The following is a 461,373-nucleotide window of genomic DNA, read 5'->3' on the forward strand; positions in this document are numbered from 1 at the left end:
TCTACGCAACCGATTAATGGTCGGCGCTGTCCATCCTTTATCAACTCATTACAAGGACTGGACGATGAACGCCTGGTGGCATGAAGTGTGGGAAACCCTGCAAGCGGAATTCGCCGACATCGGCGACGCCTCGCAGCTGACCCGGATCACCGTGCGCCTGCTGATGGCGGCGATATTGGGCGGGATTCTCGGGTTTGAGCGTGAACACAAGGGCAAGGCCGCCGGGGTGCGAACGCACATGCTGGTGGCACTCGGGGCGGCGCTGTTTGTACTGGTGCCGCAATTATCCGGTTCCCAGGCCGATGCGATGAGCCGGGTGGTGCAGGGGGTGATTGCCGGGATCGGCTTTCTCGGTGCCGGCACCATCCTCAAAAACCACGAAGGCGACGAAGGCCACGTCAAGGGCCTGACCACCGCCGCCGGTTTGTGGATGACCGCCGCCATTGGCGTCGCGGCCGGGCTGGGCCGCGAGGCGACGGCGCTGCTCAGTACGTTGCTCGCTTTGGGGATCTTCAGTGTCATGCCACGGATCGTCAGAGTCTTCGAAAAGGATCACATTGAGAAAGACCGCATCGAGAAAGACCACAACGACCCGCGTTGATCAGACGATTACCGGCGGCATGGTCGTCGGCGGTTCCTCCTTGGGCGGTGGCGTGGTGCCCGGCGGTTCCTGTTCAGGGATCGGTTGCGGTTCGGTCTCGGGCAAGACCGGTTTGTCGATGTTCGGATCGGGTGTTTCGGCCGGAATCGGGATAGTCATCGGGTGAACCTCCGTGTGGCACTTGGCGTGGGAAGTGCTTAAGTGGATTGACCACTTCACTGCGAAATCGATCCGATTTTGTGGCGGGGCAAATCCCTGTGAACTTTTCCCGGCGTCAGTCGCTCGGAACCTGAGAGAGTTCATCATCGGGCGCAGGCCCGGCCGTGACCGCCAAACAGGCAAACGAGCGTCCTTGGGGCGTTAAGGAGAGATGCTCAATGACTGCTGAAAAACCCTCGGAACAGAGCTACAACCCGCATATACCGCTGTCGCAGGCCCTGCTGCTGCCGCGCATCGTCATAGAAAACACTGCGCCGACCCTCGACGGCGGACAGTTTGCCGTCAAGGCAATCGCAGGCCGGGAGATCGTGGTCACCAGCAAGGTGTTCGCTGACGGTCACGACAAACTGGCGGTGCGCATCCGCTGGCGCGAAGAGGGCGATGAGACCTGGCAGACCGAAGTCATGAGCGATCAGGGCAACAACGGCTGGCGCGGTGTGTTTCAGCCACAGCGCATGGGCCGCTACCTGTTCCTGATCGAGGCGTGGATCGACCAGTTCGCCAGTTTTCAGTACGAACTGGAGAAAAAGCACACCGCCGCCGTCCCGGTCAGCCTCGAGCTGCAAGAAGGACGCAACATGGTGCAGCAAGCTGCCGAGCGCAGCGAAGGTCAGCTGAGCGAACAACTGGCAGCCTTGCACCACGAATTGTCCGGCCTGCTCGAAACCGAGCAGGTCGCGTTGTTCCTGCACTCGCGCAGTGCGCAGCTGATGGCCGAGGCCGATCATCGCGCCTACTTGAGCATCAGTCCGGAATTCCCGGTGGACGTCGAGCGCGAATTGGCGGAATTCGCCAGTTGGTACGAACTGTTTCCCCGCTCGATCACCGACGATCCCGCCCGCCACGGCACCTTCAATGACGTGCACGCGCGCCTGCCGATGATTCAGGACATGGGCTTCGACGTGTTGTATTTCACGCCGATCCACCCGATTGGTCGCAGCCATCGCAAGGGTCGCAACAATTCCCTGACCGCCGGCCCGGACGATCCCGGCAGCCCGTATGCGATCGGCAGCGAGGAGGGTGGGCACGAAGCGATTCACTCGCAACTCGGCACCCGTGAGGACTTCCGCCGGCTGGTGGCCGCAGCCGCTGACCATGGGCTGGAAATCGCCCTCGACTTCGCCATCCAGTGTTCCCAGGATCACCCGTGGCTCAAGCAGCATCCGGGCTGGTTCAACTGGCGGCCGGACGGCACGATCAAATACGCGGAGAACCCGCCGAAGAAATACCAGGACATCGTCAACGTCGACTTCTACGCGCCGGAAGCGATTCCGAGCCTGTGGGTCGAGTTGCGCGACATCGTGGTCGGCTGGGTGCAGGAGGGCGTGAAGATCTTTCGCGTCGACAACCCGCACACCAAGCCGCTGCCGTTCTGGCAATGGTTGATCGCCGATGTCCGTACGTTGTACCCGGAAGTGATCTTCCTCGCTGAAGCTTTCACTACGCCGGCGATGATGGCGCGGCTGGGCAAGGTCGGTTACACCCAGAGCTACACCTATTTCACCTGGCGTAACACCAAGGTCGAACTGGCGACCTACTTCAGCGAACTCAATGAATCACCGTGGCGCGAATGCTACCGGCCGAATTTCTTCGTCAACACCCCGGACATCAACCCGGCGTTCCTGCATGAATCGGGACGTCCCGGATTTCTCATCCGCGCCGCGCTGGCGACCATGGGCTCGGGCCTGTGGGGCATGTATTCGGGATTCGAGCTGTGTGAATCGGCGCCGGTGCCGGGCAAGGAGGAATATCTTGATTCGGAGAAGTACGAGATCCGCGTCCGCGACTTCAACCAGCCCGGCAACATCATTGCCGAGATCGCCCAGCTCAACCGCATTCGCCGCCAGAACCCGGCGCTGCACAGTCATCTTGGCCTGAAGATCTACAACGCCTGGAACGACAACATTCTGTATTTCGGCAAGCGCAGCGCGGACGGCAGCAACTTCATTCTGGTGGCCGTCAGCCTCGATCCGCATAACGTTCAGGAAGCGAATTTCGAGCTGCCGCTGTGGGAAATGGGCCTGCCGGATGATGCCACGACCCACGGCGAAGACCTGATGAACGGCCATCGCTGGGACTGGCACGGCAAGTACCAGTTCATGCGGATCGACCCGGCTTACCAGCCGTTCGGAATCTGGCGGATCACCGCCTGAACACAGATCCCACAGGTTGCTCATCGTTTGCGAGCCAAGTGATCGGCTCACCGTGTCTATAGAATTCAACAGGAGTTTCACATGGCGAAGAAACCCAAGGCAGCCACCTTCATCAAGGATCCGCTCTGGTACAAGGACGCGGTCATCTATCAAGTTCACGTCAAATCCTTTTTCGACTCCAACAACGACGGGATCGGCGACTTTCCCGGCCTGATCGCCAAACTCGATTACATCGCCGATCTTGGCGTCAACACCATCTGGCTGTTGCCGTTCTACCCCTCGCCACGCCGCGACGATGGTTACGACATCGCCGAATATCGAGGCGTGCACAGCGATTACGGGACGATGGCCGATGCCAAGCGGTTCATTGCCGAAGCGCATAAACGCGGGTTGCGGGTGATCACCGAACTGGTCATCAACCACACCTCTGATCAGCACCCGTGGTTCCAGCGGGCGCGCAAGGCCAAGCCCGGTTCGGCGGCGCGCGACTTCTATGTGTGGTCGGATGACGACCAGAAATACGACGGTACGCGGATCATTTTTCTCGACACCGAAAAGTCCAACTGGACCTGGGATCCGGTGGCCGGTCAGTACTTCTGGCACCGCTTCTATTCGCACCAGCCGGATCTCAACTTCGATAACCCGCAAGTCATGAAAGCCGTGCTCTCGGTGATGCGCTACTGGCTGGACATGGGCATCGACGGCCTGCGCCTGGATGCGATTCCATACCTGATCGAACGCGACGGCACCAACAACGAAAACCTCCCGGAAACCCATGACGTCCTCAAGCAGATCCGTGCTGAAATCGACGCCAACTACCCCGATCGCATGCTGCTGGCCGAAGCCAATCAATGGCCGGAAGACACCCAGCTGTACTTCGGCGACACCGACGCCGAGGGCGTGAACGGTGACGAGTGTCACATGGCGTTCCACTTCCCGTTGATGCCGCGCATGTACATGGCGCTGGCCCAGGAAGATCGCTTCCCGATCACCGACATCCTGCGTCAGACCCCGGAAATCCCGGCCAACTGTCAATGGGCGATCTTCCTGCGCAACCACGATGAGCTGACGCTGGAAATGGTCACCGACAAGGAGCGCGACTACCTCTGGAATTACTACGCCGCCGACCGTCGTGCGCGGATCAACCTTGGCATCCGCCGGCGTCTGGCGCCGTTGATGGAGCGTGACCGCCGCCGCATCGAACTGCTCAACAGTCTGCTGCTGTCGATGCCCGGCACGCCGACCCTGTATTACGGCGATGAAATCGGCATGGGCGACAACATCTACCTCGGCGACCGCGACGGTGTACGCACACCGATGCAATGGTCGATCGACCGCAACGGCGGCTTCTCCCGCGCCGACCCGGCCAGTCTGGTATTGCCGCCGATCATGGACCCGCAATACGGCTACCAGTCGGTCAACGTCGAAACCCAGGCTGGTGACCCGCATTCGCTGCTGAACTGGACCCGACGCCTGCTGACCGTGCGCAAGCAATCCAAGGCGTTCGGCCGCGGTACTTTGAAGATGCTGTCGCCGGCCAACCGTCGCGTGCTGGCCTACACCCGCGAATACACCGGGCCGGACGGCAAGCATGAAATCATTCTGTGCGTGGCCAACGTATCGCGCAGCGCACAAGCGGTGGAGCTCGACCTGTCGGCCTACGTCGGCATGGTGCCGGTGGAAATGCTCGGCGGTAACGCGTTTCCGCCCATTGGCCAGTTGAATTTCCTGCTGACCCTGCCGCCCTACGGTTTCTACTGGTTCGGTCTGGCGGCGGAAAACCAGATGCCGAGCTGGCACGTCGAGCCGGCGCAGAGCCTGCCGGACTTCACCACACTGGTGCTGAAAAAGCGTATGGAGGAACTGCTCGAGGCGCCGTCCCGGGCAACCCTCGAACAGGCGATCCTGCCGAACTGGCTGCAGAACCGCCGCTGGTTCGCCGGCAAGGACGCCGCCATCGATCAAGTGAAACTGGCCTACGGCGTGCGCTTCGGCGACGCACAGCATCCGGTGTTGCTCAGCGAAATCGAAGTGCAGAGCGGCGGACAGACCAGCCGTTATCAATTGCCGTTCGGCTTTATTTCGGAAGATCAGGTCGGGCCGGCATTGCCGCAGCAACTGGCTTTGGCGCGGGTACGCCGGGTGCGTCAGGTCGGGTTGATTACCGATGCCTTCAGTCTTGAAGCGTTTATTCGCGCGGTGCTGCAAGGCATGCAGGGCGGCACGGTGCTCGAATCCATTGAGGGCGAGATCCGTTTCGAGGCAACGCCGCAACTGGAAAAACTTGGCCTGGGCGCAGAGTCCGAAGTGCGCTATCTGTCCGCCGAGCAATCCAACAGTTCGGTGGTGATCGGCAACAGTCTGGTGCTCAAGCTGATCCGCAAAGTCGCGTCCGGCGTACACCCGGAACTGGAGATGAGCGCTTACCTGACCGCTGCTGGATTTGCCAATATCTCTCCGCTGCTGGGCTCGGTGATTCGCCGCGACGGGAAGGGCGAGGACAACTTGCTGATGATTGCGCAGGGCTATCTGAGCAATCAGGGCGACGCCTGGGAATGGACGCAGAACAACCTCGAACGGGCGCTGCGCGACGAGCTGGCCGACGCCGTGTCCGAGCAGGCGCAGCACTACAACGCCTTGGGTGAACTGAAGGATTTCGCCGGGATGCTCGGCCAGCGTCTGGGGGAAATGCATCAGGTGCTGGCAGCGCCGAGCGACAACCAGGACTTCGCGCCGCAAGTCAGTTCGGCCAAGGATGCGCAGGCGACGGGTAAGGATGTCGCGGCGCAGGTCGAGCATGCCCTGAAGCTGCTCAAACAGCATCAGGGCGAGCTCGATGCGGCGGATCAGAAGCTGGTCGGTCGGCTACTCGACCACAAGAAAGCCATCCTTGCCCACGTGCAGGAACTGGCCAAGCAATCCGCCGGCGGTCTACGGATTCGTGTGCACGGCGACCTGCATTTGGGACAGGTGCTGGTAATCAAGGGCGATGCCTACCTGATCGACTTCGAGGGCGAACCGGCGCGGCCACTGGCCGAGCGCCGTGGCAAGCACAGTCCGTACAAGGACGTCAGCGGAGTGCTGCGCTCCTTCGACTATGCCGCCGCGATGGCGCTGAATGTACACAACGTCGACAACAGCCCCGAGGCCGAAGCCGCGCGTCGGCGGGTCACGGAGCGTTACCTGCGTGAAGCCCGGGAAGCATTTCTCCAGGCATATCGCCAAGCGGCAGCTAGTCTTGATCATGCCTGGCAAGATCCTGAAGGTGCCGACGCCGCACTGGCGTTGTTCGGTCTGGAGAAAGCGGCCTACGAAGTGGCCTATGAAGCCGAAAATCGCCCCACCTGGCTGCCCGTGCCGCTGCACGGTCTGTATGGGTTATTGACGGGGCTCAAACCCTTTTCCGATCTTGGTGGAGAGTAGTCATGAGTTTCTCGAACAGGGAACAGGGTCACGCTAAAGAAAGATTGCTGCCCACTGCAAAAGACATTGATGCTTTAGTGCGCGCAGAACACCACGACCCGTTTTCCATTCTTGGCCCCCACGGCGATGGTGCCGGCGGGCAATTTATCCGGGCGTATCTGCCCGGCGCATTGAGTGTTTCTGTCGTCGATAAAAACAGTGGCGAAGAGCTCGGTCCGCTGGAGGCCACCGAAACGCCGGGGCTGTTTGTCGGGCATTTCGAAGGCTCACGGCCGTACCTGTTGCGCACCCGCTGGGCCGGTGGTGAACAGGTCGCGGAAGATCCTTACAGCTTTGGTCAGTTGCTCGGTGAAATGGATTTGTATCTGTTCGCCGAAGGCAACCATCGCGATCTCAGCAGTTGCCTTGGCGCGCAGCTGAAAACCGTCGATGGCGTCGACGGTGTGCGCTTTGCCGTGTGGGCACCGAATGCCCGGCGGGTGTCGGTGGTCGGCGATTTCAACGTCTGGGACGGGCGGCGGCATCCGATGCGCTTGCGGCATCCATCCGGGGTCTGGGAGCTGTTCATTCCACGCTTGCAGGCGGGCGAGCTGTACAAATACGAAATCCTCGGCGCCCACGGCATCCTCCCGCTCAAAGCCGACCCGATGGCGCTGGCCACCAGCCTGCCGCCGGACACGGCCTCGAAAGTCGCCTCGCCGTTGCAGATCGACTGGCAGGATCAGGACTGGATGAGCGGCCGTCGCGAACGCCAGCAACACAACGCGCCGTTGTCGATCTATGAATTGCACGCCGGATCCTGGCAATGCGAACTCGACGATCTGGGCGAAGTGGCGCGCCAGTACACCTGGCCGGAGCTCGCCGAGCGGCTGATTCCCTACGTGAAGGAACTGGGTTTCACCCACATCGAACTGATGCCGATCATGGAGCACCCGTTCGGCGGTTCATGGGGCTATCAGTTGCTGTCGCAGTTCGCTCCGAGTGCGCGATACGGCACACCCGAGCAGTTCGGCGAGTTCGTCAATGCCTGTCACCAGGCCGGCATCGGTGTGATTCTCGACTGGGTGCCGGCGCATTTCCCGACCGATACCCATGGCCTTGCGCAATTCGACGGCACCGCGCTCTACGAATACGGTAATCCACTGGAAGGCTTCCACCAGGATTGGGACACGCTGATCTACAACCTTGGCCGCACCGAAGTGCACGGCTACATGCTGGCGTCGGCGTTGCACTGGCTCAAGCATTTCCATATCGACGGGCTGCGGGTCGATGCGGTGGCGTCGATGCTCTATCGTGATTATTCGCGCAAGGCCGGCGAGTGGGTGCCGAACCGTCATGGCGGTCGCGAGAACCTGGAAGCCATCGATTTCCTGCGGCACTTGAACGACGTGGTGGCACTGGAAGCACCGGGCGCACTGGTGATTGCCGAGGAGTCCACGGCGTGGCCGGGCGTCAGCCAGAGCACCCAACAGGGCGGTCTCGGTTTCGCCTACAAATGGAACATGGGCTGGATGCACGACTCGCTGCACTACATTCAGCAGGATCCGGTGTACCGCGCCCATCACCACAACGAGTTGAGTTTCGGCCTGGTCTACGCCTGGTCCGAGCGCTTCATCCTGCCGATTTCCCACGACGAAGTGGTGCACGGCAAGCATTCGCTGATCGACAAGATGCCTGGCGATCGCTGGCAGAAATTTGCCAACCTGCGGGCTTACCTGAGTTTCATGTGGACCCATCCGGGCAAGAAGCTGTTGTTCATGGGTTGCGAGTTCGGCCAGTGGCGCGAGTGGAATCATGATCAGCAGCTGGACTGGTATCTGCTGCAGTATTCCGAGCACAAAGGCGTACAGAAACTGGTCGGCGACCTCAACCGGCTCTACCGCGAAGAGCCGGCGCTGCATGAGCAGGACGATGCGCCGCAAGGGTTTCAGTGGTTGATCGGCGACGATGCGATCAACAGCGTCTATGCGTGGCTGCGCTGGAGCAAGGACGGCACGCCAGTGCTGGTGGTGGCCAACTTCACCCCGGTGCCGCGTCAGTCTTACCGCGTGGGCGTGCCGTTTGCCGGGCGCTGGAAGGAATTGCTCAACAGTGACGCCGACACCTACGCCGGTTCCAACTACGGCAACGGGGGCGGGGCGTTCACCGAAGAGGTCGCGAGCCATGGCCAGGCGTTGTCGCTGGAGCTGAACCTGCCGCCGCTGGCGGTGTTGATCCTCAAACCCGAAGTCTGATCCATAACCGAGTCGCTGCTTTCGCCAGCAGGCTGGCTGCCACAGAAAATCAGTCGACGCTGACAATCTAACGTGGGAGCTAGCCTGCAAGCGATAGCGCCTTCACCACCGCATCCGGACCCCCAGGCTGCCAATCAACCCGTTCAGGTCGTTGTCGTCCACATCACTGCTGTAGTCGGCACTGACGTACAGGCTCACTGTCGGCGTCATTCTGGCCACCAGTCCCAGTCCGACTTCCACCGTCGAGGACTTGCGGCTGCTGCTGATCTTGTCCACCTGATCCAGCGTCACCGTATCGCCGGTGTACACCGTGTGCCACAGGTTCGTGCGCACGTAGGGCTCAACGGGCAACCCGTTCAGATCGTAGCTGCCTTTCAAGCGCGCACCGACCCGGCCGCTCCACGATGTAATGTCACTGGAAGAGGCGTTGCCCGAGCCTGCGTACGGCGTATCCAGAGTGATGCGCTGGTTGATCAATTGCGCTTGCGGTTCAACCACCCAGTTTTCACCCAGACCGATCGGGAAGCCACCTTCCACCGACAGCGTCATCGCGCTGCCTTCGGTGGCCAGGCGCGCGCCTTGCTCGTTGCGACTGAAACCGCTGACCCGACCGCCACTGGCCGACAAGTCAACGTGCCAGCCCTGTGGGCCAATCAAGCTGTAGTAGGCGCCCAGGCTCTGACCTTGCAGGTTGAGGGTGTCGGTGGTCGGATCGGCGAGAGCGCGGCTGGTGATCAGGCCATTGCCATTGCCCTTGATCTGATTGACCCCGCCGATCAGGCCGACCTGCTGGGTGTGGCCGCTGCTGCTTTTCAGGGTCAGCACGGCGGGGCCCTTGAAGTCGCCGGTGCCGGGTGTGGCGAAGCCCGGGCTGAGGACGTCGGTTTGCGCCTGACGGGACGTCGGACCGTAAAGTTGTTCCCAGGCCGAGGGCGCGAGGTCTTCGGTAATCAGGTTTGTCCCGCGCAGATCCGGCTGTGGGCTCAAACGTTGCGGCCCCGGGGTCACGACCGTGGCGGGGAGGGTCATGACGGGAATGTCCTGGCGATACCAAGGCGTCGCCTCGTCCGCCACAGGACCCGCCTGTGCCTCCATGGACGAGCACAGCAAGATAGAACTTGAAACAGTGCAAAAAGTTGTTTTGATCTCTTGTGAGGTGAGTGAGGTTTTCATGGAGGTCTACCTTGCTAGCGCATGTGGTATCTCGCCTTGGCGTCTCTCCTACCCCGAACGAGGGGCGACCGAATGGAGCGTGGCGAGCCCGTCGCCCCCCGTTTTGGCGGGAGACCTGAGGCTCGCCCCGAGTAGTATTTCCGGGGGTAGTAAGGTAGAGCTAAGAAGACATGAGTCGTTGCGTCAAGAAATTGAACGATGAGCGGTCGAGTCAAATCGGGTGATGCAAGCTTATGTTTTTGCGCATTTATCTAAGTTCTTGTTTGTAGGCCTAATCGCTGCGCAAGCCGCGAGGCAGAGACGTTTTATAGCCGACAGCCGGTCTGCGAAACCGGGCCTGGCGACCAATTTCGCATCGTTGCGTATGTAAGGTCAGCTGTCAGTATCGCGCTACAAATGCACTTCAACCGCCAGCGGCAAATGATCCGAGAGATGCGTCCACGGCTTGTTGCCGAGGATCTGCGGGTTATGACTGCTGGCATTGCGCAGATAAACCCGGTCGAGTCGCAGCAACGGGAACCGCGCGGGGTAGGTCTTGGCCGGGCGGCCGTGATGGCGTTCGAAAGCTTCGTGCAGGTAGTCGCGGCGGGCGAGGGCGATGTTGCCCTGCAACTGCCAGTCATTGAAGTCGCCGGCAATGATCACCGGGGCATTGTCGGGCAGGGATTCGAGCAACTGGCAGAGCAGCTGCAACTGCAATTGCCGATGGCTTTCGAGCAGGCTCAGGTGTACGCAGATGGCATGTACTTCGGCATGCCCCGGCACATCCAGGACGCAGTGCAACAGCCCGCGCCGTTCGGGACCTGTGATCGAAACATCGAGGTTGCGGTACTCGCGGATCGGGTATTTCGACAGCAGGGCGTTGCCGTGATGGCCATCGGGATACACCGCATTGCGACCGTAGGCAAAATCACTCCACATGCTGTCGGCGAGGAATTCGTACTGCGAGGTTTGCGGCCATTCGTGGTAGCGACTGGAATGGCGCTCGTGTTCGCCCACCACTTCCTGCAGAAACACCAGATCCGCCGAGGTGCTGCGCACCGCTTCACGCAGTTCCGGAAGGATGAAACGTCGATTGAGCGCGGTGAAACCCTTGTGCGTATTGACCGTCAATACCCGCAGGCGGTGAATGACTGGCGCGTCGACGACGTGACGCTTGGGATCGCTGGACACGTTCACTCCTCTGAATCATGACTGCCTGTTCATGCGACTGATCCGGGCGCGGGCAGTTCACTTTGAGTGGCTGCCCTCGGCCGACGGATCGTCAATCGAGGAAGATGATCTCGTAGGGCAGGCGCATGCGCTCCAGAATCGACTTGGGCAGCAGCGGCGCGATACCGATCGCCGGTTCGCCATTAAGCTGGCTGGCGTAGGCGTGGGTGGCGTGGCTCTTGCGCGCGACGGTCCAGGTGTCGAGGCGCAGCTTGCGCGCGCGATGCCATGGGATCTGCGTCTGATCCCGTTCCGGCCAGTGCCAGGCCCAGACCGGCACATCGTGGTAGGTGGCGCCGACTTGTCGTGCCGCTTTGGCGCTGGCCCGGCCGACCACTTCATGATCGGCGGTGCCGTCCTGGCACCAGGTGCTGAAGACCACGTCGCCGGGGCGCAGGTAGCGGGCGATGAAATCGGTGAGTTGGGATTCCTGATCGTGCAGGGCATTGTCGGTGAAACCGCCGCGCACCCATTTCAGGCTGTGCATTGGCAATCCCAGACGGCGCAGGGCTTCGACACTCTCCTGCGGGCGAAACACGCTCAGGCGTTTCTCCGACCACTGGCGCGAGCCCGGATGACTGGCGCTGCCATCGGTGATCGACAGCAGTTGCAAGGGATGGCCGAGGCTGGAAAGCAGTTGCAGCAGGCCGCCGCAGGTCACCACTTCATCGCCGGGGTGCGGGGCGATGACCACGGCGCGGGCACCGGGTGGGACCAATGTGTGGGTGTTGATGACGGGAATGTTGTCGAGCTGCGCGGCACTGTTCCAGATCTGCGCCGGCAGGCCGCTCTCGCTGAGGGATAACGGTTTCATGAGTGATACGTCCTTGTTGTGTCTCGCCCTCAATCGCCCAGACGCTGGTGATACCAGGCGTGTGCGACCCGTGAAGGCTGGTGGATAGCCCGACAGCGCTCCGAACCCTGGATTGCTGCGCAGCAGAGTATTGCTCAAGACGGGCGGTTCGTCGCGTCACAGATCAACCTGATCCGCTTTTTTTTATTCAGTCTGTGCCAACTGTCGCAGATAGTCGCCAAAACCGCCGCGCGCGCGACTGTCCAGACGAGCGCTGGTAATGACTTGTGGACGATGACTCCAGGCGATGCTGGCCCCTGAACGCTCGAGTTGGCGCACCAGCTGCACGTCCTCATCACAGGACAACGGTTCGAAGCCGCCGGCGCGGACGTAGGCTTGTGCGCTGACGCCCAGGTTGGCGCCATGGATGTGCCGGTGACCTTCGCAGGCCCGGTAGTCACGGTGATAGCGGATCTGCGCCGCTTCATCGAACGTGTCATGCCACTGCTCGACCGTCACCGTGCCGCACACCGCATCGGTGCCCAGCCCCAGTTGCGCCACCAGCCAGTCTTCGGCAACGCGGCTGTCGGCGTCCGAGCAGGAAATCCAGCGCGCACCGCGCTCAAGCAGTTGTTGTGCGCCAATCGCGCGAGCCTGGCCGACATTGCGCGCTTCGATGCTCAAGGCTTGCACCGGGTATTGGCTGACGATGTGCGCCGAACGATCGGTGCAGCTGTCCAGCACCACCAGAATTTCCACCGGTTCACCCGCCAACATGGGATGTCCGCCAGCCCGCAAGGCAGCGTGCAAGCAGTCATCTAGCCATTCTTCTTCGTTGTGCGCAGGAATCAGGATGCCAATCATCGCAAGCCCTCCAGTGCGGCCACCGAACGCGGTTCGCGACTCCAGACTTCCAGCAGAAAATCCGCTTCCTGATGCAGGACCAGTCGCGGCAGGTGCAACTGTTCGTGAATCAGGTCGTGAACCTGTCGTGTATTGAGCGGGCAGCCTTCGATGGGCGGGCGCCAGTGACAGGCCAGTAATTGACCGTCCGCCGCCAACGAATCGCTGATGGAACGGATGACCTCCGTCAGATCTTGCCGGTCGAGGTAGTAGCCGATTTCGCTGAAGACGATCAGGTCGAATTTTTCCTCAGGCCAGTCGCCCGGCAAGCGACCTTGCCGCACCTCGGCGTGGTCGAACAGGCTCAGCCGGGTACGCGCCAGATTGGCTGCGGCGGCGCTGGTGTCGCAGCACAACAGCCGATCGCAGCGTTCGGCCAGCGCCGCACTCAGTTCACCGTTGGCACAGCCCGGTTCGAAGATGGCCCGGTAGTGCGGGCGGGGCAGGGCCGCCAGGGTCACGAGGCGTTTGCGCTGCTCGTACCAGCGCTGGCGAAATCCCCAGGGGTCGTTATTGCCGGCGAACAGGCCTTCGAAGTAGCGATCCTCGACACTCATAGAAAGACCACCTCGAACGGTTGCAGCAGTCGATCGATGACATAGGGTTTGAGCACCGGGGCCAGGCCCGCTTCGGGATCGCCTTCCAGCTGGCTGGCGAAGGCGTGCACCGCGTGACGCTTGCGTGCGATTTGCTCCGGGCTGAGCAGAATCTTGCGCGCCCGCTCCCAGGGCACGAGGGCGTCTTCCGGGGTTGCCCAGTGCCAGGTCCAGACCGGCAGCTCATGGCAAATCGCGCCCACGCGCCGCGCCGCTTCGACGCTGGCGCGGCCGACAGCCTCGTGGTCGCTGTGGCCGTCTTCGCGCCAGGTGGTGAAGATCACGTCGTCGGGTTGCAGGTAGCGGGTCAGGTATTGGCACAGCATCGACTCGCGCGCGGCGACCTGAGTGTCGGGGAAGCCGCCGCGCAGCCACTGCAACTGGTGCATGGGCAGGCCGAGGCGGCGCAGGGCTTCAGCGGATTCCTGCGGGCGCACGACGCTCAGACGTTCCACCGGCCAGCGCTCCGAACCTGGATGACTGGCGCTGCCATCGGTGACCGAGATCAATTGCAGGGTGCGTCCCGCCGCTGCGAGCGCTTGCAACAGTCCGCCGCAACCGAGCACTTCATCGTCCGGATGCGGCGCGATCACCACCGCCCTGGATCCCGGTGGTACCAAATCGAGAATGTCGATGCTGTCCACCGCTGCCAGATGGCGTGAGCCCTGCCATTCGTGGAGGGAGGTTCCTTCACCGACAATCGGATTGCGCTTCATAGGGCCCAACCCTCGCGCGATTGCTGTGCAATCAGTTGGCCCAGTGCTGCCAGATCGCGTTCAGCGTGGCTCTGGCGCAGGTAAACCGGCAAGTCGGCCGCCAGACGGGCAAAGTGCGGATCCTTGCAGAACGGCCCGGCCCCAAGTGCCCGACCGGTCTCGCGGATTACCTGTTCAGCGGCGTCCTCGACCACGGCCCGTACGCGGCGGGCCAGCAACTCGGCGTTGGCCCGCGGCTCGCTGTCGATGTCCAGGGCACTGACACGCAGCACTTGGGCGGCGGCGTGCAAGGCACTGTCGACGGCGCCGAGACTGGCCAGTGCGTGGGGTTCTTCACGCCGCGCACAGTGCAGGCGCAAGCGTTCGCCAATCTCCCTGGCGGCGCCGTACCAGCACGCGGCGATTCCGATCCCGCCCTGCCAGAATCCCGGCCGTTGCAGGTAGTCGCCAGGCTCACCGATCGCCTGAGCCTCGACTTCATCGAACAGCACCTCGACGCTGCCGGTGGCCGCCATGCCGACCGCTTGCCAGCCTTGATCGGTCACGGTGACGCCCGGTTGATTGAGGGCCACCGCGACCAGTTGCTGACGATCGTCCTCATCCCACGCCGTCAGCAGGGCATGACTGAGCACCGCCGCCCCGGAGCACCAGGCCTTGCGCCCGTTCAACCGCACCAGTTGCCCCGAACGGCTGACCCGAACCCGCGCCTGCGGTGGTTCGGCCGCCCACATGCCCCACGTACTGCCGGGCGTCGGCGAGCCACCGAGTTGCTCGATGATCGCCAAGGCATCGGTATGGCCTTCGTAGAGTTTGCACAACCCCAGATCATGCCCGCCGACCTCGGACAGCCGTTGCCAGCGCTCCAGCGTACGACCGCTGCCGGGCAGTGGCAGACGGTCGAGGCCGGCTTCGACCATTTGCCGCAGACACAGACCAAGAGCAGCCGTGTCGCGGTAGTCCCTGGCGTGCCGTGAGAGATAGGCGGACAAGTCCATGTCAGTCCTCTTCTTCACGTTGCAGTTCAAACAGCAGCAGCGAGCGTCCGGTGACCGAGTACTCGTGACCGAACTCGAAACGCTCCTGGCCACGGATCGATGGCTGGTTGGTATCGATCATGCACGTCCAGAAACTGCCCTCGGGTACTTCCGGCAAGGTGAAGTTGACGATGTCGTGATGGGCGTTGACCACCAGCAGCAACGTGGCGTCGCCACCTTTGCGGCGGATCCCGGTTTCCTGAGCGCGACCGTCAAGCAACATGCCCATGCAGCGATTCTGCGCGTCATGCCAGTGCTCGGTGGTCATTTCCGTGGCGTCCGGCGCAAGCCAGGTCACGTCCTTGACGCCGATGTCCTCGTTGTATTCGCCGACCAGGAAACGCCCGCGTCGCAGGATCGGATACGCCAGGCGCAACTTGATCAGGCGTTTGACGAATTTCAGCAGAGCCTTGCCGTCCTCGCTCAGGTCCCAGTTGACCCAGCCGATTTCGCTGTCCTGGCAGTAGGCATTGTTGTTGCCGTCCTGGGTGCGGGCGAATTCGTCGCCGGCCACCAGCATCGGCGTGCCTTGGGACAGCAGCAGGGTGGCGAAGAAGTTGCGCATCTGCCGGTGGCGCAGCGCGTTGATTTCCGGGTCGTCGGTGGGGCCTTCGACGCCGTGGTTCCAGGACAGGTTGTTGTTGCTGCCGTCCTGATTGTTTTCGTCGTTGGCCTCGTTGTGCTTGTCGTTGTAGGACACCAGGTCGTTGAGGGTAAAACCGTCGTGAGCAGTGACGAAATTCACCGACGAATAGGGCCGGCGGCCACGCTGATTGAACATCTCGCCGGACGCGGTCATGCGGCTGGCGAAGTCGGCGAGCTGGCCGTCATCGCCTTTCCAGAAGGCGCGCACGGTGTCGCGGAATTTGTCGTTCCACTCGACCCAGCCCGGCGGGAAGTTGCCGACCTGATAACCGCCGGGGCCGCAGTCCCAAGGCTCGGCGATCATTTTCACCTGACGCAGCACCGGATCCTGGCGGCAGGCCACGAGGAAGCTGTGGCGTTCATCGAATCCGTCGTGATAGCGGCCGAGGATGGTCGCCAGGTCGAAGCGGAAGCCGTCGACGTGCATTTCGCTGGCCCAGTAGCGCAGCGAGTCGGTGACCATTTGCAGCACGCACGGATGGCTCAGGTCGAGGGTGTTGCCGGTGCCGGAATCGTTGATGTAGAAGCGCTTGTCGTCCGGCATCAAGCGGTAGTACGAGGCGTTGTCGATCCCGCGCATCGACAGGGTCGGGCCTTGTTCGTTGCCCTCGGCGGTGTGGTTGTAGACCACGTCGAGAATCACTTCGAGATTGGCATCGTGCAGGTGCGCGACCATCTCCTTGAACTCGGCGATCTTGCCGCTGGCCAGGTAGCGCGGGTCCGGAGCGAAGAACGCGATGCTGTTGTAACCCCAGTAATTGGTCATGCCCTTGTGCAGCAGGTGCTGATCGTTGACGAAGGCATGGATCGGCAACAGCTCGACGGTCGACACACCCAGCTTGCGGATGTGTTCGAGCACGTCGTCGACCATCAGCCCGGCGAACGTCCCGCGCACGTTCTCGGGCACTGAAGGGTGGCGCATGCTGATGCCGCGCACGTGGGTCTCGTAAATGATGGTCTTGTCCCACGGCACGCTGACGCGGTGGTCGTGGCCCCAGGTGTGGGCCGGGTCGATGACCTTGCACTTGGGAACGAAAGGCGCGCTGTCGCGCTCGTCGAAGCTGAGATCGGCGTCCGGATGGCCGATGGTGTAGCCGAACAGCGCTTCGGACCATTTCAACTCGCCCACTAACTGCTTGGCGTAGGGGTCGATCAGCAACTTGTTGTGATTGAAGCGGTGGCCGTTGGCCGGGTCGTACGGGCCGTAGACCCGGTAGCCGTAGATCAGGCCTGGATGTGCATCGGGCAGATAGCCGTGGTAGATCTCGTCGGTGTATTCCGGCAGCTCGATGCGCTCGAGTTCGACTTCGCCGGCATCGTCGAAAATGCACAATTCAACGCGGGTGGCGTTGGCGGAAAACAGCGCGAAGTTCACCCCCAGACCATCCCAGGTCGCGCCGAGCGGGAAGGGCAGGCCTTCACGGATGCGCGAGGGTTCGGCGTGCGCGGCGGGCTCGGCTTTCTTTGGACGGGTCATAGGTGCTCCTGCAAAAAATCGGGGGGTAGATGTTTTTCGAGGACGAGTAAGCCCTCGGTGGCGAGCGAACCCGCCACACGGTTATTCAAATCAATGGTTCGGGGAGCGTCAGACCGCAGGCGGCTTGCGCGGCGCGCGGGGCTTTTTCTCGGCAGCTTTTTCGCCCGGGGGAATCACTTTGGCGGCACCGGCAGGCTTGGCCTTGGCCGTCGTGGCCTTGGGTTTGGCGGCAGTTGCCTTGACCTCGACAGCTTTGCTGGTGGTGGTCTTGCCTGCGGTTTTACTGCCGGCAGCCTTCGGCGATTTTTTCGGCGCCAATGCCTCGGCTTCGGCCAGTTTGCGCGCCATCTCCCAGTGGCGGGCGTCCTGGCCCTCGGGTTTACCTTCGGATTCCCAGATCTGATAGGCGAATTCGCGGATGCGTTTATCGTCGGTACTCATCGCAATGCTCCTGAACTGAACTCATGCTGCTAGACGTGTTGGATAAGCAGATTGACCGGGAAATCCCCCAGCGCGGCGCTGACCTGCAGCTCCCTGTTTTTTGTGACTGCGGTGCTCGAAAAAAGTCCCTTCAGATTTTCGTCAGAGGCGTCGAACGGTAAAACCACCCGTGTATCGCCCCAGCGCAGCGCATCAACCATCGGCACAGCACTGTTTTCCATCAATGTTGCGCAACGGATCGGCACGATCACGATGATCCGTCGCTCCCCATGCTCGCGGGCAAACGCGAGCACGTTGTGCGCCTGGCTGCCCAGTACCTCGAGGGCCTGGTACGAACCACGGCGAAACAACTCGGTGTCGTCGGCGCGCAGGCGCAGCACCTCGGCGATCAATGCTTGCTTGATTCGCCCGTCGCGCCAGTTCTCCAATAGCTCCTGAACCGGCCCTGGTGCCTCCAGCGCCTGCTGCCTGGCGGCATAGTCGACGGGCCGCCGATTGTCCGGATCGACCAGACTGAAATCCCAGAACTCGTTGCCCTGATACAGATCCGGCACCCCCGGCACGGTCATGCGGAGCAAGGTTTGCGCCAGACCGTTGAGGGCGCCGGCCGCCGCGATGCTGTTGACGGTCTTGGCCAGCGCCCCGCGCAGCAGTTCACCTTCGGGGGCCAGCAGCAATTGTTCGGTGAACGCTTGAGCGGCGTTTTCGTAAGCCTCGTTCGGCGCACTCCAGCTGCTTTGCAGCTTGGCTTCGCGCAGGGCTTTCTGCTGCCACTGCCAGATACGTTTGGCGTACTCGGCGAAACCGGCCTGATCGTCGTCGCGCAGGTCAAGCGGCCAACTGCCGAGCAGCGCTTGATAGAGAATCAATTCGTCCGCCGACGACGGCAGCTGATCGTCATGGCGCAGCGGTCGGGCGAGGGCGCGCCACAGCTCGATCTGCTCGGCGTACCAGTGGCTGCGTTCGCTGAGTACGGCCAGTCGCGCGCGGGTGTCTTCGCCGCGTTTGTGGTCGTGGGTGGCGGTGGCCAGCAGGTTGTCCGGGAAGCTCGCCAGACGTTGCTGGTTCACCGCGTGAAAGTCGCTGACCGGTGCGCTGAACTGCTCGGTGTTGTAACCGACATCATTGCGCGACAGCAGCACCGCCGAGCGATACAGCGCGGTGTCTTCCACCGCTTTGGCGGCGGCCGGTGAAGTGAGTTGCTGAAAGCGCACGCAGGCATGCTTGAGGATTTTGCGCGAACGGCCACGGGGTTTGCGCCGCCACGGCTGGCCGCCAAGCCAACCGGCTACGGAGTCCAGCACTGGCCAATCGGCTTCGCTCAAAGTCTGCCGCGCACCGTCCATGGCCTGCTGGAAAAACACCTCGTCGCGCGCCGAGCGGCCCATCGGGGTGATGTAGGTGCGATACACCGGGAAGTGCACGATCAACGCCTGCAACACTCGGCGGATCGAGCCGAGCGTGAGGTCGCGGGTCATCAGGTCGTCGCGCGCCACTTGCAGCAGGGCCTGAGCAACGCTTTCGCAATCGCTGGCCAGCGAACCATTGAGGATCTGCTGGCGCGCCAGTTGCGCCTCTTCGATAAACGCCGAAGGGCGTTCGGTGCGGCGTTTCCACAAATCACCGAGGACATGTTCGCCGTCGGGATCGTGTTGCAGCAGCGACAGCTGGTTCATGAACTCGTAACCGGTGCTGCCGTCCACGGACCAGTCGGTGGGCAGGGTTTCACCGTCGCCGAGAATCTTCTCGACGTAAATTGGCAAGTGCCGGCCCGGCGCCAGATGGTCAAGACGACGGCGCAGCTTGCGGCAGTAGCCGCGCGGGTCGGCGAGGCCGTCGATGTGGTCGATGCGCAGGCCGTCGATCAGGCCTTCGCCGATCAACTGGAAGATCTTGCCGTGGGTGGCCTCGAACACTGCCGGACGCTCGACCCGTAAACCGCCGAGTTCGTTGATGTCGAAGAAGCGCCGCCAGTTGATGTCATCCGCCGCTGTGCGCCAGCTCGCCAAGCGATAGCTTTGCCGTTCCAGCAATTGGTGCAGGCGCTGAAAACCTTCTTCGGTTTTCGAATCGTAGTGCGTCAGATTGCGCTCAATGGCTTGCAGAATGTGCGGGTCGCTGGCCAGTTGCTGGAGCTCCTCCTTGAGCGGGAGGGCCAGTGAGCGGGCGTCGGTCTGATAGCCGAGCGCGCTGAAACGGTCGGCGAGGGCCTTGAGCGCGTCGTTCGGGCTGTCATCGGATCTGAGCAGTTCGCCGTAATCGGTAGGGCAGATCGGGAAGTGATGCTCGTAATGCTCGACATGGAAAGTGCCGCTCTCGGCATTGAACAGCGGCGGCAGAGTCGCGTCCTGCAATGCGACACCGTAGTCGCTGCCGAGAAACGGCAGCAGCAACTGGCCTTCCATCAGCGGATCGGGCGAGTGCCACTGAATGTCGAAGAACTCGCCGTAGGGGCTCAGTCGGCCCCATTCCAGCAAGTCGAGCCACCACGGGTTGTCACCGCCACCGACCGCCATGTGATTGGAGACGATGTCGAGGATCAGCCCCATGCCGTGCTCGCGCAGGCTGGCGACCAGACGACGCAAGGCTGGTTCGCCGCCGAGTTCCGGATTGACCCGGGTCGGATCGACCACATCGTAGCCATGCATGGAGCCGGCGCGTGCGGCCAGCAGCGGCGAGGCATAAATGTGGCTGATGCCGAGTCGAGAGAAATACGGCACCAGCGGTACCGCCTGATCGAGGGTGAAGCCTCGGTGAAATTGCAGGCGAACCGTGGCGCGCAGGGTCTGGATAGGCAATGCACTCATTGGTCACGCTCGGCTGCCTGAAGGCGGGCACACGCCAATAGTTCCAGGCGTCTTGCGGCGTCGACACCGTCGAGCAGCGTCTCACTGGTGGCCGGCAAGCGGCGCGACCAGTTGGGGTGGGTGTCGATGGTGCCGGGCAGGTTGGCCTGCTCGTCGAGCCCCAGCGCATCTTCCAACGGCAGCAGAACCAACGGCGCACGGGTGTGGCCGAGGAAACGCACCGCGGCGTCGACCACCTGATCGGCCTCGTGGGATTCCTCGCGAAAGTTCTGCGGGTCCTGGCTCAGGGCATTGCGCAGGCCTTCACGCTCGCGTTCGCGGTAACGGCGCCAGTCGATTTCGCCGTTGGCGTCGATCAGTCCCAGTCGCGCATTCCAGTCGATGTCGCGACCATGCCACCAACCGTTGAGGGTCGGCAGATCGTGGGTGCTGGTGGTGGCCAGCGCGTTGTCCGGCCAGTCGAGGATCGGTTTGAAAAAGGTGTTGTCCTGTTCGAACAACAGCACGCGCATGCCGAGCATGGCGCGGGCGATGAGTTTTTCCCGCAGGCCATCGGGCACGGTGCCGAGGTCTTCGCCGAGCACGATCGCTTGATGGCGATGGGATTCGAGAGTCAACAGACGCAACAGGTCATCCACCGGGTAATACAGGTAGGCGCCGTCCGCCGGAACCGCGCCGTTGGGAATCACCCACAACCGTTGCAGGCCCATGACATGGTCGATGCGCAGCCCGCCGGCGTGGGCGAAGTTGGCGCGCAGCATGTCGATGAACGCACGAAAGCCGTTGCGCACCAGACCTTCCGGGGAAAACGCGGAAATGCCCCAGCCCTGGCCTGAGCGATTGAGGATGTCCGGTGGCGCGCCGACGGTCAGCGAGGCCAGCAGTTCGTCCTGAAAGCTCCAGGCCTGACTGCCGGCGCCGTCGGCACCCACGGCCAGGTCGGCGATCAGGCCGATGCCCATGCCGGCGCTGCGGGCGGCGGTCTGGGCGCGTTCCAGGCAACGGTGGATCAACCATTGGCAGAACGCGAAGTAGCTGATGCGCTCGGCGTATTCCTCGGCAAATGCGCCGAGGGCGGCGCCGCGCGGGTCGTGCCAGTGCTCCGGCCATTGGCGCCAGTCGAGGCTCTCACCACGGGCGGCGCGCATTTCCTGGATGGCTTCGAAGCGGCAGTGGTTTTCCAGCGCTTCGCCGCCGGCATCGCGAAAACTGGAAAAGTCGGCGTGCAACGGGTGTTCGCCGCTGATGAAGCCGTCGTACAAGGCTTGCAGCAGTTTCAGTTTGGCCTCGGCTGCTTTCGGCCAGTCGATCAGTTTCAGGTTTTCCAGTTGCTCGAACTGCTCGGTCAGCCCGGCCGCGTCAATCGCATCGCGCAGGGCGCGTTCGCCGAGGATCGCGCCGGGTGCGGCATACAGCGGATTGAGAAACAGCCGACTGGACGGCGAGTAGGGGCTGTAGCGCCCGGTGTCGGCGCTGAACATCGCGTGCAGCGGGCTGATCGCCAAGGCATCGGCCCCGCGCTCACCGGCCACACGGGCCAGTTCTTCCAAGGCCTGGGTGTCGCCGAAACCGCCATCGCCGGGGCGGCGCAGGCCATAAAGCTGCACGCTCAGGCCCCACGCGCGCGGGATCGGGCTGTCCACCGCGTCACCCACGCTGAAGCAGCGTTCCGGTGCCACGGCCAGGGTGAATTGCTGATCGGCGATGTGCACTTGCTGATAGCCGACCGGAATTTCGCCGGGCAACACGGCCTCGGCATCCAGCTTGAGACTCAGGCGCGAGCCGTCTTCCAGGTGAATCTCGCAAGGGGTCTCGGGTTCGAAATAGCGGGCCAGGTCCACGCCCACGCCAACATCGGCAGTGAGCAGTGGCGGTAGATGGCGATTTTCCTGTACCTGTTGAAGTTCAAGCAGGCTGGCGTCGATTTCCTGAGCCGTTCCGGCCGGGTGACCGAGGCCGATCAGCACATTGCGCAGCACCGCCGGGGCGACTTTTTGCGCTCGCCCGTTGGCGTCGATCCAGTCGACGGCAAGGCCGGCTCGGCTGGCGAGAATTTCCAGTTGCGCATCACTCATAGGCGCTCTCCATCCAAGGGGGGCAAAGGGGTTGCGGCCGTGAGGCTGACGAGCGCGCAATACGGGGGCAGTTGCCCCTCATCCGACAGGCCAGCGTCGGATGGCTGACGAAACAGCCACGCCGAATCAGCCTGTGGAAGGTTGACCACTGGCGTATCGCTGAGGTTCAGGTCGATTCGCAGCTCGCTGCCATCGCCCAGCCGCCAGCGCGCACTGACGGCGCCAGGCCCCAGCACCTGGGCGCCGAGGGCTTGAGTGCCGGACAGGTTGGGAATGATGTATTGATGGCGCAGTTGCAGAAGCTGGCGATACAACGCCAGCGTCGCCTGTTGCCGAGGCGTGCCGTTACCCGTCAGGCGAGGTTGTGAGGCGTGAAAGGTCTGCTCGGCGTTGGGGTCGGGAATTTGTTCACGCTTGTGCGGATCCGAGAAGGCACTGAACGCCGCGAACTCATTGCGCCGACCTTCGCGCACCAGTTTCGCCAGTTCGCCATGGTGGCTGGTGAAGAACAGGAATGGCTGTTGGGCCGCGTATTCATCGCCCATGAATATCAGGGGAATCATCGGCGACAGCAACAACAACGCTGTCGCAGCGTCCACCGCGCGCGGCTCGGCTAATTGATGCAGGCGCTCGCCGAAGGCGCGATTGCCGATCTGGTCGTGATTCTGCAGGAACAGCACGAAGGCGGTGGATGGCAGATGCTCGCTTGGCTCGCCACGGGGCTCCCCGTGGCGGGTGATATGACCCTGAAACACGAAACCCTGGCTCAGACAGCGGGCCAGTTGTTCGGTGGGTTGCAGTGCATAGTCCGCGTAGTAGGCGTCGGTTTCACCGGTCAGTAATACATGCAGGGCGTTGTGGCCATCGTCGTTCCACTGCGCGTCGTAATTTTCCTCAAGCAGGCTGGATTGGTTGAGTTCGTTTTCGATGGTCAGCCACACATGCCGGGACGGGTCGATCTGCTGACGTATGCGACGGGCAAGTTCAGGCAGAAAATCCGGGCTTTGAATGGCGTGCACCGCATCCAGGCGCAGGCCGTCGAAACGGTATTCCAGTAGCCACATCAACGCGTTTTCGACGAAGAAGTCCCGCACTTCGCGACGACGGAAGTCGATGGCCGCGCCCCACGGCGTGTGTTTGTCTTCGCGGAAAAAGCCCTTGGCGTAGCGGTGCAGGTAATTGCCGTCGGGGCCGAAGTGGTTGTAGACCACATCAAGAATCACCGCCAGACCATAACCGTGGGCGCTGTCGATCAGATGTTTGAGTTGTTCCGGCGTGCCGTAGCTGGCTTGTGGCGCGTAATGCAACACGCCGTCGTAGCCCCAGTTGCGATCGCCGGGAAACTGCGCGATCGGCATCAGTTCGATGGCGGTGATGCCGAGCTCCGCGAGGCGTGAGAGATGCTGCTCGACTTCGGCAAATCCGCCGAGCGCGCCGACATGCAGTTCATAAATGACCGCTTCATTCCAGGGGCGCCCTTGCCAGGTCGTGTTGCGCCAGGAATAGAGGTGCGGATCGACCACCACGCTGTGGCGGTCGAGGTCACCGTCCTGCGCCCTGGAGGCCGGGTCGGGCACCTCCAGTTCGCCATCGATGTTGAAACGGTAGCGGCTGCCGGCAGGGCAGCGGGTCTTGATGACAAACCAGCCATCGCCCTGCGGCAGCATCGGCAGGGACTGGCCGTTGTCCAGCTCGACGCTGACGTAAAACGCATCCGGCGCCCACAACGCGAATTGGGTGTGCTCGGCATCCAGCATGATCGCGCCGTGGGGCCAGCTCTCAGGTGTCCGTGACGGCATCGTTGAAAACCTCCCTGGTTATTTGTGGTGCGTTTTACCCAGCGCCTTGGCCACCAGTCGTTCGTAGAGTTCGGCGTAAGGTTCGACCGCCTTGCACCAGTTGAAGGGTGCGGCCATCGCCCGGCAACGCATTGCATTGAGCAGTTCGGGGAAGGCAAACACCTTGAACGCGCGGCTCAGGGCTTCGCGGTAGCTGTCGGCGGTGGATTCGTTGAACAGGAAACCGGTGACGCCGTTTTCAATGGTGTCGGCCAGCCCACCAGTGTTGCGCGCCACCGGCAGCGAGCCGAAACGCTGGGCGTACATCTGGCTCAGACCGCAGGGCTCATAACGCGATGGCATCAACAGGAAATCGCTGCCGGCGAACATGCGGCGGGCGTCGGTTTCGTTGAAGCCGATGCGCACACCGATCTGGCCGGGGAAGCGCAGCGCCAGTTCGCGCATGGCTTGTTCTTCTTCCGGTTCGCCACGGCCGATGATCGCGATCTGGCCACCGTTCTGGACGATGTATTCCGACACCGCCTCGGTCAGGTCCAAACCTTTTTGATAAACCAGACGCGAGACCACGGCAAACAGCGGGCCCTCGGAGTCATGCAGACCGAACAGTTCGCGCACGTGGGCGGCGTTCACGGCTTTGCCTTCCCAGTCGCCAATGGCAAATGGTGCAAACAGGTGCGGGTCGGTGGCGGCATCCCAGCTTTCATCGATGCCGTTGGGAATGCCGCTGAGCAAACCTTGCTGGGTCTTGGCGGCGAGAAAACCGTCGAGACCGCAGCCGAAATCCGGGGTGGTGATTTCCTGCGCGTAGGTGGCGCTGACCGTGGTGATGTGGCTCGAATAAGCCATGCCGGCCTTGAGGAACGACATCTTGCCGTAGAACTCCATGCCTTCCTGTTGCAGGGCATGAGCGGGGATCCCGAGTTCCGGGCACGAACCGAGGCTGGTCACGCCTTGATAAGCGAGGTTGTGAATGGTGAACAGGGTCGGTGTGCGTTGCCCGCGCCAGTGCATATAGGCAGGCGCCAACCCGGCCGGCCAGTCGTGGGCGTGCACCAGATCCGGGCACCAGTGGATTTGTGCGAGGTTGGCCGCGATATCGGCGGCGGCCAGGCCCAGACGGGCGAAGCGAATGTGGTTGTCCGGCCAGTCGCGACCGTTGTTGGCGCCATACGGGCCGCCGTCGCGAGCGTAGAGTTCAGGGCAGATCAACACGTAAATAACCAGACCATCGGGCATGTCCATGCGCCCGATCTTGCAGGGCGGCAGCGCGGCGTGACCGCCCAGTTCGCCGATGATGTGGATCGGATTCTCGCTGTTCATCACTTGCGGGTAACCGGGGATCAACACCCGGACGTCATGCAGGTGCGCCATGGCGCGGGGCAGGGCGGCTGAAACGTCTCCCAGACCGCCGGTCTTCACCAGATCGGCAATTTCCGAGGTGACGAACAAGACTTTCTTCTTGTTGGGGTTCTGACTGGCCACCGGGGTCAGCGTCTTGGTGCTCGGGACGTTGATCGACCGGCTGCCGGGAACACTTACGGTGCTCGATTCACCCATCGGCTGATGAGCCCGTTCTCCCTGAATATCCAATGCCGCACTGATCATATGAATCTCCCGTCTCTTTGATCTGATTCTTGTCTTGAACAAGCGATGTCCGTGGCCAGGTCCTGTGGCCGGGCGCAAACGCGCCACGCATCGGTGAGCAAACGCTACCCAACACGCGCAAGCAGAATGGGTGAGGGGGCCATTGCAAGAGTTGAACCAGTCGCTTTGGCCCTGCCTATCAGATGACCCGTCGCGATCTGCAAAAGTTTCGACGAATTTTTGACTTTGTGACCGGCCGGTTTTACCCCGCGAAAATCAGTCTAGGCCAGATCCTAGAGCGGGCCAGGGTCATCGGATGAATTGTTCGACAATCTGTTGCAGACTCACGAAATACGTGGCCTTGAGAGAGGGCGCGCCCCGACGAAGTGCACGTTTGGCGGGTTCTATGATGCGAAATGGTGACCGGGCGGTCACGATTTCGGGCGCCGGGAATGTGCGGGCGCACTGTTGCGGTGCGGACAGTTGTGTCGGCGGGCGGACAGCGGGTGCTGCTTCGCGGGCAGGGGGTGCCCGCGAAGGCGAGGGTTTCAGTTGAGCAGGCGGACGGGTTCCCCGGTTGACCAGGCTTGAATGTCTTCGATTATCTGCGAAAAGAACAGCTCATAGTTCTGGCGGCTGACGTAGCCGACATGGGGCGTGGCCAGCACGTTGTCGAGGGTGCGAAACGGGTGCAGCGCCGGCAGCGGTTCCTGATCGAACACGTCGAGGGCCGCACCGCCGATGCGCTGTTTCTGCAAGGCCTTGATCAGTGCCGTTTCGTCGACAATCGGTCCGCGCGCGGTGTTGACCAGCAGTGCGGTCGGTTTCATCCAGGCCAGTGCCTGGGCATCGACCAGACCCCGGCTGCGGTCGCTGAGTACCAGGTGCACCGACAGCACGTCAGCCTGTTCGAACAATTGCTGCTTGCTGACATAGGTGACGCCGGCCTGTTCAGCGCGCTCGGCGGTGAGGTTTTCACTCCAGGCGATCACACGCATGCCGAACACCTGACCGAATTGCGCCACCCGCTGGCCGATGCTGCCAAGGCCAAGAATGCCGAGGGTCTTGCCGTGCAGGTCGCTGCCCAGACCTTGCTGCCACTGACCGGCGCGCAGAGCGTTGGCCTCGTTCACCAGATTGCGGGTGGCAGCCATGATCAGCGTCCAGGTCAGTTCCGGTGCCGCGTGTTTATAGCTGTCGGTCCCGCAGACCTTGATCCCGAGACGGGCGGCGGCCGGCATGTCCAGCGCTGCGTTGCGCATGCCACCGGTGACCAGCAGCTTCAGGTTCGGCAAGCGTTTGAGCAGGTCTTCGTCGAAGCGCGTGCGTTCGCGCATCACGCAGATCACTTCAAACCGGCCCAGACGCTCGGCCAGCGTGGCGTTGTCCGCCGGGTACTCATGGACGAAGGTGACTTCGCCGAGACTGTCGAGCACCGACCAGTCGACTACGCCCCGCGCGACGTCCTGCCAGTCATCGATCACCGCAATCTGCACCGCCATCAGCGTTACCTCTTCAACGAACGGGATTGGTTTTGTCCAGCCAGCCCAGCAGCGCCTCGTGGAACTTCGCCGGCTCTTCCATCTGGGGGGCGTGGCCCATGCCGGGGAATTCCACCAGCGTGGACTGAGGAATCAGTTTCGCCACCTGCTTGCCCAGCACCTCGTAGTGACCGATTTTCGCCTTCACTTCGGGCGGCGCGATGTCCTTGCCGATGGCGGTGGTGTCGGAGGTGCCGATCAGCAGCAGGGTCGGCATCTTCAGGTCCTTGAACTCGTAGTACACCGGCTGAGTGAAGATCATGTCGTAGATCAGCGCCGAGTTCCATGCGACCTGAGTCTTGCCCGGGCCGTTGCTCAGGCCGGCGAGCATGTCCACCCAACGGTCGAATTCGGGTTTCCAGCGACCGTCGTAATAGGTCGTGCGTTCATAGTCGCGGATGCCCTGCGCGGTGACTTTCAGTTCGCGCTGATACCACTGGTCGACACTGCGATACGGCACGCCGAGGGCTTTCCAGTCTTCCAGGCCGATCGGATTGACCAGCGCCAGTTGCTCGACCTGATCCGGATATTGCAGCGCATAACGGGTGGCGAGCATACCGCCGGTGGAGTGGCCGAGCAGGGTCGCTTTCTGGATGCCCAGCGCCTTGAGCAGCTGCTGAGTGTTGGCCGCCAATTGCTGGAAGGTGTACTGGTAGTGATCGGGTTTGCTGGAGGTACAGAAACCGATCTGATCCGGGGCGACCACCCGGTAACCGGCTTCGCTGAGGGCCTTGATCGAACTGTCCCAGGTCGCGCCGCAGAAATTCTTGCCGTGCATCAGCACCACGGTGCGCCCGTTGGCCTTGCCGTGGGCGGCGACGTCCATGTAACCCATCTGCAGCGACTTGCCCTGAGACTGAAAGGCAAAGTGCTTGAGGGTGTAGGGATACTCGAAACCCTGCAATTGCGGGCCGTATTGCGGGCCTTCGGCGTGAGCGAGCAGGGGCAGGGCGGCGGTCAGCAGCAGGCCGGGCAGCCAGCGGGTCAGCGATACGGACATAGGACAACTCCACAAGAAATCGGCCGATGCTGGAACGGCCGGATTAGGGCGACGTTAAACACAGGCAATCCCCGGGCCCGATCGTTCAACCGAGCCAGCCGAGGGTGAGCATCGCCAGCACCCCGTAGCGGGCGCCTTTGGCGAGAGTGACGATCAACAGAAAACGCCCGAGAGGTTCGCGCATGACCCCGGCGATCAGCGTCAGCGGATCGCCGATGACCGGCAACCAGCTGAGCAGCAACGACCAGTGACCGTAACGCTGATAGTGAACGCGGGCTCGCTCCATATGCCTGGGGCTGACCGGAAACCAGCGCCGGTCCTGAAAGCGTTCCAGCCCGCGCCCCAGCCACCAGTTCACCAGTGAACCGAGAACATTGCCCAGCGTCGCCACGGCCAACAGCCCCCACAGCCAGTAACGATCGCTGACCAGCAGCCCGACCAGTACGGCTTCCGATTGCAGCGGCAACAGGGTCGCCGCGCCAAATGCGGCCAGGAACAGCCCGAGATAACCCGCCGTCATCAATGGGCCGGGTAATCCGCCACCACCACATCGGCACCGTCTTTCTTCAGGCCGATCACTTGATACGCATCGCTCATGCCGTCCATTTCCATGCCCGGCGAGCCCATCGGCATGCCCGGTGCGGCAACGCCAAGCAGGTCATCGCGCTTGCTCAGGGCCAGCACCTGTTCCGCCGGAACGTGGCCTTCGACGAATTTGCCGTTGATGATTGCCGTGTGGCAGGACGCCAGACGTGGCGGCACGCCGTGTTGTTGCTTGAAGCTGCTCATGTCGCTTTCGACGTGGTCTTCAACCTTGAAGCCGTTGGCTTCCAGGTGGCTGATCCACTTTTTGCAGCAGCCACAGTTGGCGTCGCGGTGGACTTCGATCGGGATAAGGTCGGCGGCTTGCGCCAGGGAGGAAATGAACAGCGCGCTCAGGGTGGCCAGACGCAGATGGTTTAGCATGGAGGGCTCTCGGCTTAGAGGAGAAACGGTCAAAAAAGGAGGGCATTTTGACCGGTTTTTCCTGCCTGGCATCAACGGAGTGTTTCCAAGTGATACGAGGCAGGCCTGCCAACATGATCGTAGATCAAAGCTGACAGGCCACTGAGCGCAAGATGACAAAACGGTCAGCGAACCTTGAAGCGGCCCATGATCGCGCTCACCCGGCTGTTGGCTTCCAGCAGCTGGCGGGTGTTGAGTTCGCTGGCCTGACCGCTTTCCACCAGCTCATCAACCATGTGGCGGATCTGCACCATGCTGCGGTTGATCTCTTCGGTGACTGCGCTTTGCTGTTCCGCGGCGGTGGCGATCTGGGTGCTGAGGCTGTTGATGTGGCTGACCGAACCGGCCATTTCGTCGAGGCCACTGTTGACTCGCGCCGTGGCATCGGCGGCTGACTGACAACTGGCCTGAGTGTTTTCCATGGCGCTGACCGAGGAAGTCACACCTTGGGTCAGACGGCTCAACATTTCGTTGATTTCCGAGGTGCTGGCCTGGGTGCGGGCAGCGAGGGCACGCACTTCGTCCGCCACCACTGCAAAACCGCGACCCTGTTCACCGGCGCGTGCCGCTTCGATCGCCGCGTTGAGTGCCAGCAGATTGGTCTGGCCGGCAATGGCGCCGATCACGCCGAGGATTTCGGTGATGCGCTGGGCGTCCTGCTGCATGCTTTCGACCTTGTGGGTGGCGCTGGCCACTTCGTCGATCAACGCCACTACGCTGCCTGACGCTTCACCGACCACGATGCGGGAACGGTCGGCGTTTTCGTTGGCGCGCTGGGTGAAGGCAGCGGTTTCGGCAGCGTTCTGCGCGACGCTTTCGGCGGTCGAGCTCATTTCGTTGATCGCGGTAACGGTTTGGTCGGTTTCCGAAGCGTGGCGCAGCAGAATCTGGCTGGTGTGCGCCGAGGTGCGTTGCAGGCTGTCGAGGCTCGAGGCCATCGCGCCGGTGGCCTGGGTCACTTCGCCGATCATGTTCTGCAGGTAGGCGATGAAGGTGTTGACTGAATGCCCGATGGCACCGAGTTCGTCTTCAGCGCGGATGGTGATGCGCCGGGTCAGGTCGGCATCGCCGCTGGACAGCGAATCGATGTTGGCCTTCAGCGCTTTCATGCGCGAGACCAGTTGGCGGATCGCGTAGACCTGCAACAGCACCAACAGGATCACCAGCGGAATCTGCAGCAGACTCAGGCTGCTGAGCACGTCGTCACGCTGGGCGGTGAGCATTTTGGTTGGCAGCGCGGTGGCGAGGAACCACGGGGTGCCTTCGATCGGGCGCATGAAGAAGGTACTGGCTTCACCGTGGTTGTCGAACTCGACACGCTGTGCCTGCTCGCGGTTTTGCAGCCCGGCTTTGATCTGGCTGGCGAAGGTCGAGCCGCCGGCCAGTTCGCTGATGTTCTTCAGCACGATCGGCCCGTTGATACGCGAGCTGTTGCTGATGATCTTGCCGTCAGCCTCGACGATCAGCATTTCGGCGTTGAGGTCTTTTTCCTTGCGCGCCACCAGATCGTTGAAGAAGCCCAGGGTCACGTCGATGGTCGAGACGCCCCAGGCGCTGCCGTTTTTCTGGATGGCCATGGCGCAGTTGGTGCGCGGTTCGGCGCTGGCGTCATCTTTATAGGCAGCGGCCCACGCGCATTGGCCGCGCGGGGTCTGCATGCCGCCCTTGTACCAGCTCTGGTCGTAATAGTTGGGGGCCGCGTCGCTGTTCCAGAACGTGTTCACCGCCAGTTTGCCGGAGGCATCCCGGTGCCAGAACGTACTGAACTTGTTGCGTCCGGCCTCACGCTGACCGGGCAATGGCCAGATGCCGCCGCCGAACACTTTCAGTTCGCCATATTGATCGACCAGCCCCGGCAACACGCTGTCGATGGCCGCGCTGTCGAGCAGCGGGATGGTCTGGGTGATGCTGCGCTGTTGCGCCTGGACCTTGTTCAATTCGCCCTGGATCTGCTCGGCCACTTCCGCAATGCGGTTGAGCACGACTTGTTCTTCGGTATGGCGCAGCTTGGGCGCGACCAGCTGGCTGATGCCGACCACGGTCAGCACCGACAGCAACAAAATGAACAGAACCAGAAACAGCGTGTAGCGAGCCTGAATAGTGCGGAATGCGGGCATGGAAACCGGTCCTTGAGCAGGGATTCTTATTGTGGGCAGGGGAAAAACAGCGCGGGTTTCCTAACGTATCGTCGGGTCTTCGGGAAGCTTTAGGTACTTTCGTCCTAAAACGTGCGATCCCGATCAATGGAACGTATCCGGCCTGATACATGCGAACTAACCGTCCCGAACATTAGAGCAACAAACCCACTTTCATCTGATTGTCATGAACCCTCTGATCCAGCATTTCCGGGGCTGTTGCGGGTTTGTATCGTGAATGTACAAAAATTGTAAAAAATGCAGAAAGGAGTTGGTGCCACTGGTTTGCCGGCCGATACTCCGGGCAACTCAAAAGTCGTCCAACAAGGAATTTTTCATGTTTTCCTCGCAAGGAGCCTGCTCATGACTATCGGCTATACCGGTGCCTGGCAACCCAAGGCGGGTTTGCTGGTTCGAGACACAGGAAGCTCGAGCAAACCGGTTTCCCAAAGCGTGAAGGTCAAGCAAATGCTGGCTCTGGTCGGCAACGATCCCAACGCAATCAGCATCGCCGAGATGGACAAGCAGGGGCTGCACAAGAACATCAAGGGTTTCGATCCCACCAATGTTTCGGCCAAACAATTGGGCAGCCTCAGTGCAATGCTGCGCAGCCGTGGCCTGATTTCCGAAGTCACGTCCATTACTCTGCTCAACGCCGGCGACAAGTTTGATCGCTTCGGCATTCAGAAGGATCCGGACGCCAAGTTCAATGCGCTGGAGTACTTCGCAACGCAACTGGATACCATCCAGAACAACAATCTCAAGGGCAACAAGTACGCCAATACGTTGATTCCCGAGTACAAGAAAGCCATCTATGTCTTGCAGAACCTGAAGACCTACGGACAGGGCGGCGAGCGCAAGCCGCCGACCGACAAAGGCGTCGACGCCAAGGCATGATCAGAAGGCCCGCACCGGGAACGGAGCGGGCCCTTTCGTTTATGGGCGGTTGCCGCCAACCTGCAGTCCCGTCAGCGGTGCGATTTGTTGCTGCATGTCGTCATGCAATCGCTGCATTCGCGGGCACTGCAGTGCCAGGGATCTGGGCTGGAACCCGCGATGAAACAACGCCAGCCAGCCTGCACCTCTGTCATCGGGCGCCAGTCCGCTGAACACGAAACCCATCGCCGACAACCGGCGCCAGGCATTGTCGAAACCCTGCGCCAGCCTGAGCCTGATCGATATCAGCCAATGTTCGGGCAGTTGTTGCAGCTGTTTGAGCAAACTGTCGTCCACCTCGTTGAATACCCCGTCATATCGCCCCCAGCGCTGTTCGAGCTGCGCCGGTGCGCCAACCCACGGCGACACGCTCAACCGTGTTCCGAACACGTCGCACATCTGTTGCATGAATTCACGGCATTCGTCGGGCCAATGCAAGGCCGGCAGCGGGCGCTGATAGCCATCGACAGGGGTGTAACCCAGTACAAGCGATTCCGTCACCGCGTTGCCAAAGGGCGACGGTGCATGATCGGGCAACAAGCCGGTGTTATGAAAACCAAGGCCGGCGGCCATCTTCTGGGTGTAGGGGTGATGGGTCATCTGCTTGATCGTGACGCCCTGATAACCAAGCGCCTGTGCATGGATCAGCAAGTGTCGGCCCAGTTGCGTGGCGACGTTCTGGCCACGGATCTGCGGATCCACCACGCTCAGCGCCAATTCGACGATGGATGTTCCCTTGTCGAGAATCAACGCGGAGTGGCCCGCCACCTGATCGTTGGACACCGCCACCAGCGAATGCCAGCGGCCGACGGCATGGTTCTGCTTGATCATGCGGGGCAGATAGACATGCGGCTGAGCGTAATGGTCGCCGTAGATCTTTCTGAACAGGCGACTGACCGCCGGGGCGTCGCTGGTGCGAAAACTGCGCAGGGTGATGGATGTCATCAGCAACGCTCCTGGCCGCAGCCGCTGTAGACGCGCCGGTCCAGCACGCGCTGACGTTTGCCGGAGCGTGGATGGCGTGCCAGTTCCTGAACCGTACAACAGCGAATCCGCAACGCCAGCAGGTGATCGGTGCTCAGTTGTTCGATCAACGGATAGTCTTCGATCAAGGCGCTGTGCAGCGTCTGGTCGGCTTCAGCGTTGGCCGGTGACAGGGCGTCCGGTGCCCAGTGCAGGCGAAGGATATCCATGACGCCGTCCTGCTCGATCACCAGTTGCCAATCGTCGCTGCCAGTGATGCGCCGCACGGTTTCGCCGATCGATTGCGGCAGCAGAGTCAGAATGCCCACGCGCACCCGCTGGCTGTCGGCGCAGCGGCCCATCAGCGCAAACTTGCGCCTGGGGGTGTCAGGCGGCTCTCGCCAGCACGCACGGTCGCCGACGGGGTAGCGGATCAACGGCATCAACCGGCGCGTGAGGTTGGTCATCACCAGGCGTCCGACCCGGTCGCATTCATCGATCACTTCACCGGTCTGCTCGTCGAGAATTTCCAGCACTGCGTGACATTCGGGAACCCGGTGTTCGCCGATGGCGCAGTCACCATGGCTGGCACCGATGAATCCGGCGTCCACGCTGGCGTAGCCGATCGAGGCCACGCGGGCGTTGGGGAACACCCGCGCCAGCCGTTGCAACTGGGCGTCAAACAGGCTTTCACCGGCGTAGAGCAGGGCGGTGACGCCAGTGAGGACCCGGTCATGTTGCTCAAGCCACGCCGCGAAGCTCAGCAGATGGGCCGGCAGACCCGCCAGCACGTTGATCCGGTGGCGGGCAATCGCATCGGCCAGGTTGTCCGAGTCGACATGGCCGGTGAAGGGAAACTCGACGACCTCGGTTTGCACATGCGCCAGCGCATCGTGGGTGAAGATGAAGCTGGCATACAGATCACCGACAAAAAACAGGTTGGCGACCCGGTCTCCGGCGCTCAACCGGGCGCCGAGACTGCGACCGAAGTCTGTGACCAGCGTCTGCCATTCCTCACGCCGGAACAGTGAAAACTTGCCGGCGCTGGTGGTGCCTCCGGTCTTGAAAACCAGTGCGTCGTTCAGCGGTGCCGTCAGGACAGGCCACCGATCGAGGTCATGACTGCCTTTCCAGTATTCCACGGGGTCAATCACCGGCAGTTGTTCCAGGGCTGTGATCGGTTGGGGAAGTGCAGCGAAGTGACGCGTATAAAACCCGGAATGCTGTCGCGCAAACGTGATCAGCTCTTGCAGTTCAAAGCGTGTGTTCATGATTGGCTCCTTGCCTGTCTGCGCAGGGGCCAATGCCCCGGTTGTCGATCAGCAGCGGCGTCTTGCCGCTGTGTTTGTTGCGGGTAAAGCCGTCGCTGCCGCAGACCTCTACCTCAACGGTCAGCAGCCCTGTCTGGATAAGAGTGGTCAAGGTCGGATAGTCCAGCAGGCGACGCTGAACATCATCGGGTTGCCGTGGGCTGCGAAAGCGCATGCGCTCCAGGCCGTCCGGGGCGTGTTCGAGGATCAGCTGGAAGTCGGTCTGCAGATGCTCTGCCAGTTGCGAGAGGCAGATGAAGTCGGTGCCGATGCGCATCAACCTGCCGTGACGTTGCAGCAGCTCGAAACGCGGCGTGGGCAGCCCGCAGTCACACGCACCGGGCAGCCAGCGACCGCTGTCACCGACGTCGTAGCGCTGAACGTCCTGTCCTTCGCGCTCGATGGAAGTGAACACCAGACGCCCGGTTTCACCGTCGGTCACCGATCGATCAGACTCGAATTCCACAATCTCCAGGTGCTGGATATCGCTCATCAGATGAAATACGCCATCACCTGTGGCGGGGCAGGCATGGCCGAGCGGTCCGGCGTCGACACTGCCGTAAATGGCTGAGCGGATCAGCCTGACGCCGCAGTCGTGCATCAGTGCAAGGCTTTGTTCTCCGGGGTGTTCGCCGCCGAGGAAGACTTTTTCGATCCCGCCATATTCGCGCAGCCGTGCCTGTTCGTTGAGGAACAAGCGGTGCAGGGTGCTGGGCATGCCGACCAGCACGGTGACCCGCTGATCGATGATGATCTGCGCGATCTCGCGGTAATCGTCATCGGCCGGTGCCCCCATCGGCAGGTGCGTGGCACCCAGCAGTTCCAGCACTTTGGAAAAACTGAAGAAACCGCCATACAACCCGCCGCTGAAGAACAGGTTCATCACCCGGTCGCGGCTCGGGTCGAGACCCGCCGCGAACAAACCGTCGGCACTGGCACGCATCTGCCGATCGAAGTCGCGGTAGCTGAAGCCGGACAACGCCGGGATGCCGCTGCTGCCGCCGGAGCGGAAGTACAAGCGGGCCGCCGGGTGGATCGGGCGGGTGACAAAGGCGTCTTTGCTCATGATCGGCAGATTGGCCACGCAGGGTGGCGTCGGCAGAGGATCGAGCGTGGCGCGGGTTGCCAGCGCCATGGCCGGCAGGCTGACCGATACGCGCCGGCTCAGGCGCTGCAATGCATATACGCCGTCGTGGGGTTCGCCTTCGTAGCCATCGTGAATCGCTTGCACCGGGGTGATCCTCGTGACACCCGCGGCGATCAGTGTTTGAGCCAGTTCAGCCGTTTCGTGTTCTGCACACATCAGCCCGGCGCTTTGCAGTACGTTGCGCCAGGGCAACAGCGACTCGCTGATCCGTGCGCGCGGCAGGGGTTGGAGCAGCAGGCTGCGAAACAGCGGCGAGGGCGCGAGCTGCCGGTCGTGGGCCCAGATGATGCGCCAGTCCGAGGATTGCCAGACCTGGCCGCCGGTCCCGCCAAAACTGTGAGCCAGGCGTGCCATCGCCGTGCGGGTGGTGATTTCAGAGGCCTCCTGAATCGAAGGCAGCAGAACCGGCCAGTGTCGGGATCGACGCTCGAACGCCTCGGCCAGGTCATTGCCGATGGCGCGCAGGATGCTTTCGTCGTCACTGTCCACCAGCAGCCATTGCGGACTGGAACAGGCCTGCTGGTCCAGACGGCAGACTTCATCGGCCACGGCGTCCAGCGCTTCTGGCGTGGCCGCTGCCGGAGTCAGGTAGATGAAGCTGATGCGATGACCCCAGTCGATCCAGCGACATCCGGGCGCCAGTTGCTGACGGATGGCTTGCAGCGCCGATTCACCGCCCCACGCCGACACGCCGTTGGCTCGTTGGCACAATTGGCCGACCTGGGCGGTGCTGGCAGGAACGACCGCGATATGCCCGGCGATCTGGCCGGTCGCATCGCACTGCGCCAAGCCATGAAGCAATTGAGCCGTCAGCCCCTGATCGCTGCTGCTGGGACGCAACCAGTTGACGTTGCCCGCCAGCAGGCCTTCGATCACCGCGCAGAAGGCCAGCAACGGTGCATTGCCGGGGGTGATGTGAACCACCAGGCCCAGCGGGCTCCAGCGTTCAAAGCGTGACTGGCGATAGTCGAGGCGACGCAGGCTGCCCGGTTGCTCGCCGAGTTCGCGCTCAAGCTTGCGCCGCAGGGCGTCCGGCTGGCAGAACCCGATCAGTGCCTGGCGTTGCTCGGGTTCGATGGGCATTGCCATGTCCGGGTCTTGCAGACGTTCGGCAAAAATGGCTGCTGCGCCAAGCACAGTCGCTGTATCGAGCGCCCTGGCCAGTCGTTGTGGCAAATCCAGGTCCAGCTGTTGCAGCGCGACGTCGAGGGTGCAGTCATCGTGAAGTTGTCCGTTGATCAGGTACATATCAGTGCTTCTCCAATAGTTCAGAAGCGGCCATCGCGCAGCTTCGGCCGGCCGTGGTGGCCGCACGGCCATGCAGTTCGAACCAGTCGGTGGATAGACCGCAGCCGCAGCTGACGCCCGGATGCAGGGTGGCCAGATCGCTCATGACCACCGCGTGCGCGGGGCTCGATGAAATGTAAGGCGAGACAAAACTCAGCAAGCCCTGACGGCCGTAAGGCTGAACCGTAAAGTCGGCGGGATGGCGCACGAAAACCTTCGAATAGACCGGTACATGGAAATGATGGTGAGCACACTCGAGGTAAGGCACCGCATGCTCGACCGCGCCGTAGCCGTCACGGCAGCGGGACATCTTGATGCCCAATTGGCGGTGAATGCGCTCGTACAGTTGCTGGCGGGGAATCTCCTGCGCCGCATGGGTTTTCCAACCGCCGCCAAACAGGGTCAGCGAGCCTTCTGCGAGTTGCAGGTCAGCCACGCCGGTGGCCTGCATGCGTTGCAGGGTCTGCCAGAGAAACGCGGGGAAGCCGAAGATCCGCACCGGCAGGCCTTCTTCGGCGAAGGATTGCAAGGCGGCAATCACGCCGAAGCCGTCGAATTCATGGCCGCCGCCTGTGCGGCGCAGTGCGTAGGCCACGCGATTGACGGGAGCGAACTGGCACAGGAATTGATCGGTGAAGGATGTGCCCAGGCTGATGCAGCCTTCGGGTTCATAGCCCAACAGCAGGTAGTTGCACGGTGTGTTCGGGGTGTTCCAGTCGTAGTGCTGGAAGATCTGCGCGACCATGTTACGGGCCGCTCCCAGGCTGCGTTCGTCGTAACGCATGCGGCTTTTCTGACCGCTGGTACCTGAGGACGTCAGTTCCCGCGCGTCGATGCCGGCGGGGCTGAGCAATTGTTGCTGCTTGAAAAAACTGGCGAAAATCGGCGGTAGACGCGACCAGTCATCAAGACTGTCCAGGTCGTTCACGCTCAAACCATTGGCGTTCAGCCAGTGTTCGTAGCCCGGAGTGTGCCGGCTGTGAAACTGGCTGATTTCGGCCATGGCCTGGTCAAACAGGCCGTCCGGCACGGAATCCGGGCAATAGGGTTGCGTCAGCGCGCAAAGCGCGTCGCTGTGGGGGAAGTGACTCATCAGGGGTCCTTATCGTTATGTTGAAGAAGCGGAGTCTGCCGGGACGTGTGGCAGGAACCGGTACAGCAGGGGCAGGCTGAGCAGACCGCCCAGCGCCGCCCACATGGCGAAGGATTCGAGACGGGTACCGCCGCCGATGGCAGCGATCAGCGAGCCGCCGACACCCATCACGGCAATCGAAATCATGCCGATCGTGGCGGAGACCAGACCTTTGCTGTCATCGCTGGAAAACAGCGCGAGCCGGTACAGTGCAGCGTTGCTCATGCCCAGCCCCACGGCGTACAGCGCAAGGCCAGTCATCAACCCTGCAAGGGACAGGCTGGACAGTGCGGTGGCGATCAGGGTCAGCAGACCCAGGCAGAACGGCCAAAGTGCCAGACGAATCAGTTGCGGCAGTTCCCGTGACGCGAGCAGTCTGTCGAGGATCAGATTGCCGACGATGACCGCCGAAAAAACCGGAATCTGCCATAGCGCATATTCGCGAGTAGTCAGGCCGAGCGACTGGACGAGCAGCAGCGGCGACAGTCCGATCCAGGCAATCAGCGGCAGGCTCATCAGCCCCAGGGCAAGACAGATGCCGACGAAGCGGTGATTGCGCAGCAGTAACAGGTAGCGGCTGCTGATCTGGCGAAAGGAGAAGGGGATCGGCGCTTGCTGACCGCCATCGTGGCGCACAACGCCGATCGTCTCCGGCATACAGGCATACAGTCCGATCCAGGTCAGTGTCGCGATCAGGCCCAGACCGAGGAACAGCTCGCGCCAGCTCAACCATTCCAGCAACAGACTGCCAAGCAGCGGACCGAGCAGAGGTGAAAGCAACGCGACATTGCTCAGCAGCGCCATCAGACGCACCGCATCAGCTTCGCAGAAAACTTCCTGCAGCGCGGGGTAGCTGACTGCCACGACAAACCCCAAACCCATGCCTTGCATCAGTCGCAGGGCGTTGAACACTTCGATGCCGGGCGTGGCGACAGCCGCCGCACAGGTCACGCCGAACAGCGCGCAACCGCCGAGTAATAGCGGGCGCCGACCAAACCGGTCGGACAGAGGCCCGATCAGCCATTGCAGGCAGACGCCGCCGATCAGATACAGATTGAACGCGTTGGGGATGTGAGCCGCATCGGCTTCCAGATCCCGGGTGACGGTCAGCATGGCCGGCATGACCATGTCACTGGCCATGTAGGTCAGCCATTCGAACAGCGTGATGGCGAGACAGAAACCGAGCGCCTGGAGTGACGGGAGGGGGATGAGAGTTCTTTGCATGCGCTTTCACGATCGTCGAGAGGGAGCGCAAAGGGTAGGGAGGAGCAGGGAATGTTCCTACGCCATTGGTGTGACGGTCTATGACGCGGTTATGCGTGATGTTGCGGAGGGCGTCATTCCCGCTTAAACAGGCGAAATCCCCTACATCAGAAATCGCCGATCCATAAAAAAAGCCCACATTCCTGTGGGCAATTTTCCTGACGCTAAAATCCGTTGTTGCATTTGAACGGATGGACGCTGGCATCCTTTCCGCGAGATGACTTAACGATGGTAGTAATAGCCAGGGCCAGGCGCGTAGTGGCGATGATCGCCATGCCAGCCGCCGTGGGGAAAGATGATGCAGCCGCTCAGGGTAAGCAGTGCAAGGACAGGAATCAGCCAGGTGATTCGACGCAGCATTTCAAAGATCCTCATGGTTGACGCCGTTTGAAGCCAAAGCTCTTCATCGGCTGTAACATGAGACCCCGTTTACCGCGGCGCATCCCCGTCAAACGGTATGCGCATGGCATCAACGCCGATACAAACCCGATACATTCCAACGGTTCAGGAACCTGTAATGACCCATAAGCAACGCTTGATATATTCGATTCTGATCGCCGTCGCCGTACTGCTGATCATGCTCGGCCTGTCCTGGCTGCAAAACGCCGGCAAGCTCAGCGAGCAAACCTTCCAGTACATCGCCATCGGCGTGGCAGTGGTGGTCGTGGTGATCAACGGCGTGATGCGCCGCAAGGTCAAGCCCTGACGGCGTCGGCCGCGCGCCTCAATCGTGGTTGAGCACGGCCGCAGCCTGGGGATGGAGACTGTAGCTCTTGTCGTCGTTGAACGTGATCACGCCTTCGGCGCACAGGCGCTTGAGCACTTCGCGAACGCTGAGGAAGGACAAGGGAATGTCCAGATCCAGCAACTGGCTGTGAACGCCACGCACACCCAGACGACGATCGTCTTCGGCGGCGACCAGCAGGGTGTCGATGACTTTGAGGCGAATCAGACTGGTGCGCAGGCCAAAGCTTTTTAGCAGCAAGCGGATGCGTTCATTGCCGTGACGCTCGATCCGTTGCCCGAATACGTCGACGTGCGAACCCATGGGCGCTCCTTGTAGGGTCTGGCTACCTTCCGATGGTAGGGGTGGGTTGTACATGCGAATACTCCTTTCAGAGCCTGATCAGGAAAGGTTTTTTGTGCTCTCTCTAAACAAGACGTTTCAGCCCGACAAATCATGAAGCGAAAAATGTAGAAAATTTGTCGTCGTTTCGTCTTTTCCCCGTGATGGCGGCACGATACGGGTGGGTGACCCACTAAATTTTTTTTCCACGGCTTCGTTTTCTGGACAGGCTCATTGCGCGTGACGCGTGGGTGATTTCAGAGCGAGCCGGGCCCGACGTGTTCACGGTGGCGGGCGGTTCGCTCTTCGGCATATCGATCAGGAGCGAGCGTGACTATTTCCAGGCAATTCACCGGACTGACCCTTGCCGGCCTGTTTCTCGGGCTGAGTCTGTCGGCGCAGGCGTTCAGCCCGTCCGTTCAGACCGGCGCGGATATCCGTCGCACAGGCTTTGGGGTACCGCACATTCGCGCGGAAAACGAACGAGGCCTCGGATTCGGCATCGGTTACGCCTATGCGCAGGACAACCTGTGCCTGCTGGCCAACGAAATCGTGACAGTCAATGGCGAGCGGTCGCGGTACTTCGGGCCGGAGCAATTGACGGTCGAAGAACGCGAGAACCGCATCAGCGATGTGTTCTTCCAGTGGCTCAACACCCCGCAGGCGGTGAATGCCTTCTGGCAGGCGCAGCCGGCCGAGGTGCGTGACCTGGTGGAAGGTTATGCCGCCGGCTACAACCGTTACCTGGCCGAGCGCCGTCAGCAGGGACTGCCGCAACAGTGCCAGGGTGAATGGGTGCGCGATATCGCCGCCGAAGACCTGGTGAAGCTGACCCGTCGACTGTTGGTCGAGGGCGGTGTCGGTCAGTTCGCCGAAGCGCTGGCGGGTGCGACGCCGCCGCAGGTCACTGCGCAAATTGAAAACGATGCGCGGGACTACCAACTGGCGGACACACGCCTGCAACGCTTCGCACTCGACCGTGGCAGCAACGCGGTGGCGGTGGGCAGTGAGCGCTCGTTCAATGGTCGCGGCATGCTGTTGGCCAACCCGCATTTTCCGTGGGTCGGCGGCATGCGCTTCTATCAGATGCACCTGACCATTCCGGGCAAGCTCGATGTGATGGGCGCGGCGCTGCCGGGTCTGCCGATGATCAACATCGGTTTCAACCAGCACCTGGCCTGGACCCACACCGTCGACTCGTCCAAGCATTTCACCCTGTATCGCCTGCAACTCGATCCGAAGGATCCGACCCGTTACCTGCTCGACGGCCAGTCGTTGCCGATGAACAAGCAGACCGTCACGGTGCAGGTCAAACAGGCGGACGGCCAGGTCGTGCCGGTTTCCCGTGACGTCTACAGCTCACAGTTCGGCCCGATCGTGCAGTGGCCCGGCAAGCTCGACTGGAACAATCAGTTCGCCTATAGCCTGCGCGATGCCAACCTCGACAATGACCGGGTGCTGAAGCAGTGGTACGCCATGAACCGCGCCGGCAATCTCAAGGATCTGCAGGATTCGGTGCACACGGTCCAGGGCATCCCGTGGGTCAACACCCTGGCGGTGGATGACAAGGGCCAGACGCTGTACATGAACCTGTCAGTGGTGCCGAACGTCAGTACCGACAAACTGGCCAGGTGCAGCGACCCGCGCGCCGGTCTGAAAATGATCGTGCTCGACGGTTCCAACAGCGCTTGCGCCTGGGACAATGATCCGCAAGCCGCACAGAAGGGCATCTACGCCTCCAGCCAACTGCCGCAGCTGTTGCGCAAGGACTTCGTCCAGCACTCCAACGATTCGGCCTGGCTGGCCAACCCGGCGCAACCGCTGACCGGCTTCTCGCCGCTGATCAGCCAGGATGGCCAGCCGCTGGGCCTGCGCTCGCGCTTTGCGCTGGACCGACTGGCAACCCTGAGCAAAAAAGGCCCGGTGTCAGTACAGGACCTGCAACACATGGTGATGGACGATCAGGTGTTCCTGGCAACGCAGGTGGTGCCGGATCTGTTGAAGTTCTGTGCTAACCAGTCTGTTGCAGCGTTGAAAACGGTGTGCAGCAGCCTGAAAGCGTGGGACGGCCGGGCGAATCTGGAGTCGGGCGTTGGCCTGGTGCATTTCCAGAGCATCATGCAAGCGATGCAGGAATCGCCGCAGGCCTGGCGCGTGGCATTCGATCCGAAGGATGCGCAACACACACCGCGCGGGCTGGCTATTGAAAAGCCGGAAGTGGCCAAGGCACTGCGCGAGGCCATGCTGGCGTCGGCCGAAATTGCCGCCAAAATGGGCCTGACCGAGAAAACCCGTTGGGGTGATGTGCAGGTGGTCAGCAGTGGCGGCCAGCAAACGCCGATTCACGGTGGCCCGGGTACGCTGGGCATCTACAACGCTATCCAGAGCGTGCCCCGTGAAGATGGCAAGCTGGAGGTGGTCAGCGGCACCAGTTACCTGCAAGTCGTCACGTTCGACGACAAGGGGCCGCATGCTCAGGGCCTGCTGGCGTTCTCGCTGTCCAGCGATCCGGCGTCGAAGTATTCCCGCGACCAGACCGAGGCGTTCTCGAAGAAACAATGGAGCGTGTTGCCGTTCACCGAGCAGCAGATCAAGGCTGATCCGCAGTATCAGGTGCAGACCGTACGCGATGATCTGGAAAAAACGGGGAAAGTGGCGGCGCAGTAATCAGCTGTTCAACCCGTCTACAACCGCTAAAGCAGAAGGCCGCTCCCTCACGGGAACGGCCTTCAGTTTTTTGGCGGCTGTTGCGGCATCGGATTGATGACCGGGTTGCCGTCCTTGTTGCGGGTCAGGAAGACCGGCAAGACTTTGGGCAGGGTACTGGCGAAGCTGTTCAGTTCCTTGATGTTGTAGATCCCGCCAATCCGGATCGAGCCGGTCGAGTTGTCGGCGAGCATCAGGGGTTTGTCCAGATAGCGGTTGATCTGCGGCAACGCTTCGTTCAGCGACAGGTTGTCGAGCACCAGCCTGCCGCTGCGCCAGGCCAGCGAATGGTCGTTGGCGTAGGTCTGACTGATTTGCGGCATGTCGTCGCCGTGCTTGTAGCGAGCCTGCATCGAGGGGCCCAGGCGCAAGCCGTCGCCGCTCAGGCGGGCGTTGCTGGTGACCAGCACGGAGCCCTCAATCAGGTTCACCTTGACCTGGTCCTCATACATCCAGACGTTGAAGCGCGTGCCGGTGACGCGAATCCTGCCTTCGGCCGCCCTGACGATGAAGGGGTGGCCAAGGTCATGGCTGACTTCGAAGAACGCCTCACCCTTTTTCAGCGTGACGCGACGCTCGTCCTTGTAATTGCTGTAGGTCAGCTCGGTGTTGAGGTTCAGCTCGACCTGACTGCCATCGCCCAGCGTGACATGGCGGACATTGTCGGTCGCTGCAAAATGCTGATAGCTGTTGGGGAGCCAGCCGAGGTTCCATCCGGCCCAGGCGGCCAGCGGCAATGCCAGGGCACAGACCGAAGCCGCCACTGCGTACCGGCGCCATGAGCTGGCGGGTTGGCGAATCGGCACGACCGGCGCGGGTTCCGGGCGCGGCAAGTGCTCAGCCACCTCCCAGATTTCCAGCATGGCCTCATACTCGAACGCGTGAAGCGGGTGCGCATCACGCCATTGTTCGAACGCCTGGCGCTCTTCAGCAGTGCAGTCGACGGCATGCAGACGCATGCACCAATGCGCGGCGGCATCGGTGATCGCATCGTATTCGGCTTCCGAGAGGGTGTTCTGGGTCATTGACTCATCCTGATTTCCCGCATTCTAACCTTTGGGGGAAGGTGCCGAGAACATCCGTCATGGCATTTACCCATCAAACTTTGAACTTTTTTTCCCCAAAACGCCCCAAAAACCAGGACGTCCTGTGAACGCTATCCCCCAAATGGAGTGAAAAAATGATCAAAAGAACCTTGGCCGCTTTCGTCGCAACCGCCAGTCTCCTGAGCGCCGGCGTGGCGCTGGCCGACCGCCCGGGCGCTGGATGGATCACTATCGAAAAGGCCATCGAAATCGTTAAAACCAAGGCCGGTTATGTCGAGGTCTACGAGATCGAGGCCGACAACAACGGCTACTGGAAAGGAGAAGGGCGCAAGGCCGATGGCGTGGTGTACGAATTCCGAATCGATGGGGCTTCGGGCAATGTGCTGCGGGATCAGAAGGACTGATTCGGCTTCCAAAGGCATTAAATGCGCAGGTGTTGCACCTGCGCTTTTTTTTCGTCTGCTTCAGGGCGATTGCATGGGGTCGAGTTGCCGCCCGATTTCGCAGATCAGCCGGGTGACGGAGTCGGCATTGCGCAGGATCACCTTGATGCGAACGTCGGGATTTTGTCGATCAAGGAAGGCGTTGCGCGCTTCAAGAAGGTTTTTGGCGCCGGTCAGTTGCAGGACTTCATCGTAGATCAGTTGCATGTCCGCAATCTTGTCGATCCCCATCCAGGTTTTGAGGGTGGTGTTCCATTCGGCAAACAGTTGCTCTCGTGGCGTACGCAGTGACAAGGCAGAGCTCTGATCGAACTCCAGATCCTCGTACAACCTCAAGCCATCCGGAGTGAGGGTCGATATCAGGTCACAGAACGGCTCACGTGCACGCAATGTTGCGATATCCATCGTCTTGCTGAATTGATGGGAAAACTCGTGAATCAAGGTGGATGCCTGGGCATGCCCGTCGACATCGAATGGCACCTGCATAAAAGGTTTGAATGCATCCAGTTGCTGGTCGAAAAAGTGTTCGGTGAAGTGCACCAATCGCTTCTGGTCGCCATCCAGGACAAACGCGATCACATCGGGCAGATACTTGTTGGAACCGACGACGAAGCGCTCTGTTTCCAACAACTCATCAGCGGGGTCCACCAGGGCTTTGCAGATGGGGATGATGGCGGTGCCGATTTTTTTAAGCATTTCGGCGGTAATCTTCGGCGCATCAAAAAAGCCTTCGAGAAAAAGGCTGACCCGGGGGTTGGCTATACCCTTGGTGAGCGGAACCAGATTATGCAGGCAATAAAAGGCATAGCGTCGGGCGAGGTCGATTGCATGCACCAACTCCTGGGCTTTTTGCGGGTATTTGAGGCGAATCTCATTCATACCGTGGGCTTCGATGTTCAACATGTTGCGGCGCAAGCGGGTAATGGTCGTGCGTTCGGCGAGTTTCCTGATGGCCTGGCCGTAGTGAACGGTCTGACCAGGTGAAATGATGACCTGGCGTGATTCGCTGATCTGGATCATCGGGCCGGATTGATCCGGGCTGCGCAGTTGCCAGGCTTCACCCTTCTGAACGACCGGGTAGACCTTGCCTTCAATCACGGCGTAATGGCGGTTGTTCGACACATCCCGGTAGGTGCCCAGCCTGGGGCTGAAGACGAGATCCTCCAGCGCAACCTCCCTCGCCTCGAAAGGACCCAGCTGCGTGCGTCGAGGCGAAGTGGGTTCGATGTCGGCCCTATCCGGCGTGATTGTTTCTTCCATGTTTTTCGCCATGGTTTCGGCTGCGTCTGTGCTTTGCTGCTCGACGGCATCACTGGCGATGGAGGTTTCGGCCGACATCTGCGGCAAAAGCCCCATCATCACCATTTGCGCGGCCCCTCCGATAAAAGACCGCAGCGCGCGTTTCCAGTGGTGATCCTGCAGTGCTTCGGCCGAGTCCTTGAACTCGTCGTACGCTTTCCAGAGAAAGGGGATGACGGCAAGCTTGCCCGGCAGCAAACCGGGAACCTGTTTGATTTCATCGCTGAGCAGAACTTTTGCTGTCTCCCAGTCAGTCTGCGCTTCGCTCTGTTTCTGGGTCCCCAGCAGTTGGGTGAGCAACTTGAGATTGTCGGTGTACAGGTACTCCAGCAGGTTGCCGGTGATTGCTCGCAAGTCCAGGCTCATTTCACTGGTCTGACCCAGTGTGGATTCCAGCAGGCTGCGAAACAGCGCGCGCTCGGCTTCTGGCAGGCGGCGCAGCAAGAGGTTCTGCAAATGTCCGGGGATGTTCAACGCCGCTATCAGCGATTTTTCGTCATCGAATTCGTGAAAGACCTGTTCGTCATAGGGGGCGTAGAGCACCAGTGGCTCTCTGTTTTCGCCGCCGGCCGTGAACACATGCATTCCGGGAACGATGACCGCTGGCGTGCCTTCGGTCTTGATCAGCGAAAGCGGGCAGGCAATGGCCGGCACCTCTGCGGCGGCCCGGGCAATACCGTCGGGCATGTCCAGCACCTGACGTACGTAATCGAAGGCGGTGTCACACAGCCGTTGCTGCAGTTTCAGGGCATGGGCCTGTTGCATCAGTTGCCAGGGCAACTGACGTAAAAAGCGCTGCTTGCGCTCACGACCTTCGGCCGTGTCGATCGACAGTGAACCGGCCACTTTTGCGCTGAAGCTTGTCGGTATCGCCAGTGAAAGCAGCAATTGCGTCACCGCTCCCTGATCCAGCCCGGCCGGCATCGTCTGCCGGTTTTTCGATGACACCCGAAAGCCCGTTCCCTGGGCGACGTTGATGTGGTTCAGGGCGAATTCCACCAGCGTCTGCGGGGGGCCGGCCAACGCCAGGTGAGGGGTGATTTCCATTTCGCGCGGATCGAGCCGATGCCCCGGAAAGCGCTGGCCGAGCAAGGTCGCGAGCGTCTGTTCGACGTGGCTGACCAAAGTCGGCACGCCCGTCAGGTAATCCTGATCGTTCGAAACACTCTGGTACCACTGTTCCAGCAATTCAACGTGCCTTTTCTGTTCCATTACCGGCGCCATTCCCAGCCAGGCGGGCAATGTCTGTGCGGTGGCGATGGCTTGCGCATGGCTGGCTGCCAGAGGCAGGTTGGTGTTGATCGTCGTCCCGCGCAGTTGTTCCAGAGCCCTTTCCAGGCGGGTCTGGTCCGTGATCCGTGAGCGCACCTGTTCGCATCGATCCAGGTAATGCTCGATGCTCGACTCCATGCGATCAAGCAGCACGTTGCCGCCAATGAAAAGCAGCGGCCCCAGGGTATATCGCTGATGGGCCTGGAACTGTGATGCAAGGATGTTTTCCAGCAAAGAAAGGCGTTGTGTACCGTCGAGGAGTCGCCGGTTCAACTGCCTGCGGACACTGGCCACGCTGTCGAAAACTTCCAGCCCCTGTGAAGGCGTCCATAGCACTGCAAACCCCGAGTGTTGTTCGTCGAGGCCTCCACGTTCGGTTAACAGGATGCAATGTGCCAGGCGCACCAGATGGCGTTCACCGGGACTTTCGAGTGTGAGCGAATAGGCATCCGGGCGGAAACCGTTGAGCGCCTCACGCTGCATGCGGGTGGGGCGATCGGCGCTGATCACGGTATTGACGATCGCTTCAGCCCAGGCCGGCAGGGTTGCATTCAATCGGCGGAGCCTGGCCTCACCGTTAATGCCGACAAACCAGGCGTGTGCCAGATCCGGCTTCATGGTTTCCAGCCAGTAACGCTGGATGGCCCGATTCTTCATGGGTTGACTGGCAAGCCGGTTGACCAGCGGACCCTCAACCGAACGGAAGGTCTTCACCGCCGCAAGGGCCTTCTCCGCGAGCACAGCAGAGGGTTGCCGGTCGCCGGCGATCACCGGGTGTGTGCTCCAGCGTCCCCTCGTGTCCAGCTGCAACAACCGTTCATGGATCATCGAGCGGATATCCAGACTTTTGTCGAACAGCGCGTGAAGGTTCACGGCACCGTCGCTGTGTCGAAACACCTGCAACGCGTATTCGATGTTCTGTCGTTGCTTGGTGATGATCGATTCGAACAGGATTTTGAAGATTTCCCCGACGATCCGTTCTCCCGATACCTTGGGTTGATCGAAACCGAGAAAGCGATTTTGCTCATCCAGGTTCAACAATCCGAAGAGCTCGTCTTCGTGACCCCTGGCGAGAAATTTGTCCTGCAGCGTCTGCTTGAGATCTTCGTAATCCTCGAGCAATTGCAGGCCTTGGGCGGGCGTATAAAGAAACGCGTGAGGTTCGCTGATCATCAGCGAACCCGCCAGTTCCACGTAATTGGCGGCGTGTTCCCACAGCCGTACGCTTTCCACCACAGGAAAACGGACGGCGGACGAAACCGGATCTATCAGTTGATGCACGGTGTTGAACTGCTCGCGATCGAGGATCCCGGCTTCGCGCTTGAGCATCCATTCGCAGCGTGCCTGGTCTTCCAGCACTTGAGCGAAGAAGACACGCCGGGTGGTGCCAACGGCGGAGGGGGCGTCCCAGAAACCTTCCAGTTCGCGAAACAGCAGCACCGGCAACCGCCCCGAAGTGTTCTTGACGACATCCTCCCAGACAGCCTGATCGTCAATTGCCGGTTTTCTGCCCGGATTGGAAAACGCCGGTTGCCGGCCCGCCGGCCAGTGCTGATGTCGGTAATACGCCAGTACTGCCTCACTCAGGCTCATGGATTCGGGCCAGTGCCTGTCGGTCAATTCCATGGGGCGGGCGCTGTCACTGGCAAGCGGACGGAATCTGACGCGTGTATTTTTTTGCCGCAATGTCCCGAAATGTGGCTTGAGCGCGTTATCCAGTATCGCCTCCAGCATGTCCGTGAGCGTGGCGATGGCTTGCAGTTCGGCGCACAGGGCTTCGGTGTTCAATGCCTGTCCTTGCTCGAGGCTTGCACGCTGTTCTTCGAATATATCCCCGTCGATAATGCTGAAGGTCACTGAAACGGGCCCGGCGTCGAGTAGTCGCTTGCGTTGGGGCTCGGCCAGAAATGCCAAAAGAGGGTCCTGCTCATCGGCGTCGTTGAGGCGTTGTTCGAGTTGCACCTTCAGGGATTGCCGACTGTGATGTTTTCTGATGCCGTCATACGGGGTGTAGAGAATCAGACCCTTGTCATCCGGCATCTCCCCGAGAACAAAGGCGCCGGGCAGCGGCAGGGGAATCTGGTTGCCGACGTTCAGCAATACGCGTTCGGCACGCAGGGGGGGAGTCTGCTGTCCGCGCAAGGTGGCCGACGCCAGCCGGGCATGGGCGAGCCAGCGAAAATCCTTTTCGCGCAGGCCGTGTGCCTTGCCCAGTTCGGGCCAGAGTCCCGGTGAATCAATGGCTTCGGGGAATAACAAGGGAGGTGTTGGGGCTGACATCGTGGAGTCTCGCTGAGGGCGTTTGCACGCGCTGATGGTTTGAGGCTCAAGATTAAGAATCGGCCGGGATCGGCAGGTGGTACATGGATATTGCGCCAGGTGCGATCCGCATCACGGGGTTGACAGGCTACCGGCTGCATGTGGTTAATCCGGTTGCGGGTTGTTCGTTCGCTGTTGTTCCCTCCAATAATTACTCTGGAGCTTCAGATGTCTGCGCCACACGATCATGCGATCTCGTCCTCGGTGTCTCTGGACGAGCTGATTCAACTGCTGGAAACGATTTTCACCCGTCACGGCACCTCGGCCGAAGTCGCCAGAACCCTGGCCACCAATTGCGCCAATGCCGAGCGGGACGGTGCGCACAGTCACGGCGTATTCCGGATTCCCGGTTATGTCTCGACGCTCAACAGTGGCTGGGTCAACGGCAAGGCCGTGCCGAAAGTCGAGGACGTGGCTTCAGGGTTTGTCAGTGTCGATGCCGGCAACGGTTTTGCCCAGCCTGCGCTGGCGGCGGCGCGTCCACTGTTGGTGGAGAAGGCCCGCAGCGCCGGGATTGCGGTGTTGGCGATCCGAAATTCCCATCACTTTGCCGCACTGTGGCCGGACGTCGAGCCGTTCGCCGACGAAGGCCTGGTAGCGCTGAGCGTGGTCAACAGCATGACCTGCGTGGTGCCGCACGGCGCCGACCGGCCATTGTTTGGCACCAACCCGATCGCCTTCGCCGCGCCACGGGCCGACGGTGCGCCGATCGTGTTCGACCTGGCCACCAGCGCCATCGCTCATGGCGACGTGCAGATCGCCGCGCGCAAGGGCGAAAAACTGCCGGCAGGCATGGGCGTCGACAGTCTCGGCCAGCCGACCTGCGACCCGAAAGCGATTCTGGAAGGCGGCGCATTGCTGCCGTTTGGCGGGCACAAAGGCTCGGCGCTGTCGATGATGGTGGAGCTGCTCGCCGCCGCGCTGACTGGCGGCAATTTCTCGTTCGAATTCGACTGGAAAAACCATCCGGGGGCCAAGACACCGTGGACCGGTCAGCTGCTGATCGTGATCGACCCGAGCAAGACCGCCGGGCAAAGCTTTGCCGAACGCAGTCAGGAACTCGTGCGGCAGATGCACGGGGTAGGGCTCAAGCGCTTGCCGGGGGATCGGCGGCATTTGCAGCGGGCCAAGTCATTGGCCAAAGGGATCGAACTGGATCAACTGACCCTGTCGCAGCTGCGTGAACTGGCCGGCGAATGAGTGTTTGCCGGGCATGAAAAAGGCGAGCCCGAGGGACTCGCCTTTTTTGTTCGCGCTCAGCGGCGACCGAGCAGCAATCCGACCACCAGACCGAACCCGGCGGATATCGCCACGGTCTGCCACGGGTGCCCGCCGATGTAGCTCTCGGTGGCGTCCACCGCCGGTTTGGTGCGGTCACGCACGCTGGTGACCGAATCCAGCGCCTGCTGCAATTTCTGGGCGATTTGCCCGCGCAGGGTCTCCGCTTCCTCGCCGACCAGCGAGGCACTGCTTTTGAGCAGTTTTTCCGACTCTTCGATCAGCGCCTGAAGTTCGCTGAAGGCCTGGTCCTTGATTTGGTCTTCGGCGGCTTGAACGGCGGTTTTCCGGGCCATTGGGTGACTCCTTGCAGGTGAATGGACAGTGAACAATGGAGTGTGGCGCGCCTTGAAAAGTTGCAGCGATTTTCCATCCGGAGCAAAAACCAGCGTCAGAGGTTTCCGTCCAGCGTGTAAGATGTCGCCATTTCATGCAGCAGGTAATTCCCGATGAGTTTCAATCTCGCCGACAAATCCCTCGCAGAGCGCGCCGCGCTGGAAGACGAGAAATCCCGACTGTTCGAACTCTGGCAGAACAATCTGGGCAAAGCCAAGGGTGAAGCCGCACGATTGTTTGGCGAGCGCTCCAAGCGCAAGGGTAAATGGGCCGAATTCGTGCGCGCCGAACTGGACGGCATGTCGCCGCCGGAGTTCGCCAACATGGTGCGCAGTGAAGTCAATCGCCTGATGGCGGCCAACAAGTAATCATTCGGTTCTGAAACTGGCGCCTATCGCTTCGCGCACCGTCAGTACCACCGGATCGATCTGGGTGCTGGTGCGCCAGCCCAGTTCGATCGGGTAACGCGGCAGCGCCAGCGGGCAGGGCAGCAGCGCCAGCCCGCTCATTGAAGCAATGGCCTGCGCGGCGTGGGTCGGGATGGTCGCCACCGCTTCGCTGCCCTTGAGCAGGTGTGGCAACGCCGCGAAATGCGTGGTCGAGGCGCAGACCCGGCGAGTCCTGCCCAGCGCCGCCAGCCCTTCATCGGTGATCCCGATAAAACCGCCCGACGACACCAGCAGGTGCTCGCGAGTGACAAACTCCTCCAGATCGATCTGCTGCTGGCCTGGCGCCAGGCTCGCCGGATCCACCAGACACGCATAACCCCCTTCACCCAACACCTGACGGCTGAGCAGCCGTTCGGCGAACCCGCCGGCGGTGATCGCCAGATCGATGCTGCGCTCCATCAGCGCCCGGGCGACGATCTGACTGTGGGTCTGGCGAAAGATCAGCCGCAGTTTCGGCGCGCGGCGGGCGATTTCCTCGATCAGCAGCCGCCCGTAAGCGATCTCGAAGTCGTCCGAGAGGCCCACAGTGACCGAGCGTCCGTCGTAGTGATTGGCAGTCGGGTCGACCATGGCCAGGCTTTGCCGACATTTGTTCAGCGCATCGCTGACCACCGGTTTCAACTGGTTGGCCTTGAGCGTCGGGGCCAAACCCCGTCCGGTACGCACGAACAATTGATCGCCATACACCTCGCGCAACCGGCGCAAGGCTGCGCTGACTGCCGACTGAGTCACGCCCAGACGCAACGCCGCGCGGCTGGCACTGGACTCTTCATGCAGCGCTTCGAAGACTTTCAGCAGGTTGAGGTCAACGGTTGCGATATTCATCTGGCTCATATCATTCAGCAGTGGATCGGTCTTTATTCATGATCCCGTGGCGTCGGAGAATCAGCAACACCTGAACTTCACGGAGTGACCGCCATGCCCAAATCAATCGTTGCCGCCCTGCAGATCGGCGCCTTGCCCGGTGGCAAGGCTGAAACCCTGGAACAGATCCTGAGCTGGGAAACCGCGATCATCGAATCCGGCGCCGCGCTGGTGGTAATGCCCGAAGCCTTGCTCGGTGGTTACCCGAAAGGCGAGGGCTTCGGCACGCAGCTGGGTTATCGCTTGCCGGAAGGCCGCGAGGCCTACGCCCGTTACTTCGCCAACGCTATCGACGTGCCGGGGGCGGAAACCGAAGCGCTGGCCGGTCTGTCGGCACGTACCGGGGCCAATCTGGTGATCGGCGTGATCGAACGGGCCGGCAGCACTTTGCATTGCACCGCGCTGTATTTCGACCCGCAGGCCGGCCTAGTGGCCAAGCACCGCAAGTTGATGCCGACCGGCACCGAGCGGCTGATCTGGGGCAAGGGCGACGGTTCAACGTTGCCGGTGCTCGACACGCAGGTCGGCAAGCTCGGCGCAGTGATCTGCTGGGAAAACATGATGCCGCTGCTGCGCACGGCGATGTACGCCAAGGGCATTGAAGTGTGGTGTGCGCCGACTGTGGATGAGCGCGAGATGTGGCAGGTCAGCATGCGTCACATCGCCCATGAAGGGCGCTGCTTCGTGGTCAGCGCCTGTCAGGTCCAGGCCTCGCCGAATGATCTGGGCGTGGAAATTGACAACTGGCCGGGAGATCGACCGCTGATCGCCGGCGGCAGCGTGATCGTCGGGCCGATGGGCGACGTATTGGCCGGGCCGTTGCGCGGCGAGGCCGGCTTGCTCACCGCCGAGATCGACACCGCCGAACTGGTGCGTGCCCGCTATGACTACGACGTGGTCGGCCACTATGCGCGACCGGATGTGTTCGAGTTGAGCGTTGACGAGCGGGCCAAGCCAGGCGTGCGTTTCACGGTTTGATGGTTTGTCGGCGCCGCCATTCTTCGCGGGTGATTTCCCAGATTTCCCGTGGGAAGCGGCCGCCGACGAAGTCGTCCTCATCGGTGCGAATCAAACGCATGCCGCTGCGCTCCGAGAGCTTTCGCGAGCCAAGGTTCGGTGCGGCTTTCGGTACGCGCATCAACGGTTGATCGAGGGTTTCGAACCAGTACCGGGTCACGGCTTCGCTGGCTTCGGTCATCAGGCCCTGGCCCTGCCAGGTCGGGGCGAGCCAGAACCCACGGTGGTTGTCCGGCTCGTCCATCAGGCTGATGTTGCCGATCAATTGTTCCGGCGCCGATTTGAGGCGAATCGTCCAGTGCCACTCTTTGCCTGCCGCAATGGAAGGCAGCGCAATGTCACGCAGATAGGTGAGGGCGCCGTCGTCCGGATACGGCCAGGGCACGAAAACGTTCAGATACCGCACCACTTCCCAGTGGGGAAATTGCTGCTGTATAGCCTCGGCATCCGCCAGTTCAAGCGGACGCAAAATCAGCCGTTCGGTGTACAGCGTGGGCGTGTCTTGCATAAACCACGACTTCCATGTTCTGACAGTGGGCCGTGCAGACTACCGCATCTTTACCAGGTTGCGGCACTTGCCCTGGGCAGACTGAGCTTGCCGGTATCGACAAAGCGCATCGTGCCAAACAACCCGCCCGCCAGTTTGCCGCGCAGTACATAGGGCAGGTTGTCGAGGGTTTGCGTCTGGCTCAGGCCCAATGTCTGGCGCAGCACCGAGAACGCGGAAATGCTCACCGGGACGCTGACGATGGTTTCGGAGAACCGTGGGATCGAGCCGGTCTGATCGCTCACACCCGACGCCAGCGAATGGCCGTTGACCTCCAGATCCAGCGCGATGCCGTTGTAGTCGATGGGCGTTTCGTTGGGGTTCTGCACGCGCAGCTTGATCGCGAAGCGCACTTCCAGATCCTGGCTCGGCAGCGGTTCGAGGCCGACCACGTTGATGTTCACCGGGTCGCGGTTGGGGAACAGCGCGCAGGCGCTGAGGGAGAGCAGAAGCAGGGACAGGATGACGGCTTGGATACGGCGCATTGATGCTCTCTCATTGAAAAAGGGCTGAACCGTCGCCGGTATCAGCCCTTTTTTCATCGAGCGGACAGGATCAACGGTTCAACTGTGCGACAGCGGCCTTGGTTGCGGGTTCAGCTTTGGTCGGCAGGTCGGGGTTTTCCATGACCTGAAGGATAGAGGCTTCCGGGTCGAAGTCATCTTCTTCCAGTTCGATGAATTCTTCCGGCAGGAAGATATTCAGCACGATGGCGCACAGCGCACCGACGGTGATCGGCGATTCGAAGATGTTGCGCAGCGCCTGCGGCAGTTCACGCAGCACTTCCGGCACGGCGGCGATGCCCAGGCCCATGCCCACGGAAATCGCCACGATGAGCATGTTGCGCCGATGCAGGCCGGCCTCGGCGAGGATCTTGATCCCGGCGACGGCCACGGTGCCGAACATCACCAGCTCTGCGCCGCCGAGTACCGGTTTCGGCATCAGTTGCAGCACCGCGCCGATCATCGGGAACAGCCCCAGCAGCACCAGCAGGCCGGCGATGAAGAACGCCACGTAGCGGCTGGCCACGCCGGTGAGCTGTATCACCCCGTTGTTCTGGGCGAAAGTCACCATCGGCATGCTGTTGAACACGGCGGCCATGGCCGAGTTGAGACCATCGGCGAGCAGCCCGGACTTGATCCGGCGGATGTACAGCGGGCCTTTCACCGGTTGCCGGGAAATCATCGAGTTGGCGGTCAGGTCACCGGCAGCCTCCAGCGGCGACACCAGGAAAATCACCGCTACCGGCACGAACGCCACCCAATCAAAGTTGAAACCGTATTTGAACGGCACCGGCACGCTGACCACCGGCACTTCGGGCAGGTTGGCGAAATCAACGGTGCCCATCAGCCACGCCACCACGTAGCCGAGGGTCAGGCCGATGACAATCGCCCCCAGGCGCAGGAACGGCACGTCAACCCGGTTCAACACCACAATGGTGCCCAGCACCAGCGCCGCCAGGAACACATGGCTGGCCGCGCCCAGATCCGCCGCGCCGAAGCCGCCGGCAATGTCGGTCATCGCCACTTTGATCAGCGACAGGCCCATCAGGGTGATGATGGTGCCGGTCACCACCGGGGTGATCAGCATGCGCAACTTGCCGATGAACTGGCTCAACACCACTTCGATGAAAGCAGCGAAGAAGCACACGCCGAAGATCGTCGAGAGGATTTCATCGGTGCCGCCGCCCCGGGCCTTGACCATGAAGCCGGCGCTGAGAATCACGCTGATAAAGGAAAAACTGGTGCCTTGCAGGCACAGCAGCCCGGAACCGACCGGGCCGAAGCGCTTGGCCTGAACGAAGGTGCCGAGACCCGAGACGAACAGCGCCATGCTGATCAGGTACGGAATTTCGCTTTGCAGGCCGAGGGCGCCGCCCATGATCAGGGTCGGGGTGATGATGCCGACGAAGCTGGCCAGCACGTGTTGCAGGGCGGCAAACACCGTTGCGGTGAAGTGCGGACGGTCGTTGAGGCCGTAGATCAGATCGTTGTTGCGCGGGGCTTTTTCAGAGACGGTCATGGTGGTTTGCGTGCCGCAATGCGGGGCCGGGTCGGAAAATGGGTGCGCAGGATGCCGTAAGCGAGGGGCGAGGGCAACGCATTAAAACTGCCCAAAAGGTCAGGTTCGACCAAAGGCTGACAGCAGATCTTCTTCAAAAGCCTTCTGTGCATCGCCGGGCACCTGCGCCCGATGGCGGGCCAGATGGAACGCCACTTCAAAGCTCAACTCGCCTTCGCGCACCGGCCGCAACAGGCCCTTGTCCTGCCATTGGCGGGCGTAATGGTTGGGCAGATAACCGACGTGTTTGCCTGACAGAATGAAGGCGAGGGTGCCTTCGACCTGTTCCGAGCGTGCCGAACAGACCTTGCCCTGAAACGGCTCGTCACTGCGCAGGAACCGATAGGGGTGATCGACCCGGTCGCAGGCCTGCAACGTCGCATCATCGGGCTCCTCGTCGGTAAACAGCGGATGGCCGGGCGCGCAATAAAGATGTTGGGTTTCGCTGAATAGCTCGCGGTAGTCGAACGCGCTCTGCACCTGGGAGAAGTAACCGATGGCCAGGTCCAGCCGCTGTTGCAGCAACAGACGCTCCATTTCGCCGGGCATGGCGCTGATCAACTCGATGCGCACCGATTCGTCCCGCTCGCGAAACCGCCGGATCGCATCGGCGACCCGTTGCAGCACCGACTGATCGACCGCTTCGGACAGACCCAGCCGCACTTCACCGATCAAACGTCCGGCGACGCCGTTGGATTGATGGCGGAAGGTTTCGATCGAATCGAACAGCGCCCGTGCGGCAATCAACAGTTGCTCGCCCTTGGGCGTCAGGCTGAAACCGCCCTTGCCCCGGTTGCACACCCGGTAGCCAAGGCGGGTTTCAAGCTTGGCCATTTGCTGGCTGATGCTCGACTGGCTCAGGCCCAGTTCACCCTGCGCCGCGCTGAAGCCATTGGATTCAACCACGCCGAGAAACAGCCGCAGGAGCTGAAGATCCACATCGTGAATTTGACCGAGCATCACATTACTCCTGAATAAAGTCAGGTTAACAAACTTGATATTTCTCGAATGTATCCGACGGCGCATCCTGCCACCACTTCCTTCGGTCAGGTGTTCGTCATGGCTCCCGTCTTCAAGCTGTGTTTGCCCGCTTTATTACTTACCGTCTCCATCGCCGCCCAGGCCGAAGAGAAAACCCTCAACCTCTACAGCTGGGCCGATTACGTGGCGCCTGAAACCCTGCAGCGCTTCGAAAAGGAAACCGGCATTCACGTGCGCTACGACACCTTCGATACGTCCGAGGTGCTGGAAACCAAGCTGCTCACCGGCGGCAGCGGTTACGACGTAGTGGTGCCTTCGTCCAGCGTGCTGGCCCGTGGCCTGGCCGCAGGAGCGCTCAAGGAAATTTCCCACGACGGGCTCAAGGGTTACGCCAATCTCGATCCCGATCTGCTGGAAAAACTGGCGGCGGTCGATCCCGGCAACCGCTACGGCGTGCCGTACACCTGGGGCACCCTCGGCCTGGGCATGAACGTCGAGGCAGTCAAACAGCGGCTGCCGGACGTGCCGCTCAACAGTCTCGATCTGCTGTTCAAGCCCGAATACGCCAGCAAACTCAAGGATTGCGGGATCGCGATTCTCGATTCGCCGCAGGAAGTGATTGGCCTGGCGCTGCACTATCTCGGTAAAGATCCCTACAGCACCGACAAGAACGATCTGGCCGCCGCCGAAGCGTTGTTGCAGCAGTTGCAGCCCTCGGTGCTCTACGTCGCCACGGGCCGGCAGATCAATGATCTGGCCAACGGCAGCGTGTGCCTGGCGCTGACCTACAACGGCGATGCGAGCATGGCCGCCGATCAGGCACGCAAGGCCAACAAGCCGTTTGAAGTGGCTTACCGGATTCCCAAGGAAGGCACGCTGGTATGGCAGGACAACCTCGCCATCCCCAAAGACGCGCCGCATCCGGAAGCCGCACGCGCCTTCATCGAGTTCATGTTGCGCCCCGAATCCGTGGCGGCGTTGACCAATACGCTGTTCTTCGCCACCGCCAACCAGGCCGCCACGCCGCTGGTGGACGAAGCAGTGCGCAACGACCCGGACATCTACCCGAAACCCGAGGTGCGCGAGCGTCTGTACGCCGACCGCAGCATGAGCCTCAAGGACATGCGCCAGCGCACACGCCTGTGGACCACTTTCCGTAGCCGCCAATAGCCTTCCCTAACAACAGGAGCACACCGATGGACGTGCCAACGCAAAACGATCAGGCCCTGACCCGTAACAGCCTCTACGGCACCGCTGCCGAAAGTACCTACGCCGGGATAACCAGTTTCATGCGCCGGCGCTACAGCCGCGACCTGCGCGGCGTGGACGTGGCGGTCAGCGGTGTGCCGTTCGACACCGCCACCAGCAACCGTCCCGGCGCGCGTTTCGGACCGCGCGGGATTCGTGCGGCGTCCACCGGGATTGCCTGGGAACGGCACTGGCCATGGGCGTTCGACCCGTTCGATCATCTGGCGGTGATCGACTACGGCGATTGCGACTTCGATTACGGCTCGCCGCACACCATCCCGGACAGCATCGAGGCCCACGCCGAGCATATTCTCAGCTCCGGCAGCGCCATGCTCACCTTCGGCGGCGATCACTTCATCAGCTATCCGCTGCTCAAGGCCCATGCGCGCAAGCACGGCACGCTGTCGCTGATCCACTTCGATGCGCACAGCGATACCTGGCCGGACGAGGGTGGCAAGCGGGTCGATCACGGCACCATGTTCTGGCACGCGGCGCGGGAAGGGCTGGTGGATCCGGCGCGTTCGGTGCAGATCGGCTTGCGCACCACCAATGACGATCATCAGGGCTTTCAGGTGCTGGACGCGCGGCAGGTGCATCGGTGTGGATGCGAGGCGATCATCGAGGCGATTCGTGCGCGGGTCGGGGATAACCCGGTGTACCTGACGTTCGACATCGATTGCCTCGATCCGGCTTTCGCACCGGGCACCGGGACCCCGGTGTGCGGCGGGTTGAGCACGGTGCAGGCGCTGGAGATCCTTGGCGGCTTGCGCGGGATCAACCTGGTGGGCATGGACGTAGTGGAAGTGGCCCCGGCCTACGACCATGCGGACGTGACGTCGCTGGCGGCGGCGACGCTGGCCATGGAGATGCTTTGCCTGTACGCGGCCCGGCACAAAGTCGACGCGTGATCCCCTCCGAGCCTGGTGGAAGCTCCTGACAATTTCTGACACCAGGCTCTGCTAAGCTCCGGCAAATTTTTCTCCGGAGCCTCACACCGTGTCGCGAACCACTCGCCTGTTGACCCTGCTGCAAGTGCTGCGTGGCAAGAAGCGCCCGGTGACCGCCGCGACGCTGGCCTCCGAGCTGGAAATTTCCGAGCGCACCCTCTATCGCGACATCGCCGAACTGACCGCACTCGGTGCGCCGATCCATGGCGAGGCGGGCATCGGGTATGTGCTGCGCAGCGGCCTGTTTCTGCCGCCGCTGATGCTCAACGCCGACGAGACCGAAGCCATCGTGCTGGGCCTGCGTTATGTTGATCAGCGTGGCGACGAGGTGCTGAGCAAAGCCGCCGCCGACGCGCTGGCGAAAATCGCTGCCGTGCTGGACCCCCAGGCCCAGGAGGCGCTGCGCAATCCAACCGTCATGCCCGGGCCGCCGGGCTACGGCTTTCCGCAAAACGCGGTGCCGTTGAATGTGTTCCGCCATGCGATCCGCGATCAGGCCAAGCTGCACATCGATTACGCCGATGCGCAGCAGGTGCAGAGCCAGCGCTTGATCTGGCCGCTGGCGCTGGGCTTTCTCAACGAGGTGCGGATCATCGTCGCGTGGTGCGAGTTGCGCGGCGCCTATCGCACCTTTCGCACCGACCGGATTGCCGCCGCCAGTCTCCAGGGCGAGCGCTATCCGGGGCGGCGCAGCGACCTGTTGCGCACCTGGCAGCGGCTGATGCAACTGGACGAAAACGGCCGTTTCACTCCTGACAGGAATTGACGCAGGGCTGTTCTAGGATGGCGACAGAACCCGAAAAAAGGAGCTGTAATCATGTTCCACCCCACCTCGATCCTCGCCCCGGCCATCGTTGAATACATCAACGCCGCCAATGCTCGCGATACGTCCCGGGTCGGCAGTTTTTTTGCCGAGGATGCCCACGTGTTCGATGAAGGCCATCATCAGGTCGGCCCGCAGGCCATCGCCAACTGGATGCAAGACACCGCCCAGCGCTATCAGCCGCGGGTCGAAGTGCTGGGCGTCCAGCAGCGCACCGGCAAGGTGCTGGTGCAAGGGCTGATCTCCGGAACGTTCCCCGGCAGCCCGCTGGAGTTGCGCTACACGTTCCGGCTCAACGAACAGGGCAAAATCGCTCGGCTGGATATTTCCCTGTAGCCATCGTGGCATACTGCCGCGCATGACTTTCGACTCCCCTTTGAGCGCCTGGCAATACGCCGTCGACCACAAGGGCTTCATCCAGGATGAAGCCCAGGAACACGCGGTCTGGGCCTTGCAAAAATGCCATGAAGCCCTGCACGCCGGTGCCCGTTCGGTCACCGGCGTTTACCTGTGGGGCCCGGTCGGGCGTGGCAAGACCTGGCTGATGGATCAATTCCACCAAAGCCTGCGGGTGCCGGCGCGGCGGCAGCACTTTCATCACTTCATGGGCTGGGTGCATCAGCGCTCCTTTCAGTTGACCGGGATCGCCGATCCATTGCGGGCGCTGGCCCGTGAGCTGGCGGCCGAGGTGCGGGTGCTGTGTTTCGATGAGCTGTTCGTCAATGACATCGGTGACGCGATCATTCTCGGGCGCCTGTTTCAGGTGATGTTCGACGCAGGCGTGGTGGTGGTCTGCACCTCCAATCTGCCGCCGGATCAGCTGTATGCCGACGGCTTCAACCGCGACCGCTTCCTGCCGGCGATCACCGCGATCAAACAGCACATGCAAGTGGTCGCGGTGAATGGCGCGGAAGATCATCGCTTGCATCCCGGCGCCATCGAGCAGCGTTACTGGGTCGCTCTGCCGGAGCAGGGTAGCGCGTTGAGCCAGGTGTTCGACGCGTTGGCCGCCGGGCAAACCGTCAGTGCCGAACCGGTGCCGGTGGGTTACCGCGCCTTGAGCGTGGTGCAGGCCAGCGATTCGGTGCTGTGGTGCCGTTACGCCGACCTGTGCGAGCAACCCTTCGCCGCCATGGATTTCATCGCGCTGTGCGACACCTACCGGGCTATCCTGTTGAGCGAGGTGCCGAACCTCAGTGCGAAAAAACGCGAAGGGCGGATTGCCCGTGGCACCGAGGACGGCGCGGAGCGGGTGGTGGCCGGCGATCGCGAACTGCCGCAACTGTCCGTGCACGACGACGGCGTGCGCCGCTTCATCGCACTGGTCGACGAGTGCTACGACCGGAAAGTGCCGCTGTACATCGAGGCCGAAGTGCCGATGGACGCGCTGTACACCGAGGGCTATCTGGAATTCCCGTTCCGCCGGACCCTCAGCCGCTTGCAGGAGATGCAGTTGCAACGCTTCGCCGAGACCTGAAAACACGGAGGGCGCGACATGACTCAGCCACTGTCCCATCATTTGCTGACCATGGCTTATCAGAATGCCTGGGCCAATCATCGACTGGCCAAGGCCTGGAGCCAGCTCGACGGCACGGAGCTGGCGGCGCCACGGGTCAGTTTCTTCCCGAGCATCCGCCTGACCCTCAATCACATCCTTACCTGCGACTGGTTCTATGTCGACGCGCTGGAGCGTGAGTTGCGCGGTGACGAACCGCATCCCGATTGCTACGTGTTCTTCAACGCTGACGAACCCTTCACCGAGGCGCAGGCCTTGCGCCGTGAGCAGGCCCATGTCGACCGCCGCTTGATCGCCTACTGCGAGCAACTGCGCGATGCCGATCTGGGGCGCATTGTCACCATCGCCCGCGACACGCCACAGCACGACAGTCGTCTGCGGATGATCTCGCACCTGTTCGAACATCAGATTCACCATCGTGGCCAGGTCCACGCCATGCTCAGCGGCACCTCGGTGAAGCCACCTCAACTGGACGAGTTTTTCTGTGTCGGCGAGTCCGGTCTGCGAGCCGAGGATTTCGCCGAACTGGGCTGGACCGAAGAGCTTGTCTGGGGGCACTGAAAACGCCGGGTTGTCGCCGGGGCCTGCCTCGCGCTAAGGTCGCCGAGCCTATCAGTGCGTATCAAACGCGCCGGGGCCCCGTGCGATCGAGGAAGGAAATGGATTCCGCAGAAATTCTTGTGCTTCAAGCCAGTTACACCAACCCGGTGCATGCCGAGGCCATCGGTGTGGTGCTCAATCATTACGCCGAAGACCCGATGGGTGGCGGCCATCCCATTGCCCCCGAACTGTTGCAGCAATTGCCCGCCGAACTGGCCAAGCGGCCCCACGCGTTCAGCGTCCTGGCGTTTGTCGGTGGCGAGCCGGCGGGGCTGGTGAACTGTTTTGAAGGGTTTTCCACGTTTGCCTGCAAACCTCTGGTCAACGTGCATGACGTGTCAGTGGTGACGAAGTTTCGCGGTCTGGGGCTGAGTCAGAAAATGCTGCGCAAGGTCGAGGACATTGCCCGTCAGCGTGGTTGCTGCAAGATCACTCTGGAAGTGCTTGAGGGCAACGCCGTGGCGCAAAATTCCTATGCCAAATTCGGCTTCGCGCCGGGCATGTTCGACCCGAGTCACGGGCGCATGCTGTTCTGGATCAAGGAGCTGCAGGCATAAAAAAAGGCGCCCGAACAGGGCGCCCAACTGTCATCTGCGGGGCCAGAGCGGTGCCATCGCAGGTCCATCGGTAAAGCGTTCGCTCAAGGGCGATAGGACTCGGTGACCTGAGCGGTCTGGTCGTCCGGAACCTTGAGTTCGTGGGTCTTCGCTTCAGCCTGTTGGCTCTGTGCGGAATGAACCGGGAAATTGGCCCAGTAATGTCTCATGCGCTCGGCGCCGCCTTCGGCGAATGCGCTGGCGGATGCCAATGTGAGTAGACCGGCAAGGATTGCAGTCGTGGTTTTCATGGTGCCTCCTACGAAAAATGTCGGAGCCGTTCGTCCATGAATCTGGTCCTCGGGGCGCAGTGTCCGTCGAGGGCATTAACAAGAGGTTAACGCTCGTTCAGTTTAGGTTTTACCGGGTGTTTCCACGGCGTATCGGACAAGCGCTGCACGCGTGAATGACGCGTGCAGATCGCAAGGGAAGGGCGTCAGAGTTTCCAGTCGAGGCTCAGCGTCACGGTTCGAGGATCGCCCCAGAACACGCCGTTGTAGAAGCCGACGTTGTCGTAATACTTCTTGTCGAACAGGTTGTCGACGTTGAGGGACGCCGACAGGTGTTTGTCGAACTCGTAGCGCGACATCAGCTTGACCACGGAGTAAGCGCCCTGACTGATCCGGGTCCGTTCGGTGATGACCCGCCCATTGGCACCGCGCCCGACCGGGCGATTGGAATTGCCATAGACGTCACTCTGCCAGCTCACGGCGCCGCCCACGGTCAGGGCATTCCAGTTGCCGGGCAGGCGATAGGCCGTGGAGAGGCGCAACATGTTCAACGGCTGGTTGGTGTTGCTGCGTTGTTTCTCGCCGTTGGCCGAGTGGGTGTAGGTGTAGCCGGCGGTCATGTTCCAGCCATCCAGGATTTCACCCGAAACCTCGGCTTCGAAACCGTTGACCTTGTTGCCTTTGCCGCCCGACTTGTAGAACTCCTCACCGGTGACCGGATCCGGTAATACCGAATCATCAACTTCGGCGACATTGTCCTGTTTGCTCCAGAACACGGCCGTGGCCAGGTTCAGGCGCTCGTCGAGCAGGCTGCCCTTGAGGCCTATTTCATAGTTGCTGCCGACGACCGGCTCAAGGAATTTGCGATTGGCATCGCGGTAATCCTGAGGGTTGAAAATGTCGGTGTAGCTGGCGTACACGGTGTACTCGGGCGTCAGGTCGTAGAGCAGTCCCGCGTACGGCGTCCACATGTCGTTGTGTTGCTGGCGGCTCGCGTCGACAGCGCTCACTTGCAGCTTGTCGTCAAACGTATTGTCGGCTTTTGACGCTTTCCAGCTGCCGTAACGGCTGCCGAGTACCGCGTGCAAGTCGTCGGTGAAACTCAGGCGTGTGGCCAGGTAACCGGCTTTCTGGCGGGTGCTGGAGGTGGAGCCGGTCAAGCCTGTGACGGTGTCGGGGAATCTGGCGATATCGCCCATGTATTTCCAGTCGCGGATCCGTCCGTAACCCGGCGGCACCGGGCCGTCGATCGTATAAGGGGAGCGCTCGCTGCGCTCGGCTTCGCCATATCCGAACATCATTTCGTGTTCGCGACCGAACAGCGCATAGGGGCCCGACACGTTGAAGTCGTAAGTCTTCATCTTCTGCGTGCCGATCATATGCGACATGTAGGCTGCCATCCCGCTGCGGTCGTCCGCGGGGAAACCGGTTCCGCCGTAGTACACCTTGCCGTCGGTATCGCTCTGGCGATGGGTGTAGGCCGCTTTCAGGTGCCAGCCGCCCGCCAGCGCCTGATCGAGGGTGGCGAATGCTGTCTTGTCCTTGATCGGCCAAGAGCTCCACGACGTCGCCATGTTGGTCGAGCGGCCGAGGCGCGCCTTGCCACCGTCGGCATTCCAGTACGGCACAGTGCCCCAGGAGCTGCCTTGTACTTGCTTGTCCTGGTAGTCGTAGCCGACAGCCAGCACGGTCGACTCTGTCAGATCGGCCTCGAGGATGCCGTACCCGACTTCCCGTTGCAGCGCGTAGTGGTCGCGAATCGACTGGCTGTCGCGATAGGCCAGCACGCTGCGGCCGCGCAAACGGCCATCGAAGGCAAGCGGACCACCCACGTCCACGTAACTGTAGTAATCGTCATAACTGCCGCCGCTGACGCCGGCCAGCGCCTGCAACTGCGCGGTGGGGCGTTTGCGCACCATGTTGATGGTGGCAGAAGGATCACCTGCGCCGGTGGTCAGGCCGGTGGCGCCCCGTACCACTTCGATCCGGTCGTAGATGATCGTGTCGGAATCGGACTTCATTCGGCTGAAAGTGTTGAGCATCCCGTCAACCTGAAAGTTGTTGATCGAGTAGCCACGGGATGAATAGTTGACCCGATCCGAGTCGTAGTGCTGCACCACGACGCCGGTGGTCTGGCTCATGGCCTCGGTCAATGTACCGAGCTTGAAATCATCCATCTGCTGACGAGTGACCACAGACACTGACTGCGGGGTTTCCTTGAACGACAGGTTCAACCGCGTTGCCGTGCTCATGGCACTGGTGGTGTAGGCGTGGGTGTTTTCAGTGGTGCTGCCCAGGCCTTGGGCGGCGATGTTCGTGGAGGCCAGCTCCAGCGCCGGTGTAGCGGGGGGCAACTGTTTTTCTGTGTCGGTTTCAGCCAGCAGATCCGGGCTCAATGCAACGCTGCACAGGCCCAGGGTGAGGGTCATGGAACGGGTGATGGGCGCGAACATCGCAGCCGACTCCTTGTCTTCGAGGGAAAAATTCCTTTTGCTCAAAGACGAAGGCGAGCGGTGCGATTTAGTCTCAAACGAGAAATATTGTTATTTGAAACTGTTTCGATTGTATGAAAAAAGGGCCGTTTCCGGCCCTTTTCATCACTGCTGCAACACCACTTCCGTGGTCGCTGCCGCCGGTTTTTTTGGCTTCATCAGGCTGAAGTCGATCAGTGCCCGCTGTTCGCGTTCGTAAGGATTGCCGATCAACAGCGGACGCGGCTTGAAGCTGTCGCTGACCAGGCTCTTGCTGCGATCCAGTTCATCGAAACTCAAACCGGCCAGATCCGCCCAGGTGTGGATCAGGTGCGAGCTGCTGTAAGGGCGGCTCAGATCCCCGGCGAAGCTCCAGTCATGGGTTTCCCGCCATTTTGGCGAGGCCCAGGCCATGAACGGAATGGTGTACATCGGCGCCGTCGGCTTGTTTTCGTTGCGACCCAGAGTGCCGTGGCCCACCGAGTCGAACACGTCTTCACCGTGGTCGGAGAGGTACAACAAGAAGCCGTTCGGATCGGATTTGGCGTAGTCCTTGATCAGGCTCGAGACCACGAAGTCGTTGTACAGCACCGCGTTGTCGTAGCTGTTGTAGGTCGGCACCTGATCGTCACGCACACCGGCCGGAACGCCGTTGCGATCCTGGAACTTGTCGAAGCTCGGCGGATAACGGTACTGGTAGCTCATGTGTGTACCGAGCAGATGCACGACGATCAACTTGCGCGGCGCCGCATCGGCCAGCGCCTTGTTGAACGGCTCGATCACGTCGCCGTCGTACTGCGCGGCGTTCTGGTTGCGGTTATTGTTCAGGTACACCTGCTCGTCGGCCTGTTCGGAGAACGTCGTGAGCATGGTGTTGCGCTTGGTCATGGTCTGCTGGTTGGTGATCCAGAACGTCTTGTAGCCGGCCTGTTTCATCATGCTGACCAGCGACGGCGTGGACAGGTACAGGTCCGGGTTCTCTTCGTCGGCGAAGGTCAGCACCTGCTGCAGCGCTTCGATGGTGTACGGGCGCGGGGTGATGACGTTGTCGAAGACCGCCAGCTGATCCTTGAGCTTGTCCAGTTCCGGCGTGGTTTTACGCGGGTAACCGTAGAGGCTCATGCGCTGGCGGTTGGTGGATTCGCCGATGACCAGCACCAGAGTCGCCGGCTGGTTGGCGCCCGAGTCCTTGAGGTTTTTCAGCGGTGGGATCTTGCTCGCGCTGTGCAGCATGCCCTGCATGTCGGCCAGGGTTTCCTGATAGCGGTGATAAGCCACGGCCATCTGCCACGGTACGGCCGGCTCGATGCGGGTTTCGAATTTCTCGAAGCCTTGGGCGAAGCTGCCGGTACGCATGGTCTGCTTGACCAGCGGATAACCGATCACGGCCACCAGAATCGCCATGGCGGCAACAAATGCCCGGCCACGGGGCAGGTAGACCGGACGCAGGCGGGTCCACAGGAAATACGCGAATGCGGTGTGCGCGAGGAACGCCGGGACCATCCACCAGGCAAAGTACTGGGTCATGTACTCGCCGGCTTCGGACACGTTCGACTCGAACATGATGAAAATCACGCTCTGGGAAAATTCCTGCTGGTAGATGAAGAAGTAACCCAGGCTGGCCATCGAGCAGGCCCACAGCACCACGCCGATCAGCGCGGCGAGCACTCGGGTGCGTTTGGGGAACAGCAGCATCGGCGCGAGCCACACAGCGCTCATCACGAAAGCCTGGCGGAACCCGGTAAACCCTGAGGTGCCTGTCAACTGGATCAGCAGTTGGGTGATACCGGAGAAGTACCAGAAGAACACGAACAGCCAGATGAAACCGGCCCAGTCGAAACCTGTCGCAGTCGTTTTGCTGCGTTTGAACACCGCCATTCAGCACTCCAGCTCAGTCGTCACATCCACCGCCGGGCGCCTCATGCAACGGCGCATGAACCCGACGAACGGAAGCCGTGCACACAGGCACGGCCAGAATGCGCCGGAGTATCAACAAGCGAATGTGAAAACTTTGTTAGTTGCCGATAAAGGCCAGAGGTGCAGCATGTCGGGAACGGCGAAGACCGCTCCCGAAGCGGGGGGAGATCAGGCGTGGGGCGAGCGCTGTACGCGCGGCAGAGGCTGTGGCTCGGCGCCCTGGGTCAGCAGGCGCAATTGCGCGAGTTCCTGCTTGAGCTGATCGCGTTCATCTTTCAACTGCCGCAATTCATCGCGACGGATGGTGACGTAGAGGGTTTGTGGCGGCATTGCTGTGTGTACTGTGCCCATTGCTCACCTCGCAAATGGCGTGTCTCAACTGCAGATCAGCCCCGTTTCGGGCCTTGACCTGCTATCGGCGCCGATTTTGATTTCTTTTGCTCGTGAATGGAACTTTTTTATTTTTCATGGTCGTTGTGTCTTCGGCACGTTTCCAGACGTTATCAGTCTGGATCGGGCACAATGCACGGAAACTTCAACCCGACGCTCTGGACTAACCTCCATTAGTCGCGTTGGGCTATACCTTTGACACACTTTTATTTGTAGTAAGGAGCATCAGCACATGCAACTCGGGATTATTGGACTGGGCCGCATGGGCGGCAATATTGCGCGACGTCTGATGCTCAACGGTCACACCACCGTTGTTTACGACCGCAATACCGCCTTTGTCGATACCCTGGCCGCCGAGGGCTCTACCGGCGTCGCCGACCTGCCTGCACTGGTCGCAGGCCTGGCCAAACCGCGTGCGGTGTGGGTCATGCTGCCGGCCGGCGCACCGACTGAAGACACCATCGAAACCCTGAGCACGCTGCTCGAGGCGGGCGACACGATCATCGATGGCGGCAACACCAACTACAAGGACGACATCCGTCGGGCCAAGACCCTGGCCGAGAAGGGCCTGCACTACATCGATGTCGGCACCTCCGGCGGCGTCTGGGGCCTGGAGCGCGGCTACTGCATGATGATCGGCGGCGATGCCGAGACCGTTAAGCGTCTGGACCCGCTGTTCGCCGCGCTGGCGCCGGGCATGGGCGATATCCCGCGCACCAAGGACCGCAAGTCCGATGACCACCGTGCCGAGCACGGCTACATCCACGCCGGTCCCGCCGGTGCCGGTCACTTCGTGAAGATGATCCACAACGGGATCGAGTACGGGATGATGGCGGCTTTCGCCGAAGGCTTCGACATCCTCAAGACCAAGTCCAGCGAGCTCCTGCCGGAAGATCAGCGTTTCGACCTGAACGTGGCCGATATCGCCGAAGTCTGGCGTCGTGGCAGCGTGGTGTCGTCGTGGCTGCTCGACCTGACCGCCGATGCCCTGGCGGTCGACCCGAAACTCGACGGCTTCTCCGGCTCCGTGGCCGACAGCGGCGAAGGTCAATGGACCATCGAAGCGGCCATGGAACAAAAGGTGCCGGTACCGGTGCTGTCCAACTCGCTGTTCTCGCGCTACCGCTCCCGCGGCCAGGGCACTTTCGGCGACAAGATTCTTTCGGCCCAGCGCTTCGGCTTCGGCGGCCATGTGGAGACTCCGAAGAAATGACCCATACGATCCGCAGAAAATCCAAGGCAGAACCCGCGCCACCGACCACGCTGTTTCTGTTCGGCGCCCACGGTGATCTGGTCAAGCGCCTGCTTATGCCGGCGCTGTACAACCTGAGTCGCGACGGCCTGCTGGATGATGGCCTGCGGATCGTCGGCGTTGACCACAACGCCATCACCGATGAAGCCTTCGCGCAAAAGCTCGAAGACTTCATCCGCACCGAAGTGGCAGCGAAAGTCGGCAAGGGCGATCAGATGCTTGATCCGGCCTTGTGGGCGAAGCTCGCCAAAGGCATCAGCTACGTCCAGGGTGACTTCCTGGACGACAGCACTTATTCAGCCCTGGCGGCGAAAATCGCCGACAGCGGCACTGGCAATGCGGTGTTCTACCTGGCCACCGCGCCACGTTTCTTCAGCGAAGTGGTGCGCCGTCTCGGCAGCGCCGGATTGCTCGAAGAAACCGCGGAAGCCTTTAGAAGGGTGGTGATCGAAAAACCGTTCGGCTCCGACCTGCAAACCGCCGAGGCGTTGAACGCCTGCCTGCTCAAGGTCATGTCGGAAAAGCAGATCTACCGGATCGATCACTATCTGGGCAAGGAAACCGTGCAGAACATTCTGGTCAGCCGGTTCTCCAACAGCCTGTTCGAAGCGTTCTGGAACAACCACTACATCGACCACGTGCAGATCACCGCCGCCGAAACCGTCGGCGTCGAAACCCGTGGCAGTTTTTACGAGCACACTGGCGCCCTGCGGGACATGGTGCCCAATCACCTGTTCCAGTTGCTGGCCATGGTCGCGATGGAACCGCCAGCGGCGTTCGGCGCCGATGCGGTGCGGGGCGAGAAGGCCAAGGTCGTCGGTGCGATCCGGCCCTGGACCACCGAGGAAGCACGGGAAAACTCGGTGCGCGGTCAATACAGCGCCGGTGAAGTCGCCGGCAAACCGGTGTCCGGTTATCGCGATGAGAACAACGTCTCGCCCGACAGCACCACGGAAACCTACGTGGCGCTGAAAGTGATGATCGACAACTGGCGCTGGGTCGGCGTGCCGTTCTACCTGCGCACCGGCAAGCGTATGAGCGTGCGCGACACCGAGATCGTCATCTGCTTCAAACCGGCGCCGTATGCGCAGTTCCGCGATACCGAGGTCGACGAATTGCAGCCGACCTACCTGCGTATCCAGATCCAGCCCAACGAAGGCATGTGGTTCGACCTGCTGGCCAAGCGGCCGGGGCCGGCGCTGAACATGGCCAATATCGAGCTGGGTTTCGCCTACAAGGACTTCTTCGAAATGCAGCCGTCCACCGGCTACGAAACCCTGATCTATGACTGCCTGACCGGTGACCAGACGCTGTTCCAGCGCGCCGACAACATCGAGAACGGCTGGCGCGCGGTACAGCCGTTCCTTGATGCCTGGCAACAGGACGCCAGTGTACAAACCTATGCCGCTGGCGAAGACGGGCCGAAAGCCGCCGATGATCTGCTGACTCGCGATGGTCGCGTCTGGCATGGTCTCGGATGAGTGAGCCGATCCGTTTTCTGTTGAGCGACATGGACGGCACGCTGTTGTTGCCCGATCACAGCCTGAGTCAGCGCACTATCGACGCGGTTCGTTCGCTGCGCGAAGCGGGCGTGTTGTTCAGTCTCGCCACGGGACGGCCGCCCAAAGCGATGCTGCAACAAATCGAAGCCTTGGGCGTCGATCTGCCGACCGCTGCGTTCAATGGCGGCACGATCGTCAATCCGGATGGCAGCATTCTGGTCGCGCATTACCTGCCGGCCACGGCAGCGTTGACCGCACTGGCACTGTTCGCCGATCAGCCGGATGTCGAAATCTGGGTGTTCAGCGGTGGCGACTGGCTGCTCAAGGATCCGCACGGGCCGATGGTGCCGCGCGAGCAGCATGGGCTCGGTTATCCGCCGGTGGTGGTCGACAGCTTCGAGCCGTATCTGGAGCGCATCGACAAGATTGTGGCGACCAGCAACAACACTGAGCTGCTGATCGAACTGGAGGCGCGGTTGCTGCCGAAGGTCGAAGGCATGGCACAGGTGTCGCGCTCGCAACCGGTGTACCTGGACGTGACGGCGGTCGAGGCCAACAAGGGCTCGGCGCTGGTCACGCTGGCTGAACACCTCGGTGTGCCGCTGGCGCAAACGGCGGCGATTGGCGATGGCGGCAATGATCCGGCGATGTTCCATGTTGCCGGTCTCTCGATCGCCATGGGCCAGGCCGAGGACGCGGTGAAGCGTCAGGCCGACGTGGTGACCGGGCGCAACACCGAGGACGGTGTGGCGCAGGCCATCGAGCAGCACATATTGCCGCGCTGATTTATGTATAAAAAAACGGGAGCCCCAGGGCTCCCGTTGTTGTTTCTACAGCCAGTAGCTCACGGCGTACCAGCCGAGCAATCCCATCACCACGGTGTAAGGCAACGCCATCCACACCATCCGCCCGTACGACAACCGTACCAGCGGTGCAATCGCCGACGTCAGCAGAAACAGAAACGCCGCCTGACCATTGGGCGTCGCCACGCTCGGCAGATTGGTGCCGGTGTTGATCGCAATTGCCAGCGTCTCGAAGTGCTCGCGGCTCATGTGTCCGGACAGGAAAGCCTGTTTTACTTCAGTGATATAGATCGTGGCAACGAACACGTTGTCACTGATCGCCGACAGCAGGCCGTTAGCGATGAACAGCATCCCCGGTTGCTGGTCGGCCGGCAGTGCCAGCACCCACTGAATCAGCGGCGCGAACAGTTGCTGGTCGTGAATCACCGCGACCACGGCGAAGAACACCACCAGCAACGCGGTGAACGGCATCGCGTCCTTGAATGCGCTGCCCAGTCGGTGCTCGTCGGTGATCCCGGTGAACGCAGTGATCAACACAATCACCATCAGTCCGATCAAGCCGACTTCCGCGATATGGAACGCCAGCCCGGCGATCAGGATCAGCGCAGCGCAGCCTTGCACCAGCAGGGCGGCGCGTTGGCGCGGGGTGCGCTCCGCGTTGTCTTCGGCGGCGTAGTTGGCCAGCACGGCACGTACGTTGTCCGGCAGCAGCGTGCCGTAACCGAACCAGCGCAATTTCTCCAGCAGCAGGCAGGTCACCAGTCCCGCAACCAGAACCGGCAGCGACACCGGCGCGACCTTCAGGAAAAACTCGGCGAAGTGCCAGCCCATCTCGTGACCAATCAGCAGGTTTTGTGGCTCACCCACCAGGGTGCAGACGCCACCCAATGCAGTGCCGACAGCGCCGTGCATCAACAGGCTGCGCAGGAAGGCGCGAAACTGCTCCAAGTCCTCGTGATGCAGTTGAGGCAGATGCTGGTCATCGCTGAATTCGCTGTCCTGGCGTGGATCGTTGCCGGAGGCCACCCGGTGATAAACCGAATAGAAGCCCACGGCGGCGCTGATGATCACTGCGGTGACGGTCAGTGCGTCGAGAAACGCCGAAAGAAATGCCGACAGAAAGCAGAACATCAGGGCCAGCAGCGCCTTCGAACGCACGCCCAGCAACAGGCGCGAGAACAGGAACAGCAGCAGGTCTTTCATGAAGTAGATGCCGGCGACCATGAACATCAGCAGCAGAATCACCGGGAAATTGTGCTGCAGCTCTTCATACAGCGCCTGGGGCGTGGTCATTTTCAGCAGCAGCGCTTCGATCAGCAGCAAACCGCCGGGCATCAGGGGGTAGCACTTGAGCGCCATGGCCAGGGTGAAAATGAACTCAATCACCAGCAACCAGCCAGCGGCGACCGGACCGACGCTCCACAGCACCAGCGCGTTGAGCATCAGAAACCCGACGATGCACGCCTTGTACCAGCGGGGCGAATGCCCGAGAAAGTTGTGCGCGAACGCTTGGGCCATCGAACCGGACATCGGTTGCTCCTTGTATTAAGAAGCGCGCAAGTTGCCGTAAGCCATGGGCAAGATCAAGTGTAGGAAGGTTCGCATCAATGATTCAGATAACGCGCGACTACTGCGCGGTAGTTGCCATCCAGCGAATAACCGCCCACCAGAATCTCGCCCCCCGGCTGGATCGCCAGCGAAGTGGCGGTATCGAGGCTGCGCCCCAGCCGTGTGCGTAACCAGCCATTACCGGAACCGAAGCTTCGATCAAGGCTGCCGTTGGCCAGATAGCGGGCGACGATGAAGTCGGCTTCAACCCCGCCGATGGTCGCGCCGACCGCGAGGGTGCGACCGTCCGGCATCACCTGCGCTGCGCTCCACTGGCAGCCGCTGGGGCCGATTTCCAGAAGATGCGGCTGACCACCGTTGCAGTGCAGGTCTGGGCGGCCGTTGCCATGGACAGACAGCGCCATGCATCGAATCGGATCGCGGCTGCTGCCAAAACAATGCAAATGCTCCGCTGATTCGATGACTTGGTTGACCAGGGTGCTGTGCCCCTGGGCCTTGAAGGCCATGAAACCGTCCACCGCAAAACGTTCATCGAGCCGCCCGTCCGGCAGGTAGCGGGCGAGCAGGCCTTCCTGAGGGAAGTCGATGGAACCGGCCACTACGATGCGTCCATCGTCTTGCAACAGCAAGCCACCGAGCCAGGTATTGAGCAGCAAGTGACGGACCATGACGAACCCGCGACCGTTGAAGGACGGGTCGAGGCTGCCATCGGGTTTGAGGCGGATCAGCATGCCGACGTGGTCGGCCAGTTCGAAGTGATGGTTGGCGATCAGCAGGATATGCCCGTCCGGCTGCACCGCGAAATCGCAGGCTTCGGCGCCCGGAACGCCTGGCGGGAGCCAGGCATCGCGGGTGCCCATGGACAGGTCGCCGGGCAGACGGACAATCTGTCGACCGTTGTCACCGAAATCCCGGTCAGTTCGGCCCTGAACATCGAACATCGCCAGGGCGGGCAGGGTGCGATGTTCTGATTCGTAGTGCAGGCCCGCCAGCAGAATCCGCCCGTCGGGCAAGACTTGAACCTTGCCGCCGGTGGCTTCGAAACCGGCAGCGAACCGGCCTATCACGCTGCCTTGAAAGCCGAACCCCAGATCCGCCGAGCCGTCCTCAAGCAGACGGGCCAGACCGAAACAACTGCCTTGAGCAGTGCCCACCTTGGCGGCGACCAAGATCCTGCCCTGCGCGTCGAGCGCCACGCTCTGGATCAGGCTGGACGTACTGCCGGCGAAATAGACCTGCGCAACACCGTTGCTCGAAAAGGTCTTGTCGAGTTGTCCGGCGTTATTCGCAAGCGTCGGCAGCGCTATGGCGATCTGGGATGACATGCATGCTTCTCCTTGCAAGTCGACCGATTTCCGGGAGGCGAAACGGGTAACTGCATGAGCGGAACATTCAATCCCTGAATACGCGCAAGTACAACTGACATAACTAACAGGTGGAGGGTCGCACTGTGCCAGAACAGTGTCTTTTTGAACCAGTCGCAAGCCTGCCAAGCATTCAGGCGCGAAAGTATTGAGGAAAGTTGTACAAAAAGACTGAAGTTGGAAAAAGATTCGCAACTAACAGAAGAGGGCGGATGACTTGAGCGTCATCCGCATTACCCGCAAATATCAGTGTGGCATCGACCAGGATTGCAACGCGTAGCCTTCTTCGCTCAGTTCGGCGCGGGCTTGTTGCAACAGGTGTTCAAGTTGCGCCGGATCGGAGTAGGCGCTGCTTGGGATCTGGGTGCGACCGATGTGGGAGTTGGTGCGGTCGATAACGGTCAGGCTCAGTTCGCCATTGCCGTCTTGTGGGGCCCAGGCGACGCATTGAAAAGGTTCAAATGCGCGGTTGGCAATCAAAAGAGCTTCGTTGATACGGAGCGGGGCGGTCATGGGGTCTTCTCTCTATAGTGCCCAATCAAGTGATGTGCCGTCGGTTGGGCTTACCGTTCGGCGAGTTACTTGTACTGATGCACGCAACCCGCTGACAGGTCACACAGAATCTGAAGAAATTTCGACTTTCTTTCATACACTCAATATTCAGACAGATTTGAAAGCCTGGCGAAAGAATCAAGTCGATAGCTAACTAATAAAGCGCGTTCTTATAACTGCTTCACTTGCACGCCTATAAGCAATCGATACAAGACGCCGTCAAATTCTTGCTAATGTAACAGTCAGGTTTGCCAAATGACTGTTTTTACGATCATTTCCTAAAATTTGGCGCCAAGGAACAGTCATGAGCGAAGCGCCTGCATTAAGACGTTTATTGGTCGTCGACCCGTGCGACGACTGTCACCGATTGTTGCCGGGTTTACGTGCCGTGGGTTGGGACGTCGACAGTTGCAGCCTGGAAAATGCCGCCGACCGAAGCTGCGATGTCGGCCTGTTGCGATTACAGCCTTTTCACCTGGAACGTCCCGAAGCCGTCAAAGAGCTGATCAGCCGCAGTGGCACCGAGTGGATCGCCGTGCTGAATCAGGAAGTGCTGCGCTTGCAGAACGTCGGCGATTTCGTTTGCGAGTGGTTTTTCGATTTCCATACCTTGCCGTTCGACGTGTCGCGGGTGCAGGTCACCCTCGGAAGGGCGTTCGGCATGGCGCGGTTGCGCGGTCAGGGCACAATTCACGTCGATCAGCCGGAACATGAACTGCTGGGCGACAGCAAACCGATCCGCGAGCTGCGCAAGTTGCTGAGTAAACTGGCCCCCACCGAGTCGCCGGTTTTGATCCGCGGCGAAAGCGGTACCGGCAAGGAACTGGTCGCCCGCACCCTGCACCGGCAGTCGCAACGCCACAGCAAACCGTTTGTGGCGATCAACTGCGGTGCGATTCCCGAGCATTTGATCCAGTCCGAATTGTTCGGCCATGAGAAAGGTGCGTTTACCGGCGCTCATCAACGCAAGGTCGGGCGTATCGAAGCAGCCAATGGCGGCACTTTGTTTCTCGATGAAATCGGTGATCTGCCGTTGGAGCTGCAAGCCAATCTGTTGCGTTTTCTCCAGGAAAAACACATTGAACGGGTCGGCGGCAGTCAACCGATTCCGGTGGATGTGCGGGTATTGGCGGCGACTCACGTCGATCTTGAGGCCGCGATCGCGAAAAAGCGCTTCCGCGAGGACTTGTACTACCGTCTTAACGTCCTGCAGGTGGTAACCGCGCCGTTACGCGAGCGCCACGGCGATCTGTCGATGCTGGCCAACCACTTTTCCCATTTCTACAGCCATGAAACCGGCCGTCGTCCGCGCAGCTTCAGTGAAGACGCGCTGATCGCCATGGGCAAACACGACTGGCCGGGCAATGTCCGCGAACTGGCCAACCGGGTGCGTCGAGGCCTGGTGCTGGCCGAAGGGCGGCAAATCGAAGCGCGTGACCTGGGGCTGATCAGCCAGCAGTCGATCGCGGCACCGATGGGCACCCTGGAAGACTACAAGACCCGCGCCGAACGCCAGGCGTTGTGCGATGTGTTGAACCGGCACAGCGACAATCTCAGCGTTGCCGCCAAAGTGCTGGGGGTTTCCCGACCGACTTTCTATCGTTTGCTGCACAAGCACCAGATCCGCTAGGGCGCGGCGCTTTCTGAGTCCAGGAAGCTGAAAAGGCCCGCTGCGATGCAAGTCGCAGCGGGCCTTTTCATGCTGTTGCGGTTTAGAAGTAATACGGGAATTTCAGGCTGAAGGAGAAGTCCGGGGCATCGTCCGTCATGCCGATGGACAGGTTGGGCACAATGGTCAGGTTGTCGGTGGCCGCGATGGTCATGCCGACGTTGAAGTAACCGGCGTTGGCGTCGCTGGACACCACCGATTCCCAATCCCCGCCATCCTGTTTCAGCTTGCTCTTGCGTTGTACCAGGTCAGACACTGAGAACGACATACTCATCTTCTCGTTCAGTGCGAAGGCAACGCCCGCACCAATCTGGAAGCTGTCGCCGATGCGAACCTTGCCCGGGTTTTTCTGGTTGACGGTCGAACTGATGTCGTCGAACGACTCCTCGAAGTTATGGGTGTAGGACAAACTGCCGAACAACACGGCAGGGTCAAACGTCTTGACCAGCGAGATGCCCGGGGTGATCGACCATACGCCGTTGCCGGTAGGCAAGGTGTCAGGCACGAACAGGTTCGAGTTGGCATCGGTCTGGCGCAGCTTGATCCCGAACGGGTCCTTGCCGGTTGGCGCCTTGACCCGCAAGGAAACCACGGCATCCGGAGTGTTGACCGACTCGTCCAGGAACTTATACGCAATGCCGAAGTTGACGTCGCCGAGAGTCGGGTCGCGGCTGACGTCCTGTTCGGTGGTGACGTTGGATGCACCGCCGTTGCCGCCGCCGGACTGATAGGTCGATTCGCGATACACGACCGGCACGTTCAGGTCGAATTGCCAGCGGTTGTCGAAGTTATAGCGGCCCGTCAGGTCCAGCGTCCAGGTATCGGCCTTGATCCGGTCGAGGTTGATGTTGCCCAGAAAAATCGAGTCCAGGGCGAGGAAACCGTTGAGGATCAGTTGGCGGGTGTCGTAGCGCGAATAGGTCACGCCGGTTTCAAAGCTGAACTTGCCGCCGCCAAAGAAGCCGCTGGCTTCGTCATACAGGTTGGACACGCTCTGTGCCGGTTGCGAATCGTCGGCCAGCGACTGGCCATAGGATGCACCGCTGCCCCCGGCGGCGCCCCCCGACGCTGCTGCAGCCCCGGTCCCTGCAGCCACCCGGTTGCCTTTCATGTCCGAAGGCGATTTGGCCAGGCGTTTTGGGGGTGGTGAGGCGGGCTGTTCTTCAACCTGGCGGACCCGTTGTTCGAGCACCGCCAGGGCTTTCTGTTGTACTTCGTATCGTTGCTTCAGCTCCAGAAGTTCCTGTTTCAGGGCTTCTACGTCGGCGTCGGGTGCTGCTTGCAGCATCGCCGCGGGTAGAAGAGTACTCAAACATACAGCAGCACGCAGTGATACTGATCGATACATGAATAAGCCGTCCCTTTAAGCCCAATGATCGAGACTCAGCGTAGTTCAATATCCGATATTGCGTAGCGCCCCGAGTTGAGTCAGGTTGCAGTCCAGTGCGCCGGCACTTCTGCCGTTATTGTTCAGGACAACGTTGAGTTGTGTCAGGTTGTTGACTACGTTTGCGTTACCGAGCAAGCGGGTGTTTTGCAGCAGTCCGCCCTGGGCGACCTGTTGCAAGGCGGTACCCTGATTGCCGGAGGCCTGAATGGCCATTTGTACACCGCCGCCTGTGGCCGAAACCGCGACGCTGCCGGCGCCGTTGCTGCCGGTAATGGTCTGGCCGGCCATCAAGGCCTGGCCCTGTGCGGGCATCAGTGCGGGTGCCTGACTGGCTTCTTTGACGTTGATCGCAACGTTGTTGTAGGCGGCGTTGCCATCGCCAGCGGCGCGCACACTCTGCGTTACGCCCTGGCTGGAGTTGAGTCCCGCTCCACCAATGACCGCGCCAGTGCCCAGTTCCGGGGTACTGCCGTTGCCGTGTTCCTTGATGGTCGAGACGTAGAATTCAGGTTTTACCGAAGCGGCCTGCAATTGCATCGAGGCCGATGCCCCGATCAGATCTCCACTGGCATTGCGCCAGGTACTGCTCATGACGACACCGAAGCTGATGATCCGGCCCGGCATGACATAGCGACCGCGTAGCTCGGCGAGCTCCTGGTCCTTGATTTCGATGGGTTTGAATCCTGCATTGGCATAGCCTGACGCGCTCGCTGCCAGGCAGGCGGCGGCCAGCCAGTATGAGGTTTTCATCTGCTGCTCCCGGGACATCCAGCCCCACTCTTGTAATCGGCGATTAAAAGAAGTCGCTCTGTATGAACCCGAAGTCCATCAATTCAGCATCTTTGACCGGGTTGAATCCATCCAGCTTGTTTTTGGCCGTCAGCGGTGTCGGAGGACTGCGTAATGCATTGGTCTTGTCGTATCCGGGGCCGACGATGGCAAAGACAATGCCGTTCCAACCTTTGACAAAGTCATCATGGGAGTAGCGTTTGTGTCCTAAAACCGGGTCTCCGATGTAAACCCAATCCTTGTCCGCCCGCTGCATCACCACGAAATGCTTGTAGCCGCGAATTTCCATCAGTACCACCACCGGGATCGTGACTGCGTCGAGTTTTTCTCGGGGAATCTTGTAGCCCCTGGCGCGCATGCCGATGCTTTCTATGTAGCGCTTCATGTCCAGCATGGAGAAACCTTGAGTACGGACAAGGTCCTGGTCAGCGTTGACCAGCATGCCTTTGATGATGTGCTCTTCATCGACGTCGAGCCAATAGGCCTGGCGCAATACCGTCGCCAGTGCGGCGGCGCCGCAGCTGAAGTCGGTTTTCTGTTCGACGATGTCGGCAAACTTGCGCTCACGGATGCTTTGCACGTTCTTGTAGACAAGCGTGCCGCCCGGCAAGGCAGCAACGGGCATCTGGGCAGCCTGGGTCAGGCCACAGAAGCAAAGCAGAGCGAGAAGGGCAGTCTTACGCATGATCGATACGCCTTTGCGGACTGAGGAAAAGCCCCGTTTCCGGGGCTTTCGTTTCGATCGCGATTACATGCAGGCTTTGCAACCTGCGGCGATGGACAGCGAGTTGCTTTGTTGGTTGCCAACACCAGCGGCGTTGTTGTAACCAGCGTTACCCGAGAAGTTGTTACCAACATTGGAGATGGAAGCGTTGTTGGTCACAGGGTTTTTCCAGCCATCAGGGGTCATCACTTGTTGAGTGGTCACACCTGCCAGGCCGAATACGCCCACTGCTTCGAATTTGGCTTTTTGATCTTTGTCGCCACCATGGCCTCTGTCGTTATTGCCATATCCGCCATGACCGTGATCGTCGTCTTCGATTTTTGCAGTGCCCTTCGCGTAGAACGCGCCAGCCCCGGCGAAAGTACCGGTGAGGGTATCTTTTTTGTAGGTTTGAGTGCCGTTGTTGGCCACAGTCAGGCCAGTGGAGCTTTGGTTCGCAGCAGCAGCAGCGTTAGCTACACGACCACCCGATACAGCAATTGCCAGGTTGTTTTTCTGTTGGTTGAAGTTGCCGGCACTGTTGTTCACGCCAATGTTGCCGGAACCGCCGTTACCCACGTTGTTGAGGTTGGCGTTGTTGGTGGTGGAGTAGTTTGCAACAGCGTTGTTGTTGTTGACCTGAGTTGCGCTGGAAACAGATACCGCAGAGCCGAAGATGAAGCTTTCGTCGGCAGTGGCCAGAGCGGCGGCGTTGTCTTGCTGGTTGCCATCGCCGGCGGTGTTGTTCATGCCAACGTTGCCGTTGGTGCCATTGGCAGAGTTGTTGACGTTGGCATCATTTTTGGTGCCTTGGTTGCCAACCAGGTTGCCATCGCTGTTTTGAGTGTCGAGCACTGCAGCGCCGGCGCCAGCGCCGATTTGCAGCAGTTGTTCCAGGGTTGGGCCTTTTGGTTCATGGTTGCCATGCCCGTTACCATGACCGTGATTATCATCACGACCGCCTGCCTGTGCTGCGATTGCCATCACTGCTGCGAGTGCGAAAACCAGTGGTTTGAGGGCCATTGTAGGTTTCATGGTGTTTCTCCGTCGTGCTTATTAGTTGGTTAAGTGTTGGTACTTTCTAATTGCACTGCTTCTTGTTTGGGTCAGTCAGCGACCCGGATGCTCAGGGTGTTAGCCATTCGGTTCCCCACCCCGGCACTCTGGTTCACCTGGATTACCCCGCGACTGCCGGTGAAGGCCTGATCACTCGTCGTGACCTGGCGACTGCCGGGGGTGCCAGTTGCTCCTGAGCTCGGTAACAACGCCACGTTCTGTTGGGAAAGGGCGCTATCGTCAACGCTCTGCGGGGCAGCACTGATGCTGACGCGCGTCACGTTGGCCATCTGGTTGTTGGCCCCGGCACCCTGGTTCACGCCCAGGATCCCGTTGCCGTTAGTGAAAGAGTTGCCGCCGATGTTGGCGCTGGCATTGCCCGTACGGTCGGCGGGCGTATTGATGTGCTGAATGACACTGGTGGTCGCGCTGGCACTGGTGCCGATGGCGATCGCTTTGGTGTTGGTTTGTTGCATCTGGTCGCCGGCCGCCTGGTTGACGTTGTAGTTGCCGCGGTACTGGATGCCGGTTTCCTGAATGTTCGCGTTGTTCACGGAACTCGGGTCAGCCATTGCGCTGGTGCAGCCGAGGAGGGCGAGCAGGAGCAGAGAGTGGTTCATTTATTGGCCTCCAGCCATGCGAGTCAGAGGGGCAAGACCGGAGCTCATGGCACGGTTGACGGTATTGGAGATCGAGCCACCGGCACCGCCGCCGTGACCGCCTCCCATACCAGGCAAGCCATTCGGATTGGTCACAGTGTTCATGCCGGGGATGTTCGAAGTCGGGGTGGTGATACTTCCGCGAATCGAGGATCCGCTGGCTACACTGGCAAATTCACCGTCATTGAGTTCGGTGCTGGTCATCGCTTGATCGATGCGGCCCGAAGGATTGGCATTGACGGTGGTGGGGTACGGGTCTTTGCCGCCGCTTCGGCCGATCGGGATCGGCTGGACATCACGATTGAGTACGATCACGCCATTGCCTTCGGCCTGAACGTTGAAACTGAGGAAAGTGCTGGCAGCTGATCCGATCAGCAGAAGGCAGGTGAAGGCTTTATTGATATTCCCCACGACGGCAATTCCTTCTTCAGTGGGCTGAGCCTGTTCAGCGTTGTGAAGGAGAGAGCGAAAGCTGTGCCGCTTTTGAAATATCTTTAAATTTCAATGCGTTGGGTTTGACGAGTGCAGGCCTGATACAAAAGCTGTTTCATCGTTGAAACAAGTCATTGTCTTCGCAACCCCTTAATGCCATTGCAAAGCTCTGGAACAAGGGTTTGCGCGCAGGTGTTTCAGTTGCGTAACAAGTCGCATGACAAAGGGATGAAGGGCGCTGAGACGGGCACTTTGCACCCGCAGGAGTGTTTCAGGAACGGACACTTTTGCCCCAATACAGGGGGCTACGGCGGGGCAAACGCCCCGAAAACCCGGTCAGTCCGCGAGCAGGGCGCGCACCGCGTCGAAGGCTTGCTGATGGCGTTCGAGCCAGTTGCCCTGAATGATCTGCAAGGGTTGGTGATGGGTTTCCAGCCAGGTCCGGGTGGCCTGATAGAACGCGAGCCGTTCACTGAAATCGGGCTGGCAGCGCTGACCATCGTCCGTCCACTCGATCTGTTCGGGGGAGAGCAGCAGGTGCAGGTCGTAATGCCGCGCCAGCAACTCGGTTTCCAGCCAGGGCGGGCAGTCGCCGAACAGCGTCTGGCTCCACAGGATATTGCTCAGCAGATGCGTATCGAGAATCAGCAGCCGCGGCTGCTGCGCACGTGCCGCGTCTTCCCATTGCAACTGGCCGCGAGCGATCTCGGGAATATCGGCCAAGCAGGTATCCCGAGGGTACTGCTCGATAAACCAGCGCACGTATTCATCCACCCGCAAGCCGCCGAACTGCTGTTGAATCCCGGCCGCCAGCCAGCTCTTGCCCGTGGACTCGGGGCCGGTCAGGACAATCACTTTCATCGTTGCAACGCCGGGTCGGCACGCCATTCGCGCCAGCCTTGCACCGCGATCAGGGTGAACAGGGCATACAGCGCCGCTGTGAGGTACAGCCCTTTATAGAGGAACAGACCGACGAAGATCACATCCAGCACGAACCACAACGCCCAGCATTGCAGACGTTTGTGGGCCATCCAGAACTGCGCAACCAGACTGAAACCGGTCAGCGCGGCGTCGAGCCAAGGTTGTGCAGCGTCGGTCCAATGGGCCATCGCAGCGCCCAGCAGTAGACTGCCGACAGTGCCGATGGCCAGTCCCTGCACAATCGAGCGACTGTTGAGCCGGCTGACTTCGCGCCCGTCATGCATCGTCCCGGCCCGCGTCCATTGCCACCAGCCATAGATTTGCAGCCCGGCATAAACCACCTGAAGCAGCATGTCCGAATACAGCTTCACCTCGAAGAACACCCAGGTGTAGAGCGACACCATGACCAGCCCGATCGGCCAGCACCACGGATTCTGTTTGACCGTGAGCCACACGGCGATCACGCCGAGGGCGGCGGCAAACAGTTCTAGCCCGGACATGCAGGATCCTTGGGGGAGTTGGGAAGGGAGCGGATTGTACCGAAAAACAGGTGGGAAACGAGTTCCCACCTGTTGCAGGGATCAGACGCGGAACTGGCGCAGGAGCCCGTTCAGTTGTTCGCTGAGCTGGCCGAGTTTCACACTCGCCACGCTCGACTGCTCGGCCGCCAGTGCCGTGCTGTGAGACAACCCCGCCGCCTGGGTAACGTTCTGGTTGATGTCCTCGACCACATGCGCCTGTTGCAGCGTTGCGCTGGCAATCGAGGCGTTCAGGCCATTGAGGTTGCGCAGGGCCTGGCCGATGGCATTCAGACTCGCACTGGCCAGGCCGGCCTGTTCGATGGTCAGTTGCGAAGCCTTGCTGCTGTCGCCGATCACCTTCACGGCGGCTTCGGAGTGGTTTTGCAGGCGTTCGATCATCGTCTGGATTTCCGCCGTGGACTTCTGCGTGCGCTGCGCCAGCAAACGCACTTCGTCGGCCACCACTGCAAACCCGCGACCCTGTTCGCCGGCCCGAGCCGCTTCAATCGCGGCGTTGAGGGCCAGCAGGTTGGTCTGCTCGGCGATCGAGCGGATCACCTCCAGCACGCTGCCGATCTGTGTGCTTTCAGTCGCCAGCGTGCGGATGACTTCCACCGCTTGATCGATGGTGCCGGAGAGCTTGTCGATCTGTTGCAGGCTGCCGTCGATGTTGATCTGGCCCTGCTGGGCCTGGGCTTCGGCGTCACGCATTTCGCTGGCGGCGTGTTCGGCGTTCTTCGCCACGTCCTGTACGCCGTAGGTCACTTCGTTGACGGCAGTGGCAACCAGCTCCATCTGCTGCGACTGCTGCTGGCTGCGTTGCTGGGCCTGCGCAGCATCGTTGCCCAGCTCGCTGGACGATTGGCCCAATGCACTGGCGGACAGCTGCAATTCACCGATCACCCGACGCAGCTTGGCGGTAAAGGCGTTGAAGTGATGCGCCAACTGAGTGACTTCGTCCTGGCCGTGGGTGTCGAGGCTGCGGGTCAGATCGCTTTCGCCGCTGGCGATGTTGGCCATGGCGTTCACGGTTTCCTGCAACGGACGAACGATGCTGCGGGCAATCAGAATCACTAGCAGCGCCATGATCACCGCGATGACCAGACCTACCACCGACGCCTTGATCACCTGGCCCTGGAACTCGGCCTGCACGTCGTCGACGTACACGCCCGAACCAATGACCCAGCCCCATGGCTCGAACAATTTCACGTAAGAGGTCTTGGCCACCGGTTCGCTGGCGCCGGGCTTGGGCCAGCGATAGTTGACCATGCCGGCGCCCTTGGCCTTGGCGATGGCGACCATTTCGTTGAACACCGCAAAGCCGTCCGGGTCGCGGATCGCCGAGAGGTTCTGGCCTTCGAGCTTGGGATTGGTCGGGTGCATGACCATCACGGGCGTGAGGTCGTTGATCCAGAAATAGTCATTCTGGTCATAGCGCAGGCCACGGATCGCGGTCAGCGCCTGTTTCTGTGCCACATCGCGGGTCAGGGTTCCTGCGGCTTCGAGGCCTTGGTAGTAAGTCAGCAAACCGCTGGCGGTCTGCACCACATGCTGGGTTTTCTGGGCCTTGGCGTGGTAGAGGTCATCATGGATCTGCTTGAGCATCAACACGCCCAACGTCAACAGCATGACCACGGCCACAATCAAGATGAGCCACAAGCGTCGGCTGATCGACACACTGCGCAAGCTGTTCATAACGCTGTCACTCCGGATTCTTTTTCTTGTAATAAACCACCGCCAGCATCCAACCACGTTTCGGTGACCGGGCATACGCGACCCAAGTCGTAGAACGCGGCAGCGCTATTACGGCTTGTCTGTTAGGATTTCGGCCCCGCGCGTGAAAACCTGAATCGAAATTGATTTTTCACGGAATTTTGACTGTTTCGTGTGGATCCTGTGCGCGCGGAATCGGTACAGCTTTAACCAGCTACGCTGAACGCAGTGAACGTAAAAAATACTATCGGGGCATGCCTCTGTGCATCGCTCTCTGGGGGATTGATGGATCTTTGGACGGCCTTGCAGGCACTGATTCTAGGAGTTGTAGAGGGGCTGACGGAGTTTTTGCCCATTTCCAGTACCGGACACCAGATCATTGTTGCCGACTTGCTCGATTTCGGAGGCGAGCGGGCCATGGCGTTCAACATCATCATCCAGCTCGGCGCGATTCTCGCGGTGGTCTGGGAATTCCGCCGCAAGATCCTCGACGTGGTCATTGGCCTGCCGACCCAGCCGAGTGCGCGACGTTTCACCGCCAACCTGCTGATCGCCTTCCTGCCCGCCGTGGTGCTTGGCGTGATCTTCGCCGACCTGATTCACCATTACCTGTTCAACCCGATCACTGTGGCCGCCGCGCTGGTGGTGGGCGGCATCGTGATGTTGTGGGCCGAGCAGCGTCAGCATGAAGTGCACGCCGAAACGGTCGATGACATTCGCTGGACGGATGCGCTGAAGATCGGCTTCGCCCAATGCCTGGCGATGATCCCCGGTACTTCGCGCTCCGGCTCGACCATCATCGGCGGCCTGTTGTTCGGCCTGTCGCGCAAGACCGCAACCGAGTTCTCATTCTTCCTGGCGATGCCGACCATGGTCGGTGCGGCGGTGTATTCGGGCTACAAGTATCGCGACCTGTTCGTACCGGCAGACTTCCCGGTGTTTGCCATCGGTTTCGTCACGGCGTTCATCTTCGCGATGATCGCGGTGCGCGGCCTGCTCAAGTTCATCGGCAGCCACAGCTATGCGGCGTTTGCCTGGTACCGGATCGTTTTCGGTCTGGTGATTCTGGCGACCTGGCAGTTCGGCTGGGTCGACTGGACGGCCGCTCAGCCATGAGTGACTCCCGCGCACGTCGCCCGGATCGTGGTCGTTCCGGTGGCAATATCCAGCACTTGAAATTGAAGCTGGCGGTGCTGCTGATCGTCTGCGCGTTGCCGTTGTCCGGCTCGTTTTCGATGTGGCTGCGCGGGATTTCCCTGGTACCGCTGACGGCTTACGGGCTGGTCAGCGTGCTGGCGTTTTTCCTGTACTGGGCGGACAAGCGCAAGGCGCGGGCCGACGCCTGGCGCACACCGGAAAACATCCTGCACGCGGTGGAACTGGCGGGAGGCTGGCCGGGTGCGTTGATCGCCCAGCAGGTCTTCCGGCACAAGACGCGCAAGGTGTCGTTTCAGGTGCTCTTCTGGATGATCGTGGCGTTGCACCAGGTGTTCTGGATCGATCAGTTGTTCCTTGGTTCGAACCTGCTGGCGCTGTTCTAGAGCAACAGCCCGACCTGCACGCGCTTGGGCAGCTTGCTCACCACCAGTTGATGGGAACGCTGCAGCAAGCCTTGCAATTCCTCGGCGCCCAGCGGGTAGGGCGGGTGCATGATGACCCACTGCGCACGGGCCAGATACGGCGCCGGGTGAATGCCCGGCCGGTCGCAATGACCGAGAAACAGATCCTTGTCGACCTTGAACGCCAGCGAATCACCACGCAATCCCTGCAAGGCGAACATCTTGTTGCCGGCAATCGAAAACACCCGCACGCCACCCCATTTGTAGTCTTCCCGGGCGCCGGGCAAGGCCAGGCAGAAGTCCGCGACATCCTGCTCGCTCATCTTTCCTTGTTTCATAGCAGCCGTTCTCCACAGGCATTGAACGATTCGACCAGATGATCGATCCACGCGCGCACCGCCGGCATTACCCCGCGCCGATGCGGATACACCGCTTGCAGCCAGCCACCGGGCAGTGACCAGTCCGGCAACAATTGCACCAGCGTGCCGTTGTTCAGTTCCGTTTCGCAATACATCATCGGCAACAGAGTGAAACCCTGGCCGGCCAGCACACACGCCTTGCGCACGATGAAATCGTCGATCCCCAGCCGGGCTTCCAGTGCCAGATCACAACTCTTGCCGTGCTGATCGAGCAGGCGCACATGCACCATGCGATCGGCTTCCAGAGCGCCCAGCACCGGCAGGTTTTTCAAGTCCTGCGGATGATTGATTTCCAGACCCTGGACAAAGGAAGGGCTCGCCACCACCACCATTTGCGCCTGACGCAAGCGGCGAGTCACCAGCATCGGTTCTTCATCGCCGTGTTCGCGCACGCGCAGGGCCACGTCGATGCCTTCGGTAATCAGGTCGACCCGGCGATTGATTAAGGTGACCTCCAGTTGCACCTGAGGGTACTTGCCAAGGAAATTGCTGATCACCACCGGCAACATTTCATGGGCCAGCCCGGTTGGGCTCGACACTCGCAAGCGTCCGCGAGGCTCGCTGGACATGCTGGCCACTGTTTCATCAGCCATCTCCGCTTCCAGCAGCATTGCCTGACAGTGGCGCAGGTAACGCTCACCGACTGCCGTCAGCTTCAGTTGGCGAGTGGTGCGTTGCAGCAAACGTGCGCCGAGGCGCTCTTCCAGCTCGGCGATGCGCCGCGAAAGGCGTGACTTGGGTATGCCGAGCAAGCGGCCGGCTGCGGCGAATCCGCCGGCCTCCACCACTTTGGCGAAATAGTAGAGATCGTTGAGGTCTTGCATGGAGAAATCCGACTGTTCTATCAGTGGGACAAACTATCGCATTGTTGCCGTCTAATCAGCTATTGGTTTCGTCGGTAGGATTGTCTCCATTCCGTCGCCACCGGCGATTCATTCCAGGAGATTCCACATGAAACTGCTGCACATCGATTCGAGCATTCTGGGCGACAACTCCGCTTCCCGTCAGCTGAGCAGTCAAGTCACTAAAGCCTGGCAAGCCGCCGAGCCAAGCGCTGTCGTGACCTACCGCGATCTGGCTGCTGATGCCATCAGCCACTTCTCGTCGACCACCCTGGTGGCCGCCGGCACCACCGCTGAACTGCGCAACGCCGCACAACAGCACGAAGCCGAACTGAGCGCCACCACCCTGGCCGAATTCATCGCCGCCGACGCCATCGTCGTTGCTGCGCCGATGTACAACTTCACCGTACCGACCCAGCTCAAAGCCTGGATCGACCGCATCGCCGTCGCCGGCCAGACCTTCCGTTACACCGAAGCCGGCCCTGAAGGCCTGTGCGGTGGCAAGAAAGTGGTGATCGTGTCCACCGCTGGCGGCATCCACGCCGGTCAGGCTTCGGGCGTGGCGCACGAAGACTACCTGAAACTGGTCTTCGGCTTCCTCGGCATCACCGACATCGAAGTCGTGCGTGCCGAAGGTCTGGCCTACGGCGAAGAAGTGCGCAACAACGCCATGAGCGCCGCTCAGACGAAGATCAGCGAGCAACTGTTCGCCGCCGCGTAAGGCTTGCGTAAAGAACAGCTCCTGTTCAGGCAAACCCAAAAAAACTCTGTATTCTGGTTCCGCAAGGGCCAGATACGGAGTTTTTTGTTTCTGACTGTTACATAATCTGGCCCGGGTTATGCAGTCCGATGATCAACGTCTGAGTGCAACGTCGCGCCGGATCAGCGAACCTCGGAATCTCGGGCGTCGAACACAACGGATCTTTCGATTGAGTAACAACAGGGTGGGGCATCCCATGATGCGTCTTTGTGCAGCGTTACTGATTTGCCTGCTCGGCAGCCTGAATTCAGTGCACGCTGCACCCGGGCAGCACCCGCGCTGGAGCGTCGGCTACCACGAGATGACGTTCCTCGACCCGCTCGACCTGCAACCGATGCGTGCCATCGCGTTCTATCCCTCCAGCGACCGCGAACACCTGAGCCTGCTCGAAGGCTATTCGGTCGAGGCCGGCGAAGACACCAAAGTCGCCATTGGCCGTTTCCCGATGCTGATGCTGTCCCACGGCAACACCGGCACGCCACTGGCGCTGCACGATCTGGCCACGTCATTGGCACGCAAGGGCTTTGTGGTGGTGGCGGTGATTCATCCCGGCGACAACTCCAAGGATCACAGCCGCCTCGGCACGTTGAGCAATCTTTATGGCCGGCCGATCCAGATTTCCGAAGCCATTACCGCGACGTTGGGCGACCGCATGCTCGCACCCTATGTGAACGCCGAACAGGTGGGCGTGATCGGCTATTCGGCGGGTGGTGAAACGGCGTTGATTCTGTCCGGTGCACAGCCGGATCTGGATCGCCTGCGCCGTTACTGCCAGGAGCGCCCGGACGACCGCGACGCCTGCAACACCCAGGGTGAGTTGATTGTCGACCGCGACGATCTGCAACCGGTGGCCGATCCGCGCGTGCATGCGTTGCTGCTGATGGCGCCGCTGAGTCTGAAGTTCGGTCGCCATACGCTGGCCGATGTGCATGTGCCGGTGCTGCTCTACAGCGGCGACGGCGACAAACTGGTGGCCTTCGACAAAAACGCCGCCGCTCTGGCGCGCAAACTGCCAACGGCACCGGATTTCAAATTGCTGGCTGGGGCAGGGCACTTCGTGTTCATGGCGCCATGCAATGAAGAACAGATTCGTGCGATGCCGGCCCTGTGCACTGATGCCGATGGCGTGGACCGCGAAGACATCCACCGCAACCTGATATCCGAGGCCGGGCGGTTCTTCTCCCATGCCTTGGGCAGGCCGACCCGCGCGGGGATGCAGACGGCGGATCAGTGAGCGCTTACGCCATGGCCCGGCGCTTGAGCAGCAAGGTCAATCCCAGTCCGGTCACGGACAGCAGCGCCGCACTGAAGAAAATCCACGAATAACCCAGATTCAGCGCCACCGCGCCCATCAACGGCCCGGCAATCGCCAGCGCCAGATCGAAAAACACCGCATAGGCACTCAACCCGGCGCCGCGACTGGAGTTGGGCACTTGCTTGATCGCCTCGACGCCCAGCGCCGGGTACACCAGCGACAGGCCGAAGCCGGCCAGACCGGCGCCAATCAAGGCATACGCGGTCGAGGGCGCCAGCCACAGCATGACCAGCCCGACGGTTTCGATGGTCATGCAGGCAATTGCCGAGGTGAACCCGCCAAAACGCCCGATGGCGGAAATGAACAGCAGCCGCGACAGAATGAAACATACGCCGAACACCGTCAGGCAGTACGCCGCACCGGTCCAGCCGCGATTGAGGTAATACAGGGTGATGAAGGTGGTCAGCGTGCCGTAGCCAATCGAGGCCAGGCTCAGGCTGGCGCCGAATGGCGCGATCCGCCCGAACACCGCCCAGAACGGAAGCCGTTCACCGCGCACCACCGGCACCGACGGCTTGTTGCGGATCAGCAGCAAGGCGCCGGCCGCGAGCAGTGACAAGGCGATGCCGAGGCTCTCGAAACCATAGTCGGCCACCATCACCACGCCCAGCGGCGCGCCGATGGCAATAGCGCCATAGGACGCGATGCCGTTCCACGAAATCGAGCGCGCGGTGTGTTCGGCACCGACCTGGCCCATGCACCAACTGATGGTGCCGACGCCGATCAGGCCCTGGGCGATCCCCAGCAGCAGGCGACCGACAATCAGGATCGACAGGCTCAACAACGGCAGGCTCTGCAGCAACGTCGAAACCAGCGTCAGCACACCGCTGAGCACAATCCCCGACAAGCCATACACAATCGCCCGTTTGGTGCCGATGGTGTCCGACATGCGCCCGGCCATTGGCCGGCTGAGCAGGGTGGCCAGGTATTGCGAACCGATCACCAGCCCCGCGATCACGGCACTGAACCCCAATTGTTCGTGCACGTAGCCGGGCAGCACCGCAATCGGCAGGCCGATGCAGAGGAAGGCAATAAAGGTATAGAAAACGATGGAGACGATCTGCAGGGTGATCGCCATGGAGCTTTGCGGTGGCAGTTGCTGCGCAGACATGAGGACTCGTTCGCGGGCGGCGGTGGGAGAGTCCGCATCATGGCGTGGCGCTGGATTAAAAGGAAGCAGGCTAACGATCTTTTCCTCGACGAAAAAAAAGCCCTGTCACAAGGACAGGGCTTTCTGTTTACCGCTCGATTCGACTCAGAACACTACGCCTTGGCTGCGCAGGTAATCGTCGTAGGTGCCGCTGAAATCGGTCACGCCATTCGGGCTCAGCTCGATGATGCGCGTGGCCAGGGACGATACGAACTCACGGTCGTGGCTGACGAATATCAGCGTGCCCGGGTAGTTTTCCAGCGCCAGGTTCAGCGCCTCGATCGATTCCATGTCCAGGTGGTTGGTCGGTTCGTCCATCACCAGCACGTTCGGCTTTTGCAGGATAAGCTTGCCGAACAGCATGCGACCTTGCTCACCACCGGAAATCACCTTCACCGACTTGAGGATCTCGTCGTTGGAGAACAGCATGCGACCGAGGGTGCCACGGATCACTTGCTCGCCCTGAGTCCACTGACCCATCCAGTCGAACAGGCTGACGTCCTCTTCGAAATCGTGGGCGTGGTCCTGGGCGTAGTAGCCCAGCTCCGCGCTTTCGGTCCACTTCACCGAACCTGCGTCCGGGGTCAGTTCGCCCATCAGCGTGCGCAGCAGGGTGGTCTTGCCGATACCGTTCGGGCCGATGATCGCCACGCGCTCGCCGGCTTCAACGGTAAAGCTGAAGTTCTTGAACAGGGTCTTGCCGTCGAAGCCCTTGGACATCTGCTCGATGGTCACGGCCTGGCGGTGCAGCTTCTTGGTCTGTTCGAAACGGATGAACGGGCTCACGCGGCTCGATGGCTTGACCTCGGCCAGCTGGATCTTGTCGATCTGCTTGGCGCGGGAAGTGGCCTGCTTGGCTTTCGAGGCGTTGGCCGAGAAGCGGCTGACGAACGTTTGCAGTTCGGCAATCTGGGCTTTCTTCTTGGCGTTGTCCGACAGCAGTTGCTCGCGGGACTGGGTCGCCGCGGTCATGTACTCGTCGTAGTTGCCCGGGAACAGACGCAGCTCGCCGTAGTCCAGGTCGGCCATGTGGGTGCAGACGCTGTTCAGGAAGTGACGGTCGTGGGAAATGATGATCATGGTGCTGTTACGCGCCGTCAAAATCGTTTCCAGCCAGCGGATGGTGTTGATGTCCAGGTGGTTGGTCGGTTCGTCGAGCAGCAGCACTTCCGGATCGGAGAACAGTGCCTGAGCCAACAGAACACGCAGTTTCCAGCCTGGCGCGACTTCGGTCATCGGACCGAAATGCTGTTCCAGCGGAATGCCCAGACCCAGCAGCAGTTCACCGGCGCGGGATTCGGCGGTGTAGCCGTCCATCTCGGCGAATTCGGTTTCCAGCTCGGCCACGGCCATGCCGTCTTCTTCGCTCATTTCCGGCAGCGAGTAGATGCGGTCGCGCTCGGCCTTGACCTTCCACAGCTCTTCGTGACCCATGATCACGGTGTCGATCACGGTGAATTCTTCGTAGGCGAACTGATCCTGGCGCAGTTTACCCAGGCGTACGTTCGGCTCCAGCATGACCTGGCCACCGGACGGCTCGAGGTCGCCGCCGAGGATTTTCATGAAGGTCGACTTGCCGCAACCGTTGGCGCCGATCAGGCCATAGCGGTTGCCGCCGTTGAATTTGACCGAAACGTTTTCAAACAGCGGCTTGGCGCCGAACTGCATGGTGATGTTGGCTGTGGAGATCAATTACTTTACCTATCAATGGGTTGCAGGCTTCAGGATTGGCGATGAGGCCACTCCTGAGGCAATTTTGAGCTTTTACATCTCTCCCTGATCGCCGCTGGAGCTGAGCTGGCGGGCATAGGTGGAGAGCAGCATCTGGACGTTTCGTCCAAGCTGTTGGGCAATAAAGGCGGGATTTATGCCGGACATTGCGCATAGTGTCGCATAAGTAGGACGGCAGTTGTATGACGGACGATCACCAGACTCCGGACATTTTGTCAGTGGCCCGCCGACCATGCCCCCGCCAGCCTGTGTTCTCTCGCCTGCCCAACGGTGAGGAGCACTGTCGCACATGCCGATAGCGCCAGAGTCCGGTCGGGTCGGGCAAGTCGCAATGACTTGCTCAATGTCCCTCCAGTCAATAAGCATTCGTCGTGCGCAGCCCGGTTTTTATCCGGATATCTTCGAGGATTTTTTTGGAGGCGAGCAAGGAGCCGTCGATCGAGAGATGAGCGCTGTCTGAATACAGAATCTTCCCACCCAGAACGGTGCTGCACGTGCCCGTCATGCAGAAAGTATCCAGAGTATCGACATAGAATGTCCGACTGTGGGTTTCAGCAAACTTCTTGAGCACCTGATTGATTTTGTAGGCTGACGATTGCTCCATTTTGAACTCGAGGAACTTTTCACAACCCTGAGGTAAATATCGTGGCCGGAGCAAACAGGTAACCGTTGGCGACGTACCTGGCGGGATAGGTTGGCTGCCCACCAGGATGAAGTCTCGATCGCCTATGTCGTTTCTGGTTCTTGAAAGCATATCTTCGATAACGGCGAAATAGTCTTTCCCGGGCGTTACTGCGTTCTTGCCTGTGTGATCTGCCACCAGTAGGGAATAGGCTGGCCAACCTTCTGCAAATATGAAAGGCAGCGTGTTGCCGTTCAGAAGCTCAAGAACTTTTGAATAGGTGGCCCGGCAGTCCTGTCGGGGTACGCCGTCGAGAAGGCGAGTGTATTCATTGGAAAGAACACAGCCATGGATGTATTGCGCTTGAATGGATTTCCCGCTGTTCTTCAACTCTCTGTCAAAGCCACTCGCATACTGGTGGGCGAAACTGTCTCCGGCCATGATTGCAATTCTCTCCCCCGACGCGTCGCCGAGTATTGGTGAGAGCGTGTAGCCTGTGCCGCCGTAATTGTTGATGTGGAAGTTTTTTGGATCCTTTGTAAAGGACAGATATTTTGCGTCTACGCGATTAACCCAGCCGCCTGTTTGTATGACTGACAGGGCACCGGCTGCTGTCACTGCAACAGATGCCGCTAATGCACCATATACGACAGGCTTTCGAAAACTGTATTTACCCATGAAGATGCGCTCTACGGAATGGTAGAGCACAGCTCCCATTACGATTGACAACGATAGCAGTGCGAGCTTTTCTTGAGTGTTGAGTTCTCTGAAAACATAATATTTGTAGAACACCAGCAGCGGCCAATGCACCAGATATACAGAGTAGGAAATCAGACCAAGATAAGTAATGGGTTTGAGTGTGGTGAGCACCGCTGCAATTTTTGCTCGACCTGCATATATGCATGCAGCTGCGCCCATACATGGCAATAAAGCTCTCAATCCCGGGAATGGCGAGGATGAGTCAAGAATAAAGGCAGCGCCAAAAACGAGAGCAAGCCCCATCACATAAGTCAGTGCTTCCAGGGCTGGTTTGAGCCTTTGTTGAAAAACAAAGGCCAGCATTCCGCCCAACGAAAGTTCGAATATGCGAAAGGGCATCATGTAATAAGCAGCGGATGCATTAACCGACAGCATCGCTTGTGAGGCGACAAGAGACAAAATTGTCAGTGCTGACAGGGCCACCAATCTGGATGTTTCAGGAATTTTTACCAGAAAGCAAATGACGACCGGCCATACTGCATAGAATTGCCATTCTGTAGCTAGCGACCATGTATGTAGCAGTGGCTGAGTGTTCGCCGCCGCGTCGAAATAGCCTTGATTCTGCCAGAAATATATATTGGAGAACGACAGAAGGGTGGGAACTGATGATTTCGCCAACTCAATCAATGAGGCTGGATCCATCAAGATAAATCCCGCTCCCAGACTGAGAGCGACTGTTGCAATCAGTGCGGGGTGCAGGCGTCGTAGCCTTCGACTGTAAAAATCTACAAACGAAAATCGGTTCTGCTCGATCGCGCAGCGAATCACCTCGGTTATCAAAAAGCCCGAGATAACAAAAAACACATCCACACCGATAAAGCCGCCTGGCACCCCCAAGCCAAAGTGGAAAAGCAGAACAAGAAATACGGCAATTGCGCGCAGTCCATCGATGTCTGGGCGATAGCTGAGATTATTGCTTTGCATGAGTTCCTTTCACTTGGGGGCTTGGTCAGCATGGATTTTCGAGCGCGCAATCATACAAGCCAAGCACTCCTCATGCATAAAAAAACCAGAAAGGAACATCGCCGGACAACACGCGCAGTCGTGCCGCCAGCGCATTCAGGCCTCGCGCTTGCATCGGCGCGGTTGCCCGGTGGCGCTATCGCGAGACAGTTTTTCACAGATGAAGGTTCACTATTGGTTACAAACTGTGGCTAAAATGCCATCCATTCACCCAATGCCTTGTCCGGCATGGGCTCAAGGATGCGCCATCGGGACGTTTTTTTGATTTCAGACCACTGCCACAGACCTTGGGCCACAGCCCGAAAGGCGCGCAGTTTGTTCACTTCTGACGTGTGACGATTTCCGTGAAACTCATCATTGCCGCTGTATATGTCATTTCCATTGCATACGTTCACCTGCGCGGTCGCGTGCGCCACAAGCTCGGTCGTCAACTGAGCGACCACTCTTCGTTCCTGGCACCGATCAACTGCTTCCTTTATCTGTTCTCCAAAAAGCCCAACACGCCGTACCTGGACCCGAAGGACTTCCCCGAGCTGAGCACGTTGCAGGCCCACTGGGAAGAAATCCGTGAGGAAGGCCGCAACCTCCTGCGCGCCGGTGAAATCAAACGCTCGAATCAGTACGACGATGTCGGTTTCAACTCGTTCTTCAAGACCGGCTGGAAGCGTTTCTACCTGAAGTGGTACGGCGACAGCCACCCGTCGGCGCTGCAACTGTGCCCACGCACCACTGAACTGGTGCAGAGCATCGGCTCGATCAAGGCTGCGATGTTCGCCGAGCTGCCGCCGGGCTCGAAACTGGTGCGTCACCGCGACCCGTACGCTGGTTCCTATCGCTATCATCTGGGCCTGGAAACGCCGAACGACGCCGGTTGCTACATCAACGTCGATGGCGAGAACTATCACTGGCGTGATGGCGAAGCGGTGATGTTCGACGAGACCTTCATTCATTACGCGGAAAACACCACCGACCAGAACCGCATCATCCTGTTCTGTGACGTCGAGCGCCCGATGAAGTATCGCTGGGCAGCGGCATTCAACAGTTGGTTCAGCCGTACCGTGATGTCGGCGGCCGGTGCGCCGAACGACGCAGGTGACCGCACCGGCGGCATCAACCGCTTGTTTACCAAGATCTACAAGATTCGCCTGCGCGGCAAAGAGCTGAAAAAGCGCAATCGCAAGCTCTACTACATGGAAAAGTGGGCGATCTTCGGCGGTTTGCTGGCGGTCTTCATTTTGATCTGACGAATCGGGCGACTGTTGCAAGACAGTCGCCCGATTTACTTTTTACGAGGCTTTTTTGGTCTTCTTCGCCGGCGCTGCCTTACTGGCGGTCTTCTTCGCCGGTTTCGCCGGGGCTTTCCCGCCGAGGCTGCGCTTGAGCAGTTCGGTCAAGTCGATCACATCAGCCGATTTGCGCTCTTCTTCTCCGGAAACCGTTTCAACGTCTTCGATCTTGCCTTCATGGGCCTTCTTGTCAACGAGTGCCATGATCTTGTTTTCGAACTCGTCCTTATAGTCTTCGGGCGTCCAGTCCGCCGTCATGTCTTCCACCAGCCGTTTGGCCATGTCCAGTTCGCCCTTTGCCAGTTGCGGCTTGGTCACTTCGCTGCCCAGCTCAAGTTCGTCGAGGCTGCGCACCTCCTGCGGCCAGCGCAGCTTCACCAGCACCAGAGCCGACTCCAGAGGCATCAACGCTGCCAGGTATTGGCGGGTGTGTAAAACGACGCGGGCGAGGGCGACTTTTTTGGTTTTGCTCAGGGTCTCACGCAGCAAGGCGTAGACCTTGCCGCCGCGCTTGTCCGGGGCCAGGTAATAAGGCGTGTCGATGTTCTGCAACGGAATCTGGTCACTGTCGACGAAGGCGAAAATGTCGATGGTCTGGGTCGAAACCGGGTGCGCCGAACGGATCTCTTCCTCGCTGAGCACCACGTAGCGGCCTTTTTCGAACTGCACGCCTTTGACGATGTGCTCTTTGGTGACTTCCTTGCCAGTAACCTTGTTGACTCGTTTATAGCCGACCGGGTCCATGCTGCGGCTGTCGAGCCAGTCAAAGTCGACGCCCTGGGATGACGTCGCCGAGACCAGTGCCACGGGGATGTGCACCAGACCGAAACTGATTGCGCCTTTCCAGATTGCCCGAGCCATGTGCCGTCCTCCGAGTGATGTTCGGGTGACCCGTGGTCCGGCGTAAAAGTTTCCGTTGTTTGTGGGGCGGCGGTAAACGGCAGGTCAAGCCGTGTTACATCTTGTTTAGCGGTGACGGGTTAACAAATCCGAACCCACGGCGTAGCGTGGACTCGAAGGCTCTAATCCACGTGCATCGAAAGAGGCCGTTCATGAACCGTTTCCTGCTTGGCATTGCGTTGCTGGCCCTCAGTGGCGGGCTGGTTCACGCCGAGGGCGCCACCACGCATTCATCGCTGTTGCTGGCGCAGAGTCCGACCGGCAACAGCAACAATCCCTACAACAGCCCGATCCGCCGGGCGAATCCCAACAGCATGCAGGGCACTCAGCCCAGCGCTCCACCCGTTCGCGGGCCGAATACGGTGCCCGTGCCACGGCCGCCGACCCTGGAAAACCGCGGCATCGGCAATGGCCAGCCGCTGCGCTCCGTCCCGAGCACGCCACCCACCTTCATCCCCAACCCACCAGCCCGTGACAGCGGGAGCAACCGTTGAATGGCAGAACCGCTTCTGTCAGCCCTTCAAACGAACAAAAGGAATCGTGCATGTTGCGTAATACCCTTCTGGCCGGCCTGTGTGCCAGTGCACTGATCGCCGCCCCGGCGTTCGCTGCCGCTCCCAAAGAGCTGCAAAGCGAGCAGGGCACTCTTGAAGTCACAACGATTACCCAGGGCCTCGAGCACCCATGGGCTCTGGCGTTCCTGCCGGATCGGCAGGGCATGCTAGTGACCGAACGTCCCGGCAACCTGCGCGTGGTGGATGCCGACGGCAAACTGTCCGCGCCGATCACTGGTGTGCCGGACGTCTGGGCCAAGGGGCAGGGCGGATTGCTCGATGTGGTGCTGTCACCGGATTTCAAACAGGATCGCCTCGTGTACCTGTCCTACGCCGAGGGCGGCGGAGCTGGTGACAAGGCCGGAACGGCGGTGGGGTTCGGGCGTCTGTCGGATGACCTGAAAACCTTGAAGGACTTCAACGTGATTTTCCGTCAGGAACCGAAACTGTCGGTCGGCAACCACTTCGGCTCGCGGCTGGTGTTCGACCGGGACGGTTATTTGTTCATCACCCTGGGCGAGAACAACGACCGCCCGACCGCGCAGGACCTGGACAAGCTGCAAGGCAAAGTCGTGCGAATCTACCCTGACGGCAAGGTGCCCGATGACAATCCCTTTGTCGGCCAGTCGGGCGTACGCCCGGAGATCTGGTCCTACGGCCACCGCAATCCCCAGGGCGCCGCGCTCAATCCGTGGACCGGAACCGTGTGGGAAAACGAGCACGGCCCGCGCGGTGGCGACGAGGTGAACATCATCGAACGCGGCAAAAATTACGGCTGGCCGCTGGCGACCCACGGCATCAATTACTCCATGCAACCGATCCCGGAAGCCAAGGGCAAAACCGCCGAAGGCACGGTCGGGCCGCACCATGTCTGGGAAAAATCCCCGGGCGTCACCGGCATGGCCTTCTACGATGCCGATCGCTTCAAACCGTGGCAGCACAACGTGTTCATCGGTGCGCTGGTGACGCAGGAATTGATTCGCTTGCAGTTCGACGGCGACAAGGTGGTGCATGAAGAACGCTTGCTGGGCGAACTGAAGCAACGGATTCGTGACGTGCGTCAGGGGCCGGATGGTTACCTGTATGTGCTGACCGATGAATCCGACGGCTCGCTGTACAAGATCGGACTCAAATAAATGCGTCATGCGGGCGGGCGAGCGTAAAGCACCACCGCCGCCCGCAATTTGCCACGACCGAAGCGGCACATTTTCTCGAACTCCCCATGGCTGACCGGCACGTGCTGGCAGTCCATGGGCTGACGATGCTGACTGTGGTCGACATCCGGGTCGTGGAGGTAGACGAAGTCTTCATCGCAATCGGTGACGATCACCCAGTGCGGTGACTTGGAACGTGTCAGGCGATAGCTGCTGATCAGCACCAGAGGCTGTCCACCGTTGGCCAGCAGTGCCGGTAAGTCCAGCGTTACGCCAATGGATTGATCAACATCGGTGTCGTTCAGTTGCGCCATGAACTCGTCATGCACCAAGCGCATGACGTCTTTTTTATGCGCATCGCGCACGCCGTCGAGAAACAGCGGCCCGGTCATGCTCAGTTGCAAACGCACGTTGAAACCCCGGCGCCACGCTGCCAGTGCCAGGCCTTGCGGGCTGCAACCGCCATGGCCGGCCGTCATGAACACCGTGGTTGCCTCGCGCCACAACTGCAACTCTTCGCGCCGCTCCAATAAGCGATCGGCCTGCAACGCGCCCATGGCCATCAGCAGGCAGGCCGGGCCGCAGGTGAAGTCGGTGGTTTGTCGGTAATAGGGGACTTTGATGTTGCGTGAGTCGCGATGCTGGAGAATGCGTTTCTCCAGGCGCAGCGCGTCGGCGTGATCCTCGTAGTAGTCATGGATCAGCGCAAAGCGCCGGTAACCGTTGCGCTCGTACAGGGCGATGGCGGCCGGATTGTCGGTGCGCACTTCCAGACGCAGGTAGGCGCAGTCGTGCTCAAGCGCGCAGGCCTCGATCCGTTGCAGCAGTTGCTTGCCCAGACCACCACCGCGCGCCTCGGGAGCAATCGCAATCGAGTACAGCCGGGCCAACGAGGTGCCGCGATGAAACAGCACCAGCGCATAACCGGCCAGTTGACCCTCGCATTCGGCCACCCACAATTGCCCGTGGGCCCGGGTGATCATCCATTGGAAACTGCGGCGGGTGAGTCGGTCCGTGGTGAAACAGTGCATCTCCAGCGTGAGCAACGCTGGCAAATCCTCAACGACCGCCAGGCGAAAAGCAGCATTCATATGACCACCGTAAAAGTTGCGTAACGAAACGGGACTTTCGAAAAACTTCGTGCTTAATAGAAAAGGTCTTGTTCTCCAACGGATCAATTTCTATGTCAGCGGTACAGGGTCATTGGCGCGAAGTATCCAGTCAAAGTTTGCCACCGGCAACTTATTTAAAACCGCAGATCAGAACTTCCAGTCAAGTGTTGATCATCGTCGAACGCAAGGAAGACTGGGCCTCGTACTTTCCCAGCGAAGACATCCTGACGGCCCAGGAATACCTCGAACAACCCCCCGACAGCGAGCCGGGAAAACGGGTGCAGGTGATCAACCTGTGTCGCAGCTACAAGTACCTGGGCCACGGCTATTACTGCTCGCTGCTGGCTGAAGCGCGGGGGCACAAGGTGATTCCTTCGGTGCGGACCATCAGCGAACTGACCCGGAAATCCCTTTACGGTCTGGCGCTGGATGACCTGGATAAAACCCTGGAAAAAGCCCTCAGCCATCATCTCTACAGCGACACCGAAGGTTTTACGCTGACACTTTATTTCGGCAGAACCCATATCGAGCCGTTGCAGGATTTGGCCCGGCAATTGTTTGAAGTATTTCCGTGTCCGATTCTGTTAGTTGAGTTCCGCAGAACTAACGGCTGGCACATCGAAGGTATAAAGTCCGGCGCCTTGCACAAGTTGCGCGACGATCAGGAAGATCAGTTCGCCAATGCGCTGGACGGCTTCAGTCGCAAGATCTGGCGTGTTCCGCGTTCGCCGCAAGTGGCGCGTTATGACCTGGCGATCCTGCACGATCCGCAGGAGGCGTTGCCGCCGTCCAACGCCCGGGCGCTGGAAAACTTTGTGCGGGTCGGCAAGGGCATGGGCATCGATGTCGAGCTGATCGAACGCAAGGACTACGCAAGGCTGGCCGAGTACGACGGCCTGCTGATCCGCGAGACCACCAGTGTCGACAACCACACTTACCGCTTCGCCAAGAAAGCCGAAAGTGAAGGGCTGGTGGTGATGGACGACCCGACGTCGATCCTGCGCTGCACCAACAAGGTCTACCTCACCGACCTGCTCAACAGCCATCAACTGGGCATGCCGGCCACGGAAATTCTCTACAAGGAGCGACCCGAAGACTTCGAGCGGGTCGGCGAGCGCCTCGGTTTTCCGCTGGTGCTGAAGATCCCCGACGGTTGTTTCTCCCGTGGCGTGATCAAGGTCGAGAGCCAAGAGGCCTTGTTGGAAGCCACCGCCGAACTGTTCGAGCATTCGGTGCTGTTATTGGCCCAGGAATTCTTCTACACCGAGTACGACTGGCGCATCGGCGTGCTCAACCGCAAACCGATCTTTGCCTGCCAGTACTTCATGTCCAAAGGCCATTGGCAGATCTACAACCACAAGGCCAAGGGCCAGGATGTCAACGGCGAATGCCGCACGCTGGCCATCCACGAAGCGCCGCGCGCGGTGGTGGAACTGGCGGTGAAGACGGCCAACCTGATCGGCGACGGCTTGTACGGTGTTGACCTGAAACAGGCCGGCGACAAAGTGGTGGTGATCGAGGTCAACGACAACCCGAACCTCGACGCCGGCATCGAAGACGCCTACCTGCAGGACGACCTGTATTCGCTGGTACTGGAAGAGTTCGTGCGGCGTCTCGAACTCAAACGCCGCGGGCAGGCCTGGTGACCGGCCGATGATCAACAGCTTTGCACTGAATCACGGCGGTTTGCAGCGGGTCGAGCGACTGGACGCCGAGGTGATGCTGTTCAGCGACCCGGACACTGCCGAGCGCGACTTGCTGCACAGTCACTTCAAACTCGACGAGCACGCGCTGGCCTCGGCGCTGGATCCGGACGAGGTGTCGCGGATCGAGTTTCACCCCGATCACCTGTTTCTGATCTGGAAACGCCCGGAGAACTATTCCGGCGGCGGCAGCCTGGCGTTCGAGGTGTCGTCCTGTGGTTTGCTGTTCTCACCTGGCCAGTTGTTGGTCATCGCGACCGACGACACGCCGCTGCACGGTGTCGGTACGCGTCAGCCACTGAACACGCCGCTGGATGTGTTGCTGGACCTGCTGTTCAACAACATCCATCACTACCTCGGGCACTTGAAGGTGATCAAACTGGTCGCCCGGGAATTGCAGCAGAAATTCAACGCCTCGATGCAAAACCAGCATCTGGTGCAGATGTTCAACCTCAGCGAAAGCCTGATCTATTACATCAACGCCCTGCACAGCAACGGCGCGGTGCTGACGCGGTTGCGCAATCACGCGGAAAAGCAGCATTTCGGCAGCGAAGCGATCGGCCTGATCGACGACCTGATCATCGAAAACAACCAGTGCTACAAGCAGGCGGAAATCTATTCGACGGTGTTCTCCGGGCTGATCGACGCCCGGGGCAACCTGATGAACAACAGCATGAACAACCTGCTGCGCAAACTGACGCTGATCAACGTGGTGTTCCTGCCACTCAACCTGATTGCGAGCATTGGCGGCATGTCGGAATTCAGCATGATGACCGCCGGCACGCCGTGGTGGGTGTCGTACCCGTTGTTTCTGGCGGCGATGCTGCTGGGGGCGGGCGGGATGCTGTTCGGGCTCAGGCGTCTGGCGAAATGAAAGCAAAATTCGCCATTGACTTGCCCGCAGCACCCGGGCTAATTTCGGGGCCATGACTTCCACCGTACTGCGCTGCCAGCCAAGCATTATTACCGCCATTCCTCATTTGGCGGGCTAGCTCACGACTGCAGCACCCAACCCGCCCTAGAGGCGGGTTTTTATTTTCTGTCTCCGGGGTTCTGAATCAAACGTCAGGAGACGACCATGCGCTACAGCCCCGCCCAGCAAGCCCTGCTTGAGCAGTACGTGAAAAAGATCCTCGCCGCTCCGGTGTATGAACTGGCGGTGCGCACGCCGCTGCAACCGGCGCCGGCGCTGTCCGAAGCGCTGGACAACCGGATCCTGCTCAAGCGCGAAGACCTGCAACCGACGTTCTCCTTCAAGATCCGTGGTGCCTACAACAAACTGGTGCAGCTGAGTGATGAGCAGAAGGCGCGCGGAGTAATCACGGCGTCGGCGGGCAATCATGCGCAAGGCGTAGCGCTGGCGGCGCGGGAACTGGGTATTGCCGCGACCATTGTGATGCCGGCAACCACGCCTGAGTTGAAAGTGCTGGGCGTCAGTAGTCGCGGAGCCGAGGCGCTATTGCATGGAGAAAGCTTCCCCTTTGCCCTGGCTCACGCGCTGCAACTGGCTGAGCAGACCGGCCGAACGTTCGTCTCGCCATTCGACGATCCCGATGTGATCGCCGGCCAGGGCACGGTCGCGATGGAAATCCTGCGCGAGCACCAAGGCACACTGGATGCGATCTTCGTCCCGGTGGGCGGTGGCGGGTTGATCGCCGGCATCGCGGCGTATGTGAAATACCTGCGGCCTGAAGTACGGATCATCGGCGTCGAGTCGGAGCACTCGGCCTGCCTGAAGGCTGCCATGCTAGCGGATGAGCGAGTGGTGCTGCCCAACGTGGGCACATTCGCCGATGGCGTGGCGGTGGCGCAGATCGGCGCTTACGGGTTCGAGGTTTGCCGCTTCTGCGTGGATGAGGTCATCACCGTCAGCAACGACGAACTCTGCGCGGCGATCAAGAATATCTACGACGATACCCGCTCGATCACCGAGCCTTCCGGTGCTTTGGCGGTGGCGGGCATTAAAAAGTACGTGGCGCAAAGCGGCGCACGGAGTCAGACGCTGATCGCCATCGATTCTGGCGCCAATATCAATTTCGACAGCTTGCGACACGTCGCCGAGCGAGCGGCGGCGTGCGGCGTTGTGGCTTGAAGTTACTCGGGAATGGCCACGCCAATCTTGTCCGAGGCCGACCAGATGCGGAAACGCACTTCAACGTCCTGCGGTGCGTAAACCACGATCGGCAGCTTGCTGTTGTAGCGCACGGTGAAACCGTCACCGATCACCGGCACGAATACGCGTTTTTTCTGGGTGCCGGGCGGGCAGGCCATCAGCGTGCTCATCGGGCCGCTGACTTTTTCCAGGCGGTAGAACGGATAGCCCCAGCCTTCGAGGTTTTTCTCTTCGAGGGTGCCGCCCAGACGCTGGCGGTTGCAATCGACTTCGAGGGTTTTGCCGGCGAGGATTTCGACTTTGAAGTTTTCTTCCTGGGCCTGTTGCGGCAGGTGGATGACCTGGCGCGTGAAGCCCGCTTCGGCCTTCGGATAAGGCGCGGTGTCTTCAAGCTTGGCGGCGTGGGCGAGGGTGGACAGGCTGGCGAGCATCAGGCCGGCCGTCGCGCGGACGGTGAAATTTCCCATTGAAGCCTCCTGGCGGGTGTACGTTGGTTGACGGGCATTCTCACTGTCGCAGGCGATGAATGCAAACCGCCAGCCGCTTGCAAATTGCAGTGCCTGCACGATCGAATCTTGCATTTTGCAACTGGCCAGTTGCCTGCGTTTTGGCCAAGTCTTTGATTTGCAAGGAGGTGAATGCAACCTGATGAAAGGCACGTTTTATGCGTTTATTTGGTGCAGCGCACCGAGTTCGGGCGCCTACACTCCAATGGGCATTTCGCAGTACAGCCGCTTGTCACACCCAAGGATTTAGCGGGGACACACCCGTGGGAACCGTGGCATCGGTCGACGTGAATACTTGATTGGCAGTCTCACAGTAAGGAGAGGTTTCGCCATGTTTCTGTCTGCCTTGGAACTCCGCAACATCATTGAAAGCAGCTTTCTACCGAAACGCTGCCAGTGCACGCTGTCCCCGGATCTGTCGATGACCGTCAAGGTGTATGGCGATCACCAGACCGATCAGGTTGAGCTGCAGGTGAGTGGCATCGATGCCAGTCATTTGAACAGCTGTCGCGAAATCAACGGCCTGATCGCCGGGTTGCGCTCAGATCTTGCGCTACAAACGGCGACCCAACATTCAGTGCCGCGATCCCGAGTCGTCTAACCGACTGTTTCACCCAGTTCGACCGTCACGCGCCGGGCCTGCAAGAAGCCAAGGCCCAGCGCGAACTCGACCAGCACCGCAAGCAGAATCCCGGGGCCGGCGTGGCCGTTGAGCCATTCAGCAAACCCCAGCACCGCCAGGCCAAAACAGCCGACGATAAAGCCGTTGCTCAGCGCATTGCGCGCGATCGATACCGGCGCGTTGCGCACCAGATAAAACATCACCCCCAACGCCGCAAACAGCACCGCGCTGCGCCGTGCGACGAATCCGGCGGCTTCCGAATACTCGATGCTCCAGATCGCCAGCAACATCTGTGGTGCCAGACCCCACGCCAAGGAAAGCAGAAAACAAAGGGAGAAGGTGAGGGTCGAGAGCGTGCGGAACGACAACTGCATGGCGAATCCTTGCGGCAGTGAGGAGGGCCCCGAGCATACTCTTCGAGACCCGTGCTCGCCTACCGCAAAGCCGCAAATCAGAGCTTTCTGTCAGTTCTGGAAGCTGCAGGCGTCAGATAATTTCCGGTAACTGATTTCTTCCGGTTTACCGGTGTTGTCGAGGTACTTCATGTCGGCGGTGATGACCTTGCACTCCTGCGTCTGCGGCTCGGTCAGGGAAACCACTTTGGCGACATGCAGCGGCATGCCGTATTCATAGGGAACAGCCTTGGAGGTGTCATTGGCCTGGGCCAGCCCGGCAAACGCGGTGCAGGCGAGGGCGGTGGTGAGCAGGAACGGACGAATGTTCATGATGGACTCCGGTGCGACGGAAATGGAGTTCGGCGGATTGCCAGCCAAACCTGCCGCACTCGGCGTCAGCCAGGGCTGAGGGTGTGCGGTTCAGTAGAGTTTTTGACCGCGGCGTTAAGCGATGGTTAACCGGGCTGAACGCCGGCTGTCTGGGTGAGGATTGTTTCGCGGGGGAGACTCGGCGGATTCCTACAAGGGTGGATGCCTTGTCTGCTTTCGGGGGCTGGAGCGGGGCGGTTATGGTTTGGCGTCGCTGCAAAATCAGCGGCTTAGGTTTGGTCACCTAAAATAACAGCCCTCAAGTGTGCCATTATTCGCTCCGTGGACATCTATGTCCTCGAAGTGCATTGCAGTGGCGGCTGTGTGCAGGGTCGCCTTCGGGCGTGCTGAGTTGGGTTGTTCTCGGTTGACCAAGCCTGCGCACAGTCCGCCTCCCCATCGTTTGGTCACGGTGTCGGCGGTTACTTACAACCTAATCGAGTAACTCCAATGCCAATCCTGAAAATAAGCTCCGCTCGCTATCTCCCGCTCAACAGCGGCGTCACTGACAGCGCACCGCTGGTCATCGACACCCAAGCCAACCCGAAAGACCTCTTCGAAGCCGCCGTGCAACGCATCCGCGCCGCAGCCGACCTGCTCGAAACCCTGCACTGCCTGTGCTTCAAACACGCCGACGTCCAGGACATTCCCCACATCACCCATGCGCTGTACCTGCTGACGCAGGATGGCAGTGATCTGCTGCAGGTTGCGCAGCAGAAAATGTTGAACTGGCAGGCGCCGGTTTGATGCTGTGACTAAAAAGCGGAAGGAGTGAGGCATCAATGCACTTCACTCCTTCCGCTTTTTCTATGCGCGACTTTCCGAATTCCGTTGGAGAACTTCGAACTAGTTTCCAAGCTTGTCAGGGAAAAAGGAGAGCGGCGGGTGGGTGGCTTTCCATTCCTTTGCTACGATCTTTGATTCTTCGATTTGTTCGGCTGTCATTTTGTTGCGAATTTCGTCACTTTTTCGCTCAACATACCGTCCGATTCCACCGCTATCATCAAGCTCGCCAAGCAAGGTGAACAGTGCATACCCTTTTATCATATCGAGTGGGTAACCAACTTTATCCGGCGTATGGGCTATGTAGGCGCCATAATTGCTTACAGCAGCTTGGTAACCGGTCTCGGCTCCTAACACAAGCCAATGGCGAATGCTCTCTGTATCACCTTCTATATGCAGTATTTCAAGATAGTCCATCATTGCTTTGGGATAGCCGCCTTCAGAAGAAAGCAAAAGCCAGTTTTTAACAGAGGCGTCACGTCTTCCTGGGATAAAAAAGAAACCCTCACCTTGTCGTTCACTTACCGCCATCCAGTATTGTGCGAGGGCATATCCTGCATTTGCGGACTTCTCGAGCCAAATGCGATCAAACGTTATCTCATACATTAGATACAACGACTCAGGATCACCGTTGTTGGCTTTTGCCAGCAGCAATTCTTTGGCATGTGTAAGCCACTCAACAGGAGACTTGGCGCTGGCAGGACAGTTATCCATGATTTTGCATAAATCTTCATTTTTGCGACCTAACTGGATCATTGCATATATGGAACCATTCACTGCCGCTGTTTCATACCAGTGCTGTGCTTCTGGTGTCATATAACGGTTGCGTTTTCGCAGAGCCTCCCCTAAGTAGTACTGAGACTCGACGCTTCCAGATTGTGCCTCTTTTTCTAACGCGGAGATAGCTTCTCCGAGTTTTAACTGATTGAATAAAATAATGCCTGAAGAAGCTTCACGCACCGGCTCCGAGAAAGAGTTAGGTGTGAAGCATATAAAAACCGTCAAGATTAAGCGGTTTATTAATAACCTCACTGGTTTCAATGTCCTAATTTTTCCGGATAAAACGAGAGAGGTGGATGGGTGGACTTCCAGGTTTTTGCGAGCCTTTTTGCTTCTGCCAGCTGCTCTTTGGTCATGTTTTTTTCAACCTCGGGCAATGTGTCTTTAACATTGTTTATCATGTTTCCGCCGCCATCAAGCTCTAGCAGGTTTGTTAGTAGAGCAAATGACGTTATTGGGTCAGGTGTAAATCCGTATGTTGGCTCTATTCCCCCAATATATAACGCATAACCAAAAACACCTGATACATAGCTCGACGCAGCAGCTCGTTCATTCCAAAGTCTGAAGGACGATAAATCTTTTTTTTCCATTCTGGATGCTGCGAAGCCCATCATGCCCGGTGGATAGCCATTTTCCGCAGACGCCTTCATCCATTTTTCAATCGCATCAGATCTTCTTGATGGCAATAGGAATGTACCGCCCCCTTCTTGGTACTTAGTGGCCAAACGAAACTGAGCCAACGCGAAGCCACCTTCCGCAGATTTTTCTAACCAGTCATCATTTCCTGTTATTTTCCATAACAGATACATTGACTCAGTGTTTCCTTTTGATGCCAGTTCAGTTGCAAGCTCTTTAGCTTTATTTGTCCACTCTTCGGGCGAATGCTCCGCAAAAGAACAATTTTTCATCGTTACGCACAAATCTTCGCCCGCTTCACCAAGCCGTATCATCGAATAGATATTGCCTCTTTGGGCAGACTCTTCGTAAGCTTTTTGCGCGTCCTTAGTCATATAGTGGTTATTTTTCCTTATCGCTTCGCCTAAGTAGTAAAGTGCTTCGTCATCACCGCCGTCGGCTGCGATTCTTAGGAAATCAATTGCAGAAATAGCTTTATATTGATTGTAAAGTTCAATGCCTTTGATTTTCGCTTGAGACTGTTCCTGTGTGAGCGCGAACGATGGTGAAGTCGCTAGGCTCAACAAAATTAACGCGAAAGTCACCAATTTCATTTTTGGCTGCCTGGTTATTTTGAATTAGCAAGGGAAAGACTCTGAGTAATTGGATCAATTACCCAGTTTGTCGGGGAAAAGAGAGGCGGTGGGTACCTTTCTTTTCATTGTCACAGATTTCGAGCATTCAATCTGCTCGATAGTCATATTACCTCTAATCACTTCGTATTTAACTTTAGTGACGCTTTGAGTGGCACGGTCCGCATCACAGGCCATATTTCCCTGGGTAGAAAGAAAGTGGCGGGTGAGTGTCTTTCCATTGCTTTGCAAATGCTTTTGCTTCTGTAATCTGCGCCGGACTCATTTTGCTTGCTATTTCTGGCAGTACTTCATCGACATAAGGCTTTATGTTTCCACCGCCATCAAGTTCTGTTAAAAGCGATGTGAGCGCGTAACCTTTAACTAAGTCCAGTGGGAAGTCATAAAGGGAAGAGGCATGTGCTAGGTATGCTCCATAACTGCTTACCCCGGATTGATAGCCGGTCTTGGCCGCTTCTTCGATCCAGTAGCGAGCATCGCTGAGATCTCCTCCGTGTTCATACAGATACGCCGCATATTCAAGCATACCTGCGGGGAAACCATTTTCTGCCGACGCCTTCAATAATCGCCCAACTTCCTCCGAACGTTTCCAAGGTAGAAAAAATTTCTCACCTTCCTTGTACCGGCTTGCCAGTAGCCATTGGCTTCTCGCGAATTTGAATTCAGCGGATTTTTCAAGCCACTCTAATTGCCCAGTGTACAAATACTTAACATACATGGCTTCGCCATCGTTGTTGTTCGCTCTTTTTTCCGTTTCTTTGTTTAAAAGGTCAATCCAGTCAGTACGTTTTTTTGAGCTTTGAGTGCAGTTGTTCATTACGTTGCACAGGTCGTTTTCTGATGTTGCTAATCGCAGCATTGCATAGAGGTCGCCTTGAAGAGCCGCTGCTTCATACCAGTTCTGAGCTTCAGCGGTTATATACTGACTCTGCTGGCGTAGCTCTTCACCTAAATAAAATTGAGCCTCCGTATCTCCAGCTTCTGCTGCAATACGTAATTCGGGTTCGGCTGTTTTATATTGATTGAATAGTGTAATTCCGCGCTTTTTCGCGGCTTCTTGTTCAGGAGTGAGCTGAGCGAAAGCGTAGGTTGAAAATATTAATGCAATCAATGCCATGGCTTTTATTGGTGTGCGGAACATCTTGCTTCGTCCTTCTGCGTGTTGCATCCTCTTAACTGTTTTTCCACATGTGACAAAAGTCTTTCTTGAAATTTAGCGCGATGACGTGGGTAGTTCAATTTTGTGTAGTTCCCCACGCCAGTAAATATAGTAGTTCCAAGCGCTGTCTTTCAAAGTAATTAAGGGGGTGCGACCGTATTAGTCACCTAACTTATCAGGGAAAAAAGAGAGCGGCGGGTGTGTGGCTTTCCACTTTTGTGCGAATACTTTTGCTTCCGCTATTTGCGTTTGTGTCATTTTTGCAGCGATTTTAGGAAGCTTATCATTGACGTTGGCATCCATGCCGCCTCCGCCATCAAGTTCTTTCAATAAATAAATCAAGGCGTACCCTTTGATTATGTCATAAGGGAAGCCATACGTATCAGGCTCATGGGCCAGGTCTGATCCATACCCGTACACCGTAGTGGCGAAGCCAATTGAGGCAGCCTGTTCGTTCCAATATCGAAAACTTTCCATGTCACCCTTCTCGAAAAGAATGGCAGCGTACTCCATCATTCCCTTGGGATTGCCTCCAAGAGCAGACGCCTTTGCCCAGTTCTCGACAGCTTCCGACCGTTTCCAAGGCAACAAAAAGGATCCATTACCTTCCTTATATCGAATAGCAAGCAGCCATTGACCTTGAGCAAAACCAGACTCTGCGGATTTTTTTAACCACTCCAACTGGCCAGTCGCCAAATACATGACATAAGCGGATTCGGCGTCACCCTTTTCAGCTTTAGATGTAGCCAACTCTTTAACTATATTCATCCACTCTGCCGAAGTTTTTTGCCCGGGAGGGCAGTTTTTCATCGTCGTACAGAGATCATTATCCGAGCGGGCGAGCCTAAGCATGGCGTACAGATCACCCTGTGCACTTGCCGCTTCCAACCATTTTTTTGCCTCAGGCGTAATGTATTGGCTTCTTTGTCGGATTTCTTCAGCTAGGTAGAACTGTGCTTCAGCGTCACCTGCTTCTGCAGCAATCCGAAGTTCCGCTTCAGCAGATTTATATTGATTAAAAAGCGTAATTCCTTTTTCTTTAGCAATCGCCTGATCGCTTGTAAGCGCCATCGCGGAATGAGATGCAAAGGCTAGGAATACAAAAAAAACTTGGGCTATTGATTTGTAGTGCTTATTTTTAATCATTTTACGCTATCGTCCGGTCCGGTATAGGTTGCTTTTCCACCTGGCAAATATGTTCTTCCGTAGTGTGTAATCCGAGAGCAATAGCCGTCTAGCCGCTCGCCAAGAGTTTTTACGTGCGCTTTGTATCGGGCTCGGGTGTCGTCACTTGTTCGATCTTGAAGTCGCATAACTGCTTCTGACATGAAGTTATCCATGTGCAGGCGGTTCTCGCAGTACTTCTGGTTTTGGTTCTGCTCTTTTGTCCCAAACCTGTTCATGCACATACAGGCTTCTTCAAATTGGCTTTTCGCCTTTGAAATAGTTCCATCTTTTTCGGCGCGCTTTAATATCCAACCAAGAATGCGCTCAATTGCTTTTTGCTGAAGAAGGTGAGCTTGGTCATGACTATATTCGGAAGCCTGGCTGCTGTCGGATAGCTTTAGTGGAATTTTGAATGCTTCCGCTGCACTGGTAAGTGTCATTAGCATTGGGCCCAGCGCTCCCGGCGTAGCTGCTATGAACCACTCTTCCAGCTCTGCTTGGTTTCGATATGTCATGATGGTATGAGCAACGGTACCACCTCGACCACCCCCCGTTAACGCCTCATACAACGACATCACCATATCAACACCCTGCATATAAGACATCGCTACTTCCATGCCGGCAGCACCTAGGAAGTTGAGCTTATCGATGTAATCAGCCGCATCATCCGTCACAAAAATCAGCGATTTGTCCTGATTTTTGTGCATCTCACGGCGCAGCAGGTTAATCAGGTCAGTAACGCCGTCATACCCGACTTCAAACTGGAATTCGCCGCCGGCACCTGTGCCGACAATGAGAGAGGCCTTGAACCGCATGATGAAGCGGCCTTCGTGCAAGGAAATGCCAATGTCTGCGTTTGCACCGAGGCCGTAAGCGGCAGTAAATCCAGCTGTCAGTCTCGCTAGACTCGACCATTGGCTGGCTTTCGTGCTGTTGACGCTGTTACTCATTCCCGGTGTTGGCGCTGCGCGCAGGGCTGCTATGTCTTTTGGTGGTGCCCAGTTCAAGGCACCGGTCAGCAGAATCCCGGCTTGCACCCCAGCAAAAAGATTGAATTGGGCTTTAGCGCCGTCTTCCACCCGAACCTTGGCAGCGTCGCCCTCAAGTACAGGTTCACTTCGCGCGGTTGCGGCAGTCGCATTGGTGGTATCCGCGCGTTTTGCATCGGTGATTTCCGGAAGGTTGAGCCCGCCTTGCACGTTCGCGCGGCCCAACTGCACGCTGGAAGAAAGGAGGAGGGTTGCACCCGTATACCCCCAGGCTCTAGCGCCCAAGTGAATCGAGAACCGACCCAGGTTCAGATTTTTGCGGTTTTTCTCATAATCCAGGTAAGGCACCAGGATGTCTTTCGCTTGATCTCTCCCCGGAAGATCCATTTTCATCAATTCAACCTCACCGCGAGCGAGGTCGATTCCCAGACTTGCTTCGGCTTTGGCGGAGGCTTTGAAATTATCCGCAACGCTGAAGCTTGGGCCGCTGACTTTGGTAGCGGTGTGAATTGATGACTGCGGTGGGGTGAGGCAGCGAACCAGTTGAGCTTGAGGGCTGTTGTCGAACAGACGCAACGAGCTTCTGACTTCTTCCTTAAAAAGCAACTGACGAAGACGGAGCCCCCAATCTTTGCGCGCCCCCGCATCCTCAAACGTTTCGACCTTGTAGTTCTTTGACTTCAAGTAAGAGTGGAACATCTCAACGTCAAACCAGCCTTTTTCATCAAACCAGTCGCTCTGTTGGTCCTTGATGGCCAAAGCGCCTTGTTCACGAAGCCATTCATGGAAGGGGTTGTCGTCAGAGTCCGACTCTGCCTTTCCGTTGCTGTTACCTGGAAGTTTCTGCAAGTCCTTGCTTGCAGCGGCACCGATTTCGCTTGCGTCTTTTTTCAGCACCTTTGTGATGCCTTCAAGATTGAGCAAGCTCAAGTGTTTGACTGGACTGTTGGGGCTATTGAAAAGCGCGACTTCGCGCAAAGGAAATCCTGCCTTGACCAAGCGCTCTTCCGGTTTCGGTTGAAACTGCTCGGGCTCCCATAACAGGTGACGTAATGGCAAGGCAGCAGCCACTGCTGCCTCGGCGTCTTCACGAAGCTTCAGACGAGCTTGCTGGATACGCTGCCATTCTGCTTGCTCCGCTTCAACGATACCTGTAGGTGCCGCGACGTTCTGCCCGCTCGCGTCAATCCAGGCTTTATATTTCGAACGGATCTGCTCGGTGAGCTTGATCTGTTGCTGTTCCATCTCAAGGTAAGCCTTGAATTTCTCGATGCCTGCACTGATATCGCCAGTGTCGGGAATGAGTGCAAACTCCGGCAGGGCCAAACCGTAGTCAGCAACTTTCAAGATCGAATCAATATACGCGGCGAAGTCTTTTTCGACTTTCTTGCGCTCGTTGGCGACTTCCTTCAAATAGCCACACATCCGGGCTTTGCCATCGATTACGCAGTTAGTCGCGTCCAGATAGGCTTTTTTGTTTTTTTGGAAGTCTTCTTCTTTCAGAGTCGTCAGCTTGCCACTGGAGGTGAGTGCCGAACGTGCCTTCAGATAGGTCTGTACACGACTTCTCGCTTCGAGTGCTCCCGGAGAAAACAGGTTGCCACTTTCGTAGGTGTAGCCTGCTACTTTGGCTTGCGCGACGGCGATGTTTTTCAGCTTCTTCCATTCGCTGTAGAGCCGCTGCAGTTTCTGCCCATCAGAGTTGGCTTCAAGCAGACTCGCTTGTTGTTGATTGGCAAGTTCCCGATTGCGAGCGTATTCGCTCTGGTCCGGTTGCTTGTCCAGCGCCGCACTATTGCGGGCTTCTCGGCTGACAGCCTTCAAGCGCATAGCCATCGTGGGTTGCGCGATATCCGGCTCCTGAGCTTCGATTTCCAGCATTCGGCTTTTTTGCTCGCCTTGCAGGAAGTTAGTCAGCTTTGGCTCAAGGAAGTATTCCAGCAGCCCTGCGGTGTTCATCCCCTTGAGCCGTTCTTCTGGAGACTTGCTTACGCTGATATGTTGTTCAAGTTCATTCATCGCTTCTTTGATCGAGCTGGCAGCACGTTCTGGCAATAGATAGAACATTTTTTCCTTGGTGGCGTAAATCACCTCACCATAGGACGTCGAGCAAGGTGTCTTTACCTTGTCGAACGCGTTGGAACAACTGTCAGGCGCTTTGGGCTGCGGATCAAGCTCCAGCGCTGGCTTGCTCTCAACCGCTGCTGTTTGGGTCGATGCATTTGCAGTTGGACCGTTGAGATTTTCCTTGGGGGCTTTCGAAATACCAGTTTCCATTTCGCTTCCATTCATTCTTTACGCGGACGGGGTCATCAGGCAGCGCTGGTGGAGAGTTGCTGCAGCTGCTGAACCTTGATGAACGACTCTTCCCTGGATTGCAGGATGGTCATTGCCTGAGGCTGCGCTTCGAGCAGCGGGCCGTTGGTGATCTGGCCCAGCTTCAGTAAATGACGACCTTCATAAATGTTGTGGGCAACCAGTACATTGAGGTTTTCGACGAGGTTGGGCAGTTCCTCGTCAGTGGGTTCGCCATAGATGGCGTAATGCTCATCAACCCAATAAACCCAGCCCAGATATTCCTGAACCTTTGGCGCTGCTGGTGGCAGGTTGAACGCTGAGACGTCGCCCAGCCATTCAAGTTCCGAAACGCTGCGCCAGCTTAGCCAATGGCCCCGACTGCTGCCAAAGTGAACCGGGGCAGGGCTGTAGACGCGTTGCCATGGGCCGAATAACTGATGCGAAGTTTCGTCTGCGGTATAGGCCAATGCGGCCCAAAGGCTTGGCTTTTGGTAACTCAGAAGGCTTTGACCGCCGGACCCATCGTTGGCACGCAGCAGCCAGCGAGCATGGGCCAGTGCCTTGGCCGGCTCATCAGTGATGAGTGCAATGCCGGCGTAATCTTCTTCGCAGAGTTTTGCTGCTTCGGCAGCCAGGCGACTGCCCCAAGGCGCGATCAGCCATAACGGGCCGTCATTGGCCATTTCAGCGAAATCGGTGGCGAGAAACAGGCCTTGGGAGTCGATAGGCTCGCCGATGCGATAGAGGCGGCTCATGGTGTCAGGCTGACGGGTACGGTCAATGATGAAACACAGTGTCGAGCCGGCGCTCTCTCGGGGTAGCTGTTCGAATGTGTGGCGCGGAGCCGCCAACAAAGCACTCAGCGCTTTTACATGCATGTGCAATCCTTACGGCTGCAAGCGCCGTTACTCTGTTTTCCGCACAGCGGCGTGATACCGGATTCATTCAGTCGTTTAGGCAGCGGAATCGGGACTTTCCCAGCCTTATCCGCATCCACCACCTTCATCGGCCCTGGCAACAACGGTGCTGCCGGTGTCCCCACGCCCGGCGCGCCGCCGGTGTTGATCTTCACTTCGGCGCCGCTGATGGTCACGCCGCCGGCATCGGCTTTGACGAAGCTGCCGCCGGCCTTGGCGGTCAGTTCCATTGCGCCTTCGATCACGACTTTCTGGCCGGCGTAGTAGTGGATCTCGGTTCCCGCTTCGACCAGTTGCGCCGTGCCGACCTTGAGGTGCTGGGTCACGGCGACGGTCAAGTGATCGTTGGCGCGCATTTCACTGATGCGATCCAGGTGAGTGATGCGGTGTTCTTCGACCTTGAACTCGCTGTAGGTGTTGGCTTCGACCGTGTCATGCCGTTCGTTGCCAACCCGGATCTTCTGGTCGTGCTCAATGTTCTCGTCCCAGTCGCGCTGGGCGTGGATGTAGATCTGTTCCGCGCCTTTCTTGTCTTCGATGCGAAATTCGTTGTAGCCCTTGCCGCCCGGTGAACTCAGGGTCTTGAAGGTGCTGCGGGTCTTGTTCGCCGGCAGGTCGTAGGGGACGACGTTTTCCTTGTGGTACAGGCAGCCGGTCACCAATGGCTGGTCGGGGTCGCCTTCGAGGAAGGTCACCAGCACTTCCATGCCGATCCGTGGGATGGCGATGCCGCCGTAGGCTGCGCCGGCCCAGCCGCTGGCGACGCGCAGCCAGCAGGTGGTCTTGTCGTCGGCCTGGCCGTCGCGGTCCCAGTGGAATTGCACTTTCACGCGGCCGTACTGGTCGCAGTGGATTTCTTCGCCAGCGGGGCCGGTGACGATGGCGGTCTGGCTGCCGAGGACTTTCGGTTTCGGGTGTTCGAGGGCAGGGCGGTAGTGGGCGTCCCACGGGGTGGCCACGAAGCTGTTGCGGTAGCCCTGGTGGAAATCGCTTTTGTTGTCGGTGACGTCGCTGGTGACGTTTTCGCCCAGCACTTGCGGCTGTTTGCCTTCGTGGAAGACTTCCAGCAACAGCCACAGATCGTTCCATTCGGCGCGCGGGTGTTCGGCCAGGGTCATGAAGTGGCCGCTGGTCAGGGTCGGTTCGTCACCTTTGCCTTCGGCGAGTTTGTAGTCGCTGCGATGGCGTTCCAGCGCGCGGGTCGAGAGGAACTTGCCGCGCTCGCGCGTAGTGAAGCGGCCGGGGTAGTCGTAGTCTTCCAGGTCCGGCATGAACGCGGATTTGACCGCGGTTTCGGGCAGGATCTTCGGTTTTTCGAAATCGTAGTCGCGGCGGCTGACGCGGCTGGTACGGGTTTCCAGGCGCAGGTTGAAGCGCTTGATCACCGGTTTGTCGGCGGTCATGCCGGAGTCTTGCTGGTAGTTGACCGGTTTCAGTTTGCGGAACACGGTCTGGTCGTCGCCGAACACCAGTTTGTGGCCGCTGCTGCTGTGCTGGAAGTGGAAGTGAATGCCTTCCTCTTCGCACAGACGCTGGATGAAATGCAGGTCGGATTCGTCGTACTGCACGCAGTAGTCGCGTTCCGGGTATTCGGCGCCGAGCTGGAAGCTGTAGGCATTGCCCAGAATCCCGCGTTCTTCCAGCACCTGGGCGATGATCTTCGGCACGGTGAGGTTCTGGAAAATCTGCTGGTCATGGTTGTGCCGCAGGTAGGCCAGTTGCGGCACCAGGCTCAGGCTGTAACGGGTCAGGGTCTTGCCGGAATCGCCTTGTTCGATGCGATACACCAGGCCATGAATCGTGCCCTCGCCAGTGGCGCCGAAGGTCAGGCAGCCAGGCTTGTGCAGGAGTTCTTCAAGATTGAGGTCGGGACGGGCGCTGACCAGTTCGAGGTCGAAACGGAACGGTTCGTTGAGGGCTTCGCGACCGGTGAAACTGAGGACTTGCAGGTCGGCGGAAGCGCCTTCGAGCGTGAGGGTAATGTGGGTAGCATTGGCGTCCAGCATGCCTTGTTTTCCGTCCTTTGGATTAGCGTGGGCGGATGGTGCAGGATTAAACGGCCTCGTTCAAGGCGCAAATGCCGTAGATGCTGCGGTCCGAACCCATAGGGAAAACCCTTAGGCCCACGGTTGGGCCCAGTAAAACAGGCACTTTCGGACGGACCAATCTGCCGCGGACGCCGAATGCAGCGTCCAGGAACAACCAGTCAGTTTCAGACTAAAGTCGCCTGTAGCACGTCAAAGCCATCTGCCATCATTGCCGTTCACCCCCGCGTGTTCACTGCCTCCCGGTTCTTAACTGGTCCGGGACGGGAGCTATTTCTGGTTGTTTGCGCCTCTGCGCAATCGTTGTTCTGTTGGAGTTTTCAATGCGTCCCCCATTTCCCCTCATCACCCCGCGCCAGTCGCTTGGCTTCGGAGCCTTTGTGCTGTGCGCCGGTTTTACCGCGCAGGTCCAGGCCGGCGGTTTTTTCGAAGACACTACGGCGAAGATCGAGTCGCGCACGGTGTACTTCAACCGCGATTTCCGTGACGGGCATACCTCCAGTGATCAGGGCGCGTCCAAGCGCGAAGAGTCGGCGCAGGGTTTCATTCTCAATCTGCAATCGGGCTACACCGAAGGCACCGTCGGTTTCGGGATCGATGCGCTGGGCATGGCGGGATTCCAGCTCGATTCCAGCCCGGATCGCAGCAACAGCGGCTTGTTGCCGTCCAGCGGCGACAACCCGCGCGGCTCGAAAGGTCAGTACGCGAAAATGGGCCTGACCGCCAAGGTCAAAGTCTCGGACACGGTGCTGAAATACGGCGCACTGCTGCCGGATCTGCCGTTGCTCAAGTACAACGACGGTCGCCTGCTGCCGACCATGTTCAACGGTGCGATGCTGACCTCCAAAGAGGTGAAGGACCTGACCTTCATGGCCGCGCGTCTGGACAAGTACACCGCGCGGGATTCGACCGATTCGCAAGACATCCGCGTGCACTGCAAGAACAAGCGCTATGCCTGCAACACCACCGCCGATCATTTCGACATGTACGGCTTCGACTACAAGATCAACGATCGCCTGACCGCGCAGTACCACTACGCCGAGCTGGAAGACATCTATCGCCAGCATTTCGTGGGTCTGTTGGCCAACCAGCCGCTGGGTGACGGCGTGTTGAAAGCCGATCTGCGTTTGCTGAAGAGCGCCGACAGCGGTGATGCGAAAGCCGGTTCCATCGACAACCGCGCCTTGAGCGGCATGCTGTCCTACGGCATCAGCGGTCACACCTTCAGCGCAGGCTGGCAGCGCATGAACGGCGACAACTCGATGCCGTATCTGGATGGCAGCAACCCGTATCTGGTGAACTACGTGCAGGTCAACGACTTCGCCGCCGCGCAGGAACGTTCCTGGCAGTTGCGTTACGACTATGACTTCAAGGCGATCGGCATCAACGGCCTGAGCTTCCTGACCCGTTACGTGAACGGTGATCACATCAAAGTGCCGGGCAGCGATCAGGAAGGCAAAGAGTGGGAACGCGACAGCGAGTTGAAGTACGTGATTCAGACCGGCACGTTCAAGGACGTCAGCCTGCGTTTGCGTAATGCGACGTACCGGACGAACTACGAGAAGTTTGCCCGGGACGTGGATGAGACCCGGTTGATTGTGAGTTACAACTTTTCGGTGTTGTAAATCCGCGCCAAAAAAAACCATCGCGAGTTAACTCGTGATGGTTTTTTTGGCTTGGGATCAGAGCCAATGCCAGAACCGGCTCCAGAACCCGCGATTCAAATCATCCTTGCACGCCGCGTATTGCTGGCCGTACATGTCCGAGCGGTTCTGCACCTTGCGCGCCACCGGCATCAGCCACGCCTTGCTGGCGTAGGTCTTCTGGCGAAAGCCGCCCCAGCCTTCGTGGTAGTTGAGGTACTGGTTGTAGGCGTCGTACTTGTACACGCCGTTGATCGAGGTGGTCTTGTCCATGTACCAGCCAACGAAGTCGATGGCGTCGTCGAAGTCTTCACGATCGGCGCCGTAGCGACCGGTGCTTTTCTGGTAATCGGCCCAGACTTCATCCTTGGCTTGGGCATAGCCCGAGGCCGTCGAAACCCGGCCCCACGGGATCACCCACAACAGGTATTTGCGCGGCGTCTTGGCGTCATAGCGGTAACCGGACTCCTGATACATGATCGCGAACGGCACCTGGATCGGTACGCCCCAGCGCTTTTGCGTGACTTGCGCCGCGTCGTACCAATCACTTTTTTCGCGGAAAATCTCGCAGAGGTTTTCCGGCGAGCGCGGTGGCGATGTTCCGCAACCGCTCAACAGTGCCGCCAATACCAACAGTCCAACCGTGCGCCGCGAATTCAAAAGCCGTCATCCCGTCGTGCAAAAAAGGGCGCCAGTCTACGCGGTCAGGTCAACTGGTGGCGATAAGGCAAATCCGGACCTGTTTTACTGCATGTAAGGGCGGCGGCCTGTACGGCAAACCTGAGCATGCCGTCGATTTGTTCGCGGCTCAGGTGCTGCACGCCTTCCACCGAGTCCAGTTCATGCTCGGTCAGCCAGGTGATCAGCGCGGCCTGGAAGGTATCGCCGGCCCCGACCGTATCGGCAATCTTCACCGAAGAAGCCGGCACCGACCATGAACCGTGAACCCGGCTGAACACGGTCGCGCCTTCACCGCCACGGGTCAGGAACACCACCTGGCAACGATGCTGCAACCAGCCTTCGATGACGCGCGCAGGATCCTGCTCGGGGTACAGCAGGCTCAAGTCTTCGTCGCTGACCTTGATCAAGTCCGCCAACGGCACCAGCGTGGCGATTCGTTCGCGCCACAGGTCGATGTTTGGCTCCGGGTTGAGGCGCACGTTCGGGTCGAGGCTGATCAGGCGTTTGCCGCTTTCGCGCTGCACCAGCGCAAGCAAGGTATCGGCAATCGGTTGCACCACCAGCGAGAACGAACCGAAGTGCAGGCCGCGCACTTCAGGCCCCAACGCTGGCAGGTGCGCCAGGCTCAGCTGGCGGTCAGCGCAACCTTCGCCACGGAAGCTGTAGTGCGGCGAGCCATTGGCGCCCACCGCGACCATCGCCAGCGTGGTCGATGCAGCGAAATCGACCAGATAATCCGGGTGTACGCCTTCATCCTGCAACACTTGCTGCAAGCGTCGTCCGAGGTAGTCGGTGGACAACCCGCCGAACAGCGCCGAATCCACGCCCAGTCGGCGCAAACCCACCGCCACGTTGAACGGCGAGCCACCGGCAATCGCCTTGAAATTGACTTTCGACGCCTGCCCGCCGGCATCGTCTTCGCTGAAGAAATCGAACAGTGCTTCGCCACATACCAGGTACATAGTTGTTTGCTCTTTATAAGGTTGCGACATGCAGTCGATAGCGTTCATAGGCCTGCTGGAACGCCGCGACATTCGCGGCAACCGGCAGGGTTTCACTGTTCAGGTCGAGCTTCACGCAGCGCTGGCACAGATCGGCCAGGGTGTCTTCGTGGCCGTTCGACCACGATTTGCACCACGCCGCCTGAATCGCCGCGCCGAGGGCTGCGGCTTCGCTTTGCTCGGTGCAGATCACCGGGGTGTTCATGATGTCGGCGACGATCTGCCGCCATACCGCGCTTTTCGAACCGCCGCCGATCAGGCAAATGCTGCGGCTTTGTAAACCATTCTGGCGCAACAGATCCAGTCCATAACGCAGGCCGAAGGTGGTGCCCTCGACGGCGGCGCGGCACAGATTGGCTTGCGTCAGGTTATCGATCGTCAGGCCATGCAGGCTGCCGGTCGCATGAGGCAGGGGAGGCACGCGTTCGCCGTTGAGGAACGGCAACATGCTTACGCCTTCTGCGCCGATCGGGGTCTGGGCTACCAAAGCGTTGAAGGCGTCGAGATCGAGGTTGAACAGTTCTCGGATTGCGCCGGTGGCGTTGGTCAGGTTCATGGTGCAGATCAACGGCAGCCAGCCGCCGCTCGAGGAACAGAAGGTCGCGACCGACGCATCCGGGCTGACCTTCGGTGCCTCGGCGTAGGCGTACACCGTGCCGGAAGAACCGAGGCTCATGGTGATCGCCCCCGGCTGAATATTGCCGGTGCCGATGGCGCCCATCATGTTGTCGCCGCCACCGCTGGACACCAGCGCGCCGGGGTTGATGCCCAGCTGTTCGGCAATGGCGGGAAGGATCGTGCCGACCGCTTGATGGGCGTCGATCAGTTCCGGCAGCGCGGATTGCAGACGGCCGCTGGCGTCGATGTCGCGCAGCAGCTGCAAATCCCATTGGCGGGTGCGCACATTGAAATAGCCGGTGCCGGATGCATCGCCGTATTCGCTGCACGCACGACCGGTGAGCCAGAAATTCAGGTAGTCGTGGGGCAGCAGAACTCGCGCGATGCGGGAGAACACATTCGGATGCTGCTCCTTGGTCCACAACAGTTTGGACACGGTGTAGCCCGGCGCGATGACCACGCCGAGGCGTTCCAGCGAGCCTTGCTCACCGCCCAGATGAGCGAGCAGTTGATCGTTCTCTGGTGTGGTCTCCGTGTCGCACCAGAGCTTGGCCGGGCGCAGGACCTGGCCTTGGTCGTCAAGCAGTACCAGGCCGTGTTGTTGGCCGGAGACGCCGATGCCGAGGATCGACTGGCCGTCGACATTTGCCGCCAATAAAGCGCGACGGGTGCCGAGGGTGAAGGCTTCCAGCCATTGCGCGGTGTCTTGTTCGCGACGACCGTTGGCGCCGCTGATCATCGTGTGCGCGGCGGCGCCCTGGCCCAACACCTGACCGCTGGTGGCGTCGAGGATGATGGCTTTGGTGCCTTGGGTGCCGCAGTCGATGCCGAGGAATAGTTGTTGTTTGTGCATGGTGTGAACCTGTTGGTTTTTTGGCGACTTCTAAAGCCACCCCTCACCCCAACCCTCTCCCCAGAGGGGAGAGGGGGAAAGGGAGCAGATTTGTGTAGGTTTCAATTCCTGAGTTCGGCTCCGGACTTTCAGGTCGATGTACCTCGGATAAACACCTCGGTCGGCTCCCTCTCCCTCTGGGAGAGGGCTGGGGTGAGGGGCTTTTCACGCCAGAATACGCTCGAGAGTCCGAGTGACGCCTTCTTCTCGCAAGCTGTTCAGACACCACTCAAACGCCGCAACAAACTCTGGCGAACGCGGTATCGCCGTACCGAAGATTTCTTCAACCCCCAACAACCGCTCAGTGATCAAAGCATCCTCCGCCACCAACCCCTGACAGAACGCCGCCCGAGGATCCGGAACCGAGTAAGTGTCGCCATTCTCATCCACGCCCTTCAGGTAAAGGGCCCAGGCCGCCACCACCAAGGCCGCGCGTTTGGTCTCGCGCCCATCGGCAATCAACCGATTGATCGTCGGAATGGTGAACTTGGGAAACTTCGACGAGCCATCGGAGCAAACCCGTTCAAGCTGATCGGCAATCGCCTGATTGGAGAACCGCGCCACCAGCGTGTCCTTGTACTCGGTGAGGTCGATGCCCGGCACCGGCGCCAGCTGCGGAGTCACGTCCAGGTCCATATAGGCGCGCATGTAGCGCACGAACAGCGGGTCGTTCATGGTTTCGTGAACGAAGCGGTAACCCTTCAAAAAGCCCAGGTAAGTCAGCGCCAGATGGCTACCGTTGAGCAGTTTGATCTTCATCTCTTCGTAGGGGGAAACATCGTCGGTGAATTGCACGCCGACCTTTTCCCAGGCCGGGCGGCCGTTGACGAACTTGTCTTCCAGCACCCATTGCACAAACGGTTCGCAGACCACCGGCCAGGCGTCATCGACGGCGTGCTTGTCCGCCAGTTGCAGGCGATGGGCGATGCTGGTCATCGGCGTGATGCGATCGACCATGGCGTTGGGGAAGCTGACGTTGGCGTCGATCCAGTCGTGCAGGTCCGGATCCAGCGAAGCAGTAAAGGCCAACAGTGCCTTGCGGGTCACCGCGCCGTTGTGCGGCAGGTTATCGCACGACATCACCGTGAACGCCGGAGTGCCCGCCGCACGCCGCTTGGCCAACGCCGCACAGAGGAAACCGAACACGGTTTTCGGCTGTTGCGGGTTCGTCAGGTCGTGCTGAATCTGCGGCAGGTGCGCCATGAATTCGCCGTTGCTGTCGTCGATGCAATAACCGCCCTCGGTGATGGTCAGCGAGACGATGCGGATCTGCGGATCGGCGAGTTTGTCGATCAGCGCCTGGGCGCTGTCCTCGGCCAGCAGCATGTCGCGGATCGCGCCGATGACCCGGACTTCGGTGTCGTCGCTGTCGCCCAGTTCGAACAGGGTGAACAGGTAGTCCTGCTCCTTGAGGTCATCACGGGCGCGGCGGTCTTCGGCGCGCAGGCCAACGCCGCAAATCGCCCAGTCCAGTGCTTCGCCGGTGTTCATCAGCGCATCGGTGTAATACGCCTGATGCGCGCGGTGGAAGCCGCCGACGCCAATGTGGGCGATGCCTTGGCGGGTGTCGCTGAGGCTGTAGGCCGGCAGTTTCACTTCGGCGGCCAGGCGGTTGAGGTTTTGCTGGTTCAGTTTCATCGGGTCAGTCTCGAAATCAGGCGGCCGCGCGCAACGGGCGGGTCAGCGCCACGCCGTTGGCATCGAACAGATGGCAGTGGGAGGCGTCCAGGTGCAGGTTCAGTTGTTCGCCGTAACGGCTCGCCAGATCACCGCGCACGCGCATGGTCAGGGCTTCGCCGGCGTTGGTCTTGACGTGGCAGAAGGTGTCGCTGCCCAGTCGTTCGCTGACGTCGGCGGTAACTTGCAGGGTGCAGTCGCCCGCTTGCGCCAGTTCCAGATGTTCCGGGCGAATACCGAGAGTCACGGCGCTGCCGACGCTCAGGTTCGACGCGTTGAACGGCAGGGTGATGCGGGTGCCGGCGTCCAGCGAGACTTCGCAGCTCGCGCCGTCGATACGGGCGATCTGGCCTTTGAGGAAACCCATTTTCGGCGTGCCGAGGAACCCGGCGACGAACAGGTTGGCGGGGTGGTGATACAGCTCCAGCGGCGAGCCGACCTGTTCGATCTTGCCGCCATTGAGCACCACGACCTTGTCGGCCATGGTCATGGCTTCGACCTGATCGTGGGTCACGTAGATCATCGTGGCTTTCAAATCTTTGTGCAGGCGCAGCAGTTCCAGACGCATCTGCACCCGCAAGGCGGCGTCGAGGTTGGACAGCGGCTCGTCGAACAGGAAGATTTTCGGGTTGCGCACGATCGCCCGGCCGATGGCCACGCGCTGACGCTGGCCGCCGGACAACTGTTTTGGCTTGCGCTCGAGCATCGGCCCGAGTTCGAGAATGCGCGCCGCTTCACCGACTTTCTTCTCGACTTCAGCCTTCGGCACGCCGGCCAGGTCGAGGGCGAACGACATGTTTTTCTTCACGGTCATGTGCGGGTACAGCGCGTAGGTCTGGAACACCATTGCCAGATCACGCTTGGCCGGGCTGACTTCGGTGATGTCGCGTCCGTCCAGTTCGATGGTGCCGCCGCTGACCTCTTCAAGGCCGGCGATCAGGCGCAGCAGGGTGGATTTGCCGCAGCCTGACGGGCCGACGAACACCACGAACTCCTTGTCGTTCACCTCAAGGTCGATGCCCTTGATGATGGAAAAACCTTCGAAGCCTTTTTGCAGATTCTTGATTTTCAGGTTGGCCATGGTGGCGCTCCTCTTGCGAATTCTTATTTGACGGCGCCGAACGACAGACCGCGCACCAGTTGTTTCTGGCTGATCCAGCCAAAGATCAGGATCGGCGCGCAGGCCAGGGTCGAGACGGCCGACAACTTGGCCCAGAACAAGCCTTCGGGGCTTGAGTAGGAGGCGATCAGCGCGGTCAGCGGCGCGGCTTTGGACGAGGTCAGGTTCAGCGACCAGAACGCCTCGTTCCAGCACAGGATCAGCGAGAGCAGTACGGTCGAGGCCAGGCCGCCCTTGGCGATCGGTAGCAGCACGCGGAGCATTTCCTGAGCCAGGGTGGCGCCGTCGAGGCGGGCGGCTTCGAGGATGTCTTTGGGGATGTCCTTGAAGTAGGTGTAAACCATCCAGACCACGATCGGCAGGTTGATCAGCGTGTAGATCACGATCAGCGCGATGCGCGTGTCAAGCAGGCCGAAACTCTTGGCCAGCAGGTAGATCGGCATCAGCACACCCACCGGCGGCAGCATCTTGGTGGAGAGCATCCACAGCAGCGTGCCTTTGGTGCACTGGGTTTCGTAGAACGCCATCGAGTAGGCTGCCGGCACCGCGATCAGCAGGCACAGGGCGGTGGCACTGAAGGAAATTACCACTGAGTTCCAGGCGAAACTGAAGTAGTCGCTGCGCTCGTTGATGTGCAGGTAGTTCTCCAGCGTCGGCGTGAAGATGAACTGCGGCGGTGTGGCGAAAGCGTCGATTTCGGTCTTGAAACTGGTCAGCACCATCCAGAAGATCGGGAAGAAAATGATGATCGCGATGGCCCAGGCCAGCGTGCCGAGCAGCAGGCTTTGCAGCCGGCGGGATTGTTGAAGAGTCATGGCAGGCCTCAGGCTTTGTCAGTCAGGTTTTTGCCGATCATCCGCACCAGAATGATCGCGGCGATGTTGGCGATGACCACGGCGATCAGGCCGCCGGCCGAGGCCATGCCGACGTCGAACTGCACCAGCGCCTGGTTGTAGATCAGGTAGGCGAGGTTGGTCGACGCGTAGCCGGGGCCGCCGTTGGTGGTAGTGAAGATTTCGGCGAACACCGACAGCAGGAAGATGGTTTCGATCATCACCACCACGGCAATCGGCCGCGCCAGGTGCGGCAGGGTCAGGTGCCAGAAGATCGCGATCGGGCCGGCGCCATCGAGGCGCGCGGCTTCTTTCTGTTCCTGGTCGAGGGACTGCATGGCGGTCATCAGGATCAGGATCGCGAAGGGCAGCCATTGCCACGAGACAATGATGATGATCGACAGCAGCGGGTAGTGCGCCAGCCAGTCCACCGGCTGCGCGCCGAACAGTTTCCAGAGGTAGGCGAGGATCCCGGACACCGGATGGAAAATCAGGTTCTTCCAGATCAGCGCACCGACCGTGGGCATGATGAAGAACGGCGAAATCAGCATCACTCGCACGATGCCGCGACCGAAGAACTCGCTGGCTTCCAGCAACGCACTGATCAACACGCCGAACACCACGCTGATCAACAGCACGCTGCCTACCAGCAATAAGGTGTTGGTGGCACCGGGCATGAAGCCGGAGTCGGTCAGAAAGTAGGTGAAGTTTTCCAGCCCGACGAATTCGTTGGTGCCCGGGTCGAGCAGGTTGTAGCGGATCATCGAGAAATAGACGGTCATGCCCAGCGGCACGATCATCCACAGCAGCAACAGGGCCACCGAAGGGCTGACCAGGAACCAGCCGGGATTGGCCACACGGCTTTTGCGCCGGGGCTGCGACAGGTCGATGTGGGCTTTGGCAGTTGAAGTATTCATGGTGATCACAACCGTTTTAAAAGGCAGACTCGATCCACTGTGGGAGCGAGCCTGTTCGCGATGAGGGTGGTCCATCCGCCACATTTATTGAGACCGGATTACCGCTATCGCGAGCAGGCTCGCTCCCACATGGAAATGCGCAGGATTACTTCGGATAACCCGCGCGCTTCATCTCGCGTTCGGTGGTTTGCTGGGCGGCGGTCAGCGCTTGGTCGACCGTGGTCTGGCCGATCAGTGCGGCGGAGAACAGCTTGCCGACCTGTGTGCCGATCCCCTGAAACTCGGGAATGGTCACCAGTTGAATGCCGATGTACGGCACGGGTTTGAGGGTCGGTTTGCTCGGATCGGCCGCTTTCAGCGATTCCAGCGTGACCTTGGCAAACGGTGCGGCGCTCATGTAAGCGTCGCTGTAGGTCGAGGCGCGGGTGCCCGGCGGAACGTTGGCGATGCCGTCGGTCTTGGCGACCAGTTCGCCGTACTCTTTGGAGGTAGCCCAGGCGCTGAATTGCTTGGCGGCGTCCTTGGCCTTGGAGCTGGTCGGAATCGCCAGCGCCCACGAGTACAGCCAGGCCGAGCCTTTGTCGGTGACCTGATGCGGCGCGTAGGTGAAGCCGACGTGATCGGCGACCTTGCTTTGGGTCTTGTCGGTGACGAACGAGCCGGCGACGCTGGCATCGACCCAGATCGCGCATTTGCCGCTGTTGAACAGGGCGAGGTTCTCGTTGAAACCGTTGCTGGAGGCGCCCGGCGGGCCGGATTTCTTCATGGTGTCGACATAGAAGTTCAGCGCGTTTTTCCATTCCGGACCGCTGAATTCCGGTTTCCATTGCTCATCGAACCAGCGCGCGCCATAGGCGTTGGCCACGGTGGTGATCAGCGCCATGTTCTCGCCCCAGCCGGCCTTGCCACGCAGGCAGATGCCGTATTGTTCCTTGTCCTTATTGGTGAGTTTCTCGGCGAAGCCGGCGATCTGCTCCCAGGTCGGACGCTCCGGCATGGTCAGGCCGGCGTCCTTGAACAGGTCGGTGCGGTAGTAGGTGATCGAGCTCTCGGCGTAAAACGGCAGGGCGTACAGCGAACCCTTGACTGACAGGCCTTCGCGTACGGACGGGAACACATCATCGAGGGCGTAGCTGGCCGGCAGATCCTTCATCGGCTCCAGCCAACCCTTGGCACCCCAGAGTGCGGCTTCGTACATGCCGATGGTCAACACGTCGAACTGACCGCCCTGGGTGGCGATGTCGGTGGTCAGGCGCTGACGCAGGACGTTTTCTTCCAGCACCACCCAATTGAGCTTGATGTCCGGATGCTCGGTCTCGAAGGTTTTCGAGAGCTTTTGCATGCGGATCATGTCGCTGTTATTGACGGTGGCGATGGTCAGGGTCTGGGCGCCAAGGCTGACGCTGCTGAGGGTCATGCAGGTGAGGGCCAGCAGAGCTTTTGCAGTGGGTTGCATCGTGCACTCCTTTTCTGCACCCGGCGGGGGGCAGAAGGACAGTTATTGTTTTTGTGTTCTTCCGGCGGGGGAAGAATGTGCACTGATTACAGCCTTCTGACGCAGGGCTGACAAATCATCCCTAGCACTTGAATCGATACTTTTTTGCACTCGGGATTGGCGCGATAACCGCAGGGAAGGGCGTTTCAGCAGGGCGAAGGGCGCGAAACCGTACAGATTTTCCTGCTCAGCCGTGGTTTTGCTCGGTCAGGCGCTGCACCACCAGCCGCCGGTAATGCGATGGCGTCATGCCTTTGAGCTGCTGAAAGCGCCGATTGAAATTGGAAATATTGTTGAAGCCCGACTCGAAACACACCTCGGTCACCGGTTTGTCGCCATCGGCCAGTAACTCGCAGGATTTGCTGATGCGCAGGCGATTGACGAATTCGATGAAATTGCGCCCGGTGGCCTGCTTGAACACGCGGCTGAAATAGGTGGGTTTCATGCCCAGGTGCTCGGCGACTTCCTCAAGGGGTAGCTCGCGGGCGTAGTGGGCGAAGATGTAATCCACCGCGCGGTTGGTGCGGTCGATGTTGTGCTCGTCGGCCAGTTGCGGGGTGGTTGCGCCGGACAGCAGTTGGTAGTCGTCGCACGCCGCCAGCAATTCCATCAGGATGAAAAAGTGCCCGAGACGGGTGATGCCGGTTGAATCGGCGATGCGTTGCATCAGGGTCATGGCCTGGCGAATTGTCTGCGGCGAGCGGAATTCGATGCCGTACTGCGCACGTTCGAGCAGCGGTGCCAGGGTCTTGAGTTCGGCGAATACCTGATGGCCGCTTTCGAACAGTTCATCGGTGAAGTTGACCAGCATGTCGCGTTTCTCGACCACTTCATCTTCGGCCACCTGGCTGATCCAGTTATGCGGCAGATTCGGGCCGGTCAGGAACAGGGTCTGTGGATAGAAGTTGCCGATGTAGTCGCCGATGAACACCTTGCCCGAACTGGCGACGATCAGGTGCAGTTCGTACTCCTTGTGAAAATGCCAGCGCACCAGCGGGCAGGGGAAACCGTGCTGGCGATAGATGATGGACAACCCGTTGTGGTCATCCATCAGCTCATAAGAAGGGTCAGTCACGCGGGCTGTTCGGGTCATGGCAGAGCGCTTTTATTGTTATCGCCCGGTGATCATGCCTCGTTCCTCGTCGGTTGCGCCAGTTTCCATTGCCGCTCAGAGCGCCCGTTCTCGGGCTTTCATCAAGTTGGCAATCCGGCAAATCTCTACCAGGTCCGACTCTTCGATGAAGTCGACATTGATGATGTTGCACTTCAATGCCCAGTCACTGTTGTCCAGATCGAACCATTCGTTCAACTGGTCATGGATGTCGACGGGACCGCCCAGGTAGGTATAGCTGGTGGCGGACAACGACCAGGGGCGCCAGGTACCCGGTGGATTCTGCATGACACTACCGATGAACGCCTTCAGCTCGTCAGGCGTAGTCGTATCGGTGCCTGACCACTTATGGCTTACATAATCGTGGAATATCGTGTGATCAAGTTCTATGCCTGGACCGGCAGCGAACACTCGCTGTTGCGGGCTGGCGCGCTTCAGCTCCCGCAGGCTCAGGGCCGCGTTCCAGCGCGGGATCAGTCGATGCCCGAGAAAACTGCTCATTATTTTATTGAAGTAGTCGTGGTCGAAGTCTTTGCCATCAAGTTTGTGGAAATCAAGAACAATGAACTCGTCAGGGTTTTTTTGCAGAAAAAGTTCTACGTCGTTGATCAGTTGCCCTAATGTCCGAGAGTTTCGAAAACCATTATGGTGAAGAATGAATTTTTTTGGACCTTCCGCACTGGCTTCATAGCTCAGGCGAATATCCAGCGCTCTGGAACCATTGTGCAGTTGGGCGTAAAAGGTATCGTGCTGACATACCAGCCAATGGCGAGGCGGGCCGAAGATTGGGTAGTCGGCGCGCCAGTCACTGCCTGCGTTGTGGGTGCCGGGTAATGTCAGTTCAGCGATTGTCAGTGTATCAATGGCGGGCGTTGAGCCCATCCAGTTATTGTTGCTCATTTATGTATCCTGCGTGATTTAAAGAGTTGTTGGCAATTCAATTTTTTATTTGAATGGCGCTTGCAGGATGTTTATAGCGTTTAACTTTTTTAATGGCTATTGGTGGACTGATGCAAGTTGTTGGTGATTGTTTTTATAATTTTCCGTCATCTCATTTGTTCCGGTTTTTTGCTTCGATCCACTGCGCCATGTACTGAGTACTTTTGTGTGCGTGATGACGCAACATACTGCCTGTGAAGTTGTTTTTTCTGAGTTGCGCCAGATGTTCACGGCAGTATTTTATTTTCTCAATAAGGGCAGGACCATGAATCGCTTGTTGATAGCGATCACGCAATAGCGTGCTGCCTTGAGTTTGAGCGGTTTGCCACAGCCCTTCGTCCTTGTACAGCTGAACCGCTGCATCGGCGAACGCCCGCGCCGACTGCGTCACGGCTCCTGGCCAGAGATGATCCGTGTGCATACCTTCAGCACCGATCGGCGTCGTCACGCTGGGCGTTCCGCAGAGCATGGCATCGATCAGCTTGCCCTTGATGCCAGCGCCGAAACGCAGGGGGGCCAGGCAAACCCGGGCATCGGACATGACCTGCAATGCATCCTCCGCCCAGTTCATGATGTGAAAACCCTGGGACGCATTGTGCAGCGCTGTTGCCTTGGGCGGCGTATACGCGCCGTAGACATGTAATTGTGCCTTGGGCAGTTGATCGCGAATCAGCGGCCAGACTGTCGTCTTCAGCCACAGAACGGCGTCCCAGTTCGGGGCGTGACGGAAATTGCCGATACTGAGGAAGTGCGCGCGCTCCTCGAAGGGTTTTGACGGTGTGCCGAGTGGTTCGACCATCAACGGACACCAGTGCAACAATTCCGGTGGCAGCTTGAACTGTTGCACCAGCAACTCGATTTCCACTGGCGAGATCATCAGGTTCAGATCGCAACGATAAAGCGCGGCGATCTCGCGCTTGGCCAGATCGGTTTCGGCCATCAGTTCGAACTCTTCGGCGAGCGCCGGGGCAAACAATCCCTGGAAATCGTTGGCGTCGTCGCTGAGCTTCAGTCGATCTCTCAAGCGCTGGTGTCGAGCATGCCGCAGGCTCTGCAGGTCCGACGTTTCCAGAACGCGCAAGGCATCGGGGCAGTGTTTCTCCACTCGCCAACCGAACTGTTCTTCGATCATGAACTGGTCGAACAACACGATGTCCGGGGCCAGTTCACTGATAAACACATCGAAACTGCTGTTGTTCAGTTCGATCGGTACTTCGTGAATGCCCAGCGCAGTCAGATCGGCGCGGTGCTCACCGGTACCGGCCGGGCTGGCAAAGGTAACTTGCCAGCCTTGTCGCAGGAACGTCTCGAGAATCTGCATCACATGTCCGCTCGCGGCGGAGGAGCGAGGTTCCGGCCAGACGTAACCAATGACGAGGACTTTGGTTGCGGGCTGACTCATGAGTAACGATTCCTGGGACAAAGGGACAAAAAAAGGCGCGCGAATTAGAACACAATGCGCGCGCCTGCCAATCCGCTTTTTATCAGATCGGTGCCTTGCTCAGTTTGAGTCGCAACGAGCCGTCGATGAAGCCAAGCCTGTTGGTGTTTTTCAAGCCGTTCTGAATGCGAGCGAGATTGAGCAAGAACGTTTCCCGGTGTGTCCGTGCCTGATCGAGCATTGATACCGCCAGTGAGTAGGAATCGGCGTTGAGCAATGCCGGATGCTTTTTAACGAGCGACGGCAGCGTATTTTCGATAAGCCCCAACAACTCGAAGCCCTCATCATGAGTGGCCCGGAAATGCGGATTGGAAAGGTTTTTAGGGTGCGCCTTGTGAGCATCCTTGGCGAAATCCAGCAATCCGGCCACGTCCATATCGGCAGGCCCGGCGCCGGCCTGTTTCAATTGCCCATAATACAAGTCCAGTGTGTCCGGCGCGCCGTGAGCCATTTCATGAACCAACACATCTCCAATCCGGCCATCGTCGTACTTGGCCATACGGTAATAGTCGTCCAGTCCGTCGGGGTAGATCACCAGAAATCGCTCCGGAGGGTTTTTCAAGTACGAGCCGTCGAGGACGCTGGCCTTCCAGCGCCTGTAAACCGGCGGCCGCAACGCAGCGTTGGCTTCCGAGCCTTTTTTGAACGACATGTTGGCAAGCGTGACGTAATCCAGATCGTTGCGCATGTTGTGCAAATTGGCTTTCACATGCCTGAGTACTTCATCGGAATCATTGCCAAAGACGTGCTTGAGCACCGCGCGCATGTCAGCGTTGTCGTTATCCAGGAGCATCAGAACAGCATTATCGAGTTTTGATTTGGCTGTCGGCAGGGCTCTTTTCACATAGGCCCGGGTATAACTGAAGGGTTTCGAGCGACCGAAGAGTCGGCGAAGCGGCGCCAAGGGCGAGGCTTTAAGGTTTCTCAACTTGGGTCCCCAGGCACCGCCAACCCTGTGATTCAGTGCATACCAGTCACTGTTTCGCTGAAGTGCCAACAGACTGACCGCATCCCCCGGATTATTCGCAGCCTTCCAGGTACCCTGAAACAGGTCTGATTTCTGCGCAGCCTTGACCAGATCGTAGGATTGCGCGCTTCCAGTCAGTTTGCGCAACTGGCCGGTGGCGGTTTCCAGAGTGTTCAGCCCGTATTTGCTCAGAAGCAGCACGCCCTTTTTGGCCAGGCGCCCACCTTGCACAGCCAACGTCGGCAACCCGTCCAGCGGGTTGAAAATGGACACCGAAAAATGCGCCCCTGCCTTGGCAATGCTCAGAGCCTTGGCGGTCGTCGAGGTGGTCTTGCCGGCGATGCCGGCAATTGTGGCACCGAAACCGACAACCAGTCCCAGCAACGCCAGACCGTCGAGAATGCAGCCGCCGATGCCCTCGGTTACTTGAGACGCGTCGCCGGATCGCAGGTCCTCTATACATTTCTTGAAAGGCACGATGACATTGATGATGGCTTCATTCACCTGATCATTTTCGGCGCGTATTTGCTGCAGTTCGGTCTTTGCGTACAACGATGAATACAGTTCGTCACGAGTGGCCACCGGGTGATTGCCCAGTACCCCCTGCGCCAAGGATTGGAAGGCTGCGGAAAAGAACAGCGGAACCGGATGCACTGCCTCGGACGTCAGGGTGAAATGCCAAAGCTTTTCCACGACCGCGCCAGACTTCACACCGTGTTTCGGCTCGCTGCCATTGAGATAGGCATCGAGGTCAAGAGGCCATTGGCGCTCGGGTTTTTTGGGCTGAAAGTCCGTGTCCGCGCCTTTGTAGGACAGTGAAGGCTCTTCATACACAACCCCGGTGGAACGCAACATGTCGGCCAGCTCCGGACGCTCGCGACAAAGTCCCCTGAGAGAGAACAGTTCATAACAATGGAATGCCTTACCGTTTTGGCAGCCCAGAATAATGCCGTAACGCCCCTTGGCAGCATTGCGATGGCGTTGGGTTTCTTCAAATGGATTGAGCGTGTTTACCGACTTTCGAACGGTATATAACGTGATGAAACCATTGGCCAGCATTGTCCTGTCACGTTTGGGCAAGTTTGACACTGCCATTTTGATGATGGACTGGAGGCTCTTCTGCAAAGTTTGATGGTATTGCTCAAAAACCTCGTCGAACAGCGAGTCGATTGGTTCCAGTTCGCCGAGCCGTGAGAAGGCGTTAGCGGGGGGATTGAATGCCTCGGTGGTTATGAACTTGTCCGTCAACTTGCCGTCAACGACCAGATCACCTGACAGGTAGAGGTCGAGAATCGAAACACGGAGTCTCTCTATTTTTGAATGTTCGCCGTTTGCATTACTCAGGCTGACAGGATGATAAAGCAGTAACCATTCCAGAATGTTGCGTTCACCCAATGACGGGTCGAACCTGGCTTTGAATACTCGTTGTTCAAGATAATCGCCTGCCGGCAAAACGCGTTTCAGCGCTTGCAGTGCCAACTCCCGTCGATCAGGCGGAACAACCGAAATACCTGTTTCGACCTCATTCAATGCTTCGGCATATTCGCTGAAACGGTTGGCGGCGATGATGAAGGCATCTACGTCATATTCATTTTCCATCGTCGCAGGCAAGACACCGTTGAGCATTGCCCACTGGATAACCGGTGTGATGGTTGCCAGTTCGTGCATCGCACGTTGAGCGCTACTGACGGGCGACAGTTCAGAAAATGCCTTCACCCGGGCGTAGGTCATCAGGCGCGAAGCGCCGGGCGCAGCGAGCTCAATCAGTGCGACCGCCTGGGACAGAATGACCCAGCCAGGCTTGCCGATCGTCAATTCGACGGGCATTTGCTGAACGAGGAACTGGGGTGCCGCGCCTGCCAGCAACAGGTGTGCGGCCAAAGGCCCCAGTTCAGGTTCCAGCTGCGTTTCGACGATCAGTTGTTTTTCAAATGCCTGTACCACCTGCGAAGGGGTCCTCAAAGCATTGTCCGGTTGATACAGAGCAAACCCGGCGATTGTTTTCGCATGCCGTTCGACATCGACTTTCAGATCCAGAATCAACGCGGTGGCTGCCAGACATTTGATTTGTCGTTTCGCCACTTCCCGGTCAGCTTGTTCCAGGTGCCATTGCAGCCGCTGATGCAGAACTTCACCCAGCATCCTGGCTTTCGGCGAATCGAGAAAGCGTTCCAGGTAGTCGGCCGCGCGTTCGCGCCGACCAACTTCAGGCACCTGGCGCAGATCGTCCGTTGCAATGAACTTCAACAGACTGGACTGACCTTGCGTGAGTTCGTCAGTGACCAGCGTGATGGTTTTGCGTGCCTCTGCCGACAGGTGAAAAGGCGAGTCGACGGGTTCCCCCAGCAATTGATAAAAGTCGGCTGTATCCGGGCTTTGCGGAATTTCGAACTGAAGAAACTCGACCAGATTACGCACTTGTTCAACATTGCCGGGCAGGGTGTATTCATGAAAGCGAAGCCACTGATCGACTGCAAAAAACTCCCCGGAAAAAACACAGCCGCCGGTTTTTACCGCGCAGTCCCCCAACATCAGGATGTCATTGAGCAAGTCGGTGCTAATGGCGGGGTCGTTGGTGATATCAACCCATCCATCCTTGATCAGGATCCTGAGTCTGGCCTGCTCATCAATACAGACAACAGTGTCATCAGGCAGGGAATGTTTCTGCGCAAGGAAAGCAAAGTCCTCGGTTTCAAGCATCTTTGACAAAGCGACGCGGGCAAATTCCAGGGCATTATCAAACGTCGTGCCGGACAAACGGGGCACCGTGGTGTCGCGCAAGTCGATGAGTTCAGTGTCCGGGCGTTTTCCTGCAAGGGTAGAGAGGCTTGAAGCAATGCTGGATTTTTCTGTTTGATCAAGCTTTCGACGCGAGGCAACATTCCCGAAATCGAATGCAGCGTCGTCTATATCCAGCAGGCTTGTGCCCTGTGCAAGTTGCATAAGCAATTTGTCCTTGATTTATATTCTGAATTAGTTGTCCTCGGCAGTTATGCGAAAGTTGGTGGTGCGTAAAAAACACAACTACGGAACGGCCGCAGAATAGTTTTGTTCTGCGGCTGATGAACAGTTGTAGTTGGTTTCAAAGTTGGTCAGGGCAGACCCGGGATCCGCCCTTTGAATAGTTCGGGAATGGAAGTTGAAACTTTCAGGAACACTCAAGTACGGCTTTGACTTTGTCTCGTAACTGATCGATTGAAAACGGCTTGCCGATCACATGCATGTCCGCCGGCACTTCAATGGCCTCGGCATAACCACTGGCAAACAAAATCGGCAGGGCCGGGCGAATGTTGCGAGCTTCGGTGGCCAGTTGGCGGCCATCCATGATCGGCAGACCAACGTCAGTCATCATCAGGTCGATGTGCTGATTCACATCCTTGAGGATGTCCAGTGCCTGCTCGCTGCCATCCGCCTCCAGAACCTTGAACTCCAATTCCTCCAGCACGTCGACGATCAGCATGCGCACGATGGCATCGTCTTCTACTACAAGGATGGTGGACACAGGGCTGGACATAATGGCGGCTCTCAAGAATGGGGGGGGGGGCGCCGGTCGATCAAAAATGCCGGGCTCTTGCATGAGTAAGTGGCGCATGGCCACAAGTTCCCGAGTGGATACAAAAAAAGAATAGGCGCAAACGGGCGGGCAAGGATACCTGTAGGCCCGCGATTCGGCGTAGGCAAATGTAGGAAAACAGTACTAAAGCAGTGAGAAAAATGGATCCATACCGCCGTTTTGGGGCAAACTCCCTGGTTTTCAACAGTTCGACAAGGCTGCCACATGTCCTCTCCGTCTTCGGTTGATGAGCAACGGTTCCGCAAACTCCTGAGCCGCAACGTCAGTTTGCCGTTGGGCGTCGGCGTCATCAGTGCCGTGTTCTTCGTTTCGCTGATCACCTATTTGTTGTCGGTTATCCAGTGGGTGGAGCACACCGACCGGGTGATCAATAACGCCAACGAAGCGGTGAAACTCACCGTGGATCTGGAAACCGGCATGCGCGGGTATCTGCTCAGCGGCGACGAGCATTTCCTCGATCCGTACGAGACGGCCAAGCCTCGCATTGCTGTGGCTCTGAATACCTTGCTCGAACTGACTGCCGACAATCCGGCTCAAACCGACCGCCTGCGTCGTCTTCAGGCGCTGCAAACCGAGTGGGCGACGTATGCGCAGTCGATGATCGATCTGCAACGCGCGAGCGGTGATTACAAGTCCGCGGTCAAAGCGGGGAAGGGCAAGCGCCTGACCGACGAAATACGTAAACAGTTCGAAGATGTAATTGAAACCGAACAGTTGCTGCGTGCTTCACGCAACGAAGACGTGCGCCGCACCACGATCTGGAGCATCAGCCTTTATCTGCTGTTTGTGGCCGGTATCAGCGGTCTGCTGGCCTATGTCGGTCGGCGCGATCTGGTCAACCTGTCGCAAAGCTATGGCGCGACCCTGGCGGCGCAAGAGGCCAGTGCAAAACGTCTGGAACAGCAAGCCTGGTTGCGCAACGGCCAGACCCAGCTCGCCGAACAAGTGCTGGGGCAACTGACGGTCAATCTGCTGGGGCGCAATATCCTGCAGTTCTGCGCCCAGTATCTCGGCAGCGCCGTGGCCGCGCTGTATGTACGCGAGGAACATGGCGGCCTCAAACGCGTGGCGACTTATGGCTTCTCCCGCGAACAGGAACAACAGAACCAATCGATCTACAGCGAAGAAGGTCTGGTCGGGCAGGTCGCTCAGCAGGCTCGGCTGATTCGTCTCGACTCGGTGCCGTCCGACTATTTCAAGGTCAGTTCGGGTCTGGGCGAGGGCCTGCCGCGCAGCGTGCTGGTAGTGCCGACCAGTGATGACGAGCGGGTCAACGGCGTGATCGAACTGGGCTTCCTGCGTCCGCTCACCGACCGTGATGTGGCGTTGCTGGAACTGATCGCCGGCAATATCGGCACGTCTATAGAAGCGGCGCGATACCGTCAGCGTTTGCAGGAAGTGCTGGCCGAAACCCAGCAACTCAACGAAGAGTTGCAGGTGCAGCAGGAAGAGCTGAAAACCGCCAACGAAGAGCTGGAAGAACAGTCGCGGATTCTCAAGGAATCCCAGGCGCATCTGGAAACCCAGCAAGTCGAGCTGGAGCAGACCAACGAACAATTGGCCGAACAGGCCCAGACCCTGGCCGAGCAGCGCGACGCCATGGATCAGAAGAACACCGAGCTCAATCAGGCGCAGGTGCAGCTCGAAGAACGCGCCGAAGAGTTGCAGCGTTCTAGCAAGTACAAATCCGAATTCCTCGCCAACATGTCCCACGAACTGCGCACGCCGCTGAACAGTTCGCTGATCCTGGCCAAGCTGCTGGCGGAAAACCCGCAGGAAAACCTCAGCGCCGAGCAGGTCAAGTTTGCCGAGTCGATCTATTCCGCCGGCAACGACCTGCTCAACCTGATCAACGACATTCTCGATATTTCCAAGGTGGAAGCCGGCAAGCTCGAAGTGATGCCGGAAAACACCAGTGTCGCGCGCCTGGCCGACGGTTTGCGCGGGATGTTCGAACCGCTGGCGGCAGTCAAGCAACTCGCATTCAGTGTCCAGTTGCAGCCCGATGCGCCGAGTACGCTGTTCACCGACCGCCAGCGTCTGGAACAGGTGATCAAGAACCTGCTGTCCAACGCCGTGAAATTCACCGAGCACGGCACCGTCAGCCTGACCATTGCCGGTCAGCCGGACGACCGCATTGCCTTCATCGTGCGCGATTCGGGTATCGGGATCGCGGCAGACCAGCAGGAAAGCATTTTCGAAGCCTTCCGCCAGGCCGACGGCACCACCAACCGCAAATACGGCGGCACTGGCTTGGGCCTGTCGATTTCCCGGGATCTGGCGACGCTGTTGGGCGGCTCGATCAGCGTCAGCAGCGCGCCGGGGCAGGGCAGTGTCTTCACCCTGGTGCTGCCGCAGCACTACCGCGAACCGGGCGACGCGCCTGTCGCGCCGCTAACGTTCAGCCCGCCAGCCGCCGCTCCGGTCATGGCATCCGCTGTAGCGGTTTCGCCGCTGGCCTCTGTCGAGATTCCGCGCTTCAACGATGACCGCGATAAAGCGCCGTTCAATACCCGCTGCATTCTGGTGGTGGAAGACGAACCGAATTTCGCCCATATCCTCTACGACCTCGCCCATGAACTGGGTTATCAGTGCCTGGTTGCCCACGGCGCCGATGAAGGCTATGACCTGGCGAAAGAGTTCGTGCCGGACGCGATCCTGCTGGACATGCGCCTGCCGGATCATTCGGGCCTGACCGTTCTGCAACGCCTGAAAGAACACGCCGGAACCCGCCACATCCCGGTGCACGTGATTTCCGTGGAAGACCGCGTCGAAGCGGCCATGCACATGGGCGCCATCGGTTACGCGGTCAAGCCGACTACCCGTGAAGAGCTCAAGGACGTGTTCGCCCGTCTTGAAGCGAAGCTCACCCAGAAGGTCAAACGCGTGCTGCTGGTCGAGGACGACGATCTGCAACGGGAAAGCATCGCTCGGCTGATCGGCGACGACGACATCGAAATCACCGCCGTCGGCCTGGCGCAGGACGCACTGGAGCTACTGCGCACGACGATCTTCGATTGCATGGTCATCGACCTGAAGCTGCCGGACATGCTTGGCAACGACCTGCTCAAACGCATGTCCACCGAGGACATCTGCTCGTTCCCGCCTGTCATCGTCTATACCGGGCGTAACCTGACCCGCGACGAAGAGGCCGACCTGCGCAAGTATTCGCGTTCGATCATCATCAAGGGCGCCCGCTCGCCAGAGCGTCTGCTGGACGAGGTCACACTCTTTCTGCACAAAGTCGAATCGCAGTTGTCCCATGAACGGCAGAAGATGCTCAAGACCGCCCGCAGTCGCGACAAGGTCTTCGAAGGCCGCAAAGTGCTGCTGGTGGACGACGATGTTCGCAACATCTTCGCCCTGACCAGTGCGCTGGAAACCAAGGGTGCAGTCGTGGTGATCGGCCGAAACGGTCGTGAAGCGATTGAAAAACTGAATGAAGTCGAGGACATCGACCTGGTGCTGATGGACGTGATGATGCCGGAAATGGATGGTTTCGAAGCCACCATGGAAATCCGCAAGGATCCGCGCTGGCGCAAGCTGCCGATCATCGCGGTGACGGCCAAGGCCATGAAGGACGATCAGGAGCGCTGCCTGCAGGCGGGCGCCAATGATTACCTGGCCAAGCCCATTGACCTGGATCGCCTGTTCTCGCTGATTCGCGTGTGGTTGCCGAAGATGGAACGCATTTAGTGGAACGTAGTAATCCCGTTGAACGAAACAGTGAAATCGAACTGCGGCTGTTGATTGAGGCAATTTATCTCAAGTACAGCTATGACTTTCGCGATTACTCCGGCGCCTCGATCAAGCGCCGGGTGCAACATGCGCTGAGCCAGTTCGAGTGCGCGACCATCTCGGCCCTGCAGGAGAAAGTCCTCCATGACCCGACGGCGTTCATGCAGTTGCTGCAATTGCTGACGATCCCGGTCAGCGAGATGTTCCGCGATCCGTCGCACTTCCTGGCGATCCGTCAGGAGGTGGTGCCGCTGCTCAAGACCTATCCGTCGATCAAGATCTGGATCGCCGGTTGCAGCACCGGCGAGGAGGTCTACTCGATGGCGATCCTGCTGCGTGAAGAAGGCCTGCTCGACCGCACGATCATCTATGCCACCGACATCAATCCGCGCTCGCTGGACAAGGCCAAGCAGGGGATCTTTTCGATGGAAAACGTGCGCGCCTACACCGCCAACTACCAGCAGGCCGGCGGCCAGCGCTCGTTCGCCGACTACTACACTGCTGCCTATGGCTACGCGATTTTCGACAAGAGCCTGTGCGAAAACGTGACCTTCGCCGATCACAGCCTGGCGACCGATAGTGTATTCTCCGAAACTCAATTAATTTCATGTCGTAACGTGTTGATTTACTTCAATAAAAAACTTCAGGATCGAGCGTTCGGATTGTTCCATGAGTCGTTGTGCCATCGTGGATTCCTGGTATTGGGCAGCAAGGAAACTTTGGATTTTTCCGGCTACTCCAACCAGTTCGAGCCGCTGGTGAAACAAGAACGGATCTACCGCAAATCATGAACAGTGCAGCGGATTTGCCTCGGGTCGAGGCGATTGTGGTCGGAGCTTCCGCCGGTGGCGTCGAGGCTTTGTTGACGATGCTCGGTTCCTTGAGGGCCGGGTTCGGACTGCCGATCATTATCGTGCTGCATCTGCCGGAAGAGCGCCGCAGTCAGCTCGCCGAGGTGTTTGCCCGGCGAGTGGCGCTGCCGGTGGCAGAAGCCATCGACAAGCAGGACATCACACCGGGCACCGTGTACTTCGCGACGCCGGGTTATCACCTGTCGGTGGAGCAGGACTTCAGCCTGTCGCTGAGCCTTGAAGACCGCCTGCATCATTCGCGGCCTTCGATCGACTTCCTGTTCGAATCCGCCGCCGATGCCTACGGGCCGGCGCTGGCCGCCGTGTTGCTGACCGGCGCCAACCACGATGGCGCGCGGGGCCTGGCGCAAGTCAAACGCCTGGGCGGCCTGACCATCGTGCAGGACCCCGACGAGGCGCAGGTCGCCACCATGCCTCGCGCGGCACTGAAAACGCATCAACCGGATTACATACTTCCCATACACGGCATCGGCCGTCTGCTTGTCGAGCTGGAACGAATCGCATGCTGAGTAATATCCAGGCAAAACTGCTGATCGTCGACGATCTGCCCGAGAACCTGCTGGCCCTCGAAGCGCTGATCAAACGCGAAGACCGCACCGTCTATAAAGCGTTATCGGCGGACGAAGCGCTGTCGCTGCTGCTGCAACACGAATTCGCCATGGCCATTCTCGACGTGCAGATGCCCGGCATGAACGGCTTCGAACTGGCCGAGCTGATGCGCGGCACCGAGAAAACCAAGAACATCCCGATCATCTTCGTCAGCGCTGCCGGCCGTGAACTCAATTACGCGTTCAAGGGCTATGAAAGCGGCGCGGTAGACTTCCTGCACAAACCGCTGGATATCCACGCGGTGAAGAGCAAGGTCAATGTCTTCGTCGACCTTTACCGCCAGAGCAAGGCGATGAAGCAACAGGTCGAAGCCCTCGAGCAGAGCCGCCGCGAACAGGAAGCGCTGTTGCTGCAACTGCAAAGCACCCAGGGCGAACTGGAGCAAGCGGTACGCATGCGCGACGATTTCATGTCGATCGTCGCCCACGAAGTGCGTACGCCGCTTAACGGCCTTATCCTCGAAACCCAACTGCGCAAGATGCACCTGGCTCGGGACAACGCCGCCGCGTTCACCCTCGACAAGATGCACGCCATGGTCGACCGCGACGAGCGCCAGATCAAAAGCCTGATCCGCTTGATCGAGGACATGCTCGACGTGTCGCGGATCCGCACCGGCAAGCTGTCGATCCGACCGAGTCGCTTCGACCTCGCGCAGCTGGTGGGCAGTCTGCTGGAGAATTTCGCCCAACAGATCGAGGCCGCCGAGACTGAGGTCAGTTTCACTGCCGCCGAACCGGTGGAAGGCCAGTGGGACGAATTCCGCATTGAGCAGGTGGTGTCGAACCTGCTGACCAACGCCTTGCGTTATGGCGGTAAAAGTCCGATCCAGGTACGGGTCTATCGCGAAGGCAATGAAGCCCGGGTTGAAGTTCAGGATCAGGGCATCGGCATCAGCGAGGAGAACCAGAAACGCATTTTTCAACAGTTCGAACGGGTTTCCGCCAAAACGGTGGTGGCCGGCCTCGGGCTGGGGCTGTTCATCTCCGAGCAGATCGTCGCCGCCCATGGCGGCTCCATCGTCGTCGAAAGCAAGATCAACGAGGGCGCCCTGTTTCGCGTTTGTCTGCCGCTCCAGGAAAACGGCAAAACAAACGCAACCTCTGAGTGACCACACGGTCGTATCAGCAGCTATTGACCGAACAAAGGCTTCCCATGAGCGTAGATGCACAAGATGTAGTACTCGTCGTCGAGGACGAACCGGTGATCCTGATGGTCCTGACCGATTATTTGTCAGGCCAGGGCTATCGCGTATTGCAGGCCGAAAACGGCGAGCAGGCGTTCGAGATTCTCGCGAGCAAGCCGCATCTGGACATGTTGATTACTGATTTCCGCCTGCCTGGCGGGATCTCCGGCGTGCAGATCGCCGAACCTGCCGTCAAATTGCGCCCTGATCTGAAGGTGATCTTCATCAGCGGCTATCCGCAGGAAATCCGTGAGACCGGCAGTCCGATCACTCGTCGTGCACCGATCCTGGAAAAACCGTTCGATCTGGATGTGTTGCAGGAGAAGATTCAGGAACTGCTGGCCTGAGATCCAGCTCTTAGCAGGCGTTTTCAGGGTTAGGCGTACATTCCTCTTCCGCCTGGTCTGCCGGGTTGAATGTAAAAGTGGCATTGCCTGAGGCGGAGGTTGGTAGTGTGATTTTGATGATTGGCTTAAACATTCCATTGGTTGCTTTGAAAAAATCGCGTTGGTCGTGTTGCGCGCCAGCCAAGCCAGTCGTGGTATAGAAAAACGCCAGAATGGGTAATTGATCGGGAATGTTTTGTGGCCACGTTTCTAAAACCAGTTCATTTTGCTCACCGAACCACTCGGGTCCCAGCATGTTTCTTGCGCGAATGGTCTGGTAAAACCGATCGGCAGCCGGCGTGGCTTTAACTACATTGAATCCGCATTGATAGGTGTGCGGATAACCGCCTGGAGCAGAGGCCCAATGAGCCATCCATTTTTCGGCAGTATCGATTCCGATAATCTCGCAGCTTCGGCTTTGATTGGGATGGTCTGGGTGGGCTCCACAGGGCGTTAGTCGACGCTGTGTCCAGCCATCGATAGGGAAACTGCAAAGAGGTTTCAACTGGATTTTGCCGGGTAAAGCTTCTGCGAGGGGTGCCACGATAAATCCGTTTGTCATTCCATAAGCAAGCCTCGAAAATTTTGAATCTTTGCGCAAGTAAGAGGCCGATACCCCTCCATTCCGTTGTGAAACGGGACTGGGATTCCATGAAAAGTAATTCGGAGAAGGGACAGTCCCTCTTATAACTACGCCAGAACAGTCGAATGCCGCCAGAGTTCCGCAGGTTGGGCTGTCATTCGAATAGTTGGCAGTTAGAGTCGCTGCGACTTGTGCGCCACTCTGCGAAGCGGTCAATGAAGTCTGACTGATACCCGCTCGATTTACTGACGTTTGCGGTGGGGCTTGTGTCTGTTCCAGGGTCTGACAAGACGCGATGGATAGCGTCATCAAAAGCACGAGCGCTTTTTTAAGCTCCATGTGTTCCTACCTCACAAGTTGGTCTTCAGGCCCAATGCCCAAACTCACCAGCCAAGCAGCGAGAGACCTTCTTGAAGTGGATTTCAACATCATGAATAGATGTCGAATAGCTGTCAGAGTTGACAGGTTTCGAGCATGCAAAAGCGGCCTATGCTTCGCAGTTGGCCGCTTATGGGAAGTTACCGTCTGTCAGGGAGGACAAGGAGCAAAGCGTCACCCGCGAATCATCTCCCGCACCTTCGCCGTCAGCAGGTCGAACGTGAACGGCTTGGTGATCATCTGCATGCCCGGGTCGAGGAACCCGCCGCGCACTGCCGCGTGTTCGGCATAACCTGTGATGAACAGGACCTTCAGGTCTGGCCGGTATTGCCGGCCGATTTCCGCCAGTTGCCGACCGTTCATGCCCGGCAGACCGACGTCGCTGATCAGCAGGTCGATGCGCTGCTCCGAATCCAGAATCGGCACGGCACCGTCGGCATCGCTGGCTTCGACAAATCCGTAACCCAATTCACTCAATACCGCACTGACCAGCACGCGCACGGCCGGGTCGTCTTCGACGATCAAGACGGTTTCGCCTTCCACGGCGTCGGGCGCCTGTTCCATGTCCGTCGGTGCGTGAGGCAGCGATTCGCCCTGGAAACGCGGCAGATAGAGTTTGACCGTGGTGCCCTCATCGATCTTGCTGTCGATCGACACATGCCCCCCGGATTGCTTGCTGAAACCATAGATCATCGACAGGCCCAGGCCTGTACCCTGGCCGATCGGCTTGGTGGTGAAAAACGGGTCGAACGCGCGATTGATCACACTTTCGGGCATGCCGCAGCCGTTGTCCGTCACGCTCAAAACGACATAATCGCCGGGTTCCAGGTTGCTGTAAGCGTCGGTGAAATCCCGCTCAAGCACCTGATTTCCGGTCTCGACCACCAGGTTGCCGCCATCGGGCATCGCGTCACGCGCGTTGATCACCAGGTTGAGCAGGGCGCTTTCCAGTTGATTCGGATCCGCCTCGGCCACCCACAATTCTTTATGCAGGCGCATGTCCAGCTGAACGCTTTCGTTGAGGCTGCGCTGCAGGAGTTCACCCATCGATTGCACCAGATCGTTCATCTGTACGGCTTTGGAATCCAGCGATTGGCGACGGGAAAACGCCAGCAGACGATGGGTCAGACCGGCGGCGCGGTTGGCCGAAGTCACTCCGAGATCGATCAGGCTGTCGAGATCGTCAAGCCGGCCACGAGCCAGTCGCCGACGCAGCAGTTCGAGACTGCCGATGATGCCGGTCAGCATGTTGTTGAAGTCGTGGGCGATACCGCCGGTGAGTTGACCGACCGCTTCCATCTTTTGTGACTGACGAAGAGCTTCTTCGTTGTGCCGCAGTTGCGCCGTGCGTTCCTCGACTTGTTGCTCGAGGGTTTCGAGGGTTGATTGCAGGCGCCGCTCGCTATTGCTCAGGTCGATCAGGCGATCGCGGGCCTCGTATTGTCGTCGTCGCCCTCGCAGGGCCGTGGAGATCAGGCTGACCAAGGTCACCGGATGGAAAGGGCGCTCAAGAAACGTCACGTTGCCCAGTAATTTGCTGAGCTGAGACGAGGGGCCCTGTCCTGAGCCGCCATGGTGTGTCAGTAGCACAATCGGCAGGTCTGACCAGGCGGGCTGTTGATCGAGATATGACAGCAGGGATTCCAGCTCCGGGCCACGCAGGGCCTCGGCGGCGATTAGCAGTAACCCGGCGCCGGGTTCAAGTTCGGCACAGAGCGTAGCCAGATCGGGCGTGATCAGACCACCGTAGCCGGCCTCGTTGAGGATCATCAGCGCAACCTGGCTGTCGCGCCCCAGGGGCGCAAGGATCAGTGCTCGTTCCGACAGCGGCACGGTGACGGTCACAAGTTGTCATCCTTGAGCAGCGGATTACTCGCGCCGAGGTAAGTAGGCACGCCGCGCAGTACGCCCTGGAAGGCGTCCAGCGGTTCACCGATGGTCATGCCACGCTTGGAAATACGGTACTCGCGAATGGTTGATTCGTGGCTGCCGGTGCGTTTCTTGATAATCGAAATTGCCCTGCGAACCTTGCCGAGGGCTTCGAAATAACGCAGCAGAATCACAGTGTCGGCGAGGTAAGTGATGTCGACCGGGGCCTGCATGTCGCCCACCAGTCCATGCTGGGCGACGGTCATGAACGTCGCGGCGCCCTTGCGGTTCAGGTACAGCAACAGTTCATGCATGTGCAGCACCAGGGCGTTCTCTTCCGGCATCGCGGCCTGATAGCCGTTGATGCTGTCGATCACCACGGTCTTGATGTCACCTTCATCGACGCAGCGTCGAACCCGGTGAGAGAACTCGCCGGGGGACAATTCGGCGGCGTCCACCTGTTCGATCAGCAGATTGCCGGTGGCCTGCAACGCCTTCAGGTCAATGCCGATGTTGTTCATGCGCTCAAACAGCAAGCCCAGCTCTTCGTCGAAAATGAACAGGGCGGCCTTTTCTCCACGGGCCACGGCCGCCGCCGCGAAAATCATCGTGATCAAGGATTTGCCCGTGCCCGCCGGTCCGAGAATCAGCGTGCTGGAGCCGGTCTCGATACCGCCACCGAGCAAGGCGTCCATTTCCTTGATACCGCTGGACAGTTGCAGCCGTGGGTAATCACCGCGGTGCTCCGCCGCCACCAGACGCGGGAAGACGTGCACGCCATCGCCCATGATGGTGAAGTCATGGAAGCCGCCACGGTATTTCTGGCCACGGTACTTGATCACCCGCACGCGACGACGTTCAGCGCCATAGTTGGGGGTCAGTTCTTCAAGGCGGATCACGCCGTGGGCGACACTGTGAACGGTTTTGTCGAGGGATTCGGTGGTCAGGTCATCCAACAGCAGTACCGTGGCGTCGTAACGCACGAAGTAATGCTTGATCGCCAGGATCTGTCGACGGTAGCGCAGGGAGCTTTGCGCCAGCAGGCGAATTTCCGACAGGCTGTCCAGCACGACCCGGGTGGGCTTGAAGCGCTCGACCACTTCGAAAATCTGCTTGGTTGCCTCGCCCAGCTCAAGATCCGAGGAGTACAGCAGGCTCTGATGATGCTCGGCGTTCAACAGACTTTCCGGGGGCGTCAGCTCGAAAATTTCGATGTTTTCGTTCAGTTCCCAACCGTGGGAAGCCGCGCCCTGGCGCAATTCGCGCTCGGTTTCGGACAACGTGATGTACAACGAACGTTCGCCGGCACGGGCGCCGGCCAGCAGAAAATGCAACGCGACTGTGGTTTTACCGGTTCCAGGCTCGCCCTCCAGCAAGAAAACGTGACTGCGGGACAGACCACCGGCGAGGATATCGTCCAACCCTTCGATGCCGGTGGCGGCTTTTGCACTGATCAACGCGTTCGATGTAGACAAAAAATGCCCTCTCATGACTAGGGGAAACGAGGCAGCGGGCGCCGGACGCCGTTTTGCACTGCCTGATTACTTGACCTTTTGCCGAGACGGCGGTTCCGAGTTTCTTGCAGGTTGCGTCGAGAAGGTCGCTAGAGACCTTGCTGCAACGAGGGATCGTCAGGGTTCATCTGTTCGAGCTGGGCCAGCAGAATCTGTACGTTCTGCAACTGACCGCTTTCTTTCCAGTATTTGATCAGCAATACCCGCGCCCTGCGGTCGGCAGGGTGGCGCTGGACGATTTCCTGCAACTGCTTTTGCGCCGCTTCCAGTTCTTCGGCGCTGTGCAGGGTGGTGGCGAGGTCGTAGCGATAGTCTTTGTTGTCGGGCTCCAGTTCCACGGCTTTGGACAAGCCGAGCAGGGCATATTCGCGTTGATCGTGGTGCAGCAGCCAGAGGCCCAGCGCATGCTGCAGATAAGCCGAATCGGGCTGGGCCTTCAATTGTCGGGCGAGCAGTTGCCGTGCGGCGTCGCTTTGGCCCTGACGATCAAGCACTTCGATCTGCATCACCAGCGCCGGCAGGTTGCCGGGATCGAGACGCAGGGTTTGCTCCAGCGCTTGCTGTGCCTGTTTCAGTTCGGCGTTGTGTAGGTACAGGCGCGCCAGTTGAGCGTAATTGGCGGCGCTTTCCGGCTGGCTCTTGAGCGCTTGCTCCCACACGTCGATGCCTTGCTGGAGCGGGGCGAAATACAGGCCCAGCTGATCCGGCGACAAGCCGAGCAGGGCGTTGATCGCAGCAAAGCGTACGGTCTGGTCCTCATCGTCGAGCAACGGGCCCAGCAGCAGGCTGCGCTGACCGCCCGGCACCAGGCCGGTCACGCTTTTTATTGCCGCCAGCCGGACCTCCGGCGATTGGTTTTGCAGATCGGCATCCGCCAGTTTCAGGGCCTGGGGGCTCGGGTAATTGGGTAACTCCGCATGCAGCCAGACGCGACGTTTGACCGACAGGTCCGGACGTCCCAGTTGCTGGTACAAAACCCGCGCGGCACCCGGCTGGCCGGCGCGAGCAGCGGCCAGCGCTTCACTGTAACCATGCTTGATCGCTTCCGGCACTACGGGCGCGGTACTGCGCAATGACAGCCAGGCCACAAAGAGGGCCAGCACAAGGCCGAGGCTGATGAGCAAATAGCGGCGAGACTGAGGCATGCGAATTTCCGAAACTTTCGTTTTGTAGCGGAGGTCGCAAGCTTCTGTCAGCTCGCGCCGTGAGTCAAACTCTCTGCCCGATATGACCTACTACAAGCGTTGAATCGACCTACAGCCCGTGTCCACCCTGTTAGCCGTCATGCCCTCCATGCAGTGTCTACGCTTGCAGAAGTTGTTTCGAAGAGGCTACCCATGCAATCCCTGCTTATTTATTTCAAGGCGGTGATCCACCCCAGCCAGGCAGTGCTGCTGTTTGGTTTGCGCACGATTGCCGCCGGATTGCTGACGTTGTACCTGGCGTTCCTGTTCGATCTGGACCAGCCGAAGTGGTCGATCATGGCCGTGGTGATCATCAGCCAGCCCTTGGCCGGGATGGCGCTGGCTCGCAGCTTCGGACAAATCATCGGAACGACCCTCGGCGCGATGGTGGCGGTGCTGCTGATGGCGATCTTTCCCCAGGCACCGTTGCCATTCATCACGACCCTGGCGCTGTGGCTGGCCCTGTGCACGGCCGGCGGCACGTTATTGCGCTACACCAGTTCCCAGGCGTTCGTGCTCAGCGGGTACACCGCCGTAGTGGTGGCGCTGCTGGCGATTCCGGATCAGGACGGCACCTTTTTGCTGGCGGTGACCCGGGTCACCGAAACCTTGCTGGCGGTGGCATGCGTTTGCGTGGTCAGCCTGCTGACGGCTCGGCCGGAGGCGGTATCGCGCAACTATTTCGCGAAGGTCGATCAGGTGATCAGACTGGTCGCCAGCCATTCAGCCGCGGTGCTTCGAACCGAAGAAAGCGAAGCGGACTTTCAGCGCCGGCAAATGCAGCTGCTGGGGGAAATCAGCGCTCTTGAAGGGCTGCGCCGGCACTTGTATTTCGATGCTCCGCGTCTGCGCAGCGCCAACAATCTGGTTTTGTTACTCGGCAATCAACTGATGCTGCTGACTTCGCGCCTCACCGCGTTGCGTCACCAGCGGGAATTGCTTACCGAGCGCTGGGAGGGCGATCTGCCGCTGGACATCCAGCAATTGCGCGCCGAGGAGCTGGCACTTCTTGATCAGCTCGCACAGCAAGGGCGATCATTGCCGGCCGAGGTGCGGCACCAGTTCGTCGCGCTGCAACAGCAATTCGAAGCGCTGGCCTACAAGGCCGAACAACTGACGGAAGACATGAGCGCAACCCTGCGCTCGCTGGCCTGGGCGCTGCGCTGGGAACAGGCGCGGCTGTTGCAGCAGCTGGAGCAGATTCTCGAACTGAGCGACGCGATACAGGAAGGGCGGGAGGCCAGCTGCATGTTCCGTGGCCAGTCCAGCCCCTTGCACCTGGATTTCACCCTCGCAACGATGAACGCCATTCGCGCCTTCAGCGCGTTGCTGGTAGCCGGGCTGATCTGGATCGAAACCGCGTGGGACGGCGCGCGGGGCGGGATGATTCTGGTGGGGATCCTGTGTTCGTTGATGGCGACGTTTCCGCGCCCATTGATCGCCGCGCAAAGTTACGCCCGAGGGCTGGGACTGGCCTTGGTGGTGTCGGCCTTCTATCAGTTCATGCTGGTTCCGGCGATCAGTGATTTCGAGATGCTGGCCTTGCTGCTTGCGCCTTTGCTGTATGTGATCGCAGTCGGACTGTCCAGCCCGGCCACCGCCGGTATCGGCATGGGACTGGGGCTGTCGAGTTTCCTGATGCTGGGACCGCAGAACGTCGGCACCGGACAGAACACCGCCATTCAATGGTTCGAATTTGCCGGCGCCTACGTCAGTGCGGCGATACTGGCTCTGATCGTCTACGCCTGGATCTTCCCGTTCCGCCCGGCCTTTCGAATCAGGCGCTTTTATAACGAGGCGCGGGAGCAGGTCTATCAACTGACAAAAAGCCCGGCTACCGACGAACAGCAATTCGCCTTCGAAAGTCGCATGGTCGATCGCCTGACCTCGATGCTGGGGGTGTTGCCAGCCGCCAATGATCGGGACATGCAGCGTTTGTATGAAATCAGTCTCGCCTGTGTAGCGCTGGGCGTGGCCATGCACCAGCTCAGGCAACAGGCACAGAACAATACTCTGCTCACTGACGCATTCGTTCGGCAGCTGTCGACGGCATTGCGTCAGACCGGTCGTTTTGTCGCCGGCCGACCAGATGTGCGCCTGACACCGTTACTGACTACGCTGCAAGCGCTCGGCGATGATCTGGATGCCTTGCATGTCGCCACCCATGAGCACTTGTGGTCGGTCTTTCGCATGCGTGTGGCCCTGTTGATCGTGGTGTCGTTTCTGGAACGACATGGCGAGCATTTGCAGCCCGACAATTCTGAAGGAGAGCCCGTCCTTGCCCATTGATTTCGAGATTGGCGGCGTCTACCTGCCTCCCATTGCCCAGGCCCTGTTAATGGCCATACCGGTTTTTCTGGTGCTCGACTGGGGTTTGCGCCGGCTTGGCGTCCTGCGTTTTGTCTGGCACGAGGCGCTGTTCGAAGGCGCCTTGTACGCCTGTGTATGCGCCGCACTGATTTTGCTGATGGGAGCCTGAAATCTTGAAGACGTTGCTCACTCGATTGACGACATTGGCGGTGGTGCTGCTGGCAATCGTGCTTGGCTGGTTCGCCTGGGAACATTACACCCGGGCCCCGTGGACGCGGGATGCGCGGGTGAGGGCGGATGTGGTGACGCTGTCGGCGGATGTTTCGGGTCGCATCGTCACGCTCGCCGTGCAGGACAACCAGCATGTCGACAAGGGGCAGTTGCTGCTGGAGATCGACCCGGCTCGCTACAGCCTGGCCGTCGAGCATGCGAAACGCTCGGTGGAGGTCTCGAAGGCCACGCTTGGGCAGTCACAAGCAGCCATTGTCGCCAGCGAGGCATTGCTCAAACAACGCCAGAGCGAAGAACGTCGGCGACGAACGCTCAAGCAAGGGTTCGCGATTTCCGGGGAGGAATGGGAGAAGTCCAGTACCGACGTGGCCGTGGCCCAGGCGGATCTGTTGCGCAATCAGGCGAATCTCGGTCTGGCCGAAGCCAACGTGCAACTGGCGATTGCTGCATTGACCCAGGCTGAACTGGATCTGCAACGTACCCGAGTCGAAGCGCCGGTCAGCGGATATGTCACCAATTTGTTGACCCGTCAGGGGGATTACGCGGTGGCCGGCAGTGCCTTGCTGGCGCTGGTGGACAGCAGCTCCTTTTATGTCAGCGGCTATTTCGAAGAAACCAAGTTGCCAAGAATCGAGGAGGGTGACCGGGTGCGGATCGAATTGATGAGCGGGGAAAAATTCGGCGGCACCGTGCAGAGCATCGCCTTCGCCATTGCTGACCGGGAAAACGCGCCGGGCAGTCGATTGCTGGCCAACATCAACCCCAGCTACACCTGGGTAAAACTGGCGCAACGAGTACCGGTGCGGATCGGTATCGATCCCGATTATTCAGGCAAGGACCGACTGAGAGCCGGCACCACAGCGACAGTTACGGTGCTGGAAAACCCTGAAAGACAGGCGCAAAAAAGCCCCGCGACCGAATGATACGCGGGGCAAAAAATTTGGTTGGTTGCGGCCAACCAAAGGAGCTCTTTAAAAACTGTTACTTGCTGGCGACCGTCTCTGGCTGCCAGCCACCACCAAGAGCCTTGTAGATCGCGACGATGCCGCGGTACAGATCCACTTCGGCCTGGGCCTGGCTGTCTTCGGCGTTCAGGCGTTCACGCTGGGCGTCGAGCAGCACCAGGAAATCGGTGGTGCCTTCGCGGTAGCGAATCTCGGCGAGGTCGGCAGCCTTGCGGCTCGATTCGCTTTGACGGATCAGCGAAATCAGACGTTGCTGACGTTTGCCGTAATCACTGAAGGCGTTTTCCGACTCTTCCAGTGCCAGCAACACTTGCTGCTCGTAGGTCGCCAGTGCGCCTTCGGCATCGGCATCGGCGCCGCGCAGACGGGCCCGCACGCTACCGAGGTCGAACGCTGCCCAGGTAATGCTCGGGCCCAGCGCCCAGGCGTTGGCCGCCGAAGAACCGATCTGCGAGCCACGTCCGGCCGTCCAGCCGAGGAAACCGCTGAGGCTGACCCGAGGAAACAGGTCGGCCTTGGCCACACCGATACGCGCCGTGGCCGAAGCCAGTTTGCGTTCGGCGCTGAGGATGTCCGGACGACGTTGCAGCAGTTCGCCCGGATCACCGATCGGCAAGGCCTTGGCAATCGCCGGCAGGTCTTTCGGGCTCAAGTCGACGGTCAGTTTGTCCGGACGTTCACCCAGCAGGGTGGCGATGCGGTTTTTCTGCCGGGCCTGTTCCGCCTGCAATTGCGGCACGCTGGCTTCGACCGACGCCAGACGAGCATCGGCACGTTCGACATCGAGCTGATCGCCAACGCCGGCGTCACGCAGGCTGATGGTGATCTTGCGCGACTCCTGCTGGTTGTTCAGGTTGGCCAGGGCGATCTTTTCCCGCAATTGAGCGCCGCGCAGTTGACCGTAAGCGTCTACCAGTTCGGCAATCATGGTGACTTGCAGTTGGTACAGATCGGCTTCAGCCGCTTGCTGGTCGGCGTCGCTGGCTTCCAGATTGCGCTGGATGCGTCCGAACAGGTCCAGCTCCCACGCCATGTCCAGGCCCAGGTCATAGCGTTCACTGTTGACCCGTTTGGTGGTCTGGCCCGGAATCTGACCTTTGGCCAGATCGCTGCTGGCGCGGCTGGTGATGGTCGGCATCGCATCGTTGCTGACGTCGTCGCGGATCGCCCGGGCGGCTTTCCAGCGGGCGAACGCCACGCGCAGTTCACGGTTGCCTTGCAGCGATTGGGTCACCAACTGGTTGAGAGTCGGATCGTCGAACTGCTGCCACCAGATGCCTTCGAATTTCGAACGGTCGAAGTTCTTCTGGCCGGCGGCGCCGTCGGTGGCGGACGTTATGTTCGCCGCCTCCGTTGTCGGGGTCTTGTAGTCAGGGCCGACGGCGCAGGCACTCAGGGCCAGCACCAGCAGGCTCGGCAGAAAGACTTTCAGACTCATGGGTGCGCCTCCAGTGGCTTTTGAAGATTTTGCGCCTTGGCCGCTTTGCGCGCTTCACTGCGCTCCACGAAGTTGCGGATCAGCACATAGAAGACAGGGGTCAGCAGCAGACCGAAGAAGGTCACACCGAGCATCCCGGAGAACACCGCCACACCCATGGCATGACGCATCTCGGCACCGGCACCGCTGGAGAACACCAGTGGCACAACACCCATGATGAACGCGAACGAGGTCATCAGGATCGGCCGCAGACGCAGACGGCAGGCTTCCAGTACAGCAGCCAGCGGATCCAGGCCTTCCTGCTGTTTGTCCTTGGCAAACTCGACGATCAGAATCGCGTTCTTACACGCCAGGCCCACCAGTACGATCAGACCGATCTGGGTGAAGATGTTGTTGTCGCCGCCAGAGATGATCACACCGGTGATGGCCGACAGCAGGGTCATCGGTACGATCAGGATCACTGCCAGTGGCAGGCTCCAGCTTTCGTATTGCGCCGCGAGTACCAGGAACGCCAGCAATACGCAGAGCGGGAATACGAACAGCGCAGTGTTGCCGGACAGAATCTGCTGGTAGGTCAGGTCGGTCCACTCGTAGGTCATGCCGTTCGGAAGTTCATCCTTGAGCAGTTTCTCGATGGCTTTTTCGGCCTGGCCGGAGCTGTAGCCCGGGGCTGCCGCACCGTTGATTTCAGCGGTGATGAAGCCGTTGTAGTGCATCACGCGATCCGGGCCCGAGGTGTCGCTGACCTTGATGAAGGTCGCCAGCGGGATCATTTCGCCCTTGTTGTTGCGTACTTTCAGCTGGCCGATCTGGTCGGATTCAAGACGGAACTGCTGCTCTGCCTGAACGTTGACCTGATAGGTACGACCGAAGCGGTTGAAGTCGTTGGCATACAGCGAACCCAGGTAGATCTGCAGGGTGTCGAAGATGTCGCTGACGGCCACGCCGTGGGTCTTGGCTTTTTCGCGGTCGATGGCGGCATCGACCTGCGGCACGTTCACGGTGTAGCTGGTGAACAGGTTGGCCAGTTCCGGAACGTTATGGCTCTTGGCAATAATGTTCATGGTTTCCTTGTACAGCTCTTCGTAGCCCAGGTTACCCCGGTCTTCGATTTGCAGGCGGAAACCACCGATGGTGCCCAGACCCTGTACCGGCGGCGGCGGGAAGATCGCCATGTAGGCTTCCTGAATCCCGGCGTACTGGCCGTTCAAGGCACCGGCAATCGCACCGGCGGACATGCTCGGGTCTTTACGCTCGTCGAACGGTTTCAGGGTCACGAACACGATGCCGGCGTTCGGGCTGTTGGTGAAACCGTTGATCGACAGGCCCGGGAACGCTACGGCACTTTCCACGCCTGGCTGCTTCAGTGCCAGGTCGGACATGCGCTTGATCACGTCTTCAGTGCGGTCCAGGCTCGCGGCGTCCGGCAGTTGCGCGAAGGCCACCAGGTATTGCTTGTCCTGGCCGGGTACGAAACCGGTCGGTGTGCTGGAGAAACCGAAGAAGGTCAGCACCATCAGGCCTGCGTACAGGAAGAGGGCGATGCCGCTGCCACGGATGACCCGGCGTACGGTGCCGACGTAGCCATGACTGGCACGGTCGAAGAAACGGTTGAACGGACGGAACAGCCAGCCACCGAAGATCTTGTCCAGCACTCGCGAGAAGCGGTCTTTCGGGGCGTCATGACCTTTGAGCAACACAGCGGCCAGTGCTGGCGACAGGGTCAGCGAGTTGAACGCCGAGATCACGGTCGAGATCGCGATGGTCAGTGCGAACTGCTTGTAGAACTGACCGGTCAGGCCCGAGATGAATGCCGCCGGTACGAACACCGCACACAGCACCAGCGCCGTGGCAATGATCGGGCCGGTTACTTCACCCATGGCCTTTTTAGTCGCATCGAAGGGGTTGAGCCCCAGTTCAATGTTCCGCTCGACGTTCTCCACCACCACGATGGCGTCGTCCACCACGATACCGATCGCCAGTACCAGACCGAACAGCGACAGGGCGTTGAGCGAGAAGCCGAACAGGTGCATCACTGCAAACGTACCGATCAACGATACCGGCACCGCCACCAACGGAATGATCGAGGCGCGCCAGGTCTGCAGAAACAGGATTACCACCAGAACCACGAGAATCAGTGCTTCGAAGAGAGTGTGAACCACCGCCTCGATAGAGCCGCGTACGAAGATTGTCGGGTCATAGACGATGCTGTAGTCCATGCCTTGCGGGAAGCCTTTCTTCAACTCTTCCATCTTCGCCCGAACGTCGTTCGAAATATCGATGGCGTTGGAGCCTGGGCGCTGGAAGATCGGGATCGCTACGGCCGGCTGGTTGTTCAGCAACGAACGCAGGGCGTACTGGCTGGAACCGAGTTCAACGCGAGCGATGTCCTTCAGGCGAGTGATTTCACCATCCTCGCCTGCACGAATGACGATGTTCTCGAACTCTTCCTCGGTGACCAGGCGGCCTTGAGTGTTGATCGACAGCTGGAAGCTTTGCGCAGTCGGGGCAGGAGGAGCACCCAGTTGACCGGCGGCAACCTGACGGTTCTGTTCGCGAATCGCGGTCACCACATCGGTCGCGGTCAGATTACGCGAAGCGGTCTTGTTCGGATCGAGCCATACACGCAGCGAGTAGTCGCCCATACCGAACAGCTGCACGTCACCCACACCACCGAGGCGAGCAAGCTCATCCTTGATGTTGAGGATCGCGTAGTTGGACAGGTACAGCATGTCGTAGCGTTTGTCCGGCGAGGTCAAGTGCACAACCATGGTCAGGTCGGGCGACGCCTTGTCGACGGTGATACCGATGCGCGTCACTTCCTCGGGAAGTTTCGGCTCGGTCCGGGTCACGCGGTTCTGTACCTGCACCTGCGCGTTGTCCAGGTCAGTGCCCAGGGCGAAGGTGATGGTCAGGGTGATCTTGCCGTCAGCGGTGGATTGCGAGGACATGTACAGCATGTTCTCGACGCCGGTGATGGCCTGCTCCAATGGAGCGGCCACGGTTTCACCGATGACTTTTGGGTTGGCGCCCGGGAAGTTGGCACGCACCACCACGGTCGGTGGCACGACTTCCGGGTATTCGCTGATCGGCAACTGGAACAGCGAAATCGCACCGGCGATCAGGATCAACAGCGAAAGCACCGCTGCGAAGATCGGCCGTGAAATGAAGAATTGGGAAAAATTCATCGGAGTTGTCGTCCCTTAACCGCGTGGGGTCGCAGCAGCCAGTTTCACAACCGAACCCGGCGCGCCTTTGGCAGGTGCGACTTTAGGCAGGTTGCTGGCTTCCAGCGCTTGTCGTTGTTGAGCGAGAGCGGCAATGGTTTGCTCGCTGGCCATCGGGATCACTTCAGGCGAAACCGGGGAGCCAGGGCGAACCCGTTGCAGACCCTTGACGACGATCGTGTCGTCCTTGTTCAGGCCGCTGCGCACGATACGCAGCCCTTCGATCTTCGGACCGAGTTCAACGGCGCGGTAGGCGGTCTTGTTGTCGCCATCCATCACCAGCACGAACTTCTTGCCGAGGTCGGTACCGACCGCTTCGTCGTTGATCAGCATGGCGTTGTAGGTGCCGCTGCCGACCAGTTTCAGGCGTGCGTACAGACCCGGGGTGTAGCTGCCGTCGCTGTTGTCGAACACCGCGCGACCACGGATGGTGCCGGTCTTCGGGTTGACCTGGTTGTCGATAAAGTTCATCTGGCCCAGGTGCGGGTTGCCGTCTTCATTGGACAGGCCCATGTACACCGGGGTGGTCGCGCCGCGCTGACCCTGACGGGCGAGTTGGGTGTATTTGAGGAATACACGCTCGTCGGCGTCGAAGTAGGCGTAGACCTTGTCGGTGGACACCACGCTGGTCAGCGGGGTGGTATCGGCAGTCACCAGGTTACCGGCGGTGATCTCGGCACGGCTGACGCGGCCGCTGATTGGCGCGGTGACGCGGGTGAAGCTCAGGTTGAGTTTGGCCAGATCCAGTTGCGCTTGCAGGGCGCCGACAGCGGCGCGTGCTTCCTGTGCAGCGCTGGTGCGCGAGTCGGCCAGTTCAGCGGAGATGGCGTTGCTGGCACGCAGGCGTTCGCCTCGGCCGGCTTCGTTTTCACTGCGGGTGGCGTTGGCGCGGGCCTGGGCAACCAGAGCTTCGAGGCGGCGGACCTCAGCCTGGAACGGACGCGGGTCGATCTGGAACAGCAGGTCGCCTTTCTTGACCAGCGCACCTTCGGTGAAGGCGACTTCGTCGATCTGGCCGGAGACCCGCGGACGGATTTCAACGGTTTCCGGCGCCTCGAGGCGCCCGGTGAATTCGTCCCACTCGTTGACCGGTTGTTCCAGCACCTTGGCCACACTGACTTTGGCAGCGGGCATGGTGGCGGCAGTTTCCGGAGTCTTGCCGCACGCGCTCATCACCAGCACGGCCAACAGAGCCAACGGGAAGCGCAAATGTTTGAGTGATTGTTCCATGGATGCATCCGCCAATGTATTGAAGATGGGCGGATGATGCTCGGCGGGTAGGTAGCAAACGAATCGAATGACACGAAGGTAACTATCATTCGGAATGATATAAACCCGAGGGAAGCCCTCTAGCATGCACCTTTCGTTAGGAGGCTATCAATCGATTCGATGACAATTCTGTGTTGCGTGATCGGCAACTGTCGCAGGCGAAATTGCGCGGTGAGGATTATGCGGCGATTAAATGTTCCGCTGAAGTTATCGAGCCTCGACATCCTTCACGCTTAGCGATCCCCCAACGCCGATATTTGCGTACTGCGCAGATAGCGTGCGGGTGGGCTTCCCAATGTTTTGCGAAACATACTGATGAAAGAGCTGACTGATTCGTAGCCCAGCACTTCCGCGGTTCTTTGCACGGATTGCCCCTCGGCCAGGCTTTGCAGCGCGACGATGATTTGCCATTGCTTGCGCCACTGGCCAAAGGTGAGCCCCGTTTCGGCTTTTATCAGTCGGGCCAGCGAGCGTTCGCTCATCGCCACCTTTTGTGCCCAACTGGCCATGGTGGCGCGGTCTGCGGGGGCTTGAGCCAAGGCCCGAGCGATCGTGCGCAGTGGTCTGGAGGCGGGCAGCGGCAGGTAAAGCTGTTCGGTCGGTGCCACTTCAAGCTCTTCAAGCAGCACACCGGCCAGCCGCGAGGTACGCGAGTCAGCGGGGTAATCCTGCGCCTGATCGCTCAGGTGCAGGATCAACTGCAGAATCAGCGGCGACAGCGCCAATGTGCAGCAGTGATCGGGCAATGAGGCGGCGCCGGGTTCGACGAACAGAAAACACACCTGACCGTTGGCCGTTACGCGGTTGCTGTGGGAAATACCGCCGGGAATCCAGACACCGAAACCTGAAGGGACCATCCACACACCATTTTCGCCCGTGCAGACAATGCCGCCGCGGTAAGCCACGACCAATTGTCCTTTACGGTGCTTGTGTTCGGCGGACTCACTGTCGTTGCGCTGGGGGGCGAGCATCAGCGCGACGGCATGCTGCGCGAGGTTGTCGTACTCGAACTGATCGACAGGCAAAGGGTGGAGTTCGGTCATGGCGAGCTCGCAGGTTGTCCGATTTTGATTATATTTTGGCAGTCTACTCAATATCGGCAAGCACAGTGATTCCATAGCATTTTCAACACGCCCGATACCGCGGGGCGAACGCTGAAATATGGAACCGAGTACTTGCCATGCTTAATGAAGTCTCTATTGCCAATCTCTACTTTCCTCCTTTCTTCATATACCTCGGTGTGGCGTTCCTGGCCTACACAGGCATTGAACGTCTGACTCGACGTTGGCTGGACAGCGCCTGGCATCCCGCGCTGGCACGCTTCTTCGTTTCGCTCATCGTCCTTTCAGCGCTGGTTGTCCATTACTGAGCGAGGTTCGCCATGTCTGTCGTTAAAGTGCTCAAGTTTGCTGTCACCCTCGTTCTGGGTACATTGGCCCTGATGTTCTGCCTGCAACTCTGGCGCGCTTACGTCCTGGCGCCCTGGACGCGGGACGGGCGCGTTAGCGCACAAGTTGTGCGGATTGCACCGGAGGTGTCCGGGCAAATCGATCAGTTGGCGGTCAGCGACAACCAATGGGTGACCAAGGGCGATTTGCTGTATCGCATCGATTCGCGCTCTTATCGATTGGCCCTGCAGCAGCGCAAGGCGGAGTTGGCCGAATCACGCAGTGTGTTCGATCAGCGCAATGCCCAATACAAACGACGTGCGCAACTGGCCGGGGCCATCGCCCGGGAAGAAGTCGACAACGCCGCGCGTGACCTGGCAGTGGCCCAATCGCGGCTGGACGCGGCGAGCAGTCATCTTGCCCAGGCGCAACTCGACCTTGACCGCACGACGATCCGCTCGCCAGTTGATGGCTACGTCACGCAACTGCGGCTGCACCCGGGTGATTACGCAGAGGCTGGGCATACAAACCTGTTCGTGGTCGAGGGCCACAGTTTCTGGATCACGGGTTATTTCGAAGAGACCAAGTTGCCGGGTGTGCGAATTGGCGCGCCGGTGTCGATCAAGCTGATGAGCTTCGCGCCGTTGCTCGAAGGCCATGTCGCAAGTATGGGCCGGGGAATTGCGGACACCAATGAGGTGCGCAACGACAGCGGCTTGCCCGAGGTTAGCCCGACCTTCAGCTGGATTCGCCTGGCGCAGCGTGTGCCGGTGCGCATCGAACTGGACAAGGTACCGGAAGGCGTGGAGCTGGCAGCCGGCATGACCGCCAGCGTCGAAGTCGCCCGGCCCGACGAGGTGTCGCGCTGGCGCCTCATCCATTGGTTGCAGGCATTCATGTGATGACCAGTCTGGTAATACGGCTGTTCGCGGTCATTCCTCAGCCCTGGACGTCTGCCACTTTCGCCTACGTACTGCGCAGCGTCCTGGCGGCAGGATTGGCGCTGTGGCTCGGCTTTGAGCTGCATCTGGACTCGCCGTTCTCGGGCGCTTCCACCGTGTTGCTATTGGTGCAACCGATACAAGGCGCGGTTCGCGGCAAGGGCTTCTATCGGATGCTGGGAACGCTGGCAGGTTTGCTCGCGGCCTGCGCTCTGACCGGGCTGTTTGCGCAAAAGATGCTGCTGTTCTTGTTGGGCATCGGTCTCTGGTTGGGCTTCTGTGTGGCGGCGATGACCGTGTTGCGTCATTACCAGGCCACTGCCGCCGTGGTGGCCGGTTATACCGTCTGCCTGGCGTTGGGGCCGGCCATTGTCGCGCCGCAAAAGGCTTTCGAACACATCATGACTCGCGGCACAGCGGTGGCAATCGGCGTGCTGTGCCTGAGCCTGGTGGTCACGCTGTTCAGTCCGAGAACCATGGAAAACACCATCAGGCGCACGCTCGCCGAGGTCTGTGCCCGCAGCGCCAGACTGCTCGCGATGCGCCTCTCGGGCGAACAGGGTGTCGAGCGGATTGCACAGGTTCATCAGCTCGCCATCGATATCGGCAAAGTGGACGATCTGTTAGGGCTCGGACGTGGTGAGTCTGTGCTGCTTCGCGCGCGGCAACCGGCAATTCAGGCAGGGCTGGCGCACCTGCAAGCCGTGGTGCTTGACATGCACTACGACCGGCACTGCATGGAAAACGACGCGACATTACTCGCCCAAACAAGCTCGGCGTTGCACGCGCTGAGCCAGCGGATGAACGATGCTGATGGAGACTATCGCGCCTGTGCCCTGATCGTGGACCAACTGCGTATTCGGGTGGACGCTTGTAAGCGGGCAACCCCAGGCCCACGTTCGTTCGGCGAACAACTGGCCGACCTGAGCGCAGCCTTGCAGCACTTTTCCAGCGTCGATCACCGTCGCCGAGAACCGGTAAGGGCCGTGAGTTTCCACCGCAACTACGCCGATGCCGCGCGCAACGGCTGCAGAGCATTGCTCGCCCTGTTGGCCGCCGGCGCAGTCTGGTACCTCAGCGGCTGGGATCAGGGCCCCACGTTGCTGGCGGTGGCTGGACCCTGCTGCACGCTGCTGGCGACCGCTCCCGCGCCTGAACAAGGCATGGCCGGTTTTATCCGGGGTACGTTCTATGCCGTGATCGCAGCTGCGCTGTGCAAGTTTCTGCTGCTGCCGCAGATCAACGATTTCCTTCTGTTGCTGCTGTCGCTGGCGGCATTCTGGTCGTTCGGGATTCACGCAACGAGCCAGCCTCGCAGCGCGTTGCAAGGGGTTGCATACCTGATCGGCTTCAACACCTTGGTGAGTACGGGCGGAACCGCGATCTATGATTTCGCCGATTTCGCGAATCAGTCGCTCGCCTGGTTCGTGGCCATGGCCATCTGCCTGTTGGCCTTCCAGATAATGCCGAGAGACAGAGCCCGGGATGTTCGAGCACTGAAGCGTTCGATCCACAGCGGCGTTCGGTCACTGCTGCGCCGTTCAGGCGCTGTCAATCACCCGCAGTGGCAAGCGCAACAACAGCATCGAATCGTCACACTGAAAAATCTGCTTGGCACCGAGAGCACGCTCGATGACCGAGCAGGCTGGCTGTCACTGCAATTGAGCAGGCAATTGAACCAACTGCATCACAAAACCTGCGAATTGGGCCCTGACTCCGCCGTCGCCCAATGTGCTCGTACCGGCATTCGGCGGATGGCTCGCGATGCAGATGTCCCGGCGATCAGCGCGGCACAGGCACGGCGCACAGCAAAAGCGATGAGCCGGCTCGGGGCGGATCATCTGGCGATTGCTTACTCGAACCTCGCCTGGCTGCTGGAGCAATACGCAATCATCGCGAGTCCCGTTACGCGCAAGAGGCAACCACTGAACTTTCGCTCTAACATGACTTGATATTCATACTTCGATTTCTGCCGATCCCGGACCCATTACTTATGAGAGATCTGCCACCGACTTCGACCTTGCGTGCTTTCGAGGTGTCGACCCGGCACCCGACTTTCACCGCCGCCGCGCAGGAACTGCATGTGACCCAGAGCGCGGTCAGCCACCAGCTGCGACACCTGGAAGATCTATGGGGCTTGCAGCTGTTTGAAAGGGGCAAGTCGTTACGCCTTACGCCTGCGGGCGCTACCCTGGCGCCGATTGTGCGCGAGTTTTTCATGAGCCTTGAGGCGACGCTGGCTGATCTGCGTGAGCAAAAGGGCAGGGTCCGGCTCAGCGTCAGCACGACGTATTCCTTTGCGTTGAAATGGTTGCTGCCACGCTTGCCGAGCCTGGCCCGCCAGCACCCGGAACTGTTGGTGTCGCTGGACACCACGGACAAGGTCATCCATTTCGCCAGCAGCGAAGCCGATGTCGCGATCCGCTTGGGCAAGGGCAACTACCCCGGTCTGTATTCGCAGTTTTTGTTCGGTGAGCAGGTTTTTCCGGTGGCCAGTCCCGAACTGCTGCAACGCGTCGGAATGCCGGGCAGTCCCGCCGATTTGCTGCAGTTGCCGCTGCTGGCTCGTGACGGCGCCGAACTGGCGCCGAAATGGGAAGCGTGGTTCCAGTCCGTCGGGCTGGCGTTTTCCCCGCTGCGGGAAAGCGTCAGGTTTGGCGATACCAATATGACGGTGGAGGCGGCTTTGCTCGGCCATGGCATTGCTCTGGTGCGCAGCGGGCACGTCGAGAAGGAAATCGACGATGGCCGTCTGGTGCGGCTGTTCGACGTGCCGTTTCAGTCACCGCTCGCTTATTACTTCGTTTGCCCCAAGGGCGTTGAGACGCAGCCGCACATTGAGAGTTTTCGCGAATGGTTGCTCGGTGAGGCGCTTAAAGTGCAAGGCGGACACGTTTGAGGCATGAAGAATCACTCATGGTGCAATGAGGAGTCTTCTCTGTAATCCGGCCGCTCAGGCTGCCTAGAATGGCCAATGCCTACTCATCTCGTCCTCCTTGTCCTGTTCGCCGCGCTGCTGCACGCCGGCTGGAATACATTGCTGCGCGGCGGTGCCGATCGGCTTTGGTCGATGACGGTGATGTGCGTTGCCATCGCCATGGTCTGTGCAGTTGCCGCGATATTCATGGCGGCGCCTGCGCCTCAGAGCTGGGGGTATGCGCTGCTGTCGGCAATGCTGCACGTTGGTTACAACCTGTTTCTGGTGCGCAGTTACCGGGTCGGCGATCTGGGACAGATTTATCCGATTTCGCGCGGCTCATCGCCTGCATTGATCACGCTCGGCGCCGCGCTGTTTGCCGGCGAAACCATCACCCCCGGCCAGTTGCTCGGCATTGCGCTGGTGTCAGGCGGAATCATCTCGCTGGCCTTCCGGGGGCGCAGCCTGTCGGTGCCCAGCCTGCCTTATGCGCTGGGCACCGGTGGTTTTATCGCGGCGTATAGCGTGGTCGATGGCATTGGCGCCCGGCTTTCCGGTGCGCCGCTTGCCTACACGGTGTGGATGAGTGCCTTGTGGGGCGTGCTGATGCCGGCGGTGTACATCGGTCTGCGCGATGCCCGCAGCCTGTTTTCGATCCGACCCGGAATGTCCGCTGCAGCGATGGGCGGGCTGGTCTCTCTGCTTGCCTATGCAATCGTTATTTACGCGATGAACGAAGCCCCGCTGGGCGCGGTGTCAGCCCTGCGTGAAACCAGCGTGCTGTTTGCGGCGCTGCTTGGCTACCTGTTCCTCGGTGAAACACTTACCGTCCGCCGGATGCTGGCCTGTGTGGTGATCGCCAGCGGCGCGATCATCATCGGCTGACTCGGCTTCATCTGCTCAGGAGTAGTTTCATGGTTAACGTCTCGCAGACTCCGCTGATTCTGATTACCGGTGGCAGCCGAGGAGTGGGCGCCGCCACCGCCCGACTCGCTGCCGAGCAGGGCTACGACGTGGCGATCAGTTACGTTGCCAATGAGTCTGCCGCGCTGGCGGTAGCGGCAGATATAGAAGCCATGGGGCGCAAGGCGTTGGCGATGCGCGCGGACAGTGCCGACCCCGAGCAGGTCGCGAGGCTTTTCACAGCGATCGACCGCACGTTCGGGCGTATTGATGTCCTGGTCAACAACGCAGGCGTGCTGGCGCAGCAGTCACGCCTTGAGGATCTGGGTTTCGAACGCATGCAACGCATCTTTGCGGTCAATGCGCTCGGGCCGATTCTGTGCGCCCAGCAGGCTGTGAAGCGCATGTCTCTGCGGCACGGTGGTGCGGGAGGCGTGGTGATCAATGTCTCGTCGGCTTCGGCGCGTCTGGGCAGTCCGAATGAGTATGTTGACTACGCAGCATCGAAGGGGGCGCTGGAAACGTTCACCATCGGGTTCGCCAAGGAGGTGGCCCGTGAGGGCATTCGCGTCAACTGTATCCGACCGGGCCACATCTATACCGACATGCATGCCAGCGGCGGCGAACCGGGGCGGGTCGATCGGGTCAAGGACTCAATCCCGATGGGCCGGGGCGGGCAGCCAGAGGAGGTGGCGCGGGCCATTTTGTGGCTGGCCAGCGCAGAGGCATCATTTGTGACCGGTACATTCCTCGACGTAACCGGCGGCAAATGACTCAGAGGCGCGGATCATTGACTCCTTGCGCTGGACTTCAAATAGTCGCGGGCTGCCTCGCCTTGCGACTCAAACCTGGTGTCCTGCCCGTAATGCGCTTGAATGCACGACTGAAAGCAGCCTGGGAGGTATAGCCCAAGCGCTGCGCAACCTCTTCAATCGGCAGCCTTTCGAGCGTCAGCCACTGGCTTGCAAGCCGCATTCGCAGTTCGGTCACGTAGCGCAGTGGAGTCATGCCAATCGTGACCTGGAAGCGCTCCGCGAATACCGAGCGCGAGGTATTGCAGTGCTCTGCCAACTGCGCAACGGTCCAGTCGCGGCCCGGTTGTTGATGGAGCGCAAGCAGTGCACCGGCCAAGCGTGGATCGCGCAAGGCGGCGATCAACCCGGAAGCATTGCCGCAGGCGCACTCCACCCAGCCGCGAACAACCATGGCGGCCACCACGTCGGCCAACCGCGCGAGGATACCGGCGAACCCAACACGGGCGGCGCTGACCTCGCGTTCCATGGCGGTCAGGATCGGTACCAGCCCAGGGTAACGCTGGCCGCCGGCATCAATCAGCATCAGGCCCGGCATCAGCCGGCCGAGCCCATGGATACTGCCCAGTTCAAACTCCATGCACCCACTGAACAAGATAGTGCTCGGCGTGGGGCTGGCATCGGTTCCGGTATCCACCGCACTGATGGTGTCACCCAAGGTTTCGCCGTCTAGACCGTCGATGTCTTGAACAGACGCGTCCGGATGGGAAAACAGTTGATGAGCTGCGCCATGGGAGATGAACACGGCGTTGCCGGCAGACAGCGCGTAGGTGTTGCCGTCCTCCATTCGCAGTTCCGCATTGCCCACGGCCATGAAGTGGAACCAGGCGTGCCCAGGCTTTTGCGCGAAGCCCAATCCGAACGTTGGACCCGCCTGGATACGCCGGTATTCAACGCCACGCAGGCGCATGCCGCGCAATAGCTCATTGATGAGGTCCGAGGAGAGAGCAAACTGATCTGCAGACATTGTTCAGGTGTTTTGATCAAAAAATAGAGACTTTGGATCATAGATCATCCGATTTTCGGCGCCTAGACTTCGGCTCGCAATGAACATTGGGAGATCTGTGCAATGACTGACTGTTTAAGTAACACCGTATCCGACCGCCATTGCGGCGTAGGAGCGGACTTGGAACCTTCGACGCCCGCGTGGATGGCCGTCTTCTCGTTGGCAATGGGTGTGTTCGGGTTACTCACCGCTGAGTACCTGCCGGCGAGTTTGTTGACGCTGATGGCTAACGATCTGGGAGTGTCCGAAGCGCTGGCTGGCCAGGCGGTGACGGTGACAGCCGTGGTGGCGCTGTTCGCGGGCCTGTTGGTGCCAGGCCTGACCCGCGGCATCGATCGACGTTGGGTGTTGCTGGGTTTTTCCACGTTGATGGTCGCCTCGAATCTTTTGGTGGCCGTTTCCTCCAGCTTCGCGGTGCTGTTGTTGATGCGCATCTTGCTGGGTATTGCCCTTGGTGGGTTCTGGAGCATGGCGGCAGCGGTAGCGATGCGTTTGGTGCCGAGTGCCTTGTTGCCTCGGGCGTTGTCGATCATTTTCAGCGGCATAGCCATTGGGACGGTGGTGGCAGTGCCGCTGGGCAGTTATTTGGGCGGGTTATATGGCTGGCGCAGCGCGTTCTTTGCAGCGGCGGCAGTAGGCATGGTGACCCTGGCTTTCCAGTCGCTCACTCTGCCGTGCCTTGCACCGCGCCGGCCGGCAAGACTGCGCACCGTTCTGGAGGTATTGCTGCGCCCGGGCATCGCCATGGGCATGTTCGGTTGTGTACTGGTGCACAGCGGGCACTTCGCGATGTTCACTTATGTTCGGCCATTCCTTGAAGGGACTACCGGCATCGGCCCGCAAGGGCTGTCACTGATGCTGCTGGGGTTCGGTGCGGCGAACCTCGTCGGCACGCTGTTGGCCGGCAGGCTGCTGGAGCGCCACCCGCTGGCGACGCTGGTGTTGATGCCCGCGCTGGTCGGCGTCGCAGCACTGGTATTGGTGTTGTTGCCAGCGTCGGTGCCGGGGCAGGCGGTACTGCTGGCGATCTGGGGCCTGGCCTTTGGTGGTGTGCCGGTGGCGTGGTCGAACTGGGTCGCCAACGCGGTACCTGATCAGGCGGAAAGCGCCGGGGGCATGGTGGTGGCCTCTGTGCAGTCCGCTATCGCAACGGGCGCAGCCGCTGGCGGTGCGATGTTCAGCCTCGGAGGAAGTGCAGCCGTATTCGTGGCGGCGGCCATGCTGATGCTGCTGGCCGCGTTACTGATTGCGTTGCGTGTGCGCGTGCCTTCTGTCCATGGCGTTCGCCAGGCCAAACCCGCGTTGCACCTTTGATCCGGTTTGCCAAACCGCTTCGAACGCGTTCGTAATCAGGAGATGCCGCAAAGGAAGCCTAGAGACTGTCAGGGGTCCCCGAAAAACATTTTGACATGGCTCTAGGACGGTTATTTCAAGTCGAAAAAAAGAGTTGTGCCCCTATTTTTGCCCCCACTTGCAACGGCTGTGCTAGCGATCGTGAATGGCGATTCCTGATAAACACCAGTGTGGCTTTGCCTGGCTTTCAGTGTACTCCCTGAAGTCAGTATTTAATCTTTCTTGTGACAGTCCTCAGCCTGCCTCGGCGTTGCGTTGCAGTATTTTTTTGCTGCAATGCAATGCAATGCAATGCGTCGGCAGCAGCCTTCCATCTGCGTGCAATCGCTTTGTTTCTTGTTTCGGATGTGTACCAGGATCATGCTATAGATAAATTCTGCTCAAATTGTGAGATCGCTGTGGAAGTGTCGCTCGATGGAATGAGCTTGGTTGAATCAATTGCACGAGACCTCTCTGCGCCCGGCATGATCCCTGTGCTTGCGATCGAGTGTGCTCTCGAAGCACATCTGCATGAGCGATTCGCAGGAGCTTTCTCGGACATCCTGGTTAAGCCGCCCAGGGTCAAATTCCACGCGATGTACTTCAAGCAACGGTACGCTTCGCTGCCAGTCCTTCTTGGTAGTGAATACGAGACTTGGTGTGTTGCCGCTAGCATAGAACTGACCCAGTTACCAAAATCTTACTGACCCAGGCTCCTACCGGGTAAACCATTATCAGCTTTAGATATTTACTGATTGATGCTTGGACAGTGTGGGATCGGCAGCTGGGTCAATTCGGCGCCAGCCGTAACAGTGAAACAACCCCGACCGCGCAGAAACACCTGTATTGTGAGGTGGGTTGATAAATAAGTTGGGCAGGGCGACCCGCTATGCAGTCGCCCGCTCATAACGCTGTAATGTTCCTCGCAGCGTCTCGAGCAATTTATGGCGCAGTTCCACAGGTTGCTCGACCACCAGTCCATCGCCCTGCGACAGCATCCACCAGTTCAGCTGCCAGCTGTCACTGACTGTCGCAGTCAGGCGGTACCCACCTTCGCAGGCCTGCAGCGCCATGTCTTCTGCCAAGGGTGTTTCCCGCAGCAGGCGGGCGAGGCTTTCGCTGACCCATGCCTGCAAACTGATCTTCTGCGGGCCACCGAATTGCAAGGCATCGCTGGCAAGGTACTGGGGAAGGTCGAACTGAGCCGCGCCTTCGCAGGCAGCCGGCATGATCTCGACGTTGAGAAACCGATGCACTGCGTACTGGCGCAGGTCCGAATAATGATCGGCGGTACCGATCAGGTAGGTGGCTACACCACGTTGCACCAGCGCCAGAGGGTTCAGCGTCAGTTCACCGGTCTTGTTGCCATGGGCGGAGTAGTAGCGGCAAGCGATCTGACGTTCTTCGAGAAGGGCCAGTTGAATCGTCTCGAGAATCTCCGCCGAGATGCTCGGCGCCTGCAGGTTGAGCTCTGGGCGAACACTGGCAACCTTGCTCATCCAGCGCGCCGCCAGGTTTTCATCGGCCATGTTCTCGAGCTTCTTGCGCGCATGCTGGAAGCGGCCCTGCAGTGCCTTGAGCATTCCGTTGGGCAGCAGCGGGCGAATGGTGTCTTCGATGAGTGTCAGGCTCAACGCTTCACTGACGCTCATACCGGGCAGGTCGATGCTTGCCCCCGGGGCCCAGTGCCAGCCGAACGGTTTGCCTCGGTCATTGCACGTCAGCGGGAACACGCGCGATAGTTCGATCAGGTCGCGTTCGACGGTACGTTTGGTAATGCGGTAGCCCGTATCCCGCATTTTTTCGAGCAATTCACCGCTGGTGATGCCGGGGCCCTTGGTGGGTAGCTTGTGTAGCAGTTCCCATTGTCGGCTGATGGTGTCGCGGGAGCTGATTTGTGGCAATTGCGAAGCTTCCTTGTCAAAGCCTGGGCGGCGGCGGGCTACCCGGATGGGTAGCCCTTGGCCGCCTCCGGGCAGCAGATCTTTCAGGTAGGCAAACAAGTAATGCGCCTGCAGTGCCAGGCGCAAGATGCCCCGCCGCAGGGGGGCCTATCGTGTGGTGTCAGCCTTGGAAAACATGCTTGATCAGGAATGCTTCCAGGTTGTCATCCAGGGTACGGACGACTCCACCGTTGGGGGTAGCCCACAGCACCACCCGCTGACTGCGGTTGTCGTACAGGTAATATTGGCCGTCTCCCAACTCCAGCAGCGGTACCGCAGTTGCCGGGTAGCTGGCGTCCGATGCCAGGTCCTTGTAGGCATTGAGTGCATGCAGGAAGTAATCCTCCGGCACGCCAAGGCCATAGGTTTCGTAGGCGTCATGGGCAATCACGCCGAAGCGCTCCAGGTACTCCCGGTACTCGTTGGCGAGTTCGAATCCCAGGTTCGATTCGAGCGCATCGATGTTTGCCTTGGTAGCAGGCCGGGTAGCTGCCTGTTGTTCTGCGACCAGTTTTTCCAGTGTTTTCATGTAGGCACTCGCTTACCGTTGGCTCTCGATCTGTTCGGCTCGCGCCTTCCAGTATTCCTTGCGTTCCTTGTCGAAATCGTCCCGTGCGATTTCCGACTCTTTCAGCTTGTTGTGCAGCACATTGTCATTGCCATTGCCCCTGTGCTCATCGCGTGTGAGCTCGGCCAGGGGAGAGTCCTGCTTTTGCCCAATATGGTGCAACTCGATCGGCCGGCCCTGCGCATCGAGCGGGGCGAGGCCCAGCTTCATGCGCTCCAGGTTGGTGCGGTCGAATGCATCTTTCTGATCGTAATCGATATCGGTGCGGATCAATGCATCCTTGCCGTTGACCTGGGCCGGCTCCAGGTTGGCTTCTTCGTAGATACGCGCTTCGGCCTCGCTGTTGATGACGTCCAGCAATTCCTTGGGGAAGCCGAGCTTCTCCAGCCGTTCACGGGTTTCGTCACCCATGCCAGGCAGCTCGAGGCGGTTTTCCTGGGTCAGCACGATCGGCCGATCCAGCTGTGCGATGATCAGGCATTTGTCGGGTGTTTCCCTGGCGAGCAGGGCGAGGCGGGAGGGGCCGTCAGCCTTCTCGATGGCAAAGTTCTCGAAGTTCACCGGACGCTTCCTTTTTCATGGTGCGCGTGCCACATCGCGTAAATGTCGAGGTGGCTTTCGTGCTGCAGGCTGTAGTCTTTCATCAGGCATTGCTGAGCGGCGAGGGCCAGCTCGGCTGAAAGGCCGTTGGCACTCTGTTCGAGCAGCCCGTCGAGCAATTGGTCCAGGTGCGTGTAGTCATTGGCCTCCTGGATGATCTGGTTGACCTGGCGGCGGCAATTCAGCGTATCCACCACCAAGCGCGCCAGGCGCTCGAAGGCTTCCGTTCGCCAGATGCCTGGTGCCTGCTGGTTACGGTACTGTGTGACGATCTGCAACAGGTTGATGCGGATGCGAGCAGGCAATGACAGTGCGCACAGGCCCTGCTGCAGAAGGTCGCAGTCAATCTGGGCAGGCGTAACCACGCGCTGGCTGAGCAGCAGTTTCAGCAGTTGGCCGTTGAAGTCACTGCGTGCGATGCCCGCCGTAGCTTGCGGCTGGTATTGGTAGGGCGCTTCCTCGCCTTTGAACTTGCGCACCTGGCACATTACGGGTTCGAGCCAGTCATTTTGATAGACGATGGCTACACCCTTGGGGAGCCGGGCGATCTCGTCCAGTTGCTCGTCATCCAGCGCCACGGACTTACCGATCAGGCGGCGATCGGTTTCATCGGGCAGGCGCATGATGATCTTGGTGTTGGTGTTGCGAATCGCGGCAATGTCCACGGCATGGGGTGATTGGTCTGCGATGATGAAACCTTCACCATAGGTGCGCATTTCGGCAATGGCATTGGTCAGCATTTCTACAGACTTGGCCGTCAGCCCCGCACCTTCGGCGCCGCCTTCCGGGCTGCGTTTGAGGATGTTGTGGGCTTCTTCGAGCACCGTGACGTGGCGCAGGGGCTGGTTCATGCCGCCGTGGGCCATGCGGTGCTCGCTCAGGCGCATCACCAGGATACCCATGATCAGCGCCTTGGTTTCCGAAGAACCGATGCGGCTGAGGTCGACGATCACATTGCTGTCGAACAGTACGTCGTTGTCGATTTCGTCGGCCACGAACAGTTGGCCATTGAGGCCGTTGGTTAGTGACCGAATCCGGGTCGACAGTGAGCCGATGTAGTTGCCTTTGAGCTCCTGGGAATAGGCCGACGCCTCGATCACTTCCTGTAGCGTTTCCAGCAGGTCGACGAAGGTGGGGAATATTTCCTCGTTGTAGCGGTTGCTCGAGCTTTCCAGGTCCCAGCCGCAGCGCAGGTAGGCTTGCAGGATTGCGTCCTTGAGCACTGCGGGCATGGCTGCGTACATCGGCCAGCAGACGTTGAAGATCTCCACCAGGCGGTCGACATGCTCGAGCACGTGGATCGCTGCCGGGAAGCGGAACGGGTTGATTCGCAACAAGGCGCTGTGCGCCGGGTGGGTGCCGAGCACAGTCACGTCGCTGCGATGGCCGAACACATGTTTGTATTCGCCCTTGGCGGGTTCGATGACAAGGAATGGCACGCCAGCGGCGCTGACCTGGTCGAGCATTTCGTAGAGCGTGTTGCTCTTGCCTGCACCTGTGGAACCGCTGATGAACACGTGGCTGGACAGCTGGTCCATGTCCAGCTCGATGGTCTGCGGCAGGTTTTCCCACAGGTGACGGATGTTGCCCAAGGACAGCTGTCTGGCGCCTGGGCGCCGCGTGGTCTGGCCGTCTAGGCGCTGCACCTTGCGCCCGAATGCCTGGGTTTCGACGACCGACACGGTTGAAGTGGAGCGCCGTGGCAGGCTCAGCTGGATTGCCATTTCCTTGCCGGAAATCAGCGTAGCAGGGGTCACGAACGGCACCGGCACGCGGCTGGCGAACGCAGGTTTGAGTTCGGGATGGCTGAGGCGCGTGAGCCATTCCAGCACCGCAGACTTGTTGCTCGACGTCCAGGTGGTGAGCGCAAAGTCTTCGTGGCTGGATTTGCTGCCGCGTACCAGGCCCAGGAAGATACTTGCCAGCGATTCGGACGAGGCGCTGCTGTCGCCGATGAAGTAGGCAGCAGAATTCCAGCCGCCGTAGGTCTTGGCTTCGTCGATACGTTGCAGATGGTGATCAATCCTGCCCAGCAGCTGCTCGATGGTCTTGTCTACCGATTCGATCGACAACTGCCGGTTGCTACCGCTGGTGCGGTTGACCGATTGGCTGTCGGTCGTGCTGCTGGTGTGGGTTGTCGACTGTGTACGGGCAGAAGACTCACTCCAGGACGTGCCATTGCTTTCGCTGGTGCCTCTGGTAGCCGAATGGCTAGTACCTGTGCTGCGTGTTTCATTGAATGCAGCGGCGATGCCTGACCCAACCTGAGCACCGACCACCGCGCCCACCGGGCCCAGGAACGACCCGGCAAGCGCGCCGATGGCGCTACCGGCAATGGCGGCTGCCTTCGAGGCTTCGGTTTGCGAACTGAAGCTTTCAGTGGTGCCGTTGGTCTCGCTGGTGGAGGTACCGGTCGTATGGCTGGTGCCGCGAGTTTCGGTAAGGCCAAGGCTGTGGCCAAGGGAGGTGCTCAGGCCTTGGCTGATACTCAGGCCAATGCTGTCGCTGTCTTGCTCGCCATAGGAAAGCTGCTGTTTTGCCAGCGGCGAAAGTTGGGTCGCCACCTGTTCGTAGCCGATACGGATGGTATCCAGTTTCTGCGAAGAAACGGGTTCGGCCAGGATCAGTGCCTGGTATTCGCGCCGCTCTGCTGCGTCGATGAAGCGCTCCAGCCCCTGCATGAAGTGGTCGCGGTTTTCAGTCGACAATGCAGGTACGCCCGTGACAGCGGTAATGCTGGCAGATGGGTTGCTTTTCTCGTTTTCGAGCTTGTCGAGCAGCGCATTGGCGTCCTGGACGCTCAGCGGTTGCAGCGCACTACCCGGGAAGTGGCCTTTGAAGGTCTCGCGCAGCAACTCGCCGGAGTTGTGGCCGAGCATCTTGCCGGGTTCGCCACGGGTGCCAATGAACAGTTCAGTCTCGATGCCATTGGAGCGCAGGAACAGGAACACCGTATAGCCAGCGGCGCCCAGTGCTGTGTAGGCCGCAGTGGTGCTTTCCAGCACCGACTGCTTGTTGTCCTGGACGATGCGCTCGACGCGGAATATCCGCAGGTCGCTGGCGCGGTTCAGGCTGATGCGCTGGTTTGAAGCGATGACCGGGTACTGCTCCAGTTCGCTCAGGTAGCTACGGTTGATCAGCGCACGCCCAGCGGCCAGGGTGAGCGTGGCGTTCTGCTGGATCTCGCGGATTGCCAGCGGGGTCAGGGTCGAGGTTGCCATGGCGTTATTTCACCAGCGCAACCAGGAAGACCACCAGCGCAGCCAGGGCGCCGCCGACAAGCAAAGCGGCTTTGAAGACTGGGTTGCGGTCGTTGTCTGCGGCGCGGGGTTGCGATTGGTGGCTTTGGTGAGCCTGGTGCGACTGTTGTGACCGGGAGTTCTGCGGTTGGGGGCGGTGCGAAGCGGGTGCGGCTTGGTCTGCGTTGGCTCTGGCGCTGGCACGTGGTTTCGGTTGCACGGGCGCGAAGCCCTCTACGCCTTGATGGCGCAACAAATCACGTACTTCGATCAGGTGCAGGAAGCGTTCCTGGGCGTAGTTGGTCTTGAGGTACACAACCTGCAGCTCATAGTACTCGCTCGTCCACAGCTTCTGGTCAGACTCCATCGCGCGCGCGAAGGACTTCTCAGAATAAGCTTCCAGAAGCGCTGGAACCTGCTTGGCCGCCCAGGCCAATGCAGCACGAAGGTCGGCAGAGGTCAGGCGATTGTCATCCAGTTCCATGCGCAGCGCGGTCCGGATGGTGAGCAGCTCGCCTTCCTGTACGAACTTCCTGAGGTTGGAGGATGGCTCATAGTTCGACTGCACGTTGACGTCACTCTCGGCTTGCGGTTTTGGAGGCGTTTGCGTAGGCACAAAACCTTTCACCCCGGTTTTGCGCAGGTGCTCGCGAACGGCAAGCAAGTGCTCAATGCGCTCCCGGGCGAAGTTCTGCTGAGTGAGCCACATTTGACGAGTCAGGTAGTCTGCACTCCAGCTCACGGGGTCGGGGTCAAGGGCATTTTTCCCAACCCCTGGCTCGAAGGCCACCAGCAGCTCCGGAGACTGTTTCTCGGCGCGATCCAGAAGGTCATTGAGCAGGGCGGTGCTGGCATTAGGGTCCTTGATTGACAGCAGATAACTCTTCCTGGCTTCGGCAAGCATATCGGTGGTCATGGTGGGGCTCCTTAAATAGCCAATGTGCTGTCGAGCTTGGTTTTGAAATTGTCGATCCAGGCACGCAGTGCCTTGGCTTCGGAAACTGCAATCTCGCGGGCGTTTCGGTCTGTGGTTTTGGAGCTCAAGGATGTCAGCAGTTCGGCAAATTTGAGGTCAAATTCGCGGGTCATGAATGCAACGTATTGTTCGATCAAACGGTCCTTGCCAACTTCAATTTCCCTACGAGCGTTTTCGACCAAGCGTGTGAATTCGGCCTGGATTCGAGTGGAGCGCTCCTGCCAGAACTTCTCGAGATCGACGTAATTTTCGTTGCCGTAATCCCGTACCGTTCGGGTCGAGCCCCAGGAGAAGGGGTTCCACCAAGAGCTGTCGCTTACCTCACGTGTCCCAATGACAACGCGTTTTACTTGAATATCATCCTGGCATACGGACAGATTGAACGAGATGTTCGAGGCCGCCTGTTTAAGCCCCTCGAAAATTGGCAGGTTCAAGCTCTCGGTGCCTTGGAAGATTTCTGTGACGTAACGCTGATACTCGGTATGCAGGTCTTGGCGGATAAGCTCTTGGCTGGAGACGAACACCGACTCGTACTGGTTCACCAGCTTCCGATGGTTGAACTGCAGCAGCTCTTCCGCTTCTTGCACGCGCGCTTCGGCAATGCTTACTCGAACGTCGTTTTGCATGAAGTTTGCGCCCAGCTGCTTGATGATGGGCCCAATAACGGCTTCCAGCTTGGCCAGCTCAAGCTCTGTGTCTCGCGGGAACGCCTTGCCCTCGCGCTCCAGCTTGTCTTTGTAAGCTGCTGTGTCGAAGCCTTTCTCCTGCCGCTGCTGCAGGCCCTGGATCTCCTCGTTCAGATGAGCAAGGGTCCTTTCATCTTGTTGCAGTTGTTCGATCAAGTCAGTTTCATTCAAACCCACTCGAATGGCGTGACCCAAGGCTTCATAGGCGCGTTTGAGCCGGTGCGGCAGGTTGTACTTGTCGATGTACTCGTCGATCATCGCTTCGACTGCCGGCAAGCCGCTGCTGAGCAGCAACGGGGAGTGGCGTTTTTCCTGCAGCGAGCGATGCACGCGAGAGGTGATCGGCATGTACTGCAGCATGTTCATGCTTGGCTCTTCGCTGAACATGTCTGCCATCGACTTATGCTCGTTGCGCTCCTTGCGCGTGTGCAGGTCGCTCGGTTTGCGGATCAAGCGAGTGAGGTTGGCAGAGATCGGATAAATCAGGGGGTTCTGAATACCATTACTGGTGAGGTACTGGTTCACACGCTTGAGTACAGAAGGGATATCTTCTCCCTGCTCAGGATCAAACACGTCCATTTTGTTGATCACGAAGATGAAGCGATCCTTGCTTTGCTTACCACCCTTGCGCATGGTCTCGGCGACCAGGCCGAGCAGATTGCTGTCATCGTTGGTGCCCAGCTGGCTGGCATTCAGCACATACAGGATAAGCGGGTTGCGCCGGGAATCCTGAATGAAACTCATGGTCTTGAGCTGATGCTCTTCATCCTGGCTATTGTTGGGGCCAGGGGTGTCAGTCAGGACCAGGCGCACGTCCTCGCGCTCGCGAATCGCTACGATGTTGCCTTCGATATCGATCAGCTGGGTGTCCTCGAGTTGGTTCCACTCTTTGAGGCATTCCAGGTCGACATTGTCAGCCGCACCCACTTCTTCACCTTTGCGGTTGAAGCGTTTGGCCGAGAATCGATCGGTCATCCGATCATTGTCCGTGATCCGGGCAATTGTCGCAGTCGTCGCTTCGTTCGCCGCAGGCAGCAGGTCGCGCCCCAGCATCGCGTTGATCAATGTCGATTTACCCGATGACATGGTCGCGACGACATAAACATCGAAGTCACGGTTGAACGCTTCTTCGATGGACTTGCGAACCTGCTCGTTGTCAGCGATGAACTGGTCGAACTGAGGGTGCTCGCGCGCCTCGGCCATTAGGGCGCGGATCTGCTCCAGGCGTTGCTCGGTAGGTACGGTCTGGTGCCACTCCAGTTCCACCTGCATGCCATCGGCAATGGCCACATTAGCGGCTTCTTGGATATCCAGGAAGTCAGACTCAACACCTGTAAAAGCGACATGGAAGCGATTGTCGCCATTGAACAGTTCGCTCAATTCATCGAACAGTTTTTCGACCCACAACTGCAGGCGCGACTCCTTGTAGCTCGACAATTTGCAGCCTTCTGCCGGGGCCTGGTCGTTGATCGAGAAAATCGTTTCGACAGTGAAAGGGTTGTGCGTGATATGGATGCGGTTCATGGATTCTTGATCGATTGACGTTGATGTTTGATCAGGGCTTCTACGGTCTTCAAACCGCTGATGGCCACCAATTGCTGCAAATCGTTTTTTTCGCAGGCTTGCGCGTCGAGCGCTTTGAGCTGACGTTGCCGTTCCAGGCTGTTGAGTGCCTTGAATACGTCTTTCTTGATAGCGTCTGGCACCACCGTGGCGTGAAGCAGCGAGCGCTTGTTTTCCTGCAGGTAGGCAAGCGCCTGGTGAAGCCTAAGCCGCTGCGAGCGAGTCAAGGTCTGGGCCTTGAGGGCCTTGCGGGCATAGAGCGCGACGTTGGCCATGGTCGGGATGATGATCGGTTGGTCAAAGCCGATAGCTGTGAGGTAGCGGTGAGCCTTGCCGACATAGGCATCAATGGTCTCACCCGTCTCAGGGTCCAGCAGGTCGACTTTGTTTAGGATGAAGTAGATCGTGTGGTCAGGTCGGGTCGCGAGTTCATCTCGAATTTGCGCCAGCAGAGCGCGATCATCCTGCGTGCCCAGTTGGCTGGCATTAAGCACATAGCACAGGGCTTTGAAAGAAACAGTGCGTACCGCTTCGAGCATCAGTTCTGCATGCTTGTGGTCCTGGCTGTTGTTGGGGCCAGGGGTGTCATGCAATACCAGGCCAGATGCAGGGCTGGGCACGATCTTGAAGTTGCCTTTCAAGCAGATTCGCTTCACTTCGCTGTTGGCATTCCAGTCACGAAGCATCGCGGCTGAAGTGTCCTTGAGCCGCGCAAGCTCTTGATCATTATGCGAGTAACAAGCACCGTCAAAGGCCTGCGCGCCTTGGCGATGTTCGACACGCGTCATGCAAGCGGTAGTGGCTTCGTTGGCGGTGTGCAGCAGTTCTTGCCCGATCAGGGCATTGATGAACGATGTCTTGCCTGCACTCATGGTCGCCAATACCAACACATCGAAGGGGGCGCTACTTGTCTGACGAGGCCTCGTTTTTCCAGAGCGAGCCACTGACCTTGTTGCATGCTTCATGTTTTTTCTCGGTCCTGTTGATCTGATGGCATTCACGGCGATATGGAGAGTGTTGTTAAAAAATATGGCGGGAGGCGAGGGTATTCGCCCTGTCCGCTGGAGACAGGCTTGCACGAAGTAGCGACAGGTTGAGTCGCAAGCTCCATGCAACTAGTCAGATCATCGAGGCGGCGTACCCGTTACGCGAGGTACAAGACGAGCTTGGGGCTGCATCCAGCGGCTGATGATTCCGATCAGGCTGAATGAGAAAAAGACTGTGAGCAGGCGCAAAGTAACGTCCTTGTATCAGTTGGTGGCACATTGCTACTGATGGCAGTATCGCACCTTACGAGCTATCGACGTCAAGCAGAGAAACTTGAATACCACCAAGGTCTGAGAGTGCGGCATCGGGCGCAACTGCATCGAGAAACTGAGGTTGGAACCTGTTGTGGTTACGCAAAAGGGGTAAGAGCCGTGCGGCTGCGCAGGCAAGGACGACCCAATTGAATAGGGCGCGAGAGGTGACGCCGTTGATGAGATTTTGCTGGATCGGGTAGGGCATGAATTGATGCCCGAGAGTGTCCCCGGGCCTCTGGCTTACTGCAGCAATTATGCTTCTGCAAGGAATGCGTCCTCAGCATCCATTTCATTCATGATGTTTTCAATGATGATATCGCGCATGTCACGTATTTCTTTGGGGTAGCGGTTGGTGTGTTGCTTGCAGTACGTGGCCATCAACTGCTTGGCGTGCTTTTTCTCCGTTACTGCGATTAATGCAGACTGTCATCGCGACAATGTGATGGTCAGGATATTGCTCAGAGGCTTGTCAGTTTCCGGGCAGCCTCTACAGTGTTGCCGCTAGCATAGAACTGACCCAGCTACTGAAATCTCACTGACCCAGGCTCCTACGGGGTAAACCATCATCAGCGTCAGATATTTACTAATTGGTGCTGGGTCAGTGTGGCATCGGCAGTTGGGTCAATTCGGTGTCAGCCGCAACAATTTGGATATCGATGTAAATCAAACTTCTGGTAGCGCTTTTGAATAAAATGGCCTTGTGCCATTATTTCGGATTTAATCGTTCCTTCCCGAGCGCTGGACGCCGGAACCAGTACAAGGACTGTTCTATGAACCAAGCCGTGAGTGAGTGGCCGTTTGTCACACGATTGTCATTGGACGTGGAAGGCATCGCTGTCGCCTCCACGAGTCTCAATAATGTATTCAGCGGCAAGCGGATTCCCTCCAGCGACGGTGGGGGCATCTTCGGCCGGCTGCATCTGCCGGAGTATCAGAGGCCCTATCGCTGGAACGAGGAGCAGTTGGGGAGGCTGCTCGACGACTTGCGCTGCTTCTTCAGCAGCGATGCGCCGGACCATGATTTCTACCTGGGCAGCATCATCTTGCACCAGGAGGGAGGCGACGGACGCCAGCGTGGTCTGCTCAACATCATTGATGGACAGCAGCGAATCACCAGCCTGGCCTTGTTGCATTACCTCCAGTACGGCCAGAGGGGGGCGCCGGAGCTGAAGTTCAACGCGCCGGAGAGCCATCGACGCATCCAGCTGAATCTTCGCTGGCTGGAGCAGCAACGCCTGCCGCGAATCGACTTCACCCGTATCAACGTGACCCTGGTCGTCACTCGACGCGAAGACGACGCCTATCGTTTCTTCGAAACCCAGAACACCTCGGGTGTGCGTCTGGGCGGTGCCGACATCGTCAAGGCTTATCACTTGCGCAGCGTTGCGGCCGCAGTCCAGGACGATTTCGCACGGACCTGGGAGTCGCTCGGCGACCTCAAACCGTTGGTCGCGGCCTTCATGAAGTCTCGGCACTGGCAAAGTTTGCGCTGGCGCGACGTCGCCAGCGATCGGGATCCGCTGCTGGAACGCAAACAGATCGTCACGGAGCTTGCCGAACTTACGCTTCCCGACAACGGCGACATCGCCTATCGGTCTTTGCAAGTGCTCCGCGATGCCTGGGGTAAGGAAACACAGACCGTCCAGCCGGGTTATGCCATGCGCCAGCCGCTGGGCACCGGGGTCAATACCATGCGTGTCGTAACCTACTTCCAGGGCTTGCGAAAAACCTTGCTTGAAGTCGACAAGACGGCCAAGGAACCCACGTTCGCCTACTACTACAAGCGCTTGGCCCATGACGCCTGCGGCAGCGTGTTTCTCAGCCGTGCTTTTGATTGCGCGTTGCTGATGTACGCAAGCCAGTTCGGCACTTCCCGTCTGCTTGAAGCCAGCCTGTGGATGTTCCGGATGATCTTCTCCTATCGCTTGATCAAGGAGGTCAGCGTCCGGGAGGATGGCGTGCAGGCGCACCTCAGGCACAACCCATTGCTGGACTGGATCGCCAGTGCCCACACCCATCACGAGCTGTTGAGTTACCTGCGCGACTACACCTATACGGCCACTGCTGAACACCTGGATAAAAACAGTATCAAGAAGCGCTTCGCGGAGTCGGTCGGCTTTACTCTAAGCCTGCAACTGCCCTGGCCCGATCCGCAGCGGGTGGCCGTTGAATATGACGCGCAGTTGCGCAGCGCCATCGAACGTATCAGCCGCGACGACCTCGCCTGCCAAGGAGGCAAATAATGAGCGCCCTGGTCCAATCCCACGTGCAGTCTGCCGCCACGCTGTGCGCTCAGGGCATATCGTTAACCATTCCTTGCTACCAGCGCCCCTACGTCTGGCCCGCCGACGCCGTGGAGGAACTGCTCGAGCAGATCATTCAGGCCAGCGAACCGGACACCGACGGCCGACCGTTGCAGGCGCATTACTTCATCGGAACGGTGCTGAGCAGCGTGGTACCACCCAACGCCAATCCTGATGCGACCATGACCTACGAACTGATCGATGGTCAGCAGCGAATGACCACCTTGATGATCCTGGCGCTTGCCTTCCGCGCGTTGAAAACTGGCTCGCCGCTATGCTCACTGGTGGTGCTGGGCAACGTTCCGCGCCTTACCTTCAATATCCGCGACGAAGTCCAGGCCCAGTTGAGTGCGTGGGCGGGCCTGACCGAGGAGAAGCCGCTGGATAAGGAGGATGCTGCCAATCCTTATCTGGTTCATCTCAACGCCGCCCGCAAGGTCGCCGGCGATCGTTTGCAACGCTTGCGCGCCACAGGAGGTGAGCAGGCCCTGGAACGGGTGGGTGACTACCTGTTCAACCAGGTCACGTGGGTCAACAATGTCATGCCGGCGGGCATGGACCTGAACAAGTTGTTCGCCACGCTAAACACCAGCGGCGTTCAGCTTGAGCAGACGGATATCCTCAAGGCCCGCCTGATGTCGCGGATCAAGCATCACCGCACCACGTATGAAGGGATCTGGCAGGCCTGCGAGGACATGGGCAACTACTTCGAAAGGAACCTGCGTGATGTCTTCGCCGATGTCCGCTGGAATATGGTGGGTATCAATGACCTCCTGAGCCACTCCTTCGATCTCTTCTCCCTGGATCGTCCTGCTGCCGGTCACACCAAAGGCCGGTCTATCGACGAAATCTCGTTGCTGAGAATCCAGGCCGAGCAGGTGGACGAAACCGAGAACAAGGATGAGGCTCGCTATCAATCGATCGTCAGTTTTGGCCTGTTGCTGATGCACGCCTACCGCATCTACCGCCATGCGCAGGGGGCTAAAGACATCGGTTTCCGTTTGAACGACGGTAACCTCAACGCCTGCTTCTCACGCTTCGTTGAAAATGCCAGCGCAGCGCAAGCCAAGGCATTCATGGAATGCCTTTGGAGTGTGCGCTTCCAATTCGACCGCTGGGTAGTCAAGTGGGTACGCCTGGGCGAGGACGATGAGCGGATCTTGCGCCTGAGTTCGCTCAATCCACGCAAGCGCACCCTCTCGGAATGGCGCACGCATCTCGAGACGTCCGACCTGAGCCAGTTACAGAGCGTGCGCTACCTAACCGGCGAGCGCAGCTCTCAGTACTGGCTGACGCCTTTCCTGGGCAAGCTGATCGAAACGCCCAACATGGGCGAGCAGCAGGTATTGAAGCTGCTGGAAAGTATCGACAATCAGCTTTCCCTGACCGAAATGACCCAGAAGGAGGCGAGTTATCGACTGCTCTCCAGCGACACCACCGAATGCTTGCCGATCAAGGACAAGATCGCTTATCTGAGGGAGCACCACGGCACGAGCTTCGAGCACTACTGGTTCCAGAAGCTGGAATACATTCTCTGGCGGGAGCGGCATTCGTTCAAGTGGTTGGACTGGGCAAGACTGCAGGCCTACCGGATTACATCGAAGAACTCGGTCGAGCATGTGCACCCTCAGAACGAAGAGTTCGGTAGTACACTCAGCGATCACCTGTTGCACGGGTTTGGCAATCTGGTACTGCTCAGCCCGGGAGAGAACTCGTCGTACAGCAACCTGGCGGTGATCAAGAAGCAGGCGGCCTTCCGCGCCAAGCCGAAGTACGACTCCTTGAAACTGGCGCACATGTTCCATGTGCTGGGCAATGGGGACGACTGGGGTCACACTCAGATCAATGACCATGGTGACGCGATGCTGGCGCTTATAGAAGCGCACTACCGCGGCTGAGCCCGAAGTAGCGGATGCGGGTAACGATGATGTTCTTGAGGGTTGCAAACGGATGCACCGTAACGGCCTATGAGTGGAACACAGTCACAGATGCTCAGGGTCGCCAAAAGACATTCTGACCAGGCACACCAAGCGGCTATTCCATAATGGAAATCTGTGCAGGCGATTTTCCATGGAGGGGGCGTGAGTTTAATGCGCCTTTGCGGCGATGGTCCGAATGGGATTTCCAGAGAGGAGTGGGTTGATGGTGAAGGAATACACTGAGTATGAAGTCCAACGGGCATTGCATACGTGTGTTCTGCAAATAACCCAAAGGATGCGTTGGAGCGCTTTCAGGAGGAAATCGAGCTGCTCGGCGACTGGCGGATCATGTATGCGGCAGCTGAGTCGGGTGGGCCGTTTAGCTTGGTGCGTGAGCAGTTCTCCAAGAAACGGGTTGTTTCGACCATGTTGCGCGGCAAGTCCGTCTGGATTCTGGACAAAGCCTTTGTCTTGTCCAAGACGCAAGTGAAATACACATTGGGCGGCTCGCTTTTTTTGGATTCGAATGCGGCCAGCTACATTCGAAAGCTGTCATATGCGGAGCGTATTTCTCCTGAACTCGATGCCGTGCGTGCTGATCTGCATCGGACGTTTTCCGTAGATGATCTCGCACGATTGAATTGTTACATCTATCTGTGTGAGTCGCAGAAAAAGTGGTCGCCTGAAACCCGCCAGTTCTGCAAAGAAACGATTGCCGCAGTGCACGCACTGTCGCATTGATAATGCCCCTCTGAGTGAGGGGGGGCGGTATCGCCGCTTTTACCAAGAACAAGCCGAGGCGTTCGCCGAGGATTGGATTGAAGGTTTTTCAAGTATCTTGGAGGGCAGTTTGGGCGTCGCTTTAGCTCAGCAAGCCGCGGCTGCGGAGTGCATGATTTTACGGGCCAAGATTATAGAAAGCAGCGTCAAGGCATCACCGGAAGCGAAGATGGAGGCGTTGCTCAACTTCATGCACGATGAGTTGCAAATCTTCATGCTACGCGAACTGATTGTTTGCGCTGATATCCTTTTCCACACAAAAAAACGACGCTTTCGAAGAAGCTGAACTCGGTCCTTGACAAGGAAGAACCTCCTCGGATCATTAATAACTGCGCCTAGGATTTGTACATACTCAGAATCAAGGAGTCGCTGTCGAATCCTAAAAATTTGAAGGGCGTAGATTTTTGCCTGGATCGATTGATAACCTTTGATCAGGATCTCGCGGATGTCATTTGTTTGACTGAGCTGCGCGCAGTGGCGGTTCATCTCGGTTCAAATCGTGCATACCCCTTCTTTAATAATGAGTTGACAGGCTGGCTGGCGGGGTTGATTGGGCACAAGCGGATGGTGGCTTTTTCTGAAAATTTGCAAGAGGAAGCCTTTAATAAGCGAGCGGATCAAAGAAGCCTGGAAAGTGTGCAGAGAATTCTAGCGGTAGATCAGCGTCGCTTACTGCAACTGGCAAAACGGTAAGTTATGGTTTGACTGGCGCCTAGCTTAGGTTTTGTACGAAAAGTCGGTGCGAGTAGAATTGCCGTCATGATTGGCTTGAGGCCCGCATGGCAAAGCGTTACGAACTCTCCGACGGATCGTGGGAATTGATCAAGGATCTGGTTTCTCCGGAGCAGAAAATGGGTCGCCCACGCAGTGATGATCGCCAGGTACTGCATGGGATCTTGTAGATCCTATGCTCAGGCGCTGATCGTGTCCCAAGACGTGGTGTAACTCATCATGGCCTTGGCCACTAAGTGCCGTTTAGTTGATCGCGGCCAACAGCTTGGCCTGCGGATTATCGCTGACCGCCTCGAAGTTCTCCAGTTGCATAGAGTACCGGCACAGGCACCATTCGTCGTTCTGCTCGGCGGATTCAATCGGTCGTCGCAACGTCAGCTATTGTCTGATGCACCACTACAGCCGGATCAGGCCACATCAGTTCAACGGCAGGATGTCGCTAACCGCGTCCGACACCAAACTTAACATGGTGTACGGCATCAGTTGATCCACTCCAACGTGTAATTCAAAGACTCTCAGGGTCGCCGAAAAACATCTGAATCCGCGACCGCAACCACCGCTCACCCGGATCATTATCCTGCGACCCCCGCCAAGCCATATGCAGTTCAAACGTGCGCGTCGGCAACGGCGGGTCTTCCGCGCGCAGACCGCCCGCCGCCGTCAGTGCATCCGCCGTGTAATCGGGCACGGTCGCGACGATGTCGGTGCCCGCCAGCAGCGTACCCAGTCCGTTGAACTGCGGCACCGCCAGTACCACGTGCCGTTTACGCTCGAGCTTTTCCAGCTCTTCATCGACGAAACCACTGAGGTCGCCGGCAAACGACACCAGCGCATGCGGGCGCGCGCAGTAATCGTCCAGGCTCAGCGGCCCCGGCACGGTGTCGGCGCGCAGTAATTTGGGGGCGCTGCGGCGCAGGACTTTGCGTTTGGCGTTTGCCGGCAGGTCGGTGGTGTAGCTGACGCCGATGGAGATTTCGCCGGAGGCGAGCAGGCCCGGCATCAGGATGTAGTTGACGCGGCGCACCACCAGCACGATCCCGGGTGCTTCGGCGCGCAGGCGTTTGAGCAGCATCGGCAGCAGCGCGAATTCGACGTCGTCCGACAGGCCGATGCGGAATACCGACGTGCTGGTCGCCGGATCGAACTCCGCCGCGCGGCTGACGGCGGTCGAAATCGAGTCCAGGGCCGGGGAGAGCAGGGCGAAGATTTCCACCGCGCGGGCGGAAGGCTCCATGCTGCGCCCGGTGCGCACAAACAAAGGATCGTCGAACAGGCCGCGCAGACGCGAGAGCGCCGCGCTGATCGCCGGCTGGCCGAGAAACAGCTTTTCCGCCGCACGGGTCACGCTGCGCTCATGCATCAGCGTTTCGAACACGATCAACAGGTTGAGGTCGACACGACGCAGGTCATTACGATTCATCTGGAGTCCTGGCAGAGTCATCAAGCTTGACGAGAGCGACCATATGAGAACAATGGCCGGCATGAATCTTACGGGGAAAGGCTGGTAGTCTGCACCGGGTAATTCAGCTTTACTGAGAAGGCGGCAGCAGTTTTTTCATGGATTTTCTCAATGCTGACCATGCTGCGGAATCAATGACAGGCATGTCGACTATTAATAGCCACTGATAGTCTTGGCTGGAAAGCCCAGATAGAGTTCATGGCATTAGAGGTTACTTTGACGAGGTTTGCGATGTCCCGCACGATCCGTTTTCACAAGTTTGGTCCGGCCGAGGTGCTCAAATGCGAAGAGCATGCGGCTGCTCAGCCAGGTCCTGGCGAAGTGCAGGTGCGTGTCGAGGCGATCGGCATCAGCTGGTATGACACGCTCTGGCGCCAGAATCTGGCGTCGTCCCAGGCGCGCCTGCCTTCAGGCCTGGGTCATGAAATGGCCGGCGTGGTCACGGCCATCGGCGATGGCGTCGAAGATCTGGCAGTGGGCGACAAGGTGGCCAGCTTCCCGGCCGAGAGCCCCAACGATTACCCGGTCTACGGCGAACAGATCGTTCTGCCGCGTACCGCGCTGACCCGCTATCCGGATGTGCTCAGCCCGATTGAAGCCAGCGTGCATTACACGCCGCTGTTGATCGCCTATTTCGGTTACGTTGATCTGGCACGGGTCAAACCCGGGCAGTTCGCCCTGGTGACCGACGCCAGCCACTGCGCCGGGCCGTCCTTCGTCCAGTTGGGCAAGGCGCTGGGTGTGCGGGTGATTGCTGCCACCAAAACAGCGGAGGAACGTGAGTACCTGCTGTCGCTCGGTGCCGAGAAAGTGATCGTCACCGAAGAAGAAGACCTGTTGATGCGGATCAACAAGATCACCGACAACCGCGGTGTCGACGTGGTGTTCGATGGTCTCGGCGGGCCACAGATGTCGCTGCTCGGCGATGTGCTGGCACCGCGTGGCAGCCTGGTGCTGTACGGCTTGCAGGGCGGCAACCAGACGCCATTCCCGGCCTGTGCGGCGTTCCAGAAGAACATTCAGTTCTTCGTACATTGCATCGGCAACTTCACCGGCAAACCGGAGCTCGGCATCATTCAGGACCACGTCGCCTTGCAGCGTGCCTTGCGTGATATCAACCAGCTCACCGCTGACCGTGTGCTGCTGCCGCTCAAGACCCGGGTGTTTCCGTTCAACGAGTTTGTCGAAGCTCACCGCTACATGGACGAGTGCCCATGCCGCGAGCGGGTTGCTCTGCAAATCGAAACTGCCTGACTTTCCCATTCAGAGTCCGTGGCCCCACGGACTCTTGTGCGTTTAATCCTTCAGATATCGAGAAATCCCTGGGCCAGACGCCTGGGGACGTTCAGCAACTGAACTGGTTTTTGCTCTCGATCTGTATCTTCTAATTGCCCTCCAGACCCTGATAATTGAATGACTACTTTCATCTCAAGGAATGAGCTATGTCTGTGCATTCTATTTGTTCCGTGCAGTATCAATCGGCTGTTTATCATCGCCCCTCAAACTTCTGTTTAAAGTTTGTAGGGGTGCCATGTAATCCCTTCTTTTTTTCTTGTGCTCATTATGTGCAGGGGCTTGTAAGAAGTTTCCTAGGAAAGCCCGTTCTTGCAGGCGGCCCAGCCAAGGCGGGGCTTTCAGCCATGTCGCTCAAGATCCTGAAATACTACGCGCTCAACTGTTTCAAATAACTACAAAAACTTAAGTGTTAGCATTTCAGCGTCTATTAATTAATGAAGAGTGATCGTGCGTCCGCCATTCGTGGCCGCGCGATATAAAACCTTTGATACCGGGTGAAGTACTGATGAGCACGATCCATGATCAAGCAATGAATTATGTCTACCAGCAAGTTTTGCAACGCCTGCTGAGTTTTTTTTCCCGAGCCGAGCGCACGGCTTTGCAACTATTGATACAGCGACTGGCGGTGGCTGCCGGCGGTATGGACCGCATCGGCGAATTCAAGGTCATGGTGACTCAATCCGGCACACGTGACTGTTGCTACAGCCTGGCCCTGTTGCGTGCGGCGCAATTGAGCATCGCAGGACGCGCTCCGGCCACTTTCCAGTTGCGTGTCGCCACCCTGCGCTGGAGCGGCGCACCGACGTCGGCGCTGCACAACATGCATCGTAGCTTCGGCGCACTGTTCCTGTATGACGATCCAAGGGTGGAGCTACTGATGGTGGATCATCGCGAGGTTCTGCCCTTCAACCATGAGGTTTGCGTCAGCGAAGAAGGGCGCGAGTCCGGTCGCCTCAACCTGCTGATGCTGGGGCATCGTCGCACATGGAATGAGAGCCTGGCATTGTGGGATGAGTTGTACCTGAGCACAGCCGAGTTCTACGGTCAGGTTGCACGTTGGGGCAATGGTGTCGATGCGTTGATAGCCAGTGACAGCGTGTACCAGCAGGAGCAATTCATCGCAGGCCTGGATCGGGCGGCGCGCAAGGCAAGCATCGGCGCGTTGCCACGAACGGCCGGTGGATTCGCCGATTTGTTCCGTCTGCTCGACAACATGGGCGGCGATTATTACCGCGAACTCTACCCCGAAAAGGAACTGACTCAGTGGCGGCCGCTTGGCGAGTTTGAAGCCTGTCGGCGAACCAGCTACATCGGCATCGACGATATGGTCGTTGGCAAGATGGAGGAGCGATGGCCGTTGCTCAGCGATTTCCTGGGCTTTCAGGCCGACGAGCTGATGTTCGAACCACGCCCCGGTGAATGTGCCGATCCTTTGGTCGGCGCTTATCTGAGCGGGCTGCAGGCCAGCTACGTAGAAGGTCGCAACTACGAGGTCGGTGTCACGGAATACCTGCAGCAGTGCCTGGCAACGATGCGTCGCAAAGGTACCCCCGAGCAGCTTTGTGACCGTTTCCTTTCGACATTCGGCAATCTGTCCAACCTCACCGAGCAGCGCGCGCACGCTACCTCTTCCCTGCAGCGGAACTTTGGCCTCAGTGAGGCGCAATTGATATGCCTGATATTTGCCCCTTTCATCGATGGAGCCGCTGGTCTTGAGCGGTTTTTGCGCACCTGCCACCCCGGCATGCTGGTCGCGATGCCGGAGTTGCACCGGGCGATGCAGGGACTGCACGCTCCGGAGCAGGTTCTGCAATGGATGACCGATGTCAGTGGACTGCCCGTAAGACTGATCAACCGATTGTATGCAATGGATGGCATCCGGATGGACGAACAGGCAGCGAGTACCGCTGAAGTATCAGGTCATGAGACTTCACATGTTGACCGCAAGGCGGAAGGCTGAGTGTGAACGTATTGCCCGGACAAGGAAAAATGCCTGCGGACCCTGGCTCATGAGTGCATCACGAGAATCGGGTTTCGCCTATCAGGCTGTCTATCGTTATCTGACTCAGTTGATCGATGAACCAGGCAATCAAGGAGCGATCAGGTTGCCGTCACTAAGGCAGTTGTCCGAGCGACTGAACGTGTCCATCTCGACCATTCAGTACGCTTATGCCTTGCTGGAGAAGGAAGGCCGGGTCTACTCCGTAGCCAAATCAGGTTATTTTGCACAAGCAACGCCATCGTTCATGCCGCCGGGAGGTGGCAACGATCTGCTGGAAACGGTCTGCGTAAGTGCCAGGTGCAACGGCATGCGCGTATTGAGCGGTGATGACCCGGCGGCGGCCCAGCCTCTGGACAGCCCGTTGTTGATGGTGGAGCGAGAACTGTTGCGTCAGTATCCACGGTATCTGCAGACAGCCGCGCAGCCTTGCGGCGAGCTGGAACTGCGCACGCTTCTGGCTGCCCGCTATACCGCCTCGGCGACACATTGCTGGCATCCCGAAGACGTCTACATCGGCGCCGACTTGCGGGGGGTGCTGGAAATCCTGATTGCAGTTCTTGAACTGCGACATGCAACGGTGCTGATCGAATCCCCCTGCGACTGGGCGGTCCTGCGTCTGCTTCAGTCTTTTGACGTACAAGTCATTGAACTGCCACTGCAGCCTGATGGCACATTTGATACAGAGCAACTTGAAACACTGCTCAAGATCGAACCTGTTCGGCTGATCCTGTTGTCTTCCAGATTGAGCATGCCCCACGGCAGCCGTTTTCCTCAGGACAACCGGCATGCTGTCGCGCAGTTGCTCATCGGTCATGGCATCTGGGTACTGGAAAACGACTGTCATGGCGAGTTGCTGGACGATGCTGGAGGTCAACCTCTGCGCGAGTTGCTGGATCCCGACCGCTTGTTGGTGTTTTCCAGCTTCGAAAAACACATTGGTGTCGAAGCCCCCTATGGTTTTGTGCTGTCACGCCAATGGCGCAATGCTCTGCAGCGTCACTTCCTGCTGCGTTCGTTCCGGCTCTCGCCGATCCGCCAGAAAGCCATTGCGCGTCTCTATGCCAGCGGTCGAGTCGATCAGCATCTGGTGATACTGAAACGACTGCTCAGGGAGCGGCGTTCGCAATGGGTGCAGCTCATTCGCGAGCGCCTGGGCGATGTGCTGGATGTCGTCGAGCCACAGGGCGGCGCAACGATCTGGTTGCAATCCCGGCATGCGGTAGCGATGGACGCCGTGTTTCAACGGCTGCTGAAACAAAACGTATTGATTGCACCTGGGGAGTTGTTCAGTATCCAGGGCCTGCATGCGCAGAACCTGCGTCTCGGCGTGATCGGCGGGGACGAGGAGGCGTTGTTAATACTTGTCGGACTGCTCGGGGATGCGTTACGACTGGCTCCGCGCACGAATTCACCCAAACACTCGGTTTGTACCGGATAGCCCCCATCGCACTCTGGTCAAACTGCCAGTAAACTCCGCTGTAATTTCCTGAACCACTCTATTTCAGAGGTTTTGCATGACACTCAGTCCTTTTGCGGGCAAACCGGCACCGGCAGAACTGTTGGTCGACATCCCGCGACTGGTTACGGCGTATTACACCGGTCAACCCGACGCCTCGGTTTCCACCCAGCGCGTGGCGTTCGGCACCTCCGGGCACCGGGGCAGTTCCTTTGATTTGAGTTTCAACGAGTGGCACGTTCTGGCTATCAGCCAGGCGATCTGCCTGTATCGCGAAGCCCAGGGCATCACCGGGCCGCTGTTCGTCGGCATCGACACCCATGCGTTGTCGACCCCGGCCGGGGCGAGCGCCCTGGAAGTGCTGGCGGCCAACGGCGTGACCGTGATGATCGCCGAAGGCGACGAATACACCCCGACACCGGCCGTGTCCCACGCCATTCTTTGCTACAACCGTGGTCGCACCACGGGCCTTGCCGACGGCATCGTGATTACCCCGTCGCACAATCCGCCTCAAAGCGGCGGCTACAAGTACAACCCAACCAACGGCGGCCCGGCCGACACCCACATCACCAAGTGGATCGAAGCCAAGGCCAACGAACTGCTGGCCAACAAACTGGCCGGCGTCAAACGCATCAGCTACGAGCAGGCGCTCAAGGCCGAAACCACCCACCGTCACGACTACGTCAACACATACGTCGCTGACCTGATCAACGTCATCGATTTCGATGCCATCCGCGGTGCCAAACTGCGCCTGGGCGTCGATCCGCTGGGCGGAGCAGGGGTGCGCTACTGGTCGGCGATTGCCGAGCACTATCGTCTGGACCTGGACGTGGTGAACAAGGAAGTCGATTCGACGTTCCGCTTCATGACCGTCGACTGGGACGGGCAGATCCGCATGGACCCATCGTCCAGCCATGCCATGCAAGGTCTGATCGGCCTGAAAGAACGCTTTGACGTGGCCTTCGCCTGCGACCCGGATCATGACCGTCACGGTATCGTCACGCCGTCCGGTGGCCTGCTGGCACCGAACAACTACCTGGCGGTGTCGATCGACTACCTGTTCCAGAACCGTCCGCAATGGCGTGCCGACGCGGCCGTGGGTAAAACCGTGGTCAGCAGCGGTCTGATCGATCGCGTGGCCAAGCGTCTGGGCCGTCGCCTGTACGAAGTGCCGGTCGGCTTCAAATGGTTTGCCGATGGTCTGTTCGACGGCTCACTGGGTTTTGGCGGCGAAGAAAGCGCCGGCGCCTCGTTCCTGCGCAAGGACGGCGGTGTCTGGAGCACCGACAAGGACGGTCTGATTCCGGCCCTGTTGGCTGCTGAAATGACTGCCCGTACCGGCCGCGACCCAAGTCAGGCCTACCGCGCGCTGACCGACGAACTGGGCGAACCGTTCTCGGTGCGTGTCGACGCCAAGGCCAATCCTGAGCAGAAAGCCCTGCTGAGCAAGCTGTCGCCGGAACAGGTCACCTCGACCGAACTGGCGGGCGAGAAGATCGAGAGTATCCTCAGCAAGGCGCCGGGCAACGATCAGGCCATTGGCGGTCTGAAAGTAATGACCGAAAACGGCTGGTTTGCTGCACGTCCGTCGGGCACCGAAGACATCTACAAAATCTACGCCGAAAGCTTCATCGGCGACGACCACCTCAAGCAACTGGTGGCTGAAGCGCAAACACTGGTAGACGGTGCGATCAGCATCCAGTAAATCCAGGCAACGGAAAAGGGCGACCCTGAGGCCGCCCTTTTTTGTACCCGCGATTCGCCGATCAGGCCAGATCCACCAACGCGATTTCACTGTCTTCCAGCGCAGTGACGGTCAACACCTGTTCATCGGCCACCGCCACACCGTCTCGAGCTTGTGCGCGCAAGCCGTTGACTTCAATGACACCCGTAGCGGGAACCAGATACGCCCGACGTCCGGCATCGAGACGGTATTCAGCGGTTTCCCCGGCCTTGATATTGGCCGCCACCAAACGTGCGTCGGCGCGGATGCGCAGGCTTTGATCGTCACCGTCCTTGCCGCTGGCGAGGGTCACGAAACCTTCGCGGTTGCCTTTCGGGAACGGTTTGGCGCCCCAGGACGGCGGTGCGCCGGTTTCGGTCGGCAGAATCCAGATCTGGAAGATCTTGGTGTCCGTGGCTTCCAGGTTGTATTCGCTGTGGGCGATTCCGGTGCCGGCGCTCATGACCTGCACGTCGCCAGCCTCGGTGCGGCCCTTGTTGCCCAGGTTGTCCTGGTGGCTGATCGCACCTTCACGCACGTACGTGATGATTTCCATGTCGCGGTGCGGGTGAGTAGGGAAGCCCGTGCCGGCGGCAATGATGTCGTCGTTCCACACGCGCAGGTTGCCCCAGCTCATGCGTTGCGGATCGTAGTACTCGGCGAACGAAAAATGGTGATGGGCATCCAACCAGCCGTGATGGGCGCCGCCCAGCGAGCTGAAGGGTCTGAGTTCAAGCATGATCGTCTCCTCAAAAGGTTCGTCATGGGGCGCGATGCCTGAGCCACGAAGCGAGACCGGTGATTGATGGCAGCCATCATCTATCAGTCAACCATCGAGAAAAAGCGTAAAAACTGCGGCATTCCAATCGAATCGGTTGATATGAAAAAGGCTCGAAACCGTCTCATCCCACCTTCAATTCATCGCCTAAACCAATGACCTGTAAGCATTTCGCTAGAACAAAAAAGCAAATGCAGACACCATAGCTCTCAACAGCCTCACATCCGGAGTCCGTCAGCGTGGCGCAACACACCCCCGATCTTCCTCCCGAACTTCGTCCCTTGGCCGAGATGCCCTGGTTCAAACGCCTGGCGGCGCGTTTCCTTGGTCACGGTCTGACGCAACTGCGCGCCCAGCACCGGGCTTCGTGGTTGCACGGCCAGGCCGACGGCTTTCGCAGCGGGCATACCGCCGGCGTGGATTACGGGTACAAGGAAGGCAAGGCTGACGGCCTGGAAGAGGGTCGTCAGGTTTTGTTGATCCGCGACAGTCGCAATACCGAGCATCGCCCGCCGGGTATCGATAATCACTTGTTCGACGACTGGCGTCTGCCGCTCAGCGCAGAACTGAAGAAGCGCATGAAAGCCGATGTCGCGCGCCTGCTGCCAGCCCACGCCCAGCCAAGCGTGGCGCAATGGAAAATGATTTTCAGCGATACCCCGTCAACCTCGGTGATTGCCGGCGCCGGAGCCGGCAAGTCCACCACGCTGGTGCTGCGGATCCTGCTGCTGACTCACTACCTGGGCTTCGAGCTCGATTCGATGACCGTGGTGACCTTCACCCGCGAGTCGCGCAAGGACTTCATCAACAAACTGATCGAACTGTTCGCATTGTGGGGCCGGGCACTGAGTCAGAAAGACGCGCGGGATCTGGTGCGCACCTTCCACTCGCGGATCTTGCCGATGGTTCGCAGCCTGCCGGGGTTCGAGCGCTTGCAGGCATTCGAAAACCTCAGCCACCGCGCGCCGGGTGCGGATGAAGACGTCGACAGCAATCCGTTCGATCTGCGCATCAACGACGCGCAGCGCCAGCAGCTCAACGCCTGTTACCACCGTCTCTACAAAGAAGACCCGCGCTTTGCGCAACTGATCCAGCCGCTGTCCCGGCACGCCTTGCAGCTCAAGGAGCTGGAACGCGATCACCCGGACGTGCAAAAGCGCGTCGCTGTAACGGAGCTGGCGGCTCGCCGCGATGAAGAGCTGTGCGACATGATCGAGGACATGTGGCTCCGCGCCGGTGCCTGGCCGATCAAGGGTATCGAACCGAGTCGCCAGGCATTCGAAATCAATGGCGCATCTTTCCATGGCCACGGCTACATTCCGAGCCTGGACGCCTGGGTGGTATTGGGTTTCGACCCTCGGGAAAACCCGCAGGTCTGCCGTCCCAACGCCAAGCTGACGGTGCGTGCAGAGTGGGCAGTCAAGCGCACCTTGTTTCAAGCTTTCTGTCGTAAGCCACTGATTTGGCTGGATAGTTACGAATCGTCAAAACGTTTATTGGCCACGCTGGCAGGCGATGTCAGCGCCGGTCCCGGCTTCGATTACAAGGTCAAGGGCGAGCTGGCTTCCGCGCCGTTGCTCGACTGTTTTGTCGCCGCCGCCGGCTTCATCGAAAATCTGGGGCTGGATGTGCCGGACGCTGTTGGCCGCATGAGTTTCGCCAAGGATGATCCGGACCGGTTTTTCTTCGAGGCTTTAAGTCTGTTCTGGCGCGCGCTGGAAGATCATCTGCTGGATCAGAAGCCGCCGGTCATGACCTACAACCGCATGTTTGCACTGTTCAGCGAGCACTCACCGGAAAACTTCAAACTGCTCAGTGATGAGCTGTTGCGGCCGATGTCGCACCTGATGATCGATGAGTTTCAGGACGTTTCACCGCAGATCGTCTCGTGGATTCGCGCCAGCCTCTCGGAAATCCGCAGTCGCGGCCCCGCGATGCACGTTGGACGAGGCGCACAGCGATCGTCGCTGCTTTGCGTAGGCGATGACTGGCAATCGATCTACGGCTGGCGCGGCAGTTCGCCGAGCTACTTCATGGAATTCAACAAGGAATTCCCGTCGCCGAGTACGACCCGGGTGATGCTCAGCGATAACTATCGCAGCCATCAGCACATCATCGACGCGGCGGAACACATCGTCCGGGCAGCGCCGGCGATCCCGGGCAAGAAGGCCAAGGCCAGCGGCGAGGAGAGGCCGTTGCAGCCAGTCAACGTGCTGGAGCGCGACGATCAGGCACTCGGCCAGCGCCTGTCGGAACACTATCGAAACGGCGATTCGATCCTGATGCTCTATCGAAAAAGCAGCGATAAGTTATTGATAGAACAGCATATTCAGCATGTAGTTAATGTGGATTCGAGCTTGCCTTATGAGTCCCGTCGCCTGAAACAGCTGACCTATCACAGTGCCAAAGGTCTGCAGGCCGACGCGGTGTTCCTGCTGGGCGATTGCCAGCACCTGACCAGTTCGCCATACAAGAATCAGGTGTATCGCATGGCCGGACTGGGCAAGGCCGGCGACAGCGAGCCTTATGACAGTGCGCAAAAAGACGAAATCCTGCGCCTGGCCTACGTCGGCATCACTCGCGCAGTCAGCCATTGCTACTGGTACGTCGAGCCGCAAGACACCCAGGCAGTCAATATGCCTCGAGCTTCCGACCGGGTTGCCAAAGGCAAACCGTTCTTCGTCGATCATCGTCCGGAAAAGAAAACGGCCTGAATCCAATGCCCATGAAAAAGCCCGCACAAAGCGGGCTTTTTATTTTAAATCAGCTAGTTACGCATAACTCTTGAGGGATTCAGGAGGAATGAATGCCTCCAGCTCGTCCTCAACGGCTTCGATTATTCGCTCCACATCCGCCGCGTTCATCACTGTGGCACAGGGGATGCCGGCGATCGCGATCAGGGTTTCGCCGCTGGCCCGATCGAACAGACGCGCGACCAGACTGCCCGGCGCATCCATGGTCGCCTCGAAACCCATGGGATGAAAATGCCAGCGCATCAGCTGGCAGGCATTGGGAAACGTGACCTTGCTTGACCCTTTATTCATGTGTTGCCCGCCTTCTTCATCGAGCGCTTCCGTTCGCTCATGGTAGGTGGGAAGAGCCGTCATTGGCCCAACCGTTGATTGCCTTTAAAAGTAGCATCTGGATGTGAAGTTCCCGTGAGAATTTTCAGTCGATTTAGCGATTGCCGAGATTTTTTTGATGTAAGTCACTGTCCATCGCGACCTTCGGCAAAGTGCTATCACTGTCGGTTGTTGAAGCAACACCAGAAGTTGGGCAAGCTCGATTCTTTTTCCATGAGTCTCTTATGCACGCCGACGATGACGGCCCGGAACAGAGCCGGGCCACGGCCGAAACGGTCATGCGCTATCACCTGTGCTGGAAACACCGGGACCTGGATGGCGTGATGGCGCTGTACCACCCGGACATCCAGTACAACGATTTCTTCCAGAATCGTGTGCTCGGCCTCGACGAGTTGCGCGAGTACGTCCGGGTCAGCATGCCGCGCGAGTCCGACGAAGCGCTGGAGCATTGCGACCGCATCCGTATCGACGGCAACACCGCCTTCATTCAATACGAAGTGACGTTGCGCGGCGGTAACGGCCTGGTGTCGTTTCGCTCCAGTGAAGCGATCACGGTCAAGGAAGGACAGATCTGGCGGGTCAACGAATATGCTTCGCTGGTGCGCGAACAGGCCGATAGCTTGACGGCAACCCGCCAGCGACCGGCGACGAGTCGCCTGGGCCTGTCGCCCCGTCAGCTGAGTTTCATGGCCGATGACTTGCAACAATACTTCCAGCGTCAGCAACCTTATCTCGATCCGGAGCTCGATCTGCAACGGGTGGCGAAGGAGTGCGGGTACAGCCGTAACCAGATTTCCTACCTGTTGAATCAGGTGCTGGGGCAAAGCTTCTACCGCTACGTCAATCAGGCGCGCCTGCAACATCTGTTGCAGTCGCTGGATAACGCCACGTCGCCGTTGCGCATCGATGAACTGGCCTTCGCCGCCGGGTTCAATTCGCTGTCGGCTTTCTATAGCTGCTTTCGCCAGCACACTGGCCAGTCGCCCAAGGCCTATGCGAAGCAAATTTCTTTGCGGACACGCGCGCAAGACAATCCCTGAGTTCTGCCTCTAGGATCGACGCCATCGAAACCTGGATTGGCGGAGTCTTGCATGCCGGCGTGGCGCACTATCAGTTTGTGGATGGATCAACTCGACGAGCCGCTGACCGCGCGCCCGTCGCTTGCGCAGGACCTGGACGTCGACGTGGCGATCATCGGCGCCGGTTATACCGGGCTGTGGACTGCGTACTACCTGAAGCAACAGGCGCCGAGCCTTAACATCGCGATCATCGAAGCGCAAACCGCCGGGTTCGGCGCTTCCGGTCGCAATGGCGGCTGGTTGATGGGCAATCTGCTGGGTGAGGATCGCCTGCTGGCGGGCCTGTCCGCACAACAACGTCGCGCTTCGTTCGATCTGTTGCACAGCATTCCTGATGAAGTAGAAGTCGTCCTCGAACGCGAAGGCATCGACTGTGATTACCGCAAAGGCGGGGTGCTGTACTGCGCCGCGCGCTATCCCGAGCAGGAAGTCAGTCTTCGCGACTACCTGAAAAAACTCCACGCCCAGGGACTGACCGACGACGATTACCGCTGGCTAAGCCCGGAGCAACTGGCGCAGCAGTTGCGCATCGCCAAACCCTACGGGGGCATCTTCGCCCCGCATGTGGCGACCATTCACCCGGCGAAACTGGTGCGCGGCCTGGCGCGAACCGTCGAAAGCATGGGGGTGAAGATTTACGAAAACAGCCCGGTGACCCATTGGCAGGCCGGCAGCCTGCGTACCGACAAGGCCGGCGTGCGTAGCCGCTGGATTGTCCCGGCCATCGAAGGTTATTCCGTCACGCTGCCACCGCTGGGGCGTTATCAATTACCGGTGCAGAGCCTGATCGTCGCCACCGAGCCGTTGTCCGCCGCGACCTGGGACACAATCGGCCTCAGTCGAGGCCAGGCTTTCAGCGAATTCAGCCGTCAGGTCACTTACGGCCAGCGCAGCGCCGACAACCGGCTGATTTTCGGCGCCCGTGGCGGTTATCAGTTCGCCGGCAAGCTGCGCCACAACTTCGACCTGACCCGCGATGAAGTCGAGCTGCGCCGCTACCTGTTCGGCGAATTGTTCCCGCAACTGAAAAACGTCCAGATCACCCACGCCTGGGGCGGGAATCTCGGCATGTCCCGGCATTTCAAACCGCACATGCTCTGTGACCGGGCCAACGGCATCGCGCTGTCCGGCGGCTATGGCGGGGAGGGTGTCGGCGCTTCCAATCTGGGTGGGCGCACGCTTGCGGATCTGATTCTCGAGCGCAACACCGAGCTGACGCATCAGCCGTGGGTGCTGCCCGACGGCGGGATCCACGCGCTGCGGGCCTGGGAGCCGGAACCGTGCCGCTGGCTCGGCTACAACGCGATCATCAAGAGCTTCGTCCACGAAGACCAGACCCTGGCTAACCCGGCGACCGCGCCCTGGCGGCGCAAGCTTGCCAGCCAGGTCGCCGGGTTCATGGAGGGTTTCATGCACTAAACGTTTGTTTACTACGAGACAGGTAACGCCATGAGCATCACCCAATTCAAGAACACCGCCACGTTGCAACTGGATGAGTCCAACCCGGTGGCCGTGCCGCTCGGCACGCCGGTGGCGATTGCCTCGACCACCAGCGTCGAGCGCGACGACGGCGTCGAAACCGGCGTCTGGGAATGCACCCCCGGTCGCTGGCGCCGGCAGATCACCGCTCAGGAGTTCTGCCATTTCATTTCCGGTCGCTGCACGTTCACCCCGGACGACGGCGGCGAAACCCTGCACATACAAGGTGGCGACGCACTGATGTTGCCGGCCAATACGCTCGGAATCTGGGACATCGAAGAAACCGTGCGCAAGACCTATGTCCTGATTTTCTGACGTTTTGATCCTTTTGATTGCCTGCCAACAACAATAGCCAATACAGGAATCGATCCATGATCCGAAAGACCCTCGCGCTCGCACCCTTGATGCTCGCCGTCTCCTTCGCTCAGGCGGCGGATACGGTCAAGGTTTACAACTGGTCCGACTACATCGCGCCGGACACCGCCAAGAACTTCGAAAAGGCCAGCGGCATCGGCGTCACCTATGACGTCTACGACAGCAACGAAACCCTCGACGGCAAGCTGATGACCGGCAAATCCGGTTACGACGTGGTGTTTCCCTCCAACCACTTCATGGCGCGGCAGATCGAGGGCGGGGCACTGAAGAAACTCGACAAGAGCCAGTTGCCGAACTGGAAGAACCTCAACCCGGTATTGCTCAAGGCCTTGCAGACCAACGATCCGGGTAACGAACACGGTTTTCCGTACCTGTGGGGCAGCACTGGCATCGGCTACAACGTCGCCAAGGTCAAGGCCGTGCTGGGTGACAACGCGCCGGTGGATTCCTGGGATCTGATCTTCAAACCCGAATACATGGAAAAACTGCAGAAGTGCGGCGTGGCCATCCTCGACAACGGCCCGGAACTGCTGCCGGCGGCGCTCAACTACCTGGGTTTGCCGCATCACAGCAAGAACCCCGAGGACTACAAGAAAGCTGAAGCACTGCTGATGAAAGTGCGGCCGTACGTCAGCTATTTCCATTCCTCGAAGTACACCAGCGATCTGGCCAATGGCGACATTTGCGTGGCCGTCGGTTTCTCCGGCGACATCCTGCAAGCGGAAAACCGCGCCAAAGAAGCGAAGAACGGCATCGACATCGGCTACGAGATTCCCAAGGAAGGCGCCGCCATCTGGTTCGACATGGTCGCCATGCCGGCCGACGCGCCGGACGAGAAGGCCGGCTACGCGTTCATGAACTACCTGCTGCAGCCCGACGTGATGGCCGGCATCAGCAACTACGTGCATTACGCCAATGGCAACGAACAGGCTGACAGCCTGATCGACCCGGCGATCAAGAACGACACCAAGGTGTATCCGAGCCCGGAAATGATGGGCAAGCTGTTCGCACTGGAAGCGATGCCGCTGAACATCGACCGGATCCGCACGCGGGTGTGGAACAAGATTCGTACTGGCAGCTGAAGAAAAACAGGCGAGGGCGGCACCACAGCCTTCGCCTGATTATGTTCTGTCGGAATTACTTGATATCAATACACTGGCATCGCACTGATAAAGTGCAGCAAAGTGAGACGTTGCTAACAAAAAACAACTTACCGATATTTAATATTTAAATAAGAAATCGTCAGACAATTAGGCAGGCTCACCAAACTTACAACATTCTTTCGGCGGCACGCGCTTTGTTTACGGGAGTTTCCCGGAACAGTTCAATTTGATCTCGAAAAAACGCTAGACGACAGATTTCAAATTGTGTCAGGTTTCTTACGCCTTCATTGGGCGAGTGATAGGACAATCTCGCCAGAGGTTGTCGCTATCGGACAAAAACTGTTCCATTGCTAAACAAGGAAGTGTGTTTATGTCGAAAGTAAAAGCTAATGCTGTTGATACCGCCGAGCAGGCTTTCCAGCTGAACGCGGCTCCCCTGGCTGCGTCGAGCTCGGCGTTCAACCAGATCAACAGCTTCAGCCATCAGTACGATCGTGGCGGCAACCTCACGGTCAATGGCAAACCCTCCTTTTCCGTCGACCAGGCCGCCACCCAGTTGCTGCGCGACGGCGCTGCCTACCAGGACAAGGATGGCAGCGGCAAGATCGAACTCACCTACACGTTCCTGACTTCGGCATCGTCCAGCACGATGTACAAACACGGGATCAGCGGGTTCAGTCAGTTCAGTACCCAACAAAAAGCCCAGGCCGTGCTCGCCATGCAATCCTGGGCCGATGTGGCCAATGTGACCTTCACCGAGAAAGCCTCGGGCGGTGACGGCCACATGACCTTCGGCAACTACAGCGGCGGCCAGGACGGCGCGGCAGCGTTCGCTTATCTGCCAGGCACCGGCGCCGGTTACGACGGCACGTCGTGGTACCTGATCAACAGTGGCTACACGCAAAACAAAAACCCGGATCTGAACAACTACGGTCGTCAGACCCTGACCCACGAAATCGGCCACACCCTTGGCCTGGCGCACCCGGGCGACTACAACGCCGGCAACGGCAACCCGACCTACAACGACGCCACCTACGGGCAAGACACCCGCGGCTACAGCGTCATGAGCTACTGGAGCGAAAGCAACACCAGTCAGAACTTCAGCAAGGGTGGCGTGGAAGCTTATTCCTCCGGCCCGCTGATGGATGACATCGCGGCGATCCAGAAGCTCTACGGCGCCAACCTGACCACCCGTACCGGTGACACCACCTACGGCTTCAACTCCAACGCCGGTCGCGATTTCCTCAGCGCCTCGTCGTCGGCCGACAAGCTGGTGTTCTCGGTATGGGATGCGGGCGGCAAGGACACCTTCGACTTCTCGGGTTTCACCCAGAACCAGAAGATCAACCTCAATGAAGCCTCGTTCTCCGACGTTGGCGGCCTGGTGGGCAACGTGTCCATCGCCAAGGGCGTCACCATCGAGAACGCCATCGGCGGTTCGGGCAACGACCTGCTGATCGGCAACAGCGCGGCCAACGAGCTCAAGGGCGGTGCCGGCAACGACATCATCTGGGGCGCAGGCGGTGCTGACAAGCTGTGGGGCGGCGCGGGTTCGGACACCTTTGTGTTCGCGGCCAGCTCCGACTCCAAACCGGGTGCGATCGATCAGATCCTCGATTTCGTCAGCGGTCTGGACAAAATCGACCTGACCGGCATCACCAACGGTGCAGGCCTGCACTTCGTCAGTGCCTTCACCGGCGCAGCGGGTGACGCGGTTCTGACGTCATCGGGCGGCAACAGCCTGTTGTCGGTGGACTTCTCCGGACACGGCGTGGCTGATTTCCAGGTCAGCACCGTTGGCCAGGCAGCCACCAGCGACATCGTGGCGTGATGTAACACGGGAAGCGGCGCGTGATGCGCCGCTTTCTTCACTTGCATCGCCATGGCCGGTAAGCAAGGCTACGTGCCGGAGTGAAATTTCCTATGATCCAATTCGCTATTACCCGCAAAGCGGCGGCGTATCTGTTGCCGATGCTGATGATGATTTCTGGAGAAACAACCATGGCAAGCAGCCTCAGACTCGAAGACCCATCGGTATTTGCCGGGCAGTGGCAGGCGACCCTGAGCGCCCGCAGTGACAGCCCCGAAGCGCAAGCCCTGCAAGACAAGCCGTCGAACACCTGCCAGATCGACCTCGAGGCGAACCAGACCTTGGGCAAGGGCGCCGATTGCCTGAGCGCGTGGTTGCAGGACGCCGCCATCGGCTGGTTTCCCGATCCGGACGGTCTGTCGATCACCGGCAAGGAAGGCTCAAGAATCCAGTTTTTCAGCCGACAACGTGACGGGCTTTATCTGAGCACTTTGAAGTCGGGCCTGGTGATTACACTCAAGCGTTCCTCGCAGCAGCCGTAATGACCGGAACCGACTGACCGTTTAAATATAAAGCGCCCCGTTACAGTTATAAGCGACAGTGCAATAACTTGCAGTCCGGTTTTAATCGCCGAAGTTGTTGTTGAAGTGTAAGTAGGTACTGGCGGTGGATGTCCCGCACGCCATGCGGACAATTAATTGAATTCTCGCCAAGCAGGGCGGGAAATATCATTTCAGGAATAATCAATGAAGATGGCGAAGGCCCCAGCCACCGCTCCCTTATTCAAGGCATTAGGTGACTATAAAAGCATTCTGATCAGCGTCGGATGCTTTACCGCACTGATTAACGTGCTGATGCTGGTGCCCTCCATATATATGCTTCAGGTCTACGACCGGGTGCTGTCTTCGCAAAACGAAACCACCCTGGCGATGCTGTCGCTGATGGTCGTCGGTTTCTTCGCCTTCATTGGTCTGCTGGAGGTGGTGCGCAGCTTTATCGTGATCCGCATCGGCAGCCAGCTCGAGCGCCGTTTCAATCTGCGGGTCTATCAGGCGGCGTTCGAGCGCAACCTGTTCAAGGGCGAGGGTAACGCCGGGCAGTCCCTGGGTGACCTGACCCACATTCGCCAATTCGTCACCGGGCCTGCGCTGTTCGCATTCTTCGATGCACCGTGGTTTCCGGTTTATCTGTTCGTGATTTACCTGTTCAACGTCTGGCTCGGCGTGCTGGCCACGGCGGGAGCGCTGCTGCTGATCGCGCTGGCATGCCTGAACGAATACATGACCAAGAAGCCACTGGGCGAAGCCGCCGGCTTCTCGCAGAAATCCAGCCAATTGGCCACCAGCCACCTGCACAACGCCGAAACCATTCAAGCCATGGGCATGCTCGGCGCCTTGCGCAAGCGTTGGTTCCAGGTGCATTCGCGCTTTCTCGGCCTGCAAAATCAGGCCAGCGACACCGGCGCGGTGATCAGCTCGCTGAGCAAGACCCTGCGTCTATGCCTGCAATCGTTGGTGTTGGGCCTCGGCGCACTGCTGGTGATCAAGGGCGACATGACCGCCGGGATGATGATCGCCGGCTCCATCCTGATGGGCCGGGTGCTGAGCCCGATCGATCAGTTGATTGCCGTGTGGAAGCAGTGGAGCGGGGCGAAGCTGGCTTACCGTCGCCTCGATGCGTTGCTGCAAGCCTTCCCGCCGAGCGATGACGCCATGGCGCTGCCGGCGCCGAAAGGCCAGATCACCTTTGAACAAGTCAGCGCCGGCCCTCCGGGTCAGCGTGCCGCGACCTTGCATATGGTCAACTTCAACCTGGCGGCCGGTGAAGTGCTCGGCGTGCTCGGAGCTTCCGGCTCCGGCAAATCGACCCTGGCACGTGTGTTGGTCGGCGTATGGCCGGCCCTTGGCGGCACGGTGCGTCTGGACGGCGCCGACATCCACCGTTGGAACCGCGATCAGCTCGGCCCGTACATCGGCTACCTGCCGCAGGACATCGAACTGTTCAGCGGCAGCATCGCCGAGAACATCGCCCGCTTCAGTGAAGCCGATCCGCAAAAGGTCGTGGCTGCCGCGCAACAGGCCGGCGTGCACGAACTGATCCTGCGCATGCCGCAAGGCTACGACACGCAATTGGGCGAGGACGGCAGCGGTTTGTCCGGCGGCCAGAAACAGCGCGTGGCACTGGCCCGTGCGTTGTACGGCAACCCGAGCCTGGTGGTGCTGGATGAACCTAACTCCAACCTCGACACCGTCGGCGAAGCCGCGCTGTCCAGCGCGATCGTGCAGCTCAAGGCCCAAGGCACGACTGTAGTGCTGGTGACCCACCGTTCTTCGGTGCTGGCCCAGGCCGACAAGCTGCTGGTGCTCAACGACGGTCGCCTGCAAGCCTTCGGCCCGAGCCACGATGTGCTCAAGGCACTGTCCGGCAATCAGCCCGGCAACCAGCCACAACAAAATGAAAAACCTGCGCAAGCACCGGCCGGGCTCAGCATGAGCCGCCAGTATCAGCCGACGACAAGGAATTCGGGTGTATGAGCAGCGCGAGCATGAACACGCAAAACGAAGCCACGATGGAAAACGACTACATCACCGAACGCCCGGAGCGCGATGCGAAGTTCTTCGCCCGCATGGGCTGGATTCTGGCGCTGGTCGGTGCCGGCAGTTTCTTTACCTGGGCGGCATTGGCGCCACTGGATCAAGGCATTCCGGTGCAAGGCACGGTGGTGGTGTCGGGCAAGCGCAAGGCCGTGCAGTCGATGAGCAGCGGCGTGGTCAGCCGGATTCTGGTGCGCGAAGGCGAAATCGTGAAGCAGGGCCAGCCGCTGTTCCGCCTCGACCAGACTCAGGTCGCCGCCGACGTGCAGTCGTTGCAGGCGCAATACCGCATGGCCTGGGCCAGCCTGGCGCGCTGGCAGGCCGAGCGTGACAACCTCAAGCAAGTGACCTTTCCGGCAGAACTGAGCGATAACGCCGATCCGCGCCTGGCGCTGGTGCTGGAAGGCCAGCGGCAACTGTTCAGCAGCCGCCGTGAAGCGTTTTCCCGCGAGCAGGCCGCCCTGCGTGCCAGCATCGAAGGTGCCACTGCGCAACTGGCGGGCATGCGCCGCGCCCGTACTGACCTCAACGCGCAGGCCGACTCGCTGCAACAGCAGTTGAGCAATCTGCAACCGCTGGCCGACAACGGCTACATCCCGCGCAACCGCTTGATGGAATACCAGCGTCAGCTGTCGCAGGTTCAGCAGCAACTGGCCGAGAACACGGGCGAAAGTGGCCGGGTAGAGCAGGGCATTCTCGAGTCCCGCCTGAAGCTGCAACAGCACGGCGAGGAGTACCAGAAGGAAGTCCGCACTCAACTGGCCGACGCGCAACTGAAAAGCGTCACGCTGTCGGAGCAACTCACCTCCGCCGGTTTCGACCTGCAACACAGCGAAATCCTTGCCACCGCCGACGGCGTGGCAGTCAACCTCGGCGTACACACCGAAGGCGCCGTGGTGCGTCAGGGCGAAACCCTGCTGGAAATCGTCCCGCAAGGCACGCGCCTGGAAGTCGAAGGCCACCTGCCGATCAACCTGATCGACAAGGTCGGCACGCACTTGCCGGTCGACATCCTGTTCACCGCCTTCAACCAGAGCAAGACGCCACGGGTGCCCGGCGAAGTCAGCCTGATTTCCGCCGACCAGATGGTCGACGAGAAAACCGGCGTGCCGTACTACGTGTTGCGCAGCAGCGTCAGCGATCAGGCCATGGAAAAGCTCAATGGCCTGGTGATCAAACCCGGCATGCCGGCGGAAATGTTCGTGCGCACTGGCGAACGTTCACTCCTCAACTACCTGTTCAAGCCGCTGCTCGACCGCGCCGGTTCCGCGTTGACCGAAGAATAAGGATGTTCGGCTGTATGAATAAGCTTTCCATGCTGGCTGCAGCGCTCGCGCTGCTTGCGGGCAACAGTGCAGTGGCGGCCATGGGGCCGTTCGAGATCTACGAACAGGCGTTGCGCAATGACCCGGTGTTCCTCGGCGCGATCAAGGAGCGCGACGCCGGCCTTGAAAACCGCGCCATCGGCCGCGCCGGCCTGTTGCCGAAACTGGGTTACAACTACAACAAGGGTCGCAACTCGTCGAAGGCCACGTCCCTCGACGAACGCGCGCGCAATCGCACCGATGAGCGTAATTACAACAGCTACGGCTCGAGCCTGACCCTGCAACAACCGTTGCTCGACTACGAAGCCTACGCGGCCTATCGCAAGGGCGTGGCCCAGTCACTGTTTGCCGACGAAAACTTTCGCGGCAAGAGCCAGGAGCTTCTGGTTCGAGTACTGGATAACTACACCAAGGCCTTGTTTGCCCAGGATCAGATCGACATCGCGCAGGCCAAGAAGAAAGCGTACGAGCAGCAGTTCCAGCAGAACGAGCACATGTTCAAGCAGGGCGAGGGTACTCGTACGGACATCCTTGAAGCCGAGTCGCGTTACGAACTGGCGACCGCCGAGGAAATCGAGGCCCGCGACGAGCAGGATGCCGCGCTACGGGAGCTGGGCGCATTGGTAGGCGTGCCGGCGATGGACATCAGTGACCTGGCCCCGTTGGATCAGAACTTCCAGACCTTTGCCTTGATGCCGGCCAACTACGACACCTGGCACGAGCTGGCGGTCAGCAATAACCCGAACCTTGCGTCCCAGCGTCAGGCGGTTGAAGTGGCGCGGTACGAAGTCGAGCGCAACCGCGCCGGGCACCTGCCGAAAGTCAGCGCTTACGCCACGATGCGCCAGAACGAGTCGGAAAGCGGCAACACCTACAACCAGCGTTACGAAACCAACACCATCGGTTTCGAAGTCAGCGTGCCGTTGTATGCCGGTGGCGGCGTGTCGGCTTCGACCCGTCAGGCCAGCCGCACCATGGAACAGGCCGAATACGAACTGGACGGCAAGACCCGCGAGACGCTGATCGAATTGCGCCGGCAGTTCAGTGCGTGCCTGTCCGGGGTCAATAAATTGCGCGCCTATCAAAAGGCCCTGGCCTCGGCCGAAGCGCTGGTGGTGTCGACCAAACAGAGCATTCTCGGCGGCGAGCGCACCAACCTCGACGCCCTGAACGCCGAACAACAGCTGTTTACCACCCGCCGTGATCTGGCCCAGGCCCGCTACGACTACCTTATGGCTTGGACCAAATTGCATTACTACGCGGGCACCTTGAGCGAACAGGATTTGGCGCGGGTGGATGAGGCGTTCGGACAGGGTCCACGGATGCAATAACACCGTAGCTTCAACGCAAAAAGCTTCGACCCAAAACAACAAAAAGAGTGGTGAACATGGACGTACGCATCAAGCCGATTTCGGTCGGCACCCTGCTGCTTGTGATTTCTGCAACCCAGGCTCAGGCCCAATACCTCGAAACCGGCAAACCCGGCGATCCCGCCAGTTGGCGCAGCGCTGAATTTCTGCGGGACTGGGGCCTGGACCGGATGCAGGCCGATCAGGCCTATGCCGCCGGCATCACCGGCAAAGGCGTGAAAATCGGCGCGCTGGACTCCGGTTTCGACGCCGCCCATCCCGAGTTCGCCCATGACCGTTATCACCCGGTACTGGCCAGCGGCAGTTACATCGACGGCTCGCTGTTCAACGTCAATGGCACCCTCAACCCGAACAACGATTCCCACGGCACCCACGTGGTCGGCACCATGGGCGCGTCTCGCGATGGCACCGGCATGCATGGTGTCGCGTACAACGCGCAGATCTACGTCGGCAACACCAACAAGAACGACAGTTTCCTGTTCGGCCCCAATCCTGACCCGCGCTACTTCAAAGCGGTGTACGACGCCCTGGCCGATGCCGGTGTGCGAGCGATCAACAACAGCTGGGGCAGCCAGCCGCCGGATGTCAGCTACCGAACCCTCGCGGATCTGCACGCCGCGTACGCCCAGCACTGGAACAAAGGCACCTGGCTGGATGCGGCGGCGGAGGTCTCCCGTCGTGGCGTGATCAACGTGTTCAGCGCCGGCAACAGCGGCTACCCGAATGCCAGCGTGCGTTCGGCGCTGCCGTACTTCCAGCCGGATCTGGAAGGCCATTGGCTGGCGGTTTCCGGACTCGACCAAAGCAATCAGCAGAAGTACAACCAGTGCGGCATCGCCAAATACTGGTGCATCACCACGCCCGGGGCGAAGATCGACAGCACCATTCCCGACGGCGGTTACGCGATCAAATCCGGCACCTCGATGGCCGCCCCTCACGCCACCGGCGCACTGGCGTTGGTGATGGAGCGCTATCCGTACATGAACAACCAGCAGGCTCTCGAAGTGCTGCTGACCACCGCCACTCAACTCGACGGCTCGGTGACCGACGCGCCGACCGAGCGAGTCGGCTGGGGCGTGGCCAACCTGTACCGGGCGATGCGCGGGCCGGGGCAGTTGCTCGGGGCGTTCGACGCCCATCTGGCGGCCGGACAGAGCGATGTCTGGAGCAATGACATCAGCGACAAAGCACTGATCCAGCGCCAGAGCGAAGACCTCGCCGAGCACAACGCCTGGCAGCAAACCCTGCAGAGCAGGGGCTGGCAGAACGGCGTGCCGGCCGGTGCCAGCCAGCAGGATCAGACCGATTACGCCGTGGGCATGGCTCGCGATGCAGCGGCGGCCGGTCGGGTTTATCAAGGCAGTCTGATCAAGTCCGGTGACGGTCGACTGATTTTGACCGGTGAAAACACTTATCGCGGGCCGACCACGGTCAATGGCGGTCTGCTGACGGTGAACGGTTCGCTGACCTCGACCGTGACCGTCAATGACGCTGGCACCCTCGGCGGCTCCGGGCGGATTGGCGCACTGACCGCCAACAGCGGTGGCCGGGTGGCACCGGGTAACTCGATCGGTACTTTGAACGTGGCCGGGGACGTAACCTTCGCGCCCGGTTCGACTTACGCCGTGGAACTGTCTTCAACCAGCAGCGACCGCATCGTCGCCGGCGGCACAGCGTCCATCAACGGCGCCACCGTGAGCCTGTCGCTGGAAAACAGCCCGACGCTGCTCAGCACCACCGAAACCAGAAGCCTGCTCGGCCGGCAGTACGACATTCTGCAAGCGGCGGGCGGCATTCAGGGTCGGTTCGGTGCGGTGCTGCCGGATTATCTGTTCATCGGTGGCAGCCTGGCCTACAGCGACAACGGCATTGGTCTCAATGTCGAGCGCAACGCAACATCCTTCGCCAGCGTCGGCCAGACCCCGAATCAGCGCTCCGTGGCCACTGCCGTCGAAGGTCTGGGCGTGGGCAGTTCGGTTTACGAAAGCCTGCTGTTGTCGGCCACCGCCAGTGATGCGCAACAAGCCTTTCAACAGTTGAACGGTGAAATCTACCCGGCCCTCGGCTCGGTGCTGATCAACGACAGCCGGCAACTGCGCGATGCCATCGGCGAACGCCTGCATGACGCCCAAGCCACGCAAAGCAATGGCTGGATCAAGGCCCTCGGCGCCTGGGGCACAACCGACTCGCGCCACGACACCGCCGGTTACAGCACCTCCATCGGTGGCTTGCTGGCCGGTGTCGACGGCGCGGTCGACGAGCAGACCCGCATCGGTCTGGTCACCGGTTACAGCGACAGCTCTCTGAGCATGGGCTCGGGCACCCATTCCTCGGCCAAGGTCGACAGCTATCACCTCGGCGCCTACGCCGGTCACGACATCGGCGCCTGGCGTCTGAGCACCGGCGCCGCGTACAGCTGGCATCGCGCCGATGTGAAACGCGACTTGCAGTACGGCAACGTCAGCGCCAAGCAGAAAGCCAAAGTCGATGCCGCCACCACCCAGGTGTTCGGCGAAGCGGCTTATCGACTGAACCTGCAACCACTGGCTCTGGAGCCGTTCGCCAACCTGGCCTACGTGCACCTCGACACCGACGGTTTCACCGAGAAGGGCGACGCCGCCGCGCTGAAAAGTGGTGACGACCAGCGCGACGCGGTGTTGAGCACCCTCGGCGTGCGGGCGATCAAGACCTTCGACCTGCCGTCCGCACAGAAGCTGGAAGTGAGCGGACACCTGGGCTGGCAGCACAGCCTGACCGACATCGACTCCGAACAGCATTTGCGTTTCGCCAGCGGCAGCGCGCCGTACACAGTCGAAAGCTCGCCACTGGTGCGCGACGCTGCGCTGGTCGGCGTGCAGGCCAGTCTGGCACTGGCCCGCGACGTGCGGGTGAACCTCGATTACACCGGACAACTGGCCAGCCGCGAGAAGCAGCACGGCGTGGGCCTGAGCCTGAACTGGCAGTTCTGACTGATCGTTCCCACGCTCTCGCGTGGGAACACCTCAATAGACGGATTTTTCGCAACATCACTAAGGAAGGTCGCTGGATGAAAAACAACAATACCCCCGCGCAATCGGGTGGAGGCTTTCGCCTGAAAACTCTCAACGTCGCCTTGCTCTGCGCGATGGCCACCTGGGGCAGCGCGCACGCGGCGCCCTACGTGGAAAGCGGCCGGGCAGGAGATCCGGGCAGTTGGCGCAGCGCCGAATTCCAGGCTGACTGGGGCCTGGGCGCCATCGGTGCGGATCACGCCTACGCCGCCGGTTACACCGGCAAGGGCGTGAAGCTCGGGATCTTCGACCAGCCGGTCTACGCCGCGCACCCGGAGTTTTCCGGCAGCAACAAGGTCATCACCCTGGTGACTTCGGGGATCCGCGAATACACCGACCCGTACATCCCGGTCAAAGCCGGGGACGCGTTCCGCTATGACGGTTCGCCCTCGGTCGGTTCCGACGGCAAGCTCGGCGCCCACGGCACCCACGTCGGCGGTATCGCCGCCGGCAGCCGTGACGGCGGACCAATGCACGGTGTGGCGTTCGGTGCGCAAATCATCAGCGCCGACAACGGCGACCCCGGCCCGGAAGACGGCATCGTGCGCGGCAACGACGGCGCGGTGTACAAGGCCGGTTGGGATGCGCTGATCGCCAGCGGCGCGCGGATCATCAACAACAGCTGGGGGATCGGCATCACCGACCGTTTTGACCTCGGCGGCCGCGACCCGGCGTACCCGCACTTCACCGTCAACGACGCGCAACTGCAGTTCAACGAGATCCGCACACTGCTGGGCACCAAACCTGGCGGCGCCTACGACGGCGCAATCGCCGCCGCACGCAGCGGGATCGTGACGATTTTCGCAGCGGGCAACGACTACAACCTGAACAGCCCGGATGCCATCGCCGGCCTCGGTTATTTCGTCCCGGACATCGCGCCGAACTGGATCACCGTTGCCGCCCTGCAAAAGAACCCGGATCTGGCCAGCGCCAATCCGTACATCATGAGTACGTTCTCTTCGCGCTGCGGCTACGCCGCCAGTTTCTGCGTCTCGGCACCGGGCACGAAAATCTTCAGTTCGATCATCGAAGGCACCAACGCCGACAACCTGACCACCGGCTACAAGAACTACAACGGCACCTCGATGGCCGCGCCGCACGTGGCCGGCTCCATGGCAGTGCTGATGGAGCGCTTCCCGTACATGACCGGCGATCAGGTCGCCAGCGTGTTGCGCACCACGGCCACCGACCTCGGCGCACCGGGCATCGACGCCCTGTACGGCTGGGGCATGATCAACCTGCGCAAGGGCATCGACGGCCCGGCGATGTTCGTCACCGAGCAGGACATTCCCGAAGAGTTCCGCATCCAGGGCGCCTACGGCTCCGGCCAGTTCGTGGCCGATCTGCCGGGCATCGGCGCGATCATCGATGCGGGAAAACCCACCGAGCGCGTGTGCAACGACATCACCTGCGGGCTCGACACCTGGCGCAACGACATTTCCGGCCATGGCGGTTTGACCAAGCAGGGCATCGGCACCCTGGTGCTGACCGGTAACAACACCTACAGCGGCCCGACCCTGGTCAATCAGGGGCGACTGGCAATCAATGGCTCGCTGCAATCGGCGGTGACAGTCAATGACGGTGGCATCCTCGGCGGTAACGGCCGGATCGCGGCGCTGACCGCCAACCGCGGCGGTACCGTGGCACCGGGCAACTCCATCGGCACCTTGAATGTGGCCGGTGACGTGACCTTCGCACCGGGTTCGACCTATGCGGTGGAAGTGTCCCCGACCAGCAGCGACCGGATCGTCGCCGGCGGCAAAGCGCTGATCGAAGGTGCAACCGTGACCCTGTCGCTGGAAAACAGCCCGACGCTGCTGACCACGGGCGAAGTGAAAAGCTTGCTCGGCACCCAGTTCAACATCTTGCAGGCAGCGGGCGGCATTGAAGGGCAGTTCGGCCAAGTGCTGCCCGACTACGCGTTCCTCGGCGGCACCCTGGCGTACTCGGCAAGCGGTGTGCAACTGGACGTCGGCCGTAACGGCGCCTCGTTCGCCAGTGTCGGCCTGACCCCGAACCAGCGCGCGGTCGGCACTGCTGCCGAACGTCTCGGCGCCGGCAATGCGTTGTTCGAAACCCTGTTGCTGTCGCCGTCGGCCGCCGCTGCGCAGGATGCCTTCCAGCAACTGTCCGGCGAGATTCACCCGGCCATCGGCACGCTGCTGATCAACGACAGCCGCTACCTGCGCGATGCCGTGGGCGAGCGTCTGCGTGAGCGCGATCTGTTCGATGCCGGCGCGCCGACCGATGACCGCAGCAACGCCTGGCTCAAAGTGTTGGGCGCCTGGGGCAAGAGCGATGGCGGGTCGAAATACGCCGATTCCACCAGTTCCATCGGCGGCCTGCTGGCCGGGGTCGACGGCTTGATCGCTGAAGATACCCGTCTGGGTTTCGTTACCGGTTATAGCGACAGCTCGTTGAGCATGGGCGAGGGGACGCATTCGTCCGCCTCGATCGACAGCTATCACCTGGGCGCCTACCTGGGGCATCAGATAGATGCACTGCGTCTGACCGCCGGTGCGGCTTACAGCTGGCATCGCATCGACGTCAAACGCGACCTGCAGTTCGGTGGCGTCAGCGGCAAACAGAAAACCAAGCGCGATGCGACCACCGCGCAACTGTTCACCGAAGCGGCCTACGACCTGGGCCTGCAACCGATGAACCTGGAGCCGTTCGCCAATCTGGCCTACGTGCACCTCAACAGCGACAGCTTCACCGAGAAGGGTGATGCCGCCGCGCTGAAGGGCGGTGAAGACAACCGCGATGTGGTGTTGTCGACCCTCGGTGTGCGGGCCAAACGCACGTTTGCCCTGTCGGAGAAACACCAGCTGGAACTGGGCGCAAGCCTGGGCTGGCAGCACAATCTGAGCAGCGTGGATTCTGACAGTCACCTGGCGTTCGCCAATGGCAATAGTGCATTCACCGTGCAAAGTGTGTCGATGGATCGAGATGCAGCGGTGGTCGGCGTGCGCGCCGGGCTGGCGCTCAATCGCGATGTCCGGGTCAACCTGGACTACAACGGGCTGATCGGTTCCAACGAAAAGGACCACGGTGTGGGCTTGACGCTGGACTGGCAGTTCTAAGGGGTAACGGCAGTTCTTTCGAGAACTGCCGTTTTTAAAAGGAAGAGAGAGCACAACATGGGACTGTTCGATTACAAAAATGCCGACGGCAAAGCGCTGTACAGCGATGCCATCGCCCTGACGCTGTATGCCTACACGCCGACCGGGCAGGCCTTGCCCGGCACTGGCTGGAAGCCGATCGGCGCCACGGCGCTGGGCTATCAGGGCAAGGTCGGGGTGCAGGGCACGTTCTTCGGCGAGAAGGACGGCTTCACCAGCGCCGAAGCCGAAGTGCTCGGCAAGTACGACGCCGCGGGTAAGCTGATCGGCATCGGCGTGGCCTTCCGCGGCACCGGCGGGCTGGGTTACAGCGACACCTTCGGCGACATGAAAAACAACCTGCTGGCTGCCATTGGCCCGTCGGACTACGCCACTCAGTACGCGAAAAACGCCTTCGACAACCTGCTCAAATCGGTGGCCGCGTTCGCTGTCGCCCACGGCATTGCGGCCAAGGACGTACTTGTCAGCGGCCACAGCCTCGGCGGTCTCGGGGTCAACAGCGTGGCGGAGTTGAGCGCGAGCAACTGGGGCGGGTTTTTCAAGGACGCCAACTACATTTCGTTCGCCTCGCCGACCCAGAGCAGCACCGGCACGAACGTGCTGAACATCGGCTACGAAAACGACCCGGTGTTCCGCGTGCTCGACGGCACCACGTTCAGTACCGCGTCGATGGGCAAGCACGACAAACCGCACGATTCGACCACTGACAACATCGTCAACTTCAACGACAACTACGCGTCCACCGCGCAGAATCTGGTGCCGTTCAGCATCGCCAACCCGCTGAACTGGTCGGCCCACAGCTCGCTGGGGTATGCCGACGGCCTGAATCGGGTGATCGCGTCGAAGTTCTACGGCCTGACGCACAAGGACTCGACGATCATCGTCTCCAACCTTGAGGACGCGTCGCGGGGCAAGACCTGGGTCGAGGATCTGGGCCGCAGCGGCGAGCCGCACACCGGCAGCACGTTCATCATCGGCACCGACAGCGGCGACTGGCTCAAGGGCGGGGCGGGCAACGACTTCCTCGAAGGCCTGGGCGGCGATGACCGTTTCCGTGATGACGGCGGTTTCAACATCCTGCTCGGTGGCCAGGGCCACAATACCTTCGAGCTGCAAAAGCCGTTGCAGAACTTCAGCTTCGCCAACGACGGCGACGGCACGCTGTACGTGCGTGACGCCTACGGCGGCATCAGCATGACCCGCGACATCGGCGCGCTAGTGAGCAAGGAGTCGGGTTCGTGGTGGGGCAGCAAGGAAATCACCTGGACCGTCACCGCCAAAGGCCTGGCCAACGGTGCCGAACTGACCCAGTACAACCATTCGCTCAGCGGCGGCGCCATGGGCGACACCCTCAAAGCCACCGCCGACGGCGACTGGCTGTTCGGCCTGGGCGGTAACGATCACCTGCAAAGCGACAAGGCCCACGTGACCTTCGTCGGCGGTGCCGGCAATGACGTGATGAGCGCGGTGGGTGGCAACAACACCTTCCTGTTCAGCGGCGCCTTCGGTTTTGACGCGATCAATGGCTACCAGGGCAGCGACAAACTGGTGTTCATGGGCGTCGAAGGCGCGGGGCAGGGCTACGACTACAAGCAACACGCGTCGCAGTCCGGAAGCGATACCGTGCTGAAGATTGGCGACTTTGCCGTGACGCTGATCGGGGTCGGTGTGGCTAACCTGTCGGATTCGAGTTTCGTCTTCGCCTGACAAACGAAAGTTGTACTGAAATGCTCCGGGGCGCCTCGGGAGGGGCGTTCTGGTTGTGAGCTATCTCTGAACAATTCCAACAAAAAGAGAGGCAACAGCAATGGGTGTGTATGACTACAAGAACTTCGGTACGGCGGAATCCAAGGCGCTGTTCAGCGATGCCATGGCCATTACGCTGTATTCCTACCACAACCTCGATAACGGCTTTGCCGTCGGTTATCAGCACAACGGCTTCGGCCTCGGTTTGCCGGCCACGCTGGTGACCGCGCTGATCGGCGGTACGGATTCCCAGGGGGTGATCCCCGGCATTCCGTGGAACCCCGATTCGGAAAAAGCCGCACTCGACGCGGTGAAAAAAGCCGGCTGGACCCCGATCACCGCCGCGCAACTGGGTTACGAGGGCAAGACCGATGCGCGCGGCACCTTTTTCGGCGAAAAAGCCGGCTACACCAGCGCTCAGGTAGAAATCCTCGGCAAATACGACGCTCAGGGCCATCTGACGGAAATCGGCATTGCCTTTCGCGGCACCAGTGGCCCACGGGAAATCCTGATTGGCGACTCCATCGGTGACGTGATCAACGACTTGCTCGCCGCATTCGGGCCCAAGGATTACGCCAAGAACTACGTCGGCGAGGCCTTTGGCAACCTGATGAACGATGTGGTGGCGTTCGCCAAGGCCAACGGCCTGAGCGGCAAGGACGTGCTGGTCAGCGGTCACAGCCTCGGCGGGCTGGCGGTCAACAGCATGGCGGACTTGAGCACCAGCAAATGGAGCGGGTTCTTCCAGGATTCCAACTACATCGCCTACGCCTCGCCGACCCAGAGCAGCACCGACAAGGTGCTCAACGTCGGCTACGAAAACGATCCGGTGTTCCGCGCCCTCGACGGCTCGACCTTCACCGGCGCCTCGCTCGGCGTGCACGACGCGCCCAAGGAGTCGGCGACCGACAACATCGTCAGCTTCAACGACCACTACGCCTCGGCGGCGTGGAACGTGCTGCCGTTCTCGATCGTCAACATTCCGACCTGGATCTCGCACCTGCCGACCGCCTATGGCGACGGCATGAACCGGGTGATCGAGTCGAAGTTCTACGACCTGACCAGCAAGGACTCGACGATCATCGTCGCCAACCTGTCGGATCCGGCGCGGGCCAACACCTGGGTGCAAGACCTGAACCGCAACGCCGAAACCCACAAGGGCAGCACCTTCATCATCGGCAGCGACGGTAATGATTTGATCCAGGGCGGCAGCGGCAACGATTACCTGGAGGGCCGCGCCGGCAACGACACCTTCCGTGATGGCGGGGGCTACAACATCCTGCTTGGCGGCTCGGGCAACAACACCCTCGAGTTGCAGACGTCGGTCAATAGCTTCGACTTCGCCAACGACGGCGCCGGCAACCTGTACATCCGCGATGCCAACGGCGGGATCAGCATCACCCGCGACATCGGCAGCATCGTCACCAAGGAGCCGGGCTTCCTCTGGGGCCTGTTCAAGGACGACGTGACCCACAGCGTCACGGCGGCCGGTCTTAAGGTCGGCAACAACGTCACCCAGTACGAATCGAGCGTGAAGGGCACCGGCGGTGCCGACACCCTCAAGGCCAAGGCCAGCGGAGACTGGCTGTTCGGCCTGGACGGTAACGACCATCTGATCGGCGGGGCGGGCAACGACGTGTTCGTCGGCGGTGCCGGCAATGATCTGCTGGAGTCGGGCGGCGGCGCGGATACCTTCCTGTTCAGCGGCGCATTCGGCCAGGATCGCGTGGTGGGTTACACCGCCAACGACAAACTGGTGTTCCTCGGCGTGCAGGGGGTGTTGCCGGGCGACGACTTGCGCGCACACGCCACGGCGGTGGGGCAGGATACGGTGCTGAAATTCGGTGCTGATTCGGTGACGCTGGTCGGGGTTGCGTTGAACAGCCTGAGTGCCGACGGGATCGTGATCGCCTGACGACAAGGGTGGGGAGGGAGCGTATTCCCTCCCCATAGCAAAAGTGACTCACCAGCCATTCCCTGACTCCAATCCCTGCACCAACAGGAAATGCGGCCTAAAGCCATGACGGCAACGTTCGTCATGTAAGGGTCGCCAACGAGTACAGGAGATTCACACGTGAAAGGTTTCAAGAGGTTTTTCGGTATTGCGGGACTGGCGCTGCTGTCGGCCAATGCCGGGGCCGATCTGCCTCACAGCTCGATTCTGAGCCGCTATGGCGTCACCACCGATGAACTGCCAAAGCCGGCCGACAGTGATGACGTCAAACCCGTCGAAGAAAAAAGCCGCTTTCATATCCAGCCCGAACAACCGTTCGTGACCGTTCGCATCGGCGAAGACAAAACGCCGGAGATGACCGGCAACCTGAGCATCGACCGCATGGCGCAGCAGGAGCGACAGCGTTGCCAGCGCTTGCAGGAAGAACTGGTTCGTCGGGGCGAGCGGCCCTTCAGTTGCGACGACTCCCTCCCGGGCATGGCATTACCCCGCTGATCAATGCAAAAAAGGCTGCGATCCCATAGGGTCGCAGCCTTTTTTGATGTTTTATCCGTCAGTCTTCTTTGCGCACCGTGGCCACTTCGTCGGCACGTACGCGGACTTTGGCACCGGAAATGTCCTTGAACTCGTAGAAGCCATCCTCGGTTTTGGTATCGGGCATGTCTTCGGTCAGGTACTGGGTGCCGTTCTGCAGGGTGACCACCGTCGGGGTCGAGCAACCGGCCAGGGTCAGCAGCGCCGCAACAGCCAACGGGATCCCGAGAGTCTTGATTTTCATAAGCAGCATTCCTGTTCATTTCGACCATTGTCGGCCTCTAACGCGGTTGGTGCCATTACGCCGGGAAAAGTTCGATGGCCACCTGAAAAAAACCGCATTCAAGGTGCCATTGATCTTTTTCCGTTTGCGCCCGCCGGGGCGGGCTGGTATCTGTACGCATAACCAGTACTCGCTTGCCATGGCCCCGAAACCACCGTGACTGCCAATCCCCTCGACGACCCGTTCTATTACCTCAACAACTTCCGCCAGGTGCTTGATTGGCTTGAGCTTCGTTACGCCGATGTCATGAGCGAAGCGGAGCACGCCTTCATCCGCGACTTCAAGACACTGCCGCGCGGATCCCAGGGATTGCTGGTGCGGATGGTGATGCGCAAGGGCGTGCATTTTCGCGCCGGCAAGCTGAATTATCCGGAAATCGGCGACATCGCCGAGGCGGCGCAACCGCTGCTGGATCAAGGCTGGCTCGACGAACAGGCGCCGTTGTCGATGGCGGATCTGTTCGAGGTGTTGCTCAAGGCCGAGATCCTGCAAGCCTTCGGCCCGGCCATCGACCAGCCCCGAGGCAAGAAAGTCGACTGGCTGCCGCTGCTGCACGACCGATTTCCCGAGCCCCGCAGTTTCCGGCAATGGTGCCCGGCGCTGGCGGACCGGCTGCTCAGCCTGACATTGATGGACCTGTGCGATCGTTTTCGCCTGATGTTCTTCGGCAACCTCTATCAGGACTGGTCGGAGTTCGTGCTCGCCGATCTCGGCATCTTCACTTATGAGAAAGTCGAATTCAGCGCCGATTCCCGGGGCTTGCGCAGCCGCGCGGACGTCGACGCCTGCCTGTTTCTGCACGACTGCCAGCTGTATTTCGAAGCCGGCGAGCCGCTGGAGCCGATCGTCGAACAGGTCGCGGCGCTGCATTTCGACAACCCGTGGCTGCAACGCCGGCGCGGCAAGCTGTTGTTCCAGATCGGCCAATACTGCGAGCGCCTCGGCGAATTCGCCCTGGCCCTGAAGATCTATCGCGACTGCGCCTATCCCGGCGCTCGATTGCGGATGATCCGCGTGCTGGAGCGCAGCGCCGAATATGCGCTTGCCCTGGAACTGGCGTTCATTGCCGAACAGGCGCCGGAAACCGCCACCGAACAGCAAGGCTTGCAACGGATATTGCCGCGTTTGCGGCGCAAGCTCGGGGGGCCGCCGATCAAACGTACGGCGCCGGGCATGGTGGAACGACTGGATCTGCACCTGCCGCGTCTCGATCCGGCATTGTCGGTGGAATATCACGTTCAGGCGCACCTGCACGAAGAAACGGGGCCGGTGCATTACGTGGAAAACAGCCTGATCAATTCACTGTTCGGCCTGCTGTGCTGGCCGGCGATCTTCGCGCCGTTACCGGGCGCGTTCTTTCACCCGTTCCAGCGTGGCCCGGTGGATTTGCTCAATGAAGACTTCCAGCTCCGACGCACCGAGCTGTTCCAGGCCTGTCTGGCCGAACTTGACGATGGCCGTTATACCGACACCATCCGCGCGCGGTTCGCCGCCAAATGGGGCGTGCAGTCGCCGTTCGTGTTCTGGGGCGCGCTCAATGAAGAACTGCTGGAGCAGGCTTTGGCCTGCCTGCCGGCCGAACACCTCAAGCACTGGTTCAGCCGTCTGCTGCTGGACATCAAGGCCAATCGCGCCGGCATGCCCGACCTGATCCAGTTCTGGCCGCAGCACAAGACCTACCGGATGATCGAAGTCAAAGGCCCGGGCGATCGGCTGCAAGACAATCAATTGCGCTGGCTGGAGTTCTGCCACACGCACCGGATGCCGATCGCCGTATGTTACGTGCAATGGGCGGAGCAGGGCGCTTGAGCTACAGCATCGCGGTGCGGGCGCTGTGCGAATTCACCGCGAAAACCGGTGACCTCGACCTGCGCTTCACCCCGTCACCGACTGCGCTGGAGGGCATCGCCGGGCATCGCACCGTGGCGTCCCGGCGCAACGAGGCCTACCAAAGCGAAGTGGCGCTGGAGGGCGCATTCGGGCCATTGAAGGTCAAGGGTAGGACGGATGGCTACGACCCGAAGCAGAACTGCCTGGAAGAAGTCAAAACCTACCGCGGCGACCTGAGCAAGCAACCGGCCAATCACCGTTCGTTGCATTGGGCCCAGGCAAAAATTTACGGCTGGTTGATGTGCTGTCGATTGCAGCTTGAGCAGATCAATCTGGCGCTGGTGTATTTCGACATCGTCACGGAAAAGGAAACCTGTCTGGTCGAAGCGTTCAGCGCCCAAGCGCTGCGGCAGTTCTTCGAACAACAGTGCGGTTTGTTCCTGGCGTGGGCCGAACAGGAAATGGCCCACCGCGAAACGCGCAACCGGGCGGCGCAGCAGCTGGGTTTTCCTCATGCTGCCTTTCGCCCCGGCCAGCGTCACCTCGCCGAATCGGTGTTCAAGGCCGTCAGCACCGGCCGCTGCCTGATGGCCCAGGCTCCCACCGGCATCGGCAAGACCCTCGGCACCCTGTTTCCGATGCTCAAGGCGATGGCGCCGCAGCAACTGGACAAGGTCTACTTCCTCACCGCCAAGACACCCGGACGCAAACTGGCGCTGGATGCGGCGCAAGTGCTGTTCGATCACAGCGAAACCTTGCCCCTGCGGGTGCTGGAAATGGTCGCCCGGGACAAGGCCTGCGAACACCCGGAAAAGGCCTGTCACGGCGAATCCTGCCCGTTGGCCCAAGGCTTTTACGACCGTTTACCCGCCGCCCGTGAGGCTGCCAGTCAATTGCGCCTGCTGGATCAGACCGCGCTGCGAGACGTCGCGGCGCAACACGCGGTGTGTCCGTATTACCTGAGCCAGGAAATGGCCCGCTGGGCCGACGTGGTGGTGGCGGACTATAACTATTACTTCGATTTCAGCGCGCTGCTGTTCGGTCTGGCCCAGTTCAATCAATGGAACGTTGCGGTGCTGGTGGACGAGTCGCACAACCTGGTCGAGCGCGGGCGGCAGATGTACAGCGCCACCCTCGATCAGGCGACATTGGGCAGCGTGCGCAAAACCGCGCCCGACGTCCTGAAAAAGTCGTTGCAACGGGTCAATCGTGAATGGAACGCGCTGCACAATGACCAGTTGGCGCCGTATCAGGCCTACGACAAGGCGCCGGAAAAACTGCTGCAGGCGCTCTCATCCTGCACGGCGAGCATCGGCGACTACCTCAACGATCACCCGCAAGGGCTCGACAGCGGATTGCAGAACTTCTACTTCGAGATGCTGCAGTTCGGTCGGGTGGCGGAACTGTTCGACGCGCATTACCTGTTCGACATCAGCAAACGCGATCTCGAACGCAAACGCCCGTTATCGCAACTGTGCCTGCGCAACGTGGTGCCGGCGGCGTTCATCGGCCCGCGCCTGAGCGCGGCACGCAGCAGCGTGCTGTTTTCCGCCACCCTCAGCCCGCGCCACTATTACGCGGATTTACTCGGCACCCCGGCCGACACGGTCTGGATCGACGTCGAGTCGCCGTTCAGCGCCGACCAATTGCAGGTGCAGATCGTCAGCCGCATTTCCACGCGTTTCGCGCATCGTCAGGCGTCGCTTGAACCGATCGTCGATTTGATCGCCCGCCAGTTCAGTGAACGTCCGGGCAACTACCTGGCGTTCTTCAGCAGCTTCGATTACCTGCAACAGGTTGCGCAGTTACTGGCCGAGCGCCACCCGCAGATCACCCTGTGGCAACAATCCCGGGGCATGGCCGAAGGGGCGCGTCAGGCGTTTCTCGATCAATTCACCGCCGACAGCCAGGGAATCGGCTTCGCCGTGCTCGGCGGCGCGTTCGGCGAAGGCATCGATCTGCCCGGCGCGCGGCTGATCGGCGCGTTCATCGCCACCCTCGGGCTGGCTCAGCTCAACCCGGTCAATGAACAGATGAAACGCCGTATGGCCGCGATCTTCGGCGCCGGCTACGACTACACCTATCTGTTCCCCGGCGTGCAGAAAGTGGTACAGGCCGCCGGACGGGTGATCCGCACCCAGCAGGATCGCGGCGTGGTGATGCTGATCGATGATCGTTTTGCCGAGGGCCGGATTCGGCAGTTGCTGCCGCGCTGGTGGCAAATCGATCAAGCAGAAGCGGCTGTCCATTCCACCGGTTTGACGCATACTCCTGTCATTGAGAATTTGCTTTGAGCCAAGCCTGATGAGCGAGAACAAGAAGTCCGCTGCAATCGAAGACATGCGTTTTCGTTTGCTGATCGATGCGGTGGTCGATTATGCGATCTACATGATCGACCCCGAGGGGATCATTACCAGCTGGAACTCCGGCGCCAAGCGCTTCAAGGGATATGAAGAGGCGGAGATCCTCGGCGAACACTTTTCCCGGTTCTACACCGATGAAGACCGTGCCAACGGTTTGCCACAGCGGGCACTCGACACGGCAATTCGTGAAGGCCGGTTCGAGGGGGAAGGCTGGCGGGTACGCAAGGACGGCACGCATTTCTGGTGCCACGTGGTGATCGACCCGATTTTCAGCCCGAGCGGGCAACTGCTCGGGTTTGCCAAGATTACCCGCGACCTGACCGACCGCAAGATGGCCGAAGAAACCCTCAAGCAGAGCGAACAGCAGTTTCGCCTGCTGGTGCAGGGCGTCACCGACTATGCGATCTACATGCTGAGCCCCGAAGGCCGGGTGACCAACTGGAACCCCGGCGCGCAGCGGATCAAGGGTTACAAGCCGGATGAGGTCATCGGCCAGCACTTCTCGATGTTCTACACCCCGGAAGACCGTGAGGCCGGTGAACCCCAGCGGGCCCTGGAAACCGCGGTGCGTGAGGGCCGTTTCGAGAACAAGAGCTGGCGCCTGCGCAAGGATGGCACGCGGTTTCTGGCCCATGTGGTGGTCGATGCGATTCGCGGCGACACCGGCACCTTGCTCGGTTTTGCCAAGATTACCCGCGACGTCACCGAGGCTACCCAGGCACAACAGGCCCTGGAGAAAACCCGTGAGGCGCTGTTCCAGGCGCAGAAAATGCAGGCTATCGGCCAACTCAGCGGCGGCATCGCCCACGACTTCAACAATTTACTGACGGTGATCCTCGGCAACCTGGAAATCGTGCGCAAACGCGTAGGCGACGACCCGAAAGTCAGCCGTCTGCTGGAGAACGCCACGCAGGGCGCATTGCGCGGCGTGTCGCTCACCCAACGCATGCTGGCCTTCGCCCGGCGTCAGGAGCTCAAGACCGAACCGATCGAAATCCCGAAACTGGTGCAGGGCATCACCGGGCTGTTGCGCAGCTCACTGGGGCCGGGGATCCGCATCGAAACGCAGTTTCCCGAAGACCTGCAAGCGGTGCTGGCCGACAGCAACCAACTGGAGCTTGCGGTACTCAATCTGGCGACCAACGCCCGCGACGCCATGCCCGAAGGCGGCAGCGTCACCATCAGTGCCGAACCCGAAGTGGTGCTCGAACAGAACGATTCAACTCTGGCGGCAGGGCGCTATGTCTGCCTGAGGGTGAACGATACCGGTGAGGGCATGGACGCTGAAACGCTGGCGTCGGCAACCGATCCGTTTTTCACCACCAAAGGCTTGGGCAAGGGCACGGGTCTGGGGTTGTCGATGGTCCATGGCTTCATCGAACAACTGGGTGGCCGCTTCATTCTGAAAAGCACCCAGGGGCAGGGCACCACCGCTGAGCTGTGGTTGCCGGTGGCCATCGACGGTGTTGTCGCCAAACCGCTTGGCCCGATGGTGTCCACCGATTCGGTGCCGCGCCTCAGCGTGCTGGTGGTGGATGATGACAGTCTGGTGCTCACCAGCACGGTTCTGCTGCTGGAAGACCTCGGCCATCGGGTGCTCAGCGCCACTTCCGGCGCCCAGGCGCTGGAGCTGTTCGATCAAGGCGAGGTCATCGATCTGATGATCACCGACATGGCCATGCCACAGATGAGCGGCGCGCAACTGGCTCACGCCGTGCGCCTGCTCAAGCCGGATCTGCCGATCATCCTCGCCACCGGCTATGCCGAACGCCTCGAGGGTTTTGCAGCAGGGCTGCCGCGGCTGTCGAAACCGTTCAATCAGCTGAATCTGGTGGAGATCATTGCCCGGTCGATGAAGTGAACCGGGGGGGCTCGCACGATCCAGCTGAACTTGTCCGCAGCGTGGCGCCTCCAAACGCTTTGTTTACGGAGCGTTTCCCGTGCCACGCATACTGACCCAACCGACCGCCGAAGAAGTCTTGACCGAGCACAACGCCAAGATGTTCGGTTCTCCCAAGGAACGGCTGGATTTCTACCGACGGGAAATCCAGTATGAAACCAGCATCCTGGCCAACCGCACCGATGCCTACCTGGCCGCGCAATCGTTTCTGGTGATTGCCTTCGCCTCCTGCATGGCCAACCTCAACCCCGAGTGGGGCAAGTTGTTCACCCTGGTGGTGCCACCATTCCTGGCCCTGCTCGGTCTGCTCAGTTCGCTCAACGCCTGGCCGGGAATTCGTGCCGCCTATGACATCATCGATCATTGGCACTTCAAGCAGAGTGAATTGCTGCGCAGCGAACCCCTGATGGGCCTGGCTTATGACGAATCGCCGCTGTTCAGCGAAATGGAGTCGAGCCACAAGGGCTATCGCAAGTCACTGCTGTTTTCCATTCGTACGCCGTGGATCTTTGCCACGTTCTGGATGTTGCTCGGCAGTTATGCCTTCTACATTCAGGTGACCAACCCGGGAAGCTGAAGCACCACCGCGTTCAACGGCCGTCCTGTTTAGGATTGACCGGTTTTTTACGCCGCTCGTAGCGGGCGAGAATCGGCTGGGTGCTGATACCGTGCAGCAGAATGCTCAGCGCCACCACCGACAGGGTCAGGTCGGTACACAGCGTACCCACGCTGTCGCCCAGCCCATGGTTCAGCGCATAAAAGAGGTAGAACAGACTGCCGATACCACGAATGCCGAACCAGCCGATCAGCAATCTTTGGCCTCCTGCCAATAGCGATCCCCACGGCATCAACGCCACGCACACGGGACGAATGACACAGAACAGCACGCCGCCGACCAGCAACGCCCGCCAGTCCCAGTGACTGACCAGCACCACACCCAGCAGCGTGACCAGAAACACTTCCATCGCCCGCTCGACCAGACCGCCGAAGGCGAGCATGTCGCCCATCATGATGCCGGCGGCCACCTGACTGTCTTCCAGCCGCTCGGTATCGCCGTGCACCGCCTGCTGCGGCTCGACATTCTGATGACCGACAACCGGTTGCACCATGTGTTCGGCGGGTGGTTGATGGGCGCCGGTGGATTTGACTTCCTCCTGTCGCAAGCCGAGGCCGGCGGCGAATACCGACAGAAAACCGTAGCCACCGATGGATTCAGCCACCACATACGCCAGCGCAATCAACGCCAGGGCCAGATAGTCATTCGGGCTCAGAGTGCTGTCATCGTTGCGGATACGTAGCGAGAGGGTCAGACGACCGATGCCACGGCCCATCCAGTAGCCACAAAGCAACCCGGCCGGAACCGCCCACACAAGGCTGCGCAGTACCCAGTCTGGCCACTCGGCGGCAAACCCTTCACCGTTCAGTAGCAACAGCCCGAAGATCACGAAGGGAAATGCAACGCCGTCATTGAGCCCGGCCTCGCCGGACAGGCCGAAGCGCACGCTGTCGACGTCCCGCGCATCGTTGACCTGTACCAGCGCCGCGAGCACCGGGTCGGTCGGTGCCAGAATCGCGCCGATCAACAGCGAAGGGCCCCAATTCAGATCCAGGCCAAAATGCAGCAACAGGCAGACGCCAATGATCGTCAGCACCATCACCGGGCCCGCCAGGCCGAAAGCAATCCGCCAGCGTTTGTCGCGCAAAGGCAACCGCAACTTCAAACCGCAGACGAACAGGGAAAACAGCACCGCGACTTCGGTCAGGTGCTCCATCCACAACGAGGCTTCATTCAACGGCAGTTTCAGCAGATCGAGGCTTGCCGGCCCGATGCCGACGCCCAGCAGCAGACAAACAGCCGAGGTCGTGACCGGCATCCAGCGCAGGTACGACGATGTCAGCGCCAGGGTCAGCAGCACGGCACCGAGCACCGCTACCCAGATGATGAAGCTCATGACGCGCGGCCTGTAAGGTCAGTTCGATGCCGCCCCGACATAACCGGCCTAACCCGCAGTCGTGCGCAGGTATTCCGGCGTCAGCACGTTGAACCACAGCAGAATCATCGACACCAACAACGTCACCAGCACCAGCAGCGCGACACCCCACACGCTGGCCGAATACAGCAAACCCTGTTCCTTGCGCTCGTGCATGAAAGTCGGCAGGCCAACGAACAGCAGAAACGTCGAATAGATCGACGCCGCGCCGAGCACCAGCACCGCCAGCCAGCGGCTGGGATACAGGCCAGCGAGCCCGGCGATGAAAAACGGGGTGACGGTGTATGCCGCGAAACCGATGCACTGGTTGAGCGTCGGCCGCGCATCGAAGGTGCGCGACATCCAGCGAATGAATCCGCCGATGATCGCCACGCCGACCACGATGGTGACGTAAAGCAGGACACTCAGTTGCAAGGCGCTGGCACTGCTGAGCCTTACGGTTTCACCCACCGCCAGGCTCCAGCCGACATACGTGGTGCCAATGAACAGGCACACCGCCGGGACGAGGGCCAGCAACAGCAGGTGAGCAAGGTAATGGCGTGGATGAGCCTCTTCTTCGCGGCGGATGTCAGTCCAGGCGAAGTTCGGCTGGGTGAAGAGTTTGATAATAGGCGCAGACATGACGACCTCCTGATCTCTTGCAACCCGAACGGGCCATGAAGGTATGGAGAGGTCGCCTTGTCCAGCGGTTCACTTTTTCTGGCAAGTGGTTCAGAGCATCGGTTTGCCGCCGGTCACGCCATAGCGCTGGCCGGTGATGTAGCTGGCTTCGTCAGACGCCAGCAGTACATAGATCGGCGCGACCTCCACTGGCTGGCCGGGACGCCCCAGTGGTGTTTGCTCGCCAAAATGCTGCACTTCCTCATCGGGCATGGTCGAGACGATCAGCGGCGTCCAGATCGGCCCCGGTGCCACGCAATTCACGCGGATTTCCTTCGGGCCGAGCATTTGCGCCAGACCACCGGTGAAATTGGCGATCGCGCCTTTGGTGGTGGCGTAGGCGAGCAGGGTGGGCTTGGGCATGTCCGAGTTGATCGAACTGGTGTTGATGATGGAGGAGCCAGGTCCCATGTGTTTGATGGCGGCCTGACACAGGCGGAAGATCGCGGTGATGTTGACGTCGAAGGTCATCACCCATTCGTCGTCGGGAATCTCCTCGAAGGTTTCATGGGTCATCTGGAAGGCCGCGTTGTTAACCAGCACGTCGATGCGGCCGAAGCGCTCGACGGTTTGGTCCACCAACGCCTGGCACTGGGCTTTCTGGGCAATGTCACCAGGCAGCAACAGGCACTGGCGACCGGCCTGTTCGACCCAGCGCGCGGTTTCCTTGGCGTCTTCGTGTTCATTTAAATAGGCGACGGCTACGTCGGCACCTTCGCGGGCGAAGGCAATGGCCACCGCCCGGCCGATGCCGCTGTCGGCGCCGGTGATCAAGGCGATCTTGCCGGCCAGCCGACCGGAGCCGGTGTAGCTTTGTTCGCCGCAATCAGGATACGGCTCCATCTTGCGCTGGGAGCCGGGAACCGGTTGCGCCTGTTTCGGGAACGGGGGTTTTGGATAGTCGGTCATCGTCAATCTCCGGGTCTCAGGGCAGGTAGGCCGGTTGACCCGGCCCGTTTGCGCTGAGTTCGATCGGATTGACGCTTGGGTTTGCCCTGACGTGATTAGCGGGACTTGAGGGCTCGCTCCATCCGGGCAATGCCTTCTTCCAGCATCGAACGCGGGCAGCCGAAGTTCAGGCGCACGAATTGCTGGCTGTGGTCACCAAAGTCCAGACCCGGGCTGAGGCCGACGCGAGCGTGGTCCAGGAAGAACTTCTGCGGATCGTCCAGATCCAGCGCCGAGCAATCGAGCCAGGCCAGGTACGTGCCTTGCGGCACATTGATGGTCACGCCAGGCAAGCGGTTGCGCACCGCATCCACCAGCCAGTCACGATTGGCTTGCAGGTACTGCTTGAGTTCTTTGAGCCACGGACCGGCTTCGCTGTAGGCCACGCGGGTAGCTTCCATGCCCAACGGATTGACGCTGTCGACCATGCCGCAACGGGCGTGGTTGACGCGTTCGCGCAGGGCGGCGTCCTGGATGATCATGAACGAAGTCTTGAGACCGGCGATGTTGTAGGCCTTGCTCGCCGACATCAGGGTGATGGTGCGGCGGGCGATTTCCGGGCTCAGGGAGGCGGTCGGAATGTGTACGCGACCGTCGTAGCACAGCTCGGCGTGGATTTCGTCGGAGATGATCCAGGCGTCCTGGGCCACGCAGATGTCCGCCGCCGCTTGCAGTTCTTCGCGGCCGAAGACCTTGCCGATCGGGTTGTGCGGGTTGCTCAGGAGCAGGGCGCCGCCGCCGTGCAGGGATTCACGCAAGGCGTCCAGCGGGGTAGCGTAGGTGCCGTCGGCCTGGGCGTTGAATTCCAGCTCGACCTTGTTCAGGCCCCAATGGCCCGGTGCATGGCGCAGCGGCGGGTAGTTCGGGGTTTGCACCACGACGTTCTGCTGCGGTTGCACCAGCGCCTTGAGCGCCATGTTGAAACCCGACTCCACGCCCGGCAGGAAGATCAGCTCTTGCGGTTTGACCCGCCAGGCGAACTTGTTCCAGAGGTCGGCGACGATGGCTTCGCGCAAATTGTCCTGGGCCACGCTGTAGCCAACCAACGGGTGCAGCAGGCGTTGTTGCAGCGCCTCGATGACCACCGGCGGCGCGGCGAAATCCATGTCAGCGACCCACATCGGCAACACGTCGGCCGGATAGCGGCTCCACTTGGTGCTGCCGGTGTCGTGGCGGTCGAATACCTGATCAAAATCGAAAGTCATGCGCGGTCTCTGAAGGCGGAGATGGGTCGTGCCGGCGATGATAAACCCCCATCCCCTGTGGGCGCGAACTTGTGACCGATGAATGGCCGACGGTCGGTTTTCACACAGGCGGCGGGGGCGTTGTCTACAGTGAAAAAGTCGGCACTCGTGTGCCGCCACCGTGATTGTCCAGAACAAACCCGGCACCAGTACCGGGTTCCACCTGATCAGGAGTGCACGATGGATCTCAGCCGTCGTCAGTTCTTCAAGGTCGCCGGTATCGGCCTTGCAGGCTCTAGCCTGGGCGCGTTGGGCATGGCCCCGACGCAGGCCTTCGCCGAGCAGGTGCGCCATTTCAAGCTTGCCCACACCCATGAAACCCGCAACACCTGCCCGTATTGCTCGGTCGGCTGCGGCTTGATCATGTACAGCCAGGGCGATGCCGCGAAGAATGTTGCGCAAAACATCATCCATATCGAGGGCGACGCCGACCACCCGGTCAACCGCGGCACCCTGTGCCCGAAAGGCGCCGGCCTGCTGGATTTCATTCACAGCCCCGGCCGCTTGCAGTACCCGCAGGTGCGCAAGCCCGGCAGCAGCGAATGGACCCGGATCACCTGGGACGAAGCCCTCGACCGCGTCGCCGACCTGATGAAGGCCGACCGCGATGCCAATTTCGTCGAGCAGAACGCCCAGGGCCAAACGGTCAATCGCTGGCTGACCACCGGATTCCTCGCGGCGTCGGCGGCGTCCAACGAAGCGGGTTACATCACCCACAAGGTGGTGCGCAGTCTCGGCATGCTGGGGTTCGATAACCAGGCGCGTGTCTGACACGGCCCGACGGTGGCAAGTCTTGCCCCGACGTACGGCCGTGGAGCCATGACCAACACCTGGACCGATATCGCCAATGCGAATCTGATCCTGGTGATGGGCGGCAACGCAGCAGAAGCCCACCCTTGTGGCTTCAAATGGGTGACCGAAGCCAAGGCGCACAACGCCGCGCGGCTGATTGTGGTCGATCCGAGGTTTACCCGGACCGCATCCGTGGCCGATTACTACGCGCCGATTCGCACCGGCAGCGACATCGCGTTCATGGGCGGGCTGATCAATTACCTGCTGACCGAGGACAAGATCCAGCACGAATACGTGCGCAACTACACCGACGTATCGTTCATTGTCAGAGCCGGATTCGGCTTCGAGGACGGGCTGTTCACCGGTTACGACGCGGCCAAGCGCAGCTACACCGACAAATCCACCTGGGGTTACGAACTGGGCGAGGACGGCTTCGTCAAAGTCGACCCGACCCTGCAGGACCCGCGCTGCGTCTATCAACTGATGAAGCAGCATTACAGCCGCTACAACATCGACCTGGCGAGCCAGATCTGCGGCATGCCGGTCGATGCGATGAAAAAGATCTGGGAGGAAATCGCCACTTGCTCGGCGCCGGGCAAGACCATGACGATTCTTTATGCACTGGGCTGGACCCAGCACTCGATCGGCTCGCAGATCATTCGCAGCGCGGCGATGGTGCAACTGCTGCTGGGTAACGTCGGCATGCCCGGCGGCGGGGTCAATGCTTTGCGCGGGCACTCGAACATTCAGGGCCTGACCGACCTTGGTCTGCTGTCCAACGCGCTGCCGGGTTACCTGACCTTGCCGACCGACGCCGAGCAGGATTACGCGGCCTTCATCCATAAACGCACGCAAGTCCCGCTGCGGCCGGGGCAATTGTCCTACTGGCAGAACTACAGCAAATTCCACGTCAGCCTGATGAAAGCCTGGTACGGCGCCAATGCCACCGCCGAGAATCAGTGGGCCTACCACTACTTGCCGAAACTCGACATCCCCAACTACGACATCCTCAAGGTGTTCGACCTGATGGGGCAGGGCAAGGTCAACGGCTACATGTGTCAGGGCTTCAACCCGATTGCCGCGCTGCCGGACAAGAACCGGGTGATGGCGGCACTGGCCAAACTGAAATGGCTGGTGGTGATGGACCCGCTGGCCACCGAAACTTCGCAGTTCTGGGAACACGTCGGGCCATTCAACGATGTGAAGAGCGCCGACATCCAGACCGAAGTCATCCGCCTGCCAACCACCTGTTTTGCCGAAGAGGACGGCTCGCTGGTCAACAGCAGCCGCTGGCTGCAATGGCATTGGAAAGGCGCCGACGGCCCCGGCGAGGCGCGCACCGACGTGCAAATCATGAGTGCGCTGTTCCTGCGTCTGCGTGAGCGATATCAGGCGGAGGGCGGCAAATTCGCCGACCCGCTGTTGAAACTGTCGTGGCCGTACAAGATCGCCGAAGAACCCTCGCCGGAAGAGATCGCCAAAGAGGTCAACGGCTACGCCACCACCGATTTCACCGACGCCACGGGTGCGGCGATCAAGGGCAATTCGCAACTGGCCGGGTTCGCCCAGCTCAAGGATGACGGCAGTACCGCGTCCGGCTGCTGGATTTTCTGCGGCAGCTGGACCGAAGCCGGCAACCAGATGGCCCGCCGCGACAACAACGACCCTTACGGCATGCATCAGCATCAAGGCTGGGCATGGGCCTGGCCGGCCAACCGGCGGATTCTCTATAACCGCGCTTCGGCGGACGTCGCCGGCAAGCCGTGGGATCCGAAAAAGCGCCTGGTCTGGTGGAACGGCAAGGCCTGGGGCGGCACCGATGTGCCGGATTACAAGGCCGACGTGCCGCCGGAAGCCGGGATGAACCCGTTCATCATGAACCCCGAAGGCGTGGCGCGGTTCTTCGCCGTCGACAAGATGAACGAAGGGCCATTCCCCGAGCACTACGAGCCGTTCGAAACGCCGATCGGCATCAACCCGCTGCACCCGGAAAACAAGAAAGCCACCAGCAACCCGGCGGCGCGGATCTTCGATTCGGTGTGGGACAGCCTCGGCGTGGCCAAGGATTACCCGTACGCCGCCACCAGCTACCGGTTGACCGAGCACTTCCACTTCTGGAGCAAGCACTGCAAGTTGAACGCGATTGCTCAACCCGAGCAGTTCGTGGAAATCGGCGAAGTGCTGGCCAAAGAGAAGGGCATCGCTGCCGGCGATCGGGTGCGCGTGAGCAGCAAACGCGGGTTCATTGAAGCGGTGGCGGTGGTGACCAAAAGGATCCGGCCGTTGCAGGTCAACAACCAGGTCGTGCACCAGATCGGCATTCCGCTGCACTGGGGTTTCACCGGCCTGACGCGCCACGGTTACCTGACCAACACCCTGGTGCCGTTCCTCGGCGATGGCAATACACAGACCCCGGAATCCAAGTCATTCCTGGTCAACGTGGAGAAGCTCTGATGGAGAATCTTTAGATGGCCAGCCAAGACATCATTGCCCGCTCGGCCACCACGACCCCGGCGCCTTCGATACGCGGCCAGGAACAGGTGGCCAAGCTGATCGACACCACCAAGTGCATCGGCTGCAAGGCCTGCCAGGTCGCATGCTCGGAATGGAACGAGCTGCGCGACGAGGTCGGCCACAACCACGGCACCTACGACAATCCGCAGGACTTGAGCGCCGATTCATGGACGCTGATGCGCTTCACCGAGCACGAAACCGACGTCGGCAACCTCGAATGGCTGATCCGCAAGGACGGCTGCATGCACTGCGCCGAGCCCGGTTGCCTGGCGGCGTGCCCCAGCCCCGGCGCGATCATCAAGCACGCCAACGGCATCGTCGATTTCGATCAGGACCACTGCATCGGCTGCGGTTATTGCATCACCGGTTGTCCGTTCAATATCCCGCGCATTTCGCAGAAGGATCACAAGGCCTACAAATGCACGCTGTGTTCGGACCGGGTGGCGGTAGGGCTGGAACCGGCCTGCGTGAAAACCTGCCCGACCGGCGCCATCGTGTTCGGCACCAAGGACGACATGAAGACCCACGCCGCCGAGCGCATCGTCGACCTGAAAAGCCGTGGCTTCGACAACGCCGGCCTGTATGACCCGCAAGGCGTCGGCGGCACCCACGTCATGTACGTGCTGCACCACGCCGACACCCCGAAAATCTACGCCGGCCTGCCGGACAACCCCGAGATCAGTCCGCTGGTGGGTTTGTGGAAAGGCATCAGCAAGCCGTTGGGTCTGCTGGCCATGGGCGCGGCGGTGCTGGCCGGGTTCTTCCATTACGTGCGGATCGGCCCGAACCGGGTCGAGGAAGATGAACATCCCGATCCGCCCGACACCTCGGTGCACGTCGTCGATCCGGCAGTGCACACCTTCGACCCACGCGGGGAGGGCCGGCCATGAGCAACAAGACGATCCTGCGCTACACCGCCAACCAGCGCACCAATCACTGGCTGGTGGCGATTCTGTTCTTCATGGCCGGGCTGTCGGGGCTGGCGCTGTTTCATCCGTCGATGTTCTGGCTGACAAACCTGTTCGGCGGCGGGCCGTGGACGCGAATCCTGCACCCGTTCATGGGCGTGCTGATGTTCGTGTTCTTCCTCGGCCTGGTGTTTCGCTTCTGGCGCTCGAACTTCTTCATCGACAACGACTGGAAATGGCTGCGGCGCATCGACCGGGTGATGGTCAACGATGAAGAAACCGTGCCGGCGGTGGGCAAGTACAACGCCGGGCAAAAGCTGCTGTTCTGGACTTTACTGCTGTGCATGCTCGGATTGCTGTTCACGGGACTGGTGATCTGGCGCGCGTATTTCAGTCATTACTTCGGCATCACCACCATCCGCTGGGCGATGTTGCTGCACGCACTGGCGGGGTTTGTGCTGATCCTGAGCATCATCGTTCACATCTACGCCGGAATCTGGATCAAGGGTTCGGTGGACGCGATGATGCACGGCTGGGTCAGCCGCGCCTGGGCCAGGAAACACCATGCACTCTGGTATCGCGAGGTGGAAAGCCAGGATCCGCCGGAGCGACCGGTCACGAAAAAGGGCTGACAGTTGCCAACCATCCTCGAACCCGGAGAAATCGAAGCGGCGGCCAGTTCGCCGCCGTTTCTGCATTTGCCGCCACCCAACCTGTTCATGCTGCGAGCCCAGCGTCTGGAACGTTTGGCCGAAGGACATCCGCTGGCCGATTACCTGCATTTGATCGCCGGTTTGTGCCGTGTCCAACAGCAAATCCTCGATGATCCGCCCTCGACCGCGCCGCTTGATGAACAGCGGCTGGAAGTCTGCCGGCAACACGGCATGCCACCGTTCGCCGCCGACACCTTGATTCGCGAGGACACTTGGCAGCTGTATCTCGAGGCCTTGCTTCAGCGTTATGTCGCCCCCGAGCAACCGGCCGTGATCGAGGCCGTGACCATGCTGCGCATCGCCAGCCCCGGCCAGTTGCGCGCCTGGGCCGTGGCGCTGGTCAGCGGCCAGTATTCGCTGGTGCCGGCGGCGTTGGTGCCGTTTCTCGGGGCGGCGCTGCAAGCGGCGTGGAGTCATTGGTTGCTCAGTGCGCAAAATCTGCAACTGACGCCCGGCGACAGCCTCAGCCAGTGCCCGGCCTGTGGCTCCCCGGCCATGGCCGGGGTGATCCGCCATCGCGGCAAGCACAACGGCCTGCGTTATCTGGTGTGTTCGCTGTGCGCCTGCGAATGGCATGTGGTGCGGGTCAAGTGCGTGTATTGCGAGCAGAGCAAAGGGCTTGAATACCTGAGCCTTGAGGATGACCGTCACGCCGCCAATCAGGCGCCGTTGCGCGCCGAAGTCTGTCCGGGCTGCAACAGCTACCTGAAGTTGCTTTATCTGGAGAACGACGGGGAGGGCGAGGCGCTGTCGGCGGATCTGGGTAGTCTGCTGCTCGACATGCGCCTGGCTCAGGACGGTTATCAGCGCCTGGCGCCGAATCTGTTGCTGGCGCCCGGCGACGAATAAGCCTCAGCGATGCGGCAATTCAACCCGGGCGCGTAAGCCGCCGCTGCGGCGGTTACGCAAACTGAGTTCGCCACCCTGTTCACGAATGATTCCCCGTGCCGCCGAAAGACCGAGCCCGACCCCGCCGGTGTCGCGGTTGCGCGAGGTCTCGAGTCGGAAGAACGGATCGAATACCCGCTCCAGTGCGTCCTCAGGAATTCCCGGCCCCTCGTCTATCACCTCGATGCGGATCGACGTGTCATCGCTGCTCAGCGCCACGCTGGGGCGCTGTGCGTATTTCACCGCGTTATCCAACAGATTGACGATGACCCGTTTGATGCCCAGCGGCCGGCCGTCGTACACCACATGTGCCGGACCGCTGAAGTCGATGTCGATGTGCTGATCGCGGTAGTCATCGACGATGGTTTGCAGCAACTCCGACAGATCGAACGCGGTGGATTGCTCCAGGTGGGTGTCTTCCCGGAAGAACGCCAGGGCGGCGTTGATCATCGATTGCATTTCCTCGATGTCGCGGATCAGTTTGCCCTGATGGTCCAGATCCTCCATGAACTCGCTGCGCAGGCGCATCCGGGTCAGCGGGGCGCGCAAGTCGTGGGAGATGGCGGCGAGCATGTGGGTGCGCTCGCCGATGAAATGCTGGATCTGCGCCTGCATCGTGTTGAACGCGACGATGGCCTGACGGATTTCGTGCGGGCCTTCGAGATGAATCGGCGGCGCTTTCAGATCCCCGCCGAAACGCCGCGCCGCATGGGCAAAGCGCTGCAACGGCTGAGCCAGTTGCCGTGTGGCGAGCCAGGCGACCAACAGGGTGGCGACCAGCCCCAGGGCAACGATGACGGCAATCCGCACGTTCAGGCTCAAGCCCCAACTGCGCTCCGGCGGCGTGAACGACAGCCAGCTGTCATCGGCCAGCCGTACCAGCGCCATGTAGTGCGCGCGAGGGCTACCGGCTGGCCAGTCATCGGGGTTGAACACGTCGATCTGCCGGTCATCGCCGAGCAATTGCCGCAGCGCCGGCACTTTTCCGGCCTCGACCTGTTCGCCTTCCCCCGGCAGGCCGAAGTCGACCCGACGAGGTTTCCACAGCACTTCAAGCATCGGGCTGCTGGCGGCACTGGCCAGTTGCGGGCGCAAGGTCGCCGGCGCTGCCTCGATCACTCGGGTGGTGGCGGCGATCTGTTCCAGCAGCCCGGTGCGCTCGATCGGCGGTCGGGCCCAGATCCCCGCGACCTGAACGAACAGCGCATTGAGCAGCAGCGAAGCGAGCATCGCCGCGACGATTGTCAGGGCAATCCGCCGGCTGAGGGTGTCGCGCCGCAGCATCCGGCCGATCATGAGCGGCTGACCTTGGCGGTGAACATGTAGCCGCCGTTGCGCACCGTGCGGATCAGGTCCGGGCGTTTGCTGTCCGGTTCGATCTTGCGCCGCAGCCGGCTGATCTGCACGTCGATGCTGCGGTCATAGGCGTCGTGGCCCTGGCCGTGGGTCAGGTCGATCAGTTGTTCGCGGGTCAGGATGCGTTGCGGATGTTCAAGCAACACCAGCAGCAGGTCGAATTCGCCGGCGGACATCGGAATCATCACGCCTTCGGGCGAGCGCAGTTCGCGGCAGGTGATGTCCAGATGCCAACCGGCGAAGGCCATGACCGGCCGTGAAGGCTCGGCGCCGGACGGAGCGTTCTCACCGACCCGACGTTGCAGCGCGCGCACCCGGGCCAGCAATTCCTGCGGGGCAAAGGGTTTGGTCAGGTAGTCGTCGGCGCCCAGTTCCAGGCCGACAATGCGGTCGCTCAACTCTGCCATCGCCGTGAGCATGATGATCGGAATGCCCATCTGCGCCCGGACCTTCTGGCACAGGCTCAGGCCGCCCTCGCCGGGCAGCATCAGGTCGAGGATGATCGTGTCCGGCCGCGCCTGGGCAATGGCCGCCCACATGGCCTCGCCATGGGCGGCGACATCGACCTGATAGCCGTGCTGAACGAAGAACTTCTTCAGCAAGGACAGAATTTCCCCGTCGTCATCGACGATCAGCAATCTGCTCACGTTTGCGCAATCCATGAACCCAAAAGAAGCGCATCTAAAACCATTTCGATGCGCCGGTCATATATTTCAATCCTGCAACATTCCTTCAGCGCGGACATCAGCCGGACATCGTCGGGCAAACATCCGCAGGCACTCTGCAGGCCTTCCAACCAAGGGGGCTCAACATGAAGGACATGAACAGCGGCTACATCACCCGGGACCATGGCGCCGTGCGCCCGTTGATCCTGACCCAGCGCACCACCGCACCGGGCCCGGACACGCCGATCCTGTTCCAGGAGACGTGCCTGGGGCTGGCCAACGATCAGAGTCAGTTGATCCTGCGCCGCTATTTCGAACGGTTCAGCCCGACCGAGGCCCATTGGGTCGAATACCTGCACACGATTCCTACCGCCGAATTCATTCAATGGATCATGACTCACGGCCAGTTGCGCATCGAGTGCTCCGACAACACCCCGCACAGCCACGTCCACGCTTGAACAAGGAAACACCATTGATGAGTAGCCATCGCTCACTGGCCGTGTTGTTTGCCGCCACCCTCAGCCTGTCGGGGTGCAGCAGCAAGAAGCTTCCGACCGAGCCGCAGGCCGGGTTTTTACGGGATTACAGCGTGCTCAAGGAAGGGCAGACCGCTTCGGGGCAGACGATCCTGAGCTGGGTCAGCCCGGCATTGGCGAGGGGCCGTTACACCCGGGTTTACCTGGCGCCGAGCGAGTTTTATCCACGGCCCCAGCCTTCGCCGCGCATTCCCCAAAGTACTTTGTCGGGCGTAACCCATTATTACGACGCAGCCCTCAGGCTGGAGCTGGGCAAAGTGCTGCCGCTGGCGTCGAAACCCGGCCCGAACACACTGATCGTCAAACCGGCCATCACCCAGGTCGCGGCCAGCACTCAGGGCCTGCGTTTTTATGAATGGCTGCCGGTGACGCTGGTTGCGGCCGGCGTGAGCAGCGCCACCGGCATTCGTGACCGCGACAGTGAAATCGCCACGGAAGTGTCCTTCGAGGACGGCTCGACCGGGGAAGTCGTGGCCGAAGTGGTGCGCAAGGGCAAGGGCGTGCCGCTGGAAAACGACAAACAGGTCATGACGCCCGATAACGTGAAAGCCGTCCTCGATGGCTGGGCCACGGACTTGAGTCAAACCTATGTGCCGATTCAGCGGGCCGCGCTGCGCTAGAAGCAGGGTGGTCTAACATCATCAGGCGTAGTTCGATTTCGGGAGTGCCTGATGTCCGTGAGTGTTGCCCTGCGGTTACCGTCGATTGACAGCCTGTTACGCCACCCCGCGTGCCAGCCATTGGCCGAGCGTTACGGACGCGAGGCGCTGTTGACGGGGTTTCGCCAGTTACTGGATGACTTGCGCGAAGCGGTGGTGGCGGGGCAACTGACCGCCGTTGAAATCAGCCCTGAAGCGCTGGCCGGAAGAGTTGCCGAACGTCTGGCATTGAAGCAGCGCAGCCAGGTGCGCCGGGTGTTCAACCTGACCGGCACCGTGCTGCACACCAACCTCGGCCGGGCTTTGTTGCCCGAAGAAGCCATTGACGCCGTGCAACTGGCGGCGCGCTATCCCTTGAACCTGGAATTCGATCTGGCCAGCGGCAAGCGCGGTGACCGCGACGACTTGATCGAAGGCCTGATCCGCGAGCTGACCGGCGCCGAAGCCGTGACCGTGGTCAACAACAATGCCGCCGCCGTGCTGCTGACGCTCAACAGCCTCGGCGCTCGCAAGGAAGGCATCATTTCCCGGGGCGAGCTGATCGAGATCGGCGGCGCGTTTCGCATTCCCGACATCATGAGCCGCGCCGGCGTGCGCCTGCACGAGGTCGGCACCACCAATCGCACCCATGCCCGCGACTACGAGGCGGCAATCAGCCCACGCAGCGGCCTGATCATGCGCGTGCACGCGAGCAACTACAGCATCGAAGGCTTCACCGCCCGGGTGCCGACCTCCGAACTGGCGGCGTTGGCCCATCGGCATGACCTGCCGCTGCTGGAAGATCTTGGGAGCGGCAGTCTGCTGGACCTGACCCGCTGGGGTTTGCCGGCGGAACCGACGGTGCGTCAAGCGTTGCTTGATGGCGCCGACATCGTCACCTTCAGCGGCGACAAACTGCTTGGCGGGCCGCAGGCGGGGGTGATCGTCGGGCGCAAGGACCTGATCGCGAAGATCAAGAAGAACCCGCTGAAACGCGCGTTGCGGGTCGACAAACTGACGCTGGCCGCACTCGAAGCGGTACTCGGGCTCTATCGCGACCCGGATCGTCTGGCCGAGCGTTTGCCGAGCCTGCGCCTGTTGACCCGACCGCAAGCCGACATTCTGGCCCAGGCCGAACGCCTGCAACCGGCCTTGGCCGAACTGCTGGGCGAGGGCTGGATCGTCACGGCGCAGCCAGCGCTGGGCATGATCGGTAGCGGCAGCCAACCGGTGGCGCGCCTGCCGAGCGCAGCGCTGTGTCTGCGCCCACAGGTATCGAAACGCCTGCGCGGACGTTGCCTGTTGAATCTGGAAGCCGCGCTGCGCGCCTTGCCGATCCCGGTGCTCGGGCGCATCGATGACGACGCGCTGTGGCTGGATCTGCGGCAGCTCGACGATGAACCGGCGTGGCTGGCACAACTCGGGCAGTTGCAAACGTGATCGTCGGCACGGCAGGGCACATCGACCACGGCAAGACGTCACTGCTGCAAGCGCTGACCGGGCAAACCGGCGACCGCCGCCCGCAGGAACGTGAGCGCGGGATGACCATCGACCTCGGTTATCTGTACGCAGAACTGGCGCCCGACGCGGGGCTGACCGGTTTCATCGACGTACCGGGGCACGAGAAATTCACCCACAACATGCTCGCCGGCGCGCAGGGCATCGATCTGGTGTTGCTGGTGGTGGCGGCGGATGACGGCGTGATGCCGCAGACCCGCGAGCATCTGGCGATCGTCGAACTGCTGGGCATTCCACGGGCGCTGGTGGCGATCACCAAGTGCGACCGGGTCGAGGCGGGCAGAGTGGAGGAAGTTCGCCGACAGGTTGAAAGCCTGCTAGCAACCGGGCCCTATGCCGAAGCGCCACTGCTGACGGTTTCCAGCGTGACAGGTGAGGGCGTCGATGCGCTGCGCGAAGCGTTGCGGCAGATAGAAGGCGAGGAGCGCAGTCGCGAAGGCGGTTTTCGCCTGGCCATCGACCGGGCGTTCAGTGTCGCCGGCGCCGGGATCGTGGTGACGGGGACGGCGCTTTCGGGCTCGGTCGCCGTGGGTGACAAGCTGAGTCTCGGGCCGGCGTGCAAAACCGTGCGGGTCAGGGGCCTGCACGCGCAGAATCAAGCCGCCGAACAAGCCTTCGCCGGCCAGCGCGTGGCCCTGAACATCAGCGCGGATCGTCTGGAACTCGGGCAGATCCATCGCGGCCAATGGTTGCTCGCCGAATGGCTGCACGCACCGACCCAGCGGCTGGATATCGAATTCCGGTTGTTGCCGGGCGAGCGGGTTTTCGAGCATTTCCAGCCGGTGCATCTGCATCTCGGCACTCAGGACGTGATCGCCCGAGTCGCCTTGCTGGAGGGTTCAAGCCTGTCGCCTGGCGAGCGCATGTTTGCACAACTGCTGACGAACGTCCCGGTGCACGGCGTCCACGGTGATCCGCTGATCCTGCGTGACGCCAGCGCCCAGCGCACGCTCGGTGGCGGGCGCGTCCTTGATCCCTTCGCCCCGGCCCGCCAGCGGCGCAGCCCGGAACGGCTGGCGCAACTGCGTGTGCTGGCGATCAGCTGCGAGCTGGAACAGGCCTTGCCGACGTTGCTGGAATACAGCGCAAGCGGCCTCGACCCGCAACGCCTGGAACGTCAGTTCAATCGTCCGCGTGACGGCTGGACGCTGCCGGACAACGTCCGCCTGATCGAAACCCGTCAGGGGCCGGTGCTGTTCAATGCGCAGCGCTGGGGGATGCTCAAGTTCAACTTGCTGGAACAACTGGCGCGCTTTCATGAACTGGAACCCGATCAGATGGGCCCGGATCGTGACCGTCTGCGGCGTTTCAGCGGTTTGAGCCTCGAACGCGCAACGTTTATCAGCCTGCTGGAAGAACTGCTCGGCGCCGGTTCACTGGTCGCCAGTGGCCCGTGGCTGCATTTGCCCGACCATCAAGTGCGCCTGAGTGCCGACGACGAAACCCTGTGGCAGGCGCTGCAGCCATTGTTCGAGCAGGCCGGTTTCGATCCTCCGTGGGTTCGTGACGTGGCGAAAGTCGTCGGTCAGGAAGACGCGACCGTGCGTTTGCTGCTGCGCAAACTGGCGCGCCTCGGCGTGATGCATCAAGTGGTGCGCGACCTGTTTGTCAGCGACATCACGCTGCGGCAAATGGTGGCGGTGCTGCTGCGTCTGGCCGAAGAAAATCCGCAGATCGAAGTCACGGCCTTCCGCGATGCGCTAGGCTTGGGACGCAAGCGCAGTATTCAGATCCTCGAATACTTCGACCGGCTGGGCCTGACCCGGCGCGTCGGCGAAGGCCGGCAAATCCGCACCGACAGTGCGCTGGCCAACCCCGGCGCGGACTGAGTTCAAGGAAGGCAATCGCGCCCGGTGGCGCGGCCGGGCTTCAAACCCGGTTGGGGACGGCATCCGTTCCCGGGCAGGTTCGACTCCGGCTGCCTTCCGCCAATTTCCCTCAAAAGCCCAACGGGTACTGGATCACCACATAGATCCGGTCAATGTCATCCCCGGCCTGGGCGCTGTTGGCCCGGTGCGAAACGTGAGACAGCTGCACCGACAGATCCTTGGCCGCGCCGGACTGGACGATGTAGCGCAGATCGATGTCGCGTTCCCAGTGTTTGCCGCCGTCCCCTTGCTGAGGCTGATATTCACCGGAGTCCGCGTCGAACGGGTTGTAGGCGCCGCCCTTGGGCGCGTGAGTGCCGTCGATTTGGCTGCCGGAAACGTAACGGGTCATGAAGTTCAGCCCGGGAATGCCGAAGGCGCCGAGATCCAAGTCATAACGCGCTTGCCAGGAGCGCTCGTGAGCGCCGTTGAAGTCGGCGTATTTGATCGAGTTGGCCAGGTAGATGGAATCGCCACCGACAAAATCGAACGGCGTGTCGCCATTGATGCGTTGCCAGCCGAGCATCACCGCGTGGGCGCCGAAGGTGTATTTGCCCGAGAGGCTGAACGCGGTGTTGTCGATGTCGCCGGCCAGTGCCTGCCCGGTGTCGCGGGTGTGGTAGACGTTGGCGTCGAGCAATAGACCGGACTGTTTGAAATGCAGGTTGGCGTAGTACTGGCGCCAAGTGTCGCTCAGATCGGACGCATACAGCGCGCCGCCGACCGGGCTGTCGCTGAACAGATCGGTGCCGACAAAACTGATGCTTTCGCCTTGGGTGCTGGCGCCATAGCCTTGAAAGTCGCCTTTGCCGGAGGAACGGTCCTGGTTCTTGAACGCCGTGAAGCGCCCGGCCACGACGCGTGCGTTTTCGATCTCGTGGCTGTCGAGCAGCAACCCCGTGGCGTATTCCGGTTGCAGGCGTTTGTCCGAGGTGTCGAAGACCGGCGTTTCCACGGTCATTTCACCGAAGGCGAGGGTGGTTTTCGAAGTCTTCAACTTCAGCGCACCACCGGCGCTGGAGTATTCGCTTTCGCTACGGCCATCACTGTCCACCGGCAAAAGTCCGGTGCCGGAGTGCCCCTTGCCGCCATCGAGTTTCAGCCCATAAAAGGCGTGGGCATCGAGACCAACCCCGACGATTCCTTCAGTGAAACCGGATGCGAAAGTGCCGATAAACCCCTGAGCCCACTCCTGTTTGTAGTTTTTCCCGGCGGGTGAGGGCGAGCGGTAGTCGTTGCTCAGGTAGAAGTTGCGGCTGAGCACTTCGGCCTTGGCGTCGTCGAGAAATCCGCTGGCAAATGCCGAGTCGGCCATTGCGCAATACAACAGTGCCAGGGCGAAACGCGGTTGCATGAAACCTTTCATGTGTCAGTGACCGGCCGTGATGGAAGTTGCCGGATACTGAAGCAAACCGTCGTGCTGCGATTGAGCGGATGTGCTGAGTCAGCGTCCTCAGGTCACCCGGCCTTTTCGTTGCCTGGAAGGATCGACAGCGGCGGCTCTTGATGCCTGCAAAAGACTGGCGAAGGCCGCCCTGTCGATCGGGCGACTCATGTAATAACCCTGGACTTCGTTGCATTGATCCTTGCCCAGAATGTCCAGTTGTTCCTCGGTTTCAACGCCTTCAGCGGTCACGGTCAGCCCCATCGCTTTACCCAGTCCGATGATGGCCTGCACCACCGCCCGATCATTGGCGCCGGTGCTGATTGAAGCAATGAAACGTTTGTCGATCTTGATGCCATCGAACGGGTAGGCACGCAGATAGCCAAGGGAGGAATAACCGGTGCCGAAGTCATCCATGTTCAGGCGCACGCCCAGTTCCTTGAGCGCGGTCATGGTGGTCAACGCGCCGTCCGTGTCGTTGAGCATTACGTTCTCGGTGATTTCCAGCTCCAGCCGGCTGGCCGGGAAGCGAGTACCCACCAGCACTTCGCGTACATCTTCGACCACATCGCTGATCGCAAACTGCGCAGGTGACAGGTTGACCGACAGGAGAATATCCGCCGGCCAGGTCAGTGCCGTTTCACAAGCCTCACGCAGGACCCAGCGACCGAGGGGAACAATCAGGTCGGTCTGTTCGGCCAGCGGAATGAATAAATCCGGTCCGAGCAACCCTTTTACCGGATGCTGCCAGCGCACCAGAGCCTCGACCGAAACGATTTCCTTGCCATCGACCTTGTATCGGGGTTGAAAGTGCAGCACGAACTCATTGTTCGTCAGGGCCCTTCGAAGGTCGTCCTCCATCTGCCGACGGGTTTGGATCTGATCGCTCATGTGCGCTTCGAAATAGCACCAGGTGTTTTTGCCTTCGGATTTGGCCTGGTACAGCGCAATGTCTGCGCAACGGATCAGCTCACTGGCGACGTACCCGTGACGCCGGCTCAGAGCGATGCCGACACTGGCGCCGATGTGCAACGGTTGCTGTTCGAAGAGGATGGGTTGATGCAGGCTGCCGATCAGGCGTGTGCAGAACCTGTCGATCTCCTGATGCGTGTCCATGCCGCAGAGCACCACGACGAACTCGTCACCGCCCAGACGGGCGACGATATCGTGGTCGCGCGTGCATTCGCGCAGTCGGCCGGCAACCTCTTGCAACACAGCATCGCCGGCGGGGTGCCCGAGCGAATCGTTGATCGGCTTGAAATTGTCCAGGTCAATCATCAGCACCGATAAAGGCGGGGCGTGCTCCTTGAGCAGCAGAGCGTCGTCCAGATAGCGCGACAGTTTGTTGCGGTTGGGCAGGCCCGTCAGCGCGTCATGCAAGGACAGGTGCTGGATCTGCGCATGGGCGGCGACCTCATCGGTGATGTCGCTGGCCGTGCCGCGATAGCCGACCACTGCCGTACTTTCCACGATCGGCCTGGCCGAGAGACGGCAGTGGCGCTGTTGCCCCTCGCGGTCACGGTAGGTGCAACGCAGGTCGCTGGCGTTGCTTTCCTCATCGAGTTTCTTCAGCCACAGATCCAGCGGAGTGGTGTCGCAGACAAGCAAGTGTCCGATGTGTTTCCCGATCCACTGGGCCTGCGGATAACCGGTGACAGCACTGAACCGGGTCGACAGATAGGTGATGGACAACGCTTCATCCACCTCCCAGATCCAGTCGGACGCCGCTTCGGCCACCGCCCGAAAGCGCTCCTCGCTGGCTTCCAGTGCGCGGTTGGACGCCAGCAATGCCTGATTCGACGCCTGCATCGCTTCAAAACTGTCGTCGACATACCGCGAGGAACGTAGCGCATGGCGAAAGAACCAGACCGTCAGGGCCATCAACACGAGCAAAGCGGGGCCGAGCGTTGGCAGCAACGACCAGAGCAGATGCCGGCCCGGTCGCTCCAGATCGGCAACGAGGCTGTATCCGGTGCTGTCCAGCGGGACGCGAGGCTGGCCCGGGTCGATGGTGCCGTCCGGTGCCAGCGACAGATTGTTCAGCCCGTACCCGCTGCCGATCTTGCGCAACTTGGTGGGTGTCAGTTTGTCGACGAATACCAGTACCGAAGTCTTTTGTGGATCGCCTACCGGGCGCTCATCGTTGGGAAGGATCGCCGCCGCGGTGACCAGCGCCGGCCAGTCTTCGAACAATGAATAAGTACTGACGGGCTTGGTCAGGTCGGGCTGACTCTGCACTTGCTCCACCAGACTGTTCGCCGAAAGCTGAAGGAACTGGGGCAGTTGCGCATCGAGCATTTGCCCGCGAACGACGGCGTATTTGGTGCGTTCTCGATCCAGCACGAACAGACCGTCATAGCCGTCGCTGGTAAACAGGGTCTTGCCCATGTTCTGCTCGGTGTAGGCCCAGTTCGTGTCGACCGTACCGCTCAAACGCTCATAGGCTGTCGTCCAGTAGGCGTAACTAGTGATGTAGTTCTTCGATGCCGTGATTCGGTTCTCCAGCGCCCGGGCCGAATAGAACCGGACGTCATTGACGTCATCCTCATCCAGTTGAGTGGCAATGCCGAGCAACGCAGCGGTCGCCGCCATCACTCCGGCAATGAACAGCGCACCCACCGCGACGGCCAGACGCCGGGTGACAGAGCCCTGCAGGGTGGGTAACGACGTCGCACGGCTGGAGATGTCCATTTGCTCGTCCTTGATCCGGTATTTCTTCAATCTAGAACATCTTCGGCTTCGAGATGTTCAGAAGTTGCGCCAAGCGTGTCTGCCCGCTCAGGTCCCCTTGCGCAAAAGCACAAGACTTCACGCTCAAAAGCCGGATAATGGCGGCCAATTTGTTTAGCCCGCTATTCTGGTAACCCGCATGGAAATCAAGGTCAATTTTCTCGACAACCTCCGACTCGAAGCCAAGTTCGATGACTTCACGGTGGTGGCCGACCAACCGATCCGTTACAAGGGCGATGGCTCTGCTCCGGGTCCGTTCGACTATTTCCTGGCGTCTTCGGCCTTGTGCGCGGCTTACTTCGTAAAGTTGTACTGCAGCACCCGCAATATCCCGACCGAAAACATTCGTCTGTCGCAGAACAACATTGTCGATCCGGAAAACCGCTACAACCAGATCTTCAAAATCCAGGTCGAGCTGCCGGCGGACATTTCCGAAAAGGATCGCCAGGGCATCCTGCGCTCGATCGACCGTTGCACGGTGAAGAAGGTGGTGCAGGCCGGGCCGGAGTTCGTGATCGAGGAAGTCGAGAACCTCGACGCCGATGCCCAGGCCCTGCTGATGCCGGCTTCCACGTCCGGCGCGGGCACCTGCATTGCCGGCAAGGACCTGCCGCTGGAACAGACCATCGCCAATATGTCGGGGATTCTGGCCGACCTGGGTATGAAGATCGAAATCGCTTCGTGGCGCAACATCGTGCCCAATGTCTGGTCGCTGCACATCCGCGATGCGCAGTCGCCGATGTGCTTTACCAACGGCAAGGGCGCGACCAAAGAGAGCGCGCTGGCCTCGGCGCTGGGCGAGTTCATCGAGCGGCTGAACTGCAACTTCTTCTACAACGACCAGTTCTGGGGCGAAGAGATCGCCAATGCCGAGTTCGTGCATTACCCGGACGAGCGCTGGTTCAAGCCCGGCGCCAAAGACGAGTTGCCTGCGGAAATCCTCGACGAATATTGCCTGGGCATTTACAACCGCGACGGCGAACTGCGCGGCTCGCACCTGTACGACACCAACTCCGGCAACACCCAGCGCGGTATCTGCTCGCTGCAGTTCGTGCGTCAGTCTGACGGCGAGGTGGTGTACTTTCCATCCAACCTGATCGAAAACCTGTTTCTCAGCAACGGCATGAGCGCCGGCAACACCCTGGCTGAAGCCCAGGTGCAGTGCCTGTCGGAAATCTTCGAGCGGGCGGTCAAACGCGAAATCCTCGAAGGCGAAATGGCCCTGCCGGATGTACCGCAAGAGGTGCTGGCGAAGTACCCGGGCATCCTCGCCGGGATCAAGGCGCTGGAAGAGCAGGGTTTCCCGGTGCTGGTCAAGGACGCGTCGCTGGGCGGTGAGTTCCCGGTGATGTGCGTGACGCTGATGAACCCACGCACTGGCGGCGTGTTCGCCTCGTTCGGCGCCCATCCGAGCTTCGAAGTGGCACTGGAACGCAGCCTCACCGAGTTGCTGCAGGGCCGCAGCTTCGAAGGCCTCAACGATCTGCCGCAGCCGACCTTCTCGGGCCAGGCCGTGACTGAGCCGAACAACTTTGTGGAGCACTTCATCGATTCCAGCGGCGTGGTGTCGTGGCGTTTCTTCAGCGCCAAGGCCGACTTCGAATTCGTCGAGTGGGATTTCTCCGGCAACGGCGAAAACTCCAACGCCGAAGAGGCCGCGACACTGTTCGGCATCCTTGAAGACATGGGCAAGGAAGTCTACATGGCGGTCTACGAGCACATCGGCGCCAAGGCGTGCCGCATTCTGGTGCCGGACTATTCGGAGATCTACCCGGTAGAAGACCTGATCTGGGACAACACCAACAAGGCACTGCAATTCCGTGCCGACATCCTCAACCTGCACAACCTGAGCAAGGTCGGCCTGCGCAACCTCGTCAAAGGCCTGGAACACAGCGAGCTGGACGATTACACCGACATCACCACGCTGATCGGCATCGAGTTTGACGACAACACCCCATGGGGCAAGTTGACCATTCTCGAACTGCGCCTGCTGATCTACCTCGCCTTGCAGAAGTACGAGCAGGCCAAGGATCTGGTCGAAGCCTTCCTGCAATACAACGACAACACCGTCGAGCGCGGCTTGTTCTATCAAGCGGTCAACGTTGTGCTGGAAATGGAGCTGGACGAGGATCTGCAGTTGGAAGACTACGAAGCCAACTTCCGCCGCATGTTCGGCGACGAGCGCATGGATGCGGCGATCGGTTCGGTCAACGGCAGCGTGCGCTTCTACGGCCTGACGCCGACCAGCATGAAGCTGGAAGGGCTGGATCGGCACCTGCGCCTGATCGAGAGCTACAAGAAACTGCACGCAGCGCGGGCCAACTTCGCGGGTTGATTCCGTTGGCAGCAGGCACAAAAAAAGCACCTTCGCGGGTGCTTTTTTTGTGGTCGGCAGATGATGGTGTCAGAGCGCGGCCTTCACCTGCAATCCAAACACCAATGCATTGTCGATGTCCTGCCCGGAGAACGCGCCTGGCTCGATGATGTACTGCACATTCGGACGCAGCGTCAGCCATGGAGTGGCTTGATAGCCGTAGCCGAGTTCGATCAATTGCTCGGCGCTGTCCAGATTGGGGAACGCGGCGCCATTGGCAGTGGCGGTGTCCTGCAGCACATCGCGGCTGCGCGGGTTCGGCACTGCGCGGCCGTAACCGAGCGCCACGGTGTCGCGAGGGCGGCCTTCAAAGGGTTTGTACAGAACCAGGCCGGTGCCGTACCACTTGCTGAATGGCGAGGCCGCTTCGCTGGCCGCCGAGTATTGGCCGAAGGCGTGCAGGCTGCGGCCTTCGGAGACGTCCGAAGCCCACACGGCCTGGTCGATCAGGACGTAATGGCCGCCGCGCCCGGACACTTCCTTGTCACTGCCGATGCGTTTGACGTCGGAGCTGTCGTAGTAATAACCGAGCTTGTACTCGCCGGGCAGTTTGCCGGCCTGCTTGTAGACCAGCTCAATCGGCACCACGGTACCGGTGGTGTGTTTCGGGCCCAAGTGCCAGGCACGGCTGGAGTTGCCGTTACTTTCCGGATCGACATTGAACGCGGCTACGCGTAGTTGCCAGGCCGGGGAGAGGTCATATTTCACCCGCACACCGAGGTGGGCGTTGGGGTAGTTGGTCCAGCCGCTGCCACCTGACATGTTCAGCGGATGGCCGCAGAAGCCGGCGTTCATGAAATTGCAGAGAATGCCGCTGTCGAGGCCGCCGAGGTCGTTGCCCATGGCCATGTAGCCGAGTTTGACGTTCAGCGCCGGGGTAAACAGGCTGCGCTCGTAGCTCAGCTCGGTCAGGCGGGTGTAGAGGCCGCCGTAGTTTTCCTGGATGGGCAAACGGTTGCCGACCAGATCTTCAGAAGCACTGTTGCCGCGACGGTCGTTGATGGTCAGTTGGATCTTGCCGGCGTTATCGACGCCGTACAGTTTGCTCAGGTCGAACTGCGCGCCGAGCTTGATGTTCTGCGAATAGCGCGCCGAGCGATGCAGACCGCCGTCGGCGTTGTAGGCGGTTTCGCCGGTGTAATCGCCGGTGAACTTGATGCCGTCTTTATCGAGCTGGTGGCGCAGGCCGCCCCAGTCGCCGGTCAGGGTATTGCGGGTGAACACGTTCGAATCGGTATCGGCGAGAGCGGGCAGGGCAGCGCCGCAGGTGAGACCGAACAGCATGCCGGTGAAGACCCCGGCGTGGGAAAAGCGAACAGCCAATGACATTGCTGAAATCCAGAGCGAAGGACATGAAACGACGCGGCACCCGAAGGTGCCGCGCACAAGTGAAGTGAAGGAGGGCGCTGCGGTTTACGGCAGGGCGTACGCCATCACGTAGTCGCCACGGTCGGTCGACTGGCGAGCACCACCGGCGGTGATGACCACGTATTGCTTGCCGGTTTTCGGCGACACATACGTCATCGGGCCGCCCTGGCTGCCGACCGGCAGACGCGCTTTCCAGATTTCTTCACCGTTGCCGCTGTTGAACGCGCGCAGGTAGAAGTCCTGGGTGCCGGCGATGAAGATCAGGCCACCTTGGGTCGACAGGGTGCCGCCGAGGGTTGGCAGACCGATCTTGATCGGCAGGTGCATGCGGATGCCCAGGGGACCTGTGTCTTCAACGGTGCCGACCGGAACTTGCCAGGCGACTTTCTGGGTTTTCATGTCGATGGCGGTCAGCGTACCGAACGGTGGGGCCTGGCACGGAATGCCGGCAACCGACAGGAAGCGGTTCTTGTTCACTGCGTAAGGCGTGCCTTTCAGCGGAACGGCGCCCATGCCGGTGTTCAACGCTTCGCCACCGGAAGTTGCCTGGCCTTTGTTCTGCGACGGAATCATCTGAATCCACAGGCCCAGACGCATGTCGTTGACGAAGATGAAGCCGTGCACCGGGTCAGTGGAGATGCTGCCCCAGTTCATGCCGCCCAGCGAACCCGGGAAGCTCAGGGATTTGTCAGTGCCCGGCGCGGTGTACAAGCCGTCGTAACGCATCGACTTGAAATCGATCCGGCACAGCAGCTGGTCGTAAGGCGTGGCGCCCCACATGTCCGATTCGGTCAGGTGCTGGGCACCGATTTGCGGCATACCGACCGATTTAGGCTGGGTAGGCGAGTACGGCTCGTTGGGGATATTGGCTGCCTTGACCGGCACTTCTTTTACTTCGGTCAACGGTTTGCCGGTGGCGCGGTCGAGCACGTAAATCTGCCCGGCCTTGGTGCCGATGACCAGCGCCGGCACGGTTTTACCGTCCTTGGTGAAGTCGATCAAGCTTGGCTGCATCGGCAGGTCGAAGTCCCAGAGGTCGTTGTGGACGGTCTGGTAGACCCACTTTTCTTCGCCACTGTTGGCGTCCAGCGCCAGGATGGAGGCACCGTAGGTGTGATCGAGTTTGCTGCGCTCGACACCATAGATGTCGGTGGACGAACTGCCCATCGGCAGGAATACGGTGTTGGTCGCCGGGTCGTAGGACATCGGCGCCCAGCTGTTCGGCGTGCTGCGCACATAAGTGCTGCCGTCTGCGGGTGCCTTGCGATCGGTTGGATTGCCCGGGTCGAATGCCCAGCGCATGGCACCGGTCATCACGTCGAAACCACGGATCACGCCGCCCGGCATGTCGGTCTGCACGTTGTCGGCCACACGACCGCCAACCACCACAGTGGTGCCGGCCATCAGCGGCGCGGAGGACAGTTGATAGTAGCTGTCCGGAACATCACCCAGACCGGCCTTCAGATCCACTTGGCCGTTGTTGCCGAAACCCCGGCAGAACTCGCCGGTGTCCGCATCGACCGCGATCAGGCGGGCGTCGATAGTGTTGGTGAGCAAGCGACGTGTGCAGTTGGCGATTGGAGCGGTCGGGGTTTCGCTCACTGGCGCGCTGGCCGGTTTGGCGACGGCGGTGCTGGCGTCGAAATACGCCATGCCCCGGCAGCGCTGCCAGACTTTGGACTGAGCGTTGATCGCGTTTTTCCAGAGTTCTTTACCGGTGTCGGCATCCAGCGCAATCAGGTTGTTGTGCGGGGTGCAGATGAAGACTTTATTGCCGATCTGCAGCGGAGTCAGCTGGTCTTCGGCACCATTGCCATCGCTCTCGGCGATGTCGCCGGTGTGGTAGGTCCACGCGACTTTCAATTTGTCGACGTTGCTGCGGTTGATCTGGTCCAGCGCGGCGAAGCGGCTGCCACCCTCGGTATTACCGTAGTGGGCCCAGTCTTTCTGCGCCTTTTCCGGCTCGACCGGCGTCAGGCCCGGGCCAGTGCCGGTAGGGGCGACGGTCGGGTGCGCGACGAACATGTTGCCGGCAGCTACCGCGAGTCCAACCGCCAGAACAGCCGCAACGCCGTAAGCGCCGCGACCTGCAACGTCACCATTGGCGCGTTTGAGCAGCGGATAGACCAGCGCAACCACCAGACCCACGGCGCTGAACATGAACAGGCGCGAGAACACCGGCCAGAACACCAGCCCTGCATCGATCACGGCCCAGATAGCGGTTCCAACCAGAAACGCCGCGAACAGCCAGGCACCGGCAGGCTTGCGCCGCGCGATCAGCAGACCGGAGACGGCCATCACCAGACCACCCACCAGGAAGTACCAGGAGCCTCCCAGGCTGACCAATTTCACACCGCCAGCGGCCAGTGCCAGGCCGAGCAGGGCGATGATCACGCCCAGCCCGACCAGAATGAATGTTGATATGCCCGAGAGGCGCTGACTCTGCTTCACGTTGAATGTCCCGTTGAAATGAGGCGAGCATTATATAGTTAGGTAACTACCTAGTTAAATCACTAAATCAGAATGAAGTGTAGTTTGCTGCTCAGCGGAGCGTCGGATCAGAGAACGGTTTGCGCCTGTTAGGCTGCAAGCGATATTGAAATGCGGTTGAAAGTCGCTTTTCTGTCAGGGGAAGTGGGATTTGTGACAGGCATGGCTCGCGCAGTGATTACGCCGGTGCCTGGGCTGATTAGACTAATGGCTAACAGCCCCGACGTCTGAGCGACGGCTGGGCAATGATCATTTTTCTTATTACGCTGAAAAACTTCGTCCGCACCCTACAGAATTTCGTGATCGTGAAGAAAATAGTCCGCGTAGATGACCTTCAGGTATTCGTCACCACGGCTGCGGCCGGCAGTTTCTCCGCCGCTGCCCGATTGCTGGACATTTCTCCAGCCTTGGCCAGCGGAGCGGTTCAGCGTCTTGAGGGCAGTCTTGGAGCAAGGTTGTTCGTTCGCTCGACCCGGCGCTTGAGATTATCGGACGATGGCGAACGCTACCTTTCCCATGCCCGGCAGGCACTCGAAGCGCTTGAAAATGGCGAGATCGCACTAAGTGAAGGTCGCGATGAAATCGCCGGCACGATTCGCTTGTCGATACCGTCGGATATCGGCCGAAACGTGCTGTTGCGATGGCTCGACGAGTTTCAGCAACTGCATCCGAAGGTGCTGTTGCAGTTACGGGTCAGCGATCAGATTGCCGACCTGGTCGGCGAGCAACTGGATGCCAGTATCCGCTATGGTTTGCTGGCCGATTCCAGCCTCGTCTCTCTGGCCCTGGCGCCGACGAACAGAAGAACGGTCTGCGCCTCGCCGGACTATCTGGCCCGCCACGGCCGGCCTGCCGCACCGGAAGAATTGGGCAACCATAATTGCCTTCGGTTTGTGATGGGGGAGCAGACCTACGAACGCTGGAGCTTTCATTCGGCCGACGGTGTCAGGACCGTTCAGGTGACGGGCGACCGGGTCAGTGATGATGCCGATATCGTCCGGCGCTGGGCGGTTGCCGGTTTCGGAATCGTCTACAGGTCGAAAATCGATGTGCTGGATGACTTGCGCAGCGGTCGACTGGTGGAGCTTTTCCCGGCAGACGTCGGACAGCCGGCGCCGCTTCAGCTCGTGTGTCCCCATCGCACCTCACTCACACCGGCTGTACAGGCCTTGAGAACTTTCCTGGCGCAACGATTCGAACGTTACGTAGCTGAATGAGAACCTGACGAGGCTGGGGCGCCGCGTCAGGTTCAGGCCTTTGAGCCAGACCTCAATGCTCTGACGTTTCTCTAGTACGTCGCTGCAGGCTTGGCGCCGATCTTCACACGCATCAGGCTGTACGGTTTGACGCGTTTGTCCTGACCGTCATTAAAACCTGCCGAGCGATGAAGCTGGTTGGCGGTGAAATACAGGTAGCCGTCAGGGCCGATCGACAACGTATCGGGCCAAAGCACTCGCGAGTCTTCGACCAGCGTCTGCCAGCGACCGTCCGGCAGGCGTTTGCGAATCGCGTTGTGCTCGTAGTCACCAGCGTACACGGCACCGTCGGCATCGGCTTCAAGACCGTCGGAAGCACCTTTTTCACCGAGGTCGACGACCGCTTTTTCCAGTTCGGCATCGCTCACACCCGGATCACGCAGCAGGGCAGTCGGCACGGCGTACAGATGCCTGCTCGATAACGGGCAGAAGTAGAGCGTCTTGCCATCACTGGACAGGGCAATACCGTCAGATGCCACCGTCAACAGGCCGGTTTTGCCTTGAGCATTGCGCGTCACCAAGGCGGGCTTGCCTTCAACCTTCGGGATAAAGGACGGGTCGGCCGAGGTGGATTGGGCGCCAGTCAGTTTGCGGCTTGCCTGGCCACTCGCGAGATCGACCACGATGATGCCGCCAGGGCCGCTGACCGAAGAGTCGGTAATGTAGGCGGTCCCTTCCTTGCCTGTACGGAAGTCAAAGCGCACGTCATTGACATAGGTGGTCGGCAGGATGACGTCGTCAGGGAACACAATCGTTTTTGTGATCTTGTTGGAGGTCAGGTCGATCGCCACCAGCTTGGCTCCGCCCGCCTGAGGCGCGGAAAACTTCGGTGCTGCCGTGTCGAGCACCCAGACGCGGCCTTTGCCGTCGGCAACCACACTTTGCACGCTGATGAATCCCTTGGCCGGGTTCTGCGGATCCGCGACATTGGTTCTCAGATCAGGGTAGGGCACAAGCTGACCGTTGGAAATTTCCGCAACGGTGTAGGGCACGTCATCACCCCACCGGGGGAAGTTCACGAAGATACGGCCGGTTTCGGTTACCGTCACGCCTGTCGGCATGGCCCCGTTGAACGCGTAAACACGTTCGATGGCGGCGCCTTTGCCCGTATCACTTTGCGCGACGGCCAGGCCGCTTACGGATACCGCAAGGGCCAGGCCTGCGATTTTAAATAATCTGTTCATGTTCAAGTCCTTGAGCGCCAGTGATGTGAGGAGCCTTCAAGCACGAGTCGCGATAAATCAGTGAGCACGAGAAGGCAGTGACAGGCTATGCGCGACGACCTTCTCCAGACAGAAGCAAATCGCAGGAAGACTTTCCGCATTTTGCGGAAAATACAAAGCTGCCAGCCCTCCATCAGGGAGGGCTGGCGGCTTGACGACAGATGGCTTTAGCGATCAGTTGGCGTTGTAGCGCGGCGCGAGCCGGTTGCTCGAAAGCTCGGAGAACAAGGCCTGGCGGCTCGCTTCGTAACGCTCGTAACCTTGCAGGTCGTGCATTGAGGGGATGGAGATCAGCACGCCGTTGTCGAAATCCTGCAGAGCGCCGGCGACCAGGTCCTGGGCCGACATCACGATGCCCGGATCCAGATGCTCGACAGGCAATCCACCGATCTGCCAGAAGTCTGTTGCGGTCGCGCCGGGCAGGACGGCCTGAATCCGGATGCCTTTATCCGAGAGTTCCTTGTGCAGGGACTGGGTGAACGCGGTGACGTAGGCCTTACTCCCGCCATACACGCCGTTGAGCAGCTCCGGCGCCAGGCTGACGATCGAGGAGATATTGATCACGGCGCCTTGTTCGCGGGCGACAAAACCTGGAATCGCGGCGTAGGTCAGGCGGGTAAGGGCGGTGACGTTCAGCGTGATCATCTCGGCCATCCGCTCGACATCACTCTCCAGCAGGCCGGTATGGGTGCCGATGCCGGCGTTGTTGACCAGCAAAGTGATGCTGGCGTCCTCACGCAACTTGCGTTCTACCTTGGCGAGGTCCTCGGGGCGGCCAAGATCGGCCTGCAACACTTCGATGTTCTGCCGGGTTTCGCTGGTCAGGCGGCTGGCCAGTGCGTTCAGACGTTCGCGGTTGCGCGCCACCAGCACCAAGTCGTAACCCCGGCGGGCAAGGTGTTCGGCGTAAATCGAGCCGATGCCGGTGGACGCGCCGGTGATGAGCGCAGTGCCTTTGTATTGTTGCGTCATGATCAAGCTCCGTGGGTTGTGTGTGGAGCCATGATGATGAAGGAGGGGACTGATGTCTTAAACGACGTATATGGTAGTGTTTAAGGACATTCAAAAAGGAGTTCAGTCATGCATCGTGTCGGCTATCTGATTACCGAGGGTTTTCAGGTGATGTCCCTGGCAACCCAGGCTGTATTCGAGTTCGCCAACATCGTCGCGGGGGAAGAGATCTACAAGGTCCAGAACTTCTCGATCGGCGGTGGGACCGTGCGTTCTTCATTGGGCATGTACATCGACACGCTCCCTCTGGGCGCCCCGGGATTGGCCGACACATGGATGATTACCGGTACGCTGACCCCCTTGAACCCGCCAGGTGAAGAGGTGCTGGCCAGCGTGCGCGCCTTCGTCGATGGAGCCCGACGCACAGCAGGTCTGTGCACCGGCTCTTTCGTTCTGGCACAGGCTGGGGTTCTGGACGATCGAAGGGCGACCACCCACTGGTCCTATGCGAACAAGCTCCGTGAGCTGCATCCAAGAATCGAGGTCGAGGAAGACCGGATCTTCATCGTCGACGGTCCCGTCTGGACCTCGGCGGGCATGACGGCCGCGCTGGACATGGCGCTGGGCATGGTGGAAAAGGATCTGGGCACGGACATGGCCCGGTCGGTGGCGCACAAACTGGTCATGCATCAACGGCGCTCGGGTGGGCAGTCCCAGCATTCGGAACTGCTCACGCTTGCTCCAAAGTCGGACCGTATTCAGAGTGCGCTGGAGTATGCGCGTACGCACCTGAGCCGCCCGCTCAGCGTGGAGGAACTTGCCGATGTCGTGCACTTGAGTCCCAGACAATTCACCCGGGTATTTACCGCCGAGACGGGCCAGTCACCGGCCAAAGCCGTGGAAAGCCTGCGTCTGGAGGCCGCTCGCGTGATGATCGAGCAAAGTCGTCACAGCCTTGATCGCGTGGCGAAGGAAACGGGGTTTCGAGACCGTCGCCACATGCGCGAAGTATTCATGCGAGGGTTTGGCGTTCCGCCACAGGCGGTTCGACGAGATGCCAGGCGGATTGGCTAAGGCAATACGTCTGATCGGAGCGCTTGTCCCTATGCACCCCGATCAGCCAGCAGTCAAAGCCAGGACTTGATTTGCGCGCAGACGGCGTCGGTGGAAATGCCGTAGCGATCATGCAGTGTCGGCAGTGCGCCGGCGTCGAGGAACGCGTCGGGCAACGCGATCTGCCTGAACGTCGGCGTCACTCCGTTGCGCAGCAGTACCCCGGCAACCGCTTCACCCAGCCCGCCAATAATCGAGCTGTTTTCTGCGGTAACCACCAGCCGGCCAGACTTGCGGGCCTCGGCGAGAATGGTCTGTTCATCCAGCGGTTTGATCGTCGGCACATGCAGCACCGCGACATCGACGCCATCGGTCTGCAACGCCTTGGCGGCCTCCAATGCACGCATGGTCATCAAACCGGTCGAGATGATCAGGACATCGTTACCGGTGCGCAGGGTCTTGGCCTTGCCGATCTCGAATTGATACCCGTATTCATCCAGCACCAGCGGCACGTTGCCGCGCAGCAGGCGCATGTAGACCGGGCCCTGATGCGCGGCAATGGCAGGCACGGCCTGTTCGATTTCCAGCGCGTCACAAGGGTCGACGATCATCAGGTTGGGCATCGCCCGGAAGATCGCCAGGTCATCGGTGGCCTGGTGGCTGGGGCCGTAGCCGGTGGTGAGGCCGGGCAATCCGCAAACGATTTTGACGTTGAGGTTTTCCTCGGCAATCGCCATGCAGATGAAGTCGTAGGCGCGACGCGAGGCGAACACCGCATACGTGGTGGCGAACGGCACGAAGCCTTCGCGGGCCATGCCTGCGGCAGCGCTCATCAACAGTTGTTCGGCCATGCCCATCTGATAGAAACGATCCGGGTGGGCCTTGGCGAAAATGTGCAGGTCGGTGTACTTGGACAGGTCAGCGGAGAGGCCGACGATGTCCGGACGCTGATCCGCCAGTGCAGCCAATGCATGTCCGAAAGGTGCTGAGCGGGTGGCTTGGCCTTCAGAGGCAATCGAGGCAATCATCGCCGAGGTGGTCAGACGCTTCTTGATCGGTTCGCCAGTCGAGGTCGGTGTGTTGGCGGCGTTGCTCATTGGTTTTTTCCTTCTTCAAGCGTGGTCAGTGCCAGATCCCATTCGTGTTCATCCACGCGGATGAAATGGGTCTTTTCGCGGTTTTCGAGGAAGGGCACACCTTTGCCCATGGTGGTGTCGCAGATGATCACCCGTGGCTGAGTACCGGGGTGGTGGCGGGCGGCATCGAAGGCTTTGACCAGTGCGTCCAGGTCGTTGCCGTCGACGCGCTGGGTGTACCAGCCAAACGCTTGCCAGCGATCCACGATGGGTTCGAACGACAGGATCTCGCTGGAATGGCCGTCCGCTTGCTGATTGTTGACGTCGACGATGGCGATCAGGTTGTCGAGCTTCCAGTGCGAGGCCGACATCACGGCTTCCCAGGTCGAGCCTTCGTTCAGCTCGCCGTCCGACAGCAGGTTGTAGACGAACGATGTCGAGCCCTTGCGCTTCAGACCCAGGCAAGCCCCGACGGCGATACCCAGCCCCTGACCCAGCGAGCCACCGGTGATTTCCATGCCCGGCGTGTAGGCGGCCATGCCCGACATCGGCAATCGGCTGTCATCCGAGCCGTAGGTTTCAAGCTCATCGAGCGGAATGATCTCGGCTTCGATCAGCGCCGCGTACAGCGCAATCGCGTAGTGACCGATCGACAGATAGAACCGATCGCGCGGCTCCCACGCCGGGTCTTCGGGGCGATAGCTCAGCGCATGGAAGTAGGCGACCGCGAGCAGGTCCGCCGCACCGAGGGCCTGGCCGACGTAGCCCTGGCCTTGCACCTGCCCCATGCGCAAGGCATGGCGGCGAATGTTGTGGGCGCGCTCGGCCAGCGTCTGGGGTGTTGTGAATGAAAGGTTGGCAGTCATGGTGAATTCTCCTGTGAATCAACGATTGACCAAGGCAGCGGGAATGCGCAGGACCAGCGAGGCGCCGACCAGCAATACGCCAGTGATCAGATACATGCCGATAGCGCTGGAGCCAGTGAGTGTGGTTATCCAGCCAATCAGGTAGGGCGAGCAGAAGCCGGCAAGGTTGGCGAAGCTGTTGACGGCGGCGATGCCGGCCGCAGCGGAGACACCGCCGAGCAGCGTGGTCGGGAGCATCCAGAACAGCGAGGTCGCGGACAGGATGCCGGAAGCCGCCAGGCACAGACTGAGAATGGACAGCATCACGTTGCCTCCCATCAGCGCCGCGAGGGTCAGGCCGATGGCCCCGGCGATCATCGGGACGATGAGATGCCAGCGGCGTTCGCGATGTTTGTCGCCACTGCGTCCGACCAGCAACATGGCGGCGATGGCACAGAGGTAGGGCAGGCTGGTCAGCAAACCGATCTTCATCGGATCGGAGACCCCGGCATTACGCACAAGGGTCGGCAGCCAGAAGGTAATTGCGTACTGCCCCATCACCACACAGAAATAGATCCCCGCGAGCAGCCAGAGGCGACGATCACGAATGAATTCGCCCACGGACGCATGCGTCACTTTCTGCTGGTCATCCTCCGCCAGCTCACGAGCGATCAAGGCTTTTTCGTCGTCGTTGAGCCAACTGGCCTGATGCACGCCATCCTTGAGATAGCTGAGCACCAACAGTCCGACAACCACCGTAGGCACAGCCTCCAGCACAAACATCCATTGCCAGCCGGCCCAGCCGTGCATGCCGGCGAAGTGGTTCATGATCCACCCGGAGAGCGGACCGCCGACCATGCCCGACAACGGGATGGCGATGAACCACAACACCGTCATGCGCGCACGCCGGTAGGACGGAAACCAGTAGGTGAGGTACAACAGCAGACCCGGCGCCAGGCCGGCTTCGGCAATGCCCAGCAGAAAGCGCAGGGCGTAGAACTGCCAGGCGGTTTCGACGAAGGCGAAGAGGGCGGAGACAATGCCCCAGGTGATCATGATGCGCGCGATCCAGACCCGCGCGCCGACCTTGTGCAGGATGATGTTGCTGGGCACTTCGCAGAGAAAGTAGCCGATGAAGAACATGCCGGCGCCCAGCCCGTAGACTGTTTCGCTGAGCGCCAGATCGTTCATCATTTGCAGTTTGGCAAAGCCGACGTTGACGCGATCGAGGTAGGCGCACAGGTAGCACAGCATCAGGAACGGCATCAGGCGCCAGGCGGTTTTACGGTAGGCGTTGGAACGCACCGCCGAAACGGCTTCGAGCGACAGGGTAGTCATGGTCTGATCTCTTGTTTTTATTGACCGCCGGGCAAGTCTGCCCGGCCGTATCATCGATCCAGAACCGCACGGGCCGCGAGGCCCGCCACGTGTGTCAGTGAATCAGCATGCCGCCGTTCACATCCAGGGTGATGCCAGTCAGATAGGAGGACAGGTCGCTGGCCAGGAACAGCGCCGCATTGGCCACATCCTGCGCCTCGCCCAGACGCCCCAGCGGAATGCCGTCGATGATCGCGTGGCGGCGTTCGTCCTGCATCAGGCCGCCCGTAATGTCGGTGTGAATCAGGCCGGGGGCGATGGAGTTGACGCGCACGTTGTCCGGCCCCAGCTCACGCGCCATGGCCTTGGCCAGGCCCAGCACACCGGCCTTGGCGGCGCTGTAATGAGGCCCGCCAAAAATGCCGCCGCCGCGCTGCGCGGAAACCGAAGACATGCACACAATGCTGCCGCTGGCTTGCTGGCGCATCAGCGGAATCACCGCCTGGGACATCAGCAACGTACCGCGCAGGCTGACGTCCAGCACCTTGTCGTAATCACCGGGGCGGATATCGAGGGTCTTGAGGGGTTGGGTGATGCCGGCATTGTTGACCAGTATGTCGATACGGCCAAAGTGTTCGATGACGGTCGCGACAGCCTGCTGCACCTGAGACTCGTCGGCGACGTTGGCAGCCAGGCCGAGATGACCCTCGCCCAAAGAGGCAGCGGCATCGCGGGCAGCGGATGCGTCCAGATCCAGAATCACCACCCGGGCGCCATGTTGAGCGAAGGTCGTAGCTGTCGCGCGGCCGATACCACGTGCGGAGGCAGCACCTGTGATGATCGCGACTTTGCCTTGAAGAAGCATGGGAGAAACCTCTGATTGTTGTTATTGAGTGGGTCCGTGCAGAACCGATGACTCAGCTTGTCTCCCATAACGAGCCTGAGCAATAACGCAAACTTCACTGGATGCTGAAAAAAATTCAGCACTCGCCAACATGCGATTGCGGTGTTTGAATAGCCGAACGCCCGGCCTCAGCCACTTGCAGCGGAACAACCCTCATCATGAGTTCATCTGGCGAAACACCGCCAATCCTGCCACCCCTGAAAGCCATTCAGGCCTTTGAGCAAACTGCGCGCTTTGGCAACGTCGCGCGAGCGGCCGAAGTGCTGGACCTGACGCCCTCGGCAGTCAGTCACCAATTGGCCAAACTCGAGGCGATGATCGGGCGGCAGTTGTTCCTCAGAACGGCCAGAGGGGTGACGTTGACGCCGGTAGGCGAGCAATACCTCTCCGAGATTTCCGGCATCCTGCACAGCCTGGCGGTGGCAACAGAGCGCGCGACCAGTGATGTCAGCCTCGACTGCCTGCGACTACATTCGTCACCCAGCTTCGGCCTGCTGTGGCTGATGCCGCGCCTGGAACAGTTTCGCGAGAGCCATCCCGACATTCAGCTCAATCTCTCATGCTCCTATGAGTCGCTGCACTTCAGTCGGGACAAGATCGATGTGGACATCCGCCACGGCATGCCGAACTGGCCAAGTTTCGAAGTGCGTACGCTGCGCAACGAAAAAATCGCGGTCCTCGCATCGCCCAAGCTTCTGGAAAAACGCCCCATCCGCGCCGTCGCTGACTTGCTGGACTGCAACCTGATCCTGTCGGAGGCGACGCTGATCAAGTGGCCGCAACTGTTTGCTCAACACGGGCTGTCGCGCCCTGAAAGCCCGTATACCTTGAGCTTTGACCGCTCCTACATGACCCTCGAAGCCGCCAGCCACGGGCTTGGTTTTGCATTGGAAAGCACGCTGCTGGCGCAGGACTACCTGACGCGCGGCGAGTTGGTCGAAGTCATTCCCGGGCTGAGTGCCCCGATTACCGCGCACCACCTGGTTTTTCCGAGGGCGCATGCGGGGTTTCCCCGGGTGAGGCGTTTTCTGGAATGGATGCAGCGTGAGTTGGGGCATGACTTCAGTTACTGAAGCACATCCATATTGATCTTGCGCCAACACGCTTCCGAGAAACTGTAAACCGAGAACGCAATCAGCCCCAGGGCCATCACCATCAACACAAGCCATCCAGCGGGTAGATTCTGCAGCGCGTCCAGCGCTTCCTTCATGCCAGGCGGGTCCATGGCTTGATAAGCGGAACCGCTGACGGCCAGCAGCAAAGCAATTTCCATAAACACGATGCCGCGGGCGATCAGGCCGAATCGAGATACCGGACGGACATAGCGCATGACCTCTTCGTCGGCCTCGAAATACTTCTCGAACGAGGCCTGCCAGCCCTTGATGATGTGAGCAATGCCAACGCCCAGCGGTATGAGCGCAATCAGGTACAACAACAGATTCGAGTGTTCCCACGACAAAAGATGCGCCAGCCAGTCTTTGGTTTGCTCTGCGGAATGGCTCGAACGGCGGCTACCGCTCACAAGCAGTCCCAATGCAAAAAACGCCAGAGCACCGTTGACCAGACCTCCTGCAAACAGGCCTGCACGAATCACCAGACCTTTGAGCTGCGTGCCGTGATGATCGACATCGCGTATCGCTTGCAGGACACGCCAGGCTGCAAACGCAAGCAGACCCGCCACCACAAGGCCCACCAGAAAATAGCCGAACGGCTGGCTTAGCAACGCCTCCAGGCTCTTGTGACTGTCTTTGGGTTTTGTCGAATCATGGGCTGCCAATAACGCGAATATGCCGATAATCAAATAAAGCACTCCGCGAGCGGCGTATCCGCCCCGAGCGAGTATGACGAGACTGCGTTGAGCGGACATTGGATAGATTCCCGAGGACTGTTAAGAGAGCAGACCCTTGTTGTTGAAAGGGGTTCTGTTACGAATCGGAGTCCGGACATTTACCCGGAGTGCGATAGATGAAGGGGACGAGCTGACGTTGCGAGCCGGACGATCCTGACCCATCATTCAAATTCATATTGATGCCGTGATGAAAATGGACAAGCAACTGGCTGGTTACTCGATTGTATTGACCATCATCTGGGTTTCAGCGGTTATCGCGGTCATGTACTGGATGTCTAATTGAACGTATTGGGTGGCAATGTGGAAGGCGTGGTGCTGGGCGACAAGATTCAGCGAGAAGCGGATCGACTGCTGGCGCAGATTGTCCGGGCAGACTCGATGATCATTGCTGTCAAGGCAGGAGCGCGGGCGGATGGTTTCGTGCTGGGACTGGAAACCGGCGGGGCCTTGCGTGCCGGCGATGCCGAGAGGCTGTACATCATTTTCGAAGCCGCGCTGGTGGAGCGTTTGAAGTCATTGTCGCGAGGCTGATCAGATCGGCTGATCAGATCGGCTGATTGAATCGATATTCATGAACAGCCATCTACTTGAACTATAAGCTGACCACTCAATGTTCATTTGTACGGGGCGAGGGCATGGACTGGAGTGACATGCGGATCTTCCTGGCGATTGCCCGCAGCGGCTCGCTGGGCGGAGCCGCCAGGGAGTTGGGGGTCAGTCACCCGACGGTCGGGCGGCGCTTGCAGGTGCTTGAACAAACCAGTGGGCAAGCCTTTTTCCTGCGGACCGCTCAAGGGCTGGTGCTCACGGACAGTGGCGAGAGGATTCTCGGTCTGGCGCAGGACATGGAACACAGCGCGTTGGCCATCGAGCGGCGTCTGGCGGGGCATGGTGATCAGCCTGAAGGCCTGTTGCGGATATCCTCAGCCGACTGGTTCGCCTGTCATGTGTTGTCGCCGGTCCTCAGCGAACTGGTTCAGCGCTATCCGTTGATCGTGCCCGAAGTCATAGCCGGTCATCGGCTGTTCGACCTTGCCCGGCGGGATGCCGACATCGCCTTCCGGATCGTGCCTTTCACCGAACCTGACATCGTCCACCGCAAGCTGACGACCCTGCCATACGGGCTCTACGCCGCATTGCATGCCCCGGCGCCGCAGCCGGACGGCGAGGGGTTGGGCCTGATTCTGATGAACATCGCCCAGGCCCATTACCCGGACGTGCAATGGCTGCAGCAACGCTATCCGTTGGCCCGCACCGTGTTCACCAGCAGCAGCCGTACGGTTCAGGCACAGATGTGCGCAAAGGGGCTGGGCGTTGCCGTTTTGCCCCGCGTCCTCGGTGACTCCGTGTCGGGACTGCGACTGCTGGATGAGGACGAGCCACCGCCAGGGCGGGACATCTGGATGGGGTATCACCAGGACATGCGCCAGATGGACCGGCTACGCGCACTGGCTGACCTTGCCTCCAACATGATCGGTGCGGGGTAGCGCGCCTCAGGTCGGGCGAACAGCCGAGGCTTGCGCTACCGTCGCTGGCTCGCGCGCTAACGTCAGGCTTATCGCTGCCCCTACGGCCAGGCAAACGGCGATGCACAGAACAGCGATCGTGAACGCATGAGTGATGCTGACCGCCGTCGCCGGTTCACCCAGCAAGGTATAAAACACACCGCCAATCAGTGCGACGCTCAGCGATGTGCTGATCTGCAGCGTGGCGCTGGTAATGCCTGCAATCATCCCGGCATACGCTGGCGCTACCCGGCCCGTGACCATGCGCATCAACGTCGGCAGGCCGAGCCCCTGTCCCAGACCGATCAGGAACAGGATGACCGTCATGGAAGTGAAGGGCGGGGCGAGGGTAGTCGGTGTCACTGACACGAGCCAGCCCAGCCATAGTAATCCGACGACTTCCAGCCCCATGCCTACCGGGTTCACGTAACCCCCGAGGACGCGCCAGAGGAGCGGAACCGACAGGGGGCCGAGCAGAAATCCTGCACCAAACGGCAGAAAAATCAGGCCGGCGTGCAGTGCGCTCATATGCAATGCGCTTTGCATGTACATCGAAAACATCAGAAAAAACACACCGATTGAATAGAAGCAAAGCGCGACCAGAAGCGCTCGCCCCAGGCCCGGTGCATTCAGTGCGGCCGGGGCGAGGATGGGAGTTCCTCCGGCCCGGTGCAAGCGGCTCTCGTAGCGCCAGAACACTACCGCCAGCACAGGGCTGGCGGCCAGCGACAGCCATGCCCACCACGGCCATCCCGCCTCGCGGCCTTCAATCAACGGCACCACAAGGGTGGTCAGGGTCAGCATCGACAACGCGGTGCCCACCAGATCCAGCTTGCTCGCGTGCTGCGCACGGGTTTCTTTGAGCACACGGATGCCGAACGCAATCACCAGCAACGCGATCGGCAGGTTGACCAGGAAGATCGCGCGCCATCCCATGCCCAGCACATCAACTTCAATCAAAAAGCCGCCCAGTGCCTGACCGATCACAGACGCCAGTCCAAATACGGCCCCGTAAATGCTCAATGCCAATGGTCTTTCCGACACTGAGAAAATCGCCTGCACCGATGCAAGTGCCTGAGGGGCCATGACGGCGGCGGTCACACCCTGCAAGGCGCGTCCGAGGATGAGGATCCACGGCGAAACCGCCAGGCCGCACATCAGCGACGCGGCAGCGAAGCCCAGCAGGCCAAGGAAAAACATCCGCCCGCGGCCGTACAGATCGCCGAGTCGTCCGCCGGTAATCAGCGTCACGGCATAGAGCGTTGCATAGGAGGAAATCACCATTTGCTCGGCAGAGGAGCCTGTCCCCAGATCCTCCTGTATCGAGGGCAGGGCAACGTTGACGATAAAAAAATCCAGGGGCGGCAGAAACGCTCCGACGAGCAATATGGCAAACATCAACCAGCGCCGGGGTTCGGGCACTTCGATTTCGATTCGAGACATGACAGGCATCCTGTAGGGAACTCAGGTTTGACGACGACTGAAGGGCAAGGCTTCGCGCCTGCTTGGACCAGGTCGCCGGGTCCCAATTTAGGGAATCGCTCCTGCGTTTTCGCCTTACAAAACTGCACGGCCAACGTTCATTCCTGTCAGTGCCGCTCCGCTGCGATGGCGCTCACCATGGGCAGGTCGCTTCAGACATTCCCTTCATCAACGACCGAGGAGTCAGACATGTCAGGTAAATTCAGTGATCAGGTTGCCGTCGTGACCGGCGGTTCCACAGGGATCGGGTTTTCCATCGCGCAAGCCTTGATCGCCGAGGGCGCCAAACGCGTTTACATCACTGGACGGGCAGCGGACAGGCTGGAGGCGGCAGTTGCCAGACTCGGCGACAAAGCTGTCGCGGTGGTTTCCGATGTCTCGCTTCAGGCCGATCTCGACACGCTCAAAGCGACCATCCAAACGCGCGACGACCGGCTGGACGCGGTGTTCGCAAATGCCGGGATCTGTGAGAAAAATCCGCTCGGAGAGACCAGCGAGGCTGCTTACTACGCCATGTTCGACGTGAACGTCAAAGGCGTTTTCTTCAGCGTTCAAACGCTTCTTCCCTTGATGAATGACGCTTCGTCCATCGTTTTGACCGCCTCGATCTGTTCGAGCAACGGCATGGAAGGATTGAGTCTGTACAACGCGTCGAAGGCGGCGGTGCGATCGTTTGCACGCACGTGGGCCAATGAGCTCAAGGACCGCAAAATCCGCGCAAACGTGTTGAGCCCTGGCTTCACCCGCACACCGCTGATGGACAACGGGCTGAAAATGAGCGAGAGCGACATCGCCGCGCTGCGCCAGCACGTCGAGCAAATCACGCCATTGGGCTACATGGCGCAACCCGAAGAAATCGCCAGCGCGGCACTGTTTCTCGCCTCGGACGACGCCAGATACGTGAACGGCGTGGAGCTGATGGTCGATGGTGGTTTATCGCAAATCTGAAGCAGGGGATTGGTAAAGCTTCGGGCAGGCGTAAGGCGACTTGTTCCATCTGCATTGACCTCAAAGCGTGGTGGTCTGCCCGTTGCGATCCAGTTCATACACCTTGTTGCCCTGCAACTTCTCCTTCAGCCATCGCTCCGCCTTACCCAGCGGCCGCTGCCGCGCCCAGAGCAAATCCACACCAATCTGCCAGTCCGTATGCGGATACGCCGAGAGCTGCAGTTCCACCAGCTCACCCTTGGCCAGTTCACGCTGAATGAGTTGGCGGGGCAGGGTGGCCCAGCCGAGTCCGGCGCGGACCATCTCCAATAACGCCAGATAACTTTCCGCCTGCCACAGCTGGGTCGAACGCAGGTATTCGCTGCTCGGCAGTTTGCTCGCGTGGGCGCTGAAGGCCAGGCGGCGATGGACGTGCAGGTCCTCGAACGTAACGTTTTCGAGTTGCGCCAATGGGTGCTGGGGATGGCAGACGTGCAGCATGATCAGTTTGCCCAGTTGCTGAAACGCCAGCTCCTTGGGGTAGCCGGGCTGCGAGAACGCCACACCGAGTACCGCTTCGCCGCTGCTGACCAGTTCGCTGACGTCGCCATGGACCGGATGACGGATGATCAGGTCGACGAAGGGAAACGCTGCCTCGAAGGCTTTGAGCACCGACATGATCGGGCCGTACGGCGTTTCAATGGCCAGTGTCAGGCTGGGTTCTACGTTGTCCGAGAGGCAGTCGGCGTGGGCTTCGAAGGTCATGCAGCGTTCGAGCACGGCGTCGGCCTGCAACAGCAATTTGTGGCCGCTGGCGGTGAGGGCAGGGCTGCGGTTGCTGCGGTCGAACAGGTCGACGCCAAGATCGGTTTCCAGGTTGGCAATCGCTGCGCTGATGGTTGATTGGGTCTTGCCCAGTTTGCGCCCGGCGGCGGAAAACGATCCGCTTTTGACCACTTGGACGAACATCAGCAGTTGATCGAGTGAGAAGCGCAAGCGTAGAACTCCCGGTTCGAAAATGAAGGTTTGGAGCGGCTAACGGAAGCCAGATTCGTGCCATCGGAAAAAGCGATGGTTGCTAATTTGTTTCATCGCAATAAACGTTCAAATATGGCCGCGCTTCAAACGATCTCCGGGGCGGATGCACCTTTCAAACGCCTTGGGCATGCCCGCAATCTCAAGAGATGCCGCACCTTCAGGAGCGTGTGAAATGACCACACAACGCATTCATCCGGTGGACGAGGTTTTGCCACTGCGACAGTTGTTCACGTTTGGCCTGCAGCATGTTCTGGTGATGTACGCGGGAGCGGTGGCGGTACCGCTGATTCTTGGCAGTGCGATGGGGCTGACCTCGGCGCAGGTGGTGTTGCTGATCAACGCGAACCTGTTGACCTCTGGTGTGGCTACGCTGATTCAAACCCTCGGTTTCTGGAAGTTCGGCGCCCGCCTGCCGCTGATTCAGGGCTGCTCGTTCATTGCCCTGGCGCCGATGATCATGATTGGCAAGGAGTTCGGCCTCAGTCAGATTTTCGGTGCGGTGATCGCGGCGGGATTTATCACCGTTGCGCTGGCACCGGTGTTCAGCCGCTTGCTGCGGTTTTTTCCGCCGGTGGTGATTGGCAGCCTGATCACCATTATCGGCATCTCGCTGATGCCGGCGGCGGCGATCTGGCTGGGCGGTGGCAATCCCGATGCGGCAGATTTTGGCAATCCCGCCAACCTGTTGCTCGGTTTGGCCACGGTCAGCGTGACGCTGGTGATCTACGCCAAATTCAAGGGCTTCATCGGCAACCTCAGCGTGCTGATTGGCCTCTTTGTCGGCAGCCTGATCGCAGCGGCTTGCGGCATGACTCACTTCAATCGGGTCAGCGAAGCGGCATGGTTTGAGCTGAGTGCGCCGATGGCTTTCGGCGCGCCGGAGTTCGCGCCGGTGCCGATTCTGATCATGACCCTGGCGATGCTGGTCATCATGGCCGAGACCACCGGCAACTGTCTGGCGATCGGCAAATTGACCGGCAAACCGACCACGCAACAGACCCTCGGCAATGCATTTCGCGCCGATGGCTTGTCGACCATGCTCGGCGGCTTGTTCAACAGCTTTCCTTACAACGCCTTCACCCAGAACACCGGTTTGATTGCGCTTTCCAACGTTAAAAGCCGCTTCGTCGTGGCCGCTGCCGGGGCAATCATGGTGCTGATGGGCCTGTTCCCGAAACTCGGCGCATTGATCGCCGCGGTGCCGACGCCGGTGCTCGGTGGCTGCGCGATTGTGATGTTCGGCATGACCACGGTGGCGGGGATTCAGGAACTGTCACGGGTGCAATTCGAGGGCACGCGCAACGGCATTATCGTCGCCGTGTCAGTGAGTGTCGGGGTGCTGCCGATGTCCTTTCCGGCGCTGTTCGAACACGTCGGCCCTACCCTGAAACTGGTGCTCGACAGCGGGATTTTCCTCGGAGCGATCACCGCCATCGTCCTCAACGTTCTGCTCAACGATGAAAAAAAATCGACCGAAACCATCGGCGCTACATCGGTTGAACTGGCCGACTGAATGTTGTTTTCCACTGCCCTGGAGTTACCCATGAATCAATTGACTGAACTCATCCCGGCTGGCATCAGCGCGCTTGATCTGAAATTACTGCGCCAGACCATTGCCTTGTCCGAGGCATCGAAACAACGCGGTCGCCATCCGTTCGCGGCATTGGTGGCCGACCGCAACGGCAAGGTGATTGTCGAAGCGGGGAACAACTCGATGCCCCCGGAAGGTGATCCAACGCAGCATGCCGAGTTGGTGGCAGCGGCGGCAGCGGCAAAACTGCTGTCGCCGCAGGAGTTGGAACTGTGCACGCTGTACACCAGCGCCGAGCCTTGCTGCATGTGCGCCGGCGCGGTGTATTGGACGGGGATCGGACGTGTGGTCTATGCCTTGTCGGAGCATGCCTTGCTGGGACTGACGGGGGGCCATCCGGAGAATCCGACGTTCTCGCTGCCGTGCCGCGAAGTGTTCGCCAAGGGGCAACGCAGGGTCAGCGTGTTGGGGCCGATGCTGGAGGGGGAGGCGGCTGAACCGCACAGGGGGTTTTGGTCGTAACAGGTTTTGAAACGAAGCTCGAGTGATGTGAGGCCGCGCACTCGCATGCGACGTCTGCAATAATGACGCCCCACTGAGGCGCGAAGGCATCGAGTGCTCGTCTCGGCATCCGGAATCAGGCTTTGGAGGACTTTATGCGTGACATTATTGATGGCTTTCTGCGGTTTCAGCGCGAGGTGTATCCACAACGCGTAGAGCTTTTCAGGCAGCTCGCGACCGAGCAAAACCCAAAGGCGTTGTTTGTCACGTGCTCGGATAGTCGTGTAGTGCCTGAACTGCTCACACAGCGGGAGCCGGGTGAGCTGTTCGTGATCCGCAACGCCGGCAACATTGTGCCATCGTATGGCCCTGAACCCGGTGGTGTTTCGGCCACCGTCGAATATGCGGTTGCAGTGCTTGGCGTACGGGACATCGTGATCTGCGGCCACTCGGATTGCGGAGCGATGGGCGCGATTTCACGCTGCACGTGTCTGGATCATCTTCCGGCCGTTGCCAACTGGCTTCGCCACTCGGACGCCGCGAAAGCGATCAACGCGGCGCATGAGTTCGATACGCCACGCGACAAGCTCGATGGCCTCGTTCGTGAAAACGTGATCGCCCAACTGGCGAACCTGCGGACTCATCCATCGGTGGCGCTTGCACTTGAGCAAGGACGCTTGAATTTGCATGGCTGGGTCTATGACATCGAAGCGGGTTGCATCGATGCGCTGGATGGAGCCACTCGACGCTTCGTTCCACTGTCCGATTCACCGACCACCGTTGCCGTCGCTGCGCGCAATGGTGGTCAGATATAACGGCGACAGACAGGTCGGGACGGGGAAAATTTCGTCCCGGCCGATCAGTCCCTGGCCCGAATCAAAGACCCACCGATGACTCATAAACAGATCCATTGCGCAGAAGAAACAGCTGCCGCAGGCAATAACGAAGGGAATGACAACCCGATCGCCCGGCTGCACGGCGGTCACCGCTGAACCTGCCTCCTCGACGATCCCCATGAACTCATGACCGAAAATATCGCCATGCTCGACGGTTGGAATCTTTCCTCGATAAAGGTGAAGGTCAGATCCGCAAATCGCGGTTGCCGTCACTCGAAGAATGATGTCATCGCTGTCCTGGATGACTGGATCCGGAACGTTGTCGACTTTGACGCTGTGCGCGCCGTGATACGTAAGTGCTCTCATGGCGTCCTACCTGTGACTTTCACTGGATGTAAGTGGGAGAGGGCACACGGAGAGCGTAAGTTCATAATGAAAGGCGGGGGAAGTGACTGGCGGTGGTGGGCGCTTGCATCCTCACAATGAAGAACGCCATATAACTCTGTCTTGCGTCTCCGTCGTGATCCGCAATTAATCGAAACTTCGCTGTCCGCCGGGCGGTCCAGACCTTTACATCTCCCGAGCGTGCTGTGGATGTCGGTGCACCGGGATGTCATACGCAATGAAAAGATGAGGTCGGACATGACGGTGACAGTGGGTGATTTTCTGGTCGAACGCCTGAGCCAATGGGGTGTGACGCGAATTTTTGGTTATCCCGGCGACGGTATCAACGGCGTCTTCGGTGCGTTGAGCCGGGCGGGCGGCAAGATCGAATTCGTCCAGTCGCGTCACGAGGAAATGGCGGCGTTCATGGCGTCCGCCCATGCCAAATTCACTGGTGAACTGGGTGTGTGCATCGCGACATCCGGCCCCGGCGCCTCGCACCTGATCACCGGACTGTACGACGCTCGGCTGGACCACATGCCGGTGCTGGCGATTGTCGGACAGCAGGCGTTAGCTTCCGAAGTACCGGTCGTCATTGAATTCAAGACCGACCCGAATGTGCCGCCGTTGCCGCCGCATATCAAGCTGGAACAGGCAAAGAAATTCGCCAGCACGTTGCTCAAGGGTGATCCGGACGAAGCGGGCGTCATCGTGCAAACGGCTAAACAGGTATTGGGGACGGTATTGCCCGGGAAGCGCAAGTAGTGACGGTAAGACCCGCGAAGAGTTTCGTGACGATGGCTTGGTTTTCAATCTGCATATCACCAGGACGCCGGGGAGCCAGGGCGTTCTGGCGGCAAAGGTGAACCGAGGAAGTTCCGATCAGAAACACTATTTAACATAATATACATTACACGTAACAAAGTATTACGGAGCCAGCCCGGTTGCGCACGCCATTTCGATCTCCAGCATCGCTTTCAAACGACCTGATCTTTGTTGGCTGTAGATCCCTCTATTTAAAATGTGCCGCTCTCAATCCTCGGCACGCGTCAGCTTTTCAATCAGCGCTCGATGCTGCGGATACCGCGCTGTGAGTTTCTGCCAGTTCCCCATTTCCATATCCGCGAAATCGAATCCTGGTGAAACCGCTTCGCTGATCAAACCAAATCCGTTCTCGCCATTCAGCAGTCTGGAGGCTTTCCAGATTCCGCCCGGTACGTGCAATTGCAAATGTTGTCCGGCTAGAACATCGCTGCCCATCACCAACGTCTGCAGTGAACCGTCTTCAAGGATCAAGCTGTACTCAATGGCATCGCCCAGATGGAAATAATGCAGGATGTCCGAATGGTTGAAATGAAACTGGCCGACCGGTGAATCTTCGGTCAGCAGGTAGTAAATCGACGTCATCAGAAAGCGTGAGCCGCTCGTGGTTTCAAGCATGTCCCGGTGATCAGCCTGGTATGTCCTGCGGAAATAGCCGCCCTCAACATGAGGTTCAAGGTCCAGTGATGCAATCAGGTTCGACGCACTGATCTGACTCGGATTCATGGCCTGCTCCATTGATTTTCAATACATTCTGTAATAACTCGACTAAACGGTCATTTAGTCGAGTTAGTTTCTATTAAAGCTGAGGCATGCTTCCTCTCTGCCTAAAACATAACTATCCGTGTACATCATTAATGCTTAACTTTCCCGTTGCGCATGAGCTTTCAATGATCGCTTACGCTCCTCAGTCCGGATTAGAACTGCGTTTTCAGGCATAACTTTCACGGCATTAAGTAACTCGACCGTGGGGCGAGTACACATGAAGATCAAGCTTCCATTCGCGGCTGCTCACGCCCGCTTTCCGGGAAGATTAGCGCGGGGGCTCGGGATTCCCAGTCTGCCCCTAACATATAGAGCGGCCCTCCTGCATTTTATACATCCGCGTTTCTATTTCGTGTGAATTTTTTTACCGTGCACGAGAACGTCGCGGTATCACTGGCAGTCAGTGTGATATTTTTTAATAAGTATGTTTTAACTGGCTCTCCTGTTATCAGCACGTCCTTTTTCATACTTATCTATGCCTCCCAAGCAAACGGATTAAAAAGGTAGCCCCTGCCCCAGATCGTCTTGATGAGCTCTGGATTTCGAGGGTTGTCATTGAGCTTTCCGCGCAATTTACTGATGTGAACATCGACGCTGCGGTTGATCCCGTCGAAAGGAATACCGCGGATACGGTTGAGGATTTCGTCGCGAGAAAAAAGTGTGCCCGCCGCACTGGCCAGCAAGGACAGTAGTTCGAACTCCATTGTTGTCAGATCGATTCTCTGATCGGCCAGGCTCACTACCCGGCCACTGCGATCGATCGACAGCTGACCGAATTCGAGGATGTCGAGCGCTGTCGGTTGCTTCGTGGGGATATGGCGTCGCAGTAAAGCGCGCAACCGAGCCAGGAATACCGATGGTTTGACAGGTTTGACTACATAGTCGTCGGCACCGGATTCCAGGCCGAGAACCTGATCCCTGTCATCTCCCTTGGCAGTCAAGATGATGATGGGGATATCGAAACCATCACGAATCCGACGGCACAGGTGCAGTCCGTTCTGATCTGGCAGCAGGAGCTCAAGTACGACGATATGTGGCTTGAGTTCAGCGATGGCCGCCAATGCCTGGTCACCCCGGCGAACCACTTGCACCGCAAAACCATGCCGGGCCAGGAATTTAGTGATGAGTTTCGCCAGCCTCTGATCGTCCTCAACTAGCAGTGTTTTAACGAGACCTGGGTTTTCCATAAAAGCTCAGCATTAGGACCTTGATTAAGTGTGTGCAGCCTCAGACCCACGGTGCGGTTGAGCGACCGATCATCAGCGAGTGATCACCGGGGCCCCGCCGCAGAGCATCTGCTTAGGCCTCCATTGATGATAACATTATTAAGATAACGACTGTTGTGTTTAATCTTATCGCCTGCTAGCATCGAAATCGCCAAGTGGCATTTTCGAGGAGAAAGCTCTCATGCAACTCTCTGTGCGAAAGGCGTTCCTGGAAGACGGGGCCGTCCTGATCAAAGGTTTTCTGAGCAAAAATCAATTGGCCGAGTGCCGTGCAGCCTACGACTGGGCTGTTGAGAATCATGGCCCTCATGCGACTCGAATGTTCGACGGAACGGAGCAACAGTCGCACGTCGACAACGCCAATCCCGTTGCAAAGGCCCGTCTCGAAGAACTGGTGGCTTCCCTCCCCTTTGGCGAGCTATTTGCCGAGCTCTGGGGTTCGGAGAATGTGTGGTACTTCGCCGAAGAAGTGTTTCTCAAAGCAGGTGGACGCGGTTCTCGCACGCTTTGGCATCAGGACACGTCCTATCTGCCTTGGGCCGGAAACCATTGGGCGAATGCCTGGATCAGCTTTGAATCAGTGCCGAAGAAAAACGCTTTGGAAGTCGTGCGAGGTTCGCACAAAGGACTACGCTACGACGGCACCACGTTTCGCGATCCGAATGATCCGACTCAACCGCTGCATGGCGGCGATGCATTGCCACGCCTGCCGGACATCGAGGCTTTGCGGCAAAACGATCCTGAGGCATTCGAGATCATTTCGTGGGCCACCGAGCCTGGCGATATCCTCCTGCTGCATCCGGGTTCGCTGCATGGCGGCGCTCCGGTGGATGAAGCCTTCCCGGACCGTCACACCTTCGTTTTCCGTTTCTTTGGCGACGACGCCACCTTCCATCCCTTGCCAGAACACAGCGCCGGCGGTTATCCGCAGCAAGGCGTGCTGTTCACTGAAGAGCTGTCGACGCTGAAAGCGGGAGACGCCTTCCGCCACCCAACGTTCCGCCAATTAATATAAGAGGAGCACCGCCATGAGCACTCAAGACCTGCAGCGTCAGTCCTTCAACCCTGGTCACACCCAGGCGATCTACGACAACTTCCACTTTTCCCAGGCTACACGCGTCGGCAACATGATCTGGGTGTCCGGTCAGGTCGGTATCGACGAGGCCATGGTTCCGGCCGACGGCATCCAGGCGCAATCCCATCTGGCATTTCAATCCTTGCGGACCATCCTCGAAGCTGCGGGCGCAAGCCTGGCCGACGTGGTCGAGCTGATGACGTTTCATACCGACCTGCAGGCCGAAGTGCACGCCTTTGGACAGGTAAAGGACGAATATTTCCCTGAACGTTATCCAGCCTGGACCGCTGTCGGCATTTCCCAACTGGCAATGCCGGGCTTGCGCGTGGAAGTCCGGGCCGTCGCGGTGATTGGCAGCGGTCGAATCTGAACGATTGCATGATCGCGACGTGCCAAGCCAAAATGGCGTTCGCAGCCACTGTCGACTCAACGCCTTCAACCAACGGAATCACTTTCTCTCATGCATGATGCTCAAGCGCCTTCCACGGATAGTCAGCACTCCATTGACAGTGATTCCGCGCCCGCTCCACGTCGCGGTCGTCCGGTAGGTAATCGTCTGGAAAAACGCGGTGAACTGTTGACCGCAGCCATCGAAGTCATTGCCCAGGAAGGTTATGCCGGGACGTCTCTGCGCAAGGTCGCCAGTCATGCCGGGTGCACCACTGGGGCCGTGACCTATTACTTTGCCAACAAAGAAGAAATGATCACGGCGGCGGCGCAGAGTCTGTTCGACGAGTTCGACCATTTGCTGGATGCCGGTCAGGAAAAAGTCGATGTCAGGGCAATGATCGAGCAGTGGTTGAACCTGACTCAAGCCAACGACTCGGCGCGCTGGCTGGCCTTGTTTCAGATGCTTGCCCACGCTCGGCACGAACCGGTATTTGCCGACGTGATCCAGAAACGTTATTCGCGCTTCCGCGAGGATCTCGCCAGCATTCTGCGCAAGGGACAAAGCCAAGGCATCATCCGCAAGGACATTGCTGCCGATCTGCTTGCCGATCAGCTCAGCGCGCTGAGTGACGGCTGGATGATGATGCTGCCAATCGAGCCAGAGCGATTTGAAGCCAAGCGCAGCAAGGCCTTGATGGATGCGGTCATCACGCTGATCAGCCCCGCTCGCTAAACCCTGCCCTCCAGCATCAACAAGGTTCGCTTCATTTACGCAGCGAACCCTGCTTGGTCACGCCCGCGTTACGCTCATACCCACGGTTAACCGACATCGCGCCGATTTCACTTTGCTGAATTCCTGATCCGTCATATATTCACATAACATCTGTGATTATAAATAGAAAACGGAGGTGAAGATGAGTGCGGATCTCGATCAACTGTCGACGCAATCACGACAGCGACGGTTGTTATTGCAAGCGATCGGAGGCGCAGCCCTCGCCGGAGGGCTGGGTGTCACCGGGCGTGCGATGGCGCAAATCGAACCTGTAGATACCTCGATACTGGATGTGGTGATCATTGGCGCAGGGCTTTCCGGGCTAACCTCCGCCAGAGACCTCCAGGCCGCTGGCTGCGAGTCGTTTGCCGTGCTTGAAGCCCGCGACCGCGTCGGTGGTCGCACGCTTAACCATGATCTGGGCAATGGCGTGATCTCCGAAGCCGGTGGCCAATGGATCGGCCCGGGGCAAACGTCGATCGCCGACCTGGCCAGACAGCTCGATGTCGCCACCTTCCCCACCTACTACAAGGGCAAGGCGGTGTATCTGATGGACGAGGTCAACATCCAGGAAGATCTCAGCGACGGGCCGAATTCCAATACAGAAGTCGTCGCAAAACTGAACAAGCTCGCCGAAGGCGTCCCCAGCAAAGCGCCGTGGAAAGCCAAGGACGCGGCTGAGCTGGACAAACTGTCGATCGGCCAGTGGCTGGCCGGTCAAGGCATCAGCAACGTCGACAAGATCGGCTTCAACATGTCCGTGAGCCTCACCTTCGGTACCACGCCGGCCGGCATGGGACTCCTGCATTACCTGGCGATGATCAACTCGTCGGACTGCCGCCTCGAAAAGCTCGAAGGGGTCCAGGGCGGTGCGCAGGAATCTCGCCTGGCTGGCGGCTCGCAAATTCTCAGTTTGAAGATGGCTCAGGCGCTGGGAGATAAAATCCGGTTGGCGTGCCCGGTGCGCAAGATTGTCGGTTGGGATCGTGATGTCGTCGAGTTGCACACCGATCAGGGCATCATCCGCACGCGGCAGGTAATTGCTGCGCTGAGCCCGGCGTTGTGCAATCAGATCCTCTTCGATCCGCCCCTGCCGTCCGGGCGTGCCGAGCTGCAGCGGCATTGGCCGGCCCATGCACCGATGCGCAAGACCGTGCACGTCTATGAGCGCCCGTTCTGGCGCGACCAAGGCCTCAACGGGCAGATTGTGCCAGTGGAAGGTCCGCTGATCTGGGCCTTTGACAACTCCCCGGCGGACGGCAGCCTGGGTGTGCTCAGCGGCTTCGTCAGGACCGGCCAATTACCCCATGACCCGAAAACGGCGCAGGACATCCTGTCGGCGATTTACGCCAGCGCCATGGGCGAACAAGCCCTGCACCCGATTCAGTTTCATGATCTGGACTGGGGCAAGATCGACCCGTGGAGTTTGAGTTGTATTTCCCCTATGCCCCCCGGTTTCTGGACGCAATGGGGCGAGTACCTGACGCCGGCGGTCGGTCGCCTGATCTGGTCGGGTACCGAGACTGCGGAAATCTGGGCCGGGGCAATGGACGGTGCGGTCCGCGCCGGACATCGCGCGGCAATGGAAGCGCTGCAGGCGTTGCTTCAACCACGGAGGAGCGCCTGATGAAGCGGACTATGGTGTTTGGAGTCATCACCGTGAGCGCGGCGTTGGCTGGATCAATAGCGATTTACGGGCCGGAACTGTGGGCGGGCTATCGTTTCATGCAGGCCGTGGATCAGCACGACGCTGCATATCAGGCCAACGGCGGTGCGTGGCCACAGCTGCAGGACACCTGCGCACTTTGCCATGGCGCCAACGGTCAACCCCGCGATGCTCAATACGCAGCGCTTGCAGGGCAGCCTGCGGCATACATCGAAAACCAGTTGCGCGCGTTTGCCGAAGGGCGTCGCCACAGTGCCCAGATGCAGCCGCTGGCGGCCAATCTGACCGACGAGCAGATCAAGCGCCTGGCCAGTTATTTTGCCGAACAGCGACCAGGCGTGACTGAAGTCCCGGCCAACGATGATGCGCTGGACCAGCGCGGTCAGCGTGTGGTCGCCGCCAATGGGTGTGCAGCCTGCCACGGTGAAAAACTCTCTGGCGGCCCCCAGGCTCCGCGTATCGCCGGACAAGGGCAGCTTTATCTGATCGATCAACTGAGCGCTTTCAAACGTGGCCAACGCATCGATCCGACGCAGGCCATGAATGCCATGGCGGGCACCCTGTCAGATGAGGACATCAAGGCCGTGGCGCAGTATCTGGCCAAGCTGAACCCTTGATCCTGCCCGGGCAAGGATGCCCACCGCCCTACCCTGCATTACGCAAAAAAGCCGCCAAAACGGCGGCTTCGAGCACTTCAACTATCCTCCTCAGCGCGTTTGCAGAACTGCCATTGCGCCCTTCGCGCGCTCCAGCGCGCAATACGCGTAATACAGGTGCACCAGCAGATAAGCCCAGGTCGTCAGTGCTAGCACGTAGAAGTTGAGCAGCACATTGCTGTCGTCGCCGGGGATCTTGTAGAAATCGTAGATGCACGCAATGGTCAGTGAGGCGAGCATGCCAATCATCACACCGATCGCGTGTAGCGACTCTCCGACATTTGCAAGGCGTACTGCGAAATACACCAGGTAGACCGAAAACATCACCCACATCAGCACGTAGAAATACGGCAGGAGCGTGACCAGAACCTTGGTCGAGATCAACGCGAGTGTGCCCAGCAGAGCGCCGGCAAACATCATGAGCTCCTTGCCCATCGAGGGCTTGTAGGCATGCGTTACCGCCATCAGCCCGAGCACCGTAATAATCGGAATCCCGAAGGCTCTGGAGAACGCGTCGCAGAAGTATGAAATCAGGTACGCATGCTCCGATCCTGTCAGGAAAAAGATCAGGAAGTTTGTCGCGGAAAAGGCAACCACAAACCACTCCAGAGCCAGTAGCAGGTTTCTCTTCTTCAGAAACCTGATGCCAAAGGTCAGACCATTGGCAAGCAGCAAGAAACAGGCAAGGCACAGCACAATATTTCTCGGTTCCATAACGATAGCCTCGGTACAGCTGACAGAAAATTTGATGGGTTAACGGGATTGAGGAACCAGTGCAGCCAGGTAAGCAGCAATCGCCTGGCGCTCCTGCGCAGACAGCGCCGCTGCCATGGCTTGCATCGCGCCACTTGGCTCAATGCGCTCGCTGCTGGCAAAAGCGTTGAGCTGGGCCAAAAGGTAGTCCTGACCTTGTGCAGCCAGGCGCGGGAAGGTGTCGTGGCCCATCAGTTGGGCACCATGACAGGCGGTGCAACCTCGGGTTTGCACCAGTTGTTTGCCCTGGTCCTTCAGCCCCTCGTCAGGGCTGACAGCCGCATGAGCAACGACCGATTGCCGGGCGTAGAACTTCGCCAGCAGATCAACTTCATCCGGGCTCAGGGTCATCGCCAGCGGCCCCATGTTGGGAGCGAGCCGTTGCCCACTTGCAAAGTTGCGCAACTGGGCAGACAGGTACGCGGCGGGTTGCCCGGCCAAGCTCGGATACGTCGGGTTCAGCGAGTTACCGTGGCTGCCATGGCAACCGGTGCAGGCATCGGTCAGGTGTGGCCAGTTTCCGCGTTCGGCCTGATAGGCCTCCGTGGAGGTCGTGATGTAAGTCTGCAGCCGATATAAGTCGAGCAGATCACGGCCGAAAACCACCACCAGCACCGCAATGAGCGCGATGACGCCAAGCGCTATGTTTTTTTTCATTGCCGCCTCCTATGCCCGACGTAACGCGTTGAGCACCTGCAAGGCGCTATGGCGTCCGGCGCGCACGGCGCCGTCCATGTAACCTGCCCAGATGTCAGCGGTTTCGGTGCCCGACCAGAACAGATTGCCGCACGGCGGACGCAGTGCCTCGCCATGTGTCGACCAGAAACCGGGAGGAATCGGCGACACGCACGTGATGGTCCACGGGTCGAAATGCGCCCAGTCGTGATCGTGGTAGGAAACCGGCTCAAGCGCTGCGTCCCCCAGGGCGCGTGCATAGATTTCGGTCTGCACACGCTTCGCGGCTTCGGGGTCGGTGGGGGCTGCGGCATTCAAAATGAATGCATTGATCACGCCGATTTCGCCGTTTGGCGGCGAGTTGTCGTAAGCCCAGATGACTGGCCCACCGACCTGAATGATGTGGCCGTTCAAGCCCTTGTCACGCCAGAAAGGCCGCGGGTAAACCATTGCGGTCTTGCGTGCCGGCGAGTGCGCTGGCCAGGCCCGCTGCAGGGCGGCGCGAGCTTCGGGCAGCGGTGGATCGAATTGCAGGCGTTGGCACAGCGCGGGATGAATCGCCATGATCACCCGGCGGGCGCGGATCTCGCCCTGATCCGTTTGCAGTCTGACGATGTCGCGGTTCCAGTCAGCAATTTTGCGCACTGGGCACGACAAGCGAACCTTGTCGCCCAACAATTGCGCCATTTTGCTGCTGAGAACCTGTGAACCGCCGACGATCCGCGTGCCTTGCGCGCTATCCTTGATCGAATCGAGCCGCATGTATTCGCTGCCGGCCGAATTGATCATCGACAGAAAATGCAAGAAGCCCATCTTCGCCGGCGTGACACCGCAGGTCAGGAGGAAGCTGGCATTCCACCCTGCGCGATCTTCCGGCTTGATGTTTTGCTGAGCGAGCCAGTCGCCCGCCGAGAGCTTGTCCAGTTCGGCCACCTTGGGGGATTTCCATGGCGCACCGCACGGCACATCACGCGACAGCTCGCTGAGTTTTGCCGAGACGCTTTCGTCGGTACCGAAGGTGCCTTTCAAATCGACAGCGACACGTCCATCGCCCCCGAGGATCACGGTTTCCCCGTCATAGAAACTGGGAAAGGTGCCGACCTCAAGCTCACGGGCCAGATCCGCTACGGCGGTTTGTCCTGGACCGATCCACTGACCTCCGGCTTCGGAGATGTAGCCGGAGCCCAAGTCATGATTGAGGGTGCGGCCGCCGACACGATCACGCGCTTCAAGCACCAGCAGCGACTCACAGCCTGCCAGATGCAGATCACGGGCGGCGGTCAAACCAGCCAGGCCGGCACCAATGATCACCACATCAAATACATCGTCCGAGCTGTCCTTTTGCAGCGCATCGGCGGCATTGGCCAGGCCAAGGTTCAAACCGATCGATCCTACGGCGGCGGTTGCACCGGCCAGTTTGAGTAATTGTCTTCGCTTCAGATCGGGAGGGGCGTCAGTACTCATGTTCGATGCCTCACATCACGTTATTGTTGGATTGAACGCCCGTGGCCGAGCGTGGGTGCGGCAGTAAAAAAGTGGTGACGAGAACGCAAACATTCGTTTGTCTTTCTGCAGGCGAACGCCTGCCGGCCCCAGGACTCCAAGGTCAGCTTCACCACGGAAAATCAGCGTGTTGGTTCTATAACCTCAACCGTCAGACATGAGGGTGCACAACTTTGCGGTTGGTGTATTCGTCCAGCAGATGTGCTCCCTCCAGCGCCACATTCACGGCGCACCACTGCAGCGGTTCGGGCAGGGTTTTCGGAGTTTTATGCCGCAGCGCGGCGAGCAGCGGATGCTCGATACCGCCGATTCTTTCTGCCAGCAAATGGCCGATCAGCGACTGCGAGGCGACACCGTGTCCGGAGCAACCCGCGGTGTAGAGAATGTTGTGGTGGGACCCGGTTTCGCCCACCACCGGCAACGCGTCGTAGGCCATGCTGACGTAACCACTCCAGCACGCTTGAATGCCGACACCGCGTAACGTCGGGAAACGCACGCCAAGGTTGTCTTGCAACGCGCGGTAGGTCACCTCATCGGGAATGTTCGGGGTTTTCGAGCCGTAGGCATAACCCAGCCGTTTGGTGGTCATCAGCAGTGTATTGCGTGCGGTCAGGCGATGGCTTTCCATCACCAGGTGCGGCGTGGTCAACCCTTCCCGCCCTGCCCAGCCCAGCGATGCCAACTGCTGTGGTGTCAATGGCTCGGTTTCGACCGCCGAAACCCGAAACGGTACGACTTTGTCGCGCAAAAGACCGAGCTGCGGCGTATAGGCATTGGTGGCCAGCACCACTATTGGCGCGCTCGCCCGCCCGCGTGGCGTCCGGCAGGTGATCGTCGGCCCGTCGGAGTACGACTCAAGCGTGGTGTTTTCATACAGCCTCACACCCGCCTGGAGTGCAGCGCGGCGCAGGCCCATTACGTATTTGCCAGGGTCAAGGGTACCGCCGTGGCGTTGCAGACAGCCAAACAGAAAGGCCGGTGGAATCCCCCGCGCGCGCATTTGTGCCTGATCCAGAAACTCGGTTTGCGAACCCAATTCGTGGCCCACGGCCATGCTTTTGCGCAGCCTCTTTTCTTGCGACGGATGGATCCCCGCCCTGATGATGCCCGAGGCGTTGTAGTCGCAGTCGATCCCCAGTTCGCGCAGTCGACCTTCGACGTAGGCGACCGCTTCGTCATAGAACCTGACGATATTTTGCGCTTTTTCCTTGCCGACACGTTTCAAGAACAACTCGAACTCAATGCCGATGCTCCCGCCCAGATAACCGGCATTCCGACCGCTGGCACCGAAACCGGCAAACTCCTGCTCGAGAATAATTACCTTCGCTCCCAGCGCCGTAAGCTCCAGGGCGGTGGACAGCCCGGCGAAACCGGCACCGATCACGATGACGTCCGCGCTTACATCGCCTTCGAGCTCTGGCTGCAGATCAACCGGACTTTCGACCCAGCCACCCAACCGACGGAAATGTCCGCCTGCAAAATGGCGTTCCAACTCTTGTGCTTGATAGGCCATGGACATGTGATGCGCTCCTATCGACTCAGGATGTGAATAGCGACTGCTGCTTCCTCGACACCTTGAAGACCGCCACCGTTTTCCTGGATGGCATGCCGCGCGCCGTGGACTTGACGCGGCCCGGCCTCCCCGCGCAATTGGGTGACCAACTCGTACAACTGCCCGATCCCCGTCGCGCCAAGTGGATGACCTTTGGATTCCAGGCCGCCGGAGGTATTGATCGGAAGACGGCCACCGAGAGTGAAATCGCCCCGTTCTGCACAAACCCCACCCTCTCCCAGCGGTGCAAGTCCGAGATTTTCCGACTGGATGATTTCCCCCATTGCCGAGGCGTCGTGTACCTCGGCCACGTGCATGTCCTGCGGGCCGAGGCCGGCGATTTCGTAGGCTTCACGCGCCGCCAGCAGGCTGACGTGCTTGTGCGGCTCGTCGAGCCCGCGCAGGGTGAAGCTGCGGATCACGCTGGCGGCGATTCGCACACAACGTTTTGGATCGGCACCAATGCGTTTGAGTCCCGCCTCGGTGCAAAGGATCGCGGCGGCCGCACCGTCGGACAACGGCGCGCACATGGGCAATGTGATCGGATAGGTAATTGGAGGCGCCGCCAGAACTTCTTCTATGGTGAAGGTCTTGCGAAATTGCGAATAAGGGTTGTGCACCGAGTGTTGATGGTTCTTGGCACACACCGCCGCAATCTGCCGCTGAGTGGTGCCATAGGTCTTCATATGCCAGCGACACATGGCAGCATAAATGGCCATGAATTTACTGTACGGACGATCGGATTCCGAGCCTGGCGGCACCACGATGCCCTCGCCCATTTTCACCAGCGTCGCGTAGTTTTCCTCGGCGGTGGAAACGTCCCAGCCGGTTTCGAACAGGGCCAGCGCCCGCGCCTTGTCCGGCACGTTCATTTTCTCCGCGCCCAACGCCAGGGCCACGTCGGTAGCCCCCGAGCGCAAGCTCTGCACTGCCAGATGAACCGCAGTACTGCCCGAGGCGCAGGCGTTTTCGACGTTGTACACCGGCACCCCTTCGAGGCCGATCTTGCTGCACAGCACCTGCCCGGGAATCGACAGTTGTCCTTGCAGATGACCGTTGGTGATGCCGGCGTAGAACACCGCACCGATATCAGCGCGCAAGGCGCCGGAGTCAGCGAGTGCGCCCTGCAAAGCTTCCAGCGCTAGATCCTGGAGACTGCGTTCCAGGTGGCGACCGAACTCGGTCATGGCAATGCCGGCGATGTAAATAGGTTCCATCAGATCGTTCCCCTCAGATACGCCGGTCAACGTTTTGCCAGTAATGGGCACGCAGATCTTTCTTCAGCACCTTGCCGACCGGGCTGCGCGGCAATGCATCAATGAAATCCACGGTTTTCGGCGACTTGACCGAGCCGAGCCGGCTCTTGCACAGCTCGATCAACTCCTCGGCGGTGACGGTAAGCCCGGCGCTCAACTCAACCACGGCTTTCACGCCCTCGCCCCATTGCTCATCCGGCACACCGATGACCGCGCAGTCCTGCACCGCAGGATGACTCCACAGCACTTGCTCGACTTCGCTGGGATAAACGTTGAATCCGCCGGAGATGATCATGTCTTTCTTGCGGTCGGTAATGTGCAGGTAGCCGTGCGCATCCACGTGGCCGATGTCGCCGGTGTGCAGCCAGCCATCAATGATGGTTTCTGCAGTTTTCTGCGGGTCCTTGTAGTACCCCTTCATTACCAGATCGCCGCGCACACAGATTTCGCCGGTTTGCCCCTGGCCGAGGATGTCCCCGGCGTCGCTGAGGATTTCCACGCGCACCAGCGGATTGGGCCGGCCCACCGAAGACAGACGCTCGTCCGATGCCAGGCGTCCACCGTGCAGATGCTCGGCGGGCGGCAGGTTGGAGATCGAGGCTGGGGCTTCAGTCTGGCCGTAACCACCGGCCATGACCGGGCCGAAGGTCTCGATGGCTTGCTTGAGTTTGTCCACCGACATCGGCGCCGCGCCGTACAGGAAATACTTCAGCGAACTGAAATCGACCTTCTGCGCCAGATCCGGCACATCCAGCAGTCGATAGATCACGGTCGGCGGCAAAAAGGTTTCGGTGACCTTGTACTTCGGGATCATTGCCAGCATCAGCGCCGGATCCGGTTTGGTAATGATCACCACCGTGCCGCCCCGCGAGGTGCACGGCAGCGACAGCGTGCCAGCGGTGTGGGTCATCGGCGCCGCCGCCAGGTTGACTGGCGGATGGTCATCCCCGTAAGGGAAATTGATCATGAAGTGTGCGCAGAACGTCTGGATGCTGCGATGAGTGTTCATCACCCCCTTCGGCAGCCCGGTGGTGCCGCCGGTTGGCGAGAGTGCCACGACATCGTCCAGTTGATACTCGACCTCCGGTGCCGTGACCGGCTGACCATCGATCCAGGACTTGAGCGACGGTGCCCCCGGCAGGTGCTCGTCGATACAGATCCACAGACGAATTTTCGGCAGGCCAGGACGCAACGCGTCGATGATCGGCGCGAACTCTTTCTGGAAAAACAGCACTTCGCAGTCGAACGCGTCGAGCACGTGACGGTTCTCTTCGGCGCTGTTGCGTGCACCAACAGGAATCCAGCAAAGGTTGGCGCGCCATAACCCCAAGGTGCAGGTCCACGCCACTGCATCATTGGCAGACCAGATGGCGCCCTTGGTGCCGCTGGGCAAACCGGCTGCCAACAGTGCGTTGGCGATCCGGCATGACAGGTTGCGGACTTCGGTAAAAGTGAACACCCGATCGTCCTGGATATACGCCGCGCCATGCGGATTGATCCGCCAGCCACGGTCAAAGAAATCAATAATCGCCATGTCAGTCACTTCACAGTTGAGTAACGGTTGCGCGGGCCAGACCACGTTGCTCGAGGAAGCCCAGCAGATAGCGATGACCGAAGGCTTTGGAGGCCGAAGCGAAACCTGTCTTGGCGGTGTCGTTATTCAACAGCTTGACCACGGCCGCAGCGTGCAAGGCGCCAGTGGCGATGTAAGGCGTGATGCCATGCACGGTTGCACGCACGGCCGTCAGTTGACCGCGACCGATAGCGAAGTCGACGGTGCGTTGCAAGGTGCTGCGTTCACGCGGTGGCATGCTTGGAGTGGTCGATTGAACGAGGCTTTGAATCACCGCGTCCTGCTGCTCCTTAGGCAAGTGCTTGTATTCCGCTTCCCACTTCTCACCCAGGCCGTGGACCATTTTCATTACCGGGTTGTCGTAGAAGCCGACACAGGACATGCAACTGCGGACACGGCCATCATCCTCAAAGAACACCGGCAATGAGGTGCCGCCCCAAGGCAGGCAAAACACCGCTTCCAGCAGATCGGGACAAACCACATTGAAGCTGGCGTTCGGTGCATAAGGCACGAGTTCCTTTTCCCACAGGTAGGCCCCGGGATAGCGGACGCCTTCGAAGATGGTCGCCGTTGAACCGACGGTCACCCCGGCGGCACCGGTGCGTGGGCCACGAGTCAGTGTGGCGGTTTCCAGCGAATCGACGCCCGGAGTTTCCAGGGCCAGCTCGGCGGCTATTTCGGCGTAGGTGTACATATATGCCAGCGATGGCGACAGCAGCAGACCGGCCTGGCGATACAGCTCGCCGAACTGATCGCGCAAGGCGCGAATGTGCGCCTGCTCTCCGGCCGGATCCAGATAATGGCAGCCAGCCTTCAAGGCCGCCTCAACGGCGGTCAGGCCAAAATTGATGAATGGGCCGACTGTGTTGCAAACCACGCGCGCGCCTTTGAATACCGAAACCAAAGCCTCGACCTCATGTGGGCACTCGATGATTTCGTAGGTCGCCGACTCCAGACCGACAACGCGTTGCGCCATCATTTCCTGAGCACGAGCAGCGTTACGAGCTACGGCGGTGAACGGGATGTGCTGGTCGATCAACCAATCCATGATCAGCATGCCGGTGTAACCACTGGCGCCGTAGACAACTACTGGATATTTGGCCATCGGGATTTACCTCATTTGTTGTTTTTGGATGAGTGATGTCGGGTGAATCTGCAGAGTCAGTTGTTCGCCCAGCCTTCGGCATACAGCTGCTGGGCAAGCAGCCCCAGTCGCATGGTCAGGACCCGGTTTTCGCCGTCCTCGATCAATGACGACTGGGTGTCGCGCAGCAGTTTTTCGATCGGGTATTCGCGCGTGGTGCCATTGCCGCCGAACAGGCGGAAAGCCTCTTGCACAACGGCCATTGCCTCTTCGGTCACCGTGACCTTGGCGGAGGCTGTGGCGTACGGGTGGGTTTGCGGCGACAGGCGCGCGAAGCTCAACGAACGTCGGGCAACCGCACGCGCTGCCTCGACCCGACGCAACATTTCGCCGAGGCGCAGACGGGTCATCTGGTGATCGATCAATGGATGACCGCCCTGGCGGCGCTCATGGCAGTACTGCAGCGCCATCTCGAAGGCGGCACGTGCGACACCGGTGAACACCTGACTCATGTGGGTGCCGGCGAAGGACCAGGAGGAGCTGACAGCACCGTAGTACTGGTCGCGCTCGGCAATAGCGAAGCGACGTGGCACTCGTACACTGTCGAAGTAGATTTCGCCTTGGGGCAAGGAACGCTGCCCGATCTTGTCCAGGGGCTTGCCTTTGGACACGCCTTTGAGGTCGAGGGGGATAATCAGCGCAATACCGTGCGGCCGGCCGTTCTCATCGTAGAAACCGTCGCCGTAATCAGCGCACATCAAGCCCAGTGCAACCTGTGCAATGGCTCCGTTGGAGACCCACGCGGAGCTTTGGCCATTGAGGATCACTTCATCGCCGACCACTTTAGCGGTCAGATTGCCGATATTGCCGAGCTTACCTGCCGGCCAGTCTCGCGCCATGTCGAAGATCTGGTTGTCGCTGCCACGATCAGGTTGAGTGGCCATCCAGCAGCCGATCCGGCCTTGGCAGAGTTCGACCAACTCGGCATTGCCAGCGGCGATGGCCATTTGCAGAGGGAAGTCGGCGCAACCCAGCGAGACAGCCAGGCCTGCATCGCCCCAGCCGAGTTCTTCGCCTATCAGAGATTCGATCCGCACTGCCATTTCCGGCGGTAACTGCGCCAACAGTGCCGGGTCAAGACCGAGCTTGGCGAATTCGCCGAACAACGAATAGTAAGGCGAGCCCGGGGCAACGACTTCTTCCGGGGTCATCCGGTCCAGCTCTCGACCCAGCGGGCGTAACACCTCTTTGGCGAAGCGGTGGACGGAGGCCTGTATTGCAGCCTCCTCTTCTGTCAGCGGTGTTTCGAATCCGGAGAGTCCGGCGGCTGGCAGGGTAAGTGTCGACTTGAGCGAGATCATCAGAGTACCTCCATCGAAATCGCAGGTCGCTGCGCTTTGCAGCGTTCTGCGTCTTGTTATTTGCAATCGACTCTAACAAGCAAAATTATTTAACGCAACACTTGTTATGTTTATTGTTCGAAACGTAAATGGCAGCCTTCCAGGCACGGAAAATCCGGCCGAAAATCAGCAGGGTTCTAGATGTTTTTTCGCGCTGAAATGCCGGAAAGCGGGCTGGCACCTGTCTTCCGACATATCGATGGCATCAGCGTTGAGGGACGACGCCTCGCCGTGAAAACAGAATCGGTGAAGTGTCACTGTTGAGCAGGATCGCGGTGAGAGAAACACCGTCGCTGCTGGGTTGCTCGTGAAAACTGCTCCCACCGTCGTCACTGCGAACCATCAAACCGTCGAGTCCTACCGCAATCACTGCTCGCCCGGAAACATCTATGGCTGTGACTGAACTCTTGCTTTGCAACGGTACGCGCTGCCAGTTCGAACCGTCTGCAGAGCTGTGCAACAAGGTGCCGCGTTGCCCGCCCACCAGCAGTGAACCGTCGCCAAGCACGGCCCCTGTCCACAACGTGCCGCTGTAGCCCGTATCCAGATAGCGCCAGTGTTTGCCCTGGTCATCGGAGCGCAATACCTGGCCGCGTTCCGCAGTTGCGTACAAATGCCCTGCTCCATCGGCAAACAGTCCCATCAGATTCAAGTCGGCACGACTCGCTCCGGGAGGCGCATCGATTTTTTGCTCGATCCAGGTCTTTCCGCCGTCATCGGTTGTCAGCACCAGCGACCACAGCCCTACCGCGACACCTTGGGTCGGGTTGAAAAAGTGCACCGCAAACAATGGCCGATCTTCTGCACTGGACAAGCGTTGAACTTGCCAATTCTCACCTCCGTCCCTGGTGGCGAGAATTGCACCCCAGTGACCGACAGCCCAGCCCTGTCTGGCATCGACGAAGGACACACCGGTCAAAGGCGTGGACACCGGTACGGATGTCGCTTGACGGAAATGCTGGCCTCGGTCGTCCGACAGCAACACCACCCCGTGATCGCCGACGGCAACGGTCCGCTCCCCAGCCCAGGCAACACTCAACAGCGTGGCGGCACTGGCGTTGGCAGTTTTTGCTGCAGGTACGGTCGGCAAGGGCGAAGCCTGCGATAACGCCGATAACATTAGAACGAGTAAAGCAATCAGATTTCGCATCGGGATCTCCTCAATGCACCAGAGAGCCAATCAAGCGCACTGGACGACGCCGTGGGAACATTCGTTCAAGCCAGACGGCGAATGCAGGCAGAACTGTCATGGCCATGATCATGTTGACCAGGAACATGAAGGCCAGCAGCTTGCCCATGTCGGCCTGGAACTTAAGATCGGAAAACGCCCAGGTGGCGACGCCCACCGCCAAGGTGATGGCGGTAAAGATCGTAGCGACGCCTACCTCCAGCAACGCGTGCTCGACCGCTTTGGTAATTGGCTGCCCGAGAGCCTGGTGCAGTTGCAGACGGTTGTAGATATAAAAGGCGTAATCCACGCCGATGCCGACGGCCAGCACCATGACTGGCAAGGTGGCGATGGTCAGACCGATTTGCAGCTCTTTCATGAACCAGTAGCCGATGAAGGTGCCCAGTGTCAGCGGTAGGCAACAGACCAACACCGCGCGCCAGTCTCGATAGACGACAAACACCAACAGAGCGATCGCTGCATAGACATAAAGCATCATGGGCAGCTCGCTGCGTTCCACCTCTTCGTTGATCGCCGCAATCACGCCAGCGTTACCGGAAGCCAGGCGTATGCTCACGCCCGGCTGAATGAACTGAGAACGGAATGCCTTGGCGGCGGCAATCACGCGGTGAGTGGTCGTCGCTTTATGATCGGCTAGGAACAGATGCACCGCCGTCATGCTGCAATCGGGACGCATCATCCCTGGCACTCGAGCTACTTCGGCGGCCATCGACGAGTAGTTGGTCGGGTCGATGGGCACTGCGTTCATTTTCGGGTTGCCCTCGTTATAGCCCTCGTTAAACTGCCGCAGGCTGTTAGAGAACGAGGTGACCGACACCACACCTGGTACACCTTGCATAGCCCATACAAATCGATCCTGATACTGACCAAGGGCAACGTCTTCACAAGCGTTTGCGCCGGCGTCAGTTTGGGCTTCGAAGACCACACTGAGCCAATCCAGCCCGATGTCGTAATTGCCGGCAATGGATACCGCATCACGATTGAAGCGCGCATCCTCGCGCAGTTCAGGCGCCCCGGCCTGCAGGGAGCCAACCACCCGATCGTGGCTTTGCCAGGCCGCGGTGACAAATATCAGCACGGCCATACCCAGCACCCACCGGACGTTGTGCCATTCGGTCAATCGGGCAAAACCGCGTAACCAACGAGCCCGGCGCTGGCGAGAAATTTCCTCGGCAGCGGCGTAACCGGCATCTACCCGTAGCATTGATGCCACGATCGGCAGCATCACCAGGTTGGTGACGATCTTGAACGCCACCCCGAGCGAGGCAGTGATTGCCAGCTCCCGAACCATTGGAATCGGGATCAACAATAGCGTTACGAACGAAACAAATGCAGTGACTAACGCCAGCGTGCCGGGAATCAGCAAGCCGCTGAAACTGGCGCGTGCCGCTCCTTCCACCGACTTGCCGCAGGCGATCTCGCGAATGATGAAGTTGATTTGCTGTACGCCATGGGAGACCCCGATGGCAAACACCAGAAAGGGCACCAGCACTGCCAGCGGATCCAGTCCATAGCCGAGCAAACGCAAGGCGCCGAACTGCCAGATCAGTGACACCAGCGAGCAACCCACCGCCAGCAAGGTGAAACGAAGCGAATGGCAATACCAGTACACCGCAGCGGCCGTCAGCAGCAATGCCAATAGGCAGAACTCCAGCACCGCCGAGGCACCTACTGCAATGTCACCGATCTGCTTGGCGAAACCGATGATTTGGATCTCGAAGTCCTTATCCTCGAACTGATTGCGAATTTTCTCCTCAAGCACATGGTTGTAGGCCACATAGTCGAGGCGCTGGCCGTCAGCATCGAATTCGTTGAGATCGACAGTGATCATTGCGCTGCTTTGGTCGCGAGCGACCAGCGTTCCGATAAAGCCACCCTGCGCCGTCGAGTTGGCGATCATCGCCATGCTCGTTTCATCGAGACTTTCGGGCGTCACCGTACCCGGCACCAGCGGATCGGCACGAAAACCTTCTTCGGTGATTTCGTTGACGAACGCGTTAGGCGTCCACAACGAACGCACACTGCTGCGCGATACGTTCGGCAGGAAAATCAGCGCCTGAGTGACGTCATAAAGGCGCTTGAGCCCTGCCTGGCTCCAGATCGTCCCCTGACGAGCCTTTACCACCACGGTCAGCCGGTTCGCACCGAGCAAGTCGTTGCGATACGTCTCAAAGGTTGAGATGTACTCGTGGCCAATGGGTAGCTGCTTTTCGAATCCTGCTTCCATGCGTAACTGGACGGCAAACCAGGCCATGCCCGCTGTGAACACCGCCAAACTCAACAACGTCAGCAGGCGATGAGTGAACAACCACTGTTCGATGCGCGGCAATACACCGCGCACTTTGGTTTCCTTCATTTTCAGAGAACTATTCACGGCGTGCCTCATAGGGTTCGGGAGACCACAAGGCCGACGTAATCGCGATCACGCAGCAGTTGATCGTAAGGGGTCTTGCCGCCCATGAACTTGGCGTAGTTGGCCGAGATCTGCCAGCTCGCAGGATTGCGCACGAAGTTGAGGTACAGGTTCATACTGCTGGCATCCTCGGTGAACGTCGCCGACAGGTTGGGTGTGCGTCCCTTGATGGATTGCGAATAGAACACTCCCGGCGTCACCTGCCAGCCAGGGATCAGCGTGTTGTCATACGTCAGGCTGAAATCGAGGCTGATTCCGGAAGAGGTTTTGTTGCCCTTGGCGCTCGGCGGGATGGACGGATCCAGTTGCCAGGTATTGAGACCGGCGGCAATCGGTTCACCGGCGTACTCGTTATGCAGCCCCGGGTATTTCACGACCACGAGTTCGCTCAGCAGCGTACCGGTGCTGGCACCGGTGAGGTCGAGCAACGTCGGCGAGTTGGACGGGGTCATGCTGTAAATGCCGGTCAGGTGCCATTGCAGTTTCTTTTCATCCGTCCAGCACTTGCCACCGTTGCTGGCACAGGCGTCGATGACTGGATTAAGCGGCACCGCATCCTTTGGGCGATATGAAAGCTCCGTACCCAATGCCCAGTCGCCGACCGGCATGTTGGCACTGATGCCGTACATCATGCGGTCCTCCGGATACTTCCAGGTTTGCGCCAAAGCGAAGGTTTCCGGATCCAGTACCTGCATGCTCAACGACGGCAGTTTGTCGTGATAACGCATCACGTACAGGCCGAGGTTGAGATCGGTGTTGTCAGGCTGCCAGCGCAGCGACACCCCCCATTGGCCTCCATTGCGTGCGTCCTTTTCGTCGTAACCGTAGGCTCCCCTGCCCTCGCCCAGTGCATGGGTGGTGGACCAATAACTGCCCACGGGAGGCAGTTCGCTTTTGTTCCAGTTGAACTGCCAGTACGCCTCGATGTTGACGCCGGCACCCAGTCCTGACGCAAGGCTCAACATCGGCGCTGGCAACAGGGCTTCCTTGAGCTGGGTGCCGGGACGCGACAACGCCATGACATCGTAGGCGTTGGTATTGTTGATGCCGCCGGCAGCGAACAGGCTCTCGCCCCAGTTGATGACCTGATTACCCAGACGAGCACGAACACGCTGTTCACCGACATCGAAACTCTTGCTCACCCACAGGTCCAGCAGGCGCGCTTTGAACTCCAGATCGTCCCGGGCGCTGCTGGTGAGGCCGTCGCTCCCGACACCTTCAGGCCGGTTGGCCGATAGCGCACCGCTGGTGTCGGTCGCGGCAAAGTCGCGTATCCAACTCCCGCGTGCCATGAACGTGTAGTCCTCGGGAAATTTAAGCACCAGTTCATGGGTACCTTTTATGTAGTTGGTGAACAGATCCCCCCGGTCGTAGTTCAAGTCGCCCTGGTCACCAATATTGGCGCTGGGAGCCAGACAACCGCTGGGAGGATTGTGACCGCCTGGACTGCTGGTGATGAGATTGCATCCGCGAGATTCGGTCCGTAACCCCATGCCCACAGCGAGAGTGGAATCGAATGAGCCTCGGATGTTTTCGGTTTCAAAAGTGAACGCCATGGCAAATGGGGTTGCACACGCGATGACAAGACCTGAGGTTTTACTGATTATTTTTTTCATGTCTGTTCCCGAAAGCCGCTGTTAGCGTTCGCTGGTGGCGCGCAGATTGTCTGAGGTGTAGAAGTCGCGTTTCAAACGAGGGTTGTTGGCGCTATCGGTGAGCCAGCGATGGTCGTTCTTGCCGGTACCAATGGAGGTCATGTCGTAGAGGTAGCGACCATCAACGAGGTTGTATTGCGCCTGGGCTTCCATATCGCAGGTGCCAGTCTCGTAGACCGGGATTGTGTAGCCTTCGCGGACTTTCCAGATTTGCCCTTGTTTGTCGTAGTCCACCGCCATCAGCGCGTTCCAACTGTCCTCATCGATGTAAAACAGACGTTTCGGAGCCTGATGACGCATGCCCTGGCGAACGGTTGCTTCTACCACCCAGACGCGGTGCAACTCATAGCGACGCGATTCGGGGGCGATGAAGTCGCGCTTGGCCACATCCTCAATCTTCGCCGAGTTGTCGTAGGCGCCGAACGAGTTGTAGGGCACAAGCATTTCCTGCTTGCCGACCAACTTCCAGTCGAAGCGATCCATCGGACCAAAGAACACGTTGGACTCATCAATGGTGTACTGATTGTCCAGACCGATTTGCGGTGCGTCGTAGGAGTACGCCGGCATGCGACGTACCCGGCGCTGGCCCGGGAAGTAATAGAACGTAGTGGCTTGCTCGCCAGCTTTGGTCGTCACCACGCCGGCCTGCCCGGCAAGGGCTGCGGGGTCGGAGTAGCTGAAGTAGGTCGCAACTTCGAGTCGATCGAATGAAGAAAACAACGCACTGCCCTTCACGCCCCATGGTGTGTACATGAACCAGTCAGTGGAGGTTCGCAGCCAGTCTTCACTCCCTTTTCGCGGCGAAATTCCGGAAACGGTTTTCGACATATCGAAGCCGACACCGCGATAACGCATTTTCATGTTCCACATAACCTCGGCACCCGAGGTTGGAAACGGAAATGGGATACCGGGGACGTAAGCCTCCTGCAGTGCCAGACCGTCGCCGTCGAGTTTCGCGAAACCGACATTCTTCTTCGTGTTTTCCGCGACGAAATCCGGTACGCCACAGCTGCGCCGTGTCGGATACACATCCATCCGGTACCCCGGTATCTTCTTGAACATTTCCACTTGGCCAGGGGAAAGCTTGCCGGTGTACTTCGCGACGTTGCCTGAGTCGATACTGAACAGCGGTTTGTCATCCTTGAACTTCCACTGCTGACCTCGCACCTGGCCGTGGCTCCAACCGCCACCTTGTGGTCCGGGTGGTGTCCAGGCAGGAATGACACCATCGGCGCTGGCCGCCGCCTCACCTCCCAGCGGGGTCAGTTTTGTGCCGAGCAATGCAGGATCCTTATCTGCCGCCTGCGCCGTGCAGATGAAGGTTGATGCGGCGACGGCCGCGATCAAACATCTGCGTACGACGCCTTTAGAAACATTGTTATTGGGGCGCTCAATCACTGTGTTCATTGGAGGATCCTCGTGGGTCTTGATCGGCACCGTGACCACTTTGACGGCAGTAACACGTTGCCTGCGCTAACCTAATCAACTGACTTGATCAATTGACCAAGTCGCTTGATCAAAGCAAGGCTGGTGCCAATGTCTGAAGCGCGGGAAATAGTCACGTTTAATCAATCGATTACAGAGACGCGGGATAGATTCGAGCCACGAGAGTTTCGTTAAACATTTCCGAGTGTTTCTTCGGTTCGCACCAAATCGGGAATTTGCGAAACAGTCGTTACCAATAATGGTGCGACAGTTTCAGACCACCGTTTCTTCCCTGACGCAAGGCGATTCGTTGCTGTAGCATCCGCAAGCGTCGACAGCGCCCTTACCGATAAAGGGCGCCAGGAATATTGGAGATTGCTGACCTATGGCCAGAATGGGCGCTGAATTACGCCGGCAGGATTTCGTCGAGGCAACGATCAAAGTGATTGCCGAGCACGGTGTCGCCAATGCAACGACCCGACGGATTGCGGCGGCGGCCGGTTGTCCGTTGGCATCGTTGCATTACGTGTTCCATACCAAGAACGACCTCTTCTATGCCGTCTATGAGTCACTGTTTAACCTGCCTCATCAAGCGTTGGAACACGTCCCTGCCGGGACAACTGCCGCTGATACGACTGCCGAAGTCCTGCGACAGTTGATCACTTGGTTCATCGATCATCCGGACGCGGCCAAGGCGCAGAGTGAGTTGTTTTTTTGGGCACTGCGCAATGACCCCGAAATGGCAAGCAAGATTTACTCAGTAGCCATTGAAGCGACTGAGCAGGCACTGGAGCGAGCTGTAGGCGCAGAGCTGGGGGAAAAGTTTTTAAAGGCCGCAAGTCGGCTTCTGGTCCAACTGGTTGACGGGTTGACTATCGCGTGGTCCGCCCATGGAGACCTGCATAGATTGAGGGCCGAAACCGAGACGGCTTGCGCCGCACTGGCCCTGCTGGTGGCCAGTCACTGAGCCGATCACATGCTGCTGACCAGATGGCCTCCATCCACGGTCAGTACGCTGCCAGTCATGAATGCACCGGCGTCACTCGCTAACAGCAAAAAGGGACCGGCCAGTTCGTGTAACTGACCCAGTCGACGCATGGGCACCCTATCGCGGATGTAGCTGTTGCCCTTGTCACCCTCAAAAAAAGCTTCGTTCATTTCAGTCTTGAAATAACCTGGCGCGATGGCGTTGACCCTGATGTTGTACCGCGCCAGCTCCAGCGCCAGTGACTTGGTCAGCTGAACCACCCCGGCTTTTGCAGCGCAGTAATGGCTGTAACCGGTGCTAACGCGCAGTCCGAGTATCGAGGCCACGTTGACGATGCTGCCCTTACGTCCGGCCTTTGCCAGCCTTTGTGCAGCAACCTGGGCGACACGCCAGACGCCATCCAGATTGGTTGAAAGCATCTCACGCCACTGCTCTTCACTGATTTCGAGTGGACGCTGGCCGTTACCGATACCTGCGTTGTTGAGTACCACGTCAACCACGCCAAAATGTGCTTCGGCCGCATCGAACGCCGCTTCGACACTGTTCCGGTCAGTCACATCGAGTTCGACGGACAGCGCTTGCCCGCAATCCCATTCAATGTCCTTTGCCACCTGTGCGAGTCTTTCGACGCGTCGTGCAGTCAGCACAACCCGGGCGCCGGCATGCCCAGCGACCCTTGCCAGGTGAGCTCCAATGCCGCTGGAGGCGCCGGTGATCAATACAGTTCGGCCGGCAAGCGAAAAATTCTGAATGAAATCTTGAGTCATCAACACACCTCGAAATGAATCGCGCTGGCGCGCTCTACGGGTAACAGGTCCCTTTCTCCGAAATCGGGCGAGCATGAGGCAGATGCGTGGTCGTCCTCATGACTCGCTCTCGTCCGGAGAAAGGGAATTTTCAGAATATTTCGATGCGAGATCTGCCGGCGGCTACCAGACGTTCCAGAAGCGCCGCTGGGCGAAACCACATCTCACCGTATTCGCCAAGCGCGCTGCGATAGTGATGGATGCGGCTGAGCACCGTTTCCAGGCCCAACTGCTCGGCGTAATGCATGGGGCCTCCGAGATGCGCGGGAAAGCCATAGCCGTTGATCCACACCAGATCGATGTCACTGGCACGCAGGGCAATACCTTCGTCCAGCAAGCGAATGCCTTCGTTGATCATTACAAACAGGCAGCGATCGTGAATTTCCAAATCTTCGATGTTGCGACGCGTAACGTTGTGTTCACGGGCAAGCTGCTCTGCCAGCATGATGACTTCCCGGTCTTCCCTTGGACTACGTCCCTCGTAGAGGTAAAAGCCACGTCCGGTCTTTTGCCCGTACCGTCCCAAGGCATACAGTTCCTCGGCAAGGCAGCAGTAGCTCTGGTCATGGGCGATGGCTTCACGCTTGGCGTCGCGCATTAGAAAGCTCACATCGATACCTGCCAGATCCAGCATGCTGAATACGCCCATATTCAAATCCAGACTGGTCAGCACTGCATCAACCTGGACCGGCGTCGCCCCCTCCAGTACCAGACGGTGAGCTTCGCGGGCATAGGGTTCGAGCATGCGATTACCGATGGAGCCGGCGCTGTTACCGGAGATGACCGGAAGTTTGCCGATACGTCTGGCGATGTCCATGACAGCGGTTACGACGTCCGGCGCTGTCGTCTGACAAAGCACAATTTCCACCAATCGCATGACGTTGGCCGGACTAAAGAAATGCATGCCAATGACATCCTGCGGACGAGAGACCATCTTCGCGAGCGCATCGATATCCAGCGACGACGTATTGGTCGCAAGAATGGCACCTGGCTTACACACGCTCTCCAGAGCGAGGAACACCTGATGCTTGCTCTCCATCTTTTCGCATACCGCCTCAATGATCAGGTCGGCATCTGAAAGGTCTGCGTAGTCGAGCGTGCCAAACAGCAGTTCCATCCGCTGCTGCATTTGCACGGCACTGAGTTTTCCGCGCTTGACGCTGAGTTGATAGTTTTCACGAACACGTTTGAGACCGCGATCAAGCGTGCGCCCATCAAGATCCATCAGCGCAACGGGAATACCGACATCGGCAAAGCTCATCGCGATGCCTCCACCCAAGGTGCCTGCACCGATCACGGCAACCTTGTTGATCTTGCGCGACGGATCAGCCGTATCGATCCGGGGCGTTCGCCGCGCGTCTTGTTCTGCGAAGAAAACATGCCGCAATGCTTTCGACTGACGTGATGCTTCAGCCTGCTTGAACAGCGTCAATTCCCGCACCAGTCCCTCTTCCAACGGCAACAGGCAGGCGGCCTCCAGCGCAGAAAGCACCAACCTGGGCGCCAGTCGACTTTTCCAGCGCGGCTCATGCTCCACGCGATAACGCGCCAGGAAATCATCGGGCAAGTCCTCGGCGGGGTTTGGCCATGCTTCGGCTGGCCGCGCAGGAGCACAACATTCGATCAACTCATTGGCATAAGCGCGCGCCTCTTCCAGCAACTGTTCGGTGCTGGAGGAGATACGGTCAAGAATGCCGAGCATTCGAGCACGCTCGGCATCGATCTGCTCACCTGAAAGAATGAGGTTCAAAGCCGATTCGGCGCCTATCAGCCTGGGCAAGCGTTGCGTACCGCCGGCGCCAGGCATCAGACCAAGATTGATTTCCGACAACCCTAGCCGTGCATCTGGCGCACCAATCCGGTATCCGCAGGCCAGGGCCAGCTCTAGCCCTCCTCCTAACGCAAACGTACCGATCGCCGCAATCAGTGGTTTATGAAGCGCGCTCAAGCGAGTCAGGATGCCAGGCAAGTCAGGTTCAGCGAAGCACGCTTCGGTCCCGAATTCTTTGATGTCGGTACCAGCACTGAACAGTCCCTGCACCCCATAGAGAATGACGGCACCCACCGCTATGTCCGTAGCGGCACGCTCACAGGCATCAATGAGGGCTGCACGTAGGGTCTGGTCGAGTGCGTTGACCGGCGCACGGTCAAGACCGATCAGCGCCAGGCCATCTACGACGCGGTAATGGATCAGGTCACACATGGAGTGTCCCTTACTGACGTATTCAGGGTGTTGAGAGGGCGTGATTGAAGATCGAATATCCGCGGCGTTTTAAAATTTCCGGAAAACATCACCGATGCTGGCAACGGGATAGGCTGGCTGCGACTGTGCTGTCGGGTTCCAGCTGACCGGGCTGAACACACCGTATGAGCCCACTGAGTAGAAGCTATGAATCGAGTAGATGGCGAGGGAGACGAGAGTCAGGGCCAGGCAGGAAAATAGAATCGGGCGCATCGCAAACCTCCGTCATCTGGCGGGAGCCAAATGCAGTGTCTTTTGTTATTGAGGGTTTCGATTCTGGATAACGACCGATGCAAAAGCTTGGCAGATCACGCCAGGTATTTTGCAGTTCATGACATGCAAATACCCCGAAATCCGTTCAGCTTTGTGAGCCGGGCGTTGAGCTTATTTCGTCTCAGATGAAGTAAGTTGCTCAAGTTCTGTGGTTTTCATTGCAGTAATGAGCTTTTCCTGCACAATTCCGAGGACTGAAATACGATTCGAGACCGACTGATGTCCCTGACTCCTCAAGACGAACGACTCATCAAGGCGCTTGCCCTGGCCATCGTTGATCGCCCCCGTGCGACGCTCAAGGAACTGGCTGAAGCGGCAGGCGTGAGCAAGGCTACGCTGCATCGCTTTTGCGGCACCCGCGACAACTTGGTGCAGATAATGGAAAGCCACGGTGAGACGGTGCTGAACCAGATCACCACCACAACCGACCTGCTGCACGGAGAGCCGGTGCAGGCGTTGCGCAGTTTGATCAATGAGCATTTGGCGCATCGTGAAATGCTGGTTTTCCTGCTCTTTCAGTACCGACCCGACACTTTTCCAGTCAACGGTGAGGGCGACCGTTGGCAATCTTATGCCGATGCCCTGGATGCTTTTTTTCTGCGCGGCCAGCAATTGGGCGCATTTCGCATCGATATCACGGCAGCCGTTTTCACAGAGCTGTTCCTGACCATGATCTTCGGAATGGTCGATGCCGAGCGCCGTGGGCGCGCGGCCAGCGCCAACTCGGCCAATGTGCTGGAACAGATGTTCCTGCACGGTGCCGCTAACGTAAAACCCCAATAATCCACACTCTATCCTCCTGCAAAAAAGCCCCGTGACCTCTCGGTCTACGGGGCAAAAGGTTGGATGCGCCAACCCAAAGGAGCTCTTGCCAGGATTTATCTGACGTTTGTTTGTGATGACCATCCTCCACCCAGCGAACGGAACAGATCGACCAGGGCAATCTGGCGCTGAGTGCTGACTTCGATAAACGCCGTTTCGTTGACGAAACTGGTGCGCTGGGCATCGAGATAACGCAGGTGGCTGTCGATACCGCCTTCATAACGGGCCTTGGCCAGACTCAGGGTTTCAGTGCTGGTGTTGGCCAGTGCGCGGCGCGCGGCTTCCTCCCGGCGCAAGGTGTCGGTGGCGGCCAATGCATCGGCGACCTCGCGGAACGCCGTCTGAATCGTGCCTTCATAGGCCGCCACGGCTGAATCCTTGCGGGCTTCGGCCAGACTCAGCCCGGCACTGTTGCGACCGGCATCGAACAACGGCAGCGAAAGGTTCGGCACGAAACTCCAGGAGCGCGAGCCACCGTCGAACAGACCGGACATCTGCGCGCTGGAAGTACCAAAGCTGCCGGTCAGGCTGATACGCGGAAAGAACGCCGCCCGTGCCGCGCCGATGTCGGCATTGCGCGCTTGCAGTCGATGCTCGGCCGCAAGAATGTCCGGCCGGCGCTCGATCAGCGTCGAGGTGGTATCCGGGGCGATGTCCTGCACCAGCATCGGCTGCGTCGTCAGCCGCTCGGGAATCACTTTCCCTGCATCCTTTGTCCCCAGCAGCAAAACCAGCGCGTTGAACGCCTGCTGCTTCTCGCGCAGATTGCGTTCCTGCTCGGCCCGCGCCTGCTCCACCAGCCCCAGTGCTTCCTGATAATCCAGCGCAGTCGCCGTGCCGCTGGAGCGGCGCTGGCTGATCAGCGCGAACGAGTATTCGCGGCTGCTCAGGGTTTGTTGAGTCAAATCCAGACGACGCTGGGCGCCGTCATGAACCAGATAGGCCTGACTGACTTCGGCGATCAGCGCGATCTGCGCGGCGCGGGCGGCTTCTTCGGTAGCCAGATATTCCTGCAGCGCAGAGTCGCTGAGGCTTTTGACCCGGCCAAACAGATCCAGCTCGTATTCGGGCAGCGACAGGCCGACTTGATACTGGCTGGCCACCCCTGCCCGGCCGTCGCTGGCCAAGTCCGACGGCAAGCGCTGGCGATTGCCGGACGCGCTTGCATTCAGCCCGGGAACCCGATCAGCCCGCTGAATTCGGTACTGCGCCCGAGCCTGCTCGATGTCCAGAAGGGTCTGGCGCAATGAGCGATTGTTATCCAGCGCAACCTCCACCAGACGGCGCAGATCGGGATCGACGATGAACGCCTGCCACGCCAATTGGTTGATCGGAGCGCCTTGTTTCAGCGACTCGCCCGCCCAGTTGTCCGCGACCGGTGCAACGGGCCGCTCATAGGTCGGCGCCAACGAGCAACCGGCCAGCAGCATGGCGATCACCAGCGTAGAAAATCCTGAAATACGCATGTGTCACTCCTGAGTCAAAGCGGGTTGTTCAATGGGCGCAGGTTTACTGCGCAGCATCGACAGCACCCAGACAAAACAGATCGGTACAAACAACACCCCCAGCAGCGTCGCGCTGAGCATGCCGCCGATCACCCCGGTACCGATCGCCCGCTGACTTGCGGCACCTGCCCCGGTCGCCAGTGCCAGCGGCACTACGCCGAGAATGAACGCCATAGACGTCATCACGATTGGCCGGAAGCGCAGCCGTGCGGCCTCGATCGCGGCGTCGCGCAGGCTGTAACCTTTCTCCCAAAGCTCCTTGGCGAACTCGACGATCAGAATCGCGTTTTTCGCCGCCAGACCGATGATGGTGATCAAACCGACCTTGAAGTACACGTCGTTGGGCATGCCGGCGACCATCACCGCGAGCACCGCACCGATGGCGCCGATCGGCACGATCAGCATTACGGTCAGCGGAATCGCCCAGCTCTCGTACAGCGCCACCAGCAGCAGGAACACCACCAGAATGGCCAGCGCGAACAGCTGCGTGGCCTGACCGCTGGAGACCTTCTCCTGATAGGACAGACCGGTCCACTCGTAGCTGAAGCCGGCCGGCAATTGCGCAGCGATACGCTCCATTTCCGCCATGGCTTCACCGGTGCTGTAGCCCGGCCCCGCATCACCGACGATGCGCACCGACGGATAACCGTTGTAGCGCACCACCTGCACCGGACCTTCCTCCCAATGCGTGGTGACGAAAGCACTGAGCGGCACCAGATCACCCGCGGTGTTGTGTACATAAAGCTTGAGCACGCTTTCCGGAGTCATCCGGTCGCCCTGCTCGGCCTGCACCACCACGCGCTGCTGGCGGCCGGCGTTGGTGAAGTCGTTGATCACCTCCGAACCAAACGCGGCAGACAACGCACTGCTGATTGATTCAAAACTCACCCCCAGGGTGCGTGCCTTGTCACGGTCGATCACCACGCGCAATTGCGGCGACTCGGCCAGGCCTTCCATCATGGCGTAGAGGATTTTCGGGTTGCCGTTGGCCTGACCGAGCACCTGGTCACGGGCAGCGAGCAATGCTTCGCGGCCCAGACCGGCACGATCCTGCAGGCGCAAGGCGAAACCACCGGAGTTGCCCAGCCCGTCAATCGGCGGCGGTGGCACGGCCATCACCGCACCGTCGTTGGTCACGGCAAATTGCTCGTTCAGCGCATTGACTTCCGCCATGGCCGATTGATCTTCGCCACGCTCCGACCAGTCCTTGAACACCGGGAATGCCAGCGCTGCGTTATCGCCCATCCCGGAAAAGCTGAAGCCGGACACCAGGAACGTCGACTGAACCCCGTCGCGGGTAGCCAGGTAGCGCTCCAGTTGTTCGCCGGTCGCTTCGGTACGGGTGCGAGTCGCGCCCGGTGGCAACTGGACGTCGACGATCATGTAGCCCTGATCCTCCACCGGCACGAAGGATTCCGGCAGGCGCAGGTAGAAGAAGCCGAGCATGGCGATAATGCCCAAATACACCAACATCATCCGGCCGGCGCGCGCCACCAGCCCGTTGTTCAGCACCGAATAGCGATCGGTGAGCTTGGCGAAGCCACGGTTGAAAGCGCCGAAGAAGCCACGCTTTTCATGGTGCCCTTGTGGAATCGGCTTGAGCAGCGTGGCGCATAGCGCCGGGGTGAACGTCAGGGCAAGGAAACCGGAGAACAGAATCGACACCGCCAGCGATACCGAGAACTGCTGGTAGATCACACCGACCGAGCCGGACATGAACGCCAGCGGCATGAACACCGCCGATAACACCAGGGTGATACCGATGATCGCGCCCGATACCTGCCCCATGGCTTTCACCGTGGCATCAACCGGCGACAAGCCCTCCTCGGCCATGATCCGCTCGACGTTCTCCACCACAACAATTGCGTCGTCCACCAGAATGCCGATCGCGAGCACCATGCCGAACATGGTCATCATGTTCACCGAGAAGCCCATCAGGTACATCATCATCAGCGTGCCCAACAGACACACTGGAACCACGATCGACGGAATCAGGGTGTAGCGGATGTTCTGGAGGAACAGGAACATCACCAGAAATACCAGGACCATCGCTTCGATCAGGGTATGAATCACCTTCTCGATCGCGACATCAACGAAACGCGAGGTGTCGTAAGGAACGGAATATTCCACGTCATCCGGGAAGTACGCCGACAGTTCGGCCAGGCGCTGCTTGACTGCGGTTGCGGTCTGGATTGCGTTGGCGCCGGGCGACAACTGGATCGCCGCTGCCACGGCAGGTCTGCCATTGAGACGCGAGTTGAAGTTGTAACTTTCCTGACCGATTTCCACGCGGGCGACGTCGCCCAGTTTGACCGTGGAACCGTCCTCGTTGGCACGCAGGACAATGCGTGAGAATTCTTCCGGATTGTCCAGCGTACCTTTCACCGCCAGGGTGGCGGTCAGTTCCTGCTGGCTGCTGGTCGGCGTACTGCCGAAGCTGCCGGCCGGCACTTGTACGTTCTGGCCGCGGATGGCCGCGCTGACGTCGTCGATGGACAGCCCGTAGCCCACCAGTTTCTGTGGGTCGAGCCAGACGCGCATCGCCGCTTCGGAGGAGAAGAACTGCAGCTTGCCGACACCCGGAACCCGGCGCAGCTCGTTGTTGATATTGCGCGCGGCGTAGTCGCCCAGTGCGGTGGTGTCGCTGTGCTGGGTGCCCTCCTTATAGTTCAGCGCATAGATCAGCAAGAACCCGGCACTGGTCTGCTCCACTTCCAGACCTTGGGTGAGCACGGCTTGCGGCATCCGCGCTTCAGCTTTTTTCAGACGGTTTTGCACGTCAACCTGAGCGAGCTGCGGGTCGGTGCCCGGCTGGAACGTCACTGCGATCTCGGCGATACCGTTGGAGTTGTTGGTCGACTCGAAATACAGCAGGTTCTTGGCACCGTTGAGCGACTCTTCGATCACGCTGGTGACCGAGTCCACCAGCACCTTCGCGGAGGCGCCGGGATAGGTTGCCGTCACCTTGATCTGCGGCGGCGCGACGTTGGGGTATTGCGCCACCGGCAGCATCGGAATGACCAGCAGACCGGCCAGAGAGATGAACAACGCCACCACCCAGGCGAAGTTCGGGCGTTTGATGAAAAACTGAGACATCGGAATATCCTCGCGGCGACGGCGCCCTTACTGTTTCGACTCAGGCGTCAGCGCCTGGGCTTGAGGCTGAGCAGGCGCGACCTTGGCGCCTGCCTGCAGGCCACTCAGGCCGCTGACAATCACCTGATCGCCAGCCTTCAGGCCTTCACTGATCTGCCAGCGCGAACCCTGCATGGAACCGGTCACCACAGTGCGCGCTTCGGCGCGGCCGTCGGCGCCGACCACCATGACTTGCGCCCCGCCATCGCTGCCGCGCTGCACCGAGCGCTGTGGCACGAGAATGGCCTGATTGTCGGTGCCTTGAGGTGTGCGCACGCGCACGAACATGCCCGGCAGCAACACACCGTCACTGTTGGCGAACTTGCCACGCAACGACACCTGGCCGGTGCCACGGTCAACGGCGACATCGGTAAACATCAGGGCGCCCTGACGCTCGTAAGCAGTGCCGTCGACACGAATCGACAACGCCTTGTTGTCGTCGGCGGAGAGTTTGCCGCCCTTGAGTGATTCGCGCAGACGCAGCGCGTCAGCGGCCGATTGGGTGAAGTCGACATACACCGGATCCAGCTGCTGAATCCGCGCCATCAACGTTGCGTCACCCTGACCGACCAAGGCGCCTTCTGTGACCAGTGCGCGGCCGACACGCCCGGAAATCGGCGCGGTCACCGAGGCATAACCCAGGTTCAACCGGGCGCTTTGCAGATCAGCCTGGGCTGAACGCGTGGCCGCCTGAGCACTGCGCAAATCGGCCATGGCGCTGTCGTAGTCCTGCTGGCTGACCGCTTCGATCTTCACCAACGGTTCATAACGCTTGACCCGCGCCTGAGCCTCAAGGGCAACGGATTGCGCACGGGCCAGTTCACCCTCGGCGCGAGACAAGGCTGCTTTCAGCGGTGCCGGGTCGATCTGGAACAGCAGGTCGCCGGCTTTGACATCAGCGCCCTCTTCAAAACGCTTCTGCATCACGATGCCCGGCACCCGCGCACGCACTTCCGCAACGCGCATCGGTTCCACCCGGCCCGGCAGCTCTGACGTCAGTGCCAGTGGCTCAGTCTTCACTGCAAGCACCTCTACCGGACGCGCCACTTCAGCCATATCCGCCTGTTCATTCGCTGGTCCACACCCGGCCAGCGCAATGGCAACTGCCAACGACCCCGCCATCCCTACTGCACGCAAATTGCCCATAACTCACCCGAGGCTTGATTGAATTTGGTGCGAATGCTACTTTTCAAATCCTAATGAGTCAATATTGTCTCATGTGAGAAATATATGAATCTTACATTACGGTCGCTTGAGGCTTGGTGATGAACCTGATTTTCCATGAAGAACACCTGCTCAAATCGTTGACCGTGGCGGTCGTCAACCGGCCGAGGGCAACCATGAAAGAGCTGGCGCAATTGGCAGGCGTGAGCAAGGCCACCCTGCATCGCTATTGCGGGACACGGGAAAACCTGGTGCAAAAACTGGAAGAACACGCCGAAGCAACGCTCAATTTGATTATCCGCCGTGCCGGTTTGCAGCATTTGCAGGCGCTGGACGCGTTACGTCGATTGATCCGCGAACACCTCGCCCATCGCGAGTTGTTGGCGTTTCTGATGGCACATTACCGCCCCGACTTTCTCGATTTCGAACGGGGCGACACACGCTGGCAGTTTTACCTGGAGGCGCTGGACGGATTTTTTCTGAGAGGCCAGCAACAAGGGTTGTTTCGCATCGACATCACCGCCGCGATTTTCACCGAGCTGTTCATCACTCTGGTGTATGGCCTGGTGGATGCCGAACAGCGCGGGCGAGCCGCCAACGCCGATTCGGCACGCACCCTTGAGCAAATGTTCCTGCATGGCGCGCTGGCTGGTAGTCAATTGCGCGAGGACGCCTGCTTGCCGGAAAAAATGCTCTAACGCTCAAAAATGGGTGAAGGCATCGCTGATGCTGGCGACCGGAGGGTGACTGGAATGATGGACAACGGTGTGGCCAGCTGGCCGGTGCTGCGAATACAGCGCACCCGAAACCAATGCGACCGCGAGCAAAGCAAACAGGAACCGACGCATCGAACACCTCCATCGTCCGGCCGCGGGCCGAACGCAGTTTTATTGTTATGGGTGCTTCGAGTCTGGCCCTCCGAGCGAGGTGAAAGCTTTGCAGATCGCGCCAGCGATTTTGCAAATCGTGCCAGTTCTTTCCGGCCAGCGGCGGCCGGTCATTCTGAGGGTTGAGCGGATGTCCACGGTTCGAAGTACTGCGCTGTTGGGGTTCAAGGCGTTTTGTGCCAGTCAGGGCATCGACCCGGCTTCGGCGCTGGCCGCGGTTGAGCTGCCTGAAGACCCTCTGGATGCTCGACTGTCCGGCGCGCAGTTCAATGCCTTGATTGACTTGTGCGCCCAGCGTTCGCACAACCCGCTATTCGGCGTGCAGTTCGGCTTGCGCCAGGGCACGCAAAGTCTCGGCACCCTGCTTTACGCCATGCGCAGTTCAGGCACGGTCGGCGAGGCGCTGAACCTGCTGACACGTTATTTCCATATCCATAGCGACGGCGCGCTCGTGCAGCTTGAGCGTCAGGCCGGTAACGCCCTGCTGCTATACGACGTCACGGATGGCACCTTTATTTCGGTCCGCCAGACCGTGGAACTGGCGATGGGTATCGCCAATTGCCTGCTGCGCGAACTGCTCGGGCACGCCTGGCAACCAAAATCGCTGCTGTTGCGCCACAGTGCTCCGGCCAACCGCCTGGCCTATCGCGCCTTGCTCGGGGTAGCGCCGCGTTTCGACAGCCCGGTCAATGCCTGGGTGTTTGATGAGTCATTACTGACGACACCGCTGAGCACGACGGACGCCAGATACCAACAATTGGCCCGGCAACATATCGACGAACTGGCCCGCGTGACGCTGGAGGAATTGCCGTCTTACCTGCAAAAAAGGCTGCGCAATGAACTGGCCCACGGCCCGGTCACGCTGCGCGACATGGCCGAGTACATGATGATCAGTCCACGCACCTTGCAGCGCTATCTTCGAGCGCAGGGCTCTGGATTTCAGGCGCTGCTGGACCAGACACGCCGGTCGATGGCCGCGCGCTACCTCTGCGATTCTTCGCTCAGCCTGACGCAAGTGGCGGGTCTGTTGGGTTACGCCGACCTGAGCGCGTTTTCCCGGGCATTCACGCGCTGGAACGGGGTCAGCCCGCAGCAGTGGAAACAACGCATGCAACACTTACCTCGGTAAATCGACATGGCTTGCAACCCGTTCATTCGCGCCATCAGCCTGACAGGTTTCGATCCATTTGCCCGGCGTCAGGGACTGGAGCCGAACCGGATGCTGCGCCAAGCGTGTCTGTCCGTAGCGTCACTGCAGCGCCCGGAAGACATCCTGTCCTTTCGCAATTACTGCCGCTTGTTGACACTGTGCCGGCAGCGCTCGAACAACGCATTGTTCGGTTTGGAGTTCGGCCTCCATCAGGGAGTCGACGTCTTCGGTGACATGTTTTTCCTGATTCACAACACCCGTACCGTCGGCGACGCGCTGCGCGAACTGCGCGCCAATTTCGCCCTCTACAACGGCGCGGCGCATCTCTATCTGGAGGTGGCCGATGGCATCGCGTTACTGGGTTATCGAGCCGATGAGCAGGAGATCGACGGCCTCGCTCAGGCCGAAGAGCTGGCGTGCGGGGTCGGTCTGCGCCTGATGCAAACCCTGGCCAGTGCACCATGGCAACCCGAGGCAATCATGCTCCGCCATGCGCCTTTGGCGGATGAAGGCCTCTATCGGCAGGCGCTAAACATCACGCCGACGTTTTCAGCCGCCCACACGGGATTGCTCTTCAATGCCAGTGTGCTCGCGCAGCCGCTGGATTGCGCCAGTGAAGTCTTGCATCAGCTCATCGCTGAACATTTGGCAGGTATTGAACGTCTGTCCACCGATGCCATGCCGGGATACGTCAGGCAATTGCTGCGCAATCTGTTGCCCAGCGGACGCGCGACGATCGACAGAGTGGCCGATTGCATGGCCGTCACCCCGAGATCCTTGCAGCGCCACCTGGCTGAGGAAAACACCTCTTTTCAGCAGTTGCTGGACGAGACGCGCCAGCAGTTGGCGCGCAAATACCTGCAGGTCCCGACGATCAGTCTGCCGCAGGTAGCGCACCTGCTGGGCTACGCCGATGTCAGTACATTCTCGCGGGCTTTTCATCGATGGTTTGGGGTGTCGGTGCTGGAGTGGTGCAGGCAATTCGGTGTGAACAGACAGCCCTTGCTGCTTCGAAATCGAGCGAAAGAGCGACCTTGAGCGTATTGAAACTGGAACTGTTTCGTATTGGAAGTGAGCACTTGTAGCAAGTTGATTGCAGTTAGGAGGAGTTATCGGCAAAAAATGGACGCTTGTGACAGGAAGCAATTGAACACGAGCCACCGTTGAGAATGTACCGCATCCGACCAACAGTCGCCCTTTCTCCTGGGAGAAGCTATCGGCCAATAGCGGCCTCCGGCAGCAACCGACCAAAAGCTGCCACGGTAACGGGTAGAAAGCGGGTAGAAAGCGGCAAAAAATAGTCGTTGGAGGAATGTCAACACGAAGTCGATGTCCATTTCATCGACCGCCGGAGGCGGCCGTTATGACACTCGCTGGTTTTGGCCCTAGTGACGTGAAGCTTGATGAAATAGCTTATTGGAAACGTTAGATAATTAGGAATATTCTCTGAACGCACTCATTTGAACCGCAGATCTATGACCAGCCAAGAGTTCTCTCAAGACATTAATGCTATCCACCGCATCAAAGCTGTGCCGGTGATATTGAGCATGGTCAAGCACGTCACTGGAATGCGGTTCGCCGCTGTCGCCAGGGTCACTGAAAAAAACTGGGTGGCGTGCGCAGTAGATGACTCCATTGAGTTCGGCTTGAAACCTGGCGACGAGCTGGTGCTTGAGTCAACGATCTGCCATGAAATTCGGCAGCACAGAAAACCGGTCATTTTTGGCCACGCCAGTGAACATCCCGTTTTTTCCCTGCATCACACGCCCAGTACCTATGGATTGGAAAGCTATATTTCTATTCCGATCATAAAGGCAAACGGCGAGTTTTTTGGGACACTGTGTGCCATCGACTCTGTGCCTGCTCATCTCGATGACCCGGCCATTGCCAACACACTTACGCTTTTCGCCCAATTGATAGCGTTGAGCCTCGATGCCCAGAATAATCTCGAGATTGCCCAAGCGGAGTTAGTTAATGCCCAGGAGCACGGAAGGTTGCGCGAGCAATTCGTCGCCGTACTCGGGCATGATCTGCGCACGCCATTGAGCGCCATTCGTATGAGCGCCGATCTGCTGGAAACCAAAACAACGGACAAAAGATCGCTTAGCTTAATTTCAGCCATTCGTACTAGCTCCACACGCATGGGAAACCTGATCGAAAACGTGCTGGATTTTGCACGGGGTCGAATGGGGAGCGGAATTCCAATCAAACGCCAACTTGTCGATGATCTGGGCAACACACTACGTTTGACTCTGAATGAGGTTCAAATCTCGCACCCTCGAGCTACATTTATTGAGTTGGTAGACATACCGGCCGGTGTCTATTGTGACCCTCTGCGTATCAGCCAGTTGCTTTCCAACTTGTTGGGAAACGCAGTCACCCACGGCTCATTAGCGTCGCCTATCACTGTTAAGGCCGACACTGAAGTGGACGAAATTGTTATATCTGTGACCAACCAAGGCCCCCCGATACCGCCGCACTTGTCGCCCTTGCTGTTTGAACCTTTCACCCGATCGGAGGCTGGACAACGTGGTGAAGGCTTGGGCTTGGGACTCTATATCGCCTCCCAAATTACCACTGCGCACGGAGGCAACCTGAGCGTGGTGTCCACACTCGAATCGGGAACTTGTTTCGTAGCAAGATTTCCCGCTCGTCTTAAATGTGCCTAAACAACGATCTTCATCCTTCAGATCATTGTTGAAGACGGTTAGGTCTTGATTCGGTTTCTCGCTCAGGTTCGATGGTGCTCACGAAAGCAAGATTTTATTCTGTTGGATTTAATTATAGATGAAATTATATTTCATAATGTAGCTACCTATTTTATTCGTGCGGGCACTCACCCACACGAACTGCATTCCCTGTTGTATATTTTTATCCAAATCCATTTTGTTCGTGCAAAGCTCAATCCAGCGATTTGTACTTTGATCCTCGATCCATAGACCTGCCTCGCAACGACCAAACTTACCCCTGGGAGGTCCGGGGTATCTCAGCTCATATGAAGATTTATAACTAACAATCTCGCCGGGCAAAAGATAGGCCGCGGTGGCATAACCATTCAGAGATAGAATAAATCCTAAACAGAACCATCCAGTGAAAGAGTTTAGAGCCTGTACTGCTGTCTTGCGCCCAGGCCGCTGGTAGAATGTTCGAATTGCAGCGGTAAGCCCAGTAATGGAGCTGATCAACAGGTATGTACTCCATTCGGGGATCTCGGGCATCAAAACTGTTCTTGCTGAAATTTTAGAAGCCCAACCTACATAATAAAGCCATGCGCCAAAAAGCAAAAATACTACCACTGTTAGAACTATTCTTTTTGATTTGCTTTCGGGTGAACTAGGTTCCATAAGCAGCTCTTGGGGGGGCATTAATTGTCGGAGGCAAAAATTTAAGTGGTGACGTCAGCGCGGGAAGGAAGAAGCTCATAAGTCAAGCCTGCCTCATAAAACACCGTTCGCCACTCTAGAAAACCCGGACGGTATTCGCACAGAAGACGAACGATCTGCCCATCCTCTCCGACATAGACTTCTTCCACCAAAGCGATATCTCCTGGCGCTGCCTCGCGGGAGTTAATCCAATCAGTTAAAACTATTTTCGCTTGGTCAGCGCTGATTAGTTTTATGAAATCGCCTTTAGACAGTGCCATGTACCTTCGCCTGGATTTTTACTGATAACAAGTACATGAGCCTATCGGCTTTTTAAGACAAAGTCCTTCTTTTAGTCCAAAGGCTTCCTTTAGACGATGTCCGCTTCTGGCTGTGGATTCAACCGGTCGACGCAACAGATTGGCTAAATCGTTCTGCCGGTGTTTCGTAGTCTAGCGTTTTCCGAGGGCGGCTATTTAGCTGCCTTGCCACTTCATTGAGCGTGGCTTGCGAGTGCTCCGCAAGGTCGGTTCCTTTCAGGAAGTACTGCCTTAACAACCCGTTGGTGTTCTCATTTGATCCTCGTTGCCAAGGACGATGAGGATCGCAGAAGTAGACCTTGATGTCGGTAGCCACCGTAAAGCGTTTATGGTCAGCCATCTCTTTGCCGCGATCCCAGGTCAGCGATTTGTAGAGTTCTTGGGGCAAGTTACGGGCGTTTTCAATTAGGGCGCTGATGACCGTCTCGCTATCCTTTCCGTCCAATTTCACCAGCATTACGTAGCGGGTATGTCGCTCAACAAGAGTGGCAATTTGGCTGTTCCTGCTACCGCACAGCAGGTCGCCTTCCCAGTGACCCGGAACCGCCCGATCCTTAGCCGCGGCTGGGCGTTCGCGGATCGATACCGCGTCAGTAATTCGACCGTGATTTTCTTTCTTCTGCGTGTGATGGCGCGAGCGACGCATGGCCCGCGTGCGCCGTAAATGCTCAAGCAACTCCTTCTTCAGAGCCCCGCGAGCCTGTATGAAGAGCGTGCGATAGATCGTTTCGTGTGACACCTGATAGCTCGCATCGTCCGGGTAGGTACGCTTCAACCAACCGGCAATTTGTTCCGGAGACCACTGTAATTGAAGCTTGTCTGCAACAATTTGCGCCACTGTTCGGTTCTCAACAAGCTTGCAAACCTTAGGTCGATGCGCGCGATCCCAGGCAGCCTGATCAGCTTGATTAGCCCGGTAGCATCCTTGGCCACCGTTGCGTCTGATCTCCCGACTGATCGTAGAGGCTGCTCGCCCTAGCAGCGCGGCCATGGAGCGGATCGAGTTTCCTGCCACCACTGCACGCGAAATCTCTTCGCGCTCAGCCAACGTCAGCGCCAATCTGGATCTGCGGCGTACAGAGGGTCTGATACCGCCTGTTTCCGCCAAAATGCGCTGTATCGATGAATGGTTTCGATCAAATAGTTGGGCTATGTGCTGGAGAGAGTCGCCTTTCTGCCAGTGATCCCACATCAGTTTTTTCTGGATTTCGGTGTAATAGATTCGAGGTCTCTGCTTCATCTGCAACACTCCTTCTGCTTACACAGAATTTAGTTGTGTTGCGTCGACCGGTTGAATCCACAGCCAGAAGCGGACGTTCAATTTATTCCGCTCCCGACCAACATTCGTTCAGACTAGGCGGTAGTAAACAACAGTTCAACCTATCCGTCTGAAGTGCCAAATAGCCTAAGCATTAGTGCAGCATAGAGAATTGGCGTACGGGGCATGGCATTGGAAGAAACCCGCTCAGGCTGTCATGGCACGATTGGTGGCAACTATTTGCTCGTGCGTAAACTGACTCCCGGGAGCCATAAACCTGGCGATCAGTGCGTCGCGGTTTTGAGGCGCCCGTACCTTGTCTGCCGCGTTCAGCGCCAATTTCAATTCCGGCAATGTCAATTCGGTACAGTACGCTGGTGTACCTGGTTGCTGGCGCCACGATTCTTCAAGGCTGCCAGCGGCAAGCGCGATAAAGCCAGTATCCTCAACAAGATCCTGCGCGATGGTTTCCGCGTATGTGTTTCCTCCAGCCACAGGTATGGCGAGGCGCGTTGGGGAGCCGACCGGCTGACCTTTGTCTGCGAGGGTCGCGGCGAGGACGGCGTTCCACGCCTTAACAACCGGGTGGCCAATCTGCTCACTTACCCAGATGCTTTCTGGCATGCCATCTTCGACCTCCTTGATTACCCCGTCACGCCCCGGATAATAATTTGATGTATCAATGACAACTGTCTTCTCCGGCACCTTGCTCATGATCGGTTCGAGATCAGGATAATTTGCAAAGGGAATCGAGAGGATAATCACCTCTACCCCGGAAACCGCTTCTTCCCTGGTCACCGCATGCACGCCGATTTCATTGGCAAGGCTTTGAATGCTCTGAGGGCCTTTCGAATTCGCCAGTTTAACTTCGTGTCCACATGCAGCGAGCTTTCGGGCCAAAGTAGAGCCAATGTTACCTGCGCCAATAATTCCGATTTTCATTTAAATAACTCCTCGCACTCATGTGAAATTGAAAAAAGTTCTGGCCGAGTACTGTTTGATTGGTTTGTATTCGACTATCAAGCACCATCAGAAAAAACACGGCGCGCTTATTTTATTAAAAAGCATATGCGCCTGAGACATTGTTAGTCTGCATAATGATTTAGAAACTTGATATGCATGGCGACCTTGCAGATCGTCATCCATGTGTCATCATAACGAGCTCACGCATAAATTAGCTTGGAAAGCTGAACAATGTAGTTGCGGCTTGGGTTTGTTCCAATATTGCCGAATCTCTCGTTATATACCGAAAAGAAGAGATCTTGGCGCTTTCGCGAGCGCGCCAGATCCGCGTCAGCCAGTGCCTGGGGCAGAGACTCAAGCGTCACCTCAGTGCAATAGCAGGGCGTGCCGCACTGTTGCTTCCAGGATTCAGCCAACGAACCAGCATAGTAGGCGTCGAATCCGGAATCCTCGACGAGTGCCATTGTCACAACGCGGTCATGATCACGATCAGCCGCGACAGGGACGGCAATGCGCTCCGGATCGCCAGCTGGCCTGCCAGCTTCATTTAGCGAGGCGGAGTAAATTGTATTCCAGGCTTTTGCGAGGGGACGGCCAACTTGTTCGGATGCCCATACACTGTCGGGCTGCCCATTCTCGATTGCATCCAATCGATCGTCCCGCGCAGGTATATAGTTGGATGTGTCGATGATCACGCTGTCTTCAGGAAGGCCTTCGAGAAGCGCTTTAAGATCTGGAATTCGTACAAAAGGTATCGAGAGAATTACGACGTCAGCACCCACCAAAGCCTCTTCTTTCGTGACTGCAATTGCACCCGTGGAGAGCACGTCAGGATCAATTGTATGCGGCCCGCGTGAATTTGAAACTCTTACTGTATGGCCAGCAGTGCTTAGCAGTCTTGCAAGCGTTCCCCCGATAAATCCGCTACCGATAATTCCGACGTTCATAGAGATTCCTCATCTTTGGAGCTGGATGTTCACAACATAAGCCTCAGCGAGTGCTAACAAACAGAGCCTCTCCCTACACGATCTGTTCTACAAATGCATCGCGGCTCGGAGAGCCGGTGTTTCATTTGTTTGTGGCATCACCTTAAAAGCTATGCCTCTGTCAGCTGCTTCTGAGGCAGGTATTAACTGATAGCCGGTCGCGCTAAACCCTCAAGCGTGCGATGAAGCTCCTGAAGGTCTTCGGGCGTGAGCTGGCACGCCGTTCTGATCTTGTCAGTGATGCTACGAAGTTCATCCTCCATGCCGCGGGCAGACGCCGTGAGGTCTATAAGCACTCGGCGTTCATCGACGGCATCACGTGTGCGTGTAATCACCCCGGCAGCTTCCAGCCTTTTGAGTAACGGTGTAAGCGTGCCGGTCTCCATGTCGAGACGTTCACACAAGTCGCTCACAGATCGAGGCGACCCGTTCAAGAGCTCAAGCGTGACCAGGTACTGCGAAAAAGTTAGGCCCAGTGGTTCGAGGAACGGCTTGTGCAATCGAACCATCCGGTTCGCGGCAGCGTTAAGCGCGAAGGAAAGTTCTGTGGCTACGCTTCGTTGCGTCGAACTCATATATATCGCCTGCTATTATGTAGTGTGCTACATAAATTATTCTCGACTCCTACAGGTGTCAACAGCTTCTGAAGCTTCCAATCTTTTTTCAGATGAAATGCCCTGGATCAGGCAGCGGAATTGTGGACACACCGATTGAGCGATTCGGCCTGCAGGTAAGCAGATGCAATCTGCTCACCTGGACACAGGGCGCGCTTCAGAGCAATGACTCATTCTGCCGGTGGTTTGTATCCCGCAAGCATTTTCAGCACGTCATCATGTGACCCACTTGCCTCAGCAAACCGCAGGGGCTTAGCCCGCTCAACGACGAGTTCAGGTGGAGTGGGAGAAATCTTTAGCAGTTCGAAGACTTCATCCAAAAACTCCTCCAACGGCATCGCATGCTCGTCGTTTTCCTGGCCGAGCAATGTGGTACGCACACCCGGTGGCGCAAGTTCGATAACCTCAACTGGCGAGGCTTCCAGCTGCACTCGAAGACTTTGAGTGAACGAGTGAACTGCCGCTTTGGTTGCGCTGTAGGTGGGCGTGGCTGGCAGCGGGACAAATGCCAAAGATGAACTGACATTGATCACTGTCGCGCCAGGCTGCTTGATTAGTTGGGGAGTAAACGCATACACCATACGAATCGTGCCTAGCAGGTTCGTTGTCACGATATCTTCCGCTGTACTCAAGTATCCCGGATCAGTCAGATCCTCCCAATGCATGATCCCTGCGTTGTTGATGAGAACGTTAAGATTTGGATGGCTGATCGCAAGCGCTTCGCTGGTGCGCTGGATGGAATGAGCATCAGAAACGTCCAGCAATACTGATTCAATGCCAGGATTTTCCGACACGATTTTGTCGAGCAGAGCCTTGCGACGTCCCGCGATGATGACGTTGTTGCCCGCTTTATGAAGCCGTAGCGCAAGCCCGAGGCCTATGCCTGAGGTGCCGCCTGTAACCAGAATCGTGTTGCCAGTGCTGTTCATAGTAAACTCCAGAAACGATATTTAAGCGGACAAGTGTCCACTTGCAAACCGTACCGGACAGTTGTCCGCTTAGCAATGCAATGAGGGAAAATTATTCATGCCTGACGAGTTGGTGATGCGTTCTGACGCCAAGAAAAATCGGGAGCGGATTCTGGAGGTCGCAGTGGTTGAACTGACCAGCGATCCTGCAGTTCCGCTGAGTACGATTGCGAAAAAGGCTGGAGTAGGACAGGGAACTTTTTATCGCCATTTCCCTACCAGAGAGAAGCTGGTATTCGAGGTCTATCAGTTCGAAATGCAGCAGATCGCCTTGTTGGCACAAGAGCTGCTCGCAACAAGACCCCCGAAGGAAGCCCTCCGAGAGTGGATGGATAGCCTTGCCGAATATGCAATGACAAAGGCAGGACTCGCTACAGCAATCCAACAAGCGGCCTCCGTTTACGACTTCCCTGGCAAGTCGGGTTACGCTCCAGTTCAAGATGCAGCCGAGTTGCTTTTAAGAGCGAACGAAAACGCGGGGACGATTCGTACCGGGATCACTAACGATGACTTTTTTCTAGCCATCGCCGGCATCTGGCAAATGGATACTCAGAGCGAATGGCGATCTCGCTTGTCCAGATTGATGAACCTGGTGATGGATGGCCTATGTTTTGGGAGCCCTGAAAGCCTGAAAAACAAGGTCTAATACCCAACTGGAAAAGAGGGTCAGAGCTAATTGGGGACAGATCGCGTTTACCAGAAGCAAATGTCGCGCAAAGCTGGCTTGCGTCAGAAAACGCTTGCCACCCCAACTATGTACGTCACCCGGAGAGCAGCCATATTGCCGGCGATTTTGAGCTCAATCCGCCCTACTTCTTCTTACTTCTTGAAGTGCACAAGATCTCTCGGCTGGCGACCTTCCAGACCCGCAAGCAAATTTTCCAGGGCTCGCTTGGCCATTGCGTTGCGGGTGTCAGTCGTCGCAGAGCCAATGTGAGGTACGGTGACGACGTTTCTCAGGTTAAAAAGCTCGGAGTTCGTCAGGGGCTCCTTCACATAAACGTCCAAACCAGCCGCCCGGATTGTCTTTTCTTGCAGAGCCTCGATGAGTGCGTCCTGATCCACGACAGGCCCACGCGAGATATTGATCAAAATACTTTCCGGGCCCATCAAAGCGAGTTCTTTGCGTCCGATAAGATTCCTCGTGGCGTCCGTCAATGGCACGACCGGACAAACAAAGTCAGACGCGCTTAAAAGCTCTTCCTGCGGTACAAACCTCGCACCAAGTTCCTGTTCAAGCTTTGGTTTACGACTGTTGCCGCTATACAAAATGGTCATGCCAAAACCAAAGCGGCCTCTGCGTGCGATGGCTTCTCCGATTTTTCCCAGACCGATAATGCCCAACGTCTTTCCATGAACGTCGCACCCAAATTGGGATGCATCGATGGTTTGTGTCCAGTTACCCTCTTTAGTCCAGGAATCAAGCTCAGGAATGCGTCTTGCTGTGGCGAGGATCAGGGCCAAAGCCAGGTCAGCAGTGGTTTCGTTCAACACATCTGGCGTATTCGTCAACATGATCCCTCGGCGGTTGAGGTAGTCGAGGTCATAGTTGTCGTAGCCAACCGATATGCTTGAGACGATCTCAAGATTTACAGCCGCAGCCAGCTCAGCTTCACCCAGACGACGACTTCCACCAATCAGCCCGTGAGCGTTCGAAATAGCGGCCTCGAACTGGGCGTCCATATCACCAAGCTCAGGACTAATGATGATGACTTCGTAGTCGTCTTTGTAAGGTTCAAGCAGGCTGGGGGAGACCCGGCTGAAGGCCAAGATTGTCTTTTTCATGACGGCGTATTCCACCTGTTCCAATATCAATTTGAATCGTGCTCTGACTTCAAAAAGGTTTTTGCCCACTCACGATAACTGTCCGAGAGTGTGTATTTAGAAAGCAGCTCAGGAAGGGATAGCTCGCTCCCCTCCGTGCCGCTTTGTTCGCGTAGCGCCTCGTAGGTTGCTTTGATTGCGGACAAATAGGGGGCATGCCCATTGACCACGATCCGCACATTGGCAGCACTCAATTTTTCAACATTGCTCAGAGCAGGATTTCCATAGTTGATCAGCATGATCGGCACTCTGAGATGTGCCGTAAGTGCTTCTAGGTGCTGGAAGTCCTTAACACCGACCAGGCAAATAGCATCTGCTCCAGCCTTCTGATAAGCCGCAGTGCGAGCGATGGAGTCGTCCAAAGTGGTCACAGCCACATTCGTACGGGCGATGATGCTGAGTGCATCATCCGACCGGGCAAATCGCGCGGCATAGATTTTGGCTGCGGCTTCTTCCCTCTCAATAAGCACATGCGACTGCTCGTCGTACTTGGCCGGTAGATGGGTGTCTTCCAATGTCAGGGCTGCAACGCCGGCCTTCTGTAACTCTGTGACTGTTCGCATCACATTCAGCGCGTTTCCAAAGCCATGGTCAGCATCCCCAATGATCGGAATCTGGCTTGCCCGTCCGACCCTGGAAACCTGCTCGACATATTCATCCAGCGTGAGTAATGCAATGTCAGGTGCGCCGAGCACCTGAAGCGACGCAACGGAGCCGCCTTGAATGGCAACGTCAAAGCCAAGGTCGTATGCCATCCGAACTGAGATCGGATCGAATACGGAAGCTGCAAATTTGCAGGTGTCTCCCTGGAGTAACTCACCAAACACCTTGCGTAAATCATGATGTGATCGCTCTATCATGTTGGCTCCATCAATCTTTCCAATCAGGTCTCTCCACGCGGAAGAAGGCATGCAAAACACTACCGGTCATAACCGTTTAGATGGGAATGACCGGATCGCTTTGTAGTTTATTTATGCGCCAGCGATGCCTTGCTTGCCGCCTTTTCTTGCTTCATTGCGGCGATCTCACGTTCGCAAGCCTCGACATCGAACGAGTTGTCCCACTTGGCAATGGCGATGGTGCCGATGCCATTGCCGATCAGGTTGGTCACGGCCCGCGCTTCGTTCAAGAAACGATCAATGCCCAAAAGCAAAACGAGTCCGACCAGAGGGATGGAGTGGATGGTCGTGAGTGTTGCAGCCAGCGTGACAAACCCCGCACCCGCGACACCAGCCGACCCTTTGGATGTCAGCAGGAATACGCCTAGCAGGATCATCTGATCAACGAAGGTCAGTGGCGTGTTGGTCGCCTGGGCGATGAAGATCGCGGCCATGGTGAGGTAGATGCAGGTGCCGTCTGCGTTGAAGGTGTATCCCGTTGGCAGCACCATGCCCACTACAGATTTCTTGCAGCCAAGTTTTTCAAGTTTCACCATCATGCGTGGTAGCACTGCTTCGGTTGAGCAGGTGCCGAGGGTGATGAGAATTTCGTCCTTGAAATAACGGAGAAACTGCATGAGTGGCATGCCTGACCATCTGGCCACCGTGCCTAGCACCACCACAATGAAAATCAAGGTTGTGATGTAGAGCGCGATCAGCAACTGACCGAGTGACAGCAAGGTGCCAATCCCGTACTTGCCGATAGTGAACGCCATACCTGCACCCGCACCAATCGGCGCCAAGCGCATGACCATTGCAACGATCTTGAACAGGCCTTGCAGGAACAAATCAATAGTGTTGATCAACGGCTTGCTGGTTTCGCCCATCTGAACCAGGGCAACTCCCATCAAGACCGAAAGCAGAATGACCTGCAGCATGACGCCGTTGGAGAATGCGCCGAGGAACGTGTGGGGAATGATATTAAGGAAGAAATCAATTGTACCGCCTTGTTCACTCGCGGCCTGGCTGTACTTGCTGATAGCATTTCCATCGAGCGCGTTGACGTTAATGTTCATCCCGACGCCAGGCTTGACGATGTTCACCACGATAAGGCCTACGACCAGGGCGATAGTCGATAGAATTTCAAAGTAGATCAGCGCTTTTACGCCAATCCGTCCGACCTCCTTGATACTGCCCATTTTCGCGATACCGACGACGACCGTACCGAAGATAATGGGGGCCAGCAGCATTTTTATCAGCTTGATGAAACCATCGGCGAAGGGTTGGAGCTTGGCTCCAATATCAGGCACGAAGTAACCGATTGCTGCACCGATCACGATGCCGATCAGCACCTGCACATACAGCTGGCTATACCAGCGGGACTTGGAAGTTTCCACGGAAGCACCTCATTTTATTTTTGTGATGGGCATGTGGCTTGGCGTCAGTGGGTGACGCCTGACTCTGCGGCCTCCCTGAAGGAGGCCACAGATAGAGGGAAATCAGCCTTCGCCTAGCTCACGCATGACTGCGTACAAAGCGGATTTGGCTTCGAAGCCAACACCTGGAATATCAGGCAGACCGACATAACCATTTTCCACCTTGATTCCGTCAGCGAAGCCGCCGAAAGGCTGGAACACATCGGGGTAAGACTCGTTGCCGCCCAAGTGCAGGCCTGCTGCGATATTGAGGGACATCTGGTGGCCGCCGTGCGGAACCACGCGACGGGAAGACCATCCCATTTCGTCCATCACTTTCAGTGTGCGCATGTACTCAACGAGTCCGTAAGACAGCGCGCAGTCGAACTGCAGAAAGTCGCGATCAGGGCGCATGCCACCGTGGCGCAGAAGGTTACGAGCGTCCTGATGGGAGAACAGGTTTTCCCCGGTAGCCATCGGCAGCTCGTAGTGATTGGCAAGCTCAGCCTGGAGTGCATAGTCCAGCGGGTCGCCGATTTCTTCGTACCAGAAGAGGTTGTACTTCTTGATGGCTTCCGCATAAGCAATACCGGTCTGAAGATCGAAGCGACCGTTGGCATCGACCGCCAGTCGACGACCGTCCCCAACCACTTCGAGTACCGCTTCGATGCGACGAATATCTTCGTCCAGTGGCACTGCACCGATCTTCATTTTGACAACGTCGTAGCCACGATCTAGGTAGCTCTGCATTTCTGCTTTGAGTTTGGTCTGGTCTTTGCCTGGGTAGTAGTAGCCACCTGCTGCGTAGACCCAGACTTTGTCATCGGCCACGCCGTTACGGTACCGATCAGCCAGCAGACGATAGAGAGGCTTGCCTTCGATCTTGGCAACGGCATCCCACACGGCCATATCAATGGTGCCGACTGCAACTGAACGTTCGCCGTGACCACCTGGCTTTTCGTTGGTCATCAGGGTCTTCCAGATGGCGAACGGATCCAGGTTGTTGTTCTCATGGTCGATAAGAGTATCCGGATCAGCTTCCATGATTCGCGCGAGGAAGCGATCACGCATCAACGCGCCTTGACCATAGCGACCGTTGGAGTTGAAGCCGTAGCCAATGACAGGTTTACCATCGCGAATCACATCCGTGACAACAGCAACGACCGAGCAGGTCATTTTCGAAAAATCGATGTAGGCATTGGCAATGGGAGAAGCGATAGAAACAGTTTTTTCGCGGATGTCTACGATACGCATGACGGGTTCCTCTTGTTGTTGGTGGCCCCACGTTATGCTTTGCGATGACACCCGCCCAATGCTATTAATGCCGCGCCCTATGCACAGGAGGCATTGCCCTTGGAACTCGTTTGGCTTGAGGATTTTTCAGCGCTTGCGGAGTACGGCAGCTTTGTGCGGGCGGCTGAAGCGCGCCACGTTACTCAACCTGCCTTCAGTCGCAGAGTCCGCGCTCTTGAGAATTGGATGGGTGTCGAATTGTTCATACGCACCCCCCAGGGGGCGACGTTGACCGAGGCTGGAAGACAGATTTTGCCTAGCGCCCAAGAGGCTGCCAGACGCTTGTACCGGATGCGCTCCGAGGCACAGGAAGTGGCTGGGATGGCCGCCAAAACGCTGCAGTTTGCAGCCACTCATTCGTTGTCATTTACCTTCTTCCCAAGGTGGTTGAGAAGTGCAGAAAATGGCGCGCCGATAGATGCCGTACGTCTGCATTCAGACAGCATGGCTGTTTGCGAGCAGATGCTGATACACGGCCAGGTTCAATTTCTGCTTTGCCATCGCCACCCCGACGTTCCACCCCTGCTGGCCCCTGATCAGTTCACCGGGAAAAAGGTCGGAGAGGATGTGCTCATACCCTTGGCGAGTGCCTCTGCCACGTTGGGTACGTCCCCGGAAACACTGCCTTATTTGGCATATACCCAGGAATCCGGTCTAGGCCGTATCGTCGCTCACCGACTCCACGGCAAGGAAGACTACCTTCACCTCAAGCCGCTTTTTAGCAGCCATCTTGCGGCGGTTCTGATGTCCATGGCACTGGAAAGCAAGGGCGTAGCGTGGTTACCAAAAAGCCTGACCGAGCAGGAAATGGCTGATGGGCGGCTGGTCAGAGCTCTCGACGAAAGCTGGGATATACCGTTAGAGATTCACCTCACTCGACCTAAAGCCCCCATTAGCTTATCTGCAGAAGAATTCTGGGCCAGGCTGGCTTAATAGATCCATCTTACTGACCTCCATTTTTCACTTTCTAACGGCGTTCTGGCGAGCCAGAAAACTTGGCTGTTAGTGACTGAGTGTCTCCTATTGGCCGATAGCAGTCGCTTCCGAGCGTCCGCTTATGGCCGATAGCGGTCGCTTTTGAGGGTTCTCTAATGGCCGCTAGCTGACACCTGCGGTTAGTCTTTAGGGTTGCTTGATGTCGGTTTTTTCTGACTCGCGGCTTGCGCTTGATCTCTGACAGCTGGCGTATCTGAATCAACTGTTGTTCTAAAGTTTCTGCGCGGGCCAACTGCGCCGCAGTACGTTGCTCCGCTTGGCTGAGCTCGCTCTGGGCCGACTCCAACCTACGTCGCAAGTCGTCGCACCTGCGGCTGGCTACTTTTGATTGGCTTACTGCGGCTGTCCCCTCCTCCCGGGCCCGATCAACCTCGCGGTGAGCCCGATCCTCAACGCCACGCAAATAGTTCTCCTGTGTGATTCGCTCCTGCTCGGCCTTGAGTCGTAGCAAGTGGAGTTCCTGTTGGAGAATTTGATTTTGCCCCTGGGCATCGTGCCGTTCACGCTTAAAGAAATCACGCTGTTGCTGGAGCTCCTCAATCTGGGCCTGCCGCTGCACCAACAGAAGGTCCAGGTCAGCCAAGCGAGATTCGGCCGCCTCAGGCACCCTGCGTACAACATGGCTGTGGCGCACCTGCGAGCGATCCAGGCTTTCTATTGCGAGGCGATTCTGGCTTTCTCGACGGTTACGCCATCTGGCTCCAAAGCGGCCGTCAAGCCGACAACCTGGTCGCCAGAATCGGCAATGCTGAAACGGCACCTTTTCCGCAGATCGATCCGCGTCCCAGTGACCTGTACCTCGCCGAGCAATTGCAACGCCCCGGCCCAGACGGCAAAAGCGTTGCCTATGCATCAAATGGAACAGGCGCTGCCACCATGCTTTTCAAGGTAGCGCTGATGTTCTTCATCTGCCTTTTGAAACTCACCCAGTGGCAGGATCACCGTAGCCACTGGCTTGCCCAACTGGCCACTGGCATCCAGCTGCTGCCTGGCGACAAGCGCCAGTCGGGACTGCTCGGCACTGTTGAAAAACAGCGCGGAACGGTATTTCGCCCCGACGTCCGCCCCCTGCCGGTCGACTGACGTGGGATCGTGCAGTGTCCAGAAGTGCTCGACGAGACGGCTGTAGGAAATGAGTCGGGGGTCGAAGTCGACTTGCACGACTTCGATCAGGGTGGCGTCGCCCAAGTCTGACCGTGCGAACCCGACGCGGGTGTCGAGCACACCCGGCAATGCCCGGAATGAGGCTTCCGCCCCCCAGAAGCAGCCGGCACCGAATGTCGCCTGCTCTGACAGAATCTCGCCTGAAAAATCACTCATGCGCGGCCTCCTCACCCTTTAGATACTGCAGGTGCAAATGCAACTGGGCGATATGCTCCGGGCCGATCCCACAGCATCCGCCGACAATGCTGGCCCCTGCGGCAACCCATGATTTCGACCAGTCCAGATAGGACTCGGGGCCCAGATCGCGCCGAATGTCCAACAAATCGCTATTGGCCTCGGCTTTGGCACTGACAGGGGGGAAAGCATTGGCATAAACCCCCAGTTCGACAGGATGATCCAGGTTTTCAATCACAGCGCGTGCCTCAATCAAGGCCGCGGCCATCACTTCCGGCTGGCTGCAATTGAAGAGCACCGCCTTGGCCCCCAGCTCAGCCGCCACGCGAACCGCATCGGCAACGGCCTCGTTTGAGCGTAATCGCGGTTCCCGGCCCTCTTCGTCCAACAGCGTGAATGACACCCAGAGTGGCGCGGGATTCGTTCCGAGGGCTTCGACCACCGCACGCACTTCAGCAATGGAGCTTTGCGTTTCGGCCAGCCACACATCGACGTGCGCCTGCAATCCGGCAATCAGTTCGCGGTGAATAGCTACTGAACGCTGATGATCGAACAGATCCGGCCGGTACGACCCCAGTGCCGGCGGCAACGACCCGGCCACGGTGACCGGATCGGTACTTTCGCCGGCGGCCTGCCGCGCCAGTCGTCCGGCGCGCTCAGCCAGCGCTCTTCCCTGCTCGGCAAATCGCTCGTCGCCAATATGAAAAGGCACCACCGCATAGCTGTTGGTGGTGATGATCCGCGCGCCCGCTGTCACGAACGCCTGATGCGCCTGCAGTACATACTCAGGCGCTTCGATCAGCGCGAGGGCCGACCACTCCGGTTGACGGAACGGTGCGCCGATTCGCTTCAACTCGCGCCCCATGCCGCCATCGAGCACACGTACGTTCGCTCTGGTCATTGGGCTGAACTCACTTGCTGCGCCTGCCCTGCAACCCACTGGTCAACAGTAGAAGGATTGGCTTGAACCCAGGCCTTGGCGGCGACGTCTGCTGGCTGTTTCTCCTTTTCGATCTTCTGGATCAAACCGTTCAACTGTGCTGGGTCGATAGCGAAATTTTGCAGAAACTCGGCAATTTTCGGCGCGCGCTTTTGCAGTGCGGTGGAAGCCAGGACGTACACCTTGGCATCCGGGAAGGCGCAGGTGATGTGGCTCTTGTTCAGCCAGTCAGGATCGACGGTCGGGCTGACGAATTTCCAGCAGCCATCTGCCTTGTAGAGAGGATCTTCTTTTTTGTTGTCCTGGGCGTATCCATCGAACGCGGGTTCTTCCAGGCGACGCAGATCATAGGCCGAGAAAATCCAGTCAGGGGTGTAGGCGTAGAACACCACGCCGCGTTGCGCCTTGTAAGCCGAGGCCAGTTTGGCGTAGGTCACCGAGGCTTCCGTCGACACGGATTCGAATTTATCGGCGAAGCCATAATCCTTGGCCTTGATCTGGCCGATATACGTCGACTCCCAGCCCGCCGGCCCCACCAGCAGTTCGGCCTTGCCGCCGCCCACTGGCTCGAAGAGCTTGGCCACTTCCGGTTTTTTCAGGTCGTAGATCGATTTGACGCCGTATTTGTCCTGCAGATAACCGGGAATGTAGAAGCCTTGTTCGCCGGTATAAGGATGAGCATTGGGTACCAGTGAGCGTGTGCCGCCGGTGACGTACTTGGCCCAAGCCGCGGACTGATTGGGCAGCCAGATGTCCGTCAGCACATCCACAGAACCGTCGCCCTTGGCCGCCGCACTGAACAGCACCGGCACGTCCCCGGCCAGATACGACACATCACCGTCCAGACGGGTTTTGATCACCTCACCCAGAATGTGTTGAATGGCGATGGCCCCTGTCCAGTTCTGCTCGCCAATGACAATTTTGTCCTTGGCCATCACGCTGGCCGGCACGATCAGGGAGGTCAAAACTGCAGCCGCACTCAAGTTACGCAATAGATGTTTTGCCACGATAAGTCTCACTGTTCAGTTATGCAGATGGTCTTGCTTGCGCAAGCTCGATTGAATGATTCGATCGGGGATCAATGCACACAGCACGATCGCCACGCCGGCCAACACGCCCTCGCCGCCCTTGATATTGCGCAACGCCGTCATGACGTCGTAACCCAACCCTCCAGCGCCGATCAGGGCAGCAACCACCACCATCGACAGGCTCATGACGATGGTCTGATTGATCCCCAGCAACAGGGATCGCCGCGCCAGCGGCAATTGCACCTTGATCAGGGTCTGCCAGGGGTTTGCTCCATGGGCGATTGCCGCTTCCACGGCATCCTTCGGGACCTCCTGAATGCCCAGGGACGTCAGACGAATCATCGGAGCCAGGGCGAAAATCACCGTCGCAATGACTGCCGGAGTCTTGCCCACCGAGAAGAACGCCACAGCGGGAATCAGGTAGACAAAGGTCGGCAGGGTCTGCATGACATCCAGCAAGGGCGTGAGCAGCCTGCGGGCAAACGGCCGCTTCGCCAGCAAAATACCGGTGGGTACGCCGATCACCAGTGCGATCAGCACCGACGAGCCAACCAGCGCGAGCGTGGCAATTGTCCGCTCCCAGAACCCGAACAGGCCGATATACAACAACGCTGCGCTGCTGGTGAGCGCCAGGGCCAGGCCCGCCGAGCGCCATGCCAGCAATACCAGCGCCAAGGCGCAAACCGGCCAGGGCAGCCAACCGAGCAGGGATTCGATTCCTTCAATGACCGTGCGAACCGCAACGATCACGCCGACAAAAGCGCTCTCGAACGTCACCTGTGACCAACCGATAAAGTCATCCACGCTCTGTGCAGTCAGTAATAGCGCCTGGCGACTGGCTGGGAACTGCAAAAGCGCCTGGGTGGTATCGGGCGTCAACACCCGCCAGATCACCAATGCCTGACTGACCAGCAGCACCGCCAGCGGCAACGCCCAACTCGAAACGGCGCGCCGCACCGGTTGACGGCCCAGCGAATACGCGGTGAAACGGCTGGCCGCCAGCACGGCCAATCCCGCCACGACCGATATCCAGGATGCGCTCGCAATGCCTTGCACCGCAGTGGCCAGGGCCGCGAGTTCTGCGGCGAACCCGAGCCAGAACAACCCGCCTCGGCCCCGCGCCGCCAGCGCTGCCGGCCCGAGCAACAGGGCTTGCCAGCCGCGCAAGCCCGGCTGAACCGGTTGCTCCTTCGGTGCCGTTTCGGGAGCCTGACGTACCGCGCCACCGGCATCGTGCAATACCGGTGCGGCAGGAAGGCAATCGCGGAAAAAATCCGCGACCTCGGCATCGGCCGGCGTCTCGAGCAGCTGTTTCGGGGTGCCCGACTGCACCAGACGTCCCTGGCGCAATACCGCTATCCGGTCAGCGAGACGGACCGCTTCGGCAGGATCGTGGGTGACCAGCAACGTGGTGATCCCGCGCTCGCGTACCAAAGCCAGAAAGTGGCTTTGCAGGTCGCGCCGGATGGTCGGATCCAGTGCGCTGAAAGGCTCGTCCATCAGGAGAATATCCGGATCAGTCACCAATGCCCGCGCAAGACCGACCCGTTGCTGCATACCGCCGGACAACTCGTGGGGATAATGCTCGCCCCATCCCTCCAGGCCCATCGCCTGCAACTGTCGCGTGGCCGCTGTATGCCGAACGGCCTCGGATTCGCCGCGTAACTCAAGAGGCAACGCAACGTTGTCCAGCACCGTGCGATGGGGCAAAAGACCGAAATGCTGGAACACCATGCCGATTCGCCGCGAGCGCAAATCCCGCAACGCTTTGTGGCTCAAGCCGCTGATAGCCTGACCTTCAATCAAGACCTCACCGCTGGTGGGTTCGATCAAACGATTGATATGGCGAAGCAAGGTCGATTTGCCACTGCCGGAGGTGCCCATCAGGCACAGCACTTCGCCGCGCCGGACCTTCAAGCTGACATGGTTGACAGCCGGCAACGGCGATCCGCCTTTGCGCAGATAAGCTTTAGTGACGCCTCGCAGTTCGAGGACAACATCGCCCTCCTCGGCGCTATCGTCGATGGGTGGGGCCAATCGTTCAGGCAAGTCGACCTGTACCGTTGCCAAAGAGGTTTGAATAAGTGTCACGAGGGCTCCGGGCAACGAACCGCTGACGGCCTTATGGGTGGCCGATCAAGGGTAGAAAAAATGGACTGGGAGCTTTAGGCAATGACCTCGAAGAGGGTTGACCTGAAGCGAAAAAACGCAGCAAGCGAGGCGCCGCACGTTTCTTTTGTTAAAAGCTAAACGATCTTAAAAAGATTAAATAAATATCTTTTTGGAATGAGCTTAGGCCTTCCCGCCCGGTTTTCCGGAGGTGCTTTTCAAAGCGACTTTGTTTTGCTGCGTGCCGACGGCTGGACGTGCTGCACACCGACAACGATCCTGTATCGCAGGCCCAGAGCCGTGCCTGTCAACGCTTGATCGACTCATCAACGGGCTGACGTCCAGCAGCAGACTCAGCCCGGTTTTGATGGAGTGTTCCGCGCCCGTGGCACGCGGCGCTCGCGGCGAATCTTCCCGTCCCCGTCAAACAGCGTTGCCGAAACGGAACGAGGCGCCATGGCGCCGACGCCGGCATCAGCTTGCCGCGTGGTTCATCTGCGGCCCAATCGGAATACGAGGATTTTTCTCGCAAGCATTGGCCATTCAGATGGCCGGGCTTCGCAGATTGACTGACGGTTGGCTGCTTCACCAGGGAACTGCCGATGCCAGGCGTCGTCCGAGCTTAAGCGTTTAAGCAAACTGCTCGCCACGAGGTTTCCGTTTGAAAGCTGCCATCGTCAAAAAATACCGCCTGATCATCAAGACCTTGGGCTACGTGGGCTGGTCTCTGTTCTGGTTGCTGCTGTGGGACATCGCCGTCACCGTCGACTTCATGCTGTTCCTCAACGCCAAGCTGAACCTGCCGCTGATGCCGCTGACCTTGCTGGGCTCGGCGTTGATCGTATTGATCAGTTTTCGCAACAGCAGCGCCTACAACCGCTGGTGGGAAGCGCGGACGTTGTGGGGGGCGATGATCAACAACTCCCGCAGCTTCGCCCGGCAGGTGCTGACGCTGCTGGACGACGTCGGCGGCGAGGTGAATCCGGTCAAATCCACTCTGCTGCGCCGCCACGTCGCGTATGTGAACTGCCTCGCCGCGCATCTGCAAGGTCAGCCTTGTCCTGACGAGGTGCGGGCGTTTATTCCCGCCGAAGAGTTCGCCCGCAGTGGCACGACCAATAACTTTGCCAACGATATCCTCACCGGCTCCGCGACTTTGCTCGCCAAGGAATACAAGGCCGGGCATCTGGACAGTATTCGCCTGGCGCGGCTTGAGTCGACGCTGGTCGACCTGTCCAACAGTCAGGGCGGCATGGAGCGGATCGCCAATACCCCGCTGCCCTACCCTTACGTCTATTTTCCGCGGCTGTTTATTTCGCTGTTCTGCTTGATCGTGCCGGTGGGACTGGTCGAATCCCTGGGCTGGTTCACGCCGCTGGCGTCGACCGTGGTGGGATTCATGCTGCTGGCCATCGAACGCATCGGCACCGATCTGCAAAGCCCGTTTCGCCACAGCGAACACCAGATTCAAATGGAAGCACTGTGCGAAACCATTGAAAAGAATTTGCAGTCGATGCAACGTGATTCGTTGGGTGATGTGCGCAGGCTTGAAGAGCACGCGTGAGGCGCTGCTTTAGCAGCAATGTGATAGCGGGTCTCCTCTTTGCTTTATCAGGTGCAGAGCGACTATTGATGAGACGAGCGGATCAACTGACCTGGGTGGAGTCAAAACCGGAGCGTACTCTATTTCCCACACTCGGCTAACACGCCCGGGCAGACTCACTACCTGCGAACAGATTCTGAATCAAGTCACTGTGACAACCGCATTCAACATCAACACCACAATCAAACCGACCACGGCTACGATGGATTGAACCACCGAAATGGTCTTGGTTGCTTCGCCCATCGTCATGCCGAAGGATTCCTTCACCATCCAGAAGCCCGCATGGTTCGCATAGTTGAAGAACAGCGAGCCGCAGCCGATGGACAAGGCAAGCAGAGGCAGGTTGAGGCCTGGATCAGCACCTGCAAGCGGCGCCAGCAAGCCAGCAGCACCAACGATACCTACAGTGGCTGAACCGGTAGATACCGAGAGCAGCATCGCAATCAACCAGCCCAGGATCAGCGGAGGGAACGCAGACTGTTGAGTCAGGTGCACAATGGCATCGCCCACCTTGGCGCTGGTCAGCAACTCCTGAAAGGCACCACCGCCGGCGATGATCATGATGATTGAAGCGATTGGCTTGAGACTCTTGCCCAGAGATTCGCGCAATTGCCCCGCATCGCCACCCCGCACGAGTACCAGACTCGCCCCTGCGAACAGAACGCCCAGAAGCATCGCTATCAGGGGATTGCCCAAGAAACTAGCCATCTTCAGGATCGCATTGCCCTTGGGTAATAGCATCTCAGCGACGGCATGAATCAGCATCAGGATCGCCGGTAGCAAGGCTGCCAGCACACCAAGGCACACGCTGGTGCTAGGTTGATCGTCGGCTTTTTCGGCGAGGGTGAACTGATCCAGCAAAACCTGATCCGGCCGAGTGCTCATACGCGGCGAAATGAATGCGCCATAAAGCGGGCCTCCTAAGATCATTGCAGGAATTGCCGCAAGGAAACCATAGAGCATTGTGGGCCCAACCGAGGTTTTGAGCGCAGCGATGGCCGTCAAGGGGCCAGGGTGCGGCGGTACCATCCCGTGCATGGCTGCAAGTGCCGCAATCACCGGAACACCTACATACACATACGCTGAACCTTTGAAGCGAGCCTGGCTTTCCAGCTTTCGCGCCACGCTGAAGATCAGCGGCAGCATGATCACCAGGCCCACCTCGAAAAACATGGGAATGCCAATTACAAATGCAACCATCATCATGGCCCAAGGAATCATCCGATCGGATGTTCGCTTGAGGATGACCTCGGCGATCTGCTCTGTGACGCCTGCGTCAGCAAGAATTTTGCCCAGCATCGCTCCAAGTGCGATGACGACCCCTACTGCCCCCAGTGTCTTTCCGGCGCCGGTCATCACGTGGGAGACGATGGCTTCCGGCTCCATACCGGTTGCAAAGCCAACGCCCACGGACACCACTAACAAGGCCAGGAGCGGGTGCATTTTGAGACGCGACACGATGAGCCCCACCAGCACCAGGACGCTCACCAATGCGGTCAGTAAGAGGTCTATATCTAAGGGAGTCATGAAAGGATCTCGGTTGGGCTGACGCTCAAACTGCAGTCAGATTTGAAAGAGAAGTTTGAAACCGTAACGCCTGTCGTTGCACGCGATAAACCAAACATCGTTTGGGTGCTTTCAACTTCGGCATTGGATGACGTGTCCATGGAATCTGCTCTGTTGTAATTGGAATTTGCTGCTACTGCACAGAACTTCTCGATGAGGCACGATAGGTTTTACTGCAACGTCGTACGTCGAACGTTCTGTAGGTATTCATTTAAATGGGTGAGATGAATGGACATCTGCGAATGCACGCGCAAGTCTCAGCTCTGGCCTTTTGCAAAACCGAATAACCTTCGAGGGACTTGTACCAGCAGCGAATCGCTAACCTGCGTCGAACACTCCAAGGCCTTTAACTGATCGACTACGGTGCGAAAACCGATGCTTTGCTCATGCTGCGTATGCGGCCAGTCGCTGCCCCACACCAACTGGCGAAGGCCAAAACTTTGTTCCAGCAGGGGTAATGCCATTCGAGCGAAATTGATGTTCTGTTGCGGCGTACCTCCCAAACGATAGATTCCCGATACTTTCATCCAGATCGAACCTTTCGACCCCAACTCCAGTAACTCGCAAAACCCGGGCTGATCGACGCCTGAATTGGCATCCGGCCGGCCGAAGTGATCGATCACCAACTTCAAACCGTACGGCGTCAATTGATGGATCAGCCCCGGCAGATCCTTTACCTCCCGATGCAACTCGACATGCCAGTCAAGATCAGCAATGTGGCTGAAAAACGCTCTCCAGGCACTGTTACGAAAATCAGGTAGCGCCTTACCCACCAGGTTCAAGCGGACGCCGACCACACCCAACTGATCCATCTCATTCAACATGACGCGACTGACGCCTGGCTCCAGCACCACGACCCCTCGCAACTGCTGTGGCGCCTGCCTCAACGCCGCCAACAAGTAGCTATTGTCGGTGCCTAGAAAGCTCGGTTGCACCAATACGCCATGACTCAGGCCATGAGCGTGCAAGTGCGTCAGATACTGCTCAAGCGTGGCGTCGTAATCAGGGGTATAGCGCCGTTCACCGATCAAATTCAGATCACGGCTGAACACATGAGCATGGGAGTCGATGCCAGTGATTGGTATAGAGCAGGTATCAGTCATAGCGTTCATCTAATAGAAGGTAATGGGCATCAGGCCCGCGCACTCTCGTTACCGTTGATCGTTACCGCCACAGATCTATTCGAAGCTTCGAGGCTGCGTCCACGGGTTTCCGGCAGACAAAGTGCCGCAATCACCGCAACGCCATAGGCAATCCCTGCGTCGATACCAATCGCAGATCCAAGGGACATGGAGTCGCTCATGTGACCGACGAGGAACGGGAACACCGCGGAAAGCACTCGGCCAAAGTTGTAGCAGAAGCCGACGCCGGCACCGCGCACGTCTGCCGGGTATAGCTCGTTGAATAACGCGCCAAGGCTTGCGGGAATACCGGCCGCAAAAAAGCCGAGCGGGAACCCCAGGAACAGCATCTGGGTATTGGTCAGCGGCAAGAACACATAACTCTGCACCGTGACGACACAGCAAAGCGCGAACAGGACGATGTTTTTGCGCCGGCCAATCCGATCGATCAAAAAGCCACTGACGACACATCCGCACCAGAACGCAAAAATGATCACCGCCAGGTAGCCACCAGAATTCAGTACGGACAGATTGCGCTCAGTCTTGAGAAACGTGGGCAGCCAGGTCATCACCGCGTGATAACCACCGTGCGCACCCAGCCCCAATAGACCGCCGAACAGCGTTACGCGGATCAAATCGGGGCGGAAGATGCCGGCCAGGGATTTGAAGAAACTTTGCGGGATGGCGTTTTCTTTTTGCAGACGCTGGAAGCTGTCGGGCTCCTCGACATTACGACGCACCCAGATAATCAGAAACGACGGTAGCAGCCCGACCAGGAACATCACGCGCCACGCCATGTCCTGCGGCACGAGGGAATAAATCAGTGTGAACACTCCGACCGCCAGCCCCCAACCCACGGCCCAGGCACTTTGTACGGTGCCCATCACTTTGCCGCGATACTGCGGATTGATGGTTTCGGCCATCAATACTGCACCCGCTGCCCACTCGCCGCCGATGCCGAAACCCTGGAGCGCCTTGACGATCAAGAGCTGGTTAAAACCGGTGACAAACGCGGAGAGAAAAGTAAAAAAGGAGAACCACACAATCATCCACTGCAGCGTACGCACCCGGCCGTAGCGGTCGGACAATGTCCCCCCTACCCAACCGCCGATAGCTGACGTGACCAGAGTCACTCCGCTGATCAACCCCGCATCGCCCTTGGTCAAGGCGAACGCGGCGATCAAAGCCGGAATCGCCAGGCCAAACATTTGTACTTCCAGTGCGTCGAGGGACCATCCGCCGAAGCAGGCCCAAAACGTTTTGCGCTCCCGAGGAGTGATTTGGCGATACCAGCTGAACATGATTCTTATCCTTATAGGCGGAACGTGAGGCAGCCGAGCGCGAACCGCGCCGCTTCGGGGCCAGTCATCTCAAACAAAACGATCAAACCAGCGGCGACCGACTCGCCGCTGAACGATCCGCTAACCAGGCACGGGGTTAGCGAATATCCACGCTGTAGCGAAAGTGTTCGGCATGCCCTCGGGAGCGGCGCCACTCCAGGGGCGTACCCGCGTAATCGCGCGCCAGACGCTCGATCACCACCACGGGGCTGCTGATCGGTACTTGCAGCAATCGCGCGTGCACCTCATTCACTGATTCAGCGGTGAGTGTTTCTTCGGCATAGGCGACGACCTGACCGCAAACCTCTTCGTAGATCGGATACAGCAGCGGCCCTTGGCGACTCAAGTCAATCTCCAGCAGCGGCTGGAAGCGGCTGCGCGGCAGCCAGATTTCTTCGGCGAGCACCGGCTGAACATCGAGCAGACGTACTCGGACAATGCGAATGACCGGCGCGTCAGGTGGCAGTCCTAGCGCCTGCGCCACCGCCGACGGCGCGATCATCGGTTCGATCGACAGGATGCGACTCTCGGGTACCTGACGTTCACCAGCAGCAGTCTGAAAACGGAAGAAACGGAATAACGAAGATTGAAATTGAGGCCGGCGAACGAAGGTGCCTCGACCTTGCTGACGCTCCAGAATGCCTTCACTGACCAGCGCGTCGACCGCTTTACGCACGGTACCGGTGGACAGCTGGTATTCCGCAGAAAGCGCGGCTTCGGTGGGAATGGCCTCCCCCGGGCGCCAGCGATTATTGGCAATCTGCTCAGCGAGGTGGTCACGCAAACGTTGGTAAAGCGGCAGGCGAACATCGCTGGAAAGAGAATTCATCGACTTTATTTACCTTGTTATCTAGTCATCTATATGAATTTTTGGTGAGTATTTCCTCCGACGACTTGACTGTCAAGAAGATGCACGGCCTCTTGCTGACGAATGGTGATCCATCGCCCGGCAAAGCCTACGTCAAGCAAGCTCTATGAGAGTCACTGCGCCCGCCACGACGCGTGACTCCCCCCTACCCTAAAGCGCCTAGTCGAAGCGGAACGAAGCCCCATAGGCCGACTCAGGCAGGTGACTGGAGCGGTCTTCCCGCAACCGCGAACGGAAAGTGCCACTCTGCGGTTGAGTCCGGTACAGCCCACGCTTTTGCAGTTCGGGAATCACCAGTTCGACAAAGTCCTCAAGGCTGCCTGGGCTGATCAACGGGTTGAGCATGTAGCCGCTGGTGCCGGAAATTCGCGCGTGCTCTTCGATGCGATCGGCGACTTGCTGCGGTGTTCCGACGAGAATCAGGTCGCTGCCACGGGTAACGCTGGCGAAGCGCTTTTTCACATCACCCGCCGTCAGCGGCTTGCCACTGCCATCGGGGCGCATGACGTATGAGGTCAGGCCTTCGGTGTGCGTCGATAGCGCATCGCTGTCGGCGTAGCGGCTGATGTCGATGCCGGTGTCGCCGGCGTAACTGACCAGTTGTGCCTGCAAGTGATAGTTGCTTTGCAGCTCGTCGTATTTGCGCTGGGCTTCGATTTCGGTTTTGGCCGTGACGATGCGCAATACCGTCAGCGATTTAACGTCTTCACGTTGACGCCCACGCGCCTGAGCCTGGGCCCAGATGTCTTCCAGGCCCTGACGGATTTCCTGCGGGTTGGATTTGGCGATGAAGATCAGTTCCGCATGCTTGGCGGCGAACTCTCGACCGCGTCCCGACCAGCCCGCCTGAATCAGCAACGGGGTGCGCTGCGGAGACGGAGCGGTCAGGTGCGGCCCGGCGACGCGATAGTGCGCACCCTCGTGATTGATCGGTCGCACCCGGTCGCCTCTGGCATACAGCTGGCGGGCCTTGTCGGCCACCACGGCGTCGTCGGCCCAACTGCCTTCCCAGAGTTTGTACACCACATCGAGAAACTCCTCGGCACGCTCATAGCGATCGTCATGCTTGATCATTTGCTCCAGCCCGAAATTGCGGGCGGCGCTGGAAAGGTAAGAGGTGACGATATTCCACCCCACTCGCCCATTGGTGAGGTGATCAAGCGTGCTGAAGCGCCGGGCGTGGGTAAACGGGTGCTCATAACTGGTGGTCACCGTGACACCAAACGCCAGGTTTTCCGTCACGGCCGCCAACGCCGGAATGATCATCAACGGATCGTTGGCCGGTGCCTCCACCGCCCATTTCACTGCCGCATCGGCGTTGCCACCCAGCACATCGTAGAAGCCCAGCACATCACCAAAGAACAACATATCGAGGTGCGCCTGATCGGCAATCCGCGCCAGGTTTGACCAGTAGCCCAGCGAATTGATCGCCAGGCGTTCGTCAGCCGGGTGCGTCCACAGACTCGGCGCACCGCCGCACCCGACGCTGGCTTGTTCATAAAGTGCAAACAGCAGAGGTTTAGGATCGGACATCTGGGTTCCTGCAAGAGATCATTTAACGGAATGGCTCAGCGCTGATGCTTGAAGCCTCTGCCGTAATGGCGTTCGAGGCGATGCTGGATCAGTTCGAGACCGATGGATAACAGCCAATAGATGGCGGCTGCGGTGGTCAGCATTTCAATGTAACGGTAGGACGAACGCCCGTACGACTGCGCCAGAAACATCACTTCCCAGACCCCCATGACCGAAATCAGGGAAGAATCCTTGAGCATCGAGATGAACTGGCTGGTGGTCGGCGGAATGATCGTGCGCATGGCTTGCGGCAGGATGATATGGATGAACGTCGCGGCCGGTCTCAGGCCCAGTGCGGCTGCTGCTTCGCGCTGACCAGGGGCAACCGCGAGAATGCCGGCACGAAAAATCTCACTCAGATAAGCCCCGTAGTTGAGCGACAGCGCGATGATCCCGGCGCTGATTGCACCCGGCACCACGCCCAACTGCGGCAGCCCCAGATAGATCAACAGGATCTGGATCAACAGCGGCGTGCCGCGAAAGAACGAGGCGTAGAAGCTGGCGATACCAAACGCCACGGCACTGCTCGACAGCCTGGCCAGCGCGGTGACAAAGCCCAGCAATAACGAAAACCAGATCGAGCAGAAACACAGGAATATCGTCAGCGCAGCGCCCTGCAAGAACCCGTTCGGGCCCAGATGCAGGCCGACCAGGTTGGGCAACTTCTCCAGAATGATCGAAAACTTCAGATCGAAGCGCATGAAAAACCACACGCCCAGACCCGACAGCGCCGCCCACGTCAGGTACAGGCGCGTGCGAAAGCCGAATAGCTGACGTGTCAGTGGCGGCTGCTTTTGCGAGCTGACAGCCGCTTTGGCCGGATGCGGATTGATGGCTGTCATTGGCTGATATCAGAACCGATCCACTTGCGGGATATTTTGCTCAGCGTGCCGTCAGTCTTGAGTTGTGCGATGACTTCGGTGACTTTCGCATTCCATTGCGGATCGCCTTTTTCGACCGCCACGACGTTCGGTTCGGCATACAGTGGATCTCCGGCAATCTTGAAGCGCGGATCCTGAGTGATGCGTTCACGCGCGGTGATCAGGTTGGTGACCATGGCATCCAGGCGCACGCCGGTACCCAGTGCGAGATCCTGGAAGGCAACGGTTTCGTTGTCGTAAGGGGCGATCTGGACATTGTCGAACGGATAGCTCAACGGTTTGTCCTCGGCCCCTTCAATGACCAGATCCTTGTTCAGATAGGCCTCATAAGTCGACGCACTGATCACACCGACTTTTTTGCCGGACAAGTCCTTGCCAGTGGCAATCTCCTTGTCCTTTGCATTGACCACGATCACCGCCGGCGACTGGTAATACTCCACGGGGAAGTCGAACACTTCGGCCCGCGCCTTGCTCGGTGTCATCGAGCACACGCAGATGTCATATCGACCGTTCCAGTGCCCCGCGGCAATCACGTCCCAGGAAGGCGTTTCAAGTTTCAGCTTGACCCCAAGGCGCTCGGCCACTGCTTTAGCGACATCCACATCAAAGCCGTCGAGCTGGTTCTGGTCATTGAGAAAAGAGAACGGCGGGTAACTCTCCATCAGGACACCGGTGAGTTCACCTTTTTGCGTCACGCGATCAAGGGTGGGCCCCGCGAATGCTGCAGAGCAACTGACGGCGAGCGCCAGGCCAAGTGTCAAATGTGTCGGGATCTTCAAGTGCGAATGCTCCAATCAGGAAAAACCTGATTAGATTAAAACGCACTATAAAATTAATATGAACTTCGTTTTGGGAATAAAAAGCTGCGCTTGGGCTATATGGAATCCTGGCCCTCAGCCTTAACCGACGCGCCTCCAACGCCAAGTCCTGTCGGGGTTGGAAAATGATTAACTTGTACGATGTCCTATCACAGGATATTACTAAGTCTCCTCAAAAAAAATAAAACCACGGAGATCGCTACATGGACTCATCCCTGGCCGCCAAGCCTGAAAGCCTCGAACAGGTAAAGGGCAATACCCGCCGCAGCTTCCTGAAAAAATCCCTCGCTGTTTCTGCCACTCTCGCCACCGGCAGCACCTTGCTGCCCAGTCTCGCTGAAGCCGCCGAACCGTTGAGTCAACGCTACCCGGATCCCCTGATTCACATCCTCGACGACAGCTTCCTCGACTTGCGTATTTTCAACGCCAGTGTGGAAAAACTTGCCACCGGCATGCGCTGGGCCGAAGGACCGGTCTGGATCGGCGATGGCCGCTATCTGCTGGTCAGCGACATCCCCAATAATCGCATCATGCGCTGGGATGAAATCACCGAGACCTTCACCGTCTACCGTGAGCACTCGAACTTCTCCAACGGGATGTGCCGGGATCGCCAAGGGCGGCTTATCGTCTGCGAAGGCTCTACCACCACCAGCGAAGGCCGCCGCATCACGCGCACCGAATACAACGGCACGACCACCGTGCTGGCCGACAGCTTCGAGGGCAAGCCCTTCAACTCGCCCAACGACATCGTCTGCAAAAGTGACGGATCGATCTGGTTTACCGATCCGCCATTCCAGACCGGCAACAACTACGAAGGCCACAAAATCACCCCGAGCCAACCCCACGCCGTTTACCGCATCGACGGTGAGAGCAGAAAGGTCACTCGGGTCATCGACGACCTGAACGGCCCCAATGGTCTGTGCTTTTCTCCCGACGAGAAGACCCTGTATGTCGTCGAAGGCCGCGCCAAACCCAATCGCTTGATCTGGGCAATTGCCGTGAAGGACGACGGCACACTGGGCGAGCGCCGCAAGCACATCGAGGGGCTGGACTATGCGGCAATCGACGGTATCAAGTGCGACGAAACGGGCAACCTGTGGTGCGGCTGGGGCGGCAATGGAGATCCCAGGGCCGACCTGGAAAAACTCGACGGCGTGCGGGTTTTCAATCCACAGGGCAAGGCCATCGGCCATATTTCGCTGCCAGAGCGCTGCCCGAACCTGTGCTTCGGGGGGCGCGAAGGGAACAGGCTGTTCATGGCAAGCAGTCACTCGATCTACTCGCTTTTTGTGAATACTCGCGGGACTACGTTTGCATTGTGAGCACGCCGTTGTGCTCTTGATCGCTTGCTGAGTCTCGAAACACTATCTTGCCGCGCAACCGGGGATGCGCGGCATTCAATCCTTGCAGTCCCCTGCCTCACCGATGCGGCCTGGGGCTTTCAATCGATAAGTGCCTGAGCCGTTGCTGCCAGCTGACTCCCCACACGGTCCTTCAAACTGTCGATAAAGCGTGTGATCTTGGCATCGACGAACTGTCGAGACGTGTAGACCGCATACACGTTTCGCTCATACGTATGGTAGTCAGGCAGAACCCGAACCAGTTGGCCAGAGCGAAAATCATCGATAGCGGTAAATCCAGCCAGCAAGCCGATACCGGCCCCTTGCCGAATGGCGACCGCCATCGCGTCCATGTCATTCACGCTGAAGCTCGGTCCGGTGGGAACGAAGGTCGCGTCACCTGCTTTGCTCTTGAGCTGCCACTCATCCCGCACATAGTCCACCGTTCCGAGCAGCAAGCATTGATGAGCGCTGAGTTCGTCAGGCGTGGTCGGGGTTCCGTGTCGTTCCAGATAGTCGGGCGACGCGGCCAGAACGCAATGACTGACGCCGATCTTCTGACTGACATACGCTGAATCCGGCAGCGTACGGGCAATCAGGATCGAGACATCCAACTGGTCCTCGAGCAGGTTGGGCATGCGTTGCGAGAGCATCAGATCCACGGTGACGTCCGGAAATTCATTGCGGTACGCCAGCACTGCGCCGGTCACCAGGTGCCGAGCAAGTCCAGGTACGCAGTGCACGCGCAAGGTTCCCCTGGGCTTCAAGGCTGCATTGCTCGCTTCTGCTTCTGCACTTTCCAGGTCAGCCAGGATCTTGATGCATCGCTCGTAGAACCGACGACCCGCGTCGGTCACCGAAAGACGTCGGGTAGATCGTTGCAACAGACGCGCATCGAGCACATTTTCAAGTGCCGAGACGGCGCGCGAGACATTGCCGACAGTGGAGTCCAGATGGTTCGCAACGGCCGTGAAACTGCCCATCTCGACCACTTTTACGTACACCGACATATTTGAAAGTTTATCCATCCTGATCGTCCTTCAGACCTGCAATCCGCTTGAGACAAGTGCGGATGCTACACCCTCCCCCGGCCCCCCGATATTACCTCTGGGGACAACAATGATTCCCTCGTGGCCAGCTAAATCAAGCGACTTACCTTCCATAGACTTGGCTTCACGGAGCGCTTGCCCGTCCCTGACAACCAACCAAAGGCCACACCATGAACAACTCCTACGATCAGCTTTATCTTTTCATCGGTGGTGAATGGATCGATGCGCAAGGTCGCTCTACGGCAGCCGTCGTCAACCCTGCGACCGGGCGTGAAATCGGACGTGTTCCCCTCGCCACTGCCGGCGACCTTGACCGCGCCCTGGAAGTGTCCCGAGTGGGCTTCGAACAATGGCGGCAAACGGTGCCGGACCAGCGCGCGAAAATCCTCAAACGCGCCGCCGATCTGATCCTGGAACGAGCCCCGCACATTGCAGCGCAGATGACCCTGGAAGAAGGCAAGCCACTGAGCGAAAGCATGGATGAAGTGGTGCGAGCCGCAGAGTATTTCGAATGGTTCGCCGAAAGCGCTCGGCGCATCGACGGCCGTGTTGTACCTGCCAACCGCCCCGGTGTACTGCAACTGGTCAAACGCCAGGCCATTGGCCCGGTCGCAGCTTTCACGCCGTGGAATTTTCCGGCTATCACGCCTGCACGCAAACTGTCGGCGGCCCTGGCGGCGGGTTGCAGCGTGATTCTCAAACCCGGAGAAGAAAGTCCCTCCACCGCGCTGGCCCTGGCACGGGCGCTGGACGACGCAGGCCTGCCCAAAGGCGTGCTGCAGGTGGTCTTCGGCGTACCGGATCAGGTGTCCAGCCAGCTCATTGCGTCTGCGATCATCCGCAAGGTGACGTTCACCGGCTCGGTGCCCATTGGACGGCTATTGTCGGCCCGCGCCGCCGAGGGCGTGAAACCCATCACCCTGGAACTGGGAGGCCACGGCCCGGTGTTGGTATTCGCCGACGCTGATGTTGAGAAAGCCGCAGTAGAGGGGGTCGCAAACCGCTTTCGCGGTACCGGCCAGGTGTGCATCTCGTCGACCCGGTTCATCGTTCAGCGTGGCGCCTATCAAGCGTTTGTCGATCACTTTGTCGCGGCCACCAAAGCCCTGAAAATCGGCGACGGCTTCGATCCACAGACTCAGGTCGGACCGCTCGCCAACCCAAGGCAGTTGGTCAAGATGGAGCAATTGATAGCCGATGCCGTCGAGAAAGGCGCACGGGTCTTGGTCGGTGGCGAGGCGCTTCCCGGAGACGGCTTTTTCTTCCAGCCCACCGTTTTGGCAGACGTGCCCATGAACGCCCGCATCATGCACGAAGAACCTTTCGGCCCCATCGCCGTGTTGATGCCTTTCGACGAGCTGGCCGACGGCCTGCAAGAAGCGAATCGATTGCCGTATGGCCTTTCGGCCTACGCGTTCACTTCCAATGCACGAACAGCCATCGACGTGGCCGACGGACTGGAAGCCGGAATGATCGGGATAAACCAGTACCGCATCGTCGCCACCGAGCTTCCGTTCGGCGGCATGAAAGAAAGTGGTCACGGCTCCGAAGGCGGCGTTGAAGGCATCGAGCACTACCTCACCCACAAATTCATCAGCCAGGTTTAAGGGAGCTCCCATGTCCACGATCAATTTCAGCAGTCCTCGCGAAGCGGCCCGGGCGTTCACACCCAAGCTGTCGGATTTCGTCGACGCAACGCTTTATCCGCAAATCTGGGCCGATCCTGGATTGTCACTTCGCGACCGCAGCCTGATTACCGTCGCTGCATTGATTGCCGGGGGGCACTCAGAAGAATTGCCCGCTCACTTGCGCCGGGCAATCACCAACGGCGTCAGCCTGGACGAAATTGCCGCAGCGATTACCCACCTGGCGTTTTATGTGGGCTTTCCCGGCGCCATCACTGCATCGGCCATCGCCAATGCCACGTTTTCCGACTCGGAGAAGAACCCGCAATGAAAGCGATCAACATCAGAGAATTCGGCGCCGCAGATGTCCTGGAGCTCGTCGATGCGCCCGACCCCGAAGTCCGCCCCACCGACCTTCTGGTGCGGGTTTACGCCGCTGGCGTGAACCGTGCCGACCTGACCCATCGCACCGGTGGTTATGGGCATCCGAATTTCGGTGACTCGCTGATCATCGGACTGGAGATCGCTGGCGAGGTGATCGAGACAGGCAGCGAAGTGACCGGCTACGCCGCAGGAGACCGAGTGATGGGCGTCGTTGGTGGTGGCGCCTATGCCGAACTGGCGCGCATCGACTACCGCATGGCCATGCCGATCCCCGCGCAGCTGGATTATGTACACGCAGCGGCTATCCCGGAGGTGTTCGTCACCGCCCATGAAGCGATGATGCACCTGGCTCGCCTCAAGTCCGGCGACTCGGTGTTGATTCATGCGGCGGCCGGCGGTGTCGGCTCCGCCGCCGTGCAACTGGCCTACGCCACCGGCGCCACCGTGTATGCCACCACAGAGGGCAGCAAGTTATCGCGTGTCGAACATCTGGGGGCTGACGTCGCGATTGACTACAAGACCCAGGACTTCGCCCAAGTCATTGCCGACAAGACCGAGGGTCGAGGGGTCGATGTGGTCATCGACTTCATCGGCCAACCCTACTTCGCACGCAACATTGCCTCGCTTGCTCACGGTGGCCGACTGGTGCAGGTCGGGATTCTGGGCGGTGGCGGCCAGGTAAGCGTGGAGCTCGAACACATCCTCTATCGGCATCTGCAAATCATCGGCACGGTAATGAAATCCCGCACCCAACCGGAAAAGCACGCCATGATCCAGCGCTTCCGTGAGCATTGGCTCGATCGCTTCGACGGCGCAGGGAGCCTGGAACCGGTGGTGGACAGCACATTTGCGCTCGCGCGGGCTGCCGATGCTCACCGGCGAATGGAGTCGTCAGGGAATGTCGGAAAAATCATCCTGACCATGCGTCCGGAGGATTCGCCGTAACACACCCGAAGCGTTCAAGGATGAACATTCATTCATCGAAAACAGGGTTCGATGCGTCTAGTCTGCGGGTTACGACATAGTGACTACAGGAGTAACCCACCATGTTCTCGCACGAAAGCATCCCGCTGATCATCCTTTTCACCATCCTGCTGCTCGGCGTACTCACCGCCGTCCTTCATCCCGTGCATGCGTTCTACAGTTGGCTCCAGAGGCGCAGGGAAAGATCCGCTGCCGAGGCTGCGAGCGAGGCGGATTCGCACTGATGTGCATGACTGGCCCGGAGTAATCCGGGCCTTTTTCCGCCTGCTGGCGACAGCACCGCAAACCACAGTGAACACTATTCGCGCCCTCTCCCCGCTACCCAGGCAAGCCTTCAGCTTGTGATGTCGGTTCTGCGCATTTGCGCGAAAAAATTGCCGCTTGATTGTCAGGTGGCTTTTTTCCGCCTATCTTGAACAAAACCTATACATAATTACCATCTTCGTACAATTATTTTGGGTACTGATCCGCCATGCCGCGCAAACCTAGCGCGGAAAAACGAAATTAGACGGCCGCAACCCTGTACGCGCGCTTCATGGCGTACAAGAAAGCATTTCCAGCGCGGTCCCTCGACCCCCTCTGCCATCAGGGAGTAAAGCAATGACTCGATTAGTGCTGTTACTGACACTGATACTCAGCATCGCAAGCTGCACCAGCGTGGATGTCACTCGCTATGCCGATCAACAACCGGCGCTCGATCTGCAGCGTTTTTTCAGCCAGCCCGTCAAAGCCTGGGGGATGTTTCAGAAGCGCGGCGGCGAAGTGACCAAGCGTTTCGAAGTCAACATTGTCAGCCGCCGCGAAGGCAACAACCTGATTCTCGACGAGCGCTTCCTGTACAGCGATGGCACCCGCCAACACCGTGTATGGACATTGACGCCCGAGGGCCAGGGACGCTGGAGCGGCCGCGCCGGTGATGTCGTAGGGGTTGCCCAAGGCCAGGTGGCGGGCAACACACTTCACTGGCGTTATCGGCTGAACGTACCGGTCGACGACTCGACCTATGAAATGAGCATGGACGACTGGATGTACTTGATGGACGAGGACACGTTGATCAACCGCACCAGCATGTCCAAGTTCGGGGTCGAAGTCGGTCAGGTGACTTTGTTCTTCCGTCGCCAGGGCGCCGAATCAAGCCAATGAACCGTAAAACGCAGAGCTCCATTGAATGAACGTTACCCGCCGCTTGTGTCTGGTACTGGGCGACCAGTTGTCCTTCGACCTGGCTTCCTTACAGGCACTCGATGCCGAGCGCGACACGGTGTTGCTGGTTGAAGTCATGGAAGAAGCCAGCCATGTGCCCCACCATCCACAAAAGATTGCCCTGATCTTCAGCGCCATGCGCCATTTCGCCCAGGCGTTGCGGGATCAGGGTACGCGGGTTGAATACGTGACCCTGGATGATCCCGATAACAGCGGTTCGGTGCCCGGTGAGCTGAAACGCTGGCAAGCGTTGTTACAGGCCGAGCAAGTGCACATCACCGAGTGTGGCGACTGGCGACTGGAGCACTCGATCAACGAATGCGGTTTGCCCATCCACTGGCACGCCGATACGCGTTTTCTGTGCAGTCGCGAAGAATTTGCCGCATGGGCCGAGGGCAAGAAACAGCTGCGCATGGAGTTTTTCTACCGTGAGATGCGTCGCAAGAGCCGCTTGCTGCTCAATGGTGACGGCTCGCCAGTGGGCGGCGCGTGGAACTTCGATGCCGAGAATCGCAAGGCCCTGCCCAAGGGCGTCAAAGCGCCCTACCCGGCACGCTTCGAAAACGACGCCATCACCCGCGATGTACTGGCACTGGTCAAGGCGCGCTTCAGCCAGCACTACGGCGCGCTCGATGACTTCAACTATCCCGTCACCCATGCCGATGCGCAGGCACTCTGGGCGTATTTTCTTGATTATGGCCTGGCGGGGTTTGGCGATTACCAGGACGCCATGGCCAGTGACGAGCCGTTCCTGTTTCATGCGCGCATCAGTGCAGCGCTCAACATCGGCCTGCTGGATCTGCGTCAGCTGTGCAGCGATGTGGAGTCGGCATACTGGGCCGGCAGCGTTGCGCTCAATGCCGCCGAAGGCTTCATTAGGCAGCTGATTGGCTGGCGTGAATATGTGCGCGGCGTGTACTGGCTGAAGATGCCGGATTACGCGCATGGCAACTCGTTCGGCAACACCCGGGCATTGCCCGAGTTCTACTGGACGGGTGACACCCAGATGAACTGCATGCGCCACGCCATCGGGCAAAGCTTGCAACACGCCTACGCGCATCACATTCAGCGACTGATGGTCACCGGCAACTTCGCCCTGCTCGCCGGTATCGCGCCGAGTCAGATCTGCGAGTGGTATCTGGCGATCTACATGGACGCCTTCGATTGGGTCGAGCTGCCCAACACGCTGGGCATGGTCATGCACGCCGATGGCGGTTATCTCGGTTCCAAACCCTATTGCGCCAGCGGCCAGTACATCAATCGCATGTCCGATTACTGCCGCGGTTGCGCGTACAAGGTCAGCGAAAGCACGGCGGACAATGCCTGCCCGTTCAATGCGCTGTATTGGCATTTCCTGATGCGCCACGGCGAGCTGCTGCGCGGCAATCAGCGCATGAGCATGATGTACAAGAACCTCGACCGCATGCCGCAGGCCAAGCAAGACGCACTGTGGCGACGCGGCCAGGCACTGTTGGCGCGCCTGGATAACGGCGAATCATTTTGAAATCAGTGCTCGCCCGAACGACCTTGCTCCATCAGTGAAACTTAACGACGAAGCAACCTGTCAACGGATCAGCAGCCACAACGCTTCCCGATATTGACGGCACCTGTCGGGCATGCCCGCCCCTCTGAATCGGCCCCTGAAAAATTCAACCAAGAAGGCGAGATGGACACCCTCAAACACCTTAGTCGCGAAGCGCTCGAGTCCGAGGTCAAGCGATTACGCGCCGCCTTGCAGAGCACTGTAGCCGACGATGAGCGCGACATCACGGCGCGACTGCAAGCCAGTCAGGCCGCGCTCGCTCGTAGTGAGGCGCGGCAGCGCGCGGTTTTCGAGAGTGCAGTGGATTTCGCGATGGTCGTCACTGACCTCGGCGGATACATCACGGAATGGAACTGCGGCGCAACCAACGTGCTGGGCTGGTCCGCCGAAGAGGTTCGCGGCCAGAGCGCGGCCTGCTTTTTCACACCTGAGGACCGCGCCGCCGGCCGGGTCGAACAGGAAATGCAGCGCGCCCTTGTCGAAGGCCGTGCCTACGATGAGCGATGGCATTTGCGCAAGGACGGCGAGCGATTCTGGGCCTCTGGCGAGCTGATGCCGCTCTACGATGAAGACCAGACTCATTTGGGCTTCGTGAAAATTCTCCGCGACCGTACTCAGGAGCATCTGTACGGGCGCGCCATAATCGAAACCAAGGAACGCTATCGACTGGCCGTCATGGCCACCAGTGATGCGGTGTGGGACTGGGACCTGCAAACCAACCAGATCATCTGGAACCAGGCGTTGCAACAGGCGTACGGTTTCGCGCTGGAGAACGTTGATCCCAGTGGCGACTGGCGGTTCGCGCGGATCCATCCTCAGGATCAGGCGCGGGTGCAGGCATCGATCCACGCCGCCATCGAGGGCGACGGCACGACATGGAGTGCGGAGTATCGGTTCTGCTGTCAGGACGGTTCCTATGCCGAGGTGCTCGATCGCGGGCACTTGATCCGCAATCAATCCGGCCAGGCCGAACGCATGATCGGCGCGATGCTTGACCTCACGCGCTCGCGCAGTGCCGAAACGGCGTTGCGCCGGAGTGAAGAGCGTTTCAGTACCATTCTGGAAACCATCGAGTCGGCGTTTGCCATCGTCAAAGTCAAATTCGACGCCAACGACGAGCCTGTCGACTACTACTTCGTCGAGGCCAACCCGGCGTTCGAGCGCCAGTGCGGGGTCAACCTGCGCGGTAAATGGGTGACCGAATTCGCGCCCAATCTTGAACGCTTCTGGTTCGAAACCTACGGCCACGTGGCCAAGACCGGGGAGCCGGCGAATTTCGAGAACTACGCCAATACCTTTGAGCGCTGGTTCGATGTGCGCGCGGTGCGGGTCGGTGACCCGGCCGACCGGCAGATCGCGATCCTGTTCAACGACGTCACCGAGCGGCGCGCGGCAGAAGACCGCTTGCGAGCCAGTGAGGCGATCGCCCGTGAAAACGTCGAACGTGTGCAACTGGCCCTTGCCGCCGGCGCCATCATCGGCACCTGGCACTGGGACCTGCTGACCGACCGCTTTGCCATCGACGAAGGCTTCGCCCAGGTGTTCAATCTCGACCCGGCACTGGGGCGCGAAGGCCTCAGCCTCGAACAAGTGATCACCAGCGTGCACCCCGACGACCGCGATAGCCTGACCACGGCAATCGACGAAGCCATTAGTCGTGGAGGCGCTTATTCCCATCAGTACCGTGTACGGCGCGAGGACGGCAGATACCAGTGGATCGAGGCGAACGGGCGTGTTGAATGTGCAGAGGACGCAACGCCGCTGCGCTTTCCCGGCGTGCTGATTGATGTCGAGGAGCGCCGCACCGTCGAGGCGGAGCGCGACCGGGCTATTGCCGCGTTGCGTTCGCTCAACGACACCCTCGAACAACGGGTGTCATCGCGCACCGCCGAGTTGATGCAGGCAGAGGAGAAACTGCGTCAATCGCAGAAGATGGAAGCGGTCGGCCAACTGACGGGAGGCCTCGCTCACGATTTCAACAACTTGCTGGCCGGCATTTCCGGCGCGCTGGAGTTGATGGGCGCACGGATCAATCAGGGCCGCTTGAACGAAGTCGACAAGTACATGGTGACTGCACAAGGCGCGGTCAAGCGTGCCGCCGCCCTCACCCACCGCCTGCTGGCCTTCTCCAGACGCCAGACCCTCGATCCGCGGCCCACCGACGTCAATACGCTGATGACCGGCATGACCGAACTGATCCAGCGCACGGTGGGCCCGAGCATTCTCCTGGAAACCATTGGCTCGTCGGTGCTCTGGCCGACACTGGTCGATGCCAGTCAACTGGAAAACGCCCTGCTCAACCTGTGTATCAACGCCCGCGATGCAATGCCCGACGGCGGACGCATCACCATCGAGACCGCCAATCGCATCATGGACGCCGAGACCGCCGGCGCGCTGGACATGCCCGAAGGCGAGTATGTGTGCCTGTGTGTCACCGATACCGGCACTGGCATGTCGGCCGATGTCATCGCCAAGGCCTTTGACCCGTTCTTCACCACCAAACCGCTAGGCCAGGGCACCGGGCTGGGGTTGTCGATGATCTACGGTTTTGCCAAACAGTCCGGCGGTCAGGTGCGCGTGCACTCGCAGGTCGATCGGGGCACCACGATGTGCATCTACCTGCCTCGTCACCGTGGCGATCCCGTGCAGAGCCACGATGACAAGCACATCGCACCGGCGCTGGTGCCCAAGGCCAGCGAGACCATTCTGGTGGTCGACGATGAACCCACCGTGCGCGCGCTGCTGACCGATGTGCTCGGCGATCTCGGCTACAACCTGCTTGAGGCGGGCGACAGCGTTGCCGGACTGAAGGTGTTGCAATCGAACGTGCGCATCGACCTGCTGATCACCGATGTCGGCCTGCCGGGTGGCATGAACGGCCGGCAGCTGGCGGATGCCGGCCGGGAGATCCGCCCGAACCTGACCACGCTCTTCATTACCGGATATGCGGAGAACGCAGTGATCGGCGCCGGTCAACTTGGCCCTGGCATGCAGGTGCTGACCAAGCCCTTCGCGGTCGACACACTGGTAGCGCGGGTCAGTGAATTGATGTGCTCAAGATCGGAATGAACGACCGCTGCGGCGGAGTAACTGAGGCAGACTGGCTGCGGCCAAGGAGTAAGAAATGGTGACTTTCCTGATTTTCCTGATCGCCTGCGGTGCGGCGGCCACCACCGGCATGGTTTTCCAGCCCGGCCAATGGTACGCGCAGCTCAACAAACCGAAATTCACACCACCGAACTGGGTGTTTCCGGTGGCATGGACGACGATCTATCTGCTGCTCGCCTGGGTTGGCTATCGTTTGACGATGATTCCCGGCAGCGAAATGGTCCTGGCATTGTGGGCAGCGCAAATTGCCCTGAACACGCTGTGGACGCCGGTGTTTTTCGGTGCGCAGCGGATTGTTGCGGCGATGCTCATTCTCGTCCTGCTGTGGCTTGTCGTCGCAGTGATGGTGGTTCTGGCGTTACGCCTGGATGTGATCACCGGGTTGATCCTGTTTCCTTATCTGGCCTGGCTGTGTGTCGCCGTGGCGCTGAATTTCTCGATCATGCGCAATAATCGGGCGGGTTACGGCTCATGATAAGACCCATCTATAACAAAACCGGTCATAACCCCTGTTCCACTCGAGCCGATGGTCGATTAGTTATCGCGCCGGACGACTTATTGAGTACAGGCTTTATAACAGCACCCAATATTGGGGACAGTTTCTGATCTAAATGAAAGCCGCGACCATAGTAGGCAGAAAAAGTTTCTTCCTTTCAGACAAAAGGGAAAACCATTAAAAAACAACGATTTGAATCTTGGCAAAATCATTACTGGATGGATGGCGTGTTTTTTGACTGGTAACGTTTGACAGACCGCAAAGACTGTCCGATAACTACCAAGGTTATTTTTTTACAGGGCGCGAGCAATCACTTACTCGCGCCCTTTCGCTTCAGGGGCAACTACTTAGTTACCTAACTTTAAGGCTGCGACGAACAGACCGTGCGGTAGCTTTGCCTTGTAAAAAGTTAAGCCGACAACACGTACATCAATGAAACACTTTGTGATTCATGATTGAAACACTTCACCCTTCCAATAATAAAAATACACTTTCACTGCCTGCCATTACTTAGCCCTCATTAGAGCTTCTGCCTGCCATAAACTTTCGATCATCAAAGAGTTTACAAGCATGCCAGTCATCAGCTCGGACCAACCTAATTGGTACCTTTTACAATGCAAGCCACGTCAGGATGAGCGTGCCCACCTCAATCTGCTTCAACAGAACTACGTGGTCTTTCACCCTCAACTCGTCAGTGAGCGCGTCATTCGCGGGAAACGACAGCGAGTGCAGGAATCCCTCTTCCCCGGGTACTTGTTCATCCAACTCAGTCGCGACGACAACTGGGCACCCTTGCGCTCCACTCGAGGGGTCAGTCGTTTCGTCGAATTCAACCATGGTCCCGCAACAGTGGCCGAGCACGTCATCGAACACTTGCGTGCACGTTGCCTTGAATCAACGTTATCGGAGCCGGATGAAGCGCTGAAACCCGGAGAGAACCTGCAGATCGTCAGCGGCCCGCTCGCGCCATTGGAGGGCGTATTCCTGGGGTTACACGGAACCGACCGCGTGATGATCCTCCTGCAGTTTCTTAACCGTGAGCAGCCGGTCTGCCTGCCACTCAGCGTGATTGAACGTCAACAACCTGGTTTTCACCCCTACAACTAACGACTTGCCTTATATGCCCTAGCTCAGGAGCTATAACATGGCTTTGAAGTCACGATGCCCTGTCGCACTGATGATGGCCTGTCTTTATCCGGAAATGGCCTGGAGCATCAATCCGCAAGCCATTGATGTTTACGGATTCGACTTCACGCCATCTTTCCTGTTTTCAGAAAGTTATGACGACAACTTTCGCGAGTTGGAAAACAGCAAGCAGTCCTCCATGGTCACCAAGTTGGCACCCTCTTTCGAGCTCAAGGCCGAGGATCGCAACAGCGCCACCCGGCTGATCTGGCAACCCACTCGCTACATTTATCACGACGAGTCGGATGCCTCGAACACGGCCCAACGCGTACGAGCGGACAGCATCATGGAGTTCACCGACCGGCATCGTCTGAAGCTCGACGCCGAATACCGCAAATGGGAGCGCACGGAATCCACGGCGGTCGAAGGCATCAACGACAAACTCAATAACAAACGCGTAGGTGGTATCTACACCTTCGGTGCGAAAAGCGCTGACAATCAGATCGATCTCGGGGCCAGTTACGCAGAACTTCGCTACGACAACGCCGATGGCATCAACGACGACAAGGAACGCAATACCACGGCCCTCACCAGCACCTGGTATCACCGCATCGGCAGTAATACCCGAGGGCTGGTGGAATATAACCACACCGATTTTGATTACCAGCAAGCCAACAGCCCGCGCAGCAGTAAATCCGATGCTGTCATGGCCGGTGCCGTATGGGATTTCACGGCACGCACGACGGGCAAGGTCCGTATCGGTTACGAAAAAAAGAACTTCGACAACAGCGAATCCAAAGACCTCGACAACCCGACCTGGCAAGTGGATTTGCAATGGAAACCGCGAACCTATTCGACGTTCACCTTCGTCGCGCGCCAGGCCCTCGCCGAGGGCGATGACGGCGCTGATGCCGTGAAGTCAACGTTCACCCAGGTGGGATGGCGCCACGGCTGGACCGAACGGATTACGACAGTGGCGCAAGCCGGTTACGGGCGTTATGTCTACGAAGGCCAAAGCCGTACCGACAATCTTCAGGACTACAACCTGGCCGTGGTGTACGCCATGCGCCGTTGGCTGGATATCGAACTGGGTTATCGATATCGCGACAACGATTCCGATGCCGACAATGAAAGCTTCACCCGCAACGTGTTCCAGATCAGCTTCAACGTCAGCCTTTAAGAGGGTCTCGACATGAACGCTCGCACACTTGTCCTTTTGTTCGCGTTGTTTCTCTTGCCTCACGTCCATGCGGCAGATCCTGCCACGCAATACAAACTCGCCGCCGGCGACGTGTTGCGAATCATCGTTTTCGGTGAACCGGAGTTGAGCATCAAAAAGATCCGACTCAGCGATGCAGGCACCTTCTCCTATCCGTTTCTGGGAGAGATTTCCGCGAAAGGACTGACCCCCGGCCAGGTCGAGAAAATCATCGTCGACGGGCTCAAGCAGGGTTATCTGATCGACCCGAAAGTCAGTCTCAGCCAGATCGAATACCGCTCGTTCTACATCAACGGCGAAGTGAAAAAGCCCGGCAGCTACCCGTTCGTGCCCGGACTGACACTGGAAAAAGCCATTGCACTGGGCGGCGGCCTGACCGAGCGCGCCTCGATGAAGCGAGTGACCATCTTGCGCGGTGATGGTGGCGCGACCGTGACCGATAACGTCACGCGCAGCACCACGATTGCCCCCGGCGATACCATTTCCATTGCACAAGGCTTTTTCTGATCATGGACAACAGCCCCAGCAACTACGTCGAACGTCCTCTTCAAGCGCATCTGCATCCGCAGCACGGCGACGACAAGGACACCCTGGATCTGCTCAATCTGTGGAGGATTATCTGGCGCGCCAAGTGGCGCATCGGCTGGCTGGTTCTGCTGAGTTGCGTATTGGCGGCCGTGGTGGTCTCCAATATCACGCCGCAATACATTGGCGGCACCACCCTGCTGTTCAACGACAAAACACCTCCGCTGATGTCGTTCCAGCAAGTCAAGGACTCAGGCGGCAACGCCACAGATTACTTGCAGACTCAGCAGGCGCTCCTGCAATCGCGGGACCTTGCCGAACGCGCGGTGAAAAAACTCGGCCTGACGACCCACCCGGTCACCGATCCACGCCAGCAGCCCCAACCCTGGTTTGCTCCGCGCCAATGGCTGGCCAACCTGGACCTTGATCAATGGATCCCGGGACTCGGTCGATATTTGCCGCAAAAGGAAGAGCAGCTCACGGAAGCGGACGTCTTCAATCAGGTCACGCAGAACCTCATGCTGCACACCAGCGTCAAGTTCGTTGGCAAAAGCCAGTTGCTCGAAATCGAAGTCGAACTGCCAGACCCTGTTCTGGCAGCGGCGGCGGCCAACGCGCTGGCTCAGGGCTTCACCGACAGCCAGCTCGATACCAGCGAGAAATCGTCGCAAACCACCACAGCCTGGATGAACACGCGTCTGATCAAGCTGCGCGACAACCTGCGTGCGGCCGAGAAAAAGCTTCAGGGTTACCGCGAAGAACAAGGTCTGGTGGATGTTGGCGGTGTTGCCACCATCAGCGCCAACGAACTGGAAATGACCGGTAACCGCATGGTCGATGCCCGGCGCAACCGTGCTGAAGCCGAGAGCGAGTACCGCCAGGCCAAGGCCCTGGGCAACGGCGATCTGAGCCGGCTCTCCAGCGTGCCTGCGGTCTTGAGCAATCCCCTGGTGCAGAAATTCCAGGCCGATCGCGCTGTGGCTCAGGCCAAGGTTGATGAACTGGCGGGCCGCTATGGTCCAAAGCACCCCAGCCTGATTTCCGCACAAACCGAGTTGCGCACCGCCACCACCAGCCTGCAATTGCAGGTGCAGCAAGTGGTGGCCGGTATCGAGCGGCAATACCAGCTCGCCACGGCGAGCGAAGCGTCGCTGCGTCAATCCTTCAACAGCAACAAGGCGCAAATCCAGGACATCGCGCGCAAAGAGTTCCAGTTGCGTGAGTTCCAGCGTGAAGTCGACAGCACGCGCGCACTGTATGAAACCTTCGTCACCCGCCTGAAAGAAACCACGGCCACCGCCGACATGGACTCGACGAAAGTGCGCATCGTCGACCCGGCCATTGTGCCTGTCGACGCCAGCAAGCCCCGCAAGACATTGATTGTCGGGATCGTCGGGCTGATCGCTGCGGTCATCGGCGTCGGGCTGGCACTGCTCTTCGAGAGTCTGAGCAATACCTTCAAAACCGATGAGACGGTCGAGAGCGTGTTGAATGTTCCACTGCTCAGCGTCGTGCCGTTGGTGGTGAAAAAAAGTCGCCGGCAACTGGCGCGCCTTTTCGAAGACAACGACAACCCGCGTTTTTCCGAGACCATTCGCAACCTGCGTACCTGGCTGATGCTGCAAAGCAGCGAAAAGCCCTCACAGGTGGTGCTCGTGACCTCCACGGTTGCCGGCGAGGGTAAAAGCACCATCGCCACCAATCTGGCCAGTTCACTGACGCCGCTGGAGCGCGTGCTGCTGATCGATGCCGACATGCGTCAGCCAACCCTGTCGCTGAACTTCGATTTCCCACCGGACAGCCCGGGACTGGCGAATGTCATTGCCGGCACGGCCAGGCTTGAAGACTGCATTGTTTCAGTGGGCAATCTGGACATGCTGCCGGCCGGGAAGGTCTTGCCGCCGTCACTGGATATGTTCGTTGCGCCGCGCCTGCCATCCCCTGGCGACCCGCTCAACCCGGTCCAGCCACCGCCACAGGACTTGCTCAGCTCGCCACGCATGGCGCGCATGCTCGAGGCGCTCAGATCACGCTATCGCCACATCATTATCGACTCTCCCCCTGCGGAGATGATCAGTGACGCGCTGTTGCTGGCCAGACATTCCGATGCGGTGATCTATGTCGTCAAGGCTGACAGCACCTCGATCAGCCAGGTTCAGCGAGGGATTGCCATGTTGCAACAAAGCCATGTGCCGGTCTTTGGCACGGTGCTCAACCAGGTCGACCTGCGCAAGGCGCGCAAGTACGGCTACCACCATTCCCGGGCGTTCTATAACTACGATTTCGCGCCCAGGTAACCATCGGGCGGATACGCCCGCCGCTACGCCCTCTTCTGCCAACGCACCACTCGCTTCACCTCCGCCGAGCTACGGAAAAGCCATCGGGAGGCACGCCGTGCCCGCTCGATTCGCGCTGATGCATGAATGCTGTCTTGAGGTTAAGCCTATGACTTCGCTCTATACCGCTCACATGACACACCGCCGAGGCCTGACGTTCTGGGGCCAGTGGCTGTGCGCGCTGTCGCTGGTCACCGCGCTGTTGATATTGCTCGTGCACTGGCGCGTCGGCAGTCTGACCAGCGAATACCGCATCCTGATCATTCTGACGGTGCTCGGCTCGATACCGATCTACAGCGTGATGCAGGTCTACCACAAACGCCATGGCTTGCTGGTCGGGCTTGGCAGGTTGCTGGCCGGGTGGTTGACCCTGCTGGCCGTACTGGCGGCGATTGCGTTCTTCACCCAGACCAGCGCCATTTATTCACGCCAGGTGATCATGGTCTGGGCGGTGCTGGGTTTCGTGGTGCAGGCCTTGAGCTTTCTGCCCCTGCATTACCTGGCCCGCCTGTACTCGCGCAAGGTCTGCAACGGACGTCGTTCGGTGATCATCGGTACCTGCCCGACGGCCCATGAACTGGCGAAAAAACTGTCCCGACCGAACCGCGCGCTGGTGCTGGGTTTCATTGCCGCCGAGGACAGCTGCGGCCCTGCCCCCAGCATTCTGCCGTTGCTCGGCCACGTTTCCGCTATCCGCGAGATCATCACGGGCCTGGAAGTGCGTCGCGTCTATATCGTGCTGCCGATGGCCCATGCAGCAACCATCGAAGCGCTTTATATCGACCTGCTGGACATGAATGTCGACGTGGTGTGGATCCCGGATTTTGGCAGCATGGTGTTGCTCAACCATTCGATCTCGGAAATCGAGCGAATGCCGGCCATCTACCTCAACGAGAGCCTGATCAGTTCGCACCCCGCCAGCCTGTTTTGCAAGGATCTGTTTGAGCGAAGCCTCGCCGCCCTGGCCATTTTTCTGCTCAGCCCCGTGCTGCTGGTGGTCGCCGTTGCCGTCAAGCTGACCTCTGCAGGGCCAGTGCTGTTCAAGCAGAACCGTCACGGTTGCAACGGCGAAGTGATCAAGGTCTGGAAGTTTCGCTCGATGCACGTCCACGACGACCGCGAGGTACGGCAGGCCACCCGCAACGATGACCGCCTCACGCCGATCGGCGGTTTCCTGCGCCGCAGTTCCATCGACGAATTGCCACAGCTGTTCAATGTCCTGTCCGGCCGGATGGCCCTGGTCGGCCCGCGTCCGCATGCCGTCACCCACAACCTTTATTACACCGGCAAGGTGCGCACCTACATGGCCCGGCATCGCCTCAAGCCGGGTATCACCGGGCTGGCCCAGATCACTGGCCATCGTGGCGAAACCGAGACCGTGGAAAAGATGCAGCTGCGCGTCGCCCAGGACCTCAACTACATCAACCAGTGGTCGCTGTGGCTCGACATCAAAATCCTCATCAAGACGCCCTTCACGCTGTTCTCGAAAAACATCTACTGAGCCCCTTTCCCGCGTCTGCCGCTCTCCTGCCCAACCGTTGATAACCGTCACGACGACCTGAGGTTCGACCATGAATGTGAGCGTATTCGGTATTGGTTACGTAGGCCTTGTCCAGGGTGCTGCATTGGCCGAGGTCGGGCACAACGTGCTCTGCGTCGACGTCGACGCCGGCAGGGTCGAGGCATTGAAAGAGGGCACGCTGCCGCTCTACGAGCCGGGCCTGAAAATCCTGGTGCGCGACAACTACCAAAGCGGCCGACTGCGGTTCGGCACAGACCTGGTGGACGCCGTTCACCATGGCGATGTGCTGTTGATCGCCGTCGGCACACCGCCCGACGAAGACGGTTCGGCGGATCTCCAATACGTGTTGAGCGTGGCGCGGACCATCGCGCTGAACCTGGACCGGCACCAGATCATCGTCGACAAATCCACCGTGCCCGTCGGTACCGGCGATCGGGTGCGAGCCTGTATCGAGCAAGTATTGGCCGACAACGGTCGCGGCGATCTGACGTTCGACGTGGTTTCAAACCCGGAATTTCTCAAGGAAGGCTGCGCGGTCGAGGACTGCATGCGCCCGGACCGGATCATCATCGGCACCGACAGCCCGCGTGCCGAAGAGGTCATGCGCGAACTGTATGAGCCGTTCAATCGCAGCCGCGAAAAAATCATTGTCATGGACGTTCGCAGCGCTGAACTGACCAAGTACGCCGCCAATTGCATGCTGGCAACCAAGATCAGCTTCATGAACGAAATGGCCTGCCTCGCTGAAAAGCTCGGCGCCGACATCGAAAAGGTGCGCCACGGCATCGGTGCCGACCCGCGCATCGGTTACCAGTTTATCTACCCAGGTCTGGGCTACGGCGGCTCGTGTTTTCCCAAGGACGTGAAGGCGCTGATACAGGCGGCCGACGGTGTCGACATCGACGCCCGGGTGCTCAAGGCCGTGGAGGCGCGCAACCAGCAACAGAAAGCCAGCCTCTACCGCAAGGTATTCGATCACTTCGACGGCCACCTTCGCGGCAAGACGTTTGCCCTGTGGGGGCTGAGTTTCAAACCCAATACCGACGACATGCGCGAAGCCCCCAGCCGGGTACTGATGGAGGCTTTGTGGCAAGCCGGCGCCAGCGTGCAGGCGTTTGATCCCAAAGCCATGGAAGAGGCCCAGCGCCTTTACGGCTCGCGCGACGACCTGACGCTGACAGGCACCAAGGAAGCGGCGCTGAAAAATGCCGACGCCCTGATCATCGTCACCGAGTGGCAATCCTTTCGGGCACCGGACTTCGACCAGCTCAGCCGGTTGCTCAAACAGCCGTTGATTTTCGACGGGCGCAATCTGTTCGATCCGCAGCGTTTGAGCAAACGCGGTTTCACCTACGTCTCCGTGGGTCGGCAGACCCCTTCAGTCCTCTGAAAGGAGCGGCGCCATGTTCAAACTGGAAATAGTCGGGCAGTACTCGGCGAAATTACTGGAGGCCAACCAGGCCTATTCCTTCATCAACTTTGCCTCGATCGGCAGTTTTTTCGAGCAAAATCCGAGCAGCGTTGCCTATTTTTGCGACGGCATGCTGATGTCAACCTTCATGTCTCGCATTACCGGCAGACCGATTGGTCGGGTCAGCTTCGACTTTACCTCGATAGCCGACGTCGTGCTGCGCAGCGCCGAGCAACAGGGCAAACGCGTCTATTTCGTCGGCGCTCGGCAAGCCGAGCTGGATCTGTTCATCAGCAAGATCAAGGCCCTTTATCCGCAACTGAGCATCGCCGGCTATCACAACGGCTATTTCGACGCTGCCCAGGCCGAAGACATTCGGTACGACATCTGTCGCAGCGCAGCGGACATTCTGATCGTCGGCCTGGGCGCCGGACGGCAAGAGCAGTTCGAGCAGGATGCCCTGCGCGCAGGCTTTCGCGGAGTCGCCTTCACCTGTGGCGGTTTCATCCGGCAAGAAGCCCTGGCGACGCGGCAGTACTACCCGGCGCTGATCAATCGTCTGCACCTGCGCGCGTTCTATCGCATGTACCGCGAGCCCCACACGATCAAACGCTACCTCATCGATTACCCGAGCAACTTCCTGCACCTGCTGAACATGATCGTTCGACACAAAGTCGCCATCAGCGTTGGGGAATGACCATGCACATCCTGTTTACTCTCAAGGATTTCAAGCCGGGCGGTGGCGTCGAGCGCGTTCAGCAGCGGCTGTCCGAGCAGTTTCTCAAGGACGGTCGGCGCGTGAGTTTTTTCGTCATGAACGCAGACATGCCCGACACCCGGGGCATTCAATGCTACAGCGGTGGCGGCAACGGCCTCCTCGGCCTGTTCAAGTCCATCGTTTTGCTGCGCCGGCTCATACGGCACGAAGGTGTCACCCATCTCATTTCCGCCAAGGAGCAGGCCAACCTCTGCACGTGGTTCGCCACCCTGGGCAGTGCCTGCAAAGTCATCTACAGCCGCCATGCGACCCTCGACTGCAGCGAACAGAAAACCGGCCCCTCAAGCCTGCGTCTGCTCTACGCCTTGTACCTGTGTGGCAGTGGCAAGGTGGTGACGGTTTCGTCGGCTTTGCGCCAGACCCTCGCCGATGCCGTGCCCTGGGGGCGGCAGCGCATTCGTTATTGCCCCAACGCGGTCGTCACCGATCAACTGTTTCAAGCCGCCCAGGCGCCCAGGCCGGCCGGATTGCCCCGCAACTACTGGCTGAGCCTGGGGCGTCTGGTCGAACCCAAGGGGTTTCATCTGCTGCTCGATGCCTACGCCTTGGCGCTGCGCAGCGCGGCGCTACCGGATCTGGTGATCGTCGGTGATGGCCCGTTGCGCGAAGCCTTGGTCACCCAGGCCAGGCAATTGGGTATCGCGCAACGGGTGCATTTCAGCGGTTTTATGAGCAATCCCTATCCCGTGCTCAGGCACGCCCGGCTGTTCATTCTGAGTTCCCTGCAAGAAGGCATGCCGACCGTGCTGATCGAGGCGTTGGCACTGGGCACGCCGGTGCTTGCGTGCGATTGCGAGACCGGGCCCAGAGAACTGCTGGACCACGGCCGACTCGGTCAACTGGTGATCGTCAACGACGTACAGGCACTGGCCGAGGGAATGCTGTGCAACCTGACCTCAGGTCATGCCGTCGCTCCCGGCGAAAAGGCGCTCACTGACACCCTGCGCCCGTACACCAGCCAGCACGCGGCGCAGGCGTACTACCAGGTCTGGAATCAATGAAAAAATTACTGATCATCCTCCACGACCTCAGCGCCGGCGGTGCTGAAAAAATGATGGCGCGCCTGGCCAAGGCGCTGGTGGATGCGGGCAATGACGTGACGTTGCTGATGCTCACCGGTGGCGGCACTCACGCAGCCCATCTAGACCCGCGCGTGAAAAAGGTTGAATTGCACAGCCCGCGCAGCGTCCGTGCGGTGCCGGCACTGACGCGATTCCTGCGTGACAATCGCTTTGACGCCCAGCTGGCGGCCCTCACCCACGTCAACGTGGTGGCGATCGTCGCGGCGGCACTGTCCGGTACGCTGGCCCGACTGCACGTCAGCGAGCGCAATGCCTTTTCCCATGACCGGCACGTGAACCCCGATTTCATGGTGCGCATGGCATATCGGGTGGCACCGCTGCTGTATCGGCTGATTCCCAATCCGGTGATCTGTGTTTCGCGCGGCGTCGCCCAGGATCTGGTCGATACCACCCTCGCCCGACGCCGGGACGTGACCATTGCCGACAACCCGGTGCTCGACAACGACTTTCGCGAGAAGACGCCGGGACTGCCCCGCCACCGCTGGCTGCTGGATAAGTCCGGCACAGTGATTGTCGCCGTGGGGCGCCTGGCGCCGCAAAAAGGTTTCGACACGCTGATCACAGCATTCGCCGCACTGCCGGATCGCGATGCCCGCCTGATCATTTTTGGCGAAGGCGCCCTCCGGGCCGAACTGCTTCAGCAGGCGAAACAGCTGGGGGTCGCGGAGCGCTTCGATCTGCCGGGCTATACCAACGATCCCCTGGTAGAAGTAGCCGCAGCCGATTGCTTCGTGTTGTCGTCGCGTTTCGAGGGCAGCCCAAACGCGCTGGTCGAGGCGTTATCCACCGGCACGCCGGTGGTGGCGACCCGCTGCCCCCATGGTCCGCAAGACATCCTCGTCGGCGGTCTGGTGGCGCCGCTGGTTGCTGTCGATGATCCGATCGCCCTGGCACAGGCCATCGTCGAGCAATTGTCCATACCGCGCGATCTGCAGCGTCAATCACGCCTCGATGCGGCCGCGCGATTCATGAGTGCCAGTGCAGTGCAGACCTACCTCAAAGCACTGGTTGGAGACCCGTCACCATGAGCCCCCTGACGATCCGCTATTCGACAATGCGCGACGCCTTCACCCTGTTCGGCATCCTGTTCTACATCCAGGTGATTACCTTTGTCCTCGGTCTGGGCAGTGCCGCGAGCTTCGGCGATATCAACAAAGACCTCGAAGGCAATGTCGCCAATCAGGTCTGCGGCCTCATCACGCTGCTGGTACCGTTGTTCTTTTTCATCCGCAACAAGGTATTCCTCAGCAAGACCTTTTATCGCAGCAACTTCTTCCTGCTGGTGTTCCTGCTCTGTGTCATCGCGTCAATCGGTTGGTCCCACGACCCGATGCTCAGCCTCAAGCGGTTCATCGCCCTGCTCGGGGTGGTGTTTTTTGCAGGCTTCATTGCCTATAACTACTCCCTTGAAAGAATCGCCTTCATGCTCGGCTGCGCCATCGGCATCGCGGCGCTGATCGGGTTGTTGCTCGCGGTGGTCATGCCTGAAGTGGCGTTTCTCTCCGGGGGCATTCGCGACGGCGCGTTCAAAGGTGTTTTCGCCGAAAAGAATGCCGGCGCCCGACTCAATGCGATCGCCATCATGCTGTTGCTGCCGATGATCCGGCAGCGCAATCGCTGGGCGCTCTTCTGTTCGTTCTTTTCGCTGGTCGCGATCCTGCTTGCCCAGTCAGCCACCGGCGTGGCGCTGATCATTTCCGGCACGATCAGCTACTGGTACTTCCTCACAATGATCCGTTTGGGGATCAATCGCTCGCAGCTGATGTTCCTCGGGTGCACCCTCCTTTACCTGCTGGTTTGCCTGTTTCTGTACAGCAACTTTGCGGTGCTGCTGGAAATGGCCGGGCGCGATCCGTCACTGACCGATCGGACCCTGATCTGGGAACTGCTCGCGCCTTTCATCGACAGCCAGTTACTCAAGGGCTACGGCTTCGGCGCCTTCTGGGCAAGTCCCGATGCCGATGCGTTCATCACCCGCTGGGGTTACATCGGTAACGCCCACAGTGGCTACATGGAGACCTTGCTCAACGGCGGCCTCATCCAGTTGACGGCGCTGGCATTGATGTTGGGTGAGGCACTGTTCAAGCAATACCGCGCGGTGACGGCGAATCAGGCCGCTCGATTTCGTGCCAGTGCGCTGGTCATCATCGGCCTGTTCGCCGTCACCAATTATGTGGCGTACGTGATCCCCAACTACCGCTCCGCCGAGTTTCTGGTGTTCTGCACCCTGGCCCTGACCTTCCGGCACCACCACGCGACCTCCCCCGAATCCTCACCGGCAGCGCTGCGTCAGCGTTCGTCGGGCAGCGCACTACCGCGCGATTCCGCCCGCGCGTAACCCAAGGAGAATCACCGTGCCAAACCAAGCTCCCCGTTCAGCAGATTCAGTGTGCGTCATCATTCCGATGTACAACGGCGCCGACAGCATCGAGCAGACACTGACGTCCCTGGCCCGGCAAACCCGACTGCCCGATCACGTCATCGTCATCGACGACGGATCCACCGATGACGGACCACAGCGGGTCAGAGACTTTGTCGCGCCGTTTCGCTTGACGCTGTTACAGCAACCCAACGAAGGCCAGGCCAGCGCCCGTAATCATGGGATGCGGCACTCCGAAGAAACGTTTGTGGCAATGCTCGATGCCGATGACCAATGGCATCCGCGAAAGCTGGAGTTACAGCTGGCACTGTATGACGAACTCACCCGCCAGGGCCGGCCGGTGGGGCTGATCGACTGCTATGCGCAGGTCAATTACAGCGATGGCAGACGTCAGCTGGACGACCGGTTGAAGAACGGCAGGCACTTCTACGATTTCATCCACGCCAATGTCGTCAATGGCGTCTCCACCGCGCTGGTCAAACGTGACGTGATCATGCAACTCGGCGGCTTCGATGCCAGCCTGCGCTATTCCGAAGACCGCTTCATGTGGACCCGGATCGCCGAGCACTGGGAGATCCACACGGTGCCGGAGGTGCTGCTGGAGCGCACGGTCAATGGCGGCAACATGACCGCGAATCCGAAAAAGTACTACCAGAACAAAATCCGCTTCATCGAGGTGTACCTCGCCCGCTACGGCGCGCAGTTGACCCGGCAGCAGCGGATCGATTTCGTGCTGGGTAATCACACCGATTTTCTCGAGGCGTTTTCCCGACGTGGCGAGCATGACCAGGTCCTCGGCGTGTACCGGCGAATGCTGGATTGCTCATGGCAAACGCTGATCTTCGCCAACGGCAAACCAACCTTGCGCTACCTCTATGCCCGCGCCAGAACCTTGCGCAAGGCTACGGCGTCAACCACCGCCCATTGATCCGGTACCCGCCATGGCCAACCACCGCCTGATGACATTGACCTGGATCTTCACCGAGAAATTCGGCCTGATCCTGCTGTCGATGATTACCTTCGTCGCCTACGCCAGGTTGCTGTCGCCAGCCGAGCTGGGTGTGGGCACGGTGATCATTGCCATCGTCGAACTGATCGGTCTGGTGTACTCGTCGGTGCTCGAAGACCCGCTGGTACGGCTTGAGCGGCTGGAAGACAAGCACATCAGCACAGCCTACTGGGCGGCGGTGCTCGTCAGCCTGGCGAGCATCGGCGTCATTTCGGGCGCGGTCATGCTGTACACCCCCGACCCGCTGCTGCAATGGATGACGGCGATAGCCTCGATAAAGATCCTGTTCACCATGATGGCGCGGGTCTATGTGGCGCAGATGCGCCGCAGCAGCAACTTCAGGATGCTGGCGTCGCGCACGCTGCTGGGCAAAGTGGCGGGCGGCGTCGGCGGGATTGCCGTTGCGCTTTGGGGGCTGGGTGCGTGGGCGGTCATTGCCCAGGCGCTGATCATGGAACTGGTGTCGATCATTGTGTTGATGCGCGCGGACCCGCGGCGCATCCCCTTTCACATCGACGGCCCGACCCTGCGCGAGTTGTTGAGGTCAGGCGCACCGGTTGCCGTCAACGCGCTGAGCTCGCAAACCCTGCAGCGCGGGGTCAATGTGGTTCTGGGCATCACCGCCGGCGCGAACGCGGTCGGCATGTTCAACATGGCGATGCGCATCATCGAACTGCCACGCACCGCGATCTACAACGGCCTGCTGAGCTATGCGCTGCCGGCGTTCTCCCGGCGCAGCGCAGAGCCCAGACGATTGATCGGGATCATTGGCGATTCAACCGCCGTCAGCGGTTTTCTGCTGACGCCGTTGTTCATCGGCATCGCACTCACGGCAAACGACCTGATCCTTTTGATATTCGGCGCCAAATGGGCTGAAGCCATTCCTCTGCTGCAAGTGCTGGCCTGCACGGCAGCCATCGGCAACACCGCCATGTACGCCACCACCGCACTGGTGGCGGTCAACCGCAGCCACCTCACGATCAAGGCCGAAGTGCTGACCACCGCTCTGGCCCTGGCGCTGGTCTACGCCCTGGGCAACCTGTATGGCGGCATGGCCGCAGCCGTCGCTCTGCTGGCGCGCATGCTGGTCATCACGCCGTTGCAAATCCGCGGCCTGAACACGGCGATCGGCTACAGCTGGCGCGGCTTTTTCGAAGCCAGTTACCGCAGCATGATCGCTTCCCTGGTCATGGCGGCAACCGTGCTGCTGGTGCTACCGCAGCTGGGTCTCCAGGGTTACCTGCATTTGATCGGCAGCGTCGTGCTCGGCGCACTGAGTTATGCCGTGGGTTACAGCGCCCTGCACCCGCACTGGCCACAGGAATTCAAATCGGTTTTCACCTCCCGCTGAGTTCAGCCCTGAGACAGGAAGGCCTCACCATGCGCAAAACCACGTTGATTACTGGCGGAGCCGGCTACATCGGCTCGCATACGGCTCTGGCCCTCATTAACGCCGGCCACAAGGTGCTGGTGCTCGACAACCTGTGCAACAGCTGTCGAGAGTGCATCCGGCGCCTCGAGCAACTGACCCTGACCCGCGTCGACTTCATCAAGGGCGATATTCGCGATCCGGTCCTGCTCGACGATATCTTCAGCCGGTACGACATCGAGGCCGTGGTGCACTTTGCCAGTCTCAAATCCGTCGAAGAAAGCGTGCGCAAGCCGCTGGACTACTACGCCAACAATGTTGCCGGTACGCTCGAACTGTGCCAGGCAATGGCCCGCAACAACGTTTTCCAACTGGTGTTCAGCTCATCGGCCACGGTGTACGGAGAACCGGCAAATACGCCGATTGCCGAGGATTTCGGCACCGGCAAACCGGTCAACCCCTATGGCCGCACCAAGCTGATGATCGAAGAGTTGCTGACGGATCTGTGCAACTCCGATCCGCGCTGGAGCATCGGGTTATTGCGTTACTTCAACCCGATCGGCGCCCACGAAAGCGGAATGATCGGCGAAGACCCGAGGGGCCGCCCCAACAACCTGTTGCCGTGCCTGACGCAGGTCGCCATAGGCCGGATACCCGAACTCACGGTGTACGGCAGCGACTATCCCACCGTCGACGGGACCTGCGTGCGCGACTACATCCACGTGGTCGACCTGGCCATCGGTCACCTCAAGGCACTGCAAGTGCTGCAGCACAACAACGGGATTCACTTCTGGAACCTCGGCACGGGCGTTGGCTACAGCGTGCTGCAGATCATCCACAGTTTCGAGGACATCACCGGCATCAGCATTCCCTACCGCTTCGCCCCTCGACGTCTCGGTGACATCGCCAAATGCTGGGCCGATCCGGGCAAGGCAGGACGCGAATTGGGCTGGAGCGCACAGCGCGGCCTGGAACAAATGATCACCGATACCTGGCGCTGGCAGTCGTGCAATCCGCAGGGGTATCAATCTTCATTCAAGATTCCGGCACCCGTTGCGGTGAAGTGATGCCGATGTTCAAGGAATGTCTGCTGGCCGTGCTGTTTTCGGTTGCGCTGCCAAGCAACGCAGCGCAGGCGCCTCCTGCGGTGCCGACCACCGGCCTCGTGTTGTGGCTGGACGCTGCCGACGCCTCGACGATGAGCCTGGATGCGCAGAACCGACTCCAGCGCTGGAGCGACAAATCAGGCAAGGCCAATGATGCGACCGTCGATGGCGCTTCTTCGCCGCCACAACGGATGGAGAACAGCCTCAATGGCCAGGCGGTGGTGCGCTTGAGCGGTAACTCGGGATTACTCGGCCGGACCCTGCGCACGGTTAAAGGATCGGCGACCGTACTGATCGTGTCCCGTCGGCTGCCGGAACAGGCCGGGGTCGATCCCTGGCAACGGTTGTTCAGTTCAAGGCCGCAGGCCGCCAGCAACGATAACGTGCTGCCGAATTTCGCCGTGAGCCTTGCGCAAACCGGTGCTTATGAGCCGACGGTTTCTGTCCTTGAGCTGCAGGACGTCCCACTGGGACCGTATGGCGTGGGGCGCAATGCCGTCGGCAATGCCGAAAACTTTCGCGGCGACATCGCCGAAGTCCTGGTGTATGACCGGCCGTTTGCCTCGCTCGCGGAGCGCCAGCGCGTATTTCGCTACCTGGCAGACAAGTGGTCCGTGGCCATGCCGGTTCAGGCCGATACCTGGACACGTGTCGGCCCGCTGGACGCTCTGCCATCCCACATCCATGCCGATCTGCCATTGTCCGATCAGGCCAATGCCGGCCGGTGGTTGCTCAACACCACGCTGTCCGACGAGTTCGATGGCACCACCCTCGACCGCACGCGCTGGCACGTCAACAATGCTATCGGGAACGAATCGCTGGGACGCAAGCCGGCGTTGTTCACCGAGCGCAATGCCAGCGTCAGCAACGGCTATCTGAAGATTGTCTTTCGCAAGGAAACCCTGCCGCCGAAATACGTGCAGCTAGGTTTCAAGAATTACACCTCGGCGATGGTTCGTACCCTCGAACGTGGCTTCTACGGCTATTACGAAACACGGGCCAAACCCATGAACTCTGCGGCTTCCAGCGCGTTCTGGCTGGCGTGGACAGGCATGGCCGACAACGCCACCGAAATCGATATCTTTGAAATCGGCGGCAAGACCAAAGAGGCGGCCTCGGACCGCGCCTACAACATGAACGCCCACCTCTGGGCCACGCCACAGAGCACCGAACATATCGCCGACGGCAGCACCTGGACCAGCCCCTGGCGGCTGGCTGGCGACTTTCATGTCTACGGCTTCGACTGGCAACCCGACACCCTGCGCTGGTACGTCGATGGCGTTCTGGTCAGGGAGTCGAAGAACAACCACTTTTTCTACCCCATGCAGATCGTCTTTGACAGTGAGGCCATGTGGAAATGGTTCGGTGTGGTCGACGATGCTGACCTGCCCTCCACGTTCGAAGTCGATTACATCCGCATGTGGCTACGCAGTCCTTGAGCACCCTACGCCGCTTTGGCCTTGAGTCGGATGTCATACGACACAGTCCTCAGTTTTCGATCCGCGCTGACGAGTCTGGAGCGCCTGTACATGAACAACCGGCGACTGAACGAGCTGGATTTGCTGCGCTTCCTTGCGGCGTTCGCCGTGGTGATTTTTCACTATGCATTTCGCGGGTATGCGAGGGGGGACATGTCCGTGATGCCCTACCCCATGCTGGCTGACGTAGCCAAATACGGTTATCTGGGCGTCGAGCTGTTTTTCATGATCAGCGGATTCGTGATCCTGATGACCGCTTCGAGCAACGACCTCAAAGCGTTCTTCATTTCCCGCGTCATTCGCCTCTGCCCGGCGTTCTGGGTGTGCTGCACGATCACTTTTCTCGTCACGCTGGCCATTGGGCAGCCGAGATTTTCGGCTGACCTTTATCAATACGTGATCAACCTGACATTTCTGGGCGACGTGATCGGTGTGCCACCCATAGACGGGGTCTACTGGTCGCTGTTCGTCGAGATAAAGTTCTACTTCATGATCGCCATTCTGTTGGCTTTCAAGAAAATAGAGAAAATAGAAACCTTCCTCGTACTCTGGCTGCTGATCTCGGCCGCAGCGGAAGTCTTTGCTTTCGAAAAGCTGCGCTCGGTACTGATCACCGACTACGCGGCCTATTTCATCGCCGGCGCGACGTTCTACATCATTTGGGACAAGGGTTTTACCAAGTCCCGTATTTCCCTGTTGGCCGCTGCGCAGGCATTGGCCAGCTTCAACGCGATCAAGTGGGCCGAATCGATCGAACTGAAATATTCGACCGAATACGATTCGTTGATCATCTGCGGTGTCATTGCCCTGTTTTTCATGACGTTTCTTTTTATCTCGACGCATAAAACGTCAGCCATCGGGAGGATCGACTGGACAGCGTTGGGCGCCCTGACGTACCCGCTTTACCTGCTGCATCAAATGATCGGTTTCATGATCTTCAATGTCGCTTATCCGGCCATGAATCCACACGTCCTGCTCTGGGGCACCATCGCTTTGATGATAGGTGCGTCCCATGTCATCCATAAAGAAATAGAAACCCCGATGGCCAGGCTGATGAAAAGATCCCTTTCGTCCTCCTTCAAGCGTCTCAGAGTTGGTTAGTCGGTAACGCAACAGGCTTGGCAATATCGGCAGATGAAAAAGGCGGGAGAGGCTTCGGTGAATACCGAAACCTCTCCCGCCTTTTTTTGTTTGTGGCGCAGAGCGCCCGTCACAAGGACGATGAACGCTTCAACGTCTCGCTCGGTAACTCCTTGAACAATGCTCGATAACTGCTTGAAAAACGGCCTAAATGCCAGAACGACCAATTCATCGCTACTTCCGCCACGGTGGTCTCCGCGGGTGAACGCTTGAGCAATTCGCGCCGCGCACTGTTGAGCCTGCGCAACCGCAGCCAGTGGCTCGGCGACATCCCCGTGTAAGCCTTGAAGGTCTGCTGCAACTGGCGCAGGGAAACCCCGGCGACCCGCGATAACTCAAGCAGATTGACGGTTTCTTCCGGCGAATCCGCTGCCCACTCGCCCACGCGTTTGAGGGTGATTCGCTCTTCGGCGCGCCGCTGCAAGCCACCGCCGTCCAGGCACACGCTCGCGTTGTCGAGGATGAACAGGCAGTCCTCCAGCAACTGTTGAGTCAGTGCTTCTTTGCTTGGCTGATCAAGGGTTTGCGACAACTTCGTGAGAGTGGAGCTTAACCAGCGGCTGAACAATCCATTCTGCGCGCCATTGAGCGGCGCCATGAACAGACCTTCCAGCCTGGCCACGTCCAGGCCATTGCGCTGGACGAAATCCGGGCCGAACACCACGGCGATTTCCTGGTAGTTCTCCGGGGTGATCCAGATGTTGCGGCTCTCTTCATTGAGCAGATAGAGCGCGTTGTCGCTGCGATCGAAACAGAACGCCAGCGCCCCTTCCGGCGCACTGAAATTCTGCTCGACCCGAGTGTTCATCTGTTCTTCGTAAACCTCCACACCCTGCAAATCCAGATAGCGGATCTGCCCGGCGAAATGCCCCGGCGACATCTGCTGGTAATGCTGAACCCAACCCGGCGTGGCGCGGATCTGTTCGGTGACATCGGCGGTGTTGAACGCTTGAACCTGAAGCGGATTGCACGTCGTCATGGGGAACCTTGCGCACTCTTTTGGTGCGCTTTGGTGCTGCTGAAAGTGGATAGATGGAACGGCAAGGCCCGCCCAAGATAGTCGTCAACGCGCCACAGGGGAAGCCTGCGAAAGATGAAATCGCGTTCCCCCGCGTCAACAAAACCAACGACGAGGTCTTTATGAATGCCCCTTTCGATCAGCTGTTCACGTGGCTGAAAGATCACAAGATTACCGAAGTGGAATGCGTGGTCAGCGACCTGACCGGCATCGCCCGCGGCAAGATCGCACCGACCAACAAGTTCCTGCATGAGCGAGGCATGCGCCTGCCGGAAAGTGTGCTGCTGCAAACGGTAACCGGGGATTTTGTCGACGACGACATCTACTACGACCTGCTCGACCCGGCCGACATCGACATGGTCTGCAAACCGGTGAGCGACGCGGTGTACGTGATCCCGTGGGCCATCGAGCCGACTGCCATCGTCATCCACGACACCTTCGACAAGTTCGGCAACCCGATCGAACTGTCGCCGCGCAACGTGCTGAAGAAAGTCCTGCAGCTGTACACCGACAAAGGCTGGAAGCCGATCGTGGCGCCGGAAATGGAGTTCTACCTGACCCAGCGCTGCGAAGACCCGGACTTACCGCTAAAGGCACCCCTGGGCCGCTCCGGTCGCGCCGAAAGCGGTCGGCAGTCGTTCTCCATCGACGCCGCCAACGAATTCGATCCATTGTTCGAAGACGTCTACGACTGGTGCGAACTGCAAGGCCTGGATCTGGACACGCTGATCCACGAAGACGGCCCGGCGCAGATGGAAATCAACTTCCGCCACGGCGACGCGCTCGATCTGGCCGACCAGATCACCGTGTTCAAGCGTACCCTGCGTGAAGCCGCCCTCAAGCACAACGTGACCGCGACTTTCATGGCCAAGCCGATCGGCGACGAGCCCGGCAGCGCCATGCACCTGCATCAGAGCGTGGTCGAGATCGCCAGCGGCCAGCCAATTTTCGCCAATGCCGACGGCAGCATGAGCGACCTGTTCCGCCATCACATCGGCGGCCTGCAGAAGTACATTCCGAAGGTGCTGCCGATGTTCGCGCCGAACGTGAACTCGTTCCGCCGCTTCCTGCCGGACACCTCGGCACCGGTCAACGTCGAATGGGGCGAAGAAAACCGCACCGTCGGCCTGCGGGTGCCAACCTCCGGGCCTGAGGCGATGCGGGTTGAGAACCGTCTGCCCGGCGCCGACGCCAACCCGTACCTGGCCATCGCCGCGAGCCTGCTGTGCGGCTACATCGGTATGGTCGAAGGCGTCGAACCGAGCGCCGCCGTCGAAGGCCGGGCTTACGAGCGCCGCAACCTGCGCCTGCCGATCACCATCGAAGAAGCCCTGACCCAGATGGAAGAGTGCGACACCGTCGCGCAATACCTGGGCAGCAAGTTCGTACGCGGCTACGTCGCGGTGAAACGCGCCGAGCACGAAAACTTCAAGCGCGTGATCAGTTCCTGGGAGCGGGAGTTCCTGTTGCTGAGCGTGTAACCAACACCCACGGCCCTGTGGGACCTGGCTTGCCAGTTCCCACAGGGGAACGTGCTCACCTGAAAAATCCAATAATTCGAAGAGGTGTCGATATGCGTCTGTTGAAATCCATGATCCCCGCCGCGCTGGCCCTGGCGTGCAGTGCCGGTGCCCTCGCCCAACCCCAGGTCAGCGTCTACAACTGGACCGATTACATTGGCGAAACCACCCTCGCCGACTTCCAGTCCTCCAGCGGGATCAAGGTGATCTACGACGTCTTCGACTCCAACGAAACCCTCGAAGGCAAACTGCTCGCCGGTCGCACCGGTTACGACGTGGTGGTGCCGTCCAACCACTTCCTCGCCCGTCAGGTAAAGGCCGGTGCGTTCCTCAAACTGGACCGCTCGCAACTGCCGAACTGGAAAAACCTCGACCCGAAACTGCTGGCCCTGCTTGAGAAAAACGATCCGGGCAACGAGCACTCGGTGCCGTACCTGTGGGGCACCAACGGCATCGGCTACAACGTCGACAAGGTCAAGCAAGTGCTGGGCATCGATCACATCGATTCCTGGGCCGTGCTGTTCGAACCGGAAAACCTGAAGAAACTCACCCAGTGCGGTGTGTCGATGATGGACTCGGCCGATGAAGTGTTCCCGGCCATCCTCAACTACATGGGCATGGACCCGCGCAGCGAGAAACCCGAAGACTACAAGAAGGCCGAAGAGAAACTGCTTAGCATCCGGCCGTACATCACCTATTTCCATTCCTCGAAATACGTGTCCGACCTGGCCAACGGTGACATCTGCGTGGCCTTCGGTTACTCCGGCGACGTGTTCCAGGCCGCCAATCGCGCCAAGGAAGCCAAGAACGGCGTGAACATCGCCTATTCGATTCCCAAGGAAGGCGCGAACCTGTGGTTCGACCTGCTGGCGATTCCCGCCGATGCCGGCAACACCAAGGAAGCCCACGCCTTCATCAATTACCTGCTCGATCCGCAAGTGATCGCCAAGGTCAGCGCCTCGGTGGGTTACGCCAACCCGAACCCGGCGGCCAAGCAATATATGGATCCCGAGCTGGTCAACAATCCCGAGGTCTATCCGTCCCAGGAAGTCCTCGACAAGCTCTACATCTCCTCTACCCCGCCCCAGTCGATCATGCGTCTGATGACCCGGTCCTGGAGCAAAGTGAAGTCGAACAAATGAATCAGTACACCCAGGAACACGCCCAGTCCTATTACGCCGCGTCGGCCCGGGCCAGCACACCCTATCCGGAGCTGACGGGTGATCTGATCGCCGACGTCTGCGTGATCGGTGGCGGGTTCACCGGCGTCAATACGGCGATTGAACTGGCGCAGCGCGGACTCTCGGTGATTCTGCTTGAAGCCCGGCGCATCGGCTGGGGCGCCAGCGGGCGCAATGGCGGGCAGCTGATTCGCGGGATCGGCCATGACGTCGAAGGTTTCTCACGGCATGTCGGCAGCGAAGGCGTGCGCTACCTGCACCGGGCCGGGATCGATTCGGTGGAGCTGGTGCGCCAGCGCATCACCGACAACGCCATCGAGTGCGACCTGCGCTGGGGCTTCTGCGAGCTGGCCAACACCCCGGCACAGTTCGACGCCTTCAAGGCCGAGCAGGACAGCCTGGCGCAGCTGGGTTACCGCCATGAAACGCGGCTGGTCGCCCCTGAGCTGATTCGTCAGCAAGTGGTGAACGCGGGCGTCTACAAGGGCGGCCTGATCGACATGGGCTCAGGGCATCTGCACCCGCTCGACCTGGTCCAGGGCGAAGCCCGACTGGCTGCCTCCCTCGGGGTGCGGATTTTCGAGCAGAGCCCGGTGCTGGAAATCCTCCACGGCCCGACCGTCCAGGTACGCACCCAGAGCGGCACGGTGCGCGCCGGCAGTCTGGTGCTCGGCTGCAACGCGCACCTGGATGAACTCGAACAGCAACTCAGCGGCAAGGTGCTGCCCGCCGGCAGTTACATCATCGCCACCGAACCGCTGCCGGCGGAACGCGCCGCCGAACTGATTCCGCAGAACCTGGCGCTGTGCGATCAGAAAGTCGGCCTCGACTACTACCGGCTCTCGGCGGACCGGCGCTTGCTGTTCGGCGGCGCCTGCCACTATTCGGGGCGGGATCCGGCGGACATCGCCGCGTACATGCGACCGAAGATGCTCAAGGTGTTCCCGCAACTGGCAGATGTGCGCATCGACTATCAGTGGGGCGGCAAGATCGGCATCACCGCCAACCGCTTCCCGCAGGTCGGCCGCCTGAAGCAGCACCCGAACGTGTTCTACGCCCAGGGCTATTCCGGCCACGGCCTGAACGTCACCCACTGGTGCGCCAGGCTGCTGGGCGAAGCGATTCATGCCGGCCACAGTCAGGGCATGGATGTGTTCAGCAACGTGCCGCACATGACATTCCCCGGCGGCCCGGCGCTGCGTTCGCCACTGCTGGCACTGGGCATGTTCTGGTATCGCCTGCGGGAGCTGCTGGGATGACGCTTCGCGGTTAAAGCATCCTGCACATTTGCTCTATCGCGAAGCACTTCTATATTGATGAAGTGCTTTTGCGTTCCTGACGCTCAGTGCCCAACACACCCTGGAGGTCATGGATGGAGTCGTCAGCCGCCGATCAACCGCGAGCGCCCGGCCAGGCGCCGGTCAAGACTCGGCGTTTCAGCATTTCGCTGGTGTGGATCGTGCCGATCGTCGCGGTGCTGGTGGGCCTCTCGCTGGTGGTGCACAACCTGATGCAGGAAGGCCCGACCATCACCGTCACCTTCAAGACCGGCAGCGGCCTGACCGCCAACAAGACCGAAGTCAAATACCGCAACGTGGTGATTGGCCAGGTCACCGACGTCGAGCTGAGCGACGACCAGAAAAGCGTCTACGCCACGATCAAACTGGCCAAGCAGGCCGAAACCTTCACCCGCGAAGATTCGCAGTTCTGGGTCGTGCGCCCGCGCATCGGTGCGGGCGGTGTCTCGGGCATCGATACGTTGCTTTCCGGTGACTACATCGGCGCCGACATCGGTCAGTCCAACTCGCGTTCGAAGCATTTCAAGGGCCTGGAGAACCCGCCGCCGATCACCTACGGCGAACCGGGCAAACGCTTCAACCTGCACGCTTCGGATCTCGGCTCGCTGGACATCGGCTCGCCGGTCTATTACCGCAAGATCCCGGTCGGCCAAGTCGTGGCCTATGCGCTGGACGCCGATGGCAAAGGAGTGAACATCGAGGTGTTCATCCATGCGCCGAACGACGCCTACGTCACCGAAAACACCCGGTTCTGGAACGCCAGCGGGATTGATGTCAACGTCGGCGCCAACGGTTTTGCGGTGAAAACCGAATCGCTGTCGACCTTGCTGGTGGGCGGCATCGCCTTCCGAGCACCGGAGTACAGCCCCAACGACGTTGCCGCTGCCGAAGAAAGAACCTACGACCTGTTTGAAGACCAGCAAACCGCCCTCGCCCCGCCCAACGGCAAAGCGCAATACCTGACCCTGCGTTTCGATCAGGCCCTGCGCGGGTTGAAAGTCGGCGCACCGGTGGAGTTTCTCGGCATCGAAATCGGCCGGGTAGTGAGCGTCAACCTGGACTTCGACGCAAAAAAACGCAGTTTCCCGCTCAACGTCGGGATCGTGATCTACCCGCAACGCCTCGGTCAGGCTCACGTCAAGATGCTTAAGGTACTCGAGCACAATCCGGACGATGAAGCCGCTGCCGTGCGCCTGATCGGCACCTTTATCGACAACGGTCTGCGTGCCCAGGCCCGCAGCGGCAACCTGCTGACCGGCCAGCTGTACATCGCGCTGGATTTCTTCCCCAAGGCCGAAAAAGTCGCGTTTGACCCCACCGCTCGCCCGATCAGCGTTCCGACCGTCCCCGGCAGCCTCGAACAGTTGCAGGAAAAACTCGAAGCGATGATCGACAAGCTCAACAAGTTGCCGGTGGAGCGGATTGCCGGCAACCTCGACAGCAACCTCGTGGAATTGCGCAAAGGCCTGAGCCAGTTCAACGCCAGGACCCTGCCCGGCGTACAGAACACCCTCGCCGACCTGAGCAAGACGTTGCAGTCGGCCAGCTCGACCCTGGCCGAAGACTCGCCGCAACGCGAGCAACTGACCGAGACCCTCGACGAGCTCGGGCGCATGTCCCGTTCGCTGCGTGAGCTGTCCGATTATCTGGGCCGTCATCCGGAATCGTTGATTCGCGGCCGCCCCGACAACGCCGCGCCGCTGGACCTCAAAGGGCCGCCGCGCAACTGAGCACAGGAGCTGTCCCATGGCTTTAAAGCTGAAGTTCACCGTGCTCGCGATCGGCCTGCTGCTGGGCGCCTGTAAAAGCGCTCCGATCAGCTTTCACACCCTGACACCGACGCAACCGATGACCGGCCGCGCCGGCTCGGAAATCACCATCGAAGGCATCAGCGTGCCGCCCCAGGTCGACCGGCCGCAAATCGTGATCCGCCAGGGCAACAGCGGCCTGGCGATCCTTGAGACCGAATGGTGGGGCGCGAGCCTCAGTGATGAATTGCGCAGCGCGCTGGTGGATCAACTGAGCAATGCCGGCGGTCCGCGCAAAACCTCGGTGCGCATTGATGTGCAACGCTTCGATTCGATACCCGGGCAATACGGGCTGATCGACGTCAAATGGCGCCTGCGCCAAGCCAACGCCGGGGACGATGCCCTGATCGCCTGCCGGTCGCTGCTACAGACCCCGTCCGGGCCGACCATCGACGATCTGGTGGTGGCCCAGCAGAACAACGTCAAGCGTCTGGCCGCGTTGATCGGTCAGGCGGCGGGCACTGCGCGGGGCTGTCCACCGGCGTCCTGAGCGTCCGTCTTCAAAAGGACGGTAAAACGACAACCGTGGGGCTCACGGGTTGTCAGGTCGACCTGCCAGTGCTCGCGATTGCAAATCCGCTGCACCAGTGACAATCCCAGCCCAAGCCCCTCGCCTCGACGCTCGTCACCACGCACGAATGGCTGGAACATCGCTTGTCGGCGTTCTTCGGGAATGCCGATGCCACTGTCTTCAACCACAAATCCGCATTCCCCGACGGTCAGCCTGACAAAGCCCTGATCGGTGTAATGCCAGGCATTGCGCAGCAGGTTACCCATCACTGACTGCAGGAAGGTCTGGTTGTAGCGAGCCGTGCCGGCCGGATTGATGTCGCAGAAAAATTCCAGCCCTTTTTCGCGGATCAGCCGCCCCCAGATCTCCGCCTGAACGCGTGCAACTTCCCCAAGGGAAACGCAAATGTCGCCACCGGTATCTTCCTGGGCGCGGGCGAGCATCAGGAAGGTATCCACCAATTGACGCATTTCATGACTGGCCCGTGCGATGCGGTTGACCTGCGCGGCCGAGCGGGTATCGAGCGACGGATTGGCGAGCAGCAACTCGCAGGCGCCGCCGAGCACCATCAACGGTGTGCGAAGTTCATGACTCACGTCGCTGGTGAACAGTTTTTCCCGGCTCAGCGTTTCGCGCAGGCGACCCAGCGTCTGATCGAACGAGAGTGCCAGTTCTCCGACTTCGTCCGCCGCGTAGTCCGGATGCAGAGGCGGCGCCAGCACCAGTAACTGGTCGCGGTGACGCACCTGGCGCGCCAGACGGATGACCGGAGCCATTACCCGTCGTGCCAGCAATCGGCCGAGCACAATCGCCAGCAGAATGCTCAGGATGAACCCGACCGCGACCACGATGAACAACAGACGCTCTCGCTGTTCGAGACTTTCCTGGTCACGCAACAGCACGTACTTGCGTCCGCCCACCATCTCGACCATGGCGAAAAAGCCATCGCCCTCGAACATGACCTCCTGAAACCCCGGCGACAGAGCCGCCAGTGACGGGACGAGCGCCATGGCGCCCGGTCCGCCTTCGAAGAAAAACAGCTCGCTCTTTTCCGGTCGATGGCTCCAGCGACTGATGTCATCCATTGCCAGCAAACGATGCAGACCGCCCATCAAGGTCGTGGCCGTCAACTTGTGTTCCACCACATGCACGGTGGCTACGATTCCCAGCGCAAATACGCCGGCCACCAGCGCACTCATCGAGGCGAATACGATGACGATCCGTTTCGTCAGGCTTTGCTTGAAATCCATTCGGCTGGAGGACTCCACCTCAGTTATCAGACTCGGCGGTCAACATCAGGTGTGTACTCAATAGATGGACCGAACGGATTCAGCTTCACCTCAAACAGCAACAGTTGTTAAGCCAGCCCGGTAAAAAAAGCGTATTTGAGTCTGGTTATCAGAAACTTGATAAATTGCACATTTTCAACGCCCGCAAATTTTTCACATGTTCTTCACTGCGGCCCGACGTGAATAGCCCCAACATTCAGCCAGCATTCAAGTACGCAACCATAAAGTTGATTAAATCGCGGGCCAGTTGCGCCTGCGAAGTTAAGGGGCATGGCGTGGAGCGACAGATGCAATTAACGGCAGTCTATAAACAACGTCGAATATTGCGACCTGGAAAACTGCTGACAGTCATCGGTGCAGGGGTGGCGATTGCACTGGTCAGCGGCTTTGTCTGGGTAACCCGCTCCCCCATTGATCTGGGCCACGCGGGGAAGGCCTCAAGGGCTGACTGGACCAGGGCCTGGCAGGCGGGCGAAGTGGTGGCACTGGTGCGCCATGCTGAACGTTGCGACCGCTCCGACCATCTTTGTCTGGGCCCGGAAGACGGCATCACTCAGGTAGGCAATGACTCGGCTGTGCGGGTGGGCAAGGGTTTCAAGAGCTTGGGCATGCAGCAGGCACAGGTGTTCACCAGCCCGCTGACCCGAACCGTGCAAACGGCGCGTGCCATGTTCGGGCAGGACGCTACTGCCCAGCCCTGGCTTGAATCCTGCGGTTCGTCGCTGCGTAACGAGGTGGTGGCGCACAAAGTTGCACAGCGCAATCTGGTGCTGGTCACCCATAGCGGCTGCATCAGCGACTTTGAAAAACAGACCGGTTTTCCCCATGCGATCGCCGCTGATTATGGAAGCACGCTGTTTGTTCGCATTGATGCCAAGGGGCAACTTGAAGTGCTGGGCATTCTGAATGCCGAGGCCTGGTCACAACTCAATAGCGATTAACGTCCTGGTTACAGCTAATTGACAGTTCTGAGCTGTTTTTAATTAAACAAAGCACACTTCATTAAATTGTAATGAGAGATGTATCTGCCCTCCGACTTACTGGACAGCTGGTTTTTTTAGACTTGGCTTTATCGCGAGAACTTCGGCCTGGAGGTACGACAGTTCTCTGGATACAGGAAATGCCCGACACCTGCATTCATTCAACACGATGACGCGCCCGCTCAGGAACACGCCGGGCAGGTCATCGACATCAGAACTTCGTACGGTACCAAGGCTTTGTCATGACGTCTGAAAACAACCCGCTGCGACACACTGCCCTTTTCCCTTCGACGACTGCGGTCGAACGCTGGGCCATCCCCGGCCTTATTCTGGCGTTCGTGATGTTTTACCTGCTGCCATTGATGAGCCACGGCCTGTGGATCCCCGATGAAACCCGCTACGGCCAGATCAGCCAGGAAATGCTGCTGAGTGGCAATTGGGTAGCCCCGCACTTCATGGGCATCCGTTATTTCGAGAAACCGATTGCCGGCTACTGGATGATTGCCATCGGCCAGGCAATTTTCGGTGACAACCTGTTCGGCGTGCGCATTGCTTCGGCACTGAGTACCGGCGTGAGTGTCTGGCTGACCTACCTGCTGGCCCGTCGGCTCTGGAACAACCCGCGCATCAGCCTCGCAAGCGCCCTGCTGTACATGAGTTTCGGGCTGATCGCAGGTCAAGCCGGCTATGCCAACCTCGATCCGCAATTCACCTTGTGGGTCAACCTGAGCATGGTGGCTGCGTGGTTTGCCATCGACAGCCGTACGCCCCGCGCTCGCCTGGGTGGCTGGGCGCTGCTCGGTGTTGCTTGCGGCATGGGGCTGATGACCAAAGGGTTCCTGGCCCTGCTGTTGCCGGTGCTGATCGCCCTGCCCTACATGGTCTGGCAACGGCGGTTCGGTGAGCTGGTGCGTTACGGGCTGGTCGCCGTCGTGGTCTGCGCCCTCGTCAGCCTGCCGTGGGTATTGGCGGTCCATTACCGGGAACCGGACTTCTGGCGGTTCTTCTTCTGGCACGAACACATCCGTCGTTTTGCCGCCGGTGACGACGCGCAACATGCCCGCCCGTGGTGGTTCTACCTGCCGTTGCTGTTTGCCTCGACCCTGCCGTGGGCGCTGCTTCTGCCTTCGACCTTGCTGCGCATGTGGCGCGAAAAGCGTGAGGCAAAAATGGCTTACCTGGCACTGTGGTTCCTGCTGCCACTGGCCTTTTTCAGTCTGAGCAGCGGCAAACTTCCTACGTACATCATGCCGTGCCTGCTGCCCGTCGCGCTGTTGATGGGACAGACCGTAGTCAAGTGGCTGGATCAACGCAGTGGCCGATTCCTGCGCCTGAACGGTGTGTTCAACACGGTACTCGCCAGTGTTGCGCTGGTGGCCCTGCTCTATCTTCAGGCCACGAAGGAAATCTACGAAAACACTGAGATGTTCAGCCTGTCGCTGGCCTATATCGTGGTGGTGGGCTGGATCATCGCCAACGCCTTGCAAGTGCTGCGGCCACTGACATTGTGGGCAATGCCGGCGCTGGGCATCGGCCTGCTCGTGGCGTTGCTGCCCGCCGCCATGCCGGCGCAGATCGTCAACAGCAAGATGCCGGATCAGTTCATTGCCGAGCATCAACGGGAACTGAGTGAAACCGCGTCGCTGCTGAGCAACGACCTGGGGGCGGCCTCCGCGCTGGCATGGCGCCTGAAGCGTCCGCAGGTGGATCTGTTCAACACCATCGGTGAGCTGAAGTACGGCCTCGAAGACCCGGCCATGGAAGCACGTAAAGTCACTATGGACGGCGTCGGCCAGTGGATGACCGAAGCGCGGAAAAAAGGCGCCGTCGGTGTGGTCTTGCGCGTCAACAGTACGCAGGAAGAACAGGAAGTTGAATTGCTGCCCGTGGACGGCAAGCATTATCGGCGCGGCAATCTGCACATTTTCATCTTTGCGCAGAAACAGCCATGACGGTGCGCAACAACGACCGCGCCGCCCTGTTGCTCCTGCTGGCGGCCAGCGCCCTGATGTTGCTGCTCGGCCTTGGCAGCCGCGAACTGTGGGGCGCGGAAACCCGCTGGGCCAACATCGCGTTGCAGATGCTGCAAAGCGGCGATTACTTCGATCCGTACCTCAAGGGCGATCCCTACTACGACAAGCCGCTTTTGTCGTACTGGATGATCACCGCGACCGCCTGGCTGACCGGCAGTCTCGATCACTGGTCGCTGCGCCTGTCTTCGGTGGTGTCCGCATGGTTGAGCGTGTGGCTGGTGTATCAACTGGGCGAGCAGCGGTTTCGCAAGGGCACGGGACTGATCGCCGGCTGGATGCTGGCGACCACCTTCTATTTCGTGTTCTGGGCGCGGGTCGCCACGGCCGACATTCTGACCGTGTGCGGGGTACTGGCAGCGGTCTGGTGGTATTGGCGCGGTCCTGAAGACACCCGGTTTTCGCGCTACGTGGTGTTCTGCGGTTTGCTGGCCCTGACCTCACTGTTCAAGGGGCTGATCGGCTTTATCCTGCCGGGGCTGGTGCTGCTGCCGCATCTGTTGCATGAAGGCCGCTGGAAGCGTCATCTCAATCTGAGACTACTCGCCGCGCTGGTGATTGCCGGTGCGTTCTACATGACGCCGTTCCTGCTGTCCCACCTCTACGGCGCGCCGAATTACGGGGAAAGCGGCCTCGGGCTGGTCTTGCGGGAAAACGTCGTGCGGTTTTTCCAGCCATTCGACAACATTGGCCCGATCTACACCTATTTGCTGTACCTGCCGATTTATACCTTGCCCTGGGCGCCGTGCTGGATCATTGCCTTGTGGGTCGCGGTGCGGAACTGGAAACGCATCGAACCGGACACCCGCTGGCTGATTCAGGGCCTGGGGTTGTTGATGCTGTTCTTCACCGCCAGCGGCAGCCGGCGCAGTTATTACGTGCTGCCACTGGTGCCGTTCGCGCAACTGCTCGGGGCGTGGTGGATTACCCGGCGCCTGGCGGCTCGAAATGCCGAAGGCCCGTTCGGCGGGCGTGGCCTGAAAATCGGTTTCGGCGTGGCCACTGTCCTGCTGCTCGGCATACTCGGTGTGCTTTACCCGTGGACCAACAGCGGAGGCGGCGCAATCCGTTTCGGCGAAACCGTGCGCCTGCAAGCCAGCCAACGCGCTCCCTTGAGTCAATGGCATGTGGTAATGGTCGAGGTCGACAATAAAGTGCCGATGTACCTGCAGACCGGCGGTGCGCCGTTCTACTACGTGCCGCAGAGCCGGGATTTCCCGCGCGACGGCGATACCGCAGCCATGATCGCCTGGCTGGAACGCACCAGCGGTCAGCAGTGGGATCCGCAACGGACCCTCTTTGTCGCCCAGTACCGCACCGGCGATCCCGTTCCGCTGAGTCACCTCAGCCGCGATCATCAGGTCATTACCACCACGCCCACCCGCGGCGAACAGTTGTTCCACGGTCGCGAGGATCAAAGCGTCGCCTACCTGCCCCAAGGCTCCTGAAAGACAGCGCCGGGTTCGCCCGGCGTCCCCGCCAAGTGACTGCTAACCTGAATGGCAATGACATGTATTAACGGTTGTTTTGACGTTTTTTTCTCATTTGCCTCTCTACATTGCCAGCCAGCCAACATATGCAAATCATTCGCATTGAAACTCCCGCGAATGCTTGCCCATAACGTCTAAAAACAGGAGCTGCCCCCGCCATGAGTCCATCCCTTCCGTCCTTTCTGAAACAGGCCGCGCTGGCGACTGCGCTGCTCGCGGCCGGTCAGGTGTTTGCCGCCGACTCCGTCGGCCTTGTGGTCTACAACGCCCAGCACGAAACCCTGACCAAGGCCTGGGTCGCCGGCTTCACCGAGGAAACCGGGATCCCGGTCACCGTGCGCAACGGCGACGACACGGAAATGGGCAATCAGATCGTGCAGGAAGGTGCGGCGTCGCCGGCGGATGTGTTCCTGACGGAAAACTCCCCGGCCATGGTCCTGGTGGACAACGCCAAGCTGTTCGCGCCGGTGGCTCCGGCAACCCTTGAGCAAGTCGATGCGGCTTATCGACCGGCCCACGGTCAGTGGGTCGGCATCGCCGCGCGCTCGACGGTGTTCGTCTATAACCCGGCCAAACTGCCGGAAAAGGACCTGCCCAAATCCCTGATGGACCTCGCGACCCCGGCCTGGAAAGGTCGCTGGGCCGCGTCGCCTGCCGGTGCGGATTTCCAGGCCATCGTCGCCGCCGTGCTGGAACAGAAAGGCGAAGCCGCCACCCTCGAATGGCTCAAGGGCATGAAAGCCAATTTCACCGCCTACCGGGGCAACAGTTCGGTGCTCAAAGCGGTGAATGCCGGGCAAGTCGACAGCGGCGTGATCTATCACTATTACGCGTTCGTCGATCAGGCCAAGACCGGCGAAAACAGCAAGAACACTGCCCTGCACTACTTCAAGCATCAGGATCCGGGGGCGTTCGTGAGCATTTCCGGTGGTGGCGTGCTGGCTTCCAGCAAACACCAGGAGGACGCGCAGAAATTCCTCCAGTACATCACCGGCAAACAAGGCCAGGAAGTCCTGCGCACCGGCAATTCCTTTGAATACGCCGTGGGCAAGGACTCGGCCTCCAACCCCAAACTGGTGCCGTTGAAGGATCTGGACGCGCCGAAAGTCGATGCATCGAAGCTCGACAGCAAGAAAGCCGTCGAACTGATGACCCAGGCAGGACTGCTGTAATTGATGCCTGAAACTCTGCCGGCGGGGATCGCTGCGGCGCCCTCCGCCCATTTGTCACGCCGGACCCGCGCCCTCAATGGGCGCGGAAGTCCGTGGGTGGTCGTGCTGGCCATCGCGGTGTCGCTGCTGTCATTGGTGCCGATCGGCTTTGTGATCGGCGTGTCGTGGTACACCGGGTGGTCGACCATCGAAGCCTTGGTCTTTCGCCCTCGGGTCGCCGAGCTGCTGATCAACACCGTGCTGCTGGTGCTGATCACGCTGCCGATCTGCATCGTGCTCGGCACCACGCTAGCGTGGTTGACCGAACGCACCGATCTGCCGGGGCGACGGCTGTGGTCATTGCTGGCCGTTGCGCCGCTGGCGGTGCCGGCGTTCGTGCACAGCTACGCATGGGTCAGCCTGTTTCCGTCGATTCATGGGCTGCCGGCCGGGGTGCTGGTGTCGGTGATCGCCTATTTCCCGTTCCTCTATTTGCCGATTGCGGCGACGTTGCGTCGACTCGATCCGGCGATTGAAGACGTGGCCGAATCCCTCGGCCTGAAACCGTGGGCCGTGTTCTTCCGTGTGGTGCTGCCGCAATTACGGCTGGCGATCTGTGGCGGCGCGTTGCTGGTCGGCCTGCACTTGCTGGCCGAATATGGCCTGTACGCAATGATCCGTTTCGACACCTTCACCACGGCGATCTTCGACCAGTTCAAATCGACCTTTAACGGCCCGGCCGCCAACATGCTCGCCAGCGTTCTGGCGTTGTGCTGCCTGGCGATGCTGGTGGTGGAATCCGGCGCCCGTGGTCATGCGCGATACGCCCGCGTCGGCTCCGGCAGCGCTCGCGAACAACGCACCGTGCGCTTGCAACGGCGCACCGCCGCGCTGGGTTTGTGCCTGCAAGGCCTGACCTGCCTGCTGGCGCTCGGCGTGCCGTTGCTGACCCTCGGCAAATGGCTGATCGCTGGCGGTGCCGAGGTCTGGCAGGGCAATGAGTTACTGCCGGCGTTGCTGCAGACACTGTCGTTCGGCGTGGCCGGCGCGCTGTTGACCAGCCTCGCGGCAATTCCGATTGCCTGGCTGTCGATCCGGGCGCCCGGCAAGCTGCAACGCCTGCTTGAGGGTTGCAATTACATCACCAGCGCATTGCCCGGGATTGTCGTGGCGCTGGCGCTGGTCACCGTGACGATCCATTTCGCCCGACCGATCTACCAGACCACTTTTACCGTGCTGCTGGCCTACCTGCTGATGTTCCTGCCCCGGGCGCTGGTCAGCCTGCGCGCCGGGTTTGCACAGGCACCGGTGGAGCTGGAAAACATCGCACAAAGCCTCGGCCGTTCACCGTTGCGCGCCCTGTGGCTGATCACCTTGCGTCTGGCGGCGCCCGGTGCGGCGGCGGGTGCGGCGCTGGTGTTTCTGGCGATCACCAATGAACTGACCGCGACCCTGCTGCTCGCGCCCAACGGCACGCGCACCCTGGCCACCGGTTTCTGGGCCATGACCAGCGAAATCGACTACGCCGCCGCAGCGCCTTACGCCCTGCTGATGGTGCTGCTGTCGCTGCCGCTCACGGCCATCCTCTATCACCAATCCAGGCGCAGTGCCGGCCGATGAACGCTCTCGACATCATCAATCTCAGCAAATCCTTCGGCGCACAGACGGCGCTGGACTCCATCAACCTGTCCGTCCCGACCGGAAGCCGCACGGTGATCGTCGGCCCGTCCGGGTCCGGCAAGACCACCCTGTTGCGGATGATCGCCGGGTTCGAATTCCCCGATGCCGGCAGCCTCACGCTGAACGGCCAGACCCTGGTCGACAGCACCCACGCCGTACCCGCCTATCAACGACAAATCGGTTACGTGCCACAGGATGGCGCGCTGTTCCCGCACATGACCGTGGCCGACAACATCGGCTTCGGGCTGGCGGAAACCGGCAGCGCCCGAACCGAGCGCATTCAGGCGCTGATGGACAGCGTCGCCCTGAACGCCGACATGGGCGCCCGTTGGCCCCACGAACTGTCCGGCGGCCAGCAACAGCGGGTGTCGCTCGCCCGGGCACTGGCCCAGCAACCACGCCTGATGCTGCTCGACGAACCCTTTTCCGCCCTCGACACCGGCCTGCGCGGCGCCATGCGCAAAATGGTCGCGCGCCTGCTGGAGGATGCCGGAGTGACCACGATTCTGGTGACCCACGATCAGGGCGAGGCGCTGTCGTTCGCCGACCAGTTGGCGGTCATGCGCGACGGTCGGCTGGTGCAGTCAGGCCATCCGATGGACCTCTACCGCTACCCCGATGACGAACAGACCGCGCGCTTTCTCGGCGAAGCCGTGGTCATGCCCGCCCGGATCGAAGCCGGTTGGGCCCATTGCGATCTGGGCCGGGTGATGGTCAACAGCAATGGTTTTTCCGGCGCCGCGCAGATCATGTTGCGGCCCGAGCAACTGCAACTCTCGGACATTCCCGCCGATCCGGACGGCTGTCACGCGGTGGTCACTGATCGGGACTTCGGCGGCAACGTCTGCACCCTGACGGTGGAACTTCGCACGCAAGCCAGCCCCGGTCGCTCACTGCTGGTGCGCAGCTCCGGCATGCACGCGCCACCGGCCGGCAGCGCCGTGCAATTGTCCATTCTGGGGGCGGCCCACGTCTTTGCAACGCCCTGACTACAGGTCGAAGCGATCCACCGCGCGGCGACGCTCGTTGTCGTCGCGCACGTCGTAGTTGGCGGTCGTCTGGATATTGCTGTGATGGGCCAGCTTCTGAGCGATCGACAGGTCATGCTCTTCGATCACCCGGGTGATGAACGAACGGCGGAAATCATGAGGCATGATCTTCACCCCGACCTGGGTCCCGCGCTGGCGGGCGATGTAATAGATCGCGTGCTTGGTGATGCGCTCGCGGGTGATATGGCTGCCACGGCGGATGCGGTTGAACAGAAACGCGTCGTCGCTCTCGCCTTCCTTGAGTTCCGAGCGACGGAACTCCAGCCACGCATTCAGTTTGGCGAACGCCCAGGCTGGCGCGTATTTGATCAGCTGTTTGTTGCCCTTAGCGGTGACACACAAACTGCGCTCGGTGAAGTCAACCTGATTCAGGTCCAGATCCACCGACTCCGACTTGCGCATGCCGGTGCCGTACAACAACGCAATCACCGCCGCATCGCGCAAACCTTGTGGCCGTGGATCGGCGGCGCAGACTTCCATCAATTCATGAATCAGCGTGCGCTTCAGATTGCGCCCCTGGGACAGTCGCGTGCCGGCAATGCCTTTGACCGAGCGCATTTTCAATAGATGTTCCTGGCTGATCAGGCTCATGCGCCAGGCTTCATTCATTACACCGCGAATGGCGTTTACATAAAGCGAAGAAGTATTCGGTGCGTAATTGTCGGCGCGCAATGCAGCGACTAATGCAACCACATCTTCCGGTTGCAGCGCATGCCAGGGAATTTCTTCGACGTTCATGTCTTCGAAACCGAGACGGTCGGCAGCGTCCTGCAACACGTAACGCATGGTCAGTTGGCTGGAGGGCTCCAGACGCGCCAGATACACGGTCATCGGGTTGGTTTTCAGGGGGTCGGGGGATGCAACGGGTAAGTCAATCAAACGTCGGGCCTTGAGTAAAAACAGTTCAACACAGCAACTAACAACTGCAACATTCTTAATATAAGGAGAACACTTCCGTAGGACTTTTCTACTAAAAACCGCGATAAACGGTAGAAGTCTGAACAGTGGCTGTATGGGTTTCAGATAAACGATTCGCCGACCGGTTTTTCATGTTCCTTTCACAAAAACGGGCATAACCTTAATTCCACTGAGTCCTGTGCCGGCGCTGCCCAAGCTGCCGGGCAATGCCTGAAAAGTCAACCGAACCCGACGTTATGTCGTCTTGGCAACTAATTGATGCAAAGGATGTTTTCGCGTCTACGCTTTGATTGGATCCAACCATTCAATGGATCTATTTCTTTTTTCTTTGCAATGAGGTGTGCATGAGTCAGGCGTTTCTCCCCTTCTCCCGCCCCAGTATCGGTGATGAAGAAATTGCCGCCGTGGAGCAAGTCCTGCGCTCCGGCTGGATCACCACCGGGCCGAAAAACCAGGCCCTCGAAGAACAATTTGCCCAGTACGTCGGCAGTCGTCATGCCGTGGCACTTTCCTCGGCCACCGGTGCCATGCATGTAACGTTACTGGCGCTGGGAATCGGCCCCGGCGATGAAGTCATCACCCCGTCGCAGACCTGGGTGTCGACCGCCAACATGATCTCGCTGCTCGGCGCCACGCCGGTGTTCGTCGATGTCGACCGCGACACCCTGATGACCGACGCCGCGCGCATCGAAGCCGCCATCACCCCGCGCACCAAAGCAATCATTCCGGTGCATTACGCCGGCGCCGCGTTTGATCTCGACCCGCTCTACGCGCTGGCCGACAAGCAGGGCATCGCCGTGATCGAAGACGCCGCCCACGCCGCTGGCACCCGCTACAAGGGTCGTCACGTCGGCTCGCAAGGCACCGCAATCTTTTCTTTCCACGCGATCAAGAACATGACCTGCGCCGAAGGGGCGATGTTCGTCACCGATGATGAAGCGTTGGCCAACCGCGTGCGCATGCTCAAGTTTCATGGTCTGGGCGTCGATGCGTACGACCGCCTGACCCATGGCCGCAAACCCCAGGCCCAGGTGATCGAGCCCGGTTTCAAATACAACCTGGCCGACATCAACGCCGCGATTGCCCTGGTGCAACTGGAGCGTCTGGACGCGATCAACGCCCGTCGCACCGAACTGGCCACGCAATACCTGCAAAAACTCGAAGGCCTGCCGGTGCAACCGCTGGCGGTGCCTGCCTACGCGCAAACCCACGCCTGGCACCTGTTCATCCTGCGCATCGACAGCGAGCGCTGCGGCATGGATCGCGAAGCCTTCATGAAGGGTTTGCAGGAGCAAGGCATTGGCACCGGCATCCACTTCATCGCCACCCACCTGCACACCTGGTATCGCCAGCGTGATCCGCACCTGTCCCTGCCCGACACCGAGTGGAACTCGGCGCGGCTGTGCTCGATTCCCTTGTTTCCCGACATGACCGACCAGGATCTGGACCGGGTCGTCGGGGCCATTGAACACCTGATGGGGAAACGCCCGTGAGACCTTATCCGATTCATTGCGTGTCGATCGTCATCCCGGTCTACAACGAAGAAGACAGCCTGCCGGAACTGCTGCGCCGCACCGAAGCCGCCTGCAAGCAACTGCGTCATGACTACGAAATCGTGCTGGTCGACGACGGCAGCCGCGACGCCTCCGCGCAATTGCTCGAAGAGGCGGCCTCGGTCGTGGACAGCCCGTTCGTGGCAGTCATCCTCAACCGCAACTACGGTCAGCACGCGGCGATCATGGCCGGTTTCGAACAGTGCAAGGGCGACGTGGTGATCACCCTCGACGCCGACCTGCAGAACCCGCCGGAAGAAATCCCGCGGCTGGTGGCCGAGGCCGAAAAGGGCTTTGACGTGGTCGGCACCGTGCGCGGCAACCGTCAGGATTCGGCGCTACGCCGTTATCCGTCGAAACTCATCAACCTCGCGGTGCAGCGCTCCACCGGCGTTGCCATGAGCGATTACGGCTGCATGCTGCGCGCTTACCGCCGCACCATCATCGACGCGATGCTCGCCTGCCGCGAACGCAGCACGTTCATTCCGATCCTCGCCAACAGCTTCGCCCGCCACACCACGGAAATCCCCGTGGCCCACGCCGAGCGCGAACACGGTGATTCGAAGTACAGCCCGATGCGTTTGATCAATTTGATGTTCGACCTGATCACTTGCATGACCACCACGCCCCTGCGGTTGCTGAGCATCGTCGGTTTCGCCATGGCCGGGCTCGGCGTGCTGTTCGCGGCGGCGCTGATCTTCATGCGCCTGGCGTTTGGCGCCGGATGGGCCGGCGATGGCCTGTTTGTGCTGTTCGCCGTGCTGTTCGTGTTCACCGGCGGCCAGTTCATCGGCATGGGCCTGCTGGGTGAGTACCTGGGTCGCATGTACAGCGACGTGCGCGCCCGCCCGCGTTTCTTCATTGAAAAAGTCCTGCGCGGCCATCCCGCCACGCCGGCCCCCGCCATCACCGTTGACGGCCTCACTTCCAACTCCACGTCTGATCAGGTTCTCTCATGAGCGCAAAAACCGTTGTCTTCGCTTACCACGATATTGGCTGCGCCGGCATTCAAGCCCTGCTCGACAGTGGCTATGACATTGCGGCGGTGTTTACCCATGCCGATGACCCCAAGGAGAACACCTTCTACGCCTCGGTCGCGCAACTGTGCGCCAACAACGGCATCGCGGTTCATGCACCGGAAGACGCCAACCATCCGCTGTGGATCGAGCGGATCGCCAAGCTCGATCCGGATTACATCTTCTCGTTCTACTATCGCAACCTGCTGAGCGAGCCATTGCTGGCCCTCGCCAAAAAAGGCGCGTTCAACCTGCATGGCTCGCTGTTACCGCGTTACCGTGGCCGCGCGCCGGCCAACTGGGTGCTGGTCAACGGCGAAACCGAAACCGGTGTCACCCTGCACCGCATGGTCAAACGCGCCGACGCCGGCGCCATCGTCGCCCAACAACGTGTAGCCATCGAACGCAGCGACACCGCGCTGAGCCTGCACGGCAAACTGCGCACGGCCGCCAGCGACCTGCTGCGCGACGCGCTGCCAGCGATGCTTCAGGGCAAGATCACCGAAACCCCGCAGGACGAATCCCAGGCCACGGTATTCGGTCGTCGCACCCCGGCGGACGGCAAACTGGTCTGGGCGCAACCGGCCGAGCAACTGTTCAACCTGGTGCGAGCCGTGACCCGTCCGTATCCGGGCGCCTTCTGCGCCGTGGGCGAGCACAAGCTGATCGTGTGGAGCGCCGACGTGGTCAAGGGCAACGAAGGTCAGGCGCCGGGCCGAGTCATCAGTGTCGATCCGCTGCGCATCGCCTGCGGTGAAGATTCGCTGGTGATCAACGCCGGCCAGCGCAACGACAACGGGCTGTACCTGAGCGGCCCGCAACTGGCCAGTGAACTGGGACTGGTGGACGGCTCGCTGCTGCGCGGTGCCGAATCCGGTCGCGGGCCACGCCGTACACGGGTGCTGATCCTCGGCGTCAACGGTTTCATCGGCAACCATTTGTCCGAGCGCCTGCTGCGTGACGAGCGCTACGAAGTCTATGGCCTGGACATCGGCTCCGATGCCATCGACCGCCTGCGCAGCCACCCGCGTTTCCACTTCGTCGAAGGCGACATCAGCATTCACTCGGAGTGGATCGAGTACCACATCAAGAAATGCGACGTGGTCCTGCCGCTGGTGGCCATCGCCACGCCGATCGAATACACGCGCAACCCGCTGCGGGTGTTCGAGCTCGACTTCGAAGAAAACCTGAAACTGGTGCGCTACTGCGTCAAATACAACAAGCGCGTGATCTTCCCGTCGACCTCGGAAGTCTATGGTATGTGCCAGGACAAGCACTTCGACGAAGACCGCTCCAACCTGACCGTCGGCCCGATCAACAAACAACGCTGGATCTACTCGGTGTCCAAGCAATTGCTCGACCGGGTGATCTGGGCCTACGGCGCCAAAGGCCTGAACTTCACCCTGTTCCGTCCCTTCAATTGGATGGGCCCGCGCCTCGACCGTCTGGATTCGGCCCGTATCGGCAGCTCCCGCGCCATTACCCAGTTGATCCTCAACCTGGTGGAAGGCACGCCGATCCGCCTGTTCGACGGCGGCGAGCAGAAGCGCTGCTTCACCGATATCGCCGACGGCGTCGAAGCACTGGCGCGGATCATCGATAACGACAACGACGTCTGCAACGGCCAGATCATCAACATCGGCAACCCGGACAACGAGGCCAGCATCCGCCAGTTGGGCGAAGAGTTGCTGCGCCAGTTCGAGGCTCACCCGTTGCGCAGCAACTTCCCGCCGTTCGCCGGTTTCCGCGACGTGGAAAGCAAGGCGTTCTACGGCGCCGGTTACCAGGACGTCGAGCACCGCAAACCGAGCATCGCCAACGCCAAGCGCCTGCTGGACTGGACGCCGACCGTGGAAATGCGCGAGACGATCGGCAACACGCTGGACTTCTTCCTGCGTGAGGCCATGGCCGAAATCGAGAGCAAGCGTTAATGCAGGCCGGTTTGCGCATCGACGTCGACACCTTTCGCGGCACCCGCGAAGGCGTGCCGCGCTTGCTGGAAATCCTCGATGAAGCGCAGATCAAAGCGACGTTTTTCTTCAGTGTCGGCCCGGACAACATGGGCCGGCATCTGTGGCGCCTGATCCGTCCGCAGTTCCTCTGGAAGATGCTGCGCTCCAACGCCGCCGGCCTGTACGGCTGGGACATCCTGCTGGCGGGCACGGCGTGGCCGGGCAAGCCGATCGGTCGCGACCTCGGGCACCTGATGCGTCAGGCCCGGGCCGCCGGCCACGAGGTCGGCCTGCACGCCTGGGATCACCACGGCTGGCAGGCCAATGCCGGGCACTGGAGCGCTGCGCAACTGGTCGAGCAGATCCGTCAGGGCGTCGATACCTTGAGCGACATCCTCGGCGAAAAGGTGACGTGTTCGGCCGCCGCCGGTTGGCGTGCGGACGAGCGAGTGATCGAAGCCAAGCAGGCCTTCGGCTTTCGCTACAACAGCGATTGCCGTGGGCAGCGGGTGTTCCGTCCGTTGCTGGCCGATGGCTCGGTCGGTGCGCCGCAGATTCCGGTGGACCTGCCGACCTTCGATGAAGTGGTCGGGCCGAGCGTGGCAGCGAAGGATTTCAACGCCTTCATCCTCGACCGGTTCCGCCCTGAAAACCTCAACGTCTACACCATTCACGCCGAAGTAGAAGGGATTCTGATGGCCGATGATTTTCGTCGACTGCTGGCCGAGGCACGCCAGCAAAACATTCACTTCCAACCGTTGGGCGATTTGCTGCCCGAGTTTCTCAACACCCTGCCCGTCGGCCGTGTGCAACGCGGCGCACTCGAAGGCCGCGAAGGCTGGCTGGGAGTGCAAGGCGCATGAGCAAACGCTGGGCATTGCCGCTGTTGCTGGGGATTTTTCTGCTGGCTTATCTGCTGCCGCTGGGCAGCCATGGTCTGTGGATTCCCGATGAAACCCGTTATGCGCAGATCAGCCAGGAGATGCTGCTGAGCGGCAACTGGGTGTCGCCGCATTTCATGAACCTGCGTTACTTCGAAAAACCGGCGGCCGGTTACTGGATGATCGCGCTAGGGCAGGCCGTGTTCGGGCAAAACCTGTTCGGCGTGCGGTTTGCCTCGGCCCTGAGCACCGGGCTGAGCGTGCTGCTGTGCTTCCTCATCGCCCGCCGTTTGTGGAACGACCCGCGCAAAAGCTTCGTCTGCGCCCTGCTCTACATGAGTTTCGTCATCGTCGCTGGCCAGGCCGGTTACGCCAACCTCGATCCGCAATTCACCTTCTGGGTCAACCTGAGTCTGGTGGCGCTGTGGTTCGCCCTCGACAGCCGATCCAACGGTCAGCGCCTGGCCGGCTGGGCGGTGCTGGGTCTGGCGTGCGGCATGGGGTTCATGACCAAGGGTTTTCTCGCCTGGTTGCTGCCGGTGCTGATCGCGTTGCCGTGGATGCTCTGGCAAAAACGCTGGAAGGAATTGCTGCTGTACGGTCCGGTGGCCATCGCGGTGGCGATCATCGTCAGCCTGCCGTGGGCGCTGGCGGTGCACGGTCAGGAACCGGATTACTGGCGGTTCTTCTTCTGGCACGAACACATCCGCCGCTTTGCCGGTGACGATGCCCAGCATGACGCGCCGTGGTGGTTCTATCTGCCGCTGCTGGTGGCGTTCAGTCTGCCGTGGGTCGGGATGTTGCCGGTGGCATTCAAGCAAGCGTGGCAGACCCGCCGCGAAACCGGCATCGCGTTTCTCGGCCTGTGGCTGCTGATGCCACTGCTGTTCTTCAGCCTGAGCAACGGCAAGCTGCCGACCTACATCCTGCCGTGCCTGCTGCCGCTGGCGTTGCTGCTGGGCCACGCGCTGGCCGATCGCTTGCGTCTGGAGCAAGGCCGGGCGCTGGGCCTCAATGGTCTACTGAATCTGTTGCTGGGCATCGTCACGCTGATCGGGCTGGTTTACGTGCAGCTCAAGCGTCCGCTGTACGACCACGAATTGCACAGTCTGGTGCTGGTGTTCATCGCCCTGACCGGCTGGATCATCAGCAACCTGCTGCAAGCGTTTCGTCCGTTGCAATGCTGGGCGGCGCCGGCGGTGGGCAGTTTGCTGCTGATCGCGTTACTGCCAGCGGCGCTGCCCAGATCGGTGGTGGCGAACAAGATGCCCGACCAGTTCGTCCTCGCCCACCAGAAGGAACTGGCAGCCACCACCCACCTGTTGAGCAACGACCTGGGCGCCGCCTCGGCCCTGTCCTGGCGGGTCAAACGCCCGCAGGTGGCGTTGTACAACACGATAGGCGAACTGAAATATGGGCTTGCCTATCCTGACGGCATACAACAACGGGTCGATCCTGATCAGGTGCAACAGTGGATGCGCGAAGCCCGCAAGACCGGTTCGGTCGGCGTGGTGATGCGGGTCAAGGGGCAAGACGAACTGGACGAACTCGACAGACTGCCCAAGGACGGCGTTCGTTATGAACAGGGCAATCTGGTGATCATGATTCTGCCCCAGGAGGCCTCATGAGCCTGTGGCTGCTGTTGCTCGCCTGCCTGCTGACCTGCCTGGGCCAGGTTGCGCAGAAATGCGCTGTCGAGAACTGGCGCGGCGCGGACCTGTCGTGGTCGCGCAAATGGCGCTCGCCGTGGCTATGGCTGGCCCTGCTCGCCCTCGGCGCGGGCCTGCTGGTGTGGCTGCTGGTGTTGCAGCGCCTGCCGGTCAGCATCGCCTACCCGATGCTCAGCCTCAATTTCGTGATCATCACCCTGATCGCTCGCTTCGTGTTCAAGGAGCCCGTCGACGTTCAACACTGGTTCGGAGTGTTTCTGGTAATCGGTGGCGTGGCGTTGTTGGGGCAGCAGTCATGAACCAGCGTCGTGGAATCTTCTTCGCCCTGGCCAGCGTGCTGCTGGTCAGCGTGGCGCAACTGAGCATGCGCTGGAGCATGACGCGCCTGCCCCGACCGGATCAGTGGCTGGCCCTGCCCGGTGTCGACTCAGTCGCGCTGGTCGTGGTGCTGGCGGCGATCTTCGCCTATGCGCTGTCGATGCTCTGCTGGCTCGCCGCCCTGCGCGATCTGCCGCTGGGCAGAGCCTATTCGCTGCTGAGCATCAGCTACGCGCTGGTGTACCTGCTGGCGGCCAGTCTGCCGCTGTTCAACGAATCCTTCAGTTTCTCCAAATCACTGGGCGTGGCGCTGGTCATGCTCGGGGTCATCACTATCAACACTCGTCCGGCCCGTGCGCCGGAGTTGAGGAGTTCGCCATGAAAATCACAGTATTTGGTAGCGGTTATGTCGGTCTGGTGCAGGCTGCCGTCCTGGCCGAGGTGGGTCACGACGTGGTGTGCATGGACATCGACGAGAAGAAAATCGAACTGTTGCGCCAGGGCCACGTCAGCATCTTCGAGCCGGGGCTGGCCAGTCTGGTCCGCGAAGGCCTGGATGCCGGGCGCCTGCAATTCACCTGCGATGAAATACTTGCGGTGCAACATGGCAAGGTTGCGTTCATTGCCGTTGGCACCCCGTCCAACGAGGACGGTTCGGCCGACCTGCGTTATGTGCTGTCGGTGGGCGACGCCGTGGCCCGGCACCGTGAGAAACCGCTGATCCTGGTGGAGAAATCCACCGTACCGGTCGGCACCGGTGACACTTTGCGTGCGCATCTGGATAAAGCCTTGGTCAAGGCCGGACGTCTGTTGCAGTTCGATATCGTCTCCAACCCGGAGTTTCTCAAGGAAGGTTCGGCCGTCGCCGACTGCCGCCGGCCGGACCGGATCGTCATCGGTTGCGAACGCGAAGAAGTGCGCGACGTGATGCGCGACCTGTACTCGCCGTTCAACCGCAACCACGACCGCATCATGTTCATGGACCTGCGCAGCGCCGAGCTGACCAAATACGCCGCCAACGGCATGCTGGCGACCAAGATCAGCTTCATCAACCAGATCGCCGAACTGGCCGAGCACCTGGGCGCGGACATCGAATCGGTACGCCAGGGCATCGGCGCCGACAGCCGCATCGGCTACCACTTCATCTACCCCGGCTGCGGTTACGGCGGCTCGTGTTTTCCCAAGGACATGCGCGCGCTGATCCACAGCGCCGAAGAGGCGCACTGCTCCAGCGACTTGCTGCAAGCCGTGGAAGCGATCAACCAGCGGCAGAAACACAAGCTGTTCGAACGGATCAACGCGTTTTACAAGGGCGAACTGCGCGGCAAGACCTTCGCGGTCTGGGGCCTGGCCTTCAAGCCGAACACCGACGACATGCGCGACGCGCCAAGCCGGGTCTTGCTCGAATCGCTGTGGGCCGCTGGCGCCAATGTGCGGGCGTTCGACCCGGAAGCCATGCAGGAAACCCAGAACCTGTACCCGGACGAATCGAAGCTGATGTTGATGGGCACCCCGGAATCGGTACTCGCCGGTTCCGATGCGCTGATCATCTGCACCGAATGGCAGCAGTTCAAGGCGCCGGACTTCGACCTGATCCAGCAACGCCTCAAGGCCCCGGTGATCTTCGATGGCCGCAACCTCTACGACGCCGAACGCCTGGCCCGTAACGGCTTCCACTACTTCCCGATGGGCCGTGGCGAATCGCGCACCTTGCCGATTCCGTTGCAGCAATGGCCGCACGCCTCGGACGTGGCTTGATCGGGTTGTCCTGTGCCATTCGCCGGCAGTCCCTGATCGCAGGGCTGCTGGCGTTTGTGCTGTTCATCGCCGGCGTGTACGGGCAGGCGCCCATCGGTTTCGACTCGCGCTTCGTGCTGTTCGCCCAGGAAATGCTGCGCCACGGGCCCAGTGTATTTCCCACCACCTATGGTGAGCCGTACGCCGACTATTCGGCGCTCTCGACGTTGTTCATCTGGCTGCTGTCGTTGCCCTTCGGCACGGTCAACAGCCTGACAGCGTGGCTGCCGAGCGCGGTTGCCGGCGCGGTGATCGTGACGTTGATGTATCGCTTGCTCGCGCCCTCGTCCGTGCGCTGGGCGATCGTCAGCATCGCCTTGCTGATGCTCACCAGCACCTTCATCACCGAAACGCGCGCGGTGTCGCAGGACCTGATGCTCGCCGCCGTGGCGTTTTCGGTGCTCTACCTCGGCTATGCCCACGATCATTTCGCTGCCGGTCGGCGCTGGCCGCTGGTGTTCATTCTGTTACTGCTGGGGTTCGGTATTCGCGGGCCGATCGGGCTGGTGGTGCCGACCGGCATGCTGTGCAGCTATTACCTGCTGGATCGCCAATGGTCACGCCTGTTGCTCTTCGGGGTGCTGGCTTCGCTGCTGCTGGCGGCCTGCGTCGGGCTGTTGTTGTGGCTGGCGGAGGTCAGCGGTGGGCCGGCGTTTCGTCAGGACGTGATCCGCATGCAGTTCATGGGGCGCATGGACGGCAGCGAAGGCGTCAGCGGTTCGCTGTATTACTTCACCAGCTCACTGGGCAACTACGCGCTGGCGTATCCGCTGGCCTTGCTGGCACTGGCGGCGGCATGGTTGAGCAAGCCCCGGCAACGCGGCCCGGCTTTGCGACTGGTGCAGTATTGCGCCGCTGCGGGGTTGATCGTGATGCTCGGGCTGTCGATTCCACAGGCGAAAAAGGCCCGTTACCTGCTGCCGATGCTGCCCATGGCGGCGATCATTGCGGCGTATCCGTTTCAGGTGTTGCACGGCCGGGTGTTTGCCTGGCTGCGCGTCGCCATGCAGGGATTGTGGTTGTTGATTCCCGCGTTGCTGATCGTCCTGTTATGGGTGGCGAAGCGACGGTTTCCCGAGTCGTTGACCGGCCTGACGTCGGTAATGATCGTGCTGGGATTGCTGCAAGTAGCCGCGTTGTCGCGGTTGTGGCTGCCGCGCTGGCGAACCGAAGTCCTCGCGTTCAGCGCTGTTCTGGCGGTCTGGTCGGCGTACGCGCTGGTGTTCGAGCCGGTGGAGCGCCAGCTGTATGACACGCGATCCTTCAGCCAGGCAGCCATGGTGCGGATCCACGAGCAACCCGCGCCGCTGGTGCTGCACGGCATGGGCAAGGATGCCAAGGCGATCAAGTTCATGGTCAACGTCGAGCAGGATCTGCAACCGCTGTTCACTGAAACCACGCAAGCGCTCGAAGCACTCAAGGGGCCGGCGTGGCTGATGATGGATCACAGCGACTATCAAGCCCTGCAAGGCACGCCGCCCGGGGCGCTGCAACCGGTGCTGAGCGGGCGTTTCGATAAAAACGATTATGTGTTGCTGTGGCTGACGCCTTAACCTGCGCGGCGTGATTTCCACAGGGACCGCTGACTGATGACCTTTACCGTGCGACAGGCCCTGGCAGCCGATGCCATCGCCCTTCCCGCCATCGAGCGTTCGGCCGCCGAGTTGTTTCGCCTTGACCCGTCACTGGCCTGGTTGGCAGATGCCGACGTGCCGAAGGCCTCGGCGCATTTACCGGCTATTGAGCGGGGCGAACTGTGGGTGGCGGAAAACAACGACGGACAACTTGCAGGTTTTTTAAAGGCGGTGACTGTCGATCAACAGTTGCACATTGAGGAACTGTCCGTCAGCCAACACTTTCAGGGCCGGGGCGTCGGTCGCAAGTTGCTGTTGGCGGCGATTGAACAGGCGCGTCTGCGGCAACTTCCGGCGGTGACGCTGACGACGTTTCGCGATCTGGCGTGGAATGCGCCGTTCTATCAACGCATGGGTTTTGCGCTATTGAACGCCGACGACAGCGACGAGCGTCTGAACGAAGTATTGCGCGATGAAATCACTCACGGATTGCCCGGCGAGCGACGTTGCGCCATGCGCCTGATGCTCACGCCGTCGCCTTGAGATCAACCCCCAGCGCCTGGGCAAACGCCTTGACCAGCGGACTGCGCACGGTGTTGTGGCGCAGGATCAGATTGAATGGCGTGTCGAAGTGGATCAGCTCCGGGCACACCGCGCGAAACTGCCCGGCGGCCACCAGCGGGGCGGCGTAATGCTGCGGCAGAAAGCCCACGAAACGCCCGGTCTTGATCAGCAACGCGACCGCTTCGACCTGGGTCGCCGAGGCGGAAAAACTGTCGTAGCGGGCGAAGTTGAGCTTGTCGCGATGGATCGCGTAGCGGTGGTTGATGCACTCGTAATCCTGCAGCACGTTACCGCCCATCTGCTCCGCCGGCATCTCGAACAACGGGTGGCCGACCGCGCAGTAAGCCTGCGAGCGTTCTTCATAGAGCGGGTAATAATCGAACTCTTCGCGTTTCTGATATACCGGGACTATTCCGGCAACTAAGCGACCTTCCACCACGCCTCTTTCCACTTCATCCAACTGGGTCGACTGAAGTTGAAACCTTACTTTCGGAGAATGTTCATTTATCTTTCTAAGCGCGGCAACTAACGGTGAATTATCGTCGCTAATCGTATTATCGATCACCCCCACTCCGAGATCACCGATAAGTTCATTCTGCGCCGAACTAAGCCGGTCACGAAAGTTGTCGACCGAGGCAAACAGATCGATTGACGCCTGATACACCAGACGCCCTTCCTCGGTCAGGTGAAACCCTTCGCGGCCACGGGTGCACAGGCGCATGCCGATGCGGATTTCGAGGTCGGAGATCTGCTTGCTGATCGCGGCCAGGCCCACGTTCAGCTCGTTTTGCGCCGCGCTGAAGCCGCCGGCCTCGACCACCGCCTTGAACACCTTGAGCAGTTTGAAATCCAGTCCGCTGAGGGCCAACGGTGCCCGGTGAGCGGTTTTGACCGGTGGGTTTCCGGAATTGGAAAGTGGGGTTTCCATAATGCTGATTTACCTCTGGCGCAATGTTCAACAATCTGTGTCCAACAACAAAAACATCGCCGGCTAATAATAATGATCACAGAAAACCAGCCTTGGCAACCGCCAGAAAATTCCGAACATCAGTGCCAACTCACTGATCGCCAAACATTAAAAGCTGACACTTCGATCAGCTCTTGTCACTTTGCAACTGCCCTCTTGAAAACTGCTTTGGCCTGATTCCGTCTGCCGATTGTTCGGCACGTTTTTTCAGGGCCATGCACACCGATTTCAGTTCGCGTTACCGACGAGGAAAACAACAAATGTCTCAAACCACCGACCGTCTCTGGGGTGCCCGTTTCAAAAGCGGCCCGTCCGCTGCCCTGGCGGCCCTGTCCCGTTGCCCCGAGCGCTATTTCCGCCTGACGCCGTACGATCTGGCCGGCTCCAAGGCCCACGCCGGGGAACTGCAACGTGCCGGTCTGCTGGACGAGCAGGAAACCCGCACGATGATCGAAGCCCTGGACGGCATCGGTGCCGATTTCGCTGCCGGGCGCATCGCCCCGACGCTGGACGACGAAGACGTTCACACCTTCATCGAGCGCCTGCTGACCGAACGCCTCGGCGCACTGGGCGGCAAGCTGCGCGCCGGCCGTTCACGCAACGACCAGACCGCCAACGACCTGCGCCTGTTCCTGCGTGATCACGTCCGCACCCTGGCCGTGGAAGTGCTGGCCCTGCAAACGGCGCTAGTTGATCAGGCCGAGCAGCACGTCGAAAGCATCTGCCCGGGCTTCACCCACTTGCAGCAAGCGCAACCGATCGTGTTCGCCCATCACCTGTTGGCCCACGCGCAATCGATGCTGCGTGACGTGCAGCGACTGATGGACTGGGACGCCCGCACTTCGCTGTCGCCCCTCGGTGCCGCAGCCATGGCCGGCTCCGCGATCGCTCGTCAGCCGCAACAATCGGCCAAGGAAATGGGCTATGCCGGGGTCTGCGAAAACTCCATCGACGCCGTGGCCAGCCGCGATCACGTCGCCGAATTCCTGTTCATCGCCAGCATGCTCGGGATCAACATCTCGCGTCTGGCCGAAGAATTCTGCCTGTGGTCGTCGCGCCAGTTCCGCTGGGTCGATCTGGACGACGCCTATGCCACCGGCAGCTCGATCATGCCGCAGAAGAAAAACCCCGACATCGCCGAACTGGCCCGCGGCAAGGCTGGGCGTCTGATCGGCAACCTGACCGGTCTGCTGTCGACCCTCAAATCCCTGCCGCTGTCGTACAACCGCGACCTGAGCGAAGACAAGAACGGCGTGCTCGACAGCGTCGACACCCTGCTGCTGGTGCTGCCGGCGATGGCCGGGATGGTCGCGACCATGACCGTCAACGTCGAGGAACTGCGCCGTCAGGCACCACTGGGTTTCACCCTCGCCACCGAAGTCGCCGACTGGCTGGCGGTGCGCGGCGTGCCGTTCAAGGAAGCGCACGAAATCACCGGCGCACTGGTGCAGGCCTGCGAAAAACACGACCTTGAATTGTGGGAAGCCTCGCCGGCATTGCTGGCCGAGATCGACCCGCGCCTCACGGCAGACGTGCGTGACAGCCTGACCCTGGAAGCCGCCATCGCGGCCCGCAGCGGCTGGGGCGGCACCGCGCCGCAACAGGTGCGCGAGCAGATCGGCCGCCTGAAAACCGCCCTCGCCGCGCAGCAGCAGTGGACCGAAAACTACCAGGGCTTCCGCCTCTAAGCCGGGTCCCCCTCCCACCGGGAGGGGGTTGATCGAAAAGTACAGTGTACGGAGAAACACCATGAGCCAGACTCAGGCAGAACGACTCCAGGCGGAGCGCAAACTGGCGGAAAACCAGTTCGACATTACCCAGTACCAGCATGTGCCACGGCGTTATTACGGGCGGATCTTCTTCGCCACCGTGATCGTCATCGCCATCATCGGCCTGGTGCGGGCCTTCGCCGAAGGCAAGATCGAATGGTCGTACATCGGCCAGTTCCTCACCTCCGAAGCGATCATGTGGGGCCTGTTCAACACGATCATCATGGCCGTGCTGGCCATGGCACTCGGCATCGTGTTCGGCGTGATCACCGCGATCATGCGCATGTCGGCCAACCCGATCCTGCGTTACGTGGCAGTGACCTACACCTGGCTGTTTCGCGGTACGCCGCTGATTCTGCAACTGCTGTTGTGGTTCAACCTGGCGCTGATCTTCCCCACCATCGGCATTCCCGGTCTGTTCGAACTCGACACCGTAAGCCTGATGACCCCGTTCGTGGCCGCCCTGCTCGGCTTGAGCATCAACCAGGGCGCCTACACCGCTGAAGTGGTGCGCGCCGGCCTGCTGTCGGTGGACACCGGCCAGTACGAAGCGGCCAAGTCGATCGGCATGCCGCGCCTGCAAGCGCTGCGCCGGATCATCCTGCCCCAGGCCATGCGGATCATCATTCCGCCGGTCGGCAACGAATTCATCGGCATGGTGAAAATGACCTCGCTGGCGAGCGTCATCCAGTACTCGGAACTGCTCTACAACGCCCAGAACATCTACTACGCCAACGCCCGGGTCATGGAGCTGCTGATCGTCGCCGGTATCTGGTACCTGGCCACCGTCACCGTCCTGTCCTTTGGTCAAAGCCGTCTGGAGCGTCGTTTCGCTCGCGGCGCCGGCAAGCGTTCTTGAGGAGTCGAACATGAGAAGCATCGTCAAGGCCGTGAGCCTGAACAAATATTACGACCAGTACCACGCGCTCAAGGACATCAACATCGAAGTCGAGCAAGGCGAAGTGCTGTGCATTATCGGCCCGTCCGGCTCGGGCAAGAGCACCCTGCTGCGCTGCGTCAACCAGTTGGAAAAGATCGACAAGGGCGGCCTCTGGGTCGACGGCGAACTGGTCGGCTACCGCGTCGTCGGGCACAAACTGCACGAACTCAACGAGTCGCAGATCGCCCGCCAGCGCCTGGCCACCGGCATGGTGTTCCAGCGCTTCAACCTGTTCCCGCACATGACCGTGCTGCAAAACATCATCGAAGGCCCGTGCCAGGTGCTCAAGCGTTCGCCCAAGGAGGCGCACGAAGAAGCCCTGGAACTGCTGGCCCGGGTCGGCCTGGCCGACAAACGCAACAGCTACCCGATCGAACTGTCGGGCGGTCAGCAGCAACGGGTGGCGATTGCCCGCGCCCTGGCCATGCGACCCAAGCTGATGCTGTTCGATGAACCCACTTCGGCACTCGACCCGGAACTGGTCGGTGAGGTGCTGTCGGTGATGCGCGATTTGGCGCAGACCGGCATGACCATGATCGTCGTCACCCATGAACTGGGCTTCGCCCGGGAGGTTTCCAACCGCATGGTGTTCATGGACGGCGGGCAGATCGTGGAGGCTGGAAGCCCCGAAGAAATACTAATAAGTCCGCAAAACCCGCGCACCCAAAGCTTCATTTCTGCCGTTCGAACCTGAGGCCCCTTTGGCCTTCACAACACTCATAAGAGAACGTCCATGAAGAATTTCGTCATTCCAGCAGTACTCACCTCCCTGATGTCTTGCGGTGTCGCCGTGGCCGCCGAGTTGCCGGCCAGCATCAAGGAAAAAGGCGAGATCGTCGTCGCGATCATGCCCAACTATCCGCCGATGGATTTCAAGGACCCGGCCACCAACAAGCTCACCGGCCTTGACTACGACCTGGGCAACGCCCTGGCCGAACGCCTCGGGGTGAAGATCAAGTGGCAGGAAACCGGCTTCGAGCAAATGATCAACGCCCTGACCACCGAGCGCGTGGACATGGTTCTGTCGGGCATGACCGACACCGCCGAGCGCCAGGCCAGCGTGACCTTCGTCGACTACTTCACCAGCGGCCCGCAGTTCTACACCTTGCAGAAGAACGCAACGACCAATGAAATCATCGACCTGTGCGGCAAGAAAGTCGGCACCAGCCGCCGCACCACCTTCCCGGCGGAAATCGCTGCGTGGAGCAAGGAAAACTGTGAAGCGGCCGGCAAACCTGCAATCAACGTGATCGGCACCGAAGGCTCGGCCGACGCCCGTGCGCAACTGCGCCAGAGCCGCATCGATGCGGCGATGCAGGGCAGCGAAACCCTGTCGTACCTCAAGACTCAGGAAAAGGACATGTACAAGACGGTCGGCCAGCCGATCTCCGTGCAGTTCACCGGGTTGGGTGTGAGCAAGAAGAAGCCGGAGCTGAGTGAAGCGGTGAAGGTGGCGTTGCAGAGCATGGTGGATGACGGCAGCTATAACGCGATTCTGAAGAAGTGGGATCTGGAGTTGGGTGCGATCAAGGATGTGACCATTAACGCGGGCAAGTAAACCGGTCAGCGCCGACCCAACCGGTCGGCGCCTTTTTCATGAACAGCCGGAGCGCCCTTGATGTCCTCCTTGCAATCCATCTGGCCCGACCAGCACAAAGCCTGCCTCGCCCTGGCCTTCGACCTCGACGGCCCGACCGGCGACGCCATGCTCAACAACTCGATCTGGCACAAACCCGAGTACTTTGGCTTCGGCGGCTACGGCCCCTACCGCGCCCTGCCCCGCCTGCTCGACCTGCTCGACGCCTTCAAGATCCCGACCACCTTCTTCGTCCCCGCCTGGGTCGTGGAAAACTGGCCGAAACAGTGCCAGGCCATCGTCGAGCGCGGTCATGAAGTCGCCTACCACGGCTACAAACACGAATCCTTCTACGCCCTGACGCTGGACCAGCAGCAGGCCGTGATGAACAAATCCCGCGACGTGTTCTGGCAATACCTGCACATCCACGCCGAGGGCTTTCGCACCCCTTCCGGCGACTGGCGCGCCGAAACCCCGGCGATGCTGGCCGACAACGGCGTCATCTATTCCAGCAGCATGCGCGGCGATGATCGCCCGTACCTGGTCAACGTCCCCGGCCACGACACCCCGCTGGTGGAAATCCCCGGCCGCTGGGAAATGGACGACTACGCCTCGCTCGCCTACACCCGCGCACCGAACTTCCCGTCCGGCCTCGACCGCACCGCCAGCTACGAGCTGACCCTCGACAACTGGCAGCGCGAGTACGACGGGGCGATGGACGAAGGCCTGTGCCTGACCACCCTGTTCCACCCGAAAATCACCGGCAAACCGGGGCGCATCCTGTTGCTGGAGAAACTCTTCGAACACATGCGCCAGCGCGATGACGTGTGGTTCGCCACCTGCCGCGACGTTGCCCGCTGGTGGCTGAAGGAGCATCACCATGGCTGACTCCAGCAAACTCTGGCCCGCCGGCAAACGCTGCGCGGTGGTGCTGACCGTCGATTACAACGACATCCACGGCATTCTCACTCAGGCCCCGGAAGTCGCCGGGCGTGACAAGACGCTGTCGGTGTGGCGCTACGGCACGCAACGGGGCGTCGAGCGTTTGCTCGGTCTGTTCAGGGAACTCGGGGTGCGCAGCAGTTGGTTCGTGCCCGGCATCGTCGCCGAGGAAAATCCGCAGCACATCGCCGCGATTCAGGCTGACGGGCATGAGATCGCCTGCGCCGGCTACCGCCATCAGGATTACGACACGCTGGATCTGGCGGCACAAAGTGCGGAAGTCGCCAAGGGTTGTGCAGCGCTGAAAGCGTTGACCGGCGTGCATCCAGGCGGCTTCCGGATTCCTGCCGGTAACGGTGCCCCGGGGTTCATCGAAGCCTTGAAAGATCACGGCATTCACTGGTCGTCATCATGGCGTGGCGATGATCTGCCGTTCTTGCACCCGACGGCCCCCGAGGTGGTCGAGTTGCCGCTGCATTACGAACTGGAAGACGAGCCTTACTTCGCCTTCAATCTGAGCCCGGCCGTGCCGCCGGCACAATCGCGAATCGCCTCTTACAGCCACACCCTGGGCAACCTGCAAATGGACTTCGCTGGATTCCACCGTTTCGGCCTGTGCTACGTGCTGCGCCTGCACCCGGAAATCATCGCCACGCCGGGGCGCATCGGTGTGCTGCGGGAATTGCTGCAAGGCATTCAGCAGCATGACGACGTGTGGATCGCCAGCGGTGCCGAAGTCGCGCAGTGGTGGGCGCAAACGGCGGCGCCGGTTGCGCAGGATCATCCGGCGTCGGTGTATGAGCGACATTATCGGGACTATCTCGTATGACCAAACGCATGCAGCGGCTGGCGCAGTTTTGCGTCGAAACGCGCTTTGAAGATCTGCCGCCAGCGTTGGTGGAACAGGCCAAGCGACACATTCTCGACACCTTCGGCGCAGCACTGGCCGGGGCCGACAGCGCGGTGGCGCTTCAGGCGCGGCAGGTGTTCGGCGCCGAGCCGGGCACCGCGCTGGTCTGGGGTTCGTCGTTGCGGGTCGGCGCGGGGCATGCGGCGTTGCTCAACGGCATCGCCGCCCACGCGCTGGAGCTGGACGACACCGGCGGGTGCGATCACTCCGGCGCGGTAGTGCTGCCGGCGGTGATGGCGGCGCTGTCACTGGTGGATCGGCCGGTGGACGGTCGCGAGTTCATCACCGCCGTGGTGATCGGCTACGAAATCGGCCGGCGGGTGTTGGAAGCCTGCGGCAGTTACTCGGCGCACAACGGCGCTGGCTGGCATTCAACCGCCACCTGCGGCGTGTTCGGCGCGGCGGCGGCCTGTGCGCGGATCTTTGCCTTGGATGCAGGGCAAACCGTATCGGCGCTGGGCATCGCCGGCAGCTTCAGCGGCGGGTTGTGGGCGTTCATTCACGACGGCTCGCAAAGCAAGAAACTGCACAGTGGCCGTGCGGCCGAGGGTGGCTTGCTCGCGGCGCGTTTTGCACGTGAAGGCGTCAGTGGGCCGTCGGTTTTGTTCGAGGATGTCTGGGGTGGATTCCTCAAGACGCTGGCGCCGGGCAGCGCGCAACCGGATGCGCTGGATGCCGATTTGGGGAAGGTCTGGAAACTCGCGCGCTGCTCGATCAAACCCTACGCCGCTTGCCGTGGCACCCATTCGGCGATTGATGCGCTCGGGCTGTTGCTGGAGCAATTGCAGGTCGGCGCGGATCAGGTGGAAGACGTCCAGGTGAATCTGTGCGGCTTTCTGCTCGACATGTGCGGCGGTCGCGACACCCGCAGTCTGGCCGCTGCGCAGATGAGCCTGCCCTACTCCCTCGCCGCGCGACTGGTACACGGTCATTGCCGACTCGAGGCTTACGACGAACAGCCGCGCAACGATCCGCGCATAGCCCACTGGCTGACGCGCATTCGCCTTGAAGTGGATGATCGACTGTCGGAGGATGGCGAGCCGGTGGTCATTGTTCGAACCCGCGACGGGCGTGAGGCGAGTCTGTGTGTCGAGGTGCCGCTGGGCGCGCCGGGCAATCCGCTGAGCGAGGCGGCGCTGGAGGAGAAGTTTTTCAGTCTGGCATTGCGGATAATTTCACCGTTCAAGGCCGAGCCGTTACTGGCGCAGCTGCGGCAACTGCAAACCCTGGATTCCGTGTGCGATCTCGAGCACCTGTTAACCAAATAAGGACATTTGATTTTCCGTGGCTACCTACTCGCTCGTTATCCGCCGCCTGATGATCGTCTCGCTGACCATCGTCGTCAGCCGCGCCATCACCAGTCCGTTGCTCACCTTGTTCTTGAGTAAGAAGCTCGGCCTCAACCAACAGGACGTCGGGTTGTTGCTGGGCATCGCGGTGTTCATCGCCACCCTGCTTGCGCTTTACGGCGGCTACATCATCGACCGGCTCGAGAAGCGCCGGTTGCTGATTCTGGCGATGCTCTCCAGCGCCATCGGCTTCGTACTGCTGACCTTCGCCAAAGACCTGTACCTGACGACCGCCACCCTGGTCATCACTGAAACCGCCTCGGCGTTGTTCCTGATCGGTTCCAAGGCGATCCTCAGTGAAAACCTGCCCATGGGTCAGCGGGCCAAGGCGTTTTCCCTGCGCTACACCCTGACCAACATCGGCTACGCCACCGGCCCGATGCTCGGTGTGGTGATCGCCGGGGTGTACCCGATTGCGCCGTTCCTGATTGCTGCCGGTATCGCTTTCGGCAGCATCTTCCTGATGATCGGCATCCCCAAGGACGCCAGCCCGATTGCTGCCATCGGCCAGCCGCAAAGCTTCCTGAAAACCCTGATCACCCTGAAAAACGACCGCACGTTGATCATGTTCACCTGCGGCTGTCTGCTCAGCACCGTGGTTCACGGGCGTTTCACGTTGTACCTGTCGCAATACCTGCTGGTGGTCGAAGACTCGCAGCGCGCGTTGCAAACCATGGCCGCCCTGCTCGCCTGCAATGCCATCGCGGTGATCCTGCTGCAATACCAGATCGGTCGCTTCCTCAACCGGGAAAAACTGCGCTACTGGATCGCCGCCGGCACCAGCCTGTTCATCCTCGGCCTGATCGGTTTCAGCCTCGCCGACAGCCTGGTGACGTGGTGCATCGCGATGTTCATCTTCACCCTCGGCGAGATGATCATTTACCCGTCGGAGTTCCTGTTCGTCGACACCCTGGCACCGGAAGAACTGCGCGGCAGCTATTACGGCGCGCAGAACCTGGCGGCGCTGGGTGGCGCGCTGAGCCCGGTAATTTGCGGCTTCCTGCTGATGCACACGCCGGCGCCGACCATGTTCTACGCCCTCAGCGCGCTGACCGCGATGGGCGGGTTCCTGTGTTTCATGAGCGGGCGCCGTGTAGCTTTACTGCATAAATAATGCACTGAAACTGCATTTATATGAATTTGTCAGCATCGTGAATGCTTGGCACACTGTGCGCGTTCCTCCCCCAATAGTTGGAACACTTCGAAGGACTTTCCGCGTTTACGGACAAGTCCTTTTTTTTGCCCTGAATTTCGCAAAGGATCGATTCTGCATGCTCGCTCGCTGGTTGCCCGCCGCCATCAACACCCGCCCCACCGAATGGAGCCGCGCCGCCATCGGCATGGCCCTGGGCACGTTGTTCAGCGTATGGGCGTGCAGTCAGGTATTCGGCATTGAAGTGGCTTACCACTTGATCGGCCCGCTGGGCGCCTCGGCGGTGTTGCTGTTCGCTGTGTCCTCCGGCGCCCTCGCCCAGCCGTGGTCGATCATCGGCGGCTACCTGTGTGCAGGCGTGGTCGCGTTGCTGGTGGCCCACGTCCTCGGCCGAACCCTCGGCAGCGCGTGCCTCGCGGCAGGCATGGCGCTGATCCTGATGTGCTGGCTGCGCTGCCTGCACCCGCCGGCCGGCGCCGTCGCGTTGACCATGGTGCTGGCCGACCCGATGACCATCGCCATGGACTGGAAAGCCCTGGAACCGGTGATGCTCAGCGCCGCCTGCCTGCTGCTGGCCGCACTGGCCTACAACAACCTCACCCGCATCCGCTACCCGAAACGCCCTGCGGAGCCCGCGCCGGCTGTGGCACCGGTCGACATTCAGGCCATCACGGCCGAGGACCTGAAACTGGCACTGGCGGACATGGAGGCCTTCATCGATGTCACGCCGGAAGATCTGGAGCAGTTGATTCATGCCAGTGAACTGCACGCCAGGCGGCGCAGTATTGGTGAAGTGCTGGCTGGTCGCAGGTAATACGTGATCCGACCGAAGGTTGTCGAACGCCCTTGCCAAGACATGACCAACGACTACCTTTCAGCTTTGTACCGCACAGATTTGTCTGCCTTTCACTTGGAAGTCTGGCCCGCTGTAATGTCCAGTAGCGATGACATCGGTAGTCTGGCTATGGAAAAACGCTCAACGTTGTTGAGAAGCGAGCTGGCTTTGCGCTTTGACTGAAACGTTACTTTCCTCAAACACCGCATTTCTGCGTAACCAGCAGTCCGCCCAAATGCCCCGCCTGTAGCATGCGGGCACGTGTGTTTTTCGCCAGCTCCGTGAATCTGGTGGTTTTCGAATCCATGGTTTCGAAATCTGCGAGAGGAACGTTTCATGAGCGACCCATTGCTGAAGTTGCTGCAAAAGCCCCTGTTCGACCCCGAAAAGCGCCATCGCGTGTCTCTGCGCGAATACATGGATCTGAATATCGATCGGATGCGCGCAATCATCGGCAACGGGCTCATGACCAATGCCATGTGGCTGAGCCAACCCCGTCAGTCTGAATTCCGGTTGATGCTTGAACGTGCAGCATTGATCGGTGCCGTGGATTACTCCCTGCTTGCCTGCATCGTCGACCACTTCATTGCCGGCGACGCATTTTTTGCACACGGCAGTCAGCACCAGATTGCGCAGTACCACCAGGAAATCTGCCAACTGAAAGCGGTTTACGCCTTTGGTTGCACGGAGATCGCCAGCGGCTCCGATGTGGCTAACCTGCAAACCACGATCAACTACGACCCACACAAACATTGCCTGATTCTGAACTCACCCACGCCGCAGTCCTGCAAGTTCTGGATCGGCAACGCATTGCACGCGGCGGTGGTGGTCATGGTGCTGGGACGTCTGATCGTCAAGGGTGTGGATGAGGGCTTGCACTGGTTTCGGGTACGCATTCGCGAGCAAGAGAATGGCCCGCTCCTGCCAGGTGTCAGGATCACCACCTGCGATCCCAAGGGAGGGATTCACGCCAATCAAGTTGCCGGCATCCGTTTTTGCAACATGAAGCTGCCACTCGACGCACTGATGCAACGCTATGCCAGGTTTTCTGCGCAAGGCGTTTTCAGCAGTGAGATCCCGCCAAAGGAGCGCCTGAAAAGCGCTATGCAGACATTCATCCAGGAGCGCCTGTTCCTCATCGCTGGCGCCCGTGGTGCCGCCAGCATGTGTGTTTATCTGGCGTACCGTTTCGCTTGCCATCGCCTGGTCAAGGGGAACGAGGGAAGCCAGTCTCTCCTGACCAAGGCACTTTTCCGACAACGGCTGTATGCCGAACAACTTAAGGTATTGGCCCTGAAGTTGCTGGAGCAGGCGGTTCTGTCGCGGTTCGAAGCGTGCTGGCATCAGCCAGCACGGCGAAAGGAGCTGCATATTCTCGCCGCTGTCGTCAAAAGTGTCGGCACCTGGCTGGGTCTCGAAGTCATGAGTGCATGCAGGGAGCTTTGTGGTTCGCAAGGCTTCCACCATCACAACCGAATTGTCACCTTGGTCATGGATCACGGCATCAGCACCACCTTCGCGGGCGATAACAACATCCTGTGCTGTCAGGTTGCACGGGACGCCATCAACCGGCCACGATTTGCCAACGAGAACATCGCCCAGCGAATTGAATCGCTGATTGTCGATCAGTGTCGCCGTGCCGGCGATTTTTCCCATCGCCAGGCGGTTGCGCTCACCTATGCTCGAGCGCTGGATCTGATCATCAATGAGGGTAAACACCATCCGCTCGTGACATCCGAGATATTCGAAGACATCGTCCACGTCTTTTCGCCGAAACTTTACGAATGGGAGCTTGTTGCCAGCACCAAGCTGGAGCAGAACGCCACCGAAGCTCAACTGATCTTGTTAAACAAGCTGCTCAAACCGCCGTCAGAGCTGGTCAGGGCCCCCATCGACAAAAAGAACTACGTAAAGCACTTCACAAAACCGCTGTACGACAACAAGCCGGACTTCTCGAACCGCAACACGATTCGTAACCCTTACCGGGCGTATACGTGGCTGCGAAAACATCAGCCGGTGTACTGGTGCGAACACTTACAGGCCTGGTTTTTGACCCGTTATTGCGATGTCATCGCCGCACAGGCCGATTCCCGACGATTTTCTTCAAACCGTATGCAACAACTGATCGACGCACGTGTACCTGAAAACAAGCGCACGCATCTGAACGAATTCATCAAGCTGGCGTCCAGGTGGATGTATTCCCAGGATGGCGATACTCACAAGGCCAGTCGCCACTTGCTGGGCAATGCCTTTACCCCTCGCTCCATCGAGTCCTTGCGGACAGTCATTCAAGACATCACTGATCGAGAGCTGTCCCGCCTGCACGGACAGACCGATTTGAAGACCGCGCTCTTCGACCGGGTCCCCGCCCGGATTCTGGCCAGGCTTTACGGCATGAAGGATGACGAGGCATTGAGGCTTCGCCACTGGACACGAGACATCGTCATGTTTCTAGGCGGCAGCCAGGACGCGGATCAGGGACCGGACCAGGCCCTGGAAGGCATCAAGGAAATGTACGCCTGTTTCGCTGAGCTCATTGAACAGCGGCGCAGGCAACCCGGGGATGATCTCGTGAGCCGGGTACTGGAGAGTGGCCAGAACAGCGCCGCCAGTCTTGATGAGGTGCTGGCACAGATCGTGTTCATTCTGGTGGCAGGCTACACCACCAGTGCAGACCAGATGTGCCTCGGCCTGTTGCATTTACTGAAGCATCCTCAACAACTCGAAGCCCTACTGGCAGACCCGACATTGATCGGCTCCTTCATTGAAGAAATGCTGCGCTTCGATCCTGCCGGTTCACTGAGCCATCGGATCCTCATGGAAGACGTCACCATTGACAACGTTACGATGAAAAAGGGGAATCTGGTTTACCTGATACGAGCCTCCGCCAACCGAGATCCGGAAAAATTCCACGCCCCCAACACATTCGACATTCGTCGAGCAAGGAACGAACACCTGACGTTTGGCAAAGGCGAACATTTTTGCATGGGCACGTCGCTATTCAGGCTTGAGGCCGAGATCGTGTTCACCTCGCTGTTAAAACGCTTCCCCGACTTGCAACTCATCGCGCGCCGGCCTGCCAAGTGGCGCAACAGCAACCTGCAGTTTCGGGGGCTGAAGACGCTTCCGGTCGATCTGGGAACAGGAGTCTGAACCATGAAATTCAAACGTGTTTATTCCGGAGCGCCTTGGGAACGCCTCGCCGGTTACTGCAGAGCCGTGAAGGCTGGTAACACTATTCTGGTTGGAGGTACGGTGGCATTTCGCAAGAACGGCAAGCCTTTCAAACCCGGCGATGCCTATGCCCAGACACGGCGATGCCTGAAAATCATCGAACAGGCGCTGAAGCAACTGGGTGAGGATCGTACCCGCATCATTGCCACGCGCATGTACACCACCAATATGGATCTCTTGCCAGAAATCGCGCGGGCGCACAAAACGTTTTTCGAAGGGCATCCACCGACGACAATGTTGCTGGAAGTCTCTCGACTGGTCAGCCCTGAATACGTTATCGAGATCGAGGCAGAGGCCCGTTCGGGCAGAGGCTGCGGCCATGGATGAAACTTCGTTGACTGTAGAGGACGCCAGAACGGCGTTGCGTCAGGCGCAAGTCACCTGTGTTCATGATCTGGCGATCGAGAGCCATGGCCGTTCACTGCCGCTGCGCCTCTACACACCACCCGGCAAGGGACCGTTTCCCGTGCTGGTTTTCTTTCATGGCGGGGGCTGGGTCACAGGAGACCTGGACACGCATGACGGGTTCTGTCGGTTGATGTGTGAGTGGGCTGGTTGCGCCGTGGTCGCCGTTGATTTCGCCCGCCCTCCGGAACACTTGTTTCCGGCAGCCCTGGAAGACTGTTGGACAGCTTTCAAGTGGGTGACACGGCAAGGCGCCGGTTGCGGACTGGATACTTCAAGCATTGCAGTCGCAGGAGGTGGTTCAGGAGGCGGGATGGCCGCCGTCATCAGCCAGCGCGACGCCGAATGTGACGAACCATGCATCTGCTTTCAGCTGCTGCTTTACCCTTTGCTTGACTGCAACACTCGCCGCAGCTCCCACACGAGATTCGGGCAAGGACATGGACTGACTGTCGATCTGCTCGAATGGTACCTCGGTCACTACCTGCCGCCCGGTACATCGCGCGTGGACAGACGGCTGTCGCCCCTGCTCAGTGACTCGCTGCATGGATTGCCCCGAACGTTGATCATCACCTGCGGACTTGACGTTCTTCGTGATGAGGGACGTGCCTACGCCGAGCGATTGCGAGCAGCAAATGTCACTGTCGAACACAAAGAGTTTTCGGGGATGCGTCACGGTTTCATGAACTACCCTGCCGCCCATGAAGAGGCCAGACGCGCCCTGCTGCTTTGCGCCCGGACCCTTCAGGCACAGCTTCTCGGCGAATGATGGCCGGGACTGGAATCAACGTCTGCGAGCGGCTTTCCAGACAAGGCAAAAATGCAGACAGCCCGTGCACATATCCCCGTTGTACACGGCAAATTTGCACTGTTACGATCCGCTAACGCTCGCGCGCGAGCTTCTCGAATAAAGACAATAAAAGCAGGGAGTTAGTGATGACTGCTCAGGCTTCATCCCCGCGGACTTCGTCCATGGATGCCACGCCGCACGAAGTGCTGGCCGAGGTTCGCAATCACATCGGTCATCTGACCCTCAACCGCCCCGCCGGCCTCAATGCCTTGACCCTCGACATGGTGCGCCAGCTCCAGCAACACCTGGACGCCTGGGCCGCCGATGCCGATATCCACGCGGTCGCGCTACGCGGTGCCGGCGAGAAAGCCTTCTGTGCCGGTGGCGACATTCGATCCCTGTACGACAGTCATAAAAACGGCGATACGCTGCACGAAGATTTCTTCGTCGAGGAATACGCCCTCGACCTGACGATCCACCATTACCGCAAACCGGTGCTGGCGCTGATGGACGGTTTCGTTCTCGGCGGCGGCATGGGCCTGGTGCAAGGCGCCGATCTGCGGGTGGTCACCGAGAAGAGCCGTCTGGCGATGCCGGAAGTGGCGATCGGCTATTTCCCGGATGTCGGCGGCAGTTATTTCCTGCCACGGATTCCCGGCGAGCTGGGGATTTATCTGGGCGTCAGCGGCGTGCAGATCCGTGCGGCGGATGCGCTGTATTGCGGGCTGGCCGACTGGTATCTGGACAGCAGCAAACTCGGCATCCTCGACGAACAACTCGATCACCTGGAGTGGCACGACACGCCGCTTAAAGACCTGCAAAACCTGCTGGCCCGCCACGCCGTGCAAACCCTGCCGGATGCGCCGCTGGAAGCCTTGCGCCCAGCCATCGACCACTTCTTCGCCTTGCCTGATGTGCCGAGCATTGTCGAGCAACTGCGTGCCGTGACCGTCGCCGACAGCCACGAATGGGCGACCACTACCGCCGACCTGCTGGAAACCCGCTCGCCGCTGGCCATGGGCGTGACCCTGGAAATGCTGCGTCGCGGCCGCCACCTGAGCCTGGAACACTGCTTCGCCCTCGAACTGCATCTGGATCGCCAGTGGTTCGAACGCGGCGACCTGATCGAAGGCGTCCGCGCCTTACTGATCGACAAAGACAAATCACCGCGCTGGAACCCGCCGACCCTTGCCGCGCTGCACGCCGAGCAGGTCGAGAGTTTCTTCCACGGTTTCGAAGAGAGCGGGAGCTGAGCCATGCACGATCTCGAATTGACTGAAGACCAGGTAATGATCCGCGACATGGCCCGGGACTTTGCCCGTGGCGAAATCGCCCCCTACGCGCAAGCCTGGGAAAAGGCCGGCTGGATCGATGACGGTCTGGTGGCGAAGATGGGCGAACTCGGCCTGCTGGGCATGGTGGTGCCGGAGGAATGGGGCGGCACTTACGTCGACTATGTGGCCTATGCGTTGGCGGTGGAAGAGATTTCCGCCGGTGACGGCGCCACCGGCGCCTTCATGAGCATTCACAACTCGGTGGGCTGCGGGCCGGTGCTGAACTACGGCAGCGAAGAACAGAAACAGACCTGGCTGGCGGATCTGGCCAGCGGTGCAGTGATCGGCTGCTTCTGCCTGACCGAGCCCCAGGCCGGCTCCGAAGCACACAACCTGCGCACCCGCGCCGAACTGCGCGACGGCCAATGGGTAATCAACGGCGCCAAGCAATTTGTCAGCAATGGCAAGCGGGCGAAACTGGCGATCGTGTTTGCGGTGACCGATCCGGATCTGGGCAAGCGTGGCATCTCGGCGTTTCTTGTGCCGACCGACACGCCGGGCTTCATCGTCGATCGCACCGAACACAAGATGGGCATTCGCGCCTCCGACACCTGCGCGGTGACGCTGAACAATTGCAGCATTCCCGAAGCCAATCTGCTGGGTGAACGCGGTAAAGGTCTGGCGATTGCCCTTTCCAACCTGGAAGGCGGACGTATCGGTATCGCCGCGCAAGCATTGGGCATCGCCCGTGCGGCGTTTGAAGCTGCACTGGGTTATGCCCGTGATCGAGTGCAGTTCGGCAAGGCGATTGTCGAGCATCAGAGCATCGCCAACCTGCTGGCGGACATGCAGATGCAGATCAACGCGGCGCGCTTGATGATCCTGCACGCGGCGCGGCTGCGTACGGCGGGTAAACCGTGTCTGTCGGAGGCTTCACAGGCCAAGCTGTTTGCGTCGGAAATGGCCGAGAAGGTGTGCTCGTCAGCGATTCAGATTCATGGCGGGTATGGGTATCTGGAGGATTACCCGGTTGAGAAGTACTACCGGGATGCGCGGATTACCCAGATTTACGAGGGATCGAGCGAGATACAGCGGATGGTGATTGCTCGTGAGCTGAAGAACTATCAGTTGTGATCGTGTCGGCCCCTTTCCCTCACCCCCGCCCTCTCCCGGAGGGAGAGGGAGCCGACCGAGGTGCCTGGCGTCATACATCGGCCTGAAAGATCGAGTCGATTCTGGATTCACAGGCGATCTTTCAAGTCGGCGTATCTCTTCAATATCCCCCGGTCAGTCCCCTCTCCCTTTGGGAGAGGGTTAGGGTGAGGGGCTCTTGATTTTGCCGTTTTACTTGCCCTGAAATTCAGGCGCACGCTTGGCCACAAACGCCGCCATCCCTTCCTTCTGATCCTGCGTCGCAAACGCCGCATGGAACACCCGGCGCTCGAAGCGCACGCCTTCGGTCAGGTTCACTTCAAACGCGCGGTTGACGCTCTCCTTGACCATCATCGCAATCGGCAGCGATTTGCTGGCGATCACTGCGGCGACTTTCAGCGCTTCGTCCAGCAACTCGGCACTCGGCACGATCCGCGCGACGATGCCGCAGCGTTCGGCTTCCACCGCGTCGATCATGCGGCCGCTCAGGCACATTTCCATGGCCTTGGCCTTGCCCACCGCGCGGGTCAGGCGCTGGGTGCCGCCCATGCCCGGCAGCACGCCGAGGTTGATTTCCGGCTGGCCGAATTTGGCGTTGTCGCCGGCCAGGATGAAGTCGCACATCAGCGCCAGCTCACAGCCGCCACCCAAGGCAAAACCGTTGACCGCCGCGATGATCGGCTTACGGCGGTTGGCCACACGATCGCTGTCGCTGAACAGGTCGTCCATGTAGATCTGCGGGTAGGTCAGATCGGCCATTTCCTTGATGTCGGCACCGGCGGCGAAGGCTTTGGTCGAACCGGTGATGACGATGCAGCCGATGTTCGCGTCGGCTTCAAACCCATCAAGCGCGCGGTTCACTTCGCTGACCAGTTGCGCGTTGAGGGCATTCAGCGCCTGCGGGCGATTGAGGGTAATCAGGCCGACGCGGCCATGGGTTTCCAGCAAAATCGTTTCGTAACTCATGTGCAGATTCCTTTTCAAAGATTGCGCGAAATGACCATGCGCTGAATGTCGCTGGTACCTTCGTAGATCTGGCAGACCCGCACGTCGCGGTAAATGCGCTCCAGCGGGAAGTCGTTGAGGTAACCGTAACCGCCGAGGGTTTGCAAGGCCATGGAGCAGACCTTCTCGGCCATTTCCGAGGCGAACAGTTTGGCCATCGACGCCTCGACCAGTGCTGGCTGACCGCTGTCGCGCAGGGCGGCGGCGTAATGCACCATCTGCCGCGCCACGGCGATCTGGGTCGCCATGTCCGCCAGGCGGAACGCCACGGCCTGATGCTCGATGATCGGCTTGCCGAAAGTGTCACGTTCACGGGCGTAATCGCGGGCCGCTTCGAAAGCGGCGCGGGCCATGCCCACCGATTGCGAAGCGATGCCGACGCGGCCGCCTTCGAGGTTGGCCAGGGCGATCTTGTAGCCCTCGCCCTCCTCGCCCAACCGGTTGGCCACCGGTACTTTCACGTCTTCGAACAGAATCTGGCAGGTGTCCGAGGCGTGCTGGCCGAGCTTGTCTTCGACGCGTGCGACTTTGTAGCCCGGCGAGTCGGTCGGCACAATGAACGCGCTGATCCCGCGCTTGCCGGCACTCGGGTCGGTGACCGCAAACACGATCACGATTCCGGCGTTCTGCCCGGAAGTGATGAACTGTTTGCAGCCGTTGAGCACATAGTGATCGCCTTCCAGCCGTGCGCGGGTTTTCAGGCTACTGGCATCGGAACCGGCCTGGGGCTCGGTCAACGCGAAGGCACCGAGCATCTCGCCGCTGGCCAGCGGCTTGAGGAAGCGTTCGCGCTGGTCGTCGTTGCCGAACTTGAGGATCGGCACGCAACCCACCGAGTTGTGCACGCTCATGATCGTCGAGCAGGCGCCGTCGCCGGCGGCGATTTCTTCCAGGGCCATGGCGTAGGCCAGGTAACCGGTGTCGCAACCGCCCCACTGCTCCGGCACCAGCATGCCGAAGAAGCCCAGCCCGGCCATTTCGCCGATGGCTTCTTTCGGAAAGCGGTGCTCGCGATCCCACTCGGCGGCGAACGGTTTGAGCCGTTCCTCGGCAAACTGCCGGGCCATGTCGCGGATTTGTTGTTGGTCGTCATTGGGAATCATGGCAAATCCTTAACTCGGGTTCAGACGCACTCGACAGCCATCGCCGTGGCTTCGCCGCCGCCGATGCAGATCGCCGCGACGCCGCGTTTCAGGCCTTTCTGGCGCAGGGCCGAGAGCAAGGTCACCAGAATCCGCGCGCCGGACGCACCGATCGGGTGACCGAGGGCGCAGGCGCCGCCATGGATGTTGAGCTTGTCGTGAGGGATTTCCAGGTGGGTCATCGCCGCCATGCCGACCACGGCGAAGGCTTCGTTGACCTCGAACAGATCGACCTGATCCAGCGACCAGCCGGTCTTTTTCATCAGCTTCTTGATCGCGCCAATCGGTGCCACCGGGAACAGGCCCGGGGTGTCGGCAAACGCCGCGTGGCCGTGAATCACCGCCAGCGGTTTCAGTCCTTGTTTCTGCGCTTGCGACTGGCGCATCAGCACCAGTGCGGCGGCGCCGTCAGAGATTGAGCTGGAGTTGGCCGCGGTCACGGTGCCGCCTTCGCGGAACGCCGGTTTAAGCGAAGCAATCTTGTCCAGTTTAGCTTTTGGCGGTTGCTCATCGTTGCTGATCACAACCTGTTCCTTGCCGACGGTCACGGTCAGCGGAACGATTTCAGCCTTGAAGCTGCCGTCCTTGATCGCCTGCTGGGCGCGGGTGGTCGAGGCGATGGCAAAGGCGTCCTGCGCTTCACGGCTGAAGTCGTTGGTTTCGGCGCAATCCTCGGCGAAGGTGCCCATCAGGCGGCCCTTGTCATAGGCGTCTTCGAGGCCGTCGAGGAACATCGAATCCAGCACCCGGCCGTGGCCCATGCGGTAACCGGCACGGGCGCGATCCAGCAGGTACGGCGCGTTGGACATGCTTTCCATGCCGCCGGCGATCACCACATCGGCGCTGCCGGCCAGCAGCATGTCGTGGGCCAGAATGGTGGTTTCCATGCCCGAGCCGCACATCTTGTTGACCGTGGTGCAGCGGGTGGACTTGTCCAGCCCGGCGCCCAGTGCAGCCTGACGCGCAGGCGCCTGACCAAGACCGGCCGGCAACACGCAGCCGAACAACACTTCATCGACCGCATCGGCGGCCACACCGGCACGCTCAACCGCCGCCTTGATTGCAGCGGCGCCCAGTTGCGGCGCGGTCAGGCTTTTCAGTTCGCCCTGGAAACCGCCCATCGGGGTGCGGACGGCGCTGACGATGACAATCGGATCGTTGGAGATGGTCATGGGAAATCCTCCTTACTTGGCAGCCATGCGCAAGGCACCGTCGAGACGGATCACCTCGCCGTTGAGCATGCTGTTTTCAATGATATGCCGCACCAGCGCGGCGTACTCGGCAGGTTTGCCCAGACGCGGCGGGAACGGTACGCCGGCGGCCAGCGAGTCGCGCACTTCCGGGGTCATGCCGGCCATCATCGGGGTTTCGAAAATGCCCGGGGCGATGGTCAACACGCGGATGCCGAAGCGCGCCAGTTCACGAGCGGCAGGCAGAGTCAGGCTGGCGATCGCGCCTTTGGACGCCGAATACGCGGCCTGGCCGATCTGGCCGTCGAACGCCGCAACCGACGCGGTGTTGATGATCACACCACGCTCGCCGTCGGCGTTGGCGTCGCTTTCGGCAATCGCAGCGGCTGCCAGACGCAGCATGTTGAAACTGCCGATCAGGTTGACGTTGATCACCTGGGCGAAGCTGGACAAGGCGTGCGGGCCGTTCTTGCCAAGAATCTTCTCGCCGCGAACGATGCCGGCGCAGTTCACCAGCCCGTTGAGGCTGCCGAAGGCTTTAACGGTCGCCTGCACGGCGGCTTCGGCGGCGGCTTCGTTGCTGATGTCGGCCACCACGCTTTGCGCGCCGAGGCGCTGGGCCTGAGCGGCGACGGCTTCGGCGTTCATGTCCACCAGCATCACTTTGGCGCCGGCGGCAACCAACAGCTCAGCGGTGGCTGCACCCAGCCCGGACGCACCGCCGGTGACGATAAAAACCTTGTTCTCGATCTGCATGACTGTTTCCTTGGGTTCAAGCTGAAACGTTGTGCGCCGCAGCCTCTTGAGCCTTGGCGATTTCCTGGTTGCGCAAGATAAAGCGCTGCAATTTGCCGCTCGGGGTTTTCGGCAACTCGCTGACAAATTCGATTTCACGGGGGTACGAATGCGCGGCCAGACGTTTGCGCACGTGTTGCCGCAGTTCTTCGGCCAGCGCCGGTTCGGCGCGGTATTGCGGGTTGAGCACGACGAAGGCTTTGACCAGTTCGGTGCGCTCAGGATCGGGCTTGCCGACCACGGCGGCTTCGACAACGGCCGGGTGTTCGATCAGTGCGCTCTCCACGTCGAACGGGCCGACGCGATAGCCGGAAGTGGTGATCACGTCATCGCTGCGGCCGACGAAGCTGATGCTGCCGTCCGGGTTCCACTCGACGGTGTCGCCGCTCAGGTAGTAATCGCCGACGAAGGCCTTGGTCGGCACGCCTTCATAGCCGGCGAACCAGCACATCGGCGACTGTGTGCGGTCGATGGCGAGGATGCCGGGCTGGCCGACGCCGAGTTCGTTGTTCTGCTCGTCAAGCACCACGATGCGATGGCCCGGCGAAGCAAAACCGGCGGCGCCGAGGTGGATCGGGTGTTCGAGGCCGTGGTGATTGCACAGGACCATGCCCAGTTCGGTCTGGCCGTAGTGGTCGTGAATGGCCACGCCGAGGTTGTCGGCGAACCAGCGGATCACTTCCGGATTCAACGGCTCGCCGGCGCTGCTGACAATGCGCAGCTTGCCCTTGATCGATTTGGCGAACTCATCGCCGCCGGCAATCAGCAGGCGATACGCCGTGGGCGAACCGGTGAGGTTGGTGATCCCGTACTTGTTGATCACCCGGCAGGTGCTTTCGAGGGTGAACGGGCCATCGTAGAACGTGATCGGATGGCCCATCGACAACGGGCCGGTGACGCCGAAATAAATGCCGTAGGCCCAGCCCGGATCGGCAACGTTCCAGAACGCATCTTCCGGGCGCAGATCCACGGCATCGCGGGTGTAGCTCTGGAACGCGACGATGGCCTTGAGCGGCACCGACAGCGCCTTCGACGGGCCGGTAGTACCCGAGGTGAACATCAGCAGGAACGGGTCTTCGCCGGTCAGCATCAGCGGCTCGCAGACACTGGAATGGTTGGGCAGCTCGGCCCAGAAACTGAAATCGCCACGGACGATGCCCTGGCCTTTCGGACCACCGACAGTGACCAGCGTCGGGCAATCGGCGACTTCGCTGAGTTTTGGCCGATTGACTGCATCAGTGACTACAACCTTGGCGCCGGAGCTGTTCAGGCGATGCTCGAGGGCTTTGGGGCCGAACGCGGTGAACAGCGGTTGATACACCGCGCCGATGCGCCAGGTGGCGAACACGGTGATCAGCAATTCGATGTTACGCGGCAGCAGGCCGGCGACCTTGTCGCCCTTCTGCACGCCCTGGGAGAGAAGGAAATTGGCGAAACGCGCGGCTTTGTCCTGTAGGTCGCTGAAGGTGTAAGTCGCACTGGCGCCCTCGCGGCCTTCCCAGAACAACGCGATGCGCCCCGGCAAGGCGTGACGGTCACAACATTCGACGCAGGCGTTGAGCGCCTCGAGCGAGCCGCTGAGCGCGGCGTCCACGGTGTGCTGATAATCAAACTGTGCGGTGGCAGACAAGTAATCGCGCATTGCCAGAATCCCTCTGTTCTTATTAGGTTGGGGAACCGTAAACAACAGAGGAATACTCGCGCCGCACGCCGGCTGCGGCAATGGTCAAAGCCCTCAAAGTGGATGACTGGTTTGGCCAAGGTTTGCGTCGATGATCGTTCCCACGCTTCGCGTGGGAGCGAGAGTTGGCGGTGAGTCGGTGACGGATCAGACCGCTTCGTTGAGAATCAAGCTGCGGTAATGCCCCGGATTGGTCCCCGACCACTTGCGAAACGCCTTGTAGAACGAGCTCGCATCGGCAAACCCCAGGCGCGTGGCGATCTCGGCAAAACTGATCGAAGGCTCCGCCAACCAAGTGATCGCAAGCTCCTTGCGCACGCTGTCCTTCAAGCCCTGATAAGTCTGCCCTTCCTCGGCCAGTCGCCGACGCAGGGTCGAGGCCGACATGCACAACTGCTGGGCCAGTGCGTCGGTTTCCGGCCAGTGATCGGCGGACAACTGGCGCAGATCCTGCTTGATTCGGCTGGCGAGGCTGTCCGGGTCGCGGTACTTCACCAGAATGTTGGCCGGGGCATGGGCCAGGAAGCGTTTCAATTCTTCGGCACTGCGCTTGATCGGCAGATCCAGTACGTCGGCGGCGAAGATCATCCGCGTGCGCGGCCGGTCGAAGCGCAGGTTTTCCGAGAACATCACCCGATAGTCATCGCAGAAATCCGGCGCGGGGCAGCGCAGCTCGATAGCCAGGATCGGGATCCGTCGCCCCGCCAGCCAGCACGCCACGCCATGGACGATCATCCAGTAGGTGAAATAGGTGAAGGCGCGGCGCGGTTCCGGGGCGTCTTCCAGCAGAACGATCTCTGCCAGACTCTGCTGGTGCACCAGTTGCGCCGGCAGACGTTCAAGCATCAACGACAGAAAATTCAGACCGCTGCTCAGCCCCGCAGCCAGATTCGGCTGGGCCATGGCGCTGCGGCAGAGGAACTCCAGGCTGCCGGATTTCAGCTTGCGTGGGTCCATACCAAAGAATTCGTCATCGCCGCGCCGCGCCAGCAGGCGCCACAACCGCGCGTACTGACTGGCCGGCACACGGGCGTCATCGGTGGACAGCAGCGCCGGATCAATCCCGACCTTGCTCAAGACTTCCTCCGTGGCCACGCCCGGGGCACAACTTTGCAGCAGTGCTTCGCGCACCAGTTGAATGGCGATGGTGTCTTTTTCCGACATGGAACGCGCGCAATCCTGTTGTTGTTCGAGTGGCGGGCATCTTAGCGCAGCTGACTCGGTGGCGTGGATGTTCAGACTCGTTCAGCTCCGGTTCAGCTAAATGTCAATGAATGCCATGTGAGAATGACTTTCATTATGTTACAACTTGTAACCTCATTTCGTTACACAGTGATCGTCGAATGCTCGTTCCCTTTTTGATCATGTTGCGCGAAGGCATCGAAGCCGCGCTGATCGTTGGCATCATCGCCAGCTACCTGCAACAGACCGGCCGTGGCCAGTGGATGCCGGCGGTGTGGATCGGGGTTTTTCTCGCCGCCGCGCTGGCATTGCTGGTCGGCGGTGGCCTGGAACTGGTCAGTGCCGAATTCCCGCAAAAACAGCAGGAACTCTTCGAAGGCGTGGTCGGCCTCGTCGCCGTGGGGATTCTCAGTTCCATGGTGTTCTGGATGCGCAAAGTGGCGCGTTCGATCAAGCATTCGCTGCAAGCCTCTCTCGATCACGCGCTGACCGCGTCGAAGCATCAGGTTATCGCGTTGATCGCCATGGTGTTCTTCGCCGTGGCTCGGGAAGGTCTGGAAACCGTGTTCTTCCTGCTCGCCGTGTTCCAGCAGAGCGAAGGCCCGGCCGCGCCGATCGGCGCCCTGCTCGGCCTGATCCTGGCGATTGTCGTCGGCTTCCTGATCTACAGCGGCAGCATGCGCCTGAACCTGTCGGCGTTCTTCCGCTGGACCGGGCTGTTCATCCTCGTGGTCGCCGCCGGGATTCTCGCCAACTCGGTGCAGGCCCTACATGAAGCCGGGGTCTGGAACCACCTGCAAGCCGTGCTCTTCGACTTCAGCGCGACGCTGCCGATGGACGGCCCGCTGGGCTCGGTGCTGGCCGGCATGTTCGGTTATCAGGATGCACCGACCGTCAGCACCCTTGGCGCGTACCTGATTTATCTGCTGGTGGCGCTGGTCATGTTCTTCATGCCGGCACCCAAGCCTGCTGCCCAATCGTCTTCCGTTTCCAGCCAATAAGGGCCTTCATGTCAAAGCCTAATACTCCTCAGGCCTCGCCTCCCCGCGCCTTGCGCTGGGCGGTGGCCGGTTCGGTGGTCGTGATGATCGCCGCCGGTGGCCTGTTCTACTACGCCTCGAAACTGGCCGCCGCCAAACGTCAGCACAACCGTGACGAAGTGGTGGTCAACATTCATCCGCACAGCTGCGAACCGAACACCCTGACGGTGCCGGCCGGTCGCGCTAGTTTCCGCATCGTCAATCGCTCCGACCGGGCGGTGGAGTGGGAAATCCTCGACGGCGTGCTGGTGATCGAAGAGCGCGAGAACATCGCGCCGGGCCTGAGCCAGGTGATCAACGCCAACCTGCAACCCGGCGACTACGCCATCACCTGTGGCCTGCTGAGCAACCCGCGCGGCACCCTGCACGTGACGCCGACCGCCGCCTCGGATGCCGCCGCCAAGGCCAAGCCGTCGATGGTTGCCTTCGTCGGGCCGCTGTCGGAGTTTCGCGTCTACCTGGCCAGCCAGGGCAGCGCGCTGATCAAGGCCGTGACGGCGCTGAATCAAGCCATCGACAGCGGCGATCTGGCCCAGGCCCAGGCGTTGTATTTGCCGGCCCGCGCGGCGTATCAGCGTCTGGCCCCCGCCGCACAACGCCTGGCGGAACTGGACAACAGCATCAACGCCCGCGCCGATTACTTCGAAAAACGCGAGCAGGATCCGGCCTTCGTCGGTTTCCACCGTCTCGAATACGCGCTGTTCCAGCAACGCAAACTCGACGGGCTGACACCGATTGCCCAAGGCTTGCTCGACAACGTCACCACGCTGAAACAACAGCTGCTTGTTCAGTCGCTGCCGCCGGAGCAACTGGTGGAAATCGTCGTGCGCAACCTCAACACCCTCGCCGACGTGCGCGCCGCCAGCGGCGAAGAGGAACGCTACAGTCACAGTGATCTCAACGGCTTCGCGGCCAATCAGGAAACCGCGCGCAAAGTCGTCGAACTGCTGCGCCCGCTGCTGAGCAAATCCGCCGCCGACCTGCTGCCGAAAATCGACGGCGCGCTGGCTGATTTCGATACCACGCTGGACGGTTTCAGGGTCAAGGACGGCTACGCCAGTTACGACACCGTCAACGGTGAACAACGCAAGCAGATCGCCGACAAGGCCAAGGCCCTGGCCGACGCCCTCGACGCCATTGATCCCGCCCTCGGCCTCTCCGGCCTGTAAGCAGAAGACGACTACCGATGAACGATTCCGAACACTTCAACCTGCAACGTCGCCGCGTACTGATGGGCATGGGCGCCGCCGGTGTCGCACTGGCCGGCACCGCTTTGAGTTGCCCGGCGATGGCCGCCGCGCCTGCGCAAGTGACCGAAGCGCCGAGCAGCGACAAGACCCAGGATCACCACGATTTCCATGGCGTGCACCAGACTGGCATCGTCACCCCGCGTCCGGCGGCCGGCATGCTGGTGTCGTTCGATGTGCTGGCCAGCGACCGTGAAGACCTGGAGCGGCTGTTCCGCACCCTCAACGAGCGCATCGCGTTCCTGATGAAAGGCGGCCCGGTGGCGCAGATCGATCCGAAGTTGCCGCCGCCGGATTCCGGAATCCTCGGCCCGGTGGTGACGCCGGACAACCTGACCATCACCGTGTCCGTCGGCGAGTCACTGTTCGACGAGCGCTTCGGTCTGGCCGCCGCCAAACCCAAGCGTCTGGTGCGCATGGTCGGTTTCCCCAACGATGCGCTGGAAGCCGATTGCTGCCACGGCGATTTGAGCCTGCAGTTCTGTTCCAACACCGCCGACACCAACATCCACGCCCTGCGCGACATCGTGAAAAACCTGCCGGACCTGCTGCTGGTGCGTTGGAAACAGGAAGGCAGCGTGCCGCCGCAAGCGCCGGCCAAACCCGGTGTGCCGGCGCAATCGGCGCGTAACTTCCTGGGTTTTCGCGACGGTTCGGCCAACCCGGATTCCAACGACGGCAAGGCCATGGATCGCATCGTCTGGGTGCAACCGGGCAGCGACGAACCGGCCTGGGCGGCCCACGGCAGTTATCAGGCGGTGCGAATCATCCGCAACTTCGTCGAACGCTGGGACCGCACGCCGTTGCAGGAACAGGAAAGCATCATCGGCCGGGTGAAAACCACCGGCGCGCCGATGGGCGCCAGCCATGAAACCGAAGTCCCGGATTACAGCAAGGACCCGGAAGGCAAGCTGACCAAGCTCGACGCGCACATTCGCCTGGCCAATCCGCGCACCGCCGCGAGCCAGGCCAACCTGATCCTGCGCCGGCCGTTCAACTACTCCAACGGGGTGAACAAGAACGGCCAGCTCGACATGGGCCTGCTGTTCATCTGTTACCAGGCCGACCTGGAAAAAGGCTTCATCACCGTGCAGACCCGCCTCAACGGCGAACCGCTAGAGGAATACCTCAAGCCGGTCGGCGGCGGTTACTTCTTCACCCTGCCGGGTGTCACGGGCGACAAGGACTTCATCGGTCGTTCGCTGCTCGACGCTACTCAACCAAAAACAACTGCATAGCATTCAACAGGAGCCGCCCCCATGAAAAAGACGCCACTCGCGTTATTGCTGACCCTTGGTTTGCTCAACACCCCGCTGTCGGCATTCGCCGCGACCGCGCCACTGGATCTGGTGGGGCCGGTGTCGGACTACAAGATTTACGTCACCGAACAACTGGATGAACTGGCCAGCCACACCCAGCAGTTCACCGACGCGGTGAAAAAAGGCGACCTGGCCACCGCGCAAAAACTCTACGCGCCAACCCGCGTTTATTACGAGTCGATCGAGCCGATTGCCGAGCTGTTCAGTGACCTCGACGCGTCCATCGACTCCCGCGTTGACGACCACGAGCAAGGCGTGAAAGCCGAAGACTTCACCGGTTTCCACCGCATCGAATACTCGCTGTTCTCGGAAAAAAGCACCAAGGATCTCGACGCCCTGGCCGATGGCCTGAACAAGGACGTGAAAGACCTGCAGACCCGCGTCGCCGGCCTGACCTTCCCGCCGGAAAAAGTCGTCGGCGGCGCCGCTGCGCTGCTCGAAGAAGTCGCCGCGACCAAGATCTCCGGTGAAGAGGACCGTTACAGCCACACCGACCTGTACGACTTCCAGGGCAACATCGACGGCGCGAAGAAAATCGTCGACCTGTTCCGTCCGCAGATCGAGAAACAGGACAAGGCCTTCGTCGCCAAAGTCGACAAGAACTTCGCCACCGTGGACAAGATCCTGGCCAAGTACAAGACCAAGGACGGTGGCTTCGAGACTTACGACAAGGTGAAGGACAACGACCGCAAAGCGCTGGTCGGCCCGGTCAATACCCTGGCGGAAGACCTGTCGACACTGCGTGGCAAGCTCGGTCTGAACTGAGTCCGCGCATAAAAAAATCCCCCGGACGCGTCCTGCGTTCGGGGGATTTTTTGTGGGCCGGTTTTAAAGAATGCGATAGAGCAACCGCTCGACCCGCACCCGGCTCACACGCTTGAGAAATTTCGCCACACCCGCCGGGTAGTCCGGCAAGGCTTCCAGATCCTGGAAGCGTGCGATTCGCGTGGTGTGAACGAAGATGTTCTCCAGCTCCACGCGGCGCGGCTCCAGCCACTCGCCTTTCGGGTCATCGATCAGCAAGGCGTTTTCCAGATCGAGACGGAACGCCCGCGGATTGAGGTTGTTGCCGGTCAGCAGCGTATAGCGCTGGTCGATCCACATGCCCTTGAGGTGATAGCTGTTGTCGCCCTCACGCCACAGGTGCAGGTTCAACTGGCCGCTGTCGATGTTGCGCTGATGTCGCTTGGCGAAACGGCGCAGGCTGATCTCGTACAGGTACGGCAGCGCGGCGATCACCTTGAACGGCTCGGTCGGCGGGATGTAGAAGTCGTTGGCGGTCTTGTCGCCGACCACGATGTCGATCTTCACGCCGCGAGCCAGCGCCCGGTTGATCTCGCGGATCACCCCCAGCGGCAGATTGAAGTACGGCGTGCAGATGGTCAGTTGCTTCTGGGCGCTGGCGATCAGCTCCAGAATCACCCGGTTCAGCGGGTTGTTCTTGCCCACGCCGAGCAACGGACTGACCGACAGGCCGGTATGCGCCGTGCTGCCGGCACTGGTGTCGTACGCCGCGTATTTGAGACGGCTGCGCAGATCGCCGATGTCGTTGCGCAGGCTGCGGGTGGTCGGCAGGTTCGGCAGGTCGAGGCGATGCACTGCTTTCGATTCGATCAGGCCGTGCTTGACCAGATGGTGCATCGAGTCCGCCAGTTCGCGGCTTTTCAGCACGTGATAACGGTCGAAACGGTACTTGTCGAATTTGTGCAGGTAGACCTTGTTCAGGCTGGCACCGCTGTAGACCACGCAATCGTCGATCACGAAGCCTTTGAGGTGCAGCACGCCGAACAACTCGCGGGTCTGCACCGGCACGCCGTAGACCGGCACCACGCTCTGGTGGGTGCGGGTCATTTCCTGATACCACGCCGAGTTGCCCGGCTGCTTGCCGGCACCGATCAAGCCGCGCTGGGCCCGCAGCCAGTCGACGACCACCGCGATTTCAAGCTCGGGACGCTTGAGTTTGGCGGCGTGCAAGGCATCGAGAATTTCCTGGCCGGCTTCGTCGTTTTGCAGATAAAGCGCGACGAGGTAGATGCGCTGGGTCGCCTGGGCGATTTTCTCCAGCAGGCAACGGCGGAAATCGGCGGCACCGGGCAGGATCGTCACGGCCTCGGCGGTCAGCGGAAAGCTGCGCAGTTTGGGCAGCAGAGAGCGTTTGAAAAGCAACGGCATAGGGCTCGCAATGGGTCGAATCCGAAGAACCCGAGAGCTTACACCATCAACTCCTTCGGGTCTTGTGAGTGTCTGTAATGACTTCATCACCAGCCGCCAGGTTCCCTCGGCTGAAATGCATTTTCCTGTGGGAGCCAGCCTGCTGGCGATCGCTAACTTCCAGATGAACAAAATATCTGCTTGACCAAGGAGAACGATCGTTCTACTGTTCACCACATGAACGAAATCACACGCAACGACACAACCCGAGACATCATTCTGGATGTCACCGAAAAGTTGATCTACAAAAGTGGCATCGCGGCCACCGGCATGGATCTTCTGGTGAAAACCGCCGGCGTTTCCAGAAAGAGTATCTACCGCTACTTCGCCAACAAGGAGGAGCTGACCGTCGCCGCCCTGCAACGCCGCGACGTGCGTTGGATGCACTGGTACAGAAGCACCGTCGATCAGGCCGAAACCCCGGCCGACCGCCTGCTCAACCTGTTTACCGTGCTCAAGGGCTGGTTCGCCTCGGAAGGCTTTCGGGGCTGTGCCTTCATCAATACCAGTGGCGAAACCGGTGATCCCGAGGATCCGGTCCGCCTGGTCGCCAAAGACCACAAACAGAAACTGCTCGACTACCTGTGCGAGCTGTGTACCGAACATGGTGCCGAGGATCCGCAACTGCTGGCCAAACAGCTGCTGATCCTGATTGACGGCGCCATTACCGTAGCGCTTGTGATGGGTGATCACAGTGCCGCCGATAATGCGCAATGCATGGCGCGAAAGTTATTGGACCTGTAACGCCTTAATAAGCCTGACACGTTGTTTAACTGTTAATAGATCGGGAGACAAACATGTCTACTGCAGCCGAAGTTCGTCCGCCATTGCCACCGTTCAACCGTGAATCGGCCATTGAAAAAGTTCGTCTGGCCGAGGATGGCTGGAACTCCCGCGACCCGGAGCGCGTGTCGCTGGCCTACACCCTGGACACCAAATGGCGGAACCGCGCCGAATTCGCCAACAACCGCGAAGAAGCCAAGGGTTTCCTGACCCGCAAATGGGCCAAGGAACTGGATTACCGCCTGATCAAGGAACTCTGGGCCTACTCCGACACCCGCATCGCCGTGCGCTACGCCTACGAATGGCACGACGACTCGGGCAACTGGTTCCGCTCCTACGGCAACGAAAACTGGGAGTTCGACGAGCACGGCCTGATGTTCCAGCGTTACGCCTGCATCAACGACATGCCGATCAAGGAAAGCGAACGCAAGTTCCACTGGCCGCTGGGCCGGCGCCCGGATGATCATCCGGGGTTGTCGGAACTGGGTCTGTAATTCAGCAGCCGATCCCTCCTGCTCAGTGTGCAGGAGGGATCTTCAGGCAACTTCGGCAGTCCGGGCCGATTGCGCTTTGGCTTCCAGCTCCCGCACCAGCGGCAACACCCGCTGACCGAAATACTCCACCTCTTCCTGAAAATGCAGGAAACCCGCCAATACCAGGTCCACCCCCACCGCTTTCAACGCCACGATCCGTTCGGCAATCTGCTGCGGCGTACCGATCAGATTGGTCTTGAAGCCGTCGTTGTACTGCACCAGATCCTCAAAGGTCGATTTGGCCCAGTTGCCCTCACCTTCCGGCGACGCCCTGCCCGCCTGTTTCGCTGCATCACCGAAGGCATTCACCGCTTCCGGGTCAGCCTGATCGATGATCTGCGCCAGCACCGCTTTGGCTTCTTCTTCGGTATCTCGGGCGATCACAAAAGCATTCACCCCGATTTTTACTGAATGGTGGTTTGCCGCCGCTTTGGCGCGAATGTCGTCGACCTGTGCCTTGATGCCCTCGACGCTGTTGCCGTTAGTGAAATACCAATCCGACACCCGCGCCGCCATGTCACGTGCGGCACGGGATCTGCCGCCCTGAAAGATTTCCGGGCGGCCCAGCGGCTTCGGTTTGAGGCTGTAGTTGTCGAAGCGATAGAAATCGCCACGGAAGGTGAAGTTGTCCTGACTCCAGATCCCTCGCAATGAACGGATGAACTCTTCCGAGCGACGATAGCGCTCGTCGTGCTCCAGCCAATGCTCGCCAATGGCCTGGAATTCGCCCCTGAACCAGCCGCTGACGATATTCACCGCAATCCGGCCGTTGGTGAGTTGATCGATGGTCGCCAACTGCTTGGCCGCCAGCGCCGGTTGCCACGGCCCGGGCAGAATGGCGGCGATGACTTTGAGCTTGCTGGTGGCCGCGAGCAGCGCGTGGCTGAAGGCAACCGATTCATGCTGAAACTCGGCGCCGTAACCGGCGGTGAAGCGGATTTGCGTCAGGGCGTATTCGAAACCCGCCGCCTCGGCCAATTGCGCCAGTTTGCGGTTGTAGTCGATGCCCCAGTCGGTGCGTTGCTCGATCTTGCTGACCACCAGCCCACCGCTGACGTTCGGCACCCAGTAGGCAAATTTCACGGCTTGCTGACTCATTGGCGTGTCCTCGGGACAGTTGATGAAGATGAGTGAGCTAGAGCAGCAAGCATGCCAGCGGCGGGAGACCCGGTTTTATTGGGTTTCAGGCAACAGGAATGCACGGTGAGAGGGTGAATTGTTGGGTGCGTGTTGGGTGGGCAACAGTTGAGCCGTCGCTGGTCGAGTCTTATGGGTCGCCGCAACATTCGGAAATGAGTAACATGACTGCCCTCCCCGCAGCCCAGCTCTGCGCCCTGCCGAAATAAGCCGATTCCATGCCTTTCGAACTCAGCGTTGACCTCACCACCCTGGCCGTTCTGGCCCTTGTCGCTTTCATTGCCGGATTCATCGACGCCATCGCCGGCGGTGGCGGTCTGTTGACCACACCGGCGCTGCTCACTGCCGGCCTGCCGCCGCACCTGGTGCTGGGCACTAATAAACTGAGTTCGACCTTCGGCTCGGCCACCGCCAGTTTCACCTTCTATCGACGCAAGCTGTTCCATCCCAAGCAGTGGATGCACGCCATCGTCGGCACGCTGGTCGGTGCGCTGACCGGCGCCATCGTCGCCCATTACCTGCCCGCCGAATGGCTGAACAAGATGCTGCCGGTGATCGTCTTCGCCTGTGGCCTGTACCTGTTGTTTGGCGGCACGCCGAAAGCGCCGTTGGACAGCGATGCACCGATCAAAAAGAAGTGGCAATCGACCCAGGGCTTCAGCCTCGGTTTCTACGACGGCGTGGCCGGCCCCGGCACTGGCGCGTTCTGGACTGTCAGCAGTCTGCTGCTGTACCCGATTGATCTGGTCAAGGCCAGCGGCGTGGCGCGCAGCATGAACTTCGTCAGCAACATTGCGGCGCTGTCGGTGTTCGTGTTTTCCGGGCAGGTGGACTGGATCATCGGCCTGAGCATGGGCCTGTCGGTGATGGTCGGCGCGTTCTTCGGGGCGCGCACCGCGATCAGCGGCGGCGCCAAGTTCATTCGTCCGGTGTTCATCACCGTGGTGCTGGGGTTGACCGTGCGCCTAGCCTGGCAGCACTGGTTCAGCGTGGCCTAAGCGCCGCGCCACATAGACGTCGATCAGGTATCGGGCAATCGATTTGGACGCCGGCAACGGCGGCAGATCGTGCACGTTGAACCACTGGGCGTCTTCGATCTCGTCTTCCTGGCAGACAATCTCGCCACCGGCGTATTCGGCATGGAAGCCGAGCATCATCGAGTGTGGGAATGGCCAGCACTGGCTGCCCATGTACTGAATGTTCTTCACCTCGATCTGCACTTCCTCGCGCACTTCGCGGATCAGACAATCCTCGGCCGACTCCCCCGGTTCGGCAAACCCGGCCAGCGTGCTGTAGACCCCGGTGACGAAACGCGGTGAGCGCGCCAGCAGCACTTCATCGCCACGGGTCACCAGCACGATCATGCTCGGCGAAATTCGCGGATAACTGCGCAGATCGCAGGGCTGGCAATACATCGCCCGCTCCCGTGGCACCTGGGTCATGGCCTGACCGCAATTGCCGCAAAACCGGTGTTCGCGAGCCCACGTCCCGATTTGCGCGGCGTAGCCCAGCACTTTGTAGATCGTGTGATCGCCGTCGAGCATGAACGCCCGCAGGCCTTTCCAGTTGCAACCCGGCACCTCGCTGGTGCTGTGCAGTTCCAGCAGATACACCGGTTCGCCATCGAGATGACCGATACCGTGTTCGGCGAGGATCGACAAGTCCTGGCGCTTGAGCCATTCCCGGGGGAACAGCACGCCGTTGTCATCGAACAGGAAACCCTCGGGGCTGCGCGCCACGGCCCAGCCGCCGGGTTGATCGGTGTCCAGTACTGCAGTGGTCCAGCGAGATGTCATGGTTTCTCAATCCAGAAATTCGGGTTTCTGTTTGCTCATATGGGCGGCCATGGCCACGCGCAAATCGTTGGATTGCAGCATGGCGGCGTTCCAGGTGGCAACGTACTCGAGACCGTCGTCAATGCGATGGTCGCGCATGTAGCTGATCATTTCCTTGGTGCCGGTGACCGCGATCGGCGACTTGCCGGCGATGTCCCGGGCAATGTCCATCACGCCTTCGATCAAGCCGTCCTTGTCGCTGTAGACGCGATTGACCAGGCCGATGCTGCGCGCTTCTTCGGCGCCAAAGGTGCGACCGGTGTAAGCCAGTTCACGCAGCATGCCGTCACCGATGATCCGTGGCAACCGTTGCAAGGTGCCGACGTCAGCCGCCATGCCGATGTCGATTTCCTTGATCGAGAATTGCGCGTCTTCGGCGGCGTAGCGCATGTCGCAGGCGGCGATCAGGTCGATAGCGCCGCCCAGGCAATAACCCTGGATCGCCGCGAGTACCGGTTTACGGCAATCGTCGACCGCATTGAACGAGGCTTGCAGGGTCAGGATCTTTTTGCGCAGCAGGCGCGCATTGCGGCCCACGTCCTTGCCCAGCTCATTGGCCACACCGGCCAGCATCATCAGGTCGATGCCCGAGGAGAAATGTTTACCGGCACCGCTGAGCACCACCACCCGCACTTCGTCGGTGTCGTCGATCCACTGGAACACCTCGACGATTTCGCTCCAGAACGCGGCGTTCATCGAGTTGATCTTTTCCGGACGATTGATCTGCACATGGGCGATGTTGTCGGCCAGTTCGACGCTGAAGGCGGTGTATTGAGTCATGGCAGAAATCCTTTACCGGGCTGAAAATGAGGCCCGAACTATAACAAGGCATCAGCACGGCGGTTCGGCCAAATGCGGGACTCTAGCCGTTCTTCACCGCAACGAAGGCGGCGGTCTCGTAAGGCACCGTCACTATCTCCCTGCCCCGCAGCTGCGGCTCGCCGGCAATCAGTTGAGCAATCTGCTCGTCGATCTTCGCGCGCTGCTGATCGCTCAGCGCGGCAATGAAACTGGTGGAGCGCACCCGGTTGAAAATCACATCTTCCGGCGAGCCGGTGTGGCCATGCTGAAAGTGCTGGGCCTGCAATGGCCCGAACGCCGGATGGGGAAAAGCCTTGCGCCATTCGCCGGTATAGAAGCGCGGTGTATCGCCTTCCAGCGCATTGACGATGGCGTCCAGCTTGGGCACCCAGTCAATCCGGGTGTCGCGCAGGTTCCAGATCAGGCCCAGTTTGCCGCCCGGTTTGAGGACCCGGGCGATTTCATCCAGCGCCTCGGTGCTGGCAAACCAGTGAAAGGCCTGCGCGCACACCACCGCATCCACCGAGGCATCGGGCAACGGCAGATCCGTTGCCGTACCGCTGACGGCCAGCACCTGCGGCCAGGCCAGCGACAGTTTTTCCAGCATCTGCGCCACCGGTTCCACGGCAATCACCTGGGCGCCGGTCGCCACCAGCCGTCCGGTGAACTTGCCGGTGCCGGCGCCGAGGTCGATAACGGTCTTGTGACCATTGAGGCCCAGTGTGCCCGTCAGCCATTCGCTGACCGCCGGCGGATAGTCGGGCCGGCCTTTGACGTAGGTGTCGGCGGCGGTTTTGTAGCCGCTGGCGGCCGCGTGGTGAACCTGATCTTTCATGGCCAAACTCCCATGGTAGAACTGCAGATCAACGACGAACGATGACGAGCATAGCGCCGGAAAAAGGGCTTTCCTTTAACAAAGCCTGACAAAGCAATGAATAAATTTTCACCCTGTGGTGTTCAAAGTGAAACATGACCCCCTGTGGAGCCTTGCCCATGACTATCCGTTCCGTTATGTTCGCCGCCCCGTTGCTGGTGGCCGCGATGTTGTCCAGCCCTTTGGCCCTGGCCCACGGCGATGAAGACGAGCCGGTGCAGAAACCCAACTGCCCCAAAGGCCAGGTGTTCGACACCAAGACGCAGAAGTGCGTGATGCAGACCAGCCATCTGGTGCCCGACGCCGACCGGACCGACTACGCCTACCGTCTGGCCAAGGCCGGCCGTTATGAAGAAGCCCTGGCCCTGCTCGATACGCTGGAACAACCGAACACCGCCAAGGCCCTCAACTATCGCGGTTACGCCACGCGCAAACTGGGGCGCACTGACGAAGGCATCGGTTATTACCTGCAATCGGTGAAACTCGATCCGCAGTACGCGCAAGTCCGCGAGTACCTGGGCGAAACCTATGTGATCAAGGGCCGCGTCGATCTGGCGCAGGAGCAGTTGCAGCACATCCAGAAGATCTGCGGCACGACCTGCGAGGAATACCGGGACCTGGCCGAAGCCATCAACGATTCATCGAAAACCTGACACGACACGTGGAGGCGAACATTTTCAGCGATCAGGCCTTCAGGGCCGAACTCGGGCAACACCTGGCGCGCCTGTGGCGTTACGGCTTGCTGCTGTCGCGCAACCGGCACGTGGCCGAGGATCTGGTGCAAGCCACCTGCGTGCGGGCGCTGGAGCGTTCGGGTCAGTACGTGGCCGGCACACGCATGGATCGCTGGCTGCTGAGCATTCTGCATTCGATCTGGCTCAACGAAGTGCGCGCCCGCCGGGTGCGCCAGGGCCAGGGCGTGGCGGACGCCGACAGCCAGCTGACGTTCGATGGCGAATACGCCGCGCAAACCCACGTCATGGCCGCGCAGGTGATCCGCCGGGTCGATGCGCTGCCGGAAACCCAACGTGAAACGGTGTATCTCGCTTACGTCGAGGGCCTGTCCTATCGCGAAGTCGCCGAAATCCTGCAAGTACCGATCGGCACGGTCATGAGCCGGCTGGCCACCGCGCGCCTGAAACTGGCCGAATACCCGCCGCTGCAAGCGGTCCCGAACAGCCCCGCAGGAGACCGGCAATGAATGCGCCTTCCGACGAGCAACTGGTGGCGTATCTGGACGATGAACTGGATCGCGAACAGCGCAGCCAACTCGACAACCTCATCGCCGACGATCCGCTGCTGAGCCTGCGGGTGCAATGGCTGAGTCGCAGCAGTCTGCCATTCAAGGCGGCCTACGACGAACTGGCGCAACAGGCGCCGCTTGATCGCTTGCAGGCCCGGCTCGACGCCGCGCCGTCACCGCAGAAACCCGTTTTCAGCCGGCGCTGGTTCATCGGCGCAGCGGCAGCGGGCGTTGCACTCGCCGCTGTCGCGGCGGACCGCTTGTTTCTGGCCTGGCAGGCACAGCAATCGCACAACTGGCGCGAGCTGGTGGGCGATTACATGGCGCTGTATGTGCCGCAGACCCTTGAGCATTTACCTACCGACGAGGCCTCGCAATTGGCGCAGTTGCGAACCGTCGATGCGCGGCTCGGCGTGAGTCTGTCGCCGGCGAAACTGAAACTGCCCGGTGCGCAGTTCAAACGTGCGCAATTGCTTGAATATGGCGGTGTGCCGATTGCGCAGATGACCTGGCTCGATGCCAAATATGGCCCGCTGGCGCTGTGCGTCACCCGAACCAACAGCGGCAGCCAGCCGCTGGCCCATGAGCGCCGGCACGGAATGAACGTGGTGTACTGGACCGAGCGTGAACACGCCTGGATGCTGATCGGCCATCACCCGGCTTCCGAGCTGGAAGACATGGCGAAAATGTTTAAGACCCGGCTGAACGTTTAAAGAATTTTGTCACTATGCTGCTCGGGTGATTTTCCCAGAAGGATGGATTTATGCCGATTTCGCCACGCACCGCCCTGCTGGTCATCGACGTGCAGAACGACTTCATTCCCGGCGGCCAGTTGGCCGTGCCCGAAGGTGACCTGATCGTCCCGCTGATCAACCGGCTTGCCGGGCAGTTCAAGCAAGTGGTGATCGCCCAGGACTGGCACCCGGCCGGGCATGCTTCGTTTGCCTCCAGCCACCCCGGCCGCCAGCCTTACGACGTGATTCAACTGCCGTATGGCGAGCAGACACTGTGGCCGGATCACTGCATTCAGGGCTCACGCGGTGCCGAGTTTCACTCGGGACTCGATCTGCCCCATGCGCAATTGATCATCCGCAAGGGCTGCAACCCGGACATCGACAGCTATTCGGCGTTTCTGGAAGCGGATCGCGTCACGACCACGGGTCTGGCGGGTTATCTGAAGGAACGCGGCATCGACACGGTGTACATGGTCGGCCTGGCGCTGGATTTTTGCGTGATGTTCTCCGCCTTGGACGCGCGAGCGTCGGGGTTCAATGCGTTTGTGGTGCTGGATGCTTGCCGGGCGATTGATTTGAACGGCTCGCTGGCGGCAGCGATCGAGCGGATGCAGGTGGCCGGGGTCGGGCTGATCCAGTCGACTGAACTGCTCTGATGATGCCCGTTCCCGCCTAGCGCACTGATCGTTCCCACACTCTGGACTGACCGCGGTCGCGGGGAATTAGGCTCTGTAACTGTTGTGCGAGGCAATTCGGTGGCGAAGCATTTCGCCCAGTTGCTGTACGTCGTCCACCTGATTGCTCTCGTAGAGGAGCGATACCGCGAAGGTCGATCATGGCAGGTTCAGCGTCGAGGCGTACGACAAACCCGGGACGTGTCAACCGGTCTGCAACGGGAAGATTACGACGAACGGTTGATTTTTCGGGGTTCACCTGTCAGATCTGACAGTAGCAAGGCACGGACGCGCGGTGTTTGATGACGGTACCCGTTGCAGCTCACGCAACCACTATCTCGAATACCAGGGCGCAGAAGATGAGCAGTCCGTTTACGGTTTTTCCCGCCAAAATTGTTGGGGGAGTCAAGAGCCCCATTTACTACCCCGACCCCAACGTGAAACCACACTACGGCGTACCGCTCGCACTCTTCTCCGTGCCCGGCGATTTGCTGCGCCTTGAGATTATTCCCTGGGACAAGCAGGCGGTGAACGATAGTGGATGGTTGATCATCAACAAGGGCGCTCCCCTATTCATGAAAACCATCCAAACGGGGGAAGACGGCAAGACTTTCTTCCATGACGTGCCTAAAGCCTTTTTAAATGATGGCCTCAACACGCTGGTGGTGCGGGTCACTAACCAGGTCCAGCCCGGAGGAACGGATTCGATTGATCTGCTAACACTGGTCCACATTCCGCGCCCGGGAGGAGAAGTGGCGGGTTCGGGACCCAATCCGAATCTGACTTTTACAGTGTCCCACACGAGCGTAGGTCCCACAGAGGCTGCAAACGGGGTCGATGTCACCTTGCGCTACACCTACATGCGAGAAGGTGACGTTATTGGCCTTGATCTGGACGGTCGATCCTATCCGCATACAGTGACCGCAACACAGGCTTTGCTTGGCCAAGTGGTCATAAAGCTCTTCGCCAAGGATTTCTGGCAGGACAATAAACAGTTCGCCATTCGTTTCCGGGTGACTGACAGTCTCGGCAACACATCGGGCCCGCTGGCGATCTGGTCGGCAACCACCAACATCGATGTGCAGGTGAAACAGCCTGCCCTCGATCTTATCCCCCCCAAAGTACTGGAAGCGAAGGAAGCGAACGGTACGCAATTGAATTTCGAGAAGGATTTTTATCAGAACACCCACGCCACCGTAGAAGTGCAATACACGGGTTCCAACGCAGGACAGAAAGTCAGAGTCTATTGCATCGGACGCGCGGAAACTTACGGCAGCGAGACCCAGACAGTTTCTTCAGCCGGGCAAAAATTGACGTTTTTGATCCCGCGTCGAGTGATCGTCGACTCCATCGCCAACAAGATCCAATTCTCTTACACCGTTATTCTGCCGAACACAGAACCCGAGCGTCCCTCCAAAGACCTCGACGTCAACATCACCCGACAGAAGCACATCTGTGGCGTACCCACGATCAACGCTGCCAGAGACAACCTCAGGCTTTACGCCCCAAATCCCCTCGAAGCGCAATACACGGTACGTATTTCATTGACCATCGATGGTCAGACACGTCTCGACAGCCAAGAGATCCCTTACGTCCAGGGTTCCTACATGGACTTCGGGGTTCCGCGAGGCTGGGTGAGCAGCAACCCAGGCAAAACCGGCTATTTCAACTATTCCATCAGGCGTACGGGTAGCACGGACCTCATCATTTTTTCGCCGTATGTGAAGGTCCTCCTCTAGGAAGACTCATCTTCAGCAATAACGCCAATCACTCACCGGCCCGTTAACAGGGGCCAAGGGTCCGGTCGTGCACAAGATAATCAACTTACTACTTTTGGCTCTGCTGGTCGGTTGCGCACAAGTGGCGACTCCGCCGGCCGACACGATCAATGGCAACGGCGCACAAGTACTCAGCGGCCCGGCCATCGCGGCGCAACTCAACACCCTTTACAGTCGCACCTTCCCCAACTGCAACAAATCCGACTCGCAGCCAGCATTCCTGTGTTCAGGGGTGACACTGCGGGTCACGGTAAAAGATCCGAACAATCAGTACAAAGTCTGGGACCCTAGCCCGACATCGGTCGGGTCAGGTGGAGTTTCTTTCTCCTATCTGCGCAGTGATGCCAATTTCGGCCGTCTCGCGTGGGGTAATCAGAATGGCTACATCCTGTACCCGATTTTCGAAGCCCCCGCTGACAAGATCGATCTGGATTATCTGTGTGCCTACCCCCAGGATGCCTGGACCTGGCATCGCGATCCGAACAGTGTCTGCGGTCCTCATAAAGACTACCCAGTGCAAAGTCAGCTTTGTCAGAACGCCGGAGTGACAACTGCGGAGCAGTGGCTCGCTGTCTGGAACATCGCGGGCGGTAACCCGAATCTGCGTCAGTGCGGATTCGATATTCGTGACGAGCGCAATGCGCTCGGCGGCATTGCGTTTTATCAATCTGTCCGAGCCAAAACGCTAAGGGGAGCGGCTGGATTCGTGGAGCATAACGAAGTCATCATCAAAACCTGGACATCCAGAAACCCGAACATTTTTCCGATCATGGCTTTTTTCTATATCGCTGGCGGCACCAACGCCGGTCTCGCGGATGCCCAGTACAACCAACGGGACTTCTACAACTCGACCAACCCGAAAATCGTCGTGCCGATCATTGCACTGACACCCGCGAACAGCGTGACCGACAAAGCCACCTTCAGCTTTCTCGCCGGGGATCAGGCGGTCACTCAATAATTTGAGTGCCCCGCCAGAGGAGGTTTTCTGATAAGCGACTCAAGCTCGGGTTGAGCGACGCAGCCGCGCCATGCTCAAGGTATCGAGCCACTGCCCGTCGCGCACGGCGTAGTCGCGAAACAGGCCCGCGGTCTCGAAGCCGAACTTGCGGTAGAGGCCGATGGCCGCCTCGTTGTCGGCGTACGGAACGATCATCAGATCGGGGTTGGCAGCCAGAGCCTGAACCTCGCCCCACCCAACGGCGAACCTTCCACCGTCAACGTCCCGCCTTGGGCTTCCAGCGCCCGCCGGCTGATCGCCAGCCCCAGGCCAAACCCGCCGGTCGCCCGATCGCGGCTGCGGTCCAGTCGATAGAACGGCTCGAAAATCCGCTCCCGCTCGTCTTCCGGAATGCCGATTCCGTCATCGTCCACCCAGATCTCGCAGCCCTTCGGGCAGACCTGCACGCCAATCTGAATGCGCTTTTCGCAGTAGCGCATGGCGTTGCGCAGCAGGTTCTGAATCGCGCGGGCCGTCAAGCGCGGGTCGAGGGAGAAGCGCTCCAGCTGATTGTGCAGCAGCACATCGATGACGATTTCCGGGGATTCCAGTTCTTCATCGACGCTGCCCAGAATGCTGTCGATGAACTCGTCCAGCGACACTTCGACCTGCTCCGGCAACTTCGCCGGATTCTGCAGGCGACTGTAGGACAGCAACTCCAGCACCAGTTCATCCAGTTCACGAATGTGCGCGACCAGCCCTTGCAAGCGTTCGCGGCTGGCTTGCGGCAAGTCATCGGACAGCGCCAGCGCCAGGCCGAAGTCCAGGCGGGTCAGCGGCGTGCGGAGTTCGTGGGACACGGCGTTGAGCAGATCGCGTTGCTGGTTGAGCAGGTTTTCGATGTCGCCGGCCATGGTGTCGAACACGTGGGCCAGGCTGCCGATGTTGGAGCTCGGGCCAATCTGCGTACGCTCGCTCAAATGGCCCTTGCCGAAACGTTCGGCCGTGCCCTTGAGGCGTTCCAGATCGCGCCAGTGCGGACGAAACCAGAGCAACAGGCACGCCAGCAGACTCGCGCCGATCAGCACGTTGATGCTCCAGTACAACAGGTTCACGTCCATCGGATCCGGCGGCACCACCATCTGCACCGCCATTTCGTCGTTCAGTGGCGTGACCGCCAACGTGCGCCAGCCCCAGTCGCCCACCCGCACCATGTTCTCTCCGCGCCGCAGCCGCTCTTGCTCGATGGCGGTGAAGCCGGGGTCATCGATACGGGCGAGCACGATGTGCAGCGGCTGGAAGTCCTTGTCCATCGACGCCGCGAGCGCCGGCCACTGATCCTGCGGCACCGCGCGAAACTGCTTGGTGATCAGCGATTGCAGACCACGGGAATAGTCGAGGTTGTAGGTGACGAACCGCTGCTTGAACACCATCACCACCAGATCCGGCACCAGATAGATCGCCGCACTGTAGGAGACGATCGTCACCAGATAGAGGCGAAACAGGATTCTGAACATCGAATCAGCATTCCCACTCGGAACGGCTGAACAGATACCCCTTGCCCCACACGGTCTTGATCTTGCGCGCCTCGCCGGCGTGGTCGTCGAACTTGCGTCGCAGCTTGGAAATCGCCACGTCCACCGAACGGTCAGTGCCGTTGAACTCGATACCGCGCAGGCGTTGCAGGATCTGGTCGCGGCTCAGCACTTCACCGGCATGACGGGCCAGCACCACCAGCAGGTTGTATTCGCCGCTGGACAGTTCCACCGGTTGTTCGCGCCAGGTCACCGTGCGCTCCGACAGGTCGATGCACAGGTTGCCCATCAGGATCCGGTCGTTGGCGGTCATCGGCTCGCCGAGGCTGCTGCGCCGCAGCAAGGTGCGTACCCGCGCCAGCAGGACCCGTGGCTCGCAGGGTTTGGTGACGTAATCGTCGGCGCCCATTTCCAGGCCCAGTACCTGATCGTGGCTGTCGTCACGGGCGGTGAGCATCAGGATCGGCAGCGTTGCCGAATCGGCCCGCAGCAATCTGCAAACCTGCAAGCCGTCGAGGCCCGGCAGCATCAGGTCGAGAATCACCAGATCCGGCGGATTGAGCCGCGCCCGTTCGCGCACATGGTCGCCACGGCCGATCACGCTGACGGAGTAACCGTTGCGCTCCAGATAGCTGGAAATCAGTTCGGCGAGGGCGGTGTCGTCTTCGACCAGAAGAATGTTGGGCATTGAGGTGATCCAGAACAGGCGGTGGCGACTGCTATGTCGCAAAAAATTTCAAGGCCTGAAGGATATACGCCCTCGCCCGTCCCTGAGCAAAACCCTTACACAATTTCACACAGCACCTACAAAGCTTCACCGCTACCCTCGGCGACTGTCCGTAGGATGCGCAGATCAATATTGGGGGTTGTACATGTCGAAGAATCTGCTGGCCGGGCTCGGCCTGATCGCATTGGCGCTGACGCTGAGTGCCTGTGATAAATCCTCGAACGCCGAGGAACAGGCGCCGCCGGCCACCGTGCGGATCGAAACCCTTGAGGCGCGCCCCCTGTCGATCAGCAGCGAACTGAGCGGGCGGATTGCCGCCCCGCGCATCGCCGAAGTCCGCGCCCGGGTCGCCGGCGTAGTGCTGCAACGCACCTACCGCGAAGGCAGCGACGTGAAAAAGGGCGACGTGCTGTTCCGTATCGATCCGGCGCCGTTCAAGGCTGACCTCGATAGCGCCGAAGCGGCCCTGCGCAAGGCCGAGGCAAACGCGTTCCAGGCAAAACTTCAGGAACAGCGCTACGCCCAGTTGATCGACGACAAGGCCATCAGCGCTCAGGATTACGACAACGCCCGCGCCAACGCCCGGCAGACCGCCGCCGATGTTGCCGCCAACAAGGCAGCCGTCGAGCGGGCGAAGCTGAACCTCGGTTACGCCACCGTCACCGCGCCGATTTCCGGGCGCGTCGGGCGTGCCCTGGTGACTGAAGGTGCGCTGGTCGGCCAGAACGAAACCACGCCCATGGCGCTGATCCAGCAGCTGAACCCGATCCACGCCGACCTCACCCAGTCGACCCGCGAACTCAACGAGTTGCGCAGGGCATTCCGTTCCGGCCAGTTGCAGCAGGTCGGCCAGGATCAGGTCAAGGCCACGCTGATCCAGGACGATGGCAGCCTCTATCCGCTGCCGGGCAAATTGCTGTTCAGCGATATCACGGTCGATCCGGGCACCGGACAAATCATTTTGCGCAGCGAGTTCCCCAATCCGGATCTCGATCTGTTGCCGGGCAGCTACGTTCGCGTGCGTCTGGAGCAAGGCGTGATCCAGCATGGCCTGACCGTGCCACAACGCGCGGTACAACGTGACAGCGCCGGTGTGGCGCAGGTCCTGACGGTCGACGACCAGATGCGCGTTGCCCAGCAGCCAGTGCAGCTCGGCGCGGTACAGAACGACCGCTGGATCGTCACCGGCGGCCTCAAGGCCGGCGACCGCATTGTCATCGAAGGCCTGCAACACGCCCGTCCGGGCGAAGTGGTGCAGATCGACGACACCCCTCTTCCACTTGCCCAGACCTCTGGTCAGTAAGCAGGACGCTCTTCTATGCCGCAGTTCTTTATCGACCGCCCGGTGTTCGCCTGGGTCGTCGCGTTGTTCATCCTGTTGGCCGGTGCGCTGGCCATCCCGCAATTGCCGGTGGCGCAGTACCCCGACGTCGCGCCGCCGCAGATCGAAATCTATGCCGTGTACCCCGGCGCCTCGGCGCAGACCGTCGACGAGAGCGTGGTCAGCCTGATCGAGGAAGAGCTCAACGGCGCCGATCACCTGTTGTATTTCGAATCCCAGAGCAGCCTGGGTAGCGCCACGATCAAGGCGACGTTCCAGCCGGGCACCAACCCGGAGCTGGCGCAGGTTGATGTGCAGAATCGCCTGAAAGTAGTCGAGTCGCGCCTGCCGCAAGCGGTCAATCAGCAAGGTTTGCAGGTGGAGAAAGTCTCCGCCGGTTTTCTGCTGCTGATCACTTTGACTTCCAGCGACGGCAAGCTCGACGACGTGGCGCTCAGCGATTACCTGGCGCGCAACGTGATGAACGAGATCAAACGCATCGACGGGGTCGGCAAGGCCCAGCTGTACGGCGCCGAGCGGGCGATGCGGATCTGGGTCGACCCGCAGAAGCTGATCGGTTTCAACCTGACACCCGCTGACGTCAACGCCGCCATCGCCGCGCAGAACGCCCAGGTGTCGGCCGGCAGCATCGGCGATCTGCCGAACCCGAGCACCCAGGAAATCACCGCGACGATTCTGGTCAAGGGCCAATTGTCGACGCCGGAAGAGTTCGCCGACATCGTGCTCAAGGCCAACCCGGACGGCTCCACCGTGCGCATCAAGGATGTGGCGCGGGTCGAGATCGGCAGCCAGGAATACCAGTTCGGCACCCGTCTTAACGGCAAGCCGTCCACCGCCGTCGGCGTGCAACTGTCGCCGGGCGCCAACGCTTTGAGCACCGCCACGCTGATCCGGGCAAAGATGGATGAACTGTCGCGCTACTTCCCGGCGGGCGTGGAATACAAGATCCCCTACGACACTTCGCCATTCGTGAAGGTCTCGATCACCAAAGTGATCTATACCCTCGGCGAAGCCATGCTGCTGGTGTTCGCGGTGATGTTCCTGTTCCTGCAGAACATCCGTTACACCCTGATTCCAACCCTGGTGGTGCCGGTGGCGCTGATGGGTACCTTCGCCACCATGCTGGCGCTGGGGTTCTCGATCAACGTGCTGACCATGTTCGGCATGGTGCTGGCCATCGGCATTCTGGTGGACGACGCCATCGTGGTGGTGGAGAACGTCGAACGGATCATGGCCACCGAAGGCCTGTCGCCCAAAGAAGCGACACGCAAGGCGATGAGCCAGATCACCGGCGCGATCATCGGCATTACGCTGGTGCTGGTGGCGGTGTTCATTCCGATGGCCTTCATGCAGGGTTCGGTAGGTGTCATCTACCGCCAGTTCTCGCTGTCGATGGCCACCTCGATCCTGTTTTCGGCCTTCCTCGCCCTGACCTTGACCCCGGCACTGTGCGCCACCTTGCTCAAGCCGATTGCCAAGGGCGAACACCACGAAAAAACCGGGTTCTTCGGCTGGTTCAACCGCCGTTTCGAGCAACTGACCGATCGTTATCAAGGCTGGGTCGGCTACGCGCTGAAACGCACCGGTCGTTATCTGCTGATCTACGTTGTGTTGCTGGTCGGCCTGGGCCTGTGCTTCGCGCGCCTGCCCTCCTCGTTCCTGCCGGTCGAGGACCAGGGTTACACCATCACCGACATTCAACTGCCACCCGGCGCGAGCAAGAACCGTACGGTGCAGGTGGTCGAGCAGATCGAAGCGCACAACGCCGGCGAACCGGGTGTTGGCGACAGCACGGTGATTCTCGGTTTCAGCTTCTCCGGCAGCGGGCAGAACGCCGCGCTGGCGTTCACCACGCTCAAGGACTGGTCGCATCGCGGCAGCGACGACTCGGCAAGTTCGATTGCCGACCGCGCCAACATTGCCCTGAGCCAGATCAAGGACGCTGTAGCCTTCGCCGTACTGCCGCCGCCGGTGGATGGCCTCGGCACGTCCAGCGGCTTCGAGTTCCGCCTGCAGGATCGCGGCGGCCTCGGTCATGCAACCTTGATGGAAGCGCGCACCCAACTGCTCGCCGCCGCCGAGAAAAGCCCGATCCTGATGAACGTGCGTGAAAGCGCGCTGGCCGAAGCGCCGCAAGTACAGCTGGAAGTGGATCGCAAGCAGGCCAATGCACTGGGGATTTCATTCGCCGACGTCGGCAACGTGCTGTCAACCGCCATCGGCTCCTCGTATGTCAACGACTTCCCCAATCAGGGGCGAATGCAACGGGTTGTTGTCCAAGCTGAAGGTGATCGCCGCAGTCAGGTCGATGACTTGCTGAAAATGCACGTACGCAATGATGCCGGGAAAATGGTGCCGCTGTCGGCGTTCGTCAAAGCCACATGGACCCAGGGTCCGGCGCAGTTGACCCGCTACAACGGTTACCCGGCGATCTCGATTTCAGGCGAACCGAAACCCGGCCACAGCACCGGCGAAGCCATGGCGGAGATCGAACGGCTGGTGGCACAAGGGCCGAAAGGTCTCGGTCAGGAGTGGACCGGCCTGTCGCTGCAGGAGCGTTTGTCCGGCAGTCAGGCACCGATTCTGCTCGGGCTGTCGCTGCTGATCGTATTCCTGTGTCTGGCGGCGTTGTACGAGAGCTGGTCGATTCCGACGTCTGTGTTGCTCGTTGTACCGCTCGGCGTGCTCGGCGCAGTGCTGGCGGTGACCCTGCGCGGGATGCCCAACGATGTGTTCTTCAAGGTCGGCTTGATCACCATCATCGGCCTGTCGGCGAAAAACGCGATCCTGATCATCGAGTTTGCCAAGAGCCTGTATGACGAAGGTCATGACCTGATTGATGCCACGCTGCAAGCGGCGCGTCTGCGGTTGAGGCCGATTGTCATGACTTCGCTGGCGTTCATTCTGGGTGTGGTGCCGCTGGCGATTGCCACCGGCGCGAGCTCTGCGAGTCAGCAGGCGATCGGAACCGGGGTGATTGGCGGGATGATTACCGCGACACTGGCGGTGATTTTCGTACCGGTGTTCTTCGTAGTCGTGATCAAACTTGTGCGCAGGTTCGCCAAGCCTGATTGATAGAGCGCTCCCGGCGCGGTGGCCACAGGTCGCCGCGCTGGGCTAAGGTGTCTGAACCACCCTGGCCCATCGAGTCCCCATGCGCTTCCTCGCCCGCACCCACCCTCGCCTGTCTGCCGCTGCTTTGTTTGGGCTTGCCGTCGGCCTGCTCACACCCGCCGACTCCGTCATCAGCAAAATCCTCATCGGCTGGAATGCCGGGATCTGGACGTACCTGATCCTGATGCTTTGGCTGACCATCCGCGCCAAAGCGCCGGACGTCAAACGCATCGCCGAAGTCGAGGATGAAAATGCCGGGCTGGTGCTGTTCGTCGTCTGTATCGCCGCTTTGGCCAGCCTGGCGACCATTACTGTCGAACTGGCTGGCAGCAAGGACCTGGAAACCACCCGAAAACTCCTGCACTACGGTTTTACCGCATTGACCGTGATTGGCTCATGGCTGCTGATCGGGGTGATCTTCTGCGTCCACTACGCCCGTCTGTTTTACACCTGGGACGGCAAGGAGCCGGCGCTACGCTTTTCCGAAGGCCTGACGACACCCGATTACTGGGACTTTCTGTACTTCTCGTTCACCATCGGCGTCGCTGTGCAGACGGCAGATGTCGGCGTGGCCACGCGAGAGATCCGCAAGATCGTGCTGGCACAGTCGTTGATCGGGTTTGTGTTCAACACGGCGATTCTCGGGTTCTCGATCAACATTGCGGCAGGGTTGTTTGGTTGACAAAAAATACTGCATGAACAGCACTCATGCTTCACCTTTTCCGACGTTTGTAAACTGTCAGGTATGACAGTTTACAAACGTCGGTCTTAAGCGCTCTGATAGGGAATCCGGGAAGTTCCATTACCTGGATATCCAATGTCATCAATGCAGAGACAACTTTTATGAAAAATATCAAAAGCATGGCCAAGGCCGGTAATTGCTCTGGAACCGTTGGCACTGACAAACCCTTCAATGCCCAACTGGTCGAGCTGACATCAAAAGTATTTCCCCCTCCATTTGGTACAGCTTTGGTCATGTTTGCCAGGCATCGAGAACCACACCCGAGCTACAAGACAAAAGAAATCCATATTTCGTTCGGTAGAAGTTTGGCGAATGATGAATACATTGTCACGCCAGAGTCCAATCAGGTTCGTATCACCTTTGTCGACAACACTTTATCGACAGAGCCTTTGATTTATTCGCAGAAAAGCGGAGTCGCAACGTTGGCATTTGACAATGAAGAAGGCATTTTTTCGGGAAAATTGACAAATATCGTACTGCTGAATCAGGACGAAGATGACTTAGAGCTGCTGGTCAACCTGGATTTCAGTGCGCAGGGTAATGTCTATATCGCAGGACTCAAAAAGAATTTGAAGGTTGCTTGAGACGCATGAATATTGGCACGCAATAAAAAAGGAAGCATTGGCTTCCTTTTTTATTGATCTCTTATTACAGCGTTATCTAGAAGTTATAACGGGCACCGATGTTCAAGCCTATTGGCCGCTCTATATTTTTCCCGTTGCTGTAGTCCGCATCAAAGTGCACCTGCAGGCGGTCGGTCATGGCAATTGCCACGCCAACGGCCAGTTCACCTCGACTCCCCGACAAATCATTGTTGAATTCATTGTTGTTGACCTTGACCTCATTGTTTTTCGCGAACTCGTGCGCCATCGCGACACGGGCGTAGGGTTGAACTTTCAAATCGCGTTCGAGCGCAAATGTGCGTCCCACGGTCATGCCGGCCTCGCCCAGGAGTGATCGAGTACGGTCGCCATCGGCTTGCATGTCGTTATCCAGGGAAAAATGCTTGCCCTCAATGACCACGCCGGACCACTTGGTGTAGGGCTCAATGAAAACACCATCTTCCAGTTTGATGCGCCGCCCCAGCTCGACTGAACCACCCAATCCCGTGTTGTCGTAATCGCCCTTGGCCCTGCCACCGTCACTCAAGCCGACTTTTGCGTCGTTGCGAAAGCGGTTCACCTTGAGTACAGCATCAACGTAATAACCGCTGAGCGGGTCAATCCAGGTGAGGTAGGTTCCCAGATAATTGCTTGTAACCGTGCCGGAAGTGCCGCCATCCAGGTTCAGATCCGATTTGCTGTGCCCTGCCATCACGCCGATCAGCCATTGTCCGTCTCCAAATGGCAGTGGAGTATCAGCGCCTAACGTAAAACCCTGCTGGGTTTGCTGGTAGCCGACACCTGAGGCATCGGCGACATTGTATTTATTGCCATAGGTACGCCCCCACGCACCACCTTGCCCACCGTTGAAACGCAATTCGCCCATGCGCGAATGCAGTGAGGCAAGTTCGCCATACCACACGGTTGGCGCAGTTTTAAATAGCGCCAACACCGAACGCGTTCCAGGGCTGACCGTTTTGGTTGTGGGATCAAGAACCCAGTCATTGCCGTTTTTTTCCAGACCGTATGAGTAGGTGCCAAGGTCGACAGGATGATTTATGAAGAACTCTGCATCGCCCCCGGCAGTCTGCACCACCCTGATCGGTTGACCGGCCGCCGGATCGACACCGGAACTGCTGATTGCGAGCTCATGGCGCCCCGTCGCTGTCCCCGTCACATTCAGCAAGTCTGTCTGACCCGTGGCGAAGTCAGTGCCCAACTCGAAATGGCCAGTTCCCGCCAGTTGCCCGACGTTTAATTGATAAAAAGCATTGTCAGCGCCGAAGCGCACGGTGCCACCGTTCAAAGTAAGGTTTTCAATCTGGCCATCGCCCACCAGAACCCAACGAGATGTGTCGTTGATGGTTGCATGAGAAACGTTTTCCAAACGCCCGGTCAGCGCCGAGTTGTTTTGCAATACCAATTCAGCCGTGCTGCCAGCTTCATTGATGACATTGCCATTCAAGGTACTGTTATTCACCGTCATCGAGGCCGTTGCACCGCCCCGTACATCCAGTATCGTGCCGTTGCCTGCCAACAGATTCGCATTGTCCAGAGTGATGGTCGCTCTGGACGATCCAGCGTTGGCGAAGTCGACCAGAATGGCGGAGCCCGTTACGCCTTCAACGGTTGTCTTGGTAAGGGTCAGTGTCGCAGGCTGAACGGAGTTACCGTCCAGACCAATGATTACGCCGTTTTGTCCTCCTATGATTGTGCTGTCCGTTGCCGTTGCCTGACCGCTCGCCAGGCGCACCCCATAACTGCTGGCACCCGTTGCCTGAAGGGTTGAGTCGACAATATCCAGACGACTGAACGCGCTAACCAATGCGCCGCCCGTCACGCCGGTTATAACGCTTTTGCCGCTTACGGTGGCAGTCGATCCGGTCAGGGTACTTGCGTCACGCACAACCTGAAGCCCGACACGATTACCATTGATCGTGCTGTTTTTGATGCTGCCATCGCTGTTGACAAGTGTCACCGCTGCCAAACCACTTGCACCTGAAACGTTCGCGCCGCTCAGATTGACTTGTGAACCATTGCGGGCAGCAATTTGTTGAGTATTACCCGAATTGACATTGAGGACTGAAGCATCCGTGTTGATAAACAAGGTGTCAGCACCATTGACATTCAAGGTTGCATTGGAACTGAGCGTCCAGTCCTCGGGAGTGCCTCCAGTAATCGTTGTAGTCCCTCCGATCAGATTTCCTCCGATGGCGATTTGCGAAAACGGAGCTAGAAACGATGAAAGCACTAGCCCCCAACGGATATCGCGTAGACGTACATTCGATATTTTTCTTTGCATAGTGAACACCTGTTATTTAAAACGAGCCACGGGGAAAGGGCCATGAAAACGAGGGTCGCTAAGCTAGCTTGAAGTAGCGTAGATTTATGTAGGATTAATCTCTTTCTTTGTCGGAAAAACCCACCATAAAACTTTTATGCGGTGAACAAAGTAACAGCAGACAGCACGCCCGGCTCCCCGGCCGCACTGTCTGCCGCCCGCTTTAAGGTGCGGGGTAAACTTCGTCACAGTATTGTCCTTCGCTGTTAGTCAGCAGGATGAAATGCTGCGCTTTTGCTGAATCGGGAGTCGGTGTTGTGCCCGTACGAGTAATGGTATAAGACAGCACTCCGTTGGCCCGGTTGGCTGGTTTGAAGTGTGTTTCATACACACCAATGTCAATGGTTGCGCCTGCATCTGGATAAGGATCAGGTACGTCTAGCTGTGCTGTAGTGTCCGTCCCTGGAACCAGTACCGGAGGAGTGGCATCAGTATACGCAGCGAAACTCAACGTAATTTTCTCGCCAGAAACGGTGTAGGCACTTTTCGGAATGATGACGCGCAAGTTCCGGCGAGAAGTTCCGTCACCGGTGCCCCAGTTCAATGTTGTACAACCGATTCTTTTCAGTGGGCCAGCAAGATTTTGCACTTCAGGTGCCGGTGTCTGGATTGGAAACGCAGCAACAGGAATATCTTTTGGAGTACAGGAAATCGGGTTGGGATTGTTATCACTATGAAGTATCCAGTGGACAGGTTTGGTGCCTGGACCGTGAGTGAATATAGTGTTCCAGGGTAAAGTCGCCTCTAGCGTTGTGCCCTCATCACCGCCCCGCAGCTCGAAGGTTTTGACCAACTCATTGTCATAGTAGATCGTAGCTTTCCAACCTTCTTCGGCAGGAGGGGCCGTGAACAGTTCTACGGAAAGTGTCGCATCATTCCCGTAGTCCGACTCCTCTACCTTGTCTGTACTACCGCCCGCAAACTGCAGTACAGGTTTCTCAAGAACAGGGTTGACCGGATTGGGCTCATCGGGATTGACGGGGCCGCGGTAGAAGATGTTGACAAGGGTCGTGTCCTTGTTGCCACCAATATATCGATTGCCTCTGAACATGGCATAACTGAACTCGGTTTCTTCATCACCGTCGGTATTGCCGTATACCTTCTTGATCTTGTCATAGGGTACATCCCAGGTCAGCTTTCCACCGACGGCGCCACTGACGGGTTTCTCACCCAACTCCTCACTACCCCAAAAAGCCGCCAAGGTGTCTGTTGGCGCATTCGGAACAGGCACTTCGGCCTCAAGAGTAACGCCCACACTGCAGTCGGCCAGATCAATCAGGTCGTCTGCAGCCAGTGGCACGACCGGAATATCAAACTTCGTCGGATCGGCAATCCGTCTGATTTCACGGGAGACGGGATTCGAGTTTTTTCCCTCGTTACCGGCAAGGTCCCGTACTTTATAGATAACCGTGTTACTACCCTCTTCAGCGTCAACGTACGTCTGGATGGGTATCGTAAATTCACGGGAAGCAGGCAAGGTGACTTTAACTACCGGCTCGTCACGCACCGTATCCGGAGCCTTGCCAAACCAGGCCCACAATTCGTCCGTGGCGTGATAATTGTCGTAAGCCGCAGCAGTCAACACGATACCGCCCGGATTATCCGCGATAACCTTTTCATCGATGACACTGCCCGGCGGGATGGAGGCCGGATAATTGGCCGCCTTGGGAGAAAGATTGGAAGCCGGGTTTTTGACTCTGTAAGGCGGCGTCCGGTCAATGGCGTATGTCTTAATCAGCGAATTGCCTTGGTTGACCGCGCCGTACCAGTAGATATATTGAACTTCGTATTCTGTTGGAGCCTCCGGTGTCGTTTTTTCGGTCATCCATGGCGTTAACGGAATGGTTTTTGGCAAAGGCCACTTGCGTTCGGCAATCGGCCCCAGCGCTTGCATGGGTTCGATGTCGCTCCAAAGGGTTGTGCCTTTTTCGCGAATTTTGAACTCGATCAAATCATCTTTATCTTCTGGTTCAGTTGGCTTTGGGATCGTGTACTCAAGTGGTGCGGAAAGCGCTGACACCGGAATACGCAAATCGCCGCCAGGCAGCGTTTGCGCAGGAATGTCGACGGCTGGAGGATCTGCGAACACTCCAGCTGCGCCATAACTTTTCTGAAGTAAAACCCTCCTGGACAATATAGCCTTTTCAACCCGACTGTTCATTTTAAAACTCCCGCTATTAAATTAATCAAGACGTGATATTTTCGATTACTGCTTCCCAACAGTGCTGCTCAAAACTCACTTATCGTCAAACTTCAAGGGCCGCAGGGCATTTCTTGACCTGGCAGAATTCTGTCAATTTTTACCAGTGCGACCTCGGACGTTCCTACTAGTCGGCTTCCACGAAACATTCGATAAATGACGGTGGCTGAGGATTCCCTCTCCATGGGTTCTATATGTACATCGTAGGGCTCCACCAAGAGCGGATATCCTTCACGAATGTCCTTGTCAGTCAGACTATTCCGTACATTTCCCCATCTCGCGCCAACGATCTCCGGGCCGCTGCCATTTAGCGAAGAGTACCCTCGCCAGGTCACTTCACATCGATCGCCTGTTCTAAATAAAGTTAATGGCGGAACATGAATATGTATGCCTTCCCAAATCGGCGGAGTGGTTTGGCAGTGGTAGTAACCCCAAATATCGGTATTCAAAAATTTGGCACCTTCCAGATCGACCGCTACAGGCGTGCGATCAATCGTCAGGTTCCGCCGCTGTGATTTGGATGGATTATCGGCCGTGTCTAAAAGGTCATACCAGAGTTCTCCGACGCCATCATTCAACAAGTGCTCGGGGCCGATATGTATCCTGAACTCAGGCCGCATATCTTCGGGTCGGTAGATGTTCTGGATTTTTACCGGGGTTTGACCGGGCTGCTCAAAGTTCACAGTCAGAATATCCCGCTCCCCGGGATCGGTGGCCGGCTCTTTCCAGAGGGGGACGACAACGTCAATCCCCGTGCGGAGTAACTCGAGCGGAATCCATCCCTCCGGATCGATTGCCGGATCTTCTACGCCGTCGACCTGCGGCGGATCGAAATCCAACGGACCACTTGAGATCACGAGCAATCCCCCTCTTGAACATGGCTGAATGTCAGATATTGCATTGACTGGACGCTGACCAGATTAAGCGCCGTGTCGAAGCGATCGCCAACTGTCAGATCTGACAGGTCTTTCTACCGTCGGTCGGTTTTCTTTGTGGGGAAGCGGTTTTTCTGGCTTGACGAGGAGCCGAGAAACGGGTCTCCTGAAACCGGTTTCATGACATAAAAACAAGGTTCACCCTATGAACGACTTCTCCGCCGCCCAGCGCAGCCGCGTCACCATGCTCGACGTCGCCGAACACGCCGGTGTGTCCAAGGCCAGCGTCTCGCGCTTTATCGGCGATGACCGCGCCCTGCTCTCCGATGCCATTGCCCAGCGCATCGAGCAGGCGATTGCCGAACTCGGCTATCGCCCCAATCAAATGGCTCGAGGCCTGAAACGCGGACGCACCCGACTGATCGGCATGCTGGTGGCCGATATCCGCAACCCTTATTCGATTGCCGTGATGCACGGGGTGGAAACCGCCTGCCGCCGACATGGCTACAGCCTGGTGGTGTGCAACACCGACCGCGATGACGAGCAGGAACGCCAGCACCTGGCGCTGTTGCGCTCGTACAACATCGAAGGGCTGATCGTGAACACCTTGGGCCACCACCGGGATGAACTGGATGAGCTGAAGCGGGAAATGCCACTGGTGCTGGTGGATCGCAAGGTCGATGGGCTGGACAGCGACATGGTCGGTTTGAACAACCCGCGAGCCATCGAGCTGGCGATGGAACATCTTGAGCAACGCGGCTATCGCGATGTGCTGTTGGTGACGGAACCTTATGACGGCACCAGTTCGCGGATCGAGCGGGTCAGCAGTTTTCAGCAGCAGGTTGGCCAGCGCAAAAGCATGAATGGTGCGATGCTGGAAACCGGCCCAAGCCTTGCGAACGATCTTCAAACCTTTTTAGACACACCTGATTCGGGCCCTAAAGCCCTGTTCTGCGCCAATGGCGTGGCGGCGCTGGCTTGCACCCGGGCCCTGCGCGAGATCGGCTGCCGGTTGTTTGAGGATGTCGGGATGATCGCGCTGGATGATCTGGATTGGTATCCGTTGGTAGGTAGCGGGATCACCGCCCTCGCTCAGCCTACAAAGGAGATTGGGGCGCGGGCGTTTGAGTGTTTGCTCAAGCGGTTGCGTGGGGATGATGAAGTCGCGCGAACTCTGGATTTTGCACCGATGCTGATCGAGCGCGGCTCAACGCTCAGCAAGGCGGAATAAGACCCTACGGGGCCACCAAAAAATTTTTGAACAAAATGAAACCGGTTTCAGAGGTAGATAACAATGAATAGACCTGCCGTTTCCATCAGCCTGTCCAGCTACGGCGCCGACCTCGTCCGCCGCAATGGTCAGGCTTCGTTCATCAAAGTGCTGGCCGCCGCCGGCGCCAATCGCATTGAATGGCGCGAAGAACTGCTGACCATCGAAGTCCCCGAACAACTCGCCGCCGCCACACAAGCCGAAGGCCTGCAAAGCATCTATTCCTCGCCCACCGAACTGTGGCTGGTCGGTCAGTCACGGCCCAATCCCGAACTCATCACTGCGCTGCAAAACGCTGAAGCGTTCGGCTCGAAGTGGCTGAAGGTTTCCCTGGGTTTCTTCACCGACAACAACGACCTGCAGACACTGGGGCAAATACTCGCGCAGAGCCCGGTGCATCTGCTGGTAGAGAACGACCAGACCTTGCACGGCGGGCGCATCGAACCGTTCCAGCGGTTCTTCGCCGCCGTCGAGCAACACAACCTGCCGATCAAGATGACCTTCGACATCGGCAACTGGCAGTGGCAAGACCAGTCCGCCACCAGCGCCGCGCGCTTGTTGGGCCGTCATGTCGGTTACGTGCATTGCAAAGCCGTGGCCCGCCGCGCCGACGGCAAACTTGTAGCTGTGCCGCCCGCCGCCACCGACCTGCATCTGTGGGAACAACTGCTGCGGTACATGGCCCAAGGGGTCATGCGCGCCGCCGAATACCCGTTGCAGGGCGATGATCTGGTGCAGCTGACCACCGAACACGTCGCCGCCCTCGCCCGCCTCGGCCAATCCCGTCTGGAGCCAGCTCATGTCTGAGATCGATATTCTGTCGTTCGGCGAAACCATGGCCATGTTTGTCGCCGAACAGAGCGGTGATCTGGCAACGGTCGAGCAGTTTCACAAACGGATTGCCGGGGCCGACAGCAACGTGGCCATCGGACTTTCCCGACTTGGTTTCAAGGTCGCGTGGTTGAGCCGTGTCGGTGCCGATTCGCTGGGACGATTTGTCGTTGAAACCCTGGCCCGCGAAGGGCTGGATTGCAGTCACGTTGAAGTCGACCCGGCGCACCCGACCGGTTTCCAGCTCAAGTCGCGCAACGATGACGGCAGCGATCCGACGGTCGAGTACTTCCGCCGTGGCTCGGCGGCCAGTCATCTGTCGCTGCAGTCGATCACCCCGAAACTGCTAGGCGCCCGGCATCTGCACGCCACTGGTATTCCGCCGGCGCTGTCCGCGTCGGCCCGGGAAATGTCCCGTGAACTGATGACCCGCATGCGCAACGCCGGGCGCAGCGTGTCGTTCGACCCGAACCTGCGCCCGAGCCTGTGGGCCGGCGAGCGGGAGATGATCCGCGAGATCAACCGCCTCGCCGCCCTCGCCCACTGGGTGTTGCCGGGGTTGAGCGAAGGCCGGCTGCTGACCGGGTTTGAAGATCCGGCGGATATCGCCGCGTTCTATCTCGATCAGGGTGCCGAAGCCGTGGCGATCAAGCTCGGGCCTCAAGGTGCGTATTACCGCACCCACCTGGATCAGGGGTTTGTCGCCGGGGTGCCGGTCAAAACCGTGGTCGATACGGTCGGCGCCGGCGATGGATTTGCGGTCGGGATGATCAGTGCCCTGCTGGAGCATCAGAGCTTTCCCGAGGCGGTCAGACGTGCCAACTGGATTGGCAGTCGGGCGGTGCAGAGCCGGGGTGACATGGAGGGTTTGCCGACCCGTTCCGAACTAGCCGTTGAATTCGAGGCCGCCATTGCTGGCAAGTCGAATCGTCTCACCGCAGCTCCCACAGTGTCCGTGGAGTACACAAAACCTGTGGGAGCTGGCTTGCCAGCGATGAGGCCCTGACAGACAACACATTTTTTGAACCTGCTGCGACAAAAACAACAAGCTCAGGAGCAAGACCATGAAAACCGCAACCCTCGCCACCCGCCGCTGGTGGTACATCATGCCGATCGTGTTCATCACCTATAGCCTGGCGTACCTGGACCGCGCCAATTATGGATTCGCTGCTGCCTCCGGAATGGCTGAAGACCTGATGATCACGCCGGGGCTGTCCTCGCTGCTCGGCGCGCTGTTCTTCCTCGGTTACTTTTTCTTCCAGGTGCCCGGCGCGATCTACGCGCAAAAGCACAGCGTCAAGAAGCTGATCTTCGTCAGCCTGATCCTCTGGGGCGGGCTCGCCACACTGACCGGCGTGGTCTCCAACGCCTACTGGCTGATTGTCATCCGCTTCATGCTCGGCGTGGTCGAAGCGGCGGTGATGCCGGCGATGCTGGTGTACCTGTGCCACTGGTTCACCCGCGCCGAACGCTCGCGGGCCAACACCTTCCTGATCCTCGGCAACCCGGTGACGATGCTGTGGATGTCGGTGGTGTCGGGCTATCTGGTGCAGCATTTCAGCTGGCGCTGGATGTTTATCATTGAAGGGTTGCCGGCGGTGCTTTGGGCATTCATCTGGTGGAAGCTCGCCGATGATCGCCCTGCCCAGGCCAAGTGGCTCAACGATCAGGAAAAGCACGATCTGGAAAGCGCGCTCGCCGCGGAACAGGTCGGCATCAAAGCGGTGAAGAACTACGCCGAAGCCTTCCGTTCGCCGAAGGTGATCATTCTGGCGCTGCAATTCTTCTGCTGGAGCATCGGTGTCTACGGCTTCGTGCTGTGGCTGCCGTCGATCCTCAAGGCCGGCGCGCAGATGGACATGATCGAGGCCGGCTGGCTGTCGGCGTTGCCGTATCTGGCGGCGGTGATCGGGATGCTGCTGGTGTCGTGGGGCTCGGACAAGCTGCAAAAGCGTAAACGTTTCGTCTGGCCACCGCTGCTGATTGCCTCGGTGGCGTTCTACGGCTCCTACGCGTTGGGCGCGGAGCATTTCTGGTGGTCGTACACGCTGCTGGTGATTGCCGGCGCCTGCATGTACGCGCCTTACGGGCCGTTCTTCGCCATCGTCCCGGAGATTCTGCCGGCCAACGTGGCCGGTGGCGCCATGGCGCTGATCAACAGCATGGGCGCCCTCGGTTCGTTCGGCGGCTCGTATCTGGTCGGTTACCTGAACAGCTCCACCGGTTCGCCCGGCGCTTCGTATCTGTTGATGAGTGGCGCGCTGATGCTCTCGGTGGTGCTGACCATTTTTCTCAAGCCTGGCGCCAGCGACCGGGTGACGACCAAGCGCGTCGCACCGCGTCCGCTGCCGGCCCATTCCTGAATTGATAGAGAGATGACTGCGATGAAAAAGCAGGTTGTGTTGTACAAGAAACTGTCGCCGGCGCTGATGGCGCGCCTTGAGGAACAGGTCGATGTGACGCTGATCGACAGCCTCGACGCCGACGGCCTGATGAAACTGCGCGACGCCCTCCCCGGTGCCCAAGGCCTGCTCGGTGCGAGCCTGAAACTGGACGCGGCGCTGCTCGATCTGGCGCCGAACCTTGAAGCGATTTCCAGCGTCTCGGTGGGTGTCGACAACTACGACATCGACTACCTGACCCAACGCAAGGTCATGCTGACCAACACCCCGGACGTGCTCACCGAAACCACCGCCGACACCGGTTTCGCACTGATCCTGGCCACCGCCCGGCGCGTGGTTGAGCTGGCGAACATGGTGCGCGGCGGCCACTGGCACCGCAGCATCGGCCCGGCGCATTTCGGTACCGATGTGCACGGCAAGACCCTGGGCATCATCGGTATGGGGCGGATCGGTGAGGCGCTGGCCCAGCGTGGACATTTCGGGTTCGGGATGCCGGTGATCTATCACAGCCAGTCGCGCAAACCGGCGGTTGAAGAACGTTTCGATGCACAGTACCGCAGCCTTGAAGACTTGTTGCAGCAGGCGGATTTCATCTGCCTGACATTGCCGCTGACGGCGCAGACTGAAGGTCTGATTGGCGCCGAACAGTTTGCGTTGATGCGACCGGAGAGCATCTTCATCAACATTTCACGAGGCAAAGTTGTGGATGAGGCCGCGCTGATCGACACCTTGCGCCATAACCGGATTCGCGCGGCGGGGCTGGATGTGTTCGAGCGTGAACCGTTGAATCATGACTCGCCGTTGTTGCAGTTGAACAACGTGGTGGCGACGCCGCACATGGGCTCGGCAACCCATGAAACGCGCGAAGCGATGGCGCGGTGTGCGGTGGAGAATCTGTTGGCGGCGCTGGCGGGACAAAGGCCCGCCAATCTGGTGAATCCCCCACTCTGATCTTGGTCAGGCGCTGCGCACCTGGAGAAGCTGCGCAGCGCACAGCGCAATCCGCGAACACGCATCCGCCAGCTTCACCCGATCCACCACCAACCCGATGCGAATATGCCCCGCCGCACTGGGCCCGAACGCTTCACCGGCCAGCACCGAAACCCCATAGCCCTCCAGCAACCGCTCGGCAAAGTCCTGCGCACCGAGCCCGGTCTGACGTACATCAACCATCACGAACATCCCGCCATCCGGCTTGATCGGGTACAACCCCGGACAGCCGCGCAACCGTTCGCACACCAGATCCCGGCGCAAGCGGTATTCCTCGCGCATTTGCGTCACTTCCGGCAGATCCTTTTCCAGTGCGACCTGCGCGGCCTTCTGCACAAAATCCGGCAGGCCGAACAGCATGCTCAGCGAAAGATTCACCAGATGTTCGGCCAAGGGTTTCGGTCCGATCATCCAGCCGATGCGCCACCCGGTCATGGCGTGGGATTTGGACAAGCTGTTGATGGTCGCGGTGCGCTCGGCCATGCCCGGCAGGCTTGCCGGGCTGACGTGCTCGCCTTCGTATAACAATTCGCTGTAGACCTCATCGCTGATCAGCCACAGGTCATGACGGATACACAGCGCCGCCAGCTCCTGCCAGATCAACAGCGACAGACTGGCGCCGGAAGGATTATTGGGACTGTTGAGCAACATGGCCCGAGTCTTTGAGGTGATTCGCGCCGCAACGTCCACCGGATCGACTCGAAAGCCGTTTTCCGGCCGTACCGGCACCGGCACCACGGTTGCACCACAGGCACCAAACACGCCTTCATAAGTCACGTACATCGGTTCGGCGACGATCACCTCATCATCCGGATCCAGCAGACACTGCGCCACCGAATACACCGCGCATTGCGCGCCGGGCAACACGATCACATGCTCGGCATCGACGTCCTGACCGCTGCTGCGCCGATGGCGCTCGGCAATCCGCTTGCGCAGCTCCAGTCGGCCGCGCACTTCGGAATAATGCGTATCGCCCGCCAACAGGCTGTCGATGGCGCCATGGATGATCGGCAGCGGCGTATCAAAATCCGGATCGCCCACGGACAGCAGCAAGACATCAATGCCCTCGGCGCGCAGCTCCAGCGCTCGGTCGTGAATCCGCCAGGCCGCTGCTCCCTCCCCGGCGATTCGTTGGGTCAAGGCTGAATAGCGCATGTACGTCTCCTGATTGCGCGGTCTCCAGCCTTCACCCTAGGTCAAATCACGAAGCGCGCCACCATCGCGCTCCCTCCTTCCAGCGGATGCGATGAAACTCTTGGAAAACTAAACACTTTCGACCTCCGAATGCACTGATGGCTACTGTCAGAGTTGACAGTATCGAGGCACGCGAAAGAGTTTTAGTGTTCCGTGGCACCTATCTGAATCAAGGCATTTTTGAACGCCAAGGAGAAATTGATATGCAAGCCCCCCCGCCAGCGCCAACACTTCCGCCTGATCTGGAAAATGGCCTCGTCGATACAAAGTATCTCGATGAACATAACGGAGAACTTATCGTCACCTTCAAGCATGACGGTACTGCCCCCCCACCCGATATTATCCAAGTTTATCTAGAAGCGACTGCTAGCGTACCTTCCACCCCGGTGTACTCCGGTCAATTCAAAGACCCAGAGGAAATCAAGGTCCCTTTTTCAAAGGCTGTATTCAAAGAGAAAGGCAATGGAATTCGCTATTTTTACTACGACTGGATGTTCCCAGACGGGTCTCGAAGCCCGCGATCACATCCTGCACGGGTAACGGTGCTAATTCCCTAAAACCAATCGTCGGGCTCGATATCCGAGCCCGTCATTTCAAATCACAAAGCGCGCCACCATCGCATTCAAATCCACCGCCAGGCGCGACAGTTCGTGAGTCGCGGCGCTGGTTTGATTCGCGCCGGCGGCCGATTGAGTGGCCAGGTCGCGGATGTTGACCAGGTTGCGGTCGACCTCACGGGACACCTGCGCCTGCTCTTCCGAGGCGCTGGCGATCACCAGGTTGCGCTCGTTGATCTGGTGAATCGATTGAGTGATCTGCTCCAGTGCGACGCCGGCGGCGCGGGCCATTTCCAGGGTGGTCTGGGTGCGCTGGTTACTTTGCTGCATCGACTCGACTGCTTCACCGGTGCCGTTCTGAATGCCGGCGACCATTTTTTCGATCTCCTGGGTCGATTGCGCGGTGCGATGGGCCAGGGCGCGAACTTCATCCGCTACCACGGCAAAACCACGTCCCGCTTCACCGGCACGGGCTGCTTCGATGGCGGCGTTGAGCGCCAGCAGGTTGGTCTGTTCGGCGATGGCGCGGATCACGTCCAGCACTTTGCCGATGTCGCGGCCCTGAGCGGCCAGGCCTTCGATCATTTGCGCGGTGTTTTGCACGTCGTGGGTCATGGTCTGGATCGCGTCGACGGTTTTCACCACCTGATCGCGACCTTCACGGGCGGCGTGGGTCGACTGGTTCGAGGCTTCGGAGGTCGACACTGCGTTGCGTGCCACCTCTTCCACCGCAGCGGTCATTTCGTTGACGGCGGTGGCGGCCTGTTCGATTTCATCGTTCTGCTGTTGCAGGCCACGGGAGGCCTCTTCGATCACCGCGCTGAGTTCTTCGGCGGCGGCGCCCAGTTGGGTGGCGGAGCCGGCAATCTGCTCGATGGTCTTGCGCAGGTTGGTCTGCATCGCGGCCAAGGCTTCAAGCAGGCGCGCCGGCTCGTCCTTGCCGTCGACTTCGATGACTTTGGTCAAATTGCCGCCCGCGATGGTTTGCGCCGCTGCCACGGCGCGATTCAACGGGGTGACGATGCTGCGCGTCAGCAGCCAGGCCAGCAACACCGTGGCCAATGCGGCGATCACCGCGACGATGACGATTCCGGTAATGGCACTGTCGTAATGCTCGCCGGCCTGAATGGAGGCGTCTTTTGCCCCGGCGGCATTGATCGCGATGAGTTTATTGAGCTGCTCACCCATCTGGTCCGTGCCGTCCTTGATCTTCGTGTTGATCAAGGCGCGCATCTCTTCGAGCTTGTCCTGACGCGACAAATCCATCATTTGGTTCTGGGCTTGCAGATAGTTGTCCAGCGTCGTCGCGAAGGCCTGATATTGCGCACGCTCTTCACTCTCAGCGGGCAACGCGGCGTAAGCGGCTTGGGCGCTGCGCACTTTGTCCACCAGCACGCCGATGCGAGTCTGTGCTTCCTGCAGGCCTGCAGCTTCACGGTTGACCAGAATCCGGAACGATAGAATCCGCAGCCGCAATACGTTCTCCGTCATCACCCCAAGATAAGTAACGCTGGGCAACTGATTGGTCTGCATCTCGACGGACGCCTGACGGATGATCGACATGCGGTTGACGGCGAACACGCCGAGCACAATCACCAGCAGGGCAATAAAGGCAAAACCGAGGAAGGCACGGGGCGCGATATTCAGATTACGCAAGGACATAGGAGGACTCTCGGATAGTTGAAACTACTAGCGTCCATGCCCTGTTCACTGGCCCTTGTGCGGGCTTCAGTCCGGCGTCACTGTTTCAGGAAGTCTTGTGCGCGCCTGATCTCTGTATCGGCCAGGCTTGAGGAATTTTGCAGGTAAAGAGCAAATATTTTTCTAATTATTGCGAGTGTTTCGCTATTGAAACACCCGACGGTTTAGATGATGGGTGACAGGTCAGGCCGGAGTCGCCATGCGCCAGACGCGGGCAATATCGGTGGCACGTTCGCGCAACAGACGCGGTGCTTCGGCGCAAGCCTGTTCGAGGGTCATCGGGCCGCTGGTGACGGCGAATGCGGCGTCGATACCGTGATCGTAGAGCGCTTGATAGCCCTCGCCCAAAGTCCCGGCAACGACGATCACCGGTACGCCGTGTTGCTTGGCGATCCGCGCCACGCCAAACGGGGTTTTGCCGCGCAGGGTCTGGGCATCGAAGCGTCCTTCGCCGGTGATGACCAGATGTGCGCCCTTCACGGCATCGGCCAGTCCGACCAGTTCGGCGACCACTTCGACACCGGCCTGGAACCGTGCGCCGAGAAATGCCTTGGCCGCAAAACCCAGTCCACCCGCGGCACCGCTGCCCGGCTCGTCCTGAACATCCTTGCCCAACGCCTGCGCGCACAATTGGGCAAAGTGACCGAGGGCTTGATCCAGTTGCTGCACTTGCGCAGGAGATGCGCCCTTCTGCGGACCGAAGATTGCCGAGGCGCCGTGAGGGCCACACAGCGGATTGTTGACGTCGGCGGCGATATCGAAACGGATGTGCGCCAGACGCGGGTCGAGTTCGCTCAGGTCCAGTCGTGCGAGTTGCGCCAGCGCCAGGCCGCCCGGCACCAACGATTGCCCTTGAGCATCCAGCAGTTTCACACCCAGCGCCTGCATCGCGCCGGCACCGCCGTCGTTGGTGGCGCTGCCACCGATGGCCAGGATCACCCGTTGTGCGCCGGCATCCATTGCTGCACGGATCAACTCACCCGTGCCAAAGGTGCTGCTGATGCACGCATCACGCTGCCCCGGCGGCACCAGCTGCAGACCACTGGCTTCGGCCATTTCGATGATTGCAGTGTGGTTATGCGGTAGCCAGCCCCACGCGGCTTCAACCGCTGCGCCCAACGGACCACGCACGCGGGTGCGGCGCAGTTCGCCTTCGCACGCGGCGAGAATCGACTCCACCGTGCCTTCGCCACCGTCAGCCATCGGGCACTTGACCAGCGTCGCCTGCGGCCAGACCTGCGCCAGGCCCAGCGCAATGGCTTCTGCAACGCTTTGGGCACTCAGGCTGTCCTTGAACGAATCGGGGGCGATGACGATTTTCATGCGAATTCTCCAGTTCCAATGCCCCTCATGCTGCCAGTCGCCTTGCCCGTTGACGCCTGTCCGCTGCACAAGTGGCGCAGGCGTTTATTGTTCATTTCGACAAATCGTCGGTCTGCGGCAGCAATTGCACACCCA

At 59.6% G+C, this 461,373-nt stretch carries 379 protein-coding genes, 1 tRNA gene and 7 pseudogenes (1 of these 387 running past the window's edge); 196 read left to right on the forward strand and 191 right to left on the reverse strand.

Annotated features, from left to right (window positions below; genetic code table 11):
* Positions 1-64: 64 nt before the first annotated feature.
* On the forward strand, positions 65-601 hold the full coding sequence (locus ACODTD_RS01570) for an MgtC/SapB family protein (RefSeq protein ID WP_041475257.1): 537 nt from the start codon (positions 65-67) through the stop codon (positions 599-601).
* Here the strand turns inward: ACODTD_RS01570 and ACODTD_RS01575 are convergent, their stop codons facing one another.
* Positions 602-760: a hypothetical protein gene (locus ACODTD_RS01575; RefSeq protein WP_007952133.1), complete on the reverse strand. Its 159-nt coding sequence runs from the start codon at positions 758-760 to the stop codon at positions 602-604. It abuts the gene before it with no gap.
* Between the two features lie 218 nt (positions 761-978).
* Here ACODTD_RS01575 and ACODTD_RS01580 point away from each other — a divergent pair, with 218 nt between their 5' ends.
* The 3 genes from ACODTD_RS01580 to glgB all read left to right on the forward strand — a co-directional run bounded on the left by ACODTD_RS01580 (position 979) and on the right by glgB (position 8,630).
* The gene (locus ACODTD_RS01580) at positions 979-2,973 is read left to right on the forward strand and encodes an alpha-1,4-glucan--maltose-1-phosphate maltosyltransferase (RefSeq protein ID WP_285355554.1); all 1,995 of its coding nucleotides are present in this window, start codon (positions 979-981) and stop codon (positions 2,971-2,973) included.
* Positions 2,974-3,054: 81 nt separating this feature from the next.
* A complete protein-coding gene (treS, locus tag ACODTD_RS01585; protein ID WP_285355556.1) occupies positions 3,055-6,396 on the forward strand; it encodes a maltose alpha-D-glucosyltransferase in 3,342 nt (1,113 codons plus the stop codon).
* A gap of 2 nt (positions 6,397-6,398) precedes the next feature.
* Positions 6,399-8,630 (forward strand): 1,4-alpha-glucan branching protein GlgB, encoded by a 2,232-nt coding sequence (glgB, locus tag ACODTD_RS01590; protein WP_285355558.1) that lies wholly within the window; start codon positions 6,399-6,401, stop codon positions 8,628-8,630.
* 102 nt (positions 8,631-8,732) lie between these two features.
* Here the strand turns inward: glgB and ACODTD_RS01595 are convergent, their stop codons facing one another.
* The 18 genes from ACODTD_RS01595 to ACODTD_RS01680 all read right to left on the reverse strand — a co-directional run bounded on the left by ACODTD_RS01595 (position 8,733) and on the right by ACODTD_RS01680 (position 31,548).
* On the reverse strand, positions 8,733-9,803 hold the full coding sequence (locus ACODTD_RS01595; protein WP_285355559.1) for an autotransporter domain-containing protein: 1,071 nt from the start codon (positions 9,801-9,803) through the stop codon (positions 8,733-8,735).
* A 390-nt stretch (positions 9,804-10,193) separates the two neighbouring features.
* Positions 10,194-10,976 carry an endonuclease/exonuclease/phosphatase family protein gene (locus ACODTD_RS01600; RefSeq protein ID WP_221614735.1) on the reverse strand — a complete coding sequence of 261 codons (783 nt, stop codon included), beginning with the start codon at positions 10,974-10,976 and terminating at the stop codon, positions 10,194-10,196.
* Positions 10,977-11,067: 91 nt separating this feature from the next.
* Entirely contained in the window at positions 11,068-11,829 is a 762-nt protein-coding gene (locus tag ACODTD_RS01605) for a PIG-L deacetylase family protein (RefSeq protein ID WP_011333958.1), read from the reverse strand.
* Positions 11,830-12,012: 183 nt separating this feature from the next.
* The gene (locus ACODTD_RS01610; RefSeq protein ID WP_011333959.1) at positions 12,013-12,672 is read right to left on the reverse strand and encodes a glycosyltransferase family 2 protein; all 660 of its coding nucleotides are present in this window, start codon (positions 12,670-12,672) and stop codon (positions 12,013-12,015) included.
* The gene (locus ACODTD_RS01615) at positions 12,669-13,268 is read right to left on the reverse strand and encodes an SAM-dependent methyltransferase (protein ID WP_221614732.1); all 600 of its coding nucleotides are present in this window, start codon (positions 13,266-13,268) and stop codon (positions 12,669-12,671) included. Before ACODTD_RS01615 ends, ACODTD_RS01610 begins: the two co-directional genes overlap by 4 nt.
* Positions 13,265-14,023, reverse strand: a complete 759-nt coding sequence (locus ACODTD_RS01620) for a PIG-L deacetylase family protein (protein ID WP_285355564.1) — start codon at positions 14,021-14,023, stop codon at positions 13,265-13,267. The genes ACODTD_RS01615 and ACODTD_RS01620 overlap by 4 nt, the downstream gene beginning before the upstream one ends.
* A complete protein-coding gene (locus tag ACODTD_RS01625) occupies positions 14,020-15,018 on the reverse strand; it encodes an acyl-CoA dehydrogenase family protein (protein ID WP_285355567.1) in 999 nt (332 codons plus the stop codon). Before ACODTD_RS01625 ends, ACODTD_RS01620 begins: the two co-directional genes overlap by 4 nt.
* 1 nt (position 15,019) lies before the next feature.
* Positions 15,020-17,179, reverse strand: coding sequence for a glycogen debranching protein GlgX (gene glgX / locus ACODTD_RS01630; protein ID WP_064596299.1), 2,160 nt, complete (start codon positions 17,177-17,179; stop codon positions 15,020-15,022).
* 108 nt (positions 17,180-17,287) lie between these two features.
* Positions 17,288-17,620, reverse strand: coding sequence for a DUF2934 domain-containing protein (locus ACODTD_RS01635; protein WP_489104361.1), 333 nt, complete (start codon positions 17,618-17,620; stop codon positions 17,288-17,290).
* Positions 17,621-17,649: 29 nt separating this feature from the next.
* Positions 17,650-20,427 carry a malto-oligosyltrehalose synthase gene (locus ACODTD_RS01640; RefSeq protein WP_489104362.1) on the reverse strand — a complete coding sequence of 926 codons (2,778 nt, stop codon included), beginning with the start codon at positions 20,425-20,427 and terminating at the stop codon, positions 17,650-17,652.
* Positions 20,424-22,502: a 4-alpha-glucanotransferase gene (gene malQ / locus ACODTD_RS01645; RefSeq protein ID WP_285355575.1), complete on the reverse strand. Its 2,079-nt coding sequence runs from the start codon at positions 22,500-22,502 to the stop codon at positions 20,424-20,426. Before malQ ends, ACODTD_RS01640 begins: the two co-directional genes overlap by 4 nt.
* Positions 22,499-24,301 carry a malto-oligosyltrehalose trehalohydrolase gene (treZ, locus tag ACODTD_RS01650; RefSeq protein ID WP_285355576.1) on the reverse strand — a complete coding sequence of 601 codons (1,803 nt, stop codon included), beginning with the start codon at positions 24,299-24,301 and terminating at the stop codon, positions 22,499-22,501. The genes malQ and treZ overlap by 4 nt, the downstream gene beginning before the upstream one ends.
* Before the next feature lie 18 nt (positions 24,302-24,319).
* Complete coding sequence (glgA, locus tag ACODTD_RS01655; RefSeq protein WP_221614727.1) at positions 24,320-25,906, reverse strand: glycogen synthase GlgA; 1,587 nt, start codon at positions 25,904-25,906, stop codon at positions 24,320-24,322.
* A 527-nt stretch (positions 25,907-26,433) separates the two neighbouring features.
* A complete protein-coding gene (locus tag ACODTD_RS01660; protein WP_285355577.1) occupies positions 26,434-27,387 on the reverse strand; it encodes a D-2-hydroxyacid dehydrogenase family protein in 954 nt (317 codons plus the stop codon).
* A 13-nt stretch (positions 27,388-27,400) separates the two neighbouring features.
* Complete coding sequence (locus tag ACODTD_RS01665; protein WP_085611706.1) at positions 27,401-28,426, reverse strand: alpha/beta fold hydrolase; 1,026 nt, start codon at positions 28,424-28,426, stop codon at positions 27,401-27,403.
* Positions 28,427-28,511: 85 nt separating this feature from the next.
* Positions 28,512-28,946, reverse strand: coding sequence for a YqaA family protein (locus tag ACODTD_RS01670; RefSeq protein WP_085667105.1), 435 nt, complete (start codon positions 28,944-28,946; stop codon positions 28,512-28,514).
* Positions 28,946-29,392: a DUF411 domain-containing protein gene (locus ACODTD_RS01675; RefSeq protein WP_285355578.1), complete on the reverse strand. Its 447-nt coding sequence runs from the start codon at positions 29,390-29,392 to the stop codon at positions 28,946-28,948. The genes ACODTD_RS01670 and ACODTD_RS01675 overlap by 1 nt, the downstream gene beginning before the upstream one ends.
* 164 nt (positions 29,393-29,556) lie before the next feature.
* Positions 29,557-31,548 carry a methyl-accepting chemotaxis protein gene (locus ACODTD_RS01680; protein WP_489104363.1) on the reverse strand — a complete coding sequence of 664 codons (1,992 nt, stop codon included), beginning with the start codon at positions 31,546-31,548 and terminating at the stop codon, positions 29,557-29,559.
* A 381-nt stretch (positions 31,549-31,929) separates the two neighbouring features.
* Between ACODTD_RS01680 and ACODTD_RS01685 the strand changes: the two genes are divergently transcribed.
* Positions 31,930-32,463, forward strand: a complete 534-nt coding sequence (locus ACODTD_RS01685; protein ID WP_011333974.1) for a hypothetical protein — start codon at positions 31,930-31,932, stop codon at positions 32,461-32,463.
* Between the two features lie 39 nt (positions 32,464-32,502).
* On the opposite strand, the gene ACODTD_RS01690 is transcribed toward ACODTD_RS01685, so the two are convergent.
* The 6 genes from ACODTD_RS01690 to ACODTD_RS01715 all read right to left on the reverse strand — a co-directional run bounded on the left by ACODTD_RS01690 (position 32,503) and on the right by ACODTD_RS01715 (position 39,979).
* Positions 32,503-33,447 (reverse strand): GNAT family N-acetyltransferase, encoded by a 945-nt coding sequence (locus ACODTD_RS01690; protein ID WP_201818314.1) that lies wholly within the window; start codon positions 33,445-33,447, stop codon positions 32,503-32,505.
* Positions 33,447-34,736, reverse strand: a complete 1,290-nt coding sequence (locus ACODTD_RS01695) for a phenylacetate--CoA ligase family protein (RefSeq protein ID WP_041475258.1) — start codon at positions 34,734-34,736, stop codon at positions 33,447-33,449. The genes ACODTD_RS01690 and ACODTD_RS01695 overlap by 1 nt, the downstream gene beginning before the upstream one ends.
* Positions 34,720-37,170, reverse strand: a complete 2,451-nt coding sequence (locus tag ACODTD_RS01700; RefSeq protein ID WP_489104364.1) for an aldehyde dehydrogenase family protein — start codon at positions 37,168-37,170, stop codon at positions 34,720-34,722. Before ACODTD_RS01700 ends, ACODTD_RS01695 begins: the two co-directional genes overlap by 17 nt.
* Position 37,171: 1 nt before the next feature.
* Positions 37,172-38,302: a LuxE/PaaK family acyltransferase gene (locus ACODTD_RS01705; protein WP_011333978.1), complete on the reverse strand. Its 1,131-nt coding sequence runs from the start codon at positions 38,300-38,302 to the stop codon at positions 37,172-37,174.
* 15 nt (positions 38,303-38,317) lie between these two features.
* Positions 38,318-39,565 (reverse strand): MFS transporter, encoded by a 1,248-nt coding sequence (locus ACODTD_RS01710; protein ID WP_489104365.1) that lies wholly within the window; start codon positions 39,563-39,565, stop codon positions 38,318-38,320.
* Between the two features lie 261 nt (positions 39,566-39,826).
* On the reverse strand, positions 39,827-39,979 hold the full coding sequence (locus ACODTD_RS01715) for a hypothetical protein (RefSeq protein ID WP_489104530.1): 153 nt from the start codon (positions 39,977-39,979) through the stop codon (positions 39,827-39,829).
* 142 nt (positions 39,980-40,121) lie between these two features.
* On the opposite strand from ACODTD_RS01715, the gene ACODTD_RS01720 reads away from it, so the two are divergent.
* A complete protein-coding gene (locus ACODTD_RS01720; protein ID WP_007957552.1) occupies positions 40,122-40,310 on the forward strand; it encodes a hypothetical protein in 189 nt (62 codons plus the stop codon).
* An 18-nt stretch (positions 40,311-40,328) separates the two neighbouring features.
* On the opposite strand, the gene ACODTD_RS01725 is transcribed toward ACODTD_RS01720, so the two are convergent.
* The gene (locus tag ACODTD_RS01725) at positions 40,329-40,706 is read right to left on the reverse strand and encodes a hypothetical protein (protein WP_011333980.1); all 378 of its coding nucleotides are present in this window, start codon (positions 40,704-40,706) and stop codon (positions 40,329-40,331) included.
* Between the two features lie 294 nt (positions 40,707-41,000).
* On the opposite strand from ACODTD_RS01725, the gene pvdQ reads away from it, so the two are divergent.
* Positions 41,001-43,337, forward strand: a complete 2,337-nt coding sequence (gene pvdQ / locus ACODTD_RS01730) for a bifunctional acylase PvdQ (protein ID WP_201818320.1) — start codon at positions 41,001-41,003, stop codon at positions 43,335-43,337.
* Positions 43,338-43,399: 62 nt separating this feature from the next.
* Here pvdQ and ACODTD_RS01735 read toward each other — a convergent pair whose 3' ends face one another.
* Positions 43,400-44,401, reverse strand: a complete 1,002-nt coding sequence (locus ACODTD_RS01735) for a FecR family protein (RefSeq protein ID WP_201818321.1) — start codon at positions 44,399-44,401, stop codon at positions 43,400-43,402.
* Between the two features lie 155 nt (positions 44,402-44,556).
* On the opposite strand from ACODTD_RS01735, the gene ACODTD_RS01740 reads away from it, so the two are divergent.
* Positions 44,557-44,826 carry a PepSY domain-containing protein gene (locus ACODTD_RS01740; RefSeq protein WP_102621347.1) on the forward strand — a complete coding sequence of 90 codons (270 nt, stop codon included), beginning with the start codon at positions 44,557-44,559 and terminating at the stop codon, positions 44,824-44,826.
* 60 nt (positions 44,827-44,886) lie between these two features.
* Here the strand turns inward: ACODTD_RS01740 and ACODTD_RS01745 are convergent, their stop codons facing one another.
* The gene (locus ACODTD_RS01745; protein ID WP_489104366.1) at positions 44,887-48,207 is read right to left on the reverse strand and encodes a dermonecrotic toxin domain-containing protein; all 3,321 of its coding nucleotides are present in this window, start codon (positions 48,205-48,207) and stop codon (positions 44,887-44,889) included.
* 48 nt (positions 48,208-48,255) lie between these two features.
* On the opposite strand from ACODTD_RS01745, the gene ACODTD_RS01750 reads away from it, so the two are divergent.
* Positions 48,256-49,296: a hypothetical protein gene (locus ACODTD_RS01750; RefSeq protein ID WP_285355606.1), complete on the forward strand. Its 1,041-nt coding sequence runs from the start codon at positions 48,256-48,258 to the stop codon at positions 49,294-49,296.
* Between the two features lie 627 nt (positions 49,297-49,923).
* Positions 49,924-50,955: an Ldh family oxidoreductase gene (locus ACODTD_RS01755; protein WP_201818324.1), complete on the forward strand. Its 1,032-nt coding sequence runs from the start codon at positions 49,924-49,926 to the stop codon at positions 50,953-50,955.
* 56 nt (positions 50,956-51,011) lie between these two features.
* Here ACODTD_RS01755 and ACODTD_RS01760 read toward each other — a convergent pair whose 3' ends face one another.
* Positions 51,012-51,329: an ElaB/YgaM/YqjD family protein gene (locus ACODTD_RS01760; RefSeq protein WP_007957537.1), complete on the reverse strand. Its 318-nt coding sequence runs from the start codon at positions 51,327-51,329 to the stop codon at positions 51,012-51,014.
* A 153-nt stretch (positions 51,330-51,482) separates the two neighbouring features.
* Between ACODTD_RS01760 and ACODTD_RS01765 the strand changes: the two genes are divergently transcribed.
* Complete coding sequence (locus ACODTD_RS01765; RefSeq protein WP_007957535.1) at positions 51,483-51,737, forward strand: hypothetical protein; 255 nt, start codon at positions 51,483-51,485, stop codon at positions 51,735-51,737.
* Here ACODTD_RS01765 and ACODTD_RS01770 read toward each other — a convergent pair whose 3' ends face one another.
* Positions 51,738-52,652: a LysR family transcriptional regulator gene (locus tag ACODTD_RS01770; protein ID WP_285355612.1), complete on the reverse strand. Its 915-nt coding sequence runs from the start codon at positions 52,650-52,652 to the stop codon at positions 51,738-51,740.
* A gap of 84 nt (positions 52,653-52,736) precedes the next feature.
* Between ACODTD_RS01770 and ACODTD_RS01775 the strand changes: the two genes are divergently transcribed.
* On the forward strand, positions 52,737-53,660 hold the full coding sequence (locus tag ACODTD_RS01775) for a carbon-nitrogen hydrolase family protein (protein WP_285355614.1): 924 nt from the start codon (positions 52,737-52,739) through the stop codon (positions 53,658-53,660).
* Here the strand turns inward: ACODTD_RS01775 and ACODTD_RS01780 are convergent.
* The 4 genes from ACODTD_RS01780 to ACODTD_RS01795 all read right to left on the reverse strand — a co-directional run bounded on the left by ACODTD_RS01780 (position 53,650) and on the right by ACODTD_RS01795 (position 57,267).
* Entirely contained in the window at positions 53,650-54,207 is a 558-nt protein-coding gene (locus tag ACODTD_RS01780) for a GNAT family N-acetyltransferase (protein ID WP_285355616.1), read from the reverse strand. The two genes, ACODTD_RS01775 and ACODTD_RS01780, sit on opposite strands and share 11 nt — an antisense overlap.
* 50 nt (positions 54,208-54,257) lie before the next feature.
* Positions 54,258-54,731 (reverse strand): LEA/WHy family protein, encoded by a 474-nt coding sequence (locus tag ACODTD_RS01785; protein WP_169430282.1) that lies wholly within the window; start codon positions 54,729-54,731, stop codon positions 54,258-54,260.
* A 70-nt stretch (positions 54,732-54,801) separates the two neighbouring features.
* Positions 54,802-56,268, reverse strand: a complete 1,467-nt coding sequence (locus ACODTD_RS01790; RefSeq protein ID WP_285355619.1) for a nucleobase:cation symporter-2 family protein — start codon at positions 56,266-56,268, stop codon at positions 54,802-54,804.
* 99 nt (positions 56,269-56,367) lie between these two features.
* Positions 56,368-57,267 (reverse strand): LysR family transcriptional regulator, encoded by a 900-nt coding sequence (locus tag ACODTD_RS01795; RefSeq protein ID WP_489104367.1) that lies wholly within the window; start codon positions 57,265-57,267, stop codon positions 56,368-56,370.
* A gap of 99 nt (positions 57,268-57,366) precedes the next feature.
* On the opposite strand from ACODTD_RS01795, the gene ACODTD_RS01800 reads away from it, so the two are divergent.
* The 7 genes from ACODTD_RS01800 to ACODTD_RS01830 all read left to right on the forward strand — a co-directional run bounded on the left by ACODTD_RS01800 (position 57,367) and on the right by ACODTD_RS01830 (position 62,979).
* Entirely contained in the window at positions 57,367-58,458 is a 1,092-nt protein-coding gene (locus ACODTD_RS01800; protein ID WP_285355622.1) for a polyamine ABC transporter substrate-binding protein, read from the forward strand.
* Positions 58,459-58,484: 26 nt separating this feature from the next.
* Positions 58,485-59,444, forward strand: a complete 960-nt coding sequence (gene speB, locus ACODTD_RS01805) for an agmatinase (protein ID WP_285355624.1) — start codon at positions 58,485-58,487, stop codon at positions 59,442-59,444.
* Positions 59,445-59,532: 88 nt separating this feature from the next.
* The gene (locus ACODTD_RS01810; RefSeq protein WP_064381780.1) at positions 59,533-60,249 is read left to right on the forward strand and encodes a helix-turn-helix transcriptional regulator; all 717 of its coding nucleotides are present in this window, start codon (positions 59,533-59,535) and stop codon (positions 60,247-60,249) included.
* 51 nt (positions 60,250-60,300) lie between these two features.
* Positions 60,301-60,642 (forward strand): nuclear transport factor 2 family protein, encoded by a 342-nt coding sequence (locus ACODTD_RS01815; protein ID WP_007957516.1) that lies wholly within the window; start codon positions 60,301-60,303, stop codon positions 60,640-60,642.
* 22 nt (positions 60,643-60,664) lie between these two features.
* The gene (gene zapE / locus ACODTD_RS01820; RefSeq protein WP_489104368.1) at positions 60,665-61,783 is read left to right on the forward strand and encodes a cell division protein ZapE; all 1,119 of its coding nucleotides are present in this window, start codon (positions 60,665-60,667) and stop codon (positions 61,781-61,783) included.
* A gap of 18 nt (positions 61,784-61,801) precedes the next feature.
* Positions 61,802-62,383, forward strand: coding sequence for a DinB family protein (locus ACODTD_RS01825; protein ID WP_489104369.1), 582 nt, complete (start codon positions 61,802-61,804; stop codon positions 62,381-62,383).
* 98 nt (positions 62,384-62,481) lie between these two features.
* Entirely contained in the window at positions 62,482-62,979 is a 498-nt protein-coding gene (locus ACODTD_RS01830; protein ID WP_197868189.1) for a GNAT family N-acetyltransferase, read from the forward strand.
* An 83-nt stretch (positions 62,980-63,062) separates the two neighbouring features.
* Here ACODTD_RS01830 and ACODTD_RS01835 read toward each other — a convergent pair whose 3' ends face one another.
* The 4 genes from ACODTD_RS01835 to ACODTD_RS01850 all read right to left on the reverse strand — a co-directional run bounded on the left by ACODTD_RS01835 (position 63,063) and on the right by ACODTD_RS01850 (position 67,987).
* Positions 63,063-63,269 carry a hypothetical protein gene (locus ACODTD_RS01835; RefSeq protein ID WP_201818332.1) on the reverse strand — a complete coding sequence of 69 codons (207 nt, stop codon included), beginning with the start codon at positions 63,267-63,269 and terminating at the stop codon, positions 63,063-63,065.
* Between the two features lie 185 nt (positions 63,270-63,454).
* On the reverse strand, positions 63,455-65,701 hold the full coding sequence (locus ACODTD_RS01840) for a TonB-dependent siderophore receptor (RefSeq protein ID WP_489104370.1): 2,247 nt from the start codon (positions 65,699-65,701) through the stop codon (positions 63,455-63,457).
* Positions 65,702-65,845: 144 nt separating this feature from the next.
* Positions 65,846-67,597 carry a phosphoethanolamine transferase CptA gene (locus tag ACODTD_RS01845; RefSeq protein ID WP_011333999.1) on the reverse strand — a complete coding sequence of 584 codons (1,752 nt, stop codon included), beginning with the start codon at positions 67,595-67,597 and terminating at the stop codon, positions 65,846-65,848.
* A gap of 207 nt (positions 67,598-67,804) precedes the next feature.
* Positions 67,805-67,987, reverse strand: a complete 183-nt coding sequence (locus ACODTD_RS01850) for a DUF6026 family protein (protein ID WP_007957508.1) — start codon at positions 67,985-67,987, stop codon at positions 67,805-67,807.
* 271 nt (positions 67,988-68,258) lie between these two features.
* Here ACODTD_RS01850 and gnd point away from each other — a divergent pair, with 271 nt between their 5' ends.
* Genes gnd through ACODTD_RS01865 form a run of 3 tightly spaced genes read left to right on the forward strand, consistent with a single transcriptional unit; the run spans position 68,259 to position 71,565 of the window.
* Positions 68,259-69,239, forward strand: a complete 981-nt coding sequence (gnd, locus tag ACODTD_RS01855) for a phosphogluconate dehydrogenase (NAD(+)-dependent, decarboxylating) (protein WP_221614707.1) — start codon at positions 68,259-68,261, stop codon at positions 69,237-69,239.
* A complete protein-coding gene (gene zwf, locus ACODTD_RS01860; RefSeq protein ID WP_011334002.1) occupies positions 69,236-70,759 on the forward strand; it encodes a glucose-6-phosphate dehydrogenase in 1,524 nt (507 codons plus the stop codon). Before gnd ends, zwf begins: the two co-directional genes overlap by 4 nt.
* Complete coding sequence (locus ACODTD_RS01865) at positions 70,756-71,565, forward strand: Cof-type HAD-IIB family hydrolase (RefSeq protein WP_011334003.1); 810 nt, start codon at positions 70,756-70,758, stop codon at positions 71,563-71,565. The genes zwf and ACODTD_RS01865 overlap by 4 nt, the downstream gene beginning before the upstream one ends.
* 45 nt (positions 71,566-71,610) lie before the next feature.
* Here ACODTD_RS01865 and nhaB read toward each other — a convergent pair whose 3' ends face one another.
* The 3 genes from nhaB to ACODTD_RS01880 all read right to left on the reverse strand — a co-directional run bounded on the left by nhaB (position 71,611) and on the right by ACODTD_RS01880 (position 75,029).
* Entirely contained in the window at positions 71,611-73,113 is a 1,503-nt protein-coding gene (nhaB, locus tag ACODTD_RS01870; RefSeq protein WP_011334004.1) for a sodium/proton antiporter NhaB, read from the reverse strand.
* Between the two features lie 74 nt (positions 73,114-73,187).
* Complete coding sequence (locus ACODTD_RS01875) at positions 73,188-74,477, reverse strand: hypothetical protein (protein WP_489104371.1); 1,290 nt, start codon at positions 74,475-74,477, stop codon at positions 73,188-73,190.
* A 285-nt stretch (positions 74,478-74,762) separates the two neighbouring features.
* Positions 74,763-75,029 (reverse strand): hypothetical protein, encoded by a 267-nt coding sequence (locus ACODTD_RS01880; RefSeq protein ID WP_011334006.1) that lies wholly within the window; start codon positions 75,027-75,029, stop codon positions 74,763-74,765.
* Positions 75,030-75,372: 343 nt separating this feature from the next.
* Here ACODTD_RS01880 and ACODTD_RS01885 point away from each other — a divergent pair, with 343 nt between their 5' ends.
* A complete protein-coding gene (locus ACODTD_RS01885) occupies positions 75,373-76,698 on the forward strand; it encodes a sigma-54 dependent transcriptional regulator (protein WP_201818350.1) in 1,326 nt (441 codons plus the stop codon).
* Positions 76,699-76,780: 82 nt separating this feature from the next.
* Here ACODTD_RS01885 and fapF read toward each other — a convergent pair whose 3' ends face one another.
* The 9 genes from fapF to ACODTD_RS01930 form a co-directional block, all read right to left on the reverse strand.
* On the reverse strand, positions 76,781-78,085 hold the full coding sequence (fapF, locus tag ACODTD_RS01890; RefSeq protein ID WP_011334008.1) for a fibril amyloid transporter FapF: 1,305 nt from the start codon (positions 78,083-78,085) through the stop codon (positions 76,781-76,783).
* A 45-nt stretch (positions 78,086-78,130) separates the two neighbouring features.
* Positions 78,131-78,877 (reverse strand): fibril amyloid subunit FapE, encoded by a 747-nt coding sequence (gene fapE / locus ACODTD_RS01895; protein WP_285355643.1) that lies wholly within the window; start codon positions 78,875-78,877, stop codon positions 78,131-78,133.
* A 43-nt stretch (positions 78,878-78,920) separates the two neighbouring features.
* Positions 78,921-79,601 carry a C39 family peptidase gene (locus tag ACODTD_RS01900; RefSeq protein WP_108561817.1) on the reverse strand — a complete coding sequence of 227 codons (681 nt, stop codon included), beginning with the start codon at positions 79,599-79,601 and terminating at the stop codon, positions 78,921-78,923.
* Positions 79,602-79,664: 63 nt separating this feature from the next.
* On the reverse strand, positions 79,665-80,654 hold the full coding sequence (locus ACODTD_RS01905) for a hypothetical protein (protein ID WP_011334011.1): 990 nt from the start codon (positions 80,652-80,654) through the stop codon (positions 79,665-79,667).
* A gap of 71 nt (positions 80,655-80,725) precedes the next feature.
* Entirely contained in the window at positions 80,726-81,295 is a 570-nt protein-coding gene (gene fapB, locus ACODTD_RS01910; protein ID WP_011334012.1) for a fibril amyloid subunit FapB, read from the reverse strand.
* Positions 81,296-81,745, reverse strand: a complete 450-nt coding sequence (gene fapA / locus ACODTD_RS01915) for a hypothetical protein (protein WP_011334013.1) — start codon at positions 81,743-81,745, stop codon at positions 81,296-81,298.
* A 357-nt stretch (positions 81,746-82,102) separates the two neighbouring features.
* Positions 82,103-82,627: an AAA family ATPase gene (locus ACODTD_RS01920; RefSeq protein ID WP_011334014.1), complete on the reverse strand. Its 525-nt coding sequence runs from the start codon at positions 82,625-82,627 to the stop codon at positions 82,103-82,105.
* Positions 82,624-83,187 carry a nicotinamide riboside transporter PnuC gene (gene pnuC, locus ACODTD_RS01925; protein ID WP_201818353.1) on the reverse strand — a complete coding sequence of 188 codons (564 nt, stop codon included), beginning with the start codon at positions 83,185-83,187 and terminating at the stop codon, positions 82,624-82,626. Before pnuC ends, ACODTD_RS01920 begins: the two co-directional genes overlap by 4 nt.
* An 81-nt stretch (positions 83,188-83,268) precedes the next feature.
* Positions 83,269-84,903, reverse strand: a complete 1,635-nt coding sequence (locus tag ACODTD_RS01930; RefSeq protein ID WP_489104372.1) for a methyl-accepting chemotaxis protein — start codon at positions 84,901-84,903, stop codon at positions 83,269-83,271.
* A 303-nt stretch (positions 84,904-85,206) separates the two neighbouring features.
* Between ACODTD_RS01930 and ACODTD_RS01935 the strand changes: the two genes are divergently transcribed.
* On the forward strand, positions 85,207-86,037 hold the full coding sequence (locus ACODTD_RS01935) for an undecaprenyl-diphosphate phosphatase (protein ID WP_440779746.1): 831 nt from the start codon (positions 85,207-85,209) through the stop codon (positions 86,035-86,037).
* Entirely contained in the window at positions 86,034-86,462 is a 429-nt protein-coding gene (locus tag ACODTD_RS01940) for a DUF1294 domain-containing protein (protein WP_011334018.1), read from the forward strand. The genes ACODTD_RS01935 and ACODTD_RS01940 overlap by 4 nt, the downstream gene beginning before the upstream one ends.
* Here the strand turns inward: ACODTD_RS01940 and ACODTD_RS01945 are convergent.
* Both ACODTD_RS01945 and ACODTD_RS01950 read right to left on the reverse strand, forming a co-directional pair.
* Positions 86,459-86,818, reverse strand: a complete 360-nt coding sequence (locus ACODTD_RS01945) for an MmcQ/YjbR family DNA-binding protein (RefSeq protein WP_489104373.1) — start codon at positions 86,816-86,818, stop codon at positions 86,459-86,461. The two genes, ACODTD_RS01940 and ACODTD_RS01945, sit on opposite strands and share 4 nt — an antisense overlap.
* Positions 86,815-87,723: a LysR substrate-binding domain-containing protein gene (locus ACODTD_RS01950; RefSeq protein WP_011334020.1), complete on the reverse strand. Its 909-nt coding sequence runs from the start codon at positions 87,721-87,723 to the stop codon at positions 86,815-86,817. Before ACODTD_RS01950 ends, ACODTD_RS01945 begins: the two co-directional genes overlap by 4 nt.
* A gap of 127 nt (positions 87,724-87,850) precedes the next feature.
* Here ACODTD_RS01950 and ACODTD_RS01955 point away from each other — a divergent pair, with 127 nt between their 5' ends.
* Both ACODTD_RS01955 and ACODTD_RS01960 read left to right on the forward strand, forming a co-directional pair.
* Positions 87,851-88,462 carry an FMN-dependent NADH-azoreductase gene (locus ACODTD_RS01955; protein WP_221614699.1) on the forward strand — a complete coding sequence of 204 codons (612 nt, stop codon included), beginning with the start codon at positions 87,851-87,853 and terminating at the stop codon, positions 88,460-88,462.
* Positions 88,463-88,697: 235 nt separating this feature from the next.
* Positions 88,698-89,735, forward strand: a complete 1,038-nt coding sequence (locus ACODTD_RS01960) for an alpha/beta hydrolase family protein (RefSeq protein ID WP_011334022.1) — start codon at positions 88,698-88,700, stop codon at positions 89,733-89,735.
* 4 nt (positions 89,736-89,739) lie between these two features.
* Here the strand turns inward: ACODTD_RS01960 and ACODTD_RS01965 are convergent, their stop codons facing one another.
* The 4 genes and pseudogenes from ACODTD_RS01965 to ACODTD_RS01980 all read right to left on the reverse strand — a co-directional run bounded on the left by ACODTD_RS01965 (position 89,740) and on the right by ACODTD_RS01980 (position 95,002).
* A complete protein-coding gene (locus tag ACODTD_RS01965; protein WP_221614698.1) occupies positions 89,740-90,927 on the reverse strand; it encodes an MFS transporter in 1,188 nt (395 codons plus the stop codon).
* 144 nt (positions 90,928-91,071) lie between these two features.
* Positions 91,072-92,658 (reverse strand): ABC-F family ATPase, encoded by a 1,587-nt coding sequence (locus ACODTD_RS01970; RefSeq protein WP_108561835.1) that lies wholly within the window; start codon positions 92,656-92,658, stop codon positions 91,072-91,074.
* 72 nt (positions 92,659-92,730) lie between these two features.
* A pseudogene (locus ACODTD_RS01975) lies at positions 92,731-92,889 on the reverse strand (site-specific integrase); the annotation flags it as partial.
* 163 nt (positions 92,890-93,052) lie between these two features.
* Positions 93,053-95,002: an acyltransferase family protein gene (locus tag ACODTD_RS01980; protein ID WP_041475263.1), complete on the reverse strand. Its 1,950-nt coding sequence runs from the start codon at positions 95,000-95,002 to the stop codon at positions 93,053-93,055.
* A 383-nt stretch (positions 95,003-95,385) separates the two neighbouring features.
* Here ACODTD_RS01980 and lpxO point away from each other — a divergent pair, with 383 nt between their 5' ends.
* On the forward strand, positions 95,386-96,285 hold the full coding sequence (gene lpxO, locus ACODTD_RS01985) for a lipid A hydroxylase LpxO (RefSeq protein WP_221614697.1): 900 nt from the start codon (positions 95,386-95,388) through the stop codon (positions 96,283-96,285).
* Positions 96,286-96,327: 42 nt separating this feature from the next.
* On the opposite strand, the gene ku is transcribed toward lpxO, so the two are convergent.
* The gene (ku, locus tag ACODTD_RS01990) at positions 96,328-97,188 is read right to left on the reverse strand and encodes a non-homologous end joining protein Ku (RefSeq protein WP_236196379.1); all 861 of its coding nucleotides are present in this window, start codon (positions 97,186-97,188) and stop codon (positions 96,328-96,330) included.
* A gap of 191 nt (positions 97,189-97,379) precedes the next feature.
* Here ku and ACODTD_RS01995 point away from each other — a divergent pair, with 191 nt between their 5' ends.
* Together ACODTD_RS01995 and ACODTD_RS02000 are read left to right on the forward strand one after the other, a co-directional pair.
* Positions 97,380-97,721 (forward strand): hypothetical protein, encoded by a 342-nt coding sequence (locus ACODTD_RS01995; RefSeq protein ID WP_007957453.1) that lies wholly within the window; start codon positions 97,380-97,382, stop codon positions 97,719-97,721.
* A 50-nt stretch (positions 97,722-97,771) separates the two neighbouring features.
* Positions 97,772-98,917, forward strand: coding sequence for a PQQ-dependent sugar dehydrogenase (locus ACODTD_RS02000; RefSeq protein WP_285355677.1), 1,146 nt, complete (start codon positions 97,772-97,774; stop codon positions 98,915-98,917).
* A 5-nt stretch (positions 98,918-98,922) separates the two neighbouring features.
* Here the strand turns inward: ACODTD_RS02000 and ACODTD_RS02005 are convergent, their stop codons facing one another.
* Complete coding sequence (locus tag ACODTD_RS02005) at positions 98,923-100,026, reverse strand: GNAT family N-acetyltransferase/peptidase C39 family protein (RefSeq protein WP_285355678.1); 1,104 nt, start codon at positions 100,024-100,026, stop codon at positions 98,923-98,925.
* 92 nt (positions 100,027-100,118) lie between these two features.
* Between ACODTD_RS02005 and ACODTD_RS02010 the strand changes: the two genes are divergently transcribed.
* The 3 genes and pseudogenes from ACODTD_RS02010 to ilvA form a co-directional block, all read left to right on the forward strand.
* Complete coding sequence (locus tag ACODTD_RS02010; protein ID WP_243459083.1) at positions 100,119-101,693, forward strand: RimK family ATP-grasp domain-containing protein; 1,575 nt, start codon at positions 100,119-100,121, stop codon at positions 101,691-101,693.
* 7 nt (positions 101,694-101,700) lie between these two features.
* Positions 101,701-102,624, forward strand: coding sequence for a magnesium transporter CorA family protein (locus ACODTD_RS02015; RefSeq protein WP_011334033.1), 924 nt, complete (start codon positions 101,701-101,703; stop codon positions 102,622-102,624).
* Positions 102,625-102,828: 204 nt separating this feature from the next.
* Positions 102,829-103,818: pseudogene (gene ilvA, locus ACODTD_RS02020) on the forward strand (threonine ammonia-lyase, biosynthetic); the annotation flags it as partial.
* Between the two features lie 26 nt (positions 103,819-103,844).
* Here ilvA and eco read toward each other — a convergent pair.
* Positions 103,845-104,330, reverse strand: a complete 486-nt coding sequence (gene eco, locus ACODTD_RS02025; RefSeq protein WP_011334035.1) for a serine protease inhibitor ecotin — start codon at positions 104,328-104,330, stop codon at positions 103,845-103,847.
* Between the two features lie 370 nt (positions 104,331-104,700).
* Here eco and ACODTD_RS02030 point away from each other — a divergent pair, with 370 nt between their 5' ends.
* The gene (locus ACODTD_RS02030) at positions 104,701-104,970 is read left to right on the forward strand and encodes a DUF1652 domain-containing protein (protein ID WP_011334036.1); all 270 of its coding nucleotides are present in this window, start codon (positions 104,701-104,703) and stop codon (positions 104,968-104,970) included.
* On the opposite strand, the gene ACODTD_RS02035 is transcribed toward ACODTD_RS02030, so the two are convergent.
* A complete protein-coding gene (locus ACODTD_RS02035; RefSeq protein ID WP_011334037.1) occupies positions 104,967-105,365 on the reverse strand; it encodes a hypothetical protein in 399 nt (132 codons plus the stop codon). The genes ACODTD_RS02030 and ACODTD_RS02035 overlap by 4 nt on opposite strands.
* Positions 105,366-105,455: 90 nt before the next feature.
* A complete protein-coding gene (locus ACODTD_RS02040; RefSeq protein ID WP_011334038.1) occupies positions 105,456-105,716 on the reverse strand; it encodes a DUF2790 domain-containing protein in 261 nt (86 codons plus the stop codon).
* A 489-nt stretch (positions 105,717-106,205) separates the two neighbouring features.
* On the opposite strand from ACODTD_RS02040, the gene ACODTD_RS02045 reads away from it, so the two are divergent.
* Positions 106,206-106,502 (forward strand): hypothetical protein, encoded by a 297-nt coding sequence (locus ACODTD_RS02045; RefSeq protein WP_011334039.1) that lies wholly within the window; start codon positions 106,206-106,208, stop codon positions 106,500-106,502.
* 99 nt (positions 106,503-106,601) lie between these two features.
* On the opposite strand, the gene ACODTD_RS02050 is transcribed toward ACODTD_RS02045, so the two are convergent.
* The 7 genes from ACODTD_RS02050 to ACODTD_RS02080 form a co-directional block, all read right to left on the reverse strand.
* Positions 106,602-107,498 carry a tetratricopeptide repeat protein gene (locus ACODTD_RS02050; RefSeq protein WP_285355686.1) on the reverse strand — a complete coding sequence of 299 codons (897 nt, stop codon included), beginning with the start codon at positions 107,496-107,498 and terminating at the stop codon, positions 106,602-106,604.
* 77 nt (positions 107,499-107,575) lie between these two features.
* On the reverse strand, positions 107,576-108,547 hold the full coding sequence (locus ACODTD_RS02055) for a tetratricopeptide repeat protein (RefSeq protein WP_041475264.1): 972 nt from the start codon (positions 108,545-108,547) through the stop codon (positions 107,576-107,578).
* A gap of 205 nt (positions 108,548-108,752) precedes the next feature.
* The gene (locus ACODTD_RS02060; protein ID WP_111539340.1) at positions 108,753-109,727 is read right to left on the reverse strand and encodes an SEL1-like repeat protein; all 975 of its coding nucleotides are present in this window, start codon (positions 109,725-109,727) and stop codon (positions 108,753-108,755) included.
* A gap of 177 nt (positions 109,728-109,904) precedes the next feature.
* Positions 109,905-110,891, reverse strand: a complete 987-nt coding sequence (locus ACODTD_RS02065) for a tetratricopeptide repeat protein (RefSeq protein WP_011334043.1) — start codon at positions 110,889-110,891, stop codon at positions 109,905-109,907.
* Entirely contained in the window at positions 110,888-114,178 is a 3,291-nt protein-coding gene (locus ACODTD_RS02070; protein WP_236676533.1) for a hypothetical protein, read from the reverse strand. The genes ACODTD_RS02065 and ACODTD_RS02070 overlap by 4 nt, the downstream gene beginning before the upstream one ends.
* 35 nt (positions 114,179-114,213) lie before the next feature.
* Positions 114,214-115,077, reverse strand: coding sequence for a DUF4123 domain-containing protein (locus ACODTD_RS02075; RefSeq protein ID WP_011334045.1), 864 nt, complete (start codon positions 115,075-115,077; stop codon positions 114,214-114,216).
* Entirely contained in the window at positions 115,068-117,122 is a 2,055-nt protein-coding gene (locus ACODTD_RS02080; protein ID WP_489104374.1) for a type VI secretion system Vgr family protein, read from the reverse strand. Before ACODTD_RS02080 ends, ACODTD_RS02075 begins: the two co-directional genes overlap by 10 nt.
* A gap of 362 nt (positions 117,123-117,484) precedes the next feature.
* On the opposite strand from ACODTD_RS02080, the gene ACODTD_RS02085 reads away from it, so the two are divergent.
* Positions 117,485-118,786: an OprD family porin gene (locus ACODTD_RS02085; protein WP_489104375.1), complete on the forward strand. Its 1,302-nt coding sequence runs from the start codon at positions 117,485-117,487 to the stop codon at positions 118,784-118,786.
* Positions 118,787-118,843: 57 nt separating this feature from the next.
* Here ACODTD_RS02085 and ACODTD_RS02090 read toward each other — a convergent pair whose 3' ends face one another.
* The 13 genes from ACODTD_RS02090 to ACODTD_RS02150 all read right to left on the reverse strand — a co-directional run bounded on the left by ACODTD_RS02090 (position 118,844) and on the right by ACODTD_RS02150 (position 136,010).
* Complete coding sequence (locus ACODTD_RS02090; protein ID WP_011334048.1) at positions 118,844-119,464, reverse strand: transglycosylase SLT domain-containing protein; 621 nt, start codon at positions 119,462-119,464, stop codon at positions 118,844-118,846.
* A 44-nt stretch (positions 119,465-119,508) separates the two neighbouring features.
* Positions 119,509-120,447: a carbohydrate kinase family protein gene (locus ACODTD_RS02095; protein WP_489104376.1), complete on the reverse strand. Its 939-nt coding sequence runs from the start codon at positions 120,445-120,447 to the stop codon at positions 119,509-119,511.
* 13 nt (positions 120,448-120,460) lie between these two features.
* A complete protein-coding gene (xylB, locus tag ACODTD_RS02100) occupies positions 120,461-121,957 on the reverse strand; it encodes a xylulokinase (protein ID WP_489104377.1) in 1,497 nt (498 codons plus the stop codon).
* A gap of 204 nt (positions 121,958-122,161) precedes the next feature.
* Entirely contained in the window at positions 122,162-123,634 is a 1,473-nt protein-coding gene (locus ACODTD_RS02105) for a mannitol dehydrogenase family protein (RefSeq protein ID WP_011334051.1), read from the reverse strand.
* Positions 123,635-123,650: 16 nt separating this feature from the next.
* The gene (locus ACODTD_RS02110) at positions 123,651-124,754 is read right to left on the reverse strand and encodes an ABC transporter ATP-binding protein (protein WP_041475265.1); all 1,104 of its coding nucleotides are present in this window, start codon (positions 124,752-124,754) and stop codon (positions 123,651-123,653) included.
* Positions 124,755-124,777: 23 nt separating this feature from the next.
* On the reverse strand, positions 124,778-125,608 hold the full coding sequence (locus ACODTD_RS02115; protein WP_489104378.1) for a carbohydrate ABC transporter permease: 831 nt from the start codon (positions 125,606-125,608) through the stop codon (positions 124,778-124,780).
* Between the two features lie 8 nt (positions 125,609-125,616).
* Positions 125,617-126,543 carry a carbohydrate ABC transporter permease gene (locus ACODTD_RS02120; protein WP_011334053.1) on the reverse strand — a complete coding sequence of 309 codons (927 nt, stop codon included), beginning with the start codon at positions 126,541-126,543 and terminating at the stop codon, positions 125,617-125,619.
* Between the two features lie 145 nt (positions 126,544-126,688).
* Positions 126,689-127,999: an ABC transporter substrate-binding protein gene (locus ACODTD_RS02125; RefSeq protein ID WP_221614688.1), complete on the reverse strand. Its 1,311-nt coding sequence runs from the start codon at positions 127,997-127,999 to the stop codon at positions 126,689-126,691.
* Between the two features lie 226 nt (positions 128,000-128,225).
* Positions 128,226-129,131 (reverse strand): AraC family transcriptional regulator, encoded by a 906-nt coding sequence (locus ACODTD_RS02130; protein WP_011334055.1) that lies wholly within the window; start codon positions 129,129-129,131, stop codon positions 128,226-128,228.
* A gap of 75 nt (positions 129,132-129,206) precedes the next feature.
* On the reverse strand, positions 129,207-130,049 hold the full coding sequence (locus ACODTD_RS02135; protein WP_489104379.1) for a phosphatidylinositol-specific phospholipase C domain-containing protein: 843 nt from the start codon (positions 130,047-130,049) through the stop codon (positions 129,207-129,209).
* A 151-nt stretch (positions 130,050-130,200) separates the two neighbouring features.
* Positions 130,201-131,490, reverse strand: a complete 1,290-nt coding sequence (locus tag ACODTD_RS02140; protein WP_489104380.1) for a glycosyltransferase — start codon at positions 131,488-131,490, stop codon at positions 130,201-130,203.
* A gap of 82 nt (positions 131,491-131,572) precedes the next feature.
* Entirely contained in the window at positions 131,573-135,439 is a 3,867-nt protein-coding gene (locus ACODTD_RS02145) for a hypothetical protein (RefSeq protein ID WP_489104381.1), read from the reverse strand.
* Between the two features lie 205 nt (positions 135,440-135,644).
* Positions 135,645-136,010, reverse strand: coding sequence for a response regulator (locus ACODTD_RS02150; protein ID WP_201818378.1), 366 nt, complete (start codon positions 136,008-136,010; stop codon positions 135,645-135,647).
* Positions 136,011-136,274: 264 nt separating this feature from the next.
* On the opposite strand from ACODTD_RS02150, the gene ACODTD_RS02155 reads away from it, so the two are divergent.
* The 5 genes from ACODTD_RS02155 to ACODTD_RS02175 are packed head-to-tail and all read left to right on the forward strand — an operon-like array spanning position 136,275 to position 142,819.
* The gene (locus ACODTD_RS02155; RefSeq protein ID WP_011334060.1) at positions 136,275-139,766 is read left to right on the forward strand and encodes a response regulator; all 3,492 of its coding nucleotides are present in this window, start codon (positions 136,275-136,277) and stop codon (positions 139,764-139,766) included.
* Entirely contained in the window at positions 139,766-140,599 is an 834-nt protein-coding gene (locus tag ACODTD_RS02160; protein ID WP_085603817.1) for a CheR family methyltransferase, read from the forward strand. Before ACODTD_RS02155 ends, ACODTD_RS02160 begins: the two co-directional genes overlap by 1 nt.
* On the forward strand, positions 140,596-141,189 hold the full coding sequence (locus ACODTD_RS02165; protein WP_011334062.1) for a chemotaxis protein CheB: 594 nt from the start codon (positions 140,596-140,598) through the stop codon (positions 141,187-141,189). The genes ACODTD_RS02160 and ACODTD_RS02165 overlap by 4 nt, the downstream gene beginning before the upstream one ends.
* On the forward strand, positions 141,183-142,397 hold the full coding sequence (locus ACODTD_RS02170) for a hybrid sensor histidine kinase/response regulator (RefSeq protein ID WP_011334063.1): 1,215 nt from the start codon (positions 141,183-141,185) through the stop codon (positions 142,395-142,397). Before ACODTD_RS02165 ends, ACODTD_RS02170 begins: the two co-directional genes overlap by 7 nt.
* Positions 142,398-142,441: 44 nt before the next feature.
* Complete coding sequence (locus ACODTD_RS02175) at positions 142,442-142,819, forward strand: response regulator (RefSeq protein WP_007954537.1); 378 nt, start codon at positions 142,442-142,444, stop codon at positions 142,817-142,819.
* Positions 142,820-142,829: 10 nt separating this feature from the next.
* Here the strand turns inward: ACODTD_RS02175 and ACODTD_RS02180 are convergent, their stop codons facing one another.
* The 4 genes from ACODTD_RS02180 to ACODTD_RS02195 form a co-directional block, all read right to left on the reverse strand.
* On the reverse strand, positions 142,830-143,780 hold the full coding sequence (locus ACODTD_RS02180) for a hypothetical protein (protein WP_011334064.1): 951 nt from the start codon (positions 143,778-143,780) through the stop codon (positions 142,830-142,832).
* A 213-nt stretch (positions 143,781-143,993) separates the two neighbouring features.
* Complete coding sequence (locus ACODTD_RS02185) at positions 143,994-145,664, reverse strand: ATP-binding protein (RefSeq protein ID WP_011334065.1); 1,671 nt, start codon at positions 145,662-145,664, stop codon at positions 143,994-143,996.
* Complete coding sequence (locus ACODTD_RS02190; protein ID WP_041475266.1) at positions 145,661-147,163, reverse strand: ATPase domain-containing protein; 1,503 nt, start codon at positions 147,161-147,163, stop codon at positions 145,661-145,663. Before ACODTD_RS02190 ends, ACODTD_RS02185 begins: the two co-directional genes overlap by 4 nt.
* A 128-nt stretch (positions 147,164-147,291) precedes the next feature.
* A complete protein-coding gene (locus ACODTD_RS02195) occupies positions 147,292-148,347 on the reverse strand; it encodes a HEAT repeat domain-containing protein (RefSeq protein ID WP_489104382.1) in 1,056 nt (351 codons plus the stop codon).
* Positions 148,348-148,539: 192 nt separating this feature from the next.
* Between ACODTD_RS02195 and ACODTD_RS02200 the strand changes: the two genes are divergently transcribed.
* The 3 genes from ACODTD_RS02200 to ACODTD_RS02210 are packed head-to-tail and all read left to right on the forward strand — an operon-like array spanning position 148,540 to position 151,850.
* Positions 148,540-150,675: an FUSC family protein gene (locus ACODTD_RS02200; RefSeq protein WP_011334068.1), complete on the forward strand. Its 2,136-nt coding sequence runs from the start codon at positions 148,540-148,542 to the stop codon at positions 150,673-150,675.
* A complete protein-coding gene (locus ACODTD_RS02205; protein WP_041475267.1) occupies positions 150,665-150,865 on the forward strand; it encodes a DUF1656 domain-containing protein in 201 nt (66 codons plus the stop codon). The genes ACODTD_RS02200 and ACODTD_RS02205 overlap by 11 nt, the downstream gene beginning before the upstream one ends.
* 4 nt (positions 150,866-150,869) lie before the next feature.
* Positions 150,870-151,850 (forward strand): HlyD family secretion protein, encoded by a 981-nt coding sequence (locus ACODTD_RS02210; protein ID WP_011334069.1) that lies wholly within the window; start codon positions 150,870-150,872, stop codon positions 151,848-151,850.
* Between the two features lie 58 nt (positions 151,851-151,908).
* On the opposite strand, the gene ACODTD_RS02215 is transcribed toward ACODTD_RS02210, so the two are convergent.
* From ACODTD_RS02215 to ACODTD_RS02230, 4 genes are all read right to left on the reverse strand, one after another.
* Positions 151,909-153,330 carry an efflux transporter outer membrane subunit gene (locus ACODTD_RS02215; protein WP_011334070.1) on the reverse strand — a complete coding sequence of 474 codons (1,422 nt, stop codon included), beginning with the start codon at positions 153,328-153,330 and terminating at the stop codon, positions 151,909-151,911.
* Complete coding sequence (locus tag ACODTD_RS02220; protein WP_201818385.1) at positions 153,327-156,518, reverse strand: efflux RND transporter permease subunit; 3,192 nt, start codon at positions 156,516-156,518, stop codon at positions 153,327-153,329. The genes ACODTD_RS02215 and ACODTD_RS02220 overlap by 4 nt, the downstream gene beginning before the upstream one ends.
* Positions 156,519-156,533: 15 nt before the next feature.
* Positions 156,534-157,787: a multidrug efflux RND transporter periplasmic adaptor subunit MexE gene (gene mexE / locus ACODTD_RS02225; protein ID WP_011334072.1), complete on the reverse strand. Its 1,254-nt coding sequence runs from the start codon at positions 157,785-157,787 to the stop codon at positions 156,534-156,536.
* A 272-nt stretch (positions 157,788-158,059) separates the two neighbouring features.
* On the reverse strand, positions 158,060-158,869 hold the full coding sequence (locus ACODTD_RS02230) for an AraC family transcriptional regulator (protein ID WP_285356101.1): 810 nt from the start codon (positions 158,867-158,869) through the stop codon (positions 158,060-158,062).
* A 137-nt stretch (positions 158,870-159,006) separates the two neighbouring features.
* Here ACODTD_RS02230 and ACODTD_RS02235 point away from each other — a divergent pair, with 137 nt between their 5' ends.
* The 6 genes from ACODTD_RS02235 to ACODTD_RS02260 all read left to right on the forward strand — a co-directional run bounded on the left by ACODTD_RS02235 (position 159,007) and on the right by ACODTD_RS02260 (position 164,748).
* Complete coding sequence (locus tag ACODTD_RS02235) at positions 159,007-159,195, forward strand: DUF1656 domain-containing protein (RefSeq protein WP_285355731.1); 189 nt, start codon at positions 159,007-159,009, stop codon at positions 159,193-159,195.
* A 12-nt stretch (positions 159,196-159,207) separates the two neighbouring features.
* On the forward strand, positions 159,208-160,116 hold the full coding sequence (locus tag ACODTD_RS02240; protein WP_285355733.1) for an efflux RND transporter periplasmic adaptor subunit: 909 nt from the start codon (positions 159,208-159,210) through the stop codon (positions 160,114-160,116).
* Positions 160,116-162,107, forward strand: a complete 1,992-nt coding sequence (locus ACODTD_RS02245; protein ID WP_489104383.1) for an FUSC family protein — start codon at positions 160,116-160,118, stop codon at positions 162,105-162,107. The genes ACODTD_RS02240 and ACODTD_RS02245 overlap by 1 nt, the downstream gene beginning before the upstream one ends.
* A 41-nt stretch (positions 162,108-162,148) precedes the next feature.
* A complete protein-coding gene (gene gcvA / locus ACODTD_RS02250) occupies positions 162,149-163,054 on the forward strand; it encodes a transcriptional regulator GcvA (RefSeq protein WP_285355737.1) in 906 nt (301 codons plus the stop codon).
* A gap of 75 nt (positions 163,055-163,129) precedes the next feature.
* A complete protein-coding gene (locus ACODTD_RS02255; RefSeq protein ID WP_285355739.1) occupies positions 163,130-163,957 on the forward strand; it encodes a DMT family transporter in 828 nt (275 codons plus the stop codon).
* Positions 163,958-163,986: 29 nt separating this feature from the next.
* Positions 163,987-164,748, forward strand: coding sequence for an SDR family oxidoreductase (locus ACODTD_RS02260; protein ID WP_285355741.1), 762 nt, complete (start codon positions 163,987-163,989; stop codon positions 164,746-164,748).
* A gap of 37 nt (positions 164,749-164,785) precedes the next feature.
* On the opposite strand, the gene ACODTD_RS02265 is transcribed toward ACODTD_RS02260, so the two are convergent.
* Positions 164,786-165,754: an AraC family transcriptional regulator gene (locus ACODTD_RS02265; RefSeq protein WP_285355743.1), complete on the reverse strand. Its 969-nt coding sequence runs from the start codon at positions 165,752-165,754 to the stop codon at positions 164,786-164,788.
* Positions 165,755-165,856: 102 nt separating this feature from the next.
* Between ACODTD_RS02265 and ACODTD_RS02270 the strand changes: the two genes are divergently transcribed.
* Positions 165,857-167,107, forward strand: a complete 1,251-nt coding sequence (locus ACODTD_RS02270; protein WP_285355746.1) for an MFS transporter — start codon at positions 165,857-165,859, stop codon at positions 167,105-167,107.
* Positions 167,108-168,012: 905 nt separating this feature from the next.
* On the opposite strand, the gene ACODTD_RS02275 is transcribed toward ACODTD_RS02270, so the two are convergent.
* The 7 genes from ACODTD_RS02275 to ACODTD_RS02305 form a co-directional block, all read right to left on the reverse strand.
* Positions 168,013-169,029 (reverse strand): helix-turn-helix transcriptional regulator, encoded by a 1,017-nt coding sequence (locus ACODTD_RS02275; protein ID WP_489104384.1) that lies wholly within the window; start codon positions 169,027-169,029, stop codon positions 168,013-168,015.
* Between the two features lie 160 nt (positions 169,030-169,189).
* Positions 169,190-169,597 carry an SMI1/KNR4 family protein gene (locus ACODTD_RS02280; protein ID WP_285355750.1) on the reverse strand — a complete coding sequence of 136 codons (408 nt, stop codon included), beginning with the start codon at positions 169,595-169,597 and terminating at the stop codon, positions 169,190-169,192.
* A gap of 12 nt (positions 169,598-169,609) precedes the next feature.
* A complete protein-coding gene (locus ACODTD_RS02285) occupies positions 169,610-170,197 on the reverse strand; it encodes an HNH/ENDO VII family nuclease (protein ID WP_102053135.1) in 588 nt (195 codons plus the stop codon).
* Positions 170,194-173,457: an ATP-binding protein gene (locus ACODTD_RS02290; protein WP_489104385.1), complete on the reverse strand. Its 3,264-nt coding sequence runs from the start codon at positions 173,455-173,457 to the stop codon at positions 170,194-170,196. The genes ACODTD_RS02285 and ACODTD_RS02290 overlap by 4 nt, the downstream gene beginning before the upstream one ends.
* A gap of 4 nt (positions 173,458-173,461) precedes the next feature.
* Positions 173,462-174,391 (reverse strand): hypothetical protein, encoded by a 930-nt coding sequence (locus ACODTD_RS02295; protein ID WP_256579939.1) that lies wholly within the window; start codon positions 174,389-174,391, stop codon positions 173,462-173,464.
* An 11-nt stretch (positions 174,392-174,402) separates the two neighbouring features.
* Positions 174,403-176,661 (reverse strand): dynamin family protein, encoded by a 2,259-nt coding sequence (locus ACODTD_RS02300; protein WP_285355759.1) that lies wholly within the window; start codon positions 176,659-176,661, stop codon positions 174,403-174,405.
* Positions 176,658-177,665, reverse strand: coding sequence for a dynamin family protein (locus ACODTD_RS02305; RefSeq protein WP_489104386.1), 1,008 nt, complete (start codon positions 177,663-177,665; stop codon positions 176,658-176,660). The genes ACODTD_RS02300 and ACODTD_RS02305 overlap by 4 nt, the downstream gene beginning before the upstream one ends.
* 1,106 nt (positions 177,666-178,771) lie before the next feature.
* Between ACODTD_RS02305 and ACODTD_RS02310 the strand changes: the two genes are divergently transcribed.
* The 6 genes and pseudogenes from ACODTD_RS02310 to ACODTD_RS02335 all read left to right on the forward strand — a co-directional run.
* Complete coding sequence (locus ACODTD_RS02310; RefSeq protein ID WP_285355761.1) at positions 178,772-180,244, forward strand: DUF262 domain-containing protein; 1,473 nt, start codon at positions 178,772-178,774, stop codon at positions 180,242-180,244.
* Positions 180,244-182,202 (forward strand): DUF262 domain-containing protein, encoded by a 1,959-nt coding sequence (locus ACODTD_RS02315; protein ID WP_102592349.1) that lies wholly within the window; start codon positions 180,244-180,246, stop codon positions 182,200-182,202. Before ACODTD_RS02310 ends, ACODTD_RS02315 begins: the two co-directional genes overlap by 1 nt.
* Before the next feature lie 321 nt (positions 182,203-182,523).
* On the forward strand, positions 182,524-182,964 hold the full coding sequence (locus tag ACODTD_RS02320; RefSeq protein ID WP_102592348.1) for a hypothetical protein: 441 nt from the start codon (positions 182,524-182,526) through the stop codon (positions 182,962-182,964).
* Positions 182,936-183,289, forward strand: coding sequence for a hypothetical protein (locus ACODTD_RS02325; protein ID WP_285355766.1), 354 nt, complete (start codon positions 182,936-182,938; stop codon positions 183,287-183,289). Before ACODTD_RS02320 ends, ACODTD_RS02325 begins: the two co-directional genes overlap by 29 nt.
* A gap of 170 nt (positions 183,290-183,459) precedes the next feature.
* Positions 183,460-183,696, forward strand: coding sequence for a hypothetical protein (locus tag ACODTD_RS02330; RefSeq protein WP_285355768.1), 237 nt, complete (start codon positions 183,460-183,462; stop codon positions 183,694-183,696).
* An 86-nt stretch (positions 183,697-183,782) separates the two neighbouring features.
* A pseudogene (locus ACODTD_RS02335) lies at positions 183,783-183,902 on the forward strand (IS5/IS1182 family transposase); the annotation flags it as partial.
* A gap of 76 nt (positions 183,903-183,978) precedes the next feature.
* Here ACODTD_RS02335 and ACODTD_RS02340 read toward each other — a convergent pair.
* Positions 183,979-184,107, reverse strand: a complete 129-nt coding sequence (locus ACODTD_RS02340) for a hypothetical protein (RefSeq protein ID WP_285355770.1) — start codon at positions 184,105-184,107, stop codon at positions 183,979-183,981.
* A gap of 133 nt (positions 184,108-184,240) precedes the next feature.
* Positions 184,241-185,155, reverse strand: a complete 915-nt coding sequence (locus ACODTD_RS02345) for a LysR family transcriptional regulator (RefSeq protein WP_285355772.1) — start codon at positions 185,153-185,155, stop codon at positions 184,241-184,243.
* A gap of 270 nt (positions 185,156-185,425) precedes the next feature.
* Here ACODTD_RS02345 and ACODTD_RS02350 point away from each other — a divergent pair, with 270 nt between their 5' ends.
* The 4 genes from ACODTD_RS02350 to pgm all read left to right on the forward strand — a co-directional run bounded on the left by ACODTD_RS02350 (position 185,426) and on the right by pgm (position 191,653).
* Positions 185,426-186,448 carry a zinc-dependent alcohol dehydrogenase family protein gene (locus ACODTD_RS02350; RefSeq protein WP_285355774.1) on the forward strand — a complete coding sequence of 341 codons (1,023 nt, stop codon included), beginning with the start codon at positions 185,426-185,428 and terminating at the stop codon, positions 186,446-186,448.
* 547 nt (positions 186,449-186,995) lie between these two features.
* Entirely contained in the window at positions 186,996-188,450 is a 1,455-nt protein-coding gene (locus tag ACODTD_RS02355) for a hypothetical protein (RefSeq protein WP_011334081.1), read from the forward strand.
* A 49-nt stretch (positions 188,451-188,499) separates the two neighbouring features.
* Positions 188,500-189,930: an aminotransferase-like domain-containing protein gene (locus ACODTD_RS02360; protein WP_201818388.1), complete on the forward strand. Its 1,431-nt coding sequence runs from the start codon at positions 188,500-188,502 to the stop codon at positions 189,928-189,930.
* A gap of 76 nt (positions 189,931-190,006) precedes the next feature.
* Entirely contained in the window at positions 190,007-191,653 is a 1,647-nt protein-coding gene (gene pgm / locus ACODTD_RS02365; RefSeq protein WP_285355776.1) for a phosphoglucomutase (alpha-D-glucose-1,6-bisphosphate-dependent), read from the forward strand.
* A gap of 61 nt (positions 191,654-191,714) precedes the next feature.
* Here pgm and ACODTD_RS02370 read toward each other — a convergent pair whose 3' ends face one another.
* Positions 191,715-192,410, reverse strand: a complete 696-nt coding sequence (locus ACODTD_RS02370; protein ID WP_489104387.1) for a pirin family protein — start codon at positions 192,408-192,410, stop codon at positions 191,715-191,717.
* Between the two features lie 278 nt (positions 192,411-192,688).
* Here ACODTD_RS02370 and ACODTD_RS02375 point away from each other — a divergent pair, with 278 nt between their 5' ends.
* Positions 192,689-195,163: a UvrD-helicase domain-containing protein gene (locus ACODTD_RS02375; protein ID WP_201818654.1), complete on the forward strand. Its 2,475-nt coding sequence runs from the start codon at positions 192,689-192,691 to the stop codon at positions 195,161-195,163.
* 57 nt (positions 195,164-195,220) lie between these two features.
* On the opposite strand, the gene ACODTD_RS02380 is transcribed toward ACODTD_RS02375, so the two are convergent.
* Positions 195,221-195,493, reverse strand: a complete 273-nt coding sequence (locus ACODTD_RS02380) for a DUF1652 domain-containing protein (protein WP_011334086.1) — start codon at positions 195,491-195,493, stop codon at positions 195,221-195,223.
* Positions 195,494-195,756: 263 nt separating this feature from the next.
* Here ACODTD_RS02380 and ACODTD_RS02385 point away from each other — a divergent pair, with 263 nt between their 5' ends.
* The 14 genes from ACODTD_RS02385 (at position 195,757) to ACODTD_RS02450 (ending at position 217,034) form a co-directional block, all read left to right on the forward strand.
* Complete coding sequence (locus ACODTD_RS02385) at positions 195,757-196,572, forward strand: helix-turn-helix domain-containing protein (protein WP_285355778.1); 816 nt, start codon at positions 195,757-195,759, stop codon at positions 196,570-196,572.
* 51 nt (positions 196,573-196,623) lie between these two features.
* Positions 196,624-198,030, forward strand: a complete 1,407-nt coding sequence (locus tag ACODTD_RS02390) for an NAD(P)/FAD-dependent oxidoreductase (RefSeq protein WP_285355780.1) — start codon at positions 196,624-196,626, stop codon at positions 198,028-198,030.
* A 30-nt stretch (positions 198,031-198,060) separates the two neighbouring features.
* Entirely contained in the window at positions 198,061-198,405 is a 345-nt protein-coding gene (locus ACODTD_RS02395; RefSeq protein WP_011334089.1) for a cupin domain-containing protein, read from the forward strand.
* A 56-nt stretch (positions 198,406-198,461) separates the two neighbouring features.
* Positions 198,462-199,547, forward strand: a complete 1,086-nt coding sequence (locus tag ACODTD_RS02400) for a polyamine ABC transporter substrate-binding protein (protein WP_011334090.1) — start codon at positions 198,462-198,464, stop codon at positions 199,545-199,547.
* A 391-nt stretch (positions 199,548-199,938) separates the two neighbouring features.
* Positions 199,939-201,399, forward strand: a complete 1,461-nt coding sequence (locus tag ACODTD_RS02405; protein ID WP_011334091.1) for a serralysin family metalloprotease — start codon at positions 199,939-199,941, stop codon at positions 201,397-201,399.
* Between the two features lie 92 nt (positions 201,400-201,491).
* Positions 201,492-201,920 (forward strand): AprI/Inh family metalloprotease inhibitor, encoded by a 429-nt coding sequence (locus ACODTD_RS02410; protein ID WP_181457859.1) that lies wholly within the window; start codon positions 201,492-201,494, stop codon positions 201,918-201,920.
* 204 nt (positions 201,921-202,124) lie between these two features.
* Positions 202,125-203,912, forward strand: coding sequence for a type I secretion system permease/ATPase (locus ACODTD_RS02415; RefSeq protein WP_011334093.1), 1,788 nt, complete (start codon positions 202,125-202,127; stop codon positions 203,910-203,912).
* Positions 203,909-205,258 carry an HlyD family type I secretion periplasmic adaptor subunit gene (locus ACODTD_RS02420; RefSeq protein ID WP_011334094.1) on the forward strand — a complete coding sequence of 450 codons (1,350 nt, stop codon included), beginning with the start codon at positions 203,909-203,911 and terminating at the stop codon, positions 205,256-205,258. The genes ACODTD_RS02415 and ACODTD_RS02420 overlap by 4 nt, the downstream gene beginning before the upstream one ends.
* A 2-nt stretch (positions 205,259-205,260) precedes the next feature.
* A complete protein-coding gene (locus ACODTD_RS02425; protein WP_041475268.1) occupies positions 205,261-206,628 on the forward strand; it encodes a TolC family outer membrane protein in 1,368 nt (455 codons plus the stop codon).
* 56 nt (positions 206,629-206,684) lie between these two features.
* A complete protein-coding gene (gene eprS, locus ACODTD_RS02430) occupies positions 206,685-209,636 on the forward strand; it encodes an autotransporter serine peptidase EprS (protein WP_489104388.1) in 2,952 nt (983 codons plus the stop codon).
* Between the two features lie 77 nt (positions 209,637-209,713).
* Complete coding sequence (locus tag ACODTD_RS02435; protein WP_489104389.1) at positions 209,714-212,800, forward strand: autotransporter domain-containing protein; 3,087 nt, start codon at positions 209,714-209,716, stop codon at positions 212,798-212,800.
* A gap of 57 nt (positions 212,801-212,857) precedes the next feature.
* A complete protein-coding gene (locus tag ACODTD_RS02440) occupies positions 212,858-214,546 on the forward strand; it encodes a polyurethane esterase (RefSeq protein ID WP_011334098.1) in 1,689 nt (562 codons plus the stop codon).
* 100 nt (positions 214,547-214,646) lie between these two features.
* Entirely contained in the window at positions 214,647-216,500 is a 1,854-nt protein-coding gene (locus ACODTD_RS02445; RefSeq protein WP_201818641.1) for a polyurethane esterase, read from the forward strand.
* A 159-nt stretch (positions 216,501-216,659) separates the two neighbouring features.
* The gene (locus ACODTD_RS02450) at positions 216,660-217,034 is read left to right on the forward strand and encodes a hypothetical protein (protein ID WP_221614673.1); all 375 of its coding nucleotides are present in this window, start codon (positions 216,660-216,662) and stop codon (positions 217,032-217,034) included.
* A 58-nt stretch (positions 217,035-217,092) separates the two neighbouring features.
* Here the strand turns inward: ACODTD_RS02450 and ACODTD_RS02455 are convergent, their stop codons facing one another.
* Positions 217,093-217,317 (reverse strand): YgdI/YgdR family lipoprotein, encoded by a 225-nt coding sequence (locus tag ACODTD_RS02455; protein ID WP_039768348.1) that lies wholly within the window; start codon positions 217,315-217,317, stop codon positions 217,093-217,095.
* 195 nt (positions 217,318-217,512) lie between these two features.
* On the opposite strand from ACODTD_RS02455, the gene ACODTD_RS02460 reads away from it, so the two are divergent.
* From ACODTD_RS02460 to ACODTD_RS02475, 4 genes are all read left to right on the forward strand, one after another.
* On the forward strand, positions 217,513-219,165 hold the full coding sequence (locus tag ACODTD_RS02460; RefSeq protein ID WP_489104390.1) for a VRR-NUC domain-containing protein: 1,653 nt from the start codon (positions 217,513-217,515) through the stop codon (positions 219,163-219,165).
* Complete coding sequence (locus tag ACODTD_RS02465; protein ID WP_489104391.1) at positions 219,162-221,480, forward strand: ATP-dependent DNA helicase; 2,319 nt, start codon at positions 219,162-219,164, stop codon at positions 221,478-221,480. Before ACODTD_RS02460 ends, ACODTD_RS02465 begins: the two co-directional genes overlap by 4 nt.
* Positions 221,481-221,490: 10 nt before the next feature.
* Positions 221,491-223,410, forward strand: a complete 1,920-nt coding sequence (locus ACODTD_RS02470) for a hybrid sensor histidine kinase/response regulator (RefSeq protein WP_011334104.1) — start codon at positions 221,491-221,493, stop codon at positions 223,408-223,410.
* A 79-nt stretch (positions 223,411-223,489) separates the two neighbouring features.
* The gene (locus ACODTD_RS02475; protein ID WP_201818638.1) at positions 223,490-224,026 is read left to right on the forward strand and encodes a hypothetical protein; all 537 of its coding nucleotides are present in this window, start codon (positions 223,490-223,492) and stop codon (positions 224,024-224,026) included.
* Between the two features lie 13 nt (positions 224,027-224,039).
* Here ACODTD_RS02475 and ACODTD_RS02480 read toward each other — a convergent pair whose 3' ends face one another.
* The 4 genes from ACODTD_RS02480 to ACODTD_RS02495 form a co-directional block, all read right to left on the reverse strand.
* Positions 224,040-225,401: a cation:proton antiporter gene (locus tag ACODTD_RS02480; RefSeq protein ID WP_201818637.1), complete on the reverse strand. Its 1,362-nt coding sequence runs from the start codon at positions 225,399-225,401 to the stop codon at positions 224,040-224,042.
* 48 nt (positions 225,402-225,449) lie between these two features.
* Complete coding sequence (locus ACODTD_RS02485) at positions 225,450-226,061, reverse strand: Yip1 family protein (RefSeq protein WP_011334107.1); 612 nt, start codon at positions 226,059-226,061, stop codon at positions 225,450-225,452.
* Between the two features lie 90 nt (positions 226,062-226,151).
* The gene (locus tag ACODTD_RS02490; RefSeq protein WP_489104392.1) at positions 226,152-227,009 is read right to left on the reverse strand and encodes a glucose 1-dehydrogenase; all 858 of its coding nucleotides are present in this window, start codon (positions 227,007-227,009) and stop codon (positions 226,152-226,154) included.
* A gap of 95 nt (positions 227,010-227,104) precedes the next feature.
* On the reverse strand, positions 227,105-228,253 hold the full coding sequence (locus ACODTD_RS02495; RefSeq protein WP_201818636.1) for a MalY/PatB family protein: 1,149 nt from the start codon (positions 228,251-228,253) through the stop codon (positions 227,105-227,107).
* 219 nt (positions 228,254-228,472) lie between these two features.
* On the opposite strand from ACODTD_RS02495, the gene fdnG reads away from it, so the two are divergent.
* Genes fdnG through fdhE form a run of 4 tightly spaced genes read left to right on the forward strand, consistent with a single transcriptional unit; the run spans position 228,473 to position 234,068 of the window.
* Complete coding sequence (gene fdnG, locus ACODTD_RS02500; RefSeq protein WP_489104393.1) at positions 228,473-231,538, forward strand: formate dehydrogenase-N subunit alpha; 3,066 nt, start codon at positions 228,473-228,475, stop codon at positions 231,536-231,538.
* 14 nt (positions 231,539-231,552) lie between these two features.
* Positions 231,553-232,488 carry a formate dehydrogenase subunit beta gene (gene fdxH, locus ACODTD_RS02505; protein ID WP_103385292.1) on the forward strand — a complete coding sequence of 312 codons (936 nt, stop codon included), beginning with the start codon at positions 231,553-231,555 and terminating at the stop codon, positions 232,486-232,488.
* Complete coding sequence (locus ACODTD_RS02510; protein ID WP_011334113.1) at positions 232,485-233,138, forward strand: formate dehydrogenase subunit gamma; 654 nt, start codon at positions 232,485-232,487, stop codon at positions 233,136-233,138. Before fdxH ends, ACODTD_RS02510 begins: the two co-directional genes overlap by 4 nt.
* A 3-nt stretch (positions 233,139-233,141) precedes the next feature.
* Positions 233,142-234,068, forward strand: a complete 927-nt coding sequence (gene fdhE, locus ACODTD_RS02515) for a formate dehydrogenase accessory protein FdhE (RefSeq protein WP_011334114.1) — start codon at positions 233,142-233,144, stop codon at positions 234,066-234,068.
* Positions 234,069-234,071: 3 nt separating this feature from the next.
* On the opposite strand, the gene ACODTD_RS02520 is transcribed toward fdhE, so the two are convergent.
* Together ACODTD_RS02520 and ACODTD_RS02525 are read right to left on the reverse strand one after the other, a co-directional pair.
* Positions 234,072-235,403 carry an ATP-binding protein gene (locus tag ACODTD_RS02520; protein WP_011334115.1) on the reverse strand — a complete coding sequence of 444 codons (1,332 nt, stop codon included), beginning with the start codon at positions 235,401-235,403 and terminating at the stop codon, positions 234,072-234,074.
* The gene (locus tag ACODTD_RS02525) at positions 235,400-236,125 is read right to left on the reverse strand and encodes a response regulator (protein WP_011334116.1); all 726 of its coding nucleotides are present in this window, start codon (positions 236,123-236,125) and stop codon (positions 235,400-235,402) included. Before ACODTD_RS02525 ends, ACODTD_RS02520 begins: the two co-directional genes overlap by 4 nt.
* A 149-nt stretch (positions 236,126-236,274) precedes the next feature.
* Here ACODTD_RS02525 and ACODTD_RS02530 point away from each other — a divergent pair, with 149 nt between their 5' ends.
* The 5 genes from ACODTD_RS02530 to ACODTD_RS02550 all read left to right on the forward strand — a co-directional run bounded on the left by ACODTD_RS02530 (position 236,275) and on the right by ACODTD_RS02550 (position 240,751).
* Positions 236,275-236,586, forward strand: coding sequence for a hypothetical protein (locus ACODTD_RS02530; RefSeq protein WP_011334117.1), 312 nt, complete (start codon positions 236,275-236,277; stop codon positions 236,584-236,586).
* 17 nt (positions 236,587-236,603) lie between these two features.
* Entirely contained in the window at positions 236,604-237,284 is a 681-nt protein-coding gene (locus ACODTD_RS02535; protein ID WP_011334118.1) for a DUF3313 domain-containing protein, read from the forward strand.
* Positions 237,285-237,335: 51 nt separating this feature from the next.
* Complete coding sequence (selA, locus tag ACODTD_RS02540) at positions 237,336-238,742, forward strand: L-seryl-tRNA(Sec) selenium transferase (RefSeq protein ID WP_011334119.1); 1,407 nt, start codon at positions 237,336-237,338, stop codon at positions 238,740-238,742.
* Positions 238,739-240,649, forward strand: coding sequence for a selenocysteine-specific translation elongation factor (gene selB / locus ACODTD_RS02545; protein ID WP_011334120.1), 1,911 nt, complete (start codon positions 238,739-238,741; stop codon positions 240,647-240,649). The genes selA and selB overlap by 4 nt, the downstream gene beginning before the upstream one ends.
* 6 nt (positions 240,650-240,655) lie before the next feature.
* Positions 240,656-240,751: transfer RNA gene (locus tag ACODTD_RS02550), tRNA-Sec, on the forward strand.
* Between the two features lie 7 nt (positions 240,752-240,758).
* Here the strand turns inward: ACODTD_RS02550 and ACODTD_RS02555 are convergent.
* Together ACODTD_RS02555 and ACODTD_RS02560 are read right to left on the reverse strand one after the other, a co-directional pair.
* Entirely contained in the window at positions 240,759-242,042 is a 1,284-nt protein-coding gene (locus tag ACODTD_RS02555) for an OprD family porin (protein ID WP_041475271.1), read from the reverse strand.
* Between the two features lie 99 nt (positions 242,043-242,141).
* The gene (locus ACODTD_RS02560) at positions 242,142-244,763 is read right to left on the reverse strand and encodes a bifunctional diguanylate cyclase/phosphodiesterase (RefSeq protein WP_489104394.1); all 2,622 of its coding nucleotides are present in this window, start codon (positions 244,761-244,763) and stop codon (positions 242,142-242,144) included.
* 178 nt (positions 244,764-244,941) lie between these two features.
* On the opposite strand from ACODTD_RS02560, the gene ACODTD_RS02565 reads away from it, so the two are divergent.
* A complete protein-coding gene (locus ACODTD_RS02565) occupies positions 244,942-247,137 on the forward strand; it encodes an OsmC domain/YcaO domain-containing protein (protein ID WP_489104395.1) in 2,196 nt (731 codons plus the stop codon).
* 69 nt (positions 247,138-247,206) lie between these two features.
* On the opposite strand, the gene ACODTD_RS02570 is transcribed toward ACODTD_RS02565, so the two are convergent.
* Together ACODTD_RS02570 and ACODTD_RS02575 are read right to left on the reverse strand one after the other, a co-directional pair.
* Positions 247,207-248,505, reverse strand: a complete 1,299-nt coding sequence (locus tag ACODTD_RS02570; protein WP_201818618.1) for a carbohydrate porin — start codon at positions 248,503-248,505, stop codon at positions 247,207-247,209.
* 84 nt (positions 248,506-248,589) lie between these two features.
* Complete coding sequence (locus tag ACODTD_RS02575; RefSeq protein WP_201818616.1) at positions 248,590-250,995, reverse strand: glucose/quinate/shikimate family membrane-bound PQQ-dependent dehydrogenase; 2,406 nt, start codon at positions 250,993-250,995, stop codon at positions 248,590-248,592.
* 284 nt (positions 250,996-251,279) lie between these two features.
* On the opposite strand from ACODTD_RS02575, the gene ACODTD_RS02580 reads away from it, so the two are divergent.
* Positions 251,280-252,251 (forward strand): LysR family transcriptional regulator, encoded by a 972-nt coding sequence (locus ACODTD_RS02580; protein WP_489104396.1) that lies wholly within the window; start codon positions 251,280-251,282, stop codon positions 252,249-252,251.
* Positions 252,252-252,322: 71 nt separating this feature from the next.
* On the opposite strand, the gene ACODTD_RS02585 is transcribed toward ACODTD_RS02580, so the two are convergent.
* Together ACODTD_RS02585 and ACODTD_RS02590 are read right to left on the reverse strand one after the other, a co-directional pair.
* Positions 252,323-253,474 (reverse strand): L-dopachrome tautomerase-related protein, encoded by a 1,152-nt coding sequence (locus ACODTD_RS02585; RefSeq protein ID WP_285356107.1) that lies wholly within the window; start codon positions 253,472-253,474, stop codon positions 252,323-252,325.
* A gap of 213 nt (positions 253,475-253,687) precedes the next feature.
* Positions 253,688-254,485 (reverse strand): SDR family NAD(P)-dependent oxidoreductase, encoded by a 798-nt coding sequence (locus ACODTD_RS02590; RefSeq protein WP_064381600.1) that lies wholly within the window; start codon positions 254,483-254,485, stop codon positions 253,688-253,690.
* Positions 254,486-254,593: 108 nt separating this feature from the next.
* Between ACODTD_RS02590 and ACODTD_RS02595 the strand changes: the two genes are divergently transcribed.
* A complete protein-coding gene (locus tag ACODTD_RS02595) occupies positions 254,594-255,538 on the forward strand; it encodes a GlxA family transcriptional regulator (RefSeq protein ID WP_201818614.1) in 945 nt (314 codons plus the stop codon).
* A gap of 53 nt (positions 255,539-255,591) precedes the next feature.
* Here the strand turns inward: ACODTD_RS02595 and ACODTD_RS02600 are convergent, their stop codons facing one another.
* The 4 genes from ACODTD_RS02600 to ACODTD_RS02615 form a co-directional block, all read right to left on the reverse strand.
* Entirely contained in the window at positions 255,592-256,614 is a 1,023-nt protein-coding gene (locus tag ACODTD_RS02600) for a transketolase family protein (protein ID WP_011334131.1), read from the reverse strand.
* On the reverse strand, positions 256,611-257,459 hold the full coding sequence (locus ACODTD_RS02605) for a transketolase (RefSeq protein ID WP_285355826.1): 849 nt from the start codon (positions 257,457-257,459) through the stop codon (positions 256,611-256,613). The genes ACODTD_RS02600 and ACODTD_RS02605 overlap by 4 nt, the downstream gene beginning before the upstream one ends.
* A gap of 18 nt (positions 257,460-257,477) precedes the next feature.
* Positions 257,478-258,776, reverse strand: a complete 1,299-nt coding sequence (locus ACODTD_RS02610; RefSeq protein WP_236188526.1) for an MFS transporter — start codon at positions 258,774-258,776, stop codon at positions 257,478-257,480.
* A gap of 94 nt (positions 258,777-258,870) precedes the next feature.
* On the reverse strand, positions 258,871-259,620 hold the full coding sequence (locus ACODTD_RS02615; RefSeq protein ID WP_064381592.1) for an SDR family NAD(P)-dependent oxidoreductase: 750 nt from the start codon (positions 259,618-259,620) through the stop codon (positions 258,871-258,873).
* Between the two features lie 197 nt (positions 259,621-259,817).
* Here ACODTD_RS02615 and ACODTD_RS02620 point away from each other — a divergent pair, with 197 nt between their 5' ends.
* Positions 259,818-260,732 (forward strand): LysR substrate-binding domain-containing protein, encoded by a 915-nt coding sequence (locus ACODTD_RS02620; protein WP_285355830.1) that lies wholly within the window; start codon positions 259,818-259,820, stop codon positions 260,730-260,732.
* Here ACODTD_RS02620 and ACODTD_RS02625 read toward each other — a convergent pair.
* On the reverse strand, positions 260,726-261,526 hold the full coding sequence (locus tag ACODTD_RS02625; protein ID WP_285355832.1) for a DUF1206 domain-containing protein: 801 nt from the start codon (positions 261,524-261,526) through the stop codon (positions 260,726-260,728). The genes ACODTD_RS02620 and ACODTD_RS02625 overlap by 7 nt on opposite strands.
* A gap of 282 nt (positions 261,527-261,808) precedes the next feature.
* On the opposite strand from ACODTD_RS02625, the gene ACODTD_RS02630 reads away from it, so the two are divergent.
* Together ACODTD_RS02630 and ACODTD_RS02635 are read left to right on the forward strand one after the other, a co-directional pair.
* Positions 261,809-262,039, forward strand: coding sequence for a hypothetical protein (locus tag ACODTD_RS02630; protein WP_011334137.1), 231 nt, complete (start codon positions 261,809-261,811; stop codon positions 262,037-262,039).
* Between the two features lie 104 nt (positions 262,040-262,143).
* Positions 262,144-262,995 (forward strand): LysR family transcriptional regulator, encoded by an 852-nt coding sequence (locus ACODTD_RS02635; protein ID WP_285355836.1) that lies wholly within the window; start codon positions 262,144-262,146, stop codon positions 262,993-262,995.
* 6 nt (positions 262,996-263,001) lie between these two features.
* Here the strand turns inward: ACODTD_RS02635 and ACODTD_RS02640 are convergent, their stop codons facing one another.
* Positions 263,002-264,456 (reverse strand): MFS transporter, encoded by a 1,455-nt coding sequence (locus ACODTD_RS02640; protein ID WP_221614656.1) that lies wholly within the window; start codon positions 264,454-264,456, stop codon positions 263,002-263,004.
* A 228-nt stretch (positions 264,457-264,684) separates the two neighbouring features.
* Here ACODTD_RS02640 and ACODTD_RS02645 point away from each other — a divergent pair, with 228 nt between their 5' ends.
* Complete coding sequence (locus ACODTD_RS02645) at positions 264,685-265,443, forward strand: SDR family NAD(P)-dependent oxidoreductase (RefSeq protein ID WP_221614655.1); 759 nt, start codon at positions 264,685-264,687, stop codon at positions 265,441-265,443.
* Between the two features lie 60 nt (positions 265,444-265,503).
* On the opposite strand, the gene ACODTD_RS02650 is transcribed toward ACODTD_RS02645, so the two are convergent.
* Positions 265,504-266,418, reverse strand: a complete 915-nt coding sequence (locus ACODTD_RS02650; protein ID WP_221614654.1) for a LysR family transcriptional regulator — start codon at positions 266,416-266,418, stop codon at positions 265,504-265,506.
* 214 nt (positions 266,419-266,632) lie between these two features.
* On the opposite strand from ACODTD_RS02650, the gene ACODTD_RS02655 reads away from it, so the two are divergent.
* From ACODTD_RS02655 to ACODTD_RS02665, 3 genes are all read left to right on the forward strand, one after another.
* Positions 266,633-267,973, forward strand: a complete 1,341-nt coding sequence (locus ACODTD_RS02655; protein WP_285355840.1) for a nucleobase:cation symporter-2 family protein — start codon at positions 266,633-266,635, stop codon at positions 267,971-267,973.
* Positions 267,974-268,003: 30 nt separating this feature from the next.
* Entirely contained in the window at positions 268,004-268,513 is a 510-nt protein-coding gene (locus ACODTD_RS02660; protein WP_285355842.1) for a nucleoside deaminase, read from the forward strand.
* Between the two features lie 134 nt (positions 268,514-268,647).
* Positions 268,648-269,307 carry a carbonic anhydrase gene (locus ACODTD_RS02665; protein WP_011334144.1) on the forward strand — a complete coding sequence of 220 codons (660 nt, stop codon included), beginning with the start codon at positions 268,648-268,650 and terminating at the stop codon, positions 269,305-269,307.
* Positions 269,308-269,394: 87 nt separating this feature from the next.
* On the opposite strand, the pseudogene ACODTD_RS02670 reads toward ACODTD_RS02665, so the two are convergent.
* Positions 269,395-269,694, reverse strand: a pseudogene (locus ACODTD_RS02670) (alcohol dehydrogenase catalytic domain-containing protein); the annotation flags it as partial.
* A 276-nt stretch (positions 269,695-269,970) separates the two neighbouring features.
* Here ACODTD_RS02670 and ACODTD_RS02675 point away from each other — a divergent pair.
* Positions 269,971-270,291 (forward strand): annotated as a pseudogene (locus tag ACODTD_RS02675) (thiamine pyrophosphate-binding protein); the annotation flags it as partial.
* A 453-nt stretch (positions 270,292-270,744) separates the two neighbouring features.
* On the opposite strand, the gene ACODTD_RS02680 reads toward ACODTD_RS02675, so the two are convergent.
* Together ACODTD_RS02680 and ACODTD_RS02685 are read right to left on the reverse strand one after the other, a co-directional pair.
* A complete protein-coding gene (locus tag ACODTD_RS02680) occupies positions 270,745-271,260 on the reverse strand; it encodes a cupin domain-containing protein (protein ID WP_285355846.1) in 516 nt (171 codons plus the stop codon).
* A 512-nt stretch (positions 271,261-271,772) separates the two neighbouring features.
* Positions 271,773-272,486: a winged helix-turn-helix domain-containing protein gene (locus tag ACODTD_RS02685; protein WP_489104397.1), complete on the reverse strand. Its 714-nt coding sequence runs from the start codon at positions 272,484-272,486 to the stop codon at positions 271,773-271,775.
* A 220-nt stretch (positions 272,487-272,706) separates the two neighbouring features.
* Between ACODTD_RS02685 and ACODTD_RS02690 the strand changes: the two genes are divergently transcribed.
* From ACODTD_RS02690 to ACODTD_RS02710, 5 genes are all read left to right on the forward strand, one after another.
* Entirely contained in the window at positions 272,707-273,540 is an 834-nt protein-coding gene (locus tag ACODTD_RS02690; protein WP_285355849.1) for a phytanoyl-CoA dioxygenase family protein, read from the forward strand.
* 13 nt (positions 273,541-273,553) lie between these two features.
* Positions 273,554-273,970: a RidA family protein gene (locus tag ACODTD_RS02695; protein WP_011334149.1), complete on the forward strand. Its 417-nt coding sequence runs from the start codon at positions 273,554-273,556 to the stop codon at positions 273,968-273,970.
* 90 nt (positions 273,971-274,060) lie between these two features.
* Positions 274,061-274,723: a TetR/AcrR family transcriptional regulator gene (locus ACODTD_RS02700; RefSeq protein ID WP_011334150.1), complete on the forward strand. Its 663-nt coding sequence runs from the start codon at positions 274,061-274,063 to the stop codon at positions 274,721-274,723.
* A gap of 181 nt (positions 274,724-274,904) precedes the next feature.
* On the forward strand, positions 274,905-276,389 hold the full coding sequence (locus ACODTD_RS02705) for a flavin monoamine oxidase family protein (RefSeq protein WP_285355850.1): 1,485 nt from the start codon (positions 274,905-274,907) through the stop codon (positions 276,387-276,389).
* A complete protein-coding gene (locus ACODTD_RS02710; protein ID WP_011334152.1) occupies positions 276,389-277,045 on the forward strand; it encodes a c-type cytochrome in 657 nt (218 codons plus the stop codon). The genes ACODTD_RS02705 and ACODTD_RS02710 overlap by 1 nt, the downstream gene beginning before the upstream one ends.
* Positions 277,046-277,135: 90 nt before the next feature.
* Here ACODTD_RS02710 and ACODTD_RS02715 read toward each other — a convergent pair whose 3' ends face one another.
* The 12 genes from ACODTD_RS02715 to ACODTD_RS02770 form a co-directional block, all read right to left on the reverse strand.
* Positions 277,136-277,798 carry a hypothetical protein gene (locus tag ACODTD_RS02715; protein WP_011334153.1) on the reverse strand — a complete coding sequence of 221 codons (663 nt, stop codon included), beginning with the start codon at positions 277,796-277,798 and terminating at the stop codon, positions 277,136-277,138.
* 39 nt (positions 277,799-277,837) lie between these two features.
* A complete protein-coding gene (locus tag ACODTD_RS02720) occupies positions 277,838-278,494 on the reverse strand; it encodes a c-type cytochrome (RefSeq protein ID WP_103385266.1) in 657 nt (218 codons plus the stop codon).
* Between the two features lie 9 nt (positions 278,495-278,503).
* Positions 278,504-279,976 (reverse strand): flavin monoamine oxidase family protein, encoded by a 1,473-nt coding sequence (locus ACODTD_RS02725; RefSeq protein ID WP_489104398.1) that lies wholly within the window; start codon positions 279,974-279,976, stop codon positions 278,504-278,506.
* Between the two features lie 190 nt (positions 279,977-280,166).
* The gene (locus tag ACODTD_RS02730; protein WP_074690584.1) at positions 280,167-281,534 is read right to left on the reverse strand and encodes an NAD(P)/FAD-dependent oxidoreductase; all 1,368 of its coding nucleotides are present in this window, start codon (positions 281,532-281,534) and stop codon (positions 280,167-280,169) included.
* Between the two features lie 11 nt (positions 281,535-281,545).
* The gene (locus tag ACODTD_RS02735; protein WP_074690583.1) at positions 281,546-282,784 is read right to left on the reverse strand and encodes a thiolase family protein; all 1,239 of its coding nucleotides are present in this window, start codon (positions 282,782-282,784) and stop codon (positions 281,546-281,548) included.
* A 13-nt stretch (positions 282,785-282,797) separates the two neighbouring features.
* Positions 282,798-284,357, reverse strand: a complete 1,560-nt coding sequence (locus tag ACODTD_RS02740; protein WP_039768480.1) for an AMP-binding protein — start codon at positions 284,355-284,357, stop codon at positions 282,798-282,800.
* A gap of 10 nt (positions 284,358-284,367) precedes the next feature.
* Positions 284,368-285,501 (reverse strand): saccharopine dehydrogenase family protein, encoded by a 1,134-nt coding sequence (locus ACODTD_RS02745; protein WP_011334159.1) that lies wholly within the window; start codon positions 285,499-285,501, stop codon positions 284,368-284,370.
* 56 nt (positions 285,502-285,557) lie between these two features.
* Positions 285,558-286,841, reverse strand: coding sequence for an acyl-CoA dehydrogenase family protein (locus ACODTD_RS02750; RefSeq protein WP_011334160.1), 1,284 nt, complete (start codon positions 286,839-286,841; stop codon positions 285,558-285,560).
* A gap of 244 nt (positions 286,842-287,085) precedes the next feature.
* On the reverse strand, positions 287,086-288,030 hold the full coding sequence (locus ACODTD_RS02755) for a WD40/YVTN/BNR-like repeat-containing protein (protein WP_201818591.1): 945 nt from the start codon (positions 288,028-288,030) through the stop codon (positions 287,086-287,088).
* Between the two features lie 10 nt (positions 288,031-288,040).
* Positions 288,041-290,443 (reverse strand): efflux RND transporter permease subunit, encoded by a 2,403-nt coding sequence (locus tag ACODTD_RS02760; RefSeq protein WP_085667028.1) that lies wholly within the window; start codon positions 290,441-290,443, stop codon positions 288,041-288,043.
* An 8-nt stretch (positions 290,444-290,451) separates the two neighbouring features.
* Positions 290,452-292,098, reverse strand: a complete 1,647-nt coding sequence (locus ACODTD_RS02765) for a DUF1302 domain-containing protein (protein ID WP_039768483.1) — start codon at positions 292,096-292,098, stop codon at positions 290,452-290,454.
* Positions 292,099-292,119: 21 nt separating this feature from the next.
* Complete coding sequence (locus ACODTD_RS02770; RefSeq protein ID WP_011334164.1) at positions 292,120-293,544, reverse strand: DUF1329 domain-containing protein; 1,425 nt, start codon at positions 293,542-293,544, stop codon at positions 292,120-292,122.
* Positions 293,545-293,947: 403 nt separating this feature from the next.
* On the opposite strand from ACODTD_RS02770, the gene ACODTD_RS02775 reads away from it, so the two are divergent.
* A complete protein-coding gene (locus ACODTD_RS02775; RefSeq protein WP_011334165.1) occupies positions 293,948-294,529 on the forward strand; it encodes a TetR/AcrR family transcriptional regulator in 582 nt (193 codons plus the stop codon).
* Between the two features lie 5 nt (positions 294,530-294,534).
* Here the strand turns inward: ACODTD_RS02775 and ACODTD_RS02780 are convergent, their stop codons facing one another.
* The gene (locus ACODTD_RS02780; RefSeq protein WP_011334166.1) at positions 294,535-295,317 is read right to left on the reverse strand and encodes an SDR family NAD(P)-dependent oxidoreductase; all 783 of its coding nucleotides are present in this window, start codon (positions 295,315-295,317) and stop codon (positions 294,535-294,537) included.
* A gap of 130 nt (positions 295,318-295,447) precedes the next feature.
* Positions 295,448-297,559: a 3-hydroxyacyl-CoA dehydrogenase NAD-binding domain-containing protein gene (locus ACODTD_RS02785; RefSeq protein WP_489104399.1), complete on the reverse strand. Its 2,112-nt coding sequence runs from the start codon at positions 297,557-297,559 to the stop codon at positions 295,448-295,450.
* Positions 297,560-298,090: 531 nt separating this feature from the next.
* Between ACODTD_RS02785 and ACODTD_RS02790 the strand changes: the two genes are divergently transcribed.
* A complete protein-coding gene (locus ACODTD_RS02790; RefSeq protein WP_011334168.1) occupies positions 298,091-298,654 on the forward strand; it encodes a TetR/AcrR family transcriptional regulator in 564 nt (187 codons plus the stop codon).
* Positions 298,655-298,749: 95 nt separating this feature from the next.
* On the opposite strand, the gene ACODTD_RS02795 is transcribed toward ACODTD_RS02790, so the two are convergent.
* From ACODTD_RS02795 to ACODTD_RS02805, 3 genes are read right to left on the reverse strand one after another with little or no spacing between them, the layout of a single operon-like run.
* On the reverse strand, positions 298,750-300,159 hold the full coding sequence (locus tag ACODTD_RS02795; protein ID WP_011334169.1) for an efflux transporter outer membrane subunit: 1,410 nt from the start codon (positions 300,157-300,159) through the stop codon (positions 298,750-298,752).
* A 3-nt stretch (positions 300,160-300,162) separates the two neighbouring features.
* Complete coding sequence (locus tag ACODTD_RS02800; RefSeq protein WP_011334170.1) at positions 300,163-303,294, reverse strand: efflux RND transporter permease subunit; 3,132 nt, start codon at positions 303,292-303,294, stop codon at positions 300,163-300,165.
* A gap of 27 nt (positions 303,295-303,321) precedes the next feature.
* Positions 303,322-304,479: a MexC family multidrug efflux RND transporter periplasmic adaptor subunit gene (locus ACODTD_RS02805; RefSeq protein ID WP_039768489.1), complete on the reverse strand. Its 1,158-nt coding sequence runs from the start codon at positions 304,477-304,479 to the stop codon at positions 303,322-303,324.
* 119 nt (positions 304,480-304,598) lie between these two features.
* Between ACODTD_RS02805 and ACODTD_RS02810 the strand changes: the two genes are divergently transcribed.
* Positions 304,599-305,195, forward strand: coding sequence for a TetR/AcrR family transcriptional regulator (locus ACODTD_RS02810; RefSeq protein WP_074690577.1), 597 nt, complete (start codon positions 304,599-304,601; stop codon positions 305,193-305,195).
* 3 nt (positions 305,196-305,198) lie between these two features.
* On the opposite strand, the gene ACODTD_RS02815 is transcribed toward ACODTD_RS02810, so the two are convergent.
* Positions 305,199-305,345 carry a hypothetical protein gene (locus ACODTD_RS02815; RefSeq protein ID WP_164872147.1) on the reverse strand — a complete coding sequence of 49 codons (147 nt, stop codon included), beginning with the start codon at positions 305,343-305,345 and terminating at the stop codon, positions 305,199-305,201.
* A gap of 169 nt (positions 305,346-305,514) precedes the next feature.
* Here ACODTD_RS02815 and ACODTD_RS02820 point away from each other — a divergent pair, with 169 nt between their 5' ends.
* The 3 genes from ACODTD_RS02820 to ACODTD_RS02830 all read left to right on the forward strand — a co-directional run bounded on the left by ACODTD_RS02820 (position 305,515) and on the right by ACODTD_RS02830 (position 309,203).
* Positions 305,515-306,513, forward strand: a complete 999-nt coding sequence (locus tag ACODTD_RS02820) for an AraC family transcriptional regulator (RefSeq protein WP_489104400.1) — start codon at positions 305,515-305,517, stop codon at positions 306,511-306,513.
* A gap of 6 nt (positions 306,514-306,519) precedes the next feature.
* A complete protein-coding gene (locus ACODTD_RS02825) occupies positions 306,520-307,572 on the forward strand; it encodes an AraC family transcriptional regulator (RefSeq protein ID WP_011334174.1) in 1,053 nt (350 codons plus the stop codon).
* A gap of 437 nt (positions 307,573-308,009) precedes the next feature.
* Positions 308,010-309,203, forward strand: a complete 1,194-nt coding sequence (locus tag ACODTD_RS02830) for a GAF domain-containing sensor histidine kinase (protein ID WP_041475277.1) — start codon at positions 308,010-308,012, stop codon at positions 309,201-309,203.
* A gap of 108 nt (positions 309,204-309,311) precedes the next feature.
* Here ACODTD_RS02830 and ACODTD_RS02835 read toward each other — a convergent pair whose 3' ends face one another.
* The 7 genes from ACODTD_RS02835 to ACODTD_RS02865 all read right to left on the reverse strand — a co-directional run bounded on the left by ACODTD_RS02835 (position 309,312) and on the right by ACODTD_RS02865 (position 314,966).
* A complete protein-coding gene (locus tag ACODTD_RS02835) occupies positions 309,312-309,878 on the reverse strand; it encodes a hypothetical protein (RefSeq protein WP_111539342.1) in 567 nt (188 codons plus the stop codon).
* Positions 309,879-309,919: 41 nt separating this feature from the next.
* Positions 309,920-310,177, reverse strand: a complete 258-nt coding sequence (locus ACODTD_RS02840; protein WP_011334177.1) for a hypothetical protein — start codon at positions 310,175-310,177, stop codon at positions 309,920-309,922.
* Positions 310,178-310,295: 118 nt separating this feature from the next.
* Positions 310,296-311,456: an IS30 family transposase gene (locus ACODTD_RS02845; RefSeq protein WP_011334178.1), complete on the reverse strand. Its 1,161-nt coding sequence runs from the start codon at positions 311,454-311,456 to the stop codon at positions 310,296-310,298.
* 225 nt (positions 311,457-311,681) lie between these two features.
* Complete coding sequence (locus ACODTD_RS02850) at positions 311,682-312,416, reverse strand: NADPH-dependent F420 reductase (protein ID WP_011334179.1); 735 nt, start codon at positions 312,414-312,416, stop codon at positions 311,682-311,684.
* A 221-nt stretch (positions 312,417-312,637) separates the two neighbouring features.
* Positions 312,638-313,384, reverse strand: a complete 747-nt coding sequence (locus ACODTD_RS02855) for an NADPH-dependent F420 reductase (RefSeq protein WP_011334180.1) — start codon at positions 313,382-313,384, stop codon at positions 312,638-312,640.
* A gap of 182 nt (positions 313,385-313,566) precedes the next feature.
* Positions 313,567-313,998 (reverse strand): MarR family winged helix-turn-helix transcriptional regulator, encoded by a 432-nt coding sequence (locus ACODTD_RS02860; RefSeq protein ID WP_011334181.1) that lies wholly within the window; start codon positions 313,996-313,998, stop codon positions 313,567-313,569.
* A gap of 209 nt (positions 313,999-314,207) precedes the next feature.
* Positions 314,208-314,966 (reverse strand): SDR family oxidoreductase, encoded by a 759-nt coding sequence (locus ACODTD_RS02865; protein ID WP_011334182.1) that lies wholly within the window; start codon positions 314,964-314,966, stop codon positions 314,208-314,210.
* A gap of 97 nt (positions 314,967-315,063) precedes the next feature.
* Here ACODTD_RS02865 and ACODTD_RS02870 point away from each other — a divergent pair, with 97 nt between their 5' ends.
* On the forward strand, positions 315,064-315,651 hold the full coding sequence (locus tag ACODTD_RS02870; protein ID WP_011334183.1) for a TetR/AcrR family transcriptional regulator: 588 nt from the start codon (positions 315,064-315,066) through the stop codon (positions 315,649-315,651).
* 173 nt (positions 315,652-315,824) lie between these two features.
* On the opposite strand, the gene ACODTD_RS02875 is transcribed toward ACODTD_RS02870, so the two are convergent.
* From ACODTD_RS02875 to ACODTD_RS02890, 4 genes are all read right to left on the reverse strand, one after another.
* On the reverse strand, positions 315,825-316,790 hold the full coding sequence (locus tag ACODTD_RS02875; protein ID WP_011334184.1) for a 2-hydroxyacid dehydrogenase: 966 nt from the start codon (positions 316,788-316,790) through the stop codon (positions 315,825-315,827).
* Between the two features lie 26 nt (positions 316,791-316,816).
* Complete coding sequence (locus ACODTD_RS02880; RefSeq protein ID WP_011334185.1) at positions 316,817-317,689, reverse strand: isocitrate lyase/PEP mutase family protein; 873 nt, start codon at positions 317,687-317,689, stop codon at positions 316,817-316,819.
* Between the two features lie 107 nt (positions 317,690-317,796).
* Positions 317,797-319,104: a C4-dicarboxylate transporter DctA gene (dctA, locus tag ACODTD_RS02885; RefSeq protein WP_011334186.1), complete on the reverse strand. Its 1,308-nt coding sequence runs from the start codon at positions 319,102-319,104 to the stop codon at positions 317,797-317,799.
* 102 nt (positions 319,105-319,206) lie between these two features.
* Complete coding sequence (locus ACODTD_RS02890) at positions 319,207-320,376, reverse strand: mandelate racemase/muconate lactonizing enzyme family protein (RefSeq protein ID WP_064598755.1); 1,170 nt, start codon at positions 320,374-320,376, stop codon at positions 319,207-319,209.
* Positions 320,377-320,475: 99 nt separating this feature from the next.
* On the opposite strand from ACODTD_RS02890, the gene ACODTD_RS02895 reads away from it, so the two are divergent.
* Complete coding sequence (locus ACODTD_RS02895) at positions 320,476-321,348, forward strand: LysR family transcriptional regulator (RefSeq protein WP_064598756.1); 873 nt, start codon at positions 320,476-320,478, stop codon at positions 321,346-321,348.
* A 208-nt stretch (positions 321,349-321,556) separates the two neighbouring features.
* Here the strand turns inward: ACODTD_RS02895 and ACODTD_RS02900 are convergent.
* The 5 genes and pseudogenes from ACODTD_RS02900 to ACODTD_RS02920 all read right to left on the reverse strand — a co-directional run.
* Positions 321,557-322,012: pseudogene (locus ACODTD_RS02900) on the reverse strand (DNA-binding protein); the annotation flags it as partial.
* 251 nt (positions 322,013-322,263) lie between these two features.
* Positions 322,264-322,731, reverse strand: a complete 468-nt coding sequence (gene msrA, locus ACODTD_RS02905) for a peptide-methionine (S)-S-oxide reductase MsrA (RefSeq protein ID WP_285355885.1) — start codon at positions 322,729-322,731, stop codon at positions 322,264-322,266.
* Positions 322,724-323,650, reverse strand: a complete 927-nt coding sequence (locus ACODTD_RS02910) for a homocysteine S-methyltransferase family protein (RefSeq protein WP_489104401.1) — start codon at positions 323,648-323,650, stop codon at positions 322,724-322,726. Before ACODTD_RS02910 ends, msrA begins: the two co-directional genes overlap by 8 nt.
* Positions 323,647-324,624 (reverse strand): ABC transporter substrate-binding protein, encoded by a 978-nt coding sequence (locus ACODTD_RS02915; protein WP_489104522.1) that lies wholly within the window; start codon positions 324,622-324,624, stop codon positions 323,647-323,649. Before ACODTD_RS02915 ends, ACODTD_RS02910 begins: the two co-directional genes overlap by 4 nt.
* Positions 324,625-324,711: 87 nt before the next feature.
* Entirely contained in the window at positions 324,712-326,766 is a 2,055-nt protein-coding gene (locus ACODTD_RS02920; protein ID WP_489104523.1) for an ATP-binding cassette domain-containing protein, read from the reverse strand.
* A 721-nt stretch (positions 326,767-327,487) separates the two neighbouring features.
* On the opposite strand from ACODTD_RS02920, the gene ACODTD_RS02925 reads away from it, so the two are divergent.
* The gene (locus tag ACODTD_RS02925) at positions 327,488-328,390 is read left to right on the forward strand and encodes a bestrophin family protein (protein ID WP_285355889.1); all 903 of its coding nucleotides are present in this window, start codon (positions 327,488-327,490) and stop codon (positions 328,388-328,390) included.
* Positions 328,391-328,570: 180 nt separating this feature from the next.
* Here ACODTD_RS02925 and ACODTD_RS02930 read toward each other — a convergent pair whose 3' ends face one another.
* The 7 genes from ACODTD_RS02930 to ACODTD_RS02960 all read right to left on the reverse strand — a co-directional run bounded on the left by ACODTD_RS02930 (position 328,571) and on the right by ACODTD_RS02960 (position 336,556).
* Positions 328,571-329,956 (reverse strand): GntP family permease, encoded by a 1,386-nt coding sequence (locus tag ACODTD_RS02930; RefSeq protein ID WP_221614639.1) that lies wholly within the window; start codon positions 329,954-329,956, stop codon positions 328,571-328,573.
* Between the two features lie 296 nt (positions 329,957-330,252).
* Positions 330,253-331,098, reverse strand: coding sequence for an amidohydrolase family protein (locus ACODTD_RS02935; RefSeq protein WP_221614638.1), 846 nt, complete (start codon positions 331,096-331,098; stop codon positions 330,253-330,255).
* A gap of 29 nt (positions 331,099-331,127) precedes the next feature.
* Positions 331,128-332,417 carry an MFS transporter gene (locus ACODTD_RS02940; RefSeq protein ID WP_221614637.1) on the reverse strand — a complete coding sequence of 430 codons (1,290 nt, stop codon included), beginning with the start codon at positions 332,415-332,417 and terminating at the stop codon, positions 331,128-331,130.
* A 136-nt stretch (positions 332,418-332,553) separates the two neighbouring features.
* The gene (locus ACODTD_RS02945) at positions 332,554-333,285 is read right to left on the reverse strand and encodes a GntR family transcriptional regulator (protein ID WP_011334211.1); all 732 of its coding nucleotides are present in this window, start codon (positions 333,283-333,285) and stop codon (positions 332,554-332,556) included.
* Positions 333,286-333,483: 198 nt separating this feature from the next.
* A complete protein-coding gene (locus tag ACODTD_RS02950; protein WP_285355895.1) occupies positions 333,484-334,857 on the reverse strand; it encodes an LLM class flavin-dependent oxidoreductase in 1,374 nt (457 codons plus the stop codon).
* A gap of 35 nt (positions 334,858-334,892) precedes the next feature.
* Positions 334,893-335,738 carry an amino acid ABC transporter permease gene (locus ACODTD_RS02955; RefSeq protein WP_064381558.1) on the reverse strand — a complete coding sequence of 282 codons (846 nt, stop codon included), beginning with the start codon at positions 335,736-335,738 and terminating at the stop codon, positions 334,893-334,895.
* Entirely contained in the window at positions 335,735-336,556 is an 822-nt protein-coding gene (locus ACODTD_RS02960) for an ABC transporter substrate-binding protein (RefSeq protein WP_285355898.1), read from the reverse strand. Before ACODTD_RS02960 ends, ACODTD_RS02955 begins: the two co-directional genes overlap by 4 nt.
* A gap of 242 nt (positions 336,557-336,798) precedes the next feature.
* Between ACODTD_RS02960 and ACODTD_RS02965 the strand changes: the two genes are divergently transcribed.
* Positions 336,799-337,917, forward strand: coding sequence for an SMP-30/gluconolactonase/LRE family protein (locus ACODTD_RS02965; RefSeq protein WP_285355899.1), 1,119 nt, complete (start codon positions 336,799-336,801; stop codon positions 337,915-337,917).
* A gap of 119 nt (positions 337,918-338,036) precedes the next feature.
* Here the strand turns inward: ACODTD_RS02965 and ACODTD_RS02970 are convergent, their stop codons facing one another.
* Positions 338,037-338,963: a LysR family transcriptional regulator gene (locus tag ACODTD_RS02970; RefSeq protein WP_011334216.1), complete on the reverse strand. Its 927-nt coding sequence runs from the start codon at positions 338,961-338,963 to the stop codon at positions 338,037-338,039.
* 191 nt (positions 338,964-339,154) lie between these two features.
* On the opposite strand from ACODTD_RS02970, the gene ACODTD_RS02975 reads away from it, so the two are divergent.
* The 23 genes from ACODTD_RS02975 (at position 339,155) to ACODTD_RS03085 (ending at position 366,768) form a co-directional block, all read left to right on the forward strand.
* Positions 339,155-340,591 (forward strand): NAD-dependent succinate-semialdehyde dehydrogenase, encoded by a 1,437-nt coding sequence (locus ACODTD_RS02975; RefSeq protein ID WP_201818541.1) that lies wholly within the window; start codon positions 339,155-339,157, stop codon positions 340,589-340,591.
* 10 nt (positions 340,592-340,601) lie between these two features.
* Entirely contained in the window at positions 340,602-340,940 is a 339-nt protein-coding gene (locus tag ACODTD_RS02980; protein WP_011334218.1) for a carboxymuconolactone decarboxylase family protein, read from the forward strand.
* Positions 340,937-341,938 carry an NAD(P)H-quinone oxidoreductase gene (locus ACODTD_RS02985; protein ID WP_201818540.1) on the forward strand — a complete coding sequence of 334 codons (1,002 nt, stop codon included), beginning with the start codon at positions 340,937-340,939 and terminating at the stop codon, positions 341,936-341,938. The genes ACODTD_RS02980 and ACODTD_RS02985 overlap by 4 nt, the downstream gene beginning before the upstream one ends.
* A gap of 101 nt (positions 341,939-342,039) precedes the next feature.
* Positions 342,040-342,201 (forward strand): hypothetical protein, encoded by a 162-nt coding sequence (locus ACODTD_RS02990; protein WP_165369533.1) that lies wholly within the window; start codon positions 342,040-342,042, stop codon positions 342,199-342,201.
* A 376-nt stretch (positions 342,202-342,577) separates the two neighbouring features.
* Positions 342,578-343,120 carry a DUF3833 domain-containing protein gene (locus ACODTD_RS02995; RefSeq protein WP_201818539.1) on the forward strand — a complete coding sequence of 181 codons (543 nt, stop codon included), beginning with the start codon at positions 342,578-342,580 and terminating at the stop codon, positions 343,118-343,120.
* A gap of 25 nt (positions 343,121-343,145) precedes the next feature.
* Complete coding sequence (locus ACODTD_RS03000; protein ID WP_489104402.1) at positions 343,146-344,684, forward strand: cryptochrome/photolyase family protein; 1,539 nt, start codon at positions 343,146-343,148, stop codon at positions 344,682-344,684.
* Between the two features lie 162 nt (positions 344,685-344,846).
* Entirely contained in the window at positions 344,847-347,792 is a 2,946-nt protein-coding gene (locus ACODTD_RS03005) for a PAS domain-containing hybrid sensor histidine kinase/response regulator (protein ID WP_489104403.1), read from the forward strand.
* A gap of 58 nt (positions 347,793-347,850) precedes the next feature.
* Positions 347,851-348,306, forward strand: a complete 456-nt coding sequence (tspO, locus tag ACODTD_RS03010) for a tryptophan-rich sensory protein TspO (RefSeq protein WP_041475555.1) — start codon at positions 347,851-347,853, stop codon at positions 348,304-348,306.
* A gap of 591 nt (positions 348,307-348,897) precedes the next feature.
* Complete coding sequence (gene rfaH, locus ACODTD_RS03015; RefSeq protein ID WP_011334224.1) at positions 348,898-349,434, forward strand: transcription/translation regulatory transformer protein RfaH; 537 nt, start codon at positions 348,898-348,900, stop codon at positions 349,432-349,434.
* A 37-nt stretch (positions 349,435-349,471) separates the two neighbouring features.
* A complete protein-coding gene (locus ACODTD_RS03020) occupies positions 349,472-350,632 on the forward strand; it encodes an outer membrane beta-barrel protein (protein WP_221614631.1) in 1,161 nt (386 codons plus the stop codon).
* 12 nt (positions 350,633-350,644) lie between these two features.
* Positions 350,645-351,178, forward strand: coding sequence for a polysaccharide biosynthesis/export family protein (locus ACODTD_RS03025; protein WP_011334226.1), 534 nt, complete (start codon positions 350,645-350,647; stop codon positions 351,176-351,178).
* A 2-nt stretch (positions 351,179-351,180) separates the two neighbouring features.
* Complete coding sequence (locus ACODTD_RS03030; RefSeq protein WP_489104404.1) at positions 351,181-353,493, forward strand: GumC family protein; 2,313 nt, start codon at positions 351,181-351,183, stop codon at positions 353,491-353,493.
* A gap of 148 nt (positions 353,494-353,641) precedes the next feature.
* Positions 353,642-355,033: an undecaprenyl-phosphate glucose phosphotransferase gene (locus tag ACODTD_RS03035; RefSeq protein WP_489104405.1), complete on the forward strand. Its 1,392-nt coding sequence runs from the start codon at positions 353,642-353,644 to the stop codon at positions 355,031-355,033.
* A 70-nt stretch (positions 355,034-355,103) separates the two neighbouring features.
* A complete protein-coding gene (locus tag ACODTD_RS03040) occupies positions 355,104-356,444 on the forward strand; it encodes a UDP-glucose dehydrogenase family protein (RefSeq protein ID WP_221614629.1) in 1,341 nt (446 codons plus the stop codon).
* A gap of 13 nt (positions 356,445-356,457) precedes the next feature.
* Entirely contained in the window at positions 356,458-357,162 is a 705-nt protein-coding gene (locus tag ACODTD_RS03045) for a WecB/TagA/CpsF family glycosyltransferase (protein WP_011334230.1), read from the forward strand.
* Positions 357,163-357,164: 2 nt separating this feature from the next.
* Complete coding sequence (locus ACODTD_RS03050) at positions 357,165-358,244, forward strand: glycosyltransferase (protein ID WP_011334231.1); 1,080 nt, start codon at positions 357,165-357,167, stop codon at positions 358,242-358,244.
* On the forward strand, positions 358,241-359,353 hold the full coding sequence (locus ACODTD_RS03055) for a glycosyltransferase (protein ID WP_285355922.1): 1,113 nt from the start codon (positions 358,241-358,243) through the stop codon (positions 359,351-359,353). Before ACODTD_RS03050 ends, ACODTD_RS03055 begins: the two co-directional genes overlap by 4 nt.
* The gene (locus ACODTD_RS03060; RefSeq protein WP_489104406.1) at positions 359,350-360,663 is read left to right on the forward strand and encodes an O-antigen ligase family protein; all 1,314 of its coding nucleotides are present in this window, start codon (positions 359,350-359,352) and stop codon (positions 360,661-360,663) included. Before ACODTD_RS03055 ends, ACODTD_RS03060 begins: the two co-directional genes overlap by 4 nt.
* 16 nt (positions 360,664-360,679) lie before the next feature.
* Positions 360,680-361,633, forward strand: coding sequence for a glycosyltransferase family 2 protein (locus ACODTD_RS03065; protein ID WP_489104407.1), 954 nt, complete (start codon positions 360,680-360,682; stop codon positions 361,631-361,633).
* A 13-nt stretch (positions 361,634-361,646) separates the two neighbouring features.
* Complete coding sequence (locus ACODTD_RS03070) at positions 361,647-363,065, forward strand: oligosaccharide flippase family protein (RefSeq protein ID WP_489104408.1); 1,419 nt, start codon at positions 361,647-361,649, stop codon at positions 363,063-363,065.
* A 29-nt stretch (positions 363,066-363,094) separates the two neighbouring features.
* Positions 363,095-364,150, forward strand: coding sequence for a UDP-glucose 4-epimerase GalE (gene galE, locus ACODTD_RS03075; protein WP_489104409.1), 1,056 nt, complete (start codon positions 363,095-363,097; stop codon positions 364,148-364,150).
* Between the two features lie 5 nt (positions 364,151-364,155).
* The gene (locus ACODTD_RS03080) at positions 364,156-365,628 is read left to right on the forward strand and encodes a family 16 glycosylhydrolase (protein WP_489104410.1); all 1,473 of its coding nucleotides are present in this window, start codon (positions 364,156-364,158) and stop codon (positions 365,626-365,628) included.
* Positions 365,629-365,718: 90 nt separating this feature from the next.
* Positions 365,719-366,768: an acyltransferase family protein gene (locus ACODTD_RS03085; RefSeq protein WP_201818528.1), complete on the forward strand. Its 1,050-nt coding sequence runs from the start codon at positions 365,719-365,721 to the stop codon at positions 366,766-366,768.
* A gap of 109 nt (positions 366,769-366,877) precedes the next feature.
* On the opposite strand, the gene ACODTD_RS03090 is transcribed toward ACODTD_RS03085, so the two are convergent.
* Positions 366,878-367,786: a helix-turn-helix domain-containing protein gene (locus ACODTD_RS03090; RefSeq protein ID WP_011334239.1), complete on the reverse strand. Its 909-nt coding sequence runs from the start codon at positions 367,784-367,786 to the stop codon at positions 366,878-366,880.
* Between the two features lie 161 nt (positions 367,787-367,947).
* On the opposite strand from ACODTD_RS03090, the gene ACODTD_RS03095 reads away from it, so the two are divergent.
* The 5 genes from ACODTD_RS03095 to ACODTD_RS03115 all read left to right on the forward strand — a co-directional run bounded on the left by ACODTD_RS03095 (position 367,948) and on the right by ACODTD_RS03115 (position 374,122).
* On the forward strand, positions 367,948-369,306 hold the full coding sequence (locus ACODTD_RS03095) for a glutamine synthetase family protein (protein WP_041475556.1): 1,359 nt from the start codon (positions 367,948-367,950) through the stop codon (positions 369,304-369,306).
* A gap of 92 nt (positions 369,307-369,398) precedes the next feature.
* Positions 369,399-370,487: a polyamine ABC transporter substrate-binding protein gene (locus ACODTD_RS03100; RefSeq protein WP_007951305.1), complete on the forward strand. Its 1,089-nt coding sequence runs from the start codon at positions 369,399-369,401 to the stop codon at positions 370,485-370,487.
* Positions 370,484-371,785: an NAD(P)/FAD-dependent oxidoreductase gene (locus tag ACODTD_RS03105; protein ID WP_489104411.1), complete on the forward strand. Its 1,302-nt coding sequence runs from the start codon at positions 370,484-370,486 to the stop codon at positions 371,783-371,785. Before ACODTD_RS03100 ends, ACODTD_RS03105 begins: the two co-directional genes overlap by 4 nt.
* A 113-nt stretch (positions 371,786-371,898) precedes the next feature.
* Positions 371,899-373,554, forward strand: a complete 1,656-nt coding sequence (locus ACODTD_RS03110) for a PqiB family protein (RefSeq protein WP_489104412.1) — start codon at positions 371,899-371,901, stop codon at positions 373,552-373,554.
* Between the two features lie 16 nt (positions 373,555-373,570).
* Complete coding sequence (locus tag ACODTD_RS03115) at positions 373,571-374,122, forward strand: PqiC family protein (protein ID WP_201818522.1); 552 nt, start codon at positions 373,571-373,573, stop codon at positions 374,120-374,122.
* Here ACODTD_RS03115 and ACODTD_RS03120 read toward each other — a convergent pair.
* Positions 374,080-375,393: a sensor histidine kinase gene (locus tag ACODTD_RS03120; protein WP_011334245.1), complete on the reverse strand. Its 1,314-nt coding sequence runs from the start codon at positions 375,391-375,393 to the stop codon at positions 374,080-374,082. The two genes, ACODTD_RS03115 and ACODTD_RS03120, sit on opposite strands and share 43 nt — an antisense overlap.
* 326 nt (positions 375,394-375,719) lie before the next feature.
* On the opposite strand from ACODTD_RS03120, the gene pmrG reads away from it, so the two are divergent.
* From pmrG to ACODTD_RS03150, 6 genes are all read left to right on the forward strand, one after another.
* A complete protein-coding gene (gene pmrG, locus ACODTD_RS03125; protein WP_489104524.1) occupies positions 375,720-376,373 on the forward strand; it encodes a lipopolysaccharide core heptose(II)-phosphate phosphatase PmrG in 654 nt (217 codons plus the stop codon).
* A 281-nt stretch (positions 376,374-376,654) separates the two neighbouring features.
* Positions 376,655-378,364 (forward strand): lipid IV(A) 4-amino-4-deoxy-L-arabinosyltransferase, encoded by a 1,710-nt coding sequence (arnT, locus tag ACODTD_RS03130; protein WP_489104413.1) that lies wholly within the window; start codon positions 376,655-376,657, stop codon positions 378,362-378,364.
* The gene (locus ACODTD_RS03135) at positions 378,361-379,890 is read left to right on the forward strand and encodes an ArnT family glycosyltransferase (protein ID WP_489104414.1); all 1,530 of its coding nucleotides are present in this window, start codon (positions 378,361-378,363) and stop codon (positions 379,888-379,890) included. Before arnT (ACODTD_RS03130) ends, ACODTD_RS03135 begins: the two co-directional genes overlap by 4 nt.
* A gap of 200 nt (positions 379,891-380,090) precedes the next feature.
* The gene (locus ACODTD_RS03140; protein ID WP_011334249.1) at positions 380,091-381,104 is read left to right on the forward strand and encodes an iron ABC transporter substrate-binding protein; all 1,014 of its coding nucleotides are present in this window, start codon (positions 380,091-380,093) and stop codon (positions 381,102-381,104) included.
* A 3-nt stretch (positions 381,105-381,107) separates the two neighbouring features.
* Positions 381,108-382,703, forward strand: a complete 1,596-nt coding sequence (locus ACODTD_RS03145; protein WP_011334250.1) for an ABC transporter permease — start codon at positions 381,108-381,110, stop codon at positions 382,701-382,703.
* On the forward strand, positions 382,700-383,752 hold the full coding sequence (locus ACODTD_RS03150) for an ABC transporter ATP-binding protein (protein ID WP_489104415.1): 1,053 nt from the start codon (positions 382,700-382,702) through the stop codon (positions 383,750-383,752). The genes ACODTD_RS03145 and ACODTD_RS03150 overlap by 4 nt, the downstream gene beginning before the upstream one ends.
* On the opposite strand, the gene ACODTD_RS03155 is transcribed toward ACODTD_RS03150, so the two are convergent.
* Positions 383,753-384,643 carry a site-specific integrase gene (locus tag ACODTD_RS03155; RefSeq protein ID WP_489104525.1) on the reverse strand — a complete coding sequence of 297 codons (891 nt, stop codon included), beginning with the start codon at positions 384,641-384,643 and terminating at the stop codon, positions 383,753-383,755.
* Positions 384,644-385,074: 431 nt separating this feature from the next.
* Here ACODTD_RS03155 and arnB point away from each other — a divergent pair, with 431 nt between their 5' ends.
* From arnB to ACODTD_RS03205, 10 genes are read left to right on the forward strand one after another with little or no spacing between them, the layout of a single operon-like run.
* Positions 385,075-386,223: a UDP-4-amino-4-deoxy-L-arabinose aminotransferase gene (gene arnB, locus ACODTD_RS03160; protein WP_489104416.1), complete on the forward strand. Its 1,149-nt coding sequence runs from the start codon at positions 385,075-385,077 to the stop codon at positions 386,221-386,223.
* On the forward strand, positions 386,220-387,242 hold the full coding sequence (arnC, locus tag ACODTD_RS03165; protein WP_011334254.1) for an undecaprenyl-phosphate 4-deoxy-4-formamido-L-arabinose transferase: 1,023 nt from the start codon (positions 386,220-386,222) through the stop codon (positions 387,240-387,242). The genes arnB and arnC overlap by 4 nt, the downstream gene beginning before the upstream one ends.
* Positions 387,239-389,230, forward strand: a complete 1,992-nt coding sequence (gene arnA, locus ACODTD_RS03170; RefSeq protein WP_201818513.1) for a bifunctional UDP-4-amino-4-deoxy-L-arabinose formyltransferase/UDP-glucuronic acid oxidase ArnA — start codon at positions 387,239-387,241, stop codon at positions 389,228-389,230. The genes arnC and arnA overlap by 4 nt, the downstream gene beginning before the upstream one ends.
* Positions 389,230-390,114, forward strand: a complete 885-nt coding sequence (gene arnD, locus ACODTD_RS03175) for a 4-deoxy-4-formamido-L-arabinose-phosphoundecaprenol deformylase (RefSeq protein ID WP_201818512.1) — start codon at positions 389,230-389,232, stop codon at positions 390,112-390,114. Before arnA ends, arnD begins: the two co-directional genes overlap by 1 nt.
* Positions 390,111-391,760, forward strand: coding sequence for a lipid IV(A) 4-amino-4-deoxy-L-arabinosyltransferase (gene arnT / locus ACODTD_RS03180; protein ID WP_201818511.1), 1,650 nt, complete (start codon positions 390,111-390,113; stop codon positions 391,758-391,760). The genes arnD and arnT (ACODTD_RS03180) overlap by 4 nt, the downstream gene beginning before the upstream one ends.
* Positions 391,757-392,101, forward strand: a complete 345-nt coding sequence (arnE, locus tag ACODTD_RS03185) for a 4-amino-4-deoxy-L-arabinose-phosphoundecaprenol flippase subunit ArnE (RefSeq protein ID WP_489104417.1) — start codon at positions 391,757-391,759, stop codon at positions 392,099-392,101. Before arnT (ACODTD_RS03180) ends, arnE begins: the two co-directional genes overlap by 4 nt.
* The gene (gene arnF, locus ACODTD_RS03190) at positions 392,098-392,502 is read left to right on the forward strand and encodes a 4-amino-4-deoxy-L-arabinose-phosphoundecaprenol flippase subunit ArnF (protein WP_489104418.1); all 405 of its coding nucleotides are present in this window, start codon (positions 392,098-392,100) and stop codon (positions 392,500-392,502) included. The genes arnE and arnF overlap by 4 nt, the downstream gene beginning before the upstream one ends.
* Positions 392,499-393,878: a UDP-glucose dehydrogenase family protein gene (locus ACODTD_RS03195; RefSeq protein ID WP_221614616.1), complete on the forward strand. Its 1,380-nt coding sequence runs from the start codon at positions 392,499-392,501 to the stop codon at positions 393,876-393,878. Before arnF ends, ACODTD_RS03195 begins: the two co-directional genes overlap by 4 nt.
* The gene (locus ACODTD_RS03200; protein WP_285355958.1) at positions 393,851-395,470 is read left to right on the forward strand and encodes an ArnT family glycosyltransferase; all 1,620 of its coding nucleotides are present in this window, start codon (positions 393,851-393,853) and stop codon (positions 395,468-395,470) included. Before ACODTD_RS03195 ends, ACODTD_RS03200 begins: the two co-directional genes overlap by 28 nt.
* 36 nt (positions 395,471-395,506) lie before the next feature.
* Complete coding sequence (locus ACODTD_RS03205) at positions 395,507-396,034, forward strand: GNAT family N-acetyltransferase (RefSeq protein ID WP_285355961.1); 528 nt, start codon at positions 395,507-395,509, stop codon at positions 396,032-396,034.
* Here the strand turns inward: ACODTD_RS03205 and ACODTD_RS03210 are convergent.
* Positions 396,018-396,983 carry a LysR family transcriptional regulator gene (locus tag ACODTD_RS03210; protein ID WP_285355963.1) on the reverse strand — a complete coding sequence of 322 codons (966 nt, stop codon included), beginning with the start codon at positions 396,981-396,983 and terminating at the stop codon, positions 396,018-396,020. The two genes, ACODTD_RS03205 and ACODTD_RS03210, sit on opposite strands and share 17 nt — an antisense overlap.
* A gap of 299 nt (positions 396,984-397,282) precedes the next feature.
* On the opposite strand from ACODTD_RS03210, the gene argH reads away from it, so the two are divergent.
* From argH to ACODTD_RS03280, 14 genes are all read left to right on the forward strand, one after another.
* Entirely contained in the window at positions 397,283-398,710 is a 1,428-nt protein-coding gene (gene argH, locus ACODTD_RS03215; RefSeq protein ID WP_011334264.1) for an argininosuccinate lyase, read from the forward strand.
* 61 nt (positions 398,711-398,771) lie between these two features.
* Positions 398,772-399,650 carry an amino acid ABC transporter permease gene (locus ACODTD_RS03220; RefSeq protein ID WP_011334265.1) on the forward strand — a complete coding sequence of 293 codons (879 nt, stop codon included), beginning with the start codon at positions 398,772-398,774 and terminating at the stop codon, positions 399,648-399,650.
* Between the two features lie 10 nt (positions 399,651-399,660).
* Positions 399,661-400,425 (forward strand): amino acid ABC transporter ATP-binding protein, encoded by a 765-nt coding sequence (locus tag ACODTD_RS03225; protein ID WP_007951284.1) that lies wholly within the window; start codon positions 399,661-399,663, stop codon positions 400,423-400,425.
* Between the two features lie 39 nt (positions 400,426-400,464).
* Positions 400,465-401,289, forward strand: coding sequence for an ABC transporter substrate-binding protein (locus tag ACODTD_RS03230; protein ID WP_011334266.1), 825 nt, complete (start codon positions 400,465-400,467; stop codon positions 401,287-401,289).
* Between the two features lie 57 nt (positions 401,290-401,346).
* Positions 401,347-402,195, forward strand: coding sequence for a polysaccharide deacetylase family protein (locus tag ACODTD_RS03235; RefSeq protein WP_489104419.1), 849 nt, complete (start codon positions 401,347-401,349; stop codon positions 402,193-402,195).
* Entirely contained in the window at positions 402,188-403,078 is an 891-nt protein-coding gene (locus tag ACODTD_RS03240; protein WP_489104420.1) for a polysaccharide deacetylase family protein, read from the forward strand. Before ACODTD_RS03235 ends, ACODTD_RS03240 begins: the two co-directional genes overlap by 8 nt.
* Positions 403,075-404,427, forward strand: a complete 1,353-nt coding sequence (locus ACODTD_RS03245; protein ID WP_489104421.1) for an MmgE/PrpD family protein — start codon at positions 403,075-403,077, stop codon at positions 404,425-404,427. The genes ACODTD_RS03240 and ACODTD_RS03245 overlap by 4 nt, the downstream gene beginning before the upstream one ends.
* A gap of 16 nt (positions 404,428-404,443) precedes the next feature.
* Positions 404,444-405,622 (forward strand): MFS transporter, encoded by a 1,179-nt coding sequence (locus ACODTD_RS03250; RefSeq protein WP_221614608.1) that lies wholly within the window; start codon positions 404,444-404,446, stop codon positions 405,620-405,622.
* A gap of 157 nt (positions 405,623-405,779) precedes the next feature.
* Complete coding sequence (locus ACODTD_RS03255) at positions 405,780-406,475, forward strand: HPP family protein (protein WP_221614607.1); 696 nt, start codon at positions 405,780-405,782, stop codon at positions 406,473-406,475.
* A gap of 357 nt (positions 406,476-406,832) precedes the next feature.
* Positions 406,833-409,649, forward strand: a complete 2,817-nt coding sequence (locus ACODTD_RS03260) for a cytochrome P450 (protein ID WP_489104422.1) — start codon at positions 406,833-406,835, stop codon at positions 409,647-409,649.
* 3 nt (positions 409,650-409,652) lie between these two features.
* Positions 409,653-410,057 carry a RidA family protein gene (locus ACODTD_RS03265; protein ID WP_489104423.1) on the forward strand — a complete coding sequence of 135 codons (405 nt, stop codon included), beginning with the start codon at positions 409,653-409,655 and terminating at the stop codon, positions 410,055-410,057.
* Positions 410,050-410,904: an alpha/beta hydrolase gene (locus tag ACODTD_RS03270; protein ID WP_489104424.1), complete on the forward strand. Its 855-nt coding sequence runs from the start codon at positions 410,050-410,052 to the stop codon at positions 410,902-410,904. The genes ACODTD_RS03265 and ACODTD_RS03270 overlap by 8 nt, the downstream gene beginning before the upstream one ends.
* Before the next feature lie 167 nt (positions 410,905-411,071).
* Positions 411,072-412,178 (forward strand): enoyl-CoA hydratase/isomerase family protein, encoded by a 1,107-nt coding sequence (locus tag ACODTD_RS03275; protein ID WP_489104425.1) that lies wholly within the window; start codon positions 411,072-411,074, stop codon positions 412,176-412,178.
* Positions 412,179-412,181: 3 nt separating this feature from the next.
* A complete protein-coding gene (locus ACODTD_RS03280) occupies positions 412,182-413,333 on the forward strand; it encodes an acyl-CoA dehydrogenase family protein (RefSeq protein ID WP_489104426.1) in 1,152 nt (383 codons plus the stop codon).
* 210 nt (positions 413,334-413,543) lie between these two features.
* Here ACODTD_RS03280 and ACODTD_RS03285 read toward each other — a convergent pair whose 3' ends face one another.
* The 6 genes from ACODTD_RS03285 to ACODTD_RS03310 form a co-directional block, all read right to left on the reverse strand.
* The gene (locus ACODTD_RS03285) at positions 413,544-414,317 is read right to left on the reverse strand and encodes an enoyl-CoA hydratase (protein WP_221397406.1); all 774 of its coding nucleotides are present in this window, start codon (positions 414,315-414,317) and stop codon (positions 413,544-413,546) included.
* A 14-nt stretch (positions 414,318-414,331) separates the two neighbouring features.
* Positions 414,332-415,459: an acyl-CoA dehydrogenase gene (locus ACODTD_RS03290; protein WP_011334278.1), complete on the reverse strand. Its 1,128-nt coding sequence runs from the start codon at positions 415,457-415,459 to the stop codon at positions 414,332-414,334.
* 20 nt (positions 415,460-415,479) lie between these two features.
* Positions 415,480-416,670 carry an acetyl-CoA C-acyltransferase gene (locus ACODTD_RS03295; RefSeq protein WP_085745585.1) on the reverse strand — a complete coding sequence of 397 codons (1,191 nt, stop codon included), beginning with the start codon at positions 416,668-416,670 and terminating at the stop codon, positions 415,480-415,482.
* A 12-nt stretch (positions 416,671-416,682) separates the two neighbouring features.
* Positions 416,683-417,444 (reverse strand): SDR family NAD(P)-dependent oxidoreductase, encoded by a 762-nt coding sequence (locus tag ACODTD_RS03300; RefSeq protein WP_489104427.1) that lies wholly within the window; start codon positions 417,442-417,444, stop codon positions 416,683-416,685.
* Positions 417,445-417,460: 16 nt separating this feature from the next.
* Positions 417,461-419,125, reverse strand: coding sequence for an AMP-binding protein (locus tag ACODTD_RS03305; RefSeq protein ID WP_489104428.1), 1,665 nt, complete (start codon positions 419,123-419,125; stop codon positions 417,461-417,463).
* A gap of 186 nt (positions 419,126-419,311) precedes the next feature.
* Positions 419,312-420,328, reverse strand: a complete 1,017-nt coding sequence (locus ACODTD_RS03310; protein ID WP_201818499.1) for an AraC family transcriptional regulator — start codon at positions 420,326-420,328, stop codon at positions 419,312-419,314.
* A 179-nt stretch (positions 420,329-420,507) separates the two neighbouring features.
* Here ACODTD_RS03310 and efeU point away from each other — a divergent pair, with 179 nt between their 5' ends.
* Genes efeU through efeO (ACODTD_RS03330) form a run of 4 tightly spaced genes read left to right on the forward strand, consistent with a single transcriptional unit; the run spans position 420,508 to position 424,717 of the window.
* Positions 420,508-421,347 carry an iron uptake transporter permease EfeU gene (gene efeU, locus ACODTD_RS03315; RefSeq protein WP_011334283.1) on the forward strand — a complete coding sequence of 280 codons (840 nt, stop codon included), beginning with the start codon at positions 420,508-420,510 and terminating at the stop codon, positions 421,345-421,347.
* Between the two features lie 8 nt (positions 421,348-421,355).
* Entirely contained in the window at positions 421,356-422,555 is a 1,200-nt protein-coding gene (gene efeO / locus ACODTD_RS03320) for an iron uptake system protein EfeO (protein WP_201818497.1), read from the forward strand.
* A 17-nt stretch (positions 422,556-422,572) separates the two neighbouring features.
* The gene (gene efeB, locus ACODTD_RS03325) at positions 422,573-423,871 is read left to right on the forward strand and encodes an iron uptake transporter deferrochelatase/peroxidase subunit (protein ID WP_489104429.1); all 1,299 of its coding nucleotides are present in this window, start codon (positions 422,573-422,575) and stop codon (positions 423,869-423,871) included.
* Positions 423,872-423,892: 21 nt separating this feature from the next.
* On the forward strand, positions 423,893-424,717 hold the full coding sequence (gene efeO / locus ACODTD_RS03330; RefSeq protein WP_085687128.1) for an iron uptake system protein EfeO: 825 nt from the start codon (positions 423,893-423,895) through the stop codon (positions 424,715-424,717).
* Positions 424,718-424,780: 63 nt separating this feature from the next.
* Here efeO (ACODTD_RS03330) and pssA read toward each other — a convergent pair whose 3' ends face one another.
* Positions 424,781-426,124, reverse strand: a complete 1,344-nt coding sequence (gene pssA / locus ACODTD_RS03335; RefSeq protein ID WP_489104430.1) for a CDP-diacylglycerol--serine O-phosphatidyltransferase — start codon at positions 426,122-426,124, stop codon at positions 424,781-424,783.
* A gap of 216 nt (positions 426,125-426,340) precedes the next feature.
* Here pssA and ACODTD_RS03340 point away from each other — a divergent pair, with 216 nt between their 5' ends.
* Together ACODTD_RS03340 and ACODTD_RS03345 are read left to right on the forward strand one after the other, a co-directional pair.
* Positions 426,341-426,907 carry a TetR/AcrR family transcriptional regulator gene (locus ACODTD_RS03340; RefSeq protein ID WP_011334288.1) on the forward strand — a complete coding sequence of 189 codons (567 nt, stop codon included), beginning with the start codon at positions 426,341-426,343 and terminating at the stop codon, positions 426,905-426,907.
* Between the two features lie 53 nt (positions 426,908-426,960).
* A complete protein-coding gene (locus ACODTD_RS03345) occupies positions 426,961-427,440 on the forward strand; it encodes a nuclear transport factor 2 family protein (protein WP_007951263.1) in 480 nt (159 codons plus the stop codon).
* 42 nt (positions 427,441-427,482) lie between these two features.
* Here ACODTD_RS03345 and sfnG read toward each other — a convergent pair whose 3' ends face one another.
* The gene (gene sfnG / locus ACODTD_RS03350; protein WP_489104431.1) at positions 427,483-428,577 is read right to left on the reverse strand and encodes a dimethylsulfone monooxygenase SfnG; all 1,095 of its coding nucleotides are present in this window, start codon (positions 428,575-428,577) and stop codon (positions 427,483-427,485) included.
* A 257-nt stretch (positions 428,578-428,834) separates the two neighbouring features.
* Here sfnG and ACODTD_RS03355 point away from each other — a divergent pair, with 257 nt between their 5' ends.
* The gene (locus ACODTD_RS03355; RefSeq protein ID WP_011334290.1) at positions 428,835-429,614 is read left to right on the forward strand and encodes a TSUP family transporter; all 780 of its coding nucleotides are present in this window, start codon (positions 428,835-428,837) and stop codon (positions 429,612-429,614) included.
* Here the strand turns inward: ACODTD_RS03355 and nudC are convergent.
* The 3 genes from nudC to ACODTD_RS03370 form a co-directional block, all read right to left on the reverse strand.
* Positions 429,582-430,412, reverse strand: coding sequence for an NAD(+) diphosphatase (nudC, locus tag ACODTD_RS03360; RefSeq protein ID WP_011334291.1), 831 nt, complete (start codon positions 430,410-430,412; stop codon positions 429,582-429,584). The genes ACODTD_RS03355 and nudC overlap by 33 nt on opposite strands.
* A gap of 6 nt (positions 430,413-430,418) precedes the next feature.
* A complete protein-coding gene (locus tag ACODTD_RS03365) occupies positions 430,419-431,231 on the reverse strand; it encodes a crotonase/enoyl-CoA hydratase family protein (RefSeq protein WP_221614600.1) in 813 nt (270 codons plus the stop codon).
* A gap of 82 nt (positions 431,232-431,313) precedes the next feature.
* Complete coding sequence (locus tag ACODTD_RS03370) at positions 431,314-432,087, reverse strand: class I SAM-dependent methyltransferase (protein WP_011334293.1); 774 nt, start codon at positions 432,085-432,087, stop codon at positions 431,314-431,316.
* Between the two features lie 158 nt (positions 432,088-432,245).
* Here ACODTD_RS03370 and ACODTD_RS03375 point away from each other — a divergent pair, with 158 nt between their 5' ends.
* From ACODTD_RS03375 to ACODTD_RS03400, 6 genes are all read left to right on the forward strand, one after another.
* Entirely contained in the window at positions 432,246-432,779 is a 534-nt protein-coding gene (locus ACODTD_RS03375; protein ID WP_489104432.1) for a tetratricopeptide repeat protein, read from the forward strand.
* A 62-nt stretch (positions 432,780-432,841) separates the two neighbouring features.
* Positions 432,842-433,327 carry an RNA polymerase sigma factor gene (locus tag ACODTD_RS03380; protein WP_080511038.1) on the forward strand — a complete coding sequence of 162 codons (486 nt, stop codon included), beginning with the start codon at positions 432,842-432,844 and terminating at the stop codon, positions 433,325-433,327.
* On the forward strand, positions 433,324-434,082 hold the full coding sequence (locus tag ACODTD_RS03385) for an anti-sigma factor family protein (RefSeq protein ID WP_011334296.1): 759 nt from the start codon (positions 433,324-433,326) through the stop codon (positions 434,080-434,082). The genes ACODTD_RS03380 and ACODTD_RS03385 overlap by 4 nt, the downstream gene beginning before the upstream one ends.
* Before the next feature lie 50 nt (positions 434,083-434,132).
* Positions 434,133-434,759 carry a bifunctional nicotinamidase/pyrazinamidase gene (gene pncA, locus ACODTD_RS03390; RefSeq protein WP_011334297.1) on the forward strand — a complete coding sequence of 209 codons (627 nt, stop codon included), beginning with the start codon at positions 434,133-434,135 and terminating at the stop codon, positions 434,757-434,759.
* A 377-nt stretch (positions 434,760-435,136) separates the two neighbouring features.
* Entirely contained in the window at positions 435,137-436,516 is a 1,380-nt protein-coding gene (locus tag ACODTD_RS03395; protein ID WP_201818491.1) for a hypothetical protein, read from the forward strand.
* A 67-nt stretch (positions 436,517-436,583) separates the two neighbouring features.
* Entirely contained in the window at positions 436,584-437,513 is a 930-nt protein-coding gene (locus ACODTD_RS03400) for a hypothetical protein (protein WP_011334299.1), read from the forward strand.
* 39 nt (positions 437,514-437,552) lie between these two features.
* On the opposite strand, the pseudogene ACODTD_RS03405 reads toward ACODTD_RS03400, so the two are convergent.
* The 3 genes and pseudogenes from ACODTD_RS03405 to ACODTD_RS03415 all read right to left on the reverse strand — a co-directional run.
* Positions 437,553-437,696: pseudogene (locus tag ACODTD_RS03405) on the reverse strand (GNAT family N-acetyltransferase); the annotation flags it as partial.
* An 11-nt stretch (positions 437,697-437,707) separates the two neighbouring features.
* Positions 437,708-439,009, reverse strand: a complete 1,302-nt coding sequence (locus ACODTD_RS03410; protein ID WP_285355996.1) for an ATP-binding protein — start codon at positions 439,007-439,009, stop codon at positions 437,708-437,710.
* Between the two features lie 4 nt (positions 439,010-439,013).
* Complete coding sequence (locus tag ACODTD_RS03415) at positions 439,014-439,715, reverse strand: response regulator (protein ID WP_007960391.1); 702 nt, start codon at positions 439,713-439,715, stop codon at positions 439,014-439,016.
* Between the two features lie 184 nt (positions 439,716-439,899).
* On the opposite strand from ACODTD_RS03415, the gene ACODTD_RS03420 reads away from it, so the two are divergent.
* The 4 genes from ACODTD_RS03420 to ACODTD_RS03435 all read left to right on the forward strand — a co-directional run bounded on the left by ACODTD_RS03420 (position 439,900) and on the right by ACODTD_RS03435 (position 445,536).
* Positions 439,900-441,057 (forward strand): efflux RND transporter periplasmic adaptor subunit, encoded by a 1,158-nt coding sequence (locus ACODTD_RS03420; RefSeq protein ID WP_011334302.1) that lies wholly within the window; start codon positions 439,900-439,902, stop codon positions 441,055-441,057.
* A 15-nt stretch (positions 441,058-441,072) separates the two neighbouring features.
* A complete protein-coding gene (locus ACODTD_RS03425; RefSeq protein ID WP_285356003.1) occupies positions 441,073-444,171 on the forward strand; it encodes an efflux RND transporter permease subunit in 3,099 nt (1,032 codons plus the stop codon).
* Between the two features lie 79 nt (positions 444,172-444,250).
* Entirely contained in the window at positions 444,251-444,892 is a 642-nt protein-coding gene (locus tag ACODTD_RS03430; RefSeq protein ID WP_011334304.1) for a DUF1345 domain-containing protein, read from the forward strand.
* Between the two features lie 161 nt (positions 444,893-445,053).
* Complete coding sequence (locus ACODTD_RS03435; protein ID WP_041475285.1) at positions 445,054-445,536, forward strand: hypothetical protein; 483 nt, start codon at positions 445,054-445,056, stop codon at positions 445,534-445,536.
* Positions 445,537-445,612: 76 nt separating this feature from the next.
* On the opposite strand, the gene ACODTD_RS03440 is transcribed toward ACODTD_RS03435, so the two are convergent.
* The 3 genes from ACODTD_RS03440 to ACODTD_RS03450 all read right to left on the reverse strand — a co-directional run bounded on the left by ACODTD_RS03440 (position 445,613) and on the right by ACODTD_RS03450 (position 450,952).
* A complete protein-coding gene (locus ACODTD_RS03440) occupies positions 445,613-447,856 on the reverse strand; it encodes an autotransporter outer membrane beta-barrel domain-containing protein (protein WP_201818486.1) in 2,244 nt (747 codons plus the stop codon).
* Positions 447,857-448,058: 202 nt separating this feature from the next.
* Positions 448,059-450,056, reverse strand: a complete 1,998-nt coding sequence (locus ACODTD_RS03445) for a hypothetical protein (RefSeq protein ID WP_285356006.1) — start codon at positions 450,054-450,056, stop codon at positions 448,059-448,061.
* 92 nt (positions 450,057-450,148) lie between these two features.
* Complete coding sequence (locus tag ACODTD_RS03450; protein WP_111539367.1) at positions 450,149-450,952, reverse strand: hypothetical protein; 804 nt, start codon at positions 450,950-450,952, stop codon at positions 450,149-450,151.
* A 223-nt stretch (positions 450,953-451,175) separates the two neighbouring features.
* On the opposite strand from ACODTD_RS03450, the gene ACODTD_RS03455 reads away from it, so the two are divergent.
* From ACODTD_RS03455 to ACODTD_RS03475, 5 genes are all read left to right on the forward strand, one after another.
* Positions 451,176-452,201, forward strand: a complete 1,026-nt coding sequence (locus tag ACODTD_RS03455) for a LacI family DNA-binding transcriptional regulator (protein WP_011334309.1) — start codon at positions 451,176-451,178, stop codon at positions 452,199-452,201.
* Positions 452,202-452,264: 63 nt separating this feature from the next.
* On the forward strand, positions 452,265-453,047 hold the full coding sequence (locus tag ACODTD_RS03460; protein ID WP_489104433.1) for a sugar phosphate isomerase/epimerase family protein: 783 nt from the start codon (positions 452,265-452,267) through the stop codon (positions 453,045-453,047).
* Positions 453,040-454,077, forward strand: a complete 1,038-nt coding sequence (locus ACODTD_RS03465) for a sugar kinase (RefSeq protein ID WP_201818482.1) — start codon at positions 453,040-453,042, stop codon at positions 454,075-454,077. The genes ACODTD_RS03460 and ACODTD_RS03465 overlap by 8 nt, the downstream gene beginning before the upstream one ends.
* 58 nt (positions 454,078-454,135) lie before the next feature.
* A complete protein-coding gene (locus tag ACODTD_RS03470; protein ID WP_489104434.1) occupies positions 454,136-455,434 on the forward strand; it encodes an MFS transporter in 1,299 nt (432 codons plus the stop codon).
* Between the two features lie 21 nt (positions 455,435-455,455).
* Positions 455,456-456,424, forward strand: coding sequence for a 2-hydroxyacid dehydrogenase (locus tag ACODTD_RS03475; protein WP_285356012.1), 969 nt, complete (start codon positions 455,456-455,458; stop codon positions 456,422-456,424).
* 6 nt (positions 456,425-456,430) lie between these two features.
* On the opposite strand, the gene ACODTD_RS03480 is transcribed toward ACODTD_RS03475, so the two are convergent.
* Positions 456,431-457,618, reverse strand: coding sequence for a pyridoxal phosphate-dependent aminotransferase (locus ACODTD_RS03480; RefSeq protein ID WP_011334314.1), 1,188 nt, complete (start codon positions 457,616-457,618; stop codon positions 456,431-456,433).
* Between the two features lie 137 nt (positions 457,619-457,755).
* On the opposite strand from ACODTD_RS03480, the gene ACODTD_RS03485 reads away from it, so the two are divergent.
* A complete protein-coding gene (locus ACODTD_RS03485) occupies positions 457,756-458,214 on the forward strand; it encodes a hypothetical protein (RefSeq protein WP_011334315.1) in 459 nt (152 codons plus the stop codon).
* 36 nt (positions 458,215-458,250) lie between these two features.
* Here the strand turns inward: ACODTD_RS03485 and ACODTD_RS03490 are convergent, their stop codons facing one another.
* From ACODTD_RS03490 to ACODTD_RS03500, 3 genes are all read right to left on the reverse strand, one after another.
* The gene (locus ACODTD_RS03490; RefSeq protein WP_489104435.1) at positions 458,251-459,876 is read right to left on the reverse strand and encodes a methyl-accepting chemotaxis protein; all 1,626 of its coding nucleotides are present in this window, start codon (positions 459,874-459,876) and stop codon (positions 458,251-458,253) included.
* A 222-nt stretch (positions 459,877-460,098) separates the two neighbouring features.
* The gene (locus ACODTD_RS03495) at positions 460,099-461,238 is read right to left on the reverse strand and encodes a glycerate kinase (RefSeq protein ID WP_201818478.1); all 1,140 of its coding nucleotides are present in this window, start codon (positions 461,236-461,238) and stop codon (positions 460,099-460,101) included.
* Between the two features lie 91 nt (positions 461,239-461,329).
* Positions 461,330-461,373 carry the 3' portion of a sugar diacid recognition domain-containing protein gene (locus ACODTD_RS03500; protein ID WP_039768706.1) on the reverse strand. The gene runs 1,081 nt beyond the window's last position, so 44 of the gene's 1,125 nt are visible here — the last part of the coding sequence; its start codon lies beyond the right edge, outside the window; the stop codon is at positions 461,330-461,332.

The sequence above is a fragment of the Pseudomonas sp. FG35 genome, from assembly GCF_057809295.1.

Coding starts and splice junctions, on each gene's coding strand:
- ACODTD_RS02305 (WP_489104386.1), bottom strand. CDS start 177,665: ATGAAGCATGCAACAAGGTCAGTGGCTCGCTCTGGAAAAACGAGGCCT.
- ACODTD_RS03275 (WP_489104425.1), top strand. CDS start 411,072: ATGACTGCTCAGGCTTCATCCCCGCGGACTTCGTCCATGGATGCCACG.
- ACODTD_RS03230 (WP_011334266.1), top strand. CDS start 400,465: ATGAAGAATTTCGTCATTCCAGCAGTACTCACCTCCCTGATGTCTTGC.
- ACODTD_RS01835 (WP_201818332.1), bottom strand. CDS start 63,269: ATGAAAACCACGACTGCAATCCTTGCCGGTCTACTCACATTGGCATCC.
- ACODTD_RS02555 (WP_041475271.1), bottom strand. CDS start 242,042: ATGCAACCGCGTTTCGCCCTGGCACTGTTGTATTGCGCAATGGCCGAC.
- ACODTD_RS02180 (WP_011334064.1), bottom strand. CDS start 143,780: ATGGAGCTTAAAAAAGCGCTCGTGCTTTTGATGACGCTATCCATCGCG.
- speB (WP_285355624.1), top strand. CDS start 58,485: ATGGACGTGCCAACGCAAAACGATCAGGCCCTGACCCGTAACAGCCTC.
- ACODTD_RS03445 (WP_285356006.1), bottom strand. CDS start 450,056: ATGAACAGTCGGGTTGAAAAGGCTATATTGTCCAGGAGGGTTTTACTT.
- zapE (WP_489104368.1), top strand. CDS start 60,665: ATGACTTTCGACTCCCCTTTGAGCGCCTGGCAATACGCCGTCGACCAC.
- ACODTD_RS02175 (WP_007954537.1), top strand. CDS start 142,442: ATGAGCGTAGATGCACAAGATGTAGTACTCGTCGTCGAGGACGAACCG.
- ACODTD_RS02015 (WP_011334033.1), top strand. CDS start 101,701: ATGATCAACAGCTTTGCACTGAATCACGGCGGTTTGCAGCGGGTCGAG.
- pmrG (WP_489104524.1), top strand. CDS start 375,720: ATGCAATTAACGGCAGTCTATAAACAACGTCGAATATTGCGACCTGGA.
- ACODTD_RS03340 (WP_011334288.1), top strand. CDS start 426,341: ATGAACGAAATCACACGCAACGACACAACCCGAGACATCATTCTGGAT.
- ACODTD_RS03070 (WP_489104408.1), top strand. CDS start 361,647: ATGGCCAACCACCGCCTGATGACATTGACCTGGATCTTCACCGAGAAA.
- ACODTD_RS02625 (WP_285355832.1), bottom strand. CDS start 261,526: ATGTCCGCTCAACGCAGTCTCGTCATACTCGCTCGGGGCGGATACGCC.
- arnT (WP_489104413.1), top strand. CDS start 376,655: ATGACGTCTGAAAACAACCCGCTGCGACACACTGCCCTTTTCCCTTCG.
- ACODTD_RS02890 (WP_064598755.1), bottom strand. CDS start 320,376: ATGCGTATCGTAGACATCCGCGAAAAAACTGTTTCTATCGCTTCTCCC.
- ACODTD_RS02980 (WP_011334218.1), top strand. CDS start 340,602: ATGTCCACGATCAATTTCAGCAGTCCTCGCGAAGCGGCCCGGGCGTTC.
- ACODTD_RS02315 (WP_102592349.1), top strand. CDS start 180,244: ATGAGCGCCCTGGTCCAATCCCACGTGCAGTCTGCCGCCACGCTGTGC.
- ACODTD_RS02795 (WP_011334169.1), bottom strand. CDS start 300,159: ATGCGTATTTCAGGATTTTCTACGCTGGTGATCGCCATGCTGCTGGCC.
- ACODTD_RS02145 (WP_489104381.1), bottom strand. CDS start 135,439: ATGCAACTTGCACAGGGCACAAGCCTGCTGGATATAGACGACGCTGCA.
- ACODTD_RS02930 (WP_221614639.1), bottom strand. CDS start 329,956: ATGACTCCCTTAGATATAGACCTCTTACTGACCGCATTGGTGAGCGTC.
- ACODTD_RS01640 (WP_489104362.1), bottom strand. CDS start 20,427: ATGAGTGCATTGCCTATCCAGACCCTGCGCGCCACGGTTCGCCTGCAA.
- ACODTD_RS02070 (WP_236676533.1), bottom strand. CDS start 114,178: ATGGAAACTGGTATTTCGAAAGCCCCCAAGGAAAATCTCAACGGTCCA.
- ACODTD_RS03490 (WP_489104435.1), bottom strand. CDS start 459,876: ATGTCCTTGCGTAATCTGAATATCGCGCCCCGTGCCTTCCTCGGTTTT.
- ACODTD_RS02570 (WP_201818618.1), bottom strand. CDS start 248,505: ATGTCATTGGCTGTTCGCTTTTCCCACGCCGGGGTCTTCACCGGCATG.
- ACODTD_RS02385 (WP_285355778.1), top strand. CDS start 195,757: ATGCACGCCGACGATGACGGCCCGGAACAGAGCCGGGCCACGGCCGAA.
- ACODTD_RS02125 (WP_221614688.1), bottom strand. CDS start 127,999: ATGCAACCCACTGCAAAAGCTCTGCTGGCCCTCACCTGCATGACCCTC.
- glgA (WP_221614727.1), bottom strand. CDS start 25,906: ATGATCAGTGCGGCATTGGATATTCAGGGAGAACGGGCTCATCAGCCG.
- ACODTD_RS02640 (WP_221614656.1), bottom strand. CDS start 264,456: ATGTCTCGAATCGAAATCGAAGTGCCCGAACCCCGGCGCTGGTTGATG.
- ACODTD_RS02485 (WP_011334107.1), bottom strand. CDS start 226,061: ATGTCTGCGCCTATTATCAAACTCTTCACCCAGCCGAACTTCGCCTGG.
- ACODTD_RS02755 (WP_201818591.1), bottom strand. CDS start 288,030: ATGCGAAATCTGATTGCTTTACTCGTTCTAATGTTATCGGCGTTATCG.
- fapB (WP_011334012.1), bottom strand. CDS start 81,295: ATGAACCACTCTCTGCTCCTGCTCGCCCTCCTCGGCTGCACCAGCGCA.
- ACODTD_RS03345 (WP_007951263.1), top strand. CDS start 426,961: ATGTCTACTGCAGCCGAAGTTCGTCCGCCATTGCCACCGTTCAACCGT.
- fapF (WP_011334008.1), bottom strand. CDS start 78,085: ATGTATCGATCAGTATCACTGCGTGCTGCTGTATGTTTGAGTACTCTT.
- ACODTD_RS02845 (WP_011334178.1), bottom strand. CDS start 311,456: ATGAAGCAGAGACCTCGAATCTATTACACCGAAATCCAGAAAAAACTG.
- ACODTD_RS02730 (WP_074690584.1), bottom strand. CDS start 281,534: ATGTCCATGGCCTATCAAGCACAAGAGTTGGAACGCCATTTTGCAGGC.
- ACODTD_RS02120 (WP_011334053.1), bottom strand. CDS start 126,543: ATGAATACTTCAACTGCCAAAGCCCACATCGACCTGTCGCAGCCCCGG.
- ACODTD_RS03210 (WP_285355963.1), bottom strand. CDS start 396,983: ATGGAAACCCCACTTTCCAATTCCGGAAACCCACCGGTCAAAACCGCT.
- ACODTD_RS02860 (WP_011334181.1), bottom strand. CDS start 313,998: ATGAGTTCGACGCAACGAAGCGTAGCCACAGAACTTTCCTTCGCGCTT.
- ACODTD_RS02875 (WP_011334184.1), bottom strand. CDS start 316,790: ATGAAAAAGACAATCTTGGCCTTCAGCCGGGTCTCCCCCAGCCTGCTT.
- ACODTD_RS02065 (WP_011334043.1), bottom strand. CDS start 110,891: ATGATTAAAAATAAGCACTACAAATCAATAGCCCAAGTTTTTTTTGTA.
- ACODTD_RS02970 (WP_011334216.1), bottom strand. CDS start 338,963: ATGGATAAACTTTCAAATATGTCGGTGTACGTAAAAGTGGTCGAGATG.
- ACODTD_RS02105 (WP_011334051.1), bottom strand. CDS start 123,634: ATGAAACTGAACCAGCAAAACCTCAACCGCCTGGCCGCCGAAGTGAAA.
- ACODTD_RS03355 (WP_011334290.1), top strand. CDS start 428,835: ATGCCTTTCGAACTCAGCGTTGACCTCACCACCCTGGCCGTTCTGGCC.
- treZ (WP_285355576.1), bottom strand. CDS start 24,301: ATGCCGTCACGGACACCTGAGAGCTGGCCCCACGGCGCGATCATGCTG.
- ACODTD_RS01620 (WP_285355564.1), bottom strand. CDS start 14,023: ATGAAGCGCAATCCGATTGTCGGTGAAGGAACCTCCCTCCACGAATGG.
- ACODTD_RS02825 (WP_011334174.1), top strand. CDS start 306,520: ATGGCTTGCAACCCGTTCATTCGCGCCATCAGCCTGACAGGTTTCGAT.
- ACODTD_RS02815 (WP_164872147.1), bottom strand. CDS start 305,345: ATGCGTCGGTTCCTGTTTGCTTTGCTCGCGGTCGCATTGGTTTCGGGT.
- ACODTD_RS02420 (WP_011334094.1), top strand. CDS start 203,909: ATGAGCAGCGCGAGCATGAACACGCAAAACGAAGCCACGATGGAAAAC.
- ACODTD_RS02810 (WP_074690577.1), top strand. CDS start 304,599: ATGAACCTGATTTTCCATGAAGAACACCTGCTCAAATCGTTGACCGTG.
- ACODTD_RS02510 (WP_011334113.1), top strand. CDS start 232,485: ATGAGCAACAAGACGATCCTGCGCTACACCGCCAACCAGCGCACCAAT.
- ACODTD_RS01735 (WP_201818321.1), bottom strand. CDS start 44,401: ATGACCCAGAACACCCTCTCGGAAGCCGAATACGATGCGATCACCGAT.
- ACODTD_RS02095 (WP_489104376.1), bottom strand. CDS start 120,447: ATGTACCTGGTATGTGGCGAAGCACTGTTCGATTTCTTCAGCGAAGAC.
- ACODTD_RS03420 (WP_011334302.1), top strand. CDS start 439,900: ATGTCGAAGAATCTGCTGGCCGGGCTCGGCCTGATCGCATTGGCGCTG.
- ACODTD_RS02300 (WP_285355759.1), bottom strand. CDS start 176,661: ATGAACCGCATCCATATCACGCACAACCCTTTCACTGTCGAAACGATT.
- arnD (WP_201818512.1), top strand. CDS start 389,230: ATGCAGGCCGGTTTGCGCATCGACGTCGACACCTTTCGCGGCACCCGC.
- ACODTD_RS02150 (WP_201818378.1), bottom strand. CDS start 136,010: ATGTCCAGCCCTGTGTCCACCATCCTTGTAGTAGAAGACGATGCCATC.
- ACODTD_RS02000 (WP_285355677.1), top strand. CDS start 97,772: ATGTTGCGTAATACCCTTCTGGCCGGCCTGTGTGCCAGTGCACTGATC.
- ACODTD_RS02735 (WP_074690583.1), bottom strand. CDS start 282,784: ATGGAACCTATTTACATCGCCGGCATTGCCATGACCGAGTTCGGTCGC.
- ACODTD_RS03050 (WP_011334231.1), top strand. CDS start 357,165: ATGCACATCCTGTTTACTCTCAAGGATTTCAAGCCGGGCGGTGGCGTC.
- ACODTD_RS01615 (WP_221614732.1), bottom strand. CDS start 13,268: ATGAGTGTCGAGGATCGCTACTTCGAAGGCCTGTTCGCCGGCAATAAC.
- ACODTD_RS02520 (WP_011334115.1), bottom strand. CDS start 235,403: ATGATCGGCCGGATGCTGCGGCGCGACACCCTCAGCCGGCGGATTGCC.
- arnB (WP_489104416.1), top strand. CDS start 385,075: ATGAGTCAGGCGTTTCTCCCCTTCTCCCGCCCCAGTATCGGTGATGAA.
- ACODTD_RS03415 (WP_007960391.1), bottom strand. CDS start 439,715: ATGCCCAACATTCTTCTGGTCGAAGACGACACCGCCCTCGCCGAACTG.
- ACODTD_RS02940 (WP_221614637.1), bottom strand. CDS start 332,417: ATGTTCAGCTGGTATCGCCAAATCACTCCTCGGGAGCGCAAAACGTTT.
- ACODTD_RS02935 (WP_221614638.1), bottom strand. CDS start 331,098: ATGACTGATACCTGCTCTATACCAATCACTGGCATCGACTCCCATGCT.
- ACODTD_RS01665 (WP_085611706.1), bottom strand. CDS start 28,426: ATGTCCGTATCGCTGACCCGCTGGCTGCCCGGCCTGCTGCTGACCGCC.
- ACODTD_RS02525 (WP_011334116.1), bottom strand. CDS start 236,125: ATGGATTGCGCAAACGTGAGCAGATTGCTGATCGTCGATGACGACGGG.
- ACODTD_RS02785 (WP_489104399.1), bottom strand. CDS start 297,559: ATGTGTGACCTGATCCATTACCGCGTCGTAGATGGCCTGGCGCTGATC.
- ACODTD_RS02425 (WP_041475268.1), top strand. CDS start 205,261: ATGTTCGGCTGTATGAATAAGCTTTCCATGCTGGCTGCAGCGCTCGCG.
- ACODTD_RS02490 (WP_489104392.1), bottom strand. CDS start 227,009: ATGACCGACTATCCAAAACCCCCGTTCCCGAAACAGGCGCAACCGGTT.
- ACODTD_RS03280 (WP_489104426.1), top strand. CDS start 412,182: ATGCACGATCTCGAATTGACTGAAGACCAGGTAATGATCCGCGACATG.
- arnT (WP_201818511.1), top strand. CDS start 390,111: ATGAGCAAACGCTGGGCATTGCCGCTGTTGCTGGGGATTTTTCTGCTG.
- ACODTD_RS03055 (WP_285355922.1), top strand. CDS start 358,241: ATGAAAAAATTACTGATCATCCTCCACGACCTCAGCGCCGGCGGTGCT.
- ACODTD_RS01625 (WP_285355567.1), bottom strand. CDS start 15,018: ATGGACTTGTCCGCCTATCTCTCACGGCACGCCAGGGACTACCGCGAC.
- ACODTD_RS02435 (WP_489104389.1), top strand. CDS start 209,714: ATGAAAAACAACAATACCCCCGCGCAATCGGGTGGAGGCTTTCGCCTG.
- ACODTD_RS01995 (WP_007957453.1), top strand. CDS start 97,380: ATGAACCGTTTCCTGCTTGGCATTGCGTTGCTGGCCCTCAGTGGCGGG.
- efeU (WP_011334283.1), top strand. CDS start 420,508: ATGCTCGTTCCCTTTTTGATCATGTTGCGCGAAGGCATCGAAGCCGCG.
- ACODTD_RS01690 (WP_201818314.1), bottom strand. CDS start 33,447: ATGACATCCATCACCCTGCGCAGTTTTCGCACCAGCGACGCCCCGGCG.
- ACODTD_RS03375 (WP_489104432.1), top strand. CDS start 432,246: ATGACTATCCGTTCCGTTATGTTCGCCGCCCCGTTGCTGGTGGCCGCG.
- ACODTD_RS01880 (WP_011334006.1), bottom strand. CDS start 75,029: ATGACCGCCCCGCTCCGTATCAACGAAGCTCTTTTGATTGCCAACCGC.
- ACODTD_RS01570 (WP_041475257.1), top strand. CDS start 65: ATGAACGCCTGGTGGCATGAAGTGTGGGAAACCCTGCAAGCGGAATTC.
- ACODTD_RS02075 (WP_011334045.1), bottom strand. CDS start 115,077: ATGCATGTAAAAGCGCTGAGTGCTTTGTTGGCGGCTCCGCGCCACACA.
- ACODTD_RS03455 (WP_011334309.1), top strand. CDS start 451,176: ATGAACGACTTCTCCGCCGCCCAGCGCAGCCGCGTCACCATGCTCGAC.
- pnuC (WP_201818353.1), bottom strand. CDS start 83,187: ATGTCCGGGCTAGAACTGTTTGCCGCCGCCCTCGGCGTGATCGCCGTG.
- malQ (WP_285355575.1), bottom strand. CDS start 22,502: ATGAGTGATGCGCAACTGGAAATTCTCGCCAGCCGAGCCGGCCTTGCC.
- ACODTD_RS02290 (WP_489104385.1), bottom strand. CDS start 173,457: ATGGCAACCTCGACCCTGACCCCGCTGGCAATCCGCGAGATCCAGCAG.
- ACODTD_RS02910 (WP_489104401.1), bottom strand. CDS start 323,650: ATGACCAGAGCGAACGTACGTGTGCTCGATGGCGGCATGGGGCGCGAG.
- ACODTD_RS02040 (WP_011334038.1), bottom strand. CDS start 105,716: ATGAACATTCGTCCGTTCCTGCTCACCACCGCCCTCGCCTGCACCGCG.
- ACODTD_RS01705 (WP_011333978.1), bottom strand. CDS start 38,302: ATGAGTCACTTCCCCCACAGCGACGCGCTTTGCGCGCTGACGCAACCC.
- ACODTD_RS03225 (WP_007951284.1), top strand. CDS start 399,661: ATGAGAAGCATCGTCAAGGCCGTGAGCCTGAACAAATATTACGACCAG.
- ACODTD_RS02085 (WP_489104375.1), top strand. CDS start 117,485: ATGCGTCCCCCATTTCCCCTCATCACCCCGCGCCAGTCGCTTGGCTTC.
- fapE (WP_285355643.1), bottom strand. CDS start 78,877: ATGAAAACCTCATACTGGCTGGCCGCCGCCTGCCTGGCAGCGAGCGCG.
- ACODTD_RS02615 (WP_064381592.1), bottom strand. CDS start 259,620: ATGCTTCTTCAAGGCAAAGTCGCGATCATCACAGGTGCTGCCTCCGCA.
- ACODTD_RS03005 (WP_489104403.1), top strand. CDS start 344,847: ATGGACACCCTCAAACACCTTAGTCGCGAAGCGCTCGAGTCCGAGGTC.
- ACODTD_RS03310 (WP_201818499.1), bottom strand. CDS start 420,328: ATGTCGGAAAAAGACACCATCGCCATTCAACTGGTGCGCGAAGCACTG.
- eprS (WP_489104388.1), top strand. CDS start 206,685: ATGGACGTACGCATCAAGCCGATTTCGGTCGGCACCCTGCTGCTTGTG.
- ACODTD_RS03285 (WP_221397406.1), bottom strand. CDS start 414,317: ATGAGTTACGAAACGATTTTGCTGGAAACCCATGGCCGCGTCGGCCTG.
- ACODTD_RS02440 (WP_011334098.1), top strand. CDS start 212,858: ATGGGACTGTTCGATTACAAAAATGCCGACGGCAAAGCGCTGTACAGC.
- ACODTD_RS02725 (WP_489104398.1), bottom strand. CDS start 279,976: ATGAGTACTGACGCCCCTCCCGATCTGAAGCGAAGACAATTACTCAAA.
- ACODTD_RS03425 (WP_285356003.1), top strand. CDS start 441,073: ATGCCGCAGTTCTTTATCGACCGCCCGGTGTTCGCCTGGGTCGTCGCG.
- ACODTD_RS02840 (WP_011334177.1), bottom strand. CDS start 310,177: ATGGCACTGTCTAAAGGCGATTTCATAAAACTAATCAGCGCTGACCAA.
- ACODTD_RS01725 (WP_011333980.1), bottom strand. CDS start 40,706: ATGTACAACCCACCCCTACCATCGGAAGGTAGCCAGACCCTACAAGGA.
- ACODTD_RS02245 (WP_489104383.1), top strand. CDS start 160,116: ATGACCAGTCTGGTAATACGGCTGTTCGCGGTCATTCCTCAGCCCTGG.
- ACODTD_RS03155 (WP_489104525.1), bottom strand. CDS start 384,643: ATGACCGTGTATCTGGCGCGTCTGGAGCCCTCCAGCCAACTGACCATG.
- ACODTD_RS01715 (WP_489104530.1), bottom strand. CDS start 39,979: ATGAGGATCTTTGAAATGCTGCGTCGAATCACCTGGCTGATTCCTGTC.
- ACODTD_RS03465 (WP_201818482.1), top strand. CDS start 453,040: ATGTCTGAGATCGATATTCTGTCGTTCGGCGAAACCATGGCCATGTTT.
- ACODTD_RS02705 (WP_285355850.1), top strand. CDS start 274,905: ATGAGTGCGGATCTCGATCAACTGTCGACGCAATCACGACAGCGACGG.
- ACODTD_RS02690 (WP_285355849.1), top strand. CDS start 272,707: ATGCAACTCTCTGTGCGAAAGGCGTTCCTGGAAGACGGGGCCGTCCTG.
- ACODTD_RS01960 (WP_011334022.1), top strand. CDS start 88,698: ATGATGCGTCTTTGTGCAGCGTTACTGATTTGCCTGCTCGGCAGCCTG.
- ACODTD_RS01770 (WP_285355612.1), bottom strand. CDS start 52,652: ATGAGCCAGATGAATATCGCAACCGTTGACCTCAACCTGCTGAAAGTC.
- ACODTD_RS03475 (WP_285356012.1), top strand. CDS start 455,456: ATGAAAAAGCAGGTTGTGTTGTACAAGAAACTGTCGCCGGCGCTGATG.
- ACODTD_RS03300 (WP_489104427.1), bottom strand. CDS start 417,444: ATGCAGATCGAGAACAAGGTTTTTATCGTCACCGGCGGTGCGTCCGGG.
- ACODTD_RS02740 (WP_039768480.1), bottom strand. CDS start 284,357: ATGGCGATTATTGATTTCTTTGACCGTGGCTGGCGGATCAATCCGCAT.
- ACODTD_RS03090 (WP_011334239.1), bottom strand. CDS start 367,786: ATGACGACGTGCAATCCGCTTCAGGTTCAAGCGTTCAACACCGCCGAT.
- ACODTD_RS02995 (WP_201818539.1), top strand. CDS start 342,578: ATGACTCGATTAGTGCTGTTACTGACACTGATACTCAGCATCGCAAGC.
- ACODTD_RS01610 (WP_011333959.1), bottom strand. CDS start 12,672: ATGATTGGCATCCTGATTCCTGCGCACAACGAAGAAGAATGGCTAGAT.
- ACODTD_RS02800 (WP_011334170.1), bottom strand. CDS start 303,294: ATGTCTCAGTTTTTCATCAAACGCCCGAACTTCGCCTGGGTGGTGGCG.
- ACODTD_RS03265 (WP_489104423.1), top strand. CDS start 409,653: ATGAAATTCAAACGTGTTTATTCCGGAGCGCCTTGGGAACGCCTCGCC.
- ACODTD_RS01945 (WP_489104373.1), bottom strand. CDS start 86,818: ATGAAACAAGGAAAGATGAGCGAGCAGGATGTCGCGGACTTCTGCCTG.
- ACODTD_RS01765 (WP_007957535.1), top strand. CDS start 51,483: ATGAGTTTCAATCTCGCCGACAAATCCCTCGCAGAGCGCGCCGCGCTG.
- ACODTD_RS02560 (WP_489104394.1), bottom strand. CDS start 244,763: ATGGACATCTCCAGCCGTGCGACGTCGTTACCCACCCTGCAGGGCTCT.
- ACODTD_RS01605 (WP_011333958.1), bottom strand. CDS start 11,829: ATGAAACCGTTATCCCTCAGCGAGAGCGGCCTGCCGGCGCAGATCTGG.
- argH (WP_011334264.1), top strand. CDS start 397,283: ATGTCTCAAACCACCGACCGTCTCTGGGGTGCCCGTTTCAAAAGCGGC.
- ACODTD_RS01900 (WP_108561817.1), bottom strand. CDS start 79,601: ATGCGTAAGACTGCCCTTCTCGCTCTGCTTTGCTTCTGTGGCCTGACC.
- arnF (WP_489104418.1), top strand. CDS start 392,098: ATGAACCAGCGTCGTGGAATCTTCTTCGCCCTGGCCAGCGTGCTGCTG.
- pncA (WP_011334297.1), top strand. CDS start 434,133: ATGCCGATTTCGCCACGCACCGCCCTGCTGGTCATCGACGTGCAGAAC.
- ACODTD_RS02830 (WP_041475277.1), top strand. CDS start 308,010: ATGACCAGCCAAGAGTTCTCTCAAGACATTAATGCTATCCACCGCATC.
- ACODTD_RS02045 (WP_011334039.1), top strand. CDS start 106,206: ATGCCAATCCTGAAAATAAGCTCCGCTCGCTATCTCCCGCTCAACAGC.
- ACODTD_RS01830 (WP_197868189.1), top strand. CDS start 62,482: ATGGATTCCGCAGAAATTCTTGTGCTTCAAGCCAGTTACACCAACCCG.
- ACODTD_RS02715 (WP_011334153.1), bottom strand. CDS start 277,798: ATGGAACCGAGAAATATTGTGCTGTGCCTTGCCTGTTTCTTGCTGCTT.
- ACODTD_RS02010 (WP_243459083.1), top strand. CDS start 100,119: ATGTCAGCGGTACAGGGTCATTGGCGCGAAGTATCCAGTCAAAGTTTG.
- ACODTD_RS02565 (WP_489104395.1), top strand. CDS start 244,942: ATGGAAATCAAGGTCAATTTTCTCGACAACCTCCGACTCGAAGCCAAG.
- eco (WP_011334035.1), bottom strand. CDS start 104,330: ATGGGAAATTTCACCGTCCGCGCGACGGCCGGCCTGATGCTCGCCAGC.
- rfaH (WP_011334224.1), top strand. CDS start 348,898: ATGCCAGTCATCAGCTCGGACCAACCTAATTGGTACCTTTTACAATGC.
- ACODTD_RS02685 (WP_489104397.1), bottom strand. CDS start 272,486: ATGGAAAACCCAGGTCTCGTTAAAACACTGCTAGTTGAGGACGATCAG.
- xylB (WP_489104377.1), bottom strand. CDS start 121,957: ATGCACAAACAACAACTATTCCTCGGCATCGACTGCGGCACCCAAGGC.
- ACODTD_RS02295 (WP_256579939.1), bottom strand. CDS start 174,391: ATGACCACCGATATGCTTGCCGAAGCCAGGAAGAGTTATCTGCTGTCA.
- ACODTD_RS02710 (WP_011334152.1), top strand. CDS start 276,389: ATGAAGCGGACTATGGTGTTTGGAGTCATCACCGTGAGCGCGGCGTTG.
- pgm (WP_285355776.1), top strand. CDS start 190,007: ATGACACTCAGTCCTTTTGCGGGCAAACCGGCACCGGCAGAACTGTTG.
- ACODTD_RS03035 (WP_489104405.1), top strand. CDS start 353,642: ATGACTTCGCTCTATACCGCTCACATGACACACCGCCGAGGCCTGACG.
- ACODTD_RS01875 (WP_489104371.1), bottom strand. CDS start 74,477: ATGTCATCCCAGATCGCCATAGCGCTGCCGACGCTTGCGAATAACGCC.
- ACODTD_RS03245 (WP_489104421.1), top strand. CDS start 403,075: ATGACCAAACGCATGCAGCGGCTGGCGCAGTTTTGCGTCGAAACGCGC.
- ACODTD_RS01660 (WP_285355577.1), bottom strand. CDS start 27,387: ATGGCGGTGCAGATTGCGGTGATCGATGACTGGCAGGACGTCGCGCGG.
- ACODTD_RS02600 (WP_011334131.1), bottom strand. CDS start 256,614: ATGAGCAACGCCGCCAACACACCGACCTCGACTGGCGAACCGATCAAG.
- ACODTD_RS02410 (WP_181457859.1), top strand. CDS start 201,492: ATGATCCAATTCGCTATTACCCGCAAAGCGGCGGCGTATCTGTTGCCG.
- ACODTD_RS03305 (WP_489104428.1), bottom strand. CDS start 419,125: ATGCGCGATTACTTGTCTGCCACCGCACAGTTTGATTATCAGCACACC.
- ACODTD_RS03110 (WP_489104412.1), top strand. CDS start 371,899: ATGGAGTCGTCAGCCGCCGATCAACCGCGAGCGCCCGGCCAGGCGCCG.
- ACODTD_RS02985 (WP_201818540.1), top strand. CDS start 340,937: ATGAAAGCGATCAACATCAGAGAATTCGGCGCCGCAGATGTCCTGGAG.
- ACODTD_RS01850 (WP_007957508.1), bottom strand. CDS start 67,987: ATGGGCACAGTACACACAGCAATGCCGCCACAAACCCTCTACGTCACC.
- ACODTD_RS03460 (WP_489104433.1), top strand. CDS start 452,265: ATGAATAGACCTGCCGTTTCCATCAGCCTGTCCAGCTACGGCGCCGAC.
- ACODTD_RS03120 (WP_011334245.1), bottom strand. CDS start 375,393: ATGGATTTCAAGCAAAGCCTGACGAAACGGATCGTCATCGTATTCGCC.
- ACODTD_RS02620 (WP_285355830.1), top strand. CDS start 259,818: ATGAGTTCATCTGGCGAAACACCGCCAATCCTGCCACCCCTGAAAGCC.
- gcvA (WP_285355737.1), top strand. CDS start 162,149: ATGAGAGATCTGCCACCGACTTCGACCTTGCGTGCTTTCGAGGTGTCG.
- ACODTD_RS02700 (WP_011334150.1), top strand. CDS start 274,061: ATGCATGATGCTCAAGCGCCTTCCACGGATAGTCAGCACTCCATTGAC.
- ACODTD_RS02775 (WP_011334165.1), top strand. CDS start 293,948: ATGGCCAGAATGGGCGCTGAATTACGCCGGCAGGATTTCGTCGAGGCA.
- ACODTD_RS03395 (WP_201818491.1), top strand. CDS start 435,137: ATGAGCAGTCCGTTTACGGTTTTTCCCGCCAAAATTGTTGGGGGAGTC.
- ACODTD_RS03080 (WP_489104410.1), top strand. CDS start 364,156: ATGTTCAAGGAATGTCTGCTGGCCGTGCTGTTTTCGGTTGCGCTGCCA.
- ACODTD_RS02215 (WP_011334070.1), bottom strand. CDS start 153,330: ATGAGTCTGAAAGTCTTTCTGCCGAGCCTGCTGGTGCTGGCCCTGAGT.
- ACODTD_RS01840 (WP_489104370.1), bottom strand. CDS start 65,701: ATGTTCGCGCCCATCACCCGTTCCATGACCCTCACCCTGGGCCTGTGC.
- ACODTD_RS02220 (WP_201818385.1), bottom strand. CDS start 156,518: ATGAATTTTTCCCAATTCTTCATTTCACGGCCGATCTTCGCAGCGGTG.
- ACODTD_RS01905 (WP_011334011.1), bottom strand. CDS start 80,654: ATGAAACCTACAATGGCCCTCAAACCACTGGTTTTCGCACTCGCAGCA.
- ACODTD_RS01885 (WP_201818350.1), top strand. CDS start 75,373: ATGAGCGAAGCGCCTGCATTAAGACGTTTATTGGTCGTCGACCCGTGC.
- ACODTD_RS02400 (WP_011334090.1), top strand. CDS start 198,462: ATGATCCGAAAGACCCTCGCGCTCGCACCCTTGATGCTCGCCGTCTCC.
- ACODTD_RS01575 (WP_007952133.1), bottom strand. CDS start 760: ATGACTATCCCGATTCCGGCCGAAACACCCGATCCGAACATCGACAAA.
- ACODTD_RS02445 (WP_201818641.1), top strand. CDS start 214,647: ATGGGTGTGTATGACTACAAGAACTTCGGTACGGCGGAATCCAAGGCG.
- efeO (WP_201818497.1), top strand. CDS start 421,356: ATGTCAAAGCCTAATACTCCTCAGGCCTCGCCTCCCCGCGCCTTGCGC.
- ACODTD_RS03260 (WP_489104422.1), top strand. CDS start 406,833: ATGAGCGACCCATTGCTGAAGTTGCTGCAAAAGCCCCTGTTCGACCCC.
- ACODTD_RS02950 (WP_285355895.1), bottom strand. CDS start 334,857: ATGTCCGATCCTAAACCTCTGCTGTTTGCACTTTATGAACAAGCCAGC.
- ACODTD_RS03470 (WP_489104434.1), top strand. CDS start 454,136: ATGAAAACCGCAACCCTCGCCACCCGCCGCTGGTGGTACATCATGCCG.
- ACODTD_RS02870 (WP_011334183.1), top strand. CDS start 315,064: ATGCCTGACGAGTTGGTGATGCGTTCTGACGCCAAGAAAAATCGGGAG.
- ACODTD_RS02835 (WP_111539342.1), bottom strand. CDS start 309,878: ATGGAACCTAGTTCACCCGAAAGCAAATCAAAAAGAATAGTTCTAACA.
- ACODTD_RS02945 (WP_011334211.1), bottom strand. CDS start 333,285: ATGAATTCTCTTTCCAGCGATGTTCGCCTGCCGCTTTACCAACGTTTG.
- ACODTD_RS02990 (WP_165369533.1), top strand. CDS start 342,040: ATGTTCTCGCACGAAAGCATCCCGCTGATCATCCTTTTCACCATCCTG.
- ACODTD_RS01955 (WP_221614699.1), top strand. CDS start 87,851: ATGAAACTGCTGCACATCGATTCGAGCATTCTGGGCGACAACTCCGCT.
- ACODTD_RS02395 (WP_011334089.1), top strand. CDS start 198,061: ATGAGCATCACCCAATTCAAGAACACCGCCACGTTGCAACTGGATGAG.
- ACODTD_RS01790 (WP_285355619.1), bottom strand. CDS start 56,268: ATGACCGTCTCTGAAAAAGCCCCGCGCAACAACGATCTGATCTACGGC.
- glgB (WP_285355558.1), top strand. CDS start 6,399: ATGAGTTTCTCGAACAGGGAACAGGGTCACGCTAAAGAAAGATTGCTG.
- efeO (WP_085687128.1), top strand. CDS start 423,893: ATGAAAAAGACGCCACTCGCGTTATTGCTGACCCTTGGTTTGCTCAAC.
- zwf (WP_011334002.1), top strand. CDS start 69,236: ATGACCCATACGATCCGCAGAAAATCCAAGGCAGAACCCGCGCCACCG.
- ACODTD_RS03480 (WP_011334314.1), bottom strand. CDS start 457,618: ATGCGCTATTCAGCCTTGACCCAACGAATCGCCGGGGAGGGAGCAGCG.
- ACODTD_RS01675 (WP_285355578.1), bottom strand. CDS start 29,392: ATGCTAAACCATCTGCGTCTGGCCACCCTGAGCGCGCTGTTCATTTCC.
- ACODTD_RS02155 (WP_011334060.1), top strand. CDS start 136,275: ATGTCCTCTCCGTCTTCGGTTGATGAGCAACGGTTCCGCAAACTCCTG.
- ACODTD_RS01685 (WP_011333974.1), top strand. CDS start 31,930: ATGACTATCGGCTATACCGGTGCCTGGCAACCCAAGGCGGGTTTGCTG.
- ACODTD_RS02850 (WP_011334179.1), bottom strand. CDS start 312,416: ATGAAAATCGGAATTATTGGCGCAGGTAACATTGGCTCTACTTTGGCC.
- ACODTD_RS03135 (WP_489104414.1), top strand. CDS start 378,361: ATGACGGTGCGCAACAACGACCGCGCCGCCCTGTTGCTCCTGCTGGCG.
- ACODTD_RS02535 (WP_011334118.1), top strand. CDS start 236,604: ATGAGTAGCCATCGCTCACTGGCCGTGTTGTTTGCCGCCACCCTCAGC.
- msrA (WP_285355885.1), bottom strand. CDS start 322,731: ATGAGTGATTTTTCAGGCGAGATTCTGTCAGAGCAGGCGACATTCGGT.
- ACODTD_RS03140 (WP_011334249.1), top strand. CDS start 380,091: ATGAGTCCATCCCTTCCGTCCTTTCTGAAACAGGCCGCGCTGGCGACT.
- ACODTD_RS03000 (WP_489104402.1), top strand. CDS start 343,146: ATGAACGTTACCCGCCGCTTGTGTCTGGTACTGGGCGACCAGTTGTCC.
- ACODTD_RS03430 (WP_011334304.1), top strand. CDS start 444,251: ATGCGCTTCCTCGCCCGCACCCACCCTCGCCTGTCTGCCGCTGCTTTG.
- ACODTD_RS02055 (WP_041475264.1), bottom strand. CDS start 108,547: ATGAAATTGGTGACTTTCGCGTTAATTTTGTTGAGCCTAGCGACTTCA.
- ACODTD_RS01785 (WP_169430282.1), bottom strand. CDS start 54,731: ATGCGCCGTATCCAAGCCGTCATCCTGTCCCTGCTTCTGCTCTCCCTC.
- ACODTD_RS02370 (WP_489104387.1), bottom strand. CDS start 192,410: ATGCTTGAACTCAGACCCTTCAGCTCGCTGGGCGGCGCCCATCACGGC.
- ACODTD_RS02480 (WP_201818637.1), bottom strand. CDS start 225,401: ATGAGCTTCATCATCTGGGTAGCGGTGCTCGGTGCCGTGCTGCTGACC.
- ACODTD_RS02405 (WP_011334091.1), top strand. CDS start 199,939: ATGTCGAAAGTAAAAGCTAATGCTGTTGATACCGCCGAGCAGGCTTTC.
- ACODTD_RS03205 (WP_285355961.1), top strand. CDS start 395,507: ATGACCTTTACCGTGCGACAGGCCCTGGCAGCCGATGCCATCGCCCTT.
- ACODTD_RS02165 (WP_011334062.1), top strand. CDS start 140,596: ATGAACAGTGCAGCGGATTTGCCTCGGGTCGAGGCGATTGTGGTCGGA.
- ACODTD_RS02355 (WP_011334081.1), top strand. CDS start 186,996: ATGAGCACGATCCATGATCAAGCAATGAATTATGTCTACCAGCAAGTT.
- glgX (WP_064596299.1), bottom strand. CDS start 17,179: ATGACCCGTCCAAAGAAAGCCGAGCCCGCCGCGCACGCCGAACCCTCG.
- ACODTD_RS01700 (WP_489104364.1), bottom strand. CDS start 37,170: ATGTACCTGATCAACGGACAACTTCACGATGACTGCACCCTCGACGTC.
- ACODTD_RS02390 (WP_285355780.1), top strand. CDS start 196,624: ATGCCGGCGTGGCGCACTATCAGTTTGTGGATGGATCAACTCGACGAG.
- ACODTD_RS02595 (WP_201818614.1), top strand. CDS start 254,594: ATGCATCGTGTCGGCTATCTGATTACCGAGGGTTTTCAGGTGATGTCC.
- gnd (WP_221614707.1), top strand. CDS start 68,259: ATGCAACTCGGGATTATTGGACTGGGCCGCATGGGCGGCAATATTGCG.
- ACODTD_RS03195 (WP_221614616.1), top strand. CDS start 392,499: ATGAAAATCACAGTATTTGGTAGCGGTTATGTCGGTCTGGTGCAGGCT.
- ACODTD_RS02240 (WP_285355733.1), top strand. CDS start 159,208: ATGTCTGTCGTTAAAGTGCTCAAGTTTGCTGTCACCCTCGTTCTGGGT.
- pssA (WP_489104430.1), bottom strand. CDS start 426,124: ATGCCGTTGCTTTTCAAACGCTCTCTGCTGCCCAAACTGCGCAGCTTT.
- ACODTD_RS02255 (WP_285355739.1), top strand. CDS start 163,130: ATGCCTACTCATCTCGTCCTCCTTGTCCTGTTCGCCGCGCTGCTGCAC.
- ACODTD_RS03220 (WP_011334265.1), top strand. CDS start 398,772: ATGAGCCAGACTCAGGCAGAACGACTCCAGGCGGAGCGCAAACTGGCG.
- ACODTD_RS01580 (WP_285355554.1), top strand. CDS start 979: ATGACTGCTGAAAAACCCTCGGAACAGAGCTACAACCCGCATATACCG.
- ACODTD_RS02865 (WP_011334182.1), bottom strand. CDS start 314,966: ATGAACAGCACTGGCAACACGATTCTGGTTACAGGCGGCACCTCAGGC.
- ACODTD_RS02820 (WP_489104400.1), top strand. CDS start 305,515: ATGTCCACGGTTCGAAGTACTGCGCTGTTGGGGTTCAAGGCGTTTTGT.
- ACODTD_RS01710 (WP_489104365.1), bottom strand. CDS start 39,565: ATGCAAAGAACTCTCATCCCCCTCCCGTCACTCCAGGCGCTCGGTTTC.
- ACODTD_RS01950 (WP_011334020.1), bottom strand. CDS start 87,723: ATGCAAGACCTCAACGATCTCTACTATTTCGCCAAAGTGGTGGAGGCC.
- ACODTD_RS02280 (WP_285355750.1), bottom strand. CDS start 169,597: ATGAAAACACTGGAAAAACTGGTCGCAGAACAACAGGCAGCTACCCGG.
- arnE (WP_489104417.1), top strand. CDS start 391,757: ATGAGCCTGTGGCTGCTGTTGCTCGCCTGCCTGCTGACCTGCCTGGGC.
- ACODTD_RS01775 (WP_285355614.1), top strand. CDS start 52,737: ATGCCCAAATCAATCGTTGCCGCCCTGCAGATCGGCGCCTTGCCCGGT.
- ACODTD_RS02265 (WP_285355743.1), bottom strand. CDS start 165,754: ATGTCTGCAGATCAGTTTGCTCTCTCCTCGGACCTCATCAATGAGCTA.
- ACODTD_RS02665 (WP_011334144.1), top strand. CDS start 268,648: ATGCGTGACATTATTGATGGCTTTCTGCGGTTTCAGCGCGAGGTGTAT.
- ACODTD_RS02805 (WP_039768489.1), bottom strand. CDS start 304,479: ATGGGCAATTTGCGTGCAGTAGGGATGGCGGGGTCGTTGGCAGTTGCC.
- ACODTD_RS02005 (WP_285355678.1), bottom strand. CDS start 100,026: ATGAATGCTGCTTTTCGCCTGGCGGTCGTTGAGGATTTGCCAGCGTTG.
- ACODTD_RS02130 (WP_011334055.1), bottom strand. CDS start 129,131: ATGACCCGAACAGCCCGCGTGACTGACCCTTCTTATGAGCTGATGGAT.
- ACODTD_RS02200 (WP_011334068.1), top strand. CDS start 148,540: ATGCAATCCCTGCTTATTTATTTCAAGGCGGTGATCCACCCCAGCCAG.
- ACODTD_RS02770 (WP_011334164.1), bottom strand. CDS start 293,544: ATGAACACAGTGATTGAGCGCCCCAATAACAATGTTTCTAAAGGCGTC.
- ACODTD_RS03385 (WP_011334296.1), top strand. CDS start 433,324: ATGAATGCGCCTTCCGACGAGCAACTGGTGGCGTATCTGGACGATGAA.
- ACODTD_RS01930 (WP_489104372.1), bottom strand. CDS start 84,903: ATGAACAGCTTGCGCAGTGTGTCGATCAGCCGACGCTTGTGGCTCATC.
- ACODTD_RS02695 (WP_011334149.1), top strand. CDS start 273,554: ATGAGCACTCAAGACCTGCAGCGTCAGTCCTTCAACCCTGGTCACACC.
- ACODTD_RS03100 (WP_007951305.1), top strand. CDS start 369,399: ATGCGTCTGTTGAAATCCATGATCCCCGCCGCGCTGGCCCTGGCGTGC.
- ACODTD_RS02660 (WP_285355842.1), top strand. CDS start 268,004: ATGAATCAATTGACTGAACTCATCCCGGCTGGCATCAGCGCGCTTGAT.
- ACODTD_RS01795 (WP_489104367.1), bottom strand. CDS start 57,267: ATGCTCGGTCAAATTCACGATGTGGATCTTCAGCTCCTGCGGCTGTTT.
- ACODTD_RS02720 (WP_103385266.1), bottom strand. CDS start 278,494: ATGAAAAAAAACATAGCGCTTGGCGTCATCGCGCTCATTGCGGTGCTG.
- ACODTD_RS02170 (WP_011334063.1), top strand. CDS start 141,183: ATGCTGAGTAATATCCAGGCAAAACTGCTGATCGTCGACGATCTGCCC.
- ACODTD_RS01980 (WP_041475263.1), bottom strand. CDS start 95,002: ATGCAAAGCAATAATCTCAGCTATCGCCCAGACATCGATGGACTGCGC.
- ACODTD_RS02060 (WP_111539340.1), bottom strand. CDS start 109,727: ATGTTCCGCACACCAATAAAAGCCATGGCATTGATTGCATTAATATTT.
- ACODTD_RS03060 (WP_489104406.1), top strand. CDS start 359,350: ATGAGCCCCCTGACGATCCGCTATTCGACAATGCGCGACGCCTTCACC.
- ACODTD_RS01760 (WP_007957537.1), bottom strand. CDS start 51,329: ATGGCCCGGAAAACCGCCGTTCAAGCCGCCGAAGACCAAATCAAGGAC.
- ACODTD_RS02345 (WP_285355772.1), bottom strand. CDS start 185,155: ATGAATCGTAATGACCTGCGTCGTGTCGACCTCAACCTGTTGATCGTG.
- ACODTD_RS03485 (WP_011334315.1), top strand. CDS start 457,756: ATGGCTACTGTCAGAGTTGACAGTATCGAGGCACGCGAAAGAGTTTTA.
- ACODTD_RS03410 (WP_285355996.1), bottom strand. CDS start 439,009: ATGTTCAGAATCCTGTTTCGCCTCTATCTGGTGACGATCGTCTCCTAC.
- ACODTD_RS02680 (WP_285355846.1), bottom strand. CDS start 271,260: ATGAATCCGAGTCAGATCAGTGCGTCGAACCTGATTGCATCACTGGAC.
- ACODTD_RS02230 (WP_285356101.1), bottom strand. CDS start 158,869: ATGACCGAACTCCACCCTTTGCCTGTCGATCAGTTCGAGTACGACAAC.
- ACODTD_RS02580 (WP_489104396.1), top strand. CDS start 251,280: ATGATCATTTTTCTTATTACGCTGAAAAACTTCGTCCGCACCCTACAG.
- ACODTD_RS02635 (WP_285355836.1), top strand. CDS start 262,144: ATGGACTGGAGTGACATGCGGATCTTCCTGGCGATTGCCCGCAGCGGC.
- ACODTD_RS03440 (WP_201818486.1), bottom strand. CDS start 447,856: ATGCAAAGAAAAATATCGAATGTACGTCTACGCGATATCCGTTGGGGG.
- ACODTD_RS01940 (WP_011334018.1), top strand. CDS start 86,034: ATGAGTGACTCCCGCGCACGTCGCCCGGATCGTGGTCGTTCCGGTGGC.
- ACODTD_RS03370 (WP_011334293.1), bottom strand. CDS start 432,087: ATGAAAGATCAGGTTCACCACGCGGCCGCCAGCGGCTACAAAACCGCC.
- ACODTD_RS01680 (WP_489104363.1), bottom strand. CDS start 31,548: ATGCCCGCATTCCGCACTATTCAGGCTCGCTACACGCTGTTTCTGGTT.
- ACODTD_RS03145 (WP_011334250.1), top strand. CDS start 381,108: ATGCCTGAAACTCTGCCGGCGGGGATCGCTGCGGCGCCCTCCGCCCAT.
- ACODTD_RS02235 (WP_285355731.1), top strand. CDS start 159,007: ATGCTTAATGAAGTCTCTATTGCCAATCTCTACTTTCCTCCTTTCTTC.
- ACODTD_RS02350 (WP_285355774.1), top strand. CDS start 185,426: ATGTCCCGCACGATCCGTTTTCACAAGTTTGGTCCGGCCGAGGTGCTC.
- nhaB (WP_011334004.1), bottom strand. CDS start 73,113: ATGTCCGGTTCGATGGCCCAAGCGTTCGCGCACAACTTTCTCGGGCAT.
- nudC (WP_011334291.1), bottom strand. CDS start 430,412: ATGACATCTCGCTGGACCACTGCAGTACTGGACACCGATCAACCCGGC.
- ACODTD_RS02455 (WP_039768348.1), bottom strand. CDS start 217,317: ATGAAAATCAAGACTCTCGGGATCCCGTTGGCTGTTGCGGCGCTGCTG.
- ACODTD_RS02030 (WP_011334036.1), top strand. CDS start 104,701: ATGTTTCTGTCTGCCTTGGAACTCCGCAACATCATTGAAAGCAGCTTT.
- ku (WP_236196379.1), bottom strand. CDS start 97,188: ATGGCTCGGGCAATCTGGAAAGGCGCAATCAGTTTCGGTCTGGTGCAC.
- ACODTD_RS02035 (WP_011334037.1), bottom strand. CDS start 105,365: ATGCAGTTGTCGTTCCGCACGCTCTCGACCCTCACCTTCTCCCTTTGT.
- ACODTD_RS02955 (WP_064381558.1), bottom strand. CDS start 335,738: ATGACAGCCATCAATCCGCATCCGGCCAAAGCGGCTGTCAGCTCGCAA.
- ACODTD_RS02360 (WP_201818388.1), top strand. CDS start 188,500: ATGAGTGCATCACGAGAATCGGGTTTCGCCTATCAGGCTGTCTATCGT.
- ACODTD_RS02765 (WP_039768483.1), bottom strand. CDS start 292,098: ATGAAAAAAATAATCAGTAAAACCTCAGGTCTTGTCATCGCGTGTGCA.
- ACODTD_RS02195 (WP_489104382.1), bottom strand. CDS start 148,347: ATGCCTCAGTCTCGCCGCTATTTGCTCATCAGCCTCGGCCTTGTGCTG.
- ACODTD_RS01595 (WP_285355559.1), bottom strand. CDS start 9,803: ATGAAAACCTCACTCACCTCACAAGAGATCAAAACAACTTTTTGCACT.
- ACODTD_RS01800 (WP_285355622.1), top strand. CDS start 57,367: ATGGCTCCCGTCTTCAAGCTGTGTTTGCCCGCTTTATTACTTACCGTC.
- ACODTD_RS01865 (WP_011334003.1), top strand. CDS start 70,756: ATGAGTGAGCCGATCCGTTTTCTGTTGAGCGACATGGACGGCACGCTG.
- ACODTD_RS03290 (WP_011334278.1), bottom strand. CDS start 415,459: ATGATTCCCAATGACGACCAACAACAAATCCGCGACATGGCCCGGCAG.
- ACODTD_RS02415 (WP_011334093.1), top strand. CDS start 202,125: ATGAAGATGGCGAAGGCCCCAGCCACCGCTCCCTTATTCAAGGCATTA.
- ACODTD_RS01825 (WP_489104369.1), top strand. CDS start 61,802: ATGACTCAGCCACTGTCCCATCATTTGCTGACCATGGCTTATCAGAAT.
- ACODTD_RS03255 (WP_221614607.1), top strand. CDS start 405,780: ATGCTCGCTCGCTGGTTGCCCGCCGCCATCAACACCCGCCCCACCGAA.
- efeB (WP_489104429.1), top strand. CDS start 422,573: ATGAACGATTCCGAACACTTCAACCTGCAACGTCGCCGCGTACTGATG.
- ACODTD_RS01755 (WP_201818324.1), top strand. CDS start 49,924: ATGTCTGCGCCACACGATCATGCGATCTCGTCCTCGGTGTCTCTGGAC.
- ACODTD_RS02880 (WP_011334185.1), bottom strand. CDS start 317,689: ATGATAGAGCGATCACATCATGATTTACGCAAGGTGTTTGGTGAGTTA.
- ACODTD_RS02745 (WP_011334159.1), bottom strand. CDS start 285,501: ATGGCCAAATATCCAGTAGTTGTCTACGGCGCCAGTGGTTACACCGGC.
- ACODTD_RS01695 (WP_041475258.1), bottom strand. CDS start 34,736: ATGAACACACGCTTTGAACTGCAAGAGCTGATCACGTTTGCGCGACAG.
- ACODTD_RS03025 (WP_011334226.1), top strand. CDS start 350,645: ATGAACGCTCGCACACTTGTCCTTTTGTTCGCGTTGTTTCTCTTGCCT.
- ACODTD_RS01920 (WP_011334014.1), bottom strand. CDS start 82,627: ATGAAAGTGATTGTCCTGACCGGCCCCGAGTCCACGGGCAAGAGCTGG.
- ACODTD_RS03115 (WP_201818522.1), top strand. CDS start 373,571: ATGGCTTTAAAGCTGAAGTTCACCGTGCTCGCGATCGGCCTGCTGCTG.
- ACODTD_RS02380 (WP_011334086.1), bottom strand. CDS start 195,493: ATGAATAAAGGGTCAAGCAAGGTCACGTTTCCCAATGCCTGCCAGCTG.
- ACODTD_RS01720 (WP_007957552.1), top strand. CDS start 40,122: ATGACCCATAAGCAACGCTTGATATATTCGATTCTGATCGCCGTCGCC.
- ACODTD_RS03240 (WP_489104420.1), top strand. CDS start 402,188: ATGGCTGACTCCAGCAAACTCTGGCCCGCCGGCAAACGCTGCGCGGTG.
- ACODTD_RS02115 (WP_489104378.1), bottom strand. CDS start 125,608: ATGACTCTTCAACAATCCCGCCGGCTGCAAAGCCTGCTGCTCGGCACG.
- ACODTD_RS01635 (WP_489104361.1), bottom strand. CDS start 17,620: ATGAGTACCGACGATAAACGCATCCGCGAATTCGCCTATCAGATCTGG.
- ACODTD_RS03095 (WP_041475556.1), top strand. CDS start 367,948: ATGAATGCCCCTTTCGATCAGCTGTTCACGTGGCTGAAAGATCACAAG.
- ACODTD_RS03200 (WP_285355958.1), top strand. CDS start 393,851: ATGGCCGCACGCCTCGGACGTGGCTTGATCGGGTTGTCCTGTGCCATT.
- selA (WP_011334119.1), top strand. CDS start 237,336: ATGTCCGTGAGTGTTGCCCTGCGGTTACCGTCGATTGACAGCCTGTTA.
- galE (WP_489104409.1), top strand. CDS start 363,095: ATGCGCAAAACCACGTTGATTACTGGCGGAGCCGGCTACATCGGCTCG.
- ACODTD_RS01935 (WP_440779746.1), top strand. CDS start 85,207: ATGGATCTTTGGACGGCCTTGCAGGCACTGATTCTAGGAGTTGTAGAG.
- ACODTD_RS03045 (WP_011334230.1), top strand. CDS start 356,458: ATGTTCAAACTGGAAATAGTCGGGCAGTACTCGGCGAAATTACTGGAG.
- ACODTD_RS03020 (WP_221614631.1), top strand. CDS start 349,472: ATGGCTTTGAAGTCACGATGCCCTGTCGCACTGATGATGGCCTGTCTT.
- arnA (WP_201818513.1), top strand. CDS start 387,239: ATGAGCGCAAAAACCGTTGTCTTCGCTTACCACGATATTGGCTGCGCC.
- ACODTD_RS03295 (WP_085745585.1), bottom strand. CDS start 416,670: ATGACCATCTCCAACGATCCGATTGTCATCGTCAGCGCCGTCCGCACC.
- ACODTD_RS02605 (WP_285355826.1), bottom strand. CDS start 257,459: ATGACTGCCAACCTTTCATTCACAACACCCCAGACGCTGGCCGAGCGC.
- ACODTD_RS01740 (WP_102621347.1), top strand. CDS start 44,557: ATGATCAAAAGAACCTTGGCCGCTTTCGTCGCAACCGCCAGTCTCCTG.
- ACODTD_RS02590 (WP_064381600.1), bottom strand. CDS start 254,485: ATGACGCAACAATACAAAGGCACTGCGCTCATCACCGGCGCGTCCACC.
- ACODTD_RS01780 (WP_285355616.1), bottom strand. CDS start 54,207: ATGCAAGACACGCCCACGCTGTACACCGAACGGCTGATTTTGCGTCCG.
- ACODTD_RS02495 (WP_201818636.1), bottom strand. CDS start 228,253: ATGACTTTCGATTTTGATCAGGTATTCGACCGCCACGACACCGGCAGC.
- ACODTD_RS02965 (WP_285355899.1), top strand. CDS start 336,799: ATGGACTCATCCCTGGCCGCCAAGCCTGAAAGCCTCGAACAGGTAAAG.
- sfnG (WP_489104431.1), bottom strand. CDS start 428,577: ATGAGTCAGCAAGCCGTGAAATTTGCCTACTGGGTGCCGAACGTCAGC.
- ACODTD_RS02750 (WP_011334160.1), bottom strand. CDS start 286,841: ATGATCTCGCTCAAGTCGACACTTACCCTGCCAGCCGCCGGACTCTCC.
- ACODTD_RS02470 (WP_011334104.1), top strand. CDS start 221,491: ATGAGCGAGAACAAGAAGTCCGCTGCAATCGAAGACATGCGTTTTCGT.
- ACODTD_RS02135 (WP_489104379.1), bottom strand. CDS start 130,049: ATGAGCAACAATAACTGGATGGGCTCAACGCCCGCCATTGATACACTG.
- ACODTD_RS02585 (WP_285356107.1), bottom strand. CDS start 253,474: ATGAACAGATTATTTAAAATCGCAGGCCTGGCCCTTGCGGTATCCGTA.
- ACODTD_RS02610 (WP_236188526.1), bottom strand. CDS start 258,776: ATGACTACCCTGTCGCTCGAAGCCGTTTCGGCGGTGCGTTCCAACGCC.
- ACODTD_RS03040 (WP_221614629.1), top strand. CDS start 355,104: ATGAATGTGAGCGTATTCGGTATTGGTTACGTAGGCCTTGTCCAGGGT.
- ACODTD_RS02110 (WP_041475265.1), bottom strand. CDS start 124,754: ATGGCCAACCTGAAAATCAAGAATCTGCAAAAAGGCTTCGAAGGTTTT.
- ACODTD_RS01845 (WP_011333999.1), bottom strand. CDS start 67,597: ATGGCGGTGTTCAAACGCAGCAAAACGACTGCGACAGGTTTCGACTGG.
- ACODTD_RS02270 (WP_285355746.1), top strand. CDS start 165,857: ATGACTGACTGTTTAAGTAACACCGTATCCGACCGCCATTGCGGCGTA.
- ACODTD_RS02975 (WP_201818541.1), top strand. CDS start 339,155: ATGAACAACTCCTACGATCAGCTTTATCTTTTCATCGGTGGTGAATGG.
- ACODTD_RS02855 (WP_011334180.1), bottom strand. CDS start 313,384: ATGAACGTCGGAATTATCGGTAGCGGATTTATCGGGGGAACGCTTGCA.
- ACODTD_RS02645 (WP_221614655.1), top strand. CDS start 264,685: ATGTCAGGTAAATTCAGTGATCAGGTTGCCGTCGTGACCGGCGGTTCC.
- ACODTD_RS03270 (WP_489104424.1), top strand. CDS start 410,050: ATGGATGAAACTTCGTTGACTGTAGAGGACGCCAGAACGGCGTTGCGT.
- ACODTD_RS03105 (WP_489104411.1), top strand. CDS start 370,484: ATGAATCAGTACACCCAGGAACACGCCCAGTCCTATTACGCCGCGTCG.
- ACODTD_RS01965 (WP_221614698.1), bottom strand. CDS start 90,927: ATGTCTGCGCAGCAACTGCCACCGCAAAGCTCCATGGCGATCACCCTG.
- ACODTD_RS03150 (WP_489104415.1), top strand. CDS start 382,700: ATGAACGCTCTCGACATCATCAATCTCAGCAAATCCTTCGGCGCACAG.
- ACODTD_RS02530 (WP_011334117.1), top strand. CDS start 236,275: ATGAAGGACATGAACAGCGGCTACATCACCCGGGACCATGGCGCCGTG.
- ACODTD_RS01815 (WP_007957516.1), top strand. CDS start 60,301: ATGTTCCACCCCACCTCGATCCTCGCCCCGGCCATCGTTGAATACATC.
- ACODTD_RS02140 (WP_489104380.1), bottom strand. CDS start 131,490: ATGAGTCAGCCCGCAACCAAAGTCCTCGTCATTGGTTACGTCTGGCCG.
- ACODTD_RS01670 (WP_085667105.1), bottom strand. CDS start 28,946: ATGACGGCGGGTTATCTCGGGCTGTTCCTGGCCGCATTTGGCGCGGCG.
- mexE (WP_011334072.1), bottom strand. CDS start 157,787: ATGGAACAATCACTCAAACATTTGCGCTTCCCGTTGGCTCTGTTGGCC.
- ACODTD_RS03495 (WP_201818478.1), bottom strand. CDS start 461,238: ATGAAAATCGTCATCGCCCCCGATTCGTTCAAGGACAGCCTGAGTGCC.
- treS (WP_285355556.1), top strand. CDS start 3,055: ATGGCGAAGAAACCCAAGGCAGCCACCTTCATCAAGGATCCGCTCTGG.
- ACODTD_RS03435 (WP_041475285.1), top strand. CDS start 445,054: ATGAAAAATATCAAAAGCATGGCCAAGGCCGGTAATTGCTCTGGAACC.
- ACODTD_RS02310 (WP_285355761.1), top strand. CDS start 178,772: ATGAACCAAGCCGTGAGTGAGTGGCCGTTTGTCACACGATTGTCATTG.
- ACODTD_RS02260 (WP_285355741.1), top strand. CDS start 163,987: ATGGTTAACGTCTCGCAGACTCCGCTGATTCTGATTACCGGTGGCAGC.
- ACODTD_RS02790 (WP_011334168.1), top strand. CDS start 298,091: ATGTCCCTGACTCCTCAAGACGAACGACTCATCAAGGCGCTTGCCCTG.
- ACODTD_RS02780 (WP_011334166.1), bottom strand. CDS start 295,317: ATGACTCAAGATTTCATTCAGAATTTTTCGCTTGCCGGCCGAACTGTA.
- ACODTD_RS03030 (WP_489104404.1), top strand. CDS start 351,181: ATGGACAACAGCCCCAGCAACTACGTCGAACGTCCTCTTCAAGCGCAT.
- ACODTD_RS03085 (WP_201818528.1), top strand. CDS start 365,719: ATGAACAACCGGCGACTGAACGAGCTGGATTTGCTGCGCTTCCTTGCG.
- fdxH (WP_103385292.1), top strand. CDS start 231,553: ATGGCCAGCCAAGACATCATTGCCCGCTCGGCCACCACGACCCCGGCG.
- ACODTD_RS02915 (WP_489104522.1), bottom strand. CDS start 324,624: ATGGCCAAGGACAAAATTGTCATTGGCGAGCAGAACTGGACAGGGGCC.
- ACODTD_RS01750 (WP_285355606.1), top strand. CDS start 48,256: ATGGATCATCGAGCGGATATCCAGACTTTTGTCGAACAGCGCGTGAAG.
- ACODTD_RS02080 (WP_489104374.1), bottom strand. CDS start 117,122: ATGCTGGACGCCAATGCTACCCACATTACCCTCACGCTCGAAGGCGCT.
- ACODTD_RS02655 (WP_285355840.1), top strand. CDS start 266,633: ATGACCACACAACGCATTCATCCGGTGGACGAGGTTTTGCCACTGCGA.
- ACODTD_RS03365 (WP_221614600.1), bottom strand. CDS start 431,231: ATGACTCAATACACCGCCTTCAGCGTCGAACTGGCCGACAACATCGCC.